Source organism: Citrobacter freundii complex sp. CFNIH4 (assembly GCF_002934505.1).
Lineage (GTDB): Bacteria > Pseudomonadota > Gammaproteobacteria > Enterobacterales > Enterobacteriaceae > Citrobacter > Citrobacter freundii.
In genome coordinates this window covers 1,660,275-2,121,647 of record NZ_CP026231.1, presented here as the reverse complement: position 1 = coordinate 2,121,647, position 461,373 = coordinate 1,660,275, and the positions used below count along the sequence as shown (strand labels likewise).

The following is a 461,373-nucleotide window of genomic DNA, read 5'->3' as shown; positions in this document are numbered from 1 at the left end:
ACGGACGATTTTGCAGCAGACGGTCAGTTGGCTAAAGCAATACCGGGTTTTAAACCGCGAGAACCACAGCGGCAGATGGCCATCGCCGTCAGTCATGCCATCGAAAAATCACAACCGTTGGTGGTAGAAGCCGGAACCGGGACGGGTAAAACCTATGCTTATCTTGCCCCAGCGCTGCGTGCCGGAAAGAAGGTCATTGTCTCCACGGGCTCGAAGGCGTTGCAGGATCAGCTATACAGCCGCGATCTCCCGACCGTCGCTAAGGCACTAAAGTTCACCGGTAAACTGGCGCTGCTGAAAGGGCGTTCAAACTATCTGTGCCTTGAACGTCTCGAACAGCAGGCACTCGCGGGTGGTGACTTGCCGGTACAAACGTTAAGCGACGTCATCCTGCTGCGCTCCTGGTCAAATCAAACCCTTGATGGGGACATCAGCACCTGCGTCAGCGTGGCGGAAGACTCTCAGGCCTGGCCGTTGGTCACCAGCACTAATGACAACTGTCTGGGCAGCGACTGCCCGCTGTATAAAGAGTGTTTTGTCGTGAAAGCGCGTAAAAAAGCGATGGATGCGGATGTCGTCGTGGTTAACCACCATCTGTTTCTCGCTGATATGGTGGTAAAAGAGAGCGGGTTTGGCGAACTGATCCCGGAAGCTGATGTAATGATCTTCGATGAAGCGCATCAGCTACCGGATATCGCCAGCCAGTACTTTGGTCAATCGCTCTCCAGTCGCCAACTGTTAGACCTGGCGAAAGACATCACCATTGCCTATCGCACCGAGCTGAAAGACACTCAGCAGTTGCAAAAGTGCGCCGATCGCCTTGCACAAAGCGCTCAGGACTTTCGCTTGCAACTTGGTGAGCCGGGCTATCGCGGAAACCTGCGGGAACTGCTGGCCGACCAGCGCGTACAGCGCGCGTTTTTGCTGCTCGATGACACGCTGGAGCTATGTTATGACGTGGCGAAGCTGTCTCTTGGGCGTTCGGCATTGCTGGATGCCGCGTTTGAACGCGCCACACTTTACCGTGCGCGCCTGAAGCGTCTGAAAGAGATCAACCAGCCAGGCTTCAGCTACTGGTATGAATGCACCTCTCGCCATTTCACTCTCGCGCTGACGCCGCTCACTGTGGCGGATAAATTCAAAGAAGTGATGGAGCAAAAGCCGGGCTGCTGGATTTTTACTTCCGCGACGCTGTCAGTAAACGATGACCTTCATCATTTCACCGCGAGGTTGGGGATTGAAGATGCCGAGTCGATGTTATTGCCGAGTCCATTTGATTACACGCGCCAGGCGCTGCTATGCGTGCCGCGTAATCTCCCGCAAACCAACCAGCCGGGGGCTGCGCGCCAGTTAGCATCCATGCTGCGACCTATTATTGAAGCGAACAACGGTCGCTGCTTTATGCTGTGCACCTCGCACGCGATGATGCGCGATCTGGCGGAACAATTCCGCGCCACCATGACGCTTCCCGTTCTGCTGCAGGGCGAAACCAGTAAAGGGCAACTGTTACAGCAGTTTGTCAGCGCAGGTAATGCGCTACTGGTTGCCACCAGCAGCTTCTGGGAAGGCGTGGACGTGCGCGGTGATACGCTGTCGCTGGTGATAATCGACAAACTTCCGTTTACCTCGCCGGACGACCCGCTGTTAAAAGCCCGAATGGAGGATTGTCGACTGCGCGGCGGCGATCCGTTTGAAGACGTCCAGTTGCCGGATGCGGTAATCACCCTGAAGCAGGGGGTAGGGCGTCTGATACGTGATGCTGACGATCGCGGCGTGCTGGTGATTTGCGACAATCGTCTGGTTATGCGGCCATACGGCGCCACCTTCCTGGCGAGTCTTCCTCCTGCGCCGCGGACGCGTGACATCGCTCGCGCGGTTCGCTTTCTTGCCATACCAACGACTGAGTAATTTGTTACGGAGTGTGGTAAGATGCGCGCCAAATTTATTGATCTGATCACAAACACCCATGCGAATTCTGGCTATCGATACCGCCACAGAGGCGTGCTCTGTTGCCCTGTGGAATGACGGTACTATCAAGGCTCACTTTGAGCTTTGCCCACGAGAACACACCCAACGAATTTTACCGATGGTTCAGGAAATCCTGGCCGCTGGCGATCTCACGTTAACCGATATCGACGCCCTGGCGTTTGGTCGCGGTCCCGGCAGTTTCACCGGCGTACGTATCGGTATTGGCATTGCTCAGGGGCTGGCGTTAGGCGCAAACTTACCGATGATCGGCGTCTCCACCCTGGCGACCATGGCGCAGGGCGCCTGGCGTAAGTCGGGCGCGACTCGTGTACTGGCGGCGATTGATGCGCGAATGGGCGAAGTCTACTGGGCCGAATACCAGCGTGATGACAACGGCAACTGGCACGGTGAAGAAACCGAAGCGGTGTTAACCCCCGAGCAGGTACATGAGCGTTTACTGCAGCTTTCTGGCGAGTGGGTAACTGTTGGGACGGGATGGCCAGCCTGGCCTGAGCTTGGTAAAGACAGCGGTCTGACGTTCAGCGATGGTGACGTGCTGCTTCCTGCGGCTGAAGATATGCTGCCTGTCGCCACGCAAATGCTGGCTGCGGGTAAGACCGTAGCGGTCGAACACGCGGAACCGGTTTATTTACGTAACACCGTGGCGTGGAAGAAACTTCCCGGTAAAGAATGAATCTTAGTAGTACATCCCCGGTTAATTTTCATAGACGTCGGTGCACAGTATTGTGAACAGGCCGGGGCAGAAGCTAAGAAAAGGGAGTCGCAATATGGCGGTGCAAAAGCAGTTATTGAAAGGTGTGTTGGCGGGGGCCTTGGCGTTAATGCTTAGCGGCTGCGTCACCATCCCGGATGCGATTAAAGGTTCGAGCCCGATGCCGCAGCAGGATCTGGTGCGGGTGATGAATGCGCCGCAGCTGTATGTCGGACAGGAAGCGCGTTTTGGTGGCAAAGTGGTGGATATTCAGAACCAGCAGGGAAAATCCCGTCTGGAAATTGCCACCGTTCCGCTCGATAGTGGTGCGCGTCCAGTGCTGGGTGAAGCCTCTCGCGGGCGTATATATGCTGATGTAAATGGTTTCCTCGACCCGGTGGACTTTCGCGGGCAACTGGTCACCGTCGTCGGCCCGATTAGCGGTACGGTGGACGGAAAAATAGGTAATACGCCGTATAAATTCATGCTGATGCAGGTAACCGGTTATAAACGCTGGCATATTACTCAGCAGATTGTCATGCCGCCTCAGCCTATCGACCCCTGGTTCTATGGTGCGCGTGGCTGGCCTTACGGTGGCTATGGTGGATGGGGCTGGTACAATCCCGGCCCGGCACAGGTTCAGACCATAGTAACAGAGTAACTCTTTGTTTTATTGGTAAAAGAAACAGCGGCCCGTCCGCTGTTTCTGCATTAACGTGGATATAAGAAAAATAAATAGTGACGTGCTTCGCAACCTTGTCGTTGTGTAATAAACAAACTGGTACGCTGAGTTAATATTATGTTAACAGTTTGTTTATTGCCTGGGGTTGTGATGACGACGAATACGCATTTTAGAGGTGATGTATTGAAAAAGGTTTGGCTTAACCGTTATCCCGCTGGTGTTCCTGCGGAGATCAATCCTGACCGTTATCAATCCCTGGTGGAACTCTTTGAACACTCAGTAAGACGGTATGCCGATCAGCCCGCGTTTGTAAACATGGGGGAGGTGATGACCTTCCGCAAGCTTGAAGAGCGTAGCCGTGCGTTTGCCGCTTATTTGCAACAGGGGCTCGGGCTGAAAAAGGGCGATCGCGTCGCGCTGATGATGCCGAATCTGCTGCAATATCCGGTCGCACTGTTTGGGATTTTACGTGCCGGCATGATCGTCGTGAACGTAAACCCGCTGTACACGCCTCGCGAGCTGGAACATCAGCTCAACGATAGCGGTGCGTCGGCGATTGTCATCGTATCTAACTTTGCCCACACGCTGGAAAAAGTAGTCGACAAAACGTCTGTGCAACACGTGATCCTGACGCGTATGGGCGATCAGCTGTCCACCGCCAAAGGGACGCTGGTTAACTTCGTCGTTAAGTATATCAAGCGTCTGGTGCCGAAATATCACCTGCCGGATGCCATCTCGTTTCGCAGTGCGCTGCAAAACGGTTATCGCATGCAGTATGTGAAGCCCGAAGTCGTGTCGGAAGATTTGGCGTTCCTGCAATATACTGGCGGGACAACCGGCGTGGCGAAAGGCGCGATGCTTACACACCGCAACATGCTGGCTAACCTGGAGCAGGTTAACGCCACCTATGGCCCGTTGCTGCATCCGGGTAAAGAACTGGTGGTAACGGCCCTACCGCTGTATCACATTTTTGCGCTAACGATGAACTGCCTGCTGTTTATTGAGCTAGGTGGTCAAAACCTGCTGATTACTAACCCGCGTGATATTCCGGGGCTGGTAAAAGAGCTGGCGAAGTATCCATTTACCGCGATGACCGGTGTCAATACGCTGTTTAACGCGCTGCTGAATAACAAAGAGTTCCAGCAACTGGATTTCTCTTCACTCCACCTCTCGGCAGGCGGCGGAATGCCGGTTCAACAGGCGGTAGCTGAACGCTGGGTGAAGCTGACAGGTCAGTATCTGCTGGAAGGCTACGGCCTGACGGAGTGCGCGCCGTTGGTAAGCGTCAATCCTCACGATATCGACTACCACAGCGGCAGTATCGGGTTACCGGTGCCTTCCACCGAGGTCAAGCTGGTGGACGACGACGACAACGAAGTGCCGCCGGGAGAACCGGGGGAGCTCTGCGTGAAAGGCCCGCAGGTGATGCTGGGCTACTGGCAGCGACCAGACGCCACTGACGAAATCGTCAAAGACGGCTGGCTGCACACCGGCGATATTGCAGTGATGGATGATGAAGGTTTCCTGCGTATTGTCGATCGTAAGAAGGACATGATCCTCGTGTCCGGCTTTAACGTCTATCCGAACGAAATTGAAGACGTGGTTATGCAACATCCTGGCGTGCAGGAAGTGGCTGCGGTTGGTGTTCCGTCCGGCAGCAGCGGTGAAGCGGTGAAAATTTTCGTGGTGAAGAAAGACGCCTCGTTAACCGATGAAGCGCTGGTCACTTTCTGTCGTCGTCACCTGACGGGCTATAAAGTACCGAAGCTGGTGGAGTTTCGCGATGAGTTGCCGAAATCTAACGTCGGTAAAATTTTGCGACGAGAATTACGTGACGAAGCGCGCGCCAAAGTGGACAATAAAGGCTGAGCGTTAAGTCAGCCAGCAGAAAACGCCGGGTAATCCGGCGTTTTTTTTGGCGCAAACCTAAGAGAGCACGATTTGAATTATCAAATGATCACCACGGACGACGCGTTGGCCACGCTGTGCGAAGCCGTCCGTGAATTTCCGGCGATAGCCCTGGATACAGAATTTGTTCGCACGCGTACCTATTATCCGCAGTTGGGGCTGATCCAGCTGTTTGATGGCAAACACGTTGCTCTGATTGATCCGCAGGGGATCACCGACTGGTCGCCGCTGCGCGATATTCTGCGTGATACTGCCATCACCAAATTCCTACATGCAGGTAGCGAAGATCTGGAAGTGTTTCTCAACACTTTTGGCGAACTGCCGCAGCCGTTGATTGATACACAAATTCTGGCTGCTTTTTGCGGTCGTCCGCTGTCGTGGGGCTTTGCCGCGATGGTGGAAGAGTTTACGGGCGTGGCGCTCGACAAAAGCGAGTCGCGTACTGACTGGCTGGCCAGACCGCTGACCGAGCGTCAGTGTGAGTACGCGGCGGCTGATGTCTGGTATCTATTACCGATCACCACAAAACTGATGGTCGAAACTGAAGCCAGCGGCTGGCTGCCAGCCGCACTGGACGAATGTCGCTTAATGCAGCAGCGTCGCCAGGAGGTTCTGGCGCCTGAAGACGCATGGCGCGACATCACCAACGCCTGGCAGCTGCGTACCCGTCAGTTGGCCTGCCTGCAACTGCTTGCCGACTGGCGACTGCGTAAAGCACGTGAGCGCGATCTGGCGGTGAACTTTGTGGTGCGTGAAGAACACCTGTGGTCGGTCGCTCGTTATATGCCGGGCAGTCTGGGCGAGCTGGATAGTCTGGGACTTTCCGGGAGCGAAATTCGCTTCCACGGCAAGACGCTGATCTCCTTGGTAGAAAAGGCACAGGCCTTACCGGAAGAGTCGCTGCCGCAGCCGCTGCTGAATTTGATGGATATGCCAGGCTATCGCAAGGCGTTCAAAGCCATTAAGACGCTGGTTGCTGAAGTGAGTGCGGAACATAATCTTAGCGTCGAGCTGCTTGCTTCACGCCGTCAAATCAACCAGCTACTCAACTGGCACTGGAAATTAAAGTCACAGCAGACTCTGCCGGAGCTGATTTCCGGTTGGCGTGGCGAGTTGATGGCTGAACGACTCAACGCGCTGCTGCAGGAATACCCACAGTAGAAAACCTAAAAACGGGAGCTGGCGCTCCCGTTTTTAATCGGATTTGAGTTAGCGACACAGTGCCTGACGAATGGCTTCACCTACCTGTTGGGTGGTGGCGCAGCCTTTCATATCTGGCGTTTTCGGGCCGCTGGCAATGACCTGCTCAATTGCCGCCACAATACCGTCGTGGGCGGCTTTATAGTTGGCATCACCGTTGCCAAGGAAGTCGAGCATCATGGCTCCAGCCCAGATAGTCGCTATAGGGTTGGCGATATTCTGACCGTAGATATCCGGGGCCGAACCGTGTACCGGCTCGAACAGGGACGGGAAGGTGCGTTCCGGATTTAAGTTGGCAGAAGGCGCAATGCCAATCGTTCCGGTACAGGCTGGACCGAGATCGGAGAGGATGTCACCAAACAGGTTGGAAGCAACCACGACGTCAAATCGCTCAGGCTGCATGACAAAGCGGGCGCACAGAATATCAATATGCTGTTTATCCCAGCGGATCTCAGGATAGTGTGACGCCATCGCTTCGACGCGTTCATCCCAGTAGGGCATGCTGATGGCCAGCCCATTGGATTTGGTCGCCGAAGTCAACGTTTTGCGTAGTCGACTTTGTGCCAGTTCAAAGGCATAACGCAAAATTCGGTCGACGCCACGGCGGGTGAAGACCGACTCCTGGATCACCATCTCGTGTTCAGTACCTTCGCTCACGCGTCCGCCGAGGGCAGAGTATTCTCCCTCGGTGTTTTCGCGTACGACGTAGAAATCAATGTCGCCAGGCTGCTTGCCAACCAGTGGGCAAGGAACTCCCGGAAACAGGCGCACTGGGCGCAGGTTGACGTACTGGTCGAATTCGCGGCGAAACTTAAGCAGCGAACCCCATAATGAGATGTGGTCAGGCACGGTGTCCGGCCAGCCAACCGCGCCAAAATAGATAGCATCGAAGGATTGCAACTGCTCATGCCAGTCATCGGGCATCATCTTGCCGTGATGGGCGTAGTATTCGCAGCTGGCCCATTCCATTTGCTCAAAGCTGAGCGACAACCCCCAACGCTCGGCGGCTGCCTGCAACACATGAATGCCCTCAGGCAGGACTTCTTTACCAATGCCATCTCCGGGGATAGCGGCGATACGCCAGGTTTTCTTCATAGCAGCTCTCACTTGTGCGCCATCAAAATTGACTTTCTCCTTATCCTATAATTGACTGATTAATAGTTAATCCCCCTAACTGGTGAAACATAAAACACAGATCATGAATAATCTGCCGCTGCTAAATGATTTACGCGTCTTTATGCTGGTTGCCCGTCGTGCAGGATTTGCCGCCGTTGCCGAGGAACTGGGCGTATCACCGGCTTTTATCAGTAAGCGCGTTGCCCTGCTGGAGCAAACGCTGAATGTAGTGCTGCTGCATCGAACAACGCGGCGCGTAACCATCACGGAAGAGGGGGAGCGGATCTACGAATGGGCGCAGCGGATCCTACAGGATGTCGATCAAATGATGGACGAGCTTTCTGATGCCAGGCAGGTTCCGCGGGGGATGCTGCGTATAATTAGTAGCTTTGGTTTTGGCCGCCGGGTGGTGGCTCCGGCGCTGTCTGCGCTGGCAAAAGAGTACCCGCAGTTAGAACTGAGGTTCGATGTTGAAGATCGTCTGGTGGATATGGTGAATGAGGGCATCGATCTTGATATTCGTATCGGGGATGATATCGCGCCGAACCTGATTGCCCGCAAGCTGGCGACTAATTACCGTATTTTGTGCGCCTCGCCGGAATTTTTGACGCAGCATGGGACGCCGAAGCAACTCAACGATCTTGCCACTCTTCCTTGTCTGGTGATCAAAGAGCGCGACCATCCGTTTGGTATCTGGCAAATGCGCAATAAAGAGGGCGAGCATTCGATTAAAGTTACGGGACCTCTGTCGTCTAATCATGGCGAAGTGGTACATCAGTGGTGCCTTGATGGCCAGGGAATAGCCCTGCGGTCATGGTGGGACGTTTGCGACAACATTGCCAGCGGAAACTTGATACACATATTGCCCGAGTATTATCAACCAGCAAATATTTGGGCGGTGTATGTTTCCCGGCTGGCGACGTCGGCAAAAATCCGTATTACGGTCGAGTATTTGCGCCGCTATTTTACCGAAAACTATCCAAAGTTTACTTTGGAATAATAGTGCAACAGGATGGCAAGAAACAGAAAATAAAAAAGGCAGAATAATCTGCCTTTTTTGTAACGATGACTCTCTGAGTAAAGCCGTTATTTAGATTCTTCGGCTTCAGGCAATGTCACGTTAAGTTCGAGGATAGAAATATCGCCGTCTTTTTGCTCAAGCTGTACGGTCACCATTTCAGGATCAATTTGTACATACTTGCAGATAACCTCGAGAATATCTTTCCTCAACTGCGGTAAATAATGTGGCTCGGCGTCACTACGACGGCGTTCCGCAACAATAATCTGCAGTCGCTCTTTAGCGATGTTCGCTGTGCTCTTTTTCCGCGAGAGAAAAAAATCCAGTAATGCCATAACTTATCCTCCGAACAGGCGTTTGAGGAAACCTTTCTTCTCTTCTTCAATGAAGCGGAAAGGACGTTCTTCTCCCAACAGACGGTCTACGGTATCAGCATAGGCTTTACCGGCATCAGCATTGATGTCGAGAATAACCGGCTCACCCTGGTTAGACGCGCGCAGGACTGACTGATCTTCAGGAATCACGCCAACCAGCTTGATTCGCAGAATTTCCAGTACGTCTTCCATGCTCAGCATGTCACCTTTATTTACGCGGCCAGGGTTGTAGCGCGTCAGCAACAAATGCTCTTTAATCGGATCTTCACCGTTTTCCGCACGACGAGATTTCGACGCCAGAATCCCCAGAATACGGTCAGAGTCACGTACAGAGGAAACTTCCGGGTTAGTGGTGATTATCGCTTCATCGGCAAAATACAGGGCCATCAGCGCACCGGTTTCAATACCCGCCGGAGAGTCGCAGACAATGAAGTCGAATTCCATCGTTTTCAGATCGTCCAGAACTTTCGCGACGCCTTCACGCGTCAGCGCGTCTTTATCGCGAGTCTGTGAGGCCGGAAGAATAAAGAGATTTTCGGTACGCTTATCTTTGATTAACGCCTGATTTAACGACGCATCTCCCTGAATAACGTTGACGAAGTCATAAACGACGCGGCGTTCACAACCCATAATCAGATCAAGGTTACGCAGGCCGATATCAAAATCAATAACGACAGTTTTCTTTCCCTTCTGGGCCAAACCTGTAGCGATGGCCGCGCTGGAGGTGGTTTTGCCAACGCCCCCTTTACCCGAAGTAACAACAATAATGCGTGCCATAGAAATTCCTTGTTAAAAAGGGATCAATTCAACGGTTGAACTGTCAAAGCGTTCTCTGCTAATTGCAGACGTGCCGCTTTGCCATAAAATTCTGCTGGGATTTTATCACTCAGCCAATAAACACCTGCGATAGACACCAGTTCTGCCGTCAGATGGGTACAAAAAATTTGCGCTTCCCGATCACCGCTAGCGCCTGCCAACGCACGGCCTCTCATCATTCCATAAACATGAATATTGCCATCAGCGATAAGCTCTGCGCCTGCACTGACGTGGCTTGTAACAATCAGATCACATTGTGGTGCATAAATGCGCTGACCGGAACGAACCGGCACATTTATTAATCGTGTTTTTGTGATGGGAGTAACGTTTTGCGGCGGAGCGACGTGAGCCGGGGCCTCAACGGGCGCAGGACGAATAGCTTTTTCTTTACCTTCTGTCAGTAAAGGAAGACCCATTTCGTCGATTTCAGCCTTGAGTCTGGCGTCTTTGCATCCGCTAACGCCGATAATGCGCAATCCAGTAGACGCGACAACTTTCTGCAACGCTGACCAGTTTACCGGGCTTTCAAGACCACTCACGTTAACCACGACGGGAGCATGTTTTAAAAAAGCAGGTGCCTGCGCGATTTTGTCTTCCAACGCCTGACGAATAACCTCGGGTTCTGCTTCATGTAAGTGAACCACTGATAAGGTGAAGCTACTGCCTTTAAGCTCGATTGGCGTGTTTGACATCCTGGCCTTACTCAATTTGCTATTTATCATCCCCAGCGCGGGGTGATATTCCGAAGACTATAAGGCATGTTATAGTCAGTATTATATTGAGGCAAGCCACCATTCCGTGAATTCAGAGTAAAAGATATGTTTTGTGTGATCTACCGAAGCAGTAAACGTGACCAGACCTATTTATATGTCGAAAAAAAAGACGATTTCTCGCGAGTTCCTGAAGAACTGATGAAAGGATTTGGTCAGCCGACGCTGGCAATGATGCTGCCGCTTGATGGCCGTAAAAAGCTCGTTAATGCCGATCTGGAAAAAGTAAAACAGGCACTCACCGAGCAGGGCTATTATTTACAAATACCACCACCGCCAGAAGATTTACTTAAACAGCATCTGGCTGCGGCGAAACAAAATACACCAGACGCTAAACGTTAAACTGCATCCGGCAGCAGCACGCCCCATCGATGCAGTACCTGAAATCGATAACTACGTTAGGGGAAAATAATGTATCAACATCATAACTGGCATGGTGCTCTGCTGGATTATCCGGTGAGTAAGGTGGTTTGCGTAGGGAGTAACTATGCCAACCATATTAAAGAGATGGGCGGAACCCCTCCGGAAGAGCCGGTGTTGTTTATCAAACCGGAAACTGCGCTGTGCGATTTGCGCCAGCCGCTGGTGATTCCATCTGATATGGGTTCAGTTCACCATGAAGTTGAGCTGGCGGTACTGATTGGCGCGACCCTACGTCAGGCGACGGAAGAACATGTGCGCAAAGCCATCGCGGGCTATGGCGTCGCGTTGGATCTGACCTTGCGTGATATTCAGGGCAAAATGAAGAAGGCGGGGCAACCGTGGGAAAAAGCGAAAGGTTTTGATAACTCTTGCCCGCTGTCGGGGTTTATTCCGGTGGCCGAGTTTAACGGCGATCCGCAGGATACGATGCTGGGGTTAACGGTCAACGGTGAAACACGCCAGCACGGCTCCACGGCGGATATGATCCATCAAATCGTTCCTTTGATTGCCTATATGAGCCGTTTCTTTACTCTCAAAGCGGGCGATGTTGTGCTGACGGGGACGCCAGCGGGTGTTGGACCGTTAAACAGCGGCGATGAGCTGGCCATCAGTTTTCATGGTCAAACGCTGACGACACGCGTGCTGTAATCTCCTCTTGCCGCCTTTTCGGGCGGCAAAACTTGCATCAGCGTGCCAGACTGGTTATAAGGTGCAGCTTTATTGCAATAGCGGATACCCTGATGAGCGACATACCTTTCTGGCAAAGTAAAACCCTGGATGAAATGACCGATGCCGAGTGGGAGTCATTATGTGACGGGTGTGGTCAATGCTGCCTGCATAAGCTGATGGATGAAGACACCGACGAAATTTATTTTACCAACGTCGCGTGTAAGCAGCTCAATATCAAAACCTGTCAGTGTCGTAATTACGAGCGACGATTCGAGTATGAGCCTGACTGTATCAAACTGACGCGCGACAATCTGCCTACCTTTGAATGGCTGCCGATGACCTGTGCTTATCGTCTGTTAGCGGAAGGTAAAGGGCTGCCGGAGTGGCATCCACTGCTGACGGGGTCCAAAGCGGCAATGCACGGCGAGCGTATTTCAGTACGTCATATTGCGGTGAAAGAATCGGAAGTGCGTGACTGGCAGGATCATATTTTGAACAAACCTTCATGGGCGGACTAAGCCGCCCATCGATTAGCAGGCGTAAGGGCTTAAGACTTTTTCGCCTGATACATCTCATCTCCATGGTTGTCATCTTCAACCCAGAAATTGATGTTGAATTGGGCGTCGTCGCTTAATTCAACGCGATGCCAGTACTGCGGCGGGCTGGTCGCGAACTGACCGGCATTAATTACCACTTTTACTTCAGGCTCTTTTGCGTCTTCATTGGCAAAACCGTAATACGTTACCGTACCTTCCATCACACAAAGCTGGCCAAAAACGCCTGCTGCAGTGTTATGGTGAGAAAGAAGTGCTGCGGGGACATTGTCTTTGGTAAAGAAGGGAGTAGAGCGTTTAACTTTCCAGTTTGCCGGGATGCGTAAATGGGACATAAGACATCTCCTTGGTGTGGCATCTATAAGATGTATTTAATATACATCTTATAGATGCCAGCAGGCAATGAATTTAAGCCAAAAAAAACGCTCCCGAAGGAGCGTCTCTGTTAGCGACCGAAGAGGTCACGTTTTTTCGGTTTGAACGGCTGTGCTATCACCACCAGCACGGCGACTACCAGGTAGGCGGCGAAGATCCCCAACAGCCACTGCGGCATTTCCAGGGTTAAAAAAGACCACTGGCGCTCAGCACAGTCACCGGACGCTAAAAACACCTGCGGCAGCCATTTGTCCAGTGGCAGCCAGCTTGGGAAGCGTGCGGCAAAATTACAGGTCATAAACGGGGACGGGTGCAGCTGAATCATGGTGTGCTCATATGCTAACTGAAGTCCGCGCCAGGCACTGTAAATCCAGATTATCATCGCCACATAGCGCAGCGGTGTTTTTGGTGCAATAGCACCCACCAGCCCTGCACCCATCACGCCAAATAATGCGCTACGTTCGTAAATACACAACACGCAAGGTTTTAGCAGCATGACGTGCTGGAACCACAGCGCAACGAGCTCCAGCGCAAAGGCGGTTAACGCCAACAATAACCATGCCCCACGACCTCGGGAGCACTGGTTTAAAAATCGCAACATAATCATTTCCCTGCAACATGCGTAGAGACCGCAGTTTAAACCAATTCACTTTATGCGCCACTAGCGGGAATTGAAAATTTGCGTAATCGGATAATTATCATGCAAAAAGTCAAACCGGGCAGTGATTTGCCCGGTTAATTGTTATGAAAGTGTAGCTAACCAGCCCGTTTGGGTCATCCACTCGGTCACCGGGACAAGCGTGAACTCGACGCAAAGCAGACCGACGAGCGTCAGGACGAGAGTATAAGGCAGAGCCATCCACACCATGCGACCATACGAGAGGCGAATTAACGGCGCCAGTGCAGAGGTCAGCAGGAACAGGAATGCAGCCTGGCCGTTCGGAGTTGCCACCGAAGGCAGGTTGGTCCCGGTATTGATCGCCACCGCTAACAGCTCATACTGATTGAGGCTGATGGTCCCCTGTTCCAGCGCGGCTTTGGCCTCGTTAATGTAAATGGTGCCGACAAATACGTTATCAGAAATAGAAGACAGCAGGCCATTGAAGAGGTAGAACAGCGTCAGTTGGGCATGTTCGGAGGATTGCAATACAAACTGAATGATCGGCGAAAAGAGCTGTTGATCGATAATCACCGCAACAACAGAGAAGAACACGGTCAGCAGGGCGGTGAAGGGCAGCGACTCGGTAAAGGCTTTACCTATCGCATGTTCGTCGGTGACTCCCGTCAAGGAGGTTGCCAGAATGATGACCGACAAACCGATCAATCCGACTTCTGCCAGATGCAGGGCCAACGCAACTACCAGCCAGACGCCAATAATAGCCTGGACAATCAGTTTGATTTTGTCCTGGCGGGTACGTTGCTGGCGGCTCTGATCGTCAAACTGTTGCAGGACATCACGAACGGTCTCCGGCAGCGTTTCGCCATAGCCAAACCAGCGCAATTTCTCGACCAGTACACAGGTTAACAGGCCGCAAATTAGTACCGGGACGGTAACCGGCGACATGCGCAGGAAGAAGTCGCCAAAATGCCAGCCAGCCGCTTTGGCGATAATCAGGTTTTGTGGCTCGCCCACCATGGTCATCACGCCGCCTAACGCCGTACCGACACCCGCGTGCATCATCAGGCTACGCAGAAAACCACGGAACTGCTCAAGAACGACCTTATTGTGCTGATCGATATGGCTGTCATCGAGCATGTTGTTGTCTTCCGCGCGGGAAGAGGCAACGCGATGGTAGATGCCATAAAAACCGACCGCAACGCTGATTACCACGGCCACGACGGTCAGAGCATCAAGGAACGCCGAGAGGAAAGCGGCCGCAACACAAAATGCCAGCGACAGCAGCGTTTTGGAGCGAATAGTGAGTAGCAGACGCGTGAAAATAAACAGTAGCAGCTGCTTCATAAAGTAGATGCCTGCCACCATAAACATCAGCAGCAATAACACCTCAAGGTTTGCGGCAACCTCTTCACGAACATGCGTTGCGCTGGTCATACCAATAATGACAGCTTCGATAGCCAACAGCCCGCCAGGCAGCAGTGGGTAGCATTTTAACGCCATCGCCAGCGTGAAAATGAACTCGGCCACCAGCAACCAGCCGGCGATAAAAGGGTTGATGAAAAAAATAATCGGGTTAACGACTAAGAAGACAAGCAGTGCAAGTTTGTACCAGTCTGGTGATTGACCTAAAAAATTGCGCCACATCGCGCGGCCCCATGATAGCTCCATGGTGATTTCCCTACCTTTAAAAATGAAATCATATTTTTATGTTTGACCGCAAAGCTTAGCGGGAGGAGGGAGTACAGGCAAGCTATTCACAAGACTGGCAAGGTTGGCTGTATTGTAGCGTTATTTGGAAAATGAAGCCTTGATCCACTTTTTCTTCATTGCGTCAGCTATCAGCTAAGATACCCATCTGGTATGATGTGTGTAACTATGTTTTGCTGTGTAATGGAATTTTTACTATGGTCATTAAGGCGCAAAGCCCGGCTGGGTTCGCGGAAGAGTACATCATTGAAAGTATCTGGAATAACCGCTTCCCACCTGGCACTATTTTGCCCGCTGAACGTGAACTCTCCGAACTTATTGGGGTGACACGTACCACGCTACGCGAAGTATTGCAGCGTCTGGCGCGAGATGGCTGGTTGACCATTCAACACGGCAAACCGACGAAGGTAAATAACTTCTGGGAAACCTCCGGGCTGAATATTCTTGAAACGCTGGCGCGCCTCGATCACGAGAGTGTCCCGCAGCTGATTGATAATCTGCTGTCTGTGCGTACCAATATTTCGACGATCTTTGTTCGTACTGCGTTTCGCCAGCATCCTGATAAAGCACAGGAGGTTCTGGCGACGGCAAATCAGGTGGCTGACCACGCTGACGCATTTGCCGATCTGGACTATAACATTTTTCGCGGTCTGGCATTTGCCTCCGGCAATCCGATTTACGGTTTGATCCTTAACGGTATGAAAGGATTATATACCCGCATTGGTCGCCATTATTTTGCCAACCCGGAAGCGCGCGCGCTGGCGCTGAGCTTCTACCACAAGCTGTCAGAACTCTGCGAGCAGGGTGCTCATGAGCAGGTGTATGAAACGGTGCGCCGCTACGGTCACGACAGTGGCGAGATTTGGCATCGTATGCAGAAAAATCTGCCGGGCGATTTGGCGATTCAGGGCCGTTAATCGCTCAAAGCCGGATGGCGACGCCAAAGCGTCTTATCCGGCCTGGAATGCATGCACTTCGTAGGCCGGATAAGGTGTTTACGCCGCCTCCGGCAATAAGATTTACAGACCGTTCATCCTTGGCGGACAACGCTCCAACAGCTCCACGCTGCCATCTTCATTCTGCTGCTCCAGCATCACATCAAAACCCCAAAGCCGGTGTACATGCTTGAGCACTTCTTTGCGTCCTTTATCCAACGGTGCGCGGTTATGCGGAATATAGCGCAAGGTGAGCGAACGGTCGCCACGCAGATCGACATTCCAGATTTGAATATTCGGCTCCAGGTTGCTCAGGTTGTATTGCGACGACAACCTGTTGCGGATCTCACGATATCCTTCCTCGTTATGAATCGCAGAAATCTCCAGATAGTTGTGACGATCGTCGTCCAGCACGGTGAACAGGCGGAAATCGCGCATTACCTTCGGTGACAGGAACTGGCTGATAAAACTCTCATCTTTGAAATCGCGCATCGCGAAATGCAGGGTTTCCAGCCAGTCGGAACCCGCTATATCCGGGAACCAGTATTTGTCCTCCTCGGTCGGCGACTGACAAATACGTTTGATATCCTGGAACATGGCAAACCCCAGGGCATAAGGGTTTATCCCGCTATACCACGGGCTGTTGTAGGGTGGCTGAAATACCACATTGGTATGGCTATGCAGAAACTCCAGCATAAACCGTTCGGTGACTTTACCTTCATCATAAAGGTGGTTCAGGATGGTGTAATGCCAGAAAGTGGCCCAGCCCTCGTTCATCACCTGCGTCTGTTTCTGCGGATAAAAATACTGGCTGACCTTGCGTACAATGCGTAGCACTTCGCGTTGCCAGGACTCCAGCAGCGGGGCGTTCTTCTCCATGAAGTACAGCAGGTTTTCCTGTGGCTCAGAGGGATAACGCCGGGCTTCCGCCACGCTTTTCTCTTCCTCTTTCTTCGGCAGCGTGCGCCACAACATATTGACCTGACTTTGCAGATACTCTTCACGACTTTTCTGCCGGGCTTTCTCTTCCTGTAGGGAGATTTTTTGCGGGCGTTTGTAACGGTCAACGCCGTAATTCATCAGCGCATGGCAGGAGTCGAGGAGCTTTTCGACTTCATCTACCCCGTAGCGTTCTTCACACTGGGTTATATAGTTTCGTGCGAAGATTAGGTAATCGACGATGGAACTGGCATCCGTCCAGCTACGAAACAGGTAGTTGTTTTTGAAGAAGGAGTTGTGTCCGTAGCAGGCATGCGCCATCACCAGCGCCTGCATGGTGATGGTGTTCTCCTCCATCAGATACGCGATACACGGATTGGAGTTGATAACAATCTCATAGGCCAGTCCCTGCTGACCATGCTTATACAAGCGCTCGGTTTCAATAAACTTTTTACCAAACGACCAGTGAGGATAGTTGATCGGCATCCCGACGCTGGAGTAAGCGTCCATCATCTGTTCGGAGGTGATCACCTCGATTTGGTGCGGGTAGGTATCCAGTCTGTAGAGTTTCGCCACGCGGTCTATCTCTGCCAGATAGACATCCAGCAGATCAAACGTCCAGTCGGGTCCATCGCTTAACCGTGTGCTGTCCTTGTTCATGGAATCAATCGTAGCCATTCGCGCACCCTCATTGTTGGCGGCACTCTCTGTCTGGAGTACCTCATTTCAAGCATAGATCATGGTGTTAAAAAACGTGCTGCGGCAGAAATTTTTTCTTTGCGATTTCTCGTTAGCGAGGCGTTGAAAAACGGCATGGTCGCAAAATTTTATGCTGGATAAAAATAACGCACAGCAGGAGATGCCAAAGCAGAGAGTTCCCCGCCATCACCGCTATATGTGAGATAAGTCACCATAAAAAAGCCATATGTTGAATAATATTTTCAACTGAGTTATCAAGATGTAATTAGATGATTGTTCTTTTACTGTTAACGGAGTGGCTATGCGAGTTGTCATACTGGGAAGTGGTGTCGTTGGCGTGACCAGCGCCTGGTACTTAAGTCAGGCTGGACACGATGTCACCGTCATTGATCGTGAGCCCGGTCCGGCACTGGAAACCAGTGCGGCGAACGCGGGGCAAATATCTCCAGGTTATGCGGCACCATGGGCGGCACCAGGCGTACCGCTTAAAGCAATCAAATGGATGTTTCAGCGCCACGCTCCGCTGGCCGTTCGTCTTGACGGAACCCAGTTCCAGTTGAAATGGATGTGGCAGATGCTGCGCAACTGCGACACCAGCCACTACATGGAAAATAAAGGACGCATGGTGCGACTGGCGGAATACAGCCGTGATTGTCTGAAAGCGCTGCGCGCCTCTACCGGTATTGAGTATGAAGGACGTCAGGGCGGAACCCTGCAACTGTTCCGTACCGCTCAACAGTATGAGAACGCCACTCGCGACATCGCCGTGCTCGAAGACGCTGGCGTGCCATACCAGCTCCTGGAAGCAAATCGTCTGGCGGAAGTCGAACCGGCACTGGCAGAAGTAGCGCACAAACTGACCGGCGGTCTGCGTTTACCGAATGATGAAACCGGCGACTGCCAGTTGTTTACCCAGCGTCTGGCGCAGATGGCGGAGCAGGCGGGCGTTAAGTTTCGCTTTAACACCCCGGTCGATAAGCTGCTGAGCGATGGTGAGCAGATTTATGGCGTCCAGTGCGGCGAAGAGATTATCAAAGCCGATGCCTATGTGATGGCGTTTGGTTCGTATTCCACGGCGATGCTGAAAGGGATCGTTGATATCCCGGTCTATCCGCTCAAAGGCTATTCGTTGACTATTCCGGTAGCGCAAGACGACGGTGCGCCGGTTTCTACTATCCTTGATGAAACTTACAAAATCGCTATTACCCGCTTTGACAATCGTATTCGGGTTGGCGGCATGGCGGAGATTGTCGGTTTTAATACAGAGCTGCTACAACCTCGTCGTGAAACGCTGGAAATGGTCGTACGCGATCTCTTCCCGCGCGGCGGTCATGTGGAGCAGGCAACCTTCTGGACTGGACTGCGTCCGATGACGCCGGACGGTACGCCGGTGGTGGGGCGCACCCGCTTTAAGAATCTGCTGCTCAATACCGGCCACGGCACGCTGGGCTGGACCATGGCCTGCGGTTCCGGTCAGTTGCTGAGCGATATCCTTTCTGGCCGTACGCCAGCCATACCTTATGACGATCTGAGCGTGGCGCGTTACAGTCCGGGGTTTACCCCCTCTCGTCCACGACATTTACATGGCGCACATAACTGATAAGGACGTGAGATGACCCGCCCGATACTGGCCAGCATTGACCTGCAGGCGTTGAAACAAAATCTGACCATTACCCGCCAGGCAGCGCCGGACGCTCGCGTCTGGTCGGTGGTGAAAGCCAATGCATATGGACACGGCATTGAACGCGTCTGGAATGCGCTGGGCACAACCGATGGTTTTGCCATGCTCAATCTTGAAGAGGCGATAACCCTGCGCGAGCGCGGATGGAAAGGCCCGATACTCATGCTGGAGGGTTTTTTCCACGCTGAAGACCTGACGGTATATGACAATTATCGACTGACCACCTGTGTACACAGTAACTGGCAGCTAAAAGCATTGCAGAATGCCCGCCTCAAAGCACCGCTCGATGTTTACCTGAAGGTGAACAGCGGTATGAACCGGCTTGGGTTTTTACCGGAAAGAGTTCCAACGGTCTGGCAACAGCTGCGGGCGATGCCCAACGTCGGCGAAATGACGCTGATGTCGCATTTTGCAGATGCAGAGCACCCGGAAGGTATCCAGGAAGCAATGGCGCGTATTGCGCTGGCAACAGAAGGACTGGAGTGCAGACGGTCACTGTCGAATTCGGCCGCCACGCTGTGGCACCCTGAAGCGCATTATGACTGGGTTCGTCCGGGCATTATTTTGTATGGCGCGTCGCCTTCGGGACAATGGCGGGACATCGCCAACACCGGCCTGAAGCCAGTGATGACTCTGAGCAGCGAGATAATCGGCATACAAACGCTGAAAGCTGGCGATCGGGTGGGTTACGGTGGCCGTTACACCGCCAGCGGCGAGCAGCGCATTGGAATAGTGGCGACCGGCTATGCAGACGGTTATCCGCGCCATGCGCCAAGCGGAACGCCTGTGCTGGTGGACGGTGTACGTACCGGGACGGTAGGGACAGTCTCAATGGATATGCTGGCGGTAGATCTGACACCGTGCCCGCAGGCAGGGATCGGGACACCGGTAGAGCTGTGGGGCAAAGAGATTAAAATTGACGATGTAGCTACCTCAGCAGGAACGGTGGGCTACCAGTTGATGTGTTCTTTGGCGCTGCGCGTACCGGTTGTGACGGTGTAACATTTATGGGGTTGCCTGATGGCGCTGCGCTGATCGGGCCTGTAGATTCAGTGCATTTTACAGGCCGGGTAAGGCGCTGCCGCTACCCGGCAAACATCATCCGCTTTACTCATCCTCGTCTTCAGCAACGCGAACACCGACCTTCAGCACTGCATTATCTTCCTTCTCGGCCACCGTCCAGATCATGCCAGCGAATTCCACCTGGTCACCGACGACCGGCGCGGCACCAAGCAGATGCTGGACAATTTCACCCAGCGTTTGCTGCTTATCACGATACTCTGTGCCATCATCCAGACCATAAATCAGCGCCACATCGGCATATTTCGCGCTGGCTTCAAGAATAAAATCACCGAAGAAGCGCTGGTCTAACGACACCGGTGGCGACTGGCTGAATAGCTTGCCGAGAGCCGGGAGATCGCGCTCGCGACCAATAACACACAATACGTCGCCTTCGCGCAGACGCGTGCTGCCGGAGGGGTGAAACAGCTCGTTGTCACGAAACAGGGCGGCTATTCGCGTTTCTTCCGGCATATGCAGGTCGCGCAGCGCGGCACCCACACACCACTTATCTGCGCTGAGCTGATAAACAAACTGCTCCCACGGGTTATCTGGGTGAATATCGAGACCAATGCGCGAAACGGGCCAGCCGACGGGAGGGACCACCACCTTGGCTTTTTTCGCGGCCCATGAAAGTGATGTTCCCTGAAACAGCAACGAGATCAGTACCACGAAGAAGGCGACGTTAAAGAACAAGCGAGCGTTCTCCAGGCCCGCCATCATTGGGAAGACGGCGAGGATGATCGGCACCGCGCCGCGCAAACCCACCCAACTGATGAAAATACGCTCGCGCAGATTAAAGCCACGAAACGGCAGCAGTCCGGCGAAGACCGAAAGCGGGCGGGCAATGAATATCATCCACGCAGACAAAATCAGCGCAGGGATTGCGATAGGCAGCAGGTCGGACGGCGTAACCAGCAGTCCAAGCACCAGGAACATGGCGATTTGCGCCAGCCAGGCCAGACCGTCGAAGTTTTGCAGGATACCAAATCGGTTGCGGATGGGGCGATTCCCCAGCAGGAAACCACACAGATAAACCGCCAGAATACCGCTGCCTTCCAGCGCAGTGGTCAGGGCAAAAATCAGGATCCCACCGCTTAACGCCAAGAGTGGATACAGTCCGGCAGGCAGAGAAATGCGGTTAATCATCTGCTGGAGCATATATCCACCGCCAAGACCGATAGCGATTCCTAAGCCAAACTGCTGGATAATGTGCACCGCGAACATCCAGCTTAAACCGGTCTCGTGATTTTGGATCATGGCGATGAGTGTGATGGTCAAAAACACGGCCATCGGGTCATTACTACCGGATTCAATTTCCAGCGTAGAGCCAACGCGTTCGTTAAGCCCCTTACCGCCAAGCAGGGAAAAGACCGCCGCGGCGTCAGTTGAACCAACAATCGCACCAATCAGGAGTCCTTCGATAAGATCCAGATGAAACAGCCACGCGGCCATCATGCCAGTGAGTCCGGAAGTAATCAGCACACCGACCGTTGCCAACGATAGCGCCGGGCCTAACGCAACGCGAAAAGAGCTGGCCTGAGTGCGCATGCCACCGTCGAGTAGGATAACCGCCAGTGCCAGGTTACTCACCATGTAGGCGAAAGGATAGTTATCAAAAGGTATGCCGCCAATACCATCCACACCCGCTAACATACCGATAGCGAGAAATATCACCAGAATTGGGATACCGAGACGTGATGAGAATGAACTGAGTAAGATACTGCAGGTGACGAGAACGGAACCCAAAATAAAAAGGCTAATAATTGCTGCGGCATCCAACGTTCGGTTACTCCTGAATTACGCTGTTTCGTATTAATAAACCCTACCATAATAACGACAGAAACAGCGTTTTACTTAGCCCCATTAGCTGCTTTTTTTACGATTTTAGTACCGGATGCCCACTTAAGGTGAGCTGAGTGCTGTTTTTATCGTTTTTCAGCACCGCTTTGGCTCCCAGCGGCAGGGTGACGGTGCGTTGTTCATGGCCAAAATCGAGGCCGCCGATCAACGGAACGGACAGCCTGGTGCGCAGAAAATCACAAACTGAATCAAGATTGTAACCAGCGTCGTAATCATTCGGCGCGCTGCCGCTAAAACTGCCGAGGATAATGGCGTTTTGCTGGGCCAGTATTCCCGCGTGGTACAGTTGCAGCAGCATGCGCTCGACACGGAATGGATGCTCGTTAATGTCTTCCAGCACCAAAATGCCGTTTTTGATGGCCGGCATCCACGGTGTACCCATCAGCGAAATGATCATCGCCAGATTTCCGCCCCACAGTGTACCTTCAGTCGCGCACTGCGGACCGTCACCCTGCCATTCGAGGGTGAATTGGGCATTACGCAATGCTTGCCAGAAATGGTGCTCGGTGAATGCGTTTATCTCCTCGGCACCGAAGTTGGCCGCCAGCATCGGGCCGCTGAAGCTAATCACATTCCCTTGAGCCAGTAGACCACACTGGATCGCCGTAAAATCGCTGTGCCCGCACAGCAGCAGCGGATCTTGTTGCTGGCGGGCTGCCAGCCCTTGCCAGTCAATATCTTCCAGTAAACGGCTCGCGCCATAGCCGCCACGTACCGCCATCACAATGGTATCGGGGGTTTTCAGATTAACGAGCGAGTTCACATCAGCAAGCCTTTCTGCCTCAGTACCCGCAAAACGCTGGCAGCGGCGCGCAATGACCGCTGAATTGTCGACCTGATGACCGGCCTCAGTAAGACGTGCAAGCCCACGTAAGGCAGCCTGTTGATTGATACAGTAGCCCGATGGGGCAATTAAGTGAAACCGGGACATGGCATTTCCTTGCTACAACTAAAACCAAATGTATATCATGCCGCGTAGGTATGTCGTTGTCACCTCAGCGACAGGTTCCGGCTATAAGGATAGATGACGTGAAATTGAGATGGTTTGCTTTTTTGGTTGTATTACTTGCGGGCTGTAGTTCAAAACATGATTACAAAAACCCGCCGTGGAATGCTGAAGTTCCGGTTAAACGCGCAATGCAATGGATGCCGATCAGTGAAAAAGCCGGTGCGGCCTGGGGTGTCAGTCCACAATTGATTACCGCTATTATTGCCATTGAATCAGGCGGTAATCCGAATGCGGTCAGTAAGTCTAATGCGATTGGTCTGATGCAGTTAAAAGCCTCGACTTCAGGCCGCGATGTTTATCGTCGCATGGGATGGAGCGGAGAGCCGTCGACCAGCGAGTTGAAAAACCCCGAACGCAATATCTCCATGGGGGCCGCATACCTGAGCATTCTGGAGACCGGGCCGCTGGCAGGGATTGAGGATCCACAGGTGATGCAGTATGCGCTGGTAGTATCGTACGCTAACGGAGCGGGAGCATTGCTGCGAACGTTCTCTTCCGACAGGAAGAAAGCCATCAATAAGATCAACGATCTCAGCCCGGATGAATTTATTGAACATGTTGCGGACAATCATCCGGCGCCGCAGGCTCCGCGCTATATCTGGAAGCTTCAGCAAGCGCTGGATGTAATGTAATTCAGGTGATGTTAATCGCGCACTTTGTTCGACTTTTCCCGGGCCTCGCGCTCAAGGGAAAAAATAATCCGCTGTAAGTTCCGCTCCACCGCCGGGCCGACGTTGAGAAAACGAAAGCTCAGGCGGGGAGTGGTAATGGTTTCGTTTTTACTGTCGATAACTTTGCGTTCGCTAATGGAAATAAGCTGGGCGTCAACGTGATACACCCCCCATTGTTCCATGTTCAGTTCAACCTGCGCGAAGCGTATACCTTCTACCAGTCCTTCTGGTTTTGCCGTTTCTAACAGCCCGCCCATACCGCCAAGCGACAAATCGAATAAGCGAAAGCACAGCGTGCTGTTGTCCGGCATTTTTGCCGTGCAGCGATAGGGAGGATGCAGCGGAGCGCCGATGCGAAAATATTCCCGACGCTGAACAAACCACAGGGAAGGCGGCAAGGATGAAATAAACGCTGGCAGTTGCTGATACTCACCTTTTTTTAACTGTGGCAGGGTGAATTCTACTTTGGCTCCCTGCGTTTCGGCGATAATCGAGATCTGACTGGCCCGCTGTACGGCCTGGTTTTCATATTCCTGGCTACCAAAATCCATGACCAGCTCGTCCGGGCTGACGGCCAGAACTTTGCTGATGAACTGGCCGCCCGACCAGGAGATACGCAGTGGAACCTGCTGCGATTTTAAGTCCCGAAGTACACCTAACACCGCTAACGGATTTTGCTTCAGGAACTGCTCATTGTAGTTACTCACACCTAATGACTCCCGGATGCCTGGTTTGTCGTTGGATTATCGGCATCAATCAACGGAACTTAATACAAATGGATGAAATTTTTTACCAACGCCAATGAATTAAGTCTGCGTGAAAACAGCATATAGCGATGGTTTGCCTATACTTTAAAGGCTGGCGCAAGAATGTCTTGCGCGTGCGTTCACTGGAAAGAGGGCCTGAAAATGGGAATTATTGCCTGGATTATTTTTGGTCTGATTGCGGGGGTTATCGCCAAACTGATTATGCCGGGGCGCGATGGCGGTGGATTTATCCTGACCTGTATTCTCGGTGTTGTCGGTGCTGTGGTCGGTGGATGGCTGGCAACGATGTTTGGTATCGGCGGCGATGTCAGCGGGTTTAATCTCCACAGCTTCCTGGTGGCCGTGGTCGGCGCGATTGTTGTGCTGGGTGTCTTCCGACTGGTGCGGCGAGATTAATCGAACGGCCCCCGCGGGGGCCGTTTCTCTGTATTGCTAAGTCAGAACTGATACTCAATCCCCGCCCAGTAATTACGGCCTTCTTCAATAAATCCTTCACTATAAACGTACTGCGTATCGAACAGGTTATTGACCGACGCGTTAACGCTGAATCCGTGACCGATGGCGTAGTCAGCGCGTAAATGGGTAATGGCGAAACCAGCGGCTTTCTGTGAGCCGTCGCTATTGCTATAGCTCGACGAACGGGCCTCTTCTGACAGCGTAATACTGAGCGGATCCCATGGCTTCAGCGTCATCCAGGCAGTCAGGGTTTGCGTTGGCAGGTCGGTAATCTTGCCGATGTCGCTGCGTTTGACGTCTGCATGAATAAGGCCGTAGCTCAGACCGACATCCAGTATATCAAAGACTTTACCTTTAACGCCTGCATCCAGACCGGTGTAATCCACCCGGCCGCTGTTCTGATTCTGAATGGTGTCGGCATCAATATTGTGTGAAAGGATGGCGTCGCTGATGCGGTTGTAATACACGCTGGCTTCGAATCCCCAGTTCTGACTAAGTGACCCATTCCAGGTCAGATCCACGCTGCGGGCGCGTTCAGGTTTAAGCTGCGGATTGACCAGCGCCACCTGGTTATAGGCCGGTTTTGAGGTCGTGTAGCGTTCTTTCAACGTAGGGAAACGCGTTCTGTCAGAATAGGACAGCGCTAATGTGTCTGCATTTTCGAAGTGATATTTGGTCATCATCTGCCAGTTGAAGGCCGACTGATTGTTGTCATCATAGTGGGTGACGCTACCATTTTTTTCGTGCTTCATGCCTTCCAGACTGTCGCGCCAGTCATAGCTTATTCCCGCCACTACATCGACATTATCCGCCGCCGCCCACTGATATTCACTGGCAACAGACCAGGTGCGGTCTTCGTAACGGTCGTAAGCCGCATTCGGTGCGCCTTTCTCGCGGTGAACATCATCCTTCCAGTTTACGGCGAAAGAGAGCAGGTCGTTTTCACGCATATCCGCAGCGAGCTGCAGGCCAGCTCCATCGCTATAGTCTGAATAATGACTGTAGTTGCCTTTTTTGTTTTTCAGATCGGCAAGCGAGTTGTACATCATCAACGTATTTTCAAAGGTATCGCGATACAGACGGCTTTTCAGAGTGAAACGATCGCCCAGATGGGTGGTGCCCTGATAGTAATAGCTCTCTTTATCGTACTGTGGCCATTGCCAGTAGCGTGATTTCTGACTGCTGGTTCCGGCATATGGTGGGTTATCTTTTTCACCGTCCTGATTAATATAGGTCAGGACATATTCATCATCGCCGCGAGGGGTAAAGCCCAGCTTCACGATGCCGCGTTTATCATCGGCGGACGAGTTGGCAATCTTGCCGTGACTACCCGCAACCGGATTGTCCACGCCGTGCGGTAAGCCAAGGAAATCCTGCTTCAACTGGCTGCCGCTGAGCTGAATGTAACCCAGATCGTTACTGGCGCCAAATGAAGCGTGCATATCGTGAGCGTTGTCTTTGCTACGACTCCAGCCCTGGCGATAACCGATGCTGCCTTCAATTGGTTTGGTGGGCTTTTTGGTGGTGATATTAATGGCACCGCCCATCTGGTTAGGCCCTTGTAGCAGAGATGAGTAGCCTTTGGATACTTCAACTGAAGCGATATCGGATGTCAGAAAACGGCCTAAATCGAGGTTGCCGTCATAGGGGATGTACACCGGCACACCGTCAAAAAAGACGGGAACCTGACGGCTGTCAAAACCGCGTACTTTCACCTGCTGCTCATTGCGGTTGCCCGACTTTTGCAGCACCACGCCGGGGACGACGCTTAGCGCCTGCGCCACGTTTTGTTTATCCAACTGTTGGATCGTTTCCTGGCCGAGAACCGTAGTGGTTGCCGCAGAGGCCGGGCTTGACCAGACGGTCATGGTTTCGCTTTCTTGCCCAGCAAAAGCACTGTGCGCGAAAGCAAACGACAGGGCTGTGTAAAGACAACTTTTGTTGAAATTCATTATTGTTAGTCCATTTTTTAATGTTATATGCCACGTGCGTCCGGGCTCAGGCTAACTTTGATATCCGCAGGTGGAGCGTAATAAGGTGCGGAAGTGATAAAGAGCCTGATGCCACAGTCGAGATAACTCGCCAGCGAGGCGAGGGTAATGCCGCCAGTCAGCGCCAGCGTGCAATGAGGGGCCAGTGAAGGTGCCTGACGGGCAATGTCTGTCGCCTGCTCAGGGGTGAATTTGTCGAGTTGCAGAACATCGGGCGCGGCGCGTAGCGCGGCTAATGCTTCATCTGGCGTATCCGCTTCGACGACGATCTTTTTTTCTGGCGCATGGCTGCGTAAGCGCGCAACCGCGTTTGTCCAGTCGTTTGGGTTGGTAAGAAAACGGCGGTGATTAGCGAACAGCAGCACCGTTTCGGCGCATCCTCCGCGATGAATAATGCCCCCGGCAGCAAGTATTGCCTGAGTCGCCAACGAACGCGTGCCGGGAATGGCTTTGCGGGTGCAGGCAATCTGCCCATCAGGATAGCGTTGGCGCAGTTGGCTCAACATGCTCTCAAGATAGCCCGAAACTCCGCAGCTCCACTCCAGAACGTTTTGTACCGCTTTCCAGCCCTGATGTAGTGCCGCCGCATTTCCGTGCGCACAAATTATTCTCTGTCCCGCGCTCGCTCGTTCGCCATCGGCCATAATATCGCTGACGGTTATGCCCAATGATGTCAGCATTTGTCTGGCAACAGCGGTGCCGCTAACGCACCCACCCTGGCGATGGTAAAACTCCATAACGCCGGGCTGTGCGCCAATTCCCAACGCGCGGGTAGTCAGATCGCCGCCCTGAATATCTTCCAGCAGCAGCGCGTCGGTTTGCGCCTGCGAAAAGTAGATCATCGCAGCGCCTCCCGCGGCACACTGTCCCACCAGATAAGCGCCCAGTCACGGCTGGCGGGGGCAATCGCGCGTGGATCCTGCTGCTGATACCAGGTTTCCAGACGTTCGACCTCGTCGGCGCTTAGTTCGCCCATACTCCAGCGCACGTTTTCCAGAAAGCGCGTCCAGGTACTGTTGTCCTGCTGACAGTTGGGGCCGCGGATAAAATCAACGTGCGCGTGGATCCCCATCTGATACAGGACATTAAGCGCATAGATATAGTTGGGAAGCTCAATCACCTCGCGGCCCAGCGCACGTTGAATGGTGGGGGAAACGAAAGATGAACTGACGAGATGGGTGGTGTAAACCCGCAGCCGGGCCTGATTATTCAGTTTGGTCATCGCCTGGCGCATATCGGCAACCAGCGTAGAGCGCGAGGCGACGGCGATATCGCACTGGGGTAAATCATCCCAGTGTTCTTCCCAGGCCCGCTGCACCCACTGTACGTGACGGGCGTTCATTTGCACAGCGCGGCGGGCAGCAACGCTCAGCATTCCCTGGCTGTAATCTACGCCGTAAATTATTGGTATCTTTTTAGCCAGCGCCAGCGAGACCGTACCGGGACCGCAGCCCATATCAAACAGCGACTCCGCTCCTTGCAGGTCGATTTTCCCCAACAGCTGTAGCAAATAGCTGTCGGTTAATGAGGCGCAATTCTCCGCCATTTTTTCCGCACGTTTATCCCAGTGCTCCGGCTTTTTCTCGGTTCTGTTCGCCAGTTGTAACTGTTTACGGTAAAGATCGGCAAAATCAATGTCGTCAATGAGCATTCTTATTCCTTAATTGTGAGAGCCAAAGAGGTGGCGGGCAATTTGTGACGGTGTAACGTGATACAGTGCAGCCAGGCGATCGGTGGCGAGCTGGTGTTCAGGAAGCCCCTGCGACACTTCACCGTTCGGTTCAACGCGTACCACGCTGTCGGCGATTGCCCGGGCGTGCAACGGATGATGCGTCGACATCAGCAGGGCCATACCCGAATTTTTCAGCGTCACCAGCGTGTCGAGCAGACGGATCTGATGCCCAAAATCCAGGCTGGAAGCGGGTTCATCCAGCAACAAAAGGCGCGGACGTTGCGCCAGCGCGCGGGCAATCAATACCAGTTGCCGCTCTCCGCCGCTCAGAGTGTTCCAGCGCCGGGGCGCCAGGTGAGAGATCCCCAGCATCGCCAGTTGTTGATGAGCAATGTCGTGTTCTTTAGCCCCGGGAACCGCAAATGCCGCCAGTTGCGGGGCCAGCCCCATCATCACCATGTCCAGCGCAGTGAAGGCAAACGCGCCGTCATGCGCCTGAGGAACCCAGGCGATAGCGGCGGCGCGTTGCCGATCGTTGAGATGATTTATGGCGATGCCATCAAGAAGAATGTCACCGTGAAGCGGCGAAAGAACGCCGAGAATGGTGCGCATCAGGGTGGTTTTTCCGCTACCGTTGGCACCAAGCAGACAACAGACGGAGCCGGGCGGAACCTGAAATGAGACATTGCGTAGCACGGGCTGTTGACTGTGGTATCCCAGCGACGCCCGGCGCACGATTAATAGCGTCATGGTCGATTTCCTCGCAGCAAAAGCAGCAAAAAGAACGGTGCGCCAATAAATGCAGTCAGGATCCCCAGCGGAATTTCCGTGCTGCTCAGCGTACGGGCGAGGGTATCGGTGAGCAGCAGCAAAATGGCGCCGACCCCCATGGAAACCGGCAGTAGCTGCTGGTGGTTATTGCCACTGAGGAGTCGGCCGATATGTGGCACAACCAGCCCAATCCAGCCGATGATGCCCGCGATGGCGACGGTGCAGGCGGTGATTAACGTTGCGCAGACGATCAGCCCCAGCCGTAGTCGGGCGACGTTGATGCCAAGCGATCGTGCTTCATCATCCGAAAGGGTAAGCAGGTTCATGCGCCAGCGCAGCAGCAATAGCGGGACCAGTCCTGCCAAGATCAGCGGTGCCGAGAACCACAGATCGTGCAGCGTAATCGTTGATAAACCGCCGAGCAGCCAGAAAGTGATGGAGGGAAGTTGGGTATACGGGTCGGCCAGCGTTTTGATGAGTGAAATTCCCGCGCCGCATACCGTGCCCAGCGCAATCCCGACCAGCACCAGCGTTAACACCGGGTCGTGACGCTTAACTCGCCGGGTAATCAACCAGACACCGGCGACCACGAATAAACCGCCGGTGAACGCATACAGCTGAATGAAAAGGATCGGTAATCCGAAAAGTATTGCCGTACAGGCACCTAAACCGGCACCCGCCGCCACGCCGAGGATATCCGGCGAGACTAGCGGGTTGCGGAACATACCCTGATAGGTGGTTCCTGCGCTTGCCAGCGCCGCGCCAAGCAGCAATGCGGCCAGAATGCGCGGCAGGCGGATTTGCCAGAAGACGATTTTGTCCTGCATCGGGACGTCATCAGTACCTGTAATAAGATTCACAACCTGTTGTGCATCCAGGCGGTATGCGCCCGATACAGCGGCGACGCTCGCGCAAAGCACCACCGTAGCAATCATCAGAAAACCGAGAGTAGATGTTTTCATCAGACTGCCACCAGACGTTGATACTGTGCATCGCTTAGCGTGGTATGCCAGAACAGTTCGCTGTAGCGCTGCATATCGGCTTTAAAGCTCGCGTTAACCTGCGGATCAAGCCAGGCGTGCAGGCGGCGTAATCCCAGTAAGCGGTTGATGCCAGGAGGTGCATCCAACCAGCCAAACGGCAGACCGCTGAGAAACAGAATGCGCCGGTCCGCAACTGCTTTGACTCCTTGCCAGATCGGATCTTCTCGTAGGTGCTGCGCTGTCATCGTATCCTGCACCAAAATAATATCGGGCTGCCAACTGAGCAGATTTTCCATTGAAACCTGTGTGAGCCCCTGTCGTCCGGGGATGTGCGCCACATTCTGTAGCCCCAGCAGTTCTGCCGCTTCGGTATGCAGAGAACCTTGTAAACCTGTCTCCAGTCCTCTGGCACCGCGCGCGGCATAAAAACGCAGATTCGCCGCAGCTGTATGCGAGAAAGCTATTGCATTATCGATAAATCGACGGGCCAGCGCGGCCTGCATTGCGGTACGCGAGACGACGCCCAATGCTTCACCGGCTGCGCGCAACTGTTCTGGGGTATGGCGCAGTTCGCCGTTAATCAGCAGCCAGGGAATGTGAGTTTGTGCGCTCACTTGTCTGGCCTGAGAAAGCCAGGTTTCATCGGCATTACCGCAGTCAATAACCAGGTCAGGTTTAAGCGCCAGGAGTGCTTCAAGCGAGAGCGTGCTGGCGCGGCCCGCCAGCCTGCCCAGTTTCGGTAAAGTCCGAATATCATCGTGAAACGGGATGGCGGTCTGGCGAGAGAAATCAAAGGAGGAAAAACCCACCACTTTTTCTGGCGCGACAGCCAGCAGTAGCATGTCAGCGGGCGCGCCAGCACTGACCACGCGTAGGGTTATATTCGGCCCTGGCGAGCCTCCAACGGCAACGGTTAGCGGCGTTTGCGCCAATGCGGGAAGATGGCGTAGCAGCAGTGCAGATGCCACGAGTTGGGCAAACATCCGTCTTGTCAGTGCCATTATCAGTATCCTGAAGGTTACAAATTCGCTATATATTTACATATACAGCGAATAAAAACATGTTCAGAATCAAATTCTCACGGATGAAAACACCGGATACCCCATAAGGGCTAGAGGGGATAGAGGCAGCTTAAATAGCGAAAAATATGACAGAAAAATCCGCGACGAAGCGCGGATTCGGGGAGTAAAACGGCTCAGGTAATGACGTTATGGCGTCGGTTGAGTCTGTTTTTTAGGCTCGGCTGGTGGTGTACTTGTCGGTGTTGGCCGCGATGCGGGTACGCTGTCACAGGGCTTCTCTTTGGCGCAGATCAGGTCAAGCATTTTTAGCGTGACGCCGTTGGTCCAGCCAAAACCATCCTGCAATGGATATTCCCCGCCACCACCGCCGGTGCCGGTGGTGCTCACGTCATATTTTTCAACCAGCTTTTTCTCTCGATCGTAGGTGTGCTGCACATTGGTAAGGAATCGCCAGGTCACATCCATCGCAACGTTATCCTGACCGTAATTCTGTAACCCGGATGCTGCGACCCACTGGAGCGGGGCCCAGCCGTTGGGGGCATCCCACTGCTGGCCGCTTTTCACCGACGTGGTAGCAAGGCCGCCCGGTTGCAGCAGATGTGCCTGGGTGGCTGTGGCGACTTTACTGGCGCGATCTTTTGCCGCCGCATTGACATACAGCGGGAACAGGGCGGCGGCCGTGAGCTGATTGCGTACTTTATGGCTTTTCAGATCGTAGTCGGCATACCAGCCTTCTTTGTCGTTCCACAGGTACTTTTCGATCCCTTTTTGTCGGGCATTAGCGAAGCCATCGTACTGCGCCGCTTTGGCATCATCACCGGCAGCCTTGCTGGCGAGGGCGATCATTTTTTCCATTTTGTACATCAACGCATTGAGATCGACCGGAACGATGCTGGTGGTGCGCAGAGTGCCCAGCTGATTAGGATTGTCCATCCAGCGGGAGCTAAAATCCCAGCCGGACGCAGCCGCTGAACGCAGGTCGCGGTAGATTTCTGTGGCAGGGCGATTGGGGTTGCTTTTAGCGGTGGCGATATCCTCGACCCAGGACTCTGGCCTCGGCGTATCGCGGTCATCCCAGTAGCGGTTCAAAATGGTACCGTCATCCAGTTTAACCACGCGCTTATTTTGCTGACCGGGCTGGAGTGTTTCGACGCCTTCCATCCAGTAACTGTACTCTTTGAGCATCTGCGGGAGGTATTTTTTCAGCGCGTCATTCCCGTCGTGCTGCGCCAGCAGTTCAACCATAAAGGCAAAGAACGGCGGTTGCGAACGGCTCAGGTAGTAGGTGCGGTTGCCGTTAGGAATGTGTCCCCAGGAATCAATCTCATAAGCGAAGTTTGCCACCATGTCCGAGACCTTATCCCAGTGATTGCTTTCGGCAAGCCCCAGCATGGTGAAATAGCTGTCCCAATAATATATTTCGCGAAAACGCCCGCCAGGCACCACATACGGCTCTGGAAGTGGCAGTAGCGAGTCCCATTTTTCAGCGTCAGTTGTCGAGCGGGTGAGGACCGGCCACAGTCCGTCAATATGTTCGCGTAATGATTGCCCGGCCGGGGGAACGTATTTCTCGCCTTCTTTCGGTAATGTGAAATTCACCTCCACAAAATGGCGTAAGTCGAATCCGGACTGATTTTTCTGCATCCGGTAATCGGCAAGGATCATGAGAGGATCGCTGTTAGGAACTGCGTCAGCAAAGGTTTTCTGGTCTGGAAACAGTTTAGCCGTTTGTACATCGTTAAACAGAGGTCCAAGCAGGATATCTGGCGGCTGCGGTGTAGCGGCTGGCGCGTCTTCTGCATTGACGGCAAAAGAGGAAAGGGCAAAAAAGGTACTGGCGAGAGTCAGTTTTATTGCAACAGAAAGCAGGCCTGGATGGCGAGTTGCAGGCGTTATCATCGGTTAATCTCCTTAGCGGTGTGCCGAAGTAGCGGCATTTACCATGAGAAAACCTTAGTTCAGGATCGACCGTTGCGCGTGATCGACACCCCATTTTGCGAACAAACAGACATTTCCCGACGCGAATAGGGAAGAAGCACACCCTTTGTCGAAAAGGGTGTGCTTCGGTATCAGTTTGCGCGGGTTATCCGCTGTGTGACACAGTCAATGGTCAGAGTATCGCCCATCTTTATGCTATCGAGAGCAGCGCCTTGCTGACACATCCAGCACAGACCCATTTCACGAGCGATAATCGCCGGATGAGAGGCTTCGCTGCCGTCCCGCAGGCAGATACCTTTGATGGTCTTCGGATCGAGTTGCAGTACCGTAGACGGATAAATGACATCAGCGACCAGGATAGTGGGGCGCAAGAACGCGGGAATTTGTGCGCTCTCTCCCGTCAAATGTTGCAGTGAACGAGACAGCAAATCTTCAATATCAATGTATCGCGCCTGCAGATAAGGGTCATCGAGCTGTAAATACTGCTGGCTGAGATCGCTCAGCACCTGATGCCAGGCCCAGGCGGCGCTGCATTGTTTTTCACGCATTACATCGCAGGCCATTTCAAACAGTTCAGGATCGTCCAACAGCGTGTGGTGACCGGAGAAGATGGCGGCGATATCTGCGGAATATCGTTCTTCAGCAAGAGCGGTGAGTTTGCTCAGATCGTTCAGCGTACTTTGGATGGCGGTCTGTAATCGCTGCTGCTCAGCCTGCAGTGATGCGGCGGACTGCGGGTTTACCTTTGGCGAGAACGGCGTGTGACAAAATGCCGTCCCCGTGACTTTTGAGGGAGCCAGAGTTGCCTTGTTATCAGTATGCGCGGGCTCGAGCGATTCACCAAAATTCTCTGCCGCCAACTGTTTAAATGCGGCCAGCGCATCCTCTGCCTGTTCGCCCTTAGCAATCAGGCGTAGCGTGTCATTACAGCGTACCTGCAGCAGGGCTATTTGATTCAGGCTATCAGGGACCACACACTTGCCGTTTTTCTCCAGCCACATGTCGGCGTTAAAACCAGACAACGCAGAAACCAGCCGCGAAGCCGGGCGGACGTGGATGCCGTTAGGGTTTTTCACCACAATGGCAACAGAACGGGCATCAGCGTCGGGAGACAGTTCAGCGGATGCGGGTTTCGCTGCGGATGGCGAAGGTAAACCCAGTTGTTCACATTTGGCGTCGAGGGCGTTCATGGCATCACGGATGACCCGATCGATATCAGCACCTGCGGCGGCGCTAACCGTCGCGGCCAGTGTGCCTTCAACCAGTGGTGCTGCGCACAAACGCACTTTGGCGGCAATGTTAGGGTCGAGCAGTTCCAGCGCGGTTTCCGCACTCAGTAATGCACTACCGATATCCATCATCACCAGCACGTGGTCCGTATCGGCCACGGACTCGATGGCTTCCATCACCTTAATCGGATCGGTGCCAATCGGATTCTCAGGATCGTCAATGCCTGCGGCAATGGCGATTTTGCAACCATCACCCATTAACATCTGCCGGGCCAGCACGCCGACGCCTTCGCCCAGTTGGGCGCTGTGAGAAACAATAACCAGGTTTACCATCGCTTTATCCTTACTCTCTGGACGCCTGAGCCAGCATTTGCATCATAAACATGACCGACGTTGCGCCGGGATCCTGATGCCCAATGCTGCGCTCACCTAGATAGCTGGCGCGGCCTTTGCGAGCCTGCATGGTGATGGTGCTTTGCGCTGCGACTTCCGCTTGTTGGCTTGCCGCTTCCAGAGCCGCCTGGACGCTCAGCTTCTGTTCGCATGACTGGCGTAAAGACTCCACTACCGGCAGCCAGACATCGCACATGGTTTTATCGCCAGGTTCAGCCTTACCGCGGCTAATCACACCTTCTGCGCCATCACGAATCATTTGATACAGCTCTTCAAGCGTCAGGCTTTGATGAGCCTGAGTCACCTGGGCGGCGCGGATAAAAAACGTGCCAAACAGCGGTCCACTGGCCCCGCCGACGCTTGAGAGCAGCACCATACCGGTGTTTTTCAAAATAAAGCCGATGTCTTTGTCTGCGATGGACGGCAGCTTTTCAACGACTTTGCTGAAACCACGATGCATGTTCAGACCGTGGTCGGCATCGCCGATCTCCCGGTCAAGTCCGGTGAGAAAATCACTTTCAGTGGTGAATATTTCACCGCAGCGATAGAGCCAGTTAACAATCTGTGTTCTGTTGAGGGACATCATGAATCTCCTTATTTACCCCAGTTGAGAGCAGGGGTGTGAACCGGTGCATCCCATAAGTTCAGCGTTTCGTCATCCACCTGTAACAGGGTGATGGAGAAGCCGGTCATATCCAGAGAGGTACAGTAAGAACCGATCAGGTTGCGCTCAATGACGATGCCTGCATCCTGGCAACGGCTTTCGAGGCGGTTATACACGCCGAAGAGTTCAGACAACGGCGTCGCACCGAGATTATTGACCAGCGCAATAACCCGATCGCCACTTTGTAACGCACGCTTGCTTTCTTTACCTTCATGCCACGCGCCCTGGACGTTGTCCCAGTGGCGGAGCGTACGGCTGTAGTTACCGTTTTCCAGCAGGGTATCGAACATTTCATCAACGGTCTGATCGAGAGAGGTGAAGGTGCGGCGGTCAATGCCCGGTTCCCCGTGGATACCTACGCCAAACTCCATCTCGTTATCCTGTAACGTGAACGACGGTTGTCCGGCTGCCGGAACGGTACAGGCTCCAATGGCTATGCCAATGGAGTGGCCCTGGTTATTCAGCTTACGACCCAGCGCAGCACAGGCTTCCAGCGAGTCACCGCGTTCGGCGGCCGCGCCGACCAGTTTTTCGATCAATACGGTATTAGCCACACCACGACGTCCGGCGGTATACAAACTGTCTTTCACCGCCACATCGTCATCCACCACCATGGTGGTGACCTTGACGCCGCTTTCGTGCAGCAGCTCGGTAGCGGTTTCGAAATTAAGAATGTCGCCGGTGTAATTTTTGATTATCAGCAGCACGCCTTCCCCGCCATCAATTTGCATGGCGCATTCGAACATTTTATCCGGCGTGGGGGAGGTAAAAATCTCACCCGGGCAGGCGCCGGAGAGCATGCCCTGACCAATGTAGCCGCAATGCATAGGCTCGTGCCCGCTGCCGCCGCCGGAAAGCAGCGCCACTTTGCCCATCACCGGTGCATCTGCGCGGGTGACATACACTGGGTCCTGATGCAGTGCCAGGGAAGGATACGCTTTCGCCAGTCCGGCGAGTTGTTCATTCAGTACGTCTTCAACACGGTTGATCAATTTTTTCATTATTTATGCTCCGCAGACAGTCCTGGATGGCTGCCAAATTCGGGCAGGCATCTGATGTAGGGTATCGGTTTGTACAACGCCACGGCGACCGCTCGCTGCCGATAAGGTAATTTTGCACACGGGTTTGCAAAAGAAAATTGCTATGAAGAGCGTTTCAATACGAAACATAGCAGCATAATAATGTTCCGTATTGGAACGTCATGGTGCATAAAACAGCGAAAGTGAGAGGTCGGGCGGTATTTGTGCGGAAAGTTTTTGAACGATTTTTTATGGAAAACAAACCACCTGCAGAACAGGTGGTTTGTAGGCATGGTCGATTTCGGCGTTAGCCCGGATAAATTCCGCGATCTTTTCGTGCCAGCAGAATGCGTTCGCAGGCAACGATGTAGGCTGCGGTACGCAGGGAGCAGGATTTCTCAGCTGCTTTTTCCCAAACATGCACCATCGCATCAGTCATGATTTTGTCCATGCGATTGTTGATCTCTTCTTCACTCCAGAAGAAGCTTGCCATATCCTGAACCCATTCGAAGTAGCTGACGGTTACGCCGCCGGCGTTACAGACCACGTCAGGCACAACCACGATACCACGGCTTGCCAGCACATCATCGGCATCCGGATAGGTTGGGCCGTTAGCGCCTTCAAGTACCAGTTTACAGGTCAAGGTTTCCGCACGGTGACGGGTGATCTGACCCTCAAGCGCGGCCGGAATAAGAATATCCATATCCAGGCTCCAGAAGGCCTCGCTGGCGATGGTTTCAGCGCCCGGGAAACCGGCAATCTGTTTGTGCTCTAACTGCCAGGCAGACAACGCGGTCATGTCGATACCTGTGGGGTTAAACAGCGTAGCGGTGTGATCCTGAATCGCGACCACGCGTGCACCAGCTGCCGCGAACAGTCGGGCGGCTTCGCTGCCGACGTTACCAAAACCTTGCACTGCAACGCGAGCACCTTCAACTTCGATGTTGGCACGGCGCGCGACTTCCAGACCGCTGACGAAAACGCCGCGACCGGTGGCTTTATCACGACCTAATGAACCGCCAAGGTGAATAGGTTTACCGGTGACCACGCTGGTCACGGTGGTGCCGTGGTTCATGGAGTAGGTATCCATCATCCAGGCCATGACTTTTCCGTTAGTACCTACATCCGGCGCAGGAATGTCTTTCTGCGGCCCAATGATAATGCCGATTTCGCTGGTATAACGACGAGTTAAACGCTCCAGTTCGCCTTCAGACAGCGAGAACGGATCGACGCGCACTCCACCTTTGGCACCGCCGTACGGCAGGTTCAACGCTGCGCATTTGATGGTCATCCATGCGGACAGGGCCATCACTTCATTAAGATCAACATCAGGATGATAACGCACACCGCCTTTGCCCGGCCCGCGGGAGAGGTTATGTTGCACGCGATACCCTTCAAAATGACGGATAGTGCCGTCATCCATCTGCACCGGGATGTCGACAATCAGCGCGCGTTTTGGGTGGCGCAGGGTATCCACCCAATGGGAAAGTTCGCCCAGGTAAGGGGCCACACGCTCGATTTGTTGCAGGTAGGTATTCCAGGCAGATGTGCTGCTATCTGAAGCGTAAGATAACTTATCCATGATAAACCTTAGTTATAAAAGTAATATGTTCTTAATTTGGCCGTGGTATACAGTGAATCTCACCATATAAACTTAAATTTAACATTTTTTTCATAGAAGGGCCTGCCCGACCAGCACGAATTATCGCCATGATTAGTATGGGCTTTAACTTGCGATTGAATAGTTATTCTTTTTTTTGCTTGTAATTGGGTTGTTTTGCAGGGTGAGTAATTTAATATGCAGAATATATAAAAATCGTAATTTGTTAGATTTATGACGCACCTCTAAAAGTAAATAATTTGATAACAAAATGTATTTGCTTTATTGCGGTTAAGATGAGGTCAGTAGGTTACGGCGATGGTAACGGTATCGGCATAGTTGTCTGGCGTGTAGTTCGCGCTGGGGACGGTGGCGTAAACCGGGTAGGTAGTTGTTGTTCCCGTACCGTTGCCCGCGACGGTATTGAGTGATGTATTGCCCCAAACCGTACCGGAAGGACCTGGCGTCGAACTAAGCTGGTAGGGGACTTTATCCGTATTTGACCCCGTGCCCGCCATCACGCCGCTGCCTGCCGTATTGCCGTTAGAGGGCTGAAGTCCGATGGTGTAAGGCGTGTTATTGGAACAGGCTACACCCACGGTATTTGACGCCGTAAGGTTACGCCCGGTCGCCCTGGCTGGCGCAAAGCTAATATCGGTTGCAGAGGTGATATTGCACTGTTTGCTTACGGTCGCCGATACGGTGAAAGGCAGCCTGGCGGCAACGGTATCGCCACAGGTTGTTGGCGGGAAAAGCAATCCGGGATTGAGAGTGACAAGGGCTGTTGCCGTCGTATAGCTATCCTGATAATTTCCGGGGACGGCTGCGGTTTGTGGTGTGACGATCTGCGCCGATACCGTGAGTGAACCCGTCACTGGCGTCAGATTCAGCAGGTTAAGCTGTACCATGGGAAAAGTGGTTCCCGACTGATACTGGCTGCCCCAGACTTTGGTGCGCCCGCTATCCTGGTAAAGCTGGTATACCAGTGTTCTGGCAGGCGTTCCGCTTAATGACATATTTCGCGGTGTCACCTGGCCACTGACGGCCGAGGCGCCAATATTAAAACAGAGATTGATCCCTGCCAGCGCGTCACCAAGCTCTTTGGTGCAGGTGTAACTGAACGTCATTGATGACGTTGCGCCTGTCGCAGACAGTGGATTGACCGAACCTAAATTTATGGGTTGAACATTGCTCACCGAACAGGTTACCGCATGGCTAATTGCCGGACAAAAAAGTACGGCAGCGATGAGTAGCAGATGTCTTAACCTCATGAGCGCACTCCTGTTAGTGTGGGCGACAAACCAGCGGGCCTATTTGTACAATCCCCTTTGCTGACACAGGATAGTCAAATTGCACGCGACAACTACCGGTGTCCGTCTCAACGCGCAGCGTGTTGTGCTGTTCCAGGGTGTCGAACCAGGTCATCCCATCAAAACCAACGACAGACGACTGTCCTTTTCCGTTGATGGCGTAAGCCATGCTACCTTCAGGAATTGGCTTACCCTGATTGTCGACGAGGAGAACCTGCGCAGCACGTACGGTGGTGATGCCAAAACTAACCAAAGTACCGGAACGATCTGCAGGCGTGGCATTCGTCTCAACGCGTGCGATCCGCATATTGGTGGGGAGATCCATCGGGTCAATACTGATCAGGTTTTTTTGATAACTGTTGAGCGGCGTGACCAGCAGTAGTCCCTGGTCATCGCTGCGGCCAATCAGGTTATTTTGCAATTTGACTGGAACATCAGGCACGCCGTCAGTTGAGACGACGGCAAAACCATTGTTGATTTCCCTTGCTGCAAACAAGCCGCCTCCCATGGTCACCAGCGATCCGGTTGCGCCTGCGTAGCCGTAATGGTTATCTGGTAAACGGCTGAATCCCGCGTACGCTTTACCATAACGCCCCAGATATCCTACTTCTCCCTGGCCACTTTGTCGGGAAGCCTGCTGACTGGCGGCCAGATTCCAGCCCCAACCGCCGTCGGCAGGCGGCGTCTTGCTTGCGTTGAGCTGATAGCCGGTTTCATCGTTGGTGCGTTGTAGCGTGCTGCTGGCGCTCAGATTGTTATCAGTGGTAATCGTTACCATCAGATAGAGACTGCGATCGCGGTTATCGTCAATGTTCTGGTTGAATCCGGCATTCAGTGAGATGTTGTCTGTAACGGATTTGAACCAGCTGGCGTTAGCGTAGCGCACCGCATTTTCGTGTGGATAACGAAACTGCAGGTAACTCAGGCTGACATTTCCGGCAGATTCCAGCGAATAGCCAATGACCGTGTTGCTGTTAAGCGTTGGGGGCGGCTCACCATAATGGGTGGCGACATCGCGGTAATCGCCAGAAGTTGCCGTGGTACTGGTACTGAAATTAAACCGTCCGCCGGACCAACGATAACCAAAGCTATACAGAAATCCGTTCTGCCCTGAATCGCTACTTGCGGCAAGTGATGTCGAAAATGTGCCGCTGCGGGTTCCCGGGATCCAGTCGTTACTGAAGCCTGCGTTAATTAGTCCATCGCTGGTTTCTGCGTGAGCCCCGGCGGTCAACGTATTGCTAAACCCGCGACGCCACGTAGCGCTCAATACCGGTGCGCTGGCATAGTCAAAAGAGGAATAACCATAATTTTCGCGTACCGTGCCCAATTCTGCCGACCAGGCGGTTAATCCTTCCCGCAGGAGTTGTTGATCGTTGTAGAACGAAAAATTTTGTACGCTCGTTCTGCCCAACGCATCTGTCATCATCACCTGACCCGTTCCCGCGCCGCTGATGTTAGGCATGGTGTTGATCTGAAAACTACCTGCGGGGACTTCTCCGTTGTAGTACCTGACACCGTCCACGTACAGCTCAACGTTTGATGGCAACGTCGCGGATCCCAGATATGCAGGGAGCGGGGTGGTTGGCATATAGGGCTGTAAACCAAAATCGGTGCCTATCTGAATGCCGCCGATACGCGTTGGTCGGGACCAGATGAGTGAGCTTGTCAGGGTATCGCCAACGGTTAACGCCAACATCGTATCAGGAAATGAGGTACGCCAGCTGGTATCAAGGCGCTCAAAGCTGTTATCGGCGTATCCCTCGGTGGAGTACTGCGTCAACTGGGTGGTGCTGAGCACGCCGGCAGCATTGAAGGCGCGAAGTTCACTGAAGGTATTTATTACGCTCTCATCCCCCTGCTGGGTATAGATATCATAATTGAGCAGCGCTCCGCGTGATGTTGTCGCCGTTGGCGCGGTTTCGGTAGGCGAGTTAAGCTGCGTGGTTGCAAGATCGAGTGAACTAAGTGGCGCAGTAAGCGAGAGCGTTTGCAACTGAACGTTGTAGTCAATGGTTAGCTGGGGGATATCGTTCAGGCAGACGGCGTTAGTGGCGTCTGGAGCAAAGCGAAAGCCCATTTTACTCAGGGTATTAGCTCCCGCATAAAGCTTTCCATTATCGTAGCCAAAATGTACCAGCCCAACGGGATTCCCATTTAAGGTGACATCGAGATACAAATCGACTCCCGTAATTTGTGAGGTGCTATTAATAACACCATTCTCACTCTGGTTATTATTCAGCGTTTGTGCGCAAACCATTCCCGATATTAATACTCCATTGAGAAAGCAATATTTCACCAGAAGCCAGAATCTGTTACAGATCTTGTACTGTTTTTTGGCCATTGATTGTGACTTCAATTTTCCCGCCATAATGATTATTACTGGCCGACGGGGAGACTATCCAGCGCATTGTTGAGCCTGGTAAAACGTAGCCTAATAGTCCGGGTGTAATGACTTTTTTAGTACCGTCAGGGCTTATAAATGTTGCAGCAGATAACTGTGCATGCCCATTTTCCTGATTACTGACTTCAATAAATTTTTTGCCATCCAGTTGTTGTAATTTCCATTGCAGTTTTGCCTGCGTTTGTGCCGCTGATGTTGGTTGAATGAAAACGGGAACGGAATAATGCAGCACAAACTGAAGCTTATTTTTTTCTACTTTTGCAGGAGGTAACTCATCTATCGACAAACGATAAGCGTCTTCGGCATGTGCCGAGGGAGGGCTTGTGCGAATAACTCGAATCAACTGACGTTCTCCAGGGGCTAATGCCAACATCGGCGGGCTTATCACCAGCCCCTGAGAGGGGGAAAGTTTGTTGTCATAAGCACTTTGACTCCAGCGAAAAACCCGAACCTGGGCATTGAGCACATTTTCACCCGCGTTACTCAACCAGATACCATCGGCATTTTGCGTCGCTTGCAACGTTAACGTGACCGGGGCTATTTGCAGCCCACTGGCAGTGGCAAGGTTGGCGCTCGCAACCATCCCTAGCAGGCATGCGCAGGCACACTGCTTAACAGGCAGTTTTACTCTCATATAGCTTCCTGAAGTTAGTAGTTAACGTTAACCGTTACCGTGTCGGCATAGTCGTCAGGAGTGAAGTTGGCGCTCGGTGCGGTGGCATAAACAGTAAAAGTTTGCACCAGGCCGGTCTCTGTCGCTGCTACGCCATTCCCAGGTGCGGTGTCGGTGGCGGTATTTCCCCATACCGGACCTGTTGCTGACGTGCGATTTAGCTGATAGGGCACTTTATCGGTATTGGTAGCAGCGTTAGCCACAGAGGACATGGCGCCCGAGCCCGTCGTCGTCCCTCCATTAGCGGCCGACGGCGCCAGCCCGATAAAATAGGGCGTGGTTTTTGAGCAATTAATTGAAATAGTGTTGCTTGCACTGGTATTTGTCGCCGTGGTATTCACCGGACCAAGTGTGATATTTGAAGCCGAACCCGCAGTCACGGTACAGGCCTTTTGAATCGTCATCAGCACCTGAAATGTTCCGTTAACGGTTGCTGCATTTGCCACAGAGATAATGGAAAAGGCGCAGCAACAAAGAATTAAGCGTTTGTCTAAGACTAGAGCCATATCCTTTACCTTTTTCAAATAACCACATTTATTACTTTAGAAAAACAATAATGTGGCACAAGAAGACATAATTTAACCCTAGAATAAGTATTAGGTGTACGCCAGTTGATCTAATGAATTTTACTTAGGAAAAAGGTGATGTCGTCGACAAAAAAATAATACCAACGGGTGAGTATGTTGTTTTGTTTTTATGCTATAGCGGGTGTTAAGTCAGGAGAATAGGGGGCAACATATTCCTTGGATGGTACTCAAAATAACCATCCAAAAAATGAGAGTCGTATGATTTATCTTACACGTATTACGTGTTGGCTACGGGCTGTGGAAAATGACCTTATAACCTTGCTCATTCCAGTGTTGTAGCAGTTCATTTTGTCTGCGGGTTGGCGCGATACCGGTCCAGACAAAAAGCGTTTGCCCAGGGAAAAGTTCAGGTCTTGGCGATTCAATGGGTTCAGCCAGAACGGCAATATGCCAACCAGATTGCGATAAACGCCAGGCTTCGAGCCACAGACGGGTTCTGTCTTCAACATCCCAGGCCATCAGGAGAGCATCCTTTCCTGACTTGCGCCGCGTTTCAGACAGCAGTGTTGCAACATATTCAATCAATGCGCCATCAAACATGCTGTTCATTATGCGGGATGTATTATGGTCAAGTATCAGCCGTTGACGTACGGGAAGATAAACGTGATCAATCAGCGCATCTACGGGGTGAACGCGACCGAGTGCGGTAATTTTGGCTCGCAGCTTCGGTGGATGTGCCATGCGAAGAATGCTCATCATCTCTTCTTGTAATTGATTCCAGTCGTCGTCAGCTTGACGGGTACTGGTTTCCAGCAATGCCTTAACTTTGCCAACAGGTATGCCATTGCTAATCCAACGTTTTATTTCTTCAATACGCTGAATATCTTCTTCATCAAAGAGTCGGTGGCCACCTTCACTGCGTTGAGGTTTGAGTAAACCGTAACGTCGTTGCCATGCCCGAAGGGTGACAGGATTTATCCCGCAACGTTCTGCGACATCCCCAATGCTGTAATAAGCCATAGTTCCCCCGGACACTCCTGATTCTCCGTCACCGATATGCGGTTCCTGCTACTTTGTACAACATTCATCAAATTGTACAAAACATATATAAGATTCTAGCAAAATTAAGATTTACTTTACTATCATGCAAGGAGTAAATGCTGTTTTTTTATGTTCAGCATGAGGGCGGTTGTGGTGATTGTTGATTTATAACAATGCGTTAGTTATTGTGACGCTGAGAAATCATTTTTCTCTGGCCATGCAACAGATGGAATACCATTCAGGCAGGCTTGTGCAAAAAGGTTACCCTGGAAGATTTCAATGCCCGCGGATTCAAGCCACATCCACTCTTCGGGTTTTTCAACGCCGACTGCGGAAATCATAATTTCCAGTGACGCGCAGCATTTGATAATTGCCTGAATGATAGCCTGCCGCGGTCCACTTTTATGCACATCCGTGATCAGCTCGCGGCTTATCTTAATTCGGTCGGGTTGAAAACGAGACAGAAGCTGAAGCCCGGCAAAACCTGCCCCAAAATGGTCTATCGCCACACAGATCCCCGCAGCCTTGAGTGACTTCACGGCCTGCGCGAACGTATCAAAGCGAGAAATAACTTCACTTTCGGTAAACTCTACAATGATTTGTTCAGGCACTAGCCCGTGCGCAGCGATTTCGTTTATAAGAAAGCTGACTGCATTGGGTTTGTTTACCAGGGTCATGGGGAGCAGATTGACTGACAGCATTTTGTCGTTAAGTCCCAGCGCGCTTGCCATTGCAAAAGCAGTCTTTTTGCTCTGCAGATCCGCGGTATACAGTTCCTCAGGATTTAAGTTGTCAAAATAAGTTGCGGGCGTTTCACCGTCTCTACCACGAATAAGTGCTTCCAGAGCAATGACGCGTTGCGACATAGGATCGATAATTGGTTGAAAAGCAAAGCTGAAATCGATATCGGATGGGAGTGTGTTTTCATCCAGGAGAGTACAAGAGTTGTCGGCAATAAAACTCCAGCAATCTGGCGCTGGTATTTCAAAATAGCTCGATTTTTCCGTCGCAAGGACAAATGTGCGGAAAAACTGTAACGCCCTGTCATCATAGGTGAGCTGAAATTTTGATGTTCCCTTATTCAGCACAGCTTGCAGAACGTCATTGCGTTCATGTTTTTGTAGATCAAATAACTCCATTCCCACTTTTCCGAATCTTCTCGCAGGAGCGTAATCACACATCAGCTCAACGATATTGTGGTGCCGTGGATCGTTACAAATACAACAATAAATCTCTTTTACCTGCTCCTCAGGGCCTTCAAGCAGTTGGAAAAAGTGGTGACCGTTAAAGAGTAAGATTCCCGTAACATCAGATCGCCTGTTTTTGATATTTGCGGCTGTCACCATATCCTCAAGCGCTTTGAGGGGGGCGTCATCACGTAGATGGCTGCGGTAAATAATGGTCGTGAGCATGGACAGTCCGGGAATAAGGGAGAGGAAGATATATGACAGTATCAGACAACCCAGGTTATGTCCTGATTTTAATACATTATTCTAACTTTAATTTCACAATTGAACGGTCTGATTAAGATGAAATTTAGCCATGTTACGACGTGGTTTGTACAGTGATCCTAATGTTTATATCAATCGATACAATTATAACTAATTGATTTATATCATTTAGCTCATTTTGGTAAAAACAAATTAATCTTGTTGTACACATTTTTGGTACAACTTTGCTGCTGTTATAAAACTTAATATTCACCAGCATTTTGATACAGGAGCATGACATGCAGCAGCATAACGTTCGCACTGATACTGCAAGCGCGATTTCTCGTTACTTTGCAAAGGCGCATCTGCCAACTCAACAGGAAACATTGGGAGAAATCGTCACTGAGATACTCAAAGATGGACGTAATCTGAACCGCAAATCACTTTGCACTAAGCTTTTGTGTCGTCTTGAAAAAGCATCAGGGGAGAAAGAACAAAAACATTACAATGCGTTAATTGGTCTGCTCTTTGAATAAAATAAACCCCTTATATGATAGGGGTAAGTAGTGAAGGCGTTATGAAGAAAACTGATAGTGAACGCTTGAAACATGAAATTACAGGTTTGGCTGTGCTAGAAATTCTGCGAATGCATAGAGACGTTTCGTTAGCTGCAGTGATTAAGCAATTGCGACTTATGCAGGCCAGTGAAATAGATGGCACACGCAAGCAATTAATTGACAGCGTTATCAATGATTTTACAAACATTAATCCGGAGAAAATAAGCAGAAAACCGGATAAAACCAGAGATGAGAGTGCATTCAGTGCCAGCAAAAACCCTAAATTACATTAAAGATAATCTTCCAGACTATACAAGCGAGGTTACCATGCTCCATGAAATTAATGTCCACAACGTAATGACGGATAAAGCTTTATCAAGTTACTTCCATAATGCAGGTGAGCTATTAGCAGATGAGTCTGTGGTATTGGGGCAGGCGGTAACAAATGTAATTCTGGCAGGTGATAATGTTAATAATAAAAACATCATTTTAAGCCTGATTGGTTCTCTGGAGTCAACGGTTGACGTTGTCCAGGCAGATGTTATCAGAAAAACCCTGGAAATAGTATTGCGCTACACAGCTGACGACGTTTAATAAGTCTTCATATTAACAAAATATGTACAGTACCCTTGTTATATGCTGAAAGCCCTTATGCTAAGCATTTTTTGGATTAAGACTATACATAGCACCCCTCTAAATCAATTATGATTTTTCATTGAGGCCATAATGATGAACATCGTTCAGGAACATACTCTAAACGCAGAGTTATGGATTGATGATATTTTTATCAGGCAAGGGTTAAAGAATATTCTTGCAGATATCGTTTTTGAAGATGACAAGGCGCGACTTGTATTCTTTACCGCGAATCACTTTGAGGCGGTAAAAAAGCAAAATTACAATCTGAAAACGCATCGTCTGGTATTGCTGATTGATGGTCATTTGTATCAGTATCTTAATGATGTTTCGCTTTACAGACTACCAGTAGATATCGGAGTTGCCTCAATCAAACAATTTATTGTTGATATTACTCGTGCTGGTGGTAATCACGAGAATCAATCGGATTCAAATATCTCATTAACCGCGAGAGATAAATATATTTTAACGCAGTTAGGAGAAGGTCGAACTATTTTTGAGATATCCGCATTGTTAAATCTACACTTGAAAACGATTTACCAGGCCAGGCAGAATCTGATCAAGAAGCTTGGTTGTTCTGGGCTGATTGATTTTCAGGGAATACTGCGAGCGCAAATATTCCGCAACTGGCTGGAACATGCCTGAGTAAATCGACAGTTCGTACTTACTGTTGAGGGGGGACGACAGGGCTAATGGCCCTGTCGCGATATTAATAAAACTTTGCTACTCTGTCACCAGTTCATTGATACCCTTCTGCTGATGATGCTTTTTACTCAGCGAGAAGTAGCCAAATATTAGTGTTATTACCACGATGCTCGCCATAATCAGGAAGATTTCCTGATAGCCCACTTTATCAAACAACTTACCGACAGGCAGTGACAGCACGATGATGCCAATGGAACTGGCGATATTGAAGCCAATAAGATATATCGTTGACGACAGGCGCTTATCAAAATTCGCTACGCTGAATTTAAACACTGAAATAACAAACAGTGGGACCTCCAGCGCATGGAGCATTTTAATCAAGGAGATAATATATATATCGGTGAACAGTGCTGAACCCAGGATTCGACAGGTCATGATTGTTCCACCCAGCAGCAATGCGGGTTTAGGCCCGATGCGGTTAATCAGGAACGGAACCAGCGCCATACCGACGGCCTCCATAAAGACTTGTACCGAGTTGAGGTAGCCGTATACGCGTGGTGCCAGTTCGGGATCGTCAAATAAGCTGGCGTAAAACACCGGGAACATCTGCTGATCGTAGATGCTATAGAACGACCAGGTGCCGACGACAAAGATAACGAAAAACCAGAACTGCGAATCTTTAAAGATGGTGAGAAAATCCTTTCGGGTCAGCGCGTCTGGCTCGGGCGAACGTGTATTCGCGGATGCCGGGGCCGGTGCGTCGGTTTTGAACACCACGTTAATCACCAGGAATAACACCCCCATGACCGACACGCACCAGAAGTTAATGTGTGGGTTGATGCTGAAGAAGATACCGCCAACAAAAGTCCCTGCGGCGTAGCCAAGCGATCCCCACAAGCGGGCGGTGCCGAATTCAAAGTTGAATTTGCGGCTCACTTTCTCGACGAAGCTTTCCACCAGACCGCAACCGGCGAGATAGCCAAGGCCAAAGAAAATGGCGCCTAGCACCATGCCAAGCTTGAAGTTGGAGACCAGCAGCGGTTCATAAACATAAATCAGGAACGGACCGCTGAGCGTGATGACAGTCCCCATCATCCAGATAAGGGGTTTGCGGGTACCGAGCTTATCCTGCATAAAACCGTAGCCCAGCATAAACAGCATGCTGAAAAACTGGTTTACGGCATACAGCATTCCCAGCTCCGTTCCGGACAGGCCAAGTTTATTTTTTAGCCATATTGCATAAAAAGACCACCACAACGACCAGGCGGCAAAGAAAAAGAGCAGATACCCGGATGAGTATCGATATTTATCATTACTGAACGGCATATTTATCTTCATGATTTTTCCAATCCAGATCAGGTCATTGTAAGGTCTTTCTGATACGACATAACAGTGCGCTTTATTACGGGGTAATCGTTCTCCGTAGCGACGGTTGTGACTGAATAAAGCTGCTCAGGTGTTGGCTGTCGGGAAACGCGCTTAGCGCGCCACGCCGGGTGGTCGCCAGAGCACCACAAGCGCTGGCCTGCTCGATAAGCGGAAGTAGCGTTGACGTCGATGTGGGCCAGCCTTCTCCGGCGAGTGCCGCCAGCAGCCCGGCCATAAAAGCGTCACCGGCGCCGGTGGTATCGATGCTGTCGACGAGATAGCCGCTTAAAGTCAGCCTGTTGTTCTGCCAGAAAACGATAGCGCCGTCGGCACCGCGGGTTATGACTTTCAGGCGCGCGGGAAAATCAGCCAGACATTCGCAGGCGCTACTGAGACAGTCAGTTTGTGTTAGCCACAGCAGCTCTTCTTCCGACATCTTCAGAATGTCGCTCTGCCGGGCAAACTCGCTGACAAGGTCAAACATCTGCGTCTCGTTGCTCCACATCTGCGCACGCAGATTGATGTCAAAGCTCAGCGTACCGCCGGCCTGTCGCAATGCGTCTATTGCCAGGGTGAGGGTGGCGCGGCACTCAGGGGCAACCAGCGCCAGCGAGCAGAAGTGCAGAATGTCGGCACCAAAGTCGGGCAGGCTCGCCGGGCTGAGAAATTGATCGGCAGACGGATTAACCAAAAACTCAAACTGCCGCTCACCGTTGGGAGCCAGTGAAACCAGTACGGTACTGGTGTGCTGTTGTGCATCAAACTCCAGACTTCCTGTATCCACCTGCGCTGTTACCAGCGTCTGATGCAGAAAGCGTCCAAAAGTGTCATTGCCCACACGGCCGATAAAGCCGCTGTCATGGCCGAGGCGGGCGACGCCGATGGCCACATTGAAGGGCGCGCCTCCCGCACAGGCTTCAAACTGCATATTGTCGCGCGGTAGCAAATCCACCACGGCATCTCCAAGCGTCCAGATTGTCATTATTTTTCCCCAAAGCAGTGAGACGGGTGGTTAATTGGCGGCGAGCGGCCAGGCATGCCCGTTATTAAAAATGGCGTGTCCGTTCTGGCTAAATAAGGTCAGTTGGCGATCGTCCGGTTCAGGATAAATACGGCTGCTGAGGGTGTACTCGCCGTGATTAACAAAGACCTCTACCGACGAACTATCGATAAATAGATGTAGGTCCAGCACATCATTGGCGGGCAGCGGTATGCTACGGCAGCCCGACAGGCCGTGTTGCGGATAGCGGCGTTCAAGCACCAGACGCTGTGCCTGGGTATCGACGAAGACGCGCAGCCCGTCACCCAGCGCGATGCCATACTGTTCAGCATGGCTGCGGGCGATATCGAGGCTCAGTTCGACCTCGAGAGCATGCGCCTTTTCTTCTACCATCAGGGTGCGATTGTTCAGGTCACTGACCGGCCAGACATGAAGCTGACCGCGTAATGCCTCCAGCTCTTTGACCGGGTTCATGCGCAGCCGCAGATCTGCATCGAGCGTCACTTCCCGGGGAAGAGTAAGCATGCCAGCCCAGCCGTCGGCCTGTTCTGGCATCGGCGACTCCCACATGGATAGCCAACCGATCACCACGCGGCGACCGTCCGGAGTGATAAATGACTGAGGGGCGTAAAAATCATGCCCGTGATCCATCTCCTGGAAGGGTTGGGTAACGTGGAACTGATGGTTATCCTGCCATTCGCCGACCATATAGCCGCTCTGGAACAGGTTACGGTAATCGTATCCGTCCGCGGCGATGCCCTGCGGCGAGAACATTAAGACGAGCTTATCGTTCAGTGGGAAGAGGTCCGGACACTCCCACATGTAGCCCATGCCGTCATCGGCCTGGGCGAGCGTACTGGCAAACTGCCAGTGCTGCAGATCCTGCGAGCGATAGAGCTGTACTTCGCCCACGTCATCGACCCGGGCACCCACCACCATGTACCAGCTGTCTCCCTCTTGCCAGACTTTCGGATCGCGAAAATGGTGTACGCCTCGCGGGGTATTCAGAATCATGCCCTGGCGTTCAAAGTGAATCCCGTCGGTGCTGGTAGCCAGGCACTGTACCTGATACAGGTTTTCCTCTTTCGCTTCGCCGTCGAATTTGTGCCCGGTGTAGATCAGGGCCAGTTTATTGCCGTCAACCACCGCTGAACCGGAAAAACAGCCGTCTTTATCTTCTGGTCCTTCTGGCGCCAGTGCTATCGGCAAGTGCTCCCAGTTCACCATGTCGCGGCTGCGCGCATGGCCCCAGTGCATTGGCCCCCAGACCGGTTGCCACGGATAGTGCTGATAGAACGCATGGTAGTAACCATCGAACCAGGACAGGCCGTTAGGGTCATTCATCCAGCCCGCCGGAGGGGCGAGGTGATAGCGCGGATACCAGCGCGGATTGATACGATCTTTTTGCTGGTTTAGGGCCTCGTTGGCCGCGGCGAGTAATGCTGTCATTTGCTTGTCCCTGTCAGTGAATTGAGCAAAAGATAACGTTAACATTCTCGGTTTTCTCGCGGAATTGATGGTAATATCGATGTTAATCACAAAAGTTAACGTTAACATTTTGCGGTTGTTATCAAGATCGCATTTTCAGACCCGGAAGGGTGAACGCCGTCAAAGGAGAGGGTATGGCATCTTTAAAGGATGTGGCGCAACGGGCTAACGTCTCGTTAATGACCGTATCGCGAGCGATTAACGAGCCCGAACGACTGCGGCCAGAAACCTATAAAAAGGTGATGGAAGCGGTAGATGCGCTGGGGTATGTCTCCGATCTCTCCGCGAAAAAAATTCGTGGCGCGAAAACCACGGCTAACACTATCGGGGTGTTAGCGCTGGACACCATGACCACGCCATTTTCCGTGGAGATAACGCTCTCTATCGAAGAGACCGCGCGGGCGCACGGTTGGAATAGCTTTGTGGTGAATATGTTCAGCAATGACCAGCCAGAGAAAATGGTTGATCTGCTGTTGGCGCATCGCCCTGACGGCATTATCTACACCGCGATGGGGCTGCGTCAGGTTCCCGTGCCGGAAAAGCTGCATAAGTATCGCTGCGTGCTGGCGAACTGCGAAAGCATCAGTGGCCCTTTTCCCACCTATATTCCTGATGATGAGCAAGGGCAATACCTTGGCGTGAAAGCGCTGTTGGCCGCAGGCTACCGTCGGCTGCTGTGCATCCACCTGCCAAAAGGGATTGTGGCCACCGATCGCCGCCGGGCGGGAATGGAGCGCGCCTGTCGTGAAGCGGGCGTCGACCCTGATGCCATGTTCCACCACTATCTTCCGGCGGGCGAGAGTCACCATATTGATGCGGCGGAGATTGCCGGGCATTACCTGAGTGGCACGCGTCCGATGTTTGATGCGGTGGTATGCGGTAACGACCGCGTGGCTTTTGTTATCTACCAGGTCTTGCTGGGGCGAGGGTTGCGCATTCCGCAGGATGTTGCCGTACTGGGCTATGACAACATGGTAGGCACCGGCGAGCTGTTTTTGCCGCCGCTATCCACAGTACAGCTGCCGCATTATGAAATTGGCCGTCTCAGTGCACTGCATCTTATCCAGGGGCTCGATCACCGCGATACCGTGCGGGTAGACAGCCCCTGGCTTCCGCGCGCCTCAATATGAGTACGTTCACGTGGCAACTGCTGCTTTGCCAAAATAGCTCAGCTTTTTTGGTCATCGTGTTTGGTGCCAACTTTCAGATGCACAACAGCGGGAACCACTGAGATGCTATGAAATAAAAAATCCACGCAATTGCGTGGATTTTATAGGTTTTTGTGATTCTTATGAGATGTGTTGAGATCTCATGAGACAACAAATTTTATTTAGACGTTGAACAGGAAGTTCATGATATCGCCATCTTTGACGATATAGTCCTTACCTTCGGCACGCATTTTCCCAGCTTCTTTCGCACCTTGCTCACCTTTATAGGTGATGAAATCTTCAAACGCGATGGTTTGTGCGCGGATGAAGCCTTTCTCGAAGTCGGTATGAATTTTACCGGCTGCCTGCGGAGCCGTGGCACCGACAGGAATGGTCCATGCACGGACTTCTTTCACGCCAGCGGTGAAGTAGGTCTGCAGGTTCAGCAATTCGTAACCAGCACGGATAACGCGGTTCAGGCCCGGCTCTTCCAGACCCATTTCAGCCATGAATTCTTCACGGTCAGCATCATCGAGTTCTGCGATGTCAGCTTCAACGGCAGCGCAAACGGCAACCACAACAGAACCTTCGGCAGCCGCGATTTCGCGCACTTTGTCGAGGTACGGGTTGTTCTCAAAACCGTCTTCGTTGACGTTAGCGATATACATGGTTGGCTTCAGGGTCAGGAAGCTCAGGTATTTGATGGCCGCTTTGTCTTCGTCAGTCAGCGTTTTCAGCGCGCGCAGCATGCCGGCGTTTTCCAGCTGTGGCAGGCATTTTTCCAGCGCAGCCAGTTCTGCTTTAGCGTCTTTGTCACCGCCTTTGGCTTTCTTCTGTACGCGATGGATAGCACGCTCACAGGTGTCGAGGTCGGACAACGCCAGCTCGGTATTGATAACCTCGATGTCGTCAGCCGGATCCACTTTGTTATTAACGTGGATGATGTTGTCGTTTTCAAAGCAACGCACCACGTGGCCGATAGCTTCGGTTTCACGGATGTTCGTCAGAAACTGGTTACCCAGACCTTCACCTTTGGACGCGCCTTTTACCAGACCGGCAATGTCGACGAATTCCATCGTTGTAGGCAGGATACGCTGTGGTTTGACGATTTCGGCCAGCTGATCCAGACGCGGATCGGGCATCGGGACAACACCCGTGTTCGGCTCGATAGTACAGAACGGGAAGTTTGCCGCTTCAATACCCGCTTTTGTGAGCGCGTTGAACAGGGTGGATTTGCCTACGTTTGGCAAACCAACGATACCGCATTTGAATCCCATGTTTAAATCACCTTAATCTTTTGATATTCAACCTGTTATGGAAAACAGATTGTAGAAATGTAAATAACTTTGCCTATTATACACAGCACGCGAGAAAAATGCCGCACATCACTGCTTATTGCGCTTTAAAGGTGTGTAACCGGCTCGTAGCTTTGGTCAGGCCATCTTTGAACAAAATCTCGGTACAACGTGCCGCTTCGTCAATCGCTTCATCAATTAACTTCTGTTCTGAAACAGGCGGTTTGCCTAAAACAAATCCGACAACTTTGTTTTTATCGCCCGGATGGCCAATTCCAACGCGTAAACGATGAAAGTTGGGGTTATTACCTAATTTGCTAATGATGTCTTTCAGGCCATTATGTCCGCCATGACCTCCGCCAAGCTTAAATTTGGCCACGCCAGGAGGCAGGTCTAATTCATCGTGCGCGACCAAAATTTCATCGGGGTTGATACGATAAAAACTGGCCATCGCACCGACGGCCTTGCCGCTAAGATTCATAAATGTGGTCGGTACCAGCAGACGGACATCTTCACCTTCAAGCGTTACTCGGGAGGTGTAACCGAAGAATTTCGGCTCATCGCGCAGGGGGGCGCGTAATCTCTCTGCCAGTAGATCGACATACCATGCGCCTGCGTTGTGTCGCGTTGCCGCATACTCTGCGCCGGGGTTCGCCAGGCCGACAATCAATTTAATCGCCACTTGTTTTGTCCTGAGTGTTTCGATAAACGACGTGTAGTTTACTGTCTGACGGTGCGCTTGACAAAAAACTGCGTGCTTATCGCCAAAAGCTGAATAATTGCACAAATGGACTATTAGAAAATGATTATGTTCAGTGGCTTATTTGTAAAGTTTTGTTGCATGAGTGTTTGTAATTGTGATCGCTCCCGCACTTGCGAACGGCAGTGTTGTCTATACTTTACACATAAGGATTAGGGGTATTCCCTGTAACAACCCAAAGTTCCGGAGGTGACACATGAAACGCAAAAACGCTTCGCTACTCGGTAACGTGCTCATGGCTTTAGGGTTGGTGGTAATGGTTGTGGGTGTGGGTTATTCAATTTTAAACCAGTTGCCGCAATTTAATCTGCCGCAGTTTTTCGCACATGGTGCGGTGCTCAGTATTTTTGTTGGCGGTATTCTCTGGTTAGCAGGTGCCAGAGTGGGTGGACACGAACAAATCAGTGACCGTTACTGGTGGGTACGTCATTATGACAAACGCTGTCGTCGTGGTGACACCAATCACCGTCATAACTAAATCCTCCCTCTGTTGAGAGGGCGGTGGTCAGAATGAAGAGCCCCGGTTATAAAACCAGGGCTCTGCTTGTTTATGATCATTGCTTAAACTGGATGCGACAGAATAAGAGAAGAATTATTCGAATAACCGGTAATGTAATGCTCTAATCGCGCTATCTGCATCGTCAGCCGGTAACAGGATGCACAGGTTGTCGTTCGATGCTCCATGGCAAATCATTCGTACCGTATGCTCTTCAAGCCAGGCAAAAACGTCTTTGCAAACTCCCGCAGCCTGTGTGAGTTGATTCCCCACCAAAGTGACCAACGCCAGCCCGGTTTCCACTTCCACACGACAGTGGGAGGATAATGCGGTAAACAATGCGGTGGTCAGTACATGGTCTTCACCTGAGGTTGCATGAGTGGCGTCCAGCGCCAGCGCAATACTATTCTCTGAGGTTGTAACCAAATCCACCGTGACCGCGTGGCGAGCTAAAATGGCGAAGGACTGCGCCAGAAAAGAGCAGGAAGGTTGCTTCTCCAGACTGTGTAACCGCAACAGCGTCTGTTTACGACGCACGGCGAGCGCACGATAGCGAGGTGGATTATCGGTGGTGTTGTGCACCAACGTACCTCCGGCGGCAGTATCCTTACTTGAGCCAACAAAGACCGGAATGCTTTTACGCATTGCCGGGAGTAGCGTAGCCGGGTGGAGGACCTTCGCACCGTAGGCGGCCATATCGCTGGCCTCGGAAAATGAGATATGGTCGATTCGTTTGGCCCGCGGCGCAATGCGTGGGTCGGTGGTGTAGATCCCTGCGACGTCGGTCCAGATGTCAACGCGTGTGGCGTGAAGCGCCTCACCGAGAAGCGTAGCCGTGTAATCACTACCGCCGCGTCCAAGCGTTGTGGTGTGTCCTGCGGCATCACGCCCGATAAATCCCTGAGTCACCATAATCGCTTGCTCAAGACGAGGGCGCAGGTGAGTCTCCACCTGGTGGTGCAGTGTGCCAAGCTCGGGTTCGGCGCAGCCGAAGTTCGCGTTAGTACGCATTACGCAGCGGGCGTCAAACCACTCGGCCTCGGCCTGCCGTTCACGTAAGACTTCAGTAAACAGTAGTGAGGACATCAGCTCGCCATGGCTGACTAATTCATCGCTTAACGCATCAGACGGTGAAACCATCGCCGTTTGTGCAAGACGATGTATGTTGTTGAGAAGATTATCGATTTCCGTGCTGATAACGGAAGGCTGCTTCAGGCGGGAAATAATGTTGTATTGGATGGCGCGTAAAGTCTCAAGCTTATCTAATTGTTGATGCGTTTCCAGACCTTCAGAAAGCTCGACCAGTAAGTTTGTCACGCCTGCTGAAGCAGACAAAACGACTAAACGGACATCTTGATCAGCAAGGACAATGCTGGCGCTTCGGTTCATCGCATCAAAATCAGCGACGCTGGTGCCGCCAAATTTGGCAACGACGGATGGTGGATAAATGCGAGTCATAACAATCTCATATCAGGGCGCCATAAAAGTATGGCTAGAAAATTTTCATTCTCGGCATAAGGGAACAAAGTTCGCCTTACGAAATGTCCGCCCGCGAACATTTCTGCTGACAACCCAGGGTATACCTGTTGTCGATAACGAGTGTCGCCTGTACGCGTTACCGGGTGCTGCGCATTAATTTTATTTACAAAGCCTGCAAATAAGCGCGCCATACTAAGTGATTTATATTAAGGGATCGACTTTTTTATTCGATTTATAGGCAAATAAGTGAAAAATCATGTCGTAACAAGAAAGTGCCTACATTATTAATGGTAAAAACGTGTAAAAAAATAATAAAAACATGAAAATCTCATGGTTTTTATTACATTGTCTGCGTTGCAATTAGCGACAACATTGTTAATTAAATAACTATATTTCTTTAGGATTTAGTAATGGCGGATGGTCTTTGTGCTTTGATTTTTAAGGGGAAAGTTGTTATTTCTGATGCAAGGAAATAAATGATTGAGTCCTAAGCTAAAACAACATATATTAGCCGCGCTTTTTTACAGGTAATCCTTATAACCATTTATTCAATCAGGCGTTAATCTACACCTGGTTGTAGGAGTGATATGATGACGGATAAAGTCCGTATTGATACTTTAAGTGCTAATTCATTACCACAGAGCAATGATACCTTTTTAGCAAGACAGGCTGAGTTTGAATCTAATGTCCGCAGCTATCCACGTAAACTGCCATTAGCGATCGCTAAAGCGCAGGGCGTCTGGATTACTGATGTAGAAAATAATCAATATCTTGATTGCCTGGCAGGTGCCGGAACCCTGGCGCTTGGTCATAACCATCCTGAAGTGCTGCAGAGCATTCAAAGTGTCATCACAAGCGGCTTACCGTTACATACGCTTGACCTTACTACGCCGTTAAAAGATGAATTCTCATCATATTTACTTTCTTTATTACCGGGCCAGGGCAAAGAATATTGCCTGCAGTTCACCGGTCCGTCCGGTGCAGATGCTGTTGAAGCGGCGCTGAAGCTGGCGAAGAAAGTGACCGGCCGTTCCAGCATCATTAGTTTCTCCGGCGGCTACCACGGGATGACCCACGGCGCGCTGTCCGTGACCGGCAACCTGTCGCCGAAAGAAGCGGTCAGCAATATGATGGCGGAAGTGCAGTTTATGCCGTATCCACATCAGTACCGTTGCCCGCTGGGTATCGGCGGCGACGCTGGCGTCAAAGCATTAACTTACTACTTCGAAAACCTGATCAACGACGTTGAAAGCGGCGTGCGTAAACCGGCTGCCGTAATCCTCGAAGCGGTGCAGGGCGAAGGTGGCGTGAATCCGGCTCCGGTCGAATGGCTGCAACGCATTCGTAAAGTGACTCAGGAACACGGCATTCTGCTGATCATCGATGAAGTTCAGGCTGGATTTGCACGTACCGGTAAACTGTTCGCCTTCGAACACGCCGGTATTGAACCTGATATCATTGTGATGTCCAAAGCGGTTGGCGGCGGTCTGCCACTGGCGGTACTGGGCATTAAAAAGCAATTCGATGCGTGGGCTCCGGGCCACCACACTGGCACCTTCCGCGGCAACCAACTGGCGATGGCGACCGGTCTGACAACGCTGAAGATCCTCAAAGACGACAAGATTGCCGATAAAGTTGCCGCCCAGGGCGAATGGCTGAAAGGCAAACTGACTGACCTGCAGAAACGCTACCCGGTTATCGGTCAGGTGCGTGGTCTGGGCCTGATGATCGGCCTGGAAATCGTGAAGCCGAACGAAGCGCAGGATCATATGGGTTGCTACCCGGCTGATGGCGAGCTGTCTGCGTTGCTGCAGAAGAAATGCTTCGAAAACGGGCTGATTCTGGAGCGTGGTGGCCGCAACGGCTGCGTGCTGCGTCTGCTGCCGTCTCTGCTGATCACCAACGCTGAGCTGGAAATTTTCCTCGATAAATTCGAAAACGCCCTGCTGGGCGCTGGCGTGAAGCCGGTTTAAACGGAGTTGGATCGAATGTCAGACGTAAACCCGATTCTGTCCGGCTCGGCGCAAAGCATCGCCGCCTATCAGGACGCTATCGAGCAGAGTACGCAAGCGGTCGTTGAATGGTTGAGGCAGCCTGAGATGTATCAGGGCAAAACCGTTGAGCAACTGCGTGAACGTATCAACCTGAATTTTACGTCTCAGGGCCTGGGCAACCAGGCCGCTATTGAGCGTGCGGTTGAATACTTTCTCAAAGACAGCCTGTTGGTTCACCATCCTCAGTGCGTGGCGCATCTGCACTGCCCAAGTCTAGTGATTAGCCAGGCGGCGGAAGTGCTGATCAACGCCACTAACCAGAGTATGGACTCATGGGACCAAAGCCCGTCCGCCACGATCATTGAGATCAAACTGATTGAATGGCTACGTGAGCAGGTAGGTTATGCGGCAGGCGATGCGGGCGTATTCACCAGCGGCGGCACCCAGAGTAACCTGATGGGCCTGATGCTGGCGCGCGACGCCTTCTTTGCTCGCCAGGGACATTCCATTCAGCAAGATGGTCTGACCGGTGATCTGAGCAAAATTAAAGTGTTCTGCTCTGAAAGCGCGCACTTTTCCGTGCAGAAGAACATGGCGTTAATGGGGCTGGGCTACCGCTCCGTCACCCAGGTGAAGACCGATGCGTTTTCACGCATGGATCTGGCTGACCTGAAAGACAAGCTGGCCCAGGCGAAAGCCAACGGCGAGCAGGTGATGGCCATTGTCGCGACGGCTGGCACGACAGATGCGGGCGCCATCGATCCGTTAGCGGATATTGCGGCGCTGGCGACAGAACATCAGATCTGGATGCACGTGGATGCGGCATGGGGCGGGGCGTTACTGCTTTCTGAACAGTATCGTCACTTCCTCAACGGCCTTGAGCTGGCAGATTCCGTGACGCTGGATTTCCACAAGCAGTTCTTCCAGACCATCAGCTGCGGTGCGTTCCTGTTAAAAGATGCGCGCCACTACGAGCTGATGCGTTACCAGGCGGCGTACCTGAACTCTGATTTCGATGAAGAGGCTGGCGTACCAAACCTGGTATCGAAGTCGCTGCAGACCACGCGTCGTTTCGATGCACTGAAGTTGTGGATGGGCCTCGAAGCGCTGGGCAAAAAGCAGTATGCCGAAATCATTGATAATGGCGTAACGCTGGCGCGTGATGTTGCTGAGTTTGTCAAAACCCAGTCGCATCTTGAACTGGTGATGGAACCACAGCTGGCAAGCGTGCTGTTCCGCTTCCGTCCTGAAAGCGACGATATAGCGTTCGTTGCGCTGCTGAACCAGCGTATTGGCGACGTGCTGCTGGCTTCAGGTAGCGCCAACGTCGGCGTGACCGAAGCGGATGGCATCACCTGCCTGAAGCTGACGCTGCTGAACCCGACGGTGTGCCTGGAAGATGTGAAAGTCCTGCTGGCCAGCGTGAAGGCAACGGCATTGAGCATTTTAAGCGCGTAATTGCCCGGTGGCACTGCGTTTATCGGGCCTACGGGGTCGGCGCAACGTTTGGGTTTTGTAGGCCGGATAAGAGAAGCGCATCCGGCAATAAAAAGGCTCCCATTCACGGGAGCCTTTTTGCTATTTAATATCCGCTAAAGCGGCGTCTTTATTCGGGAAGAATGCCAGACGACCGGGAATCGGCTGAATACCGGCGCGCGCCATAGTGCGCAGCGGCTGAAATTCCAGGTTAGATACCCGCAGTTCGCAGCCTTCAGGCAGCTTTTTCACAAAGCGCTGGAAAGCGTCCAGACCGCCGGCATCCAGTACCGGGACCGCGTCCCACTTCAAGACTACGATGCGTTTACCTTCAATACGCGACTCGAGATCGGTAAATAATCCTTCCGCCGCGGCAAAGAATAGCGGGCCAATGACGCGCAACACCAGCACATCGTCCGGTACGTCTACGTTGACCGGCGCCAGACGCGTCATGCGCGCAATACGACGCATAAACAGTAGAGATGCAAGAACGATACCGACGCTGATGGCGATAACCATATCGAACAGCACCGTCAGCGACATACACATCAGCATGACGATGATGTCGTCTTTCGGCGCATGACGCAGCAAATCCACCACTTTATGCGCTTCACTCATGTTCCATGCCACCATTAGCAGCAGGGCGGCCATGGCGGAAAGCGGTAACCAGGAAAGCAGCGGTGCAAGCACCAGCAGGGCAAGGATCACCAGAATCGCATGGATAACCGCTGAGATTGGTGATGTTGCACCCGCGCGGACGTTTGCCGCAGAACGGGCAATTGCCGCCGTGGCGGTGATACCGCCAAAGAACGGTGCGACGATGTTGCCCAGTCCCTGACCAATCAGCTCACTGTTAGCTTTGTGTTTGGTGCCGGTCATCCCATCGAGTACGACGGCGCACAGCAGAGATTCGATCGCCCCGAGCATTGCCATCGAGAAGGCTGCCGGTAACAGCGCCTGTAACGAGCTCCAGCTCAGAGTAAAGTTTGACTCTGGCATATTCCACGGTAATACCAGTTGCGGCAGCAACTGTGGGATACCATTGCCCTGCGAGCCGTCAGCCAGAATATAGTGGAACTGAGATCCGATGGTGGCGACATGGCCGCCGGTCAGGTTCACGATACCCATTACCGCACAGCCTGCCAGGAGTGCGGGAAGGTGGCCCGGTAATCGGATACCCAAACGCGGCCAGAAAATCAGGATCCCCAGTGTCACCACGCCAATCGCGGCATCACCCACGTTGATGGTCGGCAAAGCCATAAATAGCGCGCCCACCTTCTGCAAATAGTGCTCTGGCACGTGGGTCATTTGCAGGCCGAGAAAATCTTTAATCTGCATAGTACCGATGGTGATACCGATACCTGAGGTAAAACCTAACGTCACGGAGACCGGAATATATTCGATCAAACGACCAAAGCGGGCGAGGCCGAAAAGGATCAGGAATATCCCGGACATGAGTGTGGCAACCAGCAGGCCTGCCAGCCCAAACTGTTGCGACACCGGATACAGAATCACCACGAAGGCAGCGGTTGGGCCAGATACGCTAAAGCGCGACCCCCCGGTAAGGGCGATAACAATCCCAGCAACGGCTGAGGTATACAGACCGTACTGCGGAGCAACGCCACTGCCTATTGCCAGCGCCATCGCCAGTGGAATGGCAATGATCCCAACCGTTATCCCGGCGATCAGGTCGCGGGTGAAGCGGGAAGCAGTATATTTTTCTTTCCAACAAGCGTCGATGAGGGCGCGGAAAGGCATCACATGTGAGGAAAATAATCTGTTCACAATAATGTTTCATCCATGGGCGCATCATCTGTCAACTGAATGGCAGGTGAAGGAGGCAAAAGTCATACAAATAAATATTACAGATAAAAAAACCCGCCGCAGCGGGTTTTTGAGCCGGGCTCGATTAATGCTCGAACATAGCAGAGATGGATTCTTCGTTGCTGATACGACGAATCGCTTCGGCCAGCATACCCGACAGGGTCAATGTACGCACGTTTGGCAGTGCTTTGATTTCGTCAGTCAGTGGAATTGTGTCACAGACAACGACTTCATCAATAACAGAGTTGCGCAGGTTGTTTGCCGCATTACCTGAGAAGATCGGGTGGGTTGCGTAAGCAAATACGCGTTTTGCACCACGTTCTTTCAGTGCTTCTGCTGCTTTGCACAGCGTACCGCCGGTATCGATCATGTCATCAACCAGCACGCAGTCACGACCTGCAACGTCACCAATAATGTGCATCACCTGAGAAACGTTCGCACGCGGGCGACGTTTGTCGATGATAGCCATATCGGTATCGTTCAGCAGTTTAGCGATAGCGCGGGCACGCACGACGCCACCGATATCCGGAGAAACCACAATTGGGTTGTCCAGGTTCAGCTGCAGCATGTCTTCTAACAGGATCGGGCTACCGAATACGTTATCAACCGGTACATCGAAGAAGCCCTGGATCTGTTCAGCATGCAGGTCAACGGTGAGGACGCGGTCAACGCCAACGCTGGACAGGAAATCAGCGACGACTTTAGCGGTAATCGGTACACGAGCGGAACGTACGCGACGATCCTGACGTGCATAGCCGAAGTAAGGAATAACGGCGGTGATACGGCCTGCGGAAGCACGGCGCAGCGCATCAACCATAACGACCAATTCCATCAGGTTGTCGTTAGTAGGGGCACAAGTGGACTGGATGATGAAAATATCACCACCGCGTACATTTTCATTAATTTGTACGCTGACTTCGCCGTCGCTAAAGCGACCTACAGCGGCGTCGCCGAGTGAAGTGTACAGGCGGTTGGCAATACGTTGTGCTAGTTCCGGGGTGGCGTTACCAGCAAAAAGCTTCATATCAGGCACGAGAAGAACCTCAGGCATGCGTCCATTGGTGGAAAGAATCTGCCGAAAACTGTGCGGGCCAGGCAGTATCCTCTCCATGCGGTGTATTAAAGAGCGCGATGCAACGTCTGGAACAGGGTGACGTTGTCACCGCAACTCAGCTTGCCCGGCTTACTCGTTATCCTTCGTGTTTCATGTTCGCTGGCATCAATTCCTCACACCAGTCACATACTTTTGTATGCTCCTGGCGGTTCGTCATTTCGCCATCTTCCTGAAACCACAAGGATTTAGAGTAACGCTCTGTGCAATGGGGAGAGGTTGACGCCTTTCGCCACAAAGCCTTTGAGCCATTCCGGGGCTTGCTCAAGCACCTGGCGAGCACGAGACTCAGTGTCAAATTCAGCAAAGACACAAGCCCCTGTACCAGTCAGGCGCGACGGCGCGTATTCTAACAGCCAGGAAAGCGCCGCATCAACCTCGCGAAAACGTTTTCTTGCGATAACCTCGCAATCATTGCCGAATTCACATTTTAGTAACGTTTTTATTGACCTTTTTGGCGTGTTGCGCGGGAGGTCGGGATCGTTAAAAATCACCGGTGTCGGAATGCTGACTCCCGGGTGAGCAACCAGATACCACTTTTCTTCAGGCTCGACCGGCGTCAGAATTTCTCCAACACCTTCGGCAAAGGCCGCATGGCCGCGCACGAACACGGGAACATCCGCCCCTAGGGTTAAACCGAGTGCCGCCAGTTCATCAATCGAAAGTCCACACTGCCAGAGATGGTTAAGCGCCACCAGAACGGTTGCCGCATTTGATGAACCACCGCCGAGGCCGCCGCCCATCGGCAGGCGTTTGTCGATACTGATGTCCGCACCGCTCCCTTTGGGAAGGCGATTGCTTTCAGATGCTACCTTCATCAGCAAACGTGCCGCACGGACGATCAGGTTGTCTTCGTGCGCAACGCCTTCCACCGGGGTTAACAGGCGAATTTCGCCGTCGCCACGCAGCGCAATATCTATCGTGTCGCCATAATCAAGAAACTGAAATAGCGTTTGCAGCGAGTGGTAACCGTCCGCACGTTGCCCGGTGATGTATAAAAACAGATTCAGTTTTGCCGGAGAGGGCCAATGAGTCATCATTTCACAATCCAGTTGTCCATTTTCAGCTTAATACGCTGATCGCCGTCCGACAGCTCCATGTTTGCCGGCATCGCTGGCTGGGTTTTGCTGTCGTAGCCGCTATAGACCACTTTCCAGTTTTTACCGTCTTTGCTGTAATTCACTTCACTTAGACGGTATTGATCATCGAGTTTGTAATCGGTGGCATCTCCCGGCAGACCAAGGATCCACTGGCGCAGGCTATTCAATGGGATAGGCATGCCAGTCAGTTTGCCGATCATCTCTTCAGCGTCGTCGGCAGTGTAGTGCTTGCCTTTGTTATCGACCAGTTCGACGTTGCCCGGCTGCGCATTGAGTTCCAGTTCAGTGCTGCCCAGTGGGTTGGTCAGCAGGAGACGATAGCGATCCTGACCGGTTTGCTGCCAGAAAAAGCGGGCATACACTTTCTGTTGATCGGAAATATAGGCAAACGCACCGCGCGTCTGATATTGGTTCAGGGCGCGTACTTCCTGCTGGTGCTGGCGCCACTGCGGGGAATCGGGGCTTTTGCCGGGACCTTTCGGCGCGTTGAGGGTACAGGCACTAAGAACCAGGGCCGCAAGGGGCAGCAGGCGAATCAGGCGAAAATCAGGCAGGGTCATAATGATGACAAATCCTTGAGATACGTTGCAGTTATAACTCTTAATGCTAGCGCCGCCATCAGACATCGTCTACGTTCAAGTTATCTTAAATCGCTTAAATTTGTGCACTAAGCTATTACTCCAAAAGGGGTCAGTCTCTTTTATTGACCGCACGCATCCTGTATGATGCACCCAGTCTAACCTTATCAACGCTGGTACTATTCCCGCACACATGACCCTTTTAGCGCTTGGTATTAACCATAAAACGGCACCTGTATCGCTGCGAGAACGCGTAACGTTTTCGCCGGATACGCTCGATCAGGCGCTGGACAGCCTGCAAGCGCTGCCAATGGTGCAGGGCGGGGTAGTGCTGTCGACGTGTAACCGCACAGAGATTTACCTCAGCGTGGAAGAGCAGGATAACCTGCGAGAAGCGCTGATTCGCTGGCTGTGCGAATACCATAACCTCAATGAAGAAGACCTACGTAATAGCCTGTACTGGCACCAGGACAACGACGCCGTCAGTCATTTGATGCGCGTTGCCAGTGGTCTGGATTCACTGGTGCTCGGTGAACCGCAAATTTTGGGGCAGGTGAAAAAAGCATTTGCGGATTCGCAAAAAGGCCACCAGAACGCCAGTGCGCTGGAGCGCATGTTCCAGAAATCATTCTCTGTTGCTAAACGTGTACGTACAGAAACTGACATCGGTGCCAGCGCCGTGTCGGTGGCGTTTGCCGCCTGTACTCTGGCGCGGCAGATATTTGAATCGCTCTCAACGGTAACCGTGCTGTTAGTCGGTGCGGGCGAAACCATCGAACTGGTAGCGCGACACTTGCGCGAGCATAAAGTGAAGAAGATGATCATCGCCAACCGTACGCGCGAGCGTGCGCAGGTGCTGGCGGATGAAGTCGGCGCCGAGGTGATTTCACTGAGTGATATCGACGCGCGTTTGCAGGATGCCGATATCATTATCAGTTCTACTGCCAGTCCGCTGCCGATTATCGGTAAAGGAATGGTGGAACGCGCGCTTAAAAACCGTCGCAATCAGCCTATGCTACTGGTGGATATCGCCGTACCGCGCGATGTCGAGCCGGAAGTGGGTAAATTGTCTAACGCCTATCTGTACAGCGTTGATGACCTGCAAAGCATCATTTCGCATAACCTGGCCCAGCGCAAAGCGGCGGCGGTGGAAGCCGAAACGATTGTGGAGCAGGAAGCCAGCGAGTTTATGGCCTGGCTACGCGCCCAGGGCGCAAGCGACACTATCCGCGAGTATCGCAGTCAGTCAGAACAGATCCGTGATGAACTGACCGCTAAAGCGTTGGCCGCTCTTCAGCAGGGCGGTGATGCGCAAGCCATTATGCAGGATTTGGCCTGGAAACTGACCAACCGCCTGATCCATGCACCAACCAAATCACTTCAACAGGCCGCCCGTGACGGGGATAGTGAACGCCTGAATATTCTGCGCGACAGCCTCGGGCTGGAGTAGCAGCACACCAATCTTATTTTTTACAGGGTGCATTTACGCCTATGAAGCCTTCTATCGTTGCCAAACTGGAAGCCCTGCATGAACGCCATGAAGAAGTTCAGGCGCTGCTCGGTGATGCGGGTACTATCGCAGATCAGGATCGCTTTCGTGCGCTGTCGCGCGAATATGCGCAATTAAGCGATGTCTCTCGCTGTTTTACGGACTGGCAACAGGTTCAGGAAGATATCGAGACGGCTCAGATGATGCTCGACGATCCTGAAATGCGTGAAATGGCGCAGGATGAACTGCGCGAAGCAAAAGAGAAATGCGAGCAGCTGGAACAGCATCTGCAGGTCCTGCTGTTACCTAAAGACCCCGATGACGAACGTAACGCCTTCCTCGAAGTGCGTGCGGGAACCGGTGGTGATGAAGCGGCGCTGTTTGCCGGCGATCTGTTCCGCATGTACAGCCGTTACGCTGAATCGCGTCGCTGGCGGGTAGAGATCATGAGCGCCAGCGAAGGCGAACATGGCGGGTTTAAAGAAGTTATTGCCAAGATTAGCGGCGAAGGCGTTTACGGGCGACTGAAATTTGAGTCCGGCGGCCATCGCGTGCAGCGCGTACCTGCGACGGAATCGCAGGGGCGTATTCATACTTCTGCCTGTACGGTCGCTGTCATGCCGGAACTGCCGGATGCCGAACTGCCGGACATCAACCCGGCCGATCTGCGTATTGATACCTTCCGTTCATCAGGCGCGGGCGGTCAGCACGTTAACACCACCGACTCCGCAATCCGTATTACCCACTTACCGACCGGTATCGTGGTGGAATGCCAGGACGAACGTTCACAGCATAAAAACAAAGCCAAAGCGATGTCGGTGCTGGGGGCGCGAATTCGTGCCGCCGAAGTGGCAAGACGTCAACAGGCAGAAGCCTCTGAACGTCGTAACCTGTTGGGCAGCGGCGATCGCAGCGATCGTAACCGCACCTATAACTTCCCGCAGGGTCGTGTGACCGATCACCGCATTAACCTGACACTCTACCGTCTGGATGAAGCGATGGAAGGCAAACTGGATATGCTGATTGAGCCGATTGTCCAGGAATACCAGGCCGACCAACTGGCGGCGTTGTCCGAGCAGGATTAATGGATTATCAGCACTGGCTGCGTGAAGCGATAAGCCAATTACAGGAAAGCGAAAGCCCGCGACGTGACGCCGAGATTTTACTCGAGTTTGTCACCGGTAAGGGGCGCACCTTTATTCTGGCGTTCGGCGAAACGGTGTTAACCGAGGCGCAGCGTCAACGGCTCGATACATTACTGGAACGCCGTCAGCGGGGTGAGCCGGTGGCACATCTGACCGGCGTGCGCGAGTTCTGGTCGCTGCCGCTGTTTGTCTCTCCGGCTACGCTTATTCCACGCCCGGATACTGAGTGTCTTGTTGAGCAGGCGCTGGCTCGTCTGCCTGCCTCTGCGTGTCGTATTCTCGATTTGGGAACCGGTACGGGCGCCATCGCGCTGGCGCTGGCAACTGAGCGTCCGGATTGTGCGGTGACCGCGGTTGACCGCATGCCCGATGCCGTGGCGCTGGCAACTCGCAACAAACAGCATCTGGCCATCGACAATGTTTGCGTGCTGCAAAGCGACTGGTTCAGCGCTTTGCAGGGGCAGCAGTTTGACATGATTGTCAGCAATCCGCCGTATATCGACGAACAGGACCCGCACCTGGCGCTTGGCGATGTACGTTTTGAGCCGCTATCGGCACTGGTGGCGGGCGAGCAGGGTATGGCGGATATCGTGCATATCATTGACCAGTCTCGACAAATGCTAACGCCCGGCGGCTATCTGTTGCTGGAGCACGGCTGGCAGCAGGGACAGGCAGTCCGCGACGCCTATACTCATGCTGGTTACCAGGCGGTTGAAACCTGCCGCGACTATGGCGGCAACGAGCGAATTACGCTTGGACGCATCCCATCATGAGTACCTTCAGCGTGTTACTCAACGTCCATCTCATCAGCATTGCGCTTTCTGTTGGTCTGTTAACGCTGCGTTTTTGGTGGCGTTACACCGACTCGCGCCTTGCCTGCGCGCGCTGGACGCGCATCGTGCCGCCGGTTGTCGATACCGTTTTATTACTCAGCGGCATAGCGTTAATGGTTAAAGCGCACATCCTGCCATTCACTGAGCACGGGACATGGCTGACTGAAAAGCTGTTTGGGGTTATCATTTACATCGTTTTGGGTTTTATTGCGCTCGATTATCGTCGGGCGCGCAGTCAGCAGGCGCGATTAGTCGCATTTCCGCTGGCGCTGGTGGTGCTGTACATCATCATTAAACTCGCCACCACAAAAATACCGTTACTGGGGTAAGCATGAGGTCGTTAGCTGATTTCGAATTTAATAAAGCGCCATTGTGTGATGGGATGATCCTGGCGTCGGAGTCTATCCGTCTGGATTTTCCAACACAAACTGTGTATGACGAACTGGAACGTCTGGTTAGTCTGGCGCAAGAAGAAATTAGCCAGCTCCTGTCTCAGGATGAGCAACTGGAAAAACTGCTGGCACTTTTTTACGGCGAATGGGGGTTTACGGATACCCACGGCGTCTATCGTCTTTCTGATGCATTATGGCTTGACCAGGTACTGAAAAATCGTCAGGGCAGCGCCGTATCTCTGGGCGCTATCTTGTTGTGGATTGCCAACCGACTGGAGCTACCGCTGGTGCCGGTGATTTTCCCGACACAACTCATCCTGCGTATTGAATCGCTCGATGGCGAAATGTGGCTAATCAATCCGTTCAATGGCGAAACGTTAAATGAGCACACGCTGGAAGTGTGGCTGAAAGGGAATATCAGCCCGGTCGCGGAACTGTTTAACGAAGACCTGGATGAGGCGGATAATGCAGAAGTAATCCGCAAGCTGCTCGACACGCTGAAATCATCGCTGATGGAAGAGCGGCAAATGGAGCTGGCGCTGCGTGCCAGCGAAGCACTATTACAGTTTAATCCTGAAGATCCGTATGAAATACGCGATCGTGGATTAATCTACGCGCAGCTTGAGTGTGAACACGTTGCGCTGACCGATTTAAGTTATTTCGTTGAGCAGTGTCCGGAAGACCCGATCAGCGAAATGATTCGTGCGCAGATTAATACTATTTCGCACAAGCAAATTGTATTGCATTGATTAATGACACTTTACCTACCGTTTAAGGCGATCCTATGAAACAAAAAGTGGTTAGCATTGGCGACATCAACGTGGCAAATGACCTGCCGTTCGTGCTGTTTGGCGGAATGAACGTGCTGGAATCCCGCGATCTGGCGATGCGCATTTGTGAGCACTACGTAACCGTTACTCAAAAGCTGGGTATCCCTTACGTGTTCAAAGCCTCCTTTGATAAAGCCAACCGTTCTTCCATCCACTCTTACCGTGGACCGGGCCTTGAAGAAGGGATGAAAATCTTCCAGGAACTGAAGCAGACTTTTGGCGTAAAAGTGATCACCGACGTTCACGAAGCCAGCCAGGCGCAGCCTGTTGCTGACGTGGTGGATGTGATTCAGCTGCCGGCATTCCTCGCGCGTCAGACCGATCTGGTGGAAGCGATGGCGAAAACCGGTGCCGTTATCAACGTGAAGAAACCGCAGTTCGTAAGCCCTGGCCAGATGGGCAATATTGTGGATAAATTCCATGAAGGTGGTAACGATAAAGTTATTCTGTGCGACCGTGGCGCGAACTTTGGTTATGACAACCTGGTTGTGGACATGCTGGGCTTCAGCGTGATGAAGAAAGTCTCCGGAAACTCACCAGTGATTTTTGACGTTACCCATGCGCTGCAATGCCGTGATCCGTTTGGCGCAGCAAGCGGCGGTCGTCGTGCGCAGGTTACCGAACTGGCTCGCGCCGGTATGGCGGTAGGTCTGGCAGGTCTGTTTATTGAAGCGCATCCGGATCCAGCCAATGCGAAATGCGATGGCCCATCCGCGCTGCCGCTGGCGAAACTGGAACAGTTCCTGACGCAGATTAAAGCGATTGATGACCTGGTGAAAAGCTTCGACGAGCTGGATACCGAGAACTAATTCATTTTGTGTGCCTGATAGAGCTTGCGCTTATCAGGTATACGAAAGGAAATAAGAAGCCGGACCCGACAAGTTATGTCGGTGTCCGGCTTTTTTCATCAGGCAAATATTGTCATCAGATAGGCGATAAACAGCGCCAGATGTGCCGCACCGTTAAGCACATTGGTGCGTCCGGTGGAGAAAGAGATATGGCACAGTACCAGTGAAGAAACCATCACAATCATCTCTGGCGCGCCCAGCGCAAACACCAAATCATTCCCGGTTGCCCATGCGATCAGCGTCACCACTGGTACGGTCAGTGAAATAGTGGCTAATACTGAACCGAAGAACAAATTCATCGCCCGCTGTACCTGATTGCTCAGAACCGCTTTCAGCGCGCCCAGCCCTTCAGGAGAGAGGATGAGTAACGCGACCAGGAAACCGGTAAAGGCCACTGGGGCATTCAGTTCAGTCAGCAATGTCTCCAGAGGGCTGGCGTTCATCTTAGTTACGGCGATAACGGCGATCAGATGAATGATAAGCCAGGCGGCGTGCCACATATTGCTGTGTGCTGACGGCTTACCGTGATGCGGGTCGTCATCGTCGCCTTCATCTTCATGCTCGTAAATGAACAGGCTTTGGTGCGTTTTGGTTTGGATTAGTAAAAATACGCCGTACATCGCTGCAGAAATTAACGCCACCAACAGCGCCTGCGCAGTGGTGAAATTAGCGCCCGGTAGAGCCATTGGGAACACCAGGACAATAATGGCCAGTGGGAACAGGGCAATTAAATACTGTTTAATACCAAACAGGTTCATATACTGAGTAGCAAATTTACGGCCACCCAACAGTAATGAAAAACCGACCAGACCGCCGGTGACGATCATAATGATTGAATACAGCGTGTCGCGCATGAGCGTAGGTGCAGCATCACCGGTCGCCATTAATGCGGAGATTAAGCTGACTTCGAGAATAACGACGGACAGACTGAGGATCAGTGACCCGTAGGGTTCGCCAAGTCGATGCGCTAATACATCCGCATGACGGACAACGCTGAATGCGCTGCTTAATATACCAATAAGGGCCAGCGCATTAATACCGATGACCACTGGTAGTGACTGACTGCTCCCCCAGAAGAACAGGACTACCAGCGCCAAAATCGGGAAGACGAGAGAGGTCTCCTTGTGGCGGGTTTTTACCGCCTCATGTACTTGTGTCATTGAACTAATTCTCCATCTCTGCAGGTATTTATAATTATAAAAGTATTAAAGAATGTAAAAAATAACAGATCTTTCGGTATTTCCGATCTAGTTTTACGTAATTTTACGGCATGGACCAATTTTTGCATCCAAGCGGATAAAATTGCATATCTTGTTTATAGAGTATTTAAATAACAAAGCATTAGATTTTAACGTCAACAAAAATTGCTGATACTACTGATACAAATGATAGTGCAGAGCTTAGCAACGCGAGAGGATATAAAGTGCCGTTGACGCTTTGTTGCCTTGCAAGCGAGCGGTGAATTGCCTATTGTCCAGCTATTGGTTTCAAAATGAGCAGTAAAAAAGCCCGGAAGGCGTCAAAAAAGTTGTCGCAGGGAAGCAGCAGTGGCGGAGGTGTAAGGTGTTAACGCGTGATTTTTTATTGAATGCCGACTGTAAGACGGCATTTGGTGCTATTGAAGAATCACTACTCTGGTCAGCGGAACAACGGGCAGCCTCACTGGCGGCCACGCTTGCTTGCCGACCCGATGATGGACCGGTGTGGATCTTCGGTTATGGATCGTTGATGTGGAATCCGGCCTTAGAGTTTGATGAGTCCTGTACCGGGACGTTAGTTGGCTGGCACCGTGCTTTTTGCCTGCGCCTGACGGCGGGGCGAGGAACGGCGGGTCAGCCAGGACGCATGTTGGCCTTGAAAGAGGGCGGACGCACCACCGGTGTAGCCTACCGCTTACCTAACGCATCGCTCGAACAAGAGCTTTCTTTACTGTGGAAGCGTGAAATGATCACCGGATGCTATCTGCCCACCTGGTGCCAGTTGGCGCTGGATGATGGTCGGACGGTGAACGCGCTGGTCTTTATTATGGATCCTCGCCACCCGCTGTTTGAGTCAGACACGCGCGCGCAGGTGATTGCGCCGCTTATCGCTGCGGCGAGCGGACCTTTAGGCACCAACGCCCAGTATTTGTTCTCGCTGGAACAAGAGCTGGTCAAGTTGGGGATGCAGGATGATTGTCTTAACGATCTGGTGATCTCGGTCAAACGATTGTTGGGAGAGAACCTGCCGGAAGGCGTTATGCGGCCAGGGTTTGCCTGAATCCAGCCGGGAACTGAATGCCCGAAAGCCAGGCGCTTTTCGGGCAATTAACGCTTAGGCTGCAATATAACTTATTGAATGCTCTAGCGACTGGCTGTGGCTGTCGATCAGCACATTCCAGATGCCGGTATAGGGCACGGTCAACCATGCGTTATCACGATCCTGCACGCTTAAGATGTCGGACTGCGTGTCTTTGACGTGATTTTTCTCGCTCATCAGATGGATGTGACAGCGCTCGGAACAGCGCACAACCACCGTATCGCCACCAAATAACTTTAAACTTGCCTTCACTAATGCCATTTTTCACCCCGTTCTTGAAAACAACGTACTTTCTGTCGAAAGTGCTGCGTGATGTTGTTCACATTTCACTCATTGCATAACACCAAAGGGGGAGCAACGGGATGCTGATTTTGATCAAAAAATGGCATAACGATTAAACAAAAGTGACAAAATCCCTCAAAAGGATTGAAAGGGCGTGCTAACGTTCAACGAAACCGCGCCCATCTACGATTAAATCCGGAAATTATCGACACTTTCAGTGTGCTTGCCTGAAAGCGGTGTATCAGAAGGTCAGCACTTTATCTGCAGCCAGCGTCCATTGAGCCAGTTCAACCAGCGTGCCGACGGCTACTCCGTCAATTAACGGCAGCGTGGTGATTCCACGGCCATCGGTGCAGGTTTTGCACAGTTTGACCGGCACATTTTGCGCCGTCAGAATCTCCAGCATTTGCTGAATATTGTATCCTTCCGCGGGTTTTTGACCACGCAATCCCGCGGTTACCGCGTCCGACATTAAAAACAAACGCAGATCGAGATCCCCTTCCTGCTCGCGCAAGGCGATAGCCAGACGTAGGCTGTTAAATAACGATTCGCTTCCATAGGCTGCACCGTTCGCGACGATCACTATCTTTTGCATTTTTACTCCTTTTGCTGCATGTGAGCGTTAAAAACTGACACGTATGTTACACCTATTTCTAGATGCCAGGATAATGCCGAAAAAGGAAGGAAGGGCTGAAAATCAATACTGAAGACGTTATGGTTTAAGATAAGTATGCCGCTGTGGCTAATAGATATAAGAAACCACTAACGATTTGAGCCGTATTATTTATTTATCTCTCGCTGTATTTGCACTCTTGCCGTTGGCAGGCGGTACTGCCAGCGCGCAATCGTCATTTATTCACCAGGCGGAAAACCCTTTCGATAACAATAGTGATGGCTTGCCCGATCTTGGTATGGCGCCGGAGTCGCGGGCAGGCGAAAAGCACTTTGCCGAAATGGTCAAAGCGTTTGGTGAAGCCAGCATGACCGATAACGGGCTTGATACAGGTGAACAGGCGAAGCAGTTTGCGTTTGGCCAGGTGCGCGACAGGGTCAGCGAACAGGTGAATCAGCAACTGGAATCCTGGCTCTCTCCCTGGGGAAACGCCAGCGTCGGGTTGCAGGTGGATAACGAAGGCAGCTTTACCGGGAGTCGGGGAAGTTGGTTTATCCCGTGGCAGGACAATCAACGTTATCTCACATGGAGCCAGTTGGGGCTGACGCAACAGGACGGAGGCCTGGTCAGTAATGCGGGGATTGGGCAGCGCTGGGTTCGTGACGGTTGGTTACTGGGTTACAACACCTTTTATGACAACCTGCTGGATGAGAATCTGCCTCGGGGAGGCGTGGGGGCAGAGGCGTGGGGTGAATACCTCCGTTTATCTGCTAATTACTATCAACCGTTGTCCTCCTGGCAGGATCGTTTTGCAACTCAAGAACAACGGATGGCCCGGGGATACGACCTGACCGCGCAAATGCGCATGCCGTTCTATCAACATCTCAATACCAGCGTCAGCGTGGAGCAGTATTTTGGTGACCAGGTGGATCTGTTTCATTCCGGAACCGGGTACCACAATCCTGTGGCGGTGAATCTGGGATTGAGCTATACGCCGGTGCCGCTGATCACCGTGACAGCACAGCATAAGCAGGGTGAAAATGGCGTCAGTCAGAATAACCTCGGATTAACGCTAAATTATCGTTTTGGTGTGCCGCTAAAAAAACAGCTGATGGTAAGCGAGGTGGCAAACAGTCGATCGCTGCGCGGCAGTCGTTATGACGATCCACAACGTAACAATCTGCCGACGCTGGAGTATCGCCAGCGTAAAACACTGTCGGTATTTTTGGCCACGCCACCCTGGGATCTCAAGCCTGGTGAGACGGTGGCGTTGAAGGTGCAGGTGCGTAGTTTGCATGGGATCCGTCGTCTGGCATGGCAGGGTGATACTCAGGCGTTGAGCTTAACGGCGGGCAGCAATAGCCGAAGCGCTCAGGGTTGGACGATTATTATGCCGAAGTGGGACAACAGAGAAGGTGCGACAAACCGCTGGCGGTTGTCTGTGGTGGTAGAAGATGAGCAGGGCCAGCGTGTCTCTTCCAATGAGATCACGCTATCACTGACCGAACCGTTTATTACCGTTTCGGAAAATGATCCTCGTTAACAATGACGCATGAGCGCGTTATCAGAAAATGCGTTCCTGGTGCACCCATACCGCGGCTTCAACGCGTGATTTGAGCTTCATTTTCTTCAGCATATGCTTCACGTGAACTTTTACTGTGCTTTCGGTGATGTCGAGGCGGCGGGCGATCATCTTATTAGGCAGACCCTGGGCGATGAGTTTAAGAATATCGCGTTCGCGCGGCGTCAGTTGAGTAACATCACGGTCGGACGTTGCGCGATTGGCGCGCAGGCTGGCGGCCAGAACCGGGGTTAAGGCTTCGCTCAGCACCATTTCACCAGCGGCAGCCTGCTGCAATGCTTTCAGTAAATCTTCCGGCTCCATATCTTTCAGCAGGTAACCGTCGGCACCACGCTTCAGTGCGGTAACCACATCTTCTTCATGATTGGATACGCTAAACACAACGATGCGGCCCGACAGTGATTTTTCACGCAGCTTATCGAGGGTTTCCAGACCGTTCATGCCGGGCATGTTGAGATCAAGCAGGATCAGATCAGGATCAAGGGATTCAGCCAGCTCGATACCCTGCTCACCATTGCTGGCTTCGCCGACAACGGTAATATCGGGCGCCATGCTGACAAGCTGTTTTACACCGGTTCTCAGCATCGGATGATCGTCGATCAACAGGATAGTTGCCGGTTCCAGATTACTCATGGGTATCTCCTTGGACTTCTGTGAAGTTTGTTTCGGGAATAAAAGTGACAGCAACTTCAGTACCGCCCGTCTCGCGACGGCGTACGCGGCAATCGCCGCGCAAGCTCTGCGCGCGGTCGCGCATTATTATCATGCCGTAGTGGTTACTGCGTTCGGCGTTTTCCGGTACGCCGCAGCCGTTATCTTGCACTGTCAGTTTGACCTGCTTGCCATTTTGCACCACCGTCACGACCACTTCATTGGCCTGAGAGTGTTTAAGTGCGTTGCTCAGGGCTTCGCGCGCAATTTGTAGCAGGTGAATCGCCTGATGCGAAGGGACCAGGCGTGGCGGTAGCTGGTAATCCAGCTTAACCGTAAATCCAAAACGGGCGCTGTACTCCTGACAGCTGGCTTCCAGCGCCGGTCGTAATCCAGGTTCCGTGAGCTGTAAACGGAAGGTGGTTAACAGTTCTCGTAGTTGTGCCCATGAAGCATTTAGCTCGTTACGAATCTGGCTGAGCAACTCGCGACAGTTATCTGAAAGCGCATCGCCCTGCATCTGTAAACAGCTAACCTGCATCTTCATACAAGAGAGCGATTGTGCAATGGAATCATGAAGTTCGCGCGCAATGGTGGCACGCTCTTCCATCACAATCAACTGCTGTTGACGCTCCTGATGCCTGTCGAGCGCAAGCGTTGCGGTCAGTTGCTCAACCAGAGTATCAACCAGCTGCTGCTGATCGTGGCTGAGATGGCGTCCGTTCGGCAAGGTGGCGAGCAGAATACCATACTGGGTATGCGCATCGGTCAGCCGCCACTTCAATGTAATCCCGCCGTCAATCGCGGGCAGCGTTCCGCGAGGACACAGATGGCAACCTTTCTCATCACAGCTGGCATTTGACTGACAGGTAAATTCCTGATGATTGTCTTCATCTTCCAGGTCGTAAACCCGGAGCTCAATATCATGCAGCAAGGTCAAATTTTGCAAACCATTCAGTACCGGAGAGAGGCGTTCGCACAACGGCACCTGAGAGTGCAGGCGGCGGTTAGCTTGCCACAGAAAAGAAAGAATCTGATTTTTGTGCTCCAGCCCCGCCGTTTTCTCCTGTACTCGCTGTTCCAGCACAGCGTAACTTTCGGCCAGTTCTTCCGACATATTATTTAGCGCCGAGCCCAGAGCCGCCATCTCATTACGACCGCTGATATGCGCGCGTTGGGTAAAATCACGCTGGCTGACGGCTCGCGCCATCGACAGCAGCTGTTTCCACGGCTCTAACAGGCGCACGCGCAGCCAGATAATGGTGAAAACCAGCAGCAATGCCATAAATACGGCCATCAGGCGATGCAGCAGGACGACGCGTTCAATGCGTAATTCGGTGGTATGGTCAAAGGCGGTGACCAATTTATCCAGTCCGCCCACAAAGCGCGTCACATCCTGCGCTACCGCATCAGGCGTTTGCGCATGCGCAAGTCCCGGCGCAAGTTCAGTGTGCCAGTAATCCTGTAATGCTTTTAACTGCGCCTGTTGTCCATCTCGCTTTGCGGCACGCGTCAACTCCGGGCTAAACGCCGTTTGCTCCATTTCATCCAGCAGCGGTTGATCGCTAGCGTCCAGCGGTACGGCTGCCAGCAGGCGATAACTCTGCATGCGCAGCGATCCCGCTTTGTTGATTGCATGGGCGCTACCCTGAACGCCCTGAACCAGCCAGCCGGAGACAGCCATACCCGCCACGCCGATGGCTGTGGACAATAAAACAATCAGCGCCACCTGGTTGACCAGCGTAAGCGGGGAGAGACAACGTTTAAACATGGTGACTTGTTCCTTCGGGTTTTCGTCGAACAGAAAACCTTATTGAATGACGATTCTGCTGCAGGCAGTGGCGTTATTCTCGGCGATACACTGGAGTATACCCATACCTCAAACGGGCTACCCCTTAATTGCCAGTGGAGGGAGAGATCCTGGGCGAGGGGGAGTAGGGTGCGACAGAAGCGTGAAAAACCACATCTTTTTTACCGAAGTTATGTACTCATTAAGGGTAATAATAAATTTTAGGCATGAATAATGACACCTTTTCCTTTGATTTATATCAACTTACCTCCAGCTGTAAACCCTAATGTTGCAGGCATCGAAACAAGTATCAGAGGTGTCTATGAGTCACTCATCTGCCCCGGAAAGGGCATCTGGAGCTGTAATTACCGAATGGCGGCCGGAAGATCCCGCCTTCTGGCAGCAGCGTGGTCAACGAATCGCCAGCCGTAACCTGTGGATTTCCGTCCCTTGCTTGCTGCTGGCGTTTTGCGTGTGGATGTTATTTAGCGCCGTGGCGGTGAACTTACCGAAAGTCGGATTTGATTTCACCACTGAACAGCTGTTCATGCTGACGGCATTACCTTCGGTGTCCGGCGCGCTGCTGCGTGTTCCGTACTCCTTTATGGTCCCCCTGTTTGGTGGACGTCGCTGGACGGCATTTAGCACCGGCATCCTGATCATTCCTTGCGTATGGTTAGGTTTTGCGGTGCAGGATACCTCCACGCCGTTTAGTACCTTTATTATTATCTCCCTGCTGTGCGGCTTCGCTGGTGCGAACTTTGCGTCCAGTATGGCAAACATCAGCTTCTTCTTTCCAAAACAGAAACAGGGCGGCGCGCTGGGTCTGAACGGTGGCCTGGGCAACATGGGCGTCAGCGTGATGCAGTTGGTCGCGCCGCTGGTGGTTTCATTGTCAATCTTCGCCGTATTTGGTAGCCACGGGGTTGAACAACCGGATGGCACGCAGCTGTATCTGGCAAACGCCGCATGGATTTGGGTGCCGTTCCTCGCTATTTTCACGCTGGCCGCATGGTTCGGTATGAACGAACTGGCAACCTCCAAAGCCTCGCTGAAAGAGCAATTGCCGGTGCTGAAACGCGGGCATTTGTGGATTATGAGCCTGCTGTATCTGGCGACCTTCGGTTCCTTTATCGGTTTCTCTGCCGGTTTCGCGATGCTGTCAAAAACGCAGTTCCCTGAGGTGCAGATCCTGCATTACGCCTTCTTTGGCCCGTTCATTGGTGCGCTGGCGCGTTCTGCGGGCGGCGCAATCTCTGACCGTCTGGGCGGGACCCGCGTCACGCTGGTGAACTTCATTCTGATGGCTATTTTCAGTGCCTTATTGTTCCTGACGCTGCCATCAAACGGTGTCGGCGGCAACTTCATTGCCTTCTTCGCTGTGTTCCTGGCGTTGTTCCTGACGGCCGGACTGGGGAGTGGTTCAACCTTCCAGATGATCTCCGTAATCTTTCGCAAACTGACGATGGACAGAGTGAAAGCTGAAGGTGGTTCAGAAGAGAAAGCGATGCGCGAGGCGGCAACCGATACGGCGGCAGCGTTGGGCTTTATCTCTGCTATTGGTGCGATCGGCGGCTTCTTTATCCCGAAAGCATTTGGCACGTCCCTGGCATTAACCGGTTCTCCGGTCGGTGCGATGAAAGTATTTCTGATCTTCTATGTCGCTTGTGTGGTTATCACCTGGGCGGTATACGGACGTCATTCTAAAAAGTAAAAAAGTGGTATACACAAAATCATTCTAACTGCATCAAGGCGACAAGTGAGAAATCCCCAGGAGCTAACAGAAGTAAGTGACTGGGGAGAACGAGCGCAGCCAACGCGAAGCAGTTTGAAGGATGAAGTGTAAGTTGATTATCCATTGCGCGGTGTTAGACCGCGCTTTTTTTTTGTCTATAATTAGTTACAACATACTTTTGTATTGTGGCATGACAACAGCCTGTGAGAACGGCGTACGCAACATGCTAAGCAGGGGGGATACCCCTTAATACCCACTTATAAAGAATTTAACATTTGCATGATAATTGAATTATTAAAAATCCTTTAAATTCAATTTATTACGTTAAATGTCAATATCCCACTTTGGGGGTATGTAAAAACCAACCCTCATTTTTCATCCCTGCCTGCCTTGATCGTTATCAATTCTCACGCCCTTTCAGAGCGTTACCTTCGCTCTCAATCAAGCAATGTCGATTTATCAGAGAGCCGTCAGGCTCCTACAGGAGAAAACCGATGAGTAAATTCCTGGACCGGTTTCGCTACTTCAAGCAGAAGGGCGAAACCTTTGCCGATGGGCATGGCCAGCTTCTCAATACCAACAGGGACTGGGAGGACGGATACCGCCAGCGTTGGCAGCATGACAAAATCGTGCGTTCAACCCACGGGGTAAACTGCACTGGCTCATGCAGCTGGAAAATCTATGTGAAAAATGGTCTGGTGACCTGGGAAACCCAGCAAACCGATTATCCGCGTACCCGTCCGGACCTGCCAAACCACGAGCCTCGTGGTTGCCCTCGTGGTGCAAGCTATTCCTGGTATCTCTACAGCGCTAACCGTCTGAAATACCCGCTGATGCGCAAACGTCTGATGAAAATGTGGCGTGAAGCGAAAAGACTGCACAGCGATCCGGTAGACGCATGGGCCTCCATCATCGAAGACGCCGATAAAGCAAAAAGCTTCAAACAAGCGCGTGGTCGTGGTGGTTTTGTGCGTTCTTCCTGGCAGGAAGTGAATGAGCTGATTGCCGCTTCTAACGTTTACACCGTTAAAACCTACGGTCCTGACCGCGTGGCGGGCTTCTCGCCGATCCCTGCGATGTCGATGGTTTCCTACGCCTCCGGTGCACGATATCTGTCGCTGATTGGCGGCACCTGCCTGAGCTTCTACGATTGGTACTGTGACTTGCCGCCTGCGTCTCCGCAGACCTGGGGTGAGCAGACTGACGTTCCGGAATCTGCCGACTGGTATAACTCCAGTTACATTATCGCCTGGGGTTCAAACGTTCCGCAGACCCGTACCCCAGATGCGCACTTCTTCACGGAAGTTCGCTACAAAGGGACTAAAACGGTCGCCATCACCCCGGATTACGCTGAAATCGCTAAACTCTGCGATCTGTGGCTGGCTCCGAAGCAGGGCACCGATGCCGCAATGGCGCTGGCAATGGGTCACGTCATGCTGCGCGAGTTCCACCTTGATAACCCGAGCCAATACTTCACCGACTACGTGCGTCGTTACACCGACTTCCCGATGCTGGTGATGCTCGAAGAGCGTGACGGGTATTATGCGGCGGGTCGTATGCTGCGTGCCGCCGATCTGGTTGACTCCCTGGGTCAGGAAAATAATCCAGAGTGGAAAACTGTTGCCATCAATACCGACGGCGAAATGGTTGCGCCAAACGGTTCAATTGGTTTCCGCTGGGGTGAAAAAGGTAAATGGAACCTTGAGCAGCGCGACGGCACGTCCGGTAACGAAACCGAACTGCAGCTCAGCCTGTTGGGCAGCCAGGACGACATCGCTGAAGTCGGCTTCCCGTATTTTGGCGGCGAAGGCACCGAGCACTTTAGCAAAGTTGAACTGGAAAATGTTCTGCTGCACAAACTGCCGGTAAAACGCCTGCAACTGGCAGATGGCAGCACCGCGCTGGTGACCACCGTTTACGATCTGACCATGGCCAACTACGGTCTGGAACGCGGTCTGAACGATGAAAACTGCGCCTCCAGCTACGACGATATCAAAGCGTATACTCCGGCATGGGCAGAGAAAATCACTGGCGTATCGCGCGCTCAGATCGTGCGTATTGCCCGTGAATTTGCCGATAACGCAGATAAAACGCACGGCCGCTCAATGATTATTGTCGGCGCGGGTCTGAACCACTGGTATCACCTCGATATGAACTATCGTGGGCTTATCAACATGCTGGTGTTCTGTGGTTGCGTCGGCCAGAGCGGCGGCGGTTGGGCCCACTATGTGGGTCAGGAAAAACTGCGTCCGCAGACCGGTTGGCAGCCGCTGGCGTTTGGCCTTGACTGGCAGCGTCCGGCGCGTCATATGAACAGTACGTCCTACTTCTATAACCACTCCAGCCAATGGCGCTATGAGACGGTTACGGCACAGGAACTGCTGTCCCCGATGGCAGACAAATCCCGCTATAGTGGCCATTTGATTGACTTTAATGTTCGCGCTGAACGTATGGGCTGGTTGCCATCTGCGCCGCAATTGGGTACTAACCCGCTGTACATTGCGCGTGAGGCGGAAAAAGTCGGGATGACACCGGTGGATTACACCGTTAAATCTCTGAAGGAAGGTTCTATTCGCTTTGCGGCTGAACAACCAGAGAACGGTAAAAACCATCCGCGTAACCTGTTTATCTGGCGTTCTAACCTGCTCGGCTCTTCCGGTAAAGGCCACGAGTACATGCTGAAGTATCTGCTGGGTACTGAACATGGTATTCAGGGGCTGGATCTGGGTAAACAGGGGGGCGTGAAGCCAGAAGAAGTGGAATGGCAGGATAACGGACTGGACGGCAAGCTGGATCTGGTCGTCACCCTGGACTTCCGTCTGTCGAGCACCTGTCTGTACTCCGACATCGTGCTGCCGACCGCCACCTGGTATGAAAAAGACGATATGAATACTTCGGATATGCATCCGTTTATTCACCCGTTGTCTGCCGCCGTTGACCCAGCCTGGGAATCGAAGAGCGACTGGGAAATCTACAAGGCTATCGCCAAGAAATTCTCTGAAGTTTGCGTGGGTCACCTTGGCAAAGAAACCGACGTAGTGACGCTGCCTATTCAGCACGACTCGGCCGCCGAACTGGCGCAGCCGTTGGATGTTAAAGACTGGAAGAAAGGCGAATGCGATCTGATTCCAGGCGTTACCGCGCCGCACATCATGACAGTTGAGCGTGATTATCCGGCAACCTACGAACGCTTCACGTCCATCGGCCCACTGATGGATAAAGTCGGTAACGGCGGGAAAGGGATTGCCTGGAATACCCAGAGCGAAATGGATCTGCTGCGCAAGCTCAATTACACCAAGGCTGAAGGCCCGGCAAAAGGCCAGCCGATGCTGAATACGGCGATTGATGCCGCTGAGATGATCCTCACCCTGGCACCGGAAACCAACGGTCAGGTGGCGGTGAAAGCCTGGGCTGCGCTGAGTGAATTTACCGGCCGTGACCATACGCATCTGGCGCTGAATAAAGAAGACGAGAAAATCCGCTTCCGCGATATTCAGGCGCAGCCGCGCAAAATTATCTCCAGCCCGACCTGGTCAGGACTGGAAGATGAACATGTTTCTTACAACGCCGGTTACACCAACGTTCACGAGCTGATCCCATGGCGTACGCTGACTGGTCGCCAGCAGCTGTATCAGGATCATCAGTGGATGCGAGACTTCGGTGAAAGCCTGCTGGTTTACCGCCCACCAATTGATACTCGTTCGGTGAAAGAGGTGATGGGCGAGAAATCAAATGGTAACCCAGAAAAAGCGCTCAACTTCCTGACGCCACACCAGAAGTGGGGTATCCACTCCACCTACAGCGATAACCTGCTGATGCTGACGTTAGGTCGCGGCGGTCCGATCGTGTGGATGAGCGAAGCGGATGCGAAAGATCTGGGTATCGAGGATAACGACTGGATCGAAGTCTTTAACAGTAACGGGGCACTCACCGCTCGTGCGGTTGTGAGTCAACGTGTCCCGGCCGGGATGACCATGATGTACCACGCCCAGGAACGTATTGTGAATATTCCGGGGTCGGAGATTACCGAGCAGCGCGGCGGGATCCATAACTCGGTGACCCGTATCACACCGAAACCGACGCACATGATTGGTGGTTATGCCCACCTGGCCTACGGCTTTAACTACTACGGCACCGTAGGTTCGAACCGTGATGAGTTCGTGGTGGTTCGTAAGATGAAGAACATTGACTGGTTGGATGGCGAAGGCAATGACCAGGTACAGGAGAGCGTAAAATGAAAATTCGTTCACAAGTCGGCATGGTGCTGAATCTCGATAAGTGCATCGGTTGCCACACCTGTTCAGTAACCTGTAAAAACGTCTGGACCAGCCGTGAAGGTGCGGAGTATGCCTGGTTTAACAACGTTGAAACCAAACCGGGTACTGGCTTCCCCACTGATTGGGAAAACCAGGAAAAATGGAAGGGCGGTTGGATCCGTAAGATCAACGGTAAACTGGTGCCGCGCATGGGTAACAAAGCGCTGCTGCTGGGTAAAATTTTTGCTAACCCGCATTTGCCAGGTATTGATGACTACTACGAACCGTTTGACTTCGATTACCAGACTCTGCACAACACCCCGGCAGACAGCAAAGCGCAGCCGATTGCCCGCCCGCGCTCGCTGATCACCGGTCAGCGTATGGATAAAATCACCAAAGGTCCGAACTGGGAAGATGACCTCGGCGGTGAGTTCGAGAAGCTGGCGAAAGACAAAAATTTCGAGAACATGCAGAAGGCGATGTACGGTCAGTTCGAAAACACCTTCATGATGTATTTGCCGCGTCTGTGCGAGCACTGCCTTAATCCGGCGTGCGTGGCGACTTGCCCGAGCGGTGCCATTTACAAGCGTGAAGAAGATGGCATCGTGCTGATCGATCAGGACAAGTGCCGCGGCTGGCGTATGTGCATCACCGGTTGCCCGTACAAAAAAATCTACTTCAACTGGAAGAGCGGTAAGTCAGAGAAGTGCATTTTCTGCTATCCACGTATCGAAGCCGGTCAACCGACCGTGTGCTCCGAAACCTGCGTCGGTCGTATCCGTTACCTCGGTGTACTGCTGTATGACGCGGATGCGATTGAAAGCGCGGCAAGCACCGAGCATGAGAAAGATCTGTACCAGCGTCAACTGGACGTGTTCCTCGATCCGAACGATCCGGCTGTTATTGAACAGGCGCTGAAAGATGGTATTCCGCTGAGCGTTATCGATGCCGCACAGCAGTCTCCGGTTTATAAAATGGCGATGGACTGGAAGTTGGCGCTGCCGCTGCATCCGGAATACCGCACATTGCCGATGGTTTGGTACGTGCCGCCATTGTCACCGATTCAGTCTGCCGCCGATGCGGGCGAGCTGGGCAGCAACGGTATTCTGCCGGACGTTGACAGTCTGCGTATCCCGGTTCAGTACCTGGCGAACCTGCTGACAGCAGGCGATACTCAGCCGGTGCTGTTGGCGCTGAAACGTATGCTGGCGATGCGTCACTACAAACGTGCGGAAACCGTTGACGGTAAAGTCGATACCCGTGCGCTGGAAGAGGTCGGTCTGACCGAAGCTCAGGCACAGGAGATGTATCGTTATCTGGCCATTGCGAACTACGAAGATCGTTTCGTGGTGCCGAGCAGCCATCGTGAACTGGCGCGTGATGCGTTCCCGGAGAAAAGCGGTTGCGGCTTTACCTTCGGTGACGGTTGCCACGGTTCTGATACTAAATTCAATCTGTTCAACAGCCGCCGCATCGACGCTGTCGATGTGACCAGCAAAACGGAGCCGCACCAATGATTGAACTCGTCATTGTTTCGCGTTTGCTCGAGTACCCGGATGCTGCCCTGTGGCAGCATCAGCAGGAACTTTTCGATGCACTCGCGTCATCTGAGAACCTGGATAAAGAGGATGCCCAGACTCTGGGCGTTTTCCTGCGCGATCTAATCGCGCAAGACGTGCTGGATGTGCAGGCAAGTTACAGCGAACTGTTTGATCGTGGCCGTGCCACCTCGCTGCTGCTGTTTGAACATGTACACGGTGAATCCCGCGATCGCGGTCAGGCGATGGTTGACCTGATGGCACAGTATGAACAGCACGGTTTGCAGCTCGACAGCCGCGAACTTCCCGATCATCTGCCGTTGTATCTGGAATATCTTGCGCAACTGCCGAAAAGCGAAGCGCTAGGTGGCTTGCAGGATATTGCGCCGATCCTGGCTTTGCTCAGCGCTCGTTTGCAGCAGCGTGAAAGCCGTTATGCAGTACTGTTCGATTTGCTGTTAAAACTGGCGAATACCGTTATCGACAGCGATAAAGTGGCTGAAAAAATTGCGGATGAAGCCCGTGATGATACTCCACAAGCGCTGGATGCGGTCTGGGAAGAAGAGCAGGTAAAATTCTTCGCCGATCAGGGGTGTGGCGAGTCGGAAATCTCCGCTCACCAGCGTCGTTTTGCCGGGGCCGTTGCGCCGCAGTATCTGAATATCACTACCGGAGGACAGCACTAATGCACTTCCTGAATACGTTCTTCTTTGACATCTATCCGTACATCGCGGGTTCTGTCTTTCTGATCGGCAGTTGGCTGCGTTATGACTACGGGCAGTATACGTGGCGTGCGGCCTCCAGTCAGATGCTGGATCGCAAAGGGATGAACCTGGCGTCAAACCTGTTTCACATTGGGATCCTGGGGATTTTTGCCGGGCACTTCTTGGGTATGTTAACGCCACACTGGATGTATGAAGCGTGGCTGCCGCTTGAAGTGAAACAAAAGATGGCGATGTTCGCGGGTGGCGCTAGCGGCGTAATGTGTCTGATTGGCGGTGTACTGCTGCTGAAACGTCGTTTGTTCAGCCCACGAGTGCGGGCTACCACCACCGGAGCGGATATTCTGATCCTCTCTCTGTTGGTTATCCAGTGTGCGCTGGGTCTGCTGACCATTCCGTTCTCCGCCCAGCATATGGACGGCAGCGAGATGATGAAGTTGGTGAACTGGGCGCAGACAGTGGTGACCTTCCATGGCGGAGCGTCTCAGTATCTGGATGGCGTCGCATTTATTTTCCGTGTGCACCTTGTGCTGGGTATGACGCTGTTCCTGTTGTTCCCATTCTCGCGTCTGGTACACATCTGGAGCGTCCCGGTCGAATATCTGACACGCAAATACCAGATTGTTCGTGCACGTCACTAATTGTATTTCTGTGAAAGATAAAACCCTGCTTCGGCGGGGTTTTTTTATGCCTATTTGCCGGATGGCGGCGCAAACGCCTTATCCAGCCTACGCAGGTTTCAGCGAGCGCCGTAGGCCTGCGTAGTGCATCAGGCAATTTGTGGGCATGTGTCGAGTTTGTAGGTCTGATAAGCACAGCGCATCAGGCAAATAAAGGGCAATGCAGATTGATTTTGTGTTGGTGCTTTATGAAGTGATGGTGGTGGGGGAAGGATTACTCAGCGCTGCGCGCTTCGCCCTTCGGGTCGTTGCCTGCGGCAACGCTTTCTCGCTAACGCTCGAATCGAACCTTGGTCAAAGCTTCTCATCCTTCCCGAATAGGAAGAATTTGGGGCATTGCAGATTGATTATGTGTTGGTGCTTTATGAAGTGATGGTGGTGGGGGAAGGATTACTCAGCGCTGTGCGCTTCGCCCTTCGGGTCGTTGCCTGCGGCAACGCTTTCTCGCTAACGCTCGAATCGAACCTTGGTCGAGGCTTCTCATCCTTCCCGAATAGGAAGAATTTGTGGCATTGCAGATTGATTTTGTGTTGGTGCTTTATGAAGTGATGGTGGTGGGGGAAGGATTCGAACCTTCGAAGTCGATGACGGCAGATTTACAGTCTGCTCCCTTTGGCCGCTCGGGAACCCCACCAGGGGTATACTAATTTTGTGAGTGTAAAAGAATGAATGGTGGTGGGGGAAGGATTCGAACCTTCGAAGTCGATGACGGCAGATTTACAGTCTGCTCCCTTTGGCCGCTCGGGAACCCCACCACGGGGTAATGCTAATTACTGGCCTGCTTCCGTTGGAAGCGGGGCGCATCATATCAAATGATGCGCCCCTGTAAAGCATTCCGTTGATAAAAAAGAACTGGTTGCCTGATTTTTACACGTAAAGATGTAAAGGTAACCAATTAACTTATCAATCGATTACAGAATAATCGTTCGGTTACCGTAAACAAAGACGCGCTGAGCCAGAACCTGATACAGCGCACGGCTTAAAACATTTTTTTCAACGTCGCGACCCGCGCGCATCATATCTTCGGCAGTGTAGGTGTGATCAACATGGATCACGTCCTGCATAATGATTGGGCCTTCATCAAGGTTATCATTTACGTAGTGGGCCGTCGCGCCGATGATTTTCACGCCGCGCTCATAAGCTTGATGGTACGGGCGAGCACCAATGAATGCTGGCAGGAATGAATGGTGAATATTGATAATTTTATTTGGGAAGCGTGAAACAAATGTCGGGGTCAGAACGCGCATGTATTTAGCCAACACGACATAGTCCGGCTGGTGGGCGTCGATAGCGTCAGCCATGTTCTGATCATGTTCGTCACGTGTTAAACCTTCATGGCTGACCAGCTCAAACGGAATATCAAACCGTTCAACCAGAGGACGCAACGTCTCGTGATTGCCGATCACCGCGGCGATTTCAACATCCAGCCCGCCATAATTGGCCTTCATTAACAGATCGCCCAGGCAATGCGCTTCCTTAGTGACCAAAATGACGATGCGGCGGCGGCCTGCTGGGGTTAATTCACGGATTGAGCCTTCAGGTAAGGCGCTGTCCAGATCGGCAAGCAGCGTGACGTCGTTAAAAATGCCCTCCAGTTCGGTGCGCATAAAAAAGCGTCCGGTGCGGTGGTCCACAAACTCATTGTTCTGCACGATGTTCAGTTCATGCTTGTAACAGATATTCGTAATGCGTGCGATCAGACCTTTTTGGTCTGGGCAAATAGTACGCAGCACTTTTCTTTGTAATGAATGCATTTGCAGCGGTGATCCTGTTGAGAATGTTTGCAAAATTGATACTGTCGGGCGTTGATTAGCCGCAGCACTTTTTAAATTTTTTACCGGAGCCACAAGGGCAGGTATCGTTTCGTCCAATTTGAGGGCGTGTACCGTCTATATAGTACCACTGACCGTTTTCTTTTAAAAAACGAGAGCGCTCGATAATTGCACCTGTTTTACCTTGTTCAGAAAACCGTGCGACGAAACTGACATAGCCGATATCTTCTGTGTCTGCCGTCTCTTGTTCAAAAACGGTCAGCCCAAGCCATTCAGTATGATTAAATCCTGCGATAATGTCGTCGCGAAACGAGGCCGCATGACAATCTGGATGCCAGGTCCTGATAAGATAATCTGCGTCTTTCATCACAAAAGCACAGTAACGAGAACGCATGAGGTGTGACGGCGTAGGTGCTACTTGCGCGCCGGACACATAACGGTAGCAACATAGGCTATACTCGACAGCGCTACCACAGGGACAAAGCTGAGACACAAAGTACTCCCTGGAATATAAAAACGGCGTAAAAACGCCAGAGTGGCACTATGTTAACTGAGCGGTAGCGATGTTGCTACGTCTGCAAGCCAGGGGAAGTTTGTACGTATAATGAGAAAAATAAAAATTGGGCTGGCGCTAGGTTCCGGCGCGGCGCGAGGTTGGTCGCACATTGGGGTTATTAAAGCCCTTAAGCATATGGGCATCGATGTTGATATCGTGGCAGGGTGCTCCATCGGTTCGCTGGTTGGTGCTGCCTACGCCTGCAATAAGTTGCCTGCTCTTGAAAAGTGGGTATGTTCTTTCAGCTATTGGGATGTTTTACGGCTGATGGATCTCTCGTGGCGCAGGGGAGGTTTACTGCGCGGTGAACGGGTATTCAATCAGTACCGTAATGTTATGCCGGTAGAAGCAATTGAGCAATGCACACGCCGTTTCGCAACTGTTGCTACTAATCTGAGTACGGGGCGGGAGCTGTGGTTTACCGAAGGTGATTTGCATCTGGCTGTCCGAGCCTCCTGTAGTATTCCTGGTCTGATGTCTCCCGTGGCGCATAATGGTTACTGGCTGGTCGATGGCGCGGTGGTGAATCCCGTCCCTGTATCCCTGACTCGTGCGTTGGGGGCCGATATTGTTATCGCGGTCGACCTGCAACACGATGCTCATCTCATGCAACAAGATTTACTCTCCTTCAACGTCAATAGCGATGCCGAATCGGGTAATGATGCTGACGAGCTTTCATGGCATGCCCGCCTGAAAGAGCGATTGAGCAATATTACGGCCAGGCGTGCGGTCACGGCACCGACGGCGATGGAGATCATGACGACGTCTATTCAGGTTCTGGAAAATCGTCTGAAACGTAACCGCATGGCCGGCGACCCTCCAGACATACTGATTCAGCCGTTTTGTCCACAAATATCCACGCTGGATTTTCACCGCGCCAGTGCAGCAATTGCTGCCGGGCAGTTGGCGGTCGAGAAGAAAATGGATGAACTTCTACCCTTGGTGAAAACCAACGTCTAACGCATTTTTTATCAACACTTAAGCTAATTCTGACAGGCGTGAGTGGCAATAGCATGCCACTATTTATTAAAGCCAGTCAGGGGGGAGAATATGACGCAGCCATTGGTCGGAAAACAGATTCTTATCGTTGAGGATGAGCCGGTATTTCGCTCACTCATGGACTCATGGTTTTCCTCTTTGGGAGCGACAACGGCGGTGGCTGGCGACGGGCTTGAAGCACTTGAACTACTTGGACACTTCACGCCAGATCTGATGATTTGCGATCTGGCTATGCCAAGAATGAACGGCCTCAAACTGGTTGAGTATCTACGCAATCGTGGCGATCAGACCCCGATACTGGTGATTTCTGCGACGGAAAACATGTCCGACATAGCCAAAGCGCTACGACTCGGGGTGGATGATGTCCTATTGAAGCCGGTGAAAGACCTTAATCGCTTGAGAGAAACCGTCTTTGCATGTCTTTATCCCAACATGTTTAATTCACGCGTGGAAGAAGAAGAGCGGCTGTTTCGCGACTGGGATGCGATGGTGGACGATCCTGCCGCCGCCGCGAAGCTGCTAAAAGAATTACAGCCTCCAGTGTCGCAAGTGATTTCGCACTGTCGCATTAACTATCGACAATTGGTAGTAGCCGACCAACCGGGGCTGGTGCTGGATATTGCGCCGCTGTCGGATCATGACCTTGCATTCTATTGCCTTGATGTGACGCGGGCAGGGGATAATGGTGTTTTGGCTGCATTATTATTGCGGGCGCTATTTAATGGTCTACTGCAGGAGCAACTGACACAACAAAATCAGCGGTTGCCGGAGTTAGGTACGTTATTGAAACAGGTAAATCATTTGTTGCGGCAAGCAAATTTACCAGGGCAGTTTCCCTTGCTGGTGGGGTATTACCACAGCGGATTAAAAAATCTGATTCTGGTATCTGCAGGGCTGAATGCGACATTAAATACAGGTTCCCACCAAGTGCAAATCAGCAATGGCGTTCCGCTGGGTACCTTAGGTAATACGTATCTTAATCAGTTGAGCCAACATTGTGAGTCATGGCAATGCCAAATATGGGGGGCGGGAGGGCGTCTGCGCTTGATGTTGTCTGCGGAATGAACAATTGAGAGGCGTGCAAATGAAATTGGTTCACCCTCCCCGTGCTGTAAGTGCTACTATCAGCGCCAGATTTATTCGTATTTATCTTAATTATACCGACGCGCGTCCTTTTCAGACCAGAAGTTTGTCGCTGTACTGATATACTCGGATGCGATACAGAATGATGAACACGTTCAATACATGAACAGTCCAGGAGAGTTTTAAATGGCTGCCCTTAATTCAAAAGTCAAAAAAGCCGTTATCCCAGTTGCGGGATTAGGAACCAGGATGTTACCGGCTACGAAAGCAATCCCGAAAGAGATGCTACCGTTGGTTGATAAGCCATTAATTCAGTACGTCGTAAACGAATGTATTGCTGCGGGCATCACTGAAATTGTACTTGTAACTCACTCGTCTAAAAATTCTATTGAAAACCACTTCGATACAAGCTTTGAACTTGAAGCGATGCTGGAAAAACGTGTAAAACGTCAGCTTCTGGAAGAAGTGCAATCTATTTGCCCGCCGCATGTGACTATTATGCAGGTGCGTCAGGGTCTGGCAAAAGGTCTGGGCCACGCAGTATTGTGCGCGCACCCTGTGGTTGGCGATGAACCGGTTGCTGTAATCCTGCCGGACGTAATTCTTGACGAATACGAATCTGATTTATCCCGCGACAACCTTGCCGAAATGATTCATCGTTTTGATGAAACAGGTAGCAGCCAGATTATGGTTGAACCGGTAGAAGATGTTACGGCTTATGGTGTTGTTGATTGTAAAGGCGTTGAATTATCCCCGGGCGAAAGCGTCCCGATGGTTGGCGTGGTTGAAAAACCAAAAGCTGATGTAGCGCCTTCTAATCTGGCCGTTGTGGGTCGTTACGTTCTTAGTGCCGATATCTGGCCTCTGCTGGCTAAAACCCCTCCGGGAGCGGGTGATGAAATTCAGCTGACAGATGCAATCGATATGCTGATTGAAAAAGAGACGGTTGAAGCTTATCACATGAAGGGCAAAAGCCATGACTGTGGTAATAAACTGGGCTATATGCAGGCGTTCGTCGAATATGGTATTCGCCATAATACTCTCGGCGCTGAATTTAAAGCCTGGCTGGAAGACGAGATGGGTATTAAGAAGTAACCTTCTGGTATTATCTGGTCAGAACGGCGCTGTATTAACAGCGCCGTTTTTTTATACCTAATCCGAGTAGGGCTGAGCGAAGTACCAGTAAAAAAAATCCCGCCAATGGCGGGATTTTAAGCAACGTATTTCTGAATTATTCCTTGATCAGGAAATCGTCCAGTTGTTTACCTTGCTCTTCCATCGCTTTTTTGATCACTGCCGGTGTACGACCCTGGCCAGTCCAGGTTTTAGTTTCACCGTTTTCGTCAACATAGCTATATTTAGCCGGACGTGCAGCGCGTTTAGCTTTGGTGCCAGATTTAACAGCAGCCATGCTATTCAGCAGTTCGTTCGGATCAATGCCGTCAGCGATCAGCATTTCACGATATTGTTGCAGTTTACGAGTGCGTTCTTCAACTTCAGCGGCAGCAGCGCTTTCTTCTTCGCGACGCTCGCTAACTACAACTTCTAATTTTTCCAGCATTTCTTCAAGCGTTTCCAGAGTGCATTCTCTTGCCTGCGCACGAAGAGTACGGATGTTGTTCAGAATTTTAAGTGCTTCGCTCATTGTAGTAATCTCAAACTTATATTGGGGTGGTTTGTTGAGCTAATAATAGAGCGATAAATTCAGTTGTGCAATAGCCAGGAATGTAAGGAATTCAAAATTGCGCTTTATTTAGTAACAGAATTAATTCTCCTGTCTTAAATTCCCCATGATGTTGGGCATAAAAAAGGCTTATTGGCGAGGGGGCTTCTCAGCGGTTGAGAGTAGAAATTCAAGATTCAGGTCACATTTTATGGTGTACAAATAGTATCTCTTTGCAGTGATTTCAACCTTTTGTATTAGTTTTGCTTACGTGAATTCGCTAATACATGGTGAGAGTGGGTAGATTCAATAACAATATGGGAAGGGTTTCTTTATTGCCGTATGATGATAAGTGACATTGATAAATTTCATGAGCACTATTTGCGAAAGAGAGTGTATATACGCGTCCGAGCTCGGGCCGTATGGTCGATGGTTGTATGCTCTCTAACAACCTGCTACTTAAATTCAGGCGGCACTGAGCGAGGTTGCCCGCGCATTTATACGCCTTTGGGCGCAACGCTACACCGACACTTTCGTGAAATATGATACAATCCCGCGCATATTTATTTCCCCATGTGAGGGCCTTTGGTCAATGGCACAGCTATATTTTTACTATTCTGCAATGAATGCCGGTAAGTCGACTGCATTGCTGCAATCTTCGTACAATTATCAGGAACGTGGGATGCGTGCTGTTGTATATACAGCGGAAATTGATGACCGTTTTGGTGCTGGAAAAGTAAGTTCACGTATAGGTCTGTCGTCGCCTGCAAAATTGTTTAACCAAAATTCATCTTTGTACGAAGAGATTCGTGCTGAAAATGAGCAGCAAAGAATTCACTGTGTACTGGTTGATGAGTCGCAGTTTCTGACTCGACAACAGGTTTATGAATTATCTGAAGTTGTCGATCGGCTGGATATTCCTGTGTTGTGCTATGGCTTACGCACAGATTTCCGTGGTGAATTATTTGGCGGCAGCGAATACCTGCTTGCGTGGTCAGATAAGCTCGTTGAATTAAAAACCATTTGTTTCTGTGGGCGTAAGGCCAGCATGGTTTTACGTCTTGATCAGTCTGGAAGGCCCTATAACGAGGGCGAGCAGGTGGTTATTGGCGGGAATGAACGCTATGTGTCGGTATGTCGTAAACACTACAAACAGGCGCAGTCTGAGGGCTCTCTGACGGCGATACAAGAACGACACAGCCACGATTAACCTGCAGGCTTCTGAGCGCTTATAAACACAGGGTAGGCCGGGACATTCGTCAATATTCTCTACCCTGTCAGACTCTCTTCTGACGGCTATTCTCACATCTTCCTGAATACATCTCTTACCGTCCCATTCTATTCACATGGTTAAATTGGGGATCACTCAATTTTCATAACACAAGACGAAAAAAAACGGTCCCAACTGGGACCGTTTATAGTGAAACTAAAACTTATCTGAGAAAATTAAGCGGATTTCTTCGCTTTCTTTTCTGCTTTCGGTGCAGCTACTGCTTCAGTCTTAGCGGTGGTCTGGCCTTCGCTGTACTCACGACCGTAGTATGTATCCAGCAGGATCTGTTTCAGTTCAGCAATCAGCGGGTAACGTGGGTTTGCACCAGTACACTGGTCATCAAACGCATCTTCAGACAGTTTGTCCACGTGTGCCAGGAAGTCAGCTTCCTGAACGCCAGCTTCACGGATAGACTTAGGAATACCCAGCTCAGCTTTGATTTCTTCCAGCCAGCCCAGCAGTTTCTGGATTTTCGCGGCAGTACGGTCGCCCGGTGCGCTCAGACCCAGATGGTCTGCGATTTCAGCGTAGCGACGGCGTGCCTGCGGACGGTCGTACTGGCTGAATGCAGTCTGTTTAGTCGGGTTGTCGTTCGCGTTATAACGAATAACGTTGCTGATCAGCAGGGCGTTCGCCAGACCGTGAGGAATGTGGAACTGAGAACCCAGTTTGTGCGCCATTGAGTGACATACACCCAGGAAGGCGTTAGCAAACGCGATACCGGCGATGGTTGCTGCACTGTGTACACGCTCACGTGCTACCGGGTTCTTAGAACCTTCATGGTAGGACGCCGGCAGGTTTTCTTTCAGCAGTTTCAGCGCTTGCAGAGCCTGACCGTCGGAGAACTCAGAAGCCAGTACGGAAACGTAAGCTTCCAGAGCGTGAGTGACGGCATCGAGGCCACCGAACGCACACAGGGACTTCGGCATATCCATCACCAGGTTGGCGTCAACAATCGCCATATCCGGAGTCAGCGCATAGTCTGCCAGCGGGTATTTCTGCCCAGTTGCATCGTCAGTAACAACCGCAAACGGAGTCACTTCAGAGCCGGTACCGGAAGTGGTGGTAACGGCGACCATCTTCGCTTTCACACCCATTTTCGGGAACTTGTAGATACGTTTACGGATGTCCATAAAGCGCAGCGCCAGTTCTTCGAAGTGAGTTTCCGGGTGCTCGTACATAACCCACATGATTTTCGCGGCGTCCATCGGGGAACCGCCGCCCAGCGCGATGATTACGTCTGGTTTGAAGGAGTTAGCCAGCTCAGCACCTTTGCGAACAACGGTCAGAGTTGGGTCAGCTTCAACTTCAAAGAACACTTCGGTTTCAACGCCAGCAGCTTTCAGAACGGAGGTGATCTGGTCTGCATAACCGTTGTTGAACAGGAAGCGGTCGGTCACGATGAGCGCACGTTTGTGACCATCGGTAATCACTTCATCCAGTGCGATTGGCAGAGAGCCACGACGGAAGTAGATAGATTTCGGAAGTTTGTGCCACAACATGTTTTCAGCTCGCTTAGCAACGGTTTTCTTGTTGATCAGGTGCTTAGGACCAACGTTTTCAGAGATGGAGTTACCACCCCAGGAACCACAACCCAGAGTCAGGGAAGGTGCGAGTTTGAAGTTGTACAGGTCACCGATACCACCCTGAGAAGCTGGGGTGTTAATCAGGATACGCGCGGTTTTCATCATCTGGCCGAAGTAAGCAACACGTTCTGGCTGGTTGTCCTGGTCAGTGTACAGGCAAGATGTATGACCGATACCGCCCATCGCAACCAGTTTTTCAGCTTTAATGACTGCGTCTTCGAAGTCCTTCGCACGGTACATTGCCAGCGTCGGAGACAGTTTTTCATGAGCAAACGGTTCGCTTTCATCGACAACCGTCACTTCACCGATCAGAATCTTAGTGGTTTCTGGTACGGAGAAGCCTGCCAGTTCAGCAATCTTGTATGCCGGCTGACCAACGATAGCTGCGTTCAGCGCGCCATTTTTCAGGATAACGTCCTGGACTGCTTTCAACTCTTTGCCCTGCAGCAGGTAGCCGCCGTGAGTCGCAAAACGCTCACGTACTGCATCATATACAGAGTCAACCACGACGACAGACTGCTCAGAAGCACAGATTACGCCGTTATCGAAGGTTTTAGACATCAGAACAGATGCAACAGCACGTTTGATATCAGCGGTTTCGTCGATAACAACAGGGGTGTTACCTGCGCCTACGCCGATAGCCGGTTTACCGGAGCTGTATGCCGCTTTAACCATGCCTGGACCACCGGTCGCAAGGATCAGGTTGATGTCCGGGTGGTGCATCAGCGCATTAGACAGTTCAACGGAAGGTTGATCGATCCAGCCGATCAGATCTTTCGGTGCGCCAGCAGCGATTGCAGCTTGCAGAACGATGTCTGCTGCTTTGTTAGTTGCATCTTTTGCACGCGGATGCGGAGAGAAGATGATGGCGTTACGGGTCTTCAGGCTGATCAGCGATTTGAAGATAGCGGTAGAAGTTGGGTTAGTGGTTGGAACGATACCGCAGATGATACCAATTGGTTCCGCAATGGTAATGGTACCGAAAGTGTCGTCTTCAGACAGCACACCACAGGTTTTTTCATCTTTGTAAGCGTTGTAAATGTATTCAGAAGCAAAGTGGTTTTTGATCACTTTATCTTCGACAATACCCATGCCGGATTCGGCAACGGCCATTTTCGCGAGAGGGATTCGAGCGTCTGCGGCAGCCAGAGCGGCGGCGCGGAAGATTTTGTCAACCTGTTCTTGAGTGAAACTGGCATATTCACGCTGGGCTTTTTTTACGCGCTCTACAAGTGCGTTAAGTTCAGCGACATTAGTAACAGCCATGATGCTCTCCTGATAATGTTAAACTTTTTTAGTAAATCATCTGCTCGATACGAGAGTATAGACAGACCGACGAAAATTTGTGTAACGGTTTGAAAATCAAACGGTTAATTAACGTCCACTTTACTTTGATTTACTAAAAGAGCTTGTACGCTAGTGCCAGTTAACTCTAACGCGTTACCTCCAGGTGGCGTAAGCAAGATTACTCACTTCTGAGTAGTAATTGCGTGATCTGGATCAAAAATTCGCAAAGCTGACACCTTTCAGCAGGCCCTTTTAGCGTTTCTTGTCAAGTGTTAATAAATTGACGTAATGAATGCTAATAACGTTAGCATAATTAATACATATTAATAACACTGAGTATTGGTAGCGTATTTACGTAGATATACGAAGATAGAAGGTGAAGTATGCTGACAAAAGGCGTATCTTCAGCGCGGATTTTATCAATTTTTATGACTCATTTTATCCGGCTAACGCTTCGGAGCTAACCGTGATCCAAACGCTATTTGATTTTCCTGTCTATTTTAAATTTTTCATTGGGTTATTTGCGTTAGTCAACCCGGTAGGGATCATCCCTGTCTTTATCAGTATGACCAGTTATCAAACTGCTGCAGCGCGAAACAAAACCAACCTTACGGCAAACCTGTCAGTCGCTATCATTCTGTGGACTTCGCTGTTTCTTGGTGATGGTATTCTGCAACTTTTCGGTATCTCAATAGATTCGTTCAGGATTGCCGGCGGCATTCTGGTTGTGACTATCGCGATGTCAATGATTAGCGGAAAACTAGGGGAAGATAAACAAAACAAACAGGAAAAATCAGAAACCGCAATCCGTGAGAGTATCGGCGTTGTACCGTTGGCATTGCCGTTGATGGCGGGACCGGGGGCGATAAGCTCAACTATTGTTTGGGGTACGCGATATCACAGTGCGATTAACCTGTTTGGCTTTTTTGTCGCGATTGCGCTGTTTGCCCTGTGCTGCTGGGGGCTGTTTCGCATGGCGCCATGGCTGGTACGACTGTTGGGACAAACTGGCATCAACGTCATTACGCGTATTATGGGGCTACTGTTAATGGCCTTGGGTATCGAATTCATTGTTACAGGTATCAAATCCATTTTCCCAGGTTTGCTGGCCTGATATCTCTCTTCTGTACAAACGGAGTCGGTCCCGGCTCCGTTTCCTTTCATTATCAGTAAAACTTCTCACTAAAGTTGAAAATCAGCATAGTGATAATAAAAAATGCTGATGGTTATTCATTTGTTTATTCATTGATTTTATGAATGTAACACTCATCCATCTGCCAGAGAGAGCCTGATATCGCTGTTATTTAATTAACATCATACTCTGGGGCTTGCTGTAGGATTATCGAAATGTTATTAGTTATTTCAGCGTTTTTTTCAGTTGAATGTGCTAATTAATAACCAATTGTTAAATTTATGTGCATTTTGACGTGGTGTTGACACCTGACAGGGTAGTTAACACCTTTCTTGATGTAATTTATTGTTTATCATGGGTTTATTATAGAAAACCTTCATTCGTAAGACTTTCTTTGTGAGATTTATTTCCAATAAAAGAGAATTGGTTAACAAATTTGTAAAATGTATTGGCGGTTAAGAAACGCATTTGATACTTTCCGGCCAGGTATTATGCAGAAGAATTCACGTTGATGAGAATCATTTGCAGTTAGTTTCTCTCAACAGGGTAATAGCGTGTTTCCGGCAGGGGAGGCACGTAGATAATCGACGTAAGGCAGTCATACGAACCGCCAGAATAAATAAAGTCGGTGATAGCAAGCAGTAAAACAAAAAACGACCTGACGGCAGAAAATCTCCGGTGCCGTACAGTGATCCTGACAGGATTAACAGTCTGGTTAAAAAACCAGCCATAATAATGAGGGAGTACAACACAATGACTAACATCACTAAAAAAAGTTTAGTAGCTGCGGGGATCTTAACTGCGCTAGTCGCTGGAAATGTTGCCACGGCGGCAGTAGTGCCAGCGGGTGTGCAGCTTGCTGAAAAGCAGACTCTGGTGCGTAATAACGGTTCGGAAGTGCAGTCACTCGATCCCCACAAAATCGAAGGTGTACCTGAATCCAACATTAACCGTGACCTGTTTGAAGGTTTATTAATCAGTGATGTCGATGGCAAACCATCGCCTGGCGTGGCTGAAAAATGGGAAAATAAAGATTTTAAAGTCTGGACATTCCATCTGCGTAAAGATGCTAAGTGGTCTGACGGCACGCCTGTTACCGCGCAAGATTTCGTGTATAGCTGGCAACGTTTGGCTAATCCAAATACTGCATCACCGTACGCCAGTTATTTGCAGTACGGTCACATCGTCAATATTGATGATATTATCGCCGGTAAAAAACCGATCACCGATCTCGGTGTAAAAGCTCTCGACGATCATACTTTTGAAGTCACCCTCAGTGAACCTGTTCCTTATTTCTACAAACTGCTTGTGCACTCTTCCGTTTCACCAGTTCCTAGAGCTGCTGTTGAAAAATTCGGCGAGAAGTGGACCCAGCCCGCTAACATCATTACTAACGGTGCGTATAAACTGAAAGACTGGGTTGTGAACGAGCGCATTGTGCTTGAGCGTAATACCAACTATTGGGACAACGCCAAAACGGTTATTAACCAGGTAACCTACCTGCCTATTTCTTCTGAAGTGACTGACGTTAACCGCTATCGCAGCGGTGAAATCGACATGACCTATAACAACATGCCGATTGAGTTATTCCAGAAACTGAAAAAAGAGATCCCGAACGAAGTCCACGTTGACCCGTATCTGTGCACCTATTATTACGAAATCAACAACCAGAAAGCACCGTTCAACGATGTTCGTGTTCGTACCGCCCTGAAGCTGGCGTTGGATCGTGACATTATCGTCAATAAAGTGAAAAACCAGGGTGACCTGCCGGCGTATAGCTTTACTCCTCCATACACCGATGGCGCGAAACTGGTTGAGCCAGAGTGGTTCAAGTGGTCTCAGGAAAAACGTAACGAAGAAGCGAAGAAACTGCTGGCTGAGGCCGGATATACCGCTGAGAAACCGCTGACCTTTGACCTGCTGTATAACACTTCAGACCTGCATAAGAAGCTGGCTATTGCCGCGGCATCTATCTGGAAGAAAAATCTGGGTGCTAATGTGAAGCTGGAAAACCAGGAATGGAAAACGTTCCTCGATACGCGCCATCAGGGCAACTATGATGTTTCACGTGCGGGCTGGTGTGCGGACTATAACGAACCGACGTCCTTCCTGAATATGGTGCTGTCCGACAGCTCCAATAATACCGTCCACTATAAGAGCCCGGCATTTGATAAGCTGATTGCGGATACGCTGAAAGTGACGGATGAAGCGCAGCGCAGCGAACTGTATTCGAAAGCGGAACAGCAGCTGGATAAAGATTCTGCGATTGTACCGGTTTATTACTATGTTAATGCCCGCCTGGTGAAACCATGGGTTGGCGGATACTCCGGTAAAGACCCGATGGATAATATCCACGTTAAAGACTTGTATATTATCAAGCATTAATGGCAAGACGTGGGGCAATCATTTTTGCCCCACAGTGTCTTTTTTCTTCGAACTATTAATACCGCTTTACCTGAACGTCGGGGTTAAAGAGGTATAAAGGCACACGCCAGAAGGTACGGGCAATGTTAAAATTCATATTACGTCGCTGTCTGGAAGCGATTCCGACGCTGTTTATTCTTATTACGATTTCATTCTTTATGATGCGCCTTGCGCCCGGAAGCCCATTCACCGGGGAACGCACGTTACCGCCAGAGGTGCTGGCGAATATTGAAGCGAAATATCATCTTAACGATCCTATCTCGACGCAGTACTTCAGCTATCTGAAACAGCTGGCGCATGGCGATTTTGGACCATCCTTTAAATATAAAGACTACACGGTTAACGACCTCGTTGCTTCGAGTTTTCCGGTTTCTGCGAAGCTGGGTGCGGCAGCCTTTATTCTGGCGGTACTCGTCGGCGTTAGCGCCGGGGTGATAGCCGCGCTGAAGCAAAATACACGTTGGGATTACACGGTGATGGGGGTGGCAATGACTGGGGTAGTTATCCCCAGTTTCGTGGTCGCTCCCTTATTGGTCATGATATTTGCCATAACCTTGAAATGGCTGCCCGGCGGGGGCTGGAACGGTGGGGCGTTGAAATTTATGATCCTGCCAATGGTGGCCTTGTCACTGGCCTACATCGCCAGTATCGCTCGTATTACTCGCGGTTCGATGATTGAAGTGCTGCACTCTAACTTTATTCGTACCGCGCGCGCCAAAGGGCTGCCGATGCGGCGGATTATTTTCCGCCATGCGTTAAAACCTGCGCTGTTGCCAGTGCTGTCCTATATGGGACCGGCATTTGTCGGCATTATCACTGGTTCGATGGTTATTGAAACCATCTATGGTTTACCTGGCATTGGTCAGTTGTTCGTCAACGGCGCGTTAAACCGCGACTATTCGCTGGTTCTGAGTCTGACCATACTGGTGGGTACGCTGACCATCGTGTTTAACGCGATTGTCGATGTGCTTTATGCCGTTATCGACCCGAAAATTCGTTACTGATACTGGAGCTCGCTATGATGTTAAGTAAGAAAAACAGCGAAGCGCTGGAGAATTTCAGTGAAAAGCTGGAGGTCGAAGGCCGCAGCCTGTGGCAGGACGCGCGTCGACGCTTTATGCATAACCGTGCTGCGGTAGCAAGCCTGGTGGTGCTGGTAATTATTGCGCTGTTTGTGACGCTCGCGCCGATGCTGTCGCAGTTTACCTACTTCGATACTGACTGGGGCATGATGTCCAGCGCGCCGGATACGGAATCAGGCCACTATTTCGGTACTGACTCGTCGGGACGTGACCTGTTGGTACGCGTGGCGATTGGCGGGCGCATCTCGCTAATGGTCGGCATTGCGGCGGCGTTGGTCGCGGTTGTTGTCGGTACACTGTACGGTTCTCTGTCGGGCTACCTCGGCGGAAAAATCGACTCGGTGATGATGCGTCTGCTGGAAATTCTCAACTCCTTCCCGTTCATGTTCTTTGTGATCCTGCTGGTCACCTTCTTTGGGCAAAATATCCTGCTGATTTTTGTCGCTATCGGGATGGTCTCCTGGCTGGATATGGCGCGTATCGTGCGTGGACAAACGCTGAGCCTCAAGCGCAAAGAGTTTATTGAAGCGGCGCAAGTGGGTGGGGTGTCTACCGTGCGTATCGTTATCCGCCATATTGTGCCGAACGTGCTGGGTGTGGTGGTGGTATACGCTTCATTGCTGGTGCCGAGCATGATCCTGTTTGAATCCTTCCTGAGCTTTTTGGGATTAGGTACGCAGGAGCCGTTAAGTAGCTGGGGCGCTCTGCTCAGTGATGGTGCCAACTCAATGGAAGTCTCACCATGGCTGCTGCTGTTTCCGGCAGGTTTCCTGGTGGTCACTTTGTTCTGTTTTAACTTTATTGGCGATGGCTTGCGTGATGCCCTCGACCCGAAAGACCGTTAAGGAGTGCAGCCATGAGCGTAATTGAAACCTCAACCGCGCCGCTCGCGCAACAACAGGCTAACGCACTGCTGAACGTAAAAGATTTGCGTGTGACGTTCGCTACCCCCGACGGCGATGTAACTGCGGTCAACGATTTAAACTTTTCTCTGCGAGCTGGAGAAACGTTGGGTATTGTCGGAGAATCCGGCTCAGGTAAATCGCAAACGGCCTTTGCCCTGATGGGCCTGCTGGCGGCTAATGGTCGTATCGGGGGCTCCGCTACGTTCAACGGACGTGAAATTCTGAACTTACCGGAACGTGAACTGAACAAACTGCGCGCCGAGCAAATCTCGATGATTTTCCAGGACCCGATGACGTCTCTCAATCCGTACATGCGGGTCGGGGAGCAGTTGATGGAAGTTCTGATGCTGCATAAAGGCATGAGCAAAGCGGAAGCTTTTGAAGAGTCGGTCAGAATGCTGGATGCGGTGAAAATGCCGGAAGCGCGTAAGCGCATGAAAATGTATCCGCATGAATTCTCCGGTGGTATGCGTCAGCGCGTTATGATCGCTATGGCGTTGCTGTGCAGGCCCAAATTACTGATAGCCGATGAACCGACCACTGCGCTCGATGTGACGGTACAGGCGCAAATCATGACGCTGCTGAATGAACTGAAAAGCGAATTCAACACCGCGATTATCATGATCACCCACGATCTGGGGGTTGTTGCCGGTATTTGCGATAAAGTTCTGGTGATGTACGCCGGTCGTACGATGGAATACGGCAGTGCGCGGGATGTCTTTTATAAGCCCGTTCATCCGTATTCGATTGGTTTGCTGAATGCAGTACCTCGTCTGGATGCAGAAGGGGAAGAGATGCTCACGATCCCGGGCAACCCACCGAACCTGCTGCGTCTGCCAAAAGGCTGTCCCTTCCAGCCGCGTTGCCCGCATGCGATGGAAATCTGTAGCAGTGCTCCGCCACTGGAGGAATTTAGTCCAGGCCGTTTGCGCGCCTGCTTTAAGCCGGTGGAGGAACTGGTATGAATGCGGTAACCGAACAACGTAAAGTGCTCCTTGAGATTGCTGACCTTAAAGTCCATTTCGATATTAAAGATGGCAAACAGTGGTTCTGGCAACCATCTAAAACCCTTAAGGCAGTTGATGGCGTAACCCTGCGACTGTATGAGGGCGAAACCCTGGGCGTGGTCGGTGAATCAGGCTGCGGGAAATCGACCTTTGCCCGTGCGATTATCGGCCTGGTGAAGGCCACCGATGGAAAGGTTGCCTGGCTGGGTAAAGATTTACTCGGCATGAAACCCGATGAGTGGCGGGAAGTACGCAGTGATATCCAGATGATTTTCCAGGATCCGCTGGCATCTTTAAACCCGCGCATGACCATTGGTGAAATCATTGCCGAACCGCTGCGTACTTATCATCCGAATCTTACTGGTCAGGAAGTCCGCGATCGTGTGAAAGCGATGATGATGAAGGTAGGATTACTGCCCAACCTGATTAACCGCTACCCACATGAGTTTTCAGGTGGCCAGTGTCAGCGTATTGGTATTGCCCGCGCGCTGATCCTCGAACCGAAGTTGATTATCTGCGATGAACCCGTTTCGGCGCTGGACGTGTCAATCCAGGCCCAGGTGGTTAACCTGCTGCAACAACTTCAGCGAGAAATGGGATTATCGTTAATCTTCATTGCCCACGACCTCGCGGTGGTTAAACATATCTCCGACCGTGTGCTGGTTATGTATCTCGGACATGCGGTGGAATTAGGGACCTATGACGAGGTGTACCATAACCCGCTGCATCCTTATACCAAAGCGCTGATGTCTGCGGTGCCGATCCCCGATCCGGATCAGGAAAGGAACAAGGTTATCCAGTTGCTGGAAGGCGAGTTACCGTCCCCGATTAACCCTCCTTCCGGTTGCGTGTTCCGTACGCGCTGCCCGATTGCAGGGCCGGAATGCGCAAAAACGCGCCCGGTTCTCGAAGGAAGTTTCCGACACGCAGTTTCCTGCCTGAAAGTAGACCCGCTATAATTCCGAGGGCTGACAAAAGTCAGCCCTTTTTTTGGTGAGGTATCTGTGCCAGGTTTAGTCTCTTCTGTCCGCCGCGCGCTCTTTCGCAAATTATTCGATTTAAACACCCGTTCAGGGCGTCGCTTTGAAGGTATGTGCGCGCTATTCGCCTTGCTCAGCGTTATTGTTATCTTCATTGAGTCCGGAGTAGGGACGCAATACCATTTAACCTTTGAGGAATGGCGCGTTTTTGTCTGGCTGGAGATCTTTATTACTCTGGTCTTTACTCTCGAATATCTTCTGCGCTTATGCTGTTGGGCCAATCCCGCCAAATATGTGTTTAGTTTCTGGGGGATAGTTGACCTTGCCACCATTCTGCTGCTGTATGTGATGTGGCTATGGCCGGAAATCAGTCTGAGTTATGTTTTCGCCTGGCGGGCGATGCGTGTTCTGCGCGTACTGCGTATTCTCAAGCTGTTGCGCTTTATGCCTTCTCTACGGGTGTTCTGGAATGCGTTAAAAAGTGCCCGACATCAGCTGATGTTGTTCTATTCCTTTATCGCCATTCTGATGGTGGTTTTTGGTGCGATGATGTATCTGATTGAAGGGCCAAAATATGGATTTACTACGCTGAATGCGTCGGTGTATTGGGCGATTGTTACTGTAACCACCGTCGGCTATGGCGATATCACACCGCACACCCCGTTGGGGCGCATGGTGGCGTCCGTGCTTATCCTGATTGGCTACTCGGTGATTGCGATACCGACGGGATTGATTACCACGCACATGAGCAGTGCGTTCCAGCATCGCGGGCACCAACGAAAATGTCCCCAGTGTCAGCCGGCGCAGCACGAACATAGCGCGCAGTTTTGTAACCGTTGCGGAAGCAAACTGCCGGGCTAAAAATAAAAAAAGCTGCGAGAGCAGCTTTTTTGTTTGATTATTCGCGCCAGAGAATATGGCAGAGCTTATGATCTTTTTCGCGACATAATAAAACGCGCGCAAAAATATCGTTAATCTCGCCGTCTTCTGTATCTGCCAGACCAATCACCACTTCGGCAAAGAAATCAGGGTTCAGGTCAAAATCAACATGCTCCTGCCAGTCTTCTGCCGGATCGAATAACTCGGCACCGCCGCGTTCTTCAAACTGCAAATTGAACAGAATGATATCTGCCGGATCGAGGTTATCCGCAGCCAGTTCGAGAAAAATGTCGTAAGCCTGCTCAAGCGTTTCGTCTTCGGTCAGGCGATTGTTCAAATCCATATCCATAATGACTACCTGTTTACTGTCTGATGGGCACGTTTTACAGCAACGGACTAAAGAAGTAAAACAGTCGCTCTGCTATCCGCTGCCAGAGTGGTCGTTTTACCCACAAACGGGCATCAAGCAGGCGGGAACGCGAAATATAATCATCCTGCACGGCGGCGAGATCGCCGCCGAATCCAGCATCGTCAATGACCAGCGTGATTTCAAAATTGAGCCACAGACTGCGCATATCCAGGTTAACGGTACCGACCAGGCTCAGCTCGCCATCGACCAGTACGCTCTTGGTATGCAGCAGGCCGCCTTCGAACTGATAAATTTTAACGCCAGCTGCCAGCAACTCAGTGAAAAAGGCCCGGCTTGCCCAGCCAACCAGCAGGGAATCATTCTTACGCGGAAGAATGATACTGACGTCGACCCCACGCTGTGCTGCCGTACAAATTGCATGCAGCAAATCGTCGCTGGGAACAAAGTAAGGCGTGGTCATAATTAAATATTCGCGCGCTGAATAAGCTGCGGTTAACAGCGCCTGATGAATCAAGTCTTCTGGGAAACCAGGACCCGAGGCAATTGTGTGAATGGTGTGCCCGCTGGCCTGCTCAAACGGCATGATATTGACGTCCGGTGGCGGGGGCAAAATGCGCTTTCCGGTCTCAATTTCCCAGTCGCAAGAATAGACGATGCCCATAGCGGTGGCTACCGGGCCTTCCATTCTTGCCATTAAATCAACCCATTGCCCAACGCCTGCATCTTGTTTGAAGAAGCGCGGATCGACCATGTTCATGCTGCCGGTATACGCAATGTAGTTGTCGATCATAATCATTTTGCGATGCTGACGCAGGTCCATACGGCGTAAAAATACACGCATCAGGTTCACCTTCAGCGCTTCTACAACCTCGATACCTGCGTTACGCATCATCGCCGCCCAAGGGCTGCGGAAGAACGCCACGCTGCCGGCGGAGTCCAGCATCAGGCGACAGTGAATGCCACGCCTCGCGGCAGCCATTAACGACTCGGCTACCTGATCGGCCATACCACCCGGCTGCCAGATGTAGAACACCATCTCTATGTTGTGGCGCGCCAGTTGAATATCACGGATCAGCGCCTGCATCACGTCATCTGAACTGGTGAGCAGTTGCAGCTGATTTCCCTTAACGCCGGCGATTCCTTGACGACGCTCGCACAGTTTAAATAAGGAGGAGGCGACGCTGCTGTTTTCCTGCGCAAAAATATGCTTACAGGCTTTAAGATCGTTCAGCCACTTGGCCGTTGACGGCCACATTGCCCGGGCGCGTTCGGCGCGGCGTTTACCCAGGTGGAGCTCACCGAAGGACAGATAAGCAATGATCCCTACCAATGGCAGAATATAGATGATCAAAAGCCAGGCCATTGCGGAGGGCACTGCGCGTCGTTTCATTAGAATGCGTAATGTTACGCCAGCAATGAGTACCCAGTAACCCAGAATGACCAGCCAACTCACCACGGTGTAGAAGGTTGTCATAAATTTAAAAATCCTTTTGAAAGCGTATTGTTAAGAGTTTACGCATCAGGATTAATCTGGCAAATAAAAACACGGGAAAACCGCTGGTCTGCATTCGGTGTGGCGTTATAATGGCCACTCAGTGACTGAAAGAGTAGTAAACATGAAGCGTAGTAGAACGGAAGTGGGACGCTGGCGGATGCTGCGTCAGGCTAGCCGCCGTAAAGCACGTTGGCTTGAAGGACAATCGCGTCGTAATATGCGTATCCACACTATCAGAAAGTGCATTCTCAACCATCAACGCAACTCGTTGCTGTTTGCGATCCACAGCATCTGATCCCAAAAGGGCACCGCTGGCGGTGCCCAATGTCTGTTTTTGTTTTGTTTTTAAAATACTTTTTTGTACGGTTTTACTGAAACCTGCGCGTAAACGCCCGCTGCAACATACGGATCGGCTTCCGCCCACGCCTGTGCCGCCTCCAAAGATTCAAATTCGGCAATCACCGTCGAGCCGGTAAAACCCGCCGCACCGGGATCGTTACTATCGACCGCTGGCATGGGGCCCGCCGTGAGCAAACGACCTTCGTCATGAAGGAGTTGCAGGCGAGCCAGATGAGCAGGGCGCACGGAAAGACGTTTTTCGAGAGAGTCTGCGATATCTTGGGCGTAAATAACATACAGCACGGGTAGAACTCCTTGAACGGTAAAAGTCGTTAATAACGTTATTGGAAAGGCCTAACAACTGCAACGGAAAGATAACTGATATGTTAAGGCCATACTCTGAAAGTGGTTTTTTATCATAAAATCGCGTTCTAAATGTCAGTTACCGCCACGGGCTTATTGAATATGATTGCTATTTGCATTTAAAATCGGGGCCTGGTTTTTTTACTGAAACGATTATGACTTCAATGACCATTGATTTAAGTCTATTCGGTTTTCTTTAGATGTTCACCTCACATCTTCTTCAATTGATGTTCCTTACAACTCCCCAGAGCGTTAAGATAGTTAACCGATTGAGTTTTCAGGGTATGACAGGATGAGTGACACTACCGACTTCTTCAGCATGATAGCCGATATCACTATGGCTGGTACTGCTGTATGGGCTGCATTCAAAGCTAATGATTGGTTAAAAAATAAAGGATTGGATAATGCTGAATCTTTCTTTAGAGAGGTTCATGACCTGCATAAAAGATACTCAAAAATCCTGCGTTATGCTGAAGAGTCGAATCGAGTATTCCAGAATCAGGAAGGTCTGATGTCACCCAATCCTGAAATCATAAGTAATGAGCAATTCTGGGAAGTGAAAGCAAATCTCTACAAGACCAAAGAAGAGTTTGACCATTTTGTATCCTCATATCTGCTAATGGATGCAATGGATATTAAGTTAAGTCCAGCCTCTGCTGAACTGGTTGAGAAGCAGATGAATGCACACAGTGAGTTTTGGAAAAACGCAAGAGATTTTAACAACGCAATATCTGAGATTGTTAGGCGTGGTGTGTTGTCTGAAGACATGCAGCGTGTAAGGGATGAAGTGACAGTTAGATATAATATGGTGTACATAACTCTCGATACTTCTATGGATATCAATGCTGAGTTGAAGAAGATTAAATTTAAAGACTTCTACACACTTTCAAAGCCTAGACCTTTTATGAGGATTTATGACTCTATGAGTAGTCTGATAGTCAGGTTGAAGGAGCGATTACGTCAATTTTAAGTTACCTGTAAATAACAGGTCATAAACAGGTGAATACCTATTCAAATTAACGGTATTTTCCCATGTTTTTATGCACTTACACAGATTCTATACAGTATCAGCATAGTCTCTTTTTAGTGTAACTTATTGATATCTATAAAGAATCTGTACATGCTCTGTTTAGGATAAACTGCGTCGTATCAGTCATCCCTCTCTCGCCCCCTAGAAAAGTGATATATACAGGTCTATATAACGCTATTTAGATGTTTGGTCACCATACGTTACAGTTGCAAGAGATTACAATCAGCTATGTGAAAGTTCGAAAGTGATGTGTATCAGTGTTCAGGAGAATTTACGTAGGATACGGTTAAAGGTAAGCGTGCAGTGAGAACCGTATTGACGAAGTGAAGCTGGTCAGGCAGGCAGAGTAACCCGCCACGGGAGCAGAGCACCCACCCGGTTCACAGGCCAGTCGGCGATGACATCAAGTACATAATGCAGATAGCGTTCCGGATCCACGCCGTTTAATTTGCACGTCCCGATAAGACTGTACAGTGACGCACCGCGCTCACCACCATGATCCGAGCCGAAGAACAGCCAGTTTTTTCTCCCCAGACTGACCCGTCGTAGGGCGTTTTCGGCAATGTTATTATCCACCTCCACCCAGCCATCTTCTGCATAGCGGATCAGCGCCGGCCACTGGTTCAGCGCATACCCGAACGCCTTCGCCAGTTCTGAGTGCCTTGAGAGGGTTTTCTGTTTCTCCCGCAGCCACCCCTCCAGTGACGCCAGCAGCGGCAGCACTTTTTGGTGCCGGACTGCCTGCCGTTCCTCTGCTCTTTTACCTCTGATCTCCGACTCGATGGCATACAGCTCGCCGATCCGTTTCAGCGCCTCCTCCGTCAGGACTGACGGGGTACGGACGTGAACATCGTGGATTTTTCGGCGGGCATGGGCCCAGCACGCGGCTTCCTTTATATGGCCGTCGCGGTAGAGCTCGTTGAACCCGGCGTAGGCATCAGCCTGCAGTACGCCACTGAAGCCTGCAAGATGGGTCTGAGGGTGGATACCTTTTCTGTCCGGGCTGTAAGCGAACCACACTGCGGGGGCCAGCGCTGATCCGGCGTTGCGGTCGTCTCGAACGTACGTCCATAAGCGCCCGGTCTTCGTCTTCTTATTGCCCGGCAACAGCACCGGGACAGGCGTATCGTCAGCATGGAGTTTGCCGTCGGTCAGGACATAGTGCTGAAGGGCTTCATCCAGCGGTGCCAGCAGACGACAACACGCATCCACCCAGCCCGACAGTACAGAACGACTCAACACTACACCCTGGCGGGCATAGATCTCCGACTGGCGATACAGCGGTGTGTGCTCTGCATACTTTGAGGTCAGCACTCGGGCCAGCAGCCCCGGTCCGGCGATCCCCCGTTCGATGGGGCGCGAAGGAGCCGGGGCCTGAACGATGCGATCGCACCGACGGCAGGCATGCTTTTCACGGACTGTCCGGATAACCCGGAAGGCGCTGCGCATCAGCTCCAGCTGTTCGGCGGCATCCTCACCCAGGTAACTCAGCGAACCACCGCACTCCGGGCAACACGGCTCAGTCGGCAGCAGCCGCTTCTCATCCCGTGGGAGTGACTCAGGGAACGGTTTGCGGGTGCGGGTCTGACGCAGCGGGCGCTGCACTGCCGGGTCATCCACCCGGCCGGTCAGCGTATCGCTTTCCTGCTGCAGCAGGTTCAGGTCAGCTTCCATTTGCGCGATACGGCGGGATACCTTTTCGGAACGACTGCCGAAGTTCATCCGGCGCAGCTTATCCAGTTGCGCCTGCAGATGGTCTATTTCGCGTTCCCGGTTGCTCAGCTTTTCCTGCAGGGCGTGGATCAACGCTTCCTGTTCGGCCAGGCGCTGTTTCAGCAGAAGGATGTCGTCAGAAGAGGTATCGTTCATAAGCCTGTATTTTACCAGGCTTATTCTGCGACAACCAGGATAAAGAGCGCTACAACATGGTCAGGGATGTCAGTAACCGCTTTGGCTGTCGCCAGTCGATACCTTCCATCAGCATCGCCAGTTGCGCCGGCGTCAGGAACACTTTGCCATCGCGGGCTGAGGGCCAGGCGAAGCGACCACGTTCCAGTCGCTTTGTCAGCAGGCACAGACCATCGCCGGTGGACCAGAGCAGTTTTACCTGACTGCCGCTGCGTCCCCGGAAGATGAAGACGTGGCCGGACATCGGGTCATCTTTCAGCGCGGTCTGCACCTTTGCGGCGAGGCCATTGAAGCCGTTGCGCATATCGGTGATACCGGCAACCAGCCAGATTTTTGTGCCTGCGGGAAGATTTATCATACCGGCCCCCGCATCAGTTCGCGCAGGACAGTGCTCATGAGTTCAGCAGAGGGATGAGTCAGTGTTATTTCTCCTCCCCGACATTTTATGTGGCAGGTAGCGGGAGGAGAGCAGGATGGTAGTTCGAAGGTTGGGAGAGAAGAGCCCGCCTGAAGCTGCACGGGTATCAGGGCAGGAAGCGACGATGAGTTTTTTCGGGGCCGACAGACCCGCCCTTCACGCTGCCAGAGCCTTATCCATTTAAAGAGCAGGTTATCATTGACGTCATGTTTCCGGGCCAGTGCGGCAATACTGCCTTCTTCTTCAAGAGCCAGCCTGACCAGTTCCATTTTGAATTCAGGGGAATAGTGTTTCCGGGGAAGTCTTTCTTTAGCGCGCATGAGGTGTCCACCTGCAAAATAAGTGGGTGCTTAAGTTACAGGATCCTGGATTCGGGACCAGACGGTACTCAGACGACGCTTACGTTAAAGAGGGTATACAAAAAAGCCCCCATGAAGGAGGCTATGAAGATGCTACTAAGTTTTTTACAGTGTCTTTGTCCAGTGACGGCTAACCGTTCTCACAGAGAGATTAAGAAGCTTTGCAACCTGACTCTGTGATAATCCCTTTGCCTTATGCTCTAAAACGGCTTCTGTAGTGTTCACAGCTACAGGACGACCTAACGCCTTACCTTGTGCTTTAACACGTTGCAGACCCTGCTTAGTACGTTCCTTGATGCGGTTACGTTCGAACTCTGCAAAAGCCCCGAACATTTGAAGCATCATCCTACCTTCTGGCTTGGATAAGTCCTGTACAGGCAAGTCTAGGCAAATTAGCTTAATCCCTTTTGCAATGAGCATATCAACTGTTTTCTGTAGGTCGATGCAATCACGTCCTAGACGGTCAAGCTTGAGAACCACCAGCGTATCACCAGCTTCTAGTTTATGTGTGACCAAGTTAGAGAACTCTTTACGCTCCATAGCAGCCACTGAACCGGATACTACTTCTTCTATGATTCGTGTCTTAGGGATTGTGTAACCAGCATTCTTGATAGCTTCAATCTGGTTCTCATTGGTGGAGTCATCAACTGATACACGACAGTAAGCAAAGATGCGTGACATGTTCTTATCTCTCTATGTAGCCAACAAAGGTCTGTTTTGTTTGTCTATAGACATTAAATCAATTATCACAATTGTTGTCTATAGCTACAGCTACCTTTTTATATAGACACTTAACGGGCGTTTGTTGTCATGTGTATTTGTACAGCAAAAGACCTAGATAGATGCCTTTATAGCAATTCACGGAGAAAGTCAATGATATTTTAAAATTCTGCAAAGGGGGTGCTATATCGTGAATGTACCGTACCAAGCAGACATAGACCTGTGACAGATATTTTTGAAGATTATCGGGAAAGGGAAATGTAGAGGGGGCTGGTCATTTTTATAAAAAAATTTAGAAGCTGAATAACTGCTGTATAAAATTTATACAACCCTATTAAACCCCATAGAAAGCCCTGTAGCGAGTTTTAACCCCATTTTTAGGGGAAACCTACAGGGATGTACCACCCACCTTAAAATAAGGGGGTAAAATCGCTTAGAATGCGTTACAGAGCGTCTGAGAAGCTATATTCACAGATTTTACTAAAGTCTCAGACTTCTAAGTAGCCTTTTTAACAGGAGGGGTTCCTATGGTCACATATTCCCTCTCTTCCCACTAAGTGAACTACACAGAACCTAGAGAGCATGTCTGTAAAACTTCTATATCAGGTCAACTATAAGAGGTCTGGATATTATCTTGTAAGATTCTTAGAAGTGATTATGTAGATAGCTAGGAAGGAGTGTTTACGAGAGAAGAGATACGATAAACCGAAGGTGAGTTACATCTTAACAATTATCTTAAGAGTAAAACTGAAAAGAACTTAACAGAACTACCCAGAAGGAAGGGAACGATAAGAACCGTAGGTAGTGACCCTGTTAATCAGACTGTTTCAAAGCTTCTTAAGAGTCTGTTAAGTAAAGGTTATGGTCAAAAATCTTAGCATTTGTCAAGGGGCTTGCCTTTAACAAAAAGTGCTAAACTTAATAAATAGCACTAAATGCTAAACTGATGTTTAAGATACGTGCTAAGAGGGGCGCTTCGCTTGGGGCCACTATGTTCTTTCTCTCGTTAAGAGAGGAGTTACAGAGACATTCAAAGTCCTGATAAGGTAAGCCCGATGATAACAGAAACAGAGGGCAAAACCACTTATCAACACTGTGAACGAATAACGTAAAGGGCTGGTTAAGAAAGTCGGTTAAGAATGGCTCTCCCTTTCTGGGGGTTATCGCCTTGTATCTTAGTGAGTCCTGGAAGTTCTCTGTGAAGGGTCTTGTCAGTTCTATATAATGGCTAATTACAACTCATTGATGAATGAGGTTTTTTTTCTACAAGCTGTCAACTAGATAGCTTGACGCGAACAACTGAAAGGTGCAACTTTCCGGGTTTGTCAAGAGATTTCACTACCCACCAGCTAAAATATTTTCAGAGGCGGGAGTGATTGGGGGTTAGGACGGGTCTTGATGATTGTCCTCGCGGCTTCTGTCTTTCAAGTCAAACGACCATTCACGACCAAACAACTTAAAGACCACGAATAGCCGAACAACGAAGTAACGAAGCAGAACTCCAATAACAAGCCCGATACCGCCACCAGCAAGGTTATCCGCTAGGGTTTGAGGGATGGTAAACATTCATATTCTCTTCCTGTGTGCAATGCAAAACATGTGACCATTCTCGATAGCCACGCCTTCTAATAATCCCTCTCTCATAAAACCATTATACCATAAATGTTACGTAATTGTTACGAAAATACTTGACATTAGCCATTGAAACTGCTAGTATTGTATATGTATAGTTAACAGAATAATAACATTCCATGAGGGTCAGAATATGAATGAACGACAGAGAATTTCAAAGGTTTCTTGAAGAATCCAAGAGACGCAACAGACACAACTCCTACAGCTACACAACCACCCCCACCAGCTACGAATTACCCAAGTTCACCAAAAAAGAACGCAAAGGCATTGACGAAGTAATTCGGGCAATTACACCGAGGAACCGTTATATGCCAACCAGAAAGAGCACGAAGAATACCATTAAAACCTATTTGGCTAACTTTGATTCTTACGAGCAATTACCAAGCAAGCTTGATGATATTTTTATCGGATTTTGCAGAAGTGAGGGTCACCCAAAATACAACAAGAAATTGTTTTATCTTCTAAAGAATCTTGATGATATTAATTCATCAACTGTGACAAATCATCTTCAGCGACAAGCAACCAGACTTAGCTACGAATTACCAACCGATGCCTATTGTGCATTGCTTGTTGTAATGTGTGCAAAGCTAATTGGTATTGTTGAGCATCATATTGCCGTTGGGAATATTGAACCAATGGAAAACGAACAGCCAGATTTTGAATTTGACGTATACGCACAAGCAGAAGGATTTTAAAATGAACAGACACACGCTTACAAGAATTTCAGAGAAAGCTTTTAGCGAGCTTAACAGAATTAAACAAGTTACTAACTTACCCCACAAGACTATTATGCAACTTGCAATTGCTAAAGAGGTCACTGAGGCGGATTTACTGAAGACTCCTGTCTCAAAAGGTCGTAAGCATATTCGAATTGAACGAGAAGCACTTAACACCCTTAAGAGTGAAAACAAACTGCCAGTAGATATCACACGTCTACTAAGCCTGAAGATTTACAAGTTATCTCAAGAGGTATGAATGTTATGCGTTAAATTCAAATACAGCACAGATAAAATGATTAAGCATGTATCAGACCTGCTCATCAGAGAAGATGGTTTCGGTGATATTCATAATCCAAAAGATATCTTCATTCATGCCACCAGCCCAAACGAAACATTAAAAACAGCAGTTACAGCGGAATGGTTTGAACGAAATAAAGTAGAATTAGGCTATTGGTAGTCCGAGACTTTTAAAGAAAACCCTAAAGCAGCTTCTCAGACGCTCTGTAGCGCATTCTAAGCGATTTTACCCCTTATTTTAAGGTGGGTGGTACATCTCTATAGGTTACCCCTAAAAATGGGGTTAAAACTCGTTACAGAGCTTCCTGTTAAGGATTTAAAAAGAGGATTTAAGAAATGAGTAATTACGAATTACAGATTTTTGTTGATACTGACACAGTAAATATGATTCAACACTTCACTGATTCTGGTGTATCGATTGACTTTGACAAACTGCTAGAGCTAATGGCTGAGAACTCAGAAGAAATTGAAGATTATATTCAGTCGGTAGAATGTGGCGAACCAAGAATGATGTTGCCTGTTACCGACTCAAACATGAAGCGCTTAATTATCGAACAGACAAACCGATACAGCGTTAGCCCAGAGCAATTTCTGAAAGGTGCTGTGACAATTATCTACAGTGACAATATTCTTCAACTACAAACAAACGAGGTAATGTAATGAAAGTACAAATTGATGAAGTTATTAAAAAGTTCGACTTTGAAAAAATCTTTGAGCGGGTTAAGGGTGATATCTGGCAGTTTAAGAATGTCACTATTGGTGAACCTGTAGGAGTTATTGAGATTCCCGATTCCCTGATTGAGAAAAACAGCGCTTACTTTGACCTTCCTGAAAATACTATTAAAAGAGTTATCCTAGCATCAAAGCAAAGAGGGATTCTATAATGGGTTTGGTAATTGCTTGGACGTTACTAGGTCTATTATGTGGTTGCCTGATTGGTAACACAGTAAATAAGAATTGATGTTACCAGATTGTTAAAAACATGTTGACAAATAACCTTAAACATGCGAAGATAGTTATATGGGAGAGCAATTCTCTCAGTACTTTAATCAAACTCTACATCTAGTTGATAATATATCTGGAAGTGCAATGCTTTCATCATAGCCTCTTGACTCCACAATTGAGAGGCTATTTTAAAATCATTCTGCTCTTGATATATCCTTACAGGTGGTTGATTCGGTAGAATCTACCTCATTAGCCCTAATGAAGATGATTAGGGCATTTCTTCAAATGTTTTTATCCGAGAATCTTTGAAGAAAGTTCTTCACCTTTCATTTTAAGAAATCATCAAGCCCTTTACGGTTATCTGTTTAGGGCTTTTCAGTTTGATAAAAGCACCTTTGATAGCGACTAACTCGCTTCAGACATTCACCTCCACGAATGCTATTGAGGGTGCTTCTATGAAACATGAAATAATAGAACGAGGTGAATAATGGTTAGAGATGAACATGAGAAAGAGGTTGGTCACATCCAGCCAGCTTATGAACGAGTTAATTTAAACGGTGGTTCACATCCACTTTTAAAAATGCAGGAAGATTTCGCTAATAAACTTATTCAGGAGAAGCAAGAGAAAGAATCAAGGCTTCCTTCTGAAATTATTAACGTCTTCCCTGAAGTAGTAGAAATGCCTGATGTATGCAAGAGTGAAGCATTACTTGAGCTTGAAAAGAAATACTATCCAGTTTTAAAAGCACAAAGAATTAAGCTTGATGATGCTTATAGCAAAGTTACCCAGATGCAAGCAGCTATCGAGCCTAATGAGTTTGAGATTATGGATGAGATTGAGCAAAAGCCATATGTTTATTTTGATTACAATGATAATGATGGTTTTGGTACTTTCCCTGAACAAATCCCAGATGTGATTAATAATCTTCCTGAAGGTTCTAGGGTAGCTAAGATTGTTAAAGCTTCTCGTGGTAATGGTTCCTTCATTTACTTGACCGATAAGACTCAGGAAGAACTAAATGAAGTTGCTAAACAGAATATCTTAAGGTCTCGTAACAAGGTTATTGATACTGCCAAGAAAGAACTTGCTAACCAGCTTAAAGCTATGAAGGCGCTTGTTAGTGAATATGAAGACGCTAAGAAGGTTGCTATGCAAGCTGATATTGAGCAACTAACCAAGATTTCAACGAAGTACAGCAAAGCACTTTAATTATGATGTGAGGTGAAGAATGATTGATTTAACTGAACGCTACGAAGTTATTAAGTCTGTTTGTGAGAGTTTAAAGCTTCAGACTAAACCAGAGTTAAGAATTAAAAGTAAACGTCAAGTTATCACTTCACACAAAGCAAAGGTACGTAAGATTCCCTCATGGTGCTTGGATAAATTACCATGTGACGCACAGGTACTAGGTGAAGAAGGGATGTATTCTTACGTTTACTGAATCGCCACGGATAATCTAGACACTTCCGAGCCGTTGATAATACTGGTTTTCATATTCTGTCGGTGACATCTGATCGCTGGAACCATGCCGACGCTTACTGTTATAAAACATTTCGATGTAATCAAAAATATCGCTGCGGGCTTCCTCCCGCGTTCCGTAGATCTTTTTCTTTATCCGTTCGCGTTTCAACAACTGGAAAAAGCTTTCTGCAACCGCATTATCGTGGCAGTTACCGCGACGGCTCATGCTGCCCTCCAGTCCGTGTGATTTCAGGAACGACTGCCACTCATGGCTTGTGTACTGACTGCCCTGATCCGAATGAACCAGCACCTGTTTTTGGGGATTACGCCGCCATACAGCCATCAGCAGTGCGTTCAGGACAATGTCCTTTGTCATCCGGGATTGCATGGACCAGCCGATAATTTTGCGTGAGAACAGATCAACAACCACAGCAAGATACAGCCAGCCTTCGTGGGTCCTGATATAGGTTATGTCGGTTACCCAACGCTCATCCGGAGCATCCGGATTGAACTGTCGCTGGAGCCTGTTGGGCGACACGATACTGGCCTCGCCTTTACGTGCCCACGGGCTCCGGTATCCGACCTGAGCCTTTATCCCGACACGTTTCATCAGTCGCCAGACTCTGTTGACTCCGCACTGTTGCCCGCTGTCCCGCAGATCCAGATGGATCTTGCGATAACCATAGACGCATCCCGATTCCAGCCAGAACTGTTTAATCTGTCCTGTCAGTCTCAGGTCTGCCCGATGGCGTTGTGAATGCGGCTGCTGAAGCCATGCGTAAAAGCCACTGGGATGAACATCCAGCACCCGACAGAGCAGGCGAACAGGCCAGCAACGGGCGTTGTCACGGATAAAGGCGTACCTCAGTCGGACAGTTTTGCGAAGTACGCCGCGGCTTTTTTTAATATGTCCCGTTCGTCAGTAACCCGCTTCAGCTCTTTCTGGAGACGGCGGATCTCGGTCTGAGCATCTGACTGTTCTTTATGAGTGGAGGAATCCGGCCCGTACTTCTTTATCCAGGCGTAAAGGCTGTGGGTGGTGATATCGAGACGTGTTGCAACGCTGGAAACAGAATAACCACGATCAACAACCTGTTTGACTGCTTCAATTTTAAACTCTTCGGGATAACGCTTACCGCTCATGGGCACCTCTCTTTAAGCCATCTTAAATGACTCTGAGGTGTCTGTTAAACCCGTGTCGATTCATACCATTAATATGAGATTAGCTTCTAATCGAATCTAATAAAATTATAAAGGGGAGATTATCTAGATTGCAATCTGGGTAACTCTCCTTTTTGTATGTGTGCTACGTGAAATCTGTAAAGCTAATATCCACACTGAAAAATAGAATTTACGTACAACACGCTTAAACAAAGAAAGAGGTGAAAATATGTAATGGGACAATTTAAAGTTGATGATTTTCTGATTGAGTTAAGCTTTAGCTCTCAGAAGGTTTTAAAAGGTCTGGAAAAAGCTGAAAAGCAAACGATGCAGGTAGCATCAAGAATTGAGAAACGATTGAATAAAGCATTCAGAGTTAACCCAACACCTTTAAATGATTCTTTGAAGACTATGGAAAGGAATGTTGATAAATCTGTTTCACGTATTGAGCAACGTCTTAAAAACACTAAAGCGTTTAAGATTAAAACTCAGGTTGAAGAAGCCTTAAGACCACCTAAGCAACAGAGACAACCACGAATTAGCGGAAACAGAGCAATCACAGCAGCGCATAGCGTGAATATGTCTAAGCTTGGTAACGCTGACCCTTTATTAGCTAAGATGTTCAAGTCTCAGTATTACGCTTTAAGTGGTCGAGCTAATAAACTTGGTAATGAGAGCTTTAATCGTGAGTTAGCAAAGTTAAACCAGTCTCTTCGTGAAACACTTTCCAAGTTTAACAAGACCACCAGCAAAAACAATCACAGTGAAAATGCTTCGAATAGTCTGGATGTACTAGCTACAAGTGCAATTAAAGCAGGTACAGCTATTTATAGTTTTCAGACAGCCTTAGAAGCCTACAAGAAGGTTATGGAGATTGGTCTGAAAAAAGAAGCATCACAACGAGCAGCACAATTCGTTTTAGGTGATGAAGGTGCTAAACGAGCTACAGACTTCGTTAAGAATCTTGCTAATAATACAGGTGTAGACCAGATTGAAACATTAAGCAGTTTTGCTAAGTTTTCCGCTGGTGCTGGTGATATGAATACAGACCAGAAAGAATCCTTATTTAGTAATGTGATTGGTACATCCCGACTAATGGGACTGAACACAGAAGAGATTAACGGGATTCTAAAAGCTTTCGAACAGATGGCTTCTAAAGGAAAGATTCAGGCTGAAGAATTACGTGGTCAATTAGGTGACCGTATGGCAGGTGCTTTTCAGTTATTTGCCAGAAGTCTTGGTATGACTACAGAAGAATTAGACAAGGCTATGAAAGACGGTAAAGTTCTTTCTAAAGATGTTCTTCCTAAAGTATCCGCTGAAATGGGGAATATGATTGCTAAAGCTGGTGGATGGGAAAAGATTATTAACTCCACTCAGACACAGCTAGGACGCCTTTCTAATTCATGGAACAACAATCTAGCTCTTATGTTCGACGGTTCACAGGAAGGTCTGACAGACTTTACAAGGTCACTAACTAATTTACTTGGTTCTCTGGGTGGTTCATCTAAAAGTCTTGGTGAATCTCTTGGTGACCTGATGAAAAGCATGTCAAACGGTGTTGATAGCCTTACAACGGTTAGCTATAGAGTACAGGGATTCTTTGACAGAGTGACCCTTGCTTACAGAGAATTAAATGACACTCAAAAAGCTGTAGCTGATGGTCTTGCTAATGGTCTGTTAGATTCCTTAAAGGGGCTTGCTGGTATAGTCGCTGTAAGGTCTGGGATTGGTGCTGTAGGTGGTATCTGGAATTTAACCAGAGCTATTACAAATCTTGGAACTGTAGCGAATACAGCAGCAGGAAGAATTAATTCACGTTCTGGTGTTGGTAGTATTGAAGGTGGTAAAGGGAAATTATCTGTAGCTGATGCAATTACAAGAGTGATGGTAGTCGGTATGTCTGCTGACGTTATTAACTCCATTGTTAAACCACTCTATGAGCGTCAGATGAATAAATCTGATAATCCGATGGATAAAGTAAGGGCTAAAGCAGAGCCTACAGACCAAGCGTTAACAGGTGATATGAACTCATTTGCCGCTGTTTTGTGGGCTATGGTTCAGGGTAAATCAAAAGCACCTGAACAGATTATTTCACCAGAAGCACTAAACAATCTTAAGAGCCGTGTAGAGGTATTTACACAGGATATTAAAACTATCAGGCCATCGGTAAATATCCAGCCTCAGACAATCAATATCACTACTCAAACGGTGCTTGATGGAAAAGTAATTGATGAAAGAACTACATCACATCTCAACCGTATGCAGGAAGATACCTTGATTAACTCAGCTTACCCAGAGGGGGAATAATGTTAGAGCTACTAATCTTTATTGCTACACACGGCAATCTATTAATCATTATCTAATAAATTAACAGTGTGACGATTCAACTATGAATAGTCGAATGCTACGTGATTTCTTCTGAACGGATACCAACATCAAAAATTAGATTTCACGTAGCTAACGCTTAACAGAATAGGAATAACAACAATGTTTGATACAAAGCAAATCAGATACTCAGGTAAGGATGGGGTTTATTTCCACCTACAAGGTAACCCAGATAACTTTCTGTCACTGTCAGCAACAGAGAATATGGAATATGACTCCCCTATGATGGTGACAACTCAGGCTATGCAGTCTGGGCAGACCATTACAGATAACGTTCAAAGGGCACCTAAAACAATCACTATCTCAGGTGTTGTAGTAGTAGGTTCAAGCGGTTCTATTATAAGAACCCGACAAGGGCAACTTGTAGAGAACTTTATTTCAACTGTAGAGACTTGGAGAGACCAGAAGCAAATTATTTCCATCATCTGTAGGGATGGCATTAAGATTGATGACTCTGTTATTACTCAGTTTAAAGCCAGTAAAGAACACACTATTACTAATGGTCTTCGTATTCAGATGACATTTCAGGGTGTGGAATTTAAATCAATAGTTGGAACTACGGATATTTCTTCTGCAACTGGTAAACCTATGACAACTAAAGATGACGGTGTAACTTCTAAGAAAAACACTGGTAATACTACAACGTCCATTAACAAGAATACGCCTATGCTGGCTTGTAAGGAGCTTTATAACCGTTCTTCAAGTGAACTTACCAACGAACAGTTAAAAGCCCGTCTGAATTGTTCCAAGAGCGTTACGGTAAAAGATGGTGAAAGCACCTTCTCAGACTCAGCTAATGCTGGAGCTACAAAGGCGCTTAATAATGCTGGTACAGGTAGTGCTTTGAAGAAGTTCTCTGTGAATCCTAACAAACGCGGTACTTACTAGAAATGAAAAGGGGCTTCATAGCCCCTGAAAGTTACAGTTGATAAGCATCTATTTCTAGTAGCTCTTTCTCGGCAATTTCAAGGATTGGTGACCCATCATTTAGCGGTAGCGGGTCTGTAGGTATGATTATTTCAGTGTCGTTCTGTAGCGTTACAGTTACCGAATCCTTACCCAATGTCAGCCCCTTTAGATGTTTGGACAAAATCAACTGACACTCGACACGACCCGCTTTAGTCATAAGGTCAATATCTTTAAGTTGGGGTAGTTCCTTGTCAGTGAGTGAAGTTTTACGCTTCAGAGTGTCGATAGTAGTCTGTAGTTCTGTGCGCTTCTGGTTAAGTTCCTTCACCTGAGCTTTCAACTCTGTAATATCATCCATCTCAAGAAGTAGGGCGGTAGCTTTCTTGATTCGAGATGTGACAATTTCAACCTCATGCTGTAACGCTGCAATCTTCCTCTCTGATTCTCCATCATTCCCCACGTCAATCATCCCCAGAAAATTATCAATCATCCACTTATCAAACGGTTTACGCTTCAACGGTGGAACATCACAGCGACCGTCAAGATAGTTATTGCACCTGTAGACCCCCGCATACTTATTCTTGGTTCCGGTGGGATGGACACTAGCCCCACACTGACACCTAAACAGACCTTTGAAGATGTTAATCGTTAATGGGTTATCACTTGCAGGTGTACGGCCTGTACGGTTCTTGCCAAGAATCTCTTGAGCTTTATTGAACGTTGAAGCATCTATAGCGGCTTCGTAGTAATTCGGTATAGCGGGGCGGTCATTACGTTGTGATGCTGGTAGTGTGCCTATCACTGACTCAGAGCGTAAAACAGTACGAACACTGTGAACACTGAACCCGTTAGCATCTTTACGGCGACTAAACGACTTTATACCGTTGCTTTGTAGGTGACGTGCAATGTTATGCAGACTTTCACCATCTAACAGCAGTTTGAAAATCAAGCGTACAGTTTCAGCGTGTTCATTGATTTTGAGAGTATCGGGGTCAATCCATCCGGGGACATTTCTTGTAAGACGTTGTTCACCAGCAAGGGCAAGCTTTGCACGTTGTTTCCACTTCTGGCTAACACGGAAAGACTTCTGCTTAGACTCTTGATGAGCTACGTAGCTTTTAACGCGCTGGATGATTGAGATTCCTAAATCATCGGATAGAGCATCCCTTGTGTAGATTAGCCCATCCTGTAGAGTGTGAATCTCGATACCATGAGCAATAATGCGATTCATCAAGGCTTCTGTTTCAAGATGTTCAAGGCGGCCTATGCGGTCGATAGCTTCGACTAGTAAAATTGTCCCTTCTGGAAATTCCCCTGATTCAATGCGGGAGAGCATATCCCCAAATTGCCCTGATAAGTGTTTACCTTTGTAACCACTCAACCCTTCATCACTGAAAGATGCTACTACTTGAGCATCGTTATTCTTCTTCAGCCACTGCTTGAACAGGTCGTTTTGTCGTCTGGTTGAATCTGCACCTTCAGCACCTTGTATGGCTGATGAGAATCTCAAGTATGTTATTACGCTTCTCATGGTGATAAACTCCCATGCAATTGATTATCATTTAAAGATGAACCTATAAACGTTATGGCTAATGCTACAATGCCGAATAGCTACAATACAATGACCCTTGATTTACCTCGTCGCTTTCCCTGGCCAACGTTACTGTCTGTCGGCATTCATGGTGCCGTAGTGGCTGGTTTGCTGTATACCTCGGTACATCAGGTTATTGAACTGCCTGCGCCAGCGCAGCCGATCTCTGTCACGATGGTCGCGCCTGCCGATCTCGAACCACCTCAGGCCGTTCAGCCGCCGCCGGAACCCGCTGTCGAGCCTGAACCGGAACCAGAGCCGATTCCAGAGCCACCAAAAGAGGCGCCGGTGGTGATTGAAAAACCGAAGCCCAAGCCTAAACCGAAGCCAAAACCGGTGAAAAAGGTGGAAGAGCAGCCGAAACGCGATGTTAAACCAGCAGAACCGCGGCCGGCCTCCCCGCTGGAAAATACGGCACCTACGCGCACAATGACCAATACAGCACCGGCAACTACCAGCAAACCGGTGGTCAGTGCGCCATCGGGTCCACGTGCTTTAAGCCGTAATCAGCCTCAGTATCCGGCGCGAGCTCAGGCGCTGCGCATTGAAGGGCGGGTAAAGGTCAAATTTAATGTAACGCCGGATGGTCGGGTTGAAAATGTGGAGATCCTGTCTGCACAGCCTGCCAATATGTTTGAGCGTGAAGTGAAAAACGCGATGCGTAGATGGCGTTATGAAGCAGGTAAACCCGGTTCCGGACTCGTGGTGAATATTGTTTTCAAATTAAACGGCACAACGCAGATCGAGTAAGCATCAGGCCGTCCGGCAATGATCAAGAGTGATGATTGCCGGATAGCATTACTGGCGTGTGCTATCAGGCCAACGTGGGGATTGGACGCGGTTTCCCGTCTTTATCAACGGCAACGTAGATAAACAGAGCTTCGGTGGCCTTATAACGCTGGCCAATAGGTTCAGAAGCGACTTTCTTCACCCAAACTTCAATATTGATGCTGATTGAGGTTGTCCCGCGTTTCACACAGCGAGCATAGCAACACACTACATCACCTACGGCGACCGGGCGCAAAAAGCTCATTCCTTCAACCCGCACAGTTACCACACGACCATGTGCGATCTCTTTGGCTTGAATCGCGCCACCTATATCCATTTGTGACATCAGCCAGCCGCCAAAAATATCACCGTTCGCGTTGGTATCGGCAGGCATGGCCAGAGTGCGTAAAACCAGTTCACCCTGGGGAGTGTTATTCGTTGTTGTCATTGTAGAACCGACTATAGAGAAAGATTACAGGCGCGATGCTACTAGAATTTGTGCGTCGAGAACAGAGGGGATGCGGCATGCAGAGCAGATGTAAGTCAGGTTGTCAGCTCTATGGAACGCGAGGGGATAAAAATTCGCCAGATCCGCAGATCTGGCGAGCATGTATTACGATTTATCTTCTTGCGGCAGATGACGGTAAATATAGACCCCACTCAGCAGCGTAAAGAATAAAGTCAGGGCGGTCAGGCCGAACACTTTGAAGTTGACCCAAATGTTCTGCGGTAGCCAAAATGCAATATAGATATTCGCCAGACCACACAGGATGAAAAAGACTGCCCAGGCTAAATTTAGTTTCGACCAGACTGGCTGCGGCAGGGTCAGTTCTTTACCTAACATGCGCTGGATCAGCGGTTTTTTCATCACCCACTGGCTTACCAGCAATGCTCCAGCAAACAGCCCGTAAATCACCGTTACTTTCCACTTAATGAATTCATCGTTGTGGAAAAAAATAGTCAGGCCACCAAATACGGCCACCAGGACAAAGGTGATTAACGCCATCTTCTCGACCTTGCGATAGCGAACCCAGCTGTAAATCAACACTACAGCCGTTGCGACAATCAGCGCCGAGGTCGCCGCATAGATGTCGTAAAGCTTATAAAAAGCAAAAAAGACAACCAGCGGTAAAAAATCAAGAAACTGCTTCATTCTTCGATTCCGTCATCAAAAGCACCGGGTACAAGCCCGGAATGCGTTCAGGGTTTATTGGCGAATCAGCATGTACAGGCGGAACAAATAGATCAGCAACACCGCGGAGATCATATTGCTCAGCGTATTCGCCAATACCGCGCCTACATTCGGCGTAAGTACTGCAAAACTTGGCGCAAAAAGCAACAGCAGCGTTTTTGCCAGCAACCAACCGATTACTGCCGGCGCAACCAGTCGCATATTCGACCACGCCAGACGCATACTGTTGCGCATCGCGGCAAAGACACCCATTTTGTCCTGTACCAACATCACAGGTGCGAGTGCCAGCAGGATGGCCAGCAGAATACCGGGAACAACAACCAGCATAATACCGATTTGCACCAGCAGAGTAGTCAAAAAAATCAGAATAAACAGCTTTGGCAACACTGGCGCACTGGCGCCGATGGCACGTAATGCGCTGACCCGATGACCTGCTGAAATCAGCTGAATCATCAGGATGACCCCACCGGCAAGGATGGCATTACCAATCAGACCAGAAAACGTAGACGCCGCGGAAGCGCGTAGCAAAATTTGCTGTTGCTCCGGGGTCATGTTTTGCACCAGATCGAACAACCCCACGCTGCTGGTTAACTGATCGCCTTCACTGAGTTGCGCAATTTGTGCGTCAGTGGGGGAAAAGGCATGCCCTAACACCACTGTGATAAACGCGCACAACAACGATACCAGCAAGATGGTAATGAATTGATTACGGAAAAAGTTTCCCGTGTCACGGTAAACGGATTTCGCCGTGATAGACATGCACTCTCCTTGAGTTTTGCAGGTGTTCATTTGCGGGCAATTGTACCCTGGATAACTCTACAGTGGCAGCATCGCGCGATGTATGGAAAAGCATATCTTTGTAAAGCTGCGGTAATTTTTGGCTATGACTTCAGCGTCGTGCATGAACGCTGTTTGTTATCTGCGCATCGCGTGCAGATAACAAACACCCATCAGCAATGAGCTGGAGGTACTTGCACATTGAAAATATATCAAAATTGATCTGAATTAATTTAACCAGGATTCTGAATGCAAGTTCTAACTTAATCTGGATCAATAAATGTTAAATTATCAAAGTCAATGTGATCCATGTTAGATCATTTATTACTCCAAAGTAGGTATATTCATTCCGCTTTTATAACCATAACGATGGAGCGGACATGAAAAAATTAACAGTTGCAGCATTGGCTTTAACAACCCTTCTCTCTGGTAACGCATTTGCGCATGAAGCTGGAGAGTTCTTTATTCGTGCAGGTTCAGCCACCGTCAGACCGACGGAAGGTGCAGGTGGTACGCTGGGCAGCTTAGGTGGCTTTGATGTCAGCAATAACACGCAGTTGGGTCTGACATTTACCTACATGGCAACCGACAATATCGGTGTTGAATTACTGGCGGCTACACCGTTCCGCCATAAAATTGGTACTGCAGCAACGGGTGATATTGCCACCGTACATCATTTGCCGCCGACGTTAATGGCACAGTGGTACTTCGGTGACTCCAGCAGTAAACTGCGTCCGTACGTAGGTGTTGGTGTGAACTACACGACCTTCTTCGATGAAGGCTTTAACGATAACGGTAAAGAAACAGGATTATCGGACCTGAGTCTGAAAGATTCCTGGGGTGCAGCAGGGCAAGTCGGTATGGACTATCTGATTAACCGCGACTGGCTGATTAACATGTCGGTCTGGTACATGGATATCGACACCACCGCAAGCTATAAAATGGGTGGCGTCCAGCAGCGCGACAGTGTACGCCTCGATCCGTGGGTGTTTATGTTCTCTGCGGGTTATCGTTTTTAAGTTCTTCTGCAAAACTCCTCTGCAAAACTGGTCATCAAATGACCAGTTTTTCCATTCTTTTCCACGCGTATCGTTATTTTGACCAGCCGTAGTCAACTGAGTCACGTGTGCTTCTGAACGCATCATTCAGAGATGCTGGTTGTACCGTTCCACCCATTTAGCATTTCCCTTTGTTGTAGTGGTGGAGTAAATATAGGCTAAGTATCTTGTCCCGGTACTAAACGAACACACTATCAAATAAGGCGCTGTGCAAGATGACTTGTAGCGCTCTCTTTAAGCAGTACCGCGGTAACTATAATAGCCTGTGTGTTTATCTGGAATATCGCTTTTGTTTCTATTCTCTTATGCATTATTGCTGCGGCTCATTTATTACGTACAAAAAAGAACCTGCAGATAATAAGGGGATAACTTATCCAAAATGTTACCTATTGATAAAATTAAAGTAACATATCGTAAAATTTGGATATTTTATTTTTCATGGACTAATGTTTATACATCATGATATAATGTGATGGCAGATTATTTACCATTCAATAATGTAAATGAATTTTCGAGGAGATCATTCCAGTGGGACGTAAGTGGGCAAATATTGTTGCTAAAAAAACAGCTAAAGACGGTGCAACGTCTAATGTATATGCAAAATTCGGTGTAGAAATTTATGCTGCTGCTAAACAAGGCGAACCAGACCCAGAATTAAATACATCTTTAAAATTCGTTATTGAACGTGCGAAACAAGCGCAGGTTCCAAAACACGTTATTGATAAAGCCATTGATAAAGCCAAAGGCGGCAGCGATGAAACGTTCGTGCAAGGGCGTTATGAAGGCTTTGGTCCCAGTGGCTCACTGATTATCGCTGAAACATTGACTTCAAACGTTAACCGTACGATTGCTAATGTCCGCTCAATTTTTAATAAAAAAGGCGGGAATATCGGAGCGGCGGGTTCTGTCAGCTATATGTTTGACAATACCGGAGTAATTGTATTTGAAGGGACAGACCCTGACCATATTTTTGAAATTCTGCTTAATGCTGAAGTAGATGTTCGTGATGTAACCGAGGAAGAAGGAAACATCGTTATTTATACTGAATCTACAGATCTTCATAAAGGCATTGCAGCTCTAAAAGCAGCAGGAATTACTGAGTTCTCAACTACAGAATTAGAGATGATTGCTCAATCAGAAATTGAACTTTCACCAGAAGATTTAGAAGTCTTTGCAGGGCTTGTTGATGCTCTTGAAGATGACGATGATGTTCAAAAAGTATATCATAACGTTGCAAATCTCTAATGATAGATTAAAGAAATCTGTCATTATGGCAGATTTTTTTAACTCATAAAGTTGTAATGAGTGCACTATTTATTACAAACTCGGATATTTTCCATCATCATCAACTAAAAATATCTGAGATAGGTACCAGGTATCATTCTCTTTGGACAATTGATATTCATAAACAGGTGAATAATACTGCCTCGATAATCTGGTCGTCACGGTCGCTACTTTTTCAGTAATCTGAACCGATATGATGTTCTCTTGCTCAGGATCATGACTAGACTCAGAACCAAAAGCTATAGGCTCGCCCTGAAAACCAGGTTTTGTATATTTATTCAAAAGCTCATTCCAACCCTTCTGGGCCAGGAGCATAACTTCTTGCTTTCCGTAGTTCTGATTTCTCTGAAATGACTGGTCATTCCAATATTTATAATCCCTCTGGAAAGCGGTGATTACCTGTTCCGGAGTATTTGCCAGTATGTCCCCAGCGCTTAAAAATCCAACGCTTAACATAACTAATTTAATCAACAGATGTCTCAACAAGTTCACCCATATTTGGCATGCTTTCCTTCAGTGTCTCGCAAGGGACTTTTTGAAGTCAACTTCATTAATGGTTGCACAACCAAAACGACTGAACTGTATAGATTCCGGGCATACCTGCCCGTGGTTAGCAGCCAGGAAAAATTCCCCTCGTTCTTCATTTAAAAAATTCTGGGGAAAACATCCTGCCTTTCTCCCCTTTGATGTAGTGCTACTCTTTAAGCAAACCAACTTTGAGGGGATTGCTGATGATGTTGACCCGCCATCTGCTACAGCAAAAAATCACACTTCTGGAACCGTTCTACGAGGATCAAACGGCAGCGTTTGCCGTGAGTGTTGCACGTGAATTATTGCTTTGCATGGATAAAATTGAGGCGCTGGAGAAACTTATTGCGACTCCGGTTACACTACCTTATTGCAGCGCAAGTCCGGTTTGTGAGATTGAGGCGGGCTATGCCGCAGGCGTAAACGACTGCCGCGAGGCCATCCGGCGGGCAGGGTATCCTATCGAAGGTGATGATTAGTTTGCGCTTATGTTAACAAATATGTGCTTTTATTGTATAAATCTGTAACCTACGCGCGCTGCTGCGGGCTACATCAACTTACCTGCTTCGGAGTGGCAAACATTCTCTATCAACGTACAACGCTGTTATGCAACAACATAAACGGGTAACCGATTTGGCAATACTGTTAACTATCAGGGTGGACTCGTGAAGATTGTGCAGGATAAGCTCAGAAACAGGCAGGCTCTGCTGGTATCCGGGCTCATTACGTTGATTTTTACCTCGTTGTTTCTGTTTATCATTTATGAACAGCGTATGGCGGCCGCCAGTGAAGGCGTTAGCCGCCTGCAAGCTCACATGTTGGACATTTTTAACGATAATGAACTGATTGCCGATGCGATTGGCGAGCGTTATTACCACATCAAAACCGGCGAACAGTGTGGTGTTATGGCGCAGTTTGTTCCGCGAAACAAAGATGAATGGGGAATTAACGCCGACCCAAAGCGGGTTCATTCTGCAACGGGGACAATTATTGCTCAGCAACCCAGCCATAATGCGCTGTGTATGTATACTGCGGCGGAGTTCATTCGCGGAATGGTTAATGAGCTAAATCCAGGCAGCTTCGATGCACACCGTTACATTATCGCCAGCAATTCAGATTATTTTTATTGGTTTATGGCTTCCGACTCGCGCAATTTCAGTTTTTCTGACTCTGAAATGGCGATGGATATTACGCATTTTTTCTATCCGCCCACCGATTTCTATACCCGGTTGTTGCAAAAAAACGTCAAAAATAAAGCTCTCAGTTCAACAAACTTCTATACCGATAAAATTACCGGTGAAAAAGCCTACAGCGTAGTGAGCTATATCTACGATCTGTCGGGTAAGGAGATATCAGACCAAATCGTTGCCTATCTGGTCTATGATCATTCGAAGCCTGAGCTGCAGGAAGCGTTAGCCGAGGCGTTTGATAATCAAATCCTTCCCGGATTGAACGTGGAGTTGGTGAATCTGACCAACAAAGAGAGCCTCTGCTTATCCGGCAAATGTGCGGGGCAATCCAGCTATTTGGTGCGCAATTTTTCGGAGAAATATGCGCTGCACTATTCGCTTTCATTAGGCCGTTTTATGGCGCGCGATACACATGCCGGGATTGTTATCCTGCTGGCGCCGTTCTTTTTCATCATCATTAGCTTCTCGTTAAAGTCATGGCTAAACGAAAGCGACCTCAAGGTTTATATCGATACTCTGACCGGCTGTTTTAACCGCCGAATACTCGACATTATCAAGCGTCGGGATTTATCACACTGTTCGGTGGTGCTACTGGACTGCAATAAATTTAAGGCCGTCAATGATACCTGGGGCCACGCGGCAGGCGATCGCGCGTTGCAAATTATCGCCAACAGGATGCTGTCAAACACTCGCACCAGCCACGATATTGTAATTCGTACCGGCGGGGATGAATTTATGATCCTGCTGTTTCGATCGTAGGCAACTGACGCCATAGCAATCGCGCAACGTATTAGCGGGCAGGTGACCAGTCATGTGTTTGTGGTGGAAGGGCATACCGTACCATTGTCAGTATCGTGGGGAATTGCAGAAGTGAACGGTGAACTGGATGTGGCCATTCAGAATGCGGATAGCGCTATGTATAGAATGAAGCACACGAAAGAAGGGTGAAACCGCCAGACGTCTCTGGCGGTTGATTTAACTTACTGGTGGGTGGCGGCTTTCATCGTGCTGACAAACGCTTTCAGCTCAGCCAGCATCTGTTCCGGTGCCGCAACATTTTTCTCAATGATTTTCACAATTGCCGAGCCGGAAATTGCACCGGCAGCACCGGCTTCAATAGCTCCGGCTACCTGTTCAGGCGCAGAGATACCGAAGCCCTGTAAAGAAGGCGGTGCATCATATTGTTTCAGCTTTTCAACCAAATGATGCAGCGGTAATGCCGCACGATTTTCGGCACCGGTCACACCTGCACGTGAAAGCAGATAAGTGTAGCCGCGACCGTAAGAGGCAATCTGGCGTAGCAGTTCTTCATCAGCGTTCGGCGGGCAGATGAAAATCGGTGCGATGTTGTGACGCAGTGCAGCAGTTCTGAATGGCGCAGACTCCTCAACAGGGACATCGGCTACCAACACAGAATCCACACCCACTTTTTCGCACTGGGCGTAAAACTCGTCAATGCCCTTGCTGAAGACCAGGTTGGCATACATCAGCAACCCAATGGGAATCGTCGGATGTTTCTGGCGAATCAGCGCCAGCATCTCAAAGCATTGCGATGGTGTGACGCCGGCGGCAAACGCACGCAGGGTGGCTTCCTGAATGGTTGGGCCATCGGCCAGCGGATCGGAGAACGGAATGCCGAGTTCAAGCGCGTCGGCACCAGCTTCAATCAGCGTATCAATGATTTTCAGTGACTGCTCAACAGACGGATCGCCCAGGGTTACGAAGGGGACAAAAGCACCTTCTTTGCGGTCCTTCAGCTGTGCAAACAGGTTTTCGTAACGTTCCATTAGATTTCCCCTCGCGCTTTCAGAATATCGTGTACGGTGAAAATGTCTTTGTCGCCGCGACCGGAGAGATTAACCACCAGTAGCTGCTCTTTTTCCGGATTTTCACGCATCATTTTCAACGCGTGTGCCAGGGCATGGGAGGACTCCAGTGCCGGAATAATCCCCTCGTGCAGACACAGCGTTTTGAAGGCTTCCAGTGCTTCATCATCGGTTATTGAAACATAATCGGCGCGACCAATGCTGTTCAGGTACGCATGCTGTGGCCCGACCGATGGGAAGTCGAGCCCGGCGGAAATAGAGTAAGACTCTTCAATCTGTCCTTCTTCGGTCTGCATCATCGGGGACTTCATGCCGAAGTAAATCCCGACACGACCATGTTTCAACGGCGCGCCGTGTTCTCCAGACTCAATCCCGTGACCGCCTGGCTCTACGCCAATCAAACCGACGCTGGTTTCATTAATAAAATCGGCGAACATACCGATGGCGTTAGAACCGCCACCCACGCAGGCGATAACGGCGTCCGGCAGACGACCTTCTTTTTCCAGAATCTGCGCCTTGGTTTCTTCACCGATCATCCGCTGGAACTCACGCACAATAGTCGGGAAGGGGTGCGGACCTGCCGCTGTACCGAGCATATAGTGCGCGGTATCGTAGCTGCCAGACCAGTCGCGCAGCGCTTCGTTACAGGCATCTTTCAGCGTTGCGGAACCGCTGTGAACGGGGATAACTTCTGCACCCATCAAACGCATACGGAAAACGTTCGGCGACTGACGTTCAACATCTTTCGCGCCCATGTAAATACGGCATTTCAACCCCAGCAGTGCGCTGGCGAGAGCAGATGCAACACCGTGCTGCCCCGCGCCTGTTTCGGCGATAATTTCCGTTTTACCCATGCGCTTCGCCAGCAACGCCTGGCCCAGCACCTGGTTGGTTTTGTGCGCGCCGCCGTGCAGTAAATCTTCACGCTTGAGATACAGCGTCGTGTTGGTGCCTTGAGTAATGTTCTGGCACTTGGTCAGTGCGGTTGGGCGACCCGCATAGTTTTTCAGCAGGTCTGTAAACTGCGCCTGAAATTCAGGATCTTTTTGCGCGCTGACAAAAGCTTCTTCCAGCTGGCGCAGGGCAGGCATCAGAATCTGTGGCACATACATACCGCCAAATTCACCAAAATACGGATTGAGTAATGTTGTCATGTCCTTTTCCTTAATATGCGCGCAGCGTCTGAAAGACCGAAGCCAGAAGACGTGCATCTTTGATGCCCGGCTGTGACTCTACGCCAGAATTGAAATCGAGACCGGCACAGCCGGTTTTTGCCGCGTCAACGCAGTTATCTGCGCCAAGTCCGCCAGCCAGTAATACGTTATCCAGCGATTGTCCGCCTAAAAGTGACCAGTCGAAGCGTTGCCCGCTGCCGCCCTGACCGTTGTCGAATACGTATTTATCGACATGCTGATAATCCCGGGCTGGCAACTTATCGCTGACGCTGAGCGCCTTCCAGATTTGTACCTGTGCGGGTAGCGCATTGCGTAGCGCGTCTACGTAGGCTTGATCTTCGCTACCATGCAGTTGCACGGCCGTGAGTCCCAGAGCAGCCGCTGTTTCACGTACGTCGATAATATCTGTGTTGCGAAACACCCCGACGTATTGCAGCGGCGCGCCGGTCATGACCTCTCGCGCTTGCTCAACGCTAACCGCGCGTGGCGATGTGGGTACAAAAATCAGTCCGCCATAAATCGCGCCGGATTTATACGCCGCGTTGGCATCCTGAGCCCGGGTTAAACCGCAGACTTTATTCTCGCCGAGCAGTACGCGACGCACGGCAGCGTGCAGATCATCATGCGACATCAGCGCGGAACCAATCAGAAAACCGTTGGCGAAGTGGCTGAGCTCGCGCACCTGACCATAGGTATTGATCCCGGACTCGCTGATGACGGTCACACCGTGGCCCAGGCGCGGCGCAAGCTGGCGGGTGCGATTCAAATCAATCGACAAGTCGCGTAAATCGCGGTTGTTGATACCAACGACTTTGGCGCCCAGTGCGATAGCACGCTCCAGCTCTTCTTCGTTGCTGACTTCGGTCAGTACGCCCATTTTCAGGCTGTGGGCGACGGCGGCGAGTTGACGATATTGTTCATCATCGAGGACCGACAGCATCAACAAACAGGCGTCCGCCTGGTAAAAACGCGCCAGGTAAATCTGGTAAGGATCGATAATAAAGTCCTTACACAGAACAGGTTGCGGCGCGATGCGGCTGACGATAGGCAGGAAATCAAAACTGCCCTGGAAATATTTCTCATCGGTCAGTACGGAAATCGCGGAAGCATAATGTTTATAAACGCCCGCAATCTGTGCCGGATCGAAGTCATCACGGATCACGCCTTTTGACGGAGATGCTTTTTTACATTCCAGAATAAAGGCGGTGCGCGCACCTTGCAGCGCATCGTAGAAATCACGAGAGCTGGGTTGAACATCATTTTGAAAGCTGGCCAGCGGTTGTTGCTGTTTGCGGGCTTCTACCCAAATCGCCTTGTCTGCGACAATTTTCGCTAAAACGGTTTGCATCATTTACCCTCTTGCTGCCAGTGCAGTGACACGGTCATAGGCCGCACCGCTGCGCAGTACATTAATCACGGTTTGCGCATTGGCTTTCAAATCTTCTTCACCGTGCAAGCGCATTAACATGGCGACATTCGCGGCAACAGCGGCTTCATGAGCGGCTTCACCTTTACCTTGTAACAAGCGACTAAGAATGTCACGGTTTTCTTCCGGCGTGCCGCCAGCCAGCTGTTCCTGGTGGTAAGGCGTCAGGCCAAAGTCTTCTGCCGTCAGTTGATAACTCTTGATTTCCCCATCGTGCAGTTCTGCCACAATGGTCGGCGCATGCAGCGAAACTTCGTCCATGCCACCGCTGTGCACTACGGCCGCCCGCTGATATCCGAGCACACGCAGCGTTTCGGCAATCGGCAGCACCAGCTCCGGGCTGTAAACGCCGATCAGCGCCAGCGGCGGATGTGCCGGGTTAATCAACGGGCCGAGCACGTTAAACAGCGTGCGGGTTTTCAACTGCTGGCGTACCGGCATGGCATGGCGAAAACCGGTGTGGTATTTCGGCGCAAACAGAAAACACACGCCGAGATCGTCAAGCGCCTGACGGGATTTGTCGGCGTTCATATCCAGATTGATGCCAAATGCCGCTAACAGATCCGAAGAGCCTGACTTGCTGGAGACGCTGCGGTTGCCGTGTTTGGCAACTTTCAGTCCGCAAGCCGCTGCAACAAAGGCGCTGGCGGTAGAAATATTGATGCTGTTGCTGCCGTCGCCGCCGGTACCGACAATATCGGCAAACAGATAATCAGGACGCGGGAACGGAGCGGCGTTTTCCAGCAGCGCGGTTGCCGCACCGGCAATTTCATTCGGGTGTTCGCCACGGATTTTCATGCTCACCAGCGCCGCAGCCAGTTGTTCCGGCTTCAGTTCACCGCGGACCACGGCGGAGAACAGCTGGTGGCTTTCCTGCTGAGACAGCGTCTGCGCCTGGTACAGTTTCTCCAGAATTGGTTGCAGCGTATTGGTTTGTTCAAGCTTCTGTTGCGCCCAGGCCAGCGTTTGTTCCAACAGACGCGCGCCCTGGGTGGTCAGAATGGACTCCGGATGGAACTGGAAGCCGCAGACGCGATCGGTATCGTGACGCACCGCCATCACCATGCCGTTAAAGTGGGCGTTAATGGTTAATCCTGCCGGAACGTTGCTGCCAACCAGCGAATGATAGCGTGCCACCGGCAGCGGATTCGCCAGACCAGCAAACATTGCCTGACCGTCGTGTTCAATGCTGGACGCTTTGCCGTGCAGGATTTCTCCAGCCTGGCCCACATATCCACCATAGGCCTCAACAATGGCCTGATGTCCCAGACAAATGCCGATGATTGGCAGCTTGCCGCGCAGACGGGTTAACAGCTCCGGCATGCAACCTGCTTCGCTTGGCGCACCTGGGCCTGGAGAGAGCATCAGCACAGGATTTTTCATCGTTGCTAAGCGGTCAATCAACGTCTGGGCCGGAATATGGTTGCGGTAAATCACCACGTTGTGACCATTAGTACGCAGCTGATCCGCCAGGTTATAGGTAAAAGAGTCGATATTATCGAGCAGCAGAATGTCAGCCATTAGAAGGTCTCCTGTGCGTGGTGCGCGGTGGCGATAGCACGCAGAACCGCGCGCGCTTTATTACGGGTTTCATCGGCTTCAGACTGCGGTACAGAATCCAGAACAATCCCGGCACCGGCTTGTACGGTGGCAATACCGTCTTCCACGAGGGCGGAACGAATGACAATACAGGTATCCAGATCGCCATGAGCCGTGAAGTAACCTACCGCGCCGCCGTAGCTGCCACGGCGACGACCTTCTGCCTCGGCGATAAGCTGCATAGCGCGAACTTTTGGCGCTCCGCTTAACGTGCCCATATTCATACAGGCGCGGTAAGCGTGCAGCACATCCAGATCGCTACGCAGCTCGCCTACCACACGCGAAACCAGGTGCATTACGAAGGAGTAACGATCGACTTTGGTGAGGTCAGCAACATAGCGGCTGCCAGGCGTACAGATGCGCGCCAGGTCGTTACGCGCAAGGTCAACCAGCATCAGGTGCTCAGAAAGCTCTTTATGGTCGGTACGCATCTCCAGCTCGATACGGCTGTCAAGGTCGCGGTCAAGCGAACCGTCCGCACGACGACCACGCGGGCGAGTGCCGGCAATCGGGTAGATCTCAATCTGGCGGCTGGTGGCATCGTATTTCAGCGAGCTTTCCGGGGAGGCGCCAAACAGCGTGAAATCGTTGTCCTGCATGAAAAACATGTATGGGCTGGGGTTACTTTTCTTCAGCACATAGTAGGCTGCCAGCGGTGACGGGCAGGGCAGCGAGAAACGTCGGGACGGAACTACCTGGAAAATTTCGCCCGCGCGAATCGCTTTTTGCATGCCACGTACTACGGCGCCGAACTCTTCATCGCTCTGATTGCACTCGCAGCGCATCTGCGGGACTTCAGTGACCGGCAACGGCGGCGCAGGCTCGGTAAGATGCTGGCTCAGCTGCGCCAGACGGGCGTTAAGTCGCTGTTTTTCCGCATCATTGGGGGTAAAAACACTGGCCTGAATTCGGGTGCTTTTTTTCTGGTGGTCGATAACCATCAGCGTTTCTGCCAGATAGAAGCAGTAGTCAGGACAACGGTTGCCCGCTTCAAGCTGAGGTAAATCTTCAAAACCGGCAACCAGGTCGTAGGAAAACAGACCGCCGAAGAACATCGCTTCACGTTCTTGAACAGGAACATTCACCAGCCCCTGCAGTATGCGAAAAGCATCAAATACGGAAAGAGAACATAAACGGGCGTCTTCATCCAACAGCGGGCTGACGGCAGGGAATCGCAGATGACGACCATTCGGCTGTTTTTCATTCTCAACGCCAGCGGGCAGGGCAGCATCCAGCAAGGGCAGCAGCGATGCGCCGTTTGTGGATAACGCCTGAATAGTGACAGTGTCACCGAGAGCGGTAATGCGCAATGCGCTGTCGACTAGCAGCAAGCTCTTCAGATCGTCTTTGCTGTCGATATCTGCAGATTCCAGCAGCAGCGTTGCCGGACGTGCGCCACACACCTGATGAAACAGCGACGTCGGATTCTCACGATAGGCGGCATCGCAGGCAAGCAGTTCGAGTATCGGTTTTTGTGTTTGCATCGTTATTCTCATTAATTTTGTTCAAAAAAAAGCCCGCTCATTAGGCGGGCCGGGTATCTGGTTGCAAATTGCAGACGTAAGACACTGCCCGAAATCAGGAAGTGCGCCACCAACCGTGCAGAAAAAATGTTGCTTTCATTGCAGATACCTTCTTCATGTGAACTTGCGTACTAGTTAACTAGTTCGATGGGGTAAAGTCAACACCTGATTTCAGTATATTTGCCGAAACCGCTATGATGGGCGTGTTACGACATTTATTGAAACGGGAGCCGCCTTGAGCGACACGAATTACGCAGTGATTTATGACCTGCATAGTCATACTACAGCCTCCGATGGGCGATTAACCCCAGAAGCCTTAGTACACCGTGCGGTAGAGATGCGAGTCGGTACACTGGCGATCACCGATCATGACACCACGGCGGGCATTGCGGCGGCAAGAGAAGAAATTTCACGTTCGGGTTTAGCGTTAAATTTGATCCCTGGTGTCGAGATATCAACTGTCTGGGAAAACCATGAGATCCATATAGTGGGTCTGAACATTGATATCGCCCATCCCATGATGTGCGAGTTTCTGGCGCAACAAACGGAACGTCGTCAGCAGCGTGCGCGCCTGATTGCCGAACGACTCGACAAAGCGCATATCCCCGGTGCGTGGGAAGGGGCGTTGCGCCTGGCTGATGGCGGGGCGGTTACGCGAGGCCATTTTGCGCGTTTCCTGGTGGAATGTGGCAAAGCCACAACCATGGCGGATGTCTTTAAAAAATATCTTGCCCGTGGGAAAACCGGTTACGTTCCGCCACAGTGGTGTACAATAGAACAAGCTATTGATGTCATTCATCATTCTGGCGGTAAGGCTGTTCTGGCTCATCCTGGGCGGTACGATCTTAGCGCTAAGTGGCTGAAAAGACTGGTTGCACATTTTGCTGAACATCGCGGCGACGCGATGGAAGTAGCGCAGTGTCAGCAGTCTCCCAATGAACGCACCCATCTGGCGACGCTTGCGCGTCAGCATCAATTGTGGGCATCGCAAGGGTCTGATTTTCATCTACCCTGCCCATGGATTGAGTTGGGTCGTAAACTTTGGTTGCCCGCAGGCGTAGAAGGCGTCTGGCAACTTTGGGAGCAGCCCGAGATCACAGAGAGGAAAGTATGAGCCAGTTTTTTTATATTCATCCCGAAAACCCGCAGCAGCGGCTGATCAATCAGGCCGTTGAAATCGTGCGTAAAGGTGGGGTGATCGTCTATCCAACCGATTCCGGCTATGCGTTGGGCTGCAAAATTGAAGATAAAGGCGCAATGGAGCGCATTTGCCGCATCCGTCACCTGCCGGACGGGCACAACTTTACGCTGATGTGCCGTGACCTGTCTGAACTGTCGACCTATTCGTTTGTCGACAACGTGGCCTTCCGTTTAATTAAAAACAACACGCCGGGCAACTACACCTTCATCCTGAAGGGGACGAAAGAGGTTCCGCGCCGCTTGTTGCAAGAAAAACGTAAGACCATCGGCCTGCGTGTACCCTCAAACCCGATAGCACTGGCGCTGCTTGAAGCGCTGGGCGAGCCGATGCTCTCCACGTCACTGATGCTGCCGGGTAGCGAATTTACCGAGTCAGATCCGGAAGAAATTAAAGACCGCCTGGAGAAACAGGTGGATTTAATTATCCACGGCGGATATCTCGGCCAGCAGCCGACCACGGTCATTGATTTAACCGACGATTCTCCGGTGGTGTTGCGTGAAGGCGTCGGTGACGTTAAACCTTTCTTATAAGGGCGCGAACCGCTATACTACGCGGCCTTAAAATGGCGCTGACTGGCGCCGTTGATTCTCCTGTTCGACGCCTGTGAAGGCGACACCTAAAGGAAGCTCTATGAGCGAAAAGTTACAAAAAGTGCTGGCGCGCGCTGGCCACGGTTCTCGCCGTGAAATCGAATCTATTATTGCCGCGGGTCGCGTGAGCGTTGATGGCAAAATTGCCACGCTCGGCGATCGCGTTGAAGTCACTCCGGGTCTGAAAATCCGTATCGACGGTCATCTGATTTCGGTTAAAGAGTCTGCGGAACAAATCTGCCGTGTTCTGGCCTATTACAAGCCAGAAGGCGAACTGTGTACCCGTAACGACCCGGAAGGTCGTCCGACCGTGTTTGATCGTTTACCAAAACTGCGTGATGCGCGCTGGATTGCCGTAGGGCGTCTGGACGTGAATACATGCGGTTTACTGCTGTTTACCACCGATGGTGAACTGGCTAACCGTCTGATGCACCCAAGCCGCGAAGTTGAGCGTGAATATGCGGTACGTGTGTTTGGTCAGGTTGATGATGCAAAACTGCGCGATCTGAGTCGTGGCGTGCAGCTGGAAGATGGTCCGGCGGCATTTAAAACGATCAAGTTCAGCGGTGGTGAAGGGATCAACCAGTGGTATAACGTCACGCTGACCGAAGGGCGTAACCGTGAAGTCCGCCGCCTGTGGGAAGCTGTAGGTGTACAGGTAAGCCGTCTGATTCGTGTCCGTTACGGTGATATCCCGCTGCCGAAAGGCCTGCCGCGTGGTGGCTGGACAGAGCTTGATCTTGCTCAGACCAACTATCTGCGTGAACTGGTGGAGCTGAAGCCGGAAACGACCTCTAAAGTGGCCGTCGAGAAAGATCGTCGTCGCATGAAGGCGAATCAGATCCGTCGTGCGGTGAAGCGCCACTCTCAGGTTGGCAGCAGCCGTCGTCCGGGTGGTCGCAGCAACAACGGTTAATCATAACCCCACCTGATAAGCAAAGCGCCATCAGGCGTTAGCGTGGAGCCGGATACAGCGCAAACGCCTTATCCGGCCTACACTCAATAATCGATCCCTGCTTGGGCTTTCACGCCCGCTTCAAACGCATGCTTGACCGGGCGCAGCTCGCTAACCGTGTCAGCTAACTCCAGAATATCGCGATGACATCCACGGCCGGTGATAATGACCGTTTGATGGGCTGGGCGCGCTTTCAGGGCATTGATGACCTCTTCAAGCGGCAGATAGTCGTATGCCACCATGTAGGTTAGCTCATCCAGTATCACCATATCCAGTTCATCGTCGGCCAGCATCCGCTTGCCGTGTTCCCACACGGCCATACAGGCTGCGGTGTCAGACTCGCGGTTCTGCGTTTCCCAGGTAAATCCTGTCGCCATAACCTGAAACTCTACGCCGTGGGGTTCAAGTAAGTTACGTTCTCCGTTTGGCCACGTACCTTTAATAAATTGTACGACGCCGACTTTTTTACCATGGCCCACAGCGCGCGTGGCGGTACCGAATGCGGCGGTGGTTTTACCCTTACCATTTCCGGTGAACACGATGATAATTCCGCGTTCATCTTTCGCTGCGGCAACGCGTGCGTCAACCCGATCTTTTACGCGCTGTTGACGTTGCTGATAGCGTTCTTCACTCATTGGGCAATTCCTGGTTTACGGCCCGGCTGGGCATCAAAAGTCATACCGGTTTTACGGCGGCTGTCATCGCCCATCAGCCACAGGTAGAGCGGCATAATATCGGCGGGAGTTTTCAATTTTTGCGGATCTTCCGTTGGGAATGCGCTGGCTCGCATGCCAGTTCGCGTCCCACCAGGATTGATACAGTTTACGCGCAGATGACGGTTTTGATACTCATCAGCCAGAACCTGCATCATCCCTTCGGTCGCAAATTTTGAGGTGGCATATGCTCCCCAATTGGCGCGTCCCTGGCGACCGACACTGGAAGAGGTAAAGACCAGCGATCCGGCATCGGATTTGAGTAACAACGGCAGCAATGCCTGAGTCAGCATAAAAGTGGCATTTACATTTACCTGCATCACATCCTGCCAGACCTGCGGGTTTTGTTCACTCATTGGACAAATATCGCCGAGTAATCCGGCGTTATGCAGTACGCCATCCAGACGCGGGAAATGTGCAGCAATGCGCTGCGCAAGCTGGTGACATTCTTCAGAGGTACAGGTCAGTAGATCCAGTGTAAACCACTGTGGTTGTGTTCCGTTTTCATCGGCGATAGTGCGGGCAACCTGACGCAGTTTTTCTTCGTTACGCCCATGCAGGATAACGGTCGCGCCATAGCGTGCATAGGTCTGCGCGGCCTCGCGTCCGATACCATCGCTGGCACCGGTGATAAGAATAATGCGGCCCTGTAGAAGGTCTTGTTTAGGTTGGTAATGCACGGCAACTCCTCGGCGACGTCCTGGATATCTCGTTCGCGATAACTTTTGGGCTTTATGCCTTAAACCCTGTACTTTTTCAATCAGCCAAAGGCAATAACACCGCAAAATGAACGCTTTGTCATGCTTTTTACTGATTCAGCACTAGATGTATGAAGCAAGACGAGGTGACACGCCTGTTGTACACTGAGCGGAAGTCGCGTTGTTTAACCAAGGTGGGTCTCGTGGAATTGTTGTCTGAATATGGGTTGTTTTTGGCAAAAATTGTCACTGTCGTGGTGGCTATTGCAGTGGTGGTGATGCTGATCGTAAACGCGACACAACGCAAACGTCAGCGTGGGGAATTGCGGGTTATTAACCTCAGCGATCAATATAAAGAGATGAAGGAAGACCTGTCGCTAGCCTTATTGGATGGGCATCAGCAAAAATTCTGGCATAAGGAGCAGAAAAAGAAACAAAAGCTGGAGGCGAAAGCGGCTAAGGCAAAAGCGAAACTGGGTGACAGTACGTCATCAGATAAACCTCGTGTATGGGTGCTTGATTTTAAAGGCAGTATGGATGCCCATGAGGTCAGCGCATTACGCGAAGAGGTGACGGCTGTGCTGGCGGTTGTTAAACCTCAGGATCAAGTGGTGGTTCGTCTGGAAAGTCCGGGTGGTGTGGTACATGGTTATGGCCTGGCTGCGTCCCAGTTACAACGTCTGCGCGATAAGCAGATCCCGCTGACCGTTACGGTAGATAAAGTCGCTGCGAGCGGCGGATATATGATGGCCTGCGTGGCGGATAAAATTGTCTCGGCGCCGTTTGCTATCGTCGGCTCAATTGGCGTGGTGGCGCAGATCCCGAACTTTAACCGCTTCCTGAAAGGGAAAGATATTGATATCGAACTGCACACCGCCGGACAGTATAAGCGTACGTTGACCTTACTCGGTGAAAACACGGAAGAAGGGCGGCAGAAATTCCGCGAAGATCTGAACGAAACGCATCATCTGTTTAAAGATTTTGTGCAGCGCATGCGTCCGACTCTGGACATTGAGCAGGTTGCCACCGGTGAACACTGGTTTGGTCAACAGGCGCTGGCAAATGGGCTGGTGGATGAGATCAATACCAGCGATGAGGTGATCCTCGGGCTGATGGAAGGTCGTGAAGTATTGAACGTTCGCTATCTGCAGCGTAAAAAGCTGATGGATCGTTTTACCGGTAGTGCGGCGGAGAGCGCCGATCGTTTGCTGATGCGCTGGTGGCAGCGGGGGCAGAAGCCACTGATGTAAAATTGTCATTGCCGGATCGCGATGCTCATATATCTCCTATCCGGCCTACAAATATGCACCAGTATAGGCTGGATAAGGCGATGCCGCCATCCGGCAAATTATTACTCGTGTTAATCGATCAAGTGATACTTTTCGGAAAGTACGTGCGCCAGGTGTTTAAACATATTAAACACCGCCGTACTTTTGGGCGTTGGTAGCCCTTGCTCGTCTAAAAAGTAATCTCCGCTGAAAACCAGCACGCCGTTTCGCTGCGTAACGCCGGTGGCGACAATCCCCGCCAGCGTGTCCTCATGCTCACGAATGATTTTGTTGGCTTCAATCAGCAGTGTTTCGCGATCGATGGGTTGAGTGTCTTTATGCATGATTTACTCCTTAAACAAGGACATTAGTCTACGCTGAGCCCGCCTTATGGGCAAATATTCCCTGACATAAATGAAGGTTTTACGACAGTGTTACAACTGGCGAGATTTGTTTTTGCATGCTAATAAAGTTGCGTAACGCATTTTATCAGGTACAGTGTGACGCTTTCGTTAATCTGGCAACAGATTTGCTTGACATTCGACCAATACTTCGTCGTGCTAGAGCGTTTGTAAGAAAAAAAGCCTGTTAACTCAGTTACATGAGAGTTACATTACAAGCGCGAATCAGTTTAAAGGGTTGATATCCGCCGACGCAGAGACCATATCGATGTCTCGTCGCCAGTGGAAGGTGAATCAACGTGCGACGCATTCTGGAAGAATCAAATTAGGTAAAGGTGAATATGGGTAAAGCTCTTGTCATCGTTGAGTCCCCGGCAAAAGCCAAAACGATCAACAAGTATCTGGGTAATGACTACGTGGTGAAATCCAGCGTCGGTCATATCCGTGATTTGCCGACCAGTGGCTCAGCAACTAAAAAGAGCGCCGACTCAACCTCCACCAAAACGGCTAAAAAGCCCAAAAAGGATGAACGTGGCGCTCTCGTCAATCGTATGGGTGTTGACCCGTGGCACAACTGGGATGCGCGCTATGAAGTGCTGCCCGGTAAAGAGAAAGTGGTTTCTGAACTGAAGCAACTGGCTGAAAAAGCCGACCACATCTATCTCGCAACTGACCTTGACCGCGAAGGGGAAGCCATTGCGTGGCACCTGCGGGAAGTGATCGGCGGCGATGACACCCGCTATAGCCGTGTGGTGTTTAACGAAATTACCAAAAATGCTATTCGTCAGGCGTTTGAAAAACCTGGCGAACTGAACATCGACCGTGTAAATGCGCAACAGGCGCGCCGCTTTATGGACCGTGTTGTGGGCTATATGGTGTCGCCGCTGCTGTGGAAAAAAATTGCGCGCGGTCTGTCAGCTGGCCGTGTACAGTCGGTTGCTGTGCGTCTGGTGGTTGAGCGTGAACGCGAAATCAAAGCATTTGTTCCAGAAGAGTTCTGGGAGATTGATGCCAACACAACCACGCCTGGCGGCGACGCGTTACCGCTCGAGGTGACGCATCAGAATGATAAACCGTTCCGCCCGGTCAATCGGGAACAAACGCTTGCCGCTGTTAGCCTGTTGGAAAAAGCGCGCTATAGCGTATTGGAACGTGAAGATAAACCGACCAGCAGCAAGCCGGGCGCGCCGTTCATCACCTCCACGCTACAGCAGGCCGCCAGTACGCGTCTGGGCTTCGGTGTGAAGAAAACCATGATGATGGCGCAGCGCTTGTATGAAGCGGGTTACATCACTTATATGCGTACTGACTCAACCAACCTGAGTCAGGATGCGGTGACGATGGTTCGCGATTACATCAGCGATAATTTTGGTAAAAAATATTTGCCGGAAAACGCGAATCAGTACGCCAGCAAAGAAAACTCGCAGGAAGCGCACGAAGCTATCCGTCCTTCCGATGTCGCCGTACAGGCGGAATCGCTGAAAGATATGGAAGCTGATGCGCAAAAACTGTATCAGCTGATCTGGCGCCAGTTTGTTGCCTGTCAGATGACCCCAGCTAAATATGATTCCACCACGCTCACCGTGGGTGCGGGTGATTTCCGCCTGAAGGCGCGCGGTCGTATTCTGCGCTTCGATGGCTGGACGAAAGTGATGCCAGCGTTGCGTAAAGGCGATGAAGATCGCATCTTACCGGCGGTGGACAAAGGCGATACGCTGACGCTTATCGAACTGACGCCAGCACAGCACTTTACTAAACCGCCTGCGCGCTTCAGTGAAGCTTCGCTGGTTAAAGAGCTTGAAAAGCGTGGTATTGGTCGTCCATCTACCTATGCGTCGATCATTTCTACGATTCAGGATCGTGGTTATGTTCGCGTAGAGAACCGTCGCTTCTACGCTGAAAAAATGGGTGAAATCGTCACCGATCGTCTGGAAGAAAACTTCCGCGAACTGATGAACTACGATTTTACTGCGCAGATGGAAGATAGCCTCGACCAGGTGGCGAATAAAGAAGCCGAATGGAAGGGCGTACTCGACAACTTCTTCACTGATTTTACTCAGCAACTGGATAAAGCCGAGAAAGATCCTGAAGAAGGCGGTATGCGTCCGAACCAGATGGTGCTGACTAGCATTGATTGCCCGACCTGCGGACGCAAGATGGGTATTCGTACCGCCAGTACCGGCGTTTTCCTTGGTTGCTCCGGCTACGCACTTTCCCCGAAAGAGCGTTGCAAAACCACCATTAACCTGGTGCCGGAAAACGAAGTATTGAACGTGCTGGAAGGCGACGACGCGGAAACGAACGCATTGCGCGCCAAACGCCGCTGCCAGAAGTGCGGTACGGCAATGGACAGTTATCTTATCGATCCTAAGCGTAAATTGCATGTGTGTGGTAATAACCCAACCTGCGACGGCTACGAGATCGAAGAGGGCGAGTTCCGTATCAAGGGTTATGACGGTCCTATCGTCGAGTGCGAAAAATGTGGTTCTGAAATGCACCTGAAAATGGGACGTTTCGGCAAGTACATGGCGTGTACTAACGACGAGTGCAAAAACACCCGTAAGATCCTGCGTAACGGTGAAGTCGCTCCGCCGAAAGAAGACCCAGTTCCGTTGCCGGAACTGCCGTGTGAAAAATCTGACGCGTATTTCGTGTTACGTGATGGTGCTGCAGGTATCTTCCTGGCGGCCAATACGTTCCCGAAATCACGTGAGACTCGTGCGCCGTTGGTGGAAGAGTTGTACCGCTTCCGCGATCGCCTGCCGGAAAAACTGCGTTATCTGGCAGATGCGCCGCAAACTGATCCGGATGGTAACAAGTCCATGGTTCGTTTCAGCCGTAAAACCAAGCAGCAATACGTTGCCGCTGAGAAAGACGGTAAGGCGACTGGCTGGTCCGCGTTCTTCGTTGACGGCAAATGGGTAGAAGGGAAGAAATAACAGCGTTTCGGCTGAATTTCTCCTCAAAGGGTCGCGTAAGCGGCCCTTTTTGTTTCTCGCATATTATTTTTTGTCATACCTATACAGCGTACATAGAAATGATATAGTGGTTATAGTTAACAGACTTTTTATTATTAAATCGTATTAGCAGCGCCCGCGAGCCTGCACTGAAACGATGATTTGATGGCGCGAATCGGGATGGCATAACATGAAATTACAGCAGCTTCGCTACATTGTTGAGGTGGTGAACCACAACCTTAATGTCTCCTCAACAGCGGAAGGGCTTTATACCTCGCAGCCCGGTATCAGTAAGCAAGTTCGTATGCTGGAAGATGAACTTGGCATCCAGATTTTTGCCCGTAGCGGTAAGCACCTGACGCAGGTTACGCCAGCGGGGCAGGAAGTTATTCGTATTGCGCGAGAAGTTCTGTCGAAGGTGGATGCCATTAAGTCCGTTGCTGGCGAACATACCTGGCCGGACAAAGGCTCGTTATATATCGCCACTACGCACACTCAGGCGCGTTACGCTTTACCGAACGTGATTAAAGGTTTTATTGAGCGCTATCCTCGCGTCTCATTGCATATGCACCAGGGATCGCCGACACAAATCGCCGAAGCCGTTTCGAAAGGAAATGCAGATTTTGCTATCGCGACGGAAGCTTTGCACCTGTATGACGACCTGGTGATGTTACCTTGCTACCACTGGAACCGCTCGATCGTCGTCACGCCGGATCATCCGTTGGCGGGAAAACCTTCGGTTTCTATTGAGGAACTGGCACAGTATCCGCTGGTGACCTACACGTTTGGTTTTACCGGACGCTCGGAGCTGGACACCGCGTTTAACCGCGCGGGTCTGGAGCCACGTATTGTCTTTACCGCGACCGATGCTGATGTCATTAAAACCTATGTCCGTCTGGGCCTTGGCGTGGGTGTGATTGCCAGTATGGCGGTTGATCCTGTTTCCGATCCTGACCTGGTACGCGTGGATGCTCACGATATCTTCAGCCATAGCACCACCAAAATTGGTTTTCGTCGCAGCACCTTCTTACGTAGTTACATGTATGATTTCATTCAACGTTTCGCGCCGCATCTGACGCGTGATGTGGTGGACACGGCGGTGGCGCTGCGTTCCAACGATGATATTGAAGCCATGTTTAAAGATATTAAATTGCCTGAGAAATAATAACGACTGTAACCTCGTCGGTATCCATAAGCATAAAGCGATACCGACGGGAAACACTGAATTAATTGATAATTTACCGTGGATAAATTAACCATATATAGCTTGTGGAAAAAATTCTCTAAAGTAGTTTCAAATTAGTCAGCTTGCCAAAAATTCCTTTCAAATATTTATAACCGATCAAACAATCGATTTATTTATCAGGACGAGTCTGAAAATTAACTGGCTTTTTTTCGCCTTTTTTATTAGGATTCCTCCTATCTGATGATTAATTGTACCGATTGTTTGGTGCCTAAATGATAAGTGATTTCGATAGTATGAGGTTAGCGATGCCTTCAGGAAACCAGCCAGCACGCAGGGATCCGGTGATGAAACGTAAAGCCTGGTTCGCCGTATTTCTTGGTTCTGCGATATTCTGGATTATTGTCGCACTCGTGGCCTGGAATGTGTGGGGGTAAGTATGTCCGCACCAGAGCAGCACTCTACCGAAACGCTATCGCCTCATGACCATGAACAAGAGAGCAAAACCGTCGCAGAGAAGGGACAGAAGGTACCCGAATCCTGGAACCTTTCTCCTGAACAACGGGCGTTTATTGATCTGTTAACTGATGATGATGAACAGAAACAATAATTCGTACGTATTTTATAATAATAACGATTACCTTGTGCCCTTGAATATCGAATCATTTATCCATGTAATCGTCATCAACAACCTAATCAACGTATTATCCATTGCTCTATTGCCTACTGAATATTCATCCTATTAATCTACACGGCTAGACCTTCCTCCTTACCATCGACCTCAGTTCGCGCTTTTATATCGCCCGCTACTTTTATCATTTTGAGTTGTTATCAAAGCGTTACATTTTGTTTGTGTTATCTTTAATACTAACCCTGAGGAAAATCAGGGGATCCAACCCTGTCATTTAAGGAGGAGCTATGTCGTCGACCCTACGAGAAGCCAGTAAGGACACATTGCAGGTTAAAGATAAAACCTACCGCTACTACAGTTTACCTCTGGCTGCTAAATCACTGGGTGATATCACCCGACTACCCAAATCGCTAAAAGTGTTGCTGGAAAACCTGCTTCGTTGGCAGGATGGTAACTCCGTTACCGAAGATGATATTCATGCTCTCGCACATTGGCTGAAGACCGCCCACGCCGATCGTGAAATTGCCTATCGACCCGCTCGTGTTCTGATGCAGGATTTTACCGGCGTTCCGGCGGTGGTCGATCTTGCCGCCATGCGCGAAGCGGTGAAACGTCTGGGGGGAGATACGGCAAAAGTGAATCCGCTTTCGCCAGTGGACCTTGTCATTGACCACTCGGTAACGGTGGACCGTTTTGGTGATGATGATGCTTTCGAAGAAAACGTTCGCCTGGAAATGGAACGTAACCATGAACGTTATGTGTTCCTGAAATGGGGACAGCAGGCATTTAGTCGCTTCAGCGTTGTACCGCCGGGAACGGGGATTTGCCACCAGGTAAACCTTGAATACCTTGGCAAAGCCGTCTGGAGCGAGTTACAGGACGGTGAGTGGGTGGCTTATCCCGATACGCTGGTCGGTACCGATTCCCATACGACAATGATTAATGGTCTCGGTGTGCTGGGATGGGGCGTTGGAGGCATTGAGGCTGAAGCAGCAATGCTGGGTCAACCGGTCTCTATGCTTATCCCGGATGTCGTAGGCTTTAAACTAGTGGGCAAACTGCAGGAAGGTATCACCGCTACCGACCTGGTTTTAACCGTTACCCAGATGCTGCGTAAGCACGGCGTGGTCGGTAAATTTGTTGAATTCTATGGTGATGGCCTCGACACCTTACCGCTGGCCGATCGGGCAACCATTGCGAACATGTCACCGGAATACGGCGCAACCTGCGGTTTCTTCCCGATCGATGGCATCACTCTTGAATATATGCGTCTGAGTGGACGCAGTGAGGAGCAGGTTGAGCTGGTCAGCGCCTATGCCAAAGCGCAGGGAATGTGGCGTAATCCAGGAGATGAACCCGTATTTACCAGTTCACTGGAGCTGGATATGGGCAGTGTGGAAGCTAGCCTTGCCGGACCGAAGCGTCCGCAGGATCGGGTGGCACTGGCTGATGTTCCGAAAGCGTTTTCGGCAAGTAATGAACTCGAAGTAAATAGCTCGCTGAAAGACCGTCAGCCCGTGGACTACACCATGAGCGGTCAGCAGTATAAGCTGCCGGACGGTGCGGTGGTGATAGCAGCTATCACTTCCTGTACCAACACCTCCAACCCAAGCGTATTGATGGCGGCGGGACTGCTGGCGAAAAAAGCAGTGACGCTTGGTTTGAAACGTCAGCCGTGGGTGAAAGCCTCGCTGGCGCCAGGATCGAAGGTGGTGTCTGATTATCTGGCGCAGGCTGGGTTCACGCCGTACCTTGATGAGCTGGGATTTAACCTTGTAGGTTATGGCTGTACCACCTGTATTGGTAACTCGGGTCCGTTACCCGATCCTATCGAGACAGCCATCAAAAAAGGCGATCTCACCGTTGGTGCTGTGCTTTCCGGCAACCGAAACTTTGAGGGGCGTATCCATCCGCTCGTGAAGACCAACTGGTTAGCGTCTCCGCCGCTGGTGGTGGCCTATGCGCTAGCAGGGAATATGAATATCAATCTGACGCAAGATCCGTTAGGCCATGACAGAAAGGGCGATCCCGTTTATCTGAAAGATATCTGGCCGACGGCTCAGGAAATTGCCCGTGCCGTGGAGCAGGTTTCTACCGCCATGTTCCATAAAGAATACGCTGAAGTCTTTGAAGGTACGCCAGAATGGAAAGCTATCCAGGTTGATCGGGCTGATACCTATGGTTGGCAGTCTGACTCAACTTATATCCGCTTGTCGCCGTTCTTCGATGGTATGCAGGCTACGCCGGATCCGGTCCAGGACATTCATGGTGCGCGTATCCTCGCAATGCTTGGGGATTCCGTCACCACCGACCATATTTCTCCTGCCGGCAGTATTAAGCCGGATAGCCCGGCAGGTCGTTATCTGCAAAGCCACGGCGTTGAGCGTAAAGATTTCAACTCCTATGGTTCACGCCGCGGGAATCATGAAGTGATGATGCGCGGTACCTTTGCCAATATTCGTATTCGTAATGAGATGGTACCCGGAGTGGAAGGTGGGATGACGCGTCATTTGCCGGGAACTGAGGTAGTGGCTATCTATGATGCGGCTATGCAATATCAACAGGAGAATATCCCCCTGGCGGTTATTGCCGGGAAAGAGTATGGCTCTGGCTCCAGTCGCGACTGGGCGGCAAAAGGCCCGCGCTTGCTGGGGATTCGCGTGGTTATCGCTGAGTCCTTTGAGCGAATTCACCGTTCTAACCTGATTGGTATGGGGATTTTGCCGCTGGAGTTTCCACAGGGAGTCACGCGCAAAACGCTGGGACTAACCGGTGAGGAAGCGATCGATATTACGGACCTGCAAAACATCAAGCCGGGCGCAACAGTGTCGGTGAATATGGTTCGCTCAGATGGACGTAAAGAGGTGATTTTATGCCGCTGCCGTATCGATACCGCGACGGAGCTAACTTACTACCAAAACGATGGTATTCTGCACTACGTGATTCGTAATATGTTGAATTAAAATGCATAAAGCCTGCGAGAGCAGGCTTTATTATCGGCGGTAACAACCATTACTTGCCCAGCAAATGCCCCATCTTGGCGGCTTTGGTGTCCAGGTAATGTTCATTGTTCGGGTTACGACCCACAATCAGCGGCACGCGTTCAACAATATTGATTCCCGCTTCGGTCAGAATTTCCACTTTTTTCGGGTTATTGGTCAGCAAACGAACTTCGTCCACGCCCAGCAGCTTGAACATATCCGCACACAGCGTGAAATCACGCTCATCTGCCGCAAAGCCCAACTGATGGTTAGCCTCAACGGTATCATAACCCTGGTCCTGCAACGCGTAGGCGCGGATTTTATTGAGCAGGCCGATATTGCGTCCTTCCTGACGATGATAAAGCAGGATACCGCGCCCTTCTTCAGCAATGTGGGTGAGAGCCGCTTCGAGCTGGAAGCCGCAATCGCAACGCAGGCTAAACAATGCATCGCCAGTCAGACATTCGGAGTGGACACGCGCCAGAACAGGCGTTTGACCTGTGATATCGCCAAAAACCAGTGCGACGTGATCGTGTCCGGTTGCCAGTTCTTCAAATCCCACCATCAGGAAATCACCCCAGGGGGTTGGCAGTTTGGCTTCTGCCACACGTTTAAGCTGCATGTAATTCTCCAGATTATGCTGGCACTGTCGTGCCGTCGCCTGTTGGCTTCTTGTTCTGTATTGCACTATTTTGCCATAAGGCAACGATGTTCACCTAATCGCGACAACGGATTCGCCTTTGGAATGGCACAAAAATGTCAATTTTCCCGGCATGCACTTTTTTCAGTTATGATTGTGAGACTTATCGACGAAAGGAGAGGCAATGCTGTCAATTGCAAAGCGCACTGCGGTCGGGGCCGGGCTGCTACTTATTATGCCGGTTGCTGTATGGGTATCGGGCTGGAGCTGGCAGCCGGGACACAACGTTTGGTGGCTAAAATCTCTGTACTGGGTAACGGAAACGGTGACGCAGCCGTGGGGGATTATCACTCACGTTGTGCTCTGCGCATGGTTTCTGTGGTGTCTGCGTTTTCGTCTGAAAGCTGCGGTAATGCTGTTTGCGATCCTGGCCGTGGCAATTTTAGTCGGTCAGGGTGTGAAGTCCTGGGTTAAAGACAGGGTGCAGGAACCTCGGCCCTTTGTCGTATGGCTGGAAAAAACGCACCATATCCCGGTTGATGAGTTCTACACTTTAAAACGTAAAGATCGTGGCAACTTAGTTAAAGAGCAATTGGCCGAACAACAGGATATTCCGACGTTTCTACGTAAGCACTGGCAAAAAGAAACGGGTTTTGCCTTTCCGTCAGGACATACGATGTTTGCTGCCAGTTGGGCTTTACTGGCAGTAGGGCTGTTATGGCCACGCCGACGTACGCTGACGATTGTGTTTTTGCTTATCTGGGCGACAGGTGTTATGGGTAGCCGCTTGCTGTTGGGCATGCACTGGCCGCGTGATTTGGTCGTTGCAACGCTGATTTCATGGTTGCTGGTAACGCTGGCGACCTGGCTCGCGCAGCGAGTATGCGGACCACTTACGCCGCCTGTGCAGGAGGCAAAAGAAATCGCGCAACGCGAGCAAGAAAGCTAGCTATGATTGATTTTTCAAATTTTGCCCTTAAATCAGAAAGCGGAAAGCGCTTTTCCATTTCGCACTCGTTGTGAAAATGGTAATTTAAAGGGCTCAACGCGGTAAGTTGTACACGATTTATTCGCTTAAACCACATAACGGGAAGTAATGTGAAATATTTACTCATTTTCTTACTGGTGTTGGCGATTTTTGTTATTTCGGTGACATTAGGTGCGCAAAACGATCAACAGGTTACGTTTAATTACCTGCTGGCTCAGGGTGAGTATCGTATCTCTACGCTGCTTGCTGTATTGTTTGCCGCAGGTTTTGCGATTGGTTGGTTAATTTGCGGCCTTTTCTGGCTGAAGGTTCGTGTGTCTCTTGCGCGCGCCGAACGTAAAATCAAACGACTGGAAAACCAGCTTACGCCTGCGACCGACGTTGCGGTTTCTGCCGATTCGTCGGTTGTGAAGGAATAATTATTTATGTTGGAGTTGTTGTTTCTGCTTTTACCTGTAGCCGCTGCCTATGGGTGGTATATGGGTCGCAGAAGTGCGCAACAAACCAAGCAGGATGAAGCTAACCGTCTTTCCCGTGACTATGTCGCCGGGGTTAACTTCCTCCTGAGCAACCAACAAGACAAAGCGGTGGATCTGTTCCTCGATATGCTAAAAGAGGATACGGGCACCGTTGAGGCTCATCTCACTCTCGGAAACCTGTTTCGCTCGCGCGGTGAAGTCGATCGCGCAATCCGCATCCATCAAACGTTAATGGAAAGTGCTTCGCTGACCTACGAGCAGCGTTTGTTGGCCGTACAACAGCTGGGGCGCGATTACATGGCCGCAGGTCTGTACGACCGCGCGGAAGACATGTTCAATCAGCTTACCGATGAAACAGATTTTCGCGTCGGTGCATTACAGCAACTGCTGCAAATTTATCAGGCGACCAGCGATTGGCAGAAAGCCATTGATGTCGCAGAACGTCTGGTGAAGCTAGGCAAAGATAAACAGCGTATTGAGATAGCCCACTTCTACTGCGAACTGGCCTTACAGCAGATGGGCAGCGACGATATGGATCGCGCCATGGCGCTGTTGAAAAAAGGGGCTGCGGCAGACAAAAACAGTGCCCGGGTTTCTATCATGATGGGCCGAGTGTACATGGTGAAAGGCGAGTACGCGAAGGCCGTTGAAAGTCTGCAACGCGTGATTTCTCAGGATAAAGAACTGGTCAGCGAAACGCTGGAAATGCTGCAAAGCTGCTACCAGCATCTGGGGAAAACCGATGAGTGGGCAGAGTTTTTACGTCGGGCCGTTGAAGAGAATACTGGCGCCGCCGCCGAGCTGATGCTGGCCGATATTCTTGAAGCGCGTGAGGGGACTGATACCGCTCAGGTTTATATTACCCGCCAACTACAACGCCATCCTACGATGCGCGTTTTCCACAAATTAATGGATTACCATCTTAACGAAGCAGAAGAAGGGCGCGCGAAAGAGAGCCTGATGGTTCTGCGCGATATGGTCGGGGAGCAGGTGCGCAGCAAGCCGCGCTATCGTTGCCAGAAGTGCGGATTTACCGCATATACACTGTACTGGCACTGCCCATCTTGTCGCTCATGGTCAACCATTAAGCCTATTCGCGGACTTGATGGGTTGTAATTTTTAAAAAAATCTTACTTTAGTTACAACATACTAATGATGAGAACAAAGCCATCCTCAGCCACCGTTGCCAAATTCGCCTGGCAGAAATGGAATCGCGCCTGTTAATTTTCTATTACCGCAGGTAGAATGCACGCCGTTTACCCATTTCGCGCTACTGTCGGCGCCCATCCTCAAGAAGGTCTGGTCATGACGTTTACTGCTTCATCTTCTTCTCGTGCTGTTACTGATTCTCCTGTCGTTGTCGCTCTCGATTATTCCAATCGTGATAAAGCATTAGCTTTTGTCGACAGAATTGATCCTCGTGATTGCCGTTTGAAAGTGGGCAAAGAGATGTTCACGCTTTTTGGACCTCAGTTGGTTCGCGATTTACAACAGCGTGGTTTTGACGTTTTTCTTGATTTGAAATTTCATGATATTCCCAACACTACCGCGCATGCCGTTGCGGCAGCGGCTGAGCTTGGCGTGTGGATGGTTAACGTTCATGCTTCTGGTGGGGCGCGTATGATGACCGCCGCACGTGAAGCCTTATTACCTTTTGGCAAGGACGCACCGCTGCTGATTGCGGTAACGGTTCTGACCAGTATGGAAGCCAGCGACCTCGCCGATCTCGGCGTGACGTTGTCACCTGCAGAGCATGCTGAAAGGCTGGCGCGCTTAACCCAACATTGTGGTTTGGATGGCGTTGTATGCTCCGCGCAGGAAGCGGTGCGATTCAAGCAGGCGTTTGGCCAGGCATTTAAATTGGTTACGCCGGGTATTCGTCCTGAAGGCAGCGAGGCGGGCGACCAGCGTCGCATTATGACGCCGGAACAAGCACAGTCAGCTGGTGTGGATTATATGGTTATTGGTCGTCCGGTCACGCAGTCGGCAGATCCGGCTCAGACGCTGAAGATGATTAATGCCTCACTGAAACGAGGTGCGTAAATGAACGACTCAAACTCTCGCCTGGTCTACTCAACCGACTCCGGGCGCATTGATGAACCAAAAGCTGCTCCTGTGCGCCCACAAGGCGATGGCATTGTTCGTATCCAGCGCCAGACCAGTGGCCGCAAAGGTAAGGGCGTGTGTTTGATTACCGGTATTGATCAAGACGATGCCGAACTGACCAAATTAGCTGCGGAACTGAAGAAAAAATGTGGTTGTGGCGGGGCAGTGAAGGATGGCGTGATTGAGATACAGGGTGATAAACGCGACCTGATTAAATCGCTGCTGGAAGCCAAAGGAATGAAAGTTAAACTGGCTGGCGGTTAATAAAAAAAGCCACGGAATATTTCCGTGGCTTTTTAATAATACAGACCTGAAAAAGTAAACGTATTATTATATCGAGCCGTTCAACCGTAGATTATTTACCCACCTGGTGGCCAATGATACCACCTACTGCAGCACCACCCAGCGTACCCAGCGTGCTGCCGTCAGTCAGGACTGCACCACCTATTGCACCTGCACCAGCACCGATTGCAGTGTTACGATCGCGTTTGGACCAGTTAGAGCAGGCGCTCAGCGACATTGCCAGAGTAATCGCCAGAATGGCAGCGGTCATTTTTTTGCTCGTTACTAACATAATACTTTCTCCTGAATTATTGATTCACGGAATCCAGTGTTCTTTAAGAATAGCGCTAAATTTAGGCTAACGAAGATATTTCCGTGAAACCGTTTAGCGAAGGCATTACAAACACTATCCTGAAGTTGGAGGTTCGTTCCTGTTATATCGCTAACATTAATTTTACGACTTAATCCTGTTAACGACAGGTAAAAAGTCTTAATTGGACTGTCAGATAACTCTCAGAGAGGAGATGATTTGCCAACTGACAAATCATCTGCTGAAGATGTTACGCGTGGGCATCAATGATATTGACGGTTAATCCGGAATGCTCAAGCTGCATTTGTACGCTGGCGCTAAGTCTGGAGTCCGTGACTACGCGGCTGAATCGCTCTAATGGACCCAGCGTGTACGGGTGAATGGCTTCGAATTTTGAGCTGTCAGTAAGCACAATAACTTCTGCACCTTTTTCCAGCACCGCGTTAACCACATCAGAACGCATCATGTCGCGTCCGGTGAAGCCGGTGTCAGCCTGCCAGCCATCAATGCCGATAAAGGCCTTGCTGAAGTGTACCTGCTGGATAAACTGGCGAGTTAAGGGCCCAACCATACTTTCGCTTTTTTTCTGATAGATGCCGCCAAGGAGAATCACTTCGCAGGGGGTTTCTTTCAGCAGATGGGCTATATAGCTGCTGACGGTAATGATGGTGACATCTTTTTGCTCCGCGAGCGTTCTGGCTAAGAGCGCATTGCTGCTGCCGTTTTCAATGAATACGGACTCACCTGGGCTTACCAGCGATGCGGCGAATTCAGCCAGCTCACGCTTCAGCGTAAAATTAGTCATCATGCGCGTTTCCACATCATCGCTGTTCAATGAAACAGCAAAACCGTGCGCACGGCGTAAATAACTCTGTTTTTCCAGTGTGTTCAGATCCTGTCGAATCGTCACTTCTGAGACACCGGTGATTTTTGCCAGTTCGGCAACGCTCATCTGACCTTTATCAGTCACCATCTGCAAAATATATTGTTGTCGGGAATTCATAATATTAATTTTATTGCGATATCGTATCGGAAATTAAACGGAAACTGCCTCACGTGCAGTTTGCTTATAGCAGCGACATTAAAGGGTTAATGTCGTCAGATCTCCCAGGGAGCCTTGTGCTTTTTGGGCAAGGATTCGGCATCTTCTTTGGTCATGTTTAGCAGCTCAGCCTTCAGAATTTCGAGATTATGGATAGCTGAGTGGTAATCACCTGCAACGAGGATATCCAGCACGGTATCAATGCGTTCGGCCAGACGCTGAGCGTCGATATCAGACATGGTTATCATCCTAATGGCAATAGAGTTTGAATTTCATGATGCAGAATTTCATGGCAAAAGAGAAGGGAAAAATAGTATTAACTATCAACGATAGAAGAATATTATATATTCTGTGATTACATGAAGATAGGATCGTTACGTAATGTCCATTTATGGCTATTTTCAACGTTTGATCCCACTGCATTAGCGTGTTTTTTTATTGAGGTGCCGTCGATACCAACGCTCAAACGCGGCGGCTGGCATTGGTTTGGCAAACAAAAAACCCTGACGCTCGTTGACGCCATTTTTGGTTAAAAACGCATCCTCTTTCGCGCTTTCAACACCTTCGGCGATGACCTGCAGGTTGAGTGCCTGTGCGACCGCAACAATGGCACGTACCAGCGACTGCGAAACAGGTTGTTTGTGTACATCCCTGACAAAGGTTTGATCCAGTTTAATTGCATCAAGCGGGAACCGGGCCAGTTGAGACAGTGACGAATAGCCGGTACCAAAATCATCCAAATGGATTTGCGCCCCCATCTGGCTAAACTGCTGAATGACGGACAGTGCCAACTGCTCATTTTCAATTAAACTGCTTTCCGTTAACTCGACATCGATGGGGCAATATTCAAAGTCGAGTTCATGAAGCACCTGCTTGAGATCGGTAAATAGCGTCTGATCGGCGAGCTGCCGGGCAGAAACGTTTACCGCCACGCGCAGATTGATTCCCTTTGCGCGCCATTTTGCTATCTGACGCACAACGTCCAGAATAACCCAGCGACCCAGAGGAACGATAAGCCCTGATTCTTCGGCGTAGGAGATAAATTCCAGTGGTGGAATGAGGCCACGTTCCGGAGACTGCCAGCGAACCAGCGCCTCCAGGCTGCGCACTTCGCCTCGCCAGGTTATCTTTGGCTGATAATGGATAACCAGTTGATCGTTTTCCAGCGCCTTGCGCAGATTAGTATCCAGCCACAGATATTCAAATACCCGCTGATTCATTTCCGGAGAGAAAACACAAAACTGTCCACGGCCACCTTCTTTTGCGGTGTACATGGCCGTATCGGCGTTACGAATGACGCTCTCGCAGTCCTGACCATGTTGTGGAGCGAGGGAAATACCAATAGAGCATCCGGTATAGATTTCAATCAGGCCGATGCGAAAAGGTTGACGCAGGCGTGTCAGAATACGCGACGCGGTGGCTTCCAGTGAACCCTGGGATGTTTCGGTGGCAAGGACAATAAACTCATCGCCGCCAAACCGTGCCAGTAACTGGTTTTCGCTAAGGCAACTGAGTATTGCCAGCGATACGCTTTGCAATAGCTGATCGCCAAACATATGCCCGTAGGCATCGTTTACCTTTTTGAAGTTATCCAGATCGAGGTACACAATCCCGACCTGCGTATCGCCCGCGTTCTCAATCGCATTGCTGATCAGATTATGAATAGCGTTGCGATTGGGTAATCCTGTGATCGAGTCAGTATTCGCCAACACCCGCAAACGCTCCTGGGCGCGGCGTTCTTCAGTGATATCGGTCCCGGAACAGATCAGAAATATTTCGTTCTTGCCGCTACCGTTATGCACAAATTTATTACGAAATAAAAACAGACGCTGTCCTTTGCAGGTCTTCACCCAGCGTTCAACTTCATATGAGTTACCTTCGCGAAAAAAGACCTCGATATTGCGTCGTGACGCGGCAGCTTCACGTCGACTCATAAATAATGTGAATACACTTTGGCCAATGACTTCACGTTCTTTGAGTCCGGTATACTCTTCGCACAGTCGATTAAACCGCTGAATGTTGCCCATGCGATCAAGAATGACAATGACTGAATTGGCTTCAGAAACCACCTGTTCGGCAAAAGAGAGGCCATGAGCCAGGTCACGGGCGACGGAAGGGGTGTCATCCCAGGCGGATGCGCTAACGGCCCATTCACGCTTATTGATTTTTCGGCCGACCAGATGCACGGGAATGTTGTCATCTTCAATCGGTAACGTCATTAATAAACTTGACGTAATTACCGTCATCTCGCGAATGCGTTCGGCTTGTTCCGGGGATAATTCGATGGTCTGATCGGCCTCTGACGTTTCTTCGACAGAGAAATGCAGGATGTTGCAATCCTCTGACAAACGCCAGTAAGGGTTATTAGTGCCAACATAGCTATACAACGTAATCAGCTCCCGGACGTCTTTCATGATGTGTACTATCCCGTTTAAAGCGCATAGAGCCTCAAAAGTATGGGTAGCCATGATTCATTCAGGGTGATTATGGCTGAACGTATTGTTTTTTTTATATATTTATGTGTAATCCAGAATCCGTAAAAAGCAAAGCCAACGGAGCTGAAAAATAGTAAATAAATTTTTTGACTGGATGAAAGAAGTGTAGTGCGCGGTTGAAATTTGGGAGGTAAAAAGAAAACGACCTTTCAAAAATGAGAAAGGTCGCTTGATTTATGCGTGTTACGCGGCTGGACGCGCGATAACGCTGCGGGTTTCCATCCGTACTTCAGCGATAGTTACGTCAATCACATCTGTGACTTTGTAAACCACTTCACCTTTAATTTGCACGGTGCCGCTTTCCTGGCTGCATACCAGTTCATCACGAACGGCGTGCAGGAAGGGAGCAGGAATAAAGGCAACAGCGCCATTATCAACTAAACGCACGCGCATGCCACCGCGGCTGACGTCAATGATCTCGGCCGCAAAGCGGGTGTCGGTACCGGCTTTATCACTCAGGAAACGGGCGTAAAGCCAGTCACCCACGTCACGCTCAGCCATCCGGTTCAGGCGACGACGTTCTGCCATTTGCACGGTGGTATCATCCTGAGGTCGGGCGATGGTTTCGCCTTTGATGACAGCCTTAAGCAGACGGTGGTTGATCATATCGCCATACTTACGGATTGGGGAAGTCCAGGTGGCATATGCCTCCAGACCCAGCCCAAAGTGTGGACCTGGCTCAATACTTATTTCAGCGTAAGACTGGAAGCGGCGAATTCGGCTGTCGAGGAAGCCGGATGGCTGAGCATCCAGTTCGCGGCGCAGTTTGCAGAAACCTTCGAGAGTCAGGACTTCTTCGGCATCGACGTGCATACCGTGGGTTTTCAGCAGCGCGGCCAGAGCGTCGGCGTTGGCCGGGTCGAATCCCATATGGACGTTATAAATACCGAAGCCCAGCTTGTCGCGAAGCACACGGGCGGCGCAAATATTTGCCGCAATCATGGATTCTTCCACGATACGGTTTGCGATGCGGCGTGGCTCAGCGACGATGTCCAGTACTTCACCTTTTTCACCGAGAACGAAACGGTAATCCGGGCGATCTTTAAAGACCAGCGCGTGGTTATGACGCCACTCTCCTCGGCTCAGGCAAATACGATGCAGCAGACGGATCTGTTCCGCAATCGCGTCGTTTTCTGGTTGCCACTCGCCTGTACCTTCCAGCCAGTCGGAAACATTGTCATAGGCCAGCTTCGCTTTTGACTCAATTGTCGCAGCGAAGAAAGTGATGTTGTCTTCAATCGTGCCATCGGCGGTAATGCTCATACGACAAGCTAAAACCGGGCGCACTTCGTTCGCGCGCAGAGAGCAAAGATCGTCAGACAGCTCACGCGGCAACATCGGGATATTGAACCCCGGTAAATAATTGGTGAACGCGCGAATTTTTGCCGTTTTATCCAGCTTACTGCCTTCTGCAATCCAGGCTGTTGGGTCGGCAATGGCGACGGTTAATTGTAGCGTACCGTCAGCTTGTTCTTCAGCATACAGCGCATCGTCCATATCTTCGGTGCTGGCGCTGTCGATGGTGACGAAATTGAGGGCGGTTAAATCTTCACGAACCAGGCCTTCGTCCAGCATTTCGGTTGCTACGCCGTCCGGTGCTTCTTTTTCCAGATTATGGCGTGCCAGTGTGACCCACCACGGGACAAAGTGGTCATCAGCAAAAGTGATAAATTGGGTTAACTCGGCGTAGAAGGTGCGATCGCCTTTCAGCGGATGACGGCGCATTTCTGCAACCGCCCAGTCGCCTTCTTTAAATTCATGTTCAACGCCGCGGGTGGCACGACATGGAATAGCATCTTTCAGTAACGGATGATCCGGCACGATGGACAGACGATCATTTTTGCCCTGAACTTTACCCACGAAGCGCGTCAGGAAGGGTTCGATCAGTTCTTCCGGCTCTGCAGACTCACGATCTTTTTCTGTATGGATAACCGCAACAATGCGGTCGCCATGCATCACTTTTTTCATCTGCGGCGGTGGAATGAAATAGCTTTTTTGTGCATCGACTTCCAGGAAGCCAAAGCCTTTTTCCGTGGCTTTTACCACCCCTTCAGCACGTGGCGTCTGGGAATGTAGTTGCTGTTTAAGCTGCGCTAGCAGCGGGTTGTCCTGAAGCATAATTGTCTATTTTCGTGGCTAAAAGAGCGGCTGACAGTTTTACGCGATTCTGCCAGTGGCAGCAAGCGCTCTTTCAGTAAGTGGATCGGTTAATCAGTGTCGCCCAGCGCGATTTTCAAGCGATTCAACCATCCGCACAATCCACTCCAGGCTAGCAGGTTAATGGCCTGCTCTGAAGAGATTCCCTGATCGAACAAAGACGTTAACAGTGCGGTGCTAAAGCGGTCGGGCGCCCGGGTCAGCCATTGTACCGCCTGTAGGGTAACGCGCTCAACCGGATGTCGTTGTTCCCAACGTTGTAATTCACGTTCATCCAGGCGAAGCAGGGCGATAACGTCGACTAATTCATTTGCTGTATGCGCCTGCTCGTTAAAGCAGGCCACGCTGCCGTTAATTCGTGACGTCACCAGCGCTGCCAGTGAAAATTCCTGTACTGATACAGCGCTGCGCCGGGCACTGGAAATCAGCGTCGTGAGTAAATCTAAAATGACCGGTGAATGTATCAATAATGGCACCAACGCTCGCAGTTCATCGGGATATCCTCTGGCAGCGTTCTCATCATGGGGGGGATGTTTTTCGATCGGGAATGGTGCAGCATGCCAGGTTGTCTTTGTGGCGTTAAATAACGAAGCGTGAGCAAATTGCTGAATATCCAGCCCCGGTATTCGACGTACCGGATGACCAGACCAGGCCTGAAACAGGGCCACGGTTCGGGCCTGAAAACCGATGAAGCCGATGATTTGATTCATCAGAATATTATCGCTGGTGGTCAGTCCGACCGCTTCCAGATGCTGACGGTCGCGTTCGCCTATCACGGCAGGAGAGCTGGCAAGTTGGCGAGCATATTGGGTGATTTGTGCCAGTCGATGGTTACTTTCCCGCGAGGAGTCCGGACCGGGAAGCGGTGTTAAACGCGCGGCATAGTGATTACATAATCGCTGCACACCATACACCTGAGCGACGGTCAGGGCTGTACTCATCCGTTCATAGGCACTGAACGTATGCATCTGATTCAGGTTTACATGAGCCGGGAAGAGCGTCTGGGCAAGTTTACGGGCAGGGGTTAACCAGGATTGAAAAGGCGAAAGAGCGTCATCAGGTAATGCCAGATCCAGTAAAAAACTGTCGTCGACATGAGCGGCTTCCGGGACCAGCGGCAGAACATCTTGTGGATACGTGCTGGATTGCGTCTCATGATACCAGTGGCTTTTGCCTTCAATTCGGCGTTGTTCCATGGGCGTTCCTTGGTCTAAAAGTGGCGACCCGGACTCGTCGTCATACTACTACGCCGGATCGTTTGCGCTGCAATATCCTGACGTAAGCAGATGAGGGGATGAAAGATTGTTACGTGATAATAAATATCAGAAAGGCATATGTGGTAGCTGAGAGGAGTGTCATGGGCGGCGCAAGACCGCCCATCGAGGTCTTAGGATTATTTAAGTTCCAGCTCGTTCATTGCGGCGATGCTGAAGCCACCGTCAACGTGTACGACTTCACCAGAGATACCGGCAGAGAGATCGGAGCACAGAAATGCTGCGGAGTTACCCACATCTTCAATGGTAACGGTGCGGCGAATCGGTGTAACCGCTTCACAGTGCGCCAGCATTTTACGGAAATCTTTAATGCCAGAAGCGGCGAGTGTACGGATTGGACCTGCGGAAATGGCATTCACACGCACGCCTTCAGGTCCCATCGCATTAGCCATATAACGGACGTTCGCTTCCAGGGAGGCTTTCGCCAGGCCCATGACGTTATAGTTAGGGATTGCACGCTCTGCGCCCAGATAGGACAACGTTAGTAGCGCAGAGCCAGGGTTTAGCATGGAACGACATGCTTTTGCCATCGCAACAAAGCTGTAAGCGCTAATGTCATGCGCAATTTTAAATCCTTCGCGGGTAACTGCGTTCACATAATCGCCATCCAGCTGGTCAGCAGGTGCGAAGCCGATTGAGTGTACGAAACCGTCGAATTTCGGCCAGGTTTTGCTCAGTTCAGCAAACATGGCGTCAATGCTGGCATCTTCAGCCACATCACACTGCAAAACAATGTTGGAGCCTAATTGCGCTGCAAATTCTTCCACACGACCTTTCAGCTTGTCGTTCTGGTAGGTGAACGCCAGTTCAGCACCTTCGCGATGCATCGCCTGAGCGATTCCCCATGCGATAGACAATTTACTGGCAAGGCCTGTCACCAGAATACGCTTACCTGATAAAAAACCCATGGCTTTAATCCTTTTTGTTAACACTTATCTTTTACCAATCAATGAATTATGATTGACGCGTTAAGCTCACTCGAAATTGGTCTGAAATTATATCCCACGCCTTTTCCCTGAGGAATGGTTATCAACCTCACGTGACCAGTCACTTCATTGCAAGTGGGGAGTATATCATTCCCCTCCGGTTATGCTTCGTTCAGGCATTTAACGTCGGTGAATCAGAGAAAATGCAAGGTTTCAAAGGCATTGAAATGGTATTATTTCATTGCTAGCTGATGTTAATAAACATAGCAAGGTAGGAACTTTCTTAAAACAAAAAATATGACAATATTCAGCTTGTTATGATATATTGTTTTTATCGATCAATATCGACGCATTGATCGATCTTATTGATTGATTGTGATTAGAAGTGCATTATCATGACGTTATGATCAATTGGAGTGGTCTTATGCACTATCATTTCATCGCGGAAACGATGAGAGACACAACAGATAAATTACTGGGCGTAGAGATCAACGCCCGGTTTACTTCAGATACGGTTCAACCGTTGCATCCAGATTTCATCATTTCAGCGTGGGATAGCGAACAAAAGCGTAATTTCATGCTCGAGCAAATTCGATTAATTGCCGAAAAGCGTGACTGGTTTGAGCGCAACAACCTTATTTGTACCCTGAAACTCATTGACGAAATGGCGCTGTTGGCGATTGGTGATCCAGCCATCAAGTCGGCCTTACAGGCACTACCATTTATTGCGCTGGAACTTTCAGAACGTTTTTTGACGAATACCGTGTGCCTGAATAGTCTGTTGATTAATTCACTTCGCGGCGGCCCAAACGCATTGTGGTTAGACGATCTTGGCTCCGGCAGTGTAGGGGCCAGCCCGCTGGTTTGCGGTCATTTTGACGTTGTTAAACTGGATCGCGGTTTCTTCCTGGAACAGGTAGAAAAACCGATGTTCCCGGTGCTGATCAAAAATATCAGGGAATATTGCAACCGTGTTGTAGTGAAGGGAGTCGAAACAGCACAACTTGTCGACGAGGCCAGTGCTGCAGGTGTCTGGGCAATGCAGGGTGCCCTTTACCCGTCAGTCACGTTTACCGAAGTTGATACGCTGCTCTTACCTACGTTGTGTCACTGATGGCAGAATGCCCCCCGGTTAAGGGGGCATTCGTTTGTTAGCGATCTTTCCGCCAGGCGTCGGCGGTAAGCGCTTCGCCGAAATGACCTGCAATCAGGCGACGGGTAAGTTCATGCAACGGGGAGGCCAGAACGTCCGCTGTACTGCCGCGCTCAACAACTTCGCCCTGATGCATGACTAATACCTGGTCGCTGATGTGCTTCATCATGCCAATATGCTGAGTCACATAGATATATGAAATCCCTTGTTTTTCCTGTAATTCCAGCATCAGATTGATGAGCTGCGAACGCATCGACATGTCCAGAGAAGCCAGGGCTTCGTCGGCGATAATGACTTTGGGTCGTAAAATGAGCGCACGGGCAAGGCCCAGACGCTGTTTTTGCCCCGGCGCTAACATATGCGGGTAATAGCTTACGTGATCGGGCAGCAGTCCGACCATGCGCATGGTCTCCAAGATCTGTTTACGACGCTGCTCAGGCTCGAGGTCGGTATTCAGGCGTAGCGGAAAATCGAGGATCTGCGAGATACGTTGCCGAGGATTAAGCGATGTTGACGGATCCTGGAAAATCATACGGATCCGCTGACTACGAAATGAATAATCACCATATTTTAATGGATGATCGTCAATCAGCAGCTCACCGCTGGTAGGTTCAATCATACCCGCCAACATTTTTGCCAGCGTAGATTTCCCCGAACCGTTTTCACCAATGACGGCGAGCGTCTGACGTTCGCGCAGGGTGAAACTCAGGGGCTTGACGGCCTCCACGGTCTGGCGGCGAAATAAACCTGTCCGGTAGCGAAAGGTTTTGCTCAGATTACGAACTTCGAGCAGGGTTTCTACCATCTCACTCTCTCTCCATGTTCAGCGGGAAATGACAGGCGTAGAGATGATTCTTTGCTCCGGTCAGTCTTGGGGTTTCAATACATTCGCGTTGTGCATAAGGGCAGCGCGGCCCCAGACGACAGCCGATGGGTAATTGTTCCAGCAATGGAATTGCTCCTGGCATGGTATTCAGGCGGCTTTTGTGCGGCATTGCGCTACCAAAATCAGGAATAGCGCGAATCAACGCTTGAGTATAAGGATGATGCGGAATGGTCACCAAATCTTTACTTGGCGCGGTTTCCACCGTTTGTCCGCAGTACATCACGTTGATTTTGTCAGCCCACTGGCTGAGCATTTGCAGGTCATGGCTTATCAACAAAATGGTGGTATTGCTGTTTTGATTCAGACGGGTTAGCAGACGGAAAATTTGCGCCTGGGTGGTTGGCTCCATCGCGTTCGTCGGCTCATCGGCAATCAGCAAACGCGGCTGATTCGCCAATGCGATAGCGATCATGACCTTCTGGCATTCGCCGTCGGTTAGCTCATATGGGAAGCTGCGCATGGCATCTTTATGGTCTTTTATCCCGACGCGGTGTAAGAGTTCAATCGCACGGCGTTTGCGCCAGCCAATGCGCTGCCACCAGCGGCCCTTGTAAGTCCAGGCGGGAATATTTTGCATTAGCTGCCGTCCGATCCGCTCGGACGGATCGAGACATGACTGTGGCTCCTGAAAAATCATGGAGACGTTATGACCGACCAGTTTGCGTCGTTCACGCGCGGAAAGGCGTAGCAGATCGATATCATCAAAACGCATACGGTCTGCGGTTACGCGCCAGTTATCTTTAGCGACGCCGCAAATGGCCTTAGCGATCAGACTTTTGCCGGAACCAGACTCGCCGACCAGCCCGCGGATTTCACCCTCGTTGAGGGTCATGCTGACGCGATCAACTGCCTTAACCCAGTCGTCACCGGTTCTGAATTCAATCGTCAGGTTGCGGATATCCAGTAATGGCATTATTCCACCCCCGCAATAATTGCGCGGCGCACGCCGTCACCCAGTAGGTTAACCAGCAGCACGCTTATCATAATCGCTGCGCCTGGCAGCATGACCGTCCACGGTGCGACATAAATCAGCTCCAGTGCGTCGCCGAGCATGGCCCCCCATTCCGGGGATGGCAGCTGTGCGCCAAGGTCGAGAAAACCCAGCGCGGCGATATCCAGAATCGCCATCGACAGTGCGCGGGTGATTTCAGTAATCAGACCGGCGGTAATATTGGGCAGAACGGCAAACCACAGAATATTCAGTGTGGTTGCACCATCCAGGCGAGCGGCAATGACGTATTCTTTCTCCAGCTCGTCATGCACCATGCTGTAAACGGAGCGCACCATGCGCGGCAGCAACGCCAGCCAGACCGCAAACATGGCGTGTGTCAGATGCGGTCCGGCAAAGGCCACCACAATAATCGCCAGCAGCAGAGAAGGGATCGACAGCAGGGTGTCCAGAATGTGGTTCAGCACTGCGGAGCGCAAGCCGTGCGTCGCACCGGCAACTACGCCCAATACAAGGCCACACAGTGTGGCGGCAAGAGTGACGACAAACGCGCCTCCAACGGTCGGGGCCGCGCCGCTGAGCAGACGACTTAAAACGTCTCGTCCCAGATCGTCTGTTCCGAGGAAGAAAGAGACTTCGCCATAGCGTGACCATGACGGCGGTAAAAGCTGATAGCCGAGAAATTGCTGATCGATGCCGTAAGGGGCAAACCAACCACCAAAAATACACAAAACAGCCAATCCCGCGCAGCCGTACAGGCCGATCATCGCAGTTGCATCACCATAGAAATTGCGCCATGCGGTGCGTAACGTACCTGGCGGGCGTTTTTCGCTATAGACGCTATCGTAAGGCATACCATTCCTTATGTTTCAGAGGGTTAGCCATAGCACCCAAAATATCAGAGATAACGTTGACGATGATAACCAGTGAGCCAATCACCATAACGCCCGCTGAAATCGCCGCGTAATCCTGCTGGCGAATCGCGTTAATCAACCAACGGCCAAGACCAGGCCAGCTAAAGACCATCTCGGTGATCATCGCCAGCGTCAGCATGGTGGAAAACTGTAAGCCCAGACGCGGGATCACCGGCGGCAGGGCGTTGTGCAGAACGTGACGGCGCAGAATCGTTAAGCGTGACAAACCGCGTGTGGCCGCCGCTTTGACGTAGTTCTGATCAAAGACCTCAATGGTGCTGATACGCATCAGGCGGATGACTTCGGTGGTGGGCGCAACGGAGAGCGTTAGCACCGGGAGCACCATATGACGGATAGCGCTGACCAGCATTTCATCGCGCCAGGGTGAGTCGGAGATCCACGCATCAATAATGGCAAAACCGGTAACGGGTTTCACCTCGTAGAGAAGATCAAAACGCCCGGAAACGGGTAACCAGCCGAGGGTCAGTGAGAAGAGCAATGTCAGCAGCAGAGCCAGCCAAAAAACGGGAATAGAAAACCCCATGAGAGCCAATGCGCTGATGCAACGATCCTGCCATTTGTTGCGCGTGATGCCTGCCAGCATCCCAACGGGGATCCCGACCATTAGTGCAAAACCAAAGGCAAGAATGCACAGTTCCATTGTGGCCGGGAACACCTCTTTCAGTTGTTCTGAGATCAACTGACCGTTGATACTGGATACGCCGAAATCCCAGTGAATGAGACCATTGAACCAGAATACCCAGGCGTTCCACAACGATGCGCCCTGTAACGGCGCATGAGGTGTGAAGTAGCTCAGGCTGAATCCAATAAAGGTCAGAAAGAACAGGGTGACCAGCAGCAACAAAAATCGACGCAGGGTGAAGATAATCATGGTTTTTTCACCTCATCTTTCTTTTCCCGGGACACCCCGGCAAAAGAGGAATTGCCGAACGGACTGAGCACCAGCCCTTTGATGTCGTAGCGGTAAGCCTGTAGACGCAGTGAAGAGGCCAGCGGCAGGATCGGTAACTCTTGCGCAAGAATATTTTGCGCTTCGTCATAGGCATCAATTCGCGATGAAAGCTGCTGCGAAGAGAGGGCTTTGCGCAGAATGCTGTCAAACTGCGGATTACACCAGTGGGCAAAGTTGGTCTGTGAATTGATGGCGGCACAGCTGAGCAACGGCCGGAAAAAACTGTCAGGATCGTTACTGTCCGTCGCCCAGCCGGATAACGTCAGATCATGGTTCATATCCATTAATCTTGCCTCCTGAAAACGGCCTTCTACCGGGATGATCTTCACTTTCACACCCACCTGAGCCATATCTGCCTGAATCAGCTCTGCGGTTTTCAGCGGACTGGGGTTCCAGGCCTGAGAGCTGGTAGGAACCCAAAGTTGTAACGTCAGATTCTCCAGCCCCAGCGCTTTTAGCTGCTCGCGCGATTTTGCCGGGTTGTACTCTGTAATTTTAGCTTCGTTATCATAAGCCCACGAGGCGCGAGGCAAAATAGATGCCGCGGTCTCTGCCGTCCCGTAGTAGATAGACTGCATTAACCGTTGGTTGTTGATCGCTAGCGCCAGCGCATGCCGCACTGCAGGGTTATTCAACGGCGGTTTATTGGTGTTGAACGCCAGGTAGGCAATGTTCATCCCCGGGCGCAGCGTCAGACGCAGGCGAGGGTCATCGCGCAATATGCTGAGCTGGCTGGCAGCAGGCCAGGCTAAAACGTCACATTCGCCGGTCAGTAACTTTGATAACCGTCCGGTTCCGCCAGAACCGAGGTCCACTACCACCTGCGGCATCAGAGGAGTGCCACGCCAGAATTTTTCATGCCGCTGCAACCGAATATATTGGCCGGCACGATTCTCCGAAAGTTGGTACGGTCCTGTGCCGACAGGTTGTCTGTCGAGCAGTTCCTGACGATCCTGTTTTGCCAGGTTAGCCGCATATTCCGCCGACATTACGGAGGCATAGTGTGTGGCAAGATGCCACATAAAGGAGGCATCAGGTTGAGTTAAGCGGAATTCAACGGTGTTGTTGTCCAGTTTGCGCACACTTTGGACGTTATCGGCGAACTGCAGGCTGTCGAAGTAGGGGAAATTGCTGCCGTTCACATTGTGCCATGGATGGTGGCGATCAAAGATGCGCTCGAAGGTAAACACCACATCGTCTGCATTCAGTTTGCGGGTGGGAGTGAACCAGGCGGTCTTTTGAAACTGTACGTCACGACGCAGATGGAAGCGGTAGGTTGCGCCGTTATCCAGCACCTCCCAGCTTTCAGCCAGCTCAGGCACCAGTCGATAGGTGTAGGGATCTACATCAAGCAGTCGGTCATACAATTGGGCCGCTAACGTGTCGACGATGAGACCACTGCTCGTTTTTTGCGGGTTGAACGTATTGACCTGCCCGCTGACGCAATAGACAAACCCACTGTCACGTATATCAGCGTGCGAAGCTTGCTCAGGCGCAGCAGCAGCCTGACCACTCAGAAATCCAGCCATCACGATCAGAGATGATAAAACCAGGCGCATAATTTTAATGGATTATATAAAGAGGCTATCTTACTAATACTTAATGACATTTGCCATTACCGTTTGTTTTTGGGAGCAACAGGTTCGATAAGCGCGAGTTCAACACCGCGTCATGGTCAAAATTCATACCTGCTATCCACTTTGAATCTACTCTGTTAACTATCTTAGCATTTTCATGCCCCATCTGACTTGCTATAAACGCGGTGCAGGATGTGGACAGTTGGCGTAATTTGTTACGGTTTCCTCGCTGTGACTAAATGCGTAAGCGATTACAATGCGTTAGTGTACGAATCAACGGGAATATTTAATAAATGAGCAACTTAGCGGATTATGTCAATGCTATAAAAATAGGCAAAAATGTTATTTGTATTGAGGATGTCAGTAAACGGGATGACATGGCTGAAGTTGAGATTATAAATAAGACATGGCTTCATGATTCGGGAGTGGTTATTCGTTGTTCTCGCGAAAATGAATTGGTTAAATATTCATCAAATGCCTGTCCAGAATGCAGCATTAGATGGCATGTCGTTGATGCGGCAGGTCAGGATATTCGTCCACTGGAGAAAACGTTTCACAATGCTTGCCAGGAGTCGTACTGGTTAAAAGTAAATCGTCAAACGCATCTCCCGGTGTAAACGCTGGGCTAACCAATCACAGCGATACCAAGCCGCTCCATGAGCAACGATGCCTGGTAGTTGTCTAACTTAACGCCTTGTAAATCAACACCCCGAATATCTAAGTCACCTAACTCCGAATTGGTCAGATCGCAATGTGCGAAGTTTGCTGTTTGCCAGTCGAAAGTAGAAAACTCGCCGCCGGAGAGATCTGAGCCACTGAATGTCGCACCCAGTACCTGAGTCCCCATCCAGCGGTTCTCCCGCAGCTCACACTTTTCCAACACGACTTTCGAAACATTGGTGTAGCTTAGATGAGGTTATGCGTCAAACCCGCCAGTATGACACTTGCGAATGCGTGCTAGATCTGGTGCTTCTTCAGCAAGGCTCGTAGCTGATGATAAGTCAGACCCAGTAATTCAGCGGCTTTTTTCTGGTTAAATTTAGCCAGCAGCAAGCTGGTTTGTAGAAAGTCTTTCTCTTGTTGCTGCTGGAATTCACGCAGATCCAGCGGTAATGCTGCAGATGTTGGTTTTGCTTCCTGCACCTGAGATTCCACGACATGACGGCGGAAGGGATCAATGATTATCTCATCCAGCGGGTAATCACTGGTCCCATGTCGATAAACGGATCGCTCCACGACGTTTTTCAGTTCACGAATATTGCCCGGCCAACGGTAGTGGAGGAGCGTTTCTCTGGCTTCGGCACTAAACCCTGGAAACAGTGGTAACCCGATCTCGCGGCACATCTGAATGGCAAAATGCTCGGCCATTAACATTATGTCGCTTTGGCGTTCGCGTAACGGTGGGAGTTGCACTACGTCAAAGGCCAGACGATCCAGCAGGTCCGCGCGAAAAGTGCCTTCGTTGACCATGCGAGGTAAGTCGGCATTGGTTGCACAAACAAGTCGTACGTTAACTTGCAACGGCTGGCTGCCGCCAACACGTTCCAGCTCTCCATATTCAATAACGCGCAGCAATTTTTCCTGCACCAACATTGGGGCGGTTGCCAGTTCATCGAGAAACAGCGTACCGCCGTCGGCGCGTTCGAAACGTCCAGGATGGCGTTTTTGAGCGCCGGTAAAGGCACCTGCTTCGTGACCAAACAGTTCGGAATCAAGCAAGTTCTCGTTGAGCGCTGCGCAGTTAAGTGAAATAAACGGGCCTTGCCAACGGGTGGAGAGATAGTGCAGGCGGTTGGCAATAAGCTCTTTCCCAGTACCTCGCTCACCGATAACCAGGACAGGCTTATCCAGCGGCGCCAGATGAGAAACCTGCTCCAGCACTTCAATAAAGCTGTTTGCTTCACCCAGAAGATTATCTTTGTATCCTGCCATGATGAAATTCACCATTTGTTAGTGTTATTCACCAATTTACCCTAATTCTCTCGCCAGGTAAAATTAGATATAATTATTAAAATCAATTAGATAAAAAGTTGGCACGCCAAGTGCATTACGAAATCAGCAGGGCATAGCCCGATATCAGAACAGTAAGTGAGGATTACATTATGGGTATTTTTTCTCGTTTTGCCGACATCGTGAACGCCAACATTAATGCGTTGCTGGAAAAGGCTGAAGATCCGCAGAAGCTGGTGCGGTTAATGATCCAGGAAATGGAAGATACGCTGGTTGAGGTGCGTTCAAACTCCGCACGCGCTCTGGCAGAAAAGAAACAATTATCTCGTCGTATCGAACAGGCCAGCGCGCAACAGGCAGAGTGGCAAGAAAAAGCTGAGCTGGCTCTGCGCAAAGAGAAAGAAGATTTGGCGCGTTCTGCGTTAATCGAAAAACAGAAATTGACTGACCTGATTGCCTCTCTGGAGCATGAAGTCACGCTGGTTGACGATACGCTGGCGCGTATGAAAAAAGAGATTGGTGAGCTGGAAAATAAACTCAGTGAAACCCGTGCTCGTCAGCAGGCACTGATGTTACGTCATCAGGCAGCGAGTTCTTCACGTGATGTTCGTCGTCAACTGGACAGCGGTAAACTTGATGAAGCGATGGTGCGCTTTGAATCTTTCGAGCGTCGTATCGATCAGATGGAAGCTGAGGCTGAAAGCCATAATTTCGGTAAACAGAAGTCCCTGGATCAGCAATTTGCTGACCTGAAAGCAGATGATGAAATCAGCGAGCAGCTGGCGCAACTTAAAGCCAAAATGCAGCAAGACAAGCAATAATAACATCTGGCGGCGCCCGATCGCGCCGCCGCTCATCACCTGTAAGGAGTACTCATGAGCGCGCTATTTCTGGCTATCCCGTTAACTATCTTTGTGCTGTTTGTTTTACCGATTTGGCTCTGGCTGCATTACAGCAACCGTTCCAGTCGTGGCGAACTGTCGCAAAGTGAACAGCAACGTCTGGTCGAACTCAACGATGACGCACAGCGGATGCGTGAGCGCATTCAGGCGCTGGAAGACATCCTTGATGCTGAACATCCAAACTGGAGGGACCGCTAATGGGAGGCGTTAATCTGAACAAAAAACTGTGGCGTATTCCGCAGCAGGGCATGGTTAAGGGGGTTTGTGCGGGTATTGCGCATTATCTCGATGTGCCTGTGAAGCTGGTACGGATCCTGGTGGTGCTGTCAGTCTTTTTTGGTCTGGCCTTTTTCACCTTCGTCGCTTACATCGTGCTGACGTTTGTATTGGATCCGATGCCGGATAATGTGGTTTCCGGCGAGCAGCAGCCATCAAGCGGTGAGCTGTTGGATGCCGTCGATCGCGAGCTGGCGGCTAGTGAAAAGCGTTTGCGTGAAATGGAACGTTATGTGACGTCCGATACTTTTTCCTTACGTAGTCGTTTCCGCCAATTGTGAGGTTAGAAATGAACAATCGCTGGCAACGTGCCGGGCAAAGGGTTAAGCCGGGCTTTAAAATAGCAGGTAAGCTGGTGCTTTTAACGGCGCTTCGCTACGGCCCGGCGGGGGTAGCAGGGTGGGCGGTGAAATCCGTCGCCCGACGCCCGCTAAAAATGCTGCTGGCGTTGGTTCTGGAACCTGTGTTGAGTCGGGCTGCGGCAAAATTGTCGAAACGATATTCCGGTAATCGAACCTGATATTTGAATCAGTAAAAGCAAGCAACAATTAATCAACATTCCCTCAGTTAATTTGCGGCAGCTCACAAATACGATTTTTTGGCTGCCAAAATTCTTTTTTTACCCCCCTTCAGACCACCTCAGCTGATTGACAGCTTATTTTACGCAGAGTAGTCTCTTGGTCCATGGGACCGCTACCACGAGAATCGAAGGTGAACCAAAAAATCCAAAAATGCCTGACAGAAGTTTATGGTCATACATTTACTTCATGCCACTATGAAGCGCTGTTTGCACGTTTAGAGAAATCACAGGGATTAATTAAAAAAATCCGTAAAGCGCATTGGGATGAGGGCGATGTGGTGCTTATTACCTACGCCGATCAATTCCACGGGGTTGGTAAAAAACCGTTGCCGACGTTTAATCAGTTTTATAATGAATGGTTTAAGTCGACATTTTCTCATGTGCATCTTCTGCCATTTTATCCGTGGTCATCGGATGATGGTTTTTCCGTGATTAATTACCATCAGGTTGCCGAAGAAACCGGTGACTGGAATGATATTAAGGAATTAGGTGAGTCCAGTCGACTGATGTTTGATTTTGTTTGTAACCATATGTCAGCTAAAAGCGAGTGGTTTAATAATTATTTGCAACAGCTTGACGGTTATGAAAATTTCTTTATTGCAATGGATCCTGATACGGACCTGAGCAACGTCACACGTCCACGCGCATTACCGTTACTGACACCATTTACGCTAAAAGATAACACCGTGCGCCATTTATGGACGACGTTCAGCGATGACCAGATCGATCTCAACTATGCCAACCCGGTGGTGTTACTGGCGATGGTCGATGTGCTGCTGAGCTATCTTGAGCAGGGCGCAGATTATGTTCGCCTGGATGCGGTTGGCTTTATGTGGAAAGAGCCTGGAACGAGCTGTATTCATCTGGAAAAAACGCATCAGCTTATCAAACTATTCCGCGCTATTGCGGACTGCGCGGCGCCTGGTACGGCGATTATTACCGAAACCAACGTCCCGCATAAGGATAACGTGTCCTACTACGGTAATGGCCATGATGAAGCGCATATGGTGTACCAGTTCTCGCTGCCGCCGCTGGTGCTGCATGCGGTACAACGCCAGGACACGTCGATATTGTGCCAGTGGGCGCAATCACTGGAGCTGCCGTCTGGTGAGACAACCTGGTTTAATTTTCTCGCATCACATGATGGCATTGGTCTCAACCCATTACGCGGTTTGTTGCCTGAAGACGAGATCATGCGGCTGGTGACAGAACTACAACAGGAAGGTGCGCTGGTTAACTGGAAAAATAACCCTGATGGCAGTCGCAGTCCGTATGAAATTAACGTGACATATATGGATGCGCTAACCCCTGGTAATTGTAGCGATGCCGAACGGTTTTCTCGCTTTATTCTCGCACATGCCATTTTGCTGAGTTTTCCAGGCGTGCCGGCGGTTTACATTCAAAGCATACTTGGATCACGCAATGATTATAAAGGTGTTGAGACGTTCGGTTATAACCGCGCGATCAACCGCAAAAAATATCAGGTGAGACAAATAGAAGCGGAGATGGCAGATGAAACCAGTTTGCGTCACGCTATTTATCATGAGTTATCCCGACTAATTGTAATACGTCGTAATAATAAAGCATTTCATCCTGATAGTGATTTTCAAATTAACAGTATTACACCAGCCGTAATGCAAATTAAACGTACTGCGGAAACAGGTGAGGAAATTACCGGGTTATTTAATGTCAGCGGTCATACTCAAACCATTCGTATTGATATAGAAAATGGAGTTGATTTGATTGGCGGTAAAACTATTTCCGGTAAGGAATTAACGTTGTACGCCTGGCAGGTCATGTGGGTTAAGTAATAAAAAGGAACATTTCATGCTTAAAGCTAAAATTGTGCTGATTTCAGCACTGGTTTCCTGCGCCCTGGTTTCCGGGTGTAAGGATGATAAAAAGTCCTCTGTCGCGATTGAATTTATGCACTCTTCTGTTGAGCAGGAGCGGCAGGCGGTCATTGCAAAACTGATTGAGCGTTTTGAAAAAGAAAACCCGGGCATCAGCGTCAAACAGGTTCCTGTGGAAGAAGATGCTTACAACACCAAGGTCATCACCCTGGCGCGCAGCGGTTCACTACCTGAAGTCATTGAAACCAGCCATGACTACGCGAAAGTTATGGATAAAGAATCCCTCATCGACCGTAAAGCGGTAGCGCAGGTCATCAACGGTGTAGGTGAGGGTACTTTTTATGATGGTGTCCTGCGTATTGTACGCACTGAAGACGGTAGTGCATGGACCGGGGTTCCGGTCAGCGCCTGGATTGGCGGGATCTGGTACCGCAAAGATGTGCTGGCAAAAGCCGGACTGGAAGAGCCAAAAGACTGGCAGCAATTGCTAAACGTGGCGCAGAAGCTCAACAATCCTGGCAGTAAGAAATACGGCATTGCGCTGCCGACGGCAGAAAGCGTTTTGACCGAACAGTCATTCTCCCAGTTTGCGCTCTCTAACCAGGCCAACGTTTTTGATGCGCAGGGAAAGATTACGCTCGACACACCTGAAATGGCGCAGGCGTTGCAGTATTACCGCCAACTTGCCATGAACACTATGCCTGGTTCGAACGACATCATGGAAGTCAAAGATGCTTTCATGAACGGCACGGCGCCAATGGCGATTTATTCCACCTATATCCTCCCGGCGGTGATCAAAGAGGGCGATCCTAAAAATGTTGGCTTTATGGTGCCGACGGAAAAAAATTCCGCTGTTTACGGCATGCTGACGTCGCTGACCATTACCGCAGGTCAAAAAACCGAAGAAACAGAAGCGGCAGAGAAATTTGTCACCTTTATGGAGCAGGCAGACAACATTGCGGACTGGGTCATGATGTCGCCAGGGGCGGCGCTGCCGATCAACAAAGCGGTGGTGAATACTTCGACGTGGAAAGATAACGCTGTTATCAAAGCGCTGGGTGAATTACCCGATCAACTGATTGCCGAACTGCCAAATATTCAGGTCTTTGGTGCCGTCGGTGATAAGAACTTTACCCGCATGGGCGACGTAACCGGCTCCGGCATCGTGAGTACCATGGTGCACAACGTCACGGTAGGAAAAGCTGACCTTTCATCGACCATCAAGGCAAGCCAGACAAAACTGGATGACCTCGTTGAACAGCGCTAATGGGGAAATGGAAAGCCGTGATGAATAAGTTCTTTTCAGGTCGATCTGATATGCCATTTGCCATGCTGCTGCTGGCGCCCAGCTTGCTGTTATTGGGCGGTTTAGTGGCGTGGCCAATGATATCTAACATCGAAATCAGCTTTATGCGTTTGCCGCTTAATCCGCAAATTGAGTCTACGTTTGTCGGGCTGAGCAACTATATCCGTATCTTATCCGATCCCGGATTCTGGCATTCGCTGTGGATGACGGTCTGGTATACCGCGCTGGTTGTGGCAGGGAGCACGGTGCTGGGGCTGGGAGTGGCGATGTTTTTTAACCGTGAGTTTCGTCTGCGGAAAACTGCGCGCTCACTGGTCATCCTCTCTTACGTAACGCCATCAATTTCGCTGGTGTTTGCCTGGAAATACATGTTCAACAACGGCTACGGCATTGTGAACTACCTCGGCGTGGATCTGTTGCATCTCTACGATCAGGCTCCGCTGTGGTTCGACAATCCCGGTAGCAGCTTCGCGCTGGTCGTGTTGTTCGCCATCTGGCGCTACTTCCCGTATGCCTTTATCTCGTTTCTGGCGATTTTACAGACTATTGATAAATCGTTGTATGAGGCGGCAGAAATGGATGGCGCGAACGCCTGGCAACGGTTTCGCATCGTCACGCTGCCAGCGATCATGCCGGTACTGGCGACCGTAGTCACACTGCGTACGATCTGGATGTTTTATATGTTCGCCGATGTTTATCTGCTGACCACTAAAGTCGATATTCTCGGGGTCTATCTCTATAAAACAGCGTTTGTATTTAATGACTTAGGAAAAGCGGCCGCGATTTCTGTTGTCCTCTTCGTCATCATTTTCGCTGTTATCCTGCTGACCAGAAAACGGGTGAACCTCAATGGCAACAAATAAGCGCACGCTTGGCCGCATTGGCTTTTACTGTGGATTAATTGTCTTCCTGGGCATCACGTTATTTCCATTTTTTGTGATGCTGATGACCTCATTTAAAAGCGCAAAAGAGGCGATTTCGCTGCATCCGACGCTGTTACCGCAGCAATGGACGCTGGAACATTACATCGACATCTTCAACCCGATGATTTTCCCGTTTGTTGACTACTTCCGTAATAGCCTGGTGGTATCGGTGACTTCTTCGGTGGTGGCGGTATTTCTGGGCGTGCTCGGGGCGTATGCGCTTTCCCGCCTGCGTTTTAAGGGACGAATGACCATCAATGCCAGTTTTTACACGGTGTACATGTTTTCGGGGATCCTGCTGGTGGTGCCGTTATTCAAGATCATTACGGCACTCGGCATCTACGACACCGAAATGGCGTTGATTATCACTATGGTCACCCAGACGCTGCCGACAGCAGTGTTCATGTTGAAAAGCTATTTCGACACCATTCCGGATGAGATCGAAGAAGCCGCGATGATGGATGGGTTGAACCGACTGCAGATCATCTTTCGTATTACCGTGCCGTTGGCAATGTCTGGTCTGGTTTCGGTCTTTGTGTACTGCTTTATGGTGGCGTGGAATGACTATCTGTTTGCTTCGATTTTCCTTTCCAGCGCCAGCAATTTTACCTTACCGGTCGGTCTGAACGCGCTGTTCAGTACACCTGACTATATCTGGGGACGCATGATGGCTGCATCGTTAGTCACTGCATTGCCGGTGGTCATTATGTATGCGCTTTCCGAACGTTTTATTAAAAGTGGTTTGACCGCTGGCGGCGTGAAAGGCTAAGCGGCCAGTTTAATTAAGGAGTTGTAAATGAAGAAGTTAGTTGCCACAGAACCGCGCGTTGCAGCGCTGGTGGAATATGAAGACAGAGCGGTATCCGCCAATGAAGTTAAAGTTCGCGTTAAATTTGGCGCGCCGAAACATGGCACGGAAGTGGTCGATTTTCGCGCTGCCAGCCCGTTTATTGACGAAGATTTTAACGGTGAATGGCAAATGTTTATGCCGCGTCCGGAAGAGGCACCACGCGGGATCGAATTCGGTAAATTCCAGCTTGGCAATATGGTGGTGGGCGATGTTATTGAGTGTGGCAGCGATGTGACCGAATACGCCGTTGGTGATTCAGTTTGCGGCTACGGTCCTCTGGCTGAAACGGTTATTTTTAATGCGGTGAACAACTACAAACTACGCAAAATGCCTGAAGGCAGTTCGTGGAAAAATGCCGTGTGCTATGACCCGGCACAGTTCGCCATGAGCGGTGTGCGCGACGCCAATGTGCGCGTCGGTGACTTTGTGGTCGTCGTGGGCTTAGGCGCAATTGGCCAGATTGCCGTGCAACTGGCTAAGAAAGCGGGAGCTTCAGTGGTCATCGGCGTGGATCCGATTGCCCATCGCTGCGATATCGCGCGTCGCCATGGCGCGGATTTCTGTCTGAATCCGATTGGCACCGATGTAGGCATGGAAATTAAGAAGCTGACCGGTAAGCAGGGCGCAGATGTGATCATCGAAACCAGTGGCTATGCAGATGCGCTGCAGTCGGCGTTACGCGGTCTGGCCTATGGTGGAACCATTTCCTATGTCGCTTTCGCGAAACCTTTTGCTGAAGGTTTCAACCTGGGGCGTGAAGCGCACTTCAACAACGCCAAAATTGTCTTCTCTCGCGCCTGCAGTGAACCGAATCCAGATTATCCGCGCTGGAGCCGCAAGCGTATTGAGGAGACCTGCTGGGAACTGTTGATGAACGGTTACCTGAACTGTGAAGAACTGATCGACCCGGTAGTGACTTTCGCCAGCAGCCCGGAAAGCTATATGCAGTATGTCGATCGCCATCCGGAAAAGAGCATCAAAATGGGTGTGACGTTTTAATTAAGGAATGCAGAAGATGAAAATTGGAACACAGAATCAGGCTTTTTTCCCGGAAAATATTCTCGAGAAATTCCGTTACATCAAAGAGATGGGGTTTGATGGTTTTGAAATTGACGGTAAGTTGCTGGTCAATAACCTTGATGAAGTAAAAGCGGCGATCAAAGAAACAGGTTTGCCTGTTACCACTGCCTGTGGAGGATATGACGGTTGGATCGGTGATTTTATCGAAGAGCGTCGTTTAAACGGGTTGCAGCAGATTACCCGCATTCTCGAAGCGCTGGCCGAAGTCGGCGGACAAGGCATTATTGTACCTGCTGCATGGGGCATGTTTACCTTCCGCCTACCGCCGATGACCTCTCCACGTAGCCAGGAAGGCGATCGTAAAGCTATCAGCGATTCATTGATTTATCTTGATAAAGTTGCCCATCGTACGGGGACGGTGGTGTATCTGGAACCGCTCAATCGCTATCAGGATCATATGATCAACACCCTGGCGGATGCCCGCCGCTATATCGTGGAAAACAACCTGAAGCATGTGCAAATCATTGGTGATTTTTACCATATGAATATCGAAGAAGACGATATGGCACAGGCGCTGCACGACAATCGCGATCTGCTGGGTCACGTCCATATTGCAGATAATCATCGTTATCAGCCGGGGAGCGGTACGCTGGATTTCACGGCGCTGTTTGATCAACTGCGTGAAGATAATTATCAGGGTTACGTCGTGTACGAAGGACGCGTACGGGCAGAGAACCTGCCGGAAGCGTATCGTCAGTCACTGACCTGGCTGCGTACTTGCTAAGAGGATTTCCGTGAAAAGTGCACTGACAAGCGCTCCGTTACGTGTCGCCATTATTGGCGCCGGGCAGGTGGCGGATAAAGTCCATGCTTCGTACTACTGCACCCGCAACGATCTGGAACTGGTGGCTGTCTGCGACAGTCGCCTGTCACAGGCGCGGCTGTTTGCAGAAAAATACGGTAATCCGCAGGTTTGGGACGATCCCCAGACGATGTTACGCGAAGCTAAGCCAGATATCGTCAGCATCTGCTCGCCCAATCGTTTTCATTATGAACACACCATGTTGGCGTTGAACGCTGGATGCCATGTGATGTGCGAGAAACCTCCGGCAATGACGCCAGACGAGGCGCTGGAGATGTGCAAAACGGCGCGTCGGGTGGGAAAAGTACTGGCTTATGATTTTCATCATCGTTTTGCGCTGGATACGCAACTGCTTCGTGAGCAGGTGATGGCTGGTGTTCTGGGTGAAATCTATGTCACCAATGTCCGCGCTTTGCGCCGCTGCGGCGTGCCCGGCTGGGGAGTGTTTACCAACAAAGAACTGCAGGGCGGCGGGCCGCTGATTGATCTCGGTATTCATATGCTTGATGCCGCCATGTATGTGCTGGGGTTCCCGGCGGTAAAGCGTGTTAACGCGCACAGCTATCAACGCATTGGCACGATTAAAAACAGCGGTCAGTTTGGGAAATGGGATCCCACTACATATACCGTGGAGGATTCTTTGTTCGGCACGATTGAATTTCATAACGGCGGTATCCTGCGCCTGGAAACCTCTTTCGCGCTGAATATTCCTGAACAATCGATTATGAACGTTAATTTCTGCGGCGATTTGGCGGGGGCGACGTTATTCCCGGCCCAGGTTTACACCGACCGTGATGGTACGCTTGACGTGCTGCTTGCGCGCGAGATGGCTGATGACAACCGTCATTATCGCAGCATGGAAGCCTTCGTTAACCATGTCCAGGGCGAGCCTGTCACTATTGCTGACGCAGAGCAGGGCGTCGTTATTCAACAACTGGTTGCCGCACTGTACCAATCGGCTGAAACAGGGACCTACGTAGACTTATGACGAAGCCAGTAATGCTAACTGAACCGGCTTTTTGCCCACACAGCCTGAATAAATATGCGTCACTCATGACGACCGGTAACGGGTATATGGGAATTCGCGCCAGCCACGAGGAAGCTTACACCTTACAGACTCGTGGCATGTATCTGGCTGGGTTGTATCACCGTGCGGGTAAAGGCGAAATTAATGAACTGGTTAATCTACCCGATGTAGTCGGAGTGGAGATCGCGCTTAATGGCGAGATTTTCTCGCTAACCAGCGGCGTGATTGAAAGCTGGCATCGCGAACTGGATTTTGCCAGCGGGGAATTGCGCCGTGCGCTTATCTGGCATGCGCCTGGCGGGGCGCGTTTCGCTATTGAGAGTCGGCGGTTTGTCTCAGCACAGAAGCTGCCGCTGTTTGCTATGGAAGTGGTCGTAACGCCACTGGATGCCGATGCCAGCATTGGTATCTCAACCGGTATTGATGCCACGATCACCAATCATGGCCGTCAGCATCTGGATGAAACACAGATTAGAGTCTTTGGTCAGCATCTTCTGCAGGGCATTTACACAACCCAGGACAATCGCAACGATATCGCGATCACCTCATATTGTGACGTCGACGGCGCAGCGCAGCGCTGCTTCACCGCGAAAGAACGTCGGTTGTTACAACACAACACCGTGCAGGCGCAAGCCGGGCAGCGCGTCACGCTGACGAAAATGAGTTGGGTTGACTGGACGAGCGAACGCAACTTGTCGCTTGAGACCTGGGGACGCCAGTCGCTGCGTAACATTGAAGCATGCGCGCAACAGGGATATGACGCTCTGTTGGCTGAGTCGAGCGCCAACTGGCATGCCTGGTGGCAAACTCGTCGCGTTCAGGTTACCAGCTCTGATATTAGCGATCAGCGTGCGCTGGACTATGCCCTCTATCATCTGCGTGTGATGACCCCAGACCATGATGAGCGCAGCAGTATTGCGGCCAAAGGTCTGACGGGTGAAGGGTATAAAGGCCACATCTTCTGGGATACTGAGGTCTTTTTGTTACCGTTTCACTTGTTTACCGAACCGAAAACCGCGAGAGGTCTATTGCGTTACCGCTGGCATAATTTGCCGGGCGCGCGTGAGAAAGCCCGCCGTAACGGTTGGCAGGGCGCGTTGTTCCCGTGGGAAAGCGCTCGCAGCGGTGATGAGGAAACGCCTGAATTCGCGGCGATCAACATCCGTACCGGGCTGCGGCAAAAAGTGGCCTCCGCACAGGCTGAACATCACCTCGTGGCGGATGTTGCCTGGGCGGTAATCAATTACTGGCATGCCACAGGGGATCTAAACTTCATGACCCGTGAGGGCATGACGCTACTGCTGGAAACGGCGAAGTTCTGGATTAGCAGGGCTGTCATGGTCAACGATCGTTTAGAGATCCACGATGTGATTGGCCCGGATGAATACACTGAGCATGTGAACAACAATGCGTTCACCAACTACATGGCCTGGTACAACGTAGAGCAGGCGCTGGGTTTTGCCCGTCGGTTGGGCTGTGGCGATGACACGTTTATTCATCGCGCAGAGCATTTTTTACAGTATCTCTGGCGACCGGAAGTGCAGCCCGATGGCGTGCTTCCTCAGGATGATACCTTCCTGAACAAACCGGTTATCGATCTGTCGCAGTACAAAGCCAAAGCGGGCAAGCAGACCATTTTGCTCGATTACTCCCGTGCAGAAGTCAATGAGATGCAAATTCTCAAACAGGCTGATGTCGTGATGCTGACCTACATGTTGCCGGAGCAATTTAGCCCGCAAACCTGTCTGGCTAACCTGCGTTATTACGAGCCACGTACGATTCACGACTCCTCTTTGAGTAAGGCGATTCACGGGATTGTGGCTGCGCGTTGTGGTGATTCGGCTCAGGGGTATCGGTTTTGGCGCGAAGGTTCGCTAATCGATCTCGGGGATGACCCACACAGCTGCGATGATGGTATTCATGCGGCGGCAACGGGCGCAATCTGGTTGGGCGCTATCCAGGGATTTGCCGGAGTGAATGTTCGCCATGGGGAGTTACATCTTGCCCCTGCATTACCGGAACATTGGCAAACACTGTCTTTCCCACTGCGCTGGCAGGGTATCGATTTGCAGGTAACCATCAATGCAACTGAAATCCGTATTAACAGCGCCGAGCAGATTACTCTTTGGGGAAAAGGGGAAAAGATCTCTGTTCAGGGGGAGATAGTTATCTGCAATGACGCCATTATTTCGCCCACTTATGGGACCGCTACCACGAAAGGGGATGATGAATGATCCTCAAACCACAGGCCATCATTTTTGATTTAGATGGCGTGATTACCGACACTGCACATCTGCATTTTCTCGCCAGGCGGCAGGTAGCCGGTGAAATAGGGATTGCGATTAACGAGGCATTTAATGACAGCCTGAAAGGGATTAGTCGCGGCGAATCGCTACAGCGTATTTTGCAATATGGCGGGAAAGCGGGGGAGTTTACACCTGAGGTTTGCGCACAATTGGCCGAGAGAAAAAACAGACTGTATGTCCATTCTTTGCGCCAGTTGACGGTGAACTCGGTATTGCCGGGAATACGTGAGCTGCTGATGACGTTGCGGGAAGAGCGGATTCCGGTGGGGCTGGCCTCTGTGTCGCTCAATGCCCCTGCGATTTTACAAGCGCTTGATCTTAAATCTTATTTTGATTTCTGTGCGGATGCCGCGCTAATTTCTCGCTCGAAACCGGATCCGGAGATTTTTCTGGCAGCCTGTGCGGGCCTTGGCGCTGACCCGCAGCAGTGTATTGGCATAGAAGATGCTCAGGCGGGTATTGATGCGATCAACGCCTGCGGCATGCTCTCTGTTGGCATTGGTACGGGGCTGAACGGAGCAAGCTTGCAACTTCCTTCAACCGAATTTCTGACGTGGCCGTGCTTATCGGCTCTCTGGCAACACGACAAGTAAAGGATTCAACATGGCACAGCTTTCGTTGCAACACATTCAAAAAATTTACGACAACCAGGTACACGTCGTTAAAGACTTCAATCTGGAAATTGAAGACAAAGAGTTTATTGTTTTTGTTGGCCCTTCAGGCTGTGGGAAATCAACGACGTTGCGCATGATCGCCGGTCTGGAGGAGATCAGCGGTGGCGATCTGCTGATTGACGGTAAACGGATGAACGATGTGCCGGCGAAATCGCGTAACATTGCGATGGTCTTTCAGAACTACGCGTTGTACCCGCACATGACAGTCTATGACAACATGGCGTTTGGCCTGAAAATGCAGAAAATTGCCCCTGTCGTGATTGAGGAACGTGTCAACTGGGCGGCGCAAATCCTTGGCCTGCGCGATTATCTGCAACGTAAACCGGGTGCGTTATCCGGTGGTCAGCGTCAACGTGTGGCACTGGGGCGTGCGATTGTTCGTGAGGCAGGGGTCTTCCTGATGGATGAACCCTTATCGAATCTCGATGCCAAACTTCGCGTACAGATGCGGGCAGAAATAAGCAAGCTGCATCAGAAACTCAATACCACCATGATATATGTTACCCACGATCAAACAGAAGCCATGACGATGGCGACGCGTATTGTGATTATGAAGGATGGTATTGTTCAGCAGGTTGGTGCGCCGAAAACAGTTTATAACCACCCAGCAAATATGTTTGTCGCAGGATTTATTGGCTCACCGGCCATGAACTTTATTCGTGGCGCGATTGACGGTGATAAGTTTGTTACTGAAACACTAAAATTAACGATTCCAGAGAATAAATTAGCACAATTAAAAGAACAGGGTTATGAACATCAGGCGGTCACGCTGGGAATTCGCCCTGAAGATATACTTCCGCAGCTTAATAATGAAAATAGTGTACCGGCAAAAATTAGCGTTGCAGAATTAACTGGCGCTGAATTTATGCTTTATACCATTGTTGGGGGGCATGAGTTAGTGGTCCGTGCTGGGGCAGTGAATGATTATCACGCAGGAGAAAACATCACTATTCATTTTGATATGGCGAAATGCCATTTCTTTGATACTGAAACTGAAGTGGCTATTCAATAAAATTCCGGGGGATAATAATCCCCCGCGCCTTGGGGCATTTTTGCGAGTATTTTAACAAGGAATAATAATGAAAACCCTACTGTCCGCGACTGCGCTGATTATGAGCGCAGGAATGGCCTGCGCGCAGGCTGCTGAAAAGAATGACTGGCACTTTAATATCGGTGCTATGTACGAAATAGAAAACGTTGAAGGTCAGGGCGAAGATATGGATGGACTGGCTGAGCCGTCCGTCTATTTTAATGCGTCCAATGGGCCGTGGAAAATATCGCTGGCCTATTACCAGGAAGGACCGGTTGATTACAGCGAGGGTAAGCGCGGTACGTGGTTTGACCGCCCTGAACTGGAAGTCCGCTATCAATTCCTTGAAAGCGAGAATGTTAATTTCGGTCTGACCGGTGGCTTTCGTAATTACGGTTATCACTATGTCAATGAACCCGGAAAAGATACAGCTAATATGCAGCGCTGGAAAGTGCAGCCAGATTGGGATGTTAAACTTACCGATGATCTGCGCTTTAGCGGCTGGTTTGCGATGTATCAATTCGTTAATGATTTGAGCACCACCGGCTACTCTGATAGCCGCGTCGAAAGTGAGAGCGGGTTGAATTATACGTTTAACGAAACAGTAGGGTTAACGGTCAACTATTACCTTGAACGCGGTTTCAATCTGGCTGATTCGCGTAATAATGGTGAGTTCTCAACCCAGGAAATTCGGGCTTATCTGCCTCTGTCTTTCGGCAATACAACCCTGACGCCGTATACCCGTATCGGGCTTGATCGCTGGTCAAACTGGGACTGGCAGGATGATCCTGAACGCGAAGGCCATAATTTCAATCGCCTCGGTTTATTGTATGCGTATGATTTCCAGAACGGTTTATCAATGTCTCTGGAGTATGCTTATGAATGGGAAGATCATGACGAAGGTGAAAGCGACAGGTTCCATTATGCTGGCATAGGCGTGAACTACGCATTCTAAAAATGAACAGGGGCATTATTATGCCCCTGTTTTTACACCAGTGAATCGGCCAACGATATTTGCGTGCTCACCGTGATATTCTGTAATCCTTTTTCACCTGCAATCAGATTAAATAATAAATTACAACTTTGTTCACCCAATTGCTGAGTAGGTACATCAATTCCACCAGGAACTGGTGTGAGCATAAAAGAAAGTAGCTCATTACTATAGCCTACGACGGCAAGTTGTTTTGGGATGGAAATGTTTTTCTCGGCCGCTACGCGATATAAACTCATTAACTTTAAGCTGTCTGTCGCAAATACGGCATCGGGTAACGGCTGCTGACTCAGTAATTTTCGAGAAGCAAGTAGGGCGGTTTCATGAGTATACCCCCCGTCAATAACCCACTCATCACGCATTTTAATGTTATGTGCCTGAAGGCTGGCTTTATAACCGTTAACGCGATCGATAGAAACATGAACGTCAAGCGGTGCATGCAAACAGGCTATATTACGGTGGCCACTCTCAATCAGCGCATTTGTCAGCGTAATACTGTCGCGATAATTATCGGTGTCTACAGAATAGACATTAGTGTAGTCACCTTCAACCTTCCCGATAACCACAACCGGGACGTTGTATTTATCCAACCGAGCAAAAAATGATTCATCGGCAGGAGAGCTCAGCATAATGATCCCTTTGATCAACTTCTGCTTAATTTTGCTCTCACATTTTTGTAAATCATCTTCGGTGCTTCGCGACGTCTGCAATATGACATCAAAACCGACTTCTTCAGCCTTGGCAGTAATTGCATGCAATACTTCAGAGAAAAACGGATTACCGGCAGTTGTTTTTGCAGAACGGGTAGATATCACCATTATTGCATCAAACCCGGAAGAGGTAAGCGCGCGAGCAAGTTTATTCGGCTGATACTGTAACTCATCAATTGCGCGCAGCACCTTTTCAAGCGCCTCCGGCGAGATGTTGGTTTGCTTATTAAGCACGCGCGATACCGTGGATTTTGATACACCAGCGGCTCGTGCAATATCATAAATGGTAGGAGACATAGATCCCAAGCTCCGTCCGAGAGTCAATGGCGGACATATTATGGAGTTAAGTGGCGAATGACAACAATCTCGGAATGCGGGTAGGAAAATCAAAAGGCTAACCGCACTATGTGCGTGCTGAGGAACAATCGTCCACGGGTGCGGACGGTGATAATGCGGTCGCAATATTTTCTTAAGAACTGGCGTATAGTGTAGGGGTTAAATCCAACTATCAGTCAGGAAGATATTATGTTGAAGAAAAGCGTATTAGCGTTGGCACTGGTTATTGGCATGCCGGTTTATGCTGCCGAGCACTGGATTGATGTTCGCGTTCCTGAACAGTACCAACAGCAGCATATTCAGGGGGCTGTCAACATCCCGTTAAAAGAAATCAAGGCACGTATCGTAACCGAAGTTCCAGATAAGAACGATACCGTGAAGCTCTATTGCAACTCCGGGCGTCAATCAGGGCAGGCAAAAGATATGCTGACTGAAATGGGCTACACGCAGGTGACCAACGAAGGTGGCATCAATCAGATAGCGCTTCCTAAAGTAGAGAATAAATAAACCGCCCGCATTCATTCTGCTACAGGCGGTAAGAATAATGCCGCCTGATACAGCTCAGGTAGTTGATAAGTAAGAATTGACCCCTATCTTTACTTCCTGTTTGTTATAATTTCTTCGGTTCCTTCAGCAAAACGGGATGGCGATGAAGCGACTTAAAAATGAATTCAATTCGCTGGTTAATCGCGGCGTAGACCGGCATTTACGCCTGGCTGTCACCGGACTTAGCCGGAGCGGTAAAACGGCGTTTATCACCGCAATGGTAAATCAGTTACTCAATATTCATGCCGGTGCGCGTTTGCCGTTGCTCAGTTGCGTGCGCGAAGAGCGTCTGCTTGGCGTGAAACGGGTTCCACAACGCGACTTTGGTATTCCGCGCTTTACCTATGATGAAGGACTGGCGCAGCTGTATGGCTCTCCGCCGACCTGGCCGACACCAACGCGCGGTGTGAGTGAAATTCGTCTGGCGCTGCGTTACAAGTCTAATGACTCATTACTGCGCCACTTTAAAGACACCTCCACGCTGTACCTGGAAATCGTCGATTATCCGGGGGAGTGGCTGCTCGATTTACCGATGCTGGCCCAGGATTATTTGGGCTGGTCGCGGCAAATGACCGGATTATTACAGGGTCAGCGTGGCGAATGGTCGGCAAAATGGCGGCAGTTAAGCCACGGGCTCGATCCACTGGCACCTGCTGACGAAAACCGTCTGGCGGAAATCGCTGCTGCCTGGACGGAGTATCTGCATCAATGCAAGCAGCAGGGACTGCACTTTATTCAGCCGGGCCGTTTTGTTCTGCCAGGAGATATGGCGGGCGCGCCTGCGTTGCAATTCTTCCCGTGGCCGGACGTTGATGCCTGGGGAGAATCGAAGCTGGCGCAGGCAGATAAACACACCAATGCGGGCATGCTGCGCGACAGGTTTAATTACTACTGTGAAAAAGTCGTGAAGGGATTTTATAAGAATCACTTCCTGCGCTTTGATCGTCAGATTGTGCTGGTCGATTGCCTGCAACCGCTCAACAGCGGGCCACAGGCGTTTAACGACATGCGTCTGGCGCTGACCCAACTGATGCAAAGTTTCCATTATGGACAGCGGACGCTGTTTCGTCGGCTGTTTTCTCCGGTGATCGACAAACTGCTGTTTGCCGCCACCAAAGCCGACCACGTCACCGTCGATCAGCACGCCAATATGGTGTCGCTATTGCAGCAGTTAATTCAGGATGCCTGGCAAAACGCTGCGTTCGAAGGTATCAGCATGGATTGTCTGGGGCTGGCATCGGTGCAGGCAACCACCAGCGGCCTGATCGATGTGAAAGGTGAAAAGATCCCCGCGCTGCGTGGTAATCGTCTGAGCGATGGCGAACCGCTAACCGTTTATCCGGGGGAAGTGCCCGCGCGTTTACCTGGACAGGCATTTTGGGACAACCAGGGCTTTCAGTTTGAGGCGTTTCGCCCGCAGGTGATGGATGTCGATAAGCCCTTACCGCATATCCGTCTTGATGCCGCGCTGGAGTTTTTAATAGGAGATAAATTGCGATGAGCGAGCCGTTAAAACCGCGTATCGATTTCTCAGGTCCGCTGGACGTGGAACAAAACGCGGCGTTTAAAGCGCAGCAGATGTTTAATGAAACGGAGGCGCAGACTTTTTCTCCGGCGACAGTGGATGAACCACTGGAAGACGAAGGTCAGGCAGAAGCCGTTATTGATGCGGCCCTTCGCCCTAAACGCAGTCTGTGGCGTAAGATGGTGATGGGTGGCCTGGCGCTGTTTGGCGTGAGCGTTGTCGCTCAGGGTGTGCAGTGGACTATGAATGCCTGGCAGACTCAGGACTGGGTCGCGCTGGGAGGATGTGCCGCAGGCGCATTGATTATCGGTGCAGGGGTTGGATCGGTGGCGACCGAATGGCACCGGCTATGGCGATTGCGTCAGCGCGCGCACGAGCGCGATGAAGCGCGAGATCTGCTCCACAGCCATGGAACCGGAAAAGGTCGTGCATTTTGTGAAAAGCTGGCGCAGCAGGCGGGCATCGATCAGTCTCATCCGGCATTGCAGCGCTGGTATGCCTCAATTCATGAAACGCAGAACGATCGTGAAGTGGTTAGTCTGTACGCCCATCTGGTGCAGCCGGTGCTGGATGCGCAAGCCCGGCGTGAGATTAGCCGTTCAGCGGCAGAATCCACACTGATGATTGCCGTCAGTCCGCTGGCGCTGGTGGATATGGCGTTTATCGCCTGGCGCAATCTGCGGCTGATTAATCGTATTGCTTCTCTGTATGGCATTGAGCTGGGTTATTACAGCCGCCTGCGTTTGTTCCGTCTGGTGCTGTTGAATATCGCTTTTGCCGGGGCCAGTGAACTGGTGCGGGAAGTAGGAATGGACTGGATGTCGCAGGATTTAGCCGCCCGCTTATCAACGCGTGCAGCTCAGGGCATTGGCGCGGGCTTATTAACGGCGCGTTTGGGTATCAAAGCCATGGAACTATGCCGACCGCTACCGTGGATCGATGATGATAAGCCACGGCTGGGCGATTTCCGCCGCCAACTGATTGGTCAGATGAAAGAGACCTTACAAAAGAATAAATCTCCGCGCGAAAGTTAACTATAAAACAGGCGCCGATCGTTTAACTTTACGCTCCGGCGCCCAATTTTCCAGCTCGCTGTCAATATTTGTTGACAGAGTTCTTCCTGCAAACCAAATACTGGCTTATCATTTAACACATAATCCCTTGTCCAGGTGAAGGTTCCTATGCGTTTGGAAGTCTTTTGTGAAGACCGTCTTGGTCTGACCCGCGAACTGCTCGATTTACTGGTGCTGAGAAGCATTGATTTACGCGGTATCGAGATTGACCCCATCGGGCGAATTTACCTTAATTTTGCGGAGCTGGAGTTCACCAACTTCAGCAGTCTGATGGCTGAAATCCGCCGTATATCAGGCGTTACGGATGTGCGTACTGTACCCTGGATGCCTTCAGAGCGTGAACATCTGGCGCTGAGCGCGCTGCTTGAGGCGCTACCAGAACCGGTCCTTTCTCTGGATATGAAAAGCAAAATCGAGATGGCGAATCCTGCGAGCTGTCAGCTTTTCGCCCACAGTCAGGAACGGATGCGCAATCATACCGCTGCCCAGTTAATCAATGGGTTTAACTTCCAGCGCTGGCTGGAAAGCAATCCGCAGGATTCCCAGAGCGAACATGTCGTAATTAACGGACAGAATTTCCTGATGGAAATTACGCCTGTCCATTTGCAGGGCGAAAATCAGGAGCAGATGCTGACCGGTGCGGTGGTGATGTTGCGCTCCACTATCCGAATGGGACGCCAGCTGCAAAATATGACTACGCAGGATCTCAGCGCGTTTAGCCAGATTATTGCCGTCAGCGCCAAAATGAAACACGTGGTGGAACAGGCGCGCAAGCTGGCGACGTTGAGCGCGCCGCTGCTGATTACCGGTAATACCGGCACCGGCAAAGATCTCTTTGCTCATGCCTGCCACCTGGCAAGTCCGCGTGCGTCAAAACCGTATCTGGCGCTGAACTGCGCGTCAATTCCTGAAGATGCGGTTGAAAGCGAGCTGTTTGGCCATGCGCCGGAAGGTAAAAAAGGCTTCTTTGAGCAGGCGAATGGCGGTTCGGTTCTGTTAGATGAAATTGGCGAAATGTCGCCGCGTATGCAGACCAAATTGCTGCGTTTTCTCAATGACGGCACGTTCCGTCGTGTGGGAGAAGATCACGAAGTTCATGTTGATGTTCGCGTGATTTGCGCAACGCAAAAGAACCTTGTGGAACTGGTGCAGAAAGGACTTTTCCGTGAAGACCTCTATTATCGTCTGAATGTACTAACGCTAAACCTGCCGCCGCTGCGCGATTGCCCACAAGATATTATGCCGCTTACCGAACTGTTTGTGGCGCGTTTTGCCGACGAGCAGGGCGTGCCGCGTCCGAAACTGTCCGCAGATCTCAGCACGGTACTAACTCGTTATGGTTGGCCGGGCAACGTGCGTCAGCTTAAAAATGCGATCTACCGGGCGCTGACCCAGCTAGAAGGCTATGAGCTACGACCACAGGATATTTTGTTGCCGGATTACGATGCGGCAACGGTTGCTGTCGGAGAAGAGGTGATGGAAGGGTCGCTGGATGAAATCACCAGCCGCTTTGAACGCTCCGTGTTGACGCAGCTGTATATGAATTATCCCAGCACGCGCAAGCTGGCCAAGCGCCTAGGTGTTTCGCATACTGCGATTGCTAACAAATTGCGTGAGTATGGACTGAGCCAGCAGAAAAAAAGCGAAGAGTAATGCCGTAAATGAAAATGCCTCCATGTGGAGGCATTTTTGTATGCAGACGCAGCTTACGCTTTCAGTACGTCCAGCGCAGCAGTGTAGTCTGGTTCGTTGGTGATTTCATTGACCAGCTGGCTGAAAACAACGTTATCATTTTCGTCAATAACGACCACGGCACGTGCGGCCAGGCCTTTCAGCGGGCCTTCAGCGATTTCAACACCGTAGTTTTTCAGGAATTCTGCGTTGCGCAGGGTGGACAGCGTGATAACGTTGCTCAGACCTTCCGCGCCGCAAAAACGAGAGTGGGCGAATGGCAGGTCGGCTGAGATGCACAGTACGACGGTATTGTCGATTTCTGTCGCCAGTTGGTTAAACTTACGTACCGATGCCGCGCAAACGCCGGTATCGATGCTTGGGAAAATATTCAGCACTTTGCGCTTGCCTGCGAACTGGCCCAGCGTAACGTCAGACAGGTCTTTAGCCACAAGGGTAAAAGCCTGAGCTTTGCTTCCAGCCTGAGGAATAGAGCCGGCAACTGCAACCGGGTTGCCCTGGAAATGAACGGTTTGTGACATGGTTATCTTCCTGTTTACATATAGTTAACGTCGAGGCTAGTTTATGCCATCAGCAGTTAACACGGCAAACGCTATTTGCGGATATCCGCTTCAGGGACTGCATTAAGGAAAACAAATGAGAACAGTTAAGGTATATGAGGAAGCCTGGCCGCTGCACACTCCCTTTGTCATTGCCCGTGGGAGCCGGACCGAAGCGCATGTGGTGGTTGTCGAAGTGGAAGAAAACGGCGTCACAGGTATAGGCGAGTGCACACCGTACCCGCGCTACGGTGAAAGCGATGCCTCAGTGCTGGCGCAAATTATGAGCATTGCGCCACAACTGGAAAACGGAATGACGCGTGAAGAGCTGCAAAAGCAGCTGCCAGCGGGTGCAGCGCGTAATGCCGTGGATTGCGCGTTGTGGGATCTAAGCGCGCGTCAACAGCAGCAGTCGCTGGCGGAATTAGTGGGAAGTGAACTGGCGGAAGTGGTGACTACGGCGCAAACCGTAGTGATTGGCTCGCCGGAACAAATGGCTGCGAGCGCGGCTGCGCTGTGGGAAAATGGCGCGAAATTGCTGAAAGTTAAACTGGATGCTCGCTTGATTAGTGAGCGAATGGTTGCCATTCGTGCGGCTGTTCCTGACGCCACGATTATTGTCGACGCCAACGAATCCTGGCGGGCAGAAGGCCTTGCGGCACGCTGTCAGTTGCTGGCTGATTTAGGGGTTGCGATGCTGGAGCAGCCGCTGCCGGCGCAGGATGATGCCGCGCTGGAGAATTTTGTACATCCGCTGCCCATCTGCGCAGATGAAAGCTGCCACACCCGTAGCAGTCTGAAAGCGCTGCACGGACGCTATGAAATGGTCAATATCAAACTGGACAAAACAGGCGGCCTGACGGAAGCTCTCGCGCTGGCAACCGAAGCACGCGAGCAGGGATTTGCGCTGATGCTGGGCTGTATGCTGTGTACCTCCCGGGCGATCGGCGCGGCGTTACCCCTTACGCCACTGGTTAGCTTTGCCGATCTTGATGGCCCAACGTGGCTTGCCACCGATGCGGTGCCAGCCCTGCATTTTACGACCGGGCAGCTCCATCTCTAGGGTGCCAGCGCAGGAGATTGGACATGGCCAGCAGGTATTTTTCGCTCGCTTCATCCGATGAAATGGGCGGAAATTCGGCGGTTATACAGTGTAAATTTAGGTCTGCGCACCAGCTACCAAAAGAGCCGGGCGTTTCATAACCTACACTGGTGACCAGAGGCAATTCAAACGATTGTGCCAGCCACGCGCCCAGCTCGCTGCTTCTGGGATCTTCAATACAGGCCAGTGGATCGTGAAAAGAGACTACCCAGGCGGGATGAATTCGGTGAATAAGCTGACACAATGCCTGGGTTTCTGGTTCCGAGCCCGGATGATCACCGGTCAACAACACCACATCACGCTCTTCTGCGCTACTGTTCCAGCGATACACCGTTTCGCCTGCTTTCCAGTTTGCGGCGGGAAAGTTACGGTTAAGATCGACGCCGTTCGCATTTGCGCGCAGCCCAAGCTGGCAACCGTCAGGGTTTACGGCTAGCACCACATGATGGCGACGCAGGGAAGGGTTAAGCGTACGCAATGCGCAGGAAAGGGTAACGACCGAGGAGTTTTCGTCGCCGTGCGTTCCCGCCAGTATCAGGCCGCTTTCACGATCGGCTGCCAGTGCAGGAAACCAGATTAGCGGTGCGCCTAACAATGAACGTCCGTAATGTTCGGTTCCAGGTGGGAATGCGCCGCGCTCGGCACGGGGACGGGTAACGGTCATAATCATCTCTGAATGCTTGGATTGTTACTCGCAGTGTTGTGCAAAATGTATGGATAATCAAATCGTTTTCACACACTTATCTTTTCAGGTGTAATATCACTTTCTTGTCGGAAGTTAATTGCATTTCCTGCTGGCGATACAAATAATTACACATTCACTTAGTAGCCGGAATCGAGGGTATCTTATGCAGCATTCTGTTTCAGTAACCTGTTGTGCGTTGTTGGTTAGCAGCATTTCTTTATCCTGGGCTGCTGATGTTCCCAGCGGAACGGTTCTGGCAGAGAAACAAGAACTAGTGCGTCATATAAAAGACGAACCGGCGTCGCTTGATCCGGCAAAGGCCGTCGGGCTCCCTGAGATTCAGGTAATTCGTGATTTATTTGAAGGGCTGGTCAACCAGAATGAGAAGGGTGAGATCGTACCTGGCGTCGCTACCCAGTGGAAGAGTAACGATAACCGCATCTGGACGTTTACGCTGCGCGACAATGCGCAATGGGCGGATGGTACGCCCGTAACGGCGCAGGATTTTGTCTACAGCTGGCAGCGTCTGGTTGATCCAAAAACGCTGTCGCCGTTTGCCTGGTTTGCTGCGCTGGCGGGCATTAATAATGCTCAGGCTATTATCGATGGCAAAGCCACGCCTGATAAACTTGGCGTTAGTGCTGTCGATGCACGGACATTGAAAGTTCAACTGGATAAACCGCTGCCCTGGTTTGCCAATCTGACGGCGAGTTTTGCATTTTATCCGGTACAAAAAGCCAACGTTGAGAGCGGCAAAGAGTGGACCAAACCGGGCAACCTGATTGGTAACGGCGCCTATGTGCTAAAAAATCGCGTCGTGAACGAAAAACTGGAAGTTGTCCCGAACACGCATTATTGGGACAACGCCAAAACAGTGCTGCAAAAAGTTACCTTCCTGCCAATTAACCAGGAATCGGCAGCGACCAAGCGCTATCTTGCTGGTGATATTGATATCACGGAATCCTTCCCGAAAAATATGTACCAGAAACTGCTGAAGGATATCCCGGGTCAGGTTTACACCCCGCCGCAGCTTGGTACTTATTATTATGCCTTTAATACCCAGAAGGGACCGACTGCCGATTCACACGTGCGTCTGGCGCTCAGCATGACTATCGATCGTCGCCTGATGGCGGAGAAGGTGCTGGGTACCGGTGAGAAGCCAGCATGGCATTTTACGCCGGATGTAACGGCAGGATTTGTGCCGGAACCTTCACCGTTTGAGCAAATGAGTCAGGAAGAATTGAATGCGCAGGCGAAAACGCTGCTGCGTGCGGCGGGTTATGGCCCACAGAAACCGCTTAAATTGACGCTGCTGTACAACACCTCAGAAAATCATCAGAAGATTGCTATCGCAGTGGCTTCTATGTGGAAGAAAAACCTCGGTGTTGACGTGAAACTGCAGAACCAGGAATGGAAAACGTATATCGACAGCCGTAATACCGGCAACTTTGATGTGATCCGTGCCTCCTGGGTGGGCGACTACAATGAGCCTTCTACGTTCCTGTCATTATTAACATCGACCCATACGGGCAATATCTCCCGCTTTAATAATCCGGCATACGATAAAGTGTTGACTCAGGCTACTCTGGAGAATACAGAAAAAGCGCGCAATGCCGATTATAACGCTGCGGAGAAGATTCTGATGGAACAGGCACCTATTGCGCCGATTTATCAGTATACCAACGGGCGTTTAATTAAACCGTGGCTAAAAGGGTATCCGATTACTAACCCTGAAGATGTGGCCTATAGCCGCACAATGTATATCGTTAAGCACTGACAGAGATAATGGCTGGTGTGATTTTGCATCAGCCATTCTACGTTTCCGGCGGTTGATGCTCACGGCAAATCAGCAACGAGTCTTCTTCACTTAATCTCTCTTTCGTCAGATTACAAAATCCCTGGCCGTCAATTTTTTGGTGGAACCGACAGCTATGGCAAAGACCAAAGCCAGGCACATTGTTGGTCCTCTGGATCCCGCGTAACAGTTCTAACAGCAGCTCTCTGAGTACGCTCGCCCGTTCACCCATTGCCGATTCACCCTCCACTAAAAACGTGGGGGGCAGCAGGGCTTCCAATAAGGTATTGGCCGACTCACTTAAGTGTAGATGGACGCTACGTTTATCACGGTCATCCGGTTTGCGAACAATCAACCCTTTGTTTTCCAACAGCTTCAGCGATTGCGACACGGTACCTTTGGTGAGACCAAGGTAGTCTGTCACGCCAAGCGGCGTATTGGAATAACGGTTACAACGGGCCAGATACATTAACGCACTAAGTTGTACTGGCTGAAGATCCACCAGTAAAGGATGCTGGCGAAACCACATCCGTGTCAGGCTGGAAAGCCGGTCAAGTACGTCGAAAAGTGACATGTCGGGCATAACAAATCCTCCTCGGCATATAGTATCGATTAAAAACTATATTGACAAAGAATAAAAGCAACGTACTATAAATTATAGTATCGAATCGATACTATAATTTAAAGGAGATGTATCATGACTAAAGCTCGTTTCTATCATGCAGGTTGCCCGGTTTGTGTTTCCGCAGAACAAGCTCTTCTGCAGCACTTGTCTGCGGATGTTGAAATCGATGTGGTTCATCTGGGAGAGCATCCTGATCGGGTTGCCGAGGCTGAAGTGGTTGGCGTGAAATCTGTACCGGCGCTGGTGATTGACGGCAATGTGCTGCATATTAATTTTGGCGCTCCCATTGAAGCGTTGAAATAGCTGGATAGTTCGGGAAGTTGCGTTGGCGATTTCCCGAATATACAAGACGTTGGGGAAGGTAACGCGATGAACACGACCGAAGAGTATCACCCGATAGATTGCGATCTTCATGATTATCTGGAAATCGCCTGCATGTACCACTATTGGTTGCGCATTGAACTAACGGATGGCACATGTTTTGATGCTAAAGCGCTGACGACGTGTACCACCGTGGAAAAAGAAGAATTTCTGGTAGTGGGGCAATCTGAAAATCAGCAAAAAATCCGTCTGGATTGTCTGTCAGCTATCACCGCGCTGACGCCAGGAGCGACGTTTAGCACAGTAAGTTTTCAGAGAGCCTGCCGCGGTTAGACGGTATAAATCCGAATGTCGTGCGCCTGGAATGCTGTGGCGTACTCTTTGCTGATGTTGTCCTCTACAACAATTACATCAATATTGCTGCTTTCGGTAACGACATATCGGGCGACGGCTGGGATTTTTTCAGCGGTTAGCGCGACGATAGTTTCATTACATTGTTTGATCACCGCTTTTTTGAACTCACAATCCGCGTAATCAAACCCCGTTAAGCCGGATTCAGGCGACATCGCACAGCCGCCAATAAATCCCTGATCGAATAAAATGTCCTGCACTTGTGCGATGGCGGAAGCTCCCACACACCCGCCTGAAGATCTCTGTACCGCGCCGCCCAGCATAATGACCTCAAACAGCGGTTTTTTTAGCAAAACGGCGGCAATCTCCGGTGAATTTGTCATCACGGTTAACGCTAGTTCGGCGGGCAGAGCTTCTGCCATCGCCAGATTGGTGCTACCCGTGTCGATAAAAATACAGCTTCCGGATTTGACCAGTCTGGCACATCGCTGCGCGATGTTGCTCTTTTTGGCCACATTAATACCCTTGCGCACGGCAATGTCTTCGGATTCAGGGAGTGCAATTACCGCGCCACCATAGACCTTCTTGCACACGCCATCTTTGCTCAATTCATGCAAGTCACGACGAATTGTATGTTCAGAAACGCCTAATCGGTTCGCGAGTTCAGAACAAATGACTCTGCCGTTTTCTTGCAGGATCTGATAGATAAGCGCCTGGCGCTGTTCCGGGAATGCGGCGTAATCGAGCATAGATACTCCAGTTAAAATAAACATCGAGCAATAAAGTGCATGATCGTGCATTATGATTAACATGTCAACATCCCTTACAGGGATCGTACTATTCTGGATACAACGGAAAGAGGTAAGCTATGAAAATTGCGCATATGGCGTTATGGACACAGGATCTAGAGCAGCAAGCTCGCTTCTGGGTCTCATTTTTTGACGGTAAGATCAACGAGAAATACTGCAGTAAAACCAACCCTGGGTTTGAATCTTATTTTGTCAAAATTGGCGAGGATATTGCAATTGAGTTAATGACCAAACCGGGTCTTGTCGGGCAGCAACCTGACAATAATCGTTGCGGATGGGTACACCTCGCCATTTCTGTTGGCGGCAATGAAAATGTTGATGCCGTTGCAATGCAAGCGCAGAAACAGGGGATATTAGTCTCAGGTCCGCGCACTACGGGCGATGGTTATTACGAAGCGCTGATAAAAGATCCTGACGGCAATTTAATCGAGATTGTGGCGTAAGCCATCAATCAGTAACCTGCAAATAAAGAGTACCTGCTGCTTATTATTGATGAGCTCAGCTCATAAGTTTGTCCTTCTTTTCCTCTCTAATCACCGACACGTCGAGTCTCTATAATTTTACTGTTTTCAGCCCCCGGTGGTGCAATGTTGCCACCGCTCTGGAGAGTCGAATATGCAATACCAACTGGATGCGGGACTCACGCTCAACAAACTTGCAAATGCACTGGGCGCGGAAGTTACGCTGTTTACGCGTTCACCGGGCAAAGAAGCTGATGCCAGATGTTTGGGTGCCAGTCATGTTGTGCTTTCCACTGACAGTGAGCAGATGAAAGCGACAGCGAATCAGTTTGATCTGATTATCGATACTGTGCCCTACGTTCATGACCTGAACCCGTATATCCCAACCCTGGCACTAAGCGGTACGCTGGTGCTGGTTGGTTATCTCGGTGCGTTGGATCCGTTTCTGAATACGGTTCCCCTGATCCTTGGACGTAGGTCTGTGGCGGGTTCAGTTATTGGCGGTATTGCCGAAACGCAAGAGATGCTCGATTTTTGCGGTCAGCATGGTATTACCGCCGATGTCGAAGTGATCAATATTCAGGATATTAATCATGCCTGGCAGCGGATGTTGAAAAGCGATGTGAAATACCGCTTTGTAATTGATATTGCCTCATTGAAATAAGTACAAAAAAGACGCGGACTTCCGCGTCTTTTTTTTGTTAGTGTGTCGACGGCGATGCTTCAGGATTATCCATATACAGCGTCTGGCTGGGGAACGCAAAGTCGGCGCCATTTGCCTGGACTATCGTGATAATCTTTAAATAAACGTCTTGCTGTACCGCGAGCCATTCCTTCCAGACGGTGGTTTTCGTGAAGCAATACACCATGATATTCAACGATGAATCGGCAAATTCATTAAAATAGACCAACAGAGTTTGTTTCTGGTCTATTCCTGGATGGTTTTGCAGCATTTCTCTGACCGACTCGACAACAGCACCGACTTTATCGGCATCCTCATATCGTAACCCGATCACCGTTTTAATACGCCGGTTGGTCATGCGCCCTGGATTTTCTACGCTGATGGAGGAGAAAATCGAGTTTGGCACATACAACGGACGATGGTCGAAGGTGTTTATTTTAGTCATTCGCCAGCCAATTTCGGCCACTGTGCCTTCAATATTGCGGTCCGGGGAGCGGATCCAGTCGCCGATGCTAAACGGTCTGTCGAAATAGAGCATAATGCCTGAGAAGAAGTTGCTCAGAATATCTTTCCCCGCCATACCCACAGCGATACCGCCAATGCCGCCAAAGGTTAACAGGCCGGATAAGCTCATACCGAAGTGTTCGCCATACAGTAAAATGATGGCAACCACGATGGTAATCTTGATGATACGCGACAGGATCCTCGCGCTGGTGATATCTCTGCCTTTATTAATCTGCGTCTTTTCAAACTGATTAATCACCAGAAAAAGTTTGATGGTCAGGATTAACGCAATCAATGAGGTGCAGATAAAGTCGACCACGCTGGGGGAGATAAATTTCAGGCTGTAACTTTCGATAACGTTATTAGCAATGCTGCCAAACGTCCCAATGATAATGGCATAGACAAAAAATTGTGCGGCATGAAATATGAATCCTTTGCAGCGACGCTCTCCACGATGATACCAGACGCTCATCAGGACCAGCGCGGCACCGCAGCTGAGAATTACCGTCAAATTAAACGCATTATTCATAAACAGTTCAGCGATCATGATTCTTCCTGGCAACTCCATGTTATCTAAATATCATCTGACATCTTAATCCCCAGATATTTTACTCAGTTAGGGCGGTCAGATCATTAATCAAAAGGAGAGATAAATAATGCAATCAGCGTTATTTTCAGCGAAATAGTGCTGACGTCAACCCAGTATGCGGTTTATGTAGCAGACAGTCAGTTGATGTCATGGTATTGTTAGCGCAAAGTAACAAGGTTTTCATCTGCAAAAGGACAGTACTATGATCATGGCTAAGCTGAAAACAGCGAAGGGACGGAAATTTTTGTTGTGCCTGCTTGGAGTGTTTATTATCGCAGCGTCGGTCGTGACGCGCGCGACGATCGGCGGCGTTATTGAACAGTATGACATTCCGCTATCCGACTGGACCGCTTCAATGTATGCCATTCAATCTGCAATGATTTGTGTCTACAGCATGGTGTTTACGATTCTGTTGGCTATCCCGCTTGGTATCTATTTCCTCGGCGGCGAGGAGCAACACTAGGCGTTTAAAATGCCGGATGATATCGCCATCCGGCATTTTATTATGTGGTTAATCGTCTTCTTCGTCGTCCAGTTCAACTGGCGTCTGATATTCATCTGGCTTGATGACCAGCAGGTCACAGCGTAGATGATCGATAACCTGTTCCGCGGTATTACCAAGGAACGCGGCAGAAATACCGGTACGTCCGACGGTCCCCAATACCACAATACCTGCCTGTAGGTGCTCGGCTAAATCAGGAATGACCTCTTCAGGTAAGCCTTTTTCAACGTGCGTCACTTTCTCATCAATACTGAATTTCTGGCGTAGCGCCTTCATGGCCAGCAGATGCTGTCCACGGATTGCGTCGTTATAAACGCTGGGATCAAATTCAGGCAGTTCAATCGCGATGTTGATTGGCGTAACAGGGTAGGCGCCTACCAGATGCACTTCGGTATGGTTAACCTGTTCTGCAAGCTGTAGCGTCTCTTTGACCAGTTTTTCATTGAGCGCGTTGTGATAAGCCTCTTCACTGGCGAGGTTTACTGCAACCAGTGCTTTACCCCCTTCAGGCCATGGCTGGTCTTTCACCATCCATACCGGACTTGGACATTTACGCAATAAATGCCAGTCGGTTGGCGTAAATATTACGGCTTCGAGGCGGTCGTGTTGGTGCGCCATCTTGAGGACCAGGTCATGCTTGGCGCTGATGACTTCCTGGATAATGGCTTCAAAGGGTCGGTTATGCCAGACCACTTTAATCTCCAGAGGGATCCCTGCTTCGATATAGTATTTCGCTTGTTCACGTATCCATGCAGTTCGCTGGCTGATAACCCCCTGACGCATTGCCGTACGCTCATCGGGCGACAGCAGGGTAGTCATCTCATAGGAAAAGTCATAGATCGGCAAAAAGGCTTTAATTTTGCCACCAATCCGTTGATGCAAATAAACAGCTCGCCGTAATGCTGGTTGATCGTCCTGGTTCGGGTCGATGACGACCAGCATATTTTTATACATAGCCATACAGGGTCTCCTTACAACTGTCATCGCAGTTTGTAACTAAAAGAGTAACCCAATAATGTGGTTTGAAACAGGGAATAACCTCCTGCCAGATCAATAAATCGGGATAATTTAGCGATTTGACAGAAGGATAACAGAGAGGCTTGCGGAAAGATTACGCAACGTTACGCGTATGGCCAGCAAGAACTGCCAGCGCGTCGCTATTCTCAATAGTGATGTATTTGCCTTTCACCGCCAGCATACCGCTTTTCTGGAAACGACCCAGCAGGCGGCTGATGGTTTCAACCGTCAGACCGAGGTAGTTACCGATGTCGCCACGGGTCATGGTCAGGCGGAATTCACGAGGCGAGAATCCACGCTGGGCAAAGCGACGAGACAAATTGTAGATAAAGGCCGCCAGGCGCTCTTCAGCGTTTTTCTTCGACAACAACAGGATCATATCCTGGTCGCCTTTGATTTCGCCACTCATCAGACGCATCATCTGCTGACGCAGATTTGGCATTTTGCCGGACAGGTCATCAAGGGTTTCGAAAGGAATTTCGCATACCATCGAGGTTTCCAGCGCCTGAGCAAAGCTCGGGTGATGTCCGCTGCCAATCGCGTCAAAACCGACCAGATCGCCCGCCAGATGGAAGCCAGTAATCTGCTCATCGCCTTGTTCGGTAATGGTATAGCTTTTAATCGTTCCGGAGCGGATAGCATAGAGTGATTTAAGCTCATCACCTGCTTTAAAGAGCGTCTGCCCCTTTTGGATAGGCTTTTTGCGCTCGATGATGTTATCGAGCTGGTCAAGCTCATGCTCGTTAAGTGTGAACGGGATGCAAAGCTGGCTGATGCTGCAATCCTGGCAATGGATAGCACAACCGCCAGACTGAATGCGCCGTATAATTCGCTTTTCCGGGATCATAGGTCTGCTCAAGCCGTAATTGATATTTGTCAATTTTAACATCTTTTTGGTGAGCACGTAAGCCTGAGCTACTCCCAAGAGAGAATAATTCAAGCATAACTGGAGTGAATATTTGTATCTGCTTGATTAACCACAATTAATTTGGGATCGCATTATGCGGAAGTGTGATGGATAAGGCATTAATTGCCTGGAATCTAGAGTAGCAAATAACCTTCGTGACGCAATAACCACTCTTTTCGTTGTACGCCACCGGCATATCCGGTCATGGTGCCGTTACGTCCAATGACGCGATGACAGGGGACCACAATGCTTACTGGATTGGAGCCATTAGCTGCGCCGACGGCTCTTGCAGCACCGGGGCGTCCCAACTGTTCGGCCAGTTGACCATAATGCATGACCTGCCCGCAGGGGATAGTGCGTAACGCTTGCCAGACTTCACGCTGGAAAGGCGTCCCAGCGGTTGCCGTTTCCAGCGTGTCAATGATGCTGAGGTTTCCGGCAAAATACTCAGCGAGTTTGTCGCTTAATCCACCTGGGTTTTTGGCGGTAATGCGCTGATAACCTTCTGTGCGGTAATGAATATTAAGCAATTGTTCCATGCGATCGCTGTGCTGATCCCATTCCACTGCGCGCAGGCGAAATTGCTCATCACAAATAACCCACAGCGGGCCCAGCGGCGTGTCGATGGTGTCTTCCAGTAAGTTAAGCATCCGTTTCTCTCATTACAGCATTCAGGCGAGGCTACACATTATCACGCCAGTGACCGTCGCAGCTATACCTCTAAAAATGGATATCAACTTGTCGTGAGTAGATCGGTTCAGCGCGACGGATCCGGTTAATTATTGGAAATAACCGTAAACCGTTACCGGTATAGTTGTCGGTATAATAGTGCGCGGTTATGATAATGCCCGTCGCAATACGCTGGAGGATGAAACATGAACCTTGATGATGCATCGTTGTTTCTTGACGCTATGGGGGATGTTCAACCGCTGAAAAGCCATTCCGATGTACACTGGCAGCCCATGCGCAATCTTCGCACTCCGGCGCGTATCGATACGCTTCAACTGGATAATTTTCTCTCGACGGGATTTCTCGATATAGTCCCGTTAAGTGTGCCGCTCGAGTTTCGTCGCGAAGGTTTACAGAACGGTGTGACTGACAAGCTGCGAAACGGAAAATACCCGCAGCAGGCGAGTCTTAATCTTATTCGCCAACCTGTTGAAACATGTCGTCAGATGCTCTTTAGCTTTATTCTGCAGGCGCAGCAAGAAGGGTTGCGTAACGTGCTGGTGATACACGGCAAGGGACGTGACGATAATTCTCATGCCAATATTATTCGCAGCTACGTAGCGCGCTGGTTGACGGAATTTGACGACGTGCAAGCATACTGCGCCGCACTGCCGCATCACGGCGGCAGCGGGGCATGCTATGTGGCATTGCGTAAAACCGCGCAGGCAAAACAGGATAACTGGGAGCGTCACGCTAAACGTAGTCGCTGAACGACGTAATCATCAGGCGGCCAGCACTCTGTTCCTGCCTTCGTTCTTGGCTTTGTACAACGCGTCGTCAACACGTTTGAATAACTCATCGATACTTTCATTTGTTTCGTGCCGTGCTACACCAATGCTGACGGTAAAGCGGGGAAGGCCAGGGAGAGTCACCTTTGCCACTGTTGCACGGATCACTTCTGCGAGGTTGAGAGCGACATCCAGCGACGTTCGCGGCAGGAGCAGCACAAATTCTTCACCACCCCAGCGAAAAATAAGATCGTCTTTTCGCGCACAGGATTCCAGGGTGCGTGCCAGAGCACAAAGCACTTCGTCGCCTTTTAAATGGCCAAACAGATCGTTAATGCTTTTAAAGCGATCCGTATCGATCAACAACAGGCTGTAGTCCTGCGTCAATGATATCGCATGCGTCTGTTCCGGCTCGGTTACCTGATAAAAATGTCGGCGGTTAAGTAATCCCGTTAAAACATCTCGCAGGGCCGCACGCTCCAGCTCCTGTTCCAGCCGCTTTTGTTCGGTAATGTCATGAATAATGCACAACATCAGTTTATTACCGTAAATTTCGATCGGTCCGGCGTAGGTTTGCACATGACGGGAAGTCCCATCAGCCAGTTTATGGACAAAATGTAAAGGTTTATGGCCGCCGGGCAGATGGGCGATTTCATGCATCACCGGAAGTATATGGCGGCCCAGCATATTGATTTCCCATGTATGTTTCTGACACATCACATCATGAGTGTATCCATAAAAATTGAGCGCACTGAGGTTTGCATCCACGATCAACCCATCGCGGGACGGATCAATAAGTAACATTGGCGCGGAATTAGTCTGGAAGAAGCGCGCATAAAATCCCTGTTTTTTCCGCTGATAGGTTGCTGAACGGCTCGCTTTCAGACCCTGTGCAGCAGGCGTCTCAATGCCTTCGAAAAGGATGACTTCACCCATGCCAGGCAGGGGTTTAATGGAAAGGCGACTTGCCATCGCAATCTCTTCACCGTCGCGGTAAACCGTGAGAATTTCCACTACATGGTGATGATTTCGCAAGTCGCTGAGATACATGGTTAAGTCATTTTGAGCATGCGTTGAAAATGTTCCCTTGCGGAGCGGGGAAAAACAGAGACCCTGCATTAGCTCCCGTGCAACGTTATTAGCGAACACCAGCTCTTCGGTATGTGGCAAAACAATCCACACCGGAAAGGTTAATAAATCCAGTGAATGCAGCTCGGTTGTGCTCATCGATAATCCCGTTATCTTTATCTGCTGTGTTGCCTGTTAAATGGCGAATATTTTTAGATATTACGTCTCACAATGTTATTGATTGTCGGTGAGACAAGGGGTGTACAACTGGCTTTTGCTTGATACTGTTTTCTTGTTGTATCAGTTCATGAATCTTATGTGCTGGCAGCGGTTTTGCAAACAAGAAACCTTGCAGCATGCTACACCCCATCTGAGTAAGGAGTATTTCCTGTTCCTGGGTTTCTATTCCTTCTGCCACCACACGCATATTCATGGAGTGAGCTATGTCAATAATGGTAGACACAATTTTTGTGTTTTTGCTGTTCTCGCTGATATCTTTGACAAATATCCTGTCAATTTTTAATTCGCGCGCCGGAAGAGACTTCAGCATCAATATATTTGAATAACCTGTACCGAAATCATCAATAGATACGGTGATCCCCAAAGCAGAAAAAGCATTCAGGACTTCCACACTGCGTTTCAAATTTTTAAGGGCGGTGCTTTCAGTGAGTTCCAGCGTGAGGCAGGCAGGTGACAGTTGATACTGCGCCAGGGCGTTACAAACAACATCAATAATATCATGCTGTTCAAACTGGGCGGGTGAGAGGTTAACGGCGAGCGTCCATTCTGTATTTCCCTGTAATTTCCATTGATGCAACTGCAGGCATGCCTGCTGGATAACCCATTTCCCAACGGGAATAATCAGGCCCGTATCTTCCAACGCAGAAAGAAATTCGGCTGGCAGCAGCATGCCGCGTTCTGGATGATGCCAGCGTAATAATGCTTCAAAACCGGTCAGGGAATGATCTCCAGCGGTATATTTAGGCTGATACCATAGCTCAAACTGGTTGCGTTCAAGCGCTTGCGACAATTCTTGTAAAAATGTCGGCGGTGTATCCGCGATAGCTTCCATTTCCGGATGATAAATAGCCCAGCCGTTTCTGCCCGCCTGTTTGACATGATACATTGCCATATCGGCCTTCACTTTTAGCTCATGCAGCGTTGAGCCATGCTCAGGGTAAATACTGCTCCCCGCACTTAACGAAACCCGAATGGTATGTCCGAACAAGGTAAAGGGTTCACCGATCACATCGGCAATCCGCGTCAGCAGGGCGGAGATATCCTGCTGGTTGCAGTCTGGAACCAGCAGGATAAATTCATCGCCCCCCAGTCTTGCCAGCGTCATTGAGTTATCAAGGCAAGTGAAGATTCGCTGTGTACTGGCTATCAGTAGCTGATCGCCAATGTGATGTCCCCAGGTATCGTTAACGACTTTAAAACGATCGAGGTCGATAAATACCAACGCGAAATGCTGCTGATGCAGTTTAGAATGCCGCAGGCAGGCCAGTAAGCAGGTGTCTATTTGCGTACGATTAGCGAGACCGGTCAGCGCGTCGAAGTGAACCTGATGCTCAAGCTGGCAGTTCAACTGATGCAGATTGTCAGCCAGTCGGGAGGTACGGAGTTGCGAATCCACCATCGAAACCACCAGCATGATCCCCAAAATAACAAGCGTGACGGCGCAGACCCAGATAGAAAGTTCCAGCGTGCTGAGACCATCGTGCGCAGTGTGTCCAAAATGGGTGAACGTAGCTGCTCCCATACCGGTGTAATGCATAGAGGCTATTGCCAGCGCCATAATAAAGGCAGCAATAAGCCGATTTATTAGCGCTCGACGGCTATTTTGGCGTAAGTGAAAGGCCAGCCACAAACCCACGCCAGACGCAGCGACGGCAATAATCACGGAGAGTAGGATCAGCGAGCGATCCCAGGTTATAGCCACATGTTCGATAACGGCATACATACCAACGTAGTGCATTGTAACAACACCGGCACTTAATATGCTGGTAGCAATGAGCAGGCGTTTTGTTGATAGCGTATTACCAGAAATGGCGATATTGATGGCGACTGTCGCAGAAATGAGCGCAATAAAGAACGAAAACGCGGTGAGGGATAAATGGTAATTTATTGGCATACTCATTTTCATGGCCAGCATACCGATAAAATGCATCGACCAGATCCCCATACCCAGCGTAGCGCTGCCAGAGAGTCGCCAGAAGGTAGATTCACGTCTGCTGGAAATTGCCACTTTGCCCTCGCTGTCGAGAGCAATAAAGGAGGCAATAAACGCGACAATAAAGGAAATCCCAATCAATACAGGGTCCCACGACACGTGCAACATCTTACTACCTATCAAAAAAAAGACGTGATGATAAATTTAGCAGGTTTTGTCCAGTTAACCTGATAAAACCTGGGATGTTCTTGTGTTTTTACAATGACTATTAGGGGGAAGGGGCAAACATCGAAAATGATAGACCTTTACGGTAATGACTCCAACTTATTGATAGTGTTTTATGTTCAGATAATGCCCGATGACTTTGTCATGCAGCTCCACCGATTTTGAGAACGACAGCGACTTCCGTCCCAGCCGTGCCAGGTGCTGCCTCAGATTCAGGTTATGCCGCTCAATTCGCTGCGTATATCGCTTGCTGATTACGTGCAGCTTTCCCTTCAGGCGGGATTCATACAGCGGCCAGCCATCCGTCATCCATATCACCACGTCAAAGGGTGACAGCAGGCTCATAAGACGCCCCAGCGTCGCCATAGTGCGTTCACCGAATACGTGCGCAACAACCGTCTTCCGGAGCCTGTCATACGCGTAAAACAGCCAGCGCTGGCGCGATTTAGCCCCGACGTATCCCCACTGTTCGTCCATTTCCGCGCAGACGATGACGTCACTGCCCGGCTGTATGCGCGAGGTTACCGACTGCGGCCTGAGTTTTTTAAATGGCGGAAAATCGTGTTGAGGCCAACGCCCATAATGCGGGCGGTTGCCCGGCATCCAACGCCATTCATGGCCATATCAATGATTTTCTGGTGCGTACCGGGTTGAGAAGCGGTGTAAGTGAACTGCAGTTGCCATGTTTTACGGCAGTGAGAGCAGAGATAGCGCTGATGTCCGGCGGTGCTTTTGCCGTTACGCACCACCCCGTCAGTAGCTGAACAGGAGGGACAGCTGATAGAAACAGAAGCCACTGGAGCACCTCAAAAACACCATCATACACTAAATCAGTAAGTTGGCAGCATCACCGCAGATGCTATAAAAAATAATATCCACGTTATTTCTTAGCGCACAGGACTAAAATGTTAAATGATATTAGCGTCAGAACCTTTATTATTCTATTTCTGCTCATTACGGCGGTCGCTCTGAATGTTTTTGAAATGATATTTTCTGCTCCCCCGGTAATTATCATTGGAACTAATTTGGTCAGTTTTACTTCTATATTATGTTTGTGGTGGTACATGACGAAATATTTGGTCGTGCCAATTAATACGGTTAAAAGAAGCATTGAGGAGGTAACCTCCGGGAATCTGGCGATTAGTATTCCAGAGTTTGGCAATAACTGTGCGGGGAGATTAATACCGGGCATTAATAGTTTATCAAGTAATATTTCAACACTCGTTAATGAGATCAGAACATCTTCGCAAACGGCGATGGCGCTCTCTGAACAGCTCGCGGAACGCAGCGCTGAGTTATCAGTAAAAACAGAGCAGCAATCCGGAGCATTAATGCAAACGGCTGCCAACATGGATGAAATAGCGGTCAGCACGCGTAACAATGCAGAGAATACGCAAATGGCGAGTGCTAAGGCCAATATTGCAACACTATCTGCCCGGCAGGGCGGTGATTTAATGGTGCAGGTCGCAACCAATATGCAGTCGATCACCGAGTGCGCCCAGCAGATGACAGAAATTATTACCCTGATAGATGGTATAGCATTCCAGACAAATATTCTGGCATTGAATGCCGCCGTAGAAGCGGCGAGAGCGGGAGAACATGGCAAAGGTTTTTCCGTGGTGGCCGGAGAGGTACGAATGCTCGCGCACCGTAGCGCAGATGCCGCTAAGAATATTAAACATCTGATTGCCCAAACTCATGAAAACGTTCAGCAAGGCGCGGCTATTGTGCGTGAAGCTGAAAAAAATATGCAGGATATTGTTGGTGGCGCCGGGCAATTAAACCAACTGATGGGCGAGATATTAACCACTACGCAGGAGCAGGAGAAAGGGATCATCAGTATTACTCATGCGCTCGCGGAACTGGAAAACGTTACCCAGAGTAACGCCATTATGGTGGATGAACTGTCTGACTCTTCGGATATTCTGAAAAATCAAGTGACTGACCTCCAGTCACGAACGCACAAGTTTCGTTTAAGTCACGCTTTTGAATCTGAGAGACGCCAGCGGGCTTAACAGGGTACCTCACAACAAGCGCCACATTTGTCGGCGCTTTTTTGTTATCAGATACTTTTATGAGTCATTTCAGCACAATGGGACAATGAGATATTGCTTAACATATTCTGACGGCTAGACTAACGAAAAAAGCTGAATGTTTGTGGAGGCGCTGTGGAAGCCATTAAGGGAACGGATGTTAATGTGCCGGATGCCGTGTTTGCCTGGCTGTTGGATGGGCGTGGTGGGGTGAAACCACTGGAAGATAACGATGTTATCGACACTCAGCATCCCTGCTGGCTGCATCTTAATTATACTCATCCTGAAAGTGCGCAATGGCTGGCGACAACGCCTTTACTTCCCAATAACGTGCGTGATGCGCTGGCGGGTGAAAGCACGCGCCCGCGTGTCAGCAGGGTAGGAGAAGGTACGTTAATTACGCTGCGCTGTATCAACGGCAGTACCGACGAGCGGCCTGACCAACTGGTAGCGATGCGTTTATATATGGATGAGCGTCTGATTGTCTCAACGCGTCAGCGCAAAGTGCTGGCACTGGATGATGTGGTCAGCGACCTCCAGGAAGGTACAGGGCCGGCTGATTGTGGCGGTTGGCTGGTGGATGTTTGTGATGCGCTGACCGATCATGCCAGCGAATTTATCGAACAGTTGCACGACAAAATTATCGATCTGGAAGATAACCTGCTCGATCAGCAGATCCCGCCGCGTGGCTTCCTGGCATTACTGCGTAAGCAGTTAATTGTGATGCGCCGTTATATGGCGCCACAGCGTGATGTCTATGCCCGGCTGGCGAGCGAACGGTTGTCCTGGATGACTGACGACCATCGGCGACGGATGCAGGATATCGCTGACAGGCTGGGGAGAGGGCTGGATGAAATCGATGCCTGTATTGCCAGAACCGGTATCATGGCGGATGAAATTGCGCAGGTGATGCAGGAGTCTCTGGCTCGCCGAACGTATACAATGTCATTGATGGCAATGGTTTTTCTTCCCAGCACATTCTTAACCGGGCTTTTCGGCGTTAACCTCGGCGGTATCCCCGGCGGTGGTTGGCAGTTCGGTTTCTCACTTTTTTGTATTCTGTTAGTGGTCCTGATTGGTGGTGTTACTTTATGGTTGCATCGTAGTAAATGGTTGTAACAACAACGTTTTTTAGTGACTTTTGCGCATGAAAACGTCCTGAATTTTGAGCGAGGTCAATAAACCATCTACCTATTCGGGGCAATATCTCTCTCGCAGGTGAATGCAACGTCAAGCGATGGGCGTTGCGCTCCATATTGTCTTACTTCCTTTTTTGAATTACTGCATAGCACAATTGATTCGTACGACGCCGACTTAGATTAGTCGGCTTTTTTTTGCCTGCAGGAAATCAGCGTCTACCCTAAAAGAGTCAACCTGAATGACTGGAGGAGTATATGACCTGTCTGATTGCAACTGCGCACACGGATTCGCTCCCGACTGACCCGGTTCCCATTCCCGATCCCATTCCTCGTCCGCAGCCAATGCCGGATCCGCCGCCGGATGAAGAACCTATTAAATTGTCGCATCGTGGGCGTAGATCTGCGAGGATACGCGCCTGCTGAATGTGAGTTTTTACCGCGAGATTAAATTGTGACCGCTTTTTCAACCCTGAATGTTTTACCTGCTGCTCAACTCGAGAACCTTAACGAGCTGGGTTATCTTGAAATGACGCCTGTTCAGGCTGCCGCATTACCGGCAATCCTGGCGGGGAAAGATGTTCGCGTGCAGGCTAAAACCGGCAGTGGCAAAACGGCTGCTTTTGGTCTTGGGCTATTACAGCATATTGATGCCGCACTGTTTCAGACGCAGTCTCTGGTACTGTGCCCAACCCGAGAGCTTGCCGACCAGGTGGCGGGTGAACTGCGTCGTTTAGCGCGCTTTCTGCCAAACACCAAGATCTTAACGCTATGCGGTGGGCAGCCCTTTGGTGCACAGCGTGACTCTCTGCAGCATGCACCTCATATTATTGTCGCCACACCGGGGCGTTTACTCGACCACCTGCAAAAAGGCACCGTTTCTCTGGAAGCCCTGAATACGCTGGTTATGGATGAAGCCGACCGGATGCTGGATATGGGCTTTAGCGATGCGATTGATGATGTCATTCGCTTTGCACCAGCTTCTCGCCAGACCTTGCTGTTTTCTGCGACCTGGCCGGAAGCCATTGCCGCCATCAGTGGCCGGGTGCAACAAAATCCATTAACCATTGAAATTGATACGGTCGATGCGTTACCGGCGATTGAACAGCAGTTTTTCGAAACCTCCAGCCACGGAAAAATTCCGCTGCTGCAAAAATTGCTCAGCCAGCACCAGCCTGCTTCATGCGTCGTTTTTTGCAACACCAAAAAAGACTGTCAGGCCGTGTGTGACGCATTGAATGAGGCGGGGCAAAGCGCACTTTCACTGCATGGCGATCTGGAACAGCGCGATCGCGACCAGACGCTGGTGCGTTTTGCCAACGGAAGCGCACGCGTTCTGGTTGCCACCGATGTGGCCGCACGTGGCCTGGATATTAAATCACTCGAACTGGTGGTTAACTTCGAGCTGGCGTGGGATCCGGAGGTTCATGTCCATCGTATCGGACGTACCGCGCGAGCCGGTAACAGCGGTCTGGCGATTAGTTTCTGTGCGCCGGAAGAAGCACAGCGTGCCAATATTCTTTCTGAAATGCTGCAATTGAAGCTGAACTGGCTGCCAGCGCCAGCTAACGTGTCAATCCTGCCGCTGGAAGCAGAGATGGCGACGTTATGCATTGATGGTGGCAAAAAGGCTAAAATGCGTCCTGGTGATGTTCTGGGGGCTCTGACCGGTGATATTGGCCTGGATGGCGCCGATATCGGCAAAATTGCCGTTCATCCGGCACACGTCTATGTCGCCGTTCGCCAGAACATAGCGCACAAGGCGTGGAAACAATTGCAAAACGGTAAGATTAAAGGCAAGACTTGCCGAGTTCGTTTATTGAAATAAATACCCATTGGAGTGCCTGATGGCGCTCCGCTTATCAGGCCTACAACGGGTATATGCTCGTTGTAGGCCTGATAGGGCGTTTACATAATCGACTTACTTCACTTCCACCACGTTCAGGCGTAACTCATCCAGTTGAGCATCATCTTCTTCTGGCTGCCAGCCCGCAGGCTGTAGCGGGATCTCTTCACGATCGAACGCTAAATCACCGCCGTCCACAACCTCTGAACCGTGCTTAATGCCTTTAAAATCGAACAGATTGATATCGCTCAGATGTGAAGGCACAACGTTCTGCATCGCACTGAACATGGTTTCAATCCGACCTGGATAGCGTTTGTCCCAGTCACGCAGCATGTCAGCAATGACCTGACGCTGCAGGTTAGGCTGTGAGCCGCACAGATTGCACGGAATAATCGGGAAACCTTTCGCTTCGGAGAAGCGCTCGATATCTTTCTCACGGCAGTAAGCCAGCGGGCGGATCACGATGTGCTTACCGTCATCACTCATCAGCTTCGGCGGCATACCTTTCATTTTTCCGCCGTAGAACATGTTTAAAAACAGCGTTTGCAGGATGTCGTCGCGATGGTGGCCGAGCGCAATCTTGGTGGCACCTAACTCGGTTGCCGTACGGTACAGAATACCGCGACGCAGGCGAGAGCAGAGCGAGCAGGTCGTTTTGCCTTCAGGGATTTTGTCTTTGACGATCCCGTAAGTGTTTTCTTCGACAATCTTGTACTCAACGCCCAGCTGTTCCAGATACTCCGGCAGAATGTGTTCTGGGAAGCCGGGTTGTTTTTGATCGAGGTTAACCGCAACCAAGGAGAAACTGATCGGGGCGCTTTGCTGCAAATTACGCAGGATCTCCAGCATGGTATAGCTGTCTTTCCCGCCGGAAAGACACACCATAATGCGATCGCCGTCTTCGATCATATTGAAGTCGGCAATGGCTTCGCCCACGTTACGACGCAGACGTTTTTGCAATTTGTTCAGGTTGTATTGTTCTTTCTTGCTAATATCTTGATTTTGCGACATTTAATAGAGGCTCAATTCATAGTGTGGCATCAGAAGAGTATGCATCACGCCGGATAGTCCGGCAAAAGAAGTCTGATATAAAAACTGTGGCGTGTATGGTACGGATAAGCGGGAAAAATGTCAGCACATTTAGGACAGGAATCGTGGGGTATAAGTGGTAGAAACAAAAAGCCCGCAGCGATGTGCGGGCCTGAAAGCTTAGCGGACTACCAGTACCGAACACTCCGCATGACGCACTACTGCTGCGGCGTTAGAGCCCAGCAGGTAGGTGGTGATGTCAGGTCGGTGTGAGGCAATAATGACCATATCAGCCGGTAATTTTTTGGCGATCTCCAGAATCTTATCTTTCGGCGCACCTTCTGCGACATGAATGTGCACTCTGTCCGTTGGGATATTGAACTTCTTGATAATCTCTTCCAGTTGAGATTTTGCTTCGGCTTTCAGATCGTCCATGGCCGGTAACTCTGCCGAGTAGGCCAGTCCCAGAGAAGCGTAGTAGGGCAGTGACGGAATTACGGTCAGAAAATGGACCTGCGCATCGTCAATTTTGGCCTCTGCTTCAACATGGGCAATAACGCGTTGAGTTAATTCTGAGTCTGAAATATCGATGGGTACAAGAATCGTTCTGTTCATAAAACCTCCTGTTTAAGTATCCACCTAAAGCTTACCGCGTAATGGCACTTTATGTACAATGACAAAGATCACATTTTGGCATCACTTTATTTTGATTTCAGGAAACTTGCCTTTTATTACGCCGTCGTAAAATCGACCTTTCGAGACCACGCTCAGGAAATCACGAAAAATACGGGCAGGGACAGGCTGATATTGCAGGGTAGCCAATTGGTGAAAGCGAATTTCCAGCGTGTGAGAGGATTCGTCATAGCCGACGGATGCAATACGGGATGATTTTACAGGATGATGATTCATTGCAGGTATCCTCTACTACAGGTCTTAATGCAAGATATCATCTATCAGAGAGATGTTTTAACGCAACAGATATAATGTTTTGATCTGGATAAAACAGAATTGTTAGAACATAAAGAGAGCCCGCTGTTGCCAGCGGGCTGACGGATTAGAACTGGTAAACCATACCCAGTGCTACAGTGTCATCAGTAGAGATGTCATTGCGAGTGTAGAAGCTGTCGTCTTCGTCCAGCAGGTTGATTTTGTAATCAACATAGGTGGAGAAGTTTTTGTTGAAGTAGTAAGTAGCGCCTACAGAAGCATATTTGACCAGATCTTTGTCACCGCTTGTTCCTGCTGGGCTTGCAGCAGTACCTGGCATAGTCAGATCCTTACCTTTAGACATCAGGAAAGAAACTTCCGGACGCAGACCGAAGTCGAACTGGTATTGCGCAGTCACTTCAAAGTTCTGAGTTTTGTTGGCGATAGTATTATCACTACCGTCAGAACCACCATACGGAGTCATATTGCGGGTTTCAGAGTACATGGTTGCCAGGTAGATATTGTTCGCGTCGTATTTCAGACCAGCAGTCCATGCGTCAGCTTTATCACCACCTGCAGTTGAATGGTTTACCTGCTCGTTAGTACGGTCAGAAGAAGTGTATGCGGCACCGAAGCTTACGCCCATACCCAGATCGTAGGTAGAGGAGATACCGAAGCCGTCACCGTTAGAGTTCTTCATGTTACGATCGTCGCCACCGTTATTGGTGCCTTCTTGTTCTGGTGACTGATTTTCGTTCGCGCCTTGGTACTGCAGCGCAACGTTCAGACCGTCAACCAGACCAAAGAAGTCGGTGTTACGGTAGGTTGCAACACCGTTTGCACGACCGGTCATGAAGTTGTCTGCTTTGGTGTAAGAGTCGCCACCGAATTCTGGCAGCATATCGGTCCAGCCTTCAACGTCGTACATGACGCCGTAGTTACGGCCGTAGTCGAATGAACCGTAGTCGCCGACTTTAATACCTGCGAATGCCAGACGAGTCCAGGAGTCGCCTTTATCGCCTTCGGTGCCGTTGGCCTGAACCTGATATTCCCACTGGCCATAACCGGTGATCATATCGTTAACCTGAGTTTCGCCTTTGAAGCCCATACGCATATAAGTCTGATCGCCATCGCTGTTAGCGTCGTCAGAGAAATAACGCAGGCCGTCTACTTTACCGTAGAGATCTAATTTGTTGCCGTCTTTATTATAAACTTCAGCAGCGTGAGCAGCGCCTGCAGCCAGCAGGGCAGGAATTATGAGAGCCAGTACTTTTCTGTTCATTGAAATAATCCTTTAGTTTATTTATTAACCTGTGACTACCCATGTAGGGAGTAAAAGCATGCTAAAGGAGAAGTTCCGTAAAGAGATAAATATGAATTGTTACGCCTTAAGTAAAACCTTAAATAAATAATTCTACGGAAATGATGATAATTGCGATGAATGTGTTGCGTGAAAATATATAAAATAAAAATTATACAATTGAATTTTGTTGGGCTATTCTGCGCGTGTTATATGCCTTTATTGTCACGTTTTATTTTTCGTTGGTATATTGATGGTAATTATTAATTAGCCAGCGAATAAATTGACAAGCCCGAACAACTGTTCGGGCTTTTTTTTTGGCTCCAGGCAAATACTGAGATAAATGTATTACTCGGCACCGCTCTTTTCTGCTTTACCTGCCAGTTGGGCCAGGAAGTCGTAGCGTTTTTGCAGATCGGCGGCGGCGTCTTTCCACAGCTGCTCAGCAACTTCTGGCTGTTGGGCATTCAGGCGGCGGAAGCGCTGCTCGTTAAGCAATGTTTCGGCCAGCGCGTCTGACGGTGGGCGAGAGTCCAGCGCCAGCGGCAATTTACCTTCATCTGCACGACGCGGATCAAAGCGGTACAGCGGCCAGAATCCGGTCGCCGTCAGCTGGCGCATCTGATCGTGGCTTAGCGCGAGATCGTAACCGTGCTCCTCACATGGGCTATAGGCGATAATCAGCGACGGACCCGGATAGGCTTCTGCTTCCTGAATCGCTTTCACCGTCTGGTTCAACTGTGCGCCCAGAGAGATCTGCGCGACATAAACATGCCCGTACATCATCATACTGACGCCAAGATCTTTACGCGCCTTGCGCTTGCCGTGTTCGCCAAATTTGGTGACAGCCCCGAGAGGCGTGGCTTTCGACGCTTGTCCACCCGTGTTGGAGTAACATTGAGTATCCAGCACCAGAATATTGACGTTCTCGGTCAGACTCAGGACGTGATCCAGGCCGCCAAAGCCAATATCGTAAGCCCAGCCATCGCCGCCAATCAGCCAGATGGATTTCTCGACCAGCGCGTCGGCATCGGTTAACAGCTGCTGTGCGCCTTCGACATCTTTCAGGTGCTGGCGCAACGCGGCAACTTGTTCACGGCGTACTTCTGGCGTCGCTTCAGCGTGCAGGGCGTCATTCAGTTCAGCCGGAATGTTATCGGCAAACTGTTCCAATAAACGCATAACGCGCACACGGTGCTGATCTACCGTCAGACGGAAGCCCAGACCGAACTCGGCGTTATCCTCAAACAGTGAGTTTGCCCACGCTGGCCCACGACCGTTGGCGTCGGTGGTATACGGTGTTGAGGGCAGGTTACCGCCATAAATCGATGAACAGCCAGTCGCATTGGCGATCAGCATGCGGTCGCCGTACAGCTGCGTAAGCAGTTTGATATACGGCGTTTCACCACAGCCCGAGCAGGCGCCGGAATATTCAAACAGCGGCGTTATCAACTGCGAGGTACGAATATCAATGCGTTCCAGTTTAGTGCGGTCTATTTCCGGCAGATTGAGGAAGAAGTCATAGTTAACTTTTTCTTCTTCAACATGCTCAAGGCGCGACATCATATTGATGGCCTTGATCTCCGGGTTCTGCCTGTCTTTCGCCGGACACACTTCGACGCACAGATTACAACCGGTGCAATCCTCAGGCGCAACCTGCAGGACATATTTCTGACCGCGCATATCGCGTGATTTCACATCCAGAGAATGCAGGCTGGCAGGGGCGTTTTCCATTGCTTCTGGTGAAACCACTTTGGCGCGGATTGCCGAGTGCGGGCAAGCGGCAACGCAGTGGTTACACTGGGTACACAGCTCTTCCTTCCAGATGGGGATCTCTTCGGCGATATTGCGTTTTTCCCAACGCGTGGTGCCCATTGGCCAGGTGCCGTCTGGCGGCAGCGCGGATACGGGAAGAGCATCACCCAGACCGGCGAGCATTGCCGCGGTAACGGTTTTCACGAAATCCGGCGCGGCATCAGAAACCACCGGTGGGCGGTTAGCGCTGTGCGGGTCAACTGGCTGGAGTGCCACTTCGGCGACGGATTCACGCGCCAGAGCCAGCGCCTGCCAGTTACGTTCAACCAGATCCTGACCTTTACTGCTATAGCTTTTCGCAATCGCTCCCTGCAATTCAACCATCGCGCTGTCGCCGGGTAAGATTTGCGTCAAATGGAAGAATGCCATTTGCATAACGGTGTTAATACGCGCTGCCAGACCGCATTCGCGAGCGATTTTGGCCGCATTAATCACGTAGAAACGGGCCTTCTTCTGATTCAGTACTGCCTGAACTTCCTGTGGCAAACGCGCCCAGACTTCATCCACGTTGTAAGGCGTATTAAGCAGGAAGATCCCGCCTGGTTTCAGGCGCTCGGCCATCTGATACTTATCGATAAATTGTAGCTGGTGACAGCCAACAAAATCGGCTTGTGAAACCAGATACGCTGATCGAATAGGCTGCTCGCTGACGCGCAGGTGAGAAACCGTCAGACCGCCTGCTTTTTTCGAGTCATACACGAAATAACCCTGCGCATACCACGGCGTCGAGTTACCGATAATCTTGATATTATTTTTGGTGGCCGACACGCTGCCGTCACTGCCCAGACCGTAGAACAGCGCTTCGAGCTTCGCGGTACCGGGCAGGGTGTTTTCCGGTAGCGGTAGTGACAGGTTGGTGACATCATCATAGATACCAACCGTAAAGCGAGGTTTCGGCTTCGCGCTACTCAGCTCAGTAAAGACCGCCATGACGCAGTCCGGGCCAAACTCTTTGGAAGAAAGGCCATAACGCCCGCCAATTACGCGTGGTAGGGTTTCCCGCTCGCCGCAGTTAAAGGCTTCCGCCAGCGCGGTCATTACATCCAGATACAGCGGTTCTGCCTGGGCACCCGGCTCTTTAGTGCGATCCAGAACGGCGATGCTGCGTACGGTTTCCGGCAGGGCGCGCAGTAAATGTTTGGCAGAGAATGGGCGGAATAGCCGAACTTTCAGGACGCCAACTTTCTCTCCACGAGCAAGTAACTCTTCGACGACTTCTTCGCAGGTACCAATTGCAGAACCCATCAAGATAATGACACGTTCCGCCTGTGGATGACCGTAATACTCAAAGGGTTGATACTGGCGGCCCGTCGCCGCGGCGAAGTCGTTCATCGCCTGTTCGACGTTTTCGTAAACCGCGTTGTACCAGGGGTTTGTCGCTTCACGCGACTGGAAGTAGGTATCCGGGTTCGCAGATGTCCCGCGAATAACGGGATGTTCAGGGTTCAGCGCGCGGGCACGATGCGCATCAATTTCAGCTTGCGGCATCAGGCTGAGGATCGTGTCATCGGCCAGCGGCACAATTTTATTGATTTCATGCGATGTGCGGAAACCATCAAAGAAATGAATAAACGGAACCCGACTTTTCAGAGTGGCCATTTGTGAAATGAGCGCAAAGTCCTGTGCTTCCTGCACGCTGCTGGCACACAGCATCGCGCACCCTGTCTGGCGCACTGCCATTACGTCGGAATGGTCACCGAAGATAGACAGCGCATGAGTAGCAATGGTACGCGCGGCAACGTGCAGCACAAATGGCGTCAACTGACCGGCCAGTTTGTACAGCGTTGGGATCATCAGCAACAGGCCCTGCGATGAGGTAAACGACGTAGAGAGCGCACCGGTCTGCAATGCACCGTGAACGGTCGCGATTGCGCCGCCTTCTGACTGCATTTCTACGACGCGAGGGGTATCTCCCCAGACGTTTTTAAGCCCGTTTCCGGCCCAGGCATCTGCCTGTTCAGCCATCGTCGAACTGGGCGTAATCGGGTAGATGGCGATAACTTCGCTGGTACGAAATGCGACTGAAGCAACCGCACCATTACCGTCAATTGTGATCATACTGACACCCTTACATTGCGCAAAAAGAGGGACCCGCGTAACCGCGGCGAATCCTGTAGTTATCTTTCTATTTTAGCAAAAGTGCTAAAGACAGATTTTCGCTTTTGTGTCCTGGGAATAATCAGAATGAATGGTTTGATCAAAGGAGTAGCCAAAAAATTGCCAGAAAATGTAAACAGCACGCATAAATGCGCATTTTGCCTCTCGACGGCAGTGTTTCCGCTGCCTATTATTTATGGCTGTGTCGTTTGGTTAATATTCAGAGGGGAGTAAGATGCGCGCAGCGTTTTGGGTAGGGTGTGCCGCGTTTTTATTATCGGCGTGCAGCAGTGAACCTGTTCAGCAGGCAACCGCCGCTCATGTCGCACCGGGGATGAAGGCCGCAATGTCCAGTTCTGGAGAGGCAAATTGCGCCATGATTGGAGGTTCGCTCTCCGTGGCACGCCAACTGGATGGTTCTGCCATCGGCATGTGTGCATTACCTAACGGCAAACGCTGTAGTGAGCAGTCGCTTGCCGCCGGAAGCTGTGGGAATTATTGAGCCACTGCTTTTACTACATTAAATCTGCCAGTTTAAACGTCAACGTTTGTTCTGCCGTAGCCAGTGTTAGCTGGTCAGTAGTCAGATCAACCTGTGCGCCTTGCTTAAACATCTCGCTGACGATGCCGTCGAGCGCGTTAAGCTGTGGATCGGCGCACATCATGCGCGTCATTGCCATGTCTTTCACTTTTAATTCACCGTCGGACAGCTTGCCCTGACCATGGAACTGATTACACATTTTTCCCGACACCGTCATATTTTCACCGAAACTTAATTCAGGTGGATTATTGGCGACGGTTACCGGCTTGCCATTGACGCTCTGCAAAACGAAGCGGTGATGCTGCAACTGTTCGCGGTTGACGGACACTTTTCCATTGCTCACACAGCCAGCCATCAGCATGCTGAGCGCAATCAACGTGACAACTTTCTTCATTCTATTTCTCTGGGTTTGTGACGGGAATACATTCAATATAATAATGATACTGAGTGTTTTATCATCGGTGATTGTCTGAAAATGCTCCCCTGAATCCAGGGGAGCACGGAAATCAGAAGAGGGCGTTTGGACAGGTTTCGCCTTTGGAGATTTGTGCCAGATTCTGTAGCGTAGTCTCAGAAATGCTGGTTAACGCTTCGGCGGTCAGGAACGCCTGATGCCCGGTAAACAGCACGTTATGACAGGCCGACAGGCGACGGAACACATCATCCTGAATCACGTCATTGGATTTATCTTCAAAGAACAGATCGCGTTCGTTTTCATACACGTCCATACCCAGAGAACCAATTTTCTGGTTTTTCAGCGCATCGATAGCGGCTTGCGAATCGATCAACGCCCCACGACTGGTGTTAATAACCATCACGCCGTTTTTCATTTGCTCAAAGGCTTCGTGATTAAGCAGATGATAATTCTCCGGTGTTAACGGGCAGTGCAGAGAGATGACATCGGACTCGGCAAATAGCGTTTTAAGATCGACATATTCAACGCCTAACTCCAGCGCAGCAGCACTTGGGTAGGGATCAAACGCCAGCAGGCGCATACCAAAACCTTTCAGGATCCGCAGGGCCGCAATACCGATTTTACCGGTACCGATCACCCCAGCTGTTTTGCCATACATGGTAAAGCCGGTCAGCCCTTCAAGAGAGAAGTTGGCATCACGGGTACGCTGATAAGCGCGGTGAATGCGGCGATTCAGCGTCATCATCATGCCAATCGCATGCTCAGCGACGGCTTCCGGTGAATAGGCTGGCACACGTACGACCTGCATACCCAGCTCTTTTGCAGCGTCGAGATCGACGTTGTTGAACCCGGCGCAACGTAGCGCGATATATTTCACGCCATGCTTTTTCAGCTCTTCCAGAACAGGGCGGCTACCATCGTCGTTGACGAAAATGCACACGGCTTCGCAGCCATGGGCGGTTTTGGCTGTTTTTTCCGTCAACAGAAAGTCAAAGAATTCAAGTTCAAAACCAAAAGCCTCGTTAACCTGCTGCAGGTACTTCTTGTCGTACTGTTTTGTACTATAGATGGCGAGTTTCATAAGACTTTCTCCAGTGATTTTGACGTCACATTAATCCAATTCAAATTATTTTACAAAATATAAAAAGTTATTGATAGTCATGGACGTAATGAATAATTCCAACGTATATCTGGTTAGTGTGGGCAGATTACGCGTTTTCAACAACTGGATAATTTTCATTCAGCTCATGCCGGTAAAGACAACGTGGTGAAAAAGCCAGCCGAATCACATCCTGACAGCTACGCTTATACAGGTAGCAAATATCGGGAGGAGTCATGTTAACTCACTCTGAAGCGAAACGATGGGCCACCTTAATGCTGAAGGCGGCATTATGCGATGGTATGAAACCTGATGAGATTTCCCGGCAGGTACATCTGGTCTGCGATCATCATGGTAGGGAGTGCCTCGAAGAACTCATTGAAGAAATTCTGATAGAAGCAGGTCGTATAGGACCTAAACATAGCGATGGACAACTGAGGCCCCATTGAGTCTGAATCTTAATATCCCCGACGGCACGTGTAACAGCGTGCCTATAAAACGGTTATCTATCCTTAATGTGGGCATATCCAGTTAAACATGCCACAATACGGGCCTAAACCGGCTTAAATTTTTGCTAAATCAGGATATTAACTACCCATGAAGGGTAAATATAAAGCCGTTCTGGCACTCCTCTTATTATTGATTCTCGTGCCGCTGACGCTAGTGATGACGCTTGGCCTGTGGGTGCCTACGTTGGTGGGTATCTGGTTACCCGTTGGAACACGCATCGCGCTGGACGAGAGCCCGCGGCTGACACGGCATGGGTTACATATACCTGAACTCCGCTATCTGGTTGAAGATTGTCCGCTAGCGCGCATTACTCAGGCGGATCTGTCTCACCCCAGCCGCTGGTTGCTGAATGTCGGGACCATCGAGCTGGACTCAGCTTGCCTGGCCAAATTGCCGCAGACAGAGCCGTCGCCAGTAGCGCCCAAAACGCTGGCTGAATGGCAGTCAATGCTGCCTAATACCTGGATTAACATCGACAAACTTATTCTCTCTCCATGGCAGGAATGGCAGGGAAAACTGTCACTCTCGCTCACTCCCTCCACTCAACAGCTGCGTTACCAGGGGGAAAAAGTTAAATTCCAGGGGCGTTTGCACGGGCAAAACCTCACAGTAACTGAGCTGGATGTTGCGGCATTTGAAGGCCAGCCGCCGGTAAGACTGGTCGGTGAATTTACTATGCCACTGGTGCCCGATGGACTGCCGGTAAGCGGTCATGCGGTTGCGACGTTAAGTTTGCCGCAAGAACCTACGCTTGTGGACGCCGAACTGGAGTGGCAACAAAACAGCGGACAACTGATCGTCATGGCGCGGGATAATGCCGATCCGCTGCTTGACCTTCCGTGGGAAATAACACGCCAGCAACTGACCATCAGCGACGGACGCTGGAACTGGCCTTATCAGGGATTCCCGTTAAGTGGCCGGCTGGGCATGAAAGTTGAAAACTGGCAGGCAGGACTGGAAAACGCGGTGGTGAGTGGGCGTCTGAATGTTCTGACGCATGGCGACGCCGGTAAAGGAAATGCCGTATTAACGCTGGGGCCGGGTAAGCTTGGCATGGATAGTAGCGAGATGCCGCTACAGTTGACCGGTGAAGCGAAACAGGGCGATCTGATCTTCTACGCGAAATTACCCGCGAGACTCACCGGAAGTCTGAACGATCCGCAATTGGCTTTCGAGCCAGGGGCGCTGCTGCGCTCACGTGGGCGGGTGATTGATTCGCTGGATATTGACGAGATTCGCTGGCCGCTGGCAGGGGTAAAAGTCACGCAACGCGGTGTGGATGGGCGTCTGCAGGCTATTTTACGTGCGCATGAAAACCAGATGGGGGGCTTTGAACTGCATCTGGATGGCCTGGCAAATGATTTTCTTCCTGATGCTGGTCGTTGGCAGTGGCGATATTGGGGTGAAGGCAGCTTTACGCCGATGCATGCCCGTTGGGACGTAGCGGGTAAGGGGGAATGGCATGACAATACCCTGAAGCTATTTGATCTTTCCACCGGATTTGATCATCTGCAATACGGCACGATGAAGGTGGAAAAACCACGCCTGGTGATGGACGAACCGATAGTCTGGGTGCGGGATGCAACCAAACCGACATTTAGCGGCGCGCTATCGCTGGACGCAGGTAACACCACCTTCACCGGGGGAAGCGTGTTACCACCATCGACGCTGAAGTTCAGCGTCGATGGTAGCGATCCGACAATCTTCCAGTTCAAAGGCCAGCTTCACGCTGGGGCGATTGGGCCCGTACAGTTGAATGGTCGTTGGGACGGTATCCGCCTGCGCGGACAGGCCTGGTGGCCAAAACAATCGCTCACCGTATTCCAACCTCTGATCCCACCTGACTGGAAAATGAAGCTACGAGAAGGTGAGCTGTATGCGCAGGTCGCGTTTTCGGCAGCCCCGGAGCAGGGCTTTGAAGCGGGCGGTCATGGAGTGTTAAAAGGCGGTAGCGCCTGGATGCCCGATAACCAAATCAACGGTGTCGATTTTGTATTGCCTTTCCGGTTTAGTGAAGGTGCATGGCAACTGGGTACGCGTGGACCTATTTCATTGCGTATTGCGGAAGTGGTGAATCAGGTGACGGTGAAAAATATCGCCGCCGATCTGCAGGGGGCATACCCCTGGAGTGAAAACAACCCGTTACTGTTGAGCGATGTCAGCGCTGACCTGCTGGGGGGCAAAATCATCATGCAGCAACTGCGGATGCCGCAGCACGATCCGGCCTTATTGCGAGTGCAGAATATCTCTTCCAGCGAGCTTATCAGTGCGGTTAACCCCAAACAGTTCGCCATGTCTGGCCCGGTCAGTGGCGCGTTGCCATTATGGCTGGATAACGAAAAATGGATCATCAAAGACGGCTGGTTGACTAATCCGGGGCCGATGACGTTGCGTATTGATAAGGACACCGCGGATGCGGTCGTCAAAGATAACATGGCGGCGGGGGCGGCCATTAACTGGCTGCGTTATATGGAAATAAGCCATTCGTGGACGAAAATAAATCTGGATAACCTCGGTGTCTTAACCATGCAGTCAACCGTGACTGGCAATAGTCGGGTGGATGGCAAAGTAGGTACAGTTAATTTGAATTATACCCACGAGGAAAACGTCTTTACGCTATGGCGCAGCTTGCGTTTTGGCGACAATTTACAGGCATGGCTTGAACAAAATGCAGCGCTGCCGGAAACCCATTGCCCGGAAGGCAAGGAATGTGAGGAACAACAATGAAAACGATAGCTGCCATGCTGGGTCTGCTGGCTTCATCTCTGCTGGTAGGGTGCACTCCCAGAATCGAAGTGGCTGCGCCAAAAGAGCCCATCACCATTAATATGAACGTCAAAATCGAGCATGAGATCCATATCAAAGTTGATAAAGACGTCGAAAGCTTATTGAAATCGCGCAGCGATTTGTTCTGAGGTCATGATGAGAAAACAGTTTGCAGTGGCGCTGGTCGTCCTGAGTTTACTCAGTAGCAATGCGTGGGCATTGACCCTGAATGAAGCCAGAACTCAGGGTCGAGTAGGGGAAACGCTCAATGGCTATCTGGTTGCATTGCAAACCGATGCCGAAACGCAGGCACTGGTGAGTGAGATTAATAAAGCGCGCAACGCCAGCTATCAGCAACTGGCAGAGAGCAATAATATTCCGCCAGATGAAGTAGCAAAAATGGCCGGGCAAAAGCTGGTTGCTCGCGCTAAACCGGGTGAATACGTCCAGGGTATAAATGGTAAGTGGTTGCGGAAAGAATAAATCTCTTTGTACACAACCCCTGGTCACGACGCTGACTTATTCATCGACATCGCAATAGTTGCCACACGGCATAAAATGGATGCTGATATAGTCCAACACCGGTCGCGTTGTGGGGTGAAATCATGTGGCTTCTCAAGTGGTATGTCTGGAATCGTTGGGTATTCAAACTGTTAAGCCGGGATGTCGCGGAGCCTGAACAATTTTTGCTTCATTGCTGGGAAGAGAATCTGGTGAAATGCAGGGATTATGCAACCATCTGGCGTGATATTAATCGCATTCACGGCAAACAGATACGGGTACAGGTAAAGAAGTAAGTGCCGGAGAAACCCTCTCACCGGACGGTGAGAGGGGGAATTATCAGGCAGCAACTACGCTGTCGATAGCGGCTTTCGCGTCGGATTGTGCTTTAGACGCCACTTCCGGGCCGTAAGCAATACCTTCAGCAAAGACGACATTCACGTCGGTGATGCCGATAAAGCCCAGGAATACGTTCAGGTACGGCGTGATCAGGTCGGTTGGTGTATCTTTATGGATACCACCACGGCTGGTCAGCACCACAGCGCGTTTACCCGTCACCAGACCTTCCGGGCCTTTCTCGGTATAACGGAAAGTCACACCAGCGCGGGCAATCAGGTCAAAGTAGTTTTTCAACTGCGTAGGGATGTTGAAGTTGTACATCGGCGCGGCGATAACAATCACATCATGCGCTTTCAGCTCAGCAATCAGCTCATCGGACAGCGCCAGCGCTTCCTGCTGACGCGGCGTCAGCGGTGCATCGCTCGGGCGCATCGCACCCACCAGTTCGCCATCCAGTACCGGTACAGGATTTGCTGCCAGGTCACGGACAGTGATTTCATCAGCAGAGTGCTTTTCACGCCACTGTTCAACAAAATAATCAGACAACTGACCAGACTGAGAGTACCCTGCCAGAATACTGGATTTAAGAACTAATACCTTGCTCATGGGTGTTTCCTTTTATGTGTTTGAAGGGGGTGAGCCCCGTTGCTTGTTGACACTTTATTCACAATCCTGTCGCAGTGATAGCGCAATATATCGAATCCTATGTTCGAAATTATTGAACAACACATGAAAAGCGCCGATGTGGTACTCTATACCCATCATCTAAAAGAGATTTAACCCGGCAGAGCACTGCCTTTTAACGCTATGACAGAACAACAAAAATTAACCTTCAACATGTTGCAGCAACAGCTGGATTCATTGATGCTGCGTGACAGACAGCGTTTTGCCCGCCGCCTGCACGGCGTGAAGAAGGTTAAAAATCCTGATGCACAACAGGCCATTTACCAGGAGATGGCGAAAGAGATTGAGCAGGCAGCCGGTAAAGTTGTGCTGCGTGAAGCGGCGCGTCCGGAAATCAGCTATCCGGAAAACCTGCCCGTCAGCCAGAAAAAACAGGATATTCTGGACGCAATTCGCGATCATCAGGTGGTGATTGTTGCTGGCGAGACCGGCTCGGGGAAAACCACCCAGTTACCCAAAATCTGTATGGAACTGGGGCGGGGGGTAAAAGGGCTGATCGGCCATACCCAACCGCGTCGTCTGGCGGCGCGCACCGTGGCGAACCGTATTGCGGAAGAGCTGCAGACCGAGCCGGGCGGCTGTATTGGTTATAAAGTTCGTTTCAGCGATCATGTCAGTGATAACACCATGGTCAAGCTGATGACGGACGGTATCCTGCTGGCGGAAATCCAGCAGGATCGACTGCTGATGCAGTACGACACCATCATCATCGATGAAGCGCATGAACGCAGTCTGAATATCGACTTTCTGCTCGGCTATCTGAAAGAACTTCTGCCGCGTCGCCCGGATCTAAAAATTATCATCACTTCGGCGACCATCGATCCTGAACGCTTTTCAAAGCATTTCAATAACGCGCCGATTATCGAAGTCTCCGGCCGAACGTATCCGGTGGAAGTGCGCTATCGCCCGATTGTTGAAGATGCAGATGACACCGAGCGTGACCAACTGCAGGCGATTTTTGATGCCGTAGATGAGCTAGGCCGTGAAAGTCAGGGCGACATTCTGATCTTCATGAGCGGCGAACGTGAAATCCGTGATACCGCCGATGCCCTGAATAAACTGGATTTACGCCACACCGAAGTGTTGCCGCTGTATGCGCGTCTTTCAAACAGTGAGCAGAACCGTGTATTCCAGTCGCACAGTGGTCGCCGTATCGTGCTGGCGACCAACGTGGCAGAAACGTCGCTGACCGTTCCGGGAATCAAATACGTCATTGATCCGGGCACCGCGCGTATCAGTCGCTACAGTTACCGCACCAAAGTTCAGCGCTTGCCGATTGAACCGGTGTCGCAGGCTTCTGCCAACCAGCGTAAAGGCCGCTGCGGTCGTGTGTCGGAAGGGATCTGTATTCGTCTGTATTCCGAAGACGATTTCCTGTCGCGTCCGGAGTTTACCGACCCGGAGATCCTGCGTACCAACCTGGCATCCGTTATTTTGCAGATGACCGCGTTGGGGCTGGGCGATATCGCGGCGTTCCCGTTTGTTGAAGCGCCGGATAAGCGCAATATTCAGGACGGTGTACGCCTGCTCGAAGAGCTGGGGGCGATAACCACCGACGAACAGGCAACCGCTTACAAGTTAACGCCGTTGGGCCGTCAACTGTCGCAACTGCCGGTGGATCCGCGTCTGGCGCGCATGGTGCTGGAAGCGCAAAAACATGGCTGCGTACGTGAGGCGATGATCATTACCTCGGCATTGTCCATTCAAGATCCGCGCGAGCGTCCAATGGACAAGCAGCAGGCTTCCGACGAGAAGCACCGCCGTTTCCACGATAAAGAGTCTGATTTCCTCGCGTTTGTGAACCTGTGGAACTATCTCGGCGAGCAGCAAAAAGCGTTGTCGTCAAACCAGTTTCGTCGCCAGTGCAAAGTCGACTTTCTGAACTATCTGCGCGTGCGAGAGTGGCAGGATATCTACACGCAACTGCGCCAGGTGGTGAAAGAGTTGGGTATTCCGGTTAACAGCGAACCTGCTGAATATCGGGAGATCCACGTCGCGTTGTTGACCGGTTTACTGTCTCATATCGGGATGAAAGATACCGATAAACAGGAGTTTACCGGGGCGCGTAACGCTCGCTTCTCGATCTTCCCGGGGTCAGGTTTATTCAAAAAACCGCCGAAGTGGACGATGGTAGCGGAGTTGGTGGAAACCAGCCGCTTGTGGGGACGCATTGCCGCGCGTATCGATCCTGAATGGGTGGAGCCGGTAGCCCAGCATCTGATCAAACGTTCATACAGTGAGCCGCACTGGGAACGCGCGCAGGGTGCTGTGATGGCGACAGAAAAAGTCACGGTCTACGGCTTACCGATTGTTGCGGCCCGTAAGGTGAATTACAGTCAGATCGATCCTGCGTTATCGCGTGAACTGTTCATTCGTCATGCGCTGGTGGAAGGTGACTGGCAAACGCGCCATGCGTTTTTCCGCGATAACCTGAAACTACGAGCGGAAGTGGAAGAGTTAGAACACAAATCACGCCGCCGTGACATTCTCGTCGATGACGAAACGATGTTTGAGTTCTACGACCAACGTATCAGCCATGAGGTGGTTTCTGCTCGTCACTTTGATAGCTGGTGGAAAAAGGTCAGCCGTGAAACACCGGATCTGCTCAACTTTGAAAAGAGCATGCTCATCAAAGAGGGCGCGGAGAAAATCAGTAAGCTGGATTATCCGAACTTCTGGCATCAGGGTAACCTTAAGCTGCGCCTGAGCTACCAGTTCGAACCCGGAGCCGATGCGGACGGTGTGACCGTACATATTCCACTCCCGCTGCTCAACCAGATCGACGAGAGCGGTTTTGAATGGCAAATTCCAGGGCTGCGCCGCGAACTGGTGATCGCCCTGATTAAGTCGTTACCAAAACCGGTACGACGCAACTTTGTACCCGCACCGAACTATGCGGAAGCGTTTTTAGGCCGCGTCACGCCGCTGGAACTGCCGCTGCTGGACTCGCTGGAGCGTGAACTGCGCCGCATGACTGGCGTCACCGTTGACCGTGAAGACTGGCACTGGGATCAGGTGCCCGATCACCTAAAAATCACCTTCCGGGTGGTGGATGATAAGAACAAGAAGCTGCAGGAAGGGCGTTCGCTACAGGATTTGAAAGATGCGCTGAAGGGCAAAGTTCAGGAAACATTGTCTGCGGTGGCCGATGACGGTATCGAACAGAGTGGATTGCACATCTGGAGCTTCGGCCGACTTCCGGAAAGTTACGAACAAAAACGCGGTAACTATAAGGTGAAAGCGTGGCCGGCGCTGGTCGATGAGCGTGACAGCGTTGCCATCAAACTGTTTGATAATCCGCTGGAACAACAGCAGGCGATGTGGTGCGGTTTACGCCGCCTGTTGCTGCTGAATATTCCTTCGCCAATCAAATATTTGCACGAGAAGCTGCCCAATAAAGCCAAGCTGGGACTGTACTTTAACCCGTACGGTAAAGTTCTGGATTTGATAGACGACTGTATCTCCTGCGGTGTGGATCAGTTAATTGACGCCAACGGTGGTCCGGTGTGGACCGAAGAAGGCTTTGCGGCGTTGCATGAAAAAGTGCGGGCTGAACTGAACGATACGGTGGTGGAGATTGCGAAGCAGGTCGAACAGATCCTGACCGCAGTGTTTAATATCAACAAACGTCTGAAAGGGCGCGTGGATATGACCATGGCGCTGGGGCTTGCGGATATCAAAGCGCAAATGGGCGGGCTGGTCTACCGTGGATTCGTCACCGGCAACGGTTTCAAACGTCTGGGCGATACGCTGCGTTATTTGCAGGCGATTGAAAAACGGCTGGAGAAACTGGCCATCGATCCACACCGCGATCGCGCGCAGATGCTGAAAGTGGACAGCGTGCAGCAGGCCTGGCAGCAGTGGTTCAATAAACTGCCGCCCGCGCGCCGCGAAGATGACGATGTCAAAGAGATCCGCTGGATGATAGAAGAGCTACGCGTCAGCTACTTTGCCCAGCAGCTTGGCACGCCGTATCCGATTTCGGATAAGCGTATCCTGCAGGCAATGGATCAGATTACGGGTTAACGCAGTGCTGGACCGTAGACCGGATAAGGCGTAGCCGCCATCCGGCATCTGTATCCGGTAAAGAACAAACTCCAGGAGTCATGAACATGAGACAGTTTCCGCCACTTTCCGCCACCACCCTTGCGGCGATTAACACCGTGGGGCGATGGCTGGCGCAAAATGATTTCGCTGAAAATATCACGGTGCAGACAGATTGCGTGATTCTGGCCGGGAACGCAGTGATCCCGACCATCGATGCAGCCTGTCGGATAGCGAAAGAGCAACAGGTTCCCTTGCTGATTAGCGGCGGTATCGGTCACTCAACGACCTTTCTGTATGCCGCCATCGCAGAGCATCCACGCTACCACACGATTCGTACCACTGGTCGCGCGGAAGCGGCGATCCTTGCCGATATCGCGCACCAGTTCTGGCACATTCCTGGTGAGAAGATTTGGGTAGAGGATCAGTCCACCAACTGTGGGGAGAACGCCCGGTTTAGCTGTGCGTTACTGCGTCAGGCGACCCAAACCATGGGGACCGTCATTGTGGTGCAAGACCCTACCATGCAGCGCCGCACCATGGCGACATTTGAACGCGTCACGCGTGACGACCCTCAGGCCCCACGCTGGATCAGTTTCCCCGGTTTTGTCCCCGAGTTGATTGAGCAGGGCGACGGCGTGGATTTTGCCCCGACCGCCGAAGGTCTGTGGTCGGTGGATCGTTACCTGTCTCTCATTACCGGTGAGCTTCCGCGCCTGCGTGATGATGCAACCGGCTACGGGCCTTGCGGCCGCGATTTTATCGCCCATGTTGATATTCCTCAGGACGTTGAGCAAGCCTGGCAGCAGCTAAAAAATGATACCGCGCTGACCGACTTACTTGAGAGCCGTTCTCTGTAATCCCTTCTGCCCGTTTGTCGGCGTTTTACGGCAAACGGGCAGAAAGCCCACCCGTTTTTTCTCTTAATCATCACTTTGCCAGGCGCTTTTATGAAGCAGTTCACAGAACCGCCACTCCAGCGATAATGCGCCATGCATGATTGATATTAATTAACAATAGTTTTACTTGTTGAAAACAAATCAATCACAGGAGAGCCGCATGTCAGTACCCGTACAACATCCTATGTATATCGATGGGCAGTTTGTGACTTGGCACGATGACGCCTGGATTGATGTCGTCAATCCGGCCACGGAAGAGATTATCTCGCGTATTCCCGATGGGCGTGCCGAAGACGCACGTAAAGCGATCGATGCCGCGGATCGCGCTCAGCCGCAATGGGAAGCGTTGCCTGCCATTGAACGGGCAAACTGGTTACGCAAAATTTCTGCGGGTATCCGCCAGCGAGCCGATGAAATCAGCGCGTTGATTGTGGCGGAAGGTGGAAAAATTCGACAACTGGCTGACGTTGAAGTCGCGTTTACCGCCGACTATATCGATTACATGGCGGAGTGGGCGCGTCGCTATGAAGGTGAGATCCTGCAAAGCGATCGCCCGGGTGAGAATATCCTGCTGTTTAAGCGTGCACTGGGCGTGACGACGGGCATTCTGCCGTGGAACTTCCCGTTTTTCCTGATTGCCCGCAAACTGGCTCCCGCCTTGCTGACGGGGAATACCATTGTCATTAAGCCGAGTGAATTCACACCGAATAACGCCATCGCCTTTGCTAAAATTGTTGATGACATTGGTTTACCGCGCGGGGTCTTTAATCTGGTGCTGGGACGCGGTGAAACGGTCGGTCAGGAGCTGGCTGGAAACCCCAAGGTGGCGATGGTGAGTATGACCGGCAGCGTCGGTGCGGGCGAGAAAATTATGGCCGCAGCGGCCAAAAACATCACTAAAGTTTGTCTGGAGTTGGGTGGTAAAGCTCCGGCTATCGTGATGAACGATGCTGATCTTGAGCTGGCGGTGAAGGCCATTGTTGACTCGCGGGTGATCAATACCGGACAGGTATGCAACTGTGCTGAGCGCGTATACGTTCAGAAAGGTATCTATGACCGGTTCGTTAATCGTTTGGGTGAGGCGATGAAAGCCGTGCAGTTTGGCAATCCGGCCGAACGCAATGACATTGCGATGGGGCCGCTGATTAACGCCGCTGCGCTGGATCGTGTGGAGCAGAAAGTCGCACGAGCGGTGCAGGAAGGGGCCAGAGTGGCGCTGGGCGGTAAGGCTGTTGTCGGCAAAGGTTATTACTACCCGCCGACGTTACTGTTAGACGTGCGCCAGGAGATGGCGATTATGCACGAGGAGACGTTTGGTCCGGTGCTGCCGGTGGTGGCGTTTGATACGCTGGAACAGGCGTTGACAATGGCCAATGACAGCGACTACGGTCTGACCTCATCGATCTATACGCAGAATCTGAATACGGCAATGAAGGCGATTAAGGGGCTGAAGTTTGGCGAAACCTATATTAATCGTGAAAACTTCGAGGCGATGCAGGGCTTCCACGCTGGCTGGCGTAAGTCCGGGATTGGCGGGGCTGATGGTAAACATGGCCTGAACGAATACCTGCAAACGCAAGTGGTGTATCTGCAGTCCTAAGTTTTTCGCCGGGTGAGTCTTTACGCCACCCGGCGCCATCCTCACACTTTAGTGGCTACCCAGTTCATCATCATTTCCGGCCAGATGGCCAGCGGTAACCCTTGCGCATCGCGAATACCAAATCCGTGCTTACCGCGTTCAAACAGATGCATTTCGACCGGAACGCCCTGCTCACGTAGCGCATTAAAGAAGACCAGGCTGTTTTCTACCTTCACCGCCGGATCGTCAATGGCGTGTAGCAGGAATGTCGGCGGCGTTGTGCTATCCACGCGTTCTTCCAGAGAATAGTGGCGCAGATCTTCCTTTTCGGGCTTAGCGCCAACCAGCTCAAGACGAGATCCCGGGTGACCGATGTCTTCGCGCAGAGTGACAACCGGGTACACCAGTGCCATAAACGCAGGGCGCGCAGGTTGCTCGTCTACGTTATCTATCGGCATATAAACCGTTTCGGCAAACCGGGTTCCCAGACTGGCGGCCACGTGACCACCGGAAGAGAAGCCCAACACACCGATACGATCAGGGTTAATTTTCCATTCATGGGCGTTGGCGCGAATGTAGCGCATGGCGCGCTGGGCATCGGCCAGCGGCGCGTTTGCGCCTTCCTCATGGCCATCACCCGGCATACGGTAGGTCATCACAAACAGGGTATAACCGCGGGCGTTAAAGAACGGTGCCAGTACGCTGCCTTCTTTATCCATCACCACGCGACGATAAGAGCCGCCTGGCGTGACAAGGATCCCTATGCCGTTAGGTTTTGCGGGGGCATAAACGGTAATTTCCGGGGCGCGAATACCGGTGACCGCACGATCATACTGAGATGTTCCTGTATGTCGGGGTTCAGGCGTAAACACCGCATCGCTGTTTTTTGCTCCGGGGGCTTCACCCTGCGGCCAGAATGAGACGGTGGTGGCCTTAGCAACGGCTTGCTCCATCATGTTTTCTAACGTTTCACGACTCAGTGCTTCCATTACTATGCTCCCTCAGTGGCAAAGGTTAGCTATAGCACAGTCAGTGAATCGAAAACGGGGAGAGACTCACAACGTATTGAATTCGCGGGAAATGAAAGAGGGCGGAGGCGAGCCTCCGCCAGAACATTAGAGCTTGATAAATTTATCCAGCGTACGAATAAGTTGGGTGACAAAACCGTATTCGTTATCGTACCAGGCGACTGTTTTTACCAGTTGCAGATCGCCCACTTCGGTAATTTCGGTTTGTGTCGCATCAAATACCGAACCGAAATGCGAGCCAATGACATCTGACGAGACGATTTCCTCATCGGTATAACCAAATGACTCATTGTCTTGCGTGGCTTTTTTCAGCGCGTTGTTGACCTCTTCAGCAGTGACTTTTTTCCCCAATACCGATACCAGTTCCGTGACGGATCCTGTTTTCACCGGAACACGCTGGGCGTGGCCTTTTAATTTTCCGCTCAATGCCGGAATGACCAGACCAATGGCTTTGGCGGCTCCGGTGGTATGGGGAATGATATTCTCCGCTGCTGCCCGTGAGGCGCGCAGATCTTTCCCGCGAGGTCCATCAACCAGCGACTGCGTTCCCGTGTAGGCGTGGATGGTGGTCATGGTGCCAAGCTGAATACCGAAGCTGTCGTGCAGGGCTTTCGCCATCGGTGCGAGGCAGTTAGTGGTGCACGATGCGACCGAGATAATCCGATCGTTCGCATCCATTGTATCGTCGTTGACGTTAAAGACGATGGTTTTCATATCGCCAGCCGGGGCGGATATCAGCACTTTTTTGGCCCCTGCATCCAGGTGCGCGTTGGCTTTTTCTATCGAGGTATAAAAACCGGTGCATTCGATGATTATCTCAGCGCCAGTGGTTTTCCATGGGATATTTTTGGCCTCTTTTTCTGCGTAAACCGCGATTTTTTTACCGTCGACAATCAACGCGTCTTCGGTAAAGTCGATGCTCCAGGGAAACGGGCCGTAGTTTGAATCGTGCTTTAACAGATAGGCGAGAATTTTGGGCGAGGTGAGGTCATTAATGGCCACAACCTCCACGTTGCTTTTGACTTCCAGTAGTCGACGCAATACCAGACGACCGATACGACCAAAACCGTTAATGCCAATTTTACTCATGGTTTTCTCCTGTCAGGATGAGGCGGTACGACATATTTTCCCTACCAGGCTTAGTCCAGACAGGCATCCTCGGCAATAGCGGTTCTTGCGGTTAAGCGTAAGCGACTGAAAATGGGTGAACAAAAGTTAATGAATTTTTAACAAAAGCCCGTTATGTTGACGCATTATTGTTTTTATTCAGGAAGTGTTATGGGGAATAAGTATTCTGGCCTGCAAATCGGTATTCACTGGCTGGTCTTTTTGTTGGTTATTGTGGCGTACAGCGCCATGGAGTTTCGCGGATTTTTCCCGCGCAGCTATCGCCCCTTGTTCAACATGGTGCACGTCTCCTGCGGTATCACTATTTTAACGCTGATGGTGGCGCGTCTGCTGGTCAGGCTGAAATACCCGGCTCCGCCGATTGTGCCAAAACCGAAGCCGATGATGACCGGAATGGCGCATCTGGGGCATCTGGTTATCTATCTGTTGTTTATTGTCCTGCCGATTATTGGGCTGGTGATGATGTACAACCGGGGTAACCCGTGGATTGCATTCGGCATCGTTATGCCACATGCGCCAGAGGCCAACTTTGATTTAGTGGATATGCTGAAGTCCTGGCACGTAACGCTGGCAAACCTGGGTTATTTTGTTATTGCTCTGCATGCTGGTGCTGCCCTGATGCATCACTATTTCTGGAAGGACAATACGTTGTTGCGCATGATGCCGCGAAAACGCTCCTGAGGTAATGCCCCGCAAATGCGGGGCATTTTTTTAGCCGATTATTTTTCCAGACATCATAAAAGCTTATCGACAAGATGGTTAAACAACGCTCAATTCGCCACACTTGTCACTTGATCACTGTCTTCATTAAAACTACTGTATATAAATACAGTTACATGAGAGGCAGATTATTATGTTGTTTTTCCAGCCAGTTGAACACCGCGAAATCAAACACTTCCCGCTATTTAGCGATCTCGTGCCCTGCGGTTTTCCCTCTCCTGCGCAGGATTACGTTGAGAAACGTATCGATCTCAACGATCTGTTGGTGCAGCATCCCAGCGCAACCTATTTTGTTAAATCGTCTGGCGACTCCATGATGGGGGCAGGGATCGGTGCTGGCGACTTGCTGGTAGTCGACAGTGCCAGAAAAGCGGCCCACGGAGACATTGTGGTTGCTGCTATTGAAGGCGAATTCACCGTTAAGCGCCTGCAATTGCATCCGGTGGTGATGTTGAAGCCAGAGAACAGCGCCTACGCGCCGATCATGATCGGCAGCGAGGACACGCTGGATATATTTGGCGTGGTGACATTCATCATTAAATCTGCGGGCTGATTATGTTTGCGCTGGTGGATGTTAATTCATTTTATGCCAGCTGTGAGTCGGCATTCCGGCCCGATCTTAAGGGCAAACCCGTTGTCGTTCTTTCAAATAACGATGGCTGTGTCATTGCCAGTAGTGCGGAGGCAAAAGCGCTTGGCGTTAATATGGGTGCACCATATTTCAAACAGAAAGATCTGTTCAGGCGCTATGGCGTGTTCTGTTTTAGTTCGAACTACGAATTGTATGCGGATATGAGCAGCAGGGTGATGTCGATTCTGGAGGAGCTGTCGCCGCGTGTGGAGATGTACAGTATTGATGAAGCCTTTTGCGATTTAACGGGCGTGCGAAACTGCCGGGATCTGACGGATTTTGGTCGGGAAATCAGAGCAACCATTTTACAAAAAACACGCCTCAAGGTTGGGGTCGGTATCGCCCAGACCAAAACCCTGGCCAAGCTGGCTAACCATGCTGCCAAAAAGTGGCAGGAACAGACTGGCGGGGTGGTGGATCTCTCGAATATTGAGCGCCAGCGTAAGCTGATGACTGCGCTTCCGGTTGATGAAGTCTGGGGTGTTGGACGCCGTATCAGTAAAAAACTTGACGCTATGGGCATTAAAACGGTCTGCGACCTGGCAGATACCGATATTCGCTTTATCCGCAAACATTTCAATGTTGTGCTTGAGCGCACTGTGCGGGAATTGCGCGGTGAACCTTGCCTGGAGCTGGAGGAGTTTGCGCCAGTTAAGCAGGAAATTATCTGCTCAAGATCGTTTGGTGAAAAACTCACGGATTACAACGCGATGCGAGAGGCAATTTGTACCTATGCTTCACGTGCTGCGGAAAAGCTGCGCAGAGAGCACCAGTTCTGCCGGTTTATCTCTACGTTTATCAAAACCAGCCCATTTTCCCTGAATGAACCGTATTACGGTAACAGCGCATCGATAAAACTGCTGACACCAACCCAGGATAGTCGGGAAATTATAAGGGCGGCCACATGTAGCCTGGACGCAATATGGCGAGAGGGGCTACGTTATCAAAAAGCAGGGGTCATGCTGGGCGATTTTTTTAGCTCAGGTGTTGCACAGTTGAATCTTTTTGATGACAACGCTCCACGGCATAACAGTGATAAGCTGATGGCCGTTCTGGATACGCTCAATGCTGAAAAGGGTAAAGGAACGCTCTATTTTGCCGGACAAGGTATACAACAACCGTGGGCGATGAAGCGAGATATGCTCTCACCGCGTTATACCACGAGATACAGTGATTTGCTGCGGGTTGGATAGGGTCTGGGAGGGCCTTTTATTCGCCTGATAATCAGGTCTCGCAGCACCGCAGCATATCACTGGGCCATTGAGAGAATAAGACCGCTGAATAACAGCGGCCTTATTGCTTTTATTTAGACTCTAATTCCGATGCTTTTTCTTCAGTAAGTTCAACCTCACGATACCAGCGAGGATGGTGTTTCTTCGCCCAGCGTCGACTCACTTTCCCTTCGATCATACCTTTAATTGAACCTTTTACCCAAAACGCCATGTACATATGGATCAGAATGGCGTGGATCAGCACAATGGCTGCTGTCGCGTGGATTAACAAACTCCAACGAACAATGTTAATTGAGAAATAATGGGCAAAGTAGGGCCTCCAGATAATAACGCCGGTAATCAGTAATACCAGAATTAGACTCATGATGCTCCAGAACATCATTTTCTGCCCTGCGTTGTATTTCCCCACATCAGCGACTTTATGCTCATTGCCTTTAAGTACCTCAACGATCCCTTTAATCCAGGGAAGGTCCTGTTTATCGGGAATGTTGTGGTGTACAAAACGGACGAACATAAACATCAGCACGATGAAAATCATCACCCCGAAAAACGGATGTAGAATTCGCCCCATTTGCGGTGTACCGAAAGTTTCGGTGAGCCATTGCAACGTCGGGAAGAACAGCGCAATACCGGAAAGCGACACCAGGAAGAAGCTTATTACCACCGTCCAGTGACAAGCACGGTCGATGAATTTGGTGCGCAGAATCATTTTGCTTTTACTCATGACCGTTCTCCTCTTCATCATCATCCGTCTCTTTGTTTGGGCCGACTCCCACGTAGTGGTAAATCAGCCCGGCAAAGGTGGCGATAAATCCGGCGGCGGAGAGTGGTTTTAAAATCCCCTTCCAGAGGTTCACTGGTGCGGCGATTTTTGGCTCATCCGGCAGATTGTGGTACAGCGATGGTTGATCCGCGTGATGAAGTACATACATCACGTGGGTGCCGCCGACCCCTTGTGGGTTGTAGATGCCCGCATTGGCATAGCCGCGTTTTTTCAACTGCGCCACGCGAGTTTCCGCTACATTGAGCATCTCTTTTTTGGTGCCAAACTGGATAGCGCCGGTCGGACAAGTTTTCACGCAGGCCGGTTCCTGGCCCACGCTGACCCGGTCAACACACAGCGTACATTTGTAGACCCGGTTATCTTCGGGATTAAGTCGCGGAATATTGAACGGGCAGCCAGCAATGCAGTAGCCACAGCCAATACAGTGCTCGGACTGAAAGTCGACAATCCCGTTGGCATACTGAATGATTGCTCCAGCGGATGGACAGGCTTTCAAACAGCCGGGATCGGCGCAGTGCATGCAGCCGTCTTTGCGGATCAGCCATTCCAGCTTGTCGTTTTGGGTGGTTTCGCTAAAGCGCATCACCGTCCAGGACTTAGCGCTGAGATCGGTCGGGTTGTCGTAGACGCCGTTGCAGTAGCCCACTTCATCGCGAATATCGTTCCACTCTGAGCAGGCGACCTGACAGCCTTTACAGCCAATACAGGTAGTGACATCAATTAATTTTGCCACTTCTGCACGGTAATCCCGCGCCTGGGGCGGCGGCGTGATGCTGTTCGTCGCCGAGCGTTTAATAATATCTTGTGATTGCATAGCCATGAGTTCCCTTCCTTACGCTCGCTCGATGTTGACCAGAAACGCTTTATACTCCGGTGTTTGCGAGTTCGCGTCACCCACCGATGGCGTTAACGTATTGGCGAGGAACCCTTTGCGTGTGGCGCCTTCAAAGCCCCAGTGACAAGGGATACCGATAGTATCGACTTGCTTACCATCGATCGTCAGCGTTTGCAGACGTTTGGTGACCACCGCCTTCGCTTTGATAAAGCCGCGTTTCGACATCACTTTCACCGTATCACCTGCCGCAATGCCTTTTTTGCTCGCCAGCGCCTCACCGATTTCGATGAATTGATCGGGTTGAGCAATGGCGTTGAGCAGCGCATGTTTGGTCTAGTGGCGGAACAGTTCGGTAATGGAGTAAGTTGTGGCGACGTACGGGAAGGCATCCGCTTTACCCATATTGGCGATATCGTCATGGTAGATACGCGCAACTGGGCTGGATACAACATCCGGGTGCAGCGGGTTGGTACCAATAGGCGACTCAATGGGTTCGTAATGTTCCGGGAATGGCCCGTCGTTCATTTTGTCGATGGAGAACAGACGCGCTACGCCTTCCGGATTCATGATAAACGGACCAACGTTGCTGCCCGGTGCGGCCTGGCCGTAGTCGGCTACGTCCATACCGGCCCATTTTTTGCCATTCCAATGCAGCAGGGTTCGTTTGGGATCCCACGGTTTTCCTGATGGATCGGCCGAAGCGCGATTGTAGAGAATACGGCGGTTGGCAGGCCATGACCACGCCCAGCCCGGTGTGCAGCCCAGACCATACGGATCGCTGTTGTCGCGATTGGCCATCTGGTTGCCTTGTTCAGTCCAGCTTCCGCAGTAGACCCAGCAGAAACTGCTGGTCGAGCCGTCATCGCGCAACTGTGCAAAGCTGCTGAGCTGCTGGCCTTTTTTGGCTATAAGCTGGCCTTTGTCATCATAAAGGTCTTCAAGCGCCTGGCCATTTGCTTCACGCGCAATCTCTTCTGGGTGTGGGTCGTATGGATCTTTATAATTCCAGGCAATATTCAACAAGGGTTGCGGATTCGCTCCACCTTCCTGTTGATACAACTCGCGCAGCCGCATAAACAGGCGACCAAGGATCTTCCCGTCATGTAAGGCTTCACCTGGTGGTTCTGCCGCAGCCCAGTGCCACTGCAACCAACGCCCGGAGTTAGCGATTGAACCATTTTCTTCAGCAAAGCAGGAAGAGGGCAGACGGAAAACTTCGGTCTGAATATCTGCCGGGTTTACATCGTTCATCTCGCCATGATTTTGCCAAAAATTGGACGACTCAGTGACCAGCGGATCGATAACCACCATATATTTCAGTTTTGAAAGCGCGCGAGTTGATTTGTTTTTATCTGGAAACGCCGCCAGCGGATTGAAGCCCTGAACGATGTAACCATTAATCTTCCCTTCGAGCATCAATTCAGCCTGGGTCATTACGTCATACAGGCGATCCCATTTAGGTAGCCAGTCGTAGCCCCAGTTATTTTCCACTGTTGCATTGTCGCCCCAGAAACTTTTCATCATGCTAACAAAGAACTTCGGCGTATTTTGCCAGTAATTGACCTCATTCACGCCTAGCGCAGGCGGCGTGATTTGCGAAATATAGGTCTGGTAGTCTGGCTGTTTTTCCGACGGCAGCGGCATATAGCCCGGCAGGTTCGTCGACAACAAGCCAAGATCGGTATAGCCCTGAATATTGGAGTGGCCACGTAAGGCGTTAACGCCACCGCCCGCCATGCCTATATTGCCCAGTAGCAACTGGAGCATAGCGGCGGCGCGGATAATCTGTGCCCCGGCGGAGTGGTGTGTCCAACCCAACGCATACAGAATAGTAGCGGTGCGGTCAGGCACGCTGGTGCTGGCGAGAATTTCGCAGATACGATTGAAATCTGCCACTGAGGTCCCACACAACCGGTTAACCATTTCTGGCGTATAGCGGTCGACGTGGGCTTTCAGCAAATTCCACACGCAGCGTGGATGAGACAATGTTTCATCACGCAGGGCATTACCCTGTTCGTCAAGCTGATAGAACCAGCTCGATTTATCGTACTGGCGCTTTTTATCGTCATAGCCACTGAACAAGCCGTCGTCGAACTGATAGTCATCACGGATAATCAGGCTGGCGTTAGTGTAATGGCGCACATAGTCGTGCTGCACCTGGTTGTTTTCGAGCAGATAACGGATTACACCGAGCAGGAATGCGGTGTCGGAACCCGCGCGTATTGGCGCATACAGATCGGCGACGGCGGCACTACGGTTAAAACGCGGGTCGACAACCACCACGGTGGCGTCGTTTTTAGTTTGCGCTTCGACTACCCATTTAAAGCCTACCGGATGTGCCTCAGCGGCATTACCGCCCATAATAAGCACTACGTTGGCATTTTTAATATCGACCCAGTTGTTGGTCATCGCACCACGTCCAAACGTTGGTGCAAGAGCAGCAACGGTGGGGCCATGACATAACCGTGCCTGACAGTCGATAGCGACCATACCTAGTCCGCGAGCAAATTTACCGTCGAGGATCCCGGTTTCATTACTTGCCGCTGAGGAGCATAGCATGCCCGTGGTGGACCATCGGTTGACGGTAACGCCCTGGGCATTTTTCTCAATAAAGTTGGCATCGCGGTCATCTTTCATAAGTCGGGCAATACGATTAATCGCATCATCCCAGCTAATACGCTGCCATTTATCCGAACCCGGTGCGCGATATTCGGGATACTGCAGACGGGTTTCACTATGAATATAATCCAGCACGCCAGCGCCTTTAGGGCACAACGATCCACGGCTCACCGGATGATCCGGATCGCCCTCAATATGGTAGATACTTTCTTTGACGTTTTTGGCTGTATCGCCAAGGCTGTACATCAGCATGCCGCAGCCTACTGAGCAGTACGTACAGTTATTACGTGTCTCTTTTGCTTTTAAGAGTTTGTATTGACGGGTTTCCGCGTGAACGGAAAAAGATGATAAGAATCCGAGAGATGCAACAGTTGTTCCTGCCATACCGCCCGCGCAGATTCGAAAGAACTGCCTCCGGCTGAGCTCCATTTTTTTCTCCAGCTTAAACTTAAGACATGAAAAAGTATGGTTATTGTAAGGTTAAATTGTTTTATAAACCATTAACTTTTAGTGGTTATTGACGTGGGAGCATATTAATGCTGTAAGCCTGGGGTATGGATTGGTAAAAATTGATCATGTCAGGTTGGTTGCCGATACGTACGGTGAACTGAATCTTTTTGACGACAACCTAACGCCGCGGCGTAACAGCGATAAACTGATGGAGGTATCTGGGAAAAGGGTAAAGGAACGCTCTGCTTTGCCGGACAAGGGATACAGCAACCGTGGGCGATGAAGAGAGACATGCTTTCACCACGTTATACAACGATTTGCTACGAGTAGTTTGATAGCCAAACCGAAAACAAGGAGTTCATTCCACTCAACCGAACTTATCCATAGTCTATATTTTGACCTTTACAGACGATCAAACAAAAATTATAGATTCCTGAACATATAGTCATATAAATAACAAGGTTATAAAGGTCGTGATTTCTACAACACAGGACCTCTGGATATGATGGATAAACTATACCAATATGTTTCAACGAAAGAAAACGTGGGAATAAATCTTTGTCGCATTTCTATTGCCATTGTATTTATGTGGATAGGATTGTTGAAGTTCATTCCCTATGAAGCAGATAGCATCGTTCCTTTTGTAGCTAATAGCCCATTTATGTCTTTCTTTTATAACGATCCGAGTAATTATACTCAGTTTATGAACCATGAGGGCGAATTAATAGAGGCTAACCGCGCATGGCATCATGCGAATAATACTTATGGGTACTCTACCGGACTTGGTATTGTTGAAGTCATTTTTTCATTATTAATCCTTGCTCATTATGTGTCACCAAAAATCGGCTTTTGGGGGGCAACACTTGCCTTCTTAACTCCTTTTGTCACTCTGACATTCCTGATATTTACACCAGAAACATGGGTAAGTGGCCAGGATTCTCACACCGGGTTTCCCTATCTTTCTGGCGCCGGGCGACTGGTCTTAAAAGACACGATAATGATGGCTGCGGGTCTTATTGCGATGGTGCATTCTGCCAAGTGTATCCTTGCACAGAATCAGCACGAGAGAGATTATACCGGCAAAGTATCCGCTGGTCTTAGATAGCTTTCCAGACTATCGTTAAATTAAGGATGTTGTGATGCTTCGGTCTCTAAAAAATATATTTATTACAGCTGCATTGTATCTGCTTATGACGGTAACCAGTCATGCTGCCAACACCGGGAATACTATGATCAAAACGTATAGTACTTATAATTACCAGCAGACCAGAGAGCATCTCATTGCTGCCATTGAGAGTAATAATCTTGTTTTTTTTGGAGAATTTGATCATGCGAAAGAGGCTAAAAATGCTGGACTAACCATGTTACCCACAACCGTCATTATTTTTGGCAATCCTAAAGGTGGCACATCATTAATGCAGGCATATCCTGATATGGCGCTCGACCTTCCCTTTAGAGTATTGATTCGGGAAGAGTCGGATGGACGTGTAGTAGTTGGATATCACCCGGTTGAGATATTACAGACTTATGGACCAGATACTGCGGCAATTCAACCCTTAAAAAATCTGGAAAAATTAGTTCAGAAAGCCATTCAGTGACCTGGCGACCAGGGCTCATCTGACGAGGCCTGGTCGTCACCCCCTCATTAAATAGATGTTAGTTTTTTACAATTACATAAAAATTCTGATAGTATACCCCCCTATAGTATATGGAGGGCGTATGCCGCATTCACCCGAAGATAAAAAACGCATTCTCACTCGTGTACGCCGTATTCGCGGTCAGGTTGATGCGCTTGAGCGCGCACTGGAATCTGGCGAACCATGCCTGTCGATCCTGCAACAAATTGCCGCCGTACGCGGCGCATCCAATGGTCTGATGGGCGAAATGGTTGAGATCCACCTGAAAGATGAACTGGTCAGTGGGGAGACAACACCAGACCAGCGAGCTGTGCGCATGGCTGAGATCGGCCATCTTCTGCGTGCTTATCTAAAATAACACCATCACCTTGCAATAATGGGAAGAGACAAATGAAATCACGTGCAGCAGTTGCATTTGGCCCCGGCCAACCGTTAAAAATTGTTGAAATCGACGTCGCACCACCAAAGAAAGGTGAAGTGCTGGTTAAAATTACCCACACCGGCGTGTGCCATACTGACGCTTTTACGCTCTCAGGCGACGATCCGGAAGGCGTGTTCCCGGCGGTACTGGGCCATGAAGGCGGCGGCATTGTGGTTGAAGTGGGGGAAGGCGTCACCAGCCTGAAACCGGGCGATCATGTGATCCCGCTGTACACCGCAGAGTGCGGCGAGTGCAAGTTCTGTAAATCGGGTAAAACTAACTTGTGTCAGGCCGTGCGGGCGACACAGGGCAAAGGTCTGATGCCTGATGGCACAACGCGCTTCTCCTATAACGGCGAGCCGATTTATCACTATATGGGCACCAGTACCTTCAGCGAATATACCGTTTGCGCAGAGATCTCGCTGGCGAAGGTTAACCCGCAGGCTCCGCTGGATAAAGTGTGTCTGCTGGGATGTGGCGTGACCACCGGTATCGGAGCGGTCCATAACACCGCGAAAGTGAAGGAAGGCGATACCGTAGCCGTATTTGGTCTGGGCGGTATTGGCCTGGCGGTGATTCAGGGCGCAGTGCAGGCAAAAGCCGGGCGTATTCTGGCTGTTGATACCAATCCGGAGAAATTCAAATTGGCTGGTGAAATGGGCGCGACCGATTTCATCAACCCAAACGATTACGATAAGCCGGTGCAGGACGTGATTGTTGAGCTCACCGACGGTGGCGTGGACTTTAGCTTTGAGTGTATCGGCAACGTTAACGTGATGCGTGCGGCGCTGGAGTGTTGCCATAAAGGGTGGGGCGAAAGCATCATCATTGGGGTGGCGGGTGCCGGTCAGGAGATCAAAACACGTCCGTTCCAGTTAGTAACCGGTCGCGTGTGGCGCGGTTCCGCGTTTGGCGGCGTAAAAGGGCGCACTCAGTTGCCGGGTATGGTCGAAGAAGCAATGAGCGGAAAAATTCAGTTAGATCCGTTTATTACGCATCGCCTGCCTCTGGAGCAGATTAACGAAGCGTTCGATTTAATGCATCAGGGTAAATCCATCCGTACCGTTATCCATTTTGGTGATAACTGATTCATTGGCCAGCGGATTTCACCGCTGGCACTTTCCTGAATTTTTTAGAATTATGTTGTGAAAGTGTGACGAATCCGGCGCTTTTCACGGTAAGTAAACTTCCCGGATTGCCGATGACTATCTAACGGGCGTGTTTTCACGCATAAACCCTACAAGAGAGTCGACGGTCATGGACAACACTACATCGATGCAAGCCCTGCATAAACTGGGCTTTCTGCATCAAATCCGGCTGGTTCCGCTGTTTTCCTCCATTCTCGGTGGCATCCTTCTGCTATTCGCCTTAAGTTCCGGGCTGGCAGGTTATTTTCTTATGCAGGCCGATCGCGATCAGCGCGATGTAACCGATGAGATTCAGGTCCGGATGGGGTTATCTAACAGCTCTAACCACTTACGCACCGCGCGCATCAACATGATCCATGCTGGTGCGGCGAGCCGTATTGCTGAAATGGATGACATGAAGGCCAATATTGCCGAGGCAGAAAAACGTATTAAGCAATCGCAGGACGGTTTCAATACTTATATGGCTCGTGCGGTGAAAACTACTGCCGGAGAGGCGTTAGACGCTGAACTGAGCGCCAATTTCAAAGCCTATATCGATGGCTTACAGCCTATGCTCAAGTACGCTAAAAACGGCATGTTCGAGGCGATCATCAACCATGAAAATGAACAGGCCAGACCGCTGGACTCTGCTTACAACAAGGTATTGTTAAAGGCGATCGATATTCGTACCGCCAGGGCGAATCAGTTAAGCGAACAGGCGCACCAACGTACACAGCTTGGCATGGCCTTTATGCTGGGGGCATTCGTTCTTGCGCTGGCACTGACCGTGATGACGTTTATTGTTCTGCGCCGTACCGTTATTCATCCTCTGTTACGTGCGGCCCAGCGCATTGAGCAAATTTCAGAAGGGGACCTGACAATGCCAGAGGAACCAACCGGGCGCAGCGAAATTGGGCGCCTGAGCCGTCATCTGCAGACAATGCAACGGTCGCTGGCGAAAACAGTGGGCACGGTACGTCAGGGCGCGGAAGAAATCTACCGCGGTACCAGTGAGATTTCGGCGGGTAATACCGATCTGTCTTCACGTACCGAACAACAGGCCGCGGCGATTGAACAAACGGCGGCCAGCATGGAAGAGCTGACGGCTACGGTGAAGCAAAACGCCGACAACGCGCATCATGCGAGTACGCTGGCGGAAGATGCGTCCGGCAAGGCCAGCCGGGGCGGTCAGATGGTCTCTGGTGTGGTGAAAACCATGGGCAATATCTCAACCAGCTCGAAGAAAATCTCTGAAATTACCGCCGTTATTAACAGCATTGCCTTCCAGACCAATATCCTGGCGCTGAACGCGGCGGTTGAGGCGGCGCGGGCAGGAGAGCAGGGGCGTGGGTTTGCAGTGGTGGCTAGTGAGGTGCGTACGCTGGCAAGCCGCAGCGCTCAGGCGGCAAAAGAGATAGAAGGATTGATCAGCGAATCTGTCCGACTGATTGACCAGGGCTCTGGAGAAGTCGTCGCGGCGGGCAATACGATGACGGATATTGTCGATGCGGTAAAACGCGTGACCGACATTATGCTGGAAATTGCGGCGGCCTCTGATGAACAAAGCCGGGGCATCGTCCAGGTAAGCCAGGCGATTTCAGAGATGGATAAGGTCACGCAGCAAAACGCCTCATTGGTTGAAGAAGCATCGGCTGCTGCGGCCTCTCTTGAAGAGCAGGCCGCACGCTTAACGGAAGCCGTCGGCACATTCCGTTTAACCGGGACAAGCGCAATTAGACGCGTTACACCTGCCGTTCATCCATCGGTTTCACTGCCAAAATCAAACACGGTAAATACGGATAACTGGGAAACATTCTGACAGGCCAGCCATCCGGTAATACGATCCTTTGTATTACCGGATTTACTATCTATTTGTACGTGGCACTAATAGTTCCCGCTGCGGTGAACGCGCCAGGGGTGTAGTCATCGCAGGTACTGTTATTGCTGGCGGAGGTGCAGGTGAGTAACCCGGCCATGGTGATATCTTTCGCCGTTACGATGGAACCAAAGTCGATGGACACTGAAGAAGTTGTGTCATTCGCCGACAGATATTGCCGGGACGATCCCTCGTAAGAAACCGCCACTCCCCGTCCGCCCGCTGCTGAGGTGCCAGTTGTGGTATTGGCGAGAATAGACAACCCGCTATTATCATAAGCCGCTTTGGTCGACGTCAGTTTAAGGGTAACCCCTGAAGCATTAACGCAGTTGCTATTTTTCAAGGTGAAGGTTTTTCGTGGTTTGTCATTACCCACATCGCCAAAGTCGATGGTGGTGGGGGATACGGATAAATTACAGGTTGGCGTGGCGAATTTTACGGTGAATGAAGATGCGTTTACTGTAGCGACAACCTGTTGACTACTTACATCTTCATTCCCTGCTTTAAACCTGCCTACTTCACCATTTATAACAGGATGCGCTTCACCATTACCTATTGAGGAAACCACCCCACGCTGCCAAACTTCGATGTATAATCCAACAGGAAAACCTCCTTCTGCGGCATTATCGATCTCACGTGTCCAACTCGTATTAGACGGAATGTAAGCTGTATAAGTAGCATTAATAGAATTAGGGAAGGTGCGAACAAGTTCCTGATATGAGATCATCATATTCATCCGGAGCGCATCCCAGAGGGACATCATGAGCCATCAACTCACCTTCGCCGATAGTGAATTCAGCACTAAGCGCCGTCAGACCCGAAAAGAGATTTTCCTCTCCCGCATGGAGCAGATTCTGCCATGGCAGAATATGACCGCTGTCATCGAGCCGTTTTATCCCAAGGCGGGCAATGGCCGACGGCCCTATCCGCTGGAGACCATGCTGCGTATTTACTGCATGCAGCATTGGTACAACCTGAGCGACGGTGCCATGGAAGATGCCCTGTACGAAATCGCCTCCATGCGCCTGTTTGCCCGATTATCCCTGGATAGCGCCCTGCCGGATCGCACCACCATCATGAATTTTCGCCACCTGCTCGAGCAGCATCAACTGGCCCGTCAATTGTTCAAGACCATCAATCGCTGGCTGGCCGAAGCAGGCGTCATGATGACCCAAGGCACTTTGGTGGATGCCACCATCATTGAGGCACCCAGCTCTACCAAGAACAAAGAGCAGCAACGCGATCCGGAGATGCATCAGACCAAGAAAGGCAATCAGTGGCACTTTGGCATGAAAGCCCACATTGGTGTCGATGCCAAGAGTGGCCTGACCCACAGCCTAGTTACCACCGCGGCCAACGAGCATGACCTCAATCAGCTGTGTAATCTGCTTCATGGAGAGGAGCAATTTGTCTCAGCCGATGCCGGCTACCAAGGAGCGCCACAGCGCGAGGAGCTGGCCGAGGTGGATGTTGACTGGCTGATCGCCGAGCGTCCCGGCAAGGTAAAAACCTTGAAGCAGCATCCGCGCAAGAACAAAACGGCCATCAACATCGAATACATGAAAGCCAGCATCCGTGCCAAGGTGGAGCACCCGTTTCGCATCATCAAGCGGCAGTTCGGCTTCGTGAAAGCCAGATACAAGGGGCTGCTGAAAAACGATAACCAACTGGCGATGTTATTCACCCTGGCCAACCTGTTTCGGGTGGACCAAATGATACGTCAGTGGGAGAGATCTCAGTAAAAACCGGAAATAACGCCAGAAATGGTGGAAAAAATAGCCTAAATAGGCTGATTCGATGTGTTTGCGGGAAAAAAATCGGCCCAGATCCGCGAAATTTTAATCAGCGAGTCAGCTTGGGAAGAAATGACCTGCTTATTCGCACCTTCCTTAGCTATGTAAATGTTATAATATATTCCAGGTATACTCGTTGGAAAAAAAACTCTGTTGTAGCTATATTTTGTACTACCACTGGGGTGATGCTGCCAACTTACTGATTTAGTGTATGATGGTGTTTTTGAGGTGCTCCAGTGGCTTCTGTTTCTATCAGCTGTCCCTCCTGTTCAGCTACTGACGGGGTGGTGCGTAACGGCAAAAGCACCGCCGGACATCAGCGCTATCTCTGCTCTCACTGCCGTAAAACATGGCAACTGCAGTTCACTTACACCGCTTCTCAACCCGGTACGCACCAGAAAATCATTGATATGGCCATGAATGGCGTTGGATGCCGGGCAACCGCCCGCATTATGGGCGTTGGCCTCAACACGATTTTCCGCCATTTAAAAAACTCAGGCCGCAGTCGGTAACCTCGCGCATACAGCCGGGCAGTGACGTCATCGTCTGCGCGGAAATGGACGAACAGTGGGGATACGTCGGGGCTAAATCGCGCCAGCGCTGGCTGTTTTACGCGTATGACAGGCTCCGGAAGACGGTTGTTGCGCACGTATTCGGTGAACGCACTATGGCGACGCTGGGGCGTCTTATGAGCCTGCTGTCACCCTTTGACGTGGTGATATGGATGACGGATGGCTGGCCGCTGTATGAATCCCGCCTGAAGGGAAAGCTGCACGTAATCAGCAAGCGATATACGCAGCGAATTGAGCGGCATAACCTGAATCTGAGGCAGCACCTGGCACGGCTGGGACGGAAGTCGCTGTCGTTCTCAAAATCGGTGGAGCTGCATGACAAAGTCATCGGGCATTATCTGAACATAAAACACTATCAATAAGTTGGAGTCATTACCGTGGCTTCAGATTGCGGTGTGGCTGATGTAAAATCGATAATGGTACTGGTTGCGGTATCTTCTACCTGGAAACCCGCATCTTTATCTCCTGCGGCAGCGTTTAACAATGCTTTGCTGGTGCTATTGTAATTACCGGTTGTTGAAAATTGCCCTTTTACTTTACCACCCGCTGGTTCAGTGGCGCAGTTTTTAACGGTGATCTGAAATTTGGTTTTCATCGCAGGACTACTGACAGCCGCTTGCATCGCAGGAACAGTGATATCTGGCAGTTTGACCTCTTTGGAAGCAGAAATACCATCAATACTGACATCACAGGTTGATGATGTAATATTTCCTGAAAAATCAATGTTTGCAGAATCAGAACCAGCCGCTTGGGCCTGAAAAGTAGCACCTGCGACCAGAAGCGTTACTGCGCTTAAACAATTAACAAATTTCACGTTATTTTCCTTAATAACAAATTAAATGGCGAAAACATTATATGTCGTGAGATTCTGACTGAATAGCGGGTGAAGCTGAGGTTAGTGTTTTTTAAGAATTTTTTTAGAGGTAATAGCTAATTATTTAATGTAATATGAAATTAACTTAATTGGATTGATTTTTTATTCTTCATTGAATTCCAAGGAGAAATTTTTAGATGTAAGTTTGTGTCGGGGATTTCGTCCGCCATTATTCGACAGAGATATCATCAATAATAAGTGTTGCTTAAATTGCTTTTAAGAAAAAATACGCTTTTAGCTGTGTTTTATGACGGTTTCACCGTCCATATATTGAACATTTACATGAATTGGGCCTGTAGGTACTAACAGGCCCAATCATCAATACGATTAAACAGGTACGGTTTTGCGTATTGCGGCGATAAGGATCTGCGCGGCCTGAGAGAGTTGCACATCGACACGAGTAAGAATCCCGATGGGTTCACCCGCCCCGTGGGTAGGTATCGGCAACGACACCAGCGTCGCCTGGCGTAAATCCTCTCTAACCGCACCTGAAGGGACAAACCATACATAGTCGTAATCAACCGTCAGTTGGCGGGAGAGCGATGCTGACAGTGTTTCAATGCAGCCAGGCGGCATTTTACAGCCCTGACTTTGCAACAATGCTTCTGCGTGCTGGCGAGGCGCGGTTCCTTTTGGCGAAACCACCACCGGCCACTCCATTACCCGACTTAACGTGATGGTTTCCTGCAACAACGGGTGGTTAGGGCGCACGACCAGTTTAAGTGATTCCAGAAACAACAATTCATAATTCAGACCGACCATCAATTCCGGATCGGCCATGCGACCAATGCCAAGGTCGATTTCCCCGGATTTTAAACCTGCCAGAATCATCGGGTTGCTCATGGTGGCGACTTGTAGCGTGGTCTCCATTTGCTGCTTGTGGAAAGGACCAATTACCGCAGGAAGAATGCCCAGTGCCGCGGTGGGTAAGGCCCCAATCCGTACGATATCAGTCTGCGATTCTTCGCGCTGATTTAACGCTTGTCCGGCAGTGTTGAGCGCATCCAGCACTCTTACCGCGTGGGTAAGAAACTGCTCTCCTGGCAGCGTTAACTGCGCGCCAAGGCGGCCACGCTCAAAGAGCCGGGTGCCGGTCAGTTGCTCCAGTTCATTTAGCGTTTTGGAGAGAGCCGGTTGACTCAGGTTAAGGGTCTCAGCCGCGCGCCCCAACGTTCCCTGCTGTGCAACGGCGACAAAAGTATGAAGATGGCGCAAGCGAATGCGCTGATTGAACAGAACATTTTTTTCCATAAGCGATGTTAAAAACAGAGCCGTATCGGTGACAAGTAAAGTTGTTTGTTTTTGATAACCTGATAGCAAAATATTATTAACATTTATCATGTTTTACTTACAACTGATTTATTTTGCTTATGTTTTGTACAGTGTTGCTGGGTGGTGGGATCATGGAAGGGAGTATGTTCAGTCGTTATACTTTGGTTATTGTTTACTTTTGAACGATTTCTCTTCACAAGGCACTGATGAATGATACATGTAATAGGGCACCTTAATCCCGATAGCGATGCCATCTGCACCGCCGCAATGACGGCTCGTTGGCTTAGTTTACGTGGCCAGCAGGCGACGGCATGGCGTTTGGGCGAGCCTAACCGCGAAACGCAGTTTATCTTTGAGCATGCGGGGCTGACGATGCCTGAACGGTTGACGTTTGAACTGACCGATCGTGATGTCTGGTTGGTCGATTTCACCGAGCCTGCCCAGGGGCCGGAATCGTTGACAGAAAGTAACGTGGTGGGAATTATCGATCATCACCGACTTGGTGGGTTAGTCACCCGTCTGCCACCGGAAGTGTGGGTGAAGCCCGTCGGCAGTAGCGCAACCCTGCTGTGGCAACTGATGACGGAAGATGAACGCAACCAGTTATCTTCCGCTGAGGCTATTTTACTGCTCGGCGCCGTATTGAGTGACACTGTCACGCTTCGTTCACCAACGACCACCACTGACGATCGCCTGGCGGTTGATGCGCTGGCCCAAAAAACCGGAGTGGATCTTGACGCTTTCAGTCGCGACCTGCTGTCAGCCAAAACAAGCGTGGAAGGGATGAGCGCCCGCGAACTTTTGCAGAAAGACATTAAAACCTTCACCATCCATGGACATTCAGTCTGTGTAGCGCAGCTTGAACTGTATGCGCTGCAACAGGTGGATGCGGTGCTGGACGATCTCCGTCAGGAAATGGCGCGCTATGCAGAGGAAAAGAATGCTGCGTTGGTCGTGCTGATGCTTACCGACATCAATTTGGGTGACACCAGCCTGTGGTTTGCTGGAGCAGAACTTTCAGACATCCCGCAACCCTGCAAGGTAGAAGGTATGCTTAGCCGTAAAAAACAGATGCTCCCCTGGCTGGAAAGTCATTTGAAACCCCGTCAGTAGGTACTGTTCATCATTTATATGGGTGGGAAGTTTACGCGGGGTCACACTTTGTAAATTCTTCCCACCGGAGTCAGCGGTGTTTTCTACACTCCAGGTAATATTCACTGGAGGCATGACATTATGGCGAACACCATCACGGCAGATGAGATTCGGGAACAATTTTCGCAGGCAATGTCAGCAATGTACCAGCAGGAAGTCCCGCAATACGGCACGTTGCTGGAACTTGTCGCTGATGTGAATCTGGCGGTACTGGAAAATAATCCGACGCTGCATGAAAAACTGGCGAATGCTGATGAACTGGTCCGGCTAAACGTTGAGCGCCATGGCGCTATTCGAGTGGGTACCGCGCAGGAGCTTTCTACGCTGCGCCGAATGTTTGCCGTTATGGGCATGTATCCGGTGAGTTATTACGATCTCTCCCAGGCAGGCGTCCCCGTACATTCCACAGCCTTTCGTCCCATCGACGATGCCTCGCTATCGCGCAACCCGTTTCGGGTATTCACCTCGTTATTACGGCTCGAACTAATCGAAAACGCCGCGCTGCGGCAAAAAGCCGCTGAGATCCTCGCGAAACGCGATATTTTCACTCGCCGTTGTCACGAGCTGCTGGATGAATTTGATGCGCAGGGCAGTTTTACATCTGAACAGGCGCAAGAGTTTGTGCATGAAGCGCTGGAAACATTCCGCTGGCATCAGCACGCCACGGTCGATGAAGAGACCTATCACGCATTGCATAACGAACACAGGCTGATTGCTGATGTAGTGTGTTTCCCCGGTTGCCATATCAACCACCTGACGCCGCGTACGCTGGATATCGACCGGGTGCAGTCGATGATGCCGGAATGCGGCATTGAACCGAAAATACTGATTGAAGGGCCGCCACGCCGCGAGGTGCCCATTTTATTACGTCAGACGAGTTTCAAAGCGCTGGAAGAACCGGTGTTGTTTGCCGGTGAAATGCGCGGCACTCACACGGCACGTTTCGGTGAAATCGAACAGCGCGGTGTGGCCCTGACGCCGAAAGGCAGAGCGTTATACGACGAATTGCTGAATAAAGCGGGAACGGGGAAAGACAATCTGACGCACCAGTTACATCTTCAGGAGGTGTTCAAGGCGTTCCCGGACAGTGAGTTTCTGCTGCGCCAGCAGGGACTCGCCTGGTTTCGTTATCGGCTGACGCCATCAGGCGAAGCGCATCGCCAGGCAATCCGTCCGGATGACGACCCGCAACCGCTCATTGAGCGAGGGTGGCTGGTTGCGCAACCCATCACTTACGAAGATTTTTTACCGGTGAGCGCCGCAGGGATTTTCCAGTCCAATCTGGGGAATGAAACGCAGGCTCGCAGCCGCGGGAATTCCAGCCGCGACGCGTTTGAACAGGCGATGGGTTGCGCGGTTTATGATGAGTTTGCGCTGTATCAGGAGGCGCAAGAGCGAAGTAAACGTCGGTGTGGTTTACTTTAATGGAATTTACATGGGATTCGGTCTGTTCCCATCGACATAAAATATTTTCGATTTTGTACAGATAATCGGCGACCAACAATTGGATTATTAATGAATTTTGTCTAGAGTGAGCGGTCAGAAATGTGCACTCTCTTGCCGCTGATTTTGACCGGCGCGGGACCATTTACACGACCAGAAGGACTCACTTTCAGGCATGAATCGCAGACGATTTATTAAAGGTTCAATGGCAATGGCCGCCGTGTGCGGAACCAGTGGTATTGCATCACTCTTTTCCCGCGCCGCCTTTGCGGCAGAGTCTGACATTGCAGACGGAAAAACCGTACGTTTTGATTTTTCCGTTCTGCAATCGATGGCCCATGACTTAGCACAGAAACCCTGGGGCGGCGCACCGCGCGCGTTACCGGACACGCTGGCGAAACTGACGCCGCAGGCCTACAACAGCATTCAATATGACGCAGAGCAGTCTCTGTGGAATAACGTTGAAAATCGTCAGCTTGATGCGCAGTTCTTCCACGTGGGAATGGGTTTTCGTCGCCGTGTACGCATGTTCTCGGTTGATGGCAGTACGCATATGGCGCGTGAAATTCACTTCCGTCCGGAACTGTTTAAATATAACGATGCGGGCGTGGATACCAAACAGCTGGAAGGGCAGACTGACCTCGGATTCGCCGGGTTCCGTGTTTTTAAAGCGCCAGAACTGGCCCGCCGCGATGTCGTTTCTTTCCTGGGGGCCAGCTATTTCCGCGCCGTGGATGACACCTATCAGTACGGTTTATCGGCCCGCGGTCTGGCGGTAGATACCTACACCGACAGCAAAGAAGAGTTTCCTGATTTCACCTCTTTCTGGTTCGAGACGGTTAATCCGGGCGCAACCTCCTTTACCGTGTATGCACTTCTCGACAGCCCAAGCGTAACCGGTGCATTCAAGTTCGTGATCCACTGCGAGAAAACGCAGGTGATTATGGATGTACAAAACCACATCTATGCGCGCAAAGACATCAAACAGCTCGGCATTGCGCCGATGACCAGCATGTTCAGCTGCGGCAACAATGAGCGTCGGATGTGCGACACTGTTCACCCGCAAATTCATGACTCCGATCGTCTGGCGATGTGGCGGGGCAATGGCGAGTGGATATGCCGCCCGCTGAATAACCCGCAAAAGCTGCAGTTCAACGCCTATACCGATAACAACCCGAAAGGGTTTGGCTTGCTGCAACTCGATCGCGACTTCTCCCATTACCAGGACATCATGGGCTGGTATAACAAGCGTCCAAGCCTGTGGGTCGAACCGCGAAACCAGTGGGGCAAGGGGACCATCGGCCTGATGGAGATCCCGACGACCGGCGAAACGCTGGATAACGTTGTCTGCTTCTGGCAGCCTGAGAAGAAGATCAAAGCCGGCGATGAGCTGGAATTCAAATATCGCCTGTACTGGAGCGCTCAGCCGCCGGTGCGTTCACCGCTGGCTCGCGTGATGGCGACCCGGACAGGCATGGGCGGTTTTCCGGAAGGATGGGCACCGGGCGAGCACTACCCGGAAAAATGGGCGCGCCGTTTTGCCGTTGATTTTGTTGGTGGCGATCTAAAAGCTGCTGCGCCGAAAGGCATTGAACCGGTGATTACGCTCTCAAGCGGTGAAGCGAAACAGATTGAGATCCTCTACGTGGAACCAATCGACGGTTATCGCATTCAGTTTGACTGGTATCCGACCTCTGACTCAACCGATCCGGTAGATATGCGTATGTTCCTGCGTTGTCAGGGTGACGCCATCAGCGAAACCTGGCTGTATCAGTACTTCCCACCAGCGCCGGATAAACGTCAGTACGTTGACGACCGCGAGATGCGTTAATCACTCTCTTTACGGCTCTCCTGATGGGGAGCCGTATCTGCATTCATCCTCATAACGACTCTGTACACTATTTACTCGATCCTGTTCGCATTTTTCTGTATGGCAAATGGGTACTCTGTGAGTGTGTATTTCTTATACACGTTCTTGTCCACTAACAGGGAGAAAGTATGTTTCCAGAATACAGAGACCTTATTTCCCGACTGAAATCCGAGAACCCTCGCTTTCTGTCCTTATTCGAAAAACACAACAGCCTTGATCATGAGATCTCCAGACTGGAAGGTTCGGATGGTCGGGGGTATAGCTTGGACATTGTTCGTCTTAAGAAACAGAAACTCCACCTGAAGGAAGATTTGCTCAAAATTTTGCAAAGAGAGAGTGTCAGTGAGAGCTAAGTAGAATGGCGCTTGCTGTGTAAAAGGGCTTCCAGCGAGAAAAGGAAGCCCTTCCTGTTTTAGGTGTTAATCGACCATCACGCGTTTGTTCGTCGCCCCCCAGAGGATCGACATTTCAGTGAACAGCGCGCCGCTAATTTCTTCGACTTCTTCTGCGCTAACCTGCGCATTTCCCTGTTTACCGAACAGCACCACTTCATCGCCAGATGCAACCTGCGGTAAATCGGTCACATCGACGATCACGGTATTCATGGATGTTTTACCCAGTACCGGAACCCGCTGGCCGCGGATCAGCACGTGTCCCGCGTTACTGAATACACGGCGATAACCATCGGCATAACCTGTCGGGATATTGGCCAGAACGGAATCACGTTTAAGGGTATAGGTTCTGTCATATCCGACGGTGTTTCCTTTGGGGTAATGGTTTACCGACGCGATGGCGGATTTAAATGTCATGACGCGTTTGTATTCGGTGCTGGCGATGGTATCGCCATAAAAAATACCGCCAACACGAACCATGTCGAGCCAGGATTCTGGAACGGTCAGGGTGGCGAACGTATTCGCGACATGCAGGGTGACATCTTCGCGCTTAAGCCCGGTAATTTTCAGTACCTGGGCCGATTGCGTGTTGAAACGGGCCAGATCGCGTCTAACCACCGCAGCATCTTCTTCCGGGAAATGCGACATGATGCCAACAATTTTCAGGCCGGGTAATGCGGAAATGGCGCGGGCTTCTTCCAGACCTGCAGCGGTACTGACTTCCAGACCGTTACGCGACATACCGCCAGAGTTCAGTGCCAGATGAATACGAATGATTTTACCTTTCTCCTGAGCAATGGCACTCAGACGCTTAGCCATATCCAGATTACCGATCAGCTCTTCGGTATCGAAGTCCGCTGCCTGGCGCATCTCTTTTTCCGTCGCGTTGCGAACGCGCATGAGCTGTGATGTATAGCCTGACTGGCGAACGGTTCTAATCTCCTCATTGCTGGCGATGCCAATACATTGCACGCCGTTTTGCATCATCACCGGTGTTACCAGTGAGAGATCGTGGCCATACGCGTCTCCTTTAAGAATGGCGCACATCCGGGTTTTATCTGCCAGCAGTTGCTGAACTTTATGAATGTTATATTCCAGTGCGCTACGGGAAATTTCCAGCGTGGTATTATCCACGACCTGTTGCTGATTGACTGCAAAGGGAACGGGGCCTGCTTGAGTGGAGGAAACGGGTTGGTGACAGGCGGTAATCAGTAAAAGCGGAATAAGTGCTAAACGACCCAAAGGTGCTGCCATGCTTGCTCCTTAGCAATAAAGTGAAAGTGTTATTGTCATCATTACGGTCTATCCATGAGGGGATACCCGGATCACCAGAGTAACGGGTTCCACGCCAGAGATTCTTTCTAAGTGATTGCTGTTACAGCATAAAAATAAGACTTCCCCGACTCTAAACAGAGTAATATCGGCTACTGCCAGTCAGAAATGCCCCGTTTACGATTGCAAAGGAGATAAACATGTCAGAAATAATAATCGTTAGTGACGCGCTGGAACTGCGTGCCGTCGAAGAACAACACGTCCCCCCTCTGCATCAGTTGGTGCTTAAAAATAAAGTCTGGCTCCAGCAGTCGCTGAACTGGCCGCAGTTTGTGACTTCTGTGGAGGACACCCGCAAGAATGTGCAGGGCAATATGATGTTGCACCAGCGCGGCTACGCCAAAATGTTCCTTATTTTCGAACAAGGGGAGGTGGCTGGCGTTATCTCGTTTAACCAGATAGAACCGCTGAACAGAGCCGCTTATATTGGTTATTGGTTGGACGAAGATCACCAGGGCAAAGGTATTCTGTCTCAGGCGCTACAGGCATTGATTCAGCATTATGCGCAGCGCCAGGAGATTCGCCGCTTCGTGATTAAATGTCGTGTAGATAACGTCAAGAGCAACCAGGTGGCGTTGCGTAATGGCTTCCAACTGGAAGGATGCTTACGACAAGCGGAGTTCCTCAATGGCGATTACTATGATGTGAATCTCTATGCCCGCATCATTGATGACTCTTCAGAATAAACCGGCGATAGGGGTGCGCGTAATACGTTGTTCGCCGTTGATCACTTTTGGCCCGCGCAGATGGATCGCATCGCCATCAAAGGCTTCAACTTGGGCCTGACCGGTTATCTCAATATGATGCTCGATCAGCACTTCACCCAGAATACAGGCGTGGCCTTCAATCAGGATGTGCCCATCCAGCAGAATTGGGCCGCCGCGTAATTTTGCATGCCCCCCGACCAGCACATGGTGCTTCAGCACACAGTTACCTTCAACCTCCGCGTGTTCCGCCACCTGCGAGCTATAGCGCAGGGTAGGAATGGCGTCTTCATCAGTTCCGGCGATGACACGCGCATGTCCATAGACTTTAGCGCAATCGCAGATCCAGACATTATTCTCTTCGTTACCTTCTACCCGTGCAAAATCAAAAACTTCAGCCCGATGTTCTATAAAGGCATAGTTGATAATTGCATCACCATAGATCTGCACCTGATGCACCACGCGTGAATTGCTGACTGTCGCCCGATCGTAAATTTGCAGGAGCTGGTCGTTTTCACGAGTAAGTCCTTTGGCGGCGATAATTTCAGAGTCACACACAACGCGCGCATCACCGCAGAGAAGGCACTCACCGCGAACAACAGAATCCCGAATGGTGACGTTGTCACGTATTTGCGCGTTATGGCTGATTTCTGCTCGGTCAATCCAGGCGGCATCACCAATCTGCGCGCCATCTCTGACCACGCTTGCCTGTGTAATACGGGCATTTCCGGATATCGTCGCGCCGGAAAACGCGAGCGCATTCTCATCGTAAATCCAGCAATCGCCACTTTGCGAAAGCACGCTTTCATCATCAATCCAGCCACCGAGCGTACCGGCTTTAACATCATTAAAATCAATGAGCGCAATTATCTGGCGTAGTAATACGCTCTTTTTATTGCCATTATCCTGGTAACTAAAGGCGCGAGGTTCATCGCCCAGACGATATTTGGTCATAGCTCATTTCCATGTTGCGCACCTTAGTTAAACGTAGCAAAGTTTTCCGTACTGGCTAAATTCGTGGAAATTCCATAAAATGCATTTCAAATATACTTTAAAAAATAAACAAAATGAGTAAGAGCAAGCAAAGTGAGCGAGTCCTCAATCTTCCGGCCGGTTATTTTGGCATGGTACTGGGCATCATCGGGATGGGGTTCGCGTGGCGATATGCCAGCCAGGTATGGCCTGTAAGCCACTGGATTGGCGACGGTTTAGTGATCCTTGCGATGGTCATCTGGGGATTGTTGACGCTGGCCTTTATTAGTCGTTTACTGCGTTTTCCTCATAGCGTACTGGCGGAAATTCGTCATCCGGTGATGAGCAGTTTTGTCAGTCTGTTTCCGGCTACAACGATGCTGGTCGCGATTGGTTTTGTCCCGTGGTATCGACCGCTGGCGATTGTGTTGTTCAGCATCGGCGTGGTGATACAGCTGGCGTATGCGGCCTGGCAAACGGCTGGATTATGGCGTGGCGAGCACCCGGAAGAGGCCACCACACCGGGTCTGTATCTGCCAACCGTTGCCAATAACTTTATCAGCGCCATGGCCTGTGGTGCGCTTGGCTTCAACGATGCCGGATTGGTGTTTTTGGGCGCAGGGGTATTTTCCTGGCTCAGTCTCGAGCCGGTTATTCTGCAGCGTTTACGAAGCTGCGGCGAGCTGCCGACGGTTTTACGGACTTCACTTGGTATACAACTGGCGCCTGCGCTGGTCGCCTGTAGCGCGTGGCTTAGTGTGAACGGTGGCGAGGGAGATACGTTAGCCAAAATGCTGTTCGGCTATGGTCTGTTGCAACTTCTGTTTATGCTACGCCTGATGCCGTGGTATTTGTCACAGCCGTTTAATGCGTCTTTCTGGAGCTTCTCGTTCGGCGTGTCGGCACTGGCGACTACGGGGCTGCATTTAGGGCACGGCAGCGAGTCAGGCTTTTTTCATACGCTGGCGATCCCGCTGTTTATTTTTACCAATTTTATCATTGCGCTATTACTGATACGTACGTTTGCATTGCTGATGCAGGGAAAACTGCTTATTCGCACCGAACGTGCTGCATTACTGAAATCTGAGGATAAATAATGATCCGTTGTGACGAAAACTACTTTACTGAGAAATATGATTTGACCCGCACGCATTCCGATGTCGTCGACGCGGCGAAAATTGTTGCCCCGGGCAAAACGTTAGATCTGGGCTGCGGGAATGGCCGTAACAGTCTGTACCTGGCGGCCAACGGTTATGACGTTACCGCATGGGACAAGAATCCGATGAGCATCGCCAATCTGGAACGCATTAAAAACGCGGAAGGGCTGACTAATCTGCACGCTGAGGTGGCGGATCTCAATGCGCTAAACTTTGACGGTGAATATGATTTTATTCTTTCTACCGTGGTGATGATGTTCCTGGACGCGAAAACCATCCCGGGCCTGATTGAAAATATGCAGCGCTGCACCAATCCTGGTGGGTATAACCTGATCGTCGCGGCAATGGATACCGATGATTTTCCGTGCACCGTTGGGTTCCCGTTTGCGTTTAAAACAGGGGAGTTACGCCGTTACTACACAGGTTGGGATCTGCTGAAATATAACGAAGACGTAGGTGAGCTTCATCGTACGGATGAGCACGGCAACCGAATTAAACTACGCTTTGCAACAATGCTGGCGCGTAAAACGGTCTGACCTGCCCATTTGTGATAACTCTTTCTACGTACAGCATTTTTTTGTGCTGAATATTAAGAAAACGTTAAGATAAAATTGTGCGGGCCTTACCATTTTTAGTTCATCCAAAATGATTTCCTTTTGCTATTATTTCAGATGCATATCTGCAAATACTAAGGGATCGTTCCATGCGTGCTCAAACTTTATTTAAAGTTGCAGTGCTTACGGGTTTACTGGCGTTATCAGGCTGTGCTTCAAAAATAACGCAGCCTGATAAATATTCAGGTTTTTTAAAAGATTACTCCGGCCTGAAGGAAACAAAATCTGCAACCGGACAGCCGGTGCTGCGTTGGGTTGATCCCAACTTTAATGAGTCTAAATACGATAACATCGTTTATAACCCGATCACGTATTATCCGGTTCCTAAACCAACCACCCAGGTCGGTCAGCAGGTTCTTGATAAGCTGTTGAGCTATACCAATACCCAAATGAAAACTGCCCTGGCAAAACGTAAACCGCTGGTTACGACGCCAGGCTCGCGCAGTCTGATTTTCCGCGGGGCAATCACCGGTGTTGCTACCAGCAAAGAAGGGCTGCAGTTCTATGAAGTGGTCCCGGTTGCACTGCTCGTTGCGGGTACGCAAATGGCGACGGGGCACCGTACCATGGATACGCACCTCTTTTTCGAAGGTGAGTTGATTGATGCGGCAACCAATAAACCTGTCATTAAAGTTGTACGTCAGGGTGAAGGCAAAGACCTGAACAACGAAAGTACGCCGATGGCGTTCGAAACGTTGAAGAAAGTTGTTGATGACATGGCGACTGATGCTTCCATGTTTGACGTAAACAAAAAACAATAATAACGAAGAACGCACCATCCCTGGATGGTGCGTTTTTTTATGCCGCCCGGCGACGATATACGAGTTTACCCATCAGCGTTTCTGGTCGGGCAAACATCACCAGATTCCCCAGCAAAATCAATACTAATCCCACAATCGCATTAACCTGCCAGACATACCCTTCATACAACGTAGACAGCGTTAGCGCCACCAGTGGAAAAAGCAGTGTACTGTATGCCGCTTTACTGGGACCAATGCGTCCGACCAGCGTGAAATAGGCGCCGAAGGCGATTACCGAACCAAAAATAGCCAGATACAACAGCGCACTGAGATAACTGAAGGTCCACTGTGGCGTGAAGCTGTCGCCGCGCACCAGCGCAATGGTAGCAATCAACACGGTGCCGTACAGCATCGCCCAACTGTTGGTGGTCATCACCTCGAGACCTTTTTTCTGATGACGCAGACTTATCATATTGCCCAGTGAGAAACCAAAAGTGCCGAGGGCGCTTAAACCAATCCCCAGCAGCAGCGAGTGATTCAACCCGCTGTTGACCAAATCCTGCCAGAACAAGGTGACAATACCTGTCAGCCCCAGCCCGGCGGCAACATAAAAGCGTCCTGGTGGTTTTTGACCAAAAAACAGGTAGCTATTAACCGCATTGAACAGGACCGCCATCGAGAAAATGACGGATTCGAGACCGGTATTGATCCACGCAGCGGCAGTGTAAAAACACCAGAAGTTAAAGCAAAAAACGCATCCACCTTGTAACAGACAAAACAGATGATCGCGTCCGGAAAGCTTACGCAATTTCCCGCTGATCAGCAGGATGGCTATCATCACGGTGCTGGCGATGGCAAAGCGCCAGAAGATGGAAACCGGCGCCGCAACCGGGCCTTGTTGCAGGTAAATCGCAATCCATGTCGTTCCCCAAATCACCACCACCAGGCAGTACAACAGTCCGTTCATACAACTCTCTCTTTTTGGTCTTCAGGCGCACACTGTGCCACGTCGGGTAGCAAGGGGCTTTCATCGGCTTGCGCTGGACTTGCAAAATCTTGCGCTTTTTTTAGTGTAAAGGTGAAAAGGAAGCTGTTAACGATATGTAGCTGATATAGACTGAAAGCCTGCTAACTTATTTTGAATGTGATGGTATGTCTCAGCCCTATGGTGCCTTTGAAAACTTACGCAAACACAATGCCGTGCTGCACGAGTCGGTTGCGTTACATTCGGGGATCCAACTGGCTGCCTGGTCAAACAAGCGCGACACCATTACCCAGTATTGCGATCACCACACGCTCAGTTTATACATCGCGGATGGCTACGAGAGTTATCACAAAACGGCGGGAGGCTGGAAGAATGGCGGCGGACCGGATCGTTTTTGCCTGATGCCAAAAGAGAGTGAGTCCAGTTGGGATATTCGTGACGATCTTTCCTTTGTTCATCTCTATTGTACCGACGCTCACCTGCGCGAAGTGGGTGAAAAAGTCTGGGACAAAAGCCCTTATAGCTTCACGCTGGACGAGCATACTTTTGGCAGCGATCCGGGGATCACGGCGGTTTACCGTCAGTTTTTGCTTGGTAACGACTGGCTGCAACCCGCTAATCACCTCACGCTTAGCGCGGCATCTTCACTACTGTTAACGCATCTGATCCAGCATTACAGCAACGTTCAATGGCGACTTCCCGTTGTCACCGGAGGACTTGCGCCTGCCACCTTGCGTAACGTGCTGGCCTATATTGAAGCACATCTGGCGTATCCCATAACGTTGAGCGATCTGGCTGGTGAAGCAGCGCTAAGCGAATTCCATTTTGCTAGAATGTTTCGCCAGTCGATGAATATGGCGCCGCATCAGTACGTCATGCAACGCCGTATGGCGCTAGCGCAGCAACTGGTCTGTTATTCATCACGCAGCCTGTCGGATATTGCAATGGCCTGCGGATTTAGTTCGGCGAGTCATTTCAGTAACCGGTTTAAACAAGTGACAGGTAAAACACCAACGCAGCTACGCGCGGCGAAATAACGTCAACACTGCGTAGCAAATACCGCCGACAACCAGCCCCCAGAATGCAGACCCAATGCCAAATACCGTCAGACCACTGGCCGTAACCAGAAAAGTCACGATGGCCGCATCGCGTTCAGCTTCATTATGTAAGGCTTGATATAAACTACCGCTAATCGTGCCGAGTAATGCAAGACCAGCAAGCATCTGGATCCAGCTTACGGGCAGGGCTGCCATCAGTCCTGTAACCGAACCGCCAAACACCCCAGCCAGAAGATAGAAGACGCCTGCTGCCGCTGCGGCGAGCCAGCGTCGATTTGCATCCGGATGCGCTTCAGGACTTTGGCAAATTGCGGCGGTTATGGCGGCGATGCAGATGGAATAGACGCCAAAAGGTGAAAATAGCAGCGCCAGTAGACCCGTAAAAACAATCAGAGGGGAAACGGGTAACGAATATCCTGATGCTTTCATGGTCGCAATACCGGGGGCATTTTGCGAAGCCATAGTGACCAGAAATAACGGTAGTGCAATGCTGATACTGTGGGGTAATGAAAAGTGCGGGGTAATAAACGCTGGGATAACCGGTGACAGATTAACATCATTAGTGACAATGTCACCTTTCATCAAGGCGATGGCAATACCCACTAACATCGCAGCGATAACGGCATATCTTGGGGCAATAACTTTTAGCACCAGCCATGCCACCAGCATACTACCGCACAAAATAAGCTCACTGTTCAGGCTATCAAATGCCTGCAAACCAAAACGCAGTAAGATCCCAGCCAACATGGCTGATGCCAGCGAGTGGGGAATGATTTTCATCAGGCGGGCAAACAGTCCGGTTACGCCGCACAGCACAATCAGCGCGTTAGCCACGATAAAAACGCCGATGGCATCCTGAATAGATACCCCGTGCAGGCCCGTCACCAGCAGCGCGGCACCGGGCGTTGACCATGCGGTAAGTACAGGAGCGCGATACCACAATGTCAGCACCAGCGTACTGACCCCCATTGCTAACCCCAGTGCGGTCATCCAACCTGCAATTTGCCCGGTAGTCGCACCTGCGGCGAGTGCCGCTTGCCAGATAATGGCCGCCGAACTGGCATAGCCAACCAGGACCGCCACAAAACCCGATAATACAGTGGGCAGGGGGATGGAGAATGCACGCATATTCACTCCGTGTGCGTTATAACGGTCAATCACTGTAGCACTGTGCGTTATAGCGTACAAGTGCTAAACTGTAGCCCCGAGTAAGGAGAGCGACGAAGGAGAAAATGGACAACTTAACCCACTATCTGGCCACAACGCTCAGGACATTACGTCACCAGCGGGAATGGAGTCTTTCGCGTCTGGCGGAGGAAACTGGCGTCTCAAAAGCGATGCTGGGGCAGATTGAACGTAATGAATCCAGTCCAACGGTGGCGACATTGTGGAAAATTGCCACTGGGCTGAACGTCCCGTTTTCAACGTTTATTTCACCACCAGAGTCAGACGGCACGCTAACATTCGATCCCCAGCAGCAGGCAATGGTCGTCACGCCGTTGTTCCCGTGGGATCCTCAACTGTGCTTCGATCATTTTTCGATACTATTGGCGCCCGGCGCGCTCAGTGAATCTACTCCGCATGAGACCGGCGTAATAGAGCACGTGGTGGTGATTAATGGTCTGCTGGATATGTGTATTGAGGGGCAGTGGCGCACCCTTAAATCTGGTGAGGGTGTCCGTTTCGCCGGAGATATGGCACACAGTTACCGTAACAGCAGCGAACAAACGGTGCACTTTCATTCGCTGATCCATTACCCGCGCAGTTAATCGGGAAAACTATTCCGAAAAGCTGCGCTTGTGACTACAATAGCCGCCATTTTTACCGCTTGTGGATGGTAACAACTGTATGCGCCAGCAGCCTCATCACCTTGAATTGTTAAGCCCGGCTCGGGATACCGCCATTGCGCGCGAAGCCATTTTGCACGGCGCAGACGCCGTTTACATTGGTGGACCGGGTTTTGGCGCGCGCCATAACGCCAGTAATAGCCTGAAAGATATCGCCGAACTGGTGCCTTTCGCCCATCGCTATGGGGCGAAAATCTTTGTGACGCTAAATACTATCTTGCACGATGATGAACTGGAACCCGCGCAGCGGTTAATTACCGATTTGTATCAGACCGGTGTTGATGCTCTGATCGTACAGGATATGGGGATTCTGGAACTGGATATTCCCCCGATTGAACTGCATGCCAGCACCCAATGTGATATTCGCAGCGTTGAGAAGGCGAAATTTCTTGCTGATGTCGGATTCACCCAGATTGTCCTTGCGCGCGAACTGAGCCTTGAGCAAATTAACGCCATCCATCAGGCTACCGATGCGACCATTGAGTTTTTCATTCACGGCGCGCTGTGCGTTGCCTATTCAGGTCAGTGTTATATTTCACATGCGCAAACCGGACGCAGTGCTAACCGTGGCGACTGTTCCCAGGCTTGCCGTCTGCCGTATACCCTGAAAGACGATCAGGGACGCGTGGTGTCCTATGAAAAACACCTGCTGTCGATGAAAGACAACGATCAGACCGCCAACCTCGGCGCATTGATTGACGCAGGTGTGCGTTCCTTCAAAATTGAAGGGCGCTATAAGGACATGAGTTATGTAAAGAATATTACCGCGCATTATCGCCAGATGCTCGATGCCATCATTGAAGAGCGCGGCGACCTGGCCCGTTCATCAGCGGGACGTACCGAACATTTCTTTACCCCATCCACGGAGAAAACCTTCCATCGTGGCAGCACCGATTATTTTGTGAATGCCCGTAAAGGGGATATCGGCGCATTCGACTCACCAAAGTTTATCGGTTTGCCGGTCGGCGAAGTCCTGAAGGTGGCGAAAGATCATCTCGATGTTGAGGTGACAGAACCGCTGGCTAACGGGGATGGCCTGAACGTGTTAATCAAACGTGAGGTTGTTGGATTCCGCGCCAACACCGTGGAAAAAACGGGGAACAATCGTTATCGGGTATGGCCGAATGAAATGCCTGCCGATCTGCACAAAGTGCGTCCGCATCATCCGCTGAATCGCAACCTCGATCATAACTGGCAGCAAGCGTTAACCAAAACCTCCAGCGAACGCCGTGTTGCGATCGATATTGAGCTCGGCGGCTGGCAGGAGCAGTTGATTCTGACGCTCACCAGTGAAGAGGGCGTGAGCATTACCCATACGCTGGATGGCCAGTTTGAGGAAGCGAACAATGCGGAAAAAGCGTTGAGTAACCTACAGGACGGACTGGCAAAACTTGGGCAGACGATGTACTACGCCCGCAATATTCAGGTGAATCTGCCGGGCGCGCTGTTCGTGCCAAACGGTCAACTAAATCAGTTAAGACGTGAAGCCGTTGATATGCTGGATGCAGCGCGCCTGCAAAGCTATAAGCGCGGTAGCCGCAAACCAGTATCCCAGCCAGCGCCGGTTTATCCGCAAACGCACTTGAGTTTCCTGGCTAACGTCTACAACCAAAAAGCGCGTGAGTTTTATCACCGTTATGGCGTTCAGTTGATTGATGCAGCCTATGAAGCGCATGAAGAAAAGGGCGAAGTACCGGTGATGATCACCAAACATTGCCTGCGTTTCGCCTTTAACCTGTGTCCGAAACAGGCGAAAGGGAACATCAAGAGCTGGAAAGCGACACCGATGCAACTGGTTAACGGCGATGAAGTCCTGACGCTGAAATTTGATTGCCGACCGTGCGAAATGCACGTGATCGGCAAGATGAAACATCACATTCTGAAGATGCCGTTGCCGGGTAGCGTCGTGGCTTCGGTCAGTCCGGAAGAACTGATGAAGACACTGCCGAAGCGTAAGGTTAATCGTTAGCTCAGATGCGTATCGGGTTTGCGTGATTTTTGCCAGTGATGGCGTTCACGAAGATCGGCGGCGGATTCTTCCGCCGTCACTCGCAGCTCATCACTGTCGGCCGTGTGTCGTAGTAAATGATCGGCATCCTGCACCTGAAGATATTCATATCCCTGATTAGTAGCGAAAAGTTGACCGGAAAAAAGCGCGCTGGCCAGCAATAACACTGTTAACCCTTTCTTAAACATCATCCACCCTCTGGTACGTTAGCTGCGGAATTGGCGATAATTTCGCCTGGTGACTATTCAATATTTTAATCGGGATAATGACAATCTCTGTTTTGTCATTTTGATGTTTTTTACATTTTTGTTTAGTCGATGTTGGGATTTGTAACACCCGGGCAGTGCAGCACTGCCCGGGTGTTATCAGGGAGAGATTCAGGACTTAAATCCGGCGGCCGTCATCAGGAGACGAAAGAACATACCAACAGCGGCGAGGGCCAGCACGCTGCCGCCCCAGAGGATCACCAGCCACATCAGGCGTTTCCAGATTGTTTGTTGCATCAATGATACCCCTCACCATGTTGAACTTTGCCGCGGAAAACGTAGTAGCTCCAGAAGGTGTACACCAGGATTATCGGGATAATCAGCAGTGCGCCAACCAACATAAAGCCCTGACTTTGCGCCGGAGCCGCCGCTTGCCAGAGCGTAATGGACGGCGGAATGATGTGTGGCCAGATACTGATCCCCAGCCCGCTAAACCCGAGGAAAATCAGCCCCAGTGTCAATACAAAAGGCAGCGTATGGCAGTTATGTTGCCCCAGCGAACGCCACAGCCAGATGCTGATAAGCGCAACCAGCAGCGGAACCGGCATCAGGAACCACAGGTTGGGCAGGCTAAACCAACGCTCGCCAATCGCGCTATGCGCCAGTGGTGTCCACAGGCTGATAATGGCAATCACAATCAACATTGCCAGCAGCAGTTTTTTGGCCACGCGACGCATTTTATCCTGCAACGGATTTTCACTTTTCATCACCAGCCATGTCGCCCCCAGCAGGGCATAGGCTACAACCAGGCCAACGCCGCAGAACAACGTGAACGGGGTCAACCAGTCGAAAGGACCGCCGCTGTAGCTGCGACCGGTAACGGAAAATCCGTTGAGTACGGCACCCACCACCACGCCCTGGGTGAATGTCGCCAGGATTGAACCGCTGAGAAAGGCTTTATCCCAGAATGGTCGATGCGCCGGCGTGGCCTTGAAGCGAAACTCAAACGCGACGCCGCGAAAAATCAGGCCGATTAGCATCAGGGTCAACGGGAGCGTCAGCGCATCGACAATCACCGCATAGGCCAGCGGGAACGCGCCAAATAACCCGGCCCCGCCCAACACCAGCCAGGTTTCATTCCCATCCCATACGGGAGCGACGCTGTTAACCATCACATCGCGGTCATCAGCGTCCTGAATCGCGGGGAATAAAATGCCAATCCCGAGATCAAAACCGTCCATCACGATATACATCAGCGTGGCGAACACGATAATCACAAACCAGATAACTGATAAATCGATACCCATTAGCGATGAGCCTCCGGTTGAGAATCAAGGACGGCAGCCGAAAGCGGCCGGGCAGGCGTGCCGGTTGGCGGAATTGTTGGGTCATCTTCATGTGGCCCCTTGCGGATCAGGCGTATCATGTAGCTGTAACCCACACCAAACACTGAGCTGTACACCACAAAGAAGGACAGCAGGCTGATGCTCATATGTAAATCACCATGTGCGGAAACCGCATCCGCCGTACGTTGCAGACCGTAAACCACCCACGGTTGACGGCCAACTTCAGTGGTCACCCAACCGGCAAGGATGGCAATCAGACCTGAGGGGCCCATCCACAAGGCAAAGCGCAGGAAAGGGCGCGAGGTGTATAAACGCTGCTTATAGCGCAGCCACAGGGCAAAAGCGCCCAGCAGGATCATCAGCATGCCTAGCCCGGCCATTATGCGAAACGACCAGAACACCATCGTTGAGTTAGGCCTGTCTTCTTTAGGAAACTCTTTTAGTGCCGGGACCTGTTTGTCCAGGCTATGGGTCAGGATCAGACTACCCAGGGCAGGAATTTCCAGCCCATAGCGGGTGCGTTCCTGCTCCATATCCGGCCAGCCGAAAAGTAGTAGCGGGGTTGGTTCGCCGGGCGGATTTTCCCAGTGCCCTTCAATCGCAGCAATTTTTGCCGGCTGATGCTTCAGCGTATTCAAACCGTGCATATCGCCAATCAAAGCCTGCAGCGGGGCGACGATTAACGTCATCCATAGCGCCATTGAGAACATTGCGCGAATAGCCGGGGTGTTATTCCCGCGCAATAAATGCCATGCACCTGACGCTGCAACAAACAACGCGCTGCTGAGGAAAGCGGCAACGGACATATGCAGTAAACGATAAGGGAATGAAGGATTGAAAATAACGGCGAACCAGTCAACGGGAACGACCTGGCCGTTAACTATTTCATAGCCTTGCGGTGTCTGCATCCAGCTGTTAGAGGCGAGGATCCAGAAGGTTGAAATAATGGTACCCAGTGCGACCATGCAGGTGGCAAAGAAGTGAAGCCCTGGGCCAACCCGGTTCCAGCCAAACAGCATTACCCCAAGGAAGCCCGCTTCAAGAAAGAAGGCGGTGAGCACTTCATAGGTCAGAAGCGGCCCGGTGATGCTACCGGCGAACTCGGAAAAACCACTCCAGTTGGTACCGAACTGATAAGCCATCACCAGCCCGGAAACTACACCCATACCAAAGTTTACGGCGAATATTTTCGACCAGAAATGGTATAGCGAACGCCAGGTGGGATTTTTCGTCTTTAGCCATAACCCCTCAAGTACTGCCAGATAACTGGAGAGGCCGATGGTAATGGCCGGAAAGATGATGTGAAAGGATACCGTAAACGCGAACTGGATCCTCGCCAGGTGAAACGCGTCAAGACCGAACATGCTTAACTCCGCAGGCAAAATTGATTTGGCGCAATTCTAAGCCTGAGAAGCAATGCGGGGCAGAAACAGAACAGTTCTTTTTAACCATAACAGTTGCAGTGTTGTTATAGGTTGTACACGCTGATATGAAATCTGGAAGCTGGATTCCTGTTATTAAATAGCGTCCTCCCCACGTTAGTAATTCTGCAATATTAATAGCAAGGTAATTAAAAGGTAATCATAAATGTTTACTTTGTGTGTATAAAGGTTCTTCTGCTGAATGCCTTCCTTGAATCAAAAATCACCCAGCAGGAGCTGGCGAACAGGATCGGCAGACCTAAGCAGGAGATCACCCGTTTATTTGATTTAAAGCACACGACAAAAATTGATGCCGTGCAGATTGCTGCGCGCGCCTTAGGCAAAGAGCTGGCGTTAACGATGTTGTAAAACTGTTAACTATAACAGTTATAAAAAACACCCTGATTATGTAAACTGATATACACAGTGATTGTCACCGACACCGGTAATCAGGATCAAAAATGAAAAAGTACCAGCGACTGGCAGAGCAAATTCGCGATCAAATTGCGTCTGGCGTATGGCAGCCAGGCGATCGCTTGCCTTCCTTGCGTGAGCAAGTGGTCAGCAGCGGAATGAGTTTTATGACCGTCGGACACGCATACCAGTTGCTGGAAAGCCAGGGGCGGATTATCGCCCGGCCGCAGTCTGGTTATTATGTCGCCGCGCGCCCCGAACGTGAACTGGCAGCGCCGCAGGTACAGGTCATGCGCGACGAAGCGGTGGATATCAATACCTATATTTTTGATATGTTGCAGGCCAGCCGGGATGCGTCAGTGATGCCCTTTGCCTCAGCATTCCCCGACCCGCGTCTGTTTCCACTTCAACAGTTGAACCGCTCGTTGGCGCAGGTGAGTAAAACCGCCACCGCCATGAGTGTGATTGAAAACCTGCCGCCGGGGAATGCTGAGTTGCGTCATGCCATTGCCCGTCGCTATGCTCAACAGGGGATGACCATTTCACCGGACGAAATCGTCATCACCACCGGCGCGCTGGAAGCCCTCAACCTGAGCCTGCAAGCTGTCACTGAACCGGGTGACTGGGTGATTGTCGAAAACCCCTGTTTTTACGGAGCGTTGCAGGCCCTGGAGCGATTACGTCTGAAGGCGCTGTCGGTAGCCACCGACGTTAACGAGGGGATCGATCTTGCCGCGTTGGAGCAGGCGTTGCAGGAGTACCCGGTAAAAGCCTGCTGGCTAATGACCAACAGCCAAAATCCGCTGGGTTTTACGCTCAGCGCAGAGAAAAAGGCGCGTCTGGTTGCCTTGTTGGAAAAATACCACGTAATGCTGATTGAAGATGATGTTTACAGCGAGCTGTACTTTGGCCGCGAAAAACCGCTACCTGCCAAAGCCTGGGATCGCGCCGACAGCGTTCTGCATTGTTCGTCTTTCTCGAAGTGTCTGGTGCCAGGATTTCGTATTGGCTGGGTGGCAGCAGGGAAACATGCCCGGCGTATTCAGCGACTCCAGCTAATGAGTACTTTATCTACCAGTTCGCCCATGCAGCTTGCACTTGTTGATTATCTTTCAACCCGGCGCTATGACGCGCATTTGCGACGCTTGCGTCGGCAACTGGCGGAACGTAAACAACAGGCCTGGCAAACGCTGCTGCGTCATCTTCCGGCGGAAGTCAAAATTCACCACAACGACAGTGGTTATTTTCTGTGGCTGGAGCTGCCGGAACCGCTTGATGCTGGTGTGCTCAGTACCCATGCGCTGGCACACCACATCAGCATTGCGCCGGGTAAAATGTTTTCGACCTCGGGAAGCTGGACACGTTTTTTTCGTTTTAATACTGCATGGCACTGGGGAGAGCGAGAAGAGCAGGCCGTAAAACAGCTTGGCAAATTAATTCGTGAAATGATGAAATAAACCATAACGCGCTATTCAATATAAATGAATAGCGCATTCTTATTTTCGAAATAGTGAATGCTGAACCACGGTATTATTTATATCGGGTGCGGCCATACAAAATATCAATAGTTAATACTATTGCCACCTCTGCGTCTAACTCCTTGTCTATACTCCAGAAGATTACCCCCTTGGTCAGAGTCTGTAGCGTAATGAGCGTTAGCTCACAACCTGATTAAATTTCCTTGCACCAGCAGGAACGCTTACCACACCCCGACTATTTTTAGAAAAGGACATATATTTACGGCAAGGCTGCCGCTCAATATTTTTTCGACAGGAGTAAGACGTTATGAGCAAGCAACTTGCCCTCAGTAGCCTGTGTGCCTTCAGCATGACGCTGATGACTGCGCAGGCAGCCGAACCCCCCACATCATTAGATAAACCGGAAGGCCGCCTGGATATTATTGCCTGGCCGGGTTATATCGAACGTGGGCAAACCGATAAACAATATGACTGGGTCTCGCAGTTTGAGAAAGATACCGGCTGTGCGGTCAATGTAAAAACGGCGGCCACCTCTGATGAGATGGTCAGCCTGATGGCTAAAGGCGGTTACGACCTGGTAACCGCTTCTGGTGATGCCTCACTGCGCCTGATAATGGGAAAACGCGTTCAGCCGATTAATACTGCGCTGATCCCTAACTGGAAAACCCTTGATCCGCGAGTGGTAAAAGGGGAGTGGTTTAACGTTGGCGGTAAAGTTTACGGTACGCCATACCAGTGGGGACCAAACCTGCTGATGTATAACACCAAAACCTTCCCAACGCCGCCGGACAGCTGGAACGTGGTATTCGTTGAACAAAATCTGCCTGACGGGAAAAGCAATAAAGGTCGCGTTCAGGCTTACGATGGCCCGATCTATATTGCCGACGCCGCATTATTCGTTAAAGCCACCCAGCCGCAGTTGGGTATTACCGACCCCTATCAGCTCACTGAAAAACAGTATCAGGCGGTGATCAAAGTCCTGAGCGATCAGCACGCGTTGATCCATCGCTATTGGCACGATACCACCGTGCAAATGAGCGATTTCAAAAACGAAGGCGTAGTGGCGTCAAGCGCCTGGCCTTATCAGGCTAACGCCTTGAAAGGCGAAGGTCAGCCAATTGCCACGGTCTTCCCAAAAGAGGGGGTTACCGGATGGGCTGATACCACCATGCTGCACAGTGAAGCGAAACACCCGGTTTGCGCTTACAAATGGATGAACTGGTCATTAACCCCGAAAGTACAGGGCGACGTAGCCGCCTGGTTTGGTTCTCTGCCAGTGGTGCCTGAAGGTTGTAAAGCCAGCCCGTTACTGGGTGAAAAAGGCTGTGAAACCAACGGCTATAGCTATTTCGACAAAATTGCCTTCTGGAAAACACCAATTGCCGAAGGTGGAAAATTCGTTCCTTACAGTCGCTGGACGCAGGATTACATCGCCATTATGGGTGGTCGTTAATTCCGCTGGGGGTTTTATGACGTACGCAGTGGAGTTTCATAACGTCTCGCGTTTGTATGGGGATGTTCGTGCAGTGGATGGGGTGAGTATTGCGATTAACGACGGTGAGTTTTTCTCTATGCTGGGGCCATCCGGCTCCGGCAAGACCACCTGTCTGCGCCTGATTGCCGGGTTTGAGCAACTGTCAGGCGGCGCAATCACTATTTTTGGTAAACAGGCCAGCGAATTGCCGCCCTGGGAACGGGACGTCAATACGGTATTTCAGGATTACGCGTTATTCCCGCACATGTCGATCCTCGACAACGTCGCCTATGGGCTGATGGTTAAAGGCATTGATAAAAAACAACGCCACGCGAAAGCACGTGAAGCACTGGATAAGGTCGCACTCGGTTTTGTTTATGAACGTAAACCGTCGCAGCTTTCCGGTGGGCAACGTCAGCGTGTGGCGATTGCCCGGGCGCTGGTCAATGAACCGCGCGTCCTGCTGTTGGATGAACCGCTCGGGGCATTGGATCTCAAACTGCGTGAGCAGATGCAGCTGGAGCTGAAAAAATTACAGCAATCCCTTGGCATCACCTTCATCTTTGTCACCCACGATCAGGGTGAAGCCCTGTCGATGTCCGATCGGGTGGCGGTGTTTAATAACGGTCGCATCGAACAGGTGGATTCTCCGCGTGAACTTTACATGCGTCCGCGGACGCCGTTTGTGGCAAGTTTCGTCGGAACGTCAAATGTCTTTGATGCGACGATGTCGGCGAACGTTTGTGGGCTACAGGGTATGTTCTCCCTACGTCCCGAACACATTCGCTTGAATGATGCCGGAGGAGAAGTCCAGGCCCGGGGTGTTATTCAGGCGGTGCAGTATCAGGGGGCGGCGACGCGGTTTGAGCTGAAACTTGCCGGAGGGGAAAAACTGCTGGTTAGCCAGGCGAACCTGACGGGAGAAATGCTACCGTCAACGTTGTCGCCGGGTCAGCAGGTGATGGCATCGTGGTCCCGCGACGTGATGGTACCGCTGGTTGAGGAGAGGTGAATGGCTATGAACGTCTTACATTCGCCTCCACAGTCGACAAGCCTGAACCGGATCTCAGGTTACTTCTGGCGTAATCCGGGGATGGGTCTGTTTTTGCTGCTCCTTGGACCACTGATGTGGTTTGGCATTGTCTACTTCGGCTCATTACTGACGCTGTTGTGGCAAGGTTTTTATACCTTCGACGATTTCACTATGTCGGTCACGCCGGACCTGACGCTGGCGAATTTGCAGGCGCTGTTTAATCCTGCTAACTACGACATCATTTTGCGTACCCTGACGATGGCGGTGGCGGTCACCATTGCCAGCGCGATTCTGGCGTTTCCGATGGCGTGGTATATGGCGCGCTATACCAGCGGCAAAATGAAAGCCTTTTTTTACATTGCCGTAATGTTGCCAATGTGGGCCAGTTACATCGTTAAAGCCTATGCGTGGACGCTGCTGTTAGCTAAAGACGGTGTGGCGCAGTGGTTTTTAACCCATCTTGGGCTGGAGCCGCTACTGCTTTCGTTCCTGACGCTGCCTGCGGTAGGCGGCAATACGTTGTCGACTTCAGGCTTAGGGCGCTTTCTGGTGTTCGTATACATCTGGCTGCCGTTTATGATCCTGCCGGTACAGGCCGCACTGGAGAGACTTCCGCCGTCACTGTTACAGGCCTCCGCTGATTTGGGCGCGCGTCCGCGTCAAACCTTCCGCTATGTGGTTCTTCCGCTGGCAATACCCGGTATCGCTGCGGGATCTATCTTTACCTTCTCTCTGACGTTGGGCGACTTTATCGTGCCACAGCTGGTGGGACCACCAGGCTATTTCATCGGCAACATGGTGTATTCGCAACAAGGGGCGATCGGCAATATGCCGATGGCGGCGGCATTTACTCTGGTGCCGATTGTGTTAATCGCACTGTATCTGGCGTTCGTGAAGCGTCTGGGAGCTTTCGATGCACTCTGAACGCGCGCCCTGGTTACTCAAACTGGCGGCATGGGGTGGGGTTATTTTCCTGCACTTTCCCATCCTCATCATTGCCACCTATGCTTTTAATACTGAGGAGGCTGCTTTTAGTTTTCCACCGCAGGGATTAACGCTGAAGTGGTTTAGCGTTGCGGCGCAGCGTAGCGATATCCTGGAGTCTGTGACGTTGTCACTTAAGATCGCTGCGTTGTCGACCGCTATTGCCCTTGTTCTGGGGACGCTGGCTGCGGCCGCGCTGTGGCGTAGGGACTTTTTTGGCAAAAGTGCAATATCGCTGTTGCTACTGTTGCCGATCGCGCTGCCGGGCATTATTACCGGCCTTGCGCTGTTGACGGCGTTTAAAACCATCAACCTGGAACCGGGTTTTCTCACGATCGTAGTGGGCCATGCGACGTTTTGCGTGGTGGTGGTGTTTAACAACGTTGTGGCGCGTTTTCGCCGTACCTCATGGAGTCTGGTTGAAGCGTCTATGGATCTTGGTGCCAACGGCTGGCAAACCTTTCGTTACGTCGTGCTGCCCAATCTGGCATCGGCACTACTGGCGGGCGGGATGCTGGCGTTTGCCTTGTCGTTTGATGAAATCATCGTGACAACGTTCACCGCCGGACATGAAAGAACACTTCCTCTGTGGCTGCTCAATCAATTGGGCCGTCCACGGGATGTGCCGGTCACCAACGTTGTGGCATTGCTGGTAATGCTGGTGACAACACTGCCAATTTTAGGGGCCTGGTGGCTAACGCGTGAAGGCGACACTCTCGCCGGAAACGGTAAATAAACGACGATATGGGAAATTGCTATGCAACATCAATTACTGATTAATGGCGAGCTGGTCAACGGTGAAGGTGAAAAGCAGCCAGTCTATAACCCTGCCACTGGTGAACTCATTCTGGAGATTGCTGAGGCGTCAGCCATGCAGGTTGATGCCGCGGTGCGTGCGGCAGACACCGCGTTTGCCACCTGGGGGCAAACCACGCCGAAAGTCCGCTCTGAACTGCTGCTGAAACTGGCGGACGCTATTGCCGATAACGCGCAAACCTTCGCTGAGCTGGAATCACTTAACTGCGGTAAGCCACTGCACTGTGTCCTCAACGATGAAATTCCAGCTATTGTCGACGTTTTTCGCTTCTTTGCCGGGGCGGCTCGAACTCTGCAAGGACAGGCGGCCGGAGAGTATCTGGAAGGACATACGTCGATGATTCGCCGTGATCCGCTCGGCGTGGTGGCCTCTATTGCTCCGTGGAACTATCCGCTGATGATGGCGGCGTGGAAGCTGGCTCCAGCGTTGGCAGCGGGAAACTGTGTGGTGATTAAACCATCAGAAATTACCCCGCTGACGGCGCTTAAATTGGCCGAATTTGCCAAAGATATTTACCCGGCTGGCGTTATCAACGTCCTGTTTGGTCGCGGTAAAACGGTGGGCGATCCGCTGACCGGCCATGAAAAAGTCCGCATGGTTTCGCTGACTGGCTCCATTGCAACCGGTGAACACATTATTCAGCACACCGCGCCGTCAATTAAGCGCACACATATGGAACTGGGCGGCAAAGCCCCGGTGATCATTTTTGATGATGCCGATCTGGATGCGGTAGTGAGCGGCGTGCGGACCTTTGGTTATTACAATGCCGGGCAAGACTGTACCGCCGCTTGTCGAATCTATGCCCAAAAAGGCATTTATGACGCGTTGGTTGAGAAACTCGGCGCCGCGGTTGCCAGCCTGAAAATTGGTGCGCCGAACGACGAATCGACGGAACTGGGACCGGTAAGCTCGCAGGCACATCTTGATCGCGTGACTAAAGCAGTCGATGAGGCCAAAGCCCTGGGGCATATCAAAGTTATCACCGGCGGCAAGAAAGTGGATGGCGCAGGCTACTACTTTGCCCCAACGCTGCTGGCCGGGGCGAAGCAAGAAGATGCCATCGTGCAGCGGGAAGTTTTCGGCCCGGTGGTCAGCGTGACCGTATTTGATGATGAAGACCAGGTGCTGGCGTGGGCAAATGATTCGAAATACGGACTGGCATCTTCCGTCTGGACCCGGGATGTTGGGCGTGCGCATCGCTTTAGCGCTCGCCTGCAATATGGTTGCACCTGGGTCAATACCCATTTCACGCTGGTTAGCGAGATGCCGCACGGTGGGCAAAAACAGTCTGGGTATGGCAAGGATATGTCGGTTTATGGGTTGGAAGATTACACGATTGTTCGCCATGTCATGATCAAGCATGAGTAATCTTTTAAGCGCGAGCGGTAAATGGGGCACTGATAGCTAAATATCGGCAAACGTGTGTCTATACTATTCGCGCCACTGGCCTCGTCGCCATCGGACGGCGGTAAGTTGGAAATATCCGCGAGGTCAGGCTAATTGATACAACAAAGCCCCGGCATGCCAGTCAGTAAAGCATTACAGGGAACATGTGATTCCGGCTCAGGGTTCCGTTCACCTCAGCGGCATCACTTCTCTGAGGCACTGATACCCGTGAACGTGCAATGGAGGCTCACCGCCGCCTCCCTTGCAACCCAGGCTCCCGGCGGGAAAATCGTCGCTGCGCGATTCATTCATCTTATGCCGTCTGCCTGTCGGGTCGGGGTCGAGCCTGCATCCCTGCAGGCCGTCCCCTCTGCCCGCATCCCTGCGGGCAGACCCGGTCAGCCGTCAACACCTCATCGATTTTCAGCCGGACCGGGGTCATCGTTGCAACGCTCTGACTTCCAGTTAAATCTGTTTTGCTGTTTAAACAAAAAATCCAGGTGGCCAGGTGTGGGCTGGTCCGGCTGAAAATTGCCGACGTGTTTCCGTAAGGCCGGGAGAACCCGCAGGGATGCGGGTTCAGGGCGCGTTTTACAGGGACGTTGCATCGCGCCCGGCCCGGTAGCCTGGAGGAATAAGCGGAGGGGACCACGAAGTGGCAATTTTCCCGCCGGGAGCCGGGATTGTTAAGGGTACGGCGATAGTACCCTTAACACGTTCACAGGCAGTATCGTTTCAGAGAAGTGAAAAACATAAGGTGAACGGAACAATACACCAGAGGCAACAGATTCATTACCTTCGGTTCGTTAACTGACAAGCATTACGGCTTAATATCGGGCTTTGTGCTTTCAGGTATACCGTACAGTAATCAGCGGCGTAAGCTGCAAGGCCAGGCAAGTAGCGCACAAACGCTCAGAACCAGTCCCAGTTGTTGCACCATGCCTGCAAATCCCAGCATCATTCCCAGCAACAGGTAACAGCTGTAGCCACCACGTGGCGAGACCTGAAAATGCAGCAAACGGCTCTGGAACTTCACCTAGGGCAGCATAATACCATAGAAGGATTAGGGGTATTACATACTAAGGATAATTTACCCGGCAGTGCGAGAATGGGAAAATAGTTTACTAATGGCAGAGAGAAGTCCCTCTCTGCCAACGGACGCTGCAATTAATCAAACAAGAACCACATCAAGCAAACCAGCCGAACCTTGCGGAAATCAGACTGAAAAGTCCTACAGCAGCAAATATATTTATCAGCACCACCGTTTTACTGGAAACATTCATTTGTGCCACCTTTCGTTTTAACCCATATGGGTATAGTACTGGTTATAACTATCCGCAATAGTACGAATTCCGAACATAATGAAAATGGGTTGTTTTACAGCCACTTTTCTTAAATTAATTAATAAAACTTGATGTGGGTCATGAAAAAGAGCATATTGCGCGCGATTTCACCTTTCGGCCCGGATGCCTTACATGTCTCTGTACCAAAAAATGTTGGTTTTTTATGCGGTGATGGCCGTTATCACGGCAATCATCACCTGGTTTCTTTCCCGCGATAAAAAGCGAATTCGCTTTCTCAGCGCGGTATTAGTCGGTGCGACCTGGCCGATGAGTTTTCCCGTCGCGTTAATGTTCTCTCTCTTCTGATGACGGCGTAAACGCCGCTTCAGGCGGAAAGCAGGGCATCCAATCGCTTTTTGTCGACTTCGCTGACATCCTGTGGATGCTGATACCCCACGTTCTCATTCGCACGGGTATACAAAGCGACCAGCCAGTCGTATACGTAGCGGCTTGCGCCGTGCGAAGGTTGTTCATCCAGCTTCGTCAGGCGTAACATCGGCTGTTGCTTCGGCGCGCTAAAAATAGCCGATCCTTTCTGGATCCTGCTGGCAGGGCGCTGCTCCTCTGCAACGTCGGCAAATCCAAGCCAGGTAATAAAATCACCGATATCGGCGTATAGCTGCGCGGCACAGACGTTTTCGCGCTGCATAATGCGCTGTAAGCGTTGCGGCATCTCCAGGCGATAGCTGGTGGTGACGAGGATGTCGGCAACCTGCCTTAACGTACGGGGATCGAGTCGTAAACGGCGGGCATTATTTTCATCGCGACACCACTGCCGCACGTGGTTAATCCACATTTTGTGTGCCTGATATCCGGTCTCCTGGCTTTCCGGTGAGTGCATTGTGTCACGCACTTCGGCAAACAGGTCAATCTCTTCATTAAATAAACCACTTACCTGCTCCTCGCGCGGTTGCTGAATACGCAGCAGCGACTCAAAAATGCGCATCGGCGGGAGCAAACCATCCAGCAGTTCGCCATGCTTTGCCGCCTGAGCCTGTAGCTGGCGGATCACTGACTCATTGCTTGCTGATTCGGTCTCAACGGGATTAATCCAGCCGATTAGGGTTTCGCGTACGCGCTGCTGGTGCTGTTCACGCAGGGAGATCAGCCTGGCCTGGCGCTGCTGTGGTGAGGTTGCCTGAGTCAACCATTCGACGAGGCGTTGTAAGCTGTGTTTATCCAGCGCCTGCAGCGTGCCCCAGTGCAGTCCGGGTTTGCCCATTAATTGCTGCACGGATTCGTCAAGATTTTGCTGGGTACTAAAACGCGCATCCTGCGGGGTAATGGCCCAGACCACGCCTGGCAATGCGGCGTCGTGGACGGGTTGAGTATCGTTAACCCAGCCCAATAGCTTGCGGGTGATGGCGGGCGTCTGGGCGCGGGTAGAGACAGCGTTGCAGATTAAGAGCACATCCGGTTGCAGGTGCTGGCGATAATGTTCCAGCATCCAGCCTAATTTTGCCTGCCACAGTGGATGCGGATGAGTATCCGGGGCGAGGGGAATATCGAGCAGATCGACATTCTCCAGCACTGCGTCTTCAACCGTCAGGATCAGTTCGCGCGTGAGCAGCGCCAGTGACGACAAAGAAAGGCTAACTGCATTGAGCAACTGATGATTTTCAATCGGATGAACCACCACATCGCTTTGCGCCTCATTATTGCCTGTTAATGCCACCTGGGTCAGGAAACTTTCGGCAGGTAAACCAAAATGATCAACCAGCAGACTCAGCGGGGCCGCTAATTCTTGCGCGTGTCCGGTTTGTTGCAACGTGTGCGCCAGCGTCAGCCACTGCTGCGTCAGCTCTGGTTGTTCTCCCCACAGTAGTGCCCAGGCGTTTGCCCGGGTAGTCAGATCCAGTGCGGGCAGCAACGTGGCAAACTGGTGCCATAGCGCATCGTCAATTTGCTGCTGGTTTGCCGGTACGCAGGAGCGCCAGAAACGACCGATTGCCGCAACATCATGTGCGGTAATGCCCGGCACAGGGTGACGCTGACGCAGCGTTTGCCATTTTTCCAGGCGCGCCTCAATAATCGATTTCTCGACCTGCCGGTTATCCGGGAGCGCGCTGAACTGGGCGATAAATAGCTGTACCAGTTCCGCTTCACTGAGTAACCGCAGACGCAACGGCCATTCGCTATCATGCGGATTTTCATCGCGCGTAAAGCGGATCGCCATATTGGTTGGCGCATGGCCAGGATTAATATGCGAGAAATAATCAAAGCTGCGATCCGGGGTAACAATATTCACTTTGCCAGTGGCATTGCTGCACAATGCCGCAAGCAGATGTGCTTTTGCCGATTGTGAATGTCCGTATAACCCTATACATCCTTGCGATGAAAAGGTTGTCTCCAGCGCAGATTCACTCACTGCGGCTAGCGTAAGCTGTGCCAGCAGGGCATCCGCTTCATCATCAAGACGAGCCGCACGTTGACGGGTATCTACCACCCACTCGATGGCGGCCTGCGCGGTATTAAACATCTTACTCATTTCAGGTACACGCTCCCGCTATCGATCCAGTAATGGCTTCCGCTATGGCGACGGTCTGCCAGCGTATTCAGTTTTAACGTTAAGGCATTGGCGGCAACGGGGGTGCCATCCTGTAACCAGGCATCGCTCAGGACGAAGAATTCTGGGCCACTTTCTTTGCTGCCGCCGCGTAGCTGCAGCCGTACATTCAACACGCCATCTCCGGCGATGGTTTTTGCCAGTTCGGCGGAATTTATGCTGAGCGTATACAGCGGCGTGGCAGGCCAGCGGCTGTTTGCCAGTTGCCGGAATCCTAACGTCACGTTGCCACGTAACGGGAAGTGCAACCGGGCATCCAGCTTCGCACCGGGTTTATCCAGATCAATATCGTGATACCAGATGTTCTCATCGCGCAGGGTATTGACCGTGTTATCCAGTACGCCAAGATAACGTACGGTCGAGTAAGCGCCGATATCGGCAGCTTTAAAGTTAAAACGCGGCAAACGCAAATCCAGCGCCAGGCTGCACAGCATGGCGCCGACTGCCGCGGTGGATTTGGGATTACCAATCCGCCCTTGTTGGCTGAACGGATACCACTCATGCACGCGGTAGTTATCCATCCAGATCATACGGTTAACCGGAACAGGTTGCAGATGGCGGATCAACGCCTGTACGCCCGGTAAACAGGCGGGCCTGCCGGTCACTAATAAAATATCGCAGCGATAATGTGAAATAGCCTCACAAACCGCGTGCAGCGGGGAAGTCAGGGTAAATTGCCCCGCTAACAGAGCTTCTTGTAACTGCCTGAACTGTACCTGCAACGGCACGCTCAGAACATCAAATGCTGGCGAACCTGCTGGCAACGCATGGTCGATAGCCTGCTGGATGTAGTTCATCACGTTGCGCGTTGGTCGTTGGCTCAGGAGTTCTCCGAATGTGGCATGCAGACCAGCGACCGGATCGTTAATATCGCTTTGTTCCCAGGCACTGAGTACCGCATGACCGAGTGGCATAAAGAGCTGCAATGCCGTTTGTTGACGCAAAATCGCCTGGGTATCGATACGACCGGAATCGCCAAACAGCGTGGCCAGCAATGCAGCGGCATCGGTCACGCCAGCTTGTTGTAAGCGGGTTTGCAGCGCAGGCAACACGCAACGCTGAATCACGTCCAGAAGCATGTCATCGCCTGCCACCTTAAAACCCTCACGGAACAGCAAATGCGGGGTAATTTTAACGTTCGCGCCGACGCCGTCATCAAGCTGATAATGGACGACGGCCATATCCGTTGTCCCGCCGCCAATGTCGATCGATGCCACGCGCAGCGCCCGACCTTTAGTCTCACCGGGTTCCGGCAAACGGTCCGGGCGGGCAAGGGCGTTAAAGAATGATTCGGTGTGGCCATCGTAGTGAGAGATAGCCTCGTTATACAGCCACACCAGTTGCCCGCAGCTGGCTTCATCCCATTCCATCTGAATTTCAGGTACGGGAACCACACTCTTTTCCTGCTGTTTACGGGTAGTGAAGTCTTCATCCTGCGGGTGCCAGCCCATTGCTTTCCAGACCAGGGCAATAGCTTCAAACATGCGCAGGCGGAAAATCTCGCGCTCCTGTTTGGGCATCGCCGACGGTAGGGTCAGGATCAGCGTCCGTAACTGACGAGGAGATGCCGGGAATCCGAGGCGCAACCGCGTCGCTACGCTGTTAATTTGCCCCAGCGCTTGGGCCAGTATTTCGCATAACATATGCGTCATCAGCGTGCTGCGGCTGTATTGCGGTGAGAATACCGGCAGACGATCGTCCTGCGGCAGGCTGAACAGCGGTTGCCCGTCATCGTTCATCAGGTTCATCAGCGGGAAGGCGGTAGCCAGCGGCTCGCGCTGGGTTTTGCCATTCATCTGGCTAAAGCGCCAGTCATGTAACACCGGCGTTTCATCCCACAGATAACGGCGCGGGCTGGAGATCCCACTATTGCCCTCGGTGCCCATACGCTGCATCGCCAGCTTACGGGCTTCATCACCCACACGCACAATCGACGGCCAGATAAAGGCGTCATCACGTCCGCTCTCAACGGAAAAATGCTGCTTACCAAAGCGCGCTTCGGAAAACTCCAGCCGGCTGGTGAACAGCGGATCGTTGAGGAACTGCGGCTCGCTTAACGAACGGACCTGCAATTCAGCGGTCTGACGCAGCCCGTCATTGGCATCCCCGTGATCTTCAATCAGGACGCCACAGGTATGGGTATTACCGATATCTAAAATAAGATCGACGGGAATAGCGGGTGTGCTAAGGGTATGCGTAACCAGTTTCACTTCCGGGACAGAAAGCTGCTCGCCTAACAGAGTCAGCACATTCAGCCAGTGCGCCTGGTATTCAAAGTTACGCAGCGCCAGCTGGATCTCTTGTTCTGAGCGATTCTCATGTTGGGTGACATGGTGCATAAAAGATTCGCGCAACCAGCCGTCAATCCAGGTCTGGTCAAGGAAATCAGCAATTTCATTGTCATGCCAGGCCAGCGCGAATCGTGTCCCGTTGAGCAGGTCGTTTTCATTAGGCGTTAACGCTGCAGGGGCATTTTCAGTGAGCTGGCTATCCAGCGCCACGGTAACGCGGTGGGTGTTGCCCGCGCTGTCGGGTTGCGCCAGTTTTCGTACCTGCACGCGCGCCCAGTTATCCGGGCCTTCAACAAACGTGCGCGGTGGGTTAAAGCGCAGAAACGGCAGCGGCAGCCAGACACCGTCGAGGACATCCAGCGAATAATGCAGCGTCTGGGTACTTTCCGGCTTCACCACTTCGGGCTGACCGCCAGTGCTGCCAGGCAAGGTATAGCGACCCGTTGCCAGATCGAAATCCAGCCGTAGCAGGGGACCGTTTGCCGTTTTGCGCACAAAGCGGCCATGGTGTGCAGATTCCTGCGGCGTCAGGCCAAAATCCAGGAATTGAACACCGCTATTGGCGATGAGCGTCACGCTCTGCTTGTAATCACACAGATTCACCAACATAGAATCAGGCACCTATCTTTTTGATTGTCAGAGGGATTTTCGCGTGATCGTCATAACGCGCGGTACAGGCGGCGACGTCGTTGGTTCCCGCTTTGCAGGTAATTTCAGGCATCGGATAACGTGACCCGTCTGTACAACGAGCATTGCCGCGACTCTTAATCATTAATTCACCCGACTGGTGCAAACCGGAGAAAATCTCGGCACGACAAACAATATTGTCACCATGAACTACGCGAGCAGTGCCTTTATTGGCCTGGATCTGATAGCGCAGCGACGGCGCTTTGCCGCTCACCGGATCTTTAACATCGACTAGGACGCGCCAGTTACCATTGAGGAAACGCGTCGTTCCTGCCTTCATCTGATTGGCATCCATCACCAGCGCATCTTTTGGAATCGCGGCGATCACCACCGGTCCTTCTACAGGTTTCTCTTTCTTCGCAGCTGGAGTCACTTCAGCACGATGCAAAGGCAGAGCAGATGCCAGTGCTGGCAGTGGTGCCATATCAATCTTAGCGACTTCAACAGCGGCGGCTTCGGGTACGGGCTGGGTGGTCTGTTGCTTCCACAGCAGCGGCCCAACGATGGCGGCAATGATGACTGCGGCAACGGGCAGGCTCCACAGCGGCAGGCGGCGCGCAGGTTTCTCTTGTGCCAGCGGCGGTGTAACCTCCGGTTCGTTAACTATAACCGGTGGCTGTGGCTCAGGTTCAGCCGGTTTAGCCAGCTCGACGACTGGCGTCAATAAAGGCGCATCAGCCTCGGCGAAGGTGATTTCCGGGGGGATTTCTTCTTCCTGTTCCGGCTCTGCTACGGTAACGACAGGAGGAATATCGGCAAGTTGCAGGCAATCGAGCACATCGTCGCGGGGATTTTCATTCAGATTGACGAAGCCCCAGAACGTAATAACGGGTTTGCCATCAACCAGAAACACGTGGTTTTCACCGGGAAACTGGATGGCTTTTTCGAGCAGAGAGCCAAACAGCTGTAGGGAGGTTTTTCCCGACTGCAGGCTTTTACGGCTCAGAGCCGCAGCATTTTCCAGCGTGCTTCCCAGATAGCGCAGCGCACGAAAACGTGCTTCTTCATCAGCGGCTTTCCACGCCACGGCTTTCCCTTCTATCGGGGAATACCAGTCAACCCGATCGCCGTTGTCGTTAATTTGTGGGATCGCCAAACAATCCACCATCGCCTGCTGTTTACGCAGACGAAGCGTTTCACGAATTTGCAATGCTGAATCAAAAACGGCCTGACCACCGCCGCCCACGGCCTGATAGTCATCCAAATTGCCGCTGCGCAAGAGAGTTTTTGCCACGTTGTTACCCCTTAGACTTCTTCACGTATCTACTTTACGTTTTATAAAAACGAGCAAACGGAGAAAGAGAGGCAAAAAGGGGCTAATTTTCATGGCATAGAGTGCCGGGAAAAATCTTGACGTTTTGAAAAAGACTTAAGGGAAATGAATTCGCTTAGGGTGATGAATTATTCAGCGAAATACACCGGATTAGAATAACCTGATAGTGATTTGTTATTGGTCAGTTTTTGTCAGCTATGCTCTGATATCTCGGTTAATAATAAAATAAGAAGGCTTATAACCATGATTGCAAGGAAAACGTTACTCGCGCTGGCTCTCAGCACCGTCATACCGTCAGGCGTTGCGTTCGCGGCCAATACTGACACCATCATCTATTGCTCGGAAGCATCGCCGGAGTCATTTAACCCGCAAATTGCCAGTTCCGGTCCCTCATTTGTGGCCAGTTCACAAGTGCTCTACAACCGACTCATCAACTTTGATCCGGTAAAGAATACCCCGGTACCATCTCTGGCAACGGACTGGACGATTTCTCCGGACGGAAAGACTTACACCTTTACCCTGCGTCAAGGCGTGAAATTCAACAGTAATAAATTCTTTAAACCGACCCGCGACTTCAACGCTGACGACGTGATTTTCTCGGTATTACGGCAGAAGGATGCCGATCATCCGTATCACAAGGTTTCTCAGGGAAGCTATGAATACTTTAACGATGTCGGTCTGGATAAACTGATTAAAGAAGTTAAGAAGCTCGATGATTATCACGTTCAGTTTGTCCTGAATGAACCTAACGCTGCGTTTCTTGCCGACTGGGGAATGGATTTTGCCTCGATTCTCTCTGCGGAATATGCCGACGCGATGCTGAAAAAAGGTACACCGGAAAACGTCGACAACTGGCCTATTGGCACCGGGCCTTACGTGCTGCAGCAGTACAAGCAGGACTCGCAAATCCGCTATCTTGCCAACCCTAACTACTGGGATGGCGCCGTTCCAACGAAACACCTGATCTTCTCAATCACGCCAAACGTCCAGACGCGGCTGGCAAAACTGCAAACCAATGAATGCCAAATAATCCCAGCACCTGCGCCCGTACAGTTTGACGAGATTAAAAAGAATAAAGATTTGACGCTGCATTCGGTTGACGCGCTGAACGTTGGATATCTGGCGTTTAATACCGAGAAAAAACCGTTTGATAACGTACTGGTGCGTCAGGCGCTAAACTACGCGACTGATAAAAAGGCCATTATTAACGCCGTCTTCTTAGGTTCCGGTACGGTGGCAAAATCGCCGATTCCACCGAATATGCTGGGGTTCAATAAAGATCTGCAGGATTACGCTTACGACCCGCAAAAAGCGAAAGACCTGCTGAAGCAGGCTGGGCTGGAAAATGGCTTTGAAGCGACGCTGTGGTCAATGCCGGTCCAGCGCCCATACAACCCGAACTCCCGACGGATTGCCGAGATGATCCAGAGCGACTGGGCAAAGGTGGGCGTGAAGGCGAAAATTGTCTCGTACGAGTGGGGTGAATATCTCTCCGGAATGCGTAAAGGTGAGCACGACACCGCGTTGTTTGGTTGGATGTCAGACAACGGCGATCCGGATAACTTCGCCGATGTGCTGCTGGGCTGCGACAGCATAAAAACCGGATCTAACGCCGCGCGCTGGTGCGATAAAGAGTATAATTCGCTGGTTGAAAAGGCGAAACTGGTGAGCAAACCGGAAGAGCGTGCCGCGCTTTACCAGCAATCGCAAGAGATTTTCTACCAGCAGGCTCCGTGGATAGCGCTGGCAAACGGTAAAACGTTCTACGCTACGCGTAGCAACGTCAGCGGATACAGCGTTAGCCTGATGGGCAGTGATTTTTCAAAAGCAAAATTAAATTAATGAGTTAAGGAGAGGTTATGTCGCATCTGGATGAGGTCAGCGCACGTGTTGATGCCGCCATTGAGGAGAGCGTCATTACGCATATGAATGAATTGCTGATTGAGCTCAGCGATGATGTCGCGTTGAGCCGGGAAGACCGCTATACCCAGCAACAGCGTTTGCGTACGGCTATCGCGCATCATGGCCGTCAGCATAAAGAAGATATGGAAGCCCGTCGCGAACAGTTGACCAAAGGTGGCACTATTCTTTGATAATTCCTCGCCGGATCTTATCCGGCCTACAGGCGCGTTCTGTAGGTCGGATAAGCGCAATTAAAACGAACGTCTTGCCACCAGCCATGCCCCGATCACCAACATTACCGCGCCACAGATTGGGCCCATCAGCGCCCGTAGAGGCACGCCGTGACTACGTAGAATATCCAGTATCAGTCCCCCGATAAGCTGGCTGGCAACCAGTACCGCAATCGTCGTGGCAGCGCCTACATTTTGATATCCACTAATGCTGGCGAAAACAAAGAACGATCCCAACAAGCCGGGGATGAGTGTCCACCAGCGTATGCTGGAAACCAATTCACCAAACCCTGCTAAACCTTGCTTAAACCACAATATGCTGACAAACAGCACGATCCCGACCAGCGAGTTAAGTAACATGGCGATAAGGATCGTCGAGGACGTCTGCGTGATGCGTACCATCAAGGTATTTTGCACCACCAGACCAATACCAGCGGCAATCAGAAAGGAGAGGGTCAGCGTCTGGTTCATCTAAGGGCATCCGGTTCGCGGCGATCGTCTAACTGCAACTGCATGAAGGTCAGATCCAGCCACCGCCCAAATTTGGTTCCAACCTGTGGCATTTGCGCGGTGGTTTTAAAGCCCAGCAAGCTGTGCAGATGCAGTGATGCCTGATTCTGAGACTCAATACCTGCCACCATTACATGCTTGCCGCATGCGCGGGCTTCGTCTATCAGTCTGCTGAGTAGTGCTCGTCCGAGTCCTTTTCCCTGATGTTCTGGATGGACATATACCGAATGTTCAACGGTATGGCGGAAGCCATCAAAGTTACGCCAGTCGCCAAAGGAGGCGTATCCCGTAACCACGCCATTCTCTTCACTCACCAGTACCGGATATCCCATCAATTGTCGGGATTCATACCAGGAAATACGGTTTTCGGCATCGACCGTTTGATCATTCCAGATAGCCGCCGTATGCAGTACCGCATGGTTGTAGATTTCTGCAATGGCGGCGCAGTCTTCTTTGCTGGCAAATCGAATTGACATGTTGAACCTCAGGGCTTGTTCACTATAGTATTACAATATGAATACTATTGAAGACAGCATAAATCAACGGATCAGTGCAAGAATTCGCATTGAGCGGGAATCTCGCGGTTGGTCACTCACGGAACTTGCCGAGCGCGCGGGCGTGTCGCGGGCCATGATCCATAAAATAGAACGCGGCGAGAGTAGTCCAACGGCGACGCTGCTGGGTAGACTTTCCGGTGCGTTTGGCATCAGCATGTCTACCCTGATTGCGCGGGCTGAAATGCAGGAGGGCAAGCTGCTGCGCTTCGCTGACCAGCCCGTCTGGCACGACCCGCAAAGCCACTATCTGCGCCGCCATGTTTCACCGCGCAGCGATCTACCTATCGATCTGGTGCAGATTGAATTACCCGCTGGAAGTGATATCCCGATGCCAGCTTCTTCCTATGTGCAGGCCAGACAACTTATCTGGTTACAGCAGGGGGAATTAGTTTTTGTGGAAGGGGACATACGCCATGAAATGCAGGCAGGTGATTGCCTGGAACTTGGCCCGCCGAATGACTGTCGGTTTATCAATGAAACCGCGAAACCCTGCGTTTACCTGGTTGTGCGGTTAAACCACGTCGTCAGCTAAATAGCAGGCGCAGACTGCTACTATTGATGGATTCATGCCAAAAGCAGAGGAGCACATCATGGGTCAACAGACTAATCGTAACCGTCGCTGGGTACTGGCTTCCCGTCCACATGGCGCGCCAGTCCCAGAGAACTTCCGTCTTGAAGAAGATGAGGTGGCATCCCCGGGCGAAGGCCAGGTTTTGCTGCGCACTGTTTATCTTTCCCTCGATCCCTACATGCGTGGCCGCATGAGCGATGAGCCATCTTACTCACCACCAGTAGAGATTGGTGGTGTTATGGTGGGTGGTACCGTAAGTCGCGTGGTGTCATCACGCCATCCGGACTACCAGCCAGGCGAATGGATATTGAGCTACAGCGGTTGGCAGGACTATGACATCTCCGACGGTAACGGACTGGTGAAGCTTGGCGCTCATCCCGAACATCCCTCCTGGGCGCTGGGTGTTATGGGTATGCCGGGGTTTACCGCTTATATGGGCCTGCTGGATATCGGTCAGCCGAAAGCGGGAGAAACGCTGGTGGTAGCCGCCGCAACCGGGCCGGTTGGCGCAACGGTTGGACAGATCGGTAAGCTTAAAGGCTGTCGGGTAATAGGTGTGGCTGGTGGGGCAGAGAAATGCCGACATGCCACAGAGGTGCTGGGCTTTGATGATTGCCTCGATCACCACGCACAAGATTTTGCGCAACAACTGGCAAAAGCCTGCCCGCAAGGAATTGATATTTATTATGAAAACGTCGGCGGAAAAGTATTTGATGCCGTTCTGCCATTGCTCAATACTTCTGCGCGGATTCCGCTTTGTGGCCTGGTCAGTGGTTATAACGCAACGTCGCTTCCGACCGGACCTGACAGATTACCGCTGTTAATGGCAACCCTGCTGAAAAAGCGTATCCGGATGCAGGGTTTTATCATTGGTCAGGATTATGGTCACCGCATTCAGGAGTTTCAGCGGGAGATGGGGCGCTGGCTTAAAGAGGACAAAATCCACTACCGCGAGCAGGTGACCGACGGCCTGGAAAATGCGCCACAAATCTTTATCGGTCTGCTGACCGGCAAAAACTTCGGCAAGGTAGTTATTCGTCTTGCTGAGGATTGATGCGTAAGAGTGGAAGACGGTGAATGTCTGTAACCAGGCCTGCTTCGTACGAAATGTAGGTCTGGTAAAATGCCAATGACGTTATCTGGATGAAAAGCGATTATTCATGGAGAAAATAAGAAGGTTACAACCCGAAAGCGAATAAATACTCCACATTGAGATAAATAATGATTACTATTCTCATTCCTAAAAAGGCAAAACCATGATTTTGCTCATTGAAGCTATGTGAAGCAGTAACAAACGAATTTATCAAAGGGAGTCGTCATGTCTTTACGTCATCTGTTTTCACCGCGTCTGCGTGGTTCTTTACTGTTAGGTTCACTGCTCGTTGCATCATCTTTTACTACGCAGGCTGCAGAAGAACTGCTGCGCAAAGCCGTCGGTAAAGGCGCTTATGAAATGGCGTACAGCCAACAAGAGAACGCGCTGTGGCTGGCGACCTCACAGAGCCGCAAACTGGATACCGGCGGGGTGGTTTACCGCCTTGACCCGGTCACCCTCGAAGTGACTCAGGTGATTCATAACGATCTCAAACCGTTTGGTGCCACCATCAATAACGCCACGCAAACGCTGTGGTTCGGCAACACGGTAAATAGCGCGGTAACGGCGATGGATGCTAAAACGGGCGCGGTGAAAGGACGTCTGGTGCTGGATGCGCGTAAGCGTTCTGAAGATGTTCGCCCGCTGCAGCCGCGTGAGCTGGCCGCAGATGACGCCACTAACACGGTATACATTAGCGGTATTGGTAAAGAGAGCGTGATTTGGGTGGTGGACGGTGATGCCATTAAACTGAAGGACACCATTCAAAATACCGGCAAAATGAGCACCGCTCTGGCGGTCGACAGCAAGGCTAAGCGCCTGTACACCGCCAATGCGGACGGTGAATTCATTACCATCGATACCACCACCAACAAAATTCTCAGTCGCAAAAAACTGCTGGATGATGGGAAAGAGCATTTCTTTATCAACCTGAGCCTGGACACAGCGGGCAACCGTGCATTTGTCACCGACTCTAAAGCGGCGGAAGTGTTGGTAATCGACACCCGTAACGGCAACGTACTGGCAAAAGTCGCCGCGCCGGAATCCCTTGCCGTGCTGTTCAACCCGATGCGTAATGAAGCCTACGTGACTCATCGCCAGGCCGGTAAAGTGAGTGTGATCGACGCGAAAAGCTATAAAGTCGTCAAAACATTCGAGACCCCAACATTCCCGAATAGCCTGGCGCTCTCTGCCGATGGTAAAATCCTGTACGTCAGCGTGAAACAGAAATCTACCCGCGAGCAGGAAGCTACCCAGCCGGACGATGTTATTCGTATTGCGCTGTAAAAAATCAGGAGGGGGAAACCCCTCCTGTCATTTCTCTAAACCCCACGATACGCCTCGTTACACCCCGCCAGTAGCCCGACCCACTTCAGGGACTTACACTACGCCCTCAACGGCTAACTGAATAACACGGGAATACCATGAAAAAGCCATTTATCTGTCTTTGTGCAGGCGTAATGCTGTTTACCCTGGCAGGATGCACCACCGATTACGTCATGACGACCAAAAGCGGACAAACCATTACCACCCAGGGTAAGCCAAAACTGGATAAAGATACGGGAATGACCAGCTATACCGATCAGGATGGAAACGCGCGGGAAATTAACAGCAACGATGTAGCGCAGTTGATTGAAGCGAACTAAAAAAGAAGGCCTGAAGGGTTAACCTGTCAGGCCTTCAGCCATTACGGCGCGGTGCGGTGGATTTCCGCGACGCGCTTACGCACGCCGAACCAGCCTGCAACCAGCAGGATGGCAATCAACGGTAATGACGCGATAGTGTAGGTGCCGTTTGGATAGTCAAACGCCATCAACACCAGCACGCTCAACAGGAACACCAGGGTTAGCCACGAGGTAAACGGAGCGCCCGGCAGTTTAAAGCTAACGTCTGCCGTTTTACCTTCTTTTATGGCCCGGCGCAGACGCATCTGACAGACCATGATAAAGCCCCACGACGCAATAATGCCCAACGACGCGAAGTTCAACACGATCTCAAACACCTGCGACGGCACCAGATAGTTCAGAAATACCCCGACGACATAGACGACCAGCGTGGCGAGGATCCCAGCCCAGGGTACCTGTTGGCGGCTCATTTTAGCCATGAATTTCGGCGCCGATCCGCCCATCGACATTGAACGTAAAATACGTCCGGTGCAGTACAGCCCAGAGTTAAGGCTGGAAAGTGCCGCGGTGAGCACCACAATATTCATGATACTGCCGATGTACGGCACGCCCAGTTTGGAGAAGAAGGTAACAAACGGGCTTTGCCCTGCCTGATAGGCATTCCACGGCAGTAACAGAACCAGCAGCACGACAGAACCCACATAGAACAGACCAATACGCCAGATAACGCTATTGATCGCTTTCGGCACCATGGTTTGTGGATCTTTGCATTCTCCAGCAGCGGTGCCCACCAGTTCAATGGAGGCAAACGCGAAAACCACCCCCTGAACCAGTACCAGCGCTGGCAGCAGGCCATGTGGGAAGAATCCACCGTTGTCGGTGATCAGGTGAAAACCCGTGGCGCTACCATCCAATGGTTTTCCAGTGCCTAAAAAGACGGTACCCACCACCAGGAAAATCACAATCGCCAACACTTTGACCAGTGCAAACCAAAACTCCATCTCCGCGAACCACTTCACGCCGATCATGTTCATGGTGCCGACAATGGCCAGCGCGCCGAGGGCGAATACCCACTGCGGTACATCACCAAATGCGCCCCAGTAATGCATATACAACGCCACCGCGGTGATATCGACAATGCCGGTCATCGCCCAGTTGATAAAGTACATCCAGCCAGCCACATAGGCGGCTTTCTCACCTAAAAATTCACGGGCATAGGAGACAAAGCTGCCGCTGGAAGGGCGATGTAAAACCAGTTCGCCAAGCGCGCGCAGTATAAAGAACGAAAAAATACCGCACACCAGATAAACCAGCGCCAAAGCAGGACCAGCCATCTGCAAGCGCGCGCCAGCCCCTAAAAACAACCCGGTACCAATTGCGCCGCCAATGGCGATCATCTGTACCTGTCGATTTCCCATCGCTTTGTGATACCCCTCTTCGTGGGCATTCAACCAGCGTCGTTTCGCCGCATGTTGTTCCGCGGCTTGCGTGTTGTTTGTGTTCATTACTTTTCCTGTTGACCTGACAAAAATACAAATCCTTTTTGCCGCACCTGCTGCGGCGAAAACAGCCTTACCCTTCATTGTGTTACGGGGGAAAACTGCCGGCCGAGCATCCTACATTCAATTGTTCGGTTCCGCAAAGCCTCGATAACAAGAATTCAGCATTTTTGTACAGCCTGCACTGGCGCGGTGTGGCCTCGATTCAGCCAATAAAAGAGAAGGGCGTAAATACCTGGAGAGGAGTGCGCTTATCGAGACATTCACCCGATAAGCGCCGTAAGGTTATGCTGATACGCCAAAGACCTGAACGGCTTGCTGTAAGCGCGATGAACGTTGAGTCAGATCGGCGGTAGCATCGGTGACACGCTCTACCATCTCGGCATTATTGTGTGTCATGGTGCCTACGCGTGAAATCGAATCGTTAATCAGATCCAGCGCCAGGGTTTGCTCACGCGTCGCCAGACTAATATCTTTGATCATCATCGACATCTGCAGGACATCGCCAATCATCCCGGTAAGATGCGTCTCCGTTTGTTCTACCATTTTGACGCCGCTATTCACGTTGGCGACGTTCTTCTCAATCAACTGTTTGATCTCTTTTGCTGCAGACGCTGAGTGCTGTGCCAGATTACGGACCTCTGCCGCCACAACGGCGAAACCGCGTCCTGACTCTCCGGCTCGCGCGGCCTCGACCGCGGCATTGAGCGCCAGAATATTGGTCTGAAAGGCGATACTATCAATGACGCCGATGATGTCGACGATCTGCCCGTTGTCACGCGATATCGCCTGCATCATGGCGATAGTTTGTTTCATGATATCGCCGCCTTCTGCCGCATTGGCGCTGGTTTTATCGGCCATGGTCATAGTATGTGCCGCAGTCTCAGCAGTTTGCTGTACCGCGCTACCAATTTCTTCAATGGCGGCAGCGGTTTGTTGCAGGTCGGCGGAGGTTTCTTCGGAACGCTTATGCAGCGCCGTACCTTCTTTTGATACTCGCTGACTGATAGCGCGAATACCGGATATTTGCGTACTGACATCATCGACCAGTGAATTCAGATTAAGCCCGGACTGATTAACCAGACGCATCAGCATTCCGATCTCATCCACCCGATTTAAATGACAGTTATCAGGTTTTCTCCCGGATACCACTTTCTTCATTTGCGTCAGTAGCGTATTAACTGGCTGACAAATTTGATACTTAAGGTAAATAGCAAGCATCAGAAATAAGAACAGCAACCCTCCCGCCTGAATAAATGGATTAACAGGAGCAAAAAGAAATAGCACGGCGAGCAGGGCGATTACCCCTAAAGAATAATTGACGCGCTGGCTAATGCTCATCCATTTAAACATTGATGCCCATGACAATATGCCGCGGCGAATGATAATGCCTTTAAAAAGTCGAAACCCTTTAAACTGCTGGCTATTAATTTTTTGATATAAACTTTCGCTTTGAGTTATTTCATCGCGCGAAGGAACGGTACGCACTGAAATGTAGCCAGTGAGCTTTTCATTGTGCCAGACCGGTGTAACGTTGGCGCGAACCCAGTAATGGTCGCCATTCTGCCGACGGTTTTTAACCATCCCCGTCCAGCTGTCTCCCTGCTGTAGCGTGTACCACATATCGGCGAACGCCGCGGGAGGCATATCAGGATGGCGAATAATATTATGCGGTTCGCCCATTAATTGCTGTTCGTTAAATCCGCTGGCATCAATAAATGCGGAGTTGGCGTAGGTAATATGACTTTCTTTATCCGTCGTAGAAAGCAGCGTCGCTTTATCGTTAAGTGCGTGCTCAATTTTTGTAACGGGCATGTTACTTTTCATAGAGGTCCCATGATGCTATGTATAATCCATACAAAAATCCCCGCAATAAAATCGGGGGATATTAGAAATCTGTTTTCAACCGTTTTAATAAGAAACGTTGCATTCTCTACTAATCATCATTTCTGTGGAAGTAGTTAAAATAAAAATTTCCATGTAAATCATTCATCCCGCGTCATAAAAGTGAAACAATTAATACAAGCGCATAACGTTACAAGTCGTTTAAACTGACTTAACGTAAATTGCGCTAAAAAACCATTTCGAAAAAAGAAAACTGGCATGAAAAGATTTTGATGTTATTACCGTGATATCAACGACCCTATTATATTTTGTAGGCTATTAATTGCGGGTGTTTTTAAGTTTAGCGGTACAGGGCGATCCAAATTTTAACCCTGGCTGCTGCAGGGTTTGTTATCTACTTTTTAGCTGAGTAAATGTGAATTAAATGTTTCAATATGGCTATTTGATAAATTAATAATAAAGACATGTTAACAAACATAGGCTCGTAACATGTCATATCGCCTGAGTATTCTGGATAAAAGCCCCATCGGGGAAGGTGAAACTGCCGCGACTGCGCTTTCCCGGACGTTGCGCCTGGCGCAACTGGCGGAAGAGTGGGGGTACCATCGTTTCTGGATCGCGGAACACCATAATACGCCACAGCTGGCCAGTCCATCGCCGGAGCTGGTGATCGCCTGGATCCTCGGGCAAACCCAGCGTATCCGCGTTGGTTCCGGCGGCGTGATGCTGCAACATTACAGCCCGTACAAAGTGGCGGAAAACTTCAATCTTCTGGCATCACTGGCTCCTGGACGTGTCGATCTCGGCGTAGGGAAGGCCCCTGGCGGGTTACCGTTGTCGACTCAGGCGTTACAGCATGGACTGCATCAGGAAGAAAAAGGCAGTTTTGCCGATCAGCTTTCTCAGCTTAACGGCTGGCTGGCGCTGAACGGAACGGAAAGCGGGGAAACGGTATTCCCGACGCCAATCCCACCAATACCGCCAGAAGGATTTGTACTCGGAGCCAGTGTGCAAAGCGCACAGTTAGCAGCGCAATCCGACTGGAATTTTATCTTCGCTGCGCACCTCAACGGTGACAAAGCGTTATTACGTGAGGTTTTGTCCTTCTGGCAGACCCACAGCGACCGCCCGACGATAGTCGCCGTTCAGGTTATTGTGGCTGACAGTCACGATGCCGCTGCGCAACTGGCGGAAAACGTGCAAATCTGGGGCGTTGAGCTGGAAAATGGTCAACGCGTTACAGTCGCCAGCGAAGAGCAAGCCCTGGCATTCGCCCTACAGGCGGGTAGTTCGCCACGCAAAATTGCGCGTCGTGAACTAGCGTTGTTACACGGCACCGCTCAAGAGGTGATGGTAAAGCTGAATGCTCTGCATACGCAATTTGGTATTGATGAGTTTATTATCGACACGCCAGTGGCGGAGGGCCACGCGCGTCTGACATCGCTGCGTTTGTTGGCACAAGTCCATAATGCCGTGGAGGTGCTCTGATGACCCTCAGCTCAACGCTTATCAACTGGCGTCGTGAATTACATCAGCACCCGGAGCTTTCCCTGCAGGAGGAAGCAACCACCAGGCGCATTCAGGCCTGGTTGCACTCTGCGGATGTCGACATTCTGCCGTTCGAGCTGAAAACCGGTCTGGTCGCGGAAATCGGCAAGGGAGAAGATGTCATCGCGCTACGAGCGGATATCGATGCGCTACCGATAGAAGAAAGTGCCGACGTTCCGTTTCGTTCCCTCACACCGGGCGTGATGCATGCCTGCGGGCATGACGTCCATACCAGCGTGATGCTTGGTGCAGCACTGCTGCTTAAACAACAGGAAACAACCTTACCGGGGCGAGTACGTATTTTGTTTCAACCAGCTGAAGAGAGTTTCGGCGGCGCAAAAACGTTGATCCGCGCCGGTGCGTTGCAAAACGTAGCGGCTATTTTTGGTATGCACAATGAGCCCGGTTTGCCGGTGGGCGAATTTGCCACACGCGGCGGTGCGTTCTATGCCAATGTCGATCGCTTCATGCTGCGTATAAATGGCAAGGGCGCACATGCGGCGCGTCCGCATGAAGGCAAAGATGCCATCCTGCTTGCCAGCCAGTTGGTAACCGTGTTGCAAAGCGTTGCCAGTCGCGACGTTAACACGCTGGATTCGGTGGTACTCAGCGTGACCCGTATTCAGGGAGGAAATACATGGAACGTACTGCCAGAGTCCGTTGAGCTGGAAGGGACGCTCAGAACGCACCGGACTCAGGTACAGCAGCAGGTTAAAGCACGGGTTAATGACATCGCTGCCGGATTTGCCCATGCCTTTGGCGCACAAATAGACGTTATCTGGCATGCAGGGCCGACCGCGTTGGTGAACGATGCGCGTTGGGCCGATATCGCCACCACGGTGGCGAAACAGTCAGGCTACACAACTCACCATGCTGACCTGCATATGGGCGGGGAGGATTTTGCCGTCTACCTGCAAAATACGCCAGGCGCATTTGTCAGTATTGGCAGCGCCAGTGAATACGGATTACATCACCCGGGATTTAATCCAGACGAACGTTTAATTGAACCTGCCGCACATTACTTTGCGCAGTTAGCAAAAACGGCATTCGCACACCTTTAAGTTTACCTGTTGGGTAGGGGTTATTATGGCTGAAAATCGGCAACTACGGCTCGGAACTATTCTGCATGGCGCATCGGGAAATATGTCCGCATGGCGCCACCCGGCGGCTCAGGCCGATGCCAGTATTAATTTTGAGTTTGTCAAAGAGACGGCGCTTATTGCGGAAAAAGGGAAGCTGGATTTTATTTTTGTCGCCGATGGTCTGTATATTAATGAAAAATCAATCCCGCACTTTTTAAATCGTTTTGAGCCGCTAACAGTATTATCCGCTTTGGCCAGCATCACCCAGAATCTGGGACTGGTTGGCACAGTGTCCACATCATACAGCGAGCCGTTTACGACCGCACGACAGTTCGCCAGCCTGGACCATCTCAGCAACGGGCGTGCGGGCTGGAACGTGGTTACGTCGCCTCTGGAAGGATCGGCAAAAAACTATTCTCGCGCTCAGCATCCGGAGCATGCCCAGCGTTATCGTATTGCCGATGAATATTTACAGGTAGTGAAAGGACTGTGGGATTCCTGGGAAGACGATGCTTTTACCCGTAATAAAACAAGCGGGGAATTTTTTAATCCGCATAAACTGCACACGCTAAACCATCATGGAGATTATTTTCAGGTCGCCGGGCCGTTAAATATTGGGCGTACGCCACAAGGTCGTCCGATTATATTTCAGGCGGGAGCTTCAGCAGATGGCAAGAAATTAGCGGCGCAGCATGCTGATGCCATTTTTACCCATCAGGAGTCGCTGGCAGAGGCTAAGGCGTTCTATCAGGATGTAAAAAGTCAGCTGGAAATCGCCGGACGACATCCCGATCAACTGCATATATTCCAGGGCGTCAGCGTTATTGTTGGCGACAGCGAAGAGGACGTTGAGCAGCAGTATCAGACTACCGCTGCGCTGGTCTCCGTTACCGACGCGCTGAACTATCTTGGCCGCTACTTTGAACATCATGATTTTGCCCAATATCCGCTGGACGCACCTTTCCCGGATCTTGGCTCTCTCGGACAAAACAGCTTTCGCAGTACGACTGATGAGATCAAACGCAACGCGCGCGAGCGTGGCTTAACACTCCGTCAGGTTGCTCTGGAAGCGGCCAGCCCACGTCCGCGTTTCAGCGGCACGCCGGAACAGGTCGCCGACGGGCTGCAGCAGTGGTTCGACGAGAAAGCCGCAGATGGTTTTATTATCCAGGGCGGAACGCCGGATACCTTCCCGCGTTTTGTCGAACAGGTTGTCCCTGTGCTTCAGGCGCGGGGCCTGTTCCGCCATGAATATCCCGGTACGACCCTGCGCGCAAGCCTGGGATTAACGACACCTGCAAATCAATTCGCACAATAAGAGAAAAACGCTATGCAGAAAAAATCAGTATTCCTCGCGCTGTCGCTGGCTTTCAGCGCGACTGTCTGGGCAAATGATGTGACGATTAACGGCACGGGCGTAAGTCTGGAAGCCAATAAAACGCCGATCAATACGGCAAAGAATCCGCAGGCGATTGCGCAATTGCCCGCAAACCTGCACCTGGCCGTACCGGGCAAATTCACCGTGGCGATTGCCGGGCTCAGTCAACCGCCGCTGACCGTCTTTGCCGATGACAATAAGACGCTGATCGGCAGCGAGGCGGACATCGCGCGTCTGGTGGCTGACAGTTTGGGGCTGGAACTCAACGTCGTACCTACGTCATGGGAAGACTGGCCGCTGGGCGTCACTTCCGGCAAATACGATGCCGCGATCAGCAATATTACCGTCACCAAAGCACGCAAAGAAAAATTCGATTTCGCGACGTATCGGAAAGACTCTCTTGGCTTTTATGTCAAAACCGGTAGCAAGCTGAAGAAAATCGAGCAGGCGGAAGATATCGCTGGACTGCGCATTATCGTCGGTTCAGGGACGAACCAGGAAGCCATCCTGCTGGCCTGGAACGATGAGAACGTGAAGAAAGGGTTACAGCCGTTTACGCCGGTGTATACCAAAGATGATGCCGCGCAAACCCTGGCCCTACAGTCAGGTCGCGCCGATGCCTACTTCGGTCCTAATGTAATCGGCGCATGGAAAGCTGCACTCAACGGTAAAACGCAATTGGTGGGTAGTGTTGATGGCGGTTGGCCAAAAGCGGCACACATCGCTGTGACGCTGAAAAAGGACAGCGGTCTGGTTCTGCCGGTACAAACCGCCCTCAACGGCGTAATAGGCAACGGCGCCTATGACAAGGTGCTGAGTCGCTGGGGAGAAGGGGTGGAACGCATTCCGCAATCTGAAATCAACCCGGCCGGTTTAGGCGACTAAGGAGGTTATCGTGAGCGATCAATTTCGCGTGGTCTCACCTGAAGCCAGCGAGCTACAGCCCATTTTGAACGGTCTGTTCGGTGAGTATGCTGCCCGCTATGGCGATTATTTTTCTCGTGACGCTGAAGTGGAACTGACCGAATGGTATCTGGCACCGCAGGGACTTTTTGTGGTCCTGGAGCGTGGCGGCGAAATTATCGCCACCGGGGCTTACAAACCTTACGACAAGGACACTGCCGAGATTAAGCGTATCTGGACAAAAAGCAGCCTGCGTCAGCAGGGACTGGCGGCGCGTGTAGTGCAGGAACTGGAACGTCGGGCGCTACTCGCGGGCTACAGCCGGATATATCTGACCACAGGATTTCGCCAGCCGGAGGCGGTCAGACTTTATTTAAGCCAGGGCTACGATCCGCAATTTGATACGACGCGCAATCCCGAAGAGTACAGCCAGCCACCGTTTGATGGACGACTGCGCTTTACCAAACTGCTGACTATTGCCGGTCAGGCCAGAATCGCCTGAGGAGAGAAGATGAAAACGACAGATAGCATTAAAGTCGTACCGGCGCGTTACCCTATGCGCACCGTAGGCGCGGTCATTGCTTTGTTTGCCCTGGCGGTGATTCTCCAGTCCGTGGCGTTTAATCCGCGCTGGGAATGGAGCGTGTTTGCCCGCTGGTTCTTCGATCCGGTGATTTTGTCTGGTCTTGGACAAACGCTGTTACTGACACTTATCGGGACGCTGTTGAGTATTCTCATCGGCGGTCTGCTGGCGCTGGCGCGGCTTTCATCTTCCTGGCTGTTGAACTGTCTGGCATGGGGGTACATCTGGCTGTTTCGTTCGTTACCGCTGATTGTGGTGCTAATCGTTCTGTACAACTTCTCCTATCTGTACGACACGCTGACGATTGGTATTCCGTTCACTCCCATTCAGTGGGGAAGTTTTGAGACCATCAATGTACTCGGTCAGTTTTCCACTGCGGTGGTTGGCCTGACGCTGGTGCAAAGCGCCTATACCGCTGAGATTATACGTGGTGGATTTTTGGGGGTTGATCACGGTCAGTACGAGGCAGCGGCAGCACTGGGCTTACCAGCAGGGCGACGTACGCTGCGGATTATTCTGCCGCAGGCGCTGCGCACCATTTTGCCTGCTGGCTTCAATGAAATCATCAGTCTGGCGAAAGGGACGGCGATGGTATACGTGCTGGCAATGCCGGAGCTGTTCTACACCATCCAGATGATATACAACCGCACGCAGGAAGTGATCCCGCTGCTGATGGTGGGTGCGGTGTGGTATCTGGTGATCACCAGCATTCTGTCGCTTATTCAGCATCTGGTCGAACGCACGCTGGCACGCAGCGAACGACGTTCAGCGATCAACACCGTCCGGGTGAGCCGTGCAGAAAAACGCAGTCGTCAACGTCCACAGCAGGAGGCCGTCCATGTCCCACTCGCCTGAAGGTCATATTTCTATTACCGGCGTCAGCAAATACTTTGGTCGCCACAAAGCATTGGATAATGTGTCGCTGGAGATCCCTCCCGGAACGGTTACGGTCATTCTCGGGCCGTCCGGTTCAGGGAAATCCACACTCCTGCGTACCATCAACCATCTGGAACGCGTCGATGAGGGTTTTATTCAAATCGATGGCGATTACATTGGCTATCGTCGGCAGGGAGACAAGCTGTATGAGCTGAAAGAGGCGGAAATTTTGAGCCAGCGGGTTAACGTCGGCTATGTGTTCCAGAACTTTAATCTGTTCCCGCACTTAACGGTGCTGGAGAACCTTATTGAAGCACCCATTGCGCATGGACTGGCATCGCGTAAAGCCGCCACCGAGCGGGCATTAACGCTGCTTGATGCGGTAGGGTTGCGCAATAAAGCCGATGCCTGGTCGCGTCACTTATCTGGCGGTCAGCAGCAGCGTATCGCTATTGCCCGTGCACTGGCGCTAAATCCGCGCGTCATGCTGTTTGATGAGCCTACATCTGCACTGGATCCTGAACTGGTGGGCGAAGTCCTGGATGTCATTAAAGCGCTGGCGAAGTCGGGAACCACGCTGGTGGTGGTGACGCACGAGATTGGCTTCGCTAGGGAGGTGGCGGATCAGGTGGTGTTTATGGTTGATGGCAAAATCGTCGAGCAGGGCAGCAGCGAGCAGGTACTGAATCATCCACGCCACACGCGCACCCAGCAGTTTTTGTCGAAAGTGCTTTGAGGGTAATTTGCGGCACAAGGCTGTGCCGCACGGGGGTTACAGGGTGACGACGATTTTGCCCACCTGACCGTTGGCTTCCATGTATTGATGTGCTTCGACGATATCATCAAAGGCAAAGGTTTTATCAATCAGCGGCTTGAGTTGGCCGGACTGTAATCCTTCAAAGATAAACCGTTTCGCACGTGACAGTTTTTCCGGGTTCGTGGTGATTTCGAAAATCTCATAGCCGCGGAAGGTCAGATGGCGACCGAGTATCTCAATTACCGGAATCGACAAATCACGCGCATCAAGAGAGCCATACTGGAAAAAGAGTCCACCGGCTGGCATCACCTGGGCAATTTTTGCCACGCCAGGGCCACCGACCGGATCGAACACCACGCGGGTACCTTTGCCGTCAGTGATCCGGTTAATCTCCGCCACCAGATCCTGCTCCTGGCTGGCGATAACCTCTGCCGCGCCAAGTTGCAGAAGCTGGGCACGTTTCTCACTGGTGCGCGTCATCGCAATCGGTTTTGCTCCCCGCATGTTAGCAATCTGAATTGCCGCCAGTCCGACGCTGCTGGAAGCAGCATTGATCAGCACGTTATCACCAGGCTTAATATCCGCATATTCAACCAGCGCACCGAAAGCGGTCACATACATCATCCAGCTCGCCGCGGCTTCCTCGAAGCTAAGATTCTCAGGATGTTTGACGACAGCATGGGCTGGAGCATTGACGACTTCACCGTACATACCATACTCATGGAAGCTGAAAGCCGGGATGACGCTGACGCTATCGCCGAGCGCAAACTCACGCACGTTGTCTCCCACGGATTCAACAACGCCAGAAGCCTCATATCCCAGACGTGCCGGGAATTTGGGTTGGTAAATATACTGGCCGGTACGATACATAATTTCCGCACGGTTAATGCCGATTGCGCGTACGCGTATCTGAACTTCATCCGCACGCGGAGCAGAAACTGGCATATCCTGGATTGTCAGGACGTCAGCGTCGCCTGGTTGATTAAAAACCACGACCTTAGACATAGCAAACCTCTGTAAATTGTTCTGTATTGGGTCTGCACAATTTAACGGCTCAGATGAGGGTGAAAAACCGCCGTTGCGGAACTTCACTATTACTCAGATTATAATAATCCCTGTAGGCGCGATTTTTTCTCGGTAAAAAGCGCACTCAGCCAGTCAATAAACACCCGAACGCGGGGGGCAAGATGGCGCCTGTCCGGGTAGAGCACGGAAACGGGTTTTGATTCCCCGGCATAATCGGCCAGCACCTCTACGAGCTGGCCCGACTGGATCCAGGGGGCCAGTACCGCGTGCACACCGTGGATGATACCGAGTCCGGATAAACAGCCTGTCAAAAGAATGTCGGAGTTATCAACGCAGATGTGACCTGTAGGGATAAACGACACGGTTTCACCCTCACGGACGAAGGACCATTCCAGTGCTTCACGATGACGTTCACTGAAAAAGTTAATTGCCTGATGTCGGGATAAATCCTCTGGCGTCTGCGGTACGCCGTGTTTTTGCAAATAATCCGGGGACGCGCATGTCACCATTTTTACCTCACCAAGCCGCCGTGAAATCAGAGAAGAGTCTTGTAACTCGCCAATGCGAATCATGCAGTCGATACCTTCGGCAAGCAGATCGATTCTGCGGTCGGTGGAGGTGAGGACAATCTCAATATCCGGGTAGCGCGACTGGAAATCGTTCAGGGCCGGGACTAATACCGAGTGAGCCAGCGACAGGGGGGCATTCACCCTAAGTTTTCCGCGCGGAGGGCGGGTGGGTGAGAAAGAAGCCATGATGTCATCAACGTCACTGAGCAGGATTTTTGTGCGTTGGTAAAAAGCGTCACCTTCTTCTGTCAGACTCACTTTACGAGTCGTGCGGTTAAGCAACTTTGCTCCCAGATCGTCTTCAAGAAGTTGGATAGCTTTGGTCACTGCAGGGCGGTGCAGGTGTAACACGTCTGCTGCTCTGGCAAATCCACCTTGCTCAACAACCTGTACAAAAATGTTCATATATTCAAACATACTGGAACGCATGGCTTATTCTCCCCCGGTATTCGACCATTGTTATTATGAAAGTAATAATCATGTCTGCATAGGTTGCCGAATGCTGCTCTACACTTAGGGTTTTAACTTTGGGGATTGCAGCATGATTAAGGTCTATGGGGTACCGGGCTGGGGATCGGCCATCAGTGAAGTGATGCTCACACTGGCGGAGATCCCTTATCATTTTATTAATGTCGACGGTTTTGACAGTGACGGCCCTCAGCGGGAGTTGCTTAAGACGATGAATCCACTATGCCAGGTGCCCACGCTGGTACTGGAAAATGGCAGTGTGATGACGGAAACGGCGGCGATCGCGCTGATGATCCTTGATCGTCGCCCTGAACTTTCACCACCCGTTGGACACGCCGAACGCCAGCAGTTTCAGCGTCTGTTGATATGGCTGGTAGCAAATGTCTATCCCACGTTTACCTATGCTGACTATCCAGAACGCTGGGTACCGGACGCCCCGGCGCAGTTGAAAAAGAACTGCATTGAGTACCGTAAATCCCTCTATATGTGGCTGAACGATCAGCTAAACGCCGAGCCGTACGCATTCGGGGATCAGCTAACACTACTGGACGTATATATTGCCGTTATGCGCACCTGGGGACCAGGGCATGACTGGTTTCAAGACAACACGCAGAATATTAGCGCTATCGCTGATGCAGTTTGTCAGCATCCGAGGCTGCGTACTGTACTGAAAAGCAATAAGATTATTTGAATAAAAAAACGCTATTCCGCAGGAGTGCAAATCCCGGAGCAGCGGGCGAACTATCGCCATAAGGTTAAATTACGCGACAGAAATGGTCAGCGTAATACGATCCAATGGACTCATGATAAACAGATAAGAAATCAGGCCAATCAGCCTCATCGAACCGACGTACAGAATGGCGTAATCAAAAGACTGGGTATTGTCACCCATGAGGGTGAGCAGGGCGCTAAATAGCCCGCAGTTGGTGCGCCCGAAGACCGCGGAAAAAGTGATGCAGGCGGTGGCAGACTATTTGCTGAAAAAAGGTTATCGTCGTCATGGTTTGCTATGGACCGCCGATCGCCGGGCTATTGGACAACGCGTCGCCTCGATCGTATCGAACAAATTCCACGTGAAGACGATATTATTGATGTCGGATTTCACCTGGTTGAACGAGAGTCCGCATAAGTTACCTGCATCCCAAAACAATAAGGAACCTGTCATGCCGCACGTTGATATCAAATGTTTTCCACGCGATCTGAATAACGAACAAAAATCCGCGCTGGCGGCGGATATTACCGAAGTCATTATTCGTCATTTACAAAGCAAAGAGAGTTCAGTGAGCGTGGCGCTGAATGAAGTTGAGCCGGGGGAGTGGCAGAGCGTGTGGGATGCGGAAATTGCGCCACAGATGACGAGGCTGATTAAAAAACCCGGCTACAGCATGTGAAAGAGAACGGGCGATTATTGCGCCCGTATTATTCAGCCGCTGTTATGCGTTTCCCGCTGGTGACAAACGTTCCGGCGCCAAGATGATGCAGGGTATTGAGTTTATCATCATCAAACTGCCAGCGTCCTTCCACGAAAGCTCGCTCATCAGCGGCAGCCGAGACCACTTCCCCAAACAGGGTGTCATATTTTTCCTGTGCCGCCGTTGCAGGCAGCAGACGACACTCCATCCAGGCCAGACATTTCGCTTCTATTAACGGTAATCCCAGCACCGGACCTTTTACCACCGGAATACCGTAGCAGTTAAATTTATCTTCCACGCGACCGGAAACGCTGCCCACCGCGTAAGTCCAGTTGGTAGCGGCCACGCCCGGAATAACAATACCGAACTTGCCGCTACGCTCAATCAGTTCACGCGACCAGGCAGTCTTATCAACAACAATTGCAATCCGCGGCGGTTCAAATTCCACCGGCATTGACCATGCCGCCGCCATCACATTGCGCCGCTCGGTATGCTCATCACGGCTGGTGATCAGTATCGTAGGGCCGTGGTTAAGCAGCCGACTGGCATGTTTTAATTCGATTGAACGGAAATGGCTCATGGATGCTCCTGGGCTGAGAGATAACACACCACAATAGATATAGATATTAACGGTATTAGCGATTTTGTCGCCTCGTCTGGAGGAACAACGCACAAAATCGACGGCGTAAAATTAAAAATGCGTTATAAGTACTGCATTAATCGAACAGGAACTCCCTATGACGCCTTTTTTAACCGCTTATTTTGCCCGTATTGGCTGGTCAGATTCGGCCAGCGTCGACATTGAAACTTTAAAAGCGCTGCATTTACTGCACAACGGCGCGATTCCGTTTGAAAACCTGGATGTATTACTGCCAAGAGAGATGCAGCTTGACGATTTGTCGCTGGAAGAGAAGCTGGTGACGGCGCGTCGTGGCGGTTATTGCTTTGAACAGAATGGAGTGTTTGAGCGCGCGTTACGCGAAATCGGTTTTAACGTACGCAGCCTTCTCGGTCGTGTGGTACTGGCAAATCCGTCAAGTCTGCCGCCGCGCACGCATCGTCTGTTGCTGGTTGAATTACAGGGAGAGCAGTGGATCGCCGACGTTGGCTTCGGCGGGCAAACGCTGACGGCGCCGATTCGTCTGCAGGCCGACATTGAGCAGCAAACGCCACACGGCGAATATCGTCTGGTTCAGGAGGGGGACGATTGGATCCTGCAGTTCCGCCATCACGATCACTGGCAATCAATGTACCGTTTTGACCTGGTCGTGCAGCACCAGAGCGATTATCTGATGGGCAATTTCTGGTCCGCGCACTGGCCACAATCGCATTTTCGTCATCATTTGCTGATGTGTCGTCATCTTCCGGACGGCGGTAAGCTGACGTTGACCAATTTTCATTTCACCCGTTATCAGGATGGTCGGGCGATAGAGCAGATTAATCTGCCCGATGTCGCCAGCCTGTATGCCTTGCTGCAGGAACAGTTTGGACTGGGCGTGGATGACGCGAAGCATGGGTTTACCGAAGATGAGCTGGCGACGGTCATGGCGGCGTTTGATACGCATCCAGAGGCGGGGAAATAGGGGTATCGGAAGTCATGCCGGATGCGGCGTTATCGCCTTATCCGGCAGACCCTAAAGTAAATCCGAATGTATTTGTAAGCGGGTTACTACCTGTTGCTACATATGGCTGGATTGTTGATCAAATTTATGGGGCATTGAAATAAAAAATAACAAGCACTCCAATGGAGTCCCTTTGAATTATCATTCAAATAATGCGTGTAAAATAAATCCTATTAACATTGGTGGAATCGATATAATCCAAAGAAAACCCTCAATTCTAAATCCAATAGTTAATTTCATTGGTAAGGAATTAATGTAATTATATTGCTCTATTGTCATATCATGATTAGAGAACTTGTTATACGGCAATATTAATGAATCCATAATAAAACCAACTTTTGCATGGTATGACCCTGGTGTTAATATCAGGCTAGCTTCTTTTGCTAATCCTGCCATAATAGGCAATCTATTATACTTTTTAATATATAAATCAACAACCATAGCATAATATTTTTTATTTACCAATGAAATAATAACAATAAGTAACATTCCAATCATGGAGAATGTTATTAAATATAAAATAAAGTTTGGATTATTTTTTAAATAATTGCTCATAAATTATATGTTCTCCGAATAATTCACCATAATGTTCAGCACTATCCTCGACAACTTTTGCGGTTCCTATACTTACGCCAACCCCCGTTACAAAGCATAAACTAGCACCTACGGCGCCCACTTCCGTAGTTACTAGCCCAAGAACCCACATGCAGGCACCTCGCGCAGCTAAACCACTGGCCCAACCAACCCCCATACTCGTCCCCTGTTTAAAACCAAACTTACTATATTCAGTAATTGCAGCCTTTTTGCAAGCATCTTCACGGCCTCTGGAACAAGCGTCATATACATTTGCTGAATAACCAGCAAAATCTAAGCCAACACCAATGTATCCTACATTTTTTATTATTTTTATCAATTTGGAAGAATGTTCAATATAATTCGCATATCCTTCAATATTATCGACTCCAGATTGGTTCCACTTATGCATAACAGAAGATGTTGAGAGGCCCAGCGCTTTCTTTATACTGTTATATTCTTCTAAATTTAATTGTGATTTAGAGAACTTATTTAATACAATATCCAATCTTTTAAAAAGCCTCGATCTTTGTCCAAAAAACTCCTCTCCAGATATTTTTCCATTATTATGCGTGTAAGTTTTTTTGTATAGATCTTCAATTTCTTTTAATATGTCATTTATCTCTTCATAGTATCCTTTGCCTATTTCACTTATATATCCAAAACCATCCCCGGCCTTACCTAAATAATCTCCATAAAGCTGATATGAAAATGTATCTACGACGGCTCTGTTATCGTGTAAAAGTTTTGCTTCCTCTATAGTAAGAGGTTCAAGTGCTTTATCAATTTTATCTCGTGCTTTTTGCAGAGTCTGAATCTGCTTTTGATCTTGCTTTTCAGGATCAACAACAATCAATATAGAGCCTGGTTTTTTTTCCATTTCTGGATTTAGCTTGCGGTATAACTCTTTTACTCCTGATGGCGGATTGACTATTAACTCACACTCATATTTCTTAGGTGATGTTTGATCTGGTACTACACAAAAACCAGGTTCTACCGTTTGTCTTGCTTCTGGGGGGCGCTGCTGCCGTACAGGTGGTGTATCAGGTATTGAATTACTGGTACTATTTACTGACTGAAAACTGGACAAAAGGTATTCATCATATCTGTATGTTATATTAAAATGCGGTGTAAACCTGCAATGACATTTGCATGAACCTCTGCTGTGTGCGGAACCTGCAAGGAGACATATTATTTCGGTTTCATAATCTGATAAATCTCGCCCCATCCTTGAGTAAATATCAAATAAATGTTTGGGAATCCTTGTTCGAAAACCTGTGCTAAAATTTGAAGTTAAGAATTTATTTTTCTTTTCTCCAGTAATGATTTTTTTCCGTCCAAGTATTATCCCTCCAGCCATACCAATAAAATCATCGTGTTCAAATCTTTCATCGAAGTCTCTAAGTGAATCATGCGAGCGTCTATGTAAACCGGTTTCCTCTTGCATTTGTCTGAATATTTCTGAAGAAGGTGTTATTTTTCGACCTTCATGATCAATATCGTTATCAAATGCACTTTTGAAGGTGTCTCTATATAAAATCCTGCTTGCTTCTATATGTGAGTCATTTGGTACGCCACCCTCAATTTGGTATCGTTGACCATCAAAACCACATATATACTCATCCCCCTCACATGCTATTTTAACTCCTCTAATACCAGGAAGGTCGGAATTTTCTAAAATATAACCACCACAACTTGTTCTATCTCCCGGAGATAATAAAAATCCTTTCTTAGCATCCCAGAAACTCATATGGCAAATCCTTATTTTAAATATCAAGACTAAAGAAAGTATGATATCAAACTATTTGTAATTTAATTATTGTGACTGCCATCGCAAATTATAAAAAAAGCCTGAATCTTTTTTAAAATAATTCAGGCCTTTTATAACCAGTTTAATTGAAATTCATTAGATAAATGCCTCGTAAACTCTTTTTCTTTTCTATGATGAGATTAATCTCATTAAGCCCGTCATTTGACAGTGGAACCTGTAATGCCTTCTCCCATTTTAACGTGGTTTCACGTTTCTCAATAATATAATCATATCTGTCATAATGTTTTTTCCGATGATTTTATTAGCATGTTGATTAACAATGTCTTTTTCATTCTCTGTGAAGTGGAGCGTTCCAGACAAGGTTTTAAATGTTCTCCTTATGTCGCGCATTGAGAATACAGATTCTAAATTCTTTTTCGCAAAAATATTTACTGGCTCTGCCCAATAAGAAGAACTTAAGCCTATGGTCGATTTTAAAGTTCGCTTTAGTTTGTCTGTTTTGATTGTAGGCCTTATCCGGCCTACGGGAACAATTAAAAATCTACCGCCCATTCGGCGTGAAACAGGATCACTGCCGAACCGGTAATAGTCACTTTTTCCGGCAGGTTTTCCCGGATAGCCACCGTCACATCAACAATACCGTCACGCCCGAGCGCGCGGCCCTGATGCCCCTGAACACGTAGCGTTTTTCCGTCATGCGGCATCAACCCATGTTGAACCAGCCACGCGCCCATTGGACCGTTGGCATTGCCGGTAACCGGATCTTCCACAATACCAATAGCAGGCGAGAACATGCGGCCATCGGTGGCGTTTTCGCCCTTGCGAATTTGAAAAGGGAAGAAACCGTTACAGCCAATTTGCTTGCTGATAGCGGTCAGGGCAGGCAAATCCGGGGAAAGGGCGTCGAGGTCCACCTCAGGCTTCAGCGCAATCATTACTTTAGAGTGTCCGGTAGTGGCTACCTGAATGGGTAATCCGGGCAGCATATCGTCTTCGCTCAGGTGCAGTGCATCGATTATCGCGGCACGTACAGCACCTTCCAGCGGAGCTTCGAATCCAGGTACGCCTTGTTCAAGGCTGATGCGATAGTCATTGTCACTTGCTTCAATATCGACCCGATGACGACCGGCGAGCGAGGTTTGCCAGACGGTGCTGTTGCCCAGACCCAGCACCTTGGCGCGCACATAATGTGCGGCGACGGTAGCGTGTCCACAGATAGGAACTTCGACCGTCGGCGTGAAATAACGAATGCGAACATCGCTGTCGTCACTGGTCAGCAGGAATGCGGTTTCCGAATGACGCAGCTCGCGAGCAATAAGTTGCATCTGTGCTTCGCTCAATCCGTCAGCATGCAACACCACTCCCGCTGAATTGCCGCGAAAGGGTACTGAAGTAAAGGCATCGACGTGATAAACCTGTGGTTTCATTAGCGTTCTCCCTGGGATGGAGAAGCATCATAACGTACAAAAAGCGGGATAGCGATCCAGGCCCGGTAAGCGCTAGCGCTACCGGGCAGCAGAGGAAATTAGCGGCGCGAACGCACTATCTGATAACGGCGGGTAAAGTACTCAAATGGCGCACTCCACACGTGGACCAGTCGGGTGAACGGGAACAGCAGGAAAATGGTCATCCCCAGAACCAGATGCACACGGAAAATCCACGCCACGCCATCCAGATGCGCAGACGCACCGCCCTGGAAGGTCACCACCGACTGCGCCCAACCGACCAGTTTTAGCATTTCACTGCCGTCAGGATGCTGTGCAGAGAACGGGATAGTGGTTAAACCGAGAATACATTGAATCAGCAGAACGCAGAGGATCAGAATATCGGCGGTCGAGGAGGTTGCGCGAATGCGCGGGTTAGTCAACCGGCGCACCAGCAGGCCAGCGCCACCCACCAGTGTGAGCACACCACAAAGTCCGCCGGCAATCATCGCCATCTGCTGCTTTACCGCAATCGGCAGGAACCAGGCATACATCCAGTGCGGCGTTAACATGCCAAACAGGTGCCCGAAAAAGATCCCCAGAATGCCGATGTGGAACAGGTTTGACCACAACACCATACCGCGTTTGTCCAGCATCTGGCTGGAAGACGCGCGCCAGGTGTATTGTCCGTAGTCGTAGCGTAGCCAACTGCCGAGGATAAACACCGTACCGCACAGGTACGGATAGATATCGTAAAAAAAGACGTTCAGGTACTGTATCATTTCGGGCCTCCCGCGCTGACGTCGACATACTGAGGTGCCACGTCCTGGCTAAAGCGTCGTTGATAGTTTTGTAACGGTGAACTGTCACAGGCGGTGGCATTATCTTCGATAAACTTCACCTGTTCCTCTTCCCAGACTGCATCCAGCGCCTGTCGGGTATCGTCGCGCGTTTCCGCGCCAACCTGCTTAGTGACACTGTCACTCGAAAGAGGACTTCCGGCAAGCTGCAACAGGGCATCAAACAGTTGATACCACGGCGTATCGCGCTGTTTTAAGCGCCCGCCAAGCAACGCCAGAATCGGTGCGACGTTCTGCAGTCCTTCTTTGGCCTCCGCTTCCGGTAACACGCTTAAGTACTCAAGATATAAAGGCAGGTGATCCGGCAGTTCGCGACAGTTTAGCTGCAGCCCGACCTTTTCATACTGCGCCAACAAATCAACCATCGCCTGGCCCCGGTCACGGGACTCGGCGTGCACATGCTCAAACAGCAGCAGTGAGGTGGCCCGACCCCGGTCAAAGATTTCGCACCATTCGGCTTGTTTATCCAGTAACGGCGCATTGAGCAGCTCCTGGCTAAAATCACTAAGCATGGGGGCATCGCTGGCCACAAGCGCCAGCGCGTCGTCTTTACACTCCCATAGCAGCTCGTCGGGGTACTCCATCAGCAGGCCGATAACCTTCAGGATTTGCATTATTCACCCTCCGCTTTATCGCGCACTTCGGTGATGTCGATGGCATCAATACGGCTGCTGTTGAACAGGTTGAATTTGGTGTCGGAACCATGACAACCGTCGCCGAAGGTAAATCCGCAGCCGTTTTTCTCCGGGAAGGCATCACGCGCCATTTCGCGGTGACTGGTCGGGATCACAAAGCGGTCTTCATAGTTGGCAATGGCCAGATAACGATACATCTCCTCGACCTGCTCAACGCTCAGACCCACTTCCTCAATCGCGCGGGTGTCCGTGACGCCTTCTACGGTTTGCGCACGCATATAGTGGCGCATGGCCATCATCCGTTTGAGCGCCCTCAGCACCGGACCGGTATCACCCGCACTGAGCATATTGGCGAGGTACTGAACCGGAATTCGCAGCGACTCAACCGCAGGCAAAATGTTGCCATTGTGCGGCAGTCCGCCCGCGTCGGCGACCGACTGAATCGGTGACAATGGCGGCACATACCAGACCATCGGCAGGGTGCGATACTCCGGGTGCAGCGGTAGCGCCAGCTTCCAGTCCATCGCCATTTTGTAAACCGGCGAGCGCTGGGCTGCTTCAATGACGTTGTGTGGAATACCTTGTTTTAGCGCCTCTTCAATCACCGCCGGATCGTTCGGGTTGAGGAACACATCGCACTGACGCTCGTAGAGATCGGTTTCATGCTCAGTGCTCGCTGCTTCCTCGATACGGTCGGCGTCGTACAGCAATACCCCGAGATAACGGATACGCCCAACGCAGGTTTCTGAACACACCGTCGGCTGGCCGGACTCAATACGCGGGTAGCAGAAAATGCACTTCTCTGACTTACCGCTCTTCCAGTTAAAGTAGATTTTTTTGTACGGACAGCCGCTGATGCACAAGCGCCAACCGCGACATTTGTCCTGGTCGATCAGCACAATGCCGTCTTCTTCACGCTTATAGATAGCACCGCTCGGGCAGGTGGCGACACAGCTTGGATTCAGACAGTGCTCGCACAGGCGCGGTAAATACATCATAAAGGTGTTTTCGAACTGACCGTACATCTCCTTTTGCATCTTCTCGAAGTTACGGTCGCGGGCACGTTTTGAAAATTCGCCGCCAAGCAGTTCTTCCCAGTTTGGACCCCAGATAATCTTGTCCATCCGTTTACCATCTATCAGCGAACGCGGACGCGCGGTGGGCTGATTCTTGCTCTCCGGCGCGCTATGCAGATGCTGATAATCGTAGGTAAACGGTTCATAGTAATCATCGATTTGCGGGATCACCGGGTTGGCGAAAATTTTGGTGATCACGCCCATCTTACCGCCCAGACGCGGTCTTATCTTGCCGTTGACATCGCGAACCCAGCCGCCTTGCCACTCTTCCTGATCTTCCCAGTTTTTCGGATAACCAATCCCCGGTTTAGTCTCGACGTTGTTAAACCACGCATATTCCATCCCTTCACGCCCGGTCCAGACGTTTTTACAGGTGACGGAGCAGGTGTGGCAGCCGATGCACTTATCCAGATTAAGAACCATGCCTACCTGTGAGCGTATTTTCATTTTTTCGCCTCCTGTACCTGATCGCGACCTTCATCATCCAGCCAGTTAATGTTTTTCATTTTTCTAATCATGATGAACTCATCGCGGTTAGAGCCGACCGTCCCGTAATAGTTGAAGCTGTATGCCAGTTGCGCATAGCCGCCGATCATGTGCGTGGGTTTCGGGCAGACGCGGGTGACCGAGTTATGGATCCCGCCACGCATTCCGGTGACTTCCGAGCCTGGGATATTCATGATTCGCTCCTGAGCGTGATACATCATGGTCATTCCCGGCGGCACGCGTTGACTCACCACTGCACGCGCGGTGAGCGCACCGTTGGCGTTGAAGGCTTCAATCCAGTCGTTATCCTCAATGCCCAGCTCTTTGGCATCGGTCTCGCTGATCCAGACAATGGGGCCGCCGCGCGAAAGCGTCAGCATCAGCAGGTTTTCACTGTAGGTAGAGTGGATCCCCCATTTCTGGTGCGGCGTCAGGAAGTTGAGGGCTTTTTCCGGGAAGCCGTTAGGCGGAACTTCGCGCATTTCACTGACGCTGCGGGTATCGATAGGCGGACGATACGCCACCAGGCTTTCACCGAACGCTCGCATCCACGCGTGATCCTGGTACAGCTGCTGGCGACCGGATAGGGTACGCCATGGGATCAACTCGTGGACGTTGGTATAGCCTGCGTTATAGGAGACATGTTCGCTTTCAAGGCCGGACCAGGTAGGACTGGAGATGATTTTGCGCGGCTGCGCCTGGATATCGCGAAAACGAATCTTTTCGTCTTCTTTGTTCAACGCCAGATGCGTATGGTCGCGTCCGGTCATCGCCCCCAGCGCTTCCCAGGCTTTTACCGCCACCTGACCGTTGGTTTCCGGCGCCAGGGCGAGGATCACCTCAGAGGCATCCAGCGCGGTGTCAATCAGCGGTCGGCCTTTTGCCGGGCCTTCGCGTTTGGTGTAGTTAAGCTTGCCGAGGAAATCGACTTCCGCCTGGGTATTCCACGCAATGCCTTTCCCTCCATTTCCAAGCTTGTCCATAAGCGGACCGAGTGAAGTAAAGCGTTCGTAGGTAGCGGGGTAGTCACGTTCCACAACGGCGATATTCGGTGCCGTTTTCCCCGGAAGGAGATCGCATTCGCCTTTGCGCCAGTCCAGAATGTCAAACGGCTGCGCCAGCTCTGCCGGAGAGTCGTGTTGCAGTGGTTGCAACACCACATCCGTTTCTTGTCCAAGGTGTCCGACACATACCTCGGAGAACACTTTGGCGATGCCTTTATAAATTTCCCAGTCACTCTTCGATTCCCATGCCGGGTCGACCGCCGCGGACAACGGGTGAATAAACGGATGCATATCCGAGGTGTTCATATCGTCTTTTTCATACCAGGTAGCGGTTGGCAAAACGATATCGGAGAACAAACAGGTGCTGGACATACGGAAATCGAGCGTGACCAGCAGATCGAGCTTGCCCTCTATCGCCGCGGATTGCCATTCAACCTCTTCAGGTTTAATACCCTCACTTGAACCGAGCGCTTCCCCCTGGATCCCGCTTTCGGTACCCAGTAAATACTTGAGCATGTATTCATGCCCTTTACCGGAGGAACCGAGCAGGTTAGAGCGCCAGACGAAGAGGTTGCGTGGGTGGTTTTTGCCGCTATCCGGCTGCTCACAGGCAAAACGAATATCACCCGACTTCAGCGCTTGGGCAGTGTATTGCGCAGGAGATAACCCAGCTTGTTCTGCCTTCGCTTTGACGGTCAATGGGTTAAGGTTAAGCTGCGGCGCAGAGGGCAGCCAGCCCATTCGTTCAGCACGTACGTTAAAGTCAATCAAATGTCCGCTAAACTTCGACGCATCGGCCAGGGGAGAGAGGAGTTCTTGCGCGGTGAGTTTTTCATAACGCCACTGACTGGAATGATTGTAGAAAAACGAAGTGCTGTTCATCTGACGAGGTGGGCGGTTCCAGTCCAGGGCAAAGGCCAGCGGCAACCAACCGGTTTGCGGACGCAGTTTCTCCTGACCCACATAGTGCGCCCAGCCGCCGCCGCTTTGTCCCACGCAACCACAGAACACCAGGATGTTAATCATCCCGCGGTAGTTCATGTCCATGTGATACCAGTGGTTAACGCCAGCCCCGAGGATGATCATCGAACGGCCATGCGTTTTGTGCGCGGTATCGGCAAACTCACGGGCGATTTGTTCGATATAACGGCGTGGCACGCCGGTAATTTGCTCGCCCCAGGCCGGGGTGTAGGCTTTTACTTCGCTGTAATCTTGTGCGCTATGAACATCCGCCAGACCACGGTCGAGGCCGTAATTCGCCAGCACCAGATCATAGACGCTCACCACCGGGCAACGGCTACCGTCAGCGAGGGTAAGATATTTCACCGGTAGTTGACGGACCAGCACCGGTTCTTGTTTTACACTGCGAAAATGTGGGTTTTCGTTGCCGCCAAAATAGGGGAATGCCACGCCGGTCACGTCATCATGCTGACCAAGCAGCGAGAGGGAAAGTTCAGTTTCAGCGCCAGCCGCCAGGGGTTCCAGGTTCCATTTGCCTTTCTCGCCCCAGCGAAAACCGATGGATCCATTCGGGACAACCAGTTCGCCCTCGCGGTTGAAAGCCACCGTTTTCCACTCTGGATTGTTGCTTTCACCCAGACCATCGACAAGGTCTGAGGCGCGCATCATGCGCCCAGGCACGTAGCTGCCATCTTCGCGGGCATCCAGCAGCACCAGCATCGGCATATCGGTATAGCGACGACAGTAATTGAGGAAATAATCGCTGGGATTGTCGAGATGGAACTCTTTCAGGATGACGTGGCCCATCGCCATTGCCAGCGCGCTGTCTGTCCCTTGTTTCGGTGCCAGCCACTGGTCGCACAGTTTGGCGACTTCCGAGTAGTCTGGCGTAATGGCAATCGTCTTGGTGCCTTTGTAGCGTACTTCAGTAAAAAAGTGCGCGTCCGGGGTACGGGTCTGCGGCACGTTAGAGCCCCAGGCGATGATATAGCTGGAGTTATACCAGTCGGCGGATTCAGGAACGTCGGTCTGCTCGCCCCAGGTCATCGGTGACGCTGGCGGTAAGTCGCAGTACCAGTCATAGAAGCTCAGACAGGTTCCGCCCAGTAGCGAGAGATAACGCGTACCTGCGGCATAGGAGACCATCGACATTGCGGGGATGGGCGAGAATCCGGCCACACGATCCGGGCCGTAGGTTTTCACCGTCCAGACGTTGGCAGCAGCAATCAGTTGATTAAGTTCTTTCCAGTTGGAACGGATAAACCCACCGCGCCCGCGTACCTGCTTGTAGCTCTGGCATTTTTGCGGGTCGTTCATAATGGATTCCCAGGCCAGCACCGGATCGGGCTGGCGGGACAGGGCGTCGCGCCACAATTCGATTAAGCGTTTACGCACCAGTGGATATTTCAGGCGGTTAGCGCTGTAGAGATACCACGAGTAACTTGCGCCGCGTGGGCAGCCACGGGGCTCATGATTTGGCAGGTCAGGGCGGGTACGCGGGTAGTCGGTTTGCTGAGTTTCCCAGGTTACCAGCCCGTTTTTGACGTAGATTTTCCAGCTGCATGAGCCGGTACAGTTAACGCCGTGGGTAGAACGCACAATTTTATCGAACTGCCAGCGCTGACGATAGCTGTCTTCCCAGTCCCGGTTGGTGTGCATTACTTGCCCATGCCCCTCGGCAAACGTATCGCCCTTTTGTTTAAAGTAGCGAAAGCGGTCTAACAGTTTACTCATGACATAACTCCTGCTTCGAATAACGTTGCCTACACAGGCCAAAAGATGACTATTTTTTTTGTGATTTACGGCCGTAAACCAGCCAGGTCACCAGCACGCAGACGATGTAGAACACAAGGAATATTTTCATGGCGCCGACCGGAGATCCGGTCAGCGCCAGCGATGAACCAAACGCTTTCGGGATAAAGAAGCCCCCGACAGCGCCAATTGCGGAGATAAATCCCAGGGCGGCTGCGGTATCGGTTACCGCCTCACGCTGGGCCTGTTCTTCAGTACCACCGTGCAGCTTCACCCGGTAAATGGTGATTTTGCGAAAGATCACCGCAATCATCTGGAAGGTCGAACCGCTGCCCAGACCCGCGGTCAGGAACAAGCCCATAAACACCAGGTAAAACGCGATAAAGCTTCCTTCGCCCGAGCCGGGCAAAGTGAGAAACAGCAGGGCGCTGAACAGTGCCATAAAGATGAAGTTAATTAAGGTGACACGAACACCACCAAACTTGTCAGAGATAACACCACCCGCCGATCGCGCAAGCGCACCGATGAAGGGCCCGAAGAACGCCAGTTGCAGAATATTCACGTCAGGGAACTGTGTTTTCGCCAGCATGGCAAAGCCTGCTGAAAAACCGATAAATGAACCGAAGGTGGCGAGATACAGCAGACTTAATAACCACAAATGAAAACGCTTGAGGACCGGTAGTTGGGAGGCAATTGAGGCCTTCGAACTGGCAATGTCGTTCATTCCTATGCCCGCTGCCACGGTCGCTATCAGCAGTAGCGGCACCCAAATCCATGCGGCATTGGCCAGTGACAGTAACGATCCGTCAGCTTGTGGTACGCCCTGCACGCCCAGGAAGGTAAAAATGGGGAGAAAGATCACCAGCGGCGCGATCAACTGCATCACGCTGACACCGAGGTTGCCGAGGCCACCGTTAATGCCTAGTGCGCTGCCTTGCTTCGCTTTGGGGAAGAAAAAACTGATATTGCCCATGCTGGAGGCAAAGTTAGCGCCAGCAAACCCACACATCAGCGCAATGATAATAAATACGCCAAACGGAGTAGCGGTATTTTGCACGGCAAAACCGAGCCAGACGCAGGGAATAACCAGAATGACGGTGCTAAAAATGGTCCAGCGACGCCCCCCAAATATAGGTACCATAAAGGAGTAGGGAACGCGCAATATTGCACCAGAAAGAGAAGGTAATGCCGTTAATAAAAACAGTTGATCGGTGGTAAAATTAAAACCAATTTTATTCAGATTGACAGCAACAGCGCTGAACAACATCCAGACGCAAAACGCAAGCAGCAAGCAACTCACTGATATCCAGAGGTTTCTTCGGGCAATGTGCTTACCTTTGTTTTCCCAAAAGGCAGGATTTTCGGGTTTCCAGTCAGTTAAAAGATAACGATTATTTTTCTCATTTGATGCTGACATATTATTCTCCATGCACATGCCGTTCATGAAAAAGAAATAAACGCATACAGCGCCGCGCGAGTTCTTTTAGAAACTATTGAAAAGTTTTGGGAATATTGACTGAAAGAATAGATAAAAAAGCGCAATAACGCGGCGTGATGAGGGAATTACACGTTGCTTAAGTGTTACCAATTGTAAATATAAAAGATGTATTATTAATTCATCTATAACATCAATTAACTAACTCTAACGTAATCATACGATCCAAGTGGCGTTCGAATGCAGGATCAGCCATTTCCTCAATGCCTAATACATAGATGCCATCCAGACCGCATACCAACGCAATTAAACGCCACGCCACATCGGCAGCATCCGGGCCTGGAGAAAACTCACCGGCTTTCTGTCCCTGAGAGATGATAGCGGCGGTTTCTTCGTGCCACATCCGCATGGTCAGCAGGTAAGCGCTTTTGATTTCCGGATCTTTATCCGCCAGAACCTGCGCTTCACGCCATAGTTTTATATAGGGTTCGAACCCGCCATCTTCGCTGCCCAGCATGGCATGCAGCCGTTCACGGAAGCTGGCGTTTGCGCTGACCAGTTCGGCATCCAGAAGAGTACGGATCAGTTGCACAAAAGCGAGGGATTTTAACTCGCCGGCAGACGTAAAGTGATGATGCACCTGGCCGGTTGACACCTGAGCTTCCGTGGCAATACGCCGCACCGTCATGGCGGTAAATCCTTCCTCAAGCGCGACGCGCATTGCCGCCTGCAGAATCACTTCCCGACGTTCATCCCGATTTAGATAGCTCATCGTTCCTCCCATATCCGTTTAGCACGCAGTCTAACAAAAAGTTGGACATACGTTCAAATTTCCGTAGGATCGCCGAACCTGGACGTGTGTCCAGTTTCAGTTTTGAAGGGAGTTTTATGTTTCGTCAGTGGTTAACGTTAGTGATTATTGTGCTGGTCTACATCCCTGTTGCGATTGATGCAACGGTGCTGCACGTTGCCGCGCCCACGCTGAGTATGACGCTGGGCGCCAGTGGCAACGAGCTGCTGTGGATCATTGATATTTATTCCCTGGTAATGGCCGGTATGGTATTGCCAATGGGCGCGCTGGGCGATCGCATCGGCTTTAAACGCCTGCTGCTGTTAGGTGGAGGCTTGTTTGGTCTGGCATCACTGGCGGCCGCTTTTGCTCATAGCGCCAGTTGGCTGATTGTCACCCGGGCCGTGTTGGCTATTGGCGCGGCGATGATTGTGCCGGCAACGCTTGCGGGGATTCGCGCCACGTTCGCTGAGCAACGGCATCGTAATATGGCGCTCGGTGTCTGGGCCGCGGTTGGTTCCGGCGGTGCGGCGTTTGGCCCACTGGTTGGCGGGATGCTACTGGAGCACTTCTACTGGGGATCCGTATTCTTAATTAATGTACCGATTGTCCTGGTGGTAATGGCCTTAACCGCACGCTTAGTGCCGCGTCAGGCTGGACGTCGCGATCAATCGTTAAATTTTGGTCATGCGATAATGCTGATTGTCGCCATTCTGCTGCTGGTTTACAGCGCCAAAACCGCGCTGAAAGGGCATACGGCGACCGTTGCCATCGCCCTGACGCTGTTAACCGGCGCTTTGCTGCTGTGGCAGTTTGTCCGCATCCAGCTTGCGGCAGCCCGCCCGATGATTGATATGCGGTTGTTCACACATCGCATAATCTTAAGTGGCGTAGTGATGGCGATGACCGCGATGATAACGCTGGTGGGTTTCGAGTTACTGATGGCTCAGGAGCTACAGTTTGTCCACGGCTTAACACCGTATCAGGCAGGGTTGTTCATGCTACCGGTGATGCTGGCAAGTGGTTTCAGCGGACCGATTGCCGGTATGTTGGTTTCACGTCTGGGATTACGTTGTGTGGCGACGGCGGGTATGGCGCTGAGCGCTGTTAGCTTTTACGGCCTGGCGATGACGGATTTCAGTAGCCAACAGGTACAAGCCTGGATTTTGATGGCTTTGCTCGGCTTCAGCGCCGCCAGTGCGCTTCTGGCTTCAACAGCGGCTATCATGGCAGCAGCACCTGCGGAAAAAGCCGCGGCCGCGGGTGCCATCGAGACAATGGCTTATGAACTGGGAGCCGGACTTGGGATCGCTATCTTTGGTTTGCTGTTGAGCCGTAGCTTTTCTGCATCGATTCTGCCGCCAGCCGGACTTAATGCGCAGGAAATGGAACGTGCCTCATCGTCAATGGGGGAGGCGGTACAACTGGCGCACTCGCTCCCGTCGTCACTGAGTGAGGCATTGCTGACGGCTGCCAGAGAAGCGTTCACCTGGTCACATAGCGTGGCCTTAAGCAGCGCCGGCAGCATGCTTATCGTATTAGCGATAGGAATGTGGTTCAGTCTGGCAAAGGTACAACGTTAATAACTAGTGAGCTAAATGACAGGGGTAATCCATCTCTTCGACTTCTTTCCCACTCAGTCGAGCGTATTGCCCCGTCAATCTCCAGAACGCAGGCTGTGTTTCCGTATAGATTTCTGCCGCTAATATCAGGCGGCGGCGATCTACCTCATTAAGTTCCAGAAGTGTCCACGGAATAAAGTAGCGATCGCTGTCCGTCAACGTAAACCACAGTGGGCATCCGCAACCGGAACAGAAGAACCGTTCACCACGATTTGAGGAAGGAAAGTGCGAAGGTTCTACCGATTCTGGTGACATCAGCGGGTGAGCGCTGGCTTCCAGATACATGGCGATGCCGCCAGACCATTTCTGACACAGCGTACAATGGCAGGCATAGACATCCAGCATTTCGACGTCGACGGTAAAATGACTCTGTCCGCAAAGACAACGACCAGTGAATGTCTGCACGGCATACTCCTTATGACCGAGTCTACATCAAGAGAAAAAGCCAGCCCTTGAAGGACTGGCTTTATATTCAGACTACAACAAAATTAGAACTGGTAGTTCAGACCGACAGCCACGATGTTGTCAGTTGACACTTTCGCTGCATTGGTGAAGTTGTTGTCATCCAGCAGGTTGATTTTGTAATCAACGAAGGTGGACATGTTTTTGTTGAAGTAGTAAGTAGCACCCAGGTCTACGTATTCAACCAGATCCTGGTCGCCGTAACCGTTGATGTCTTTACCTTTGGATTTCAGGTAAGCAACGGACGGACGCAGACCGAAGTCGAACTGGTACTGAGCAACTACTTCAAAGTTCTGTGCTTTATCTGCAATACCAGTAACACCGGAGCCACCATAGGTGGTCATGTTGCGGGTTTCAGAGTAGGTGGTTGCCAGGTAGATGTTGTTCGCATCATATTTCAGACCAGCGGCCCATACTTCAGCGTTTTTACCGGAAGCCATGAAACCGCCGTTACCGACAGACTGTTTGTCGGTACGGTCAGATTTCGCATAGGTAGCACCTACGCCAAAGCCTTCATACTCATAAGTGGTAGACAGACCGAAGCCGTCACCGTTAGCTTCTTTCAGGTTGTCACGGTCGTTTTTGCCCTGGTACTGAGCAGCAAAGTTCAGACCTTCAACCAGACCGAAGAAATCGGTGTTACGGTAGGTTGCAACGCCAGTAGTACGGCCAGTCATGAATACGTCAGTCTGGGTCCAGGTATCACCACCGAACTCAGGCAGGACGTCGGTCCATGCGCCGATGTCGTAGGCCACGCCGTAGTTACGACCGTAGTCGAAAGAACCGTATTCAGCGAATTTCAGACCAGCGAATGCCAGACGAGTTTTGTCTGCTTCAGAGCCCTGGGATTCAGAACGGTTGCCTTTGAATTCATATTCCCACTGACCAAAACCAACCAGCTGGTCATTGATCTGAGTTTCACCTTTGAAGCCCAGACGCGCGTAGGTTTTGTCGCCATCGCTGCCGTTGTCGTCAGAGAAGTAGTGCTGAGCGTGAACTTTTCCGTAGATATCCAGTTTGTTTGCGTCTTTGTTATATACCTCAGCTGCGTTTACCGCACCTGCCGCCAACAGGCTAGTCACTGCCACTGCAACTAATTTAAGTTTCATTCTAAATAATCCTTATAATTTTTTCTTGGTGTGTTTCCTAAACCATTGCTAAACGAAGGGGTTCGTCAATGGCAAACTATTTTTAAATGACGCAGTGGCATAAGTTCAATAATAAGTTTCATAATATTGCGAAATATTTGAAGTTGTGTGATCTAGATCTACACAATATGACTGATTGTATTAATCTTTATATGTGACAAATATGAATGGGTATATTTACGTAGGGGACTATTGTCAGGACTATGATTTAAATGGCGTTAGTTCCGCATGTGTAATATATGCATGTGAAGGGATATAGATAACCGCATAATATTTTCGTGTGTTAACTAATTACCATATATTTAACATTTAATTAAACAAATACAAACATAAATCGCAAGTGGAATGAACAATTATTATTCATCAATTTGTCTAAAGTATAGCCGGGTTTTATTTGTTTGTGATAAAACCCGGCTTTTTTTTCAGGCGCGGCGCGTTGCCAGCCAACAAAGTAGCGAACCCGCGCAGACCATCAGTGCGCCCTGCCAGAAAGATAGCGAAAGCGGTGCACTGAGTAACACAGCAGCCAGTGCAGAAGAGAGCACAGGGGTAAAATAGGATCCTACGGCCATGATGGTCACGTTGCCATGCAAAATGCCAATATTCCACGCCGCATAGGCAAATCCTAACGTTAATGCCGCTGAGAACATTTTAATAGTCACCGAAGTGCTGAAAATCATTTCTGGTTGCGGAGTCATAAAATAGTAAATCCACAAACTTGCGGCTGTTAGTAAAACGAACACGGTGATGCCGTTAAAGCCTTTTGCATATTTATTGGTCACCGTGCAATACGTTGCCCAGATAAAAGCGCCGAGAAAGGCGAGAAAATAGCTCAGCGGACTGCTGGCAACATTGCTGATAATTTCATCAAGGTTAAGACCGTTTTCACCACCCAATACCCAACAAACCCCGGTCAATGCGATAATTAATCCAGGGATCACCAGCCAGGTTGTTTTTTGACCATTAAATAAAATAGCAAACAATATCGTCAAACTCGGCCAGAGATAATTGACCATACCGACTTCAATAGCCTGGTGACGAGTAGCCGCATAACCGAGAGCCAGCGCTAAACATATTTCATAAGTAACAAAAAGCACGCTACCAGCGATTAAATAGCGCACAGGAATTTTTCTGATATTCGGAAAGCCGACGGTAAAAATCAGCAACAGACCACTTAACGAAAAAATCATTGCTGCGCCGCCCGCAGGACCCAGTCCTTCACTTACCCCACGCATGAGTCCGACCATCGTGCTCCAGAGCACGATGGCAATGAGCCCAATTAACGTTGCCTTTTGTTTTGTCATTCTGATTGTCTGTCCATGGTACTGGCAAAAATTTAAGCTGAAATTTATAGCACTTTTATACCGTAGCGCGCTAATTAATTGCCTTTCCCATACTCCCTTATGGGTACAAGAGTTAAACAAAGCGCACTATTTAGTAGCGGAACCGTTTCGTTATTGATTTGACGCAAAAAAAATATGGATATAGCTGATAGTTTCGTCGCGAAGTTGTACATGGCATCTTTCAGACTGCCGCGCTGGCGCAATTTGAGAGATTTCCTGTACGAACCCCTGCAAAAAAGAGGAAAGCAATGGACGTCAGCCGCAGACAATTTTTTAAAATCTGCGCGGGCGGTATGGCGGGAACAACAGTGGCCGCTTTGGGTTTTGCACCCAAAATGGCACTGGCTCAGGCGCGAAACTATAAGCTGTTACGCGCCAAAGAGATCCGAAACACCTGCACATACTGTTCCGTAGGTTGCGGGCTATTAATGTATAGCCTGGGAGATGGAGCAAAAAACGCCAAAGAGTCGATTTACCATATTGAAGGGGATCCGGATCATCCGGTGAGCCGCGGGGCATTATGTCCTAAGGGCGCAGGATTACTGGATTACGTGCACAGTGAAAACCGTCTGCGTTACCCGGAATATCGCGCCCCTGGTTCCGACAAATGGCAGCGTATCAGCTGGGATGAAGCATTCACCCGTATCGCGAAGCTGATGAAAACTGACCGTGACGCCAACTTTATTGAGAAGAATGAGCAGGGCGTAACGGTAAACCGCTGGCTTTCAACCGGGATGCTGTGTGCATCTGCGGCAAGTAATGAAACCGGTATGCTGACACAAAAATTTGTGCGCTCACTCGGCATGCTGGCAGTAGACAACCAGGCGCGTGTCTGACACGGACCAACGGTAGCAAGTCTTGCTCCAACATTTGGTCGCGGTGCGATGACCAACCACTGGGTTGATATTAAAAATGCTAACGTCGTGATGGTGATGGGCGGTAACGCCGCTGAAGCACATCCGGTGGGATTCCGCTGGGCGATGGAAGCAAAAAACAACAATGATGCCACGCTGATTGTTGTTGACCCTCGTTTTACACGTACAGCTTCGGTGGCGGATATCTATGCGCCAATTCGTTCCGGCACGGACATTACGTTCCTGTCCGGCGTCTTGCTGTACCTGATTGAAAACAACAAAATCAACGCTGAATACGTTAAGCATTACACCAACGCCAGCCTGCTGGTGCGGGATGACTTTGCTTTCGAAGACGGTCTGTTCAGCGGTTATGACGCAAACAAACGCCAATATGATAAATCGTCCTGGAACTACCAGTTCGATGAAAACGGCTACGCGAAACGCGATGAAACGTTAAGCCATCCTCGCTGTGTCTGGAACCTGCTAAAACAGCACGTTTCCCGCTACACGCCGGATGTGGTGGAAAACATTTGTGGTACGCCGAAAGAAGACTTCCTGAAAGTCTGCGAAGTGCTGGCTTCCACCAGCGCAGCCGATCGCACCACCACGTTCCTGTATGCGTTGGGTTGGACTCAGCATACCGTCGGAGCACAGAACATCCGCACCATGGCGATGATTCAGTTGCTGCTCGGCAACATGGGGATGGCAGGTGGCGGTGTCAACGCCTTACGCGGTCACTCCAACATTCAGGGGTTAACCGATTTAGGTCTGCTCTCTACCAGCCTGCCGGGCTACCTGACGCTGCCGTCAGAGAAACAGACAGATCTGCAAACCTATCTGGCCGCGAACACGCCAAAAGCGACATTGGCCGATCAGGTTAACTACTGGGGCAACTATCCGAAGTTCTTCGTCAGCTTGATGAAATCTTTCTACGGTAATGCTGCACAGAAAGAAAACGACTGGGGCTTTGAGTGGCTGCCGAAGTGGGATCAGTCCTACGACGTCATCAAATACTTCAACATGATGGATAGCGGAAAAGTCACCGGCTACATCTGTCAGGGCTTTAACCCTGTTGCGTCCTTCCCGGACAAAAACAAAGTGGTGCAGAGCCTCAGCAAACTGAAGTATCTGGTGGTTATCGATCCGCTGGTGACCGAAACCTCAACGTTCTGGCAGAACCACGGCGAGTCAAACGACGTTGATCCTGCGTCGATTCAGACCGAAGTCTTCCGTTTGCCTTCTACCTGCTTTGCGGAAGAGGACGGCTCCATCGCCAACTCCGGCCGTTGGCTGCAGTGGCACTGGAAAGGTCAGGACGCACCGGGCGAAGCTCGCAACGACGGCGAAATTCTGGCCGGTATTTACCACCGCCTGCGAGAAATGTATCGCACTGAAGGCGGTAAAGCTGTAGAACCCGTTCTGAAAATGAGCTGGAACTATAAGCAGCCGGACGAACCGCACTCAGAGGAAGTGGCGAAAGAGAACAACGGCTATGCGCTGGAAGATCTCTATGATGCCAACGGTGTACTGGTTGCGAAGAAAGGTCAGTTGCTCAACAGCTTTGCGTTGCTGCGCGATGATGGTTCTACGTCATCATCCTGCTGGATTTATACCGGTAGCTGGACCGAGCAGGGCAACCAGATGGCCAATCGCGATAACGCCGATCCGTCAGGTCTGGGTAATACGCTGGGCTGGGCCTGGGCATGGCCGCTGAACCGTCGCGTGCTGTATAACCGCGCTTCGGCGGATCCACAGGGTAAACCGTGGGATCCAAAACGCATGCTTATCCAGTGGAACGGTACGAAGTGGACGGGTAACGATATCCCGGACTTCAATACCGCGGCACCGGGCAGTGGCACCAATCCATTTATCATGCAGCCGGAAGGGCTGGGGCGTCTGTTTGCTATCGATAAGATGGCGGAAGGTCCGTTCCCGGAACACTACGAGCCGATGGAAACGCCGCTGGGTACTAACCCGCTGCACCCGAATGTGATCTCCAACCCGGCAGCGCGTCTGTACGAGGCGGATAAACTCCGTATGGGCACGAAACAGGACTTCCCGTACGTCGGGACGACCTATCGTCTGACCGAACATTTCCATACCTGGACCAAGCACGCATTGCTGAATGCGATTGCCCAGCCAGAGCAGTTTGTGGAAATCAGCGAAACGCTGGCGGCAGCGAAAGGGATCAACAACGGCGATCACGTGAAAGTTAGCAGTAAACGTGGATTTATTCGCGCAGTTGCCGTGGTGACCCGTCGTCTGCGTACCCTGAACGTCAACGGTCAGCAGGTTGAAACGGTTGGGATCCCAATCCACTGGGGCTTTGAAGGAGTCGCGCGTAAAGGCTTTATCGCCAACACCCTGACGCCGAATGTCGGTGATGCAAACTCGCAAACGCCGGAATACAAAGCGTTTTTAGTTAACATCGAGAAGGCGTAAGGGAGGCGAACATATGTCTATGGAAACGCAGGACATCATCAAACGGTCCGCAACAAACTCCATCACGCCGCCACCTCAGGCCCGTGATTACAAAGCCGAGGTCGCGAAACTGATCGACGTTTCCACCTGTATAGGCTGCAAGGCCTGTCAGGTGGCATGCTCAGAGTGGAACGATATCCGCGATGAAGTTGGCCACTGCGTCGGGGTGTATGACAACCCCGCCGATCTCAGCGCCAAGTCCTGGACGGTGATGCGGTTTACCGAAACCGAACAGAACGGCAAGCTGGAATGGCTGATTCGTAAAGACGGCTGTATGCACTGTGAAGATCCGGGCTGCCTGAAGGCATGCCCGTCTGCCGGGGCAATCATCCAGTACGCCAACGGGATTGTCGATTTCCAGTCAGAACACTGTATTGGCTGCGGCTACTGTATTGCCGGGTGTCCATTTAATATTCCGCGCCTCAATAAAGAGGATAACCGCGTGTATAAATGTACGCTGTGTGTCGACCGGGTCAGCGTCGGGCAGGAACCTGCCTGCGTGAAGACCTGTCCGACCGGGGCAATACATTTCGGTACCAAGCAGGAAATGCTGGAAATGGGCGAACAGCGTGTGGCAAAACTGAAAGCACGCGGTTTCGAACACGCCGGTCTCTACAACCCGGAAGGTGTGGGTGGTACGCACGTTATGTACGTTCTGCATCATGCCAACCAGCCGGAGCTGTATCACGGCCTGCCGAAAGATCCGCAGATCGATACCTCTATCAATCTGTGGAAAGGGGCGCTGAAACCGCTGGCCGCTGCCGGATTTATCGCCACCTTCGCCGGGCTGATTTACCACTACATTGGTATCGGTCCGAATAAGGAAGTGGACGACGACGAGGAGGATCATCATGAGTAAGTCGAAAATGATTGTGCGCACGAAGTTTATCGACCGCGCCTGTCACTGGACGGTGGTGATCTGCTTCTTCCTGGTGGCGCTGTCGGGGATTTCGTTCTTCTTCCCGACTCTGCAATGGCTGACGCAAACCTTCGGTACGCCGCAGATGGGACGCATTTTGCACCCGTTCTTCGGCATACTGATCTTCGTCGCGCTAATGTTCATGTTTGTGCGCTTTGTGCACCACAACATCCCGGATAAAAAAGATATTCCGTGGCTGAAAAACATTGTGGAAGTGCTGAAAGGCAATGAACACAAAGTGGCGGATGTGGGCAAGTACAACGCCGGGCAGAAAATGATGTTCTGGTCGATCATGAGCATGATTTTCGTGCTGCTGATTACCGGTATTATTATCTGGCGTCCATACTTTGCACAGTTCTTCCCAATGCAGGTCGTGCGCTATAGCCTGCTGATCCATGCGGCGGCGGGGATTATCCTGATGCACGCCATCCTCATCCATATGTATATGGCATTCTGGGTGAAAGGTTCGATTAAAGGCATGGTTGAAGGGAAGGTGAGCCGTCGCTGGGCGAAGAAACATCACCCACGTTGGTATCGCGAAGTTGAAAGACAAGAAGCGAAAAAAGAGAGCGAGGAAGGGGTTAACTAATCCCTGATGTTCCCTCTACGCAATGGCGCTACATCGGTAGCGCCATTTTTTTGCCAAAAAAACGTCATGTTTCTGTCATATGCTGAACGTAAGGTGTTGTCTTTCCAATAATAGAAGAGTTAAAAGACAATGCATCTGGTGAAAAAACTACTCGCAATCAGCGTGTTTCTTTGTGCTTCAGCTCAGGCGCAGAACATACTCGAATTTCCTCAGCCGGAGAATAACCCGGAAGAGTTTTATGCCGTAACCGAAATCCCGGCAGGTGGAATGATTAAATATGAAACCGACGCCAAAACCGGGTTTATCGTTGCCGATCGCTTCCAGTCAATGCCGGTTGCCTATCCCGCCAACTACGGTTCACTAACCCAGTCTTTAGCCGGTGACGGCGACCCGCTGGATGTTATCTTTTATACTCGTGCGCCGCTGGCCCCGGGGACGTTGATTAAGCTGCGCGCAATAGGCGTCCTGAAGATGATCGACGGCGGTGAAAAGGACGACAAAATTGTCGCCGTGCCGGCCAGTAAAATTGACCCCACTTATGACAACATCAAAGAATTGAGCGATCTGCCCAATATTGAAGTTCAACGTCTGGAATCTTTCTTCCGCGTGTACAAAGATCTGCCGGAAGGGCGCAAGAAGGTCGAATTAAACGGTTTCAACGACGCCGCTACGGCAAAGCAAGAGATCAAACAGGCCTGGGATGCCTGGAAAGAGAAAAAACCGCAGCAATAAATGGTATGCCGGATGGCAGGCCTACACGCGCATTTTGCTGGTGTAGGCCGGATAAGCTTGCGCCATCCGGCAATAAAGATTACTTCAGTTGTGAGTTCAGACGCTCAATCTCTTTACGCCATTGCGCCTGTAACAGCGGTTTTTGATGTTTCGGCTTGCGGGCGAGATCGTCGGCCAGACGCTGTTCCAGATCGAGGAGTTGTTCCAGCAATCCATCGCTGTCACAGCTTATTTCAACTTTCGCTTCGACCACCGTTTTGGGAACGGTTATCTCCGCGGACGTTTCCCTAATACGCGCATTGACCGCCTCCAGATCGTGCCATTCACTGAGTTCGCCATTGTCGATTAACCAGAACCGGTTACAGCTTTGGCTGATAAGCTGCCGGTCGTGACTGACCAGCAACACGCCGCCGTTATAGCTTTGTAGCGTTTCTGCCAGCGCTTCTTTACCTTCCATATCCAGATGGTTGGTCGGTTCATCGAGCATCAGCAGACTGTAGCGTGCAAGCGTCAGCCCCACAAACAGCAGCCGGGAGCGCTCACCACCGCTTAATGTACTGACCCTCTGCGTATGACGAATCCACGGAAAACCCGCGCTAATCAGCGCCATCTTGCGAATCTCTGGCTGCGGGGCAAACGCTTCCAGCGCGTCAAACAATGAATCGTTATCGGCAAGCTGATGCAGCGTCTGATCGTAATAGCCCAGCGTAACGCGCGGGTGCAACACCAATGAAGGCGATGCCAGCTGTGATTGAAACTGTTGCCAGATAAGCCTTAACAGCGATGATTTACCGCAACCATTACGCCCGACAATTGCCAAGCGATCGCCGCTTTTTAACCGGATACCGGCAATGGAAAACAGTGTATCTGCGTCGGGAGCAGGGGCTACAGACAGATTGGTCATCTCCAGCAAACGATCTGCACGCAGGGAATCACCCTGCAATGTTAGTGTCCACTGACTTCCTGCCGTCACTTCTGTCTGCACCTCTTTCAGGCGCTGCACATGTTTTTCCATCTGCTTGGCCTTGCGGGAGAGATCTTCGTTGTCGTAGACCCGCCCCCAGGTTGCCAGCCGTTTGCCGCTGGCGGTAACCCGGTCTATCTCTTTTTGCTCAGCCTTGTGGCGCAGAGCATCGCTGACGTCTCTTTCTGCCAGCGCCTGACGTGCCGCGCTACAGGGCAGATCAAAGGCATGGAGAGTGCGATCGCGTAGGATCCACGTTCCGTGAGTCACTGCGTCCAGCAACTGCGGGTCGTGGGAAACCACCACAAAACTGCCAGACCAGTTCTGTAAGAACTGCTCCAGCCACAGTAATGTTGGCAAATCCAAATGGTTACCCGGTTCATCCAGCAGCAGCAGGTCAGGATTACGCATCAATGCCCGCGCTAATAGCAAGCGTGTGTGCTGGCCACCGCTCGACGTTTGCGCTGTCAGAGATAAATTCTCTGGCGTGAAACCCATTTCGGCAAGCAGCGCTTCAACTCGCCATTGTTGAGCCGCACGCTCATGCTCAGGAAGTTGAGCGAGAACGGCTTCCTGCAGCGTAAGAGGCAATATATCGTCAGGTAGATGTTGTTCTACACGCGCGAGATGGCAGTGATTCGCTTGCGCGATTGCTCCACTGGTGGGCGAAATCGTGCCATCGAGCAGTTTTAACAGCGTGCTTTTGCCGCAGCCGTTGTAACCGATAAGCCCGATGCGGTCGCCTTTTTTCAGGGTAAAGGAAAGATCGTCGAATAGCGTGCCGAATGCCGTATCAACGTGTAAGGATTGTGCGGTTAGTAATGTGCTCATTGTTGCTTACTCAAGAGTTACAGGCGTGAAAACGCCTCGTCAAACATCGCTGACGATAACCCGGTAAGCCCGAGAGAAGGGGATTTAGAAGTTAGCTTCGCTCAAGCAGAAGTTATCGCAGCACGATACCGATAACGCTTGAGCACTGGCGATCGCCAAAAGCATGTGAAACGATAAAACGTTCACAGTACAGCATAAGTATCCTCCTTTTGTTTTTCAGAGTGTTGATCGGTAGCGAAAGTGTAATCGCAAATTACACTTTCGCGCAAACTTTGCACGCCCGGCAGCAATGTGCCGCCGGGCAAACCGTCAGATAGAAGTACGACGGTAGTCGCGATATTCCGCCTGCCAGAAATTATCGTCAATAGCCTGTTGCAGCGCTTCAGCGGAGGTTTTCACCGCCACACCTTGCTGCTGGGCCATTTTACCGACGGCAAAGGCAATGGCACGAGAAACCGTCTGAATATCTTTCAGTTCCGGTAGCACCAGTCCTTCACCGTTAAGCACCAGCGGTGAATACTGTGCCAGCGTTTCACTGGCCGACATCAGCATTTCATCAGTGATGCGCGACGCGCCAGAAGCAATCACGCCAAGGCCAATACCCGGGAAGATGTACGCGTTATTACACTGGGCGATCGGGTAAGTTTTCTCTTTCCACACTACCGGTGCAAACGGGCTACCGGTCGCAACCAGCGCGTTGCCTTCGGTCCAGGCGATAATATCCTGCGGCGTGGCTTCTACACGAGAAGTCGGGTTAGACAGCGGCATGACGATCGGACGCGGACAATGCTTGTGCATTTCGCGAATGATCTCTTCGGTAAACAGACCAACCTGTCCGGAAACCCCGATCAGGATATCAGGTTTAACGTTGCGGACCACATCGAGCAACGACAGGACATCTTCTTGTGTATCCCAGTGCTGCAGATTTTCGCGTTTTTGCACCAGTTTGGTTTGGAAGGAGAGCAGGTTCGGCATTTTGTCGGTTAACAGGCCGAAGCGATCGACCATGAATACGCGTTGACGCGCCGCTTCTTCGCTTAAACCTTCTCGCTGGATTTGCGCAATGATCTGCTCGGCGATCCCGCATCCGGCGGAACCCGCGCCGAGGAAGACGATGTTTTGTTCGCTCAGCTGGCTTCCGGCCGCGCGGCTAGCCGCAATCAGCGTACCGACGGTAACCGCCGCGGTGCCCTGAATATCGTCGTTAAATGAGCAAATTTCATCGCGATAACGGGTCAGCAGTGGCATAGCGTTTTTCTGGGCGAAATCTTCAAACTGCAACAGCACGTCCGGCCAGCGATGCTTCACGGCCTGGATGAATTCATCAACGAATTCGTAGTATTCATCATCAGTGATACGCGGATTGCGCCAGCCCATATACAGCGGATCGTTCAGCAGTTGCTGGTTGTTGGTCCCCACGTCCAGTACCACCGGAAGTGTATAGGCCGGGCTAATTCCGCCACATGCGGTATACAGCGACAGTTTACCGATTGGAATGCCCATCCCGCCGATCCCCTGATCGCCAAGACCTAAAATACGTTCGCCATCGGTGACAACGATGACCTTGATATTGTGGTTAGGGACGTTTTGCAGGATATCGTCCATATTGTGGCGGTTCTGATAAGAGATAAACACGCCGCGCGCACGACGATAAATCTCAGAGAAACGCTCACAGGCTGCGCCGACCGTTGGGGTATAGATAACTGGCATCATCTCATCCAGGTGATTATGCACCAGTCGGTAAAACAGGGTTTCGTTGGTGTCCTGGATGTTGCGCAGGTAAATATGTTTGTCGATTTCGGTTTTGAAGCCCTGATATTGGATCCAGGCGCGTTCAGCCTGTTCTTCAATCGTTTCGACGACTTCTGGCAGTAACCCCAGCAGGTTGAAGTTACGGCGTTCTTCCACACTGAAGGCGCTCCCTTTATTCAGTAAAGGGAATTCCAGCAGTACCGGGCCAGCGTAAGGGATGTAAAGGGAACGCAGTTTTTTAGTTTCGTTTTCCATGTCACTCACTCTTTTTTGAATAACCGTCCCTGGCGCTCTTTATGATCGTATGTGGCCTGTTCGCCAGGGAAACGGGCGAAGTATAAAGCATTGTGAATGGGTTAAGGGGTTTTATAAGCAAAAACACCACTGCGGTTGCAATGGTGTTTATCTCGTTACTCAGTCAGACGTGCGAAAGGCTACTTGCCGTCAGCGCGGCGCTTTCTTCCAGTAGGATTGTTGACCACGTTGGTTTTGTCACCTTCGGTCACGATTTTACGTTGATTTGAGATTTTGTGGTCCAGTCCGAGAATATGACGGGCCTGACGGTTCGATTTCATTCTAACTCCTTAATCCTGTTACTGGTTTCAAGGGCGAGCCCGTATGAGAACGGACGAAATACAACCTGATATAAAGCCGATGTTCAACATAACGGCTTTCTGGATGGTCGGTCATTTTATCTGAAAGGTCAATGCTTAAGCGGCAAATGAGAACTATCCCGTATGTAACATGCTTTTTCCCGGGCGTCCTATACTAGTAACTCCGACGACAACACAGGAGAGCGGTAATGACTATCCATAAGAAAGGTCAGGCACACTGGGAAGGCGACATTAAGCGCGGCAAAGGCACTGTGTCGACCGAAAGTGGCGTGTTAAATCAGCAACCGTATGGGTTTAATACACGATTTGAAGGTGAGAAAGGCACCAATCCTGAAGAGTTGATTGGCGCGGCCCATGCAGCCTGCTTCTCGATGGCGCTTTCACTGATGCTGGGCGAAGCAGGGTTTACCCCAGATGCCATTGATACCACTGCCGATGTTTCTCTGGATAAGGTAGATGCCGGGTTTGCGATCACTAAAGTCGCGTTGCATAGTCAGGTGAGCGTGCCGGGGATAGACGCCGCCACGTTTGACGGCATCATCCAGAAAGCAAAAGCCGGATGCCCGGTATCTCAGGTTCTGAAAGCGGAAATAACGCTGGATTACAAACTGAAGTCTTAATAAAGTCGTGCCGGATGCGACCAGTTCTTATCCGGCACCTGATGATATTATTGCGCTACCCAACCGCCATCCATATTCCACGCTACGCCACGCACTTGCGCCGCACCGTCTGAACATAAGAATAACGCGAGATTCCCTAACTGCTCTGGGGTAACGAATTCGCGCGACGGCTGCTTTTCAGCCAGCAAGGCGTCACGGGCTGCCTCAGGCTCTGCGCCTTCGGCAATACGCTTATCGATCTGCTGCTGGACCAGCGGCGTTAGCACCCAGCCGGGACACAGCGCATTGCAGGTGATTTCCGTCTGCGCGGTTTCCAGCGCGATGGTCTTGGTTAATCCCACCACACCGTGCTTCGCTGCTACGTAGGCAGATTTCTCTTTCGAAGCCACCAGGCCGTGAACAGAAGCGATATTAATGATGCGCCCCCAGTTTCGCGCGCGCATACCGGGAAGCGCCAGACGCGTGGTGTGAAAAACAGAGGTGAGGTTAATCGCGATAATCGCGTTCCATTTATCAACCGGGAAGGTTTCTATCGGTGAAACATGCTGGATCCCGGCGTTATTGATAAGAATATCCACACCGCCGAATTCGCTCTCTGCATAGCGCATCATGTCGGCAATTTGCGCTTCATCGCTCAGATCCGCGCCATGATAGCCTGGCGTTTTGCCATACTGCGCAACAGCGTCTTTGGCAGCATCAACATCACCAAACCCGTTGAGGATCAGGGTGGCGCCAGCTTGCGCCAGCACCTGTGCGATACCTAATCCGATACCACTGGTCGAGCCGGTAACCAGGGCGGTTTTTCCCGTTAAGTTCATGATGATTCTCCTTAAACAATTCCGGTGGTGTAGAAGACGCCGATGACAAACAGTACGGCCAGACTTTTAATGATGGTAATAGCGAAAATTCCGCCATACGCCTGACGATGACTAAGGCCGGTGATAGCCAATAAGGTAATGACCGCGCCGTTATGCGGTAGGGTGTCCATACCGCCGCTGGCCATAGATGCCACGCGGTGGAATACTTCAAGTGGGATATTGGCGGCATGTGCGGCAGCGATGAAAGTGTCAGACATGGCGGCAAGGGCAATACTCATCCCGCCAGACGCCGAACCGGTGATCCCGGCAAGCGTGGTAATGCTGATAGCCTCATTGAGCAGCGGGTCAGGAATAGCCGCCAGCGCTTTTGACAGCACGAGGAAGCCCGGCAGGGCGGCGATCACTGCGCCAAAACCGTACTCTGACGCGGTGTTCATCGCCGCGAGGATCGCGCCGCCAACTGCCGTTCTGCTGCCTTCAGCCAGGCGACCTTTAATGTTGCGGTAGCCGAAGAGCACCACCAGCAGGATCCCAGAAATCAGCGCCGCTTCCACTGCCCAGATAGCGGTGATTTTACCGACTTCGGTGGTAATCGGTTTGGCAAGACCCGGAAGTTCAAGTTGATGCGTGGCGCCGTACCACTGTGGGATCCAGCGGGTAAACAGCAGGTTAAATACCCCAACCAGGATCAGCGGAGAGATCGCGATGATCGGGTTCGGCAGATTAATGTTATCCGGCGTTTCCGGCTCGTTTAACAGTTCAGTGCCATAGCCTTCATTCTTTGCCTGCGCTTTACGACGCTGACGTTCGAGATAAACCAGACCGACGAAAATAATAAACAGCGAGCCTATCAGCCCCAGCCACGGCGCAGCCCAGGCGTTAGTCCCAAAGAAGCTGGTCGGAATAATGTTCTGGATCTGCGGCGTGCCTGGCAGAGCATCCATAGTGAAAGAGAATGCGCCCAGCGCAACGGTGGCCGGGATCAGGCGCTTAGGAATATTACTCTGGCGGAACAGCTCCGCCGCAAATGGATACACCGCAAACGCCACGACGAACAGCGAAACCCCGCCGTAGGTTAACAGCGCGCACACCAGCACGATCACCGGGATGGCGTGACGACGACCGAGGATGTTGATAGCGGCGGCAACAATGGAACGTGAAAATCCAGATAACTCGATTAACTTGCCAAACACTGCACCCAGCAAGAACACCGGGAAGTAAAGCTTCACAAAACCGACCATTTTTTCCATAAACAGGCCGGTGAAAGCGGGGCCGACGGCGCTGGGTTCAGTGAGTAATACAGCACCTAATGCCGCGATGGGGGCAAACAGAATGACGCTGTATCCGCGATAGGCTGCAAGCATCAGCAGGCCCAGCGCTGCCAGGGCGATTAATACACTCATCATGACTCCTTATTATTATATTGGGGTACAGAAAGAGACGTTATGGTTTCAGGGCAAAACGCAGTTGATGCTCTCTGCGTTGCTGGATGTACTCCTTGCGCGAATCATCCCAGCGATAAAATCCCTGACCGCTGCGTAAACCGGTATCACCGTTGGCTACCTTGTCAGCGACCAACGACATCATCTCGCTGCCGGTTGCCAGTTCCGGGAGCAGATGCCGACAAATATCCTGCACCGTAGAGAGTCCGGTCATATCTGCCGCTTCCAGCGGACCAACCATCGCATAGCGACGTCCGAGCGAGGCACGCATGACCTGATCCACCACCTCTGCGCTGGCGATGCCGCTTTTAACGATATGAAGCGCTTCACGCAGCAGCGCAAACTGCAGTCGATTGCCGACAAACCCTGGTGCGGCGCGATCGAGCACGACGGCTTCCAGTTGCATCGAGAGCAGCAACTGTTGCAGCTCACGCAGGTATTCCGCTTTGGTGGCGGTGCCGGGGACAATTTCGACCAGCGGAATAAAATGTGGCGGGTGCCAGAAATGGGCGATGAGCAGCCGCTCAGGATGGACGAGCTTTTCTGCCAGCGCATCCGGCGGCAGGCCGCTGGTATTACTGGCAATGACGGCCTCAGGCGCGATCAGATCTTCCAGTTGCGCATACAACGCGTGCTTGAGCTCGAGCCGCTCCGGGATCGCTTCAATCAGTAACCCGCACGCAGCAATCTCCGGTAGCGAAGTCGTACCGTGCAGACGACTCACAACCTGGTCTTTTTCGTCTACGGCAAACTGTTCGGCGGTAATCAGCTCATCCAGAATACCGCTGGCAACGGCGCTAATTTCTGCAATTCGGCTGCTATCGGTGTCATACAGCCAGACATCGTGACCATAACGGGCGAAGTGGGTGGCAATACCGACCCCCATTAACCCCGCCCCCAGAACGCAGACAGGCTTACTTTGCATGAGAGACCTCCTGCAAACGCTCTACCGCCAGCGCTACGCCCTGACCGCCGCCTACGCACAGCGTAGCCAGCCCTTTGGTCGCGTTACTGCGGGCCATTTCGTGCAACAGTGTCACCAGGATTCGGCAACCAGATGCGCCGATGGGATGGCCCAGCGCAATCGCGCCGCCATTTACGTTCACCCGGTCGCTGTCCCAGTTCAGGGATTCGCCAACCGCCAGCGCTTGTGCGGCAAAGGCTTCGTTGGCCTCAATGAGATCGACATCATTCAACGTCCAGCCCGCTCGCTTCAGGCACTGGAGTGACGCTTCTACCGGCCCAAGGCCCATAATGGCGGGATCGACACCAGAAACCGCGTAGCCTGTTACCCGGGCAAGCACTGGCAAATTGAGTTCTGCGGCTTTGCCGGCGCTCATCAACATCACCGCGGCGGCACCATCATTGATGGATGATGCATTTCCGGCGGTCACCGTACCGTTTCCTGGCCGAAATGCTGGTTTAAGTTGCGCCAGCTTGTCGGCCTGAGTATCCGGGCGAGGCTGTTCGTCCCGGTCCACCACACGTGGCGGCTTTTTGCCTTGTGGGACGCTAACCGGCGTGATTTCCGCGCTAAAACGACCCGCTTCAATGGCAGCGGCGGCTTTTTGCTGGGAGCGCAGGGCAAAAGCGTCCTGCTGCTCACGACTGATTACGAACTTATCCGCCAGATTTTCGGCAGTAATACCCATGTGATAGTCGTTGAACGCATCCCACAGGCCGTCATGGACCACGCTGTCTTTCATACTGGCATGACCCAACCGCAGGCCGGCCCGCGCGCCGTCGAGAAAATAGGGCGCATTGCTCATGCTCTCCTGGCCTCCGGCAATCACGATTTGCGCATCGCCACAGCGAATTGCCTGTACCGCCTGATGCACCGCCTTCAGGCCAGAACCGCACACCAGATTAATAGTTAACGCCGGTGTGGTTGACGGCAGTCCTGCGCGTAACGCCGTTTGTCTGGCCGGATTCTGGCCACAGCCTGTCGTGAGCACCTGACCTAAAATCACTTCATCAATTTGTTCAGGCGCCACAGCCGTTTTTTCCAGCAGCGAACGGACAACCGCTGTACCTAACTCCACGGCGGAAAGTGGTGCCAGCGCACCATGAAAACTGCCAATCGGGGTGCGCGTTGCCGCGACAATTACAACATCCTGCATGGTCAGCTCCTCAGTTAAATTGCATTTCGGGGACAGTTTCGGGCACGATCAGCTTGCCGGCGGTTCTGGCGACGATTTCATCCACACTGATACCCGGGGCGCGTTCACGCAGAATGAACGCCCCGTCGGCAATTTCCAGCAGAGCCAGGTCGGTCAGCACGCGTTTGATGCAGGCCACGCCGGTCAACGGCAGGGTGCAGGCGGGAAGCAGTTTGGACTCACCGCTTTTGGAAGCATGGGTCATTACCACGATGATGTTGTCGGCTCCGGCAACCAGGTCCATCGCGCCGCCCATGCCTTTCACCATTTTTCCGGGGATCATCCATGAGGCGATATTGCCGTTAACATCGACTTCAAACGCACCGAGCACCGTCAGATCAACGTGGCCGCCGCGGATCATGGCGAAGGATTGCGCAGAGTCGAAAATCGCCGCGCCTTTGCGCGCCGTCACGGTCTGTTTCCCGGCGTTAATCATGTCGGCATCAATTTCGTCTTCTGTGGGAAACGGCCCCATACCCAGCAAACCATTCTCTGATTGCAGCATCACGTCCATGCCATCAGGGATATAATTTGCCACCAGAGTGGGAATGCCGATCCCAAGGTTGACGTAATAACCGTCGCGCAGCTCGCGGGCGACGCGCATCGCCATTTGTTCACGCGTTAACATGGTCAGGCTCCTTTCTGGCGCAGGGTGCGTTGTTCAATACGTTTTTCAAACTGCCCCTGAATAATGCGGTTAACGAAAATTCCGGGAGTGTGAATCGCTGCAGGGTCCAGTTCTCCGGGAGGGACAATCTCTTCGACTTCCACGACGGTAATGCGCCCGGCGGCGGCCATCAGCGGATTAAAGTTCTGTGCGGTGTGGCGATAGATGACGTTGCCGTACCAGTCGGCTTTCCAGCCTTTAACCAATGCAAAATCACCGGTTATCGCCTGTTCAAGGATGTAAGGGCGTCCGGCAAACTCGCGAACCTCTTTCCCTTCCGCTACGGGGGTTCCATATCCAGTCGCGGTAAAAAATGCCGGGATCCCCGCGCCGCCCGCGCGCAACTGCTCTGCCAGCGTACCCTGTGGCGTCAGGATGGCTTCCAGTTCGCCGCTAAGCACCTGCTTCTCAAACAGGGCGTTTTCCCCTACATAGGACGCGACCACTTTGCGCACCTGGCGCGTTTCCAGCAGTACGCCGAGGCCAAAGCCATCCACGCCACAGTTGTTTGATACAACGGTAAGTCCCTGTACTTCTCGACGGCGTACTTCGGTAATCAGGTTTTCAGGGATCCCACATAAACCAAAACCGCCCGCCAGCAGCGTCATGTTGTCGGTCAGTCCTTCCAGCGCCTCTTGATAAGTGGCAACACGTTTATCCAGTCCAGCCATACACTTGCCTCCCCAGTTGTCCTTGCCGACATCATTGGGGGTGAAAAATGATTTGTTAATTTTAAATTTGTGACTCACTCATTGGGTTTTTTTATCAATTTAATGTTAATTAAAGGTATTCAACAAGTTAAAGGAATGCGAAATGGGAATGAGCATCAAACAGTTACGCGCGTTTTTAGCGGTAGCTCACACTCTGAATTTTGCTCATGCCAGTGAAAGACTGAACATGTCGCAACCCGCATTAAGCCTGGCGATTAAAGGACTGGAAGATTCGCTGGGCGGGGCGTTACTGTTGAGAACCACCCGCAAAGTGACTCTGACGCAGGAGGGAGAAACGCTGCTGAATATGGGGAGACAGTTGCTGGCGGACTGGGAGAATACGGAAGAAGCCATGCGCCAACGCTTTACGCTGCAGCGTGGTAAAATCTCGATCGCCGCCATGCCCTCATTTGCCGCTAACGTCCTGCCATCGGTACTGAAAACGTTTCGTGATTCTTATTCCGGTATCAACGTAACGGTTCATGATGTGATCAATGAACACGTGATTGAAATGGTCAGTGAAGGGCGGGTCGAGATGGGTATAGCCTTCGAGCCGGACTATTCGGGACATCTGCATTTCACGCCGCTCGGCGTGGATCGTTTTATCGCGATTGTGCCGCCAACCTGTCGGCTGGCAGACAGGGATCGTATTGCATGGCGCGAACTGCTGACGCTGGATTTCATCACCTTGCAACGTCCGTCAGCCGTGCGGCTGATGCTGGAAGAACAACTGGTGCAAAGCGGACATACGCTGGAAGTGGCGCTGGAGAGCCATCAATTAGTAACCGTTGGCCGTCTGGTGGCTAACGGTCTGGGCGGTAGCGCCGTACCTGCACTATGCCGCACGCAAATGACAGAGTTAGGCGCAACCTGTATCGATCTGGATACGCCGGTGATCCAGCGTCGGATCGGGGTTTTGCGTTCAGCACATCATAAATTATCTACTGCTTCCGAGGTGCTGGTGGATTCACTGAAAAAGGCGTATCGCACCTGACTTTTCTCAACGGCTCAAGTCATGTAACCGCCCGCCAGCATCGAACATCACATCCGGCATCACTTTTCAGTAATGCCTGTTTTTTCTCACAACCGTGGGTTGCCAATGGACATCTGTCACGGAAAAAGCATCCCTGGGGCAACGTTCGGTTTCTCGGTAGCTCGGTTTTACGTAACACCAAATCTTCCGTCAGTGGCGCGCCCGTTTTAGGGACAGAGTCCAGCAATAACCGTGTGTACGGATGGGCGGGGTGAGTGAGAACGTGTTGAGCATCGCCCAGCTCAACAATTTGCCCTAAGTACATCACCGCCACACGGTCGCTCATATGGCGGACCACCGACACGTTATGCGATATCAATACGTAGGTCAGATTTCTGCGCGCCTGTAGTGACACCAGAAGATTGAGAATTTGCGCCTGCACAGAGATATCCAGTGCTGAAGTGGGCTCATCGAGGACGATAACATCCGGTTCTGACGATAGTGCCCGGGCGATGGCGATACGCTGGCGTTGTCCACCGGAAAACGCATGCGGCAGACGGTCGAGATATTCCGGACGGATGCCTACCTGTTGGGCCAAATCTTCAGCAAGCATACGGCGCTCACGTTCCGGACTTCGTTTTTGGATCCATACCGGCTCAGTGATCGTGCGCCATACCGGTAAGCGAGGATCCAGCGATGAAAGAGGGTCCTGAAAGACCATTTGCATACCGTTATGCTGTTTATCACCACGGCGAGAATAGCTTCCCTGGCTGGGTTTCAGCATGCCCATCAGCAGTTGCGCCAGCGTACTTTTTCCACAACCGGATTCGCCAACAATCCCCAGCGTTTCACCCTGGCGAATCTGTAAATCCAGGCCGTTGAGCGCATGCACCCGTTCCGTAACCTTGCCAAGCCAGTTTTTACGCGCAGGAAAGTTGACATGAACATCCTGCAGCGCCAGTAAAAAATCAGACATGTGTTGTCTCCAGTTGTGGATACCAGCAGGCAGATTGTTGATCTACGCCTCCCTGACTACTTAACGCAGGCGTTTCTTCACAACGAGGACCAGCGGCAAAGCAGCGCTCACGAAATGCGCATCCGGCAGGTAAGCAGGTTAGGTTCGGTACGGTGCCGGGGATCGCAGGTAACAATGCGCGTGGTTCGCCGTGTTCCGGCGCGCATTTCAGCAAGCCGATGGAATAGGGATGAGTCGGACGTTGAATAACGGTTTGCGTCGGGCCACTCTCAATCACGCTCCCGGCATACATGACGTACAACCGGTCGCATAACTGTGAAACCACCGCCATATCATGGCTGATAAATAACACGGCTGTTCCGCTGGCCCGTGCTTTTAACTTCAGCAAACGCAGCACCTGCAGTTGCACCGTGACGTCCAGCGCGGTGGTCGGTTCATCGGCAATAATAAGCTCCGGCTCGCACGAAAAGGCCAGCGCAATCATCACGCGCTGGCGCATCCCGCCGGAAAGCTCAAACGGAAATCGTTTCATGACCTCCGGCGCGTCCGGGATTTGCATCTCTTCGAGTAGAGCGACGGCTTTCTGGCGGGCATCCGTGCGGCTTAACGCCTGGTGATGGCGGATCACCTCCACCATTTGCTGGCCGATACGCCGGGTCGGATTCAGTGCCGTCATGGGCTCCTGAAAGATCATCGCGACGCGTGCGCCGCGCCATTGACGCATTTGTTTCTCACTGGCGTTGAGCACATCTTCACCCAGCAGTGAAACGCGGCCCTGGTGAATACGATAGCTTCCCTCCGGAAGCAGACGCATGGTGAGCATGGCGGTCACGGACTTACCGGAACCGGATTCACCCACCACACCAACGATTTCTCCGCGGTTGATGTGCAGTGATACATGGTTCAGCGCATGCACATCAGCTTTATAGCCGGGGAAACTCAGATGTAAATCTTCGATTTCCAGTACGGGTTGTGTCATGACTGTTTTCCTCCGGCTTTCGGATCAAGCAGATCGCGAATACCATCGCCAAAGAGATTAAAGCCCACGGCGGTAATCAGAATGGCCGCGCCGGGAAAAGCACAATACCACCACTGATCAAGCACATAATTGCGGCCAATTGCGACCATCGCGCCCCACTCAGCGCTGGGTTGCTGCGCACCCAGACCGATAAACCCGAGCGTGGCAGCCATCAGGATCGCACTGCCGATATCCAGCGATGCCTGCACAATGAGTGGCGGCAGAGAATTGCGTAAAATGTGCCAGCTAATCAGATGCCAGCGTGAAGCGCCGTAGGTCCGGGCAGCCTGTACATAGCTAAACTGGCGCACCACTAACGTCTGACCGCGGGCGAGGCGCACATAGAAAGGGATACGGACGATGGCAATCGCCAGCATGGCGTTAAACAGGCTGGGGCCCAGCGCGGCGGCCAACGCCATCGTCAGCACCAGCGAAGGAATGGACAGCATAATGTCCATCATCCGCATAATTATCGCGTCGGCGTGCCCGCCCATGACACCCGACAAGCAGCCCAGCAGTGATCCCAATCCCCCGGCGATACCCACCACCACCAGACCCGCAACGACCGACTGCTGACTTCCTACCAGAACGCGGCTGAACAGATCGCGGCCAACTTCATCGGTACCAAACCAGTGAGCGGCTGACGGGGGCAGCAGGCGCGCACTCAAATTGATGGCATTAGGATCGTGTGGCGTTATCCACGGCGACAGCACCATCAGCAGCAGTATCAATACGATGATGACCCCGCCAACCAGCGTCAGCGGGCTACTTTTCATCATCCAGAACAGTTTGGCCCAGTCCGTGCGGCGGCGTGCTGTCTGAGGGGCGGTCGGCGTTTCTTGTGTGAGCATCATTCAGCACCTCCACGTCCAATTCGAGGATCTATCCACAAATAGAGCAAATCCACCACCAGGTTGACCAGCACATAGGCGAACGAGACCACCACGGCAAATCCCATTACCGCCGGGAAATCGAGCGCCTGAATTGAGGTCACCACCCAAGCGCCCATACCTGGCCAGGCAAAGACCGTTTCGGTCAATACCGCACCGTAGAGCAGATCGCCCAGCGCCAGGCCGAGGACGGTGATTGATGGGATGAGAGCGTTAGGCAATGCATAGCACAGCACGATGTACCAGCCCGGTAACCCGCTGGCGCGGGCGGTACGTATGTAATCTTCACTCAGTTGCTCCAGCATGGCGGAACGAATCTGGCGGGCAACGATCCCAAGATGTACAAAAGCCAGTGTCAGCGACGGCAAAATCAGGTGCTGAAGCGCATTGAAAAAGACTTCGCCGTTGCCTTCCAGTAGTGCATCAATCAGGTAGAACCCGGTGACGTGAGCAGGTGGATCCAGCCAGTCGTCTAAACGTCCACCGCCGGGTAAAATTTGCAGATGACCGTAAAACAGCACGATAACCCCCAGCCCCAGCCAGAATGCAGGCGTGGAGATACCGGTAATTGCCATTAGCCGAACAAGGTGATCAAGCCAGCGGTTACGCCAGACCGCAGATAAAATACCCAGCGGGATACCTATCACCAGCGCCAGCAACAAAGAGCAGAAAGCCAGCTCAAGGGTAGCGGGGAAGAAAATGCGCAGTTCATCCAGTACCGGACGCCCGGTGCGAATGGAGGTGCCTAAATCGCCGTGAAAAATGTCGCTGACATAGCGAAAAAACTGGACATACAGCGGTTGATTCAGCCCCAGCTGTTGGCGAATATTTTCGACAATTTCATCGCTGGCGCGGTCGCCCGCCAGCAGCCGTGCGGGGTCGCCAGGTATCAGATGTGAAATAATAAAGGTGATTACGCAAACACCGATAACCACCAGAATAAGTCCCCAGCATCGCTGGCGCAAAATACTCCAGAACGTCATTAGCTTCCCCTTGCGGAGCCAGAGCGGCTCCGCGTAAACGTGGCTTATTTACTCATGGTGGAGATATTGAAGACCTGTTCCAGCATGGGGTTGAATACAAATCCTTTGACGTCTTTGTTCATCGCCAACTGATAGTTTTTCTGGAATAAATAGACGTAGGCCGCTTCATCAATCACGATGGTTTGCGCCTGCTGGTAGTCATTGGTTCTGGCCACCTGATCGGTCGTAGCCAGCGCGCTACGTAGCAGCTTATCGACCTCACTGTTTTCATAGAACGAACGGTTACCCGGCAAGCCTTTCTTATCTGACTCAAACCAGTAGTTCATAAACATGTACGGGTCGGCAAAATCCGGACTCCAGTTGCCAATGGCAATGTCGTAATCGCCTTTGCCCACGCGGTCACGCATGGTGGCGTTCGCCAGTTTTTCCAGCTTCACCTTAATGCCCAGTTTGCCAAGGCTTGCCTGGGTAGCAAGCGCGATAGGTTCCCAGTTTGGATCATTATCTGAGTACAGGAAGCTCAGGCTTTCAGGTTTGGTGGCAACTTTGTCCCACGCTGCTTTGGCTTTGGCTTCATCGAAGCTGTACTGCATGGCCTTATCGTCAAAACCCCACATGCCTTCGGGGATTGGGCCACGCATTTGCTTTCCATTGCCGCTCAGGATCCCGTTGACCATGCCTTTATAATCGGTGGCCCACGAGATAGCGCGGCGTAAATCCACCTGATTGAGCGGGGCCTTACTGTTGTTGAGATACAGATAAGTCACGCGCAATGAGGGATAATCCGCCACGTTCACTTTGCCTTCCTGTTTTAAAGCAGCAAGCTGGTCAACAGGAAGCGCATCGGCAATGTCGATATCGCCACGGGACAGTTGCAGGCGACGAGAGGCGCTTTCACCAATGATTTTGACTGAGACGCGCTTAAACGTCGGTTTTGTACCTGCATAATGCGGGTTAGGCACCAGCACCAGTTGTTGTCCCTTTTGCCAACTCTTCAGCATGAAGGGACCAGAGCCTGCCGTGTTCTGTGCCAGGAATCCGCGGGCATCGTCTGCGGCATGCTCTTTTAAGATGGCCGGGTTAATGATTGAGGCACCGTCATTTGCCAGCGTATACAGAAACGGAGCAAACGGCTGGCTGAGGGTAAACTTCACCGTGGTGTTATCAATGGCCTCAACCTTCAGATCTTTCGGGAAAGCCTCCGCAGGTCCCTGACCAATCTTGAGCAAACGTTCGAAGGATTGCTTTACCGCATCAGCCGTCACCGGTGTTCCGTCGGCGAATTTGGCATCGTTTTTCAGGGTAAACGTCCACTCTTTCTGGTCGTCCGAGGCTTTCCAGCCGCTGGCTAAATCGCCTTCAACTTCCGTGGAACCTTTACCACCATCGGTTTTGTACTGAACCAACCGCTGGTAAGAGGGATAGGTGACCGTCCAGTCATTGTTATCTATGGTCACAGCGGGATCGAGCGTCTGCGGATCGGCGGCTTTACCAATCACTAACATATCTTTGGGAACAGCAGCCTGCGCGGCGGGCAGGGCTACCGCTAACGCAACGGCTATCAGAGCGGGGCGGAAAAAAGCGTTTAACGCAGGTGTAGTCTTCATAACCAGGCTCCAGAATTAAAGGGGATGTTGTGTTGTTATAGACGTGACAGTGTAACAATCTATTTGATCGTCAAGCAGCGGGTAACGGGCGGCATCAGGTAATTCAAAATGCCACCATTCGCTGTTAATACCGACAAAACCACCACCAAACATAATGGCATTGAGCAGCAGGCGGTTACGCTGCGCTGCCGGAGGAACAGACGGATGCCAGGCATGGGAACGGTCGTGCATTTCATCAAAACCGGCCCCCATATCAAGGAGATGGCCGCGATCGTCCATCAACGTGACGTCAATGGCCGTACCCCGACTGTGATTGGAACCAATGGCAACATCGACAACATATTGCGGGTCGGGACAGGCATTCCACAGTATCGCCTGCGCCTGCTGGGGGCGATACGCGTCGTACACCACCAGCGACAAGCCCGCCAGTTGCGCAATGCTGATGCTTTTTGCCAGCGCGGTTACCGCCTCGGTGTGCAACAGGCAACGCGCTTCCCTGTAGATAGGTGCGCCGGTAATGTTGTCGGCAGTAGCGTATTTAAGATCGATATGCAGCGACGGAAATATCACCGACAGATCGACCAGTTCTGGGAGTTCTGACATAGCACGTTTCCTGTTTATTGTTCGAATTGACCAAATTGTTGTTGTAACTGGCGATTAGTTTGCAGGCGTCCTGCGAGGGCGTCACCCAGTTGCGCCACCACCGCAGAAAGTAATAAGTTGAACAGACAGCTCACCGGTGCCAGTGAGTCCCAGAAATGTCCGGTGTCGGTTTTTACCTGAAGCAAATCAATGGAATAATCCCTGGCCCATGGGCACCACACATCGGTAATTAGCGCCAGCGGAATGCAGCGTTCAGTGGCGACACGGCAATATTGTCGCGAAATAGCGGAGTAGGCGCGCATATCGGTAATAACCACGTAAGGCTGGCTGAATCCCGAGTTCAGCGACTCTACCCAACTGCCGGAAAGGCCTTCGGAGTAGCTGACTTTAGGTCGCAGATATTCCAGGTGACTAAAAAAGGCGTTAGCGATCCCGCGGGTGGACTGGATCCCGAGGATGTACACGGCTTCCGCATGCGCCAACTGCTGTGCAATGCGTAGAAACGTCTCACCCTGAGCAAGTTGGTAGACGTGGGTAATGGCGTCGATTTCCAGTAACAGCGACTGGTGCGCCCGATCTGGCAGGCTTTGTTGCTGGTGCCAGGAATCCAGTCGTTCATTCATTCCCCAGGGCTGATACGGAACTACAGGCAGCTCACGCAGACTGGCTTTTGCATCCTCCAGGTTACGAAAGCCCAGTTTACGCAGATAACGTCCGACGGTAATGCCGCTGGTTCCGGTCGCTTTAGCGATGCCATCCGCGGTTTCAAATGGGATCTGCACAGCATGGGCTAACAGCCACCCAGCCACGCGCTTTTCGCTGGGCGTCAGCTGGCTAAAGGTTTGCTCTATGCGGGTAAATAACTCTGGTTTGGCTGTCATTACCTTCTCGCTGTTAGTTGTCTGTCAGATTCCGTATCTCTGTTAGCGAATTAACAATGCAGGACGCGTGCCACGTCAGTAACAGCAGCATGCTGGCTGTTTTTGTTAAAATTCAGCTCAAATTCGTTAACTAATGATCAACATTTGTGCAGCGTAGTTCAGTTTTGGTGCAACGGCAGAGGAAGCGGGGTATGAATCTGCTGATTTCGTCGGAACGATCACATTGTGGGCAACATTTATCCCTAAGACATAAGAATCAGTAATTGAAAATATAAATTTCAGCCATATCAATAACACCAATCTTTATTCTTATGACGATAGGGGTATTATTTTTCGCGAGCTACATTAACGGTGTTAAGCGCAAGTGTAGATATTATTTATATTATACATGGAGTACTACAATGAATAAATTCTCCCTTTCTACAGCAGGTATTCTGGTCGCAGCGCTGTTAACCAGTGTCAGCGTCAATGCAGCAACAGATAACGCTAAAACTGAAGTGACTCCGAAAGGCATGAACTGTCAAGAGTTTATTGATTTGAACCCACAAACTATGGCTCCGGTGGCCTTCTGGGTGCTCAATGAAGACGAAGACTTCAAAGGTGGCGATTACGTAGACTATAACGAAACCGTTACGACTGCAGTTCCTCTGACCGTTGAACTTTGTAAGAAACATCCGCAGAGCGAATTAAGTAAAATAAAAGACGAAATCAAAAAAGAATTATCTAAATAAAATTAAGCCGTTATTAAAACCCAGCCAAAGTGCTGGGTTTTGTTATTTGTGACGTTGTCACTTATTTATTTTGCAATACTTAAGAAAACTTTATAAAGATATAAACGCCTGTGCCGATACTGGATAAAAGTTAGCCTTTTGCAGAAGGAGTTTGTATGGCCTGGTATCCTACTCGTATTTCAACGCGTTTAACCATCGGCGGCATTCTGCTGCTTGCAGTAACGACTATTGTTATCGTGGTGATTATGCTCTGGCGTGGTCAGCCGCGCGTCGTTGAAATCAACACCGCCCTGATCGAAGAAACAGGGCAAGGTTTAACCCGTCAGTTGAGTACCGTATTGTCCCGAATTGAAGGTGAGACAGTCAGCATGTCGCGACTGGCTGAAGTGTTGCCTAACGATGAATCTCTGTATCAAAGCGTCGTTCCGCATCTGATTGGTGAAGGTAAAGACTCGATTATTACCGGCGGCGGCATCTGGCCAGAACCAGACGCCTTCACCGCAGGTGTGGAGAAAAGAAGCTTTTTCTGGGCGCGTAATGCCGAAGGAAAGCTTGTCTATTCCAACGATTATAACGTCGAAGGATCAAGCGGATACCACAATGAAAGCTGGTATCAGCACGCCAAAGGGCAATCACAAAACAACTGCCTATGGTCTGATGTTTACCAGGATGCCAGTTCAGGCGTCAACATGGTGACATGCAGCGTGCCTTATCAGCAGGCGGGCAAGTTTGCCGGTGTCGCTACCACCGATATCCGTCTGGATAACGTCGCAACTTTCATGCAGCAGCAGGGCAACAGTACTGGCGGTTACGCGTTTGTGGTAGACAAGCAGGGACAAATTCTCTATTTCCCGCAGGCCGACCTGGCCAAACATAAAACCATTAACGATCTGGCGCAAAGCGCGCAGTGGCTTATCCCGGTGCAAAACGGTCTGAAATCTTTGCGCCCGACAGATGGGGTGAAGACCATAACGCTGGAAAATGATCTCGTCCTGAATACAGCGTCACAGGTCATGCTGTTCCCGATGCCAGATACCGGCTGGGTCGTAGGGCTTGTGACACCAGAATCACGTATTGTCGGTCTTGCCAAAGTGATGATGCAGGATGTTCTGGAGGTATTGATCCCTATCATGACGCTGTTGCTGGTGGGATCATGGCTGGTGGTTCGTCGACTAATTTCACGTCTCGATGATACCCGTCAGGCTCTTGATGACATCGCGCAGGGAGAAGGCGATCTTACCCGTCGTCTGGATGTTCGCGGCAAAGATGAGATTTCGGCTATCGCCGAGGCGTTTAACCTGTTCGTCGATAAAATCTCGGCCATCCTGATCACCGTCAGAAGCAGTAGCACAGTGGTGGCGAATAACGCCGTTAGCCTGGCTGACAGTAATATGGAGCTTTCATCTCGCGTAACGCAGCAGGCCGCTGCGCTGGAAGAGAGCTCAGCGGCTATGGAGCAGTTAAATGCGACCGTTCATCAAAACGCCAGTAATACACAATTGGCGGATGAGCTATCCGATAACACAGCGCAAACGGCCAACCGTTGCGGTGATGTGATGCAGGGCGTCATCTCTACGATGGATAACGTCAGCGCCTCATCCGGCAGAATGGTGGAAATTGTCGCGGTCATCGACAGCATTGCGTTCCAGACCAATATTCTCGCCCTGAATGCCGCGGTTGAAGCCGCCAGAGCGGGTGATGCTGGCAGAGGGTTTGCCGTCGTGGCCTCCGAAGTGCGCACGCTGGCTCAGCGCAGTGCCACCGCCGCCCAGGAAATTAAAGCGTTGATTGATGAATCCGTTTCTCATGTTGGTAGCGGAAGTCAGCAAATTCACACTGCCGGCGAACGTCTGGGAGAACTGGTCAGCAATGTGCGTCAGGTACGCCAGTTGATGGGGGAAATACGCGTTGCGGGTGAAGAACAGCGTAAAGGTGTTTCCGAAGTTACGCTCGCCGTTACCGAAATGGACAGCACCGTTCAGCAGAATGCCTCGTTAATTGATGATGCCGCAGCACGGACGCAGGCGCTGAAAGAGGAAGCGGAACAGCTGGCATTGCTGGTCTCTTCTTTCAGATTACCTGAGCCTTCCGTTGCCTGATAACCACATCCTATCCGGGTACAGATCTTGTGCCCGGATAATTCCAGTATAATGGTGCTTAACCATGATTAATTGATTTAACTCCTCTTTATTGTGTCTTACAAAACTTTGAATCATTCTCCTCTTAACTCTATAATATTGGGTGTAAAGTCGTTTTTATTCCAATAAGAGCCAATGTTATGGATTTAACGCTCAATACAGCAGCCGATATCGTCAAACTACTTTGCGACAGATTGCGTAAGGAACGGCTCGCGCAGCAAATGACGCAGGCAGATGTTGCCGCGCGTTCAGGTGTCGGTGTGAATACCGTTTCGAATCTGGAGGCCGGTAAAAATGTAGGATTTGAGAATCTGGTCAAAGTCGCGATGGTGTTAGGCTATGGTGACGCGCTGGAGGGCTTATTCAAACCCAGGATCGACAGTCTGGATGATATTTTGCGTTACGAGAAGAGCGCGGCACGCCAGCGGGTGAAAAGGAAAAATACTGATGCTTGAGCAAGTCGATGTCTTTTATGAAGGCTGGGGTGAAAAATGGTTGTGGGGAAAACTGGTGTCTTCCTCAGCCCTGACCGGACGCCCGTTGATCGCCTTTGAATACAGTGAAGACGCTATACGTAAGGGGCTGGAGCTGTCCCGGTTAAGGTTACCGCTGAACGGTCCTCGTTTACGCAGGGATTTCCCGGCTCATCAGTTGGGATTACCAGGACCCGTGTACGATTCGCTACCTGATGGTTGGGGTATGCTGTTGATGGATCGTTTATTTAAACGCCGTGGACTCAACGCAGCGCGCATAGGACCTCTGGAGAGGTTAACCTGGGTCGGCAATAACGCAATGGGCGCCATGACGTTCCGGCCCGTTCAGTCAGATGTCGAGACGCTTTCAAAAGAGGATGTTCCTCTCGAACAACTGGCATCTGAGGTTCAGGAAGTCCTGAGCGGCGAAGGCGGGGAATTCTTGCAAAAACTGCTCCAGATGGGCGGTTCACCGCAAGGGGCCAGGCCAAAAGCGTTACTCTATCGTGACAGTGTCACGTCAAAGTTCACCACTGCGCCCCTCCCGGAGAGCGAAAGCTGGTTGATTAAATTTCCTGCCAGGCATGAGCATGCTGAGGTATGTGCCATCGAAGCGGTATATGCTGAATGTTTGCGGCAATGTGGGATCACTACGCCTGATACCGCGTATTTTAATCTGCCTGACGGGCAGGCGGCATTTGCTACCCGCCGTTTCGACCGTGACCAGTCGGTCCGTATTCCTATGCAGAGCCTGGCGGCATTTACCGGTGCAAATTACCAGATACCCGGTGCTTTAGATTACCGGGATTTTCTGCGCGCCACACAGATTTGTACCAATGATGTCAGAGAAAAAGCGAAAGCGTTCGAACGCGTGGTTTTCAACGTGGCATTTAACAACCGTGATGACCATCCCAAAAACTTTGCCTATTTAATGTCAGCCGCAGGAAACTGGACTTTGGCTCCGGCTTACGACGTGACCTGGTGCGAAGGACCCGGCGGGTATCACCAAATGGACGTGCTGGGAGAAGCGCTGGATATCGAAAGAAAGCACCTGCAGCAGCTTGGCATACAGGAAGCTGAGCTATCAGCTGAGCATGTGAACGCTATAATCGACAAGATCTGCCACCATGCAACAGCGCTAAGCGTTACAGCCAAAGACAAATACGCCGATCAGATAACACAAACTACGCTGAATACGATACAGAAACAGATTAATGAAAATGTCCGCAGGTTAATGTCCCTGTGATCCAGAGACAGCCGCTACACTTAGCGAAGAATTAAATCTGAGCGAGGCAACGTTATGGCTGAATTTGTCGTGAATATGCTGAAAAACACGCCAGTTTGGGTGTATCTGCTGTTTGCCTTTCTACTGTATCGAGGGATTAAAGCCAGAACACCTGCCACTGTCACGCTGGAAAAGCTGGCGCTGATCCCCGCTATTTTTTTAGTCTGGGATATCTACGATTTAATCACTTATCGCGACCCGACCCTCATTACGTATATTCAGTGGGCGATAGGTATCCTCAGCGGCGCAATCATTGGCTACATATTAATTAACCCCGGTCGTTTGAGCCGCAGTAGCGCACCACGGAGTATTCACCGTCCGGCAGATTATTCCGCATTGCCATTTATGCTGATGGCATTCGGCGTTAAGTACGTACTTGGCGTACTTAACGCCATTTCCCCCGACGTTTTACGTCAACCCGCAATGAGCGCCCTGGCTATCATTACTGGCGGCATGTTCGCCGGAATTTTTGTGGGGAAATTTACCCGCTACGTGAGCGTCTGGCTCAGGCTTCCCGCTCAGAACAACCATTAACGTCCCCAACGATTGCGAATATAGGTCACAGCTTCCTGCGTTTGCGGTTGATTAAGGTAATCTTCGCGAAACAGGATCGTGCCGTTAATGTACGGTTCGGTCTCGTTTAGATCGAGCTGCTTTTTCAGTTCCGGCACACCGCCTTTGACCGTCCAGTCTGGCTCTTTTCTCGATGGTTCACCAACTTTATACAGCGCTACACCAATGTAGAGGCGAGTGTTGGTTGATTTCACGACATCTGCCCACCATTTTGCCAGTACATCGTAGCGCGCTGCATCGCGGGCAAAAGGCCAGTAGAGTTGCGGTGCGATGTAATCCAGCAAGCCTTGTTGCACCCAACGGCGGGTGTCGGCATAAGACTCATCATACGCTGCCGCACCGCGCGTGTCGGAGCCCGCTGGATCGTGCGAACGGTTGCGCCATACGCCCGCAGGGCTGACACCGAATTCAACCTCAGGCTTGAGTTTCTTGATAGTCCGCGATACCTGGGCAATCAGCCGTTGCGTGTTATCGCGGCGCCAGTCAGCTTTGGAAGCGAATCCCTGGCCGTATCTTCTGAACGTCTGGCTGTCATTGAGCGCAGAGCCAGGAGACTCGGTATAGAAGTAATCATCAAACTGCACACCGTCAACAGGGTAATTCTCAACCACTTCCGCCACGATGCTGGTTATCCAGTCGCGCACTTCGGGAATACCGGGGTCTAACACAAAACGCTCGCCCGCGGTGCGGATCCAGTCCCGATGCAGGACGTATACGCTGGACGGTGTTTGTGACAGCGTGCTGTTTAATTCAGTGACCGTCGAAGGTTTGGTGTTTACAGACACGCGATAGGGGTTAAGCCAGGCATGAACTTTCATTCCGCGCTTATGCGCTTCATCGAGCATAAACTGCAGCGGATCGTAACCCGGATCCTGGCCAATCGTGCCGGTCAGGGTATCTGACCACGGCAGAATCTTTGACTTCCACAATGCGGTCCCATCGGGCTTAACCTGGAAAAAAACGGTGTTAATACCAAGTCGTTTCAGGTTGTCCAGCTTATCCGTCAGCGCTTTTTGCTGCAGACTGATGCGTACAGCAGGTGAACTGATGTTCACAGATGAGATCGGCGGCCAGTCAAGACGTGAAACCGTCGCCAGCCAGATCCCACGCACTGGCTCCTTGCTCTGCTGAGGTTTGCTCACCGGAGGTTGCGGAGTGGTTTTGGGGCCGGGCGGTTGTGAAGAACAGCTGCCAAGTAACAACATACTGCCCACAAGTACAGCAAACCATTTCATGTTGGTCAGCGGTAGTCTGGCACGAGAACGGGCGAGAATCTTCGCCAGTTTTTTCTGATAATTTCCTGAAAAGAAACCGGATGCTGCCATCTGATTTTGCTCTTATTTCTTCTTATTGCGGCTGTTAGCCCAGGGATCGAAGGCCGGTTCGGGAGTGTTATTTGAGGCCTGGTCATGTAGAGAGTCCAGGTACAGTGCTTCTACTTCTGCCCGTGCCCACGGCGTACGGCGCAGAAACTTCAAACTGGATTTAACGCTCGGTTCATTTTTAAAGCAGTTGATATTAATGCGTTGCGCCAGCTCAGCCCAACCATAACGTTCAACCAGGGCATTGACCTGCATTTCTAGCGTCACGCCATGTAAAGGGTCTTTAGAATTATGAGCATTCATATGAAGTCCAGTTCAGTGGTTCCAGATTTTGTCAGTAGTGAGACGGGAAGAAGGTTACAAGAAAGCAAAGCTGCCAGCAACGGCAGAAAGCGGTATGGCGAGACAAGCCGTACGTCATACCGGCAATGGATGGATCAATACTCTTTAAAAGCCAGTTCCAGACGGGCAATCAACGGTTTAAACAGATAACTCATCAGGGTTCGTTCACCGGTCTTGATCGTCACGCTGGCGGGCATTCCCGCTTTAATTTTGTAATCGCCCAGCAAACGCGCGCCCTCTGCTGAAACCTGTACTTCCGCAAGGTAGTAAGGCTGCTGAGTGGCTTCATCAATTAAACGGTCCGCAGAGATAGTCAGAACCTGGGCCGGAACCGAAGGTAACAGCGCATGGTTAAGGGCAGGGAACAGCACATCAACGGTTAAACCGGGGACCAGTTTATCAATGGCATGTACGGGTATTTTGGCATCAATTTGCATCGGTTGTCCGGCGGCGACGATATCCATCAAATGTTCTCCAGGCTGAATGACGCCGCCCACGGTACTGACTTTAACATCCAGCACAATACCGTTAATCGGTGAGCGGATCTCGGTGTTATCCAGCTCATGACGCGTTGATACCAATTCATCCTCCAGCATTGCCACTTCTTTTTGGTTTTCCGTCAGTTCAGACTCAACTTCACGTAAATATTGATGACGCACCTGGTAGGCTTTAATTCTTAATTCGTTCTGCTGCGATTTCAGTTTGGCAATGTTAAGAATATCTTCTGAAACGCTGCCAGATATTTCTGCTGCCTCGCGCTCCAGCACCAGTAATTGTGCTTTGGGGTAATAGTTTTTTTCGCTCAGCGCCCGAATAGCCCCTAACTCCCGGTTAATCAGAGAAAACTGGTGGTCGCGATAGCCTTTTATTTTATTGAGATTATCCGTCTGTCCAACCAGACCATCGAGCGTCTCCTGAATCATCGACAGTTCATCCTGAATCGTTTTGCGACGGGTATCGAAAAGTTTAGCCTGCAGATTTCTGACTTCTGATAGCCGTTTATTGCCAGAGAATTGCTGCGTCAGCGTAGTATTAAAGCGGATCACATCCAGGTCATCGCGTTCTGCTAACAGGCGATCTTCGATACTTTTTGCAGAAATATACTGGGCATTCAACGCGCTGAAACGCATTTCAAGCTGCATTTTATCCAACCGGACGAGGACCTGATTTTTCTTCACGAAGTCGCCTTCTTTGATAAAGATATCGGTTACCCGACCGCCGCTCAGATGCTGAATGGTTTTGCGGTTACTCGATACGGTAACCGTACCATCGGCGACCACGCCCGCATCTAACGGAGCTTGCACTGCCCAGAGGATAAAACTACCGACACCAAGCACAATGACGATCACGCCCCGGATAATCGGCGACCAGATATTGGTATCTACGCCAGCAGAGGCCGTGTTGTGGGGGTTCTTTTTCATCATCAAGCCTCACGTTGCTGTTCAGTCGTGGATGGAGAAGGCGTAGCCACCGGTTTCAGTACGTTGGCCTGACGCAAATGGGCAAAAACCTGATCGCGGGTACCAAACTCCTGTATAACGCCATCGTTAAGCAGCAAAACCTTATTGACCACGCCGAGCAGCGTCGGGCGGTGTGAGATAATGACTGTGGTTTGTCCCTGGGTACGCAGAGCATTGATGGCTTTAACGAGTGCAAATTCGCCCGCGTCGTCAAGATTGGCATTCGGTTCATCAAGCACGATAAACGCAGGATTGTTATACACGGCGCGCGCCAGCCCGATGCGCTGCCGCTGCCCACCGGAGAGCTGGTATCCACCTGCGCCCAGCAGAGTGTCATAACCTTGCGGCAAGCGCAGGATCATCTCATGAACGCCTGCCAGTAATGCGGCGGCGACGATAAGCTCACTGTCATTCTGCGCGAAGCGGGCAATGTTTTGTGCGATGGTACCGTCAAACAGTTCCACATCCTGCGGCAGATAGCCAATAGACGGGCCCAGCAGCGCTTTATCCCACTGGCATATATCTGCGCCATCTAATCTGACTTTCCCTGATAACGGTTTCCAGACACCAACCAGAACCTTTGCCAGCGAGGTTTTTCCTGAGGCTGAAGGGCCGATAATCCCCAGCACTTCACCTTGCTCCAGCTGGAATGAGATATTACGCAGTAGCGGAGAAGGCTGGCCGGGGGCTGCAGCGAAGACGCTTTCGACGCTGATGTTGCCATTCGGACGCGGCAGGGTCAGTACCTCTTTCGGCGCCGGATACTCCTTCAGCAAGGTTGAGAGCTGATGCCACGCGCTACGAAACTGCACGAACTGCTTCCAGCTGCCAATGACTTGTTCTACCGGGTTGAGGACGCGGCCAAGAATGATCGAGGCGGCAATCATCAAGCCCGGGGTAATATGGCCGCCGATCACCAGTAAAGCCCCGGCGCCCAGCGCAATCGACTGCAGTAATACCCGCACAAAGCGGCTGAGACTGCTTAACCCGGCCGTTTTGTCGGCAATCTGTGTTTGTAGCGCCAGCACTTTGTTATGTTGCTCCTGCCAGTTGGACTTCAGGGTCGAAAGCATCCCCATCGCTTCAATGGCATCGGCGTTTTGCAGCTGTTTATTCAGTTTGCTGGCATTGTTAATGGTTAAGGTGTGCGCTTGCTGAATCGGGCGCTTGGTAGAGATTTCAGATACCAGCGTCAGAATAAATAATAATGTTATTCCGCCGAGAGAAAGATATCCCTGCAGGGGATGGACCAAAAAGGCGATGAAAAGATATATCGGCGTCCAGGGAATATCCAGTAAGGCGAACAGACTATTCCCGGAAAGAAACTGACGGATCTGATCCAGTTCGGCTAAAGATTGCGCCGGGTTGTTATCACCGGTAACCATCTTTCTTTTAAAGGCCGCGTTAAAGACCAACTGACTTAGCTTTATATCCAGCCTGTTGCCAAGCCTGACCATAACCTGCGCGCGGGCAGATTCAATCATGGCAATAACGATGTACAAGCCGACAATCAATAAGGTTAACATTAACAGCGTGGTGGTATTTTTACTGACCAGCACACGATCGTAAACCTGTAGCATATAAATTGCCGGCGCCAGCATAAGCATATTAATCACACAACTAAAAAACAGCAGCATCAGAAAAGTGGGTTTCGTTCCCTTTAATGCATCATTCAGTTCTGTTGGCGTATGCTGGCGCGACATAGTCTTCTCCTTATACGATCAATGAACTATTGCCATTGTTGCTGGCAAGGGTAGTGGGCATTTCCAGATAAAAGTCACCAATATTCACGGTGGTCGAATTGACGCCCACCAATGTGATGGTGTCTGTACCGATAGTCACAATGGTGTTGCCATTGTTTCCGGTGATAGACACGCTGCTGGCAAAATTACCCGCGTTGATACCTAACAAGACGAGATCAAGGAAGTCCTGTCCGCCGTTGGGGTTACTGTCAAAACCGGTAATTCGGTCCTGCCCAAAGTTGGCCCCAAAGGCGAAGATGTCGCTCCCGGTACCACCGTCCAGAATGTCGTTACCTTCCTGACCATTGAGAATATCGTCCCCGCTACCGCCGGAGAGGGTATCCGCGCCCGCACCGCCAATCATGACGTCGTTGCCAACACCACCTTGCAGGTTATCAACGCCATCTCCGCCATCGAGGAAGTCATTCCCGATACCACCAAACAACTGGTCGTTACCGCCCATACCAAACAGATAGTCGCTACCAGAACCGCCCGTGATGGTATTTGCAATGGCATTACCGGTACCAATAAAACTGCCGTTGCCGGTAAATACCAGTTCTTCCACGTTATCGGTGAGGTCGTAGCTGCTGAGGCTGGTTCGGACAACGTCCGTACCGCTATTCACACCTTCGATAACCACATCACCGAAATCATCAACGATGTAGGTATCATCGCCCGCGCCGCCGGTCATACTGTCGGCACCAAGCCCGCCATCAAGCGTGTCGTTACCGGCATCACCTTGCAGAATATCTTGTCCCGCCTGACCAGAGAGGCTGTCGTTTCCAGCACCGCCGATGAGCAGATCGTCACCTGCACCGCCAAGTAAGGTGTCATTACCGCCTTCACCGCGCAGGATATCGCTCCAGGCAGTACCGACGAGGGTGTTAGCCCCGTTGGTACCAACAATCAGATCGCCCACAGGCTGGGTGGTGGTCGACGTCAGGACAACAGGGGGGTTGCCTTCATCGTCGACGACGGTAACGACCACCTGCAACGTTCTGCCGACCATAGCCTGGCCCGGCGTATAGGTAGCGGATGTCGCACCGTTAATGTTGACGAATCCGGTTGGCGAACTCATTCTCCATTGATAAGTGAAATTACCGCCGCTCAGACCATCAGCGTCAGAAATGCCTGAAACCACCGCGGTCAGCGTCAGGCTTTCAGTTGGGGTGAGGTCGTTAATTACTGGCACACCGGTCGTGGCCTGATTGCGCGGGAGGATTGCCTGAGTTTGTGCCGACACCAGGGTTTCAGCGTCACCCATGCGGTCGTTAAAACTGGCGACCACACGCAACGGTGCGCCCTGAATAGCGCCAGGCACTCTGAACTCAACGCCTGTTGCCTGATCTCGCCATTGGCCGTTGACGAATGCCTGCCAGGTCATAGTGATGGCCACATCCGCCGCCAGCCCGTTACCATCCAGCAAGTTCGCCACGTTGACGCGCAGCAGGTCACCCACCGAAGGGTTAGGATTGCTGATGGTCAGATCGCCCGTTGCTTGTTGCCCCGTCACCCACAGCTGCTTCCCATCGCCAAACTCCAGTTTTTCGATGTTCAACAGACGATCGATGCCATCATTCAGGTTCAGCGTGGCATCCGGCGTAGCGTGATCGACGCGCAGGCTACCGTCCGCCATACGGGTAAAGACATAGTTGCTGCTGACATCACGGTACACCGCGACGTCAGTTTCCGTGCCGTTACCTTCATGCAGAATTTCGCGCACAATCGACAGTTGATTCGGTTTCAGCGTGCCGGCCAGCATGTACGATTTCAGTTCGGCCATACCTTCGGCGCTGGTGAGTCCCGCCATACCCGTAACGGCAATACGAACGTTGAGCCACGCATCACCATCAATGATATCGTTACCAGCTTTACCCATAATGCGGTCGCTACCACCACCGCCGAGTAAAATATCGCTACCATCATCAGGGTTCAGTAGCACCGCGTCCGGATTTGTAGAACGCTCTACGCCGAGAATAGCCTGTAGACCGTTGATCCGGTCCGCACCTTCCTGGGTCAGGTTGTTAGAGAGGGGAACGCCCTGAACAGGCGCAGTACCTATCGGCTGTTCTGTTCCGGTCAGGATATCGTCGTGTTTCCAGCCCGACAGCCCTTCAACAAGATCAAAACGGTCGCGTAGAATAAACTCCTGCTGGTTGACGAAAATAGGGATCCCAAGGTCAGAGTTAGCGCCATTTGGGTCGCCTTTATGGATAGCCCAGTCGAAACCGGCCATGCCATTATTGCGCTGGATCCCCGCGCCCTGAACCATGATGTCGTCACCGGCTTCGCCATCGTAGTCGGTGTCGTTACCCTGACCGTTGAGGACATCGTGACCGATAATGGTACTGTTGAAGAACAACTCAGAGTTGTCACCCGCCAGCGTGTCAAACCCGTCGCCGCCTTCCAGCCAGTCATTGCCTTCGTTGCCCATCAGGAAATCACCACCCGAGCCGCCAAGCGCAAAGTCGTTATCCTGACCCGAGAAGACCTCCTGCGCATCTTCGCCGACCACCACGAAGTCGCTGCCGCTGCCACCAAAGACCAGATCGTTTCCGTTACCGGAAAAGATAACGTCATGTCCGGCATCGCCATGCAGGAAGTCCGCATCACCAACAGGCGTTCCGGTATCGGTAATAATGTCATCACCGTCACCGCCGTGGACCACATCTGCTTCGTCACCGCCGTCCAGTCGGTCATCTCCGCCATCGCCCCACAGGCTGTCGATCCCTTTACCGCCGATTAACGTATCGTTGCCAGCCGTCCCACCAAGCACCACATGCCCATCGCCGGTATATTTCAGATACCCACCATCGGCAAAACTATCGCCGTCAACATCCACCCCTGGGTCGCGACGCACCAACAACGGCGAGAGCAGATCCTTCAGCGGATTACCCCATTTCGGGTCGATTTCCGTTTGCAGCACGCGGTTCACTTCAAAAATATGGTCCGGTGTCTGGAACAGATTAGCGGGCAGGTGGGAGGAACCCTCATCACCAAGATCGCTGTTACGCATTACCAGCGCGGAAAACGAGTTGGCCTCCAGTTCATTGAGTAAGTTCAGCCCCTGAACGCGGCTCAGATAGTAGAAGCGATCACCGTCCTGAAGCATTTCCATTTGTGTTTCAAAGACGAAGTTGAAGGTTGAGCCGAGCATGCCGCCAAATTCATTTTTGCGCTCAGCCAGCCCGCCAATCCAGAAATCGACCATATTCAGACCGGTCTCTTTGGTTGCCCACGTTCCGGTACTGTTAAAGAAATCCATCGCATCCGCAGGCGGGGAATTGTTAGCATCACCAAATAACAGGAAGTTAACCGCTGCGCGCTTACCTTCAAGGCTGGTAGCGTTGAGGATCAGTTCGTGCTGGCCATAGGCGGCCATAAAGTTAATGATTGAAGCGGGATTTTTCAGGTAGGTAGTGAAGTCAGCCCAGCTGGTATAAGGCTTTAGTTGGCTATCGCCGCTTAAAGCAAAAAACTGCTCGCGGGCCTGGTTCAGCGTCGGCATTGCGGTGTCACGGCCACGGGCTATATTAAGCGCGCCTAAATCGAGGGGCAGGCCGATGAGATTATTACGCAGAGCATCGGTAATAAATTCATCAATTTCGTTACCCACCTGACGCGTCATACCACGCACGATTGCGCCGATAGCCTGATCGTCCGTGACGGTGGCCCCGTTGATTTGATTAAATGCTACCGGATTCAGGAATGCTGAAATCAGGTCAATATCACCGCTTTGCATATCAATGTCGGTACGCGCCACGGTTTCTGTCAGCATTGAATGCCCAAAACGGTAAACAACATGCGCAAACTCTGCAAAGATCAGCGGGTTAATATCCGCCGTGTTGGAGAAGACAAACGGATCGACGGCAGGTTGTACGGTACGGGCAAACTCCTCGAATACGAGGTGCTGATATTGCATTTCCGTGGAGAAGCGGCCTGCCTGGAATAAGTACTCACCGTTCCATACCAGAGTATTGGTATCGGCAGGTAATTCCGTGATTTGGTGGTTGGGCATCAACCACTGATTAATGAGGTCGATATCGCCGGTTTCCAGCAGAGTGGTTTTATACTGCTCAACCAGGCGGTTATGCTCGCTGTGAAAAACGGCGTGCACCGCAGTTAAACCTATATTTTCGTTCCCGCGCCCGTCACCGGTGATAAAGTGGCGATCGAGCAGTTCGTTATCATAGGTTCCTGCCGGTTGCGGTCCTTCTCCGCCGATGGCGCTGTCATCATCTGCCAGCAGACCAGCTTTTGGCACGGCAGTATGAGCGATGTCATCCAGAAACGCATGACCGGTGCGGAACGTCTCCGCGGGTAACAGGCCTCCGTTGGCTTCAACCAGCCCCCCGGTGGTAACAATCTGTACCTTTCCGTTTTCACTTAAAATCAAATTACCGTAGCGATCCGTTGCCAGCAGGGGAACATTAAACACGTCCTGATCGGTAAGTTTAATGCCAAGCAGGGTTTCAGCCTGGTTTTTAACATCGGCCCAGGTCGCCAGTCCACCGTTCGCACCACCCAATAAATTCCCGGTAGGCTCAGGTTTCCCATCAATAATGACGTATTCGCGGATGAAAATTTGATGTGAAGGATGGGAGGTGTAGGTTTGGTTTTGGTCGATGAAGGGGGTCGTCAGGTTTACTGTCTCTCGATTTTCATCCACCGTTGCCCGGGTTAATAGCATAAAGTTTGTCGACGACCCTTCAACATATAAAGGGTCATCGGGCTGGAGCGGAATGAAAACGATACCGTTGCCTCCTTTCGGAATCAGATCCAGACCATGGTCGAAAAACTGGCCAAAGAAGGTCATCCAGCCGTTAAAAGCAGGGGAGAGACCGATATCGGGAGACTGATTGGGAATGGATAAGCTGCCATCCCCAGTAACAGTCCCGCCGCCGGGCGCATCTTTTAATGCGTTAAAAGCCTCCAGCGCGGCCGGGTTTGAGGCCGTCTGGTCTGAAATTAAATTGCTAATTATTCGTGGGTCGGCATCAATAACAGTGCCACCAATTTGGATATAACTGGTCATTTGATCCGCATCCTGCCAGTTTAATGCGGTTAATCTCGGCATTGTCTGATCGGCAGAGCCGTATAATTCCTGACCTGGTAAAAGGTTATTCCATGAGCCATCTACCGTGCGAAGTCCATAGGGCAAGAGTGGGCTGGAGACTAATTCCCGAAGCATTTCAGCATTAACGCTCCCGTCTGGGTTAGTTGCCGCTTCGGATATTTTGATCTGCTTAAGAATAAAAGCAAGATCGTGCAGGGTGACAGTAAAGTCATATTGTGAGGCCATAAGTCATTACCCCTATCTTTACTTGTATTAGCTATCATCATTCGTTCTCATGTTTATAAAAAACATGTGAGAATGAGTCGTATTTAGTACTTGATTGTTATTGCTTGTACAACTCCATTTAATAAAATGCTCAGATTATCAATGACGTATTTAGCGTCATCTTCGTGGATATTCACATCGCGAAATAATGTAGTCGCAGGTTTAAAAGTTTGCTATTTGTGTGCAAGAGACACACTTGCTCTCTTGAATTATCAGGCATAGTCAAGGTCTGCTGCGTCGCAAGTTTGAGCGTAGTAAGGGTTAGATGTGTTGTTTTTTTCTCACATTACATTTCTGTGATGATCATAACTATGGTTTTTCCTTTGCCGACTTCACTCATACTTTTCTATGAATAAGATTGTATTTTCATTTCTTTACATTAGGGGGTGGCAATTTATTTTTACACCGAAGACAACGCTGAGTAGACTGCATTGACGCTTCAATTTATGAGGAAAATATAACGTTATCTCGGTTAAACATTCCTCTCATCTTAAAATTATGTGCTACTTTGCCAGGTTGAATTAACCCGGGCAAGTTATGTTAACACCAGTACGAACACGGGTAATAACGAAGATTAACTTTAAGACTAAACGGTCAAAAGGTTGGCTATGGCTGCATTAACCTGTGATGAATATGGTCTTTATCGTGTTTAATTCGGGTTAAGAAAATTTTTCTTAGGGAAATTACGCCTGTAGATAAAATTTAATATAAACAATGATTTACATCGAAAGCATCGAGATTTAGATCTTATTTAAGACCGACCTAATATGATTTGAGAAAACAAAGGTTTTAATCTCTGGGATTATTCTTAAACTAGCAATCATCGTAGGGTTAATCCTACGGAGTCATAAGACATTACTGGCGTCGCTGTATCCCTCAATAAATACTCCGCTCTCAGCGGAGAGGGACTATTGAATTATTTATTACGATACCGATGTATTTATTAATTAAGGACAGACAATATGAAAATCAATAATCCTCATACCAGTTACATATTTGCAGCTGGTGGCCTTGCGTTATTGTTTGCGCAGATAGCGTATGCTGATTCAGCAAATACCATCACCTTTAAAGGCGAAGTGACCGAACAAACTTGCGAGGTCACGGTTAACGGTGTAAATGCACGGCCGGTAGTATTACTGCCGTCGGTTGCGAAAAGCGATCTCGCGGCAGCAGCATCTTCAGCAGGCCTGACAACATTCACCCTCGGCGTTACTGGTTGTACTGTTGATTCTAATGCGTTGGATATTAAAACCGTCTTCGTTGCAAATAATATGACCGAGCGTGGAAACCTAGCTAATACGGGTACAGCGCAAAATGTTGAATTACAACTACTGACCGATAGCGCGGGCACTACGCCGATTGATTTGCGTACTGGAACTCCAATTGCAGGAATCACCGTTGCGGCCGGAAATACGTCCGGTGAGCACGACTTTGCCGTGCAGTATTTTAGCCCGAACGGTGGAGCAACCGCCGGGACAGTTGTCGGCACTGTGCAATACGCCATTTCCTATTTGTAAGCGAGATCTGCGTGATGAAAGGATTGGCTATTGGTTTAGTTGGAATGATGATGTGCTTCTGCGTGCAGGCAAGCATAGTGATGACCGGCAACCGGATAATCTATCCGGCAGACAGCCGGGAAGTCAGTGTGCAATTAACTAATCGCGGCGACGTCCCTGGTGTCGTTCAGGTTTGGCTTGATGATGGCGATGCACAATCCGTACCACAAACTGCGGCCGCTCCTTTTGTCACCACTCCACCGGTCTTTCGGATGGCGGCCCACGCGGGGCAAACTGTGCGGCTGCGTTACATCGGCAAACCCGTTGCACAGGACAGGGAATCGCTATGGTGGTTTAACTTCATTCAGATCCCGCCCATAAATAAGGATGCGCAAAACGATAACCAGCTTCTGGTGCTGGTACGTAGTCGCGTAAAAGTATTGGTAAGACCCAAAGGGCTGGTGGGTTCGCCGCTGGAGATGGCGAACACCAGCCGGATCTGGCTGCAGAATGGCAAGCTGCATTTACGCAATAACAGTGGTTTCTATCTTGCGCTCTCGTCACTTGACGTCAGCGGTGCGGGAAAAAAACAGCGCATTCAGAGCGAAACGATCGCACCGTGGGCGACAATGTCGTGGCCTGCAAAAATTTCGCAAGTGAATGACGCGCAAATGCGCTGGATTAACGATCAGGGAGCCTCATTAAGCGGGCGCGTGGCATTGGAGAAACAGGACAATGTCCGAAACTAATCCACGCTGGTGGTGGCTTTTTTTGCCAGCTGCGATGCCTGTTTTTGCCAGCAATTACACCTTTGACGAAACATTGTTGCTTGGGAGTGGTTACGAAAAAAGCCTGGCAATGCTCAACGATCCGGATGCGGTGGTCGCGGGACGTTATAGCGTGGATATCTGGCTCAATGGACGGTATGTAGGGAGGGATGATGTGTTGTTTCGCCAGAATACAGCAGGGCGTACCGAACCCTGTCTTCCGGCGAAATTCTGGGATGAACAGGGCGTAACAGCAGCGTCGGAACAAGCGCAGGATTGCTTCGCCCCTGAAGCTCGGATCAGCGGTGGACGCTGGGATTTTGACCAGAGCTTATTGCGTCTGAATCTCAGCGTTCCTCAGGCGGCATTAAAACGTACCCCCATGTATTATGTACCGCCGTCGCAGTGGCAAAGCGGCGAGAGCGTGTTGTTCAGTAACTACAATCTGCACGCCTATCACAATAAAAATAACGGTCAGCAAAGTGATTATGGTTGGCTGGGACTGAGCAGCGGCTTCAACATGGGGAGTTGGCAATTTCGCCAACAGTCGTCTGCCAACTGGCGGCGCGATGGCGATCGAGAAAGCCAACGTTGGGATGCGCTGCAAACCTGGCTTCAACACCCTGTCGCATCTCTGGAAAGTTTACTGACGGTAGGCGAAAGCTACACCTCGGGAAATCTGCTTGGCAGCATGGCGTTTACAGGTGTCAAACTGGAAACCGATCAACGAATGTGGCCACAGTCGCGACGCGGCTACGCCCCAGAAATTCGTGGTACGGCATCTACACCTTCACGCGTTGTGGTTAAGCAGAATGGTCGAACGCTTTACGAAACCAGCGTACCACAAGGCCCTTTTGTACTTGATGATTTGCCGAATACAGCCTGGGACGGTGATTTACAAGTTGAAATCACCGGCGCCGATAACAAAAAGAGTAGCTATACCGTGCCATATGCCAGCGTACCTTTATCACTGCGTCCCGGCGTCTGGCGCTACGGTCTGGTGGCAGGTAAGACCCGGGATTACAGCGCCGCCGATGGTCTGTTTACCGATTTCACGCTTGAGCGCGGGATGACGAATCTCCTGACCGCTAATGGCGCTTTGCGGATCGGCGACGACTATCAGGCACTCCTGATGGGAGGCGTTCTGGCAACGTCGATGGGCGCTTTTGGTGTCGATGTTACCGGTTCGCGGGCCCGGATTGCTTCTCAAACCATGAGTGGCTGGCGGCTGCAAACCAACTGGAGCAAAACGTTCACCCCGACAGGAACTCACGTCGCGCTGGCGGGTTATCGCTATTCCACAGAAGGGTATCGTGACTACGGTGACGTTCTGGGTGAGCGAAGCGTCAGCGGAAGCAATACGCAATGGCGCTCGGATACGCTGCGTCAAAAAAACCAGTTTACCGTTACTGTGAACCAAACGTTGAGCAGCTACGGAAACCTATGGCTGTCGGGATCAATGATGGATTACTACAGTGACCGTGGCAGCAGCACTCAGTTGCAGGCTGGGTATAACACCACCTTTGGACGAATGACACTAGGTATGTCATTCAGCCGACAGGACACCTGGTGGCGTAACGGCGACCGTTCACAAGTGCAAAAAGAAAACATGGCAACGCTTACCGTCTCAATGCCTTTGGGTATAGGCGAACGTGAGCATACGCTGGCGCTGTCGGCGAGTCAGGCTCAACAGGCTGGGCGCAATGCGCAGTTGGCATTGTCTGGTGCGCTTGATCAGGATGAAACCCTTAATTACGCGCTGTCTACTGGCTGGCAACAGGGGCAAGGTGAGTCAAACAGCGTGACCGACTGGGGTGGTTCACTGCAAAAAAATACGGCTTTCGGCACGCTAAACGGCAGCGTCTCACAGTCACAAAACTATCAGCAATGGTCTGCAGGGGTACGCGGGGCGCTCGTTGTACATCGCCATGGGATTGTTGCCGGCCCGTGGGTTGGCGACACATTTGCCCTGGTGGAAGCGCCAGGCGCTGCGGGAGCCAGAGTCGGGGGCGGACAGGGTGCAACCGTCAACAGCGGGGGTTATGCGCTGGTCCCCTCATTGACACCTTATCGTTATAACAATGTGACTCTCGACGGTAGTGGAATGAACTCCAACGCAGAGCTTCAGGAGAGTCAACGGCGCATTGCGCCAATGGCAGGGGCCGCAGTAAAACTGCGTTTTGCAACGCTCTCTGGTTATCCGCTACTCATCACTGTGAAGAGTGACGTGACGTTACCGATGGGAGCGGCAGTGACCGACGGTCGAGGTCGTGTAGTCGGGATGGTTGCCCAGGCGAACCAGGTATATGCCCGCGTTGAAGACGAAGAGGGACTATTGATGCTGGAAAGCAGTGATTGTTCGTTGCCGTGGAAACTTAACCAACAACAACGTTCAGAACCGTTAATTGCATTAACGGTAGCTTGCGTAACAAAAGGGCGTTCATGAGACTATTTTTTCTGGTGCTGGCGCTGTTTTCTTGTCAGATACAGGCCGCCTGTGAATACATTATTTATCCATATAAATCAGGAAGTAGTGGCGCACAAGGCACGCACAGGCTTAGTGCAAGTACGGACGGCATTGCCAATGACTGGCGCTCCGGCGGCGGCAACGATGCCTGGAACGGGCTATTGCCGGGATTGAGTAAGTCTGTCGATATCACCAGTAATAGCAGTTTTCAGCCGGCAGGGACGATCCTGACCTCCAGCGGCGGGATCCCTTTTACCACTTATGCCCATAAAGGCGGCGGTTACGATCCTGAGCAGGTATTTTTCCGTTGTACACCGGACACCGCCGGGCAACTCTATGAAGCCTGGTCAACTAACGGCGATGACACCGTGGCTGGCTGGTATGAAGCAACGGATGTACCTGGCGCGTATCTGACCATCATGAAAAACGTCGCATTACGCTTGACGCACGATGCGACAGGCAGCGTCTTTACCGACAGCTGGCAGCAACGCCCACTGGAAAACCTGGATCTTGATACCAATGGCAACTTCCTGATTAAGGCCAAGAACTTCTCGACGATAAGTGCCGAGTTGATTAAAACGCTGGATACACGCTACTACGCCAACCAGGCGCAGTCTACTACTTACAATAGTTATGTGAATCCAAATGCTTACGTGGTTTTTCGTGGGCCCGGTACGACTTCGTGGGGTATCAAGATAGGTCAGCCACACCGTGGAGGAAATTGGGCTGGCTGGGCGAATGACTGGCCGTCAGTGATTAGCCTGTACAATAACGGGATCTTCGTCAAACGTGCAGCAATGTGTCAGGTTACCGATTTTACGCCCGTTGTGCATCTGCCGCCAATTTCCGTGGCCCAGCTCAAGCAGGGGGAGTATTCATCAGCGCCCTTCCAGATAGGATTTGCCTGCGAATCAACGGTGGTTTCCGGTGTGGCGACCGGGAAGAGCAATGTCGCAATGGGGCTGCTTGCACCGGAAAGCAGCGTCAACAGCGCCTGGGGTTTTAATTTGATTACTGGTAAAACCGTAACCTGGCTATTAGATACGCAATATGGCGCTCCCGGGCGGGCTCGCGGCGTTGGCGTGCGTGTTTACCGTGCGGGTAGTCCGGTGGATTTTATGGCGGTGTCAACTGTCGGCAGCGGTAGCGAAGGCGGCTGGATGCCAGTCATTGGCAGCAATACGCAGCAAAATGGCAGCCAGGATGGCATCAATTACTACAGCGAAAGCTTCGAAGCTCGTCTGGCAAGTTTTGGTGCAGATACGTTAACGGCGGGGGGCTACCAGTCACATGTACAAGTTTTATTGCGTATTCAGTAGCCTCTGGATGTTGGCATTTGGCGTGCAGGCAGCGGTTAACATCAGTACTACTCGGGTCATCTTCAACCACGGAGAGACTCAACGCTCGGTGATGTTAGTCAACGACGGTAATTATCCCGTGGTGGTTCAAAGTTGGGTAGATGACGGCACGCCAGAGAAAGGGCCATCTCAGGCCAGCTCGCCTTTTATCGTGCTTCCCCCGGTGCTAAAAATTCTCCCCGGTGAACAACGCGAGATAAAGGTGATGACGACTGGGGCGGGGCTTGCCAACGATTATGAGTCGTTATTCTGGCTCAACGTGTACCAGGTTCCAGCGGAGTTGAAAAATAGCCCAACTGGTGAAAAAGTGCGCTTAACGTTAAGAAATCAGCTAAAAGTCCTATGGAGACCGAAAAACATAGGCGTGTTGACTGAAAAAAGCATCAATCTTCTAAGTTTTCACCATGAAAGTGGGGGGATTTATGCTGTTAATCAGAGTTCCTGGAACATATCTCTGGCTAATGTAACTTCAGGAGACTATTCCATAACTGGAATAGTGGTTTCACCGCGTTCCCGGCAGGTAATTTTTAAGTCAGCACCTCCTGAAATGCTGAATAATAAGATAGACTTTACTGTGATTAACGATGAAGGAAATCGTTGGGGATTTTCAACTGTCGTAAATTAACGCTGGCAGTGCTCGCTCTAGGGAAGGTGCGAATAAGCAGGTCATTTCTTCCCAAGCTGACTCGCTGATTAAAATTTCGCGGATCTGGGCCGATTTTTTTCCCGCAAACACATCGAATCAGCCTATTTAGGCTATTTTTTCCACCATTTCTGGCGTTATTTCCGGTTTTTACTGAGATCTCTCCCACTGACGTATCATTTGGTCCACCCGAAACAGGTTGGCCAGGGTGAATAACATCGCCAGTTGGTTATCGTTTTTCAGCAGCCCCTTGTATCTGGCTTTCACGAAGCCGAACTGCCGCTTGATGATGCGAAACGGGTGCTCCACCTTGGCACGGATGCTGGCTTTCATGTATTCGATGTTGATGGCCGTTTTGTTCTTGCGCGGATGCTGCTTCAAGGTTTTTACCTTGCCGGGACGCTCGGCGATCAGCCAGTCAACATCCACCTCGGCCAGCTCCTCGCGCTGTGGCGCTCCTTGGTAGCCGGCATCGGCTGAGACAAATTGCTCCTCTCCATGAAGCAGATTACACAGCTGATTGAGGTCATGCTCGTTGGCCGCGGTGGTAACTAGGCTGTGGGTCAGGCCACTCTTGGCATCGACACCAATGTGGGCCTTCATGCCAAAGTGCCACTGATTGCCTTTCTTGGTCTGATGCATCTCCGGATCGCGTTGCTGCTCTTTGTTCTTGGTAGAGCTGGGTGCCTCAATGATGGTGGCATCCACCAAAGTGCCTTGGGTCATCATGACGCCTGCTTCGGCCAGCCAGCGATTGATGGTCTTGAACAATTGACGGGCCAGTTGATGCTGCTCGAGCAGGTGGCGGAAATTCATGATGGTGGTGCGATCCGGCAGGGCGCTATCCAGGGATAATCGGGCAAACAGGCGCATGGAGGCGATTTCGTACAGGGCATCTTCCATGGCACCGTCGCTCAGGTTGTACCAATGCTGCATGCAGTAAATACGCAGCATGGTCTCCAGCGGATAGGGCCGTCGGCCATTGCCCGCCTTGGGATAAAACGGCTCGATGACAGCGGTCATATTCTGCCATGGCAGAATCTGCTCCATGCGGGAGAGGAAAATCTCTTTTCGGGTCTGACGGCGCTTAGTGCTGAATTCACTATCGGCGAAGGTGAGTTGATGGCTCATGATGTCCCTCTGGGATGCGCTCCGGATGAATATGATGATCTCATATCAGGAACTTGTTCGCACCTTCCCTAATCCTATTGATCGATAGTTGACACTGTCGAATTTTCTTTATAGGTATTTGGAATGAATAATCTTTTAATATAAACATCCCTGGTCTACCAATAGTGATGATAGCGGACAGTGATGTAGTCCCTTAAACAGACAGTAGTTGTATCGGCTTTGTTGAATAAATCAGATTTCGGGTAAGTCTCCCCCGTAGCGGGTTGTGTTTTCAGGCAATACGCACGCTTTCAGGCATACCTGCTTTCGTCATTTTGTTCAGCGCTCGTACCAGGGCCATAGCCTCTGCAACCTGACCATCGTAGTCACGCAGTGTCAGTGAACCCCCGAACAGCTGTTTTACCCGGTACATCGCCGTTTCCGCTATCGAGCGACGGTTGTAATCTGTTGTCCATTTCCACCGCGCATTACTCCCGGTCATTCGCTGATTAGCCACTGCACGGTTACGGTCTGCATATTCACCGGGCCAGTAACCCGCACCTTTTCGGGGAGGGATAAGCGCGCTGATTTTCTTACGCCGCAGTTCATCGTGACATAGCCGGGTATCGTAAGCGCCATCGGCGGCGGCTGACCTGATTTTCCGGTGGGTTTGCCGGATTAACCCGGGGAAGGCCTCTGAGTCCGTAACGTTGTTCAGCGACAGGTCAGCGCAGATGATTTCATGTGTTTTACTGTCAACGGCGAGATGCAGCTTACGCCAGATACGGCGGCGTTCCTGGCCATGCTTTTTGACTTTCCACTCGCCTTCACCGAAGACCTTCAGCCCGGTGGAATCAATTACCAGGTGTGCGATTTCACCCCGGGTGGGCGTTTTGAAACTGACATTAACCGACTTTGCCCGCCTGCTGACACAGCTGTAATCCGGGCAGCGTAGCGGAACGTTCATCAGAGAAAAAATGGAATCAATAAAGCCCTGCGCAGCGCGCAGGGTCAGCCTGAATACGCGTTTAATGACCAGCACAGTCGTGATGGCAAGGTCAGAATAGCGCTGAGGTCTGCCTCGTGAAGAAGGTGTTGCTGACTCATACCAGGCCTGAATAGCTTCATCATCCAGCCAGAAAGTTATGGAGCCACGGTTGATGAGGGCTTTATTGTAGGTGGGCCAGTTGGTGATTTTGAACTTTTGCTTTGCCACGGAACGGTCTGCGTTGTCGGGAAGATACGTGATCTGATCCTTCAACTCAGCAAAAGTTCGATTTATTCAACAAAGCCTCATTAACCCTGTTCAGGCTGTGAAATGCCAGACCGGAACCTGCGATACCTTAACGGGAAAACAACAGTGGTCCGGATATACCAGCCGATGATGCCCGTCACGGACTGTATTTCTCGTTCACGCATTCACTGATTAACCCACTGATTCAATGGTGTTTAATACTGTGACGGTCAGAAAAAACAGCCACAGGAACACGGATGATTCTGCACTGTCAGTAATAGCCTGTGGCTGACAAACCGTTTTTTCTGCTGCCACGGGGTGACATTATTCAAGCAGGCTACGCAACATCCAGGCAGTTTTCTCATGTAACTGGATACGTTGTGTAAGCAGATCTGCTGTGGCTTCATCATTCGCATTATTAACGAGCGGGAACAGGGAGCGTGCAGTTTTAACCACGGTCTCCTGGCCCTGGACAAGATTTTCAATCATGTTTTTTGCTGCCGGAATATCCTTATCTTCATTAACCGCTGTTAAACGTGAAAATTCATGATATGTGCCGGGCGCGAAGCATCCGAGCGAGCGTATACGTTCAGCGATATCATCAACGGCAGTGGCCAGCTCATTGTATTGATTTTCAAACATTAAATGTAAGCTGTTAAACATGGGGCCAGTTACATTCCAGTGATAGTAATGTGTTTTTATATACAGGGTATAGGTGTCAGCAAGAAGCCGGGACAGGCCGTCTGCAATCTCCACCCGGGATGATTCAGCAATACCAATATCAATGATTTGTTTACTCATAACTACCTCTTACACGGTTTCAGTGGAATATACGATATGCGATTATTCTTTCCGGTCTGAGCAAAACACGCCTCAAATTTTTATAATAACGGGGTTTGAGGGCCAATGGAACGAAAACGTACGCTAAGAAGTTAATTCATTGTTTAAATTGAAATTTAGTTCTCTCAGTTCCCCCTTCAAAATATCCTCCGGTAGCGTAAACGTATAATGCCCCAGCATATTGATATGCCCGTGCATCAGTGGGGACAACCGGGCGATATCTTCAACCCCGATTTCTTCTCCATTACTGCGTATCCAGCTCAGGGCTTCCTGCATATAAAGTGTGTTCCACAGTACCACTGCGTTAGTGACCAGGCCCAGTGCCCCCAGCTGATCTTCCTGACCTTCACGATAGCGCTTTCTGATCTCACCGCGCTGCCCGTAGCAGATCGCCCTCGCTACAGCATGGCGGCCTTCCCCCCGGTTTAGCTGCGTCAGGATCCGCCGACGATAATCCTCATCATCAATATAATTAAGAAGGTACAGCGTCTTGTTGACGCGCCCCACTTCCATGATCGCCTGTGCCAGCCCTGATGGGCGCGAGCTTTTCAGCAAAGAGCGAATGAGTTCTGAAGCATGAATGGTGCCCAGTTTCAGCGAACCGGCGGTTCGCATCATCTCATCCCACTGATCCTCGGCTTTCGACAGATCGGCACAACCACGTGCCAGTTCGTCCAGTGCACCGTAATTTGCCGATTTATCCACTCGCCAGAATACCGCTTCACCAGCATCGGCAAGCCGGGGGGAAAACTGGTATCCCAGCAGCCAGAAGAGGCCAAAAATAATATCGCTGGTACCGGCTGTGTCTGTCATGATCCCAACCGGATTCAGCCCTGTCTGCTGCTCCAGAAGGCCTTCCAGCACAAAAATGGAATCTCGTAATGTGCCGGGGACAACGATGCCGTGGAATCCAGAGTACTGATCAGAGACGAAGTTGTACCAGGTGATGCCACGTCCGGAACCAAAATATTTTCTGTTAGGTCCTGAATTGACGGTTTTCACCGGCGTGACAAAGCGCATGCCATCAGCTGAAGGGCACTGTTGCAAATAGTCGGTGGTGATAAACTTATCATCCCCTTTTGCTGATGGAGCTGCACATGAACCCATTCAAAGGCCGGCATTTTCAGCGTGACATCATTCTGTGGGCCGTACGCTGGTACTGCAAATACGGCATCAGTTACCGTGAGCTGCAGGAGATGCTGGCTGAACGCGGAGTGAATGTCGATCACTCCACGATTTACCGCTGGGTTCAGCGTTATGCGCCTGAAATGGAAAAACGGCTGCGCTGGTACTGGCGTAACCCTTCCGATCTTTGCCCGTGGCACATGGATGAAACCTACGTGAAGGTCAATGGCCGCTGGGCGTATCTGTACCGGGCCGTCGACAGCCGGGGCCGCACTGTCGATTTTTATCTCTCCTCCCGTCGTAACAGCAAAGCTGCATACCGGTTTCTGGGTAAAATCCTCAACAACGTGAAGAAGTGGCAGATCCCGCGATTCATCAACACGGATAAAGCGCCCGCCTATGGTCGCGCGCTTGCTCTGCTCAAACGCGAAGGCCGGTGCCCGTCTGACGTTGAACACCGACAGATTAAGTACCGGAACAACGTGATTGAATGCGATCATGGCAAACTGAAACGGATAATCGGCGCCACGCTGGGATTTAAATCCATGAAGACGGCTTACGCCACCATCAAAGGTATTGAGGTGATGCGTGCACTACGCAAAGGCCAGGCCTCAGCATTTTATTATGGTGATCCCCTGGGCGAAATGCGCCTGGTAAGCAGAGTTTTTGAAATGTAAGGCCTTTGAATAAGACAAAACGCTGCCTCATCGCTAACTTTGCAACAGTGCCCCTAATCGTGTTCAGCAGAATAGCCGGAGGAAGTTTCCTACTGTCGATAAGAAAGGATTGGCACAGGGAGTGTGAATATCGAAACACCATCACAGAATAATGCCAGATAGAAATGCGATAGTAGGGTTGGATATTTAAATAAGGAGCATCCCGACTTAAAATGAATATGACTGCGTAACCAGGCGCAATAAAAAAAGCGAAAGAATCGCTTTTATTCTGGTTGTTTTTTCGAAGAGTGACCGTTTTCTGAGATGACAAGAAATAAGGAAGTCCTATGATCGCTAGCGGAATAGTTCAAAAACTGAATGCGCAAATGAATCAGGAGTTTTATACCTCAAATTTGTATCTTCAGCTCAGCCAGAGGTGCAGCGAGAATAGCCTTAATGGCACCGCACTATTTTTGCGTCATCAGGCGCAAAATACGGTGACGCAAATGATGCGCATGTACGAATACATCAAACAGAGCGGCGCCACGCCGGTGTTACAGGAGCAACACGCCCGGTGCGGTGAATTTTCCACGCTGGAAGATCTGTTTGAGCAGACGGTAAGCGATTACCAGAAGCGCATTAATGCGCTGACCTCTTTGACGGAAGACGCCCAGGCAGCAAACGATAAGTCAGCGATTAACTTCCTGAAGCGATACAGAAAAGAGGAAATCGTGGACGGGACGCTGTTGCAAATCATTCTGGATGAAGTCCGCAGCGCTAAAAAAGCGGGCATCAACATGCAGCAAACCGACCACTATCTGGTTGGCGTGATCGATCGCTATCACTAAATCAATTTCGCAGTACGAGGAGGTTTTACGCCTCCTCAGAAAATCTGTTTTACATCAGAAACAGAGGTTTATGCCAGTGAACATTTGATACCCAACACGTCATAGTGATTTTTTAACTTAGCGTTTTTATATCGTGCCAAAAATGTCTCTGCTTGTGTCTTTATATTAAGGAAGGTGCGAATAAGCAGGTCATTTCTTCCCAAGCTGACTCGCTGATTAAAATTTCGCGGATCTGGGCCGATTTTTTTCCCGCAAACACATCGAATCAGCCTATTTAGGCTATTTTTTCCACCATTTCTGGCGTTATTTCCGGTTTTTACTGAGATCTCTCCCACTGACGTATCATTTGGTCCACCCGAAACAGGTTGGCCAGGGTGAATAACATCGCCAGTTGGTTATCGTTTTTCAGCAGCCCCTTGTATCTGGCTTTCACGAAGCCGAACTGCCGCTTGATGATGCGAAACGGGTGCTCCACCCTGGCACGGATGCTGGCTTTCATGTATTCGATGTTGATGGCCGTTTTGTTCTTGCGTGGATGCTGTTTCAAGGTTTTTACCCTGCCGGGACGCTCGGCGATCAGCCAGTCCACATCCACCTCGGCCAGCTCCTCGCGCTGTGACGCTCCTTGGTAGCCGGCATCGGCTGAGACAAATTGCTCCTCTCCATGAAGCAGATTACCCAGCTGATTGAGGTCATGCTCGTTGGCCGCGGTGGTGACCAGGCTGTGGGTCAGGCCACTCTTGGCATCGACACCAATGTGGGCCTTCATGCCAAAGTGCCACTGATTGCCTTTCTTGGTCTGATGCATCTCCGGATCGCGTTGCTGCTCATTGTTCTTGGTAGAGCTGGGTGCCTCAATGATGGTGGCATCCACCAAAGTGCCTTGGGTCATCATGACGCCTGCTTCGGCCAGCCAGCGATTGATGGTCTTGAACAATTGACGGGCCAGTTGATGCTGCTCGAGCAGGTGGCGGAAATTCATGATGGTGGTGCGATCCGGCAGGGCGCTATCCAGGGATAATCGGGCAAACAGGCGCATGGAGGCGATTTCGTACAGGGCATCTTCCATGGCACCGTCGCTCAGGTTGTACCAATGCTGCATGCAGTGAATACGCAGCATGGTCTCCAGCGGATAGGGCCGTCGGCCATTGCCCGCTTTGGGATAAAACGGCTCGATGACAGCGGTCATATTCTGCCATGGCAGAATCTGCTCCATGCGGGAGAGGAAAATCTCTTTTCGGGTCTGACGGCGCTTAGTGCTGAATTCACTATCGGCGAAGGTGAGTTGATGGCTCATGATGTCCCTCTGGGATGCGCTCCGGATGAATATGATGATCTCATATCAGGAACTTGTTCGCACCTTCCCTAAGTCACCGGCGGCTTGCCTGCCACACATTGAACATTACAGACCAATTAGCACTTTGTCACCGGGGAAAGATGTAAAGATTATGTATAAATAGATTGGCTTAGAAGTGACATTTCAACTTTGGAGAAACAGGTGACATTTTAAACTTGCTTTAACAAAATTTTGGGACTGACCGAAACAAAAAGGCCAGCCCCGGAGGGCTGGCTATTCAGTACAGGGCAATGACAGGTTTCTTGATGCCGCAGGCGTGAGCGTAGCGGGTCAGTGTGTCGATGCTGGCTTTGGTGATGTTGTTTTCCAGGCGAGAAATAACCGGAGGTGTAACCCCCATGCGTTCAGCAACCTGCGCTTTTGTCAGGTTGTCATGCTTGCGCCATTCAGCAAGCAGCTCCCTGAGCTTTTCCTTACGTTCTTCTTCCTGCCATGCAGCGCGATATTCATCGTCCTGCATCCACTCGTTATGCAGTTCTTTATGGCTTACCAGTTTCATTAAGTACCTCCGCTAACCGCTTTTTGGCGAGATCGATTTCTTTCGCTGGCGTTTTCTGTGACTTCTTGATGAAAACACGGAGCATGATGATGGTATTGCCTTTGTGGTATACCCAGATTCCCCTGGCTATGTCCGTCCCCATCGTGCGGATCTCAAAAAGTCCATCGCCCAGGGGCTTCGTGTCCGGCTCCCGCAGTAATCGGGCGTCATACTCCAGTTTGCCGATGAGACGGTCAAACTTCACCCTGATTTTTACGGGTAATGCTGTGGCTTCTTCCCTGGCTTCCGGGTGATAAACAACGCTAAACATGTGACCTCCCATTTCTATTAATATTAACCTATAGGCTAATTTCAGACAAGGTAGAATTAACCTATAAGCTAATTTTGTTGGCAGTTATCGTGGCTACCCGGTCACTACCCTGTTAGCGTGAGTTTTCGTTCCACTGAGGAACGGGGATTTATGCGCGTTAGCGCATGTAAGGCGGCAGGATGAAATGACAGGTAGCACCGAGGGTTAGCCGCCGATACCAGTGAGGGATCGAAAGGGATCGCCTATCCATCCCTTCACCTTGCAAAGCCATATTCCGCTAAAAGCGGCTCAGAGGCTTTTGTGCGCGGTCGGAGTGGTCACAACAAGGCGAAGCCGCAGTTGGGGCGTATCTCCGCGTTAGCGGGTCGTAAGAGCCGCTTACGAGCGTGTAAGCTAATTCTTCAGCGATATTTGCTGACGTATCCGGCGTGGCCGGATTTGTCCAATCCCTCGATGGCTAACAGGCGAGCTGTTAGCCATCGAGGGATTCCGTTCTGAATGCCCCGCGCTTTAGCGTGGGGAGCTACTTTTGAGGCGCTCGCGCCGATGCTGTTCGGTTATCCACTTTTTAAAGGGGATAACAGTAATGTCTTTTATTTTTTGGTTTATCTTTTAATACGTAAGTAATTAAAAGATAAACCAAAAGAGTATTTGCGCCATCTCGTTTGCACTTCATTATCACTTACCCACAAGCTATACAGCAGTTGTGGTGGGTCTACGCCGGAACCGCCGAAAAATCCGTCATTCCTGTAGGCGGGATGGGTTGGATTTCGAAAATTATTGTACTATAAGGGCTTCCCCGGCGTGTCAACGCCGGTGTTTATGGTTTCTGTCTGCTCTTCAGTAAAAATAAAGGGGAGAGACTGCGGTACTATAAACGGCCATGATGAATCGTCATCGATTCGGACCCTGATGAAAGACGCGCGTGAGGTTCTTGTTCGTTAAGCGGATACGTATATCCTGTACAATAGCCAGATAGGCCTCACGGGGTCTAACCCTTTATCATCAACGAATTGCAGGTCAGATGGTTATTTTGTTTCGTGCTTTAGCTGGCTGAGTACAGCCTGAAATCATCACCGTAATGCAATGATGCCAGCACAGCCTTGCGTTTTTGGCGGCGATGGCTACAACGGCACGCCAGTATCCTCTGCGATCGACCAGTGAACAGACCCAACGACTGAATAAATCAGTCCTTTTCTCGGCACCAATCAGAACCGAACGAGCCCCCTGAACCAGTAGCGTTCGCAGATACGAATCGCCAGCTTTAGTTATCCTGCCAAGCTTTGATTTCCCACCACTGCTGTACTGCGATGGCGTTAGTCCCAGCCAGGCTGCCAGTTGTCGCCCATTTTTAAAATCGTGTGCATTACCGATACTGGCGACCAGCGCACAGGCCGTTGTGGGACCAATCCCTTTCAGTTCCATCAATCGCTGGCTGCGGTGATCTGTTTTTGCCATGCGGGACAAAATCCGGTCATATTCAGTAATATTATCTTCAATACGATCAATGTGTTCCAGCAGGTCATTAACACATTGTTGAACCTGAAGTGGCAAAGAACTCTTCTGCTCAGAAACCATGTGACGCAGGGCATCTGTACTTTGTGGGGCGATGACACCGAATTCCGATATCAAACCTCTCAATCGGTTATATGTTGCTGTTTTCTCTTCGATAAAACCCTGTCTGATACGGTGTAGGCATTGCATCGCCTGCTGGCTCTCATCCTTCACTGGTACAAACCGCATATGCGGGCGACGAACTGCTTCACAGATAGCCTGAGCATCAGCTGCATCATTTTTGCCTGATTTACCGGCCATGCGGTAAGGAGATACAAATTTAGCAGCCATCAGCCGTGGTTCATGACCATATTGCCGAAACAACCTTGCCCAGTAGTGAGCCCCGGAGCATGCCTCCATCCCGATAACACAGGGAGGTAAACTGGCAATCAGCTCAGGAAGGGCAGCACGCGATACTTTGGGTTTAACCAGAACAGTTTTACCGTGTTGGTCAACGCAGTGAACAGCGAACACATTTTTAGCAAGATCGATACCGACAGTCGTGATGGTCATAACGAATCCCTCCGGGGCTATGTTTACCCCATGATTGCACAAGAGTTAATCAGGCGCATATCCAGGGGAAGTCCCTTCCATTCGTTAAGGTTATTTTTTGTACCTCTGAGCTATGTGAAGCTTGACCACTTTGACAGGCAGCTTTGAGCGATAAGCAGACATATTCACTGAAATTTTTAGGAAGCATTTTCTTGCCCATACGTGGCTTTATCTGCCGATTTTCAGAAAACGCATTCACCGTTATTGACGCGCTTTTCTGTCGTCAGCGGGATCGTCCCGCCTGAACCATCAGACACACCAAGTACCAGCACCTCTGACTTTTCAGGTCCCATCTTCATGGTACCCAGATTGACGATGCAGATTACCTGCGTTTCCTGCAGGTCTTCTGCTGCATAGTTAGTATACGCACCGCATGACACCCTTGTTCCCAGTTCTGGTCCTAGGTCAATAGTCATGCGCCAGGTGGGCTTTGATGTTTTACTCTCCTCAACCCTGATGATGGTACCGGCACGCATATCGAGAGCCGAAAATGAGTCAAATGACGCTTTATCTTTCATAATTCTTTCCTTTTTGCGATTTCAAAGTTTTCTTTCCGTTGCCGGAACAGACTGAAACGTAACTTTCCAGCCGGAACGGTGATGAGCCCCAGACACGCAACTATCAGTCCGACGCCTGCCCATCCGGAAGGCGGCAGCCTTTCACCGACGAGCACAACGGCCAGCAGTGCGGCTATAACCGGCTCCAGCAGACTGATCGTGGTTGCCATACTGGGGACGTCTCAGAAAACGGAATCTATGGTCACTCCCGTTTTTGCAACACCGATTTTGACGACAAGTTGGCTTGCTTGAATCTATCCGGCGTCTGAATGGGATTTTATTCCCGCGCCTTGATGAGTTCCGCGCCTGATGAACCTCCAGAAAATATACGGCTTCAATGAGCCTTTCCGTTTTACAGGTTCCTCAACAGGCCGGTGGGCCGTTAGTATCATCAATATCAGTATTCGCAAAACCAGATCAGTAATTCTTTAAACCGGTGTATTTCTGCCGTTATGCTACATAAGTTTGCTGTCGTGCCGTTAGGGCCCAGGCTATTCTGGCCAGCTTGTTTGCCAGAGCACAAGTGACGACAAAGTTGCTTTTCCGGCACAGTAAATCCCTGACCCAATCGGCCAATTTGCCAGACTGGTGTTCCAGTTTTTGTATGAATACCCTGGCACATTGAACCAACAAAGTTCGGATCTTTTTATTACCTCGCTTACTAATTCCCAGCAATGTCGTCCTACCTCCCGTGCTGTACTGCCGAGGTACAAGCCCTGTTGCCGCCGCAAAGTCACGGCTGCTGGCGTACTGCTTCCCGTCGCCAATCTCAGTTGAAATAGTACTCGCTGTCAGTGTTCCGACGCAGGGAATGCTCAGCAAGCGCTGTCCAACCTCATCTTCGTCCAACTTTCGTTTCAACTGGGATTCCAAATCTTTAATCTGCTCAACAAGATAGTGATAATGCTGTTGTAATTTCAGCAATAACTGGCTGAGGTAAAGAGGCAAACTATTGTCCTCAAGAAGGGTACTCAGTCGGCTAATAACGGCAGCTCCTCGGGGAACGCTAATGCCAAATTCCAGCAGAAAAGCATGCATTTGATTGGTTGTTTTTACCTTATCCTGAACCAGGGATTCACGGACACGATGCAGAGCCCGCATTGCCTGCTGAGATTCCGTTCTGGGCTGCACAAAACGCATAGACGGACGCGATGCAGCTTCACAAATAGCTTCGGCGTCGACAAAGTCGTTTTTATTGCTTTTAACGAACGGGCGGACAAATTGTGGTGATATCAGCTTTGGGGAATGCCCCAACTCTTCCAACTTGCGTGCCATAAAGTGAGAACCGCCACAGGCTTCCATTGCGATGGTTGTAGCGGGGCATGTCGCCAAAAATTCGATCAACTTTGGCCGGGTAAATTTTTTACGGTAAACAGCCTTCCCGCGACGATCCTGGCAATGAATATGGAAAGAGTTTTTACCCAGATCGATACCAATGAGCGCAATGTTTTCCATGATAGTTCTCCGAATGAAAGCCTGTCCTCAGCATAATACCGGGAAGGAGGGAGTGACCATCTCATTAAATAAAGCACGTTAAGCCCATTGCAGACTCTAGATATTGACGAGTACGTCGGGTTTTCTCTTGTTTGAGTTGCCTCTTGTGGTAAGATAGTAATCAATTACTATCTTACAAGGAGTGCTCGTGGACACCCATCCAAAGCATCTGCCGGCCGATGAACGTCGTGCCGTAACTGTCGAGTCCGTCGTGGCGCTTGCCGGTTCACAAAACCCAAGCGAGATAACCACTGCGGCTATCGCTAAACACATGAACTTGACCCAGGGTGCGCTGTTTCGGCACTTCCCGAACAAGGAAGCTATTTGGCAGGCGGTCATGGAGTGGGTAGCAGAGCGCCTATTAGCCAGAATCGATCGATCCGCACAAGGAATCGAGTCGCCCTTGGCAGCCATGGAGGCGATGTTCATGAGTCATATCGAATTCGTAGCTGAGCACCCAGGCGTGCCAAGAATGATGTTTGGTGAGCTTCAGCGTGCCGAATCGACACCGGCCAAGCGCATGGTGCAAACCTTGATTCAGCGCTACAGCGAACGTTTGCATCGTCTCATCGAGAAAGGCAAGGCCAGCGGCGAGTTGTCTCCCTCGCTTGACAACGAGGCGGCGGCAACGCTGTTCATTGGCACGATCCAGGGCTTGGTCATGCAATCGCTGTTGGCGGGTGATGTGGGACGTATGCACCGCGATGCGCCGCGCGTCTTTGCAATTTATCGGCGTGGCATAAGGAGTGCGCAATGAAAAAGTTACCCTTGCAAGGCCGCACCCTGGCACTGCTTGCCGTCATCATTCCTTTGCTGGTGCTTTTTATTTATGTCGGTCTGCGATCAGGGCCGCTCGCCCCGGTCGCTGTGACGGTGGCAAGCGTGGAATCACGGGCTATCACACCGGCGCTGTTCGGCATCGGCACGGTGGAGGCGCGCTACACCTACAAGATCGGGCCGACGTTTGCCGGGCGCGTCAAACGCCTGGAGGTGCATGTAGGCGACCAGGTCAAGGCCGGACAGGTGCTCGGCGAGATGGAGCCGGTCGACCTTGATGATCGGGTGCGCTCACAGGAGTCTGTATTCAAGCGGGCGGAAGCGGCTTTGCGCGAGGCAGAAGCCCGGCAAGCCTACGCGCAAACCCAGGCGCGCCGCTATGAGCAATTGTTTGCGGTGCGCTCGACCAGCGAGGAAATCGTCACCACCAAGCGGCAGGAACTGCAGATCGCCGATGCCGCCCTATCCGCCGCTCGGGAAGATATTGCCCGGGCACGCTCCGACCGCGAAGCACTCGTCGCGCAGCGGAGCAATCTGCGCCTGATCGCGCCGGTCGACGGTGTAGTCGCCGTGCGCGATGCCGATCCCGGCACGACCATCGTCGCGGGCCAGGCCGTGGTGGAAGTGATCGACCCCAAGAGTTTGTGGATCAATGTGCGCTTCGACCAGATCAGCGCATCGGGGCTGGCTGGGGGGCTGCCGGCTCATATCGTCCTGCGTTCGCGTGGTGGCCAGACCTTGAAAGGTCGCGTGCTGCGGGTGGAACCCAAGGCCGACGCGGTAACCGAGGAAACGCTTGCCAAGGTGACATTCGATAACAAACCAGAACCTTTGCCACCAGTGGGTGAACTGGCCGAAGTCACGGTTGACTTGCCGGCGCTCCCGGCCGCTCCACTGATCCCCAACGCTGCCGTCCAGCGTGAAGGCGATAAAGTTGGTGTCTGGCAAATCGTGGATGGTGATCTGCATTTCTCCCCGGTCAAGCTCGGCACTTCCGACCTCAATGGTTACGTGCAGGTGCGCGAAGGGCTCAAGAATGGGGACCAGGTTGTGACCTATAGCGAAAAGGCACTGACGGCGCGCAGCCGCATCCATGTGGTCGAGCATATCCCGGGAGTTTCACGATGATCAGCCTGGCCGGCCGCGACATTCTCCATGCCTGGGGGAAATTCGTCTTCACCGGCATCGGTCTGGGTCTGCTGATCGGCGTCACCCTAGTCATGGCTGGGGTGTACCGAGGCATGGTGGACGACGGCAAGGCGTTGCTCGACAACAGTGGCGCTGACCTTTGGGTGGTGCAAAAGGATACTCTGGGTCCTTATGCGGAGTCGTCCAGCCTCAACGATGACGTGTATCGCGCCATTCTCGCCATGCCGGGAGTCTCACAGGCAGCGAACGCGACCTACCTGACCATGCAGGTACGCAAGGGCGAGAGTGATGTACGCACCATGGTGGTCGGCATCGCGCCCGGTGCGTTGGGGGCTACACCCGGATGGCCTCCTTATCTCGTCGCTGGACGCCAGATCACGCGCGGTCACTACGAGGCTGTGGCCGACATCGCCACCGGCTTCAAACTGGGAGATCGTCTTACCATTCGCCGCAATCATTACACCGTCGTGGGGCTGACACGGCGTATGGTGTCGTCCAGCGGCGACCCGATGGTATTCATTCCGCTCAAAGATGCCCAGGAGGCCCAGTTCCTCAAGGACAACGATGCCATCTGGCAAAGCCGGCGTCGCACCGAAGCCAACCCGGTCTTCAATCGACCCGGTGATCCAGGTTTGCTGGATGCCGTGATTGCTTCACAGAGCAGCAACGCGTTCGTCAATGCCGTGCTGGTCACTCTGAAACCTGGTCATGCGCCGGACGAGGTTGCCGAATCCATCCAGCGCTGGAAGCGTTTGACGGTCTACACCCGGGCACAGATGGAAGACATCCTCGTCGGCAAGCTGATCGCCACCTCGGCCAAGCAGATCGGCATGTTCCTTGTGATTCTGGCCATCGTTAGCGCGGCCATCGTTGCCTTCATCATCTATTCGCTGACGATGGACAAAATCCGTGAGATCGCGGTGTTGAAGCTCATCGGCACACGCAACCGAACCATCGCCGCGATGATCATGCAGCAGGCGCTCGCCCTGGGCGTGATTGGCTTCGTGGTCGGCAAGATCACAGCCACCTTTTCAGCACCGGCTTTTCCAAAATATGTCCTGCTCACGCCAATGGATTCTGTCGCCGGTTTTTTTGCCGTGCTCGTGATCTGCGTTCTAGCTAGCCTCGTCGCCATTCGCATAGCACTCAAGGTCGATCCGGCCGAAGCCATTGGAGGTTGAGATGAGTGGCAAAGGGATACACATCGAAAGTTTAAGCAAGCGGTATGGCGATGGTGACACCGCTGTCTTTGCCTTGAGAGACGTGAATATGCATGTTGCGCCTGGTGAAGTGGTGGGACTGATCGGCCCTTCCGGGTCCGGCAAGAGCACGCTGCTCAAGTGTCTGGGTGCGGTGATCGAACCGACCGCCGGTCGCATGACGCTGGGCGATGAAGTGATCTACGCCGATGGCTGGAAAGTCCGCGACCTGCGCGCCTTACGGCGTGACAAGATCGGTTTCGTTTTCCAGGCGCCGTACCTGATTCCGTTTCTCGATGTCACCGACAACGTGGCGCTGCTGCCGATGCTTGCAGGCGTCGCGAATGGAGAGTCGCGCGCGAAGGCACTGGAATTGCTCACAGCGCTTGATGTGCAACACCGAGCTCGCGCAATGCCCTCGCAACTCTCCGGTGGCGAGCAGCAACGGGTCGCCATCGCGCGCGGACTGGTCAATCGTCCGCCGGTGATCCTGGCCGATGAACCCACTGCGCCGCTGGATTCCGAGCGCGCCATGGCTGTAATCCGCATCCTCAACGACATGGCCCGGAAGTTCGAGACCGCCATCATCGTCGTCACCCATGACGAAAAGATCATCCCCACATTCAAGCGCATCTACCACATCCGCGACGGCGTGACCCATGAGGAAGCTGGCGAAGGGCGGGAGTTCGAATGAGAGAACGATTGAATTACAGGAGAATTTCATGACCCACCGCAAACACAGCCACGCATTTGGAACTATCACCCTGACCGTTACGGCCTGCCTGCTTTTATGGGGTTTTCAGTTGCCAGCTTGGGCTGGTGACGCTACCCAGGTTGAGCCACTGGCGCTACGCAAGATCATGCAGGAACTCGGGCGCAACATGCAGGCTATTACCGGTGCGATTTCGCAGGAGGAATGGGTTCAGGTCGTTCAGCTCGCCCCAAAAGTTGCTGCACACCCCGAGCCACCGCTTACTGAAAAAATGCGCATCCTTGCTTACCTCGGCGCTGATGCGACCAAGTTCAGAAACTTTGACGCGCAGACTCACGAGGCGGCGCTGGCCATGAAGCTGGCTGCTGCGAGCAGCGACGGCAAGGCGGTGACCCAATCATTCGCCCACGTGCAGGAAAGCTGCTTGGGCTGCCACCAAGCTTTCCGTAAACCTTTCGTGGAGCATTTTTATGGAGCACGCTAAAACATGCCAGCGCCCCATCAGCCTCGAAAGACGGCTTGCGGCAACTTACCTGGTAGCTGGTCTGGTCACCGCCGGTCTGGCCGGCTGCGCCGCCGGCCCTGATTTTCAGCGTCCCACCGCACCCGATGTGGCTCGCTACACTGCAACACCGGTAGCTGATAGAACCGTGTCCGCTCCCACGCAGTTCGGCGAAACACAACGTCTAGTCGAAGGGCTTCCGATCGAAACGCAATGGTGGCAAAGCTTGGGTTCATCCGCACTCGACGGACTGATAAACGAAGCTTTCCATGTCAGCCCGACGCTGGCGAGCATCAGCGCCAATTTGCGACAGGCGCAGGAGCTTCTTGCCGCACAGGCGGGCTCGACGCAATATCCACAGGTAGATGTCGCACTGGGATCTCAGCGCCAGCAAATGAGTCCCAGTAGCCAAGGGTTGAGCGGAGACGCACGTCAATTCAGCCTCTACAACGCCAGCGTTGGCGTGCATTACAACCTCGATCTGGCTGGCGGCAACCGGCGCGCACTCGAAGCCTTGGCTGCTCGCGCCGACTACCGTCGCTTCGAACTGAATGCTGCGCGCCTGGCCCTTGCCGGCAACATGGCAACCGCTGCCATTACCCGAGCACGCCTCGCCGCGCAACTAGAAGCCACTACTGCCATTTTGCGCGTGCAGGATGAGCAACTGCGCCTGGCCCATGAACGCGTGCGTATCGGTCAGGCCTCACCTGATGAAGCGTTGAGCCTACAAGCTCAGGCGGAGCAAACGCGGGCAGAACTGCCTGCGCTGCGTAAACAACTGCAACAAACCGAACATCTACTGGCGGTGCTAGCCGGTCGTGCCCCAGGCACGGGTGGCATCCCGGCCTTCACTCTGGCCGATTTCACTCTACCCGTCGAGATGCCGCTCGTCGTGCCCTCAGAACTGGTGCGCCGCCGACCGGATATCCAGGCGTCAGAGGCGCTGTTGCATGCGGCCAATGCAGACTATGGTGTGGCTGTCGCCAAGCTCTACCCACAGATCAACCTGAGCGCCAACCTTGGTTCTCAGGCGCTGACCACCGGTGCCCTGTTCGGTGGTGGCTCGGCAGTGTGGGGCCTGGTTGCGCAGCTCACCCAGCCTCTTTTTAATCCAGGGCTACCCGCTGAAAAAAGAGCGGCGCTCGCCGCTTTTGATGCCGCCGTAGCCAATTACCAGAGCGTCGTATTGGAGTCTTTGCGTAACGTCGCCGACACCCTGCGCGCGGTGGAAAGCGATGCACAAACTTTGACTGCCCTCGCTGCCGCTGATATGGCTGCACAGGCCTCCTTGCAGTCGGTCGAGCGGCAATACCGGCTGGGCGCGGCCAGCTACCTGCAACTGCTCATCGCGCAGCAACAGGCACAGTCAATCCGGATCAATATGGTTGCGGTCCAGGCACAACGCCTAGTCGATAGTGTTGCTTTATATCAGGCCCTGGGAGGTGGTGTCAGTTAAGACTAACCCTAACCTGATGTCAGATGTTGAGCACAAACAACGTCAGAGTAGGGTATTAATTTATATTTATTGACACATTCAGCCAAGGGTAATAGATTTCATCCTGACATTTTTACCTTTGGAGGCATCTTGCAAGGTCAACGTATCGGCTACGTTCGCGTCAGCAGCTTCGACCAGAATCCTGATCGACAACTGGAACAAATAGAAGTCGGCAAGGTATTCACCGATAAGGCTTCAGGCAAGGACACACAACGTCCCGAACTTGAAAGGCTGCTGGCCTTCGTCCGCGAGGGCGACACCGTGGTGGTGCATAGCATGGACAGGTTGGCACGCAACCTTGATGACCTGCGCCGCATCGTCCAAGGGCTGACACAACGGGGCGTGCGCATGGAGTTCGTCAAAGAAGGGCTAACGTTCACCGGCGAGGACTCACCGATGGCCAATCTGATGCTGTCGGTCATGGGAGCCTTTGCTGAGTTCGAGCGCGCTCTGATCCGCGAACGTCAGCGCGAGGGAATCGTGCTGGCTAAGCAGCGCGGGGCCTACCGGGGACGAAAGAAATCGCTGAACAGCGAACAAATTGCCGAGTTGAAACGGCGAGTTGCGGCAGGCGACCAGAAAACCTTGGTGGCCCGTGACTTCGGCATCAGCCGCGAAACCTTGTACCAGTACCTGCGGGAAGACTGACCATGCCACGCCGCTCAATCCTGTCCGCCACCGAGCGCGAAAGTCTGCTGACACTGCCAGATGCCAAAGACGAACTGATACGGCACTACACGTTCAACGAAACCGACCTGTCGGTGATCCGTCAGCGTCGCGGCGCCGCGAATCGATTGGGCTTCGCCGTGCAGCTTTGCTACTTGCGATTCCCTGGCATCTTCTTGGGCGTCGATGATCCTCCATTTCTGCCCCTGCTGCGCATGGTGGCCGCACAACTCAAGGTGCCGGTGGAAAGCTGGAACCATTACGGCCAGCGCGAGCAGACACGGCGGGAGCACTTGGTCGAGCTGCAAACGGTGTTTGGATTCAAGCCCTTCACCATGAGTCATTACCGGCAAGCCGTGCATACATTGACCGAACTGGCCTTGCAAACAGACAAAGGCATTGTGCTGGCCAGCACCCTTGTTGAAAACCTGCGGCGGCAGAGCATCATCCTACCCGCCATGAATGCCATCGAGCGCGCAAGCGCCGAGGCCATTACCCGTGCCAACCGAAGCATCCATGCGGCATTGGCCGATTCCTTGATACCTGTCCATCGCCAGTGCCTGGACGAACTGCTCAAGCGCAAGGATGGTAGCAAAATGACGTGGCTAGCGTGGCTGCGCCAATCGCCCGCCAAGCCAAACTCGCGCCACATGCTTGAACACATCGAACGCCTCAAAGCCTGGCAGGCGCTTGACCTACCTGCTGGCATCGAACGGCAGGTACACCAAAACCGCTTGCTCAAGATCGCCCGCGAAGGCGGCCAGATGACGCCCGCCGACCTGGCCAAGTTCGAGTCGCAGCGGCGTTACGCCACCTTGGTAGCACTGGCCATCGAGGGCATGGCCACCGTCACTGATGAAATCATCGACCTTCACGACCGTATCATCGGCAAGCTGTTCAATGCGGCCAAGAACAAGCATCAACAGCAGTTCCAGGCTTCCGGCAAGGCGATCAACGACAAGGTGCGGATGTATGGGCGCATCGAGCGCACGCTGTTCATTCTGGATTGGCTGCAAAGCGTGGAGCTGCGCCGCCGCGTCCATGCGGGGCTGAATAAGGGCGAGGCGCTGGACGACACGTTGCTGCAATATCTGTCCCCGCTGGGGTGGGAGCATATCAACCTGACCGGCGATTACCTATGGCGCAGCAGTGCCAAGGTCGGTGCGGGGAAGTTCAGGCCATTGCGACCGCTGCCACCGGCTTAGCGTGCTTTATTTAATGAGATGGTCACTCCCTCCTTCCCAGTACTATGCTGAGGACAGGCTTTCATTCGGAGAACCATCATGGAAAACATTGCGCTTATTGGTATCGATCTGGGTAAGAACTCTTTCCATATTCATTGTCAGGATCATCGTGGGAAGGCCGTTTACCGTAAAAAATTCACCCGACCAAAGCTAATCGAATTTCTGGCGACATGCCCGGCAACAACCATCGCGATGGAAGCCTGTGGCGGTTCTCACTTTATGGCACGCAAGCTGGCAGAGTTAGGGCATTTTCCAAAGCTGATATCACCGCAATTTGTCCGCCCATTCGTTAAAAGCAACAAAAATGACTTCGTTGATGCTGAAGCTATCTGTGAAGCAGCATCACGTCCATCTATGCGTTTCGTGCAGCCCAGAACCGAATCTCAGCAGGCAATGCGAGCTCTGCATCGTGTCCGTGAATCCCTGGTTCAGGATAAGGTGAAAACAACTAATCAGATGCATGCTTTTCTGCTGGAATTTGGTATCAGCGTTCCGCGAGGTGCTGCCGTTATTAGTCGACTGAGTACCCTTCTTGAGGACAGTAGTTTGCCTCTTTATCTCAGCCAGTTACTGCTGAAATTACAACAGCATTATCACTATCTTGTTGAGCAGATTAAAGATCTGGAATCTCAGTTGAAACGAAAGTTGGACGAAGATGAGGTTGGACAGCGCTTGCTGAGTATTCCCTGCGTTGGAACGCTGACTGCCAGTACTATTTCAACTGAGATTGGCGACGGGAAGCAGTACGCCAGCAGCCGTGACTTTGCGGCGGCAACAGGGCTGGTACCCCGACAGTACAGCACGGGAGGTCGGACGACATTGTTAGGGATTAGCAAGCGGGGCAACAAAAAGATCCGAACTTTGTTGGTTCAGTGTGCCAGGGTATTCATACAAAAACTGGAACACCAGTCTGGCAAGTTGGCCGACTGGGTCAGGGAGTTGTTGTGTCGGAAAAGCAACTTTGTCGTCACCTGTGCTCTGGCAAACAAGCTGGCCAGAATAGCCTGGGCACTGACGGCGCGACAGCAAACTTACGAAGCATAAAGGCAGAAATACACCAGTTTAAACAATCATTCATCTGGTTTTGCGAATACTGATATTGATGATACTAACGGCCCACCGGCCTGTTGAGGAACCTGTAAAACGGAAAGGCTCATTGAAGCCGTATATTTTCTGGAGGTTCATCAGGCGCGGAACTCATCGAGGCGCGGGAATAAAATCCCATTCAGACGCCGGATAGATTCAAGCAAGCCAACTTGTCGTCAAAATCGGTGTTGCAAAAACGGGAGTGACCATAGATTCCGTTTTCTGAGACGACCCCCTTATGGCAGCACTTTAAATTGAGTCTCATACAGTATCTGTTTTCTTTCTCTTCATCTCTCATGACCTGCTGCCCACTTACAGACTCCAGGGTAAAGCAAAAAATTCTCCACCGGTGAGCAGAGTATATTGCATATGCCAGTTTATGAGTGTATATATAGCATATGCCAATAAGGAGCCTTCATGCCAAGACCCAGAATTCCCCGTAACATCTGTGGCCGCCCTGCGGATACCTGTTTTAAGCCCAATGCGCTACCGATGAGCCAGCTTGAACATGTTCATTTAAAAGAAGATGAGTTTGAAGCGTTACGGCTGGTCGATTTACTGGGCATGCAACAGCAGGAAGCGGCTGTTGCAATGGGGGTTTCAAGGCAGACACTGGCCAATGTCCTGAAAGCAGCCCGTTTTAAGGTTGTGGACTGTCTCACTCAGGGCAAGGCCTTAATAATGCACTCTGAAAGGGAAGGAGTTACACAAGATGATCACAGCCATTCCAGTGAATGACGACCGGGTAGCAAATCATTTTACCAAAGCGAGTCACCTTGTCCTGGTGGATGAGCGCGGTGTGGAGCTCAGCCGGACAGAAAATCCCGCGCTGGGCGCAGATTGTTCAGGTAAACGGAAGCTGGTTGACCTGCTGGTTCAACAGCAAGTCAGCCGCGTTGTGGTCCGTAACATCGGGGAACGGATGCTGGGTAAATTACTGGGGCATCAGATCGCGGTGTACCAGACTGACTGTGGTCGTCGTTTGTTCACTGAACTGTGTGATCCGGATACCCGTGTTCTGACTGAACTGAATAAGCCGGAGCAGGGACGCCAGTCCTTTCATCATGAGGCGAAAGGGAAAAAATGCTGTCACTCTGACGGGAACACAGCAGAAAATGCGTGCCAGGGTGGGCGTCAGCATCATCACGGAAACGGGCGCTGTTGCCATTCATGAGTTTATTTCATCACGGGCGGTGATTTTTATCAGACCCGTATTGTGTATAAACCAGGAGCCGGAATGTGTGGAGGAGGCAGTAATGATGCCGGGGGAGCCCCTCAGCTGACTGAATTCCGGATGCCTCCCGTCAGTACAACCGGACGCTGAGCAGAAACAGATGAATTGTTATCTTGATGCCAGAAAGGCCCATACCTGTTGTATGGTCTGTAGTTCCCGCGACAACAACCCTGATACGGTGAACTTAATGTTTTCAGAGCACCCGGATGGCTCTGTATGTGCGGACTACACGGCCAATCACAGGCATCAGGGGTATACGGGTCTTTTACATGGCGGAATGACGAGTACCCTGCTGGATGCAGCAATGACTCATTGTTTGTTCATGCAGGGTGTGCAAGCCCTGACGGCTGAACTGACGGTAAGATTCATTTCACCCGTTTGTACCGGAGACAAACTGATGGTATGTGCCAGACTGCTTGGGCAACGCAGGGGGATTTACCTGCTTGAAGCATGGCTGACAAAAGGACAGCAGACAGTGGCACGTGCCACGGCGAAATTCATTGTTCCGTCGCAGGATATTGCTCTGGCGCATCGCTAGTGTGACAGACGACAGGTGTACCTGGTTATTATAAAAATTTGAGGCGTGTTTTGCTCAGACCGGAAAGAATAATCGCATATCGTATATTCCACTGAAACCGTGTAAGAGGTAGTTATGAGTAAACAAATCATTGATATTGGTATTGCTGAATCATCCCGGGTGGAGATTGCAGACGGCCTGTCCCGGCTTCTTGCTGACACCTATACCCTGTATATAAAAACACATTACTATCACTGGAATGTAACTGGCCCCATGTTTAACAGCTTACATTTAATGTTTGAAAATCAATACAATGAGCTGGCCACTGCCGTTGATGATATCGCTGAACGTATACGCTCGCTCGGATGCTTCGCGCCCGGCACATATCATGAATTTTCACGTTTAACAGCGGTTAATGAAGATAAGGATATTCCGGCAGCAAAAAACATGATTGAAAATCTTGTCCAGGGCCAGGAGACCGTGGTTAAAACTGCACGCTCCCTGTTCCCGCTCGTTAATAATGCGAATGATGAAGCCACAGCAGATCTGCTTACACAACGTATCCAGTTACATGAGAAAACTGCCTGGATGTTGCGTAGCCTGCTTGAATAATGTCACCCCGTGGCAGCAGAAAAAACGGTTTGTCAGCCACAGGCTATTACTGACAGTGCAGAATCATCCGTGTTCCTGTGGCTGTTTTTTCTGACCGTCACAGTATTAAACACCATTGAATCAGTGGGTTAATCAGTGAATGCGTGAACGAGAAATACAGTCCGTGACGGGCATCATCGGCTGGTATATCCGGACCACTGTTGTTTTCCCGTTAAGGTATCGCAGGTTCCGGTCTGGCATTTCACAGCCTGAACAGGGTTAATGATGCATGGATAAAACGGTTTACGGGGAAAGCAGGATCATATTATTCGTTGTTATGGCTTCCTTTACCGGTGCCTGCCTGCGGGCAGTAGAGATCATATAAGGTATTTAACAACGTCATGATACGGTTATCCTCAATACGGTAATATACCATTTTACCTGCCCGTCGGGTCTCGACCAGCTTCAGGCGGCGCATTACACCCAGCTGCTGGGACAGGGTCGGCTGAGTGATACCGACCGCCGCTTCCAGCCCGGCCACATTCGCTTCCCCCAGGCTTAACTGACACATCAACAGCAACCGGTCGCTGTTGGCCAGTCCCCGTAAGACATCTGCTGCCCTCAGGGCCGCATTCTTCATATCTGTCTGACGTTTTGTGTCTTCATTCATGAGCATTGCTGATTTCTCATACTATGTGTTTTTATATAATATAATTTAGTATACTAACGGTATCGTAATTTTGCCATCGTGTTCGTCAGGTCTGCAGCGTCCTGCCGGCCCGGGGAAACGATTATATCTGGCAGGCATTTTTGCCCCGGGTGAACAGAGAGGATGTAATGAAAATAGTGATTGTTGGTGGTGTTGCCGGCGGGGCATCCGCTGCAGCCAGAGCTCGTCGGTTATCAGAGGATGTCAGTATTGTTGTGTTTGAACGGGGAAGCGATGTCTCTTTCGCCAACTGTGGATTACCTTATCATATAGGCGGAAAAATTCCTTTAAGGCAGTCACTGATTCTGAAAACCCCGGAGGATTTTAAATCCCGCTTTAACATAGACGTCCGTATCTGTCATGAAGTGACGTCAGTGGATCCGGTTAATAAAACGGTGACGGTTAAAAATCTGACCTCAGGGGAGGTCTATAGCGAAGAATGGGATCGTCTGCTCCTCAGTACCGGCGCCGCTCCGGTTGTCCCTCCTTTGCCCGGGCTACAGGAAGAGGGTGTCTTTACGCTGCGAAATCTTACTGACATGGATGCTATCCTGGGGTGGATTGAGCAACATCACGTAGCTCACACCACGCTTGTCGGGGGGGATTTATCGGACTTGAAGTGATGGAGGCTCTGAGCGAACGGGGGATCAGTGTGACCCTGCTGGAGATGGGGGAACAGGTTATGGCTCCGGTTGATCCTGAAATGGCATCTGCCCTGCATCAGGAAATCCGGAGTCATGGCGTGGATCTGCGTCTCAGAACGGCGCTCACCGAGGTACTGCGGACAGAGACGGGATTCCGCGTTGCACTGTCTGAGGGTGGGTTTCTGCAGACCGACATGGTTATTCTCGCCATCGGGGTAAAACCTGAGAACAGCCTTGCCACAGGAGCCGGGCTCGCAGTGGGTAAACGGGGAGGCATAAGCGTCAATGCCTGTATGCAGACCAGTATCCCTGACATCTACGCCGTGGGGGATGCCGTTGAAACTCCAGACTTTGTCTTTCAGGAACCCGCTAATTTTCCTCTGGCAGGGCCCGCCAACCGCCAGGGACGCATTGCTGCTGATAACATGCTAGATCGTCACAGCCTTTACCATGGCAGTCAGGGGACATCCATTTGTAAGGTATTTTCGCTGAGTATTGGCAGCGTCGGTGCGAATGAAAAGCAGCTGAAAGTTCATGGCACCCGATACGAGAAGGTTTACGTCCATGCCGCTGATCATGCCGGTTACTACCCGGGGGCAACGATGATCAGTCTGAAACTGCTGTTCAGCCCCGATACCGGTAAAATTCTCGGGGCTCAGGCATCAGGGAAAAAAGGGGTTGATAAACGCATCGATGTCCTGTCTGTCGCACAGCGCGCGGGGCTTACCGTCAACGATCTCGAACATCTTGAGCTGACTTATGCTCCACCTTTTAACAGTGCAAGGGACGTCGTTAACCAGGCTGGTATGGTGGCGACAAATGTAATGAAAGGAGATACGGTCATATGTCATGTCAGCGATGTGTTACAACGGGAACCGGGCAGTTATTGTTTACTTGATATTCGCTCTCCTGCCGAACTGAAACAATTTGGCGAATATCCTGACGCGCTATCCATTCCACTGGATTCCCTGCGGGAGAATCTTGAAAAAGTGCCTAAAGATAAAGAGATTTTTATAGGGTGCCAGAGTGGCCTGCGCGGGCATGTGGCATACCGTATTCTTCAGGCCCACGGCTTCAGGACATATAATCTGAGTGGTGGCTTTATAACCTGGCAGGCGGTAACGGAGTCAATAAGTAAATAAGAGATGAGGTGCCATACACATGGCACCCTGAATCGCCACAGGTTTAACAGTGAAGTGGTCTGCTGAATTTGTTCACCTGAACAGAGGTGTGGACTGACCCCGCACCGTTATAAGGACAGTTATGAAAAAAATAACTTTTCAGATCAGGCATATAATGTCAGATTCATGGTCACTATAGGAATGGCAAGGACTGGATTTTCATTTTGCAGCCATCAGGCTGCTTAGTTCAGAGATAGGTCTGTGTAATGCGTAACTTCGTGACTCGATTGAGAGTATGGTTTCCGCCCCCACTCATCTTATTGCTGTTTTTCGTCACTGATGTGTTGACTGCAATCCCGCGTTTTACCTTCGACATCGTGAATATAGTGCTAAGCGTGTTGCTGACCGGTGTTTGTATTACCATGATACTGCACACCGCTTGGCAGATGAGCACGAACGGCACGACGCTTAATCCGCTTCATCCGGATAGAACCACCAAGCTGGTAACTGTCGGTTGTTACGCATGGAGTCGAAACCCTATTTACCTTGGAATGAGCGGGCTCCAGTTATCCGTTGCTCTCTGCTTTGGCAGCCTGGTGGGGATACTTGCTGTACCGTTGTTTATGTTTGTAGTAGCCAGATTACATATCCATGTTGAAGAGGTACAGCTTCGAAAACGTTTCGGGTTGGAATGGGAACGCTATACCCAACGGGTTCGTCGCTGGTTATAGCAACCCCGTGGTGTTGCAGGAGACAAATAACGTCGAAATCATAAAGAAAAGAATTCATCATCCTTGAGCTTTTATATCGTAATCGTAAACCAAGTGCCGTATGTAGCCATTGAGCCAGTGCTGGTACCTTAGGGAAGGTGCGAATAAGCAGGTCATTTCTTCCCAAGCTGACTCGCTGATTAAAATTTCGCGGATCTGGGCCGATTTTTTTCCCGCAAACACATCGAATCAGCCTATTTAGGCTATTTTTTCCACCATTTCTGGCGTTATTTCCGGTTTTTACTGAGATCTCTCCGTAAGCGTGCAGTGAGAACCGTATTGACGAAGTGAAGCTGGTCAGGCAGGCAGAGTAACCCGCCACGGGAGCAGAGCACCCACCCGGTTCACAGGCCAGTCGGCGATGACATCAAGTACATAATGCAGATAGCGTTCCGGATCCACGCCGTTTAATTTGCACGTCCCGATAAGACTGTACAGTGACGCACCGCGCTCACCACCATGATCCGAGCCGAAGAACAGCCAGTTTTTTCTCCCCAGACTGACCCGTCGTAGGGCGTTTTCGGCAATGTTATTATCCACCTCCACCCAGCCATCTTCTGCATAGCGGATCAGCGCCGGCCACTGGTTCAGCGCATACCCGAACGCCTTCGCCAGTTCTGAGTGCCTTGAGAGGGTTTTCTGTTTCTCCCGCAGCCACCCCTCCAGTGACGCCAGCAGCGGCAGCACTTTTTGGTGCCGGACTGCCTGCCGTTCCTCTGCTCTTTTACCTCTGATCTCCGACTCGATGGCATACAGCTCGCCGATCCGTTTCAGCGCCTCCTCCGTCAGGACTGACGGGGTACGGACGTGAACATCGTGGATTTTTCGGCGGGCATGGGCCCAGCACGCGGCTTCCTTTATATGGCCGTCGCGGTAGATCTCGTTGAACCCGGCGTAGGCATCAGCCTGCAGTACGCCACTGAAGCCTGCAAGATGGGTCTGAGGGTGGATACCTTTTCTGTCCGGGCTGTAAGCGAACCACACTGCGGGGGCCAGCGCTGATCCGGCGTTGCGGTCGTCTCGAACGTACGTCCATAAGCGCCCGGTCTTCGTCTTCTTATTGCCCGGCAACAGCACCGGGACAGGCGTATCGTCAGCATGGAGTTTGCCGTCGGTCAGGACATAGTGCTGAAGGGCTTCATCCAGCGGTGCCAGCAGACGACAACACGCATCCACCCAGCCCGACAGTACAGAACGACTCAACACTACACCCTGGCGGGCATAGATCTCCGACTGGCGATACAGCGGTGTGTGCTCTGCATACTTTGAGGTCAGCACTCGGGCCAGCAGCCCCGGTCCGGCGATCCCCCGTTCGATGGGGCGCGAAGGAGCCGGGGCCTGAACGATGCGATCGCACCGACGGCAGGCATGCTTTTCACGGACTGTCCGGATAACCCGGAAGGCGCTGCGCATCAGCTCCAGCTGTTCGGCGGCATCCTCACCCAGGTAACTCAGCGAACCACCGCACTCCGGGCAACACGGCTCAGTCGGCAGCAGCCGCTTCTCATCCCGTGGGAGTGACTCAGGGAACGGTTTGCGGGTGCGGGTCTGACGCAGCGGGCGCTGCACTGCCGGGTCATCCACCCGGCCGGTCAGCGTATCGCTTTCCTGCTGCAGCAGGTTCAGGTCAGCTTCCATTTGCGCGATACGGCGGGATACCTTTTCGGAACGACTGCCGAAGTTCATCCGGCGCAGCTTATCCAGTTGCGCCTGCAGATGGTCTATTTCGCGTTCCCGGTTGCTCAGCTTTTCCTGCAGGGCGTGGATCAACGCTTCCTGTTCGGCCAGGCGCTGTTTCAGCAGAAGGATGTCGTCAGAAGAGGTATCGTTCATAAGCCTGTATTTTACCAGGCTTATTCTGCGACAACCAGGATAAAGAGCGCTACAACATGGTCAGGGATGTCAGTAACCGCTTTGGCTGTCGCCAGTCGATACCTTCCATCAGCATCGCCAGTTGCGCCGGCGTCAGGAACACTTTGCCATCGCGGGCTGAGGGCCAGGCGAAGCGACCACGTTCCAGTCGCTTTGTCAGCAGGCACAGACCATCGCCGGTGGACCAGAGCAGTTTTACCTGACTGCCGCTGCGTCCCCGGAAGATGAAGACGTGGCCGGACATCGGGTCATCTTTCAGCGCGGTCTGCACCTTTGCGGCGAGGCCATTGAAGCCGTTGCGCATATCGGTGATACCGGCAACCAGCCAGATTTTTGTGCCTGCGGGAAGATTTATCATACCGGCCCCCGCATCAGTTCGCGCAGGACAGTGCTCATGAGTTCAGCAGAGGGATGAGTCAGTGTTATTTCTCCTCCCCGACATTTTATGTGGCAGGTAGCGGGAGGAGAGCAGGATGGTAGTTCGAAGGTTGGGAGAGAAGAGCCCGCCTGAAGCTGCACGGGTATCAGGGCAGGAAGCGACGATGAGTTTTTTCGGGGCCGACAGACCCGCCCTTCACGCTGCCAGAGCCTTATCCATTTAAAGAGCAGGTTATCATTGACGTCATGTTTCCGGGCCAGTGCGGCAATACTGCCTTCTTCTTCAAGAGCCAGCCTGACCAGTTCCATTTTGAATTCAGGGGAATAGTGTTTCCGGGGAAGTCTTTCTTTAGCGCGCATGAGGTGTCCACCTGCAAAATAAGTGGGTGCTTAAGTTACAGGATCCTGGATTCGGGACCAGACGGTACTCAGACGACGCTTACATCTCTCCCACTGACGTATCATTTGGTCCACCCGAAACAGGTTGGCCAGGGTGAATAACATCGCCAGTTGGTTATCGTTTTTCAGCAGCCCTTTGTATCTGGCTTTCACGAAGCCGAACTGCCGCTTGATGATGCGAAACGGGTGCTCCACCCTGGCACGGATGCTGGCTTTCATGTATTCGATGTTGATGGCCGTTTTGTTCTTGCGCGGATGCTGCTTCAAGGTTTTTACCTTGCCGGGACGCTCGGCGATCAGCCAGTCCACATCCACCTCGGCCAGCTCCTCGCGCTGTGACGCTCCTTGGTAGCCGGCATCGGCTGAGACAAATTGCTCCTCTCCATGAAGCAGATTACCCAGCTGATTGAGGTCATGCTCGTTGGCCGCGGTGGTGACCAGGCTGTGGGTCAGGCCACTCTTGGCATCGACACCAATGTGGGCCTTCATGCCAAAGTGCCACTGATTGCCTTTCTTGGTCTGATGCATCTCCGGATCGCGTTGCTGCTCTTTGTTCTTGGTAGAGCTGGGTGCCTCAATGATGGTGGCATCCACCAAAGTGCCTTGGGTCATCATGACGCCTGCTTCGGCCAGCCAGCGATTGATGGTCTTGAACAATTGACGGGCCAGTTGATGCTGCTCGAGCAGGTGGCGGAAATTCATGATGGTGGTGCGATCCGGCAGGGCGCTATCCAGGGATAATCGGGCAAACAGGCGCATGGAGGCGATTTCGTACAGGGCATCTTCCATGGCACCGTCGCTCAGGTTGTACCAATGCTGCATGCAGTGAATACGCAGCATGGTCTCCAGCGGATAGGGCCGTCGGCCATTGCCCGCCTTGGGATAAAACGGCTCGATGACAGCGGTCATATTCTGCCATGGCAGAATCTGCTCCATGCGGGAGAGGAAAATCTCTTTTCGGGTCTGACGGCGCTTAGTGCTGAATTCACTATCGGCGAAGGTGAGTTGATGGCTCATGATGTCCCTCTGGGATGCGCTCCGGATGAATATGATGATCTCATATCAGGAACTTGTTCGCACCTTCCTTAATCAATACCGCGTCACAGCCTGCCGATCCTTCATTACAGGTCTTCATTCCTGCCGGTGGCAATCTTCTTTCGCCCGGCGATGGATGGTTTGAACCCGTGGTGGAAATCGGTGATGAAGTACAAGCAGGTGATCTGGCTGGATGGCTTCACCGCCTCTCAGAACCAGAAGCCATACCGCAGGCTATACATTTTAAGGTCAAGGGACGGGTCTATTCTCAGCGCACTTTTGGTGCTACGTCTCAGGGCAACAGTCTTGCGGTTTTGGTACAAAACCTGTCGAATAAGGAACGCTCATGAATCAGGATATCACCCTGTCGGACTATCAGGCTTCTCTGGATCGAGTACGACCGTGGGTGCGCAAAACGCCGCTTGTTGAAACGGCACCCTGGCAGCCCGTGCCGGGAATTGAGCTCAGACTGAAAGCTGAATGTTGTCAGGTAACCGGCTCGTTTAAAGCCCGAGGTGCATTTAACCGTGTCCTCAATCTCCCACTCTCAGTTCGTCAGCAGGGGTTAGCCACTGCGTCAGGGGGAAATTTCGGTGCGGCAGTCGCTTACGTAGGGCAGCAACTCAGCATACCCGCAGATGTCTTTGTGATGAATACCAGCACGGATCTGACGCGAAAGCGTATTGAAAGTTACGGAGCAAAACTGACTGTCGAAGGCGACTTCTGGGATCAAAGCTGGGATGCTGCCGGCGTTCGAGTAAAGGAAACGGGGGGCGCATTACTTCACCCCTATGCTGACAGAGATGTCGTCATTGGTCAGGGAACCATCGTGCTGGAAATTCTGGAGCAATGGCCAGAGGTTGACACACTGGTCGTTTCAATCGGCGGTGGCGGACTTATCGCTGGGGTGGCACAGGCAGCCAAGCTGCTTAAACCTGACATTCGTATCATTGGTGTTGAAGCAGCGGGATGCCCGATGATGTGGACCAGCCGTCAGCAGCAAAAAATCGTAAAACTGGAGAATGTAAAAACGATTGTTCCCATCCTTGCGGCACGTTCAACAGAAGCGATTAATTTTGCATTGACGGAGCAGTATGTAGACGAGATTGTCCTCGTCCCTGAAGACCAGGTAGAAGCGTCAGCACGGGAAGTATGGGCGTCGACAGGGCTGGCAATTGAATTGGGCGCGGCTACGGCTGTTGCGGCCGTAACAAGAAGATGCTTCGTCACAAACCCCGATGAGAAAATCGCTGTTGTTTTGTGTGGGAGTGGGACTAACGGTATGTGATCCGGGTCGTTAACGGATAAGACAGTTTTCTCATCTGTAGCGTAACAGGCGGTGTTGTAGGCAGGATGCCATACCGCCTTGGCGATGCGCATATGCAGTAACGGCCTCTCCATTTCAATACGTTGTAGCTTTTTATTTAACTCACGTACTCCACTCACCAAAAGCAACGTGATTGCGAATGCAACGCAGCCTAGTTGTGAATGCAATGTCACTTATTGTTAAAAAAGATCATTCTTTTTGTGTGGTTGATCACGGTTCTTTATGAGGTATCCCTTACACTGCCAGCAGATGTTCAGCCTGCGCTTTTGCTATTTTCGCCATGGCATCATTCTATTTTGCTGTGATGAAGCTGTTTCCATGACCAGGATTCAGGAGCCTAAATGGACATTCTTATAGCCATTATGACGAAATAGGGGAAAACGATGTCAACATATTATTTTTTGCCCACACGGAATGTCTTTGGTGAGGGAAGTGTGCAAGAAGCCGGTGTTCTTGCGAAAACATTAAATGTCAAAAAAATACTGATTGTGACGGATGCATTTCTCGCCAAAAGTGGTATGGCAGATAAAGTGGCGGCGATTTATCAGCAGGTAGGCATTGGGGTACATATATTTGGCGGCGCAGAACCTAACCCAACCGATAGAAATGTGGAAGAGGGGATTAAATCCTATCGTGAGAATGAGTGTAATGCCATTGTGTCTCTCGGCGGTGGTTCTTCTCATGACTGTGCGAAAGGGATTGGTTTGATCGCTGCCAACGGAGGGAGTATCCGTGATTTTGAAGGTATTGATAAATCAATCAACAACATGATCCCACTGATGGCCATTAATACCACCGCAGGCACCGCGTCTGAAATTACGCGCTTCTGTATTATTACCGATACCGAACGCAAGGTGAAAATGGCGATTGTTGATTGGCGCGTGACGCCACAAATCTCCATTAATGACCCCGAGTTGATGGTGGGTATGCCGCCGTCGCTTACTGCGGCGACAGGTATGGATGCATTAACCCATGCGATAGAAGCCTATGTTTCCACCATGGCGAATCCGTTGACAGATGCGGCGGCATTAAAAGCCATTAAAATGATCACGCAATATTTGCCGAAAGCAGTTGCTAACGGTGAATATATGAAGGCCAGAGATAATATGGCCTATGCGCAATATCTGGCCGGTATTGCCTTCAATAATGCGTCGTTAGGTTATGTGCACGCGATGGCGCACCAATTAGGCGGCTTTTATAATTTACCGCATGGCGTATGTAATGCCATTCTGCTGCCGTATGTAGAATCATTTAATTTAATTGGCAACTTAAATCGGTTCAGGGATATCGCTGAAGCAATGGGGGAAAATGTCGCGGGTCTATCGACAGATGAAGCGGCGCTCAAAGCGATTAGCGCTATCCAGCGTTTGGGTAAACAAGTCGGGATCCCGAAAGATCTCAAGAGCCTGGGCGTTAAACCGGAAGACTTTGCTGTGATGGCTGAAAATGCGAAGAAAGATGTGTGCCAACTGACGAATCCACGAAAAGCGACGAAAGAGCAGGTTATCGAACTCTATCGTCAGGCGTATGAAGGTGAGGCGATTGTGTAATCTGCCGCCATAACGTCGATTAGTGTGAGATGATGGTTGCAACAGGGGCATTTTGCCCCTGAGGTTGCTGACAAGGTGCAGCGCGCGGCGATAATGGATGGCTCTTATGTTGTGTAAGAGTTCAGTTCATAAACCATATGGTACATATTTCATTGCTTTGAAAGATATTTTTAATAGAAAGATGAAATCACTTCAAGAGTACTTCATGAACTAACAGGAAATGCACCTCTTATGAGTATTTCCTGACAGCTTAATCTTGGACCATTCCCAATGTAATAAAAGGTTGTAAAATGCGTTTTAGCGTCACTGGGGTAGGGTGTATTGATATCACGGGGAGCAGGTCAATCCAGTACCAAGCCGCGCGTTAGTGTTTGTTTCATCAACCAGTCCACCACATTACGGGAAAAAAGAGTCCTATTCCCCTCAGGAAAAATCCACTTCGAACGATGCGGCTTTGACGTGCCTGAAGACGCACCTTAAGGTATTATCTGCACCAAATTTTCTACGATGAATACAACACATCGTATGGTTTTCTTCATACCAGGATGATTCATGAACGACAAAATCAGTCAGGACACGATCAACAAAGCCCTGTGGGCCGCGTGCGATACGTTCCGTGGTACCATCAGTGCTGATACTTACAAAGACTTTATCCTTACCATGCTGTTCCTCAAGTACATTTCGGATGTCTGGCAGGATCACTATGACGAATACAAAGAACAGTATGGCGATGCGCCGGAGCTGATTGAAGCGATGATGGCTAACGAGCGTTTTGTGCTGCCGAAAAGTGCCAGCTTTTATACTCTTTACGAGCGTCGCTATGAGCCGGGAAACGGCGAGCGTATTGATCAGGCACTACACGCTATTGAAGAAGCCAACGGCACCAAACTGAAAGATGCCGGGAAAAGCGTCTTTCAGGATATTTCGTTTAACACTGACCGCTTGGGTGAAGAAAAACAGAAGAACACCATCCTGCGTCAGCTGCTGGAAGACTTTGCCGGTGAAGATCTTAACCTGAAGCCAAGCCGTGTAGGTACGCTGGACGTTATCGGTAATGCCTACGAATATCTGATTAAAAACTTTGCCGCCAGCGGTGGGCAGAAAGCCGGGGAATTTTATACCCCGCCGGAAGTCTCGGACCTGATTGCTGAACTACTTGATCCACAACCGGGTGATACCATCTGCGATCCGGCCTGTGGTTCTGGTTCGTTGTTAATGAAGTGCGGGCGTAAGATTGTATCCGGGCATGACAGCCGTAACTATGCTTTGTTCGGTCAGGAAGCGATTGGCTCCACGTGGTCGCTGGCGAAAATGAACATGTTCCTGCATGGCGAGGACAACCATAAAATCGAGTGGGGCGATACCATTCGTAACCCGAAGCTGCTCGATAAAAATGGCGATCTGATGCTGTTTGATATCGTGACCGCTAACCCGCCGTTTAGTCTGGATAAGTGGGGCCATGATGAGGCCGAGAACGATAAGTTTGGTCGCTTCCGTCGTGGTGTACCGCCGAAGACCAAAGGCGATTACGCCTTTATCTCACATATGATAGAAACCCTGAAACCGGGAACGGGTCGTATGGGGGTGGTCGTGCCACACGGTGTGCTGTTCCGTGGCTCCAGCGAAGGTAAGATTCGCCAGAAACTGATTGATGAAAATCTGCTGGATGCGGTGATTGGTTTGCCTGAAAAACTGTTCTACGGTACGGGGATTCCGGCCGCGATTCTGATTTTTAAGAAGCAGAAAGTGGATGACAAGGTGCTGTTTATCGATGCCAGCCGTGAATATAAGGCGGGCAAAAACCAGAACCAGCTCAGCGCAGAAAATATCCAGAAGATCGTTAACACCTATCGTGAAGGCGATAACGTCGAGAAATATGCCTATCTCGCCAGCCTGAAGGAGATTCAGGATAACGATTACAACCTCAATATTCCGCGCTATGTCGATACTTTTGAAGAAGAAGACGAGATTGATTTGCTGGCCGTGCGTTCTGAGCGTGAGCAATTGAAGGTGGAACTGGCGAAACTGGAAACGGAGATGGCGGGTTATCTGAAGGAGTTGGGTTATGGTGCCTAAGGGGTGGATGCTTCTCCAAGTGTCAGATATCTGTAAGTTACAAAATGGTAATAGTTTTAAGCCACATGAGTGGGATACAAAAGGTCTTCCTATCATTCGAATTCAAAATCTAAATGGAAGCGGTAATTATAACTATTTTTCAGGTGTTCCTCAGGATAAATGGTTAGTTGAACCAGGGCAGTTACTATTTTCTTGGGCAGGTACAAAAGGTGTATCCTTCGGTCCTTTCATTTGGAATGGGCCAAAAGGTGTTTTGAATCAGCATATCTACAAGGTATTTGCAAATGAAAATGTTCATGAACACTGGCTGTATTTAGCTTTATTGCATATAACTCAAAAAATTGAAGCGCAGGCTCATGGTTTCAAATCAACATTATTACATGTTCAAAAAAAAGACATTGATAATCAATTTGTGCTTACCCCGCCTGTTGCTGAACAAAAGAAAATATCCCAAATCCTGTCAACCTGGAATAAGGCGATTTCGGTGACGGAAAAGCTTCTCGCCAACAGCCAGCAGCAGAAAAAAGCCCTGATTCAGCAATTGCTTACCGGGAAGAAACGGTTGCTGGATGAGAATGGGGTGAGGTTTAGTGGGGAGTGGTGTACGTGCACTTTGTCTGAAGTAGCACATATTATTATGGGATCATCACCTAAATCCGAAGCCTACAACGATAATGGCTTAGGTTTGCCATTAATACAGGGTAATGCCGATATAAAGTGCCGAGTTTCATGTCCCAGAGTTTATACGTCTGACATTACGAAAGAATGTACTCCTGGAGATATTCTTCTAAGTGTCAGGGCACCTGTAGGTACTGTTGCACTTTCTCAACATAAAGCATGTATAGGGCGTGGTATATCGGCTATAAAATCCAAGAGAAAAATGAGTCAATCATTTCTTTATCAATGGTTTCTTTGGTTTGAACCAAAATGGTGTTACCTATCACAAGGTAGCACATTTGAATCAATTAATAGTGATGATATAAAGACATTAAAATTATCAGTGCCCAATTTTGAAGAACAACAAAAAATTGCCGCCGTTCTGTCCGCTGCCGACACCGAAATCTCCACACTTGAGAAAAAACTCGCCTGCCTGAAAAACGAGAAGAAAGCCTTGATGCAGCAACTGCTGACCGGGAAACGTCGGGTGAAAGTGGATGAGGCGGTTGCCGTATGAAACTGACGAAAAGCGGTCCACTGACTGACCGGGAAATCGACTGGCTGGAAGAAATATTAATGAAGTATGGAATGGATGATTCTGTACTCTGTTTCTCTGAGCTGGATGGATTGCTGACGGCGATTTTATCAGGTCCAAATATGGTTTCACCCAATATCTGGCTGAGTGCTATTTGGGGAAGAGGCGATTATCATCCGAAATGGTCATCTGAGAGAGAGATGGAGCGTTTTGTCAGTCTGTGTTTTCAGCATATGAACGATATCGCTGGTTGCCTTTATGACGCCCCTGAACTGTTTGAGCCGATTTTCAATGAGCGTGAGGTAAAGGGGGAAAAATATACCATTGTGGAAGAGTGGTGTTTTGGTTATATGAAAGGAAAGTCACTGGATGACTGGTCTGGTCTTCCCGGTGAGTTACGGCCTTCTCTGGAAGTGATCGCTCTTCATGGCGTGGAGAAGAATTTTCCTGTACTTGAGAAAATGACCGGAGAGCAGTTTGAGAAAAGTATTTCCCTTATTCAGCCTGCTGCACTGGCACTTTATCAGTACTGGTTGTCAGTGAGAATGTCAGAGGCATCATCCCGGCCTGTTCCAGTGAAGAGGGCAGAAAACATGCCCGGGCGAAATGACCCGTGTCCGTGTGGCAGCGGTAAAAAATTTAAGAAGTGCTGTCTGCATTGATGAATCTTCATGTGACCAGTAGCGAGTAGCGCCAGAAAGAAAAGGATTAATGATGAACCAGACGTACACGCCAAAATTCCAGGAAGAATACAGCGCCAAAATTCCGGCACTGACGTTACTGACCAGCCTCGGCTGGACGTTTTTATCCCCGAAACAGATTATGGATTACCGGGGCTATAAACAGGATGAGGTGGTGCTGCGTCCGGTTCTGCGTGAAGAGCTTTCGAAGCGTTCCTTTATGGCGGGTGGCAAAATCTGCCAGTTATCGGAAAAGGCGCTGGATAACCTGATATCGCAGGTCTGTTCTCCGGCGCTGAATGAAGGACTGCTGAAAGCCAATGAGCGGATGTATAACCATCTGCTCTACGGTATCGCCGTCACGGAGTTTGTCGATGGCAAGAAGGTGAACCCCACCATTGCGCTGATTGACTGGGAACATCCGGAAAATAACCAGTTTCACTTTACCGAAGAATTTACGGTATTGCGGTCAGGCGGTGTCGAAACCCGCAGACCGGATATTGTCTGCTTTGTGAATGGTATCCCGCTGGCAGTCATTGAAGCGAAAAGCCCGGCAGGTCACGGTAAGAAAGGGCCAACCATTGACGAAGGGATATCTCAGAGTATCCGCAACCAGTTCAACGATGAAATCCCGCAGCTGTTTGCCTATAGCCAGCTATTGCTTTCGATTAACGGGCATGACGGTCGCTACGGTACCTGCCATACGCCAATGAAATTCTGGGCGGCATGGCGGGAAGAAGATATTACGGATGCGCAGATGTATGCTCTGCGCAACCATCCGTTATCGACTGAACAGATTCATGCGTTATTTGATCATCGTCCGTCAGCCGATCTCAACTGGTATCAGCAGTTAATCGCCGGGGGTGAACTGGCCGTTAGTGGACAGGACAAACTGCTCATCAGTCTGCTTTCGCCGGAACGTCTGCTGGAGATGACGCGCTTTTTCACCCTGTTTGATAAAAAGACCGGGAAGATTGTCGCCCGCTATCAGCAGGTGTTCGGCATTAAAAGACTACTGGAACGCATCAGTACCCGTAGATCAGACGGCGGCAGGGAAGGTGGTGTCATCTGGCATACCACGGGTTCCGGTAAATCTTATACCATGGTGTTCCTCAGTAAGGCGCTGATTCTTCATGACAGCCTGAAGCAGTGTCGTATTGTGGTGGTGACGGACCGTATCGATCTTGAAGAACAGCTCAGCGGTACCTTTGCTTCCGGCGGCGAGTTGGTCGGGAAAAAAGACAAAGCCAATGCAATGGCGACATCCGGGCAGATGTTGGCGGAACAGATTGGCTCCGGTAAAGAACGTATTATCTTCACCCTGATCCAGAAATTTAATTCAGCGACAAAACTTCCTGAATGCGTCAATACCAGCCCCGACATCATCGTACTGATTGATGAAGGACACCGCAGCCAGGGTGGCGAAAACCATGTGCGTATGAAACTGGCCCTGCCGAATGCTGCTTTTGTGGCATTTACCGGTACACCTTTGCTGAAAGAAGATAAGACCACCAATAAATTCGGGCCGATTGTCCACGCTTATACCATGCAGCGAGCGGTAGAAGATCAGGCGGTGACGCCTCTGCTTTACGAGGAACGTATTCCTGATCTTGAGGTAAACGACCGGGCAATAGATGCATGGTTTGATCGTATTACCGATGGGTTAAGCGAAGCGCAAAAAGCCGACCTTAAGCGTAAATATGCCCGTAAGGGTGAGGTTTATAGTGCAGATGACCGCATCCGGCTGATTGCATTAGATATCGCCATGCACTTCTCGAAGAATATTGATGAGGGGCTGAAAGGCCAACTTGCCTGCGACAGCAAGATTTCCGCCATCAAATATAAAAAGTATCTTGATGAAGCCGGGTTGTTTGAGTCAGCTGTCGTTATCAGCCCGCCGGATACCCGGGAAGGGAACACCGAGGTGGATGAAAGCAAACTGCCGGAAGTGACGAAATGGTGGAAGGATAATGTCGGCACGCAGGATGAGTCTGTGTATACCCGTAATATCATTAGCCGCTTCGATACCGATGATAAGCTTAAATTGTTGATCGTCGTTGATAAATTGCTCACCGGGTTTGATGAACCGAAGAATACCGTGCTGTATATCGACAAACCTCTTAAGTCCCATAATCTTATCCAGGCGATTGCCCGGGTGAACCGACTGCATCCACTGAAAAAGTTTGGTCTGCTGATTGATTATCGCGGCATTTTGGCTGAACTGGACACGACTATCGGTAAATATCAGGATCTTGCCTCCCGAACTCAGGGAGGATATGACATCAAGGATATTGATGGGCTGTACAGCGCCATGAGCTCTGAATACAAGCGTCTGCCGCATCTGTATAACCAGTTGTGGGCCATATTTGCCGGTGTTAAAAACAAGAATGATACTGAGCAGTTACGTGCAGTTCTGGTGCCTAAAATGGAAGAACGTGACGGAGAGATGGTCGATATCCATCAGAAAACCCGTGATGATTTCTTCGAGGTGTTAACGGCCTTTGCCGGATGCCTGAAAGTAGCGCTGCAGTCCGCCACCTTCTTCACCGACAAGAGCTTTACGGAACAAGACCGAAATATCTATAAAGAAACCGTAAAACAGATGTCCAGCCTGCGCCAGTGGGCGATGCAGGTCAGTGGTGAGCAGGTCAATTATGACGACTACGCTGAACAGGTGAAAAAACTGCTGAATAAGCATGTTACTGGTGTCGCGGTTCGTGAACCGGATGGCGTATATGAAGTGGGCAAGATGGGTAAAACTGAAAAGCCGGAAGAGTGGGATAACAACAAAACCCGCAATGAGACCGACATCATTAAAACCCGCGTCACGAAGATGATTGAACATGAACTGTGCGACGATCCCTATGCTCAGGAGGCATTCTCAAAACTCCTGCGTATGGTTATTGAAGAGACTGAAAAACTGTTCGACCATCCGCTGAAGCAATATCTCCTTTTCCGCGAGTTTGAGGCGCAGGTGGAAGCCCGCAAACTCAGCGACATCCCGGATGCGCTGGCCGTAAACAAACATGCGCAGGCATACTACGGAGTATTTAAAAAAGAGCTACCTGAGGTTTTCGCGGTAAACGATGATCAGGTTCAGCATAAATGGACGAAGCTGGCTTTCGAAGTGGACACTATTATTGTCAAAGCGGTTGCGGAAAATTCCCTCAATCCTCAGGATATCGAGAAAGCCGTTAAGACAAGCCTGTTGCCGCGACTGTTTACTGCCTGTCGAGAGATCGGTGCTGGAATGAACCAGGTAAACCGTATCGTTGAAACCATCATACAGATCCTGCGCGTTGGTTTGATGAAATCATGAGTGAGAAAAAGTCACTATCTATGAATGCTGTACGTTTTGTTTATGGTGATGAAACCATCGTGGTTCAGTGTGTACCACGGCAGGTTGTTAAAGGCAGGATACTTATCAAGGTTCATCCGGACTGCCGGGTAGTCGCATCTGTACCACCCGGAACGCCGGAGCTGGATGTGATATCTGCGCTGAAAAAGCGAGGGCGCTGGATATACCAGCAACTACGCGACTTCAGGGAGCAACAAACGCATATCGTTCCGCGTCAGTATGTGAGTGGCGAAAGCCATTACTATCTTGGCAAACAATACCAGTTGAAAGTAACAGAAGATGCTGCTGTTACGCAAAAAGTGAAAATGTTGCGGGGCCGTCTGGAAGTCACCGTCAGACACAAATCCGCTGAACGCGTTAAGGCGGTGCTGGTTGAGTGGTATCGGGAACGCGCCAGAGATGTGTTTCAACGCAGACTGGATTTACTGATACCGCAAACCTTATGGGTAAGTGAGCGTCCTCCGATACGTTTACGAGCCATGCAGACGCAATGGGGAAACTGTTCTGCAAAAGGCTGCCTGACACTTAACCCGTGGCTGGTAAAGGCTTCCTCGGAATGCATCGACTATGTATTGCTCCATGAGTTATGCCATGTCGCTGAGCACAATCACAGCGAGAAATTTTACCGGCTGATGGGGCAGGTTATGCCGGGTTGGGAAAAGGTAAAAAAACGCCTGGACGGGATAGCCGGGATGCTGTTGGCTGATATGTAGTTATTCAGGACGGGTCACCGATAATAAAAAAGCCCTTTACCGAATGTTTGCTTTGCTTCATCCCGAGCGGAATTTTACAAACCTATAACCAACTATCATTTCGGTAACTAATAAACAGAGAGTACTGAACTTCATTAAGGAGTTGCATCCGGGACTGGCTGACATTATATTTATATACGTCTAGCATATAGGGGTGTCGCTGTTAATCTCATTTTAATGAGGCTTGTCAGTGCATGAAGGGAGAGGGCGGGCTCGGCTTTGCCCTCTCTTTTTCATGACTCCATTTATCTTCAAATACTTGTTAAAATTCATTGCGTTACTGCAAGAGATTGATTAATAATTCCAATTAATGTATTTATTTTTTCATTTATCTTGATGTGTTTTTTCTCTTGTTCAAGAGAAAGCTTCCTGAATTCATTTTCCCTGCTCGGCACAGCAACTATCAATTCTTCATAAATCTCCTTTGCTCCTGATACTTTCGCCAACTCACTGCTGTATTTTTCAATAAGAGACTTTATTTGGATATTTACATTTCTGTGTTCATGGTTGGTAGCACTTGAAACAAGTTGACAGGAAGACTTTGGGGTTGCCTCAATTAATTCCACGCATTCTGTTGCGATATTAAATTCTGATGTGACTGAGTATAAATATTGATACACGCCTGTTTTTCTTACTTTGTTTAATAATCCTTTTCTAACCAGGGATTGAATTTGGTTATAAGCAAAAGCTTTTGCCTTTAAATAATTTTTCGGAAGTGAAAATCGCTCGATAAGAATTTTTGCTACTTCGTTACTGGTGAAGTTATCTTTGCCAATTAAGATGATTGCAGAAAATATGTACGACTCAGGGTTGGTTACTCGACTATTCATATGACAAAACAAGGCTGTTAACTTAGGATTGCTAAGTATACAACAATGACAGATACTTAGACAATCTAAGCATTCGAGGCCAATGAAGATGAATCAGTGTCTGAAAAAAATCCAATACCAGAACGACTTAAGGAAGCGAGATGCAGGGCGGGTTTATCACAGCGCTCTCTGGGTCTCCTTGTTGGCTTTGATCCCGCATCGGCTAGCAGTCGTATGAATCATTATGAGAAAGGACGCCATGTCCCCGATATTGATACGCTTCGACGAATGGCGGCAGAGTTAAACGTACCGTTGAACTATTTTTTTTGTGATGATCAGACAACAGCAGAACTTGCATTACTCATCTCCCGAATGACAGAGGAAGAGCGAAGTAACCTTATCGAAGCACTCAAAACGTCTTCAGGTGTAAAACATGGTGGTAACAACTGATGTTCTACAAAAGGCTATTGATCTTTTAGAAGGTAATAAAGTGCAGCATTAAACTGGTGTAAAGAGCCAAATCGCCATTAGAATGGAAGACTCCCTTCGACATAAAGGACATAGAAGAGGGAGTATTGATAATTAGCGCGCTAATTTTACGAATAGAGTAGGGCGTTTACTCATTAGCTCATTCTTGAATTTCTTTTGCGCTCAGCAAGTTCTCGAATGAGATCGTCTGCAAGCATGTCCTCAACTTTGATAGGAGTTGCGTTGTCGATATACTCAATGATGTCGGCGAGCGCCAGTACATTTCGTTCATATTTAGCTTTCAATGCTATAATTTCAGCATCAAGACGATTTGCCTTACTTATATAAGCAGCGCCGGTTCGCCCCATAGCCAATTTAGCCTTTTCATCTGTTGTCAACTCTCGTTTACCATCTTCATAGTTGTTATGCTGGCGAAGCCTGTAATTATTGATGATAATTTTTCGAGAGGTGAGGGTACTAATGCCACCTTTAACTATTCCTTTGGCTTTAAGACGGGCATGTAACGTGGATGGCTGAATTGGGGATTTTTCCAGTCCCTCTTGCACCATGGCTTGTAGCTCGGCTTTGATGTAAGCATCAAGTTCCTTACCCTGAATGACTTTATCGTCTGCATTGCGACTGCGTGGGGTCTTAGCCATTATTATTTCTCTCTATACGTTTCTGTTCAATAAAGAAAAGATCAGCTAGGGTTTTTGGGGTTTTGCCAATTAGCATTTGTTTATTAATTCGCTCAATAACTTTATATAATGGGTTGTTCAGATCATCAGAAAACAGGGAAACCAGTTTTTTCTCGCCTTGAACCTTTATAGCATCAGCTTCAAGAGCCTCGAGCACGATGAGAGCTTCTTCCTGTTCTTTTAAAGCCAGCATGAAGCCTGGATTCACTATAGTCAACTTACGGAGTTGAATGATTTCTTTTCGCTTGTTTGATAAACGTCGTGATGCTTCTTCCGCTTCGCCAAGACGACCTGTAAGAGTGAAGTAGCCACAAGGTAGACCAGACTGACACTTAAGCGCATGAGGACAACCCCAGCGAGCTACATCTCTCGTACAGGCTCCAAATCCAAGAGGATGCAGTTTTGCATGGCGTTGAAGCAGTGATTTCGCCTTATCAGCCAAATTTTGTTGTACTAACTTGTCATGTGCACGTTTTAGTTCAGGCAGAAACTTATCGGACATTGTGCCAGTTATATAGTCCACAACCTCAGCAGTTGTTTCACCAAAAGTCTGCATGTTCTGCTTCAGATTATGCTCGGTATTGAGCTCAGGATTTATCATTAGTGAGGTTGTTAATTTAACGTTTCCAACACCTGTGTTTTTTACCGTCTTGGAAGACCGTGATAGAGCTGCCATTCTGCGGCTAACCTCAGTTCTGGGGGAGGGTAGGTTGACCGGAATGCAGGGCTTCTGCTGCGTAGTAAAGAGTGATAGCTGGAAACTCTTCGTGAGAGCTTGATTGTTCTCATCATAAGCCTTTTCCAGCATATTGATTGCTAGAGAAGCGGTCTGATAGGACTGTGATTCGGCCTGATGCTGATAGTGTTTATTCTGGGTGATATCAACACGCCCCATTAGGATGGCCTGAATATGATCCGTCACTCCAGCGATTGCCAAGAATGTATTTATGTTATGTCTCGGTACATGCTTTTTGATAATGACACGGGACCCATCATCTTCAAAAAGATTAAAGTGATCAAAGATAGATTTTCGGTTTTGTGTTCCGCCTAACCAAGCTTCTATTGAGTTTTCATCAAGTGGGAAAATATGTTGCAATGAAACAAAATCTTTACCAATTCCAAATGCACCTTCCGGCATGATGAACATCAGGTCTTCATAATTGAAGTGTTCCCAGTCACCATTGTTTTTGGCTGAAATTATGCACTGGTGCCCAGGCTCAAAGTTTTTTGCTTGAGCGTAACGCTGATAGACATAATCATTCAACTGTTCTTTAGTGAAGTACCAGCTGTTCTTCTCTTTATGAACGGGTATTACCTTAGGTTTATGTCCGCTAAAGTTCGCAATGGAATTCCGAATACTCTTTCCAAGATCATTCCTGGAGCCACCAGAACCACTAAACATGATGTCTTCAAGATAATTTTGCTCAATCCATTCATCAGGAAAATCAGCGATCTTACCTGGGAGCATATTAGTGAAATTAGAATCTCTGAAGCCCTGAATCGTTTTACGGAACCCAGAGGTCAATTCTCGAACAGATTTATAAATCATCTCAACGACAGAATAAGTGCTTGGCGCCAGCCAATGGATCCGCCATCCAGCCTTTTTTGCACCAAGATACTCAATACCCAACCTGTAAGTAGGCCAGTCTTGATCTATTGCGTGCTGACGTTTATCTTTATCCGTAATTTCTCGCTTAACCAAAGAAGTCATTTTCAGCAACATTATTTCCTGGAAACGGAAACCGCAAATAATTGTGAGTAACAACATATTGTAAAAGATACGCTGATAACTATTCTCAGCTAAAGCGATCAACTCAATAACACACATAAATGCACGGATTGATATGAGTCTTTCATCATCAGTTTGATCAGGGGTGGCTTCTTGCGCTTTCTTCCTTTCTTTAGTGCTGTTAGAACCATTTCGATAAGGATACTTATTTTTGACTTCAATATTAACTAAGAAAAGATCATATTGACGTAGTAAAGCAATGGCCTTTACTGCAATATCGCAATAGTCACTGACATTATCAGGACTGTCAGAATTCTCATGATGCCGCTCCATCGCTGCATGAATAATATCGGAAGTCAGATACATTGGATGCGTTTGACCTGTTTTATTTACCATTTCCCAATACCAGCGCTTCATGACCTGTAATGGTTTGTCTAGTGTAGAACCTGATGGTAATCCGCCAATGATACACACCAGATGCATGTGATAAGCTCGCATAAAATCCTGAAATTCCGAAGAAATATTCATTTGTGAGAGCCCCTTAATACGACTAGAAACTTCGTCCCACTTAAAGCCGCGATCTTTTGTTTCTTTAAGCCATGCAACACCTTTCTCACCAAAACGCCAGGAACCGGCATTCCACTCCAGTTGTCCAACAGCATTGTAGGCAACAAGACGCTCTTCAAATTTTGCTTTATATTTCTCTATATAAATAAGAAGATTATCCGCCTGTTTATTACGTATTGTTATTTGTGTAGTCATCGATTAAATAGTCCTCCGGCCTTTGCCATTTCAATGCGAGCCATAACCTGATTTACATGCTCTTTCCGCCGCACTAATTCCTTGAGAAGTGGATGATTTAAAATGCCAGCATCATCGGCAACATCACGAACATTTTGGATTTCATCATTCAGCGAAAGAAATACTTTTTTGTGGTTTCCATCTATAAATGGTTTGAAATACAGGCAACCGTAACATCCACGACCCTGTGCAAAGGGGCAAATGTCTTCTTCATAATTACATCCACCGAGATGGTAATGAAGTTGCCCACCAATTGACCCTGCAACATTGCGACCTTCCCATTCGCTGCTGTGAACTAAATTCCCAGTCAACATGAGTGCCATCATGTTCTTAAACACAGGGTTGCGACCCAAAGCTGCCTCACGAATATCAGCCAGCTCAGGGGTGGCTGCAATGTATCGATCTGCAACAACATAAGAGGATTGTCCCAATATATAAGCTATCTCAGGAGCACTGGCACCACTCATTGCCATTGAGTGACCAACGTTGTGACGAAAGAGGCTTGCGGTATATACAGGTAGTTGATAATCATCGTTTTTTACTGCCTCCTGAATCTCTTGTGGTGAAAATCTGAAAAGCATTTTCTTTAATGACGCTTCCACCATCTTCATTGAAGATACTATGATGGAAAACATCGGGTCGGTATCACCAATTCCAACTAGGTACTTATACAGTAAGATTAACTTTCCAAGTTCTTCCGGAATTGCAACTCGAACTCGATCGATAGTTAGTTTTGACTTTTTGGCATATGGCACAAGTACTGAATAACGCATCCCGTACTTATTCTCGGTATCAACGATAAAATCGCCTCCGGAAAGTTTACCGATCTGTACAGGTCTGGCCCCAATGTAATAAACTATGCCAATAATAATGCAGTCCCGTAATGTATCAATTTTAATGGTTTTCCTTACAGTTTCCAGATGAATGTTTTTATTTTCTTCAACATCAATTTTTGGACATAGCTTAGATGCCCAACGTTGAATGCCATTTTCTATCATTAGGCATACTTCTTCTGGTATAACGAGGTCTAGGTTTTGGTAGCGAGCCCAGTTATTGTTCCTAGGGCGTGGCACTTCCAGCAATAGATCTTCCAGCTCATCACTGTCATCCTTACTTTCGAAGAATCCATTACGATCAAGTTTTCGTAATGCATAGAGGGTGTAATAGAACTGACTGCTGTCTGAGTGATTTCGCTCAGTCTTCGCAACTAGCATTTGCATTTTTTCAATAAGGCTTTCGCGAGTGATAACCTCAATTTGTTTGAAAGTTGTTGCGACAAACTGAGCAAATTTATCAGCAACACTTGCCGAGTTCTCATTAATGTACGCGATCGTTAAGTATTTCAAGAGCTTGAGTGAAACTGGTGATAAATCACAAAAGTATTTACCAGTAGAGAATAATATAGCCAAATTATTACCTGAGAATCTGTAACGCCAATCATCATGTAGATATAAATATCGGTCATCAAATTCTGTTGCACTTATTAAAAACAATCGTTTAGGGAGCTGAATATTTTCAATCCATTCAAGCTGTTCTTTTGTAAAGTGAAGGGGATGGGTTTTAAAAAAACCACCCCCGGTGATACCGCTCTCAGTTGAATAGATCTTTGAATGTGAAGTCTTCGTCATAAACATTATCTTCTAGCAAGTTGGAGGTTTTTCTTTGCGAAATGTTTGTTTCTGGGGAAGCTAAATGCATATCTGAATGTTTCGTACGCTTATAGTTGCTCTGGTTACTCACCACTTCAATAAACCGCTTGGCATATCTTAATGGAACTTTACTGGTCAGTGACCAGCCGCCTAAAGCACGAAGTTGTTCAATAGCTGGTTCAAGTACTCCATTCATCCTTGCTCGAATACCATAGTCTTGCGCCAGTATTAGTGATTCACTCAGGAGACTATTGTAAATAAACTCAAGAGTGATATTAGCCCAAGTATGCCGCCCAACGTGTGGTGTTATATTAACCATATTATTAATATTTTTATTACTTTTCGTACGATAATGAGGGAATAGGGCAATGAATGCCGGATCAATTTTTTCCTTATAAAATGTTCGAATTGCATCGTAAGTTAATGGAGTTAACCTACCTGAGCCTTTAATAAAAACAAACTCATGGTCAACAATTTTTTTCTCTTCAAATAATGGGGACCGATATTGCTCCATATAAATGGTAAACATAATGAAGTCATCTTCGGTTAGTTCGATTTGTCGCTGTGAATGCTCAGTCTTGAGTGAAGGTTGTTGTTTCCTTGGGTCAACTACATCATCTGGTAGATTTTGTACAATCAGGATGAAACGAATGTTACCTCGTGAGTCTGGAAGGGTTGGCCCCACGCAATCCTTCATCAACAATTGAACTTCACCAACACGTAAGCCATAGTTAAACATTAACCGGTGAATAAGGTAGTTACGGTATTGTTGAAATCCTGAATCGAATGGGTTTTGGGGATTAACCACGGCCGTGAATAGTTCGCCGGTCTCGATATCTGAAAATTCAGGAGTGGAGGGGATTAACATGTTCGTTAGTTCGATACTTTGCTGGCTGGTGATACTTTTGTATCGGTGAGCTGGTTCGTTCCTGGATACTTCAACTCTATTGAAGACCTTAATTCTGGCAGCGAGATCTCTATGGTTCGCCTGGTTAATCTGGTGAGCTTCAGTAGGTGACATATCTTGGTATGCCAGATTCATATATCTATAGTTGAGATACTTAAGGAATCGGCCAACGTTTCTGACGTGGTTACCATAGGTGGACTTGTTGGTTCTGGAGAGTGCCGAATGTAAAAACCCGTTAGAGATTATGTCGGTCTCGTCACTCAGGTGCTGCTTCCCGAGCAGATAAGTAAAGAAGCCATCAAGCTCCCTGATAAAACAGGAGATATTGTAGCCAGACCGATAGAAATCGTAGTCAAATGTTTGTTTATGCTTCTTATAGTAATAGACGTAAAAGAAACGCAGCGAACACAAAATGTTTTCTTGAGTCCCTAGGCTTTTCTTGCTCAGTTCATTCATTCCATAAATTGTGGCGAACATGACCGGTAGGGTAGTCACATCATCAACTATGAGATGAGTTCTCTGGTTGTTCCTCGATAAATGTAAGATGGTATATGCCATGAACTTAGCGGATGCCCCGTAATTTTTGTGTTATGAAGTCATCGTAAGTCCACAACTAAACTTTGGCAACTGACTGATTCATCGGTAAGTTCCTGAAAGAGAGGGACTCATGAACTTAAGAGCAAACCCACCATATTTAACATAATATACATTATGCGCACTAATATTGTAATGGCTCAATAGTAATGTCCGCCTGTGGCTCAATTCAGATGTCCGCGCTATGGTAAGCTTCACTGGTCCGTTTAAACTACCGGGAGGCATATCATGAGCGCAGAAAGCTCAGGAGTGTTTACTTTGAAAGAGATCAACCGGATCAAGATTATACAGGACGTCATTGAACGTCGCATCACAACGCGCCGTGCGGCCGAGCACCTCGGTATCAGCGACAGGCAATGCCGCAGACTTCTTGCCCGTTACCGTGAAGGCGGACCGCTTGGTATGGCCAGCAGACGATGTGGCATGCGTGGTAACCGCCAGTTGCCACCCGGGCTCGCAGATCAGGCTCTGGAACTGATCAAGACGCGTTATGCTGATTTCGGTCCGACTCTGGCGCGTGAAAAGCTCGAAGAACTCCACGGACTGTTTCTTGGCAAAGAAACTGTCCGGCGCATCATGGTGCGGGCTGGCTTATGGGTTCCCCGTAAACAACGTGCCGCAAGGATCCCTCAACCACGGTACCGGCGTCCGTGTACTGGTGAGCTGATACAAATAGATGGCTGTGATCACGACTGGTTTGAAGGCCGTGGCCCGGCCTGCACCGCGCTGGTCTATGTTGATGATGCAACCAGCAAACTGATGGAACTGTTGTTTGTTAAATCGGAGTCCACGTTTTCTTACTTCGAAGCCACGCGGCGCTATATCGATAAGCATGGTAAACCGCTGGCACTGTACAGCGATAAAGCCGGTGTTTTTCGTGTTAACAATAAACACGCCACAGGCGGAGACGGGCATACTCAGTTTGGGCGAGCCATGCATGAACTGAACATCCAGACTATCTGTGCAGAAACCAGTCCCGCCAAAGGGCGTGTAGAACGAGCTCACCTCACTTTACAGGATCGTCTGGTCAAAGAGCTGCGGTTACAGGGCATTTGTTCAATGGAGGCTGCAAATGACTTCGCTGAGGCCTATATGGCTGACTATAACCGCCGTTTTGGCAAAGTACCGCGACATGATTTTGACGTACACCGTGCTGTAGAACATGATGAGGACCTGGGGCTTATTTTCACTGTTCGTGAAAAACGTAAAGTCTCAAAATCGTTGACGATACAATATGATAAAATGTTGTACCTGATTGAAGACAGCGAACTGAGTCGCCGTGCAATAGGTAAATATATCGATGTGTATCACTATCCTGATGGCAGAAAAGAGCTGCGCCTGAACGGTACGCTACTTCCCTACTCTACCTACGACCGACTGTCAGAAATCGACCAGGGCGCGATTGTCGATAACAAGCGTCTTGGCCGAACCCTGGAGTTTATCAGTCTGGTGCAGAGCAAGCGGGATAACACGCGCTCTCAGTCAATTCCCGCTGGAGATGGCCCTTCCCGACGACGGCCAAAGCAGGAAGGGAAGAAATCCCAGCGCTCACTGGATAATGATGACATGCTCGAAGCACTCAAACAGCTTCAGTCACGTTCAGAGGACATTTTTGGTAAAAGAGCCCGCTGATGGTACTCACTGGCCGGACAGTGGTTGCTCACCAGTTGATATTGTCCGGCCAGACCCATGATGTATTATTCATTTCGTTCAGCATCTTTATGTCCTGCTTTTCACGGGCATACTTACCCCATAATGAATGAAAAGAACGAACAATACTGATTAACTGCTTTTTTCTTTGCTCCGGAGATAGGCTGATAAAATAGCAGCACCTGCTGTCAATATTATCCTCAATGAAATTAAAATCAGAGTCTGATGCATATTTTACTGTTAGCATAATATCATTCGACGTTGTTCTCTCAGACTCTGTTAATGCTGATTCTATCAGGTATTCAAAGGCATACATGACAGACAGCTGGTTTTTGTCTGTCTGAATATAACCCATTGAGTTTCTGAGTATTGAGGACTGTACCAGGACCAGAGGCCATAAAAGCTCAACACCATAAAGCTTATATGTATCATGTTGATCATACTGATGTTGCTCAACACGACGATTACCTTCCCGTGCTTTACGAATATCATAGGCAAGGGATAACATAAATCCGTCTTTAACTTTAATCAGTGGGCTTTCATCCACGATGTAATGAATGAGTTCATGTAATTCATTCAGGGCTTCTGAATCTCCCCACAGTATAAAACCTGCATTGTTCGGCGTTAACTCGTATCGAAGCATGGGCTCAATCATCCTGTTGTTTCAGTCGGAGGAAAGTCTATCAGTAAAGAGAATGAGAGATCAAAGTGGTCATTTTAATTGAGCTGGATAACGGACATTTCAATTGAGCCTTGACAAATATTGTAATGGCTCAATAGTAATGTCCGCCTGTGGCTCAATTCAGATGTCCGCGCTATGGTAAGCTTCACTGGTCCGTTTAAACTACCGGGAGGCATATCATGAGCGCAGAAAGCTCAGGAGTGTTTACTTTGAAAGAGATCAACCGGATCAAGATTATACAGGACGTCATTGAACGTCGCATCACAACGCGCCGTGCGGCCGAGCACCTCGGTATCAGCGACAGGCAATGCCGCAGACTTCTTGCCCGTTACCGTGAAGGCGGACCGCTTGGTATGGCCAGCAGACGATGTGGCATGCGTGGTAACCGCCAGTTGCCACCCGGGCTCGCAGATCAGGCTCTGGAACTGATCAAGACGCGTTATGCTGATTTCGGTCCGACTCTGGCGCGTGAAAAGCTCGAAGAACTCCACGGACTGTTTCTTGGCAAAGAAACTGTCCGGCGCATCATGGTGCGGGCTGGCTTATGGGTTCCCCGTAAACAACGTGCCGCAAGGATCCCTCAACCACGGTACCGGCGTCCGTGTACTGGTGAGCTGATACAAATAGATGGCTGTGATCACGACTGGTTTGAAGGCCGTGGCCCGGCCTGCACCGCGCTGGTCTATGTTGATGATGCAACCAGCAAACTGATGGAACTGTTGTTTGTTAAATCGGAGTCCACGTTTTCTTACTTCGAAGCCACGCGGCGCTATATCGATAAGCATGGTAAACCGCTGGCACTGTACAGCGATAAAGCCGGTGTTTTTCGTGTTAACAATAAACACGCCACAGGCGGAGACGGGCATACTCAGTTTGGGCGAGCCATGCATGAACTGAACATCCAGACTATCTGTGCAGAAACCAGTCCCGCCAAAGGGCGTGTAGAACGAGCTCACCTCACTTTACAGGATCGTCTGGTCAAAGAGCTGCGGTTACAGGGCATTTGTTCAATGGAGGCTGCAAATGACTTCGCTGAGGCCTATATGGCTGACTATAACCGCCGTTTTGGCAAAGTACCGCGACATGATTTTGACGTACACCGTGCTGTAGAACATGATGAGGACCTGGGGCTTATTTTCACTGTTCGTGAAAAACGTAAAGTCTCAAAATCGTTGACGATACAATATGATAAAATGTTGTACCTGATTGAAGACAGCGAACTGAGTCGCCGTGCAATAGGTAAATATATCGATGTGTATCACTATCCTGATGGCAGAAAAGAGCTGCGCCTGAACGGTACGCTACTTCCCTACTCTACCTACGACCGACTGTCAGAAATCGACCAGGGCGCGATTGTCGATAACAAGCGTCTTGGCCGAACCCTGGAGTTTATCAGTCTGGTGCAGAGCAAGCGGGATAACACGCGCTCTCAGTCAATTCCCGCTGGAGATGGCCCTTCCCGACGACGGCCAAAGCAGGAAGGGAAGAAATCCCAGCGCTCACTGGATAATGATGACATGCTCGAAGCACTCAAACAGCTTCAGTCACGTTCAGAGGACATTTTTGGTAAAAGAGCCCGCTGATGGTACTCACTGGCCGGACAGTGGTTGCTCACCAGTTGATATTGTCCGGCCAGACCCATGATGTATTATTCATTTCGTTCAGCATCTTTATGTCCTGCTTTTCACGGGCATACTTACCCCATAATGAATGAAAAGAACGAACAATACTGATTAACTGCTTTTTTCTTTGCTCCGGAGATAGGCTGATAAAATAGCAGCACCTGCTGTCAATATTATCCTCAATGAAATTAAAATCAGAGTCTGATGCATATTTTACTGTTAGCATAATATCATTCGACGTTGTTCTCTCAGACTCTGTTAATGCTGATTCTATCAGGTATTCAAAGGCATACATGACAGACAGCTGGTTTTTGTCTGTCTGAATATAACCCATTGAGTTTCTGAGTATTGAGGACTGTACCAGGACCAGAGGCCATAAAAGCTCAACACCATAAAGCTTATATGTATCATGTTGATCATACTGATGTTGCTCAACACGACGATTACCTTCCCGTGCTTTACGAATATCATAGGCAAGGGATAACATAAATCCGTCTTTAACTTTAATCAGTGGGCTTTCATCCACGATGTAATGAATGAGTTCATGTAATTCATTCAGGGCTTCTGAATCTCCCCACAGTATAAAACCTGCATTGTTCGGCGTTAACTCGTATCGAAGCATGGGCTCAATCATCCTGTTGTTTCAGTCGGAGGAAAGTCTATCAGTAAAGAGAATGAGAGATCAAAGTGGTCATTTTAATTGAGCTGGATAACGGACATTTCAATTGAGCCTTGACAAATATGGAGTAAGAAAGAACCTGAGTTTTTTTGGTCGTCCTTGTGCAGCTGAAACATAGTGTTAAACGGCGCTGCTGCGTATCAGACGATACAGGACATGTTGTGCTAATCGATGATCTGGCGGCAACGCGGGATGCACAAACTCTTCTGCTTTACTCATGCCAAGGCGTATCATCAGGTTCTCAGACGGTTTGTTCAGCACCGAAGTAAAAGAAACCACCTCAGTTAACGCCAGTTCCTCGAAAGCAAAAGTCAGGCAGGCTTCGGCAGCTTCCAATGCTAACCCCTGATGCCAGAATGATTTCGCAAGACGCCAGCCTATTTCAGTACAGGGTGAAAAATGAAACTTATCAGGTTGTGGATGTAAACCTACGCAGCCCACAAACTGGTGTGTTTCTTGTAGTTCAACGGCCCAAAATCCCCAGCCGCGCTCTGTAATGCCTTCCTGGAGTCTTGCGGCAAGATTGTCGCTTTCCGTCCGTAGCAATGGAGCCGGAAAAAAACGCATCACATCGGAATCGGTATTTAACGCGGCGAATGGCGCTCTGTCTTTCGCTTCCCACTGACGGAGAATCAGTCTCGATGTTTCCAGCATAAATCTGCCCTTATCATTCATTTTCATATAATCTTCTAAAAGAAGCTGCTCATCGGCAAGGACTAATGAAGCCCCTTTCCGCCTTTTCTTCTTATACTGGAGATTCATACATGGCCGACTGGAACCCTTCGCTTTATTTGCAATATAAAACTGAACGTTCAAGACCCGCAGCGGAATTACTTAGCAGAGTGGCGTTAGAAAGTGTTCGTTCAGTTGTCGATCTTGGCTGTGGCCCGGGAAACAGTACAGCATTACTGCATCAGCGCTGGCCTTCAGCTCAAATAACTGGGGTTGATACCTCACCCGCGATGCTGAATGAAGCGCGCAACACATTACCAAAATGCCATTTTATTGAAGCGGATATCAGTACGTTTCAGGCAGAGCATCCCGTGGATCTGCTTTATGCAAATGCGTCGTTACAGTGGGTACCCGATCACTATGAATTATTCCCGCACCTGGTCTCACAACTGAGTCACAATGGCGTTCTGGCCGTGCAAATGCCAGATAACTGGCTGGAGCCAACGCATGTATTGATGCGCGAAGTGGCTTATGAACAAGATTACCCAGACCGTGGCCGTGCTCTGCTTCCTGGCGTTCACGCCTACTATGATATTTTGACCGAAGCGGGTTGTGATGTAGATATCTGGCGTACAACGTATTATCACATTATGGATTCGCATCAGGCAATTATCGACTGGGTAAGCTCAACGGGCCTGCGCCCCTGGTTGCAGGATTTGAGCGAAAGCGAGCAACGTCATTACCTGGCGCGCTACCATGAACTGCTCCAGGAACAATATCCGTTGCAGGAGAACGGCAAAATTTTACTGGCATTTCCGCGATTGTTTATTGTTGCCAGACGCAATAGTTAAGCGTTTATCATCTGGCAGATCACAGGAATAAACTATCAGCCATGCGTACCCTCGCCTTTTTATCATAAGGATCTAGTGGCTATGTCTGGCTTCTGCTAGTGTCTTGCAATATGTTTCTGACGGGGGTTGTTATGTCTAAAGTCTACATTGGTGGGTGTCTGTGTGGCTCGATCCGTTTCACAGCCAGCAGTCCTAATAATTCCCATACCTGCTCCTGCGATATATGCCGGAAACATACGGGCGCGCCTACCGTCGTCTGGATTGAGTTTGATGCAGAAAATGTAGAATGGACGGGAAAAGCCGGAAAACCGAAAACCTGGCGCTCATCAGAAACGACCAGTCGGGCCTTTTGCCCTCAGTGCGGCAGTTCCGTGGGCGCCATCGATGACGCCCCGGTCATTGCGCTTTTAGCCGGTGCTTTTGACGATCCTAACGATGAAGACCTTGCACCGGAGTTTCATTCGTTTTCCGATATGCAGCCCGCGTGGTGGCAAAACGAACGTCGCTAAGTGAGTTGATAGTGCTTATCCGGCATATGCTTTGCTGGCACATTTGTTTCATCATTCATTTGCAGCAAATCGATTTCGATTGCATTGCAAATCGCATCCAGCGGCAGATCGTTGTTCTCAGTGCCAAACGGATCTTCAAGCTCTTCTGCAAGCGTGTCGAGCGAAATAAAAGTATAGGAAATAAGCACTGAAATAAACGGTGTCATGTAGTGCAGATCGACCACCAATGCAAATGGCAACATGATACAAAACAGGTACACAGTACGATGAAGGATCAAGGTATAAGCAAACGGCACCGGGGTATTAGCAATCCGCTCACAACCGGCCAGTACTGCAGACATATCATTTAACCTATTGTTTAAACTGTGAAATAATATGTCAGACAGTTGACCATTACGTCTGCGTACGGCCAACCACTCGCCCATCAGCAACAAGATGCGGTTTGCCGGTGATTGTGCGGCAAATACCGTTTGCAAATCTTTCTCGCTAAGATATTTCGCTAACGGCTTCGCCTGTGGGTTTCGACGTAACGTCATGCGTAAACAGTGAGCAAATGCAATTTGCAGACGCACAAACTGTCCCAGTTCTGCATCGTCAGGTAACGTGGTTTTTACCTCACGCAGAAGCGATTGGGAAGCAATCATCAACTGCCCCCACAGGTGTCGGGCCTCAACGTAACGTGAATAGCAGGCGTTATTGCGAAACCCCAGAAAAATAGCTATCGCCACGCCGAGAATGCTGAACGGCGCAAGGGTAAACTTAATGCCCAGCATCGTATACCAGGGCAACATGATAATAACGGCGATGGAAAGCAGGAAGTTCAGCAGCAGACGTGAAAAAATCTTGGATAATACGGAACCGTGCCAGACGAATATCAGGCGCATCCAGTGTTGTTGGGGACGAACGATCATGGTTATCTTCGGGAAAATGTGAAATCCGTCACATTAGACGCGATAGCGATCAATGTTGCAAGTTAATCGCAACATTATCCCAACAACTTTTGCCCTGCTCAAAACGAAGCCGCACGGAAGTTACAGACTGGGTTAATGACATAAATAATACAGTATGTTGTAACTAATTTATATCCAGAAAAAACCCGGCCTGAGCCGGGTTGTCGGTAGTCGTCTTAGCACAGTGGCTTAACGGCTTCCCGCATACCTTTTGCCAGGATGGCATCCAGATCGGCAGAAACTTGCTCCACCAGCCCAGAAACCTGGGTCAGGTCTTGCTCCCAATGTTCTTTGACCGCCAGTACAGTACGCACCAACGCCTCAGTACTTATCTGGCGATCGCGATGTTGGCTCCACAGTTGTTGGAAACGTTCAATCCAGGGCGCATCATCCTGGACCGGATAAGACTCACCGTTACGCTCCCCGCGGTAGAACGCAATCAACGCCGCCAGCGCAAACGTCAGACGTGCGGGCAATTGACCGCTGGCCTGTTGCCCGGCCAGCAGTTGCGGCAATATGCGGGTACGGAATTTAGTCATGCCGTTCAGGGCAATCGACAACAACTGATGCTTGATGTACGGGTTGCAGAAACGCCCCGTCACCGCACTGGCAAAAGACGCCAGCTCATCGCGCGGTAAATCCAGTACCGGAATGATTTCTTCATAAATAGCTTTTTCAACGAAGGCGCAAATTTCTGCGTCATTCATCGCCTCGCCCACGGTGTCCAACCCTGCCTGCCAGGCAACAGGAACCAGCGCAGTGTGAGCACCGTTGAGAATCGCCACTTTGCGCTCTTTGTACGGTTTGATGTCATCCACAATCAGGACATTCAGCGGATACTTATCCAGACGTAGTTCTGCGGCTAATGACTTCGGTCCCTGAATAACAAACAGATAGAAGTGTTCTGCCGTGTCGAGGAAAGCATCATGATAGCCCAGGTCAGCTTCGAGCTTAGCTACCTCATCACGCGGATAGCCGGTAACAATACGGTCCACCAGCGTAGAGCAAAATGCATTGGCCTGATCCAGCCACTGAATAAACGCTTCCGGCAGCATCCATTCCTGAGCGTAGCGCAGAACCAGTTCACGCAGCGCATCACCGTTATAATCAATCAGTTCGCACGGGATGATAATCCAGCCTTTATCCAATGCGCCGTTAAAATAGCTGAAGCGTTCGAACAGCAGACGCGTCAGTTTAGCCGGATAACTTACCGCTGGCGCGTCGTCAAACTTATCGCCCGCGTGGTAACTGATACCTGCTTCCGTGGTGTTAGAGAACACAAAACGCATGTCAGGATTATGTGCCAGCTTCAGGAACTCATCGTATTCGCTATAGACGCTGATTTCACGGTTAACTGAACGAATTAGACGAGCATCGCTGACAGCCTCGCCCTTCTCATTCAAACCACGAATGATAGTAGTATAGAGGCCATCCTGCGTACTCAGCGATGGCGGGAAGGTACTTTCGATAGGACGAACAATGACCACACCAGCGTTCAGATCGGTATGTTCGTTCAGCAGATCAACCTGCCAGTCTACAAAGGCGCGCAGGAAGTTTCCTTCACCAAACTGAATAATGCGTTCAGGATACTGAGCACCGGGGAAATCGCGACGATTTAGTGTTTGCACAATGGGTTCCCTTTATGATTAGTCATACAACCTGATTGAATTGGTCCAATAGGTTAGCAAACTTTAATACATTGAAACCCTGTTTTGATCAATCCCCGGCGACAAATTAGAGCGTTTTATAGAAAAGTGTGGTCCCGGTCAGCGTCCCATCGGGCATTTGGGCATAGTCAGGTATCACCCCTACCTTTTTCCACCCGCAATTGTGGTAGAACAACTCCGCGCCACTGCCCGTCGCCGTATCAAGTACCAGCAGTGTTTTACCTTGTTGACGCGCGTAACTTCCCAGTTCGGTCATCAATTCACGAGCCAGGCCACCGCGTCGCGCTGAGGGGTGAACCAGCAGTTTGGCAACATCAGCACGATGAGGTTGATTTTCAGGTTGATCGATAATGAGTTGGACGGTACCGACAAGCGCCCCCTGCGCGTTCTGCGTACCAAGAACGATCCGTTCTCCGCGAGAAACACTTTGCGCGACGTTCATCCAGAAAGGCTCTGATTTTTCGCGATTAAAGGGCAGCATAAAACTGATGGAGGCGCCGTCATTGACGCACCGCTCAAGAACATCGCTGAGCTCGTCGATTCGCGACAGAATCTGTGCCGCACTCAGCACAAAGCAGGGTTTACCGGAAGCCATGATTTCTCCTTAGATTGACCCCTTCATACTGCTTTTAACAATTACACAACACAAGGGGTCATATCATAGGATAATGTTATCTATGGCTTGTTCATCTGAAGCACTAACCAGTGATAAATAACCGTGACAACGTAACGTTTTTGTTCATCATTTAGCGCTACGCCCTGAGGTATATCATGCCATTTCGCCAGACACCCTCTACAGCACGTTGCCGTAGCATGTTGAGCGATAAATACCGGGTGACCACGCATGGGAGTCTGTTTACCATCATTGGCGGGAAACGCAGGCGCCAGTCGTTTAGCAATAAAATCCGCAGCATGTTGTTCGATAACCGGCGCCCCTTTATCCAGACAATACTGCCTTTCTTTCTGACCAAGACGAAACCGTGAGCGAAACGTTGATTTCGCCAACCGGGCAAAAAGAGGATCGAGCGTATTCATCAGTAAACCGAACGCCCCAGCTGTTGTGTTAATTGCTCCAGCACGGCGATACCGGCCAGTGAATTTCCCGCCGGGTCCAGTTCCGGACTCCAGACAGCAATCGCCATCTCGTGAGGCACGATCGCCACGATGCCGCCACCCACACCAGATTTCGCCGGAAGCCCGACCCGCCAGGCAAACTCCCCTGCGTTCTGATACATGCCGCTGGTCGCCATTAGCGCATTGATCTGCCGGGCCTGCATCGGCGTCACCACGGGTTCCGCAAGATGAAAGGCATGCCCTTGATTTGCCAAAAAGACAAAGGTTCGCGCCAACTCCACACAGCTCATTTTTAGCGCGCAGTAGTGAAAGTAATTCTGCAAAACGGTGGTCACGTCATGGTGAAAATTGCCGAAGGATTTCATCAGCCAGGCAATTGCGGCATTACGCGCCGAGTGTTCAAACTCTGATCGCGCGACCGTCGCATCATAAGCGATATCCGAAACACCGCTTAACGCCCGTACCACTTCCAGCATCCGTTGACGCGGTGCGCTTAGACGCCCTTGCAACATATCGCAAACCACCAGCGCCCCGGCGTTAATAAAGGGATTGCGAGGGATACCCTGCTCCATTTCCAGCTGCACCAGGGAGTTAAAAGGATGGCCAGAAGGATCTTTGCCGACACGCTGCCAAATCTCCTCTTCCTGATAGTGACGCATTGCCACGACCAGGCTGAGCACCTTTGAAATCGACTGAATAGAAAAACGTTCTTGCGCATCTCCCGCCTGATAGTGCTGTCCATCAACGGTACAGATAGCAATACCCAGTTTTGAACCGTCGACAGAGGCTAATGCCGGAATATAATCAGCAACTTTACCCTGACCAATCAGCGGACGAACCTGCTGCACAATGGTCTCTAAAATTGAATTGTCCATGGCCCTGGCCACAACATGCTCCTTGCTCGCAGGTATGAAAGGCCTGCGAGTATAACAGAGCTGAATACGCAGCGTCAGGCCGGAAGGCGGAATCTGGCCACGGCCTGCATAAGCTGGCGGGATTCATGGTGTAGCTGCAAGGAAGAGTCAGATGCAGCATTCACCAGTTCGCTGGTTTGCCGGGCTTCGCCGTTCAGGACATGCAGCTTTCGAGTCAACTGGTGAATATTGTTCCCTTGATTTAAGGTTGCAGTCGAAATGTCGTTCAGCAACGCGCCAAGATTCTCAACCAGTGCGATAACCTGCTGCAAATTCTTATCCAGCCCGTTAACCGCGTGAAAGCCCTCTTCAATGCCCTGTAACGAGTGTTTAATCAGTGTCTGAATGTTTTGCGTAGACTGACCGCTTTTTCGCGCCAGCAGCCCAACTTCTTTCGCAACCACGGCAAACCCGCGCCCTTGCTCCCCGGCATGTGCTGCCTCGATTGCCGCGTTAAGAGCCAGGATATTTGTCTGAAATGCAATATTATTGATAAGCGTTGTAATACCTCGCATTTCAGACGAACGTGTCACAATCGCCTGCATTGACGTATTTACCGTCGCCATCATTCGGTCCCCGCCTGCCGCAACATCTCGCGCCTGCACAGCGCGTTGATTCGCCAGTTCAGCAAAGCCACTGTTATCCTCAACATGCATTTCCAGCAACGAAATATGCGATGTCACGCTGCTTAACTCTTCACTTTGTTTCGCCGACTGCTGATATAGCTGTTTATTGTTCTGCGCAAGTTCGTTGATATTTTCTACCATTGCAGTGGTGGCATCGTTCACCTGCTGCACCAGCGCGCAGAGACCTTGCTGCATTGCAGCAATACGCGAACTTAATTGCGTCACTTCCCGGTTAAACTGACTTACCTGCGGGGCCGGGCGAGACAGGTCCCCCGCTGCTAAAATATCGATATGATCGATCAGCCGTCGCAGTGGCATAATCACCCAACGGGACATACTGCGCCAGACCAGAAAGGCGATAACCACCAGCACGAGAGGAATAAACAAAAATAGATTCTGTAAACGCTCAAGACTGGTCAACAGCTGCTGACGCCCAACTTCCGCATGTCGCCCACTGTGCTGCTGAAAGCGCGCGTAATTAGCGTTAAAGTCCGTCTGAAAGGCCTGCACGGGTACGGCAAAAAACGCATCAATGGAACCGGACTGCATCAGCCCATCCGCCTGCTCCTGAATACCGCTATAAAAACGCTGATAGCTCTCCGTTAGATCCGGATCCGGCTGCGGTTTCATATCCCGCCAGGCATCCCATGCACTTTTTGACTGCGCCAGCGCCCGGTATGCCTCTTCCATTAACGGACGCCAACTCCCGTCCGAACCGGTGGCGGCATCCTGCATAAAATAAACTCCCGCACGGTTAAGTAAATCGCTGGCAGATAATAACGCCACCCGCGCTTCATCAACCTTCGCCTGCTGTATAAGCGCGAGTTGATTACGTCCTTCATTATGCTGTGCGCCGCTGACTGAGGCCGAAAGCATTAAGGAGGACGCGACCTGCAAAATAGAGAACAGCGCAATAATGCAAAAAATGCCGGTTAACAGACCAAACTGACGGGGTATAAGACGACGGAAAATTTGCGTTATGTTCATATTACTCATCTGTATCAAAGCGTTAGACGCGAGTGTACGGAGAGTAAATGACAGAAAAATTGCAGAAATAAGACAGGTGCCCCCAGCGGAGGCACCTACACCATCAAAGGCGGTTTTTCCAGACGGTCTGCACGTTACAAAACTCATGCAAACCAAAGTGCGAAAGCTCTCGGCCAAAACCACTTTTCTTCACACCGCCAAACGCAACGCGGGCATCGCTGGCACTGTAACCATTGATGAATACGCCACCACACTCCAGGCGTGACGCCATCTTCTGCGCCAGCACTTCATCCGCAGTAAACACCGTGGCAGATAAGCCGAAATCACTGTCATTCGCCAGCGCTAAGGCATGTTCCGCATTCTTCGCCACAGTAATTGCCGCAACTGGACCAAACAGTTCCTGGCGGAACGCCGTCATCTCTGGAGTAACATCGCCCAGTACCGTCACGGCATAGTAATTACCATGACCCGCAATTTTTTCCCCGCCGAGAAGTAACCGCGCCCCTTCGGCAAGGGTGGCTTCAACCTGCTGGTGCAGCTCATCACGCAGATCAAATCGCGCCATCGGCCCCAGATCGTTTTCTTCGTTCAGCGGATCGCCCATTTTGAGCGCGCTCGCAGCGGCCACAAAGCGTGAAGTAAATTCTGCCGCTATCCCTTCTTCGATAATAAAGCGTTTGGCTGCCGCACAAACCTGCCCGGTATTCTGATAACGCCCGGCGACCGCCGCCTTAACGGCCAGATCGAGGTCTGCATCATTAAGGACAATAAACGGATCGGAGCCCCCCAGTTCAAGAACGCACTTTTTCAACGCGGCCCCCGCCTGGGCGCCAATCGCCGCACCAGCACGAACACTACCCGTCACCGTTACCGCCGTGATACGCGGGTCATTGATCATCTGACTGACCCCTGCGTTATCGGCATTCACCCAACCGTAAACCCCCGCCGGTACACCCGCATCAGCGAAAACCTGCGCAATAATTGCAGCACAGCCGGTTACGTTAGGCGCATGCTTTAACAGGTAACCATTTCCGGCCAACAGAATCGGGACGGCACCTCGCATTACCTGCCAGAGTGGGAAGTTCCACGGCATGATCGCCAGAATAGTCCCTACCGGACGATACTCAATCACCGCCTGGTTGTTCTCCACCAGCGTGGGTTCCGGACTGAGCATCGCCGGTCCATGCTCGGCGTACCAGTCACATAACGCAGCTGACTTGGCGACTTCAGCACGCGCCTGCTTAATGGGTTTACCCATTTCACGTGAGATACACTGCGCCATTTCTTCCGCACGATGGCGCAGAGCTTGCCCAATATGGCGCAGCATTTGCGCACGGTGCTCAACGGAAGTGTGTTTCCATTCGCTATAGCCATTCGCTGCAAGGTTCAGCGCATGATCAATCTCTTCCACGCTGGCCCACGGCGTCGCCGTCAGTCTTTCACCGCTGGTAGGGTCAATGGAAATCGCATGTGTTGCTGCTGTGATAGTCATTAAGTGCCTCTCTTTATCGCAGGGTATGGTTATATCATGAGCATATTTACTCTTTCTGAAAAATGAATAATATTAACCATATCATTCACGAATAGAGAAAATTATGGATCTGACGCAGCTGGAAATGTTTAATGCCGTCGCGGAGACTGGCAGTATTACGCAGGCCGCTGCGAAGGTTCATCGCGTGCCATCTAATCTCACCACCCGTATACGTCAGCTTGAAGCCGACCTGGGCGTTGATCTGTTTATTCGTGAAAACCAGCGTCTGCGGCTTTCCCCATCCGGGCACAACTTTTTGCGCTACAGCCAGCGGATCCTAGCGCTGGTTGAGGAAGCCAGGATGGTCGTCGCCGGGGATGAGCCGCAAGGACTCTTCTCTCTCGGCTCGCTTGAAAGTACAGCAGCAGTACGCATCCCCGCCACGCTGGCTGAATATAACCAGCGTTACCCCAAAATTCAGTTCGCGTTAGCGACGGGTCCTTCAGGCACAATGCTGGACGGCGTGCTCGACGGTACATTGAACGCTGCCTTTGTCGATGGCCCTATTACCCATCCAGGCCTTGAAGGAATGCCGGTCTACCGTGAAGAGATGATGATTGTCACTCCTAACGGTCATCCCCCCATTCAGCGGGCCAGCGACGTCAACGGTTGCAGTATTTACGCCTTTCGCGCCAACTGTTCCTATCGCCGCCATTTTGAAAGCTGGTTTCATGCCGATCGCGCCATGCCCGGCACCATTCACGAAATGGAGTCATATCACGGTATGTTGGCCTGCGTCATTGCCGGAGCGGGTATCGCACTGATCCCGCGTTCGATGCTGGAGAGCATGCCAGGGCATCATCAGGTCAACGCCTGGCCGCTAAGCGAGAACTGGCGCTGGCTGAATACATGGCTGGTCTGGCGCAGAGGTGCAATGACGCGGCAGTTGGAAGCGTTTATTGAGGTGTTGAACCCTCAGTTATCACAGAGCCCGGAGTAACTGGCGATCCTCAAAGAACATGAATAACTGTATATCCGGGTGAAGTCATACGCCCGGAATTTCATTATTATTGAAATAGTTAAAAATATGAGGAATGTTCGGCAGCAAATTATAGCGCCCTGCCAATGAAATGAGATCCGCATCACAAAATGATTGTATTTTCGCCAGCAAACGTTTTAAGATCGTGGCCTTACCTTTTCGCAGCTAATCCTCTTATTTGATATGACAACAGACACTGTTTCCCGCAAGGTCGCGTGGCTACGGGTAGTTACGCTTGCCATTGCCGGTTTTATTTTCAATACCACAGAGTTTGTCCCTGTCGGTTTGCTTTCCGACATCGCACAAAGCTTTAATATGCAGACCGCTCAGGTCGGGATCATGCTGACGATCTACGCCTGGGTTGTTGCCCTGATGTCGCTCCCCTTCATGTTACTTACCAGTCAGGTAGAGCGCCGAAAACTTCTGATCTGTCTGTTTGTTGTGTTTATCGCCAGCCATGTGCTCTCTTTCCTAGCATGGAATTTTACCGTGTTGGTAATTAGCCGTATTGGTATTGCCTTTGCGCACGCTATTTTCTGGTCGATCACCGCATCGCTGGCAATTCGCCTGGCTCCTGCCGGGAAACGTGCACAGGCTCTCAGCCTGATTGCCACTGGCACTGCGCTGGCGATGGTATTGGGGCTGCCCATCGGGCGTATCGTCGGTCAGTATTTTGGCTGGCGCACAACCTTCTTCGCCATCGGTATGGGGGCGTTAGTTACCCTGCTTTGCCTGATTAAGCTCCTGCCCAAACTACCCAGTGAGCACTCCGGCTCTTTAAAAAGCCTGCCCGTGTTATTCCATCGCCCGGCATTGATGAGTCTGTATCTACTGACGGTGATTGTGGTCACCGCGCACTATACGGCCTATAGCTATATCGAACCGTTTGTGCAGACCGTCGCGGGCCTGAGCGCAAACTTTGCTACTGTCCTGTTGTTGGTTCTGGGTGGCGCGGGAATTGTCGGTAGCGTCATTTTCGGTAAGCTGGGTAATCTGCATGCGTCCGTACTGATTAGCAGTGCCATTGCCCTGTTGACGATATGCCTGGTACTGTTACTTCCCGCCGCTGACAGCGAAATGCACCTTGCCATCCTGAGTATTTTCTGGGGCGTCGCTATCATGCTGATAGGCTTGGGTATGCAGGTGAAAGTGCTGGCGCTTGCTCCGGATGCGACTGACGTCGCAATGGCGCTGTTCTCAGGAATCTTTAATATCGGTATTGGCGCTGGCGCGCTGGTAGGCAATCAGGTGAGTTTGCACTGGTCGATGTCTACGATTGGTTACGTCGGCGCAGTGCCTGCCGTTGCCGCGTTGATATGGTCGGTGATTATCTTTCGTAAATGGCCGGTATCACTGGAAGAACAGCCTCAGCATTCATAAAAAATATGCCCGGTAAATATTACCGGGCACAGTGTTTTAAGCGTAGGTTTTGATAATTTCCAGCACGCCGTTAATAATAAACTGCACGCCCATACACACCAGCAGGAAGCCCATCAAACGAGAAATCGCTTCGATACCACCTTTACCGACCAGCCGCATGATCCCCCCGGAACTGCGCAAACAGCCCCACAGGATAATCCCGACAACCGCAAAAATAATCGGCGGCGCGATCATGATCACCCAGTCCGGAAATTCGGAGCCATGACGCACGGTTGACGCGGAGCTGATGATCATCGCAATCGTCCCCGGGCCGGCAGTGCTTGGCATGGCCAGCGGTACAAAGGCGATATTGGCCGTCGGTTCGTCTTCCAGCTCTTCAGACTTGCTTCTCGCTTCCGGAGAATCATGCGCCTTCTGCTGTGGAAACAGCATCCGAAAGCCGATAAACGCAACGATTAACCCACCCGCAATACGTAACCCGGGAATCGAAATCCCGAACGTATTCATTACCACCTGCCCGGCGTAGTACGCCACCATCATAATGGCAAATACATAGACAGACGCCATGAGTGACTGACGGTTACGCTCTGCGCTGTTCATATTGCCGGCGAGGCCAAGGAACAACGCCACGGTGGTTAACGGGTTTGCCAACGGTAACAGGACTACCAGCCCCAGTCCTATTGCTTTAAACAAGTCCATCATAATGTCATCTTTCCTGTGCGTTAATCGTCAGCGGCAAGTATACGGTGAAATCCGCGAGATAAGCCATTTTCGTGATGTAAGGATTCATTTTTCATCCGCACGTATAAACCATAATTATCAAACCGTTAAAATTCCACTCGCCAGGTATTTAGTCTGATGATTTAGCAAAACGTGGCATTTGCGGATCCATTCGTTTGACTTATATTTGCCTAAGCAATAATATCAGCCGTGACTAACTACTTGCCAGGGCAACCATTGTGAAAAGCACCAGTGATCTGTTTAACGAAATCATCCCACTGGGTCGTTTGATCTATATGGTTAATCAGAAAAAAGATCGTTTGCTAAACGACTATCTGTCACCGCTGGATATCACGGCATCGCAGTTCAAGGTGCTCTGCTCCATCCGTTGCGCGGTGTGCATCACCCCTGTCGAATTGAAAAAAGTGCTGTCTGTCGACCTTGGCGCCCTGACGCGGATGCTGGACAGACTGGCCTGTAAAGGCTGGATAGAAAGGCTTCCGAATCCACATGATAAGCGTGGTGTGCTGGTAAAACTCACCGAGCATGGCGCAGCAATTTGCGAGCAGTGTCATCAATTAGTAGGGCAAGACCTGCACCAGGAACTAACAAAAAACTTAACGGCGGATGAAGTAGCCACACTTGAGCACTTGCTTAAGAGAATCCTGCCGTAAACAGAAAGAGGTATGACGATGTCCAGACGCAATACTGACACAATCACTATTCATAGCATTTTGGACTGGATCGAAAATAACCTTGAATCGCCGCTCTCACTGGAAAAAGTGTCTGAGCGTTCAGGTTACTCCAAATGGCACCTGCAACGGATGTTTAAAAAAGAAACCGGTCATTCACTGGGTCAATACATTCGCAGCCGTAAAATGACTGAAATAGCGCAAAAATTAAAAGAGAGTAACGAGCCCATTCTTTATCTGGCAGAGCGTTACGGTTTTGAGTCTCAGCAGACGCTGACCCGGACATTCAAAAACTATTTTGATGTTCCGCCGCACAAATACCGTATGACGAATATGCATGGCGAATCGCGCTATTTGCTTCCACTCAATCAATGTAATTGCTAATCGCCAGTTAACGATGTAACCGAGGAAATCATGAAACTTCTGTCTTATGCGATGCTGGCCCTGCTTTTTGTTGTTTCGGGTCAGAGCATGGCGGAACAGACCGCGCAACCTGCCACACAGAACAGTCGCGACGCGATGATTATGCCCCCTGCGCACGATCAGTCCCCGTTCGATTTTAATCATATGGGTGCAGGCAGCGACAAGTCCGACGAATTAGGTGTGCCTTATTACAATCTGCGCAACCTGTAATTTTATTGCCCCGCTACTGCGTAATACTTGTCAGTTAACGAACCGGAGGTAATAAATCTGTTGCCTCTGTCGCATTGTTACGTTCACCTTATATTTTTCACTTATCTGAAACCAGATTGCCTGTGAACGTGTTAAGGGTACTATCGCCGTACCCTTAACAATCCCGGCTCCCGGCGGGAAAATTGCCACTTCGTGGTTCCCTCCGATTATTCCTTCAGGCTTTCGGGCCGGGCGCGAGGCAACTTCCCTGTAAAGCGCGCCCTGAGCCAGCATCCATGCTGGCTCTCCCGGCCTTACGGAAACACGTCGGCAATTTTCAGCCGGACCAGTCCACACCTGTCCACCTGCGTTTTTTGTTTGAACAGCAAAACAGATTTAACTGGAAGTCAGAGAGTTGAAGCGATACCCCCGGTCCGGCTGAAAATCGATGAGGCGTTGACGGCTGACCGGGTCTGCCCGCAGGGATGCGGGCAGAGGGGACGGCCTGCAGGGACGCAGGCTCGGCCCCGACCCGACAGGCAGACGGAATAAGACGAATACATCGCGCAGCGACGATTTTCCCGCCGGGAGCCTGGGTTGCAAGGGAGGCGGCGGTGAGCCTCCCTTGCACGTTCACGGATATCAGTGCCTCAGAGAAGTTATGCCGCTGAGGTGAACGGAACCCTGATCCTGAATTACATGTTCTCAATAATGCTTAACTGACGCAGGCATCACCCGTCACTGCGGGGCTTTTTTTAGCCCTTCACCGACGCAACTTTACGCAACCGAAAACCAAACACATTGATATACAGTCCAGCCATTATCAGCAATGCACCAAGTAGCTGTAATCCGCTAAGCGTTTCGTCCAGCAGTACGGCCGCACTCGCCAGACCGACAACCGGCACCAACAGCGATAACGGCGCTACCCGCCAGGTCTCATAGCGTCCGAGTAACGAACCCCAGATGCCATAACCCACAATGGTCGCCACAAACGCCAGATACACCAGTGACAGAATGGTCGTCAAATCTATCGCCACCAGACTTTGGGTAATTTGCGCTGGACCATCGAGAAGTAATGAGGCCAGGAAGAACGGAACAATGGGGATTAACGCGCTCCATACCACCAACGACATCACGGCCGGACGCGATGTATGCTGCATGATTTTTTTGTTAAAAATATTGCCGCAGGCCCAGCTTAGCGCCGCCGCCAGCGTCAGCATAAAACCGAGCATGCCAACATGCTGACCGTTCAGACTGGCTTCAATCAGTACCAGCACACCAAATACCGCCAGCGCAATTCCTACCAGCTGTTTACCCTGCAGACGTTCGCCAAAGGCGAATGCCCCCAGAATGATGGTGAAAAACGCCTGAGCCTGTAATACCAGAGAAGCTAACCCGGCAGGCATACCGAATTTGATGGCGCTGAAGAGAAACGCGAACTGTCCAAAACTAATTGTCAGGCCGTAGCCGAGTAAAAGCGAAAGCGGAATTTTCGGGCGGGCAACAAAAAAAATCGCCGGGAACGCCACCAACAAAAAGCGTAACCCTGCCAACATCAACGGCGGCATATTGTGCAAACCCACTTTAATGACAACAAAGTTCAGTCCCCAAACCACAACGACCAGTAACGCCAATAACCCGTCTTTACGCGACATACCACCGCCCCTGCAAATATTAAATTTTTGTAAACAAGTTAAAGTAACGGAAATCGTTGTACCGTAACAGATCATTAATTCAGGTAGGCCACACAGGGCATTTTCGGACAACTTATTGGGTGTACATCACACTTTTAGCATGCTATTTGTTTCTGATATCTAAAAAAAACATAACAACATGCATTGTCGGGCAGGAAAATGAATATCTCTCTGAGAAGGTCCACTCTCGCGTTACTTGCGTCATCTTTGTTATTAACCATTGGTCGTGGCGCCACGCTGCCATTTATGACGATTTACCTCAGTCGACAGTATCAACTGAGCGTCGACCTGATCGGTTATGCGATGACGGTTGCTCTGACCATAGGCGTCGTCTTCAGCCTTGGCTTTGGTATTCTGGCCGACAAGTTCGATAAAAAACGCTATATGTTGCTGGCTATCTGCGGCTTTGCCTCCGGCTTTATTGCTATTCCGCTGGTGCATAACGTCGTGATAGTGGTTTTGCTCTTTGCCCTGATCAACTGCGCCTACTCCGTCTTCGCCACGGTGCTGAAAGCCTGGTTTGCCGATAACTTGTCTGCGACCAACAAAACGAAAATTTTCTCACTTAACTATACCGTGCTGAACATCGGCTGGACCGTTGGTCCGCCGCTGGGCACGCTGCTGGTTATGCAAAGCATTAACCTGCCGTTCTGGCTGGCTGCTGGCTGGCTGCCGCCTGTTCTGCGCTACCTCTGGTGTTTATCCAGACGTGGGTAAAACGTTCACCGGCAACCGCAGAAGGTGTAAATGCCGCTGTTTGGTCCCCTTCAGTACTGCTGCGCGACAGAGCATTATTCTGGTTTACGCTGTCAGCATTTTTGGCATCATTCGTTGGCGGTGCCTTTGCATCCTGTATTTCGCAATACGTTATGGTGGTTGCAAACGGCGATTTTGCCGAGAAAGTGGTGGCAGTCGTCCTGCCCGTCAACGCCGCCATCGTAGTATCACTGCAATACGCACTTGGTCGCAGGCTCACCGCCACGAATATCCGCCCGTTAATGACATTGGGTACAGTCTTCTTTGTCGTTGGCCTGGTTGGTTTCGCTTTCTCCGGCAACAGTCTGTTGTTATGGGGAATTTCTGCTGCCTTTTTCACTATCGGCGAAGTCATCTACGCGCCGGGTGAATACATGCTTATCGACAACATCGCGCCAGCAGGTATGAAAGCCAGCTATTTTTCCGCCCAGTCGTTAGGCTGGCTTGGCGCAGCGGTTAACCCATTAGTCAGCGGCGTCATTTTAACCACATTGCCACCCTGGTCGCTGTTTGTGGCGCTGATAGTGGCGATCGTTCTTGCCTGGGCGCTAATGATAAAAGGCATGCGCGCCAAACCCTGGGGCCAGACGGCGGTCTGCTAGTTATTATGTTCGCGACAGAGCCACAGTCGCTCTGTCGCATACCTCAGATAGCAACCAGTCCCCGAACGCCCTCGGACTCCATATTTTTACCGTCGCCGCTTTGAATAATGCTGCCCCGCGACATCAACAGGTATTTGTCGGCGAGCTGCTCGGCAAAATCATAGAACTGCTCCACCAGCAAAATGGCCATATCGCCGCGATGCGCCAGTTGGGAAATCACCTGACCAATCTCTTTAATCACCGAAGGCTGGATCCCCTCGGTAGGCTCATCAAGGATCAACAATTGTGGGCGACTAGCCAGTGCTCGCCCAATCGCCAGTTGCTGCTGCTGCCCGCCGGACAAATCTCCGCCCCGCCGATGCTTCATTTCCTGTAAAACCGGAAAGAGCGCGTAAATATCATCCGGCACATGTCGGGCCTCCGGTGCTGAAAAACGGGAAAGGCCGAGCAGCAGATTCTCTTCTACCGTCAAACGCGGAAAAATATCACGCCCCTGCGGGACATATGCCACACCGGCCCTGACCCGCTGATGCGGCTTCCATTGAGTGACATTTTTCTCCTGCCAGAGCACACTTCCGCTGCGGGCCGGAATAAGCCCCATCAGACACTTAAGTAGCGTTGTTTTCCCCACGCCGTTACGCCCCAGCAGACATGTCACCTCACCGATACGCGCTTCAAAGTTCACCCCGCGTAGAATATGGCTGCCACCATAATATTGATTGAGTTCTTTCACCTGCAGCATCTGCACTCCTTAACGCCCGAGATAAACTTCAATAACCTGCTCGTTGGCCTGCACTTCACGCAGACTCCCCTGAGCCAGGACACGTCCTTGATGTAATACTGTGACGCGATCTGCGATGGTTTCGACAAATCCCATATCGTGCTCAACAACCATCAGAGAGTGCTTACCGGCAAGCTGGCGAAACAGCTCCGCCGTGTATTCCGTTTCCGCATCCGTCATCCCCGCCGCGGGTTCATCCAGTAGCAGTAAATGCGGCTCCTGTACCAGCAGCATGCCAATTTCGAGAAACTGTTTTTGCCCATGCGAAAGCAGACCGGCGCGGCGGGACCGCTCATTACCCAGCCGCAACAGCGCCAGTACTTCATCAATACGATCCCGTTGTTCGCCTGAGAGTCGTGCCCGTAGAGAACCCCAGACAGATTTATCATTTTTCAGCGCCAGCTCCAGGTTCTCTTCCACCGTTAATGCTTCAAATACCGTGGGCTTTTGAAATTTCCGACCAATCCCCTGACGCGCAATGGCAATGGGATCCAGCGTCGTTAAGTCGGTCGACTGATCGTATATCGCACGACCACTTTGCGGCCTGGTTTTGCCAGTAATGACATCCATTAACGTCGTTTTTCCGGCGCCGTTGGGCCCGATGATGCAACGCAGTTCCCCAACCCCAATATTGAGCGTGAGATCGGTTAGCGCCTGAAATCCATCGAAGTTAACGTTAATTTTTTCCAGCTGTAGCACCGGATCAGTCTGGTTGCGAAACCGATCCCCCGGCATCTGGCGAGTAAATAGCCCTTCATCTGGTTGCATTATTTGTCTCCCTTGCGAAACAGACCAATTACCCCTCGGGGTAAAAACAGCGTAACGCCAATAAAGATCAGGCCAAGAAACAGCTGCCAGTATTCCGGCATAATCACCGTAAACAGGCTTTTCGCACCGTTCACCAACACGGCGCCGAATACCGGGCCGATCAGGGTTCCACGTCCGCCGAGGGCAACCCAAATCGCCGCTTCAATCGAGTTGGTCGGCGACATTTCGCTGGGGTTAATGATCCCCACCTGCGGAACATACAGCGCCCCTGCCAGGCCGCACAGTACAGCGGAAAGCGTCCACACCAGTAACTTGAAACCTTTCGGATCGTAACCACAGAACATCAGACGGTTCTCTGCATCCCGCACGGCAGTCAAAATACGACCGAACTTACTGCGGGCCAGCGCCAGTCCCAGCCATAATGCCAGCACCAGCAGCATGACCGTCGCCAGAAACAGCGCGATACGGGTTGAGGTGGCGGTTACCGGGAATCCCAGAATGGTGGTAAAGCCGGTAAAACCGTTATTTCCCCCAAAACCCGTTTCGTTGCGAAAAAACAGCAGCATTCCTGCGAAAGTCAGGGCCTGGGTCATGATGGAGAAATAGACCCCTTTGATTTTTGACCGAAAGGCAAACCAACCGAATACCAGCGCCAGCAGGCCAGGAACCAGAACGACCAGCAGGAGCGCCCAGATAAAATGTTGCGTCCCCCACCAAAACCACGGCAACTCGCTCCACGACAGGAATGACATGAAGGCCGGTAATCCTTCGCCAGAGGCCTGGCGCATCAGGTACATTCCCATCGCATACCCTCCCAGCGCAAAGAAAATACCGTGTCCCAGCGAGAGCATGCCGGCATAGCCCCACACCAGATCCAGCGCGACCGCGACAATGGCATAACAGAGAATTTTCCCGGCCAGCGTTAGCGTCCACACCGATATAGCCAGCGGATGGTCCGCAGGTAACAGCGCAAGAAACGGCAGAGTAATCAACGCCAGCAATAACCCCAGCCCCAGGATGCGCGTCGCGCGTGGCGCTTTACGCGCCAGCGTTAATGTCATTGGCATCGTCATCAGTCAATAACCCTCCCTTTTAGCGCGAACAGCCCCTGCGGACGTTTCTGAATAAACAGAATAATCAGCACCAGAATCATGATTTTGCCTAGAACCGCCCCCACCTGAGGCTCCAGAATTTTATTGAAGATCCCCAGTCCAAACGCCGCGGCCACGCTCCCGGCGAGTTGTCCCACGCCGCCCAGCACCACAACCAGAAACGAATCGATAATGTAGCTTTGCCCCAATTCCGGTCCTACGTTGCCCAACTGCGAGAGCGCTACGCCCCCCAGCCCGGCAATGCCTGAACCAAGGCCAAAGGCCAGCATATCGACGCGTCCGGTAGGTACGCCGCAGCAGGCCGCCATATTGCGATTTTGCGTCACGGCACGTACGCGCAGCCCCAGACGCGTTTTATTCAACAACAGCCAGGTGAAAAACAGCACCAGAATGGCAAAGCCAAGCACCACAATTCGGTTCCACGGTAAAATCAGATTGGCATAAACCTGAATCCCCCCTGAAAGCCATGCCGGATTGGCGACTTCCAGGTTTTGCGCGCCGAAGGACATACGCACCAACTGGATGAGCATCAGGCTGATCCCCCAGGTCGCCAGCAGCGTTTCGAGAGGACGCCCGTATAAATGGCGGATCACCCCGCGCTCAAGCAGCATTCCCACCGCCGCGGTAAGTAAAAAGGCAACCGGCAGCGCAATAACCGGATACCAGGCTAGCCATTGCGGGAAAAACTGACTCATCAGCTGTTGTACCATCCAGGTACAGTAAGCCCCGAGCATTAACATCTCGCCATGCGCCATATTAATGACGCCGAGTAATCCATAGGTTATAGCCAGACCCAATGCCGCCAGCAGCAAAATTGAGCCCAGTGACAGCCCCATAAAGGCCTGTCCAAGAAGATCGCCAATCTTCATGCGATGCGCGATGGAATTCAGGCTTTCGCCAGCGGCAGCACGCACGCGGGTATCGGGTTCATGTTCAGCCTGGGTGAATGGTTGCAGGCGCGCCTGAGTTTCAGGATCATTTGACGACCCTAATAGTTCTATTGCCTGACGTCTGACCTCCGGCGAGGAACTGTTCAGCTGCAGATTTGCCAGTGCAATAGCCAGCGCGGATTTCACATCACCATTTGACTCCTGAGCCAGTCGTTGCTGTAAAAACGGCAGCATATCCGGCTGTGCCTCACGCTGTAATGTACGAGCTGCCTCTAACCTTGTCGTGACACTGTCACTTAAAAGCTGATGGACAGCCAACGCTCCTGCCACCAGATTACGCAGGCGGTTAGTCAGGCGAATTTTTTTTAGCTCGCCGTTTGGGGTTGTCGCTGTTCCTAACGGTTGTGCGTGCGAGCCGTTCATGATGAAGGTATTTTTCGCGTTATCAGTCAGCAGATTCTCATCTCGCAACGCGCTGAGCAGCGGGATGCGCTGAACATCGGGATTCACCGTCCATTGTTCAAGCAAGGCGGCCTGCTGAGTTCGATTTGCGGCTGTAAAGGTATCGGCATCTGATGCCTGTGCTATCCACGGCAAAAACCACGTCAGCAACAACACACCACGAATAAAGCGCATAGCTTTCATGAGCGTTCTCCAAAGCGGTACCCTCCCGCAGGAGGGCACACGATCAGTTGCTGGCGGTTTTCACAGGCTGTTCAGATTTTTTATCATTACCAGCGATGTACGGACTCCATGGCTGGGCGCGGACTGGCTCATCGGTTTGCCATACCACGTTAAACTGGCCATTGCCCTCAATCTCGCCAATCATGACGGGTTTATGCAGGTGATGGTTGGTCGCATCCATGGTCAGGGTAAAGCCTGATGGCGCAGCGAAGGATTGCCCCGCCATTGCAGCGCGAACTTTATCCACATCGGTCGTTCCGGCTTTTTCTACCGCCTGCGCCCACATATGGAGGCCAACATACGTAGCTTCCATGGGGTCGTTTGTCACCACCGATTCAGCATTTGGTAATTTGTGCGCTTTGGCATACGCCCGGTAATCCGCGACAAACTTCTTGTTGGCAGCGTTATCGACGGACTCAAAGTAGTTCCAGGCTGCAAGGTTGCCCACCAGCGGTTTGGTATCAATACCGCGTAACTCCTCCTCACCCACGGAGAATGCCACCACAGGAACATCGGTGGCTTTCAGGCCCTGGTTGGCCAACTCTTTATAGAATGGAACGTTAGAATCGCCGTTGATGGTTGATACCACCGCCGTTTTTCCCCCTGCAGCGAATTTTTTAATACTGGCGACAATGGTCTGGTAATCGCTGTGTCCGAATGGGGTGTACACCTCTTCGATGTCTTTATCGGCAACTCCTTTTGAGTGCAAAAAGGCGCGTAGAATTTTGTTGGTCGTGCGTGGATAAACATAATCCGTGCCCAGCAGGAAGAAGCGTTTCGCGCTGCCGCCGTCCTCACTCATCAGATACTCAACCGCAGGGATCGCCTGCTGGTTGGGGGCTGCGCCGGTATAGAAGACGTTAGGCGACATCTCCTCACCTTCATATTGCACTGGGTAAAACAGCAGACCGTTCAATTCTTCAAATACTGGTAGAACCGATTTACGCGAAACCGATGTCCAGCAGCCAAAAACTACCGCTACCTTATCCTGACTCAGCAACTGCCTTGCTTTTTCAGCAAATAAGGGCCAGTTCGAGGCCGGGTCAACCACCACCGGTTCCAGCTTTTTACCCAACACACCGCCCTGAGCATTAATTTCATCGATGGTCATCAACGCCACATCTTTTAGCGGCGTTTCGGATATGGCCATCGTGCCGGATAAAGAATGCATGATGCCAACTTTGATGGTGTCGGCTGCCTGAACGCTAAAACTCACGCCCATTGCTACAACAGAGGCAGAAAGTGCAAAAGCTTTTAAAAATGTACGACGCTGCATAGTTTCACTCCTGAAATTAAACTTGCTGAAAGCTCCGGTGCAGCCGGGCAGACAAAACGGTGCAAATTAAAGGTGTTCAGAAGTGATAAGGCAAAAACGATGCCAGATATTAAAACATCATATAAAATCAACAGATTAGCATCTCGCGCACAAAAATCAGTATTACATTTTCCCGCCAAACGGGTTAATCAAACAAAAAATTGAACCACCATGAGACAACTCTGCATTATAAACGTGCAACAATCTGTGTCAGCAGCACACTGTCATAGCAGCGTCTCAGGGTTTAAAAACAGGATTATTTGTGCGCAGATAAATGTGTCTCGTCACTATTATTTATTTTATTCGACGTGCTCATGTCAAAAATTTACTTTTCAGCCGAAATAATCACACAGTTCAGCCTTTGTTTAAGATTGAATTGCTACTATAGTCATAAGCGAGGTGAACTTAAGGTAAGAGAGGAAACTCACAGATAAAGGAGCATTTACTATGCTGGGTAATATGAATATTTTTATGGCTGTTCTGGGAATTATTTTATTTTCCGGTTTGCTGGCCGCGTATTTTAGCCACAGATGGGATGATTGATGAACGGAGATAGTCCTGCACCGACCCGGCCCCTTGTTGCGTAGCTGCACAAGGGGCCATTTTTTTCCCAAATCGCGCTCGTGGTACCTTTTTCCTGATTTACAGATAAAAAAAACCGCCGGATAAACCAGCGGTAAATGCTTGCATGGATAGATTTGTGTTTTGCTTTTATACGCTATCTGGCAATTCCCTGCGAAGATAACGGATAGTCAGCTAACCTATCATCAACAACCCCAATGAAAGTTAAACGAAACGCAACTACCTCAAAGCGTTTTCGAAAACTCACGCACTGAGGGGATACGAGGTCCCGTCATTGGTGTCCACCAACGCGATCTGCTCATTTTCATCCATAAACATACAGCGATTTCTGCCGGTCTGTTTCCCCTGATACATCGCCCTGTCAGCCCGACCAAGCGCGGTATCCAGCGTTTCACCCGGTTGAACCCGGGTTATGCCAGCCGTTACCGTGATAGCGATCTCTCCATCAGAGTAGGGAATTTTTTTCTGACCAATCAAACGACAAAGTCTCAAACCCGCCTGGCATGCCTGCTCGTCCGTTTTTGTTCTGATGATGATAATGAACTCTTCTCCACCGTAGCGGTACGCCACCTCATCATATCGCGTCCATGACAATAAATTTGATGCCAGAGCCCGCAATACAACGTCACCAACCAAATGGCCGTAGGTATCGTTAACGTATTTAAAACGATCGATATCTAACAACAATATATAGAGATTAAGCGGTTCGGCATCGAGTAGTTGTTGGTCAAATGACTCATCAAGCATTCTTCTCCCGGGTAAACCCGTTAATACATCGATATTACTGCGGATATTCAATAAATATATCTTGTAGTCCATTACAGCAGACGTAAATGCCAATAGCGCGTCCTGGAAGCTGTCGAAATGCCATGGATGGCTACGATTCTCCACTATTGCCAATAGCAACTCCTTTCCTATTACATGCATTTTTTCATGAGCAGAATAAATCTTGCTCACATAACTACTACCATCCTCATTGTTCAGCGATTGATCATTTATCCATTTCCCAAATCGACAAACAGAATGAGCGTTGTCACCCGTAATATCGGGATGAGTAACATCTGAGGACACTGCGCAGCGGAACATTTTTACCAGCCATTTGTAGTGGGCATCAATTGAGTTGTTCAACTCATTTATGATTGCATCTATTTCCTTCGTATTTCTCATCATCACGTTCTCTCTCCCTGTTCGAGCGTTTCTGATGGAATTATCTTAACGATAAAAAAGAAAATTTATGTAAATTTTTTAATAGTAATTAATAAGCCGCGATTAACAATAGCATTGCGCTATGCCACTGGTCGCGGCATAGCGAGTATCGCCGACTCAGTTCATACCTGGCTCAAATTGGTCGCGGTTCATTGAGCCTTTTATTTTCGCGGATAGATAAAAACCGATAAGAAAGCTGATGTGTATGCCTTAAGCTTTTTATAGCTATGAATGTCCAGTGTCAGTGATGCTACCGTCAGAGTTGTTACGGTCAGGATAAAAATTACAATATCCTCTGCTGTCGCCAGTGGCCAATTCTCAAAGTAGGTTTGCAGACTGTTAAGGACGATTTTATCAACAAGTTCTGTACGTTCAGGCATGTTTAAGACCTCTATGAAGTTCAACGTTTTGGAACAATGATTGTCGCACAGAGTAAAAGTAACTTTTTCCGGTAAGGACGTTAAATTGCAGGGTTCTTTTCTTAGATAATTCAAATAAACGGGCATCACATCCGGTTGTTGATGCGCGAAGCGACAGTAAGCAGTAGGCCGGATGGCGCTTCGCTATCCGGCCTACTGCATAATTCCCTTTTCATCACAATGATGAATTTATCGGCATCATTATGTTTAACTAAGCTGAATTGAGGACTTTCCCCCTCTGAACAAACCTTACGCGCTCAAACCACGATGTTCCAGCATCGACTCCATTCGTGGTTCTCGTCCACTCCACTGGCGATAGAGTTCAGCTAAATCAGTGCTATTTCCGCGGGACAAAATCGCTTCGCGGAATTTCTGCCCGTTTTCACGGGTTAATCCGCCCTGCTCTACAAACCACTGATAGCCGTCATCGGCCAGCATTTGCGTCCACAGATAGGCGTAATAACCCGCGGCATAACCGCCGCCGAAGATATGGGCAAAATAACTGCTGCGATAACGTGGTGGCACGGCCTTGAGATCCAAACCTTCTGCTGCCAGCGCCTGTTGTTCAAATTGATCGACCGAAAGAGATAACGCGCTATTTTCCAGACCGTGCCAGCGCATATCCAGCAATGCAGCACTGAGCAGTTCGGTCATGTCGTAACCTTTGTTAAACAGGCTGGCCTGCTGCATTTTATCTCGCAACGCCTGCGGCATTTGCTCCCCGGTAACAACATGACGAGCAAAACGAGCAAAGACCTGCGGATGACTCGCCCAGTGTTCGTTAATCTGCGAAGGAAATTCAACAAAATCACGCGGAGTGTTGGTCCCTGAAAGCGTGGCGTAACGCTGAGTGGCGAACAGACCGTGGAACGTGTGCCCAAACTCATGAAATAACGTAATAACATCATCCCACAATAACAATGCAGGCTGACCTTTTGCCGGTTTTTGATAATTACACACGTTGTAAATAACCGGCCGGGTTTCATTGAGTTGCGATTGCTCAACAAAATTGCCCATCCAGGCACCACCGCTTTTCGATTCCCGGGCAAAGAAATCGCCGTAAAATAACGCCAGACCTACGCCATCGTGATCAAATATTTCCCATACCCTAACATCCGGGTGATAAACAGGAATGTCGAACCGTTCTATAAATTTTATGCCAAAGAGTTGATTGGCCGTCCAGAAAACGCCTTCGTTCAGCACCGTATCAAGGGCAAAGTAAGGTTTGAGCTGCGCCTCATCCAGAGCATATTTCTCACGACGAACCTGCTCAGCATAAAATGCCCAGTCCCAAGCCTCGACGTTAAATTGCCCCTGTTCGTGATTGATAACATTCTGGATTTCGGCCTGTTCATCTAATGCCCGAGCTCGCGCGGCAGGAACAATCGCCCGCATGAAAGTCAGTGCAGCTTCCGGTGTTTTTGCCATCTGGTCGGCAATTTTCCATGCAGCGTAATTGGCAAAACCGAGTAGTTTCGCCTGCTGCATCCGGATCTCGACCAGTCGCTGAATAATAGCCCGAGTATCGTTAGCGTCATTGTTTTCTGCTCTCTTCCATGCGCGGGTGAACAGACTTTCACGTGTATGGCGATCGCGTAACGCCGCAAGCGCCGGTTGCTGAGTCGTGTTCAATAGCGGGATAACCCAACGCGCGTCGAGCCCTTTCTCCCTTGCAGCTTCAGCGGCAACGGCAATTTCCTCAGCGCTGAGTCCCTCCAGATAACGTGCATCATCCACCACCAGAGCAGCAGACTTGTTCGCTGCCAGCAGCCGTTGGTTAAACTGGCTGGTCAGCGTGGCGGACTCTGTATTGAGCGCTTTAAGGTTCGCTTTATCAGTCTCATTCAGACATGCGCCGGCCAGTACAAAACGCTGGTGGATGACCTCCAGCAAGCGTAATGATTCGCTTTCCAGCCTCAGAGAACCTCTCCGTTGCCAGACAGCGTCAACGCGCGAGAAGAGTGCTTCATTGAGATAGATATCATTAGCAAGGCTCGCCAGTTCCGCGGAAAACTCTTCGTCAAGGTGCTGTAGTTCATCGTTGGTGTGCGCCGCCGTCATCGCGAAGAAAACGCTGGTTACGCGTGTCAACAAAGCGCCGCTTTGTTCAAGCGCCAGCAACGTATTGGCAAAATCAGGGGCTAGCGGGTTTTGCACAATCGCCTCGATCTCTGCACGTTTTTGCCGCACGCCTTCATCGAACGCCGGGCGATAGTGCTGCACCTCTATCTGATCAAACTGCGGGGCCTGATACGGCAACGTGCTGTGACGTAAAAAAGGATTCGTTAACGACATTTTTCACTCCTGAAAACGATTTGTTTACCAGAGTAGACTTCCCAGGAATCAACCGCAATCGCGTTACGCAGGAATAGCTCTGAACGGAAATGACGTGCTATGTTAGTACTACATAAAAAGCGTTGAGGAACAGTGAGATGATCGTTTTAGTAACCGGAGCAACCGCAGGTTTTGGTGAGTGCATTACGCGTCGTTTTATTGAGAATGGGCATAAAGTTATTGCCACCGGACGCCGCCAGGAGCGCCTGCAGGAACTGAAAGAGGAATTGGGTGACCGCCTCTATACCGCGCAACTGGACGTACGTAATCGTGCATCAATTGAAGAGATGCTGGACGCCCTCCCTGCTGAATGGCGCAATATTGATGTTCTGGTCAACAACGCAGGTCTGGCGCTGGGCCTTGAGCCTGCCCATAAGGCCAGCGTTGAAGACTGGGAAAATATGATCGACACCAACAACAAGGGGCTGGTTTATATGACCCGTGCCGTTCTGCCAGGCATGGTTGAACGCAACCGCGGTCATATTATCAATATCGGTTCTACAGCGGGCAGTTGGCCATACGCTGGCGGTAACGTCTACGGTGCGACCAAAGCATTTGTTCGCCAGTTTAGCCTGAATTTACGTACTGATTTACACGGCACTGCCATTCGCGTTACCGACATCGAACCGGGTCTGGTTGGCGGTACGGAATTCTCTAATGTCCGTTTCAAAGGTGATGATGCCAAAGCTGAAAAAGCCTACGAAAATACCACGGCGCTGACCCCGCAAGATGTCACAGAAGCGGTATGGTGGGTGGCTTCTTTACCGGCTCATGTCAATATCAACACCCTTGAAATGATGCCTGTCACACAGTCTTTTGCCGGGCTGAGTATTCATCGGAGCTAATTTATCTGCCCGGCCTTGCGCCGGGTATAGATAGCCTGAAAGAAGTGATAAAATATCCGGGTTAACTCTCTAAAAAGTAAGAATGAATGACCGTAGAAACGCAGCTCAACCCTACACAGCCAGTAAATCAACAGATTTACCGTATTCTTCGCCGTGATATCGTGCATTGTCTGATCGCACCCGGTACACCGCTGTCTGAGAAAGAGGTTTCCGTACGCTTTAATGTGTCACGCCAGCCGGTACGAGAAGCATTCATCAAACTGGCAGAAAACGGTCTGATTCAGATCCGCCCACAGCGTGGCAGCTATGTGAACAAGATTTCGCTGTCGCAGGTGCAAAATGGTTGTTTTGTCCGCCAGGCGATTGAATGTGCCGTGGTACGCCGCGCCGCATCGCTGATCAACGACCAACAGTGCTATCAGCTTGAACAAAATTTGCATCAGCAGCGCATAGCAATTGACCGAAAACAGATCAATGATTTCTTCCAGCTTGATGATGAGTTTCATCAGAAACTGGCTTTAATCGCCGAGTGCCAACTCGCCTGGGATACCGTTGAGAATATAAAGGCTACAATTGACCGCGTTCGTTATATGAGCCTGGATCATATTTCCCCGCCTGAAATGCTGTTACGCCAGCATCACGATATCTTTGCCGCCCTTGAGAAGCATGATGGCGATGCGGTCGAGCGCGCAATGATGCTCCATCTCCAGGAAATTGGTGAGTCCGTTCAGCTTATTCGTCAGGAAAATAGCGACTGGTTCAGCGAAGATTAATACTACGCTCGCCTCACACCGGGGTGAGTTTCTCCTGCGTTTTCCCCTCTCCTGCATAACTGCATAAAAAAAGCTGTGATTTTGATCGAAAACAAAAAAAATCCTTAACGAGAAGCGTATTTATATTGCGCCCGTTACGTGGGACTAAAAGCCCACGGGCTTTGACGGTAAGTTGGAAAGGAGAAAACACCATGAAAACATACGATCGTAACCGTAACGCAATCACCACTGGCAGCCGCGTCATGATCAGCGACACCGGGCTCACAGGCCGCATTACAGCGATAGATACCGATGGCCTGACCGCTGAGCAGATTCGCCGCGGAAAAACAGTGGAAATCGAAGGGTGTGAAGGCAAATATGCCCCCCTCGAGCTGATTCGTTTAGGCATGAACTAATTGGTGTGAATGCCAGAAAAAACAGCGCCATCTGGCCCGTTGAAAGCCAGATGGCGACATAAAACATAATCTTCGTTACTTCAGTTTTGCTGCATACTTCGCAACCGTCGCCTTCGCTCCTTCAGCCAGTAAAGCAAGATATGCTTGTGTAACCTGGTTTTTGAACAATTCAACCTGCGGCAGTTCACGACCAAAGATAGCATCAATCGCCAGCAGCGCCTGAACGCGCTCTTCGCCCTCGTTACTGCTACGCACCGCATTCTGGATCACGGGCAACAGCGGATCGCTAATTTCAATCGCCTGGCCCTGCTCATCCACACCGCCGACGTAGCGCATCCAGCCCGCCACGCCCAGCGCCAGTAAATCAAAGTGACTGCCGTTAACAATGTGCCAACGAACGGAATCAAGCATACGCTGCGGCAATTTTTGGCTTCCGTCCATAGCGATCTGCCAGGTACGATGACGCAGTGCCGGGTTGCTGTAACGCTCAATTAACAGATCGGCATAACGCTGTAGATCAACACCTTTTACTTTCAGCGTGGGTGCTTGTTCCTGCAACATCAGCGCACGAGCAGCAAGACGATAGTTTTCATCGTCCATACAATCATTAATGTGTTGATAACCAGCCAGATAACCAAGATAAGCCAGGAAAGAGTGGCTGCCGTTGAGCATACGCAGTTTCATCTCTTCAAACGGAATGACATCTGCCACCAGCTCCGCTCCTGCCTTCTCCCATTCAGGGCGACCGGAAACAAAGTTATCTTCGATAACCCACTGACGGAAAGGCTCACATGCCACACCTGCCGGGTCGCGTACGCCAGTGATGTGTTCAATTTTGTCCAGAGTCTCTGGGGTAACTGCCGGGACAATTCGGTCAACCATAGTCGACGGGAACGTCACATGTTGTTCGATCCACGCAGCCAGTTCTTCATCCACCGCTCTGGCATACGCGGTGACAACATTACGCATTACATGACCGTTTTCAGGCATGTTGTCGCAGGACATCACAGTAAAGGCGGCTAAACCTGCCGCTTTGCGGCGTGCCAAAGCCTCAACCACTACGCCTGGCGCAGTTTTTGGCTGTTTTGGGTTTTGCAGATCGGCGGCAATCATTGGATTGTCTAACATCAGTTCACCGGTCGCCGGAGAATGGCAGTATCCTTTCTCCGTTATGGTCAGGGAAACGATCGCGACCTGTGGTTCACACATCGCTGCCAGTACGCTTTCCAGACCATCAACCTGTGCATGCAATGCATTTTTCACCACGCCCACGACTCTCGCAGTCCAGGCATCAGCAGACATCTCTGCAACGGTATACAGATTATCTTGCTGTTTCAGATCGAAAATCTGCTGCTCGCCGCCAATCAGATTCACTTCGCAGTAGCCCCAGTCACTGCCGTGGTCTGCAGCCAAAATGTCAGCGTAAACCCCCTGATGTGCGCGGTGAAACGCGCCAAACCCCAGATGAACAATACGCGGAACCAGTTTTGTACGATCGTAGTCAGGAAGTGCAGCCTTTGCCGCTAAGAGCTTGTTTTGCATGGTATGGCCTACTTATAAATGAAATCAGGACTGTTCCAGAGTAACGCCTGTATGGTTGTATGTTTTGATTTGCATTAAGCTTTTTATGATTGGTATGACATCAATATCTAAGCTATATACCACCTGAAAGATGAATATGGCGGCACACTGCCGCCAAAGAAGATTAGTGTTTCTGCCACTGCTGGTATTCACGTTTTAGTCTCTGCGGCGCGGTTTCAGGCATCATTAGCAAACCAATGACTGAGATGACGCCTAGTACAATCACGTAGGTTGCCAGTCCATAATAATGCCCACCAGTAACCTGCAGAATCTTCACAGCCACCAGCCCCAGGATCCCACTACCTATCAGCGATCCTAACTGCCAAATTAATGCAATACCGCTACAGCGAATGTGCGTAGGGAAAAGCTCCGGGAAATAAGAGGCCTGAGGCGCATAGCACATACTATGTCCAAAACTCAGAACCAGAATCATCACAAGCTGTGTTAGCCAGAAATTATCCTGATTAATTGCCAGGAAGAATGGAATAATCATAACAACCTGAAGAAGCGCACCCATAATATAGACGGGTTTACGCCCAATTCTGTCACACAGCGATCCCATTAGAGGTATGGCAACAATTTCTATTATCACTGCGACAATCATTGTCTCCATCAAGATATTTGCATCAAGATTATTTGCTTTACCGTAAGCAAGGACAATCACAGTAAACATAGCAAATGTGCAAGCTTCAATAAGCTTAGCGCACACTCCCTTAACAACAATACCAGGGAAATCACGAATGACTTCGACTAATGGTCGCGATTCTTCTGCTTTTGTCTCCCTAATCTGAGCAAAGACTGGTGACTCATCAATTTTTAAGCGGATAAACAGCCCAACAATAACCAGTAGCAGGCTTAACAGGAACGGTATACGCCACCCATAATCCATCATTGCCTCTGGAGAAAGCGTGGCATTCAACAACGCAAAGAGTGCCAAAGGCAGAAGGAAGCCAACCGGAGCGCCGATTTGAACCCAACTGGAGAAAAAACCACGATGCTTGGGTTCAGAGTATTCAGCAGTCATCAGTACTGCACCGGCTTGTTCACCTCCAACACCAAAGCCTTGTAATACACGAATAAAAATAAGTAAAGCTGGGGCCCATACACCTATTTTTTCGTATGTAGGTAACAAGCCAATACAGAATGTCCCTAAGCCAACGATTAATATCGTAATCACCAGAGCTTTTTTGCGTCCAACTTTATCGCCAATATGTCCAAAGACAATTCCGCCTAATGGTCTTGCGAGGAAACCAACAGCATAGGTAGCAAAAGCCGCGAGTGTACTAATTAACGGATCATCACTTGGGAAAAATAAATGGCCAAAAAAGAGTACAGCTGCTGTGCCATATGCAAAAAAATCATAATACTCAGCAGCAGTACCAATTGCGGATGCTGAAGCCACTCGGCGAATAATGGGCTTATTATCTACGTTGTTTTTAATATCGACTGAACTAACCATAAGTTTAACCTTCTGTAGGGTATTGGGTTAATCAACATCTTTCGTACGTAAAATTTATATTTACCAGTTCCACAGCGTGCCATCTTCCAGGCGAGCAACAGGCAGATATGCAGGGTCATACGGATATTTCGCCGCCAGTTTTTCGTCAAACTCGATCCCAAGGCCGGGTTTGTCTCCTGGGTGCATATAGCCGTTATCAAATGTCCAGTTATGTGGGAACACTTCCAGCATCTGCTCGGAATAGCCCATATATTCCTGTACGCCGAAGTTCGGAACCCACAGATCAAAATGCAGCGCGGCGGCCATGCACACAGGCGATAGATCGGAAGGTCCATGTGAACCGGTACGTACCTGATACAGCGACGCGAAATCAGCAATCCGGCGCATACCGGTGACACCACCTGCATGGGTGATGGTGGTGCGGATATAGTCGATCAGTTGTTCTTCGATCAGCTGTTTGCAGTCCCAGATGCTATTGAACACTTCCCCTACCGCAATCGGCGTGACGGTATGCTGGCGGATCAGGCGGAAGCACTCCTGGTTTTCAGCTGGGGTTGGGTCTTCCATCCAGAACAGACGATATTGCTCAATGCTTTTGCCAAAACGGGCCGCTTCAATTGGCGTCAGACGGTGATGCATGTCGTGCAGGAGATGTTCGTTGAAACCGAATTTATCGCGCACGGCTTCAAACAGTTTTGGCGTGAAATCGAGATATTTCTCCGTTGACCATAACTGTTCTTCCGGCCATTGCCCTTTAGTGGCAGGTTCATAGGCCAGTCCTTTGCCTTTAGACATACCGTAAGTGGTTTTCATGCCCGGTACGCCACACTGTACGCGAATCGCTTTAAAACCCATTTCTTTATGACGCGCATAATCTTCCAGTACGTCATCCACGGTATGGCCAGTGGTGTGGCAATAAACCATAACTCCTTCACGAGAAGCACCGCCGAGTAACTGGTACAACGGCATATTGGCTGCTTTCGCTTTGATGTCCCACAATGCCATATCCACTGCGGAAATCGCCGACATGGTGACCGGCCCACGACGCCAGTACGCGCCTTTGTAGAAAAACTGCCAGATATCCTCAATACGATGCGCATCGCGACCAATAAGCTGCGGACACACGTGATCTTTCAGATACGACGCCACGGACAGCTCGCGTCCATTTAATGTGGCATCTCCCAGCCCGGTGAGCCCATCTTCTGTCGTAATTTTCAACGTCACAAAATTACGCCCAGGACAGGTAACAAAAACATCAGCCCCAACAATCTTCATTTCTTATTCCCTACATCTGTTCTTGTGATGCATGAAATTTACCCAATTGAGCTACTACCATACAAGTATAGATATCAAAAAAACTCTGCTTGATCACAAAAAAGGCGCTATGCGCGCCCCCATCCAGCCACAATGATCAACATGCCGCACAACGCCACCAGCGCGCCAGACCAGTCATACAAACTGAGTTTTACACCATCGACAATGCGTAGCCATAGCAGCGCGGTCACCACGTAAACACCGCCATAGGCTGCGTATACACGCCCGCTGGCTGCCGGATGCAGTGTCAGCAACCAGACGAATAAAGCCAGTGACATCCCGGCGGGTATCAGCAACCAGGCTGTAGCCCCTCGCTTAAGCCAAAGCCAGGGTAAAAAGCAGCCAATGATTTCGCATAACGCGGTGACGAAAAAAAGAAATGTGGTCTTAAGCATTGATGTTATTCAGTTACCTTCGGTTTAACTATGATACGACAGAATCTCGTTAGCGTATCCATATCCACCGGGTGGGTATGCCCGCAAACCGGAATAGTGTAGAATTTAACCCTGTTTTATCGTTTTTACCCTTTCCCATAAAAGGAATTCGCCATGAAAATTACACTGACCAAACGCCTGTGCCTGACGGCTATGCTGACGCTGGCTGCGGCTGTGTACACCTCTTCCGCATTTGCTGAAACCAGTAAACTGGTCATTGAATCCGGGGACAGTGCGCAAAGTCGTCAACAAGCAGCAATGGAAAAGGAACAATGGAACGATACGCGTCAG

At 50.8% G+C, this 461,373-nt stretch carries 418 protein-coding genes, 2 tRNA genes, 2 other RNA genes, 20 pseudogenes and 1 other annotated feature (2 of these 443 running past the window's edge); of the genes and pseudogenes, 224 read left to right on the top strand and 218 right to left on the bottom strand.

Annotated features, from left to right (window positions below; all coding sequences use genetic code 11):
- The 5 genes from C2U41_RS10800 to rnd all read left to right on the top strand — a co-directional run.
- Positions 1-1,908 carry the 3' portion of an ATP-dependent DNA helicase gene (locus C2U41_RS10800; protein ID WP_003020980.1) on the top strand. 3 nt of this gene lie to the left of the window's left edge, so only the last 1,908 of its 1,911 coding nucleotides appear in the window; its start codon lies beyond the left edge, outside the window; the stop codon is at positions 1,906-1,908.
- 58 nt (positions 1,909-1,966) lie between these two features.
- Positions 1,967-2,662: a tRNA (adenosine(37)-N6)-threonylcarbamoyltransferase complex dimerization subunit type 1 TsaB gene (gene tsaB / locus C2U41_RS10795; protein ID WP_046671124.1), complete on the top strand. Its 696-nt coding sequence runs from the start codon at positions 1,967-1,969 to the stop codon at positions 2,660-2,662.
- A gap of 94 nt (positions 2,663-2,756) precedes the next feature.
- Positions 2,757-3,341 (top strand): Slp family lipoprotein, encoded by a 585-nt coding sequence (locus C2U41_RS10790; protein ID WP_003020975.1) that lies wholly within the window; start codon positions 2,757-2,759, stop codon positions 3,339-3,341.
- A gap of 204 nt (positions 3,342-3,545) precedes the next feature.
- A complete protein-coding gene (gene fadD, locus C2U41_RS10780; protein ID WP_003020970.1) occupies positions 3,546-5,231 on the top strand; it encodes a long-chain-fatty-acid--CoA ligase FadD in 1,686 nt (561 codons plus the stop codon).
- Between the two features lie 84 nt (positions 5,232-5,315).
- A complete protein-coding gene (gene rnd, locus C2U41_RS10775; protein WP_044711056.1) occupies positions 5,316-6,431 on the top strand; it encodes a ribonuclease D in 1,116 nt (371 codons plus the stop codon).
- Positions 6,432-6,479: 48 nt separating this feature from the next.
- Here rnd and C2U41_RS10770 read toward each other — a convergent pair whose 3' ends face one another.
- A complete protein-coding gene (locus C2U41_RS10770; RefSeq protein WP_103848635.1) occupies positions 6,480-7,565 on the bottom strand; it encodes a tartrate dehydrogenase in 1,086 nt (361 codons plus the stop codon).
- Positions 7,566-7,668: 103 nt separating this feature from the next.
- Between C2U41_RS10770 and C2U41_RS10765 the strand changes: the two genes are divergently transcribed.
- Complete coding sequence (locus C2U41_RS10765; protein WP_103848636.1) at positions 7,669-8,586, top strand: LysR family transcriptional regulator; 918 nt, start codon at positions 7,669-7,671, stop codon at positions 8,584-8,586.
- Between the two features lie 86 nt (positions 8,587-8,672).
- On the opposite strand, the gene minE is transcribed toward C2U41_RS10765, so the two are convergent.
- The 3 genes from minE to minC are packed head-to-tail and all read right to left on the bottom strand — an operon-like array spanning position 8,673 to position 10,486.
- On the bottom strand, positions 8,673-8,939 hold the full coding sequence (gene minE / locus C2U41_RS10760; RefSeq protein WP_001185666.1) for a cell division topological specificity factor MinE: 267 nt from the start codon (positions 8,937-8,939) through the stop codon (positions 8,673-8,675).
- Positions 8,940-8,942: 3 nt separating this feature from the next.
- Positions 8,943-9,755 carry a septum site-determining protein MinD gene (gene minD / locus C2U41_RS10755; protein ID WP_003020956.1) on the bottom strand — a complete coding sequence of 271 codons (813 nt, stop codon included), beginning with the start codon at positions 9,753-9,755 and terminating at the stop codon, positions 8,943-8,945.
- Between the two features lie 23 nt (positions 9,756-9,778).
- Complete coding sequence (minC, locus tag C2U41_RS10750; protein ID WP_003844062.1) at positions 9,779-10,486, bottom strand: septum site-determining protein MinC; 708 nt, start codon at positions 10,484-10,486, stop codon at positions 9,779-9,781.
- A 126-nt stretch (positions 10,487-10,612) separates the two neighbouring features.
- On the opposite strand from minC, the gene C2U41_RS10745 reads away from it, so the two are divergent.
- The 3 genes from C2U41_RS10745 (at position 10,613) to C2U41_RS10735 (ending at position 12,174) form a co-directional block, all read left to right on the top strand.
- Entirely contained in the window at positions 10,613-10,906 is a 294-nt protein-coding gene (locus tag C2U41_RS10745) for a YcgL domain-containing protein (protein ID WP_003020949.1), read from the top strand.
- Positions 10,907-10,975: 69 nt separating this feature from the next.
- Positions 10,976-11,635 (top strand): fumarylacetoacetate hydrolase family protein, encoded by a 660-nt coding sequence (locus C2U41_RS10740; protein WP_003020947.1) that lies wholly within the window; start codon positions 10,976-10,978, stop codon positions 11,633-11,635.
- A gap of 92 nt (positions 11,636-11,727) precedes the next feature.
- Positions 11,728-12,174: a YcgN family cysteine cluster protein gene (locus C2U41_RS10735; protein WP_003020944.1), complete on the top strand. Its 447-nt coding sequence runs from the start codon at positions 11,728-11,730 to the stop codon at positions 12,172-12,174.
- A 29-nt stretch (positions 12,175-12,203) separates the two neighbouring features.
- Here C2U41_RS10735 and C2U41_RS10730 read toward each other — a convergent pair whose 3' ends face one another.
- From C2U41_RS10730 to nhaB, 3 genes are all read right to left on the bottom strand, one after another.
- Positions 12,204-12,545 (bottom strand): DUF1971 domain-containing protein, encoded by a 342-nt coding sequence (locus C2U41_RS10730; protein WP_003020940.1) that lies wholly within the window; start codon positions 12,543-12,545, stop codon positions 12,204-12,206.
- A gap of 110 nt (positions 12,546-12,655) precedes the next feature.
- Positions 12,656-13,186 (bottom strand): disulfide bond formation protein DsbB, encoded by a 531-nt coding sequence (gene dsbB / locus C2U41_RS10725; RefSeq protein WP_103848637.1) that lies wholly within the window; start codon positions 13,184-13,186, stop codon positions 12,656-12,658.
- Positions 13,187-13,327: 141 nt separating this feature from the next.
- Positions 13,328-14,872 (bottom strand): Na(+)/H(+) antiporter NhaB, encoded by a 1,545-nt coding sequence (gene nhaB / locus C2U41_RS10720; protein WP_003020934.1) that lies wholly within the window; start codon positions 14,870-14,872, stop codon positions 13,328-13,330.
- Positions 14,873-15,108: 236 nt separating this feature from the next.
- Between nhaB and fadR the strand changes: the two genes are divergently transcribed.
- Positions 15,109-15,828 carry a fatty acid metabolism transcriptional regulator FadR gene (gene fadR / locus C2U41_RS10715; protein WP_003020931.1) on the top strand — a complete coding sequence of 240 codons (720 nt, stop codon included), beginning with the start codon at positions 15,109-15,111 and terminating at the stop codon, positions 15,826-15,828.
- 102 nt (positions 15,829-15,930) lie between these two features.
- Here fadR and C2U41_RS10710 read toward each other — a convergent pair whose 3' ends face one another.
- Positions 15,931-17,463 carry a SpoVR family protein gene (locus C2U41_RS10710; RefSeq protein ID WP_003844058.1) on the bottom strand — a complete coding sequence of 511 codons (1,533 nt, stop codon included), beginning with the start codon at positions 17,461-17,463 and terminating at the stop codon, positions 15,931-15,933.
- 322 nt (positions 17,464-17,785) lie between these two features.
- On the opposite strand from C2U41_RS10710, the gene C2U41_RS10705 reads away from it, so the two are divergent.
- The 3 genes and pseudogenes from C2U41_RS10705 to C2U41_RS30120 all read left to right on the top strand — a co-directional run.
- Complete coding sequence (locus C2U41_RS10705) at positions 17,786-19,084, top strand: D-amino acid dehydrogenase (RefSeq protein WP_003841565.1); 1,299 nt, start codon at positions 17,786-17,788, stop codon at positions 19,082-19,084.
- Positions 19,085-19,096: 12 nt separating this feature from the next.
- On the top strand, positions 19,097-20,167 hold the full coding sequence (gene dadX / locus C2U41_RS10700) for a catabolic alanine racemase DadX (protein WP_103848638.1): 1,071 nt from the start codon (positions 19,097-19,099) through the stop codon (positions 20,165-20,167).
- Between the two features lie 111 nt (positions 20,168-20,278).
- Positions 20,279-20,338 (top strand): annotated as a pseudogene (locus C2U41_RS30120) (hypothetical protein); the annotation flags it as partial.
- On the opposite strand, the pseudogene C2U41_RS10695 reads toward C2U41_RS30120, so the two are convergent.
- Positions 20,339-21,973: pseudogene (locus tag C2U41_RS10695) on the bottom strand (potassium/proton antiporter); the annotation flags it as partial.
- A 130-nt stretch (positions 21,974-22,103) separates the two neighbouring features.
- Positions 22,104-23,018, bottom strand: a complete 915-nt coding sequence (gene ldcA / locus C2U41_RS10690; RefSeq protein WP_003841560.1) for a muramoyltetrapeptide carboxypeptidase — start codon at positions 23,016-23,018, stop codon at positions 22,104-22,106.
- Positions 23,019-23,116: 98 nt separating this feature from the next.
- Here ldcA and emtA point away from each other — a divergent pair, with 98 nt between their 5' ends.
- On the top strand, positions 23,117-23,728 hold the full coding sequence (gene emtA, locus C2U41_RS10685) for a membrane-bound lytic murein transglycosylase EmtA (RefSeq protein WP_003020914.1): 612 nt from the start codon (positions 23,117-23,119) through the stop codon (positions 23,726-23,728).
- An 11-nt stretch (positions 23,729-23,739) separates the two neighbouring features.
- Here emtA and ycgR read toward each other — a convergent pair whose 3' ends face one another.
- Positions 23,740-24,474, bottom strand: a complete 735-nt coding sequence (gene ycgR / locus C2U41_RS10680) for a flagellar brake protein YcgR (protein WP_003020911.1) — start codon at positions 24,472-24,474, stop codon at positions 23,740-23,742.
- 201 nt (positions 24,475-24,675) lie between these two features.
- Here ycgR and C2U41_RS10675 point away from each other — a divergent pair, with 201 nt between their 5' ends.
- Positions 24,676-24,930 carry a GlsB/YeaQ/YmgE family stress response membrane protein gene (locus C2U41_RS10675; RefSeq protein WP_003020908.1) on the top strand — a complete coding sequence of 85 codons (255 nt, stop codon included), beginning with the start codon at positions 24,676-24,678 and terminating at the stop codon, positions 24,928-24,930.
- 41 nt (positions 24,931-24,971) lie between these two features.
- On the opposite strand, the gene C2U41_RS10670 is transcribed toward C2U41_RS10675, so the two are convergent.
- The 17 genes from C2U41_RS10670 to C2U41_RS10590 all read right to left on the bottom strand — a co-directional run bounded on the left by C2U41_RS10670 (position 24,972) and on the right by C2U41_RS10590 (position 45,639).
- Positions 24,972-26,942, bottom strand: a complete 1,971-nt coding sequence (locus C2U41_RS10670) for a TonB-dependent receptor plug domain-containing protein (RefSeq protein WP_016150376.1) — start codon at positions 26,940-26,942, stop codon at positions 24,972-24,974.
- A gap of 23 nt (positions 26,943-26,965) precedes the next feature.
- Entirely contained in the window at positions 26,966-27,823 is an 858-nt protein-coding gene (modD, locus tag C2U41_RS10665) for a ModD protein (protein WP_016150375.1), read from the bottom strand.
- A complete protein-coding gene (locus tag C2U41_RS10660) occupies positions 27,820-28,632 on the bottom strand; it encodes a class I SAM-dependent methyltransferase (protein WP_032935412.1) in 813 nt (270 codons plus the stop codon). Before C2U41_RS10660 ends, modD begins: the two co-directional genes overlap by 4 nt.
- Before the next feature lie 9 nt (positions 28,633-28,641).
- Positions 28,642-29,403: an ABC transporter ATP-binding protein gene (locus C2U41_RS10655; protein WP_032935414.1), complete on the bottom strand. Its 762-nt coding sequence runs from the start codon at positions 29,401-29,403 to the stop codon at positions 28,642-28,644.
- On the bottom strand, positions 29,400-30,359 hold the full coding sequence (locus C2U41_RS10650) for a FecCD family ABC transporter permease (protein WP_370686028.1): 960 nt from the start codon (positions 30,357-30,359) through the stop codon (positions 29,400-29,402). Before C2U41_RS10650 ends, C2U41_RS10655 begins: the two co-directional genes overlap by 4 nt.
- A 26-nt stretch (positions 30,360-30,385) precedes the next feature.
- The gene (locus C2U41_RS10645; RefSeq protein WP_103848639.1) at positions 30,386-31,408 is read right to left on the bottom strand and encodes an ABC transporter substrate-binding protein; all 1,023 of its coding nucleotides are present in this window, start codon (positions 31,406-31,408) and stop codon (positions 30,386-30,388) included.
- A gap of 207 nt (positions 31,409-31,615) precedes the next feature.
- Positions 31,616-33,328 (bottom strand): alpha,alpha-trehalase, encoded by a 1,713-nt coding sequence (locus C2U41_RS10640; protein WP_003020888.1) that lies wholly within the window; start codon positions 33,326-33,328, stop codon positions 31,616-31,618.
- 170 nt (positions 33,329-33,498) lie between these two features.
- The gene (gene dhaM, locus C2U41_RS10635) at positions 33,499-34,929 is read right to left on the bottom strand and encodes a dihydroxyacetone kinase phosphoryl donor subunit DhaM (protein WP_016150370.1); all 1,431 of its coding nucleotides are present in this window, start codon (positions 34,927-34,929) and stop codon (positions 33,499-33,501) included.
- Between the two features lie 10 nt (positions 34,930-34,939).
- A complete protein-coding gene (gene dhaL / locus C2U41_RS10630; protein WP_003020881.1) occupies positions 34,940-35,572 on the bottom strand; it encodes a dihydroxyacetone kinase subunit DhaL in 633 nt (210 codons plus the stop codon).
- A gap of 11 nt (positions 35,573-35,583) precedes the next feature.
- The gene (gene dhaK / locus C2U41_RS10625) at positions 35,584-36,654 is read right to left on the bottom strand and encodes a dihydroxyacetone kinase subunit DhaK (protein ID WP_003020880.1); all 1,071 of its coding nucleotides are present in this window, start codon (positions 36,652-36,654) and stop codon (positions 35,584-35,586) included.
- 325 nt (positions 36,655-36,979) lie between these two features.
- Positions 36,980-38,254, bottom strand: a complete 1,275-nt coding sequence (locus C2U41_RS10620; protein WP_003020877.1) for a Glu/Leu/Phe/Val family dehydrogenase — start codon at positions 38,252-38,254, stop codon at positions 36,980-36,982.
- 320 nt (positions 38,255-38,574) lie between these two features.
- Positions 38,575-39,543, bottom strand: a complete 969-nt coding sequence (locus C2U41_RS10615; protein WP_103848640.1) for a Csu type fimbrial protein — start codon at positions 39,541-39,543, stop codon at positions 38,575-38,577.
- A 13-nt stretch (positions 39,544-39,556) separates the two neighbouring features.
- Positions 39,557-41,842 (bottom strand): fimbria/pilus outer membrane usher protein, encoded by a 2,286-nt coding sequence (locus C2U41_RS10610; RefSeq protein ID WP_103848641.1) that lies wholly within the window; start codon positions 41,840-41,842, stop codon positions 39,557-39,559.
- A 55-nt stretch (positions 41,843-41,897) separates the two neighbouring features.
- The gene (locus C2U41_RS10605; protein WP_103848642.1) at positions 41,898-42,620 is read right to left on the bottom strand and encodes a fimbrial biogenesis chaperone; all 723 of its coding nucleotides are present in this window, start codon (positions 42,618-42,620) and stop codon (positions 41,898-41,900) included.
- 14 nt (positions 42,621-42,634) lie between these two features.
- Positions 42,635-43,165: a Csu type fimbrial protein gene (locus C2U41_RS10600; protein WP_103848643.1), complete on the bottom strand. Its 531-nt coding sequence runs from the start codon at positions 43,163-43,165 to the stop codon at positions 42,635-42,637.
- A 309-nt stretch (positions 43,166-43,474) separates the two neighbouring features.
- Positions 43,475-44,206: a MerR family transcriptional regulator gene (locus C2U41_RS10595; RefSeq protein WP_048232160.1), complete on the bottom strand. Its 732-nt coding sequence runs from the start codon at positions 44,204-44,206 to the stop codon at positions 43,475-43,477.
- Between the two features lie 203 nt (positions 44,207-44,409).
- Positions 44,410-45,639: a diguanylate phosphodiesterase gene (locus C2U41_RS10590; protein ID WP_016150366.1), complete on the bottom strand. Its 1,230-nt coding sequence runs from the start codon at positions 45,637-45,639 to the stop codon at positions 44,410-44,412.
- 317 nt (positions 45,640-45,956) lie between these two features.
- On the opposite strand from C2U41_RS10590, the gene ycgZ reads away from it, so the two are divergent.
- The 4 genes from ycgZ to C2U41_RS10570 all read left to right on the top strand — a co-directional run bounded on the left by ycgZ (position 45,957) and on the right by C2U41_RS10570 (position 47,492).
- The gene (gene ycgZ / locus C2U41_RS10585) at positions 45,957-46,193 is read left to right on the top strand and encodes a regulatory protein YcgZ (RefSeq protein WP_003020856.1); all 237 of its coding nucleotides are present in this window, start codon (positions 45,957-45,959) and stop codon (positions 46,191-46,193) included.
- A gap of 41 nt (positions 46,194-46,234) precedes the next feature.
- Positions 46,235-46,507, top strand: coding sequence for a hypothetical protein (locus C2U41_RS10580; protein ID WP_003844030.1), 273 nt, complete (start codon positions 46,235-46,237; stop codon positions 46,505-46,507).
- Between the two features lie 34 nt (positions 46,508-46,541).
- Complete coding sequence (locus C2U41_RS10575) at positions 46,542-46,808, top strand: biofilm development regulator YmgB/AriR family protein (RefSeq protein WP_003020849.1); 267 nt, start codon at positions 46,542-46,544, stop codon at positions 46,806-46,808.
- A 132-nt stretch (positions 46,809-46,940) separates the two neighbouring features.
- A complete protein-coding gene (locus C2U41_RS10570) occupies positions 46,941-47,492 on the top strand; it encodes a LuxR C-terminal-related transcriptional regulator (RefSeq protein ID WP_003020846.1) in 552 nt (183 codons plus the stop codon).
- A 78-nt stretch (positions 47,493-47,570) separates the two neighbouring features.
- On the opposite strand, the gene C2U41_RS10565 is transcribed toward C2U41_RS10570, so the two are convergent.
- The 3 genes from C2U41_RS10565 to C2U41_RS10555 form a co-directional block, all read right to left on the bottom strand.
- Positions 47,571-48,830 (bottom strand): MFS transporter, encoded by a 1,260-nt coding sequence (locus tag C2U41_RS10565; protein WP_103848644.1) that lies wholly within the window; start codon positions 48,828-48,830, stop codon positions 47,571-47,573.
- A 64-nt stretch (positions 48,831-48,894) separates the two neighbouring features.
- Positions 48,895-49,842 carry an aminoimidazole riboside kinase gene (locus C2U41_RS10560; protein ID WP_103848645.1) on the bottom strand — a complete coding sequence of 316 codons (948 nt, stop codon included), beginning with the start codon at positions 49,840-49,842 and terminating at the stop codon, positions 48,895-48,897.
- 30 nt (positions 49,843-49,872) lie between these two features.
- Positions 49,873-51,309, bottom strand: coding sequence for a glycoside hydrolase family 32 protein (locus C2U41_RS10555; RefSeq protein ID WP_103848646.1), 1,437 nt, complete (start codon positions 51,307-51,309; stop codon positions 49,873-49,875).
- Between the two features lie 173 nt (positions 51,310-51,482).
- Here C2U41_RS10555 and C2U41_RS10550 point away from each other — a divergent pair, with 173 nt between their 5' ends.
- On the top strand, positions 51,483-52,478 hold the full coding sequence (locus C2U41_RS10550) for a LacI family DNA-binding transcriptional regulator (protein ID WP_003020837.1): 996 nt from the start codon (positions 51,483-51,485) through the stop codon (positions 52,476-52,478).
- A gap of 200 nt (positions 52,479-52,678) precedes the next feature.
- Here the strand turns inward: C2U41_RS10550 and ychF are convergent, their stop codons facing one another.
- On the bottom strand, positions 52,679-53,773 hold the full coding sequence (gene ychF / locus C2U41_RS10545; protein ID WP_003020818.1) for a redox-regulated ATPase YchF: 1,095 nt from the start codon (positions 53,771-53,773) through the stop codon (positions 52,679-52,681).
- Positions 53,774-53,888: 115 nt separating this feature from the next.
- Positions 53,889-54,473 carry an aminoacyl-tRNA hydrolase gene (gene pth, locus C2U41_RS10540; protein ID WP_003020814.1) on the bottom strand — a complete coding sequence of 195 codons (585 nt, stop codon included), beginning with the start codon at positions 54,471-54,473 and terminating at the stop codon, positions 53,889-53,891.
- Between the two features lie 274 nt (positions 54,474-54,747).
- Here pth and ychH point away from each other — a divergent pair, with 274 nt between their 5' ends.
- A complete protein-coding gene (gene ychH / locus C2U41_RS10535) occupies positions 54,748-55,029 on the top strand; it encodes a stress-induced protein YchH (RefSeq protein WP_003020810.1) in 282 nt (93 codons plus the stop codon).
- A gap of 114 nt (positions 55,030-55,143) precedes the next feature.
- Here ychH and lysC read toward each other — a convergent pair whose 3' ends face one another.
- The gene (lysC, locus tag C2U41_RS10530) at positions 55,144-56,505 is read right to left on the bottom strand and encodes a lysine-sensitive aspartokinase 3 (RefSeq protein ID WP_003020806.1); all 1,362 of its coding nucleotides are present in this window, start codon (positions 56,503-56,505) and stop codon (positions 55,144-55,146) included.
- Positions 56,506-57,113: 608 nt separating this feature from the next.
- On the opposite strand from lysC, the gene C2U41_RS10525 reads away from it, so the two are divergent.
- Both C2U41_RS10525 and C2U41_RS10520 read left to right on the top strand, forming a co-directional pair.
- Positions 57,114-58,499 (top strand): diaminobutyrate--2-oxoglutarate transaminase, encoded by a 1,386-nt coding sequence (locus tag C2U41_RS10525; protein WP_032935444.1) that lies wholly within the window; start codon positions 57,114-57,116, stop codon positions 58,497-58,499.
- A 15-nt stretch (positions 58,500-58,514) separates the two neighbouring features.
- A complete protein-coding gene (locus C2U41_RS10520; protein WP_016150357.1) occupies positions 58,515-59,978 on the top strand; it encodes a pyridoxal phosphate-dependent decarboxylase family protein in 1,464 nt (487 codons plus the stop codon).
- 120 nt (positions 59,979-60,098) lie between these two features.
- Here the strand turns inward: C2U41_RS10520 and dauA are convergent, their stop codons facing one another.
- The 4 genes from dauA to lolB all read right to left on the bottom strand — a co-directional run bounded on the left by dauA (position 60,099) and on the right by lolB (position 64,591).
- Positions 60,099-61,754: a C4-dicarboxylic acid transporter DauA gene (gene dauA, locus C2U41_RS10515; RefSeq protein ID WP_008322586.1), complete on the bottom strand. Its 1,656-nt coding sequence runs from the start codon at positions 61,752-61,754 to the stop codon at positions 60,099-60,101.
- 151 nt (positions 61,755-61,905) lie between these two features.
- The gene (gene prs, locus C2U41_RS10510; protein WP_001518537.1) at positions 61,906-62,853 is read right to left on the bottom strand and encodes a ribose-phosphate diphosphokinase; all 948 of its coding nucleotides are present in this window, start codon (positions 62,851-62,853) and stop codon (positions 61,906-61,908) included.
- A gap of 266 nt (positions 62,854-63,119) precedes the next feature.
- Entirely contained in the window at positions 63,120-63,971 is an 852-nt protein-coding gene (gene ispE, locus C2U41_RS10505; protein ID WP_032935447.1) for a 4-(cytidine 5'-diphospho)-2-C-methyl-D-erythritol kinase, read from the bottom strand.
- Positions 63,968-64,591, bottom strand: coding sequence for a lipoprotein insertase outer membrane protein LolB (lolB, locus tag C2U41_RS10500; protein ID WP_003841325.1), 624 nt, complete (start codon positions 64,589-64,591; stop codon positions 63,968-63,970). The genes ispE and lolB overlap by 4 nt, the downstream gene beginning before the upstream one ends.
- A 211-nt stretch (positions 64,592-64,802) precedes the next feature.
- On the opposite strand from lolB, the gene hemA reads away from it, so the two are divergent.
- From hemA to kdsA, 6 genes are read left to right on the top strand one after another with little or no spacing between them, the layout of a single operon-like run.
- Entirely contained in the window at positions 64,803-66,059 is a 1,257-nt protein-coding gene (gene hemA, locus C2U41_RS10495; protein ID WP_003020789.1) for a glutamyl-tRNA reductase, read from the top strand.
- A gap of 41 nt (positions 66,060-66,100) precedes the next feature.
- Positions 66,101-67,183: a peptide chain release factor 1 gene (gene prfA, locus C2U41_RS10490; protein WP_003020786.1), complete on the top strand. Its 1,083-nt coding sequence runs from the start codon at positions 66,101-66,103 to the stop codon at positions 67,181-67,183.
- Positions 67,183-68,016, top strand: coding sequence for a peptide chain release factor N(5)-glutamine methyltransferase (gene prmC / locus C2U41_RS10485; RefSeq protein WP_048232145.1), 834 nt, complete (start codon positions 67,183-67,185; stop codon positions 68,014-68,016). Before prfA ends, prmC begins: the two co-directional genes overlap by 1 nt.
- A complete protein-coding gene (sirB2, locus tag C2U41_RS10480; protein WP_003020779.1) occupies positions 68,013-68,405 on the top strand; it encodes an invasion regulator SirB2 in 393 nt (130 codons plus the stop codon). Before prmC ends, sirB2 begins: the two co-directional genes overlap by 4 nt.
- Positions 68,406-68,407: 2 nt before the next feature.
- The gene (sirB1, locus tag C2U41_RS10475; protein ID WP_003020775.1) at positions 68,408-69,217 is read left to right on the top strand and encodes an invasion regulator SirB1; all 810 of its coding nucleotides are present in this window, start codon (positions 68,408-68,410) and stop codon (positions 69,215-69,217) included.
- Positions 69,218-69,252: 35 nt separating this feature from the next.
- Positions 69,253-70,107, top strand: a complete 855-nt coding sequence (kdsA, locus tag C2U41_RS10470) for a 3-deoxy-8-phosphooctulonate synthase (RefSeq protein WP_003020772.1) — start codon at positions 69,253-69,255, stop codon at positions 70,105-70,107.
- Between the two features lie 98 nt (positions 70,108-70,205).
- Here kdsA and chaA read toward each other — a convergent pair whose 3' ends face one another.
- On the bottom strand, positions 70,206-71,306 hold the full coding sequence (gene chaA, locus C2U41_RS10465; protein ID WP_003020769.1) for a sodium-potassium/proton antiporter ChaA: 1,101 nt from the start codon (positions 71,304-71,306) through the stop codon (positions 70,206-70,208).
- A gap of 403 nt (positions 71,307-71,709) precedes the next feature.
- Here chaA and C2U41_RS10460 point away from each other — a divergent pair, with 403 nt between their 5' ends.
- On the top strand, positions 71,710-72,405 hold the full coding sequence (locus C2U41_RS10460; protein ID WP_016150353.1) for a gamma-glutamylcyclotransferase: 696 nt from the start codon (positions 71,710-71,712) through the stop codon (positions 72,403-72,405).
- Between the two features lie 54 nt (positions 72,406-72,459).
- Here C2U41_RS10460 and C2U41_RS10455 read toward each other — a convergent pair whose 3' ends face one another.
- On the bottom strand, positions 72,460-72,705 hold the full coding sequence (locus C2U41_RS10455; RefSeq protein ID WP_003020763.1) for a DUF1883 domain-containing protein: 246 nt from the start codon (positions 72,703-72,705) through the stop codon (positions 72,460-72,462).
- Positions 72,706-72,967: 262 nt separating this feature from the next.
- Positions 72,968-73,321, bottom strand: coding sequence for a DsrE/DsrF/TusD sulfur relay family protein (locus C2U41_RS10450; protein WP_003020761.1), 354 nt, complete (start codon positions 73,319-73,321; stop codon positions 72,968-72,970).
- A 175-nt stretch (positions 73,322-73,496) separates the two neighbouring features.
- On the opposite strand from C2U41_RS10450, the gene C2U41_RS10445 reads away from it, so the two are divergent.
- Entirely contained in the window at positions 73,497-74,882 is a 1,386-nt protein-coding gene (locus C2U41_RS10445; protein ID WP_042270433.1) for a YchO/YchP family invasin, read from the top strand.
- Between the two features lie 21 nt (positions 74,883-74,903).
- Here C2U41_RS10445 and narL read toward each other — a convergent pair whose 3' ends face one another.
- A complete protein-coding gene (gene narL, locus C2U41_RS10440; RefSeq protein WP_003020756.1) occupies positions 74,904-75,554 on the bottom strand; it encodes a two-component system response regulator NarL in 651 nt (216 codons plus the stop codon).
- Entirely contained in the window at positions 75,547-77,343 is a 1,797-nt protein-coding gene (gene narX / locus C2U41_RS10435; protein WP_003020754.1) for a nitrate/nitrite two-component system sensor histidine kinase NarX, read from the bottom strand. Before narX ends, narL begins: the two co-directional genes overlap by 8 nt.
- Positions 77,344-77,683: 340 nt before the next feature.
- Between narX and narK the strand changes: the two genes are divergently transcribed.
- From narK to narI (C2U41_RS10405), 5 genes are all read left to right on the top strand, one after another.
- Positions 77,684-79,075 (top strand): nitrate transporter NarK, encoded by a 1,392-nt coding sequence (gene narK, locus C2U41_RS10425; RefSeq protein WP_048217493.1) that lies wholly within the window; start codon positions 77,684-77,686, stop codon positions 79,073-79,075.
- 515 nt (positions 79,076-79,590) lie between these two features.
- On the top strand, positions 79,591-83,334 hold the full coding sequence (locus C2U41_RS10420) for a nitrate reductase subunit alpha (RefSeq protein WP_016150348.1): 3,744 nt from the start codon (positions 79,591-79,593) through the stop codon (positions 83,332-83,334).
- On the top strand, positions 83,331-84,869 hold the full coding sequence (gene narH / locus C2U41_RS10415) for a nitrate reductase subunit beta (RefSeq protein WP_016150347.1): 1,539 nt from the start codon (positions 83,331-83,333) through the stop codon (positions 84,867-84,869). The genes C2U41_RS10420 and narH (C2U41_RS10415) overlap by 4 nt, the downstream gene beginning before the upstream one ends.
- The gene (narJ, locus tag C2U41_RS10410; protein WP_016150346.1) at positions 84,866-85,576 is read left to right on the top strand and encodes a nitrate reductase molybdenum cofactor assembly chaperone; all 711 of its coding nucleotides are present in this window, start codon (positions 84,866-84,868) and stop codon (positions 85,574-85,576) included. The genes narH (C2U41_RS10415) and narJ overlap by 4 nt, the downstream gene beginning before the upstream one ends.
- Positions 85,576-86,253, top strand: a complete 678-nt coding sequence (narI, locus tag C2U41_RS10405) for a respiratory nitrate reductase subunit gamma (RefSeq protein WP_003020743.1) — start codon at positions 85,576-85,578, stop codon at positions 86,251-86,253. The genes narJ and narI (C2U41_RS10405) overlap by 1 nt, the downstream gene beginning before the upstream one ends.
- A gap of 236 nt (positions 86,254-86,489) precedes the next feature.
- Here narI (C2U41_RS10405) and C2U41_RS10400 read toward each other — a convergent pair.
- The 6 genes from C2U41_RS10400 to C2U41_RS10375 all read right to left on the bottom strand — a co-directional run bounded on the left by C2U41_RS10400 (position 86,490) and on the right by C2U41_RS10375 (position 88,557).
- A non-coding RNA gene (locus C2U41_RS10400) (RtT sRNA) lies at positions 86,490-86,621 on the bottom strand.
- A gap of 44 nt (positions 86,622-86,665) precedes the next feature.
- Positions 86,666-86,797: non-coding RNA, RtT sRNA (locus tag C2U41_RS10395), on the bottom strand.
- Between the two features lie 44 nt (positions 86,798-86,841).
- Positions 86,842-86,926 (bottom strand) — tRNA-Tyr (locus C2U41_RS10390).
- A 36-nt stretch (positions 86,927-86,962) separates the two neighbouring features.
- Positions 86,963-87,047: transfer RNA gene (locus tag C2U41_RS10385), tRNA-Tyr, on the bottom strand.
- A 156-nt stretch (positions 87,048-87,203) separates the two neighbouring features.
- On the bottom strand, positions 87,204-88,046 hold the full coding sequence (gene purU, locus C2U41_RS10380) for a formyltetrahydrofolate deformylase (RefSeq protein WP_048217494.1): 843 nt from the start codon (positions 88,044-88,046) through the stop codon (positions 87,204-87,206).
- A 55-nt stretch (positions 88,047-88,101) separates the two neighbouring features.
- A complete protein-coding gene (locus C2U41_RS10375; RefSeq protein ID WP_003841307.1) occupies positions 88,102-88,557 on the bottom strand; it encodes a YchJ family protein in 456 nt (151 codons plus the stop codon).
- A gap of 111 nt (positions 88,558-88,668) precedes the next feature.
- On the opposite strand from C2U41_RS10375, the gene rssA reads away from it, so the two are divergent.
- From rssA to galU, 3 genes are all read left to right on the top strand, one after another.
- Positions 88,669-89,580: a patatin-like phospholipase RssA gene (rssA, locus tag C2U41_RS10370; protein WP_003020732.1), complete on the top strand. Its 912-nt coding sequence runs from the start codon at positions 88,669-88,671 to the stop codon at positions 89,578-89,580.
- A gap of 90 nt (positions 89,581-89,670) precedes the next feature.
- Positions 89,671-90,684 (top strand): two-component system response regulator RssB, encoded by a 1,014-nt coding sequence (gene rssB / locus C2U41_RS10365; RefSeq protein WP_003841305.1) that lies wholly within the window; start codon positions 89,671-89,673, stop codon positions 90,682-90,684.
- A gap of 204 nt (positions 90,685-90,888) precedes the next feature.
- The gene (gene galU / locus C2U41_RS10360) at positions 90,889-91,797 is read left to right on the top strand and encodes a UTP--glucose-1-phosphate uridylyltransferase GalU (RefSeq protein WP_003020727.1); all 909 of its coding nucleotides are present in this window, start codon (positions 90,889-90,891) and stop codon (positions 91,795-91,797) included.
- A gap of 136 nt (positions 91,798-91,933) precedes the next feature.
- Here the strand turns inward: galU and hns are convergent, their stop codons facing one another.
- The gene (gene hns, locus C2U41_RS10355; RefSeq protein ID WP_003020723.1) at positions 91,934-92,347 is read right to left on the bottom strand and encodes a histone-like nucleoid-structuring protein H-NS; all 414 of its coding nucleotides are present in this window, start codon (positions 92,345-92,347) and stop codon (positions 91,934-91,936) included.
- Positions 92,348-92,957: 610 nt separating this feature from the next.
- Here hns and tdk point away from each other — a divergent pair.
- Positions 92,958-93,575, top strand: coding sequence for a thymidine kinase (gene tdk / locus C2U41_RS10350; protein WP_003020720.1), 618 nt, complete (start codon positions 92,958-92,960; stop codon positions 93,573-93,575).
- 236 nt (positions 93,576-93,811) lie between these two features.
- Here the strand turns inward: tdk and adhE are convergent, their stop codons facing one another.
- Positions 93,812-96,490 (bottom strand): bifunctional acetaldehyde-CoA/alcohol dehydrogenase, encoded by a 2,679-nt coding sequence (gene adhE / locus C2U41_RS10345; RefSeq protein WP_048217495.1) that lies wholly within the window; start codon positions 96,488-96,490, stop codon positions 93,812-93,814.
- Positions 96,491-96,977: 487 nt separating this feature from the next.
- Between adhE and ychE the strand changes: the two genes are divergently transcribed.
- The 7 genes from ychE to C2U41_RS10300 all read left to right on the top strand — a co-directional run bounded on the left by ychE (position 96,978) and on the right by C2U41_RS10300 (position 104,902).
- Positions 96,978-97,625, top strand: coding sequence for an NAAT family transporter YchE (gene ychE, locus C2U41_RS10340; protein ID WP_003020714.1), 648 nt, complete (start codon positions 96,978-96,980; stop codon positions 97,623-97,625).
- Between the two features lie 771 nt (positions 97,626-98,396).
- The gene (gene oppA / locus C2U41_RS10325; RefSeq protein ID WP_003844005.1) at positions 98,397-100,028 is read left to right on the top strand and encodes an oligopeptide ABC transporter substrate-binding protein OppA; all 1,632 of its coding nucleotides are present in this window, start codon (positions 98,397-98,399) and stop codon (positions 100,026-100,028) included.
- Between the two features lie 122 nt (positions 100,029-100,150).
- On the top strand, positions 100,151-101,071 hold the full coding sequence (gene oppB / locus C2U41_RS10320) for an oligopeptide ABC transporter permease OppB (RefSeq protein ID WP_103848647.1): 921 nt from the start codon (positions 100,151-100,153) through the stop codon (positions 101,069-101,071).
- Positions 101,072-101,085: 14 nt separating this feature from the next.
- Positions 101,086-101,994 carry an oligopeptide ABC transporter permease OppC gene (gene oppC / locus C2U41_RS10315; RefSeq protein ID WP_003020701.1) on the top strand — a complete coding sequence of 303 codons (909 nt, stop codon included), beginning with the start codon at positions 101,086-101,088 and terminating at the stop codon, positions 101,992-101,994.
- An 11-nt stretch (positions 101,995-102,005) separates the two neighbouring features.
- Positions 102,006-103,019: a murein tripeptide/oligopeptide ABC transporter ATP-binding protein OppD gene (oppD, locus tag C2U41_RS10310; protein ID WP_003833364.1), complete on the top strand. Its 1,014-nt coding sequence runs from the start codon at positions 102,006-102,008 to the stop codon at positions 103,017-103,019.
- Positions 103,016-104,020, top strand: coding sequence for a murein tripeptide/oligopeptide ABC transporter ATP-binding protein OppF (oppF, locus tag C2U41_RS10305; protein ID WP_048217496.1), 1,005 nt, complete (start codon positions 103,016-103,018; stop codon positions 104,018-104,020). The genes oppD and oppF overlap by 4 nt, the downstream gene beginning before the upstream one ends.
- 45 nt (positions 104,021-104,065) lie before the next feature.
- Complete coding sequence (locus tag C2U41_RS10300; protein WP_103849461.1) at positions 104,066-104,902, top strand: ion transporter; 837 nt, start codon at positions 104,066-104,068, stop codon at positions 104,900-104,902.
- 37 nt (positions 104,903-104,939) lie between these two features.
- Here C2U41_RS10300 and C2U41_RS10295 read toward each other — a convergent pair whose 3' ends face one another.
- Entirely contained in the window at positions 104,940-105,269 is a 330-nt protein-coding gene (locus tag C2U41_RS10295; RefSeq protein WP_003020691.1) for an HI1450 family dsDNA-mimic protein, read from the bottom strand.
- A 34-nt stretch (positions 105,270-105,303) separates the two neighbouring features.
- On the bottom strand, positions 105,304-106,764 hold the full coding sequence (gene cls, locus C2U41_RS10290; protein WP_003020687.1) for a cardiolipin synthase: 1,461 nt from the start codon (positions 106,762-106,764) through the stop codon (positions 105,304-105,306).
- A gap of 142 nt (positions 106,765-106,906) precedes the next feature.
- Here cls and C2U41_RS29320 point away from each other — a divergent pair, with 142 nt between their 5' ends.
- Positions 106,907-107,080: a YciY family protein gene (locus C2U41_RS29320; RefSeq protein WP_003020684.1), complete on the top strand. Its 174-nt coding sequence runs from the start codon at positions 106,907-106,909 to the stop codon at positions 107,078-107,080.
- Between the two features lie 50 nt (positions 107,081-107,130).
- On the opposite strand, the gene C2U41_RS10285 is transcribed toward C2U41_RS29320, so the two are convergent.
- Positions 107,131-107,427 carry a YciI family protein gene (locus C2U41_RS10285; RefSeq protein WP_003020675.1) on the bottom strand — a complete coding sequence of 99 codons (297 nt, stop codon included), beginning with the start codon at positions 107,425-107,427 and terminating at the stop codon, positions 107,131-107,133.
- 352 nt (positions 107,428-107,779) lie between these two features.
- Between C2U41_RS10285 and C2U41_RS10275 the strand changes: the two genes are divergently transcribed.
- A complete protein-coding gene (locus C2U41_RS10275) occupies positions 107,780-108,457 on the top strand; it encodes a hypothetical protein (protein WP_103848649.1) in 678 nt (225 codons plus the stop codon).
- A 393-nt stretch (positions 108,458-108,850) separates the two neighbouring features.
- On the opposite strand, the gene tnpC (C2U41_RS10270) is transcribed toward C2U41_RS10275, so the two are convergent.
- The 5 genes from tnpC (C2U41_RS10270) to C2U41_RS10250 form a co-directional block, all read right to left on the bottom strand.
- Positions 108,851-110,386, bottom strand: a complete 1,536-nt coding sequence (gene tnpC, locus C2U41_RS10270; RefSeq protein WP_001000409.1) for an IS66 family transposase — start codon at positions 110,384-110,386, stop codon at positions 108,851-108,853.
- A gap of 49 nt (positions 110,387-110,435) precedes the next feature.
- Positions 110,436-110,783 carry an IS66 family insertion sequence element accessory protein TnpB gene (gene tnpB / locus C2U41_RS10265; protein WP_000609174.1) on the bottom strand — a complete coding sequence of 116 codons (348 nt, stop codon included), beginning with the start codon at positions 110,781-110,783 and terminating at the stop codon, positions 110,436-110,438.
- A complete protein-coding gene (locus tag C2U41_RS30115) occupies positions 110,780-111,112 on the bottom strand; it encodes a transposase (RefSeq protein ID WP_050586387.1) in 333 nt (110 codons plus the stop codon). The genes tnpB (C2U41_RS10265) and C2U41_RS30115 overlap by 4 nt, the downstream gene beginning before the upstream one ends.
- A 195-nt stretch (positions 111,113-111,307) precedes the next feature.
- Entirely contained in the window at positions 111,308-111,883 is a 576-nt protein-coding gene (locus C2U41_RS10255) for a recombinase family protein (RefSeq protein WP_103849245.1), read from the bottom strand.
- A 1,422-nt stretch (positions 111,884-113,305) separates the two neighbouring features.
- The gene (locus C2U41_RS10250) at positions 113,306-113,488 is read right to left on the bottom strand and encodes a hypothetical protein (protein WP_103849246.1); all 183 of its coding nucleotides are present in this window, start codon (positions 113,486-113,488) and stop codon (positions 113,306-113,308) included.
- A gap of 203 nt (positions 113,489-113,691) precedes the next feature.
- Between C2U41_RS10250 and C2U41_RS10245 the strand changes: the two genes are divergently transcribed.
- From C2U41_RS10245 to C2U41_RS10215, 7 genes are all read left to right on the top strand, one after another.
- The gene (locus tag C2U41_RS10245) at positions 113,692-114,249 is read left to right on the top strand and encodes a hypothetical protein (RefSeq protein WP_103849247.1); all 558 of its coding nucleotides are present in this window, start codon (positions 113,692-113,694) and stop codon (positions 114,247-114,249) included.
- Position 114,250: 1 nt separating this feature from the next.
- Positions 114,251-114,529: a hypothetical protein gene (locus tag C2U41_RS10240; protein WP_103849248.1), complete on the top strand. Its 279-nt coding sequence runs from the start codon at positions 114,251-114,253 to the stop codon at positions 114,527-114,529.
- Positions 114,530-114,730, top strand: a complete 201-nt coding sequence (locus C2U41_RS10235) for a hypothetical protein (protein WP_103849249.1) — start codon at positions 114,530-114,532, stop codon at positions 114,728-114,730.
- Between the two features lie 176 nt (positions 114,731-114,906).
- Positions 114,907-115,230, top strand: a complete 324-nt coding sequence (locus tag C2U41_RS10230) for a hypothetical protein (protein WP_103849250.1) — start codon at positions 114,907-114,909, stop codon at positions 115,228-115,230.
- On the top strand, positions 115,230-115,454 hold the full coding sequence (locus C2U41_RS10225; protein ID WP_103849251.1) for a hypothetical protein: 225 nt from the start codon (positions 115,230-115,232) through the stop codon (positions 115,452-115,454). Before C2U41_RS10230 ends, C2U41_RS10225 begins: the two co-directional genes overlap by 1 nt.
- Before the next feature lie 548 nt (positions 115,455-116,002).
- Positions 116,003-116,725: a transposase gene (locus tag C2U41_RS10220; protein ID WP_233901294.1), complete on the top strand. Its 723-nt coding sequence runs from the start codon at positions 116,003-116,005 to the stop codon at positions 116,723-116,725.
- A 19-nt stretch (positions 116,726-116,744) separates the two neighbouring features.
- Positions 116,745-116,957: a hypothetical protein gene (locus tag C2U41_RS10215; RefSeq protein WP_103849252.1), complete on the top strand. Its 213-nt coding sequence runs from the start codon at positions 116,745-116,747 to the stop codon at positions 116,955-116,957.
- A 15-nt stretch (positions 116,958-116,972) separates the two neighbouring features.
- On the opposite strand, the gene C2U41_RS10210 is transcribed toward C2U41_RS10215, so the two are convergent.
- Positions 116,973-118,120 (bottom strand): IS3 family transposase gene (locus C2U41_RS10210; RefSeq protein ID WP_103849485.1). Its coding sequence is split into 2 segments (ribosomal slippage): positions 116,973-117,883 and positions 117,883-118,120, totalling 1,149 coding nucleotides; the frame shifts between segments, so codons are not numbered across the junction.
- A 252-nt stretch (positions 118,121-118,372) separates the two neighbouring features.
- Between C2U41_RS10210 and C2U41_RS10205 the strand changes: the two genes are divergently transcribed.
- Both C2U41_RS10205 and C2U41_RS10200 read left to right on the top strand, forming a co-directional pair.
- Complete coding sequence (locus C2U41_RS10205) at positions 118,373-120,448, top strand: tape measure protein (protein ID WP_103848894.1); 2,076 nt, start codon at positions 118,373-118,375, stop codon at positions 120,446-120,448.
- Positions 120,449-120,628: 180 nt separating this feature from the next.
- Positions 120,629-121,414, top strand: coding sequence for a phage baseplate protein (locus C2U41_RS10200; protein WP_103848893.1), 786 nt, complete (start codon positions 120,629-120,631; stop codon positions 121,412-121,414).
- Positions 121,415-121,445: 31 nt separating this feature from the next.
- On the opposite strand, the gene C2U41_RS10195 is transcribed toward C2U41_RS10200, so the two are convergent.
- Positions 121,446-122,966: a recombinase family protein gene (locus tag C2U41_RS10195; protein WP_103848892.1), complete on the bottom strand. Its 1,521-nt coding sequence runs from the start codon at positions 122,964-122,966 to the stop codon at positions 121,446-121,448.
- 90 nt (positions 122,967-123,056) lie between these two features.
- Between C2U41_RS10195 and tonB the strand changes: the two genes are divergently transcribed.
- A complete protein-coding gene (gene tonB, locus C2U41_RS10190) occupies positions 123,057-123,776 on the top strand; it encodes a TonB system transport protein TonB (RefSeq protein WP_032936415.1) in 720 nt (239 codons plus the stop codon).
- Between the two features lie 64 nt (positions 123,777-123,840).
- Here tonB and yciA read toward each other — a convergent pair whose 3' ends face one another.
- The 4 genes and pseudogenes from yciA to C2U41_RS29690 all read right to left on the bottom strand — a co-directional run.
- Positions 123,841-124,242, bottom strand: coding sequence for an acyl-CoA thioester hydrolase YciA (gene yciA, locus C2U41_RS10185; protein WP_003020670.1), 402 nt, complete (start codon positions 124,240-124,242; stop codon positions 123,841-123,843).
- Between the two features lie 165 nt (positions 124,243-124,407).
- Positions 124,408-124,947: a septation protein A gene (locus C2U41_RS10180; RefSeq protein WP_003020667.1), complete on the bottom strand. Its 540-nt coding sequence runs from the start codon at positions 124,945-124,947 to the stop codon at positions 124,408-124,410.
- Positions 124,948-125,001: 54 nt separating this feature from the next.
- Positions 125,002-125,745 carry a YciC family protein gene (locus tag C2U41_RS10175; protein ID WP_003020663.1) on the bottom strand — a complete coding sequence of 248 codons (744 nt, stop codon included), beginning with the start codon at positions 125,743-125,745 and terminating at the stop codon, positions 125,002-125,004.
- 28 nt (positions 125,746-125,773) lie between these two features.
- A pseudogene (locus C2U41_RS29690) lies at positions 125,774-125,860 on the bottom strand (YkgJ family cysteine cluster protein); the annotation flags it as partial.
- A 283-nt stretch (positions 125,861-126,143) separates the two neighbouring features.
- On the opposite strand from C2U41_RS29690, the gene ompW reads away from it, so the two are divergent.
- Together ompW and C2U41_RS10165 are read left to right on the top strand one after the other, a co-directional pair.
- The gene (ompW, locus tag C2U41_RS10170; protein ID WP_003833354.1) at positions 126,144-126,782 is read left to right on the top strand and encodes an outer membrane protein OmpW; all 639 of its coding nucleotides are present in this window, start codon (positions 126,144-126,146) and stop codon (positions 126,780-126,782) included.
- Positions 126,783-127,349: 567 nt separating this feature from the next.
- Positions 127,350-128,066, top strand: a complete 717-nt coding sequence (locus C2U41_RS10165; RefSeq protein ID WP_003020658.1) for a YebC/PmpR family DNA-binding transcriptional regulator — start codon at positions 127,350-127,352, stop codon at positions 128,064-128,066.
- Between the two features lie 72 nt (positions 128,067-128,138).
- Here the strand turns inward: C2U41_RS10165 and C2U41_RS10160 are convergent, their stop codons facing one another.
- Positions 128,139-128,576, bottom strand: coding sequence for a hypothetical protein (locus C2U41_RS10160; protein WP_231040640.1), 438 nt, complete (start codon positions 128,574-128,576; stop codon positions 128,139-128,141).
- Between the two features lie 260 nt (positions 128,577-128,836).
- Here C2U41_RS10160 and C2U41_RS10155 point away from each other — a divergent pair, with 260 nt between their 5' ends.
- Both C2U41_RS10155 and C2U41_RS10150 read left to right on the top strand, forming a co-directional pair.
- Positions 128,837-129,112, top strand: a complete 276-nt coding sequence (locus C2U41_RS10155) for a hypothetical protein (protein WP_003841288.1) — start codon at positions 128,837-128,839, stop codon at positions 129,110-129,112.
- Between the two features lie 186 nt (positions 129,113-129,298).
- Positions 129,299-130,771: pseudogene (locus C2U41_RS10150) on the top strand (GGDEF domain-containing protein).
- A gap of 32 nt (positions 130,772-130,803) precedes the next feature.
- On the opposite strand, the gene trpA reads toward C2U41_RS10150, so the two are convergent.
- The 6 genes from trpA to trpL all read right to left on the bottom strand — a co-directional run bounded on the left by trpA (position 130,804) and on the right by trpL (position 137,472).
- Positions 130,804-131,610 carry a tryptophan synthase subunit alpha gene (gene trpA / locus C2U41_RS10145; protein WP_003020647.1) on the bottom strand — a complete coding sequence of 269 codons (807 nt, stop codon included), beginning with the start codon at positions 131,608-131,610 and terminating at the stop codon, positions 130,804-130,806.
- Positions 131,610-132,803: a tryptophan synthase subunit beta gene (trpB, locus tag C2U41_RS10140; RefSeq protein WP_003020645.1), complete on the bottom strand. Its 1,194-nt coding sequence runs from the start codon at positions 132,801-132,803 to the stop codon at positions 131,610-131,612. Before trpB ends, trpA begins: the two co-directional genes overlap by 1 nt.
- Before the next feature lie 10 nt (positions 132,804-132,813).
- The gene (gene trpCF / locus C2U41_RS10135) at positions 132,814-134,172 is read right to left on the bottom strand and encodes a bifunctional indole-3-glycerol-phosphate synthase TrpC/phosphoribosylanthranilate isomerase TrpF (protein WP_003841280.1); all 1,359 of its coding nucleotides are present in this window, start codon (positions 134,170-134,172) and stop codon (positions 132,814-132,816) included.
- A gap of 3 nt (positions 134,173-134,175) precedes the next feature.
- Positions 134,176-135,771, bottom strand: a complete 1,596-nt coding sequence (trpD, locus tag C2U41_RS10130; RefSeq protein ID WP_003020639.1) for a bifunctional anthranilate synthase glutamate amidotransferase component TrpG/anthranilate phosphoribosyltransferase TrpD — start codon at positions 135,769-135,771, stop codon at positions 134,176-134,178.
- Positions 135,771-137,333, bottom strand: coding sequence for an anthranilate synthase component 1 (locus C2U41_RS10125; protein WP_103848891.1), 1,563 nt, complete (start codon positions 137,331-137,333; stop codon positions 135,771-135,773). The genes trpD and C2U41_RS10125 overlap by 1 nt, the downstream gene beginning before the upstream one ends.
- 23 nt (positions 137,334-137,356) lie before the next feature.
- Positions 137,357-137,451, bottom strand: a sequence feature (Trp leader region).
- The gene (gene trpL, locus C2U41_RS29315; protein ID WP_191229385.1) at positions 137,428-137,472 is read right to left on the bottom strand and encodes a trp operon leader peptide; all 45 of its coding nucleotides are present in this window, start codon (positions 137,470-137,472) and stop codon (positions 137,428-137,430) included. Its footprint overlaps the feature before it by 24 nt.
- 135 nt (positions 137,473-137,607) lie before the next feature.
- Here trpL and rnm point away from each other — a divergent pair, with 135 nt between their 5' ends.
- The 3 genes from rnm (at position 137,608) to rluB (ending at position 140,079) form a co-directional block, all read left to right on the top strand.
- A complete protein-coding gene (gene rnm / locus C2U41_RS10120; RefSeq protein WP_016150339.1) occupies positions 137,608-138,486 on the top strand; it encodes an RNase RNM in 879 nt (292 codons plus the stop codon).
- Positions 138,483-139,103: an L-threonylcarbamoyladenylate synthase gene (locus C2U41_RS10115; protein ID WP_003020628.1), complete on the top strand. Its 621-nt coding sequence runs from the start codon at positions 138,483-138,485 to the stop codon at positions 139,101-139,103. The genes rnm and C2U41_RS10115 overlap by 4 nt, the downstream gene beginning before the upstream one ends.
- Before the next feature lie 100 nt (positions 139,104-139,203).
- Entirely contained in the window at positions 139,204-140,079 is an 876-nt protein-coding gene (gene rluB, locus C2U41_RS10110) for a 23S rRNA pseudouridine(2605) synthase RluB (protein WP_003020625.1), read from the top strand.
- Between the two features lie 83 nt (positions 140,080-140,162).
- On the opposite strand, the gene cobO is transcribed toward rluB, so the two are convergent.
- Positions 140,163-140,753 carry a cob(I)yrinic acid a,c-diamide adenosyltransferase gene (gene cobO, locus C2U41_RS10105; protein WP_016150337.1) on the bottom strand — a complete coding sequence of 197 codons (591 nt, stop codon included), beginning with the start codon at positions 140,751-140,753 and terminating at the stop codon, positions 140,163-140,165.
- A complete protein-coding gene (locus C2U41_RS10100) occupies positions 140,750-141,511 on the bottom strand; it encodes a YciK family oxidoreductase (protein ID WP_048217845.1) in 762 nt (253 codons plus the stop codon). Before C2U41_RS10100 ends, cobO begins: the two co-directional genes overlap by 4 nt.
- Before the next feature lie 221 nt (positions 141,512-141,732).
- Here C2U41_RS10100 and sohB point away from each other — a divergent pair, with 221 nt between their 5' ends.
- On the top strand, positions 141,733-142,779 hold the full coding sequence (gene sohB, locus C2U41_RS10095; protein WP_060854811.1) for a protease SohB: 1,047 nt from the start codon (positions 141,733-141,735) through the stop codon (positions 142,777-142,779).
- Positions 142,780-142,889: 110 nt separating this feature from the next.
- Here the strand turns inward: sohB and C2U41_RS10090 are convergent, their stop codons facing one another.
- On the bottom strand, positions 142,890-143,141 hold the full coding sequence (locus C2U41_RS10090; RefSeq protein ID WP_003020616.1) for a YciN family protein: 252 nt from the start codon (positions 143,139-143,141) through the stop codon (positions 142,890-142,892).
- A gap of 398 nt (positions 143,142-143,539) precedes the next feature.
- Between C2U41_RS10090 and topA the strand changes: the two genes are divergently transcribed.
- The 5 genes from topA (at position 143,540) to acnA (ending at position 150,932) form a co-directional block, all read left to right on the top strand.
- On the top strand, positions 143,540-146,137 hold the full coding sequence (gene topA, locus C2U41_RS10085; RefSeq protein WP_003840713.1) for a type I DNA topoisomerase: 2,598 nt from the start codon (positions 143,540-143,542) through the stop codon (positions 146,135-146,137).
- A gap of 208 nt (positions 146,138-146,345) precedes the next feature.
- Positions 146,346-147,320 carry an HTH-type transcriptional regulator CysB gene (gene cysB, locus C2U41_RS10080; protein ID WP_032935573.1) on the top strand — a complete coding sequence of 325 codons (975 nt, stop codon included), beginning with the start codon at positions 146,346-146,348 and terminating at the stop codon, positions 147,318-147,320.
- 314 nt (positions 147,321-147,634) lie between these two features.
- The gene (locus C2U41_RS10075; protein WP_213083937.1) at positions 147,635-147,775 is read left to right on the top strand and encodes a YmiA family putative membrane protein; all 141 of its coding nucleotides are present in this window, start codon (positions 147,635-147,637) and stop codon (positions 147,773-147,775) included.
- Positions 147,776-147,777: 2 nt separating this feature from the next.
- Positions 147,778-147,948: a hypothetical protein gene (locus tag C2U41_RS29510; protein ID WP_008322403.1), complete on the top strand. Its 171-nt coding sequence runs from the start codon at positions 147,778-147,780 to the stop codon at positions 147,946-147,948.
- A 308-nt stretch (positions 147,949-148,256) separates the two neighbouring features.
- Positions 148,257-150,932 carry an aconitate hydratase AcnA gene (gene acnA / locus C2U41_RS10070; protein ID WP_048240955.1) on the top strand — a complete coding sequence of 892 codons (2,676 nt, stop codon included), beginning with the start codon at positions 148,257-148,259 and terminating at the stop codon, positions 150,930-150,932.
- 49 nt (positions 150,933-150,981) lie between these two features.
- Here acnA and ribA read toward each other — a convergent pair whose 3' ends face one another.
- Entirely contained in the window at positions 150,982-151,572 is a 591-nt protein-coding gene (gene ribA / locus C2U41_RS10065; RefSeq protein ID WP_003020601.1) for a GTP cyclohydrolase II, read from the bottom strand.
- 202 nt (positions 151,573-151,774) lie between these two features.
- Between ribA and pgpB the strand changes: the two genes are divergently transcribed.
- The 5 genes from pgpB to yciH all read left to right on the top strand — a co-directional run bounded on the left by pgpB (position 151,775) and on the right by yciH (position 155,427).
- Positions 151,775-152,539, top strand: a complete 765-nt coding sequence (gene pgpB, locus C2U41_RS10060) for a phosphatidylglycerophosphatase B (protein WP_003840717.1) — start codon at positions 151,775-151,777, stop codon at positions 152,537-152,539.
- 149 nt (positions 152,540-152,688) lie between these two features.
- Entirely contained in the window at positions 152,689-152,997 is a 309-nt protein-coding gene (locus C2U41_RS10050; protein WP_003020595.1) for a LapA family protein, read from the top strand.
- A gap of 6 nt (positions 152,998-153,003) precedes the next feature.
- Positions 153,004-154,173, top strand: coding sequence for a lipopolysaccharide assembly protein LapB (gene lapB, locus C2U41_RS10045; protein ID WP_003020592.1), 1,170 nt, complete (start codon positions 153,004-153,006; stop codon positions 154,171-154,173).
- Positions 154,174-154,362: 189 nt separating this feature from the next.
- Positions 154,363-155,100 (top strand): orotidine-5'-phosphate decarboxylase, encoded by a 738-nt coding sequence (gene pyrF / locus C2U41_RS10040; RefSeq protein ID WP_003840720.1) that lies wholly within the window; start codon positions 154,363-154,365, stop codon positions 155,098-155,100.
- Positions 155,101-155,427 carry a stress response translation initiation inhibitor YciH gene (yciH, locus tag C2U41_RS10035; RefSeq protein WP_003843984.1) on the top strand — a complete coding sequence of 109 codons (327 nt, stop codon included), beginning with the start codon at positions 155,101-155,103 and terminating at the stop codon, positions 155,425-155,427.
- A 91-nt stretch (positions 155,428-155,518) separates the two neighbouring features.
- Here the strand turns inward: yciH and osmB are convergent, their stop codons facing one another.
- From osmB to fabI, 7 genes are all read right to left on the bottom strand, one after another.
- Positions 155,519-155,737 carry an osmotically-inducible lipoprotein OsmB gene (osmB, locus tag C2U41_RS10030; RefSeq protein ID WP_003020583.1) on the bottom strand — a complete coding sequence of 73 codons (219 nt, stop codon included), beginning with the start codon at positions 155,735-155,737 and terminating at the stop codon, positions 155,519-155,521.
- Between the two features lie 268 nt (positions 155,738-156,005).
- On the bottom strand, positions 156,006-156,758 hold the full coding sequence (gene yciT, locus C2U41_RS10025; protein ID WP_103848890.1) for a DNA-binding transcriptional regulator YciT: 753 nt from the start codon (positions 156,756-156,758) through the stop codon (positions 156,006-156,008).
- Positions 156,759-156,853: 95 nt separating this feature from the next.
- A complete protein-coding gene (locus C2U41_RS10020) occupies positions 156,854-157,036 on the bottom strand; it encodes a YciZ family protein (protein ID WP_003020577.1) in 183 nt (60 codons plus the stop codon).
- A 183-nt stretch (positions 157,037-157,219) separates the two neighbouring features.
- Positions 157,220-159,211, bottom strand: a complete 1,992-nt coding sequence (gene pdeR, locus C2U41_RS10010; protein WP_103848889.1) for a cyclic di-GMP phosphodiesterase — start codon at positions 159,209-159,211, stop codon at positions 157,220-157,222.
- Between the two features lie 264 nt (positions 159,212-159,475).
- Positions 159,476-161,410 carry an exoribonuclease II gene (locus tag C2U41_RS10005; RefSeq protein WP_003020571.1) on the bottom strand — a complete coding sequence of 645 codons (1,935 nt, stop codon included), beginning with the start codon at positions 161,408-161,410 and terminating at the stop codon, positions 159,476-159,478.
- An 89-nt stretch (positions 161,411-161,499) separates the two neighbouring features.
- The gene (locus tag C2U41_RS10000; RefSeq protein ID WP_103848888.1) at positions 161,500-162,645 is read right to left on the bottom strand and encodes a carboxymuconolactone decarboxylase family protein; all 1,146 of its coding nucleotides are present in this window, start codon (positions 162,643-162,645) and stop codon (positions 161,500-161,502) included.
- A gap of 197 nt (positions 162,646-162,842) precedes the next feature.
- Positions 162,843-163,631 carry an enoyl-ACP reductase FabI gene (gene fabI / locus C2U41_RS09995; protein ID WP_003020565.1) on the bottom strand — a complete coding sequence of 263 codons (789 nt, stop codon included), beginning with the start codon at positions 163,629-163,631 and terminating at the stop codon, positions 162,843-162,845.
- Positions 163,632-164,073: 442 nt separating this feature from the next.
- Between fabI and C2U41_RS09990 the strand changes: the two genes are divergently transcribed.
- Entirely contained in the window at positions 164,074-164,763 is a 690-nt protein-coding gene (locus C2U41_RS09990) for an EAL domain-containing protein (RefSeq protein ID WP_103848887.1), read from the top strand.
- 37 nt (positions 164,764-164,800) lie between these two features.
- Here C2U41_RS09990 and sapF read toward each other — a convergent pair whose 3' ends face one another.
- Genes sapF through sapA form a run of 5 tightly spaced genes read right to left on the bottom strand, consistent with a single transcriptional unit; the run spans position 164,801 to position 170,083 of the window.
- The gene (gene sapF, locus C2U41_RS09985) at positions 164,801-165,607 is read right to left on the bottom strand and encodes a peptide ABC transporter ATP-binding protein SapF (RefSeq protein ID WP_103848886.1); all 807 of its coding nucleotides are present in this window, start codon (positions 165,605-165,607) and stop codon (positions 164,801-164,803) included.
- Position 165,608: 1 nt separating this feature from the next.
- Positions 165,609-166,601 carry a peptide ABC transporter ATP-binding protein SapD gene (sapD, locus tag C2U41_RS09980; RefSeq protein ID WP_003020556.1) on the bottom strand — a complete coding sequence of 331 codons (993 nt, stop codon included), beginning with the start codon at positions 166,599-166,601 and terminating at the stop codon, positions 165,609-165,611.
- Positions 166,601-167,491 carry a peptide ABC transporter permease SapC gene (gene sapC / locus C2U41_RS09975; protein WP_003020550.1) on the bottom strand — a complete coding sequence of 297 codons (891 nt, stop codon included), beginning with the start codon at positions 167,489-167,491 and terminating at the stop codon, positions 166,601-166,603. Before sapC ends, sapD begins: the two co-directional genes overlap by 1 nt.
- Positions 167,478-168,443, bottom strand: a complete 966-nt coding sequence (gene sapB, locus C2U41_RS09970) for a peptide ABC transporter permease SapB (protein WP_003020545.1) — start codon at positions 168,441-168,443, stop codon at positions 167,478-167,480. The genes sapC and sapB overlap by 14 nt, the downstream gene beginning before the upstream one ends.
- Positions 168,440-170,083, bottom strand: coding sequence for an ABC transporter substrate-binding protein SapA (gene sapA / locus C2U41_RS09965; RefSeq protein ID WP_003840735.1), 1,644 nt, complete (start codon positions 170,081-170,083; stop codon positions 168,440-168,442). The genes sapB and sapA overlap by 4 nt, the downstream gene beginning before the upstream one ends.
- A gap of 311 nt (positions 170,084-170,394) precedes the next feature.
- On the opposite strand from sapA, the gene C2U41_RS09960 reads away from it, so the two are divergent.
- Positions 170,395-170,718, top strand: a complete 324-nt coding sequence (locus C2U41_RS09960; protein ID WP_003840736.1) for a hypothetical protein — start codon at positions 170,395-170,397, stop codon at positions 170,716-170,718.
- Positions 170,719-170,726: 8 nt separating this feature from the next.
- On the opposite strand, the pseudogene C2U41_RS09955 reads toward C2U41_RS09960, so the two are convergent.
- Positions 170,727-171,014, bottom strand: a pseudogene (locus tag C2U41_RS09955) (pentapeptide repeat-containing protein); the annotation flags it as partial.
- Between the two features lie 44 nt (positions 171,015-171,058).
- Positions 171,059-172,048 (bottom strand): phage shock protein operon transcriptional activator, encoded by a 990-nt coding sequence (gene pspF / locus C2U41_RS09950; RefSeq protein WP_162597629.1) that lies wholly within the window; start codon positions 172,046-172,048, stop codon positions 171,059-171,061.
- 155 nt (positions 172,049-172,203) lie between these two features.
- On the opposite strand from pspF, the gene pspA reads away from it, so the two are divergent.
- The 15 genes from pspA (at position 172,204) to C2U41_RS09875 (ending at position 186,615) form a co-directional block, all read left to right on the top strand.
- A complete protein-coding gene (pspA, locus tag C2U41_RS09945; RefSeq protein WP_103848885.1) occupies positions 172,204-172,872 on the top strand; it encodes a phage shock protein PspA in 669 nt (222 codons plus the stop codon).
- A gap of 54 nt (positions 172,873-172,926) precedes the next feature.
- The gene (gene pspB / locus C2U41_RS09940) at positions 172,927-173,151 is read left to right on the top strand and encodes an envelope stress response membrane protein PspB (protein ID WP_003020509.1); all 225 of its coding nucleotides are present in this window, start codon (positions 172,927-172,929) and stop codon (positions 173,149-173,151) included.
- Entirely contained in the window at positions 173,151-173,510 is a 360-nt protein-coding gene (gene pspC, locus C2U41_RS09935; RefSeq protein WP_003020497.1) for an envelope stress response membrane protein PspC, read from the top strand. The genes pspB and pspC overlap by 1 nt, the downstream gene beginning before the upstream one ends.
- 8 nt (positions 173,511-173,518) lie before the next feature.
- The gene (pspD, locus tag C2U41_RS09930; RefSeq protein ID WP_003020493.1) at positions 173,519-173,749 is read left to right on the top strand and encodes a phage shock protein PspD; all 231 of its coding nucleotides are present in this window, start codon (positions 173,519-173,521) and stop codon (positions 173,747-173,749) included.
- 164 nt (positions 173,750-173,913) lie between these two features.
- The gene (locus C2U41_RS09925) at positions 173,914-175,620 is read left to right on the top strand and encodes a sugar phosphorylase (protein ID WP_103848884.1); all 1,707 of its coding nucleotides are present in this window, start codon (positions 173,914-173,916) and stop codon (positions 175,618-175,620) included.
- Positions 175,621-175,636: 16 nt separating this feature from the next.
- The gene (locus tag C2U41_RS09920; protein WP_103848883.1) at positions 175,637-176,929 is read left to right on the top strand and encodes an ABC transporter substrate-binding protein; all 1,293 of its coding nucleotides are present in this window, start codon (positions 175,637-175,639) and stop codon (positions 176,927-176,929) included.
- Between the two features lie 20 nt (positions 176,930-176,949).
- A complete protein-coding gene (locus C2U41_RS09915; protein WP_103848896.1) occupies positions 176,950-177,831 on the top strand; it encodes a carbohydrate ABC transporter permease in 882 nt (293 codons plus the stop codon).
- Complete coding sequence (locus tag C2U41_RS09910; protein ID WP_003020474.1) at positions 177,818-178,660, top strand: carbohydrate ABC transporter permease; 843 nt, start codon at positions 177,818-177,820, stop codon at positions 178,658-178,660. Before C2U41_RS09915 ends, C2U41_RS09910 begins: the two co-directional genes overlap by 14 nt.
- 27 nt (positions 178,661-178,687) lie before the next feature.
- Positions 178,688-179,740, top strand: coding sequence for a zinc-dependent alcohol dehydrogenase (locus tag C2U41_RS09905; protein WP_003843972.1), 1,053 nt, complete (start codon positions 178,688-178,690; stop codon positions 179,738-179,740).
- A gap of 16 nt (positions 179,741-179,756) precedes the next feature.
- Positions 179,757-180,545 (top strand): sugar phosphate isomerase/epimerase family protein, encoded by a 789-nt coding sequence (locus C2U41_RS09900; RefSeq protein WP_103848882.1) that lies wholly within the window; start codon positions 179,757-179,759, stop codon positions 180,543-180,545.
- Between the two features lie 10 nt (positions 180,546-180,555).
- Positions 180,556-181,611, top strand: coding sequence for a Gfo/Idh/MocA family protein (locus tag C2U41_RS09895; RefSeq protein WP_048232119.1), 1,056 nt, complete (start codon positions 180,556-180,558; stop codon positions 181,609-181,611).
- A complete protein-coding gene (locus C2U41_RS09890; RefSeq protein WP_146051402.1) occupies positions 181,608-183,884 on the top strand; it encodes a glycoside hydrolase family 65 protein in 2,277 nt (758 codons plus the stop codon). Before C2U41_RS09895 ends, C2U41_RS09890 begins: the two co-directional genes overlap by 4 nt.
- Positions 183,881-184,549: a beta-phosphoglucomutase gene (pgmB, locus tag C2U41_RS09885; RefSeq protein ID WP_103848881.1), complete on the top strand. Its 669-nt coding sequence runs from the start codon at positions 183,881-183,883 to the stop codon at positions 184,547-184,549. Before C2U41_RS09890 ends, pgmB begins: the two co-directional genes overlap by 4 nt.
- Positions 184,550-184,559: 10 nt before the next feature.
- A complete protein-coding gene (locus C2U41_RS09880) occupies positions 184,560-185,642 on the top strand; it encodes an ABC transporter ATP-binding protein (protein ID WP_103848880.1) in 1,083 nt (360 codons plus the stop codon).
- A gap of 67 nt (positions 185,643-185,709) precedes the next feature.
- A complete protein-coding gene (locus C2U41_RS09875) occupies positions 185,710-186,615 on the top strand; it encodes an OmpG family monomeric porin (RefSeq protein WP_003843963.1) in 906 nt (301 codons plus the stop codon).
- Positions 186,616-186,647: 32 nt separating this feature from the next.
- Here C2U41_RS09875 and C2U41_RS09870 read toward each other — a convergent pair whose 3' ends face one another.
- Positions 186,648-187,658, bottom strand: coding sequence for a LacI family DNA-binding transcriptional regulator (locus C2U41_RS09870; protein ID WP_003843961.1), 1,011 nt, complete (start codon positions 187,656-187,658; stop codon positions 186,648-186,650).
- Between the two features lie 228 nt (positions 187,659-187,886).
- Between C2U41_RS09870 and pspE the strand changes: the two genes are divergently transcribed.
- From pspE to tyrR, 4 genes are all read left to right on the top strand, one after another.
- A complete protein-coding gene (gene pspE / locus C2U41_RS09865; protein WP_003020447.1) occupies positions 187,887-188,204 on the top strand; it encodes a thiosulfate sulfurtransferase PspE in 318 nt (105 codons plus the stop codon).
- A gap of 142 nt (positions 188,205-188,346) precedes the next feature.
- Complete coding sequence (locus C2U41_RS09860) at positions 188,347-189,744, top strand: YcjX family protein (RefSeq protein ID WP_054528687.1); 1,398 nt, start codon at positions 188,347-188,349, stop codon at positions 189,742-189,744.
- Positions 189,741-190,802 (top strand): YcjF family protein, encoded by a 1,062-nt coding sequence (locus C2U41_RS09855; protein ID WP_046670754.1) that lies wholly within the window; start codon positions 189,741-189,743, stop codon positions 190,800-190,802. The genes C2U41_RS09860 and C2U41_RS09855 overlap by 4 nt, the downstream gene beginning before the upstream one ends.
- 147 nt (positions 190,803-190,949) lie before the next feature.
- On the top strand, positions 190,950-192,494 hold the full coding sequence (tyrR, locus tag C2U41_RS09850; RefSeq protein ID WP_103848879.1) for a transcriptional regulator TyrR: 1,545 nt from the start codon (positions 190,950-190,952) through the stop codon (positions 192,492-192,494).
- Positions 192,495-192,547: 53 nt separating this feature from the next.
- On the opposite strand, the gene tpx is transcribed toward tyrR, so the two are convergent.
- Positions 192,548-193,054 (bottom strand): thiol peroxidase, encoded by a 507-nt coding sequence (gene tpx / locus C2U41_RS09845; RefSeq protein WP_003020437.1) that lies wholly within the window; start codon positions 193,052-193,054, stop codon positions 192,548-192,550.
- A 115-nt stretch (positions 193,055-193,169) separates the two neighbouring features.
- Between tpx and ycjG the strand changes: the two genes are divergently transcribed.
- Positions 193,170-194,135, top strand: coding sequence for an L-Ala-D/L-Glu epimerase (gene ycjG / locus C2U41_RS09840; RefSeq protein ID WP_003840784.1), 966 nt, complete (start codon positions 193,170-193,172; stop codon positions 194,133-194,135).
- Here ycjG and mpaA read toward each other — a convergent pair.
- The gene (gene mpaA / locus C2U41_RS09835) at positions 194,110-194,838 is read right to left on the bottom strand and encodes a murein tripeptide amidase MpaA (protein ID WP_003020433.1); all 729 of its coding nucleotides are present in this window, start codon (positions 194,836-194,838) and stop codon (positions 194,110-194,112) included. The two genes, ycjG and mpaA, sit on opposite strands and share 26 nt — an antisense overlap.
- A 184-nt stretch (positions 194,839-195,022) precedes the next feature.
- Here mpaA and mppA point away from each other — a divergent pair, with 184 nt between their 5' ends.
- Positions 195,023-196,636 carry a murein tripeptide ABC transporter substrate-binding protein MppA gene (gene mppA, locus C2U41_RS09830; protein WP_103848878.1) on the top strand — a complete coding sequence of 538 codons (1,614 nt, stop codon included), beginning with the start codon at positions 195,023-195,025 and terminating at the stop codon, positions 196,634-196,636.
- 37 nt (positions 196,637-196,673) lie between these two features.
- On the opposite strand, the gene C2U41_RS09825 is transcribed toward mppA, so the two are convergent.
- Positions 196,674-197,237, bottom strand: a complete 564-nt coding sequence (locus tag C2U41_RS09825) for a MarR family winged helix-turn-helix transcriptional regulator (protein WP_044700109.1) — start codon at positions 197,235-197,237, stop codon at positions 196,674-196,676.
- Between the two features lie 114 nt (positions 197,238-197,351).
- On the opposite strand from C2U41_RS09825, the gene C2U41_RS09820 reads away from it, so the two are divergent.
- Both C2U41_RS09820 and C2U41_RS09815 read left to right on the top strand, forming a co-directional pair.
- Positions 197,352-197,582 carry a glutaredoxin family protein gene (locus C2U41_RS09820; protein ID WP_103848877.1) on the top strand — a complete coding sequence of 77 codons (231 nt, stop codon included), beginning with the start codon at positions 197,352-197,354 and terminating at the stop codon, positions 197,580-197,582.
- Positions 197,583-197,648: 66 nt separating this feature from the next.
- Positions 197,649-197,933 carry a Rho-binding antiterminator gene (locus tag C2U41_RS09815; RefSeq protein ID WP_003843950.1) on the top strand — a complete coding sequence of 95 codons (285 nt, stop codon included), beginning with the start codon at positions 197,649-197,651 and terminating at the stop codon, positions 197,931-197,933.
- On the opposite strand, the gene C2U41_RS09810 is transcribed toward C2U41_RS09815, so the two are convergent.
- Positions 197,930-198,700, bottom strand: coding sequence for a DeoR/GlpR family DNA-binding transcription regulator (locus C2U41_RS09810; RefSeq protein WP_103848876.1), 771 nt, complete (start codon positions 198,698-198,700; stop codon positions 197,930-197,932). The genes C2U41_RS09815 and C2U41_RS09810 overlap by 4 nt on opposite strands.
- Before the next feature lie 119 nt (positions 198,701-198,819).
- Here C2U41_RS09810 and C2U41_RS09805 point away from each other — a divergent pair, with 119 nt between their 5' ends.
- Together C2U41_RS09805 and C2U41_RS09800 are read left to right on the top strand one after the other, a co-directional pair.
- Positions 198,820-199,203: a VOC family protein gene (locus C2U41_RS09805; protein WP_103848875.1), complete on the top strand. Its 384-nt coding sequence runs from the start codon at positions 198,820-198,822 to the stop codon at positions 199,201-199,203.
- A gap of 208 nt (positions 199,204-199,411) precedes the next feature.
- Positions 199,412-199,885: pseudogene (locus C2U41_RS09800) on the top strand (zinc-binding dehydrogenase); the annotation flags it as partial.
- A gap of 37 nt (positions 199,886-199,922) precedes the next feature.
- On the opposite strand, the gene C2U41_RS09795 reads toward C2U41_RS09800, so the two are convergent.
- Positions 199,923-200,954, bottom strand: a complete 1,032-nt coding sequence (locus tag C2U41_RS09795; protein ID WP_103848873.1) for a mechanosensitive ion channel family protein — start codon at positions 200,952-200,954, stop codon at positions 199,923-199,925.
- Between the two features lie 244 nt (positions 200,955-201,198).
- Here C2U41_RS09795 and C2U41_RS09790 point away from each other — a divergent pair, with 244 nt between their 5' ends.
- The gene (locus tag C2U41_RS09790) at positions 201,199-201,459 is read left to right on the top strand and encodes a DUF2534 family protein (protein ID WP_003020403.1); all 261 of its coding nucleotides are present in this window, start codon (positions 201,199-201,201) and stop codon (positions 201,457-201,459) included.
- Between the two features lie 48 nt (positions 201,460-201,507).
- Here C2U41_RS09790 and uspE read toward each other — a convergent pair whose 3' ends face one another.
- The 3 genes from uspE to ogt all read right to left on the bottom strand — a co-directional run bounded on the left by uspE (position 201,508) and on the right by ogt (position 204,072).
- The gene (uspE, locus tag C2U41_RS09785) at positions 201,508-202,458 is read right to left on the bottom strand and encodes a universal stress protein UspE (RefSeq protein WP_003840808.1); all 951 of its coding nucleotides are present in this window, start codon (positions 202,456-202,458) and stop codon (positions 201,508-201,510) included.
- Between the two features lie 151 nt (positions 202,459-202,609).
- The gene (gene fnr / locus C2U41_RS09780; RefSeq protein ID WP_003020397.1) at positions 202,610-203,362 is read right to left on the bottom strand and encodes a fumarate/nitrate reduction transcriptional regulator Fnr; all 753 of its coding nucleotides are present in this window, start codon (positions 203,360-203,362) and stop codon (positions 202,610-202,612) included.
- Between the two features lie 194 nt (positions 203,363-203,556).
- Positions 203,557-204,072 carry a methylated-DNA--[protein]-cysteine S-methyltransferase gene (gene ogt, locus C2U41_RS09775; protein ID WP_032935619.1) on the bottom strand — a complete coding sequence of 172 codons (516 nt, stop codon included), beginning with the start codon at positions 204,070-204,072 and terminating at the stop codon, positions 203,557-203,559.
- Positions 204,073-204,297: 225 nt separating this feature from the next.
- On the opposite strand from ogt, the gene smrA reads away from it, so the two are divergent.
- Complete coding sequence (gene smrA, locus C2U41_RS09770) at positions 204,298-204,861, top strand: DNA endonuclease SmrA (RefSeq protein ID WP_032935621.1); 564 nt, start codon at positions 204,298-204,300, stop codon at positions 204,859-204,861.
- Between the two features lie 12 nt (positions 204,862-204,873).
- On the opposite strand, the gene C2U41_RS09765 is transcribed toward smrA, so the two are convergent.
- From C2U41_RS09765 to C2U41_RS09755, 3 genes are all read right to left on the bottom strand, one after another.
- Positions 204,874-206,106, bottom strand: a complete 1,233-nt coding sequence (locus C2U41_RS09765) for a GGDEF domain-containing protein (protein WP_003843938.1) — start codon at positions 206,104-206,106, stop codon at positions 204,874-204,876.
- A 67-nt stretch (positions 206,107-206,173) separates the two neighbouring features.
- Positions 206,174-208,288: a putative bifunctional diguanylate cyclase/phosphodiesterase gene (locus tag C2U41_RS09760; protein WP_103848872.1), complete on the bottom strand. Its 2,115-nt coding sequence runs from the start codon at positions 208,286-208,288 to the stop codon at positions 206,174-206,176.
- Between the two features lie 156 nt (positions 208,289-208,444).
- Positions 208,445-209,142, bottom strand: a protein-coding gene (locus C2U41_RS09755; protein ID WP_095033700.1) for an IS1-like element IS1B family transposase whose coding sequence is annotated in 2 segments (ribosomal slippage) — positions 208,445-208,893 and positions 208,893-209,142 — 699 coding nt in all. Because the reading frame shifts where the segments join, the coding sequence is not laid out codon by codon here.
- Positions 209,143-209,250: 108 nt separating this feature from the next.
- On the opposite strand from C2U41_RS09755, the gene C2U41_RS09745 reads away from it, so the two are divergent.
- The 4 genes from C2U41_RS09745 to dbpA all read left to right on the top strand — a co-directional run bounded on the left by C2U41_RS09745 (position 209,251) and on the right by dbpA (position 213,342).
- Positions 209,251-210,360 carry a methyl-accepting chemotaxis protein gene (locus C2U41_RS09745; RefSeq protein WP_003840818.1) on the top strand — a complete coding sequence of 370 codons (1,110 nt, stop codon included), beginning with the start codon at positions 209,251-209,253 and terminating at the stop codon, positions 210,358-210,360.
- A 153-nt stretch (positions 210,361-210,513) separates the two neighbouring features.
- Positions 210,514-211,497, top strand: a complete 984-nt coding sequence (gene zntB, locus C2U41_RS09740) for a zinc transporter ZntB (RefSeq protein WP_003020379.1) — start codon at positions 210,514-210,516, stop codon at positions 211,495-211,497.
- A gap of 275 nt (positions 211,498-211,772) precedes the next feature.
- Complete coding sequence (gene ynaL, locus C2U41_RS29960; protein ID WP_085951593.1) at positions 211,773-211,940, top strand: proline-rich small protein YnaL; 168 nt, start codon at positions 211,773-211,775, stop codon at positions 211,938-211,940.
- A 28-nt stretch (positions 211,941-211,968) separates the two neighbouring features.
- Positions 211,969-213,342, top strand: a complete 1,374-nt coding sequence (gene dbpA / locus C2U41_RS09730; protein ID WP_003840821.1) for an ATP-dependent RNA helicase DbpA — start codon at positions 211,969-211,971, stop codon at positions 213,340-213,342.
- A gap of 93 nt (positions 213,343-213,435) precedes the next feature.
- Here the strand turns inward: dbpA and ttcA are convergent, their stop codons facing one another.
- The 5 genes from ttcA to nifJ all read right to left on the bottom strand — a co-directional run bounded on the left by ttcA (position 213,436) and on the right by nifJ (position 220,489).
- Entirely contained in the window at positions 213,436-214,371 is a 936-nt protein-coding gene (ttcA, locus tag C2U41_RS09725) for a tRNA 2-thiocytidine(32) synthetase TtcA (RefSeq protein ID WP_003833209.1), read from the bottom strand.
- A 198-nt stretch (positions 214,372-214,569) separates the two neighbouring features.
- Entirely contained in the window at positions 214,570-215,004 is a 435-nt protein-coding gene (gene uspF / locus C2U41_RS09720) for a universal stress protein UspF (protein WP_003020369.1), read from the bottom strand.
- Between the two features lie 81 nt (positions 215,005-215,085).
- On the bottom strand, positions 215,086-215,298 hold the full coding sequence (locus C2U41_RS09715) for a KTSC domain-containing protein (protein ID WP_003020366.1): 213 nt from the start codon (positions 215,296-215,298) through the stop codon (positions 215,086-215,088).
- A gap of 145 nt (positions 215,299-215,443) precedes the next feature.
- A complete protein-coding gene (gene ompC, locus C2U41_RS09710; RefSeq protein WP_103849157.1) occupies positions 215,444-216,598 on the bottom strand; it encodes a porin OmpC in 1,155 nt (384 codons plus the stop codon).
- A gap of 366 nt (positions 216,599-216,964) precedes the next feature.
- Complete coding sequence (nifJ, locus tag C2U41_RS09705) at positions 216,965-220,489, bottom strand: pyruvate:ferredoxin (flavodoxin) oxidoreductase (RefSeq protein ID WP_048217803.1); 3,525 nt, start codon at positions 220,487-220,489, stop codon at positions 216,965-216,967.
- A 274-nt stretch (positions 220,490-220,763) separates the two neighbouring features.
- On the opposite strand from nifJ, the gene C2U41_RS09700 reads away from it, so the two are divergent.
- Positions 220,764-221,030 (top strand): putative hemolysin, encoded by a 267-nt coding sequence (locus tag C2U41_RS09700; RefSeq protein ID WP_032949375.1) that lies wholly within the window; start codon positions 220,764-220,766, stop codon positions 221,028-221,030.
- A 13-nt stretch (positions 221,031-221,043) separates the two neighbouring features.
- Here the strand turns inward: C2U41_RS09700 and hslJ are convergent, their stop codons facing one another.
- Both hslJ and C2U41_RS09690 read right to left on the bottom strand, forming a co-directional pair.
- Positions 221,044-221,463: a heat shock protein HslJ gene (hslJ, locus tag C2U41_RS09695; RefSeq protein ID WP_103849156.1), complete on the bottom strand. Its 420-nt coding sequence runs from the start codon at positions 221,461-221,463 to the stop codon at positions 221,044-221,046.
- 112 nt (positions 221,464-221,575) lie between these two features.
- On the bottom strand, positions 221,576-222,565 hold the full coding sequence (locus C2U41_RS09690; RefSeq protein ID WP_003020354.1) for a 2-hydroxyacid dehydrogenase: 990 nt from the start codon (positions 222,563-222,565) through the stop codon (positions 221,576-221,578).
- Between the two features lie 615 nt (positions 222,566-223,180).
- On the opposite strand from C2U41_RS09690, the gene C2U41_RS09680 reads away from it, so the two are divergent.
- From C2U41_RS09680 to C2U41_RS09665, 4 genes are all read left to right on the top strand, one after another.
- Positions 223,181-225,820, top strand: coding sequence for a YdbH family protein (locus tag C2U41_RS09680; protein WP_103849155.1), 2,640 nt, complete (start codon positions 223,181-223,183; stop codon positions 225,818-225,820).
- On the top strand, positions 225,817-226,008 hold the full coding sequence (locus tag C2U41_RS09675) for a YnbE family lipoprotein (RefSeq protein ID WP_003020350.1): 192 nt from the start codon (positions 225,817-225,819) through the stop codon (positions 226,006-226,008). Before C2U41_RS09680 ends, C2U41_RS09675 begins: the two co-directional genes overlap by 4 nt.
- Before the next feature lie 7 nt (positions 226,009-226,015).
- Positions 226,016-226,342 (top strand): YdbL family protein, encoded by a 327-nt coding sequence (locus C2U41_RS09670; protein WP_003020347.1) that lies wholly within the window; start codon positions 226,016-226,018, stop codon positions 226,340-226,342.
- A 122-nt stretch (positions 226,343-226,464) separates the two neighbouring features.
- Positions 226,465-226,656 carry a hypothetical protein gene (locus tag C2U41_RS09665; RefSeq protein WP_103849154.1) on the top strand — a complete coding sequence of 64 codons (192 nt, stop codon included), beginning with the start codon at positions 226,465-226,467 and terminating at the stop codon, positions 226,654-226,656.
- A 43-nt stretch (positions 226,657-226,699) separates the two neighbouring features.
- On the opposite strand, the gene azoR is transcribed toward C2U41_RS09665, so the two are convergent.
- Positions 226,700-227,305 carry an FMN-dependent NADH-azoreductase gene (azoR, locus tag C2U41_RS09660; protein WP_003843763.1) on the bottom strand — a complete coding sequence of 202 codons (606 nt, stop codon included), beginning with the start codon at positions 227,303-227,305 and terminating at the stop codon, positions 226,700-226,702.
- A 201-nt stretch (positions 227,306-227,506) separates the two neighbouring features.
- Here azoR and hrpA point away from each other — a divergent pair, with 201 nt between their 5' ends.
- The 3 genes from hrpA (at position 227,507) to aldA (ending at position 233,926) form a co-directional block, all read left to right on the top strand.
- Positions 227,507-231,409, top strand: a complete 3,903-nt coding sequence (hrpA, locus tag C2U41_RS09655; RefSeq protein WP_103849153.1) for an ATP-dependent RNA helicase HrpA — start codon at positions 227,507-227,509, stop codon at positions 231,407-231,409.
- An 80-nt stretch (positions 231,410-231,489) separates the two neighbouring features.
- Complete coding sequence (locus tag C2U41_RS09650; RefSeq protein WP_181013980.1) at positions 231,490-232,287, top strand: YdcF family protein; 798 nt, start codon at positions 231,490-231,492, stop codon at positions 232,285-232,287.
- A gap of 199 nt (positions 232,288-232,486) precedes the next feature.
- Positions 232,487-233,926: an aldehyde dehydrogenase gene (aldA, locus tag C2U41_RS09645; RefSeq protein ID WP_003843758.1), complete on the top strand. Its 1,440-nt coding sequence runs from the start codon at positions 232,487-232,489 to the stop codon at positions 233,924-233,926.
- A gap of 41 nt (positions 233,927-233,967) precedes the next feature.
- On the opposite strand, the gene C2U41_RS09640 is transcribed toward aldA, so the two are convergent.
- Both C2U41_RS09640 and gap read right to left on the bottom strand, forming a co-directional pair.
- Positions 233,968-234,894, bottom strand: a complete 927-nt coding sequence (locus C2U41_RS09640; RefSeq protein ID WP_054528418.1) for an alpha/beta hydrolase — start codon at positions 234,892-234,894, stop codon at positions 233,968-233,970.
- Positions 234,895-235,020: 126 nt separating this feature from the next.
- On the bottom strand, positions 235,021-236,022 hold the full coding sequence (gene gap, locus C2U41_RS09635; protein ID WP_048217789.1) for a type I glyceraldehyde-3-phosphate dehydrogenase: 1,002 nt from the start codon (positions 236,020-236,022) through the stop codon (positions 235,021-235,023).
- A gap of 189 nt (positions 236,023-236,211) precedes the next feature.
- On the opposite strand from gap, the gene cybB reads away from it, so the two are divergent.
- The 3 genes from cybB to C2U41_RS09620 all read left to right on the top strand — a co-directional run bounded on the left by cybB (position 236,212) and on the right by C2U41_RS09620 (position 238,605).
- On the top strand, positions 236,212-236,742 hold the full coding sequence (gene cybB / locus C2U41_RS09630; protein ID WP_044700084.1) for a cytochrome b561: 531 nt from the start codon (positions 236,212-236,214) through the stop codon (positions 236,740-236,742).
- A gap of 172 nt (positions 236,743-236,914) precedes the next feature.
- Positions 236,915-237,334, top strand: coding sequence for a translesion error-prone DNA polymerase V autoproteolytic subunit (locus C2U41_RS09625; RefSeq protein ID WP_003020321.1), 420 nt, complete (start codon positions 236,915-236,917; stop codon positions 237,332-237,334).
- Between the two features lie 2 nt (positions 237,335-237,336).
- Positions 237,337-238,605: a Y-family DNA polymerase gene (locus C2U41_RS09620; protein ID WP_003843755.1), complete on the top strand. Its 1,269-nt coding sequence runs from the start codon at positions 237,337-237,339 to the stop codon at positions 238,603-238,605.
- Positions 238,606-238,714: 109 nt separating this feature from the next.
- Here C2U41_RS09620 and fdnI (C2U41_RS09615) read toward each other — a convergent pair whose 3' ends face one another.
- The 3 genes and pseudogenes from fdnI (C2U41_RS09615) to fdnG (C2U41_RS09605) all read right to left on the bottom strand — a co-directional run bounded on the left by fdnI (C2U41_RS09615) (position 238,715) and on the right by fdnG (C2U41_RS09605) (position 243,311).
- On the bottom strand, positions 238,715-239,368 hold the full coding sequence (gene fdnI, locus C2U41_RS09615; protein WP_046670732.1) for a formate dehydrogenase-N subunit gamma: 654 nt from the start codon (positions 239,366-239,368) through the stop codon (positions 238,715-238,717).
- Positions 239,361-240,248 (bottom strand): formate dehydrogenase subunit beta, encoded by an 888-nt coding sequence (fdxH, locus tag C2U41_RS09610; protein WP_003020306.1) that lies wholly within the window; start codon positions 240,246-240,248, stop codon positions 239,361-239,363. Before fdxH ends, fdnI (C2U41_RS09615) begins: the two co-directional genes overlap by 8 nt.
- Before the next feature lie 12 nt (positions 240,249-240,260).
- A pseudogene (fdnG, locus tag C2U41_RS09605) lies at positions 240,261-243,311 on the bottom strand (formate dehydrogenase-N subunit alpha).
- Positions 243,312-243,486: 175 nt separating this feature from the next.
- Between fdnG (C2U41_RS09605) and C2U41_RS29310 the strand changes: the two are divergent.
- From C2U41_RS29310 to C2U41_RS09570, 6 genes and pseudogenes are all read left to right on the top strand, one after another.
- A pseudogene (locus tag C2U41_RS29310) lies at positions 243,487-243,662 on the top strand (DUF4113 domain-containing protein); the annotation flags it as partial.
- 175 nt (positions 243,663-243,837) lie between these two features.
- A complete protein-coding gene (gene rclC / locus C2U41_RS09595; RefSeq protein WP_032939118.1) occupies positions 243,838-244,437 on the top strand; it encodes a reactive chlorine resistance membrane protein RclC in 600 nt (199 codons plus the stop codon).
- A gap of 34 nt (positions 244,438-244,471) precedes the next feature.
- Positions 244,472-244,930: a DUF302 domain-containing protein gene (locus tag C2U41_RS09590; RefSeq protein ID WP_008322331.1), complete on the top strand. Its 459-nt coding sequence runs from the start codon at positions 244,472-244,474 to the stop codon at positions 244,928-244,930.
- A gap of 121 nt (positions 244,931-245,051) precedes the next feature.
- Positions 245,052-245,327, top strand: a complete 276-nt coding sequence (locus C2U41_RS09585) for a metal/formaldehyde-sensitive transcriptional repressor (protein ID WP_003020296.1) — start codon at positions 245,052-245,054, stop codon at positions 245,325-245,327.
- 32 nt (positions 245,328-245,359) lie between these two features.
- Positions 245,360-246,478 (top strand): S-(hydroxymethyl)glutathione dehydrogenase/class III alcohol dehydrogenase, encoded by a 1,119-nt coding sequence (locus C2U41_RS09580; RefSeq protein ID WP_003020293.1) that lies wholly within the window; start codon positions 245,360-245,362, stop codon positions 246,476-246,478.
- Positions 246,479-246,647: 169 nt separating this feature from the next.
- A complete protein-coding gene (locus tag C2U41_RS09570) occupies positions 246,648-248,336 on the top strand; it encodes a methyl-accepting chemotaxis protein (protein WP_003836088.1) in 1,689 nt (562 codons plus the stop codon).
- A gap of 49 nt (positions 248,337-248,385) precedes the next feature.
- Here the strand turns inward: C2U41_RS09570 and C2U41_RS09565 are convergent, their stop codons facing one another.
- Positions 248,386-249,156 carry a hypothetical protein gene (locus C2U41_RS09565; protein WP_103849151.1) on the bottom strand — a complete coding sequence of 257 codons (771 nt, stop codon included), beginning with the start codon at positions 249,154-249,156 and terminating at the stop codon, positions 248,386-248,388.
- Between C2U41_RS09565 and C2U41_RS09560 the strand changes: the two genes are divergently transcribed.
- Both C2U41_RS09560 and C2U41_RS09545 read left to right on the top strand, forming a co-directional pair.
- The gene (locus tag C2U41_RS09560) at positions 249,155-250,135 is read left to right on the top strand and encodes an IS5-like element ISKpn26 family transposase (RefSeq protein ID WP_032170067.1); all 981 of its coding nucleotides are present in this window, start codon (positions 249,155-249,157) and stop codon (positions 250,133-250,135) included. The genes C2U41_RS09565 and C2U41_RS09560 overlap by 2 nt on opposite strands.
- Positions 250,136-250,422: 287 nt before the next feature.
- A protein-coding gene (locus tag C2U41_RS09545; protein WP_095033700.1) for an IS1-like element IS1B family transposase occupies positions 250,423-251,120 on the top strand; the annotation gives its coding sequence in 2 pieces (ribosomal slippage) (positions 250,423-250,672 and positions 250,672-251,120; 699 coding nt in all).
- Here the strand turns inward: C2U41_RS09545 and C2U41_RS09540 are convergent.
- Together C2U41_RS09540 and pcaQ are read right to left on the bottom strand one after the other, a co-directional pair.
- Positions 251,114-251,572: a fimbrial protein gene (locus tag C2U41_RS09540; protein WP_233901293.1), complete on the bottom strand. Its 459-nt coding sequence runs from the start codon at positions 251,570-251,572 to the stop codon at positions 251,114-251,116. The two genes, C2U41_RS09545 and C2U41_RS09540, sit on opposite strands and share 7 nt — an antisense overlap.
- Before the next feature lie 387 nt (positions 251,573-251,959).
- Positions 251,960-252,883, bottom strand: coding sequence for a pca operon transcription factor PcaQ (pcaQ, locus tag C2U41_RS09535; RefSeq protein WP_003836104.1), 924 nt, complete (start codon positions 252,881-252,883; stop codon positions 251,960-251,962).
- A gap of 231 nt (positions 252,884-253,114) precedes the next feature.
- Between pcaQ and C2U41_RS09530 the strand changes: the two genes are divergently transcribed.
- The 4 genes from C2U41_RS09530 to C2U41_RS09510 all read left to right on the top strand — a co-directional run bounded on the left by C2U41_RS09530 (position 253,115) and on the right by C2U41_RS09510 (position 257,722).
- On the top strand, positions 253,115-254,017 hold the full coding sequence (locus C2U41_RS09530; RefSeq protein WP_003020285.1) for a manganese-dependent inorganic pyrophosphatase: 903 nt from the start codon (positions 253,115-253,117) through the stop codon (positions 254,015-254,017).
- Between the two features lie 120 nt (positions 254,018-254,137).
- The gene (gene hglS, locus C2U41_RS09525) at positions 254,138-255,481 is read left to right on the top strand and encodes a 2-oxoadipate dioxygenase/decarboxylase HglS (RefSeq protein WP_103848714.1); all 1,344 of its coding nucleotides are present in this window, start codon (positions 254,138-254,140) and stop codon (positions 255,479-255,481) included.
- 193 nt (positions 255,482-255,674) lie between these two features.
- Positions 255,675-257,330 carry a glucan biosynthesis protein D gene (locus C2U41_RS09520; RefSeq protein ID WP_103848713.1) on the top strand — a complete coding sequence of 552 codons (1,656 nt, stop codon included), beginning with the start codon at positions 255,675-255,677 and terminating at the stop codon, positions 257,328-257,330.
- A gap of 167 nt (positions 257,331-257,497) precedes the next feature.
- Positions 257,498-257,722 (top strand): YdcH family protein, encoded by a 225-nt coding sequence (locus tag C2U41_RS09510; protein WP_003020276.1) that lies wholly within the window; start codon positions 257,498-257,500, stop codon positions 257,720-257,722.
- A gap of 66 nt (positions 257,723-257,788) precedes the next feature.
- Here C2U41_RS09510 and alr read toward each other — a convergent pair whose 3' ends face one another.
- Entirely contained in the window at positions 257,789-259,015 is a 1,227-nt protein-coding gene (gene alr, locus C2U41_RS09505; protein ID WP_003020268.1) for an alanine racemase, read from the bottom strand.
- 218 nt (positions 259,016-259,233) lie between these two features.
- On the opposite strand from alr, the gene rimL reads away from it, so the two are divergent.
- Positions 259,234-259,779, top strand: coding sequence for a 50S ribosomal protein L7/L12-serine acetyltransferase (gene rimL / locus C2U41_RS09500; RefSeq protein WP_032935674.1), 546 nt, complete (start codon positions 259,234-259,236; stop codon positions 259,777-259,779).
- On the opposite strand, the gene ydcK is transcribed toward rimL, so the two are convergent.
- Positions 259,771-260,751: a YdcK family protein gene (gene ydcK / locus C2U41_RS09495; RefSeq protein WP_032935675.1), complete on the bottom strand. Its 981-nt coding sequence runs from the start codon at positions 260,749-260,751 to the stop codon at positions 259,771-259,773. The genes rimL and ydcK overlap by 9 nt on opposite strands.
- 113 nt (positions 260,752-260,864) lie before the next feature.
- Here ydcK and tehA point away from each other — a divergent pair, with 113 nt between their 5' ends.
- The 3 genes from tehA (at position 260,865) to C2U41_RS09480 (ending at position 263,301) form a co-directional block, all read left to right on the top strand.
- Positions 260,865-261,866 carry a dicarboxylate transporter/tellurite-resistance protein TehA gene (tehA, locus tag C2U41_RS09490; RefSeq protein WP_003020259.1) on the top strand — a complete coding sequence of 334 codons (1,002 nt, stop codon included), beginning with the start codon at positions 260,865-260,867 and terminating at the stop codon, positions 261,864-261,866.
- Entirely contained in the window at positions 261,866-262,462 is a 597-nt protein-coding gene (gene tehB, locus C2U41_RS09485) for a tellurite resistance methyltransferase TehB (protein WP_003836119.1), read from the top strand. The genes tehA and tehB overlap by 1 nt, the downstream gene beginning before the upstream one ends.
- Positions 262,463-262,629: 167 nt before the next feature.
- The gene (locus tag C2U41_RS09480; protein ID WP_003020253.1) at positions 262,630-263,301 is read left to right on the top strand and encodes a DUF3313 domain-containing protein; all 672 of its coding nucleotides are present in this window, start codon (positions 262,630-262,632) and stop codon (positions 263,299-263,301) included.
- Between the two features lie 37 nt (positions 263,302-263,338).
- On the opposite strand, the gene C2U41_RS09475 is transcribed toward C2U41_RS09480, so the two are convergent.
- Positions 263,339-264,247, bottom strand: coding sequence for a DMT family transporter (locus C2U41_RS09475; RefSeq protein ID WP_003020250.1), 909 nt, complete (start codon positions 264,245-264,247; stop codon positions 263,339-263,341).
- 185 nt (positions 264,248-264,432) lie between these two features.
- On the opposite strand from C2U41_RS09475, the gene C2U41_RS09470 reads away from it, so the two are divergent.
- On the top strand, positions 264,433-265,302 hold the full coding sequence (locus C2U41_RS09470) for an AraC family transcriptional regulator (RefSeq protein ID WP_003836123.1): 870 nt from the start codon (positions 264,433-264,435) through the stop codon (positions 265,300-265,302).
- Here C2U41_RS09470 and C2U41_RS09465 read toward each other — a convergent pair.
- Entirely contained in the window at positions 265,285-266,451 is a 1,167-nt protein-coding gene (locus C2U41_RS09465) for a benzoate/H(+) symporter BenE family transporter (RefSeq protein WP_046670720.1), read from the bottom strand. The genes C2U41_RS09470 and C2U41_RS09465 overlap by 18 nt on opposite strands.
- A 104-nt stretch (positions 266,452-266,555) precedes the next feature.
- Here C2U41_RS09465 and C2U41_RS09460 point away from each other — a divergent pair, with 104 nt between their 5' ends.
- On the top strand, positions 266,556-267,092 hold the full coding sequence (locus tag C2U41_RS09460) for a helix-turn-helix domain-containing protein (RefSeq protein WP_003836127.1): 537 nt from the start codon (positions 266,556-266,558) through the stop codon (positions 267,090-267,092).
- A 79-nt stretch (positions 267,093-267,171) separates the two neighbouring features.
- Positions 267,172-269,139, top strand: a complete 1,968-nt coding sequence (locus C2U41_RS09455) for a peptidase U32 family protein (protein WP_003836129.1) — start codon at positions 267,172-267,174, stop codon at positions 269,137-269,139.
- Here C2U41_RS09455 and C2U41_RS09450 read toward each other — a convergent pair.
- The 4 genes from C2U41_RS09450 to C2U41_RS09435 all read right to left on the bottom strand — a co-directional run bounded on the left by C2U41_RS09450 (position 269,136) and on the right by C2U41_RS09435 (position 272,094).
- The gene (locus tag C2U41_RS09450; protein ID WP_103848712.1) at positions 269,136-269,366 is read right to left on the bottom strand and encodes a DUF2554 family protein; all 231 of its coding nucleotides are present in this window, start codon (positions 269,364-269,366) and stop codon (positions 269,136-269,138) included. The genes C2U41_RS09455 and C2U41_RS09450 overlap by 4 nt on opposite strands.
- A gap of 189 nt (positions 269,367-269,555) precedes the next feature.
- Entirely contained in the window at positions 269,556-269,681 is a 126-nt protein-coding gene (locus C2U41_RS09445; protein WP_003020230.1) for a DUF2474 domain-containing protein, read from the bottom strand.
- Complete coding sequence (gene cydB / locus C2U41_RS09440) at positions 269,681-270,691, bottom strand: cytochrome d ubiquinol oxidase subunit II (protein WP_103848711.1); 1,011 nt, start codon at positions 270,689-270,691, stop codon at positions 269,681-269,683. Before cydB ends, C2U41_RS09445 begins: the two co-directional genes overlap by 1 nt.
- Positions 270,691-272,094: a cytochrome ubiquinol oxidase subunit I gene (locus tag C2U41_RS09435; RefSeq protein WP_103848710.1), complete on the bottom strand. Its 1,404-nt coding sequence runs from the start codon at positions 272,092-272,094 to the stop codon at positions 270,691-270,693. The genes cydB and C2U41_RS09435 overlap by 1 nt, the downstream gene beginning before the upstream one ends.
- Positions 272,095-272,328: 234 nt before the next feature.
- On the opposite strand from C2U41_RS09435, the pseudogene C2U41_RS09430 reads away from it, so the two are divergent.
- From C2U41_RS09430 to patD, 7 genes and pseudogenes are all read left to right on the top strand, one after another.
- Positions 272,329-272,520, top strand: a pseudogene (locus C2U41_RS09430) (type II toxin-antitoxin system HicB family antitoxin); the annotation flags it as partial.
- A gap of 92 nt (positions 272,521-272,612) precedes the next feature.
- A complete protein-coding gene (locus C2U41_RS09425) occupies positions 272,613-274,022 on the top strand; it encodes an aminotransferase-like domain-containing protein (RefSeq protein WP_044702348.1) in 1,410 nt (469 codons plus the stop codon).
- 328 nt (positions 274,023-274,350) lie between these two features.
- Positions 274,351-275,496 carry a putative ABC transporter substrate-binding protein YdcS gene (gene ydcS / locus C2U41_RS09420; RefSeq protein WP_003020212.1) on the top strand — a complete coding sequence of 382 codons (1,146 nt, stop codon included), beginning with the start codon at positions 274,351-274,353 and terminating at the stop codon, positions 275,494-275,496.
- 16 nt (positions 275,497-275,512) lie between these two features.
- Entirely contained in the window at positions 275,513-276,529 is a 1,017-nt protein-coding gene (locus C2U41_RS09415; protein ID WP_003020210.1) for an ABC transporter ATP-binding protein, read from the top strand.
- A complete protein-coding gene (locus C2U41_RS09410; RefSeq protein ID WP_003843727.1) occupies positions 276,530-277,474 on the top strand; it encodes an ABC transporter permease in 945 nt (314 codons plus the stop codon).
- Complete coding sequence (locus C2U41_RS09405) at positions 277,464-278,270, top strand: ABC transporter permease (protein ID WP_003020204.1); 807 nt, start codon at positions 277,464-277,466, stop codon at positions 278,268-278,270. The genes C2U41_RS09410 and C2U41_RS09405 overlap by 11 nt, the downstream gene beginning before the upstream one ends.
- Before the next feature lie 21 nt (positions 278,271-278,291).
- Complete coding sequence (gene patD, locus C2U41_RS09400) at positions 278,292-279,719, top strand: aminobutyraldehyde dehydrogenase (RefSeq protein ID WP_003020201.1); 1,428 nt, start codon at positions 278,292-278,294, stop codon at positions 279,717-279,719.
- A gap of 886 nt (positions 279,720-280,605) precedes the next feature.
- Here the strand turns inward: patD and C2U41_RS09385 are convergent.
- Entirely contained in the window at positions 280,606-280,773 is a 168-nt protein-coding gene (locus tag C2U41_RS09385; protein ID WP_164846956.1) for a hypothetical protein, read from the bottom strand.
- Between the two features lie 151 nt (positions 280,774-280,924).
- The gene (yncL, locus tag C2U41_RS09380; RefSeq protein ID WP_071524268.1) at positions 280,925-281,020 is read right to left on the bottom strand and encodes a stress response membrane protein YncL; all 96 of its coding nucleotides are present in this window, start codon (positions 281,018-281,020) and stop codon (positions 280,925-280,927) included.
- A 192-nt stretch (positions 281,021-281,212) separates the two neighbouring features.
- Between yncL and C2U41_RS09375 the strand changes: the two genes are divergently transcribed.
- Positions 281,213-281,386 carry a GhoT/OrtT family toxin gene (locus C2U41_RS09375; RefSeq protein ID WP_003020198.1) on the top strand — a complete coding sequence of 58 codons (174 nt, stop codon included), beginning with the start codon at positions 281,213-281,215 and terminating at the stop codon, positions 281,384-281,386.
- 19 nt (positions 281,387-281,405) lie between these two features.
- Here the strand turns inward: C2U41_RS09375 and C2U41_RS09370 are convergent, their stop codons facing one another.
- From C2U41_RS09370 to C2U41_RS09360, 3 genes are read right to left on the bottom strand one after another with little or no spacing between them, the layout of a single operon-like run.
- On the bottom strand, positions 281,406-283,568 hold the full coding sequence (locus C2U41_RS09370; protein ID WP_103848709.1) for a virulence factor SrfC family protein: 2,163 nt from the start codon (positions 283,566-283,568) through the stop codon (positions 281,406-281,408).
- Entirely contained in the window at positions 283,565-286,546 is a 2,982-nt protein-coding gene (locus tag C2U41_RS09365; protein WP_032935685.1) for a virulence factor SrfB, read from the bottom strand. The genes C2U41_RS09370 and C2U41_RS09365 overlap by 4 nt, the downstream gene beginning before the upstream one ends.
- Before the next feature lie 4 nt (positions 286,547-286,550).
- A complete protein-coding gene (locus C2U41_RS09360) occupies positions 286,551-287,858 on the bottom strand; it encodes an SrfA family protein (protein WP_103848708.1) in 1,308 nt (435 codons plus the stop codon).
- A 282-nt stretch (positions 287,859-288,140) separates the two neighbouring features.
- Between C2U41_RS09360 and C2U41_RS09355 the strand changes: the two genes are divergently transcribed.
- Together C2U41_RS09355 and C2U41_RS09350 are read left to right on the top strand one after the other, a co-directional pair.
- Positions 288,141-289,739 (top strand): ABC transporter substrate-binding protein, encoded by a 1,599-nt coding sequence (locus tag C2U41_RS09355; protein ID WP_003836160.1) that lies wholly within the window; start codon positions 288,141-288,143, stop codon positions 289,737-289,739.
- A gap of 17 nt (positions 289,740-289,756) precedes the next feature.
- The gene (locus C2U41_RS09350) at positions 289,757-289,990 is read left to right on the top strand and encodes a YdcY family protein (protein WP_003020183.1); all 234 of its coding nucleotides are present in this window, start codon (positions 289,757-289,759) and stop codon (positions 289,988-289,990) included.
- 60 nt (positions 289,991-290,050) lie between these two features.
- Here C2U41_RS09350 and C2U41_RS09345 read toward each other — a convergent pair whose 3' ends face one another.
- A complete protein-coding gene (locus C2U41_RS09345) occupies positions 290,051-290,500 on the bottom strand; it encodes a DMT family transporter (RefSeq protein WP_044710806.1) in 450 nt (149 codons plus the stop codon).
- Positions 290,497-291,015 (bottom strand): GNAT family N-acetyltransferase, encoded by a 519-nt coding sequence (locus C2U41_RS09340; protein WP_003836165.1) that lies wholly within the window; start codon positions 291,013-291,015, stop codon positions 290,497-290,499. The genes C2U41_RS09345 and C2U41_RS09340 overlap by 4 nt, the downstream gene beginning before the upstream one ends.
- Positions 291,016-291,052: 37 nt before the next feature.
- Here C2U41_RS09340 and C2U41_RS09335 point away from each other — a divergent pair, with 37 nt between their 5' ends.
- The 4 genes from C2U41_RS09335 to C2U41_RS09320 all read left to right on the top strand — a co-directional run bounded on the left by C2U41_RS09335 (position 291,053) and on the right by C2U41_RS09320 (position 294,406).
- Positions 291,053-291,628, top strand: a complete 576-nt coding sequence (locus C2U41_RS09335) for a helix-turn-helix domain-containing protein (protein ID WP_003020168.1) — start codon at positions 291,053-291,055, stop codon at positions 291,626-291,628.
- A gap of 58 nt (positions 291,629-291,686) precedes the next feature.
- Positions 291,687-292,721 carry an NADP-dependent oxidoreductase gene (locus tag C2U41_RS09330; RefSeq protein ID WP_103848707.1) on the top strand — a complete coding sequence of 345 codons (1,035 nt, stop codon included), beginning with the start codon at positions 291,687-291,689 and terminating at the stop codon, positions 292,719-292,721.
- A gap of 264 nt (positions 292,722-292,985) precedes the next feature.
- The gene (gene yncE, locus C2U41_RS09325; RefSeq protein ID WP_103848706.1) at positions 292,986-294,047 is read left to right on the top strand and encodes a 7-bladed beta-propeller protein YncE; all 1,062 of its coding nucleotides are present in this window, start codon (positions 292,986-292,988) and stop codon (positions 294,045-294,047) included.
- A 137-nt stretch (positions 294,048-294,184) separates the two neighbouring features.
- Positions 294,185-294,406, top strand: coding sequence for a YgdI/YgdR family lipoprotein (locus C2U41_RS09320; protein WP_003020157.1), 222 nt, complete (start codon positions 294,185-294,187; stop codon positions 294,404-294,406).
- A 41-nt stretch (positions 294,407-294,447) separates the two neighbouring features.
- On the opposite strand, the gene ansP is transcribed toward C2U41_RS09320, so the two are convergent.
- Together ansP and C2U41_RS09310 are read right to left on the bottom strand one after the other, a co-directional pair.
- Positions 294,448-295,890, bottom strand: coding sequence for an L-asparagine permease (gene ansP, locus C2U41_RS09315; RefSeq protein ID WP_103848705.1), 1,443 nt, complete (start codon positions 295,888-295,890; stop codon positions 294,448-294,450).
- A 279-nt stretch (positions 295,891-296,169) separates the two neighbouring features.
- Complete coding sequence (locus C2U41_RS09310; RefSeq protein ID WP_103848704.1) at positions 296,170-297,711, bottom strand: methyl-accepting chemotaxis protein; 1,542 nt, start codon at positions 297,709-297,711, stop codon at positions 296,170-296,172.
- A gap of 507 nt (positions 297,712-298,218) precedes the next feature.
- Here C2U41_RS09310 and C2U41_RS09305 point away from each other — a divergent pair.
- The 6 genes and pseudogenes from C2U41_RS09305 (at position 298,219) to C2U41_RS09275 (ending at position 304,835) form a co-directional block, all read left to right on the top strand.
- Complete coding sequence (locus C2U41_RS09305) at positions 298,219-299,217, top strand: MsnO8 family LLM class oxidoreductase (RefSeq protein WP_103848703.1); 999 nt, start codon at positions 298,219-298,221, stop codon at positions 299,215-299,217.
- Positions 299,217-300,338, top strand: a complete 1,122-nt coding sequence (locus tag C2U41_RS09300; protein ID WP_044710797.1) for an amidohydrolase — start codon at positions 299,217-299,219, stop codon at positions 300,336-300,338. Before C2U41_RS09305 ends, C2U41_RS09300 begins: the two co-directional genes overlap by 1 nt.
- Before the next feature lie 25 nt (positions 300,339-300,363).
- Positions 300,364-302,622, top strand: a pseudogene (locus C2U41_RS29505) (NtaA/DmoA family FMN-dependent monooxygenase).
- A gap of 10 nt (positions 302,623-302,632) precedes the next feature.
- Positions 302,633-303,142, top strand: a complete 510-nt coding sequence (locus C2U41_RS09285) for a GNAT family N-acetyltransferase (RefSeq protein WP_048217555.1) — start codon at positions 302,633-302,635, stop codon at positions 303,140-303,142.
- Between the two features lie 9 nt (positions 303,143-303,151).
- Positions 303,152-304,078, top strand: a complete 927-nt coding sequence (locus C2U41_RS09280) for an amino acid ABC transporter permease (RefSeq protein WP_044710795.1) — start codon at positions 303,152-303,154, stop codon at positions 304,076-304,078.
- Entirely contained in the window at positions 304,062-304,835 is a 774-nt protein-coding gene (locus C2U41_RS09275) for an amino acid ABC transporter ATP-binding protein (protein WP_103848702.1), read from the top strand. The genes C2U41_RS09280 and C2U41_RS09275 overlap by 17 nt, the downstream gene beginning before the upstream one ends.
- A 36-nt stretch (positions 304,836-304,871) precedes the next feature.
- Here C2U41_RS09275 and C2U41_RS09270 read toward each other — a convergent pair whose 3' ends face one another.
- On the bottom strand, positions 304,872-305,861 hold the full coding sequence (locus tag C2U41_RS09270; RefSeq protein WP_103848701.1) for a zinc-dependent alcohol dehydrogenase family protein: 990 nt from the start codon (positions 305,859-305,861) through the stop codon (positions 304,872-304,874).
- A gap of 98 nt (positions 305,862-305,959) precedes the next feature.
- A complete protein-coding gene (locus C2U41_RS09265) occupies positions 305,960-306,880 on the bottom strand; it encodes a LysR family transcriptional regulator (RefSeq protein ID WP_103848700.1) in 921 nt (306 codons plus the stop codon).
- Between the two features lie 112 nt (positions 306,881-306,992).
- Between C2U41_RS09265 and C2U41_RS09260 the strand changes: the two genes are divergently transcribed.
- The gene (locus C2U41_RS09260) at positions 306,993-307,610 is read left to right on the top strand and encodes a glutathione S-transferase family protein (RefSeq protein ID WP_103848699.1); all 618 of its coding nucleotides are present in this window, start codon (positions 306,993-306,995) and stop codon (positions 307,608-307,610) included.
- Between the two features lie 69 nt (positions 307,611-307,679).
- Here the strand turns inward: C2U41_RS09260 and C2U41_RS09255 are convergent.
- Positions 307,680-307,805: pseudogene (locus C2U41_RS09255) on the bottom strand (glucarate transporter); the annotation flags it as partial.
- On the opposite strand from C2U41_RS09255, the pseudogene C2U41_RS30110 reads away from it, so the two are divergent.
- Both C2U41_RS30110 and pptA read left to right on the top strand, forming a co-directional pair.
- Positions 307,801-307,887 (top strand): annotated as a pseudogene (locus C2U41_RS30110) (hypothetical protein); the annotation flags it as partial. The pseudogenes C2U41_RS09255 and C2U41_RS30110 overlap by 5 nt on opposite strands.
- Positions 307,888-308,082: 195 nt before the next feature.
- Positions 308,083-308,310: a tautomerase PptA gene (gene pptA / locus C2U41_RS09245; RefSeq protein ID WP_032947978.1), complete on the top strand. Its 228-nt coding sequence runs from the start codon at positions 308,083-308,085 to the stop codon at positions 308,308-308,310.
- A 28-nt stretch (positions 308,311-308,338) separates the two neighbouring features.
- Here the strand turns inward: pptA and C2U41_RS09240 are convergent, their stop codons facing one another.
- The gene (locus tag C2U41_RS09240) at positions 308,339-308,911 is read right to left on the bottom strand and encodes a flavin reductase family protein (protein ID WP_003020117.1); all 573 of its coding nucleotides are present in this window, start codon (positions 308,909-308,911) and stop codon (positions 308,339-308,341) included.
- Positions 308,912-309,068: 157 nt separating this feature from the next.
- Between C2U41_RS09240 and nhoA the strand changes: the two genes are divergently transcribed.
- A complete protein-coding gene (nhoA, locus tag C2U41_RS09235; RefSeq protein ID WP_016150262.1) occupies positions 309,069-309,914 on the top strand; it encodes an N-hydroxyarylamine O-acetyltransferase in 846 nt (281 codons plus the stop codon).
- A 44-nt stretch (positions 309,915-309,958) separates the two neighbouring features.
- A pseudogene (locus C2U41_RS29680) lies at positions 309,959-310,057 on the top strand (hypothetical protein); the annotation flags it as partial.
- Between the two features lie 37 nt (positions 310,058-310,094).
- Here C2U41_RS29680 and C2U41_RS09230 read toward each other — a convergent pair.
- From C2U41_RS09230 to C2U41_RS09190, 9 genes are all read right to left on the bottom strand, one after another.
- The gene (locus C2U41_RS09230; RefSeq protein WP_016150261.1) at positions 310,095-310,508 is read right to left on the bottom strand and encodes a hypothetical protein; all 414 of its coding nucleotides are present in this window, start codon (positions 310,506-310,508) and stop codon (positions 310,095-310,097) included.
- Positions 310,486-312,276: a hypothetical protein gene (locus C2U41_RS29675; RefSeq protein WP_103848697.1), complete on the bottom strand. Its 1,791-nt coding sequence runs from the start codon at positions 312,274-312,276 to the stop codon at positions 310,486-310,488. Before C2U41_RS29675 ends, C2U41_RS09230 begins: the two co-directional genes overlap by 23 nt.
- 554 nt (positions 312,277-312,830) lie before the next feature.
- Positions 312,831-313,724, bottom strand: coding sequence for a PhzF family isomerase (locus tag C2U41_RS09220; RefSeq protein WP_103848696.1), 894 nt, complete (start codon positions 313,722-313,724; stop codon positions 312,831-312,833).
- A gap of 98 nt (positions 313,725-313,822) precedes the next feature.
- Positions 313,823-314,503, bottom strand: a complete 681-nt coding sequence (gene narI, locus C2U41_RS09215) for a respiratory nitrate reductase subunit gamma (RefSeq protein WP_003020109.1) — start codon at positions 314,501-314,503, stop codon at positions 313,823-313,825.
- The gene (gene narW / locus C2U41_RS09210) at positions 314,500-315,195 is read right to left on the bottom strand and encodes a nitrate reductase molybdenum cofactor assembly chaperone (protein WP_003836210.1); all 696 of its coding nucleotides are present in this window, start codon (positions 315,193-315,195) and stop codon (positions 314,500-314,502) included. The genes narI (C2U41_RS09215) and narW overlap by 4 nt, the downstream gene beginning before the upstream one ends.
- Entirely contained in the window at positions 315,195-316,739 is a 1,545-nt protein-coding gene (gene narH, locus C2U41_RS09205; protein WP_003020103.1) for a nitrate reductase subunit beta, read from the bottom strand. The genes narW and narH (C2U41_RS09205) overlap by 1 nt, the downstream gene beginning before the upstream one ends.
- Positions 316,736-320,476, bottom strand: coding sequence for a nitrate reductase subunit alpha (locus tag C2U41_RS09200; RefSeq protein WP_103848695.1), 3,741 nt, complete (start codon positions 320,474-320,476; stop codon positions 316,736-316,738). The genes narH (C2U41_RS09205) and C2U41_RS09200 overlap by 4 nt, the downstream gene beginning before the upstream one ends.
- Before the next feature lie 49 nt (positions 320,477-320,525).
- The gene (locus C2U41_RS09195; protein WP_003020098.1) at positions 320,526-321,911 is read right to left on the bottom strand and encodes a NarK family nitrate/nitrite MFS transporter; all 1,386 of its coding nucleotides are present in this window, start codon (positions 321,909-321,911) and stop codon (positions 320,526-320,528) included.
- A 211-nt stretch (positions 321,912-322,122) separates the two neighbouring features.
- Positions 322,123-322,701, bottom strand: a complete 579-nt coding sequence (locus C2U41_RS09190; protein ID WP_003843697.1) for a TetR family transcriptional regulator — start codon at positions 322,699-322,701, stop codon at positions 322,123-322,125.
- Between the two features lie 116 nt (positions 322,702-322,817).
- Here C2U41_RS09190 and C2U41_RS09185 point away from each other — a divergent pair, with 116 nt between their 5' ends.
- The gene (locus tag C2U41_RS09185; RefSeq protein WP_003020091.1) at positions 322,818-324,302 is read left to right on the top strand and encodes an MFS transporter; all 1,485 of its coding nucleotides are present in this window, start codon (positions 322,818-322,820) and stop codon (positions 324,300-324,302) included.
- 3 nt (positions 324,303-324,305) lie between these two features.
- Here C2U41_RS09185 and C2U41_RS09180 read toward each other — a convergent pair whose 3' ends face one another.
- From C2U41_RS09180 to yddG, 3 genes are all read right to left on the bottom strand, one after another.
- Positions 324,306-324,686, bottom strand: a complete 381-nt coding sequence (locus C2U41_RS09180) for a GFA family protein (protein WP_085951544.1) — start codon at positions 324,684-324,686, stop codon at positions 324,306-324,308.
- A gap of 143 nt (positions 324,687-324,829) precedes the next feature.
- Positions 324,830-325,912 carry a porin OmpD gene (gene ompD / locus C2U41_RS09175; protein WP_003836220.1) on the bottom strand — a complete coding sequence of 361 codons (1,083 nt, stop codon included), beginning with the start codon at positions 325,910-325,912 and terminating at the stop codon, positions 324,830-324,832.
- Between the two features lie 461 nt (positions 325,913-326,373).
- On the bottom strand, positions 326,374-327,255 hold the full coding sequence (gene yddG / locus C2U41_RS09170) for an aromatic amino acid efflux DMT transporter YddG (protein ID WP_003020082.1): 882 nt from the start codon (positions 327,253-327,255) through the stop codon (positions 326,374-326,376).
- A gap of 287 nt (positions 327,256-327,542) precedes the next feature.
- Between yddG and fdnG (C2U41_RS09165) the strand changes: the two genes are divergently transcribed.
- The 4 genes and pseudogenes from fdnG (C2U41_RS09165) to C2U41_RS09150 form a co-directional block, all read left to right on the top strand.
- The gene (gene fdnG, locus C2U41_RS09165; protein ID WP_088169047.1) at positions 327,543-330,590 is read left to right on the top strand and encodes a formate dehydrogenase-N subunit alpha; all 3,048 of its coding nucleotides are present in this window, start codon (positions 327,543-327,545) and stop codon (positions 330,588-330,590) included.
- Between the two features lie 13 nt (positions 330,591-330,603).
- Complete coding sequence (fdnH, locus tag C2U41_RS09160; RefSeq protein ID WP_003833024.1) at positions 330,604-331,488, top strand: formate dehydrogenase N subunit beta; 885 nt, start codon at positions 330,604-330,606, stop codon at positions 331,486-331,488.
- Positions 331,481-332,137, top strand: a complete 657-nt coding sequence (gene fdnI, locus C2U41_RS09155; RefSeq protein ID WP_003020054.1) for a formate dehydrogenase-N subunit gamma — start codon at positions 331,481-331,483, stop codon at positions 332,135-332,137. The genes fdnH and fdnI (C2U41_RS09155) overlap by 8 nt, the downstream gene beginning before the upstream one ends.
- Positions 332,138-332,266: 129 nt before the next feature.
- A pseudogene (locus tag C2U41_RS09150) lies at positions 332,267-332,867 on the top strand (inorganic diphosphatase); the annotation flags it as partial.
- Positions 332,868-332,948: 81 nt separating this feature from the next.
- Here C2U41_RS09150 and C2U41_RS09145 read toward each other — a convergent pair.
- The 3 genes from C2U41_RS09145 to sra all read right to left on the bottom strand — a co-directional run bounded on the left by C2U41_RS09145 (position 332,949) and on the right by sra (position 336,991).
- Positions 332,949-334,664 (bottom strand): ABC-F family ATP-binding cassette domain-containing protein, encoded by a 1,716-nt coding sequence (locus C2U41_RS09145; RefSeq protein WP_103848694.1) that lies wholly within the window; start codon positions 334,662-334,664, stop codon positions 332,949-332,951.
- A 309-nt stretch (positions 334,665-334,973) separates the two neighbouring features.
- The gene (gene maeA / locus C2U41_RS09140; protein WP_003836239.1) at positions 334,974-336,671 is read right to left on the bottom strand and encodes a malate dehydrogenase; all 1,698 of its coding nucleotides are present in this window, start codon (positions 336,669-336,671) and stop codon (positions 334,974-334,976) included.
- Between the two features lie 179 nt (positions 336,672-336,850).
- Positions 336,851-336,991 carry a stationary-phase-induced ribosome-associated protein gene (sra, locus tag C2U41_RS09135; protein WP_003020039.1) on the bottom strand — a complete coding sequence of 47 codons (141 nt, stop codon included), beginning with the start codon at positions 336,989-336,991 and terminating at the stop codon, positions 336,851-336,853.
- A 227-nt stretch (positions 336,992-337,218) separates the two neighbouring features.
- Here sra and osmC point away from each other — a divergent pair, with 227 nt between their 5' ends.
- The gene (gene osmC, locus C2U41_RS09130; RefSeq protein WP_003020036.1) at positions 337,219-337,650 is read left to right on the top strand and encodes a peroxiredoxin OsmC; all 432 of its coding nucleotides are present in this window, start codon (positions 337,219-337,221) and stop codon (positions 337,648-337,650) included.
- A 47-nt stretch (positions 337,651-337,697) separates the two neighbouring features.
- Here osmC and C2U41_RS09125 read toward each other — a convergent pair whose 3' ends face one another.
- Genes C2U41_RS09125 through C2U41_RS09100 form a run of 6 tightly spaced genes read right to left on the bottom strand, consistent with a single transcriptional unit; the run spans position 337,698 to position 343,407 of the window.
- Positions 337,698-338,468, bottom strand: a complete 771-nt coding sequence (locus C2U41_RS09125) for a 3-hydroxybutyrate dehydrogenase (protein WP_103848693.1) — start codon at positions 338,466-338,468, stop codon at positions 337,698-337,700.
- An 11-nt stretch (positions 338,469-338,479) separates the two neighbouring features.
- Complete coding sequence (locus C2U41_RS09120; RefSeq protein ID WP_196491835.1) at positions 338,480-339,874, bottom strand: GntP family permease; 1,395 nt, start codon at positions 339,872-339,874, stop codon at positions 338,480-338,482.
- Between the two features lie 37 nt (positions 339,875-339,911).
- Positions 339,912-340,835, bottom strand: a complete 924-nt coding sequence (locus C2U41_RS09115) for a 3-hydroxyacyl-CoA dehydrogenase family protein (RefSeq protein WP_003843687.1) — start codon at positions 340,833-340,835, stop codon at positions 339,912-339,914.
- Positions 340,825-342,030 (bottom strand): acetyl-CoA C-acetyltransferase, encoded by a 1,206-nt coding sequence (locus C2U41_RS09110; protein ID WP_032935735.1) that lies wholly within the window; start codon positions 342,028-342,030, stop codon positions 340,825-340,827. Before C2U41_RS09110 ends, C2U41_RS09115 begins: the two co-directional genes overlap by 11 nt.
- 10 nt (positions 342,031-342,040) lie before the next feature.
- Positions 342,041-342,697: a CoA transferase subunit B gene (locus C2U41_RS09105; protein ID WP_003020022.1), complete on the bottom strand. Its 657-nt coding sequence runs from the start codon at positions 342,695-342,697 to the stop codon at positions 342,041-342,043.
- Between the two features lie 2 nt (positions 342,698-342,699).
- Positions 342,700-343,407, bottom strand: coding sequence for a CoA transferase subunit A (locus C2U41_RS09100; protein WP_003020020.1), 708 nt, complete (start codon positions 343,405-343,407; stop codon positions 342,700-342,702).
- Between the two features lie 142 nt (positions 343,408-343,549).
- Here C2U41_RS09100 and C2U41_RS09095 point away from each other — a divergent pair, with 142 nt between their 5' ends.
- Positions 343,550-344,440, top strand: a complete 891-nt coding sequence (locus tag C2U41_RS09095; RefSeq protein ID WP_003020016.1) for a LysR family transcriptional regulator — start codon at positions 343,550-343,552, stop codon at positions 344,438-344,440.
- A gap of 19 nt (positions 344,441-344,459) precedes the next feature.
- Here the strand turns inward: C2U41_RS09095 and C2U41_RS09090 are convergent, their stop codons facing one another.
- The 7 genes from C2U41_RS09090 to C2U41_RS09060 are packed head-to-tail and all read right to left on the bottom strand — an operon-like array spanning position 344,460 to position 351,377.
- The gene (locus C2U41_RS09090; protein WP_103848692.1) at positions 344,460-345,395 is read right to left on the bottom strand and encodes an ABC transporter ATP-binding protein; all 936 of its coding nucleotides are present in this window, start codon (positions 345,393-345,395) and stop codon (positions 344,460-344,462) included.
- Positions 345,388-346,374 (bottom strand): ABC transporter ATP-binding protein, encoded by a 987-nt coding sequence (locus tag C2U41_RS09085; protein ID WP_003836252.1) that lies wholly within the window; start codon positions 346,372-346,374, stop codon positions 345,388-345,390. Before C2U41_RS09085 ends, C2U41_RS09090 begins: the two co-directional genes overlap by 8 nt.
- Positions 346,371-347,267, bottom strand: a complete 897-nt coding sequence (gene ddpC / locus C2U41_RS09080) for a D,D-dipeptide ABC transporter permease (RefSeq protein WP_103848691.1) — start codon at positions 347,265-347,267, stop codon at positions 346,371-346,373. Before ddpC ends, C2U41_RS09085 begins: the two co-directional genes overlap by 4 nt.
- Positions 347,264-348,286, bottom strand: coding sequence for an ABC transporter permease (locus C2U41_RS09075; RefSeq protein ID WP_032935738.1), 1,023 nt, complete (start codon positions 348,284-348,286; stop codon positions 347,264-347,266). The genes ddpC and C2U41_RS09075 overlap by 4 nt, the downstream gene beginning before the upstream one ends.
- A gap of 44 nt (positions 348,287-348,330) precedes the next feature.
- Positions 348,331-349,893, bottom strand: a complete 1,563-nt coding sequence (locus tag C2U41_RS09070) for an ABC transporter substrate-binding protein (RefSeq protein ID WP_003843680.1) — start codon at positions 349,891-349,893, stop codon at positions 348,331-348,333.
- A gap of 15 nt (positions 349,894-349,908) precedes the next feature.
- Positions 349,909-350,496, bottom strand: coding sequence for a D-alanyl-D-alanine dipeptidase (gene ddpX / locus C2U41_RS09065; RefSeq protein ID WP_003020004.1), 588 nt, complete (start codon positions 350,494-350,496; stop codon positions 349,909-349,911).
- A gap of 14 nt (positions 350,497-350,510) precedes the next feature.
- Positions 350,511-351,377, bottom strand: a complete 867-nt coding sequence (locus C2U41_RS09060) for a MurR/RpiR family transcriptional regulator (protein ID WP_003020002.1) — start codon at positions 351,375-351,377, stop codon at positions 350,511-350,513.
- A gap of 401 nt (positions 351,378-351,778) precedes the next feature.
- Between C2U41_RS09060 and hdeB the strand changes: the two genes are divergently transcribed.
- The 5 genes from hdeB to C2U41_RS09035 all read left to right on the top strand — a co-directional run bounded on the left by hdeB (position 351,779) and on the right by C2U41_RS09035 (position 356,538).
- A complete protein-coding gene (gene hdeB / locus C2U41_RS09055) occupies positions 351,779-352,108 on the top strand; it encodes an acid-activated periplasmic chaperone HdeB (RefSeq protein ID WP_003019999.1) in 330 nt (109 codons plus the stop codon).
- A gap of 155 nt (positions 352,109-352,263) precedes the next feature.
- Positions 352,264-354,207: a methyl-accepting chemotaxis protein gene (locus C2U41_RS09050; RefSeq protein ID WP_044702437.1), complete on the top strand. Its 1,944-nt coding sequence runs from the start codon at positions 352,264-352,266 to the stop codon at positions 354,205-354,207.
- Between the two features lie 179 nt (positions 354,208-354,386).
- Positions 354,387-354,701, top strand: coding sequence for a helix-turn-helix domain-containing protein (locus C2U41_RS09045; RefSeq protein WP_003836258.1), 315 nt, complete (start codon positions 354,387-354,389; stop codon positions 354,699-354,701).
- Positions 354,694-355,965 carry a type II toxin-antitoxin system HipA family toxin gene (locus C2U41_RS09040; protein WP_103848690.1) on the top strand — a complete coding sequence of 424 codons (1,272 nt, stop codon included), beginning with the start codon at positions 354,694-354,696 and terminating at the stop codon, positions 355,963-355,965. Before C2U41_RS09045 ends, C2U41_RS09040 begins: the two co-directional genes overlap by 8 nt.
- 54 nt (positions 355,966-356,019) lie before the next feature.
- Entirely contained in the window at positions 356,020-356,538 is a 519-nt protein-coding gene (locus tag C2U41_RS09035; protein WP_003836260.1) for a hypothetical protein, read from the top strand.
- On the opposite strand, the gene C2U41_RS09030 is transcribed toward C2U41_RS09035, so the two are convergent.
- From C2U41_RS09030 to C2U41_RS09010, 5 genes are all read right to left on the bottom strand, one after another.
- On the bottom strand, positions 356,535-357,902 hold the full coding sequence (locus C2U41_RS09030; protein ID WP_103848689.1) for a glycoside hydrolase family 10 protein: 1,368 nt from the start codon (positions 357,900-357,902) through the stop codon (positions 356,535-356,537). The genes C2U41_RS09035 and C2U41_RS09030 overlap by 4 nt on opposite strands.
- Positions 357,903-357,914: 12 nt before the next feature.
- Entirely contained in the window at positions 357,915-358,202 is a 288-nt protein-coding gene (locus C2U41_RS09025; RefSeq protein WP_003019974.1) for a VF530 family DNA-binding protein, read from the bottom strand.
- Between the two features lie 134 nt (positions 358,203-358,336).
- Positions 358,337-359,665, bottom strand: coding sequence for an HlyD family type I secretion periplasmic adaptor subunit (locus tag C2U41_RS09020; protein WP_181013972.1), 1,329 nt, complete (start codon positions 359,663-359,665; stop codon positions 358,337-358,339).
- Positions 359,665-361,404: a type I secretion system permease/ATPase gene (locus C2U41_RS09015; RefSeq protein ID WP_103848687.1), complete on the bottom strand. Its 1,740-nt coding sequence runs from the start codon at positions 361,402-361,404 to the stop codon at positions 359,665-359,667. The genes C2U41_RS09020 and C2U41_RS09015 overlap by 1 nt, the downstream gene beginning before the upstream one ends.
- Before the next feature lie 10 nt (positions 361,405-361,414).
- A complete protein-coding gene (locus C2U41_RS09010) occupies positions 361,415-366,745 on the bottom strand; it encodes a peroxidase family protein (RefSeq protein WP_103848686.1) in 5,331 nt (1,776 codons plus the stop codon).
- Between the two features lie 1,001 nt (positions 366,746-367,746).
- Here C2U41_RS09010 and C2U41_RS09005 point away from each other — a divergent pair.
- From C2U41_RS09005 to C2U41_RS08985, 5 genes are read left to right on the top strand one after another with little or no spacing between them, the layout of a single operon-like run.
- A complete protein-coding gene (locus C2U41_RS09005) occupies positions 367,747-368,301 on the top strand; it encodes a fimbrial protein (protein ID WP_087878800.1) in 555 nt (184 codons plus the stop codon).
- Between the two features lie 14 nt (positions 368,302-368,315).
- Positions 368,316-369,029 carry a fimbrial biogenesis chaperone gene (locus tag C2U41_RS09000; protein ID WP_225624046.1) on the top strand — a complete coding sequence of 238 codons (714 nt, stop codon included), beginning with the start codon at positions 368,316-368,318 and terminating at the stop codon, positions 369,027-369,029.
- Entirely contained in the window at positions 369,016-371,493 is a 2,478-nt protein-coding gene (locus C2U41_RS08995; protein ID WP_103848684.1) for a fimbria/pilus outer membrane usher protein, read from the top strand. Before C2U41_RS09000 ends, C2U41_RS08995 begins: the two co-directional genes overlap by 14 nt.
- Entirely contained in the window at positions 371,490-372,833 is a 1,344-nt protein-coding gene (locus C2U41_RS08990) for a fimbrial protein (protein WP_103848683.1), read from the top strand. The genes C2U41_RS08995 and C2U41_RS08990 overlap by 4 nt, the downstream gene beginning before the upstream one ends.
- A 7-nt stretch (positions 372,834-372,840) precedes the next feature.
- The gene (locus C2U41_RS08985) at positions 372,841-373,497 is read left to right on the top strand and encodes a fimbrial biogenesis chaperone (protein ID WP_103848682.1); all 657 of its coding nucleotides are present in this window, start codon (positions 372,841-372,843) and stop codon (positions 373,495-373,497) included.
- On the opposite strand, the gene C2U41_RS29955 is transcribed toward C2U41_RS08985, so the two are convergent.
- From C2U41_RS29955 to C2U41_RS08960, 5 genes and pseudogenes are all read right to left on the bottom strand, one after another.
- Complete coding sequence (locus tag C2U41_RS29955) at positions 373,451-373,684, bottom strand: hypothetical protein (protein WP_308457691.1); 234 nt, start codon at positions 373,682-373,684, stop codon at positions 373,451-373,453. The genes C2U41_RS08985 and C2U41_RS29955 overlap by 47 nt on opposite strands.
- Entirely contained in the window at positions 373,666-374,646 is a 981-nt protein-coding gene (locus tag C2U41_RS08975; protein ID WP_032170067.1) for an IS5-like element ISKpn26 family transposase, read from the bottom strand. Before C2U41_RS08975 ends, C2U41_RS29955 begins: the two co-directional genes overlap by 19 nt.
- Before the next feature lie 271 nt (positions 374,647-374,917).
- A complete protein-coding gene (locus C2U41_RS08970; RefSeq protein ID WP_001118619.1) occupies positions 374,918-375,841 on the bottom strand; it encodes an IS5-like element IS903B family transposase in 924 nt (307 codons plus the stop codon).
- A gap of 342 nt (positions 375,842-376,183) precedes the next feature.
- On the bottom strand, positions 376,184-376,660 hold the full coding sequence (locus C2U41_RS08965; RefSeq protein WP_000043177.1) for a Dps family protein: 477 nt from the start codon (positions 376,658-376,660) through the stop codon (positions 376,184-376,186).
- Positions 376,661-376,783: 123 nt separating this feature from the next.
- Positions 376,784-377,731, bottom strand: a pseudogene (locus tag C2U41_RS08960) (transposase); the annotation flags it as partial.
- 65 nt (positions 377,732-377,796) lie between these two features.
- On the opposite strand from C2U41_RS08960, the gene C2U41_RS08955 reads away from it, so the two are divergent.
- Positions 377,797-378,501, top strand: a complete 705-nt coding sequence (locus C2U41_RS08955) for an IS6-like element IS26 family transposase (protein WP_001067855.1) — start codon at positions 377,797-377,799, stop codon at positions 378,499-378,501.
- Between the two features lie 326 nt (positions 378,502-378,827).
- Positions 378,828-379,328, top strand: a complete 501-nt coding sequence (locus tag C2U41_RS08945) for a non-heme ferritin-like protein (protein ID WP_001752509.1) — start codon at positions 378,828-378,830, stop codon at positions 379,326-379,328.
- A gap of 316 nt (positions 379,329-379,644) precedes the next feature.
- On the opposite strand, the gene C2U41_RS08935 is transcribed toward C2U41_RS08945, so the two are convergent.
- From C2U41_RS08935 to C2U41_RS08905, 7 genes and pseudogenes are all read right to left on the bottom strand, one after another.
- A complete protein-coding gene (locus C2U41_RS08935) occupies positions 379,645-380,625 on the bottom strand; it encodes an IS5-like element ISKpn26 family transposase (protein WP_104427099.1) in 981 nt (326 codons plus the stop codon).
- A gap of 277 nt (positions 380,626-380,902) precedes the next feature.
- Positions 380,903-381,184: a helix-turn-helix domain-containing protein gene (locus C2U41_RS08930; protein ID WP_000780222.1), complete on the bottom strand. Its 282-nt coding sequence runs from the start codon at positions 381,182-381,184 to the stop codon at positions 380,903-380,905.
- Positions 381,165-381,494 (bottom strand): type II toxin-antitoxin system RelE/ParE family toxin, encoded by a 330-nt coding sequence (locus C2U41_RS08925; RefSeq protein ID WP_000493286.1) that lies wholly within the window; start codon positions 381,492-381,494, stop codon positions 381,165-381,167. The genes C2U41_RS08930 and C2U41_RS08925 overlap by 20 nt, the downstream gene beginning before the upstream one ends.
- Before the next feature lie 1,045 nt (positions 381,495-382,539).
- A pseudogene (locus C2U41_RS08920) lies at positions 382,540-383,561 on the bottom strand (IS110 family transposase).
- A 221-nt stretch (positions 383,562-383,782) separates the two neighbouring features.
- Positions 383,783-384,118 carry a protein secretion chaperonin CsaA gene (locus C2U41_RS08915; RefSeq protein WP_047359273.1) on the bottom strand — a complete coding sequence of 112 codons (336 nt, stop codon included), beginning with the start codon at positions 384,116-384,118 and terminating at the stop codon, positions 383,783-383,785.
- Positions 384,115-384,330, bottom strand: a pseudogene (locus C2U41_RS08910) (EamA family transporter); the annotation flags it as partial. The gene C2U41_RS08915 and the pseudogene C2U41_RS08910, both read right to left, overlap by 4 nt.
- Positions 384,331-384,607: 277 nt before the next feature.
- On the bottom strand, positions 384,608-385,612 hold the full coding sequence (locus tag C2U41_RS08905; protein ID WP_022542389.1) for an IS110-like element IS4321 family transposase: 1,005 nt from the start codon (positions 385,610-385,612) through the stop codon (positions 384,608-384,610).
- Positions 385,613-385,799: 187 nt separating this feature from the next.
- Here C2U41_RS08905 and C2U41_RS08900 point away from each other — a divergent pair, with 187 nt between their 5' ends.
- From C2U41_RS08900 to C2U41_RS08840, 14 genes and pseudogenes are all read left to right on the top strand, one after another.
- The gene (locus tag C2U41_RS08900) at positions 385,800-386,408 is read left to right on the top strand and encodes a TetR/AcrR family transcriptional regulator (RefSeq protein ID WP_000379506.1); all 609 of its coding nucleotides are present in this window, start codon (positions 385,800-385,802) and stop codon (positions 386,406-386,408) included.
- A complete protein-coding gene (locus C2U41_RS08895; RefSeq protein ID WP_016236501.1) occupies positions 386,405-387,556 on the top strand; it encodes an efflux RND transporter periplasmic adaptor subunit in 1,152 nt (383 codons plus the stop codon). Before C2U41_RS08900 ends, C2U41_RS08895 begins: the two co-directional genes overlap by 4 nt.
- Positions 387,553-388,758, top strand: a complete 1,206-nt coding sequence (locus tag C2U41_RS08890) for an ABC transporter permease (protein ID WP_000624215.1) — start codon at positions 387,553-387,555, stop codon at positions 388,756-388,758. The genes C2U41_RS08895 and C2U41_RS08890 overlap by 4 nt, the downstream gene beginning before the upstream one ends.
- Position 388,759: 1 nt before the next feature.
- Positions 388,760-389,470 carry an ABC transporter ATP-binding protein gene (locus C2U41_RS08885; RefSeq protein ID WP_004393997.1) on the top strand — a complete coding sequence of 237 codons (711 nt, stop codon included), beginning with the start codon at positions 388,760-388,762 and terminating at the stop codon, positions 389,468-389,470.
- Positions 389,471-389,498: 28 nt separating this feature from the next.
- Positions 389,499-389,972 carry a cytochrome c gene (locus C2U41_RS08880; protein ID WP_016236502.1) on the top strand — a complete coding sequence of 158 codons (474 nt, stop codon included), beginning with the start codon at positions 389,499-389,501 and terminating at the stop codon, positions 389,970-389,972.
- Positions 389,959-391,446 (top strand): efflux transporter outer membrane subunit, encoded by a 1,488-nt coding sequence (locus tag C2U41_RS08875; protein ID WP_011784757.1) that lies wholly within the window; start codon positions 389,959-389,961, stop codon positions 391,444-391,446. Before C2U41_RS08880 ends, C2U41_RS08875 begins: the two co-directional genes overlap by 14 nt.
- Positions 391,447-391,575: 129 nt before the next feature.
- Positions 391,576-392,133: a recombinase family protein gene (locus C2U41_RS08870; protein ID WP_001162010.1), complete on the top strand. Its 558-nt coding sequence runs from the start codon at positions 391,576-391,578 to the stop codon at positions 392,131-392,133.
- 2 nt (positions 392,134-392,135) lie between these two features.
- Positions 392,136-393,146: pseudogene (locus tag C2U41_RS08865) on the top strand (DUF4158 domain-containing protein); the annotation flags it as partial.
- Positions 393,120-393,356 carry a Tn3 family transposase gene (locus C2U41_RS30105; protein WP_176392666.1) on the top strand — a complete coding sequence of 79 codons (237 nt, stop codon included), beginning with the start codon at positions 393,120-393,122 and terminating at the stop codon, positions 393,354-393,356. The pseudogene C2U41_RS08865 and the gene C2U41_RS30105, both read left to right, overlap by 27 nt.
- Before the next feature lie 78 nt (positions 393,357-393,434).
- On the top strand, positions 393,435-394,439 hold the full coding sequence (locus C2U41_RS08860) for an IS110-like element IS5075 family transposase (RefSeq protein ID WP_000427614.1): 1,005 nt from the start codon (positions 393,435-393,437) through the stop codon (positions 394,437-394,439).
- A 459-nt stretch (positions 394,440-394,898) separates the two neighbouring features.
- A complete protein-coding gene (locus C2U41_RS08855) occupies positions 394,899-395,219 on the top strand; it encodes a DUF134 domain-containing protein (protein ID WP_047359284.1) in 321 nt (106 codons plus the stop codon).
- A complete protein-coding gene (locus tag C2U41_RS08850; RefSeq protein ID WP_000626969.1) occupies positions 395,194-395,655 on the top strand; it encodes a NifB/NifX family molybdenum-iron cluster-binding protein in 462 nt (153 codons plus the stop codon). Before C2U41_RS08855 ends, C2U41_RS08850 begins: the two co-directional genes overlap by 26 nt.
- A gap of 337 nt (positions 395,656-395,992) precedes the next feature.
- On the top strand, positions 395,993-396,253 hold the full coding sequence (locus C2U41_RS29495) for a PaaI family thioesterase (protein WP_017901299.1): 261 nt from the start codon (positions 395,993-395,995) through the stop codon (positions 396,251-396,253).
- A gap of 114 nt (positions 396,254-396,367) precedes the next feature.
- Positions 396,368-396,844 carry a Dps family protein gene (locus C2U41_RS08840; protein ID WP_000043177.1) on the top strand — a complete coding sequence of 159 codons (477 nt, stop codon included), beginning with the start codon at positions 396,368-396,370 and terminating at the stop codon, positions 396,842-396,844.
- Positions 396,845-397,148: 304 nt separating this feature from the next.
- Here the strand turns inward: C2U41_RS08840 and C2U41_RS08835 are convergent, their stop codons facing one another.
- Positions 397,149-397,499: an ArsR/SmtB family transcription factor gene (locus tag C2U41_RS08835; RefSeq protein ID WP_000928911.1), complete on the bottom strand. Its 351-nt coding sequence runs from the start codon at positions 397,497-397,499 to the stop codon at positions 397,149-397,151.
- Positions 397,500-397,660: 161 nt separating this feature from the next.
- Between C2U41_RS08835 and C2U41_RS08830 the strand changes: the two are divergent.
- Both C2U41_RS08830 and C2U41_RS08825 read left to right on the top strand, forming a co-directional pair.
- A pseudogene (locus C2U41_RS08830) lies at positions 397,661-399,318 on the top strand (FAD-dependent oxidoreductase).
- A 245-nt stretch (positions 399,319-399,563) separates the two neighbouring features.
- On the top strand, positions 399,564-400,028 hold the full coding sequence (locus C2U41_RS08825; protein ID WP_001243598.1) for a methyltransferase family protein: 465 nt from the start codon (positions 399,564-399,566) through the stop codon (positions 400,026-400,028).
- Between the two features lie 336 nt (positions 400,029-400,364).
- Here the strand turns inward: C2U41_RS08825 and tnpC (C2U41_RS08815) are convergent, their stop codons facing one another.
- The 4 genes from tnpC (C2U41_RS08815) to C2U41_RS08800 all read right to left on the bottom strand — a co-directional run bounded on the left by tnpC (C2U41_RS08815) (position 400,365) and on the right by C2U41_RS08800 (position 403,733).
- Positions 400,365-401,900, bottom strand: a complete 1,536-nt coding sequence (tnpC, locus tag C2U41_RS08815; protein WP_103849262.1) for an IS66 family transposase — start codon at positions 401,898-401,900, stop codon at positions 400,365-400,367.
- 49 nt (positions 401,901-401,949) lie between these two features.
- Positions 401,950-402,297, bottom strand: a complete 348-nt coding sequence (tnpB, locus tag C2U41_RS08810; protein WP_000609174.1) for an IS66 family insertion sequence element accessory protein TnpB — start codon at positions 402,295-402,297, stop codon at positions 401,950-401,952.
- On the bottom strand, positions 402,294-402,626 hold the full coding sequence (locus tag C2U41_RS30100) for a transposase (protein WP_050586387.1): 333 nt from the start codon (positions 402,624-402,626) through the stop codon (positions 402,294-402,296). The genes tnpB (C2U41_RS08810) and C2U41_RS30100 overlap by 4 nt, the downstream gene beginning before the upstream one ends.
- Before the next feature lie 81 nt (positions 402,627-402,707).
- Complete coding sequence (locus C2U41_RS08800) at positions 402,708-403,733, bottom strand: IS5-like element ISKpn26 family transposase (RefSeq protein WP_104427098.1); 1,026 nt, start codon at positions 403,731-403,733, stop codon at positions 402,708-402,710.
- A 53-nt stretch (positions 403,734-403,786) separates the two neighbouring features.
- Between C2U41_RS08800 and C2U41_RS08795 the strand changes: the two genes are divergently transcribed.
- From C2U41_RS08795 to C2U41_RS08760, 8 genes are all read left to right on the top strand, one after another.
- Positions 403,787-404,101, top strand: a complete 315-nt coding sequence (locus C2U41_RS08795; protein WP_044351355.1) for a succinylglutamate desuccinylase/aspartoacylase family protein — start codon at positions 403,787-403,789, stop codon at positions 404,099-404,101.
- Positions 404,098-405,039 carry a threonine ammonia-lyase gene (locus C2U41_RS08790; protein WP_044351353.1) on the top strand — a complete coding sequence of 314 codons (942 nt, stop codon included), beginning with the start codon at positions 404,098-404,100 and terminating at the stop codon, positions 405,037-405,039. Before C2U41_RS08795 ends, C2U41_RS08790 begins: the two co-directional genes overlap by 4 nt.
- Before the next feature lie 422 nt (positions 405,040-405,461).
- The gene (locus C2U41_RS08785; protein WP_024223630.1) at positions 405,462-406,628 is read left to right on the top strand and encodes an iron-containing alcohol dehydrogenase; all 1,167 of its coding nucleotides are present in this window, start codon (positions 405,462-405,464) and stop codon (positions 406,626-406,628) included.
- Between the two features lie 552 nt (positions 406,629-407,180).
- Positions 407,181-408,704, top strand: a complete 1,524-nt coding sequence (locus C2U41_RS08780) for a type I restriction-modification system subunit M (RefSeq protein ID WP_000998254.1) — start codon at positions 407,181-407,183, stop codon at positions 408,702-408,704.
- A complete protein-coding gene (locus C2U41_RS08775) occupies positions 408,694-409,878 on the top strand; it encodes a restriction endonuclease subunit S (protein WP_000248952.1) in 1,185 nt (394 codons plus the stop codon). The genes C2U41_RS08780 and C2U41_RS08775 overlap by 11 nt, the downstream gene beginning before the upstream one ends.
- Positions 409,875-410,558 (top strand): YecA/YgfB family protein, encoded by a 684-nt coding sequence (locus C2U41_RS08770; protein ID WP_000779017.1) that lies wholly within the window; start codon positions 409,875-409,877, stop codon positions 410,556-410,558. Before C2U41_RS08775 ends, C2U41_RS08770 begins: the two co-directional genes overlap by 4 nt.
- A gap of 52 nt (positions 410,559-410,610) precedes the next feature.
- Positions 410,611-413,895: a type I restriction endonuclease subunit R gene (locus tag C2U41_RS08765; RefSeq protein WP_001077330.1), complete on the top strand. Its 3,285-nt coding sequence runs from the start codon at positions 410,611-410,613 to the stop codon at positions 413,893-413,895.
- Positions 413,892-414,647 (top strand): M48 family metallopeptidase, encoded by a 756-nt coding sequence (locus C2U41_RS08760; RefSeq protein ID WP_001291050.1) that lies wholly within the window; start codon positions 413,892-413,894, stop codon positions 414,645-414,647. The genes C2U41_RS08765 and C2U41_RS08760 overlap by 4 nt, the downstream gene beginning before the upstream one ends.
- Positions 414,648-414,955: 308 nt before the next feature.
- Here C2U41_RS08760 and C2U41_RS08755 read toward each other — a convergent pair whose 3' ends face one another.
- Positions 414,956-415,516: a hypothetical protein gene (locus tag C2U41_RS08755; RefSeq protein WP_001088752.1), complete on the bottom strand. Its 561-nt coding sequence runs from the start codon at positions 415,514-415,516 to the stop codon at positions 414,956-414,958.
- A gap of 96 nt (positions 415,517-415,612) precedes the next feature.
- Here C2U41_RS08755 and C2U41_RS08750 point away from each other — a divergent pair, with 96 nt between their 5' ends.
- Positions 415,613-415,945 carry a helix-turn-helix domain-containing protein gene (locus C2U41_RS08750; protein ID WP_001542728.1) on the top strand — a complete coding sequence of 111 codons (333 nt, stop codon included), beginning with the start codon at positions 415,613-415,615 and terminating at the stop codon, positions 415,943-415,945.
- A 173-nt stretch (positions 415,946-416,118) separates the two neighbouring features.
- Here the strand turns inward: C2U41_RS08750 and C2U41_RS08745 are convergent, their stop codons facing one another.
- Genes C2U41_RS08745 through C2U41_RS08730 form a run of 4 tightly spaced genes read right to left on the bottom strand, consistent with a single transcriptional unit; the run spans position 416,119 to position 422,305 of the window.
- Positions 416,119-416,622 (bottom strand): hypothetical protein, encoded by a 504-nt coding sequence (locus tag C2U41_RS08745; RefSeq protein WP_001140767.1) that lies wholly within the window; start codon positions 416,620-416,622, stop codon positions 416,119-416,121.
- On the bottom strand, positions 416,615-419,152 hold the full coding sequence (locus C2U41_RS08740) for a hypothetical protein (RefSeq protein ID WP_103849470.1): 2,538 nt from the start codon (positions 419,150-419,152) through the stop codon (positions 416,615-416,617). The genes C2U41_RS08745 and C2U41_RS08740 overlap by 8 nt, the downstream gene beginning before the upstream one ends.
- Complete coding sequence (locus C2U41_RS08735; protein WP_000169430.1) at positions 419,149-420,819, bottom strand: integrase; 1,671 nt, start codon at positions 420,817-420,819, stop codon at positions 419,149-419,151. The genes C2U41_RS08740 and C2U41_RS08735 overlap by 4 nt, the downstream gene beginning before the upstream one ends.
- The gene (locus C2U41_RS08730) at positions 420,782-422,305 is read right to left on the bottom strand and encodes a site-specific integrase (RefSeq protein WP_000331940.1); all 1,524 of its coding nucleotides are present in this window, start codon (positions 422,303-422,305) and stop codon (positions 420,782-420,784) included. The genes C2U41_RS08735 and C2U41_RS08730 overlap by 38 nt, the downstream gene beginning before the upstream one ends.
- 264 nt (positions 422,306-422,569) lie before the next feature.
- On the opposite strand from C2U41_RS08730, the gene C2U41_RS08725 reads away from it, so the two are divergent.
- Positions 422,570-423,973, top strand: a complete 1,404-nt coding sequence (locus tag C2U41_RS08725; protein ID WP_001567368.1) for an ISNCY-like element ISKpn21 family transposase — start codon at positions 422,570-422,572, stop codon at positions 423,971-423,973.
- 28 nt (positions 423,974-424,001) lie between these two features.
- On the opposite strand, the gene C2U41_RS08720 is transcribed toward C2U41_RS08725, so the two are convergent.
- The gene (locus C2U41_RS08720; protein WP_001567369.1) at positions 424,002-424,634 is read right to left on the bottom strand and encodes a DUF6904 family protein; all 633 of its coding nucleotides are present in this window, start codon (positions 424,632-424,634) and stop codon (positions 424,002-424,004) included.
- A 218-nt stretch (positions 424,635-424,852) separates the two neighbouring features.
- On the opposite strand from C2U41_RS08720, the gene C2U41_RS08715 reads away from it, so the two are divergent.
- Positions 424,853-426,256: an ISNCY-like element ISKpn21 family transposase gene (locus tag C2U41_RS08715; RefSeq protein WP_001567368.1), complete on the top strand. Its 1,404-nt coding sequence runs from the start codon at positions 424,853-424,855 to the stop codon at positions 426,254-426,256.
- A 28-nt stretch (positions 426,257-426,284) separates the two neighbouring features.
- Here C2U41_RS08715 and C2U41_RS08710 read toward each other — a convergent pair whose 3' ends face one another.
- Together C2U41_RS08710 and C2U41_RS08705 are read right to left on the bottom strand one after the other, a co-directional pair.
- Positions 426,285-426,917 (bottom strand): DUF6904 family protein, encoded by a 633-nt coding sequence (locus C2U41_RS08710; protein ID WP_001567369.1) that lies wholly within the window; start codon positions 426,915-426,917, stop codon positions 426,285-426,287.
- A gap of 177 nt (positions 426,918-427,094) precedes the next feature.
- Positions 427,095-427,628: a GNAT family N-acetyltransferase gene (locus C2U41_RS08705; RefSeq protein ID WP_088169100.1), complete on the bottom strand. Its 534-nt coding sequence runs from the start codon at positions 427,626-427,628 to the stop codon at positions 427,095-427,097.
- A gap of 110 nt (positions 427,629-427,738) precedes the next feature.
- Here C2U41_RS08705 and tam point away from each other — a divergent pair, with 110 nt between their 5' ends.
- Both tam and C2U41_RS08695 read left to right on the top strand, forming a co-directional pair.
- On the top strand, positions 427,739-428,497 hold the full coding sequence (tam, locus tag C2U41_RS08700; RefSeq protein ID WP_060854925.1) for a trans-aconitate 2-methyltransferase: 759 nt from the start codon (positions 427,739-427,741) through the stop codon (positions 428,495-428,497).
- 131 nt (positions 428,498-428,628) lie between these two features.
- Complete coding sequence (locus C2U41_RS08695; RefSeq protein ID WP_003836296.1) at positions 428,629-429,006, top strand: GFA family protein; 378 nt, start codon at positions 428,629-428,631, stop codon at positions 429,004-429,006.
- Here C2U41_RS08695 and C2U41_RS08690 read toward each other — a convergent pair.
- The 7 genes from C2U41_RS08690 to sad form a co-directional block, all read right to left on the bottom strand.
- The gene (locus C2U41_RS08690; protein ID WP_103848921.1) at positions 429,003-429,917 is read right to left on the bottom strand and encodes a bestrophin family protein; all 915 of its coding nucleotides are present in this window, start codon (positions 429,915-429,917) and stop codon (positions 429,003-429,005) included. The genes C2U41_RS08695 and C2U41_RS08690 overlap by 4 nt on opposite strands.
- A gap of 215 nt (positions 429,918-430,132) precedes the next feature.
- The gene (locus C2U41_RS08685) at positions 430,133-431,584 is read right to left on the bottom strand and encodes a tagaturonate reductase (protein WP_071687332.1); all 1,452 of its coding nucleotides are present in this window, start codon (positions 431,582-431,584) and stop codon (positions 430,133-430,135) included.
- A gap of 106 nt (positions 431,585-431,690) precedes the next feature.
- Complete coding sequence (locus tag C2U41_RS08680; protein WP_103848920.1) at positions 431,691-432,218, bottom strand: GNAT family N-acetyltransferase; 528 nt, start codon at positions 432,216-432,218, stop codon at positions 431,691-431,693.
- 80 nt (positions 432,219-432,298) lie between these two features.
- Positions 432,299-432,658 carry a DUF4186 domain-containing protein gene (locus C2U41_RS08675; protein ID WP_003836300.1) on the bottom strand — a complete coding sequence of 120 codons (360 nt, stop codon included), beginning with the start codon at positions 432,656-432,658 and terminating at the stop codon, positions 432,299-432,301.
- A complete protein-coding gene (gene glsB / locus C2U41_RS08670) occupies positions 432,658-433,584 on the bottom strand; it encodes a glutaminase B (RefSeq protein WP_003032436.1) in 927 nt (308 codons plus the stop codon). Before glsB ends, C2U41_RS08675 begins: the two co-directional genes overlap by 1 nt.
- A gap of 62 nt (positions 433,585-433,646) precedes the next feature.
- A complete protein-coding gene (locus C2U41_RS08665) occupies positions 433,647-435,224 on the bottom strand; it encodes a methyl-accepting chemotaxis protein (protein WP_103848919.1) in 1,578 nt (525 codons plus the stop codon).
- Between the two features lie 103 nt (positions 435,225-435,327).
- Positions 435,328-436,716, bottom strand: coding sequence for a succinate-semialdehyde dehydrogenase (gene sad / locus C2U41_RS08660; RefSeq protein ID WP_003843630.1), 1,389 nt, complete (start codon positions 436,714-436,716; stop codon positions 435,328-435,330).
- Between the two features lie 103 nt (positions 436,717-436,819).
- On the opposite strand from sad, the gene ptrR reads away from it, so the two are divergent.
- Both ptrR and C2U41_RS08650 read left to right on the top strand, forming a co-directional pair.
- Positions 436,820-437,695, top strand: a complete 876-nt coding sequence (ptrR, locus tag C2U41_RS08655; RefSeq protein ID WP_003032431.1) for a putrescine utilization regulator PtrR — start codon at positions 436,820-436,822, stop codon at positions 437,693-437,695.
- A 222-nt stretch (positions 437,696-437,917) separates the two neighbouring features.
- Positions 437,918-439,114, top strand: coding sequence for a sugar transporter (locus tag C2U41_RS08650; RefSeq protein ID WP_003032430.1), 1,197 nt, complete (start codon positions 437,918-437,920; stop codon positions 439,112-439,114).
- Between the two features lie 36 nt (positions 439,115-439,150).
- Here C2U41_RS08650 and C2U41_RS08645 read toward each other — a convergent pair whose 3' ends face one another.
- Positions 439,151-439,816: a MarC family NAAT transporter gene (locus C2U41_RS08645; RefSeq protein ID WP_003032428.1), complete on the bottom strand. Its 666-nt coding sequence runs from the start codon at positions 439,814-439,816 to the stop codon at positions 439,151-439,153.
- 257 nt (positions 439,817-440,073) lie between these two features.
- Between C2U41_RS08645 and marR the strand changes: the two genes are divergently transcribed.
- From marR to marB, 3 genes are read left to right on the top strand one after another with little or no spacing between them, the layout of a single operon-like run.
- Positions 440,074-440,508 carry a multiple antibiotic resistance transcriptional regulator MarR gene (gene marR / locus C2U41_RS08640; RefSeq protein WP_042308445.1) on the top strand — a complete coding sequence of 145 codons (435 nt, stop codon included), beginning with the start codon at positions 440,074-440,076 and terminating at the stop codon, positions 440,506-440,508.
- 18 nt (positions 440,509-440,526) lie between these two features.
- The gene (gene marA, locus C2U41_RS08635) at positions 440,527-440,910 is read left to right on the top strand and encodes an MDR efflux pump AcrAB transcriptional activator MarA (RefSeq protein ID WP_003032424.1); all 384 of its coding nucleotides are present in this window, start codon (positions 440,527-440,529) and stop codon (positions 440,908-440,910) included.
- Between the two features lie 30 nt (positions 440,911-440,940).
- Positions 440,941-441,159 carry a multiple antibiotic resistance protein MarB gene (marB, locus tag C2U41_RS08630; RefSeq protein ID WP_003032422.1) on the top strand — a complete coding sequence of 73 codons (219 nt, stop codon included), beginning with the start codon at positions 440,941-440,943 and terminating at the stop codon, positions 441,157-441,159.
- A gap of 734 nt (positions 441,160-441,893) precedes the next feature.
- On the opposite strand, the gene eamA is transcribed toward marB, so the two are convergent.
- Positions 441,894-442,793, bottom strand: coding sequence for an O-acetylserine/cysteine exporter (eamA, locus tag C2U41_RS08615; protein WP_016150229.1), 900 nt, complete (start codon positions 442,791-442,793; stop codon positions 441,894-441,896).
- 198 nt (positions 442,794-442,991) lie between these two features.
- Between eamA and ydeE the strand changes: the two are divergent.
- A pseudogene (gene ydeE, locus C2U41_RS08610) lies at positions 442,992-444,190 on the top strand (efflux MFS transporter YdeE).
- A gap of 43 nt (positions 444,191-444,233) precedes the next feature.
- Here the strand turns inward: ydeE and urtE are convergent.
- The 5 genes from urtE to urtA are packed head-to-tail and all read right to left on the bottom strand — an operon-like array spanning position 444,234 to position 449,701.
- Positions 444,234-444,932, bottom strand: coding sequence for an urea ABC transporter ATP-binding subunit UrtE (urtE, locus tag C2U41_RS08605; RefSeq protein WP_054528371.1), 699 nt, complete (start codon positions 444,930-444,932; stop codon positions 444,234-444,236).
- A gap of 9 nt (positions 444,933-444,941) precedes the next feature.
- Complete coding sequence (gene urtD / locus C2U41_RS08600; protein WP_103848918.1) at positions 444,942-445,739, bottom strand: urea ABC transporter ATP-binding protein UrtD; 798 nt, start codon at positions 445,737-445,739, stop codon at positions 444,942-444,944.
- Positions 445,739-446,812, bottom strand: coding sequence for an urea ABC transporter permease subunit UrtC (urtC, locus tag C2U41_RS08595; protein ID WP_016150227.1), 1,074 nt, complete (start codon positions 446,810-446,812; stop codon positions 445,739-445,741). Before urtC ends, urtD begins: the two co-directional genes overlap by 1 nt.
- Positions 446,812-448,386, bottom strand: a complete 1,575-nt coding sequence (gene urtB / locus C2U41_RS08590; protein WP_103848917.1) for an urea ABC transporter permease subunit UrtB — start codon at positions 448,384-448,386, stop codon at positions 446,812-446,814. Before urtB ends, urtC begins: the two co-directional genes overlap by 1 nt.
- A gap of 43 nt (positions 448,387-448,429) precedes the next feature.
- Positions 448,430-449,701 (bottom strand): urea ABC transporter substrate-binding protein, encoded by a 1,272-nt coding sequence (gene urtA / locus C2U41_RS08585; protein WP_032935773.1) that lies wholly within the window; start codon positions 449,699-449,701, stop codon positions 448,430-448,432.
- A 486-nt stretch (positions 449,702-450,187) separates the two neighbouring features.
- On the opposite strand from urtA, the gene mgtS reads away from it, so the two are divergent.
- Positions 450,188-450,283, top strand: coding sequence for a protein MgtS (gene mgtS / locus C2U41_RS08580; RefSeq protein WP_103848916.1), 96 nt, complete (start codon positions 450,188-450,190; stop codon positions 450,281-450,283).
- A gap of 282 nt (positions 450,284-450,565) precedes the next feature.
- Here mgtS and C2U41_RS08570 read toward each other — a convergent pair whose 3' ends face one another.
- From C2U41_RS08570 to dcp, 3 genes are all read right to left on the bottom strand, one after another.
- The gene (locus C2U41_RS08570) at positions 450,566-451,492 is read right to left on the bottom strand and encodes a diguanylate cyclase (protein WP_016150225.1); all 927 of its coding nucleotides are present in this window, start codon (positions 451,490-451,492) and stop codon (positions 450,566-450,568) included.
- Between the two features lie 197 nt (positions 451,493-451,689).
- Positions 451,690-451,908 (bottom strand): hypothetical protein, encoded by a 219-nt coding sequence (locus C2U41_RS08565; RefSeq protein ID WP_003836310.1) that lies wholly within the window; start codon positions 451,906-451,908, stop codon positions 451,690-451,692.
- Positions 451,909-452,196: 288 nt separating this feature from the next.
- Positions 452,197-454,242 carry a peptidyl-dipeptidase Dcp gene (gene dcp / locus C2U41_RS08560; RefSeq protein ID WP_103848915.1) on the bottom strand — a complete coding sequence of 682 codons (2,046 nt, stop codon included), beginning with the start codon at positions 454,240-454,242 and terminating at the stop codon, positions 452,197-452,199.
- 137 nt (positions 454,243-454,379) lie between these two features.
- On the opposite strand from dcp, the gene ydfG reads away from it, so the two are divergent.
- The 3 genes from ydfG (at position 454,380) to ydfZ (ending at position 456,294) form a co-directional block, all read left to right on the top strand.
- Entirely contained in the window at positions 454,380-455,126 is a 747-nt protein-coding gene (ydfG, locus tag C2U41_RS08555) for a bifunctional NADP-dependent 3-hydroxy acid dehydrogenase/3-hydroxypropionate dehydrogenase YdfG (protein ID WP_003032398.1), read from the top strand.
- Positions 455,127-455,212: 86 nt separating this feature from the next.
- The gene (locus C2U41_RS08550; RefSeq protein ID WP_003032396.1) at positions 455,213-455,899 is read left to right on the top strand and encodes a GntR family transcriptional regulator; all 687 of its coding nucleotides are present in this window, start codon (positions 455,213-455,215) and stop codon (positions 455,897-455,899) included.
- Between the two features lie 191 nt (positions 455,900-456,090).
- Entirely contained in the window at positions 456,091-456,294 is a 204-nt protein-coding gene (ydfZ, locus tag C2U41_RS08545) for a putative selenium delivery protein YdfZ (protein WP_003032393.1), read from the top strand.
- A gap of 75 nt (positions 456,295-456,369) precedes the next feature.
- Here the strand turns inward: ydfZ and C2U41_RS08540 are convergent, their stop codons facing one another.
- From C2U41_RS08540 to C2U41_RS08525, 4 genes are all read right to left on the bottom strand, one after another.
- Positions 456,370-457,836, bottom strand: a complete 1,467-nt coding sequence (locus tag C2U41_RS08540; RefSeq protein ID WP_016150223.1) for a mannitol dehydrogenase family protein — start codon at positions 457,834-457,836, stop codon at positions 456,370-456,372.
- Positions 457,837-457,999: 163 nt separating this feature from the next.
- On the bottom strand, positions 458,000-459,334 hold the full coding sequence (locus C2U41_RS08535) for an MFS transporter (RefSeq protein WP_003836325.1): 1,335 nt from the start codon (positions 459,332-459,334) through the stop codon (positions 458,000-458,002).
- A 60-nt stretch (positions 459,335-459,394) separates the two neighbouring features.
- Positions 459,395-460,609 carry a starvation-sensing protein RspA gene (gene rspA, locus C2U41_RS08530; RefSeq protein ID WP_103848914.1) on the bottom strand — a complete coding sequence of 405 codons (1,215 nt, stop codon included), beginning with the start codon at positions 460,607-460,609 and terminating at the stop codon, positions 459,395-459,397.
- A 107-nt stretch (positions 460,610-460,716) separates the two neighbouring features.
- Entirely contained in the window at positions 460,717-461,043 is a 327-nt protein-coding gene (locus C2U41_RS08525; RefSeq protein ID WP_003032384.1) for a YnfA family protein, read from the bottom strand.
- A 153-nt stretch (positions 461,044-461,196) separates the two neighbouring features.
- On the opposite strand from C2U41_RS08525, the gene C2U41_RS08520 reads away from it, so the two are divergent.
- Positions 461,197-461,373: the 5' portion of a DUF1283 family protein gene (locus C2U41_RS08520; protein ID WP_003032382.1), read on the top strand. Its footprint extends 165 nt past the window's final position; 177 of the gene's 342 nt are visible here — the first part of the coding sequence; it begins with the start codon at positions 461,197-461,199; its stop codon lies off the right edge, out of view.

Bases quoted from the DNA above. Each gene is read 5' to 3' on its own strand.
- C2U41_RS09115 (WP_003843687.1), bottom strand. From the start codon at position 340,835: ATGCAAAGTAAGCCTGTCTGCGTTCTGGGGGCGGGGTTAATGGGGGTC.
- C2U41_RS10640 (WP_003020888.1), bottom strand. From the start codon at position 33,328: ATGATAACGCCTGCAACTCGCCATCCAGGCCTGCTTTCTGTTGCAATA.
- uspE (WP_003840808.1), bottom strand. From the start codon at position 202,458: ATGGCTATGTATAAAAATATGCTGGTCGTCATCGACCCGAACCAGGAC.
- trpCF (WP_003841280.1), bottom strand. From the start codon at position 134,172: ATGCAAACCGTTTTAGCGAAAATTGTCGCAGACAAGGCGATTTGGGTA.
- C2U41_RS09960 (WP_003840736.1), top strand. From the start codon at position 170,395: ATGAGCAACTTAGCGGATTATGTCAATGCTATAAAAATAGGCAAAAAT.
- yciA (WP_003020670.1), bottom strand. From the start codon at position 124,242: ATGACAACAACGAATAACACTCCCCAGGGTGAACTGGTTTTACGCACT.
- C2U41_RS09825 (WP_044700109.1), bottom strand. From the start codon at position 197,237: ATGCCCGACATGTCACTTTTCGACGTACTTGACCGGCTTTCCAGCCTG.
- narX (WP_003020754.1), bottom strand. From the start codon at position 77,343: ATGTTTAAACGTTGTCTCTCCCCGCTTACGCTGGTCAACCAGGTGGCG.
- C2U41_RS08995 (WP_103848684.1), top strand. From the start codon at position 369,016: ATGTCCGAAACTAATCCACGCTGGTGGTGGCTTTTTTTGCCAGCTGCG.
- C2U41_RS10575 (WP_003020849.1), top strand. From the start codon at position 46,542: ATGCTCCATGAAATTAATGTCCACAACGTAATGACGGATAAAGCTTTA.
- acnA (WP_048240955.1), top strand. From the start codon at position 148,257: ATGTCGTCGACCCTACGAGAAGCCAGTAAGGACACATTGCAGGTTAAA.
- pcaQ (WP_003836104.1), bottom strand. From the start codon at position 252,883: ATGGAAAAAAATGTTCTGTTCAATCAGCGCATTCGCTTGCGCCATCTT.
- C2U41_RS09915 (WP_103848896.1), top strand. From the start codon at position 176,950: ATGAATAAGTTCTTTTCAGGTCGATCTGATATGCCATTTGCCATGCTG.
- C2U41_RS09680 (WP_103849155.1), top strand. From the start codon at position 223,181: ATGAAGGGTAAATATAAAGCCGTTCTGGCACTCCTCTTATTATTGATT.
- C2U41_RS09760 (WP_103848872.1), bottom strand. From the start codon at position 208,288: ATGTTGCACGTGTCGTGGGACCCTGTATTGATTGGGATTTCCTTTATT.
- tnpB (WP_000609174.1), bottom strand. From the start codon at position 402,297: ATGATAAATCTTCCCGCAGGCACAAAAATCTGGCTGGTTGCCGGTATC.
- C2U41_RS09925 (WP_103848884.1), top strand. From the start codon at position 173,914: ATGGGACCGCTACCACGAGAATCGAAGGTGAACCAAAAAATCCAAAAA.
- C2U41_RS08780 (WP_000998254.1), top strand. From the start codon at position 407,181: ATGAACGACAAAATCAGTCAGGACACGATCAACAAAGCCCTGTGGGCC.
- maeA (WP_003836239.1), bottom strand. From the start codon at position 336,671: ATGGAAAACGAAACTAAAAAACTGCGTTCCCTTTACATCCCTTACGCT.
- C2U41_RS09640 (WP_054528418.1), bottom strand. From the start codon at position 234,894: ATGGAAGCACTGAGTCGTGAAACGTTAGAAAACATGATGGAGCAAGCC.
- C2U41_RS10605 (WP_103848642.1), bottom strand. From the start codon at position 42,620: ATGAGAGTAAAACTGCCTGTTAAGCAGTGTGCCTGCGCATGCCTGCTA.
- C2U41_RS29320 (WP_003020684.1), top strand. From the start codon at position 106,907: ATGAAGCGTAGTAGAACGGAAGTGGGACGCTGGCGGATGCTGCGTCAG.
- dhaK (WP_003020880.1), bottom strand. From the start codon at position 36,654: ATGAAAAAATTGATCAACCGTGTTGAAGACGTACTGAATGAACAACTC.
- C2U41_RS10740 (WP_003020947.1), top strand. From the start codon at position 10,976: ATGTATCAACATCATAACTGGCATGGTGCTCTGCTGGATTATCCGGTG.
- hrpA (WP_103849153.1), top strand. From the start codon at position 227,507: ATGACAGAACAACAAAAATTAACCTTCAACATGTTGCAGCAACAGCTG.
- C2U41_RS09300 (WP_044710797.1), top strand. From the start codon at position 299,217: ATGACCCTCAGCTCAACGCTTATCAACTGGCGTCGTGAATTACATCAG.
- chaA (WP_003020769.1), bottom strand. From the start codon at position 71,306: ATGACACAAGTACATGAGGCGGTAAAAACCCGCCACAAGGAGACCTCT.
- C2U41_RS10230 (WP_103849250.1), top strand. From the start codon at position 114,907: ATGAGTAATTACGAATTACAGATTTTTGTTGATACTGACACAGTAAAT.
- C2U41_RS09335 (WP_003020168.1), top strand. From the start codon at position 291,053: ATGAATACTATTGAAGACAGCATAAATCAACGGATCAGTGCAAGAATT.
- galU (WP_003020727.1), top strand. From the start codon at position 90,889: ATGGCTGCCCTTAATTCAAAAGTCAAAAAAGCCGTTATCCCAGTTGCG.
- C2U41_RS10745 (WP_003020949.1), top strand. From the start codon at position 10,613: ATGTTTTGTGTGATCTACCGAAGCAGTAAACGTGACCAGACCTATTTA.
- tonB (WP_032936415.1), top strand. From the start codon at position 123,057: ATGACCCTTGATTTACCTCGTCGCTTTCCCTGGCCAACGTTACTGTCT.
- C2U41_RS08535 (WP_003836325.1), bottom strand. From the start codon at position 459,334: ATGGTTAGTTCAGTCGATATTAAAAACAACGTAGATAATAAGCCCATT.
- rssA (WP_003020732.1), top strand. From the start codon at position 88,669: ATGAGAAAAATAAAAATTGGGCTGGCGCTAGGTTCCGGCGCGGCGCGA.
- urtA (WP_032935773.1), bottom strand. From the start codon at position 449,701: ATGCAGCGTCGTACATTTTTAAAAGCTTTTGCACTTTCTGCCTCTGTT.
- C2U41_RS10205 (WP_103848894.1), top strand. From the start codon at position 118,373: ATGGGACAATTTAAAGTTGATGATTTTCTGATTGAGTTAAGCTTTAGC.
- aldA (WP_003843758.1), top strand. From the start codon at position 232,487: ATGTCAGTACCCGTACAACATCCTATGTATATCGATGGGCAGTTTGTG.
- tnpB (WP_000609174.1), bottom strand. From the start codon at position 110,783: ATGATAAATCTTCCCGCAGGCACAAAAATCTGGCTGGTTGCCGGTATC.
- C2U41_RS10660 (WP_032935412.1), bottom strand. From the start codon at position 28,632: ATGCTCATTGACGACATTGATTTTGCCGATCTTTACCGTAAACAGTTA.
- narJ (WP_016150346.1), top strand. From the start codon at position 84,866: ATGATTGAACTCGTCATTGTTTCGCGTTTGCTCGAGTACCCGGATGCT.
- mpaA (WP_003020433.1), bottom strand. From the start codon at position 194,838: ATGACCGTTACCCGTCCCCGTGCCGAGCGCGGCGCATTCCCACCTGGA.
- ychH (WP_003020810.1), top strand. From the start codon at position 54,748: ATGAAACGCAAAAACGCTTCGCTACTCGGTAACGTGCTCATGGCTTTA.
- C2U41_RS09620 (WP_003843755.1), top strand. From the start codon at position 237,337: ATGTTTGCGCTGGTGGATGTTAATTCATTTTATGCCAGCTGTGAGTCG.
- yciH (WP_003843984.1), top strand. From the start codon at position 155,101: ATGAACGACTCAAACTCTCGCCTGGTCTACTCAACCGACTCCGGGCGC.
- ydcS (WP_003020212.1), top strand. From the start codon at position 274,351: ATGAGCAAGCAACTTGCCCTCAGTAGCCTGTGTGCCTTCAGCATGACG.
- C2U41_RS09445 (WP_003020230.1), bottom strand. From the start codon at position 269,681: ATGCAACAAACAATCTGGAAACGCCTGATGTGGCTGGTGATCCTCTGG.
- pyrF (WP_003840720.1), top strand. From the start codon at position 154,363: ATGACGTTTACTGCTTCATCTTCTTCTCGTGCTGTTACTGATTCTCCT.
- C2U41_RS09375 (WP_003020198.1), top strand. From the start codon at position 281,213: ATGTCTCTGTACCAAAAAATGTTGGTTTTTTATGCGGTGATGGCCGTT.
- C2U41_RS09475 (WP_003020250.1), bottom strand. From the start codon at position 264,247: ATGAACGGACTGTTGTACTGCCTGGTGGTGGTGATTTGGGGAACGACA.
- C2U41_RS09120 (WP_196491835.1), bottom strand. From the start codon at position 339,874: ATGATGAGTGTATTAATCGCCCTGGCAGCGCTGGGCCTGCTGATGCTT.
- C2U41_RS10770 (WP_103848635.1), bottom strand. From the start codon at position 7,565: ATGAAGAAAACCTGGCGTATCGCCGCTATCCCCGGAGATGGCATTGGT.
- C2U41_RS30105 (WP_176392666.1), top strand. From the start codon at position 393,120: ATGTATGGGCGCATCGAGCGCACGCTGTTCATTCTGGATTGGCTGCAA.
- C2U41_RS10000 (WP_103848888.1), bottom strand. From the start codon at position 162,645: ATGGAACAACGCCGAATTGAAGGCAAAAGCCACTGGTATCATGAGACG.
- C2U41_RS09890 (WP_146051402.1), top strand. From the start codon at position 181,608: ATGACGAAGCCAGTAATGCTAACTGAACCGGCTTTTTGCCCACACAGC.
- C2U41_RS10620 (WP_003020877.1), bottom strand. From the start codon at position 38,254: ATGGATAAGTTATCTTACGCTTCAGATAGCAGCACATCTGCCTGGAAT.
- osmC (WP_003020036.1), top strand. From the start codon at position 337,219: ATGACTATCCATAAGAAAGGTCAGGCACACTGGGAAGGCGACATTAAG.
- C2U41_RS10195 (WP_103848892.1), bottom strand. From the start codon at position 122,966: ATGAGAAGCGTAATAACATACTTGAGATTCTCATCAGCCATACAAGGT.
- narW (WP_003836210.1), bottom strand. From the start codon at position 315,195: ATGCAAATCCTGAAGGTTATCGGCCTGCTGATGGAGTACCCCGACGAG.
- C2U41_RS09230 (WP_016150261.1), bottom strand. From the start codon at position 310,508: ATGAGCAATTATTTAAAAAATAATCCAAACTTTATTTTATATTTAATA.
- C2U41_RS10615 (WP_103848640.1), bottom strand. From the start codon at position 39,543: ATGAGGTTAAGACATCTGCTACTCATCGCTGCCGTACTTTTTTGTCCG.
- C2U41_RS09520 (WP_103848713.1), top strand. From the start codon at position 255,675: ATGAATCGCAGACGATTTATTAAAGGTTCAATGGCAATGGCCGCCGTG.
- C2U41_RS09265 (WP_103848700.1), bottom strand. From the start codon at position 306,880: ATGCGTTCCAGTATGTTTGAATATATGAACATTTTTGTACAGGTTGTT.
- C2U41_RS08895 (WP_016236501.1), top strand. From the start codon at position 386,405: ATGAAAAAGTTACCCTTGCAAGGCCGCACCCTGGCACTGCTTGCCGTC.
- sirB2 (WP_003020779.1), top strand. From the start codon at position 68,013: ATGAGTACCTTCAGCGTGTTACTCAACGTCCATCTCATCAGCATTGCG.
- C2U41_RS08665 (WP_103848919.1), bottom strand. From the start codon at position 435,224: ATGAACATAACGCAAATTTTCCGTCGTCTTATACCCCGTCAGTTTGGT.
- C2U41_RS09910 (WP_003020474.1), top strand. From the start codon at position 177,818: ATGGCAACAAATAAGCGCACGCTTGGCCGCATTGGCTTTTACTGTGGA.
- C2U41_RS10115 (WP_003020628.1), top strand. From the start codon at position 138,483: ATGAGCCAGTTTTTTTATATTCATCCCGAAAACCCGCAGCAGCGGCTG.
- C2U41_RS10735 (WP_003020944.1), top strand. From the start codon at position 11,728: ATGAGCGACATACCTTTCTGGCAAAGTAAAACCCTGGATGAAATGACC.
- C2U41_RS10790 (WP_003020975.1), top strand. From the start codon at position 2,757: ATGGCGGTGCAAAAGCAGTTATTGAAAGGTGTGTTGGCGGGGGCCTTG.
- C2U41_RS09875 (WP_003843963.1), top strand. From the start codon at position 185,710: ATGAAAACCCTACTGTCCGCGACTGCGCTGATTATGAGCGCAGGAATG.
- fadR (WP_003020931.1), top strand. From the start codon at position 15,109: ATGGTCATTAAGGCGCAAAGCCCGGCTGGGTTCGCGGAAGAGTACATC.
- C2U41_RS09805 (WP_103848875.1), top strand. From the start codon at position 198,820: ATGAAAATTGCGCATATGGCGTTATGGACACAGGATCTAGAGCAGCAA.
- osmB (WP_003020583.1), bottom strand. From the start codon at position 155,737: ATGTTAGTAACGAGCAAAAAAATGACCGCTGCCATTCTGGCGATTACT.
- sra (WP_003020039.1), bottom strand. From the start codon at position 336,991: ATGAAATCGAACCGTCAGGCCCGTCATATTCTCGGACTGGACCACAAA.
- C2U41_RS08740 (WP_103849470.1), bottom strand. From the start codon at position 419,152: ATGACTACACAAATAACAATACGTAATAAACAGGCGGATAATCTTCTT.
- prfA (WP_003020786.1), top strand. From the start codon at position 66,101: ATGAAGCCTTCTATCGTTGCCAAACTGGAAGCCCTGCATGAACGCCAT.
- C2U41_RS09810 (WP_103848876.1), bottom strand. From the start codon at position 198,700: ATGCTCGATTACGCCGCATTCCCGGAACAGCGCCAGGCGCTTATCTAT.
- C2U41_RS09855 (WP_046670754.1), top strand. From the start codon at position 189,741: ATGAGCGAGCCGTTAAAACCGCGTATCGATTTCTCAGGTCCGCTGGAC.
- C2U41_RS09195 (WP_003020098.1), bottom strand. From the start codon at position 321,911: ATGTCAGCATCAAATGAGAAAAATAATCGTTATCTTTTAACTGACTGG.
- C2U41_RS08725 (WP_001567368.1), top strand. From the start codon at position 422,570: ATGAGCGCAGAAAGCTCAGGAGTGTTTACTTTGAAAGAGATCAACCGG.
- C2U41_RS08935 (WP_104427099.1), bottom strand. From the start codon at position 380,625: ATGAGCCATCAACTCACCTTCGCCGATAGTGAATTCAGCACTAAGCGC.
- C2U41_RS08835 (WP_000928911.1), bottom strand. From the start codon at position 397,499: ATGCTCATGAATGAAGACACAAAACGTCAGACAGATATGAAGAATGCG.
- C2U41_RS09280 (WP_044710795.1), top strand. From the start codon at position 303,152: ATGAAAACGACAGATAGCATTAAAGTCGTACCGGCGCGTTACCCTATG.
- fdnI (WP_003020054.1), top strand. From the start codon at position 331,481: ATGAGTAAGTCGAAAATGATTGTGCGCACGAAGTTTATCGACCGCGCC.
- ddpX (WP_003020004.1), bottom strand. From the start codon at position 350,496: ATGTCAGAACTCCCAGAACTGGTCGATCTGTCGGTGATATTTCCGTCG.
- mgtS (WP_103848916.1), top strand. From the start codon at position 450,188: ATGCTGGGTAATATGAATATTTTTATGGCTGTTCTGGGAATTATTTTA.
- fdnH (WP_003833024.1), top strand. From the start codon at position 330,604: ATGTCTATGGAAACGCAGGACATCATCAAACGGTCCGCAACAAACTCC.
- C2U41_RS09410 (WP_003843727.1), top strand. From the start codon at position 276,530: ATGGCTATGAACGTCTTACATTCGCCTCCACAGTCGACAAGCCTGAAC.
- C2U41_RS09745 (WP_003840818.1), top strand. From the start codon at position 209,251: ATGTTAAATGATATTAGCGTCAGAACCTTTATTATTCTATTTCTGCTC.
- C2U41_RS09180 (WP_085951544.1), bottom strand. From the start codon at position 324,686: ATGCTGGATGTCTATGCCTGCCATTGTACGCTGTGTCAGAAATGGTCT.
- ispE (WP_032935447.1), bottom strand. From the start codon at position 63,971: ATGATGACTCATTGGCCCTCTCCGGCAAAACTGAATCTGTTTTTATAC.
- C2U41_RS09085 (WP_003836252.1), bottom strand. From the start codon at position 346,374: ATGACACAACCCGTACTGGAAATCGAAGATTTACATCTGAGTTTCCCC.
- C2U41_RS10600 (WP_103848643.1), bottom strand. From the start codon at position 43,165: ATGGCTCTAGTCTTAGACAAACGCTTAATTCTTTGTTGCTGCGCCTTT.
- C2U41_RS10710 (WP_003844058.1), bottom strand. From the start codon at position 17,463: ATGGCTACGATTGATTCCATGAACAAGGACAGCACACGGTTAAGCGAT.
- C2U41_RS30115 (WP_050586387.1), bottom strand. From the start codon at position 111,112: ATGGAACTGGTCAGGCTGGCTCTTGAAGAAGAAGGCAGTATTGCCGCA.
- C2U41_RS09585 (WP_003020296.1), top strand. From the start codon at position 245,052: ATGCCGCATTCACCCGAAGATAAAAAACGCATTCTCACTCGTGTACGC.
- fabI (WP_003020565.1), bottom strand. From the start codon at position 163,631: ATGGGTTTTTTATCAGGTAAGCGTATTCTGGTGACAGGCCTTGCCAGT.
- C2U41_RS08850 (WP_000626969.1), top strand. From the start codon at position 395,194: ATGATCACAGCCATTCCAGTGAATGACGACCGGGTAGCAAATCATTTT.
- modD (WP_016150375.1), bottom strand. From the start codon at position 27,823: ATGATCTACTTTTCGCAGGCGCAAACCGACGCGCTGCTGCTGGAAGAT.
- sirB1 (WP_003020775.1), top strand. From the start codon at position 68,408: ATGAGGTCGTTAGCTGATTTCGAATTTAATAAAGCGCCATTGTGTGAT.
- C2U41_RS08840 (WP_000043177.1), top strand. From the start codon at position 396,368: ATGAGTAAACAAATCATTGATATTGGTATTGCTGAATCATCCCGGGTG.
- urtB (WP_103848917.1), bottom strand. From the start codon at position 448,386: ATGAAAGCTATGCGCTTTATTCGTGGTGTGTTGTTGCTGACGTGGTTT.
- C2U41_RS10215 (WP_103849252.1), top strand. From the start codon at position 116,745: ATGATTGATTTAACTGAACGCTACGAAGTTATTAAGTCTGTTTGTGAG.
- ompD (WP_003836220.1), bottom strand. From the start codon at position 325,912: ATGAAACTTAAATTAGTTGCAGTGGCAGTGACTAGCCTGTTGGCGGCA.
- fnr (WP_003020397.1), bottom strand. From the start codon at position 203,362: ATGATCCCGGAAAAGCGAATTATACGGCGCATTCAGTCTGGCGGTTGT.
- C2U41_RS09030 (WP_103848689.1), bottom strand. From the start codon at position 357,902: ATGGCAGCATCCGGTTTCTTTTCAGGAAATTATCAGAAAAAACTGGCG.
- oppF (WP_048217496.1), top strand. From the start codon at position 103,016: ATGAATGCGGTAACCGAACAACGTAAAGTGCTCCTTGAGATTGCTGAC.
- C2U41_RS10125 (WP_103848891.1), bottom strand. From the start codon at position 137,333: ATGCAAACACAAAAACCGATACTCGAACTGCTTGCCTGCGATGCCGCC.
- C2U41_RS09005 (WP_087878800.1), top strand. From the start codon at position 367,747: ATGAAAATCAATAATCCTCATACCAGTTACATATTTGCAGCTGGTGGC.
- C2U41_RS10675 (WP_003020908.1), top strand. From the start codon at position 24,676: ATGGGAATTATTGCCTGGATTATTTTTGGTCTGATTGCGGGGGTTATC.
- C2U41_RS29675 (WP_103848697.1), bottom strand. From the start codon at position 312,276: ATGAGTTTCTGGGATGCTAAGAAAGGATTTTTATTATCTCCGGGAGAT.
- C2U41_RS10650 (WP_370686028.1), bottom strand. From the start codon at position 30,359: ATGATTGCTACGGTGGTGCTTTGCGCGAGCGTCGCCGCTGTATCGGGC.
- rclC (WP_032939118.1), top strand. From the start codon at position 243,838: ATGGATAAACTATACCAATATGTTTCAACGAAAGAAAACGTGGGAATA.
- C2U41_RS08570 (WP_016150225.1), bottom strand. From the start codon at position 451,492: ATGATGAGAAATACGAAGGAAATAGATGCAATCATAAATGAGTTGAAC.
- C2U41_RS09000 (WP_225624046.1), top strand. From the start codon at position 368,316: ATGAAAGGATTGGCTATTGGTTTAGTTGGAATGATGATGTGCTTCTGC.
- C2U41_RS08890 (WP_000624215.1), top strand. From the start codon at position 387,553: ATGATCAGCCTGGCCGGCCGCGACATTCTCCATGCCTGGGGGAAATTC.
- pptA (WP_032947978.1), top strand. From the start codon at position 308,083: ATGCCGCACGTTGATATCAAATGTTTTCCACGCGATCTGAATAACGAA.
- C2U41_RS09870 (WP_003843961.1), bottom strand. From the start codon at position 187,658: ATGTCTCCTACCATTTATGATATTGCACGAGCCGCTGGTGTATCAAAA.
- yncE (WP_103848706.1), top strand. From the start codon at position 292,986: ATGTCTTTACGTCATCTGTTTTCACCGCGTCTGCGTGGTTCTTTACTG.
- C2U41_RS09675 (WP_003020350.1), top strand. From the start codon at position 225,817: ATGAAAACGATAGCTGCCATGCTGGGTCTGCTGGCTTCATCTCTGCTG.
- ydcK (WP_032935675.1), bottom strand. From the start codon at position 260,751: ATGACCAAATATCGTCTGGGCGATGAACCTCGCGCCTTTAGTTACCAG.
- hemA (WP_003020789.1), top strand. From the start codon at position 64,803: ATGACCCTTTTAGCGCTTGGTATTAACCATAAAACGGCACCTGTATCG.
- C2U41_RS09310 (WP_103848704.1), bottom strand. From the start codon at position 297,711: ATGAAAAGTAACATGCCCGTTACAAAAATTGAGCACGCACTTAACGAT.
- cysB (WP_032935573.1), top strand. From the start codon at position 146,346: ATGAAATTACAGCAGCTTCGCTACATTGTTGAGGTGGTGAACCACAAC.
- C2U41_RS09220 (WP_103848696.1), bottom strand. From the start codon at position 313,724: ATGAAACCACAGGTTTATCACGTCGATGCCTTTACTTCAGTACCCTTT.
- ldcA (WP_003841560.1), bottom strand. From the start codon at position 23,018: ATGTCCCGGTTTCACTTAATTGCCCCATCGGGCTACTGTATCAATCAA.
- C2U41_RS09590 (WP_008322331.1), top strand. From the start codon at position 244,472: ATGCTTCGGTCTCTAAAAAATATATTTATTACAGCTGCATTGTATCTG.
- C2U41_RS08875 (WP_011784757.1), top strand. From the start codon at position 389,959: ATGGAGCACGCTAAAACATGCCAGCGCCCCATCAGCCTCGAAAGACGG.
- C2U41_RS10220 (WP_233901294.1), top strand. From the start codon at position 116,003: ATGGTTAGAGATGAACATGAGAAAGAGGTTGGTCACATCCAGCCAGCT.
- C2U41_RS09650 (WP_181013980.1), top strand. From the start codon at position 231,490: ATGAACATGAGACAGTTTCCGCCACTTTCCGCCACCACCCTTGCGGCG.
- C2U41_RS08955 (WP_001067855.1), top strand. From the start codon at position 377,797: ATGAACCCATTCAAAGGCCGGCATTTTCAGCGTGACATCATTCTGTGG.
- C2U41_RS08675 (WP_003836300.1), bottom strand. From the start codon at position 432,658: ATGAATACGCTCGATCCTCTTTTTGCCCGGTTGGCGAAATCAACGTTT.
- C2U41_RS09920 (WP_103848883.1), top strand. From the start codon at position 175,637: ATGCTTAAAGCTAAAATTGTGCTGATTTCAGCACTGGTTTCCTGCGCC.
- sad (WP_003843630.1), bottom strand. From the start codon at position 436,716: ATGACTATCACAGCAGCAACACATGCGATTTCCATTGACCCTACCAGC.
- oppD (WP_003833364.1), top strand. From the start codon at position 102,006: ATGAGCGTAATTGAAACCTCAACCGCGCCGCTCGCGCAACAACAGGCT.
- alr (WP_003020268.1), bottom strand. From the start codon at position 259,015: ATGGCAGCACCTTTGGGTCGTTTAGCACTTATTCCGCTTTTACTGATT.
- C2U41_RS10155 (WP_003841288.1), top strand. From the start codon at position 128,837: ATGATGTTGACCCGCCATCTGCTACAGCAAAAAATCACACTTCTGGAA.
- oppA (WP_003844005.1), top strand. From the start codon at position 98,397: ATGACTAACATCACTAAAAAAAGTTTAGTAGCTGCGGGGATCTTAACT.
- C2U41_RS10455 (WP_003020763.1), bottom strand. From the start codon at position 72,705: ATGGCATTAGTGAAGGCAAGTTTAAAGTTATTTGGTGGCGATACGGTG.
- C2U41_RS09715 (WP_003020366.1), bottom strand. From the start codon at position 215,298: ATGAATCATCATCCTGTAAAATCATCCCGTATTGCATCCGTCGGCTAT.
- tdk (WP_003020720.1), top strand. From the start codon at position 92,958: ATGGCACAGCTATATTTTTACTATTCTGCAATGAATGCCGGTAAGTCG.
- C2U41_RS10250 (WP_103849246.1), bottom strand. From the start codon at position 113,488: ATGTTTACCATCCCTCAAACCCTAGCGGATAACCTTGCTGGTGGCGGT.
- C2U41_RS09275 (WP_103848702.1), top strand. From the start codon at position 304,062: ATGTCCCACTCGCCTGAAGGTCATATTTCTATTACCGGCGTCAGCAAA.
- C2U41_RS09345 (WP_044710806.1), bottom strand. From the start codon at position 290,500: ATGAACCAGACGCTGACCCTCTCCTTTCTGATTGCCGCTGGTATTGGT.
- trpB (WP_003020645.1), bottom strand. From the start codon at position 132,803: ATGACAACATTACTCAATCCGTATTTTGGTGAATTTGGCGGTATGTAT.
- ptrR (WP_003032431.1), top strand. From the start codon at position 436,820: ATGGATCTGACGCAGCTGGAAATGTTTAATGCCGTCGCGGAGACTGGC.
- sapB (WP_003020545.1), bottom strand. From the start codon at position 168,443: ATGATTATCTTCACCCTGCGTCGATTTTTGTTGCTGCTGGTCACCCTG.
- C2U41_RS09435 (WP_103848710.1), bottom strand. From the start codon at position 272,094: ATGTTCGGTCTTGACGCGTTTCACCTGGCGAGGATCCAGTTCGCGTTT.
- C2U41_RS09095 (WP_003020016.1), top strand. From the start codon at position 343,550: ATGGGAATGAGCATCAAACAGTTACGCGCGTTTTTAGCGGTAGCTCAC.
- oppB (WP_103848647.1), top strand. From the start codon at position 100,151: ATGTTAAAATTCATATTACGTCGCTGTCTGGAAGCGATTCCGACGCTG.
- tehB (WP_003836119.1), top strand. From the start codon at position 261,866: ATGATCCGTTGTGACGAAAACTACTTTACTGAGAAATATGATTTGACC.
- C2U41_RS08925 (WP_000493286.1), bottom strand. From the start codon at position 381,494: ATGTTTAGCGTTGTTTATCACCCGGAAGCCAGGGAAGAAGCCACAGCA.
- ydfG (WP_003032398.1), top strand. From the start codon at position 454,380: ATGATCGTTTTAGTAACCGGAGCAACCGCAGGTTTTGGTGAGTGCATT.
- C2U41_RS08730 (WP_000331940.1), bottom strand. From the start codon at position 422,305: ATGGCATATACCATCTTACATTTATCGAGGAACAACCAGAGAACTCAT.
- ycjG (WP_003840784.1), top strand. From the start codon at position 193,170: ATGAGAACAGTTAAGGTATATGAGGAAGCCTGGCCGCTGCACACTCCC.
- C2U41_RS09465 (WP_046670720.1), bottom strand. From the start codon at position 266,451: ATGCGTGCATTCTCCATCCCCCTGCCCACTGTATTATCGGGTTTTGTG.
- hns (WP_003020723.1), bottom strand. From the start codon at position 92,347: ATGAGCGAAGCACTTAAAATTCTGAACAACATCCGTACTCTTCGTGCG.
- C2U41_RS09530 (WP_003020285.1), top strand. From the start codon at position 253,115: ATGATACATGTAATAGGGCACCTTAATCCCGATAGCGATGCCATCTGC.
- C2U41_RS09125 (WP_103848693.1), bottom strand. From the start codon at position 338,468: ATGAACTTAACGGGAAAAACCGCCCTGGTTACCGGCTCGACCAGTGGT.
- C2U41_RS08525 (WP_003032384.1), bottom strand. From the start codon at position 461,043: ATGCTTAAGACCACATTTCTTTTTTTCGTCACCGCGTTATGCGAAATC.
- C2U41_RS09790 (WP_003020403.1), top strand. From the start codon at position 201,199: ATGATCATGGCTAAGCTGAAAACAGCGAAGGGACGGAAATTTTTGTTG.
- C2U41_RS08800 (WP_104427098.1), bottom strand. From the start codon at position 403,733: ATGAGCCATCAACTCACCTTCGCCGATAGTGAATTCAGCACTAAGCGC.
- pspA (WP_103848885.1), top strand. From the start codon at position 172,204: ATGGGTATTTTTTCTCGTTTTGCCGACATCGTGAACGCCAACATTAAT.
- C2U41_RS08710 (WP_001567369.1), bottom strand. From the start codon at position 426,917: ATGCTTCGATACGAGTTAACGCCGAACAATGCAGGTTTTATACTGTGG.
- C2U41_RS09460 (WP_003836127.1), top strand. From the start codon at position 266,556: ATGGACAACTTAACCCACTATCTGGCCACAACGCTCAGGACATTACGT.
- tnpC (WP_001000409.1), bottom strand. From the start codon at position 110,386: ATGAACGATACCTCTTCTGACGACATCCTTCTGCTGAAACAGCGCCTG.
- yciT (WP_103848890.1), bottom strand. From the start codon at position 156,758: ATGAATTCCCGACAACAATATATTTTGCAGATGGTGACTGATAAAGGT.
- C2U41_RS10580 (WP_003844030.1), top strand. From the start codon at position 46,235: ATGAAGAAAACTGATAGTGAACGCTTGAAACATGAAATTACAGGTTTG.
- cls (WP_003020687.1), bottom strand. From the start codon at position 106,764: ATGACAACCTTCTACACCGTGGTGAGTTGGCTGGTCATTCTGGGTTAC.
- C2U41_RS09340 (WP_003836165.1), bottom strand. From the start codon at position 291,015: ATGTCAATTCGATTTGCCAGCAAAGAAGACTGCGCCGCCATTGCAGAA.
- pspD (WP_003020493.1), top strand. From the start codon at position 173,519: ATGAACAATCGCTGGCAACGTGCCGGGCAAAGGGTTAAGCCGGGCTTT.
- C2U41_RS09365 (WP_032935685.1), bottom strand. From the start codon at position 286,546: ATGTTGGTGAATCTGTGTGATTACAAGCAGAGCGTGACGCTCATCGCC.
- C2U41_RS10420 (WP_016150348.1), top strand. From the start codon at position 79,591: ATGAGTAAATTCCTGGACCGGTTTCGCTACTTCAAGCAGAAGGGCGAA.
- urtC (WP_016150227.1), bottom strand. From the start codon at position 446,812: ATGACGATGCCAATGACATTAACGCTGGCGCGTAAAGCGCCACGCGCG.
- C2U41_RS09330 (WP_103848707.1), top strand. From the start codon at position 291,687: ATGGGTCAACAGACTAATCGTAACCGTCGCTGGGTACTGGCTTCCCGT.
- C2U41_RS29495 (WP_017901299.1), top strand. From the start codon at position 395,993: ATGACGAGTACCCTGCTGGATGCAGCAATGACTCATTGTTTGTTCATG.
- ydfZ (WP_003032393.1), top strand. From the start codon at position 456,091: ATGAAAACATACGATCGTAACCGTAACGCAATCACCACTGGCAGCCGC.
- C2U41_RS08975 (WP_032170067.1), bottom strand. From the start codon at position 374,646: ATGAGCCATCAACTCACCTTCGCCGATAGTGAATTCAGCACTAAGCGC.
- ychF (WP_003020818.1), bottom strand. From the start codon at position 53,773: ATGGGATTCAAATGCGGTATCGTTGGTTTGCCAAACGTAGGCAAATCC.
- C2U41_RS10655 (WP_032935414.1), bottom strand. From the start codon at position 29,403: ATGACGCTATTAATCGTGCGCCGGGCGTCGCTGGGATACCACAGTCAA.
- topA (WP_003840713.1), top strand. From the start codon at position 143,540: ATGGGTAAAGCTCTTGTCATCGTTGAGTCCCCGGCAAAAGCCAAAACG.
- C2U41_RS10235 (WP_103849249.1), top strand. From the start codon at position 114,530: ATGTTATGCGTTAAATTCAAATACAGCACAGATAAAATGATTAAGCAT.
- pgmB (WP_103848881.1), top strand. From the start codon at position 183,881: ATGATCCTCAAACCACAGGCCATCATTTTTGATTTAGATGGCGTGATT.
- C2U41_RS10090 (WP_003020616.1), bottom strand. From the start codon at position 143,141: ATGCATAAAGACACTCAACCCATCGATCGCGAAACACTGCTGATTGAA.
- ribA (WP_003020601.1), bottom strand. From the start codon at position 151,572: ATGCAGCTTAAACGTGTGGCAGAAGCCAAACTGCCAACCCCCTGGGGT.
- C2U41_RS08860 (WP_000427614.1), top strand. From the start codon at position 393,435: ATGGAAAACATTGCGCTTATTGGTATCGATCTGGGTAAGAACTCTTTC.
- yddG (WP_003020082.1), bottom strand. From the start codon at position 327,255: ATGACAAAACAAAAGGCAACGTTAATTGGGCTCATTGCCATCGTGCTC.
- C2U41_RS10295 (WP_003020691.1), bottom strand. From the start codon at position 105,269: ATGGATATGGATTTGAACAATCGCCTGACCGAAGACGAAACGCTTGAG.
- C2U41_RS08690 (WP_103848921.1), bottom strand. From the start codon at position 429,917: ATGATCGTTCGTCCCCAACAACACTGGATGCGCCTGATATTCGTCTGG.
- C2U41_RS10550 (WP_003020837.1), top strand. From the start codon at position 51,483: ATGGCATCTTTAAAGGATGTGGCGCAACGGGCTAACGTCTCGTTAATG.
- C2U41_RS10595 (WP_048232160.1), bottom strand. From the start codon at position 44,206: ATGGCTTATTACAGCATTGGGGATGTCGCAGAACGTTGCGGGATAAAT.
- C2U41_RS09320 (WP_003020157.1), top strand. From the start codon at position 294,185: ATGAAAAAGCCATTTATCTGTCTTTGTGCAGGCGTAATGCTGTTTACC.
- nifJ (WP_048217803.1), bottom strand. From the start codon at position 220,489: ATGATCACAATTGACGGTAATGGTGCGGTTGCTTCAGTCGCATTTCGT.
- C2U41_RS08760 (WP_001291050.1), top strand. From the start codon at position 413,892: ATGAGTGAGAAAAAGTCACTATCTATGAATGCTGTACGTTTTGTTTAT.
- C2U41_RS09010 (WP_103848686.1), bottom strand. From the start codon at position 366,745: ATGGCCTCACAATATGACTTTACTGTCACCCTGCACGATCTTGCTTTT.
- nhaB (WP_003020934.1), bottom strand. From the start codon at position 14,872: ATGGAGCTATCATGGGGCCGCGCGATGTGGCGCAATTTTTTAGGTCAA.
- C2U41_RS09665 (WP_103849154.1), top strand. From the start codon at position 226,465: ATGTGGCTTCTCAAGTGGTATGTCTGGAATCGTTGGGTATTCAAACTG.
- C2U41_RS09905 (WP_003843972.1), top strand. From the start codon at position 178,688: ATGAAGAAGTTAGTTGCCACAGAACCGCGCGTTGCAGCGCTGGTGGAA.
- lapB (WP_003020592.1), top strand. From the start codon at position 153,004: ATGTTGGAGTTGTTGTTTCTGCTTTTACCTGTAGCCGCTGCCTATGGG.
- C2U41_RS09690 (WP_003020354.1), bottom strand. From the start codon at position 222,565: ATGAAACTCGCCATCTATAGTACAAAACAGTACGACAAGAAGTACCTG.
- C2U41_RS09025 (WP_003019974.1), bottom strand. From the start codon at position 358,202: ATGAATGCTCATAATTCTAAAGACCCTTTACATGGCGTGACGCTAGAA.
- C2U41_RS10005 (WP_003020571.1), bottom strand. From the start codon at position 161,410: ATGCTTCAGGACAACCCGCTGCTAGCGCAGCTTAAACAGCAACTACAT.
- C2U41_RS10240 (WP_103849248.1), top strand. From the start codon at position 114,251: ATGAACAGACACACGCTTACAAGAATTTCAGAGAAAGCTTTTAGCGAG.
- C2U41_RS08735 (WP_000169430.1), bottom strand. From the start codon at position 420,819: ATGACGAAGACTTCACATTCAAAGATCTATTCAACTGAGAGCGGTATC.
- C2U41_RS09990 (WP_103848887.1), top strand. From the start codon at position 164,074: ATGCACTATCATTTCATCGCGGAAACGATGAGAGACACAACAGATAAA.
- C2U41_RS10245 (WP_103849247.1), top strand. From the start codon at position 113,692: ATGAACGACAGAGAATTTCAAAGGTTTCTTGAAGAATCCAAGAGACGC.
- C2U41_RS10590 (WP_016150366.1), bottom strand. From the start codon at position 45,639: ATGCTCACGACCATTATTTACCGCAGCCATCTACGTGATGACGCCCCC.
- fdnI (WP_046670732.1), bottom strand. From the start codon at position 239,368: ATGAGTAAAAGCAAAATGATTCTGCGCACCAAATTCATCGACCGTGCT.
- smrA (WP_032935621.1), top strand. From the start codon at position 204,298: ATGAACCTTGATGATGCATCGTTGTTTCTTGACGCTATGGGGGATGTT.
- C2U41_RS10180 (WP_003020667.1), bottom strand. From the start codon at position 124,947: ATGAAGCAGTTTCTTGATTTTTTACCGCTGGTTGTCTTTTTTGCTTTT.
- C2U41_RS10175 (WP_003020663.1), bottom strand. From the start codon at position 125,745: ATGTCTATCACGGCGAAATCCGTTTACCGTGACACGGGAAACTTTTTC.
- C2U41_RS08720 (WP_001567369.1), bottom strand. From the start codon at position 424,634: ATGCTTCGATACGAGTTAACGCCGAACAATGCAGGTTTTATACTGTGG.
- C2U41_RS29510 (WP_008322403.1), top strand. From the start codon at position 147,778: ATGTCCGCACCAGAGCAGCACTCTACCGAAACGCTATCGCCTCATGAC.
- kdsA (WP_003020772.1), top strand. From the start codon at position 69,253: ATGAAACAAAAAGTGGTTAGCATTGGCGACATCAACGTGGCAAATGAC.
- C2U41_RS09105 (WP_003020022.1), bottom strand. From the start codon at position 342,697: ATGTTAACGCGTGAACAAATGGCGATGCGCGTCGCCCGCGAGCTGCGC.
- C2U41_RS09700 (WP_032949375.1), top strand. From the start codon at position 220,764: ATGCGCGCAGCGTTTTGGGTAGGGTGTGCCGCGTTTTTATTATCGGCG.
- C2U41_RS09060 (WP_003020002.1), bottom strand. From the start codon at position 351,377: ATGACAGCCAAACCAGAGTTATTTACCCGCATAGAGCAAACCTTTAGC.
- C2U41_RS09480 (WP_003020253.1), top strand. From the start codon at position 262,630: ATGCGTGCTCAAACTTTATTTAAAGTTGCAGTGCTTACGGGTTTACTG.
- hglS (WP_103848714.1), top strand. From the start codon at position 254,138: ATGGCGAACACCATCACGGCAGATGAGATTCGGGAACAATTTTCGCAG.
- ycgZ (WP_003020856.1), top strand. From the start codon at position 45,957: ATGCAGCAGCATAACGTTCGCACTGATACTGCAAGCGCGATTTCTCGT.
- C2U41_RS09670 (WP_003020347.1), top strand. From the start codon at position 226,016: ATGAGAAAACAGTTTGCAGTGGCGCTGGTCGTCCTGAGTTTACTCAGT.
- sapC (WP_003020550.1), bottom strand. From the start codon at position 167,491: ATGCCTTACGATAGCGTCTATAGCGAAAAACGCCCGCCAGGTACGTTA.
- C2U41_RS09795 (WP_103848873.1), bottom strand. From the start codon at position 200,954: ATGATCGCTGAACTGTTTATGAATAATGCGTTTAATTTGACGGTAATT.
- tnpC (WP_103849262.1), bottom strand. From the start codon at position 401,900: ATGAACGATACCTCTTCTGACGACATCCTTCTGCTGAAACAGCGCCTG.
- C2U41_RS08915 (WP_047359273.1), bottom strand. From the start codon at position 384,118: ATGAAAGATAAAGCGTCATTTGACTCATTTTCGGCTCTCGATATGCGT.
- C2U41_RS09370 (WP_103848709.1), bottom strand. From the start codon at position 283,568: ATGAGTAAGATGTTTAATACCGCGCAGGCCGCCATCGAGTGGGTGGTA.
- C2U41_RS10560 (WP_103848645.1), bottom strand. From the start codon at position 49,842: ATGACAATCTGGACGCTTGGAGATGCCGTGGTGGATTTGCTACCGCGC.
- sapF (WP_103848886.1), bottom strand. From the start codon at position 165,607: ATGGTAGAAACCCTGCTCGAAGTTCGTAATCTGAGCAAAACCTTTCGC.
- C2U41_RS09425 (WP_044702348.1), top strand. From the start codon at position 272,613: ATGAAAAAGTACCAGCGACTGGCAGAGCAAATTCGCGATCAAATTGCG.
- ansP (WP_103848705.1), bottom strand. From the start codon at position 295,890: ATGAACACAAACAACACGCAAGCCGCGGAACAACATGCGGCGAAACGA.
- patD (WP_003020201.1), top strand. From the start codon at position 278,292: ATGCAACATCAATTACTGATTAATGGCGAGCTGGTCAACGGTGAAGGT.
- C2U41_RS09350 (WP_003020183.1), top strand. From the start codon at position 289,757: ATGTCGCATCTGGATGAGGTCAGCGCACGTGTTGATGCCGCCATTGAG.
- hslJ (WP_103849156.1), bottom strand. From the start codon at position 221,463: ATGAAGAAAGTTGTCACGTTGATTGCGCTCAGCATGCTGATGGCTGGC.
- C2U41_RS09305 (WP_103848703.1), top strand. From the start codon at position 298,219: ATGTCATATCGCCTGAGTATTCTGGATAAAAGCCCCATCGGGGAAGGT.
- cobO (WP_016150337.1), bottom strand. From the start codon at position 140,753: ATGAGTGAAGAACGCTATCAGCAACGTCAACAGCGCGTAAAAGATCGG.
- C2U41_RS10200 (WP_103848893.1), top strand. From the start codon at position 120,629: ATGTTTGATACAAAGCAAATCAGATACTCAGGTAAGGATGGGGTTTAT.
- C2U41_RS08990 (WP_103848683.1), top strand. From the start codon at position 371,490: ATGAGACTATTTTTTCTGGTGCTGGCGCTGTTTTCTTGTCAGATACAG.
- urtE (WP_054528371.1), bottom strand. From the start codon at position 444,932: ATGCTGCAGGTGAAAGAACTCAATCAATATTATGGTGGCAGCCATATT.
- azoR (WP_003843763.1), bottom strand. From the start codon at position 227,305: ATGAGCAAGGTATTAGTTCTTAAATCCAGTATTCTGGCAGGGTACTCT.
- C2U41_RS08985 (WP_103848682.1), top strand. From the start codon at position 372,841: ATGTTGGCATTTGGCGTGCAGGCAGCGGTTAACATCAGTACTACTCGG.
- adhE (WP_048217495.1), bottom strand. From the start codon at position 96,490: ATGGCTGTTACTAATGTCGCTGAACTTAACGCACTTGTAGAGCGCGTA.
- C2U41_RS10555 (WP_103848646.1), bottom strand. From the start codon at position 51,309: ATGACAGCATTACTCGCCGCGGCCAACGAGGCCCTAAACCAGCAAAAA.
- gap (WP_048217789.1), bottom strand. From the start codon at position 236,022: ATGAGTAAAATTGGCATTAACGGTTTTGGTCGTATCGGTCGTCTGGTA.
- sapD (WP_003020556.1), bottom strand. From the start codon at position 166,601: ATGCCATTACTGGATATCCGCAACCTGACGATTGAATTCAGAACCGGT.
- lysC (WP_003020806.1), bottom strand. From the start codon at position 56,505: ATGACTCGCATTTATCCACCATCCGTCGTTGCCAAATTTGGCGGCACC.
- pspF (WP_162597629.1), bottom strand. From the start codon at position 172,048: ATGGTGAATTTCATCATGGCAGGATACAAAGATAATCTTCTGGGTGAA.
- C2U41_RS08880 (WP_016236502.1), top strand. From the start codon at position 389,499: ATGACCCACCGCAAACACAGCCACGCATTTGGAACTATCACCCTGACC.
- C2U41_RS08905 (WP_022542389.1), bottom strand. From the start codon at position 385,612: ATGGAAAACATTGCGCTCATTGGTATCGATCTGGGTAAAAACTCTTTC.
- narH (WP_016150347.1), top strand. From the start codon at position 83,331: ATGAAAATTCGTTCACAAGTCGGCATGGTGCTGAATCTCGATAAGTGC.
- C2U41_RS09045 (WP_003836258.1), top strand. From the start codon at position 354,387: ATGGATTTAACGCTCAATACAGCAGCCGATATCGTCAAACTACTTTGC.
- C2U41_RS09185 (WP_003020091.1), top strand. From the start codon at position 322,818: ATGTTTCGTCAGTGGTTAACGTTAGTGATTATTGTGCTGGTCTACATC.
- C2U41_RS08705 (WP_088169100.1), bottom strand. From the start codon at position 427,628: ATGCTGGAAACATCGAGACTGATTCTCCGTCAGTGGGAAGCGAAAGAC.
- C2U41_RS08785 (WP_024223630.1), top strand. From the start codon at position 405,462: ATGTCAACATATTATTTTTTGCCCACACGGAATGTCTTTGGTGAGGGA.
- C2U41_RS08650 (WP_003032430.1), top strand. From the start codon at position 437,918: ATGACAACAGACACTGTTTCCCGCAAGGTCGCGTGGCTACGGGTAGTT.
- dauA (WP_008322586.1), bottom strand. From the start codon at position 61,754: ATGCCTTTCCGCGCCCTCATCGACGCTTGTTGGAAAGAAAAATATACT.
- tam (WP_060854925.1), top strand. From the start codon at position 427,739: ATGGCCGACTGGAACCCTTCGCTTTATTTGCAATATAAAACTGAACGT.
- C2U41_RS09075 (WP_032935738.1), bottom strand. From the start codon at position 348,286: ATGACGTTCTGGAGTATTTTGCGCCAGCGATGCTGGGGACTTATTCTG.
- pgpB (WP_003840717.1), top strand. From the start codon at position 151,775: ATGCTGTCAATTGCAAAGCGCACTGCGGTCGGGGCCGGGCTGCTACTT.
- C2U41_RS09110 (WP_032935735.1), bottom strand. From the start codon at position 342,030: ATGCAGGATGTTGTAATTGTCGCGGCAACGCGCACCCCGATTGGCAGT.
- C2U41_RS09765 (WP_003843938.1), bottom strand. From the start codon at position 206,106: ATGAGCACAACCGAGCTGCATTCACTGGATTTATTAACCTTTCCGGTG.
- oppC (WP_003020701.1), top strand. From the start codon at position 101,086: ATGATGTTAAGTAAGAAAAACAGCGAAGCGCTGGAGAATTTCAGTGAA.
- C2U41_RS09625 (WP_003020321.1), top strand. From the start codon at position 236,915: ATGTTGTTTTTCCAGCCAGTTGAACACCGCGAAATCAAACACTTCCCG.
- narH (WP_003020103.1), bottom strand. From the start codon at position 316,739: ATGAAAATACGCTCACAGGTAGGCATGGTTCTTAATCTGGATAAGTGC.
- rspA (WP_103848914.1), bottom strand. From the start codon at position 460,609: ATGAAGATTGTTGGGGCTGATGTTTTTGTTACCTGTCCTGGGCGTAAT.
- C2U41_RS09860 (WP_054528687.1), top strand. From the start codon at position 188,347: ATGAAGCGACTTAAAAATGAATTCAATTCGCTGGTTAATCGCGGCGTA.
- C2U41_RS10765 (WP_103848636.1), top strand. From the start codon at position 7,669: ATGAATAATCTGCCGCTGCTAAATGATTTACGCGTCTTTATGCTGGTT.
- C2U41_RS08885 (WP_004393997.1), top strand. From the start codon at position 388,760: ATGAGTGGCAAAGGGATACACATCGAAAGTTTAAGCAAGCGGTATGGC.
- narI (WP_003020109.1), bottom strand. From the start codon at position 314,503: ATGATACAGTACCTGAACGTCTTTTTTTACGATATCTATCCGTACCTG.
- C2U41_RS10705 (WP_003841565.1), top strand. From the start codon at position 17,786: ATGCGAGTTGTCATACTGGGAAGTGGTGTCGTTGGCGTGACCAGCGCC.
- ddpC (WP_103848691.1), bottom strand. From the start codon at position 347,267: ATGATGCTCACACAAGAAACGCCGACCGCCCCTCAGACAGCACGCCGC.
- C2U41_RS08790 (WP_044351353.1), top strand. From the start codon at position 404,098: ATGAATCAGGATATCACCCTGTCGGACTATCAGGCTTCTCTGGATCGA.
- narI (WP_003020743.1), top strand. From the start codon at position 85,576: ATGCACTTCCTGAATACGTTCTTCTTTGACATCTATCCGTACATCGCG.
- C2U41_RS08755 (WP_001088752.1), bottom strand. From the start codon at position 415,516: ATGAATAGTCGAGTAACCAACCCTGAGTCGTACATATTTTCTGCAATC.
- yncL (WP_071524268.1), bottom strand. From the start codon at position 281,020: ATGAATGTTTCCAGTAAAACGGTGGTGCTGATAAATATATTTGCTGCT.
- C2U41_RS09565 (WP_103849151.1), bottom strand. From the start codon at position 249,156: ATGATGTCCCTCTGGGATGCGCTCCGGATGAATATGATGATCTCATAT.
- C2U41_RS09470 (WP_003836123.1), top strand. From the start codon at position 264,433: ATGTCTCAGCCCTATGGTGCCTTTGAAAACTTACGCAAACACAATGCC.
- ynaL (WP_085951593.1), top strand. From the start codon at position 211,773: ATGACCTGTCTGATTGCAACTGCGCACACGGATTCGCTCCCGACTGAC.
- rssB (WP_003841305.1), top strand. From the start codon at position 89,671: ATGACGCAGCCATTGGTCGGAAAACAGATTCTTATCGTTGAGGATGAG.
- C2U41_RS08945 (WP_001752509.1), top strand. From the start codon at position 378,828: ATGATCGCTAGCGGAATAGTTCAAAAACTGAATGCGCAAATGAATCAG.
- C2U41_RS09040 (WP_103848690.1), top strand. From the start codon at position 354,694: ATGCTTGAGCAAGTCGATGTCTTTTATGAAGGCTGGGGTGAAAAATGG.
- C2U41_RS09815 (WP_003843950.1), top strand. From the start codon at position 197,649: ATGAACACGACCGAAGAGTATCACCCGATAGATTGCGATCTTCATGAT.
- ttcA (WP_003833209.1), bottom strand. From the start codon at position 214,371: ATGTCGCAAAATCAAGATATTAGCAAGAAAGAACAATACAACCTGAAC.
- C2U41_RS08930 (WP_000780222.1), bottom strand. From the start codon at position 381,184: ATGAAACTGGTAAGCCATAAAGAACTGCATAACGAGTGGATGCAGGAC.
- nhoA (WP_016150262.1), top strand. From the start codon at position 309,069: ATGACGCCTTTTTTAACCGCTTATTTTGCCCGTATTGGCTGGTCAGAT.
- purU (WP_048217494.1), bottom strand. From the start codon at position 88,046: ATGCATTCATTACAAAGAAAAGTGCTGCGTACTATTTGCCCAGACCAA.
- C2U41_RS09405 (WP_003020204.1), top strand. From the start codon at position 277,464: ATGCACTCTGAACGCGCGCCCTGGTTACTCAAACTGGCGGCATGGGGT.
- minE (WP_001185666.1), bottom strand. From the start codon at position 8,939: ATGGCATTACTGGATTTTTTTCTCTCGCGGAAAAAGAGCACAGCGAAC.
- C2U41_RS08765 (WP_001077330.1), top strand. From the start codon at position 410,611: ATGAACCAGACGTACACGCCAAAATTCCAGGAAGAATACAGCGCCAAA.
- C2U41_RS08770 (WP_000779017.1), top strand. From the start codon at position 409,875: ATGAAACTGACGAAAAGCGGTCCACTGACTGACCGGGAAATCGACTGG.
- pspE (WP_003020447.1), top strand. From the start codon at position 187,887: ATGTTGAAGAAAAGCGTATTAGCGTTGGCACTGGTTATTGGCATGCCG.
- fdxH (WP_003020306.1), bottom strand. From the start codon at position 240,248: ATGGCTATGCAATCACAAGATATTATTAAACGCTCGGCGACGAACAGC.
- dsbB (WP_103848637.1), bottom strand. From the start codon at position 13,186: ATGTTGCGATTTTTAAACCAGTGCTCCCGAGGTCGTGGGGCATGGTTA.
- C2U41_RS08715 (WP_001567368.1), top strand. From the start codon at position 424,853: ATGAGCGCAGAAAGCTCAGGAGTGTTTACTTTGAAAGAGATCAACCGG.
- C2U41_RS09200 (WP_103848695.1), bottom strand. From the start codon at position 320,476: ATGAGTAAACTGTTAGACCGCTTTCGCTACTTTAAACAAAAGGGCGAT.
- rnd (WP_044711056.1), top strand. From the start codon at position 5,316: ATGATCACCACGGACGACGCGTTGGCCACGCTGTGCGAAGCCGTCCGT.
- C2U41_RS09580 (WP_003020293.1), top strand. From the start codon at position 245,360: ATGAAATCACGTGCAGCAGTTGCATTTGGCCCCGGCCAACCGTTAAAA.
- C2U41_RS10610 (WP_103848641.1), bottom strand. From the start codon at position 41,842: ATGGTTTGCGCACAAACGCTGAATAATAACCAGAGTGAGAATGGTGTT.
- tyrR (WP_103848879.1), top strand. From the start codon at position 190,950: ATGCGTTTGGAAGTCTTTTGTGAAGACCGTCTTGGTCTGACCCGCGAA.
- C2U41_RS09880 (WP_103848880.1), top strand. From the start codon at position 184,560: ATGGCACAGCTTTCGTTGCAACACATTCAAAAAATTTACGACAACCAG.
- tehA (WP_003020259.1), top strand. From the start codon at position 260,865: ATGAGTAAGAGCAAGCAAAGTGAGCGAGTCCTCAATCTTCCGGCCGGT.
- uspF (WP_003020369.1), bottom strand. From the start codon at position 215,004: ATGAACAGAACGATTCTTGTACCCATCGATATTTCAGACTCAGAATTA.
- C2U41_RS08645 (WP_003032428.1), bottom strand. From the start codon at position 439,816: ATGATGGACTTGTTTAAAGCAATAGGACTGGGGCTGGTAGTCCTGTTA.
- C2U41_RS09415 (WP_003020210.1), top strand. From the start codon at position 275,513: ATGACGTACGCAGTGGAGTTTCATAACGTCTCGCGTTTGTATGGGGAT.
- trpA (WP_003020647.1), bottom strand. From the start codon at position 131,610: ATGGAACGTTACGAAAACCTGTTTGCACAGCTGAAGGACCGCAAAGAA.
- C2U41_RS09020 (WP_181013972.1), bottom strand. From the start codon at position 359,665: ATGATGAAAAAGAACCCCCACAACACGGCCTCTGCTGGCGTAGATACC.
- ompC (WP_103849157.1), bottom strand. From the start codon at position 216,598: ATGAACAGAAAAGTACTGGCTCTCATAATTCCTGCCCTGCTGGCTGCA.
- C2U41_RS09145 (WP_103848694.1), bottom strand. From the start codon at position 334,664: ATGAGCACATTACTAACCGCACAATCCTTACACGTTGATACGGCATTC.
- eamA (WP_016150229.1), bottom strand. From the start codon at position 442,793: ATGTCGCGTAAAGACGGGTTATTGGCGTTACTGGTCGTTGTGGTTTGG.
- C2U41_RS09015 (WP_103848687.1), bottom strand. From the start codon at position 361,404: ATGTCGCGCCAGCATACGCCAACAGAACTGAATGATGCATTAAAGGGA.
- C2U41_RS09035 (WP_003836260.1), top strand. From the start codon at position 356,020: ATGGCTGAATTTGTCGTGAATATGCTGAAAAACACGCCAGTTTGGGTG.
- C2U41_RS10520 (WP_016150357.1), top strand. From the start codon at position 58,515: ATGTCAGACGTAAACCCGATTCTGTCCGGCTCGGCGCAAAGCATCGCC.
- C2U41_RS08855 (WP_047359284.1), top strand. From the start codon at position 394,899: ATGCCAAGACCCAGAATTCCCCGTAACATCTGTGGCCGCCCTGCGGAT.
- C2U41_RS08775 (WP_000248952.1), top strand. From the start codon at position 408,694: ATGGTGCCTAAGGGGTGGATGCTTCTCCAAGTGTCAGATATCTGTAAG.
- C2U41_RS08565 (WP_003836310.1), bottom strand. From the start codon at position 451,908: ATGCCTGAACGTACAGAACTTGTTGATAAAATCGTCCTTAACAGTCTG.
- C2U41_RS10075 (WP_213083937.1), top strand. From the start codon at position 147,635: ATGAGGTTAGCGATGCCTTCAGGAAACCAGCCAGCACGCAGGGATCCG.
- C2U41_RS10565 (WP_103848644.1), bottom strand. From the start codon at position 48,830: ATGAAGATAAATATGCCGTTCAGTAATGATAAATATCGATACTCATCC.
- C2U41_RS09050 (WP_044702437.1), top strand. From the start codon at position 352,264: ATGGCCTGGTATCCTACTCGTATTTCAACGCGTTTAACCATCGGCGGC.
- C2U41_RS10645 (WP_103848639.1), bottom strand. From the start codon at position 31,408: ATGGCACTGACAAGACGGATGTTTGCCCAACTCGTGGCATCTGCACTG.
- C2U41_RS10730 (WP_003020940.1), bottom strand. From the start codon at position 12,545: ATGTCCCATTTACGCATCCCGGCAAACTGGAAAGTTAAACGCTCTACT.
- C2U41_RS09900 (WP_103848882.1), top strand. From the start codon at position 179,757: ATGAAAATTGGAACACAGAATCAGGCTTTTTTCCCGGAAAATATTCTC.
- prmC (WP_048232145.1), top strand. From the start codon at position 67,183: ATGGATTATCAGCACTGGCTGCGTGAAGCGATAAGCCAATTACAGGAA.
- mppA (WP_103848878.1), top strand. From the start codon at position 195,023: ATGCAGCATTCTGTTTCAGTAACCTGTTGTGCGTTGTTGGTTAGCAGC.
- C2U41_RS30100 (WP_050586387.1), bottom strand. From the start codon at position 402,626: ATGGAACTGGTCAGGCTGGCTCTTGAAGAAGAAGGCAGTATTGCCGCA.
- C2U41_RS09820 (WP_103848877.1), top strand. From the start codon at position 197,352: ATGACTAAAGCTCGTTTCTATCATGCAGGTTGCCCGGTTTGTGTTTCC.
- C2U41_RS10670 (WP_016150376.1), bottom strand. From the start codon at position 26,942: ATGAATTTCAACAAAAGTTGTCTTTACACAGCCCTGTCGTTTGCTTTC.
- C2U41_RS09510 (WP_003020276.1), top strand. From the start codon at position 257,498: ATGTTTCCAGAATACAGAGACCTTATTTCCCGACTGAAATCCGAGAAC.
- C2U41_RS08745 (WP_001140767.1), bottom strand. From the start codon at position 416,622: ATGGCTAAGACCCCACGCAGTCGCAATGCAGACGATAAAGTCATTCAG.
- ompW (WP_003833354.1), top strand. From the start codon at position 126,144: ATGAAAAAATTAACAGTTGCAGCATTGGCTTTAACAACCCTTCTCTCT.
- C2U41_RS10525 (WP_032935444.1), top strand. From the start codon at position 57,114: ATGATGACGGATAAAGTCCGTATTGATACTTTAAGTGCTAATTCATTA.
- C2U41_RS09090 (WP_103848692.1), bottom strand. From the start codon at position 345,395: ATGTCTGATTTTTTACTGGCGCTGCAGGATGTTCATGTCAACTTTCCT.
- cybB (WP_044700084.1), top strand. From the start codon at position 236,212: ATGGGGAATAAGTATTCTGGCCTGCAAATCGGTATTCACTGGCTGGTC.
- C2U41_RS09455 (WP_003836129.1), top strand. From the start codon at position 267,172: ATGCGCCAGCAGCCTCATCACCTTGAATTGTTAAGCCCGGCTCGGGAT.
- C2U41_RS10255 (WP_103849245.1), bottom strand. From the start codon at position 111,883: ATGTCACGCATCTTTGCTTACTGTCGTGTATCAGTTGATGACTCCACC.
- dhaL (WP_003020881.1), bottom strand. From the start codon at position 35,572: ATGTCCCTCAACAGAACACAGATTGTTAACTGGCTCTATCGCTGCGGT.
- pspC (WP_003020497.1), top strand. From the start codon at position 173,151: ATGGGAGGCGTTAATCTGAACAAAAAACTGTGGCGTATTCCGCAGCAG.
- C2U41_RS10275 (WP_103848649.1), top strand. From the start codon at position 107,780: ATGAGTGACACTACCGACTTCTTCAGCATGATAGCCGATATCACTATG.
- tpx (WP_003020437.1), bottom strand. From the start codon at position 193,054: ATGTCACAAACCGTTCATTTCCAGGGCAACCCGGTTGCAGTTGCCGGC.
- dcp (WP_103848915.1), bottom strand. From the start codon at position 454,242: ATGTCGTTAACGAATCCTTTTTTACGTCACAGCACGTTGCCGTATCAG.
- C2U41_RS08965 (WP_000043177.1), bottom strand. From the start codon at position 376,660: ATGAGTAAACAAATCATTGATATTGGTATTGCTGAATCATCCCGGGTG.
- C2U41_RS09190 (WP_003843697.1), bottom strand. From the start codon at position 322,701: ATGAGCTATCTAAATCGGGATGAACGTCGGGAAGTGATTCTGCAGGCG.
- dhaM (WP_016150370.1), bottom strand. From the start codon at position 34,929: ATGGTAAACCTGGTTATTGTTTCTCACAGCGCCCAACTGGGCGAAGGC.
- C2U41_RS08550 (WP_003032396.1), top strand. From the start codon at position 455,213: ATGACCGTAGAAACGCAGCTCAACCCTACACAGCCAGTAAATCAACAG.
- C2U41_RS10450 (WP_003020761.1), bottom strand. From the start codon at position 73,321: ATGCAAAAGATAGTGATCGTCGCGAACGGTGCAGCCTATGGAAGCGAA.
- tsaB (WP_046671124.1), top strand. From the start codon at position 1,967: ATGCGAATTCTGGCTATCGATACCGCCACAGAGGCGTGCTCTGTTGCC.
- pdeR (WP_103848889.1), bottom strand. From the start codon at position 159,211: ATGAAAGACGTCCGGGAGCTGATTACGTTGTATAGCTATGTTGGCACT.
- C2U41_RS08695 (WP_003836296.1), top strand. From the start codon at position 428,629: ATGTCTAAAGTCTACATTGGTGGGTGTCTGTGTGGCTCGATCCGTTTC.
- C2U41_RS09560 (WP_032170067.1), top strand. From the start codon at position 249,155: ATGAGCCATCAACTCACCTTCGCCGATAGTGAATTCAGCACTAAGCGC.
- marA (WP_003032424.1), top strand. From the start codon at position 440,527: ATGTCCAGACGCAATACTGACACAATCACTATTCATAGCATTTTGGAC.
- rluB (WP_003020625.1), top strand. From the start codon at position 139,204: ATGAGCGAAAAGTTACAAAAAGTGCTGGCGCGCGCTGGCCACGGTTCT.
- minC (WP_003844062.1), bottom strand. From the start codon at position 10,486: ATGTCAAACACGCCAATCGAGCTTAAAGGCAGTAGCTTCACCTTATCA.
- dadX (WP_103848638.1), top strand. From the start codon at position 19,097: ATGACCCGCCCGATACTGGCCAGCATTGACCTGCAGGCGTTGAAACAA.
- trpD (WP_003020639.1), bottom strand. From the start codon at position 135,771: ATGGCTGACATTCTGCTGCTCGATAATATCGACTCTTTTACCTATAAC.
- C2U41_RS08825 (WP_001243598.1), top strand. From the start codon at position 399,564: ATGCGTAACTTCGTGACTCGATTGAGAGTATGGTTTCCGCCCCCACTC.
- marB (WP_003032422.1), top strand. From the start codon at position 440,941: ATGAAACTTCTGTCTTATGCGATGCTGGCCCTGCTTTTTGTTGTTTCG.
- C2U41_RS10225 (WP_103849251.1), top strand. From the start codon at position 115,230: ATGAAAGTACAAATTGATGAAGTTATTAAAAAGTTCGACTTTGAAAAA.
- C2U41_RS09260 (WP_103848699.1), top strand. From the start codon at position 306,993: ATGATTAAGGTCTATGGGGTACCGGGCTGGGGATCGGCCATCAGTGAA.
- cydB (WP_103848711.1), bottom strand. From the start codon at position 270,691: ATGGGTATCGATTTATCAGTTATCTGGTTTGTGATTATCGTGTTCGCC.
- minD (WP_003020956.1), bottom strand. From the start codon at position 9,755: ATGGCACGCATTATTGTTGTTACTTCGGGTAAAGGGGGCGTTGGCAAA.
- pspB (WP_003020509.1), top strand. From the start codon at position 172,927: ATGAGCGCGCTATTTCTGGCTATCCCGTTAACTATCTTTGTGCTGTTT.
- C2U41_RS08540 (WP_016150223.1), bottom strand. From the start codon at position 457,836: ATGCAAAACAAGCTCTTAGCGGCAAAGGCTGCACTTCCTGACTACGAT.
- C2U41_RS08680 (WP_103848920.1), bottom strand. From the start codon at position 432,218: ATGGCTTCCGGTAAACCCTGCTTTGTGCTGAGTGCGGCACAGATTCTG.
- C2U41_RS09070 (WP_003843680.1), bottom strand. From the start codon at position 349,893: ATGAAGACTACACCTGCGTTAAACGCTTTTTTCCGCCCCGCTCTGATA.
- narL (WP_003020756.1), bottom strand. From the start codon at position 75,554: ATGAGTAATCTGGAACCGGCAACTATCCTGTTGATCGACGATCATCCG.
- C2U41_RS10020 (WP_003020577.1), bottom strand. From the start codon at position 157,036: ATGTCTGATATCGACGCTCAGCGTCTGGCCGAACGCATTGATACCGTG.
- rimL (WP_032935674.1), top strand. From the start codon at position 259,234: ATGTCAGAAATAATAATCGTTAGTGACGCGCTGGAACTGCGTGCCGTC.
- lolB (WP_003841325.1), bottom strand. From the start codon at position 64,591: ATGACCCTGCCTGATTTTCGCCTGATTCGCCTGCTGCCCCTTGCGGCC.
- narK (WP_048217493.1), top strand. From the start codon at position 77,684: ATGAGTCACTCATCTGCCCCGGAAAGGGCATCTGGAGCTGTAATTACC.
- C2U41_RS10570 (WP_003020846.1), top strand. From the start codon at position 46,941: ATGATGAACATCGTTCAGGAACATACTCTAAACGCAGAGTTATGGATT.
- C2U41_RS09570 (WP_003836088.1), top strand. From the start codon at position 246,648: ATGGACAACACTACATCGATGCAAGCCCTGCATAAACTGGGCTTTCTG.
- ogt (WP_032935619.1), bottom strand. From the start codon at position 204,072: ATGCTTAACTTACTGGAAGACACCATCGACACGCCGCTGGGCCCGCTG.
- urtD (WP_103848918.1), bottom strand. From the start codon at position 445,739: ATGCAACCAGATGAAGGGCTATTTACTCGCCAGATGCCGGGGGATCGG.
- C2U41_RS09270 (WP_103848701.1), bottom strand. From the start codon at position 305,861: ATGTCTAAGGTCGTGGTTTTTAATCAACCAGGCGACGCTGACGTCCTG.
- C2U41_RS09240 (WP_003020117.1), bottom strand. From the start codon at position 308,911: ATGAGCCATTTCCGTTCAATCGAATTAAAACATGCCAGTCGGCTGCTT.
- hdeB (WP_003019999.1), top strand. From the start codon at position 351,779: ATGAATAAATTCTCCCTTTCTACAGCAGGTATTCTGGTCGCAGCGCTG.
- C2U41_RS09355 (WP_003836160.1), top strand. From the start codon at position 288,141: ATGATTGCAAGGAAAACGTTACTCGCGCTGGCTCTCAGCACCGTCATA.
- C2U41_RS09450 (WP_103848712.1), bottom strand. From the start codon at position 269,366: ATGTTTAAGAAAGGGTTAACAGTGTTATTGCTGGCCAGCGCGCTTTTT.
- sapA (WP_003840735.1), bottom strand. From the start codon at position 170,083: ATGCGCCTGGTTTTATCATCTCTGATCGTGATGGCTGGATTTCTGAGT.
- C2U41_RS09100 (WP_003020020.1), bottom strand. From the start codon at position 343,407: ATGGCTGGACTGGATAAACGTGTTGCCACTTATCAAGAGGCGCTGGAA.